We start from the raw sequence: 452,553 nt of genomic DNA, 5'->3' as shown, positions 1-452,553 counted from the left end.
TGTCCATCAAGGGGCGATGATGCCAATATGCCTTTACGCTAAAGGCCTCAGCAATTGAGAGTTTTAGTGAAACGCTAGGTACTTGCCGATCTTGGCCATACACCACAACATTTTCCTCGACCGCTACAGTAAGTGCCGGTCTGTATTGAATCAGGACGATGAACGAACACGCACTGAAACTCGCCACCTACTGGCGAAACTCTCTGGCCGACGCAGAGAACGGCAACGGCGCACTGGACGCCAGCCAAGCCGAAAAACTCATCGAGGTTCCAAACTGCAACGTGTCGAGCGGACGCCTGCCAGTCGAGCTCGCCGAAATGCTGTTCATGGGTGAGCCGCAAACGGCTGCCACGATCAAGGTCACCCTGCGCCCACTGGTGTACTACCAGCGCCTGGAACACGGCAAGGCTCGCAAGGACATGCCGGCAGTGGTCACACCATTGGTCTGTGATGTACTGGTTACCAGGGACGGCCGCTTATACCCGACCTCCCGAGTACTCCTTCCCCGCGACATTCTCGAACCACTGGACCAAGACAATTTCACCATTGGTACCCAGGCAGACCTGGATGCATTCCTGTCCACCGAGGAGGTGCCCTGCTTCGAACCATTGGCTGCAGAGCAGACGCAGGATGAGGAGGAACATCACGCCCAGTGGCGAACCTACCTGCACTTTTGCTGGAAAATGCTTCGGACCGTCAGCAATGGCTGGAAACATAACCAAGACAGCCTGATGCATGCCAACCACGGCTTGTTATCCAAAGAGGACAAGCCGAGCGGTTTCAGCCAAAACATCGTGCGTCTCTACGACTACCTGCGCCACCAAAAACCCAAGGCACAGCTGTTCGAGCGCTTTGCCCAACACACTCCTTCTCTCACCGAACCCTGCCTGGCACCACACAGTGGCTTTGCCGTACGTCTTGCCCACGCTGGCGATGAATACGCCCTGGCTTCGGCCCAGCGGGACGCCTTGACCCATTTGCTGGTTGGCGAGGCAGGCGATGTATTAGCCGTCAATGGCCCTCCCGGTACGGGCAAGACCACCTTGGTGCTGTCAGTGGTAGCTTCCTTGTGGGCTCGAGCAGCGCTGGCCGGTGGCGATCCGCCAGTAATCGTCACCAGCTCCACTAACAACCAAGCCGTCACCAATATCATCGCCGCCTTCGGCAAGGACTTCGCTCACGGCTGCGGCCCGCTCGCCGGGCGCTGGCTGCCAGAGATCAAGAGCTTCGGTGCGTATTTCCCCAAGGCTTCAGCCGAAAAGGATATGTCGAACGCCTATCAGACCCAGGCCTTTCTCACCGGCCTGGAATCACCGGCGTATCTCGAACAGGCCCAAGCCCAATACCTGGCAAAGGCTATCGAGGCCTTTCCCGACGCCCAAGAGCCTGGTGTGCGCGATGTGGTCGAACGGTTGCGTGAACAGATCCAGGTTCGCCACCAGCAACTGCTCGGTATCGAACAGGCCTGGCCCGCTCTGGTTGCCGCGCGGGAGGCCGTTATGATGGAGCTTGGACCCACTCCCCAAGCTACGATTGCGCAACGCGAACTCTCCTGCGATGAGCAGCGTCAGCAGCTCTGTGCCGCACAACAGCGCTTGAAAAACTTTCGGCATTACCTAGCCCACGAATCGCTGTTCTATACCTTGTTCAACTGGATCGGACCGGTGGCCGCCAAGCGGTTGCGCCTGGCCAAGCTTCAATTGGCCGAGACCGACCCGTTACTCCAAGGCGCTACAAGTATCGCTGAGATCGAAAACTACCTGACGTCTGCCGAGGCCGTTGCGCTTGCCACCCTTGCCGAACGTGAAACACGTCTACGCCTCGGCCAACAATTGCTGGCCACAGAGCAACGCGAACTGGCGACATGGCGGTTGAAGATCGCTGTACTGGCGCAAGCCAGTGAAAAGCCGGCAGCGCAGGTCACTCTTGCCGAATGCGATGTCTGGGCCGACACCTCTGTGCGTTTCGAAATTTTCCTCCTGACCACCCACTACTGGGAGGGTCGCTGGCTAATGGAGCTTGCCGAAGACCTTCCGACGATCCTCAAGCGAAGAGGCAAGAACGGCGCGAAGACCATTGCCGGCAACTGGCGGCGCTGGATGAAGCTAACACCCTGCGTAGTCGCGACCTTCTTCCGCTTGCCGGCCGAACTACTGTGCAAACGTCACGAGAATGGCAACTTCGTCGATGATTACCTGGTTGATTTCATCGATCTGTTGATCGTCGATGAAGCTGGCCAGGTCCTGCCCGAAGTGGCCGCCCCATCGTTTGCCCTCGCCAGGCAGGCATTGGTAATCGGTGATACCCAGCAGATCGAGCCAATATGGTCGATCCCGACCAGCGTGGATATCGGTAACCTGGCCAGCGCCGGACTGGTGGAGCGAAGCCAGGTAAAACACGGCTATGCGGCTTTCTGCAACGGCGGCCACAGCGCGGCCAGCGGCAGTGTCATGGCTGTAGCCCAAAGTGCCAGCCGCTACCACTACGACCCTGAGCTTGCGCGCGGCATGTACCTGTATGAGCACCGCCGTTGCTACGACTCGATCATCGCCTTCTGCAACGCCCTTTGCTACAAGGGCAAGCTGCAGCCGCGTCGGGGGCAGAAACCTGCCGGCGGACTACCCGGACTCGGCTACTTGCATATCGACGGTCTCTGCCGACAGGACAATCAGGGCAGTCGCGAGAACCTGCTCGAGGCACAAACCATCGCCGCCTGGATTCAGGCCAATGAAGCCCAGCTCAGGCAACGTTACGGCAACAAGGAGTTGTGCGAGATCGTCGGGGTGATCACGCCTTTCAGTGCTCAAGCGGCCACCGTCGCGCAAGCCTGCGCAGCCCTTGGTATCCGCGCAGGCAAGGGCGCAAGTGAAATCACCGTGGGCACGGTGCATTCGTTCCAGGGTGCCGAACGGCCAGTGGTGATTTTTTCGGCGGTGTATTCCAAACACGACGACGGTGGCTTCATCGATCGTCGGGAGAGCATGCTCAATGTGGCGGTTTCCCGAGCCAAAGACAGTTTTCTGGTGTTTGGCGACATGGACCTGTTCAGCCAGGTGCCACCTGGAAAGCCACGTGGATTGCTAGCTCAGTTCCTGTTGGCAAACCCAACCAATGAGTTGCAGTTCGCCTACCAGCCCAGAGAGGATCTTGGTACTGGCCTGAGTCATCTACATGAATGGGTAGAACACGACGCATTCCTGGCACAAACATTACGGACAGCACGCCAGCAGGTGCAGATCGTTACGCCCTGGGTCCGGCTGCGTTGTCTGCACAGCACCGGTGCTTTGGCGCACATGCGCGATACGGTACAGCGTGGAGTACAGGTGGAGGTCTACACTGACCTGCTACTCAATACCGAGCCCACTCCCTCGAATCCCGGCGGAGATCCCAAGAAAGTGCAGCAGTTCCAGTCAGTACTAGCCGAACTCAAGGCTCAGGCCATTCAGGTGCGCGTGGTGAAAAAGGTACACAGCAAACTATTGATGGCTGATCAGGAATTGCTATGTGTAGGCTCATTCAATTGGCTGAGCGCCCAACGCGAGGGAGACTTCGTGCGCCATGAAACCTCCATGGTCTATCGCGGCAAGGCTGTCCGGGATGAGATCGAGGTCAATCGCAACAGCTTGGCGAAGCGGGTGACACCCTACACGTAAGCTGGCGAACTGGCCGGTTCGATCAACGTTGTACATATAAGAATTTCAGAGCGCTATAGCACTCGCCTGAGGTCGAAAGCTCCCGACTGCAGATGGCAGCCATCACCAAGAGCTGAAGCCTCAAAGTAGGTGAATTACAAAGACCACCGAACAAGGGACAGTTCAAATGTTAACGGGAAAAACCACGTGAGCTCAGCTACGGACGAATACTCCATAGAGAAACACAAACACCTCTATGCCAAGTGGTGCGCAGCCTCCGCATACGGTCGCGGCCTGAGCGGTGGAGGCAACGTCTTGGCTTTTAATCTCATAGAGAGCAGTGGGCTAGCCCAAGTAACCGGACCAGAACATATCGAACAGGACGTCGACAAATGGCAAATGAATTTCATGAAGAAGATCGAGACCGAGGCAACACGTTTGGGAGTAACCAAATTCTCCTTCGGCCATGCCCATAAACTAGTCAACATCTATTTGAAAACCATGCTGGTCTGCGGCGGCCACCATCAACATCCAAGAGTTGCCCTGATCCATCCTCCTCTGGATTACGAACTCTTCAAGGGACTGCGCAGTTACTTATGGAACAACCGTTCAACACTGGGCAAGGCACGCTTAGCCTTCAACTCCGCGCAAAAGCGCAATCCACGATGGACCAAGTTCTCCGAGGCGGACTACACAGCACACATAGATGCCATCAAGCTACTGATGGCCGACAAACCTCTCTATTTGGTCGAGGAGCACTGGAAGCTATAAGCAGGCCAGAAACCGAACCGCTTGACCGCCAACCCTGGGCACTCCAATAGAAGCTCTGGAACGAAGCTGCCATCAGCGGCTCGTCACCCTCCACCCAGTACTGGCACCTGCCTGAAACGCTTCTGGTAATCGCCCAGCGACAGGCCGGTCTTGCGCTTGAACAGGCTGCGAAAGGTGCTGAGATCGTTGTAGCCCACCTGCTGGCAGGTCTGCTCCATGCTGAGCTAGTCCGGTTCCGGCAGGCGAAAGCCCAGGGCCAGGGTCGCTTCCATGCGGTGCTGGGCTTGGGCCACCAGCTTGTCGCTGTGGCCGTGCTCGCCCAGCAAGTTGGCTTAGGGCGCCTAGCCGATACGGTTGGTCTCGAACAGCAAGGGCTTGGCGGTGGCGCTGACCAGAGGCGCGCCGCGAGTTTTCCACCAGGCGGATCGCCAAGTTCAGGTAGGACGTAACGGCCCCGGCGCAAAACAGGCCTTCCTGCTCGATGAGGAGCAAGCGTAACCGCAAGTAACGCCGGGCAAAATCACCGGTCTGGGCCCAGGGGGGGTGGCGTATCGGCTATCGAGCAGGCCGGCCTCGGCCAGCAGGAAGTTGCTGGTGCAGTAGGTCGCCAGCCAGGCGCCCTTGGCGTGCTGGTGGCGCAGCGCCTTGATCAGGGCCTGGACCAATGTCCGGTTGCCGATTGCGAAACTGCACTCCACTTGACCACCTGATTGCATCGGTACTGACCGCTCGATTGAATTGCACTTGACCAGGCGTTTGCATTCGGTCTGACAAGCGCGCTTAGTCACCATGATCGACTGAGAGCTGCGCGTTGTGGCGGTGGCGACAGGCAGAAATCGGCCAAAAGCGGACCTTGAAAGCAATTACAATGTGAGTCCCCTTTACCATCTTTTAGCAGCCACGCCAGCGGCCGCCATTGGGGTTATAGAGGGGTCGTTTGCAAAGAGTGTGGACTTACGTAAATGGCCTTGCTGCCGTTCGTACAGTGCGCGGTGAGTGACACTGAAGAGTCCAAATTGCTGATTTCCGGCACTGCGGCTAACGTCCGCTGCTTTAGTAGGTGCGGATATAGCGGTTAGATGTTGCCTCATATTCAGAAACACTAGTGCTGTGAATGATCCAGAGGCCGGACACCATTATCGAAAACGACGTTTCGTTTTCGAAACGTCGTTCCCTCGATACAGTGCGGTTTTCTGATCCGGTCCATGCGGAAATGCCGGAAATCTTCACGTGCAGGATCCCAGGCCACCAGATACCAGAGTGGCGGCAGAATCAACATCGCTTGCGGCTCAACTACACGTGTGCTGCTTTCACCTTTCGCATCGCGGTAATTGAACCGCAGATGCCGGTGCTGAAGAAACGCTGCCTCGAATTCCGGAAGCAAGGCAGGGTCCATTGTTCCGATACTGGATCTGTCTACCTGCGGGGCAAGTTCGCCAATGTACAGGCAGTCCAAAAAATGCCGCAAATCCCGAATTTTGTCTGACGGCAGTGCCTTTTCAATCTTTGCAAGCCCGGTATCTGCAATGCTTGAAAATGGTAGATTTCCCGCCGCGCGCATAGATGCCACGCTGATCAAAAGCGCAAAAACCTCGATCACTGAAAGACGTGGCGCGGTCTGGACTGAACGAGGGTCAAGCTGCAGCCCGCCGCCGCGACCTGGTTCAGAGCGAATGACAAAACCCTGTTCTCGCAACGCATTAATGTCACGTAGCAGCGTGCTGCGGGATGCCCCTACCTGTCCTGCGAGCTCGGCAATGGTTGATGATCCGTTGCGACGGAGACTGCGTATGATGGCTTCTTGTCGAAGGCGAACATTCATTTTCTTTGGATCAATAATCAAAGGTTTCAGATTTTGACACCTTTACCTCGTAGTTTACGAGTGTCGACGCCAGCTGAATGTCTGGCTCGAACCCTCGGACCTACCGGCATTCAGTGCTGCACCACTGCCTGATTGCCCATCCAAACCCAAAAGGAAGATGAATGTTTAACTCCAACGGCTTTCCCCAGCCCACTTTGATATCGGTAAACGGCGTTGAATTGGAGGTTTTTGAAGCCGGAAAAGAAAACTTTGGAAACCCGATCGTGCTTTGTCACGGCTGGCCGGCGCATGCCTTTTGCTGGCGGTATCAATTGCCAGCACTTGCAACCGCGGGCTATCACGTCATCGTGCCGAACCAGCGTGGGTATGGCAATTCTGCACGGCCGACTGACGTGACCGCATATGACCTCGCACATTTGACTGGCGACCTTATCGCGCTGCTTGATCACTTCGGATACGACGATGCCGTCTTTGTCGGCCATGATTGGGGCGCTAATGTTGTCTGGGGTACGGCGTTACTGCATCCAAACCGAGTGAGCAAGCTCATCGCGCTCGCACTTCCCTATCAGGAACGGGGTGATATCCCGTGGGTGGAGCTGATCGAAAACATCATGGGGCCTGATAACTACATGGTGCATTTCAACCGGAACCCTGGAGTGGCGGATGCGATCCTGGATCGAAACAGGCAACAGTTCCTTCGAAATCTGTATCGCAAGAATGAACAAACACAAGCACCCGACCTAGGAATGGCAATGATCAACTTGGCTGAGGCTGAGGCTGATACCGGAGAGCCGCTCATGACAGATGCCGAGCTGTCTGTCCTCGACGCCGCGTTCGAGGTCTCTGGCTTCACGAGCAGTATCAACTGGTATCGAAATCTAGACCGCAACTGGCATCTCTTGGCGGACGTAGACCCGATTGTTCCTCACCCCGCCCTAATGATCTACGGGGACCGCGATACGATACCCAAGTCCCCCAATCTGAGTGACTTTGTGCCAAACGTTGATGTTGTCAGTCTGGACACAGGCCACTGGATTCAGGAAGAGAAGCCAAAAGATACAACCAAGATAATTCTGGATTGGTTAAAGCAGACGTCTGCAAGCTGACCCTCAAAAGAGCAACAACTCATTTGCGCCCTCTGTCATGACTGGAGGGCGCATACGAACGCTGAAGGAAAAACGCTGGAGAGCCGACCTTTTTCGTCACTCCGCCGCCTCGAAGTGAATCGCCTCTGATTTCATAGACGGGTGCGAATGTCTGGCTTTTGCCAATTAGCCAATTCTGAATGACGAAAGCGGGTCGTTCTCTGTCGGTCGTCACTTCGGCGTGTGCTGGTCAAGTCGAACGCAAACGATTGCTCAATTGCAATGCAAATGGGTGGTCAAATCCATGCAATTACTCACCGATGAAGGCGGCCATTTCAGCCACGAACGGTGCGATCCGCGGCGATGCTCTGGCCCGAGCCGGCGCGCTGCCGATGGGCCTGTCGCCAGGCCTCCTCACTGCAAAAAGAAATGCTCCTTGATGCAATCCAGGATCAGCGCCTTGACCACCTGCATCGCTTCATCGTGCTTGCTGCCCACGCGCATGCCGATCTCCAGCTCGTAGGACGGCATCGGCACGGGACAGGGAAAGGTTTGCAACGAGGTGATCCGCGCCATCGCCCGGGCGGCGTGGGTCGGCACGGTAGTGATCAGGCTGGAGCCCACCAGCAGGAACGGCACGGCGGCAAAGTGCGAGGTCGAGACCTTGACCGTGCGCTTGTAGCCGGCGGCGTTCAGCCCCTCGTCGACGATGCCCACGTAGCCGGCCGAGGACACCAGCAGGTGCGGGCGCCCCGCGTAGTCTGCGGCGCTCTGGGGGATCGAGTTGTGGGCATCGGCGATACACAGGTAGTTGCCCCGGCCCAGGCGGGTGCGGGTCACCAGTTGGGATGAGAAGCCGCCGGCGCTGATAGCGATATCGACCTTGTGGCCCATGAGCATGTCCTGCACCACGCCGCTGTGGGTCTGGCGGAAGATGATCCGCAGCCCGGGCAGGCGCTGCTCCACCGCCGCCAGGATCTGTTGCCCGAGGGCGATCTCGCTGTCGTCGGAAAGGCCGATGGTGATGGTCCGGCCACGGGTCTCCCGGCCGCCCACCGACAGGCTCAGGGCCAGGCGGCAACGGTCGATGGCCTCGCCGATCAGCGGCGCCAGCTCATTGGCCCGGGTGGTCGGGCGCAGGCCACGGCCGGTGCGCTCGAACAGCGGGTCGCCGTAGATGTCCCGCAGGCGCCCGAGGGCGGCGCTGACCGCCGGCTGGGTGACCCCAAGGCGAATGGCGGCCCGACTGGCCCCGCCCTCCTCGATCAAGGCAACGAACACCCGGAGCAGGTTGAGGTCCACCGCCTCGATATCAACTGGATTCATATCAGATAGCCCATATAGCGCATTGCTCTATATTCTAGCCTTCTTAAAATGTCCCCCCATAACCTTTTATCGCCCACTAAGCGATTGAGCGGTAAGGCTTTTCAAGCGACACAGGAATATCCGCAGCCGGTGCAACCCGGGCCCGATGGGCACCAGGAAAGGCACGGCGGATACCAGGGGACTAGACATGAAACAGCATGCCAAGCACGGCGCAGCCCTGGCGGCCTTGGCCCTGCTGCTGGCGGTGCCTGCCGGGGCGTTCGCGGCAACGCTGACGAGCCAGGAAGCGGGAACGGATACCGCCGCCCCCTGCTCAGCGCCCGAGCCACACTGCATGCAGGAGGCCCCAGGCTCGGCATCCGGCCAGCAGGTCATCAGCCAGTTGCAACGGGCACTGGCCGCACGGGACTACTACCAGGGCCTGGTCGATGGCGTGGCGGGTGAACAGACCGCCCAGGCGATCTTCCTGTTCCAGATGGACTGCGAGTTGCCGCTGACCGGCAGCCTCAATGCCCGAATCCTCAAGTTACTGCACATCCCCAGCCCTGCCTGGTTAACCGAATGACGCCACGGCTGGACCCGCCGTGTACGACCTATTCAAGCCATCGACTGCCCGCCGCGGGCCTGCAAAGCACTGCCCCATGACTCCAGCATCAACCACCCGCCAGCCCTGGCGCTTCAGCCTGGCCGTGGCCATCGTCGCCGGCATGGCCCTGGCGATCTGCGCGCGGATCATCCAGCTGCAAGTGACCGACAAGGCCTTCCTGATCAAGCAGGGCGACGCCCGCAGCCTGCGGCACATCGGCCTGCCCGCGTACCGGGGGCTGATCACCGACCGCAACGGCCAGCCGCTGTCGGTGAGCACCCCGGTCACCACCTTGTGGGCCAACCCTCGGCAGTTGCTCGAACAACGCGCGCATTGGCCGGCCCTGGCCCAGGCCCTGGAAATCCCGCCAGTCCGCCTGGAGGCCTTGCTGCTGGGCAATCGCCACAAGGCGTTTCTCTACCTGCATCGACGCCTGGCACCGCAAGTCGCCGAGCGCATGTTGCAACAGGTGCAAGCGCTCAAGATCGACGGTGTGCGCGCCGTGCAAGAGTCGCGGCGCTTCTACCCAGCCGGGGCGACGGCGGCCCATGCGGTGGGTTTCACCGATATCGACAACCGCGGCAGCGAGGGCATCGAGCTTGCCTATGACCCACTGCTGCGCGGGCACGATGGCTTGCAACGGGTGCTGAAGGATCGGCGTGGGCAGTTGATCCAGGACCTGGGCGTGTCCCGTCCGGCTCGGCCCGGCCAGCCCCTGGCGCTGTCCCTGGACCTGCGCTTGCAGTACATCGCCCATCGCGAGCTGCACCAAGGCATCGAGGACAACGGCGCCGACGCCGGCAGCGTGGTGATCCTCGACGTCAAGACCGGAGAAATCCTCGCCCTGGCCAACCAGCCCAGCTACAACCCCAACAACCGCGCGCAACTGAGCCCGGCAATGATGCGCAACCGCGCCGTGGTGGACGTGTTCGAGCCGGCCTCGACCATCAAGCCATTCTCGGTAGCAGCGGCCCTGGAAAGCGGGCGCTGGAAACCCGGCGACAGCGTGCACGTCGACACCGGCACCCTGAAGGTCGGCCGCTACACCATCCGCGATGCCTCCAGGACCGCCGGCCAGACCCTGGACCTGACCGGAATCCTGGTGCGTTCGAGCAACGTGGCGATCAGCGAGGTGGCCTTCGACATCGGCGCGCCACGCATCCATGACCTGCTGCAACGGGCGGGCCTGGGCCAGGCAACGGGCCTTGAATTTCCCGGCGAACGGCTCGGCGTGCTGCCCAACCGGCCAACCTGGCGCCCGAGCGAAACCGCCACCCTCGCCTACGGCTACGGCCTCTCGGTCAGCGCGGTGCAACTGGCCAGGGCCTACGCCACCCTGGTCAACGGTGGCGTCCGCCTGCCCTTATCGCTGCTGCGGCTATCGGCGCCGCCCAAGGGCGTGCAGGCCATGGCGCCGCAGGTGGCCAACCGCGTGCGGGACATGCTGGTGCAGGTGGTCGAGGGGCCGCGGGGTATCTACCGGGCGCGGGTCGCGGGTTACCAGGTGGGCGGCAAGAGCGGCACGGCGCGCAAGACCGGCGCCGGAGTCCAGGGCTACCTGGCGAGCTCCTACCGGGCGGTATTCGCCGGTTTCGCCCCGGCTGCCGCGCCGCGCTACGTGATCGTGGTGGTGGTGGACAACCCGCGCCAGCACGGTTTCTTCGGCGGCCTGGTAGCGGCGCCTTTGTTCAGCCGGATCATGGCCGAGACCCTGCGCCTGAACCCGGTCGCCCCGGACCCGGGCTGAGGCCAGCCCATGTCCATGCCCATGCTCGTGCGCATCCGTCCACCGCCACGGCCCGCCGCGCTCCAACCCACGATCGTGGTTGCCCCCGGCGACCACCGCCAATGTTCCCCACGCTGGCCGGCCATCCGCCTGGCCGGTCACTGCCCAGCCCCAAGAGTCTTCGATGCCAGAGCACACCCCCTTCCACGATCAGGCCGACAACCAGCGGATCGTCAACCGCCGCATCATCGCCAGCGCCGTGCTGGTGATCGTCCTGACCTGCGCGCTGGTGGGCCGGCTGTACGTCCTGCAGGTGACGCAACACGACTATCAAGTGGCGGTGTCCGAGAAGAACCGTATCCACCTGCGCCCGATCCCGCCGCCCCGGGGCCTGGTGTATGACCGCAACAAGGTGCTGCTGGCGGGCAACGTGCCGACCTTCAACCTGTTCCTCACCCGCGAGCGGGCCGGCGACGTGGCGACGGTGATCGCCCGCCTGAGCCGGATCCTCGGCCTGGACGCCGGGCAACAGGCGCGAATTGCCAAGCTGTTGCAACGCCGTGGGCGGGCCTTCGAGCCGCTGATGCTGCTGCCGGACCTGAGCGAGCGGCAGATCGCCCTGATCGCGGTGAACCAGTTCCACCTACCGGGGCTGGACGTTCAGGCGCAGTTCTCACGGGTCTATCCCTTGGGGGAACATTTCGCCCACTCGGTGGGTTATGTCGGGCGGATCAACGAACAGGAATACTCGCGTCTCGACCCGGCCAAGTACCTGCGCAGCCAGTTGATCGGCAAGACCGGCATCGAGCGTTTCTATGAAGAGGCGCTGCATGGCCGCATGGGTTACGAAGAGGTGGAGACCAACGCCCAGGGCCGGGTCATGCGGGTACTGCGCCGCCAGCCGCCGGTGCCCGGCCAGGACGTCGTGCTGAGCCTGGACGTGCGCTTGCAGGGCGCCGCCGAAGCGGCCCTTGGCGAACGCCGGGGCGCGGTGGTGGCCCTGGACCCGGACACCGGCCAGGTGCTGGCCATGGTCAGCCGCCCGAGCTTCGACCCCAACCCCTTCGTCAAGGGCATCGGTGCCGGGGCCTATGCCGCCCTGCGCGACTCCGCCGACATGCCGCTGTTCAACCGGGTGCTGCGCGGGCTCTACCCGCCCGGCTCGACCATCAAGCCCATGGTGGTGGTCGCCGGGCTCGACAGCGGCGTGACCACCCCGAGCCAGCGGGTGTTCGATCGCGGCTACTACGAACTGCCCAACTACCGGCACAAGTACCGCAACTGGAATCGCGGTGGCGATGGCTGGGTGGACATGTACGACGCGATCATGCGGTCCAATGACACCTACTTCTACGACCTGGCGCACAAGCTGGGCATCCGCCGGCTGCACGACTACCTCAGCGAGTTCGGCCTGGGACAGCGGGTGTCCATCGACATGTTCGAGGAGTCGCCGGGGCTGATGCCATCCCCGGAGTGGAAACGCGCGACCCGCCGCCAGGACTGGTACCCCGGGGAGACCCTGATCCTGGGGATCGGCCAGGGCTACATGCAGGTCACCCCGCTGCAACTGGCCCAGGCCACCAGCCTGATCGCCAGTCGAGGGATCTGGCACCGGCCGCACCTGGCGCTGTCGGTCGGCGGCCAGGCCCTGGCCGACCCGCAGCCGCTGCCGGACATCCGCCTCAAGGACCCGCAGACCTGGGACCAGGTCACCCAGGGCATGCAGATGGTCATGCATCACCCGCGCGGGGTCGGGCGCCGGGCGGCCCGTGGCGCGCAGTACCGGATCGCCGGCAAGAGCGGCACCGCCCAGGTGGTGGCGATCAAGCAGGGCGAACGCTACAACCGCGCCAAGACCCATGAACGCCACCGCGACAACGCCTTGTTCGTCGGTTTCGCCCCGGCCCAGCGCCCGGCCATCGTGGTCGCCGTGATGATCGAGAACGGCGAGGCCGGCGCCCGGGTGGCAGGCCCGGTGGTGCGCCAGGTGATGGACGCCTGGCTCTTGGATGACAGCGGTCGGCTCAAGGCCGAGTACGCCGTGCCGGCCGCCGGGGAGCAGGCGGTGCTCGGCGAACCACGGCGCGCCGCCAGCGCAACCCTTTGAGGCCCATGCCGGGCCCATCGCCAACCGCAGTCGAGGAACCTTTGATGCGACTACTGAAGAACCTGGGCTGGTGTGCCCTGGCCATCGCCAGCCTGCTGGTGCTCGGCGCCAGCGGCACCTACCTGTACCTGCAACCGCAACTGCCCGATGTGGCGACGCTCAAGGACGTGCAGATGCAAGAGCCGCTGCAGATCCTCAGCCACGAGGGCAAGCTGATCGCCGAATTCGGCGAGATCCGCCGGATTCCCATCGCCAACGCCGATATTCCCGATGACTTCCTCGCGGCCTTCATGGCCGCCGAGGATGGCAACTTCCGCCAGCACGCCGGCGTCGATCCCTCGGGGCTGCTACGCGCGGCCCTGGAGCTGGCCAGGAGCGGGCATGTGCGTTCCGGGGGCAGCACCATCACCATGCAGGTGGCGAAGAACTTCTTCCTCAGCCAGGAGCGGACCTTCTCGCGCAAGCTGACCGAGATCCTGCTGGCCTTGCAGATCGAACGCAGCCTGTCCAAGGACGAGATCTTCAACCTGTACGTCAACAAGATCTACCTGGGCAAGCGCGCCTACGGCATCGCCGCTGCCGCGCAGGTCTACTACGGCAAGCCGGTGGCGCAACTGACCCTGGCCCAGACGGCGATGATCGCCGGCCTGCCCAAGGCGCCGTCACGCTTCAACCCGATCAACAACCCGGCCCGGGCCAAGCAGCGCCGGGACTGGATCCTGGGGCGCATGCACGAGCTGGGCAGCATCGATGCCGCCCGCTACCAGGCAGCCCTGGCCGAGCCGCTCACGGCCCGCTACCACGCGCCGGAACCCGAGGTGGATGCGCCCTACGTGGCAGAGATGGCCCGGGCGCAGATGGTCGAGCGTTTCGGCGAACAGGCCTACACCCGTGGGCTGCAGGTGGTGACGACGGTCACCGCGCCATTGCAGGAGGCGGCCAACAGCGCACTGCAAAAGGGCTTGAAGGTGTATGACCGGCGCCACGGCTATCGCGGCCCCGAAGCCCAACTGCGTGGCACGCCGCGGCCGGACTGGCCACAAGCGCTGCAAGCCTACCCGCCCCTGGGCGGCCTGAAGGCCGTGGCGGTGACCCAGGTCCTGGACCAGAGCCTGGTGATCGTCGATGGCAGTGGCCGGGAACACGCCGTGCCCTGGTCGACCATGGCCTGGGCCCGGCCCTTCATCAGCCACAACGCACTGGGCCGCGCCCCGGCGCGACCGGCCGACCTGATCAAGGTGGGCGATGTGATCCGCGTCGAACAGCAAGATGCACAGCGACTGGCCTTCAGCCAAGTGCCCAAGGCCCAGGGTGCGCTGGTGTCGGTGGCAGCGGAAGATGGCGCGATCCGCGCGCTGGTGGGCGGCTTCGACTTCCAGCAGAGCCACTTCAACCGGGTGCTGCAAGCCAAGCGCCAGCCGGGTTCGAGCTTCAAGCCCTTCATCTACGCCGCAGCGCTGGACAACGGTTTTACCCCGGCGAGCATCGTCAACGACGCGCCCATCGTCCTGGGCCCCGACTACGCCGGCCCGGCCTGGCGCCCACGCAACGAGAACCGCACCTTCCTCGGCCCGATCCGCTTGCGCGAGGCGCTGTATCGCTCGCGGAACATGGTCGCGATCCGCCTGGTGCAGGCCATGGGCATCGACCCGACCCTCGACTACATCCGGCGCTTCGGGTTCGCCGCCGACGATCTGCCGCGCAACCTGTCCCTGGCCCTGGGCACGGCCTCGGTGACGCCCATGGAGGTGGTCGCGGCCTGGAGCGTGTTTGCCAACGGCGGCTACCGGGTCACGCCCTACCTCATCGAGCGCATCGAGGACCGCAACGGCCAGCTACTCTTCGCCGCCAACCCGAGCTGCGCCCCCAGCCTGCGCAATCCGGCGCCAGCCGCCGTGGCCGAACAGGTGGTGGACGGCCGCACCACCTACCTGCTGACCAGCATGCTCCAGGACGTGATCAAGCGCGGCACCGGGCGCGCTGCCGCCGCCATGGGGCGACCGGACATCGCCGGCAAGACCGGCACCACCAACGACGCCAAAGACTCCTGGTTCACCGGCTACAACGGCGACTACGTGACCAGTGTCTGGGCCGGCTTCGACCAGCCGCAAAGCCTGGGCCGCCGGGAATGGGGGGTGACCATCGCCCTGCCGATCTGGATGGATTACATGGGCCAGGCCCTGGCGGGCAAGGCCCCCTACTCGCAGCCCGAACCACCGGGCATCATCACCCGGCGCATCCACCTGGAAGATGGCACGGCCGCGCCCGCGGACGCCGCGCACACGGCCATGGAGCTGTTCAAGAGCGAGAATGCACCGACGCTGGAGAGTACCGCGCCCGCCTCGAACCCGGCCGTGGAGCGCACCTTGCAGGAGCTGTTCTGAACCCCACGCCCCTAGCCCTGGGCCTCGAAACCCGGATGAAAGCGCACTTCACCCTCCGGGCAGCGGCCCTGAAAAGCCAGCGCCTGGAAGTACTCAGGGGGCACCCCGGGCAATACCGGTCCTTGCCCGGCCTTGAAGCCGAAACGTGCGTAGTAGGCCGGGTCGCCCAGCACCACGCAGCCGGCGGCGCCCTGCTCCTGCAACTGCGCCAGCAACTGGCGGATCAAGCGTGAGCCGATCCCCTGGCCCTGGCGCTCCGGCACTACCGAGACCGGCGCCAGGCCAAACCAGCCGGGCTCGCCACCGCTGAAGACCACCGGGGAGATCGATCCATGGCCGAGCAGTGCATCGCCCTCCTCGGCCACCAGGGACAGGGTCAGCGCGCCGGCACTGCGCAGCGCGTTGACGATGTACTGCTCGGTATGGCTGGAGTGAGGCGCATCGCGAAAGGCTTCGCGGGTCAGCTGTTCGATGGCCGGGATATCGCCGGGACGTTCGGCGCGCAGGATCGGGTTCATGGGCTGCGGATACTCTCTGCAAGGGGCCGGCGCTCAGCCGGCCGCGTCGATGTGGCGCCGCGTGTCGTGGTCGATCTGCTCGCGCAGGGCTCGGAACAGCGGCGTGGCGCTAGTGTAGCGGCGGCCGTAGTCGAGGTTGAAGCGGTAATCGAAATCCGCCGGGTTACGCCCCTGGTTGTGCTGCACCAGGGTCTCCAGCTTATCCAGGGCCTTGACCGCCTGGGCCTCGGCCGAGCTGGCATTCTCGTATTCGTCCCACAGGGCCAGCAGGCGCTGGCGGGCCGGGGCATCGAGGCAACTGGCGAGGGTCTGCAGGTCTTCGCGTTCCTGCTGGCCCTTGTCCGGGTGGGCCGCCTGCTGCACCGCCGGGATGTCGCCATGAAGGGCTTCGCCCAGGTCGTGGACGATGCACAGCTTGAGCACTTGCAAAAGGTCCAGCTCGCCCAGCTGGTCTTCCAGCAGCAAGGCCATCAGGCACAGGCGCCAGCTGTGCTCGGCGGTGCTTTCCTGGCGACCGCTGGAGGTGTGGGCACTGCGCAGTACGTCCTTGAGGCGCTCCGCCTGGCGCAGGAATTCGAGGCGACCACCGAGGAGTTGATCGTTCATGGCTAAACCTGGATGAAATGACAGCCCAGCCTAGCCGGCCCGGATTCGACAGGCCACGGATAAAATATCCGTGGCGCCGGAGCAGGCTGGAGTCAGAGGGTTTCCACCAGCCGCACCGCGTTGCCGTCGGACAGGTTCAGGCGGGTCCAGCGGCACTGGCTGGCCGCGATGGGCACGATGGCCGAATCGTTGTGCCCGCTGAAGAACTCCAGCGCCGGGGGCGCTAGCACTTCGCGCCAGCCAAGATCGTCGAGGGCCCTCTCCTTGCGCACGATTTCCTCGGTGCAAAAGCCCCACAAGGATTGCCCCAGCAACTCGCTCAAGGGCACGCCGAACTCCCCGGCACGGGTAGGCGAGCAGGCCAGCAGGCGGTGGGTCAGGTCGCAGACCAGGTGCACCGCCCGCGGGCTGTCGTTCACCAACCGGGCCAGGGCCTGGTCGGCGGCGGCGCTGAGGTTGGCCGCCAGCAGTTGCTCCAGCTTGGCGCGCTCGCTGGGTTCCATGGCTTGCTGGCCGTTTTCCCAGCGGGAAATGCTCGACTGCGCCACCCCGAACAGCTCGGCGGCGTGCTGTTGCTTGACCCGGTGCAGCAGGCGCCAGCGGCGCAGGGCCAGGCCCAGGTGCGGGGAAGTGAACAAGGATGCGGACATGAAAGCGACAGGTCCCGGCTGGAAAGACGCGATAGTTTGCCCGGGGCCGCAGCCTGCCGGCAAATCGGCCTGACCGAGCGCACCAGCGCTGGACAAGCGGGCCGAAGCCGCGAAAACTCTCGGCCCTCGCCCGCCATCACGGCGGCACCATCAGCCAGGGAACCCGGCAGAATGCTCAATGTGTTGTTCGTTTGCAGCCAGAACAAGCTGCGCAGCCCCACCGCCGAACAGGTGTTCGCCGATTGGCCGGGGATCGTCACTGCGTCCGCCGGGCTCAACCACGATGCCCAGGTGCCCCTGGGCCCGGAGCTGGTGCAATGGGCCGGGCTGATCCTGGTGATGGAAACCCGGCACCGGGAAAAACTGCGCAAGCGCTTCAAGCAGCACCTGCACAAGCAACAGGTGGTGTGCCTGAACATTCCCGATGACTACGAGTTCATGGACCCGCAACTGATCCAGCTGCTGCAACAACGGGTGCCACCCTTCCTGCCCGAATCCTGACGGCCGCTACGCGCCCGTGCGCAGCCTGCGGCAGCGGCTACACCAAACCTGCCGCGAAGCTGCGACAAGGCCCGCAGGGCCTTCAGCGATCGACCGTGTAACCCACTACTGAAGCGCCTGGAGCAGTTCCGGGGAGGCGTTGTACAGCGGGGTATGGCCTTGCAGCAGGATCTGCGCGCTGCGCCGGTAGGCAGCGCCATCGATCGACAGCTCGCCGCCATGCACGCGGGCGCTGATCAGGGTCTCGAGGATGCCGGCAGGGTTTTCGATGGCCAGCGGATACTCGCTTCGGGTCGCGCTCAATTGCCGGGGCTGGGCCAGCAGTTGCTGGGCCACGGTGCCCTCGGCCAGGCAGGCCGCCGCCAGGCAACAGCCGCCGGATACCGCCAGGGACGGATGGGCGTTCTGCGGGGTGAAGTAGCGGGTGGCGATATCACCGCCTTCGCGGGCCGGGCTGACGATGCAGATCTTGGGAATGGTTTCGCTGCGCCGCAGTTCCTCGGCCGTCAGCAAGCCACCGTCGCGCCGGCGCAAGCCCATGCGCAGGCCGCCCTCGACCATCAGCCCCAACAGGCGCTCCTTGAACAGCGGGTCGGCGTCCAGCTGTGCCGGGGTTTCCTGGCCGGTCTTGCCCAGGTCCGCAGCCCGCACAATGACCATGGGCACCGCCACATCGATGCAGGTGGCCGGGATACCGTGGAGCAGGTCGATCCGCTGCCCGGTGGGAAACAGCGCCCCGGTCTTGGCGCCTACCGGGTCATCGAGGAACAGGTCGACCCCGGGGAACTGGCCATTGACCCCGGGGATCCGCGTGTCGCTGAGCAAGCGGCCGGCGTGGAAGCCCAAGCGCGCGCGCAGGGTGGTCTGGGTGTTGCTGTTGTAGATCTCGATCTGCCCGTCATCGACTTCCGGCGACAGCCAGCCCCGCTGCCAGGCGTACAACGGCAGGGCCGCCGACATGTTGCCGCAGTTGACGCTCCAGTCGATGGCGCTCTTGCCCGCCGCCAACTGCGCCAGGGTGCTGATCATCCGCGTCTGGCCGGGGCGACGCTCGACGATGAACACCTTGTTGCTGGTGGGGCCACCCCGGCCCAGGCCGGTGATCTGGTTATTGCCCGGCCACTCGCCAGCCAGGGGTACGCCCATCAGGTGGCGCAGCAGCTCCTCCACCAGGGCCTCGTCCTCGGGCAAGTCTTCCCGGGCCAGGATCAGCCCGGTGGAGGTGCCGCCACGGGCGTGGCACACGGGAAATTCGGGGATGGGCATGACAGAGGAATCGGGCATGGCGGGCGCCTCCGGGCTGGGCGAGAGGGAAAGGCCGCCGACCCGGGCTCGGGGTCGACGACAGCCCATGATAAACCGCCGACCCGGCGCGATGTTGGTTGGCAGCGTCGTACTGGCCAACGATGCCAATGGCTAGTGGCGCTGGACCGGCTCGCCCCGCAAACGCCGTTCCAGGGCCGCCAGATCGTGGACGAAGCACCAATCGCCACCACGATCGGTCTCATACACCAGGTCGCGCAGCGCCCGACTACGCGCCAGCCAGGGTTGGATATCGCCCAGCACGGCGAACCTCAGGCCGTAGTTCAACAGCTTCTGCACCAGACTGCCGGCCAGTCGGCTTTGCAGATCGAAGAAGGCCTGGGGCAAGCGCTCGACGGGCCAGACGATCCAGCGCCCGCCCAGCTCCCAGGCCGCACCGATCAGTTGCAGCGCCGCGGCTTCGCTATCCAGCAACGGCCCTGCCTCGGCTGCCAGCAACACCTCTTGCCCGGCCAGTGTCCGCCGCTCAAAGCGCTCCATTGGAGTCCTCCAGGGCGGCGTTTAGAAAGGCCAGCACTGGCAGGCTCTGGTCGCCCACATAGTGCGGCTTGTCGACCAGCAAGCGGACCTGCGCCCGTGGCACGCAACGTTGCAGGCGGCGCTGGCTGTCGAGGCTATCCAGCAACACATCGCGCCCGCCGAGTATCACCAGCAACGGTATCGCCAGGCCTTGCAACTGGGCATCGCTGAAACGTGGAATGCGCGCCAGGCGCGGCAGAAAATGCCGGTCGATCACCTCGATCAGCCGCACCAGGGCCTGCTCCGCCGGCGGCAACTGGCGGGGCAACGGGCCCAACACCATATCCCGCACCCGACGCCGGCCCCAGCGTCCCAGCAACAGCCAGGGCGCGGCCCGCAACAAAAAGGCTTTCTGCCGGCCGATTCCGGAAGGCCCGAGCAAAGCCAGGGCCGCGACCCGCCTGGGTCGGCGCAGGGCAAAATCCAGGGCCGCCCAGCCCCCCAGGGACACACCGACCAGGCTTGCCCGCGCCAGCCCCAATCCATCCAGCACCTGTTCCAGCCAACGGGCGTGGGCGTCGCCGTCCAAGGCTGGGCGAACGGCAGCGCTCAAGCCGGCTTCCCCCGGCAGGTCCACGGCGTAGAGGCGAAAAGCCCGCGCCCAACACTCGACCTGGCGCATCCAACTGGCGCTGTTGCTCTGCGAACCGTGCAACAGCAGCACGGGCGGCGCGTCTTCGGGACCAGAGCGGATGACGAAGGTGTCGCCCAGGTCAGTGTCGATCCAACCCTGGGAATGAGCCACCGGCCACAGCCCAAGGGTCTCTCTGTACTGCGCCAGGATCGCGGCGGCGCCTGCTGGCGACTTGTACACCCCGCTCACGGCGCGAAGTTCTGCAGTAGTCGGTCCAGTAGGCCAAGCAGCGCGGCGGCGGTGCCCGGGGGAGCCACCAGCACCACCTTGAGCTGGTCCTGAGTGGGATCGAGCAGGGTCTGCAGGTGCACCACATCCTGCCCCGGGGCCGCCAGGGCTGCCTGCAGGCCACGCGCCAGGTACTGCTGCAACTCGATGCTGGCACCGGGAATGTCCACCACGCTGGTGACCTTGGCCTGCCCGGCCCGAGCCGGTGCCTGCTCCGGTTCGCCGGCCAGGACCTGCAGGCGCGCATGGGCGATACGGTAGGCGCGCCCGACCCGGGTCGCCGGCAGGCGCCCTTCGCGGATGAAACGCAACACGGTCTTGGGGTGCAGTTGCAGGCGCGCGGCGGCTTCATCGACCGAATAGAAGGCTTTGAACATGGTTCCTGACTCCGGAGAAGGACACCAAATATTACCTATCAATCCTATTAATAGGAACATTAAGGATTCTCCTGAGAGCAACCACTCGTCCAGCGCCGCCGTTTTTCTAGCCGGCCGATTTGACTCTGGAGGCCGGCGATCTAGATTCCACTCGCGACGTCATGGAAGTGCATCCAGCCCACCCTCCGAATCCTCGGCACTGGCTCGCGATGCTCAGTGGTCGCGCGATGAACATTGATTAGCCATGCCTGACAGCAGGGAGCTGGAAAAATGAGCGGAAACGAAAATACCATCGACATCATGATCCTCATCGATGTCGCCACCATCCTCGACTACAGCAAACAGGGCATTCTTCCGACACAACTGAGCATGGACCCCAGTAAGCCGACCCCGCTGTACAACTATTTATTGCCAGGTACGCAGACCAACGTCTCCAGCCAAGTGATCTGCATGTACACCGCCCGCAGCAACGTCAGCCCCGGCAGCAACAGCGAAGGCAGCGACGAACTCTCGGTGACGATGAAACAGGGCGACAATGTGTACTGGCGCACCACGACCCTGAGCAAGGACATGATTTACGCAGCAGTCCTGTACGACTACGAACAGACGGCCCCCAATCCCAAAGTAGATACAACGGTCTACCTCAAAAACATCGATGCCAGCGTCTTGTCAGATACCCCAATGCCGGTCATCAACAACCACAATCCACCAGCCAGCTACCACGATCAGCCAATCCCACAAAAGGTCACGACCTACTACTGGAGCGCGCAAGCCGTCAACAAATGCAACAACCTCAGGTACAACTGGTCGTTCATGCTCGTTGGTCCGGACAACGGTACCCTCGGCTATTGCTCCTGGGACCCCTACTTCATCATTACTTGAAGCCCTCGCCCCTCTTCCTCGCCAGGAAGGGGGGCCGCTCGCCCGATGCGGGCAGCCCGGCCCGTTGAGTCAAGGCGATGGCGCCGCTGGCTTCAAGCGCACCGCCACGCGCAGCCCGCGGCGCGTGGCTTCATCCGCAAAACCCAACTCGACAGTGGCGCCAGAGCGCTCGGCGATTGCACTGACAATCGACAATCCCAGCCCGGAGCCCACCTCCCCCATACCCAGGCTGCGGTAGAACGGTTCGAATACCAATGCTTGCTCCTCGACGCTGATGCCAGGGCCGGAGTCCTTGATCTGGAGGGTCACGCCCTCCAGCCCTGCTTGCACCGCCAAGTCGATGCGCCCGCCTGGGGGAGTAAAGCGAATGGCGTTGTCCAGCAGATTCCTGACGAGGATGAATAGGTCAATGTCGTCGATCAGGCCCGCCGTGCCAGTAGCAGGAGCGAGGCCGCGCCCGACAGCAAGAGCGCGCAACCACGGTTGAACACGCGGCGTCCGGCGGGTTGGCCGAACCAGCGGCGCATGTGCAGGCCCATGCCGGCATAGGCCATGATCGCCACGCACTCCAGTGCCAGGAACAAGCCTCCCAGCATCAGGAACTGCCCCGTTACCGGCGCGGCGGGATCGACGAACTGCGGCAGGAATGCGGTGAAGATCAGGATGGCCTTGGGATTGCCGATAGCGATCAAAAACTCCTGCCGGGCCAGGCCCTGGAGCCCGGCTGCGGCTCGCTCCCCATCGACCACGGTGCGGGTATCGGCCGTCCATAGCTGATACGCCAGGTACAGCAGGTAGCCCGCGCCAAGAATCTTGATCCCGTGAAACAGCAGCTCCGAGGCCTGCAGCACCGCCGCCAGCCCCACCGAGGCCAGGCCGATCATCAGCATGAAGGCCAGCAAGCGCCCTACCCCGGCCAGGCACGAAACCCGAAAGCCATAGGTGGTGGCGTTCTTCACCGACAGCAGGTTGTTGGGGCCAGGCGCCATGTTCAGGGCGAAACAGGCAGGCAGGAATAAAACCAGGGTCGCGAGGTTCATCGGCGGTGCACCTTGGGCTGGGCTTGGTGACGGAGCAACGGGCAATATAAAAGAGCGCCAGGGCACCACACAACCGGTCGCCCCTAGCACCGCCGCGCCGTGCGCTCGATGGCGGCCAGCACCGATGGCTGGCAGGCCGGTGGCAGGTCATGGCCCATGCCCGGGATCAGCAACCACTCGGCACCGGGGATCGAACGTGCGGTGTCCTCGCCACAGGCCGCGGGTATCAGCGGGTCTTCACTGCCATGCACCACCAGGGTCGGCGCCTGGATGCTGGCCAGCCGAGCCCGGCGATCGCCGGCACAGGCCAAGGCCGCCAACTGGCGCATGAAGCCTGCGGGATTCCAGCCCCGGCGCAACTCCTCCAGCACCAACGCGCGCTGGGCCTGGGCGTCGAACGCCTGGACGGTGCCGGCGATACGCCGGGCCAGGGCCAGGCGCTGGGTGACATGGCCCTCCAGGTCGGTCGCCGGGTCGGCCGCCGGAGCGGTCAGCAAGGCCATGACCTGCGGCGCGGGGGGCGGCAAGGCCGGGTTGCCGCTGCTGGCCATGATCGAGGTCAGCGAGCGCACCCGTCGCGGGTGTTCGCTGGCCAGCACCTGGGCGATCACCCCGCCCATGGAGCGCCCCACCAGGTGGGCCTGCTGGATGCCCAGGGAGTCCAGCAGGCCCAGGGCATCGGTGGCCATGTCGTGCAGGCTGTAGGGCAAGACCAACGGGTGGCCGGCCATCAGGGCCGCGAGGTCCGGAACACCGGCCTCGACCAGGTGCGTCGAAGCGCCGACGTCGCGGTTGTCGAAGCGAATCACCCGGAACCCTCGGGCCGCCAGGTCCTGGCAGAACGCCAACGGCCAACGGACCATCTGGGTGCCGAGGCCAGCGATCAGCAGGATCGTTTCGTCCGCCTCGTCGCCATGGCTGTCCCAGGCCAGCTCGATGCCATTGACCGGGGTACGTTGCAGTGCCGGGCAGCTCGGCGAAATCATTGCCCGGCTCCTTGGTCCACCTCTGCGCCTGCCAGGCGCAGGGCGTAGGCACGGATCGCCTCGGGCCAAGGCTGGAGCTGCTGGCGCAAACGCTCCAGGTCATCGGCGAACAGGGCCCGTGTCGCTTCCTCGTAGCCCGGAAGGTCCCCGCCCAGTGCCAGCATGAATTGATAGGCCGCTTCCTGGGCCTGACGCCGTTGTTGCCGAGGGTCGGGATGGCGCTGGGCATCTTCCACCAGCCGCCGCAACACCGCCGAGGCGCCGCCGGGCTGGCTGGCCAGCCAGTCCCACTGGCGCGGGAGCAGAGTCACCTCGCGCGCGATGACCCCCAACTTGGGCCGGCCGCGGCCGCGAACGGTTTCCGCTTCTGGCACGGCTGGCGCGTCGGGGTTGGCGGCCGGGCGATACCGGCCCCGGCCGGGTGGCGGGGTGGCTGCCAGGCGTTGCAACAGATCGTCCGCACTGCCACGCAGATCCAGGTCGATCAGCCGACCCGAGGCGTCATCGAACACCAGCAGCCCATGGGCTACACCCTCCCGGCTGGCTTGCTGGACGGCCCGGGCGACCTCGACCAATGGGCCGTGGGCCAGCAAGCGCTGGTCCTGGAACGCGGTGACGGGTTTGTGCAATGGATCGGACATGGTGACGGCCTCATGAAAGGAGGCCAAATAATACCCGGGTAATAAAAAATAAAACAATATACCCGGGTAAAATAAATCAGACGTCAGCCTAGCAGCTCACTGCGGGTCTTTCCCGGGACTTGCCGGCTCACTGTCGGTGGGAGGCGCAAAGCCCCAGTCGCCATGCAGGTACCAATCCTCGCCAAGCATCTCGGCCGGGTGCATGGTGCGATCGGAACCATTGCCGCAGGCCAGGGCATTGGCGGCGCAATAACGGTCACACCCCCAGCAGATGCGCTCGGGGTGCTTGGGGGAAAGAGGAAAAGGCTTGGCCATGACAGCTCCCGATATCAGGGAAGAGACCTGCAAGATAAAACCTCGTACCAGCTGCAACCTTGATCCGCATCAAGCCAGCCATGCCTTGTTTCCAAGCGGCCACAGGGGTCGATGGCAGTGGCCACTAGCCCATTTGTGCTAATCGACTGGCCACAGGAGCCAGGGCTATAGTCCTTCGCGCACGTTCCTTGTGTTCCCCCCTCTGCACCGCAGCCTTGCGGTGCGAGGGTTCCCTCCCCGTCCTGGTTGCCCGGCACATGCCTGCCGAAGGTGGTTGCGGGACGCAGATTTTTCTCTGAAAGCCCTGGCCAGATCGCTATGATGGATCACCATGAATCCCAGCATCGCCATCCGCCAACCTTGTCCGCCTGGCGCTTGTGTCTGCGAGCGCGAGCAGTTGCTGGACACCCCCGGGGCCGACCTGCGCATCCTCAATCTCACGCGCCAGGAAGAAAAACGCCTGGTCGAGCGCCTGGAGAACCTCAAGGACCTGGCCGACCTGGAGCACATGCAACAGCGGATGTACCAGCAACTGGGCATTCGCCTGGAGATCACTCCCAGCGACAATGAAGTGCGCAGCATGCGCGGCATCACCATCGTCCTGGCCGAGCATCCGGGGCTGTGCCGCAAGACCCGCCAGAACATTCCCGCCGCGATTCGCCGAGCCATGGAAGAGCGCCCGGAAATCGCCTATCGCCTGCTCGATTCCCAAGACCTGCTGCGCGGCACTTAAGGTGCCTCGGCGCTTGCAGCCGTGGCGCCAAGGCTTGAAAATCGCCGCTGTTTTTTCCTGGAATGCCCATCATGCAAAACACCCCTCTGAACGCCGCCGACTTCGAGGCGATCGAAGACACCCTGCTCAAGTACGGCGACGACCACTCGGTGCTCAACCCCTGCGAGCTGGACGGCTACTTCACCGCCCTGGTCTCGGGCCCGGCCCAGGTGGATATCGCCGAATGGTTCCCGGCGATCTGGGGCGGCGAGAACCCGGCCTGGGAAACCCCGCAGGAATGCCGGCAATTCATCGACCTGTGCGTGCGCCACATCAACAGCCTGGCTGAGCAACTCGAGACCGAGGCCGGGGGCTTCAAGGCCCGCTTCGAGGAAACCGAGCACCAGGGGCAGAACCTGTTGCTGGCCGAGGAATGGTGCTTCGGCTACCTGCGTGGAGTGGCGGTAGGCAACTGGCCCACCCTGCCGGCGCCACAGATCGCCCTGTTGCAGACCATCATCGACTGCGCCGAACAGGACAACTTCGAACTACCGGCAGACCTGGACATCCCCCGGCACCAGCAGCAGGTGGCGAGCATCGAACCCGCCGCCCGCCAATTGCACCAGTACTGGTCGAGCCAGCGCTAACCAAGCCTCCAGCCCTTGCACTTGCAGGGGCGTGCCTGGGCAGCGTCACTGGAAGCAGCCCTCGCTGGCCTCCAGCAAGTTGAGTAGCAGTTGCTCATCGATCTGCTCGTCGTCCAGGCCAACGGGGCCGGCCTGGTCCGGGTCCGAGATGCACTCCAGCACCCGCAAGGGCAACTGGGCGGCGCCGAAGAACGCCAGGATGTCGCGCACTTCTTGCTCGCGCTGCACATGGTCGTTGTGGAACAGCCAGGCGCTGTAGAACACCCCCTGGGGCCCCTGTCCCAAGTGCTCCCGGGCGATGCGCAACGACATGCCCAGGCGCTGGTGGAGAAATTTCACCAGCGCCAGGTCGGTGCTGGGGGCCATCAAGGCGATACTGATTCTGGACATACTCTGATCCTGCAAAAAAGTCGGTGGGGCTCGACCCTAGTCCGGGCGCCAGGGCTTGACACCTTGCAGATGCCGCTCGATGTCATCCATGTCGTCCTCGCCCAGGGTCAGGTCGAAGGGCTCGGTGAGGATCCTGCGCATCTGCGCCAAACGCCCGGTGACGCGCTCGTTGTCGATGAAGTCGGTGGTTGCGCGCTGGTAGTCCGCCACGGGCTTGTCCACGTAATGGCTGCCCATGCGGTGCAGCGACAGCATGATGAACTCCAGCTGCGCCAGGGCTTGCAAGGCCTGGTCTGCGGTGAGCGTGATCTTGCGGTTGTTCTCGCGTATCGGTCCTGCTGCCATCGCCCTGCCCTCAATCGCCCTGGGGGCCCTTGAACGGCGGCGCGCCCAAGCGTGCCGCATCGATGCCACAGGCCATGTTGCGCAGCTCGCCGATCACCGACTGACGGGGAAACGCCGCCCATTGCGCGTGGGCCTCCTTGCGCATGACTTCCACGCCCTGGGCGAAGGGCTCGGAGAAATACACCCGGCCCAGTTGCGCAGATTCATCGCGCTCGCAGTTGATGATCCGCACCACCCGCGAGCTGTGGATCAGGGGTTTGGAATCGCCCGGGGCGGTGGGCTTGCTGTAGTTGTTGATCAGGTAGAACTGCCGCAGATGCGGGTTGTTCTGGTACAGGGCCAGGGAGTTGGCCGCGAAGTAAGTCGCCGACTCCGGAGTGTCCAGCACTTTGAACATGGCCTCGGGGCGCGCCGCACCAGCATCGAGGGCCTGGTCATGGGCACAGCCCGCCAGCAGGAGCACGCCACCCAGCCACCACAGGCGCTTCATTGGGCTGCTCCCTGGGCCATGTCTGGCCGCTCCTGGCGCAACAACGTGGCATCGACGCTGCCTTGCAACGAGCAGAGCATGCGGGTCTTGCCGCCCTCCACGCTGAGCATGAGGATCTTTTCCGCAGAGCCCGGGGCCGGGGCGATCTCGGAAACCGCCGCCGGGTTGTCCTGCCAGGGCGCCTGGGCGCTGGGCTTGATCTGCGGCCGGGAGATGAAGTACTCGCCCGCCTCCTGCCAGCCGGCCTGGGGCATGGCGGCCATCACCGCTTCCCGGCTGGCATCGATCTCCAGGCCCCAGAAGTAGTAGATGCCCTCGCTGCCCAGGTCGAACACGCTGTCGTAGTAGCCGGTCAGCTTCAGGCCCTTGTCTTGCAGCGGGCGGGAGAAGGTGGCGGTGGAGGTCGCATTGTCATGCCGGTCGGGTACCGGAATCCAGGCGATGCCTTGCTGGTCGTCGTGCTTGAGGGCCACTACCCGGCCGAGCTCGGCGCGCTGCTGGTACAGGTCCTTGAAGAACGCCGGCTGGCATTGCATCAGGCTGTCGCTCAGGCTGGCCGCCAGCGAGCTACCGGCCCACAGGCTCAACACGAGTGCCAGGGGCTTGGGTGAATGGCGGGAGATGGCGCGAATCAAATCCATTGTCAGAAGCTTCCGGGTCAGGCGAAAAAATCGCGACTCTAAACCTCGCCAGCTTCCGACACAAATACTCCCGGGAGCCCAGGTTCCCGGGAACCGCCTCAGAGGAAAATGCTGCCACGCAGGTACAGCGCGCCATGGCCGCTGATGATCACCCGCCCGTTGTCCAGCACCTGGCACTGCAATTGGCCCTTGCGCGCCCCACCCTGCTGCGCCCGCAACTGACTCTTGCCCAGGCGCTCGGCCCAATAGGGGGCCAGCGAGGTGTGGGCGGAACCGGTGACCGGATCTTCATTGACCCCGACGCTGGGACCGAACCAGCGGGAAACGAAATCGAACTCCCGGGACGGCGCGGTCACCGCGATGCCTCGCACGCCGAACTGGGCCAGGGCCACGAAGTCCGGCTTGAGTTCATCCAGCAGGCGCTCGTCGTCCACCACCAGCAGGTAGTCGTCGGTGCGATACAGCGCCTCGGCCCGATTCAAGCCCAGGGCTTGCAACAAGGCCGCGGGGATCTCCACCGCTTCGGGCTGCTTGGCCGGGAAGTCCATGGACAGCAAGCCACCCTCGCGGCTGACGCGCAACTCGCCACTGCGAGTGAAAAAGCGCAGCACATCGCGCTGCTCGCCCAATTGCTCGAACAGCACCCAGGCCGCTGCCAGGGTGGCATGGCCGCACAGGTCGACCTCTACCGTCGGAGTGAACCAGCGCAGCTCGAATCCCTCGTCCTTGGGCACGAAGTAGGCGGTTTCGGACAGGTTGTTCTCCTCGGCGATGCGTTGCAGCACCACGTCCGGCAGCCAGGCCTGCAGCGGGCAGACCGCCGCCGGGTTGCCGCCGAAGACACTGGAGGTAAAGGCATCCACTTGAAAGATATCGATCTGCATCGCGGTCATTCCTCAGCGCCTTGGGCGCGGATCTGGTCCAGGTAGTTGTAGATGGTGTAGCGAGTCACGCCGAGGGCCGCAGCGGCCTTCTCGATCCCGCCCTTGACGATGAACAGGCCGCGCTCCTGCATCTGGCGCACGGCTTCGAGCTTGTGCTGCTTGGTCAACCGCGCCCCGGGCTCCGGACAGGCCGCCTGGATGATCTGGGCCAGCAGTTGCTCCATGTCCTGGGGCTCATCGCCCCGTGGCTCCGGCGCACTGCCCAAGCCCAGCATCTGCCCCAGGCAGGCATGGGCCGCAGCGATCCCACTCAGGTCGCTGTTGCTGCACAGGCTGGCGAACGGTTGCCCGCCGCTGTCGCGAAAGACCACGGTGGAGCTGCGCAGCTCGCGGCCATCGGGCGCCAGGGTCGGGTAGTTCTCCAGCACCAGCGGGGTGCTGCCGGAGCGGTCGTGCAAGGCCCGCAGCACCGCGGCGAAACCCAGGTCCTGGCGCGGTCCGCCCAGCACCGGGCCACCAACCCGGCGCCCGGTGACATGGCCGTTGGCGATAGCGATGATCGAGCGCTCGGGCTGGTCAAGATCGTGCAGGACGATCTCCACATGGGGCCCCACCACACCAGCCAGCATCTGCAAGGTACTGCGCAGCACCTGCAGGACCAGTTGGCGCTCGGCCAGGACGGCGGAAGAAGGCTGGTTCATGGACACTCCGGCAAAAATCTTCGGCGAAAAATATCAACGCAATGTTGAATATTCAACTTTTTGTTTACCCGACCTCGATCAGCCCTGGCCATCATGGCAATTGCATCGCCAGGGGCATTGCTGCAATATTCGCGGATGTTAAACATTCTCATTTAAGCCTTTTCTCCAGCCGCTTGCGCAAAGTACCCCACCCCATGACCCCCAATCTGCTTCTCGTGGAAGACGACGCCCGGCTGCGCCAGGACCTGGACCGGCATTTCCGCCAGCGCGGCTTCGCCGTCAGCGCCTGCATCGATGGCCGCGAAGGACTGGCGACGCTGCGCGCCGGGCACTTCGACCTGGTACTGCTGGACATCATGCTGCCCGGCCTCGATGGCCTGGCCCTGCTCGATACCCTGCGCCACGAACAAGGCATCCCGGTGATGCTGATGTCAGCCCTGGGCGCCGAACAGGACCGCATCACCGGGTTCACCCGGGGCGCCGACGACTACCTGCCCAAGCCCTTCAGCTTGGCCGAGCTGGATGCCCGGGTCGATGCGCTGCTACGGCGCATGGCCCGGGTCCAGCCGCCCCCCAGCCAACGCCAGGACCCTTTGCTCGCCTTCGACGAGCAGGCCCAGGACGTGCTCAGCCAAGGCCGCGCCGCCGGCCTCACCGGCTCCGAATACCGCCTGCTGGTGACCCTGCGCGAGCATCCCGGGCAGACCCTGAGCAAACCCTTCCTCTACCAGCAGGTGCTGCACCGCATCTACACCCGCCTGGATCGCGGCCTGGACGTGCACGTCTGCAACCTGCGGCGCAAGCTGGCCGAAATTGGCGTACAGCACTTGCAGATCCAGGCCGTGCGCGGTGCCGGCTACATCCTGGTACAAGCGGACCGCTGCTGATGCGCCGCCACCCCCTGTTGTGGAAGCTGGCGCTGTTGCAGATCGGCTTCTGCCTGCTGCTGACCTGGATCATCTGGACCTGGGGCCTGTCGGCCGAACGCAGCACTTACTTTCTCGACCCGGCCGACCGCCAGTACCTGGCCAGCTATGCGCAACAGGCCGAAAGCGCCTGGCGCCAGGACGGCGCAGCCGGGGTCGACGCCTTCCAACGCCAACTGGCCGCCCGGGAACACACCTGGGTCGCGGTGATCGGCGAGCGCCTGCAAAGCCTCGGCAGTACGCCCTTGAGCGCCGAGGAAGCCAGCCACCTGACCTTCATGCGCAAGCTGGACTGGCCCATGAGCCGGCGCCTGCAGGACGAGTTGCCCTACGTCAGCATCCAGTTCCCGGAGCATCCCGAACAGGGCCGGCTGGTGCTGCAACTGCCCGAACGCCTGCTGCCCAGCGGCCTCACGCCCTGGACCCATGTGCTCAGCCACGGGGTGGTGCCGACCTTGCTGGCCGCCCTGCTCGGCTTGTTGCTCTACCGTCATCTGGTGCTGCCGTTGAACCGCCTGCGCGACCGCGCCGATGCCCTGCGTGCCGACGACCTGGAGAGCCCGGGCCCGGGTATGCCCCTGGCCCGGCGCAGCGACGAACTCGGCGAACTGGCCCTGGCCTTCGAGCACATGGCCGAGCGCCTGCGCCAGAGCCTGGCCCAGCAACGCCTGCTGCTGCGGACCTTGTCCCATGAGCTGCGCACGCCCCTGGCCCGCCTGCGCATCGCCCATGACAGCCGGCTACCGCCGGAGCAACTGCGCCAACGCCTGGACCGCGAGATCCTCGACATGCAGCGCCTGCTGGAGGACACCCTGGACCTGGCCTGGCTCGACACCGAACGCCCGCAACTGTCCACCGAGCCGGTACAGGTGTTGTCGATCTGGGAGGCCCTGCGCGAAGACGCCTGCTTCGAGAGCGGCTGGAACCTGGAACGCCTGCCCTGCCTGCTGGACGCCGATTGCCGGGTCCAGGTGCACCTGGACAGCATTGCCCAGGCCCTGGAGAACCTGTTGCGCAACGCCATCCGTTACTCCCCCGAGGGCGGCCGGGTCAGCCTGCGCGGCTGGCGCGAGGGCAGCCACTGGCACCTGTGCCTGGAGGATGAGGGCCCGGGGGTCGCCGAACAGGACCTGCAGCGGATCTTCCAGCCCTACCAGCGCCTGGGCTCGGCCCAGGGCGAGGGTTTCGGCCTGGGCCTGGCCATCGCCCAGCGCGCCGTGGAGCTGCACCAGGGACGGATCTGGGCCAGCAACGGCCATCCGGGATTGTGCATGCACCTGCTGTTGCCGGCCGCCTGAAGGCAGGCTGTGCCAGCCCGTAGACCGCCCCGTTACCGCCGAAGTGTTTAGAAAGTTAATGCGCTTTACTCGCAAATAGCAGTCATTATCATTCGTGATCTTCCTGTTCCAGCTTCCGTCCCGGAGATCACCGATGTCCATGCGCTCGATGCGTCCTTTCGCTCCCTTCCTGCTGTCCAGCTGCTGCCTGCTCAGCCATGCCGTCCAGGCGGCCAATGCCGAGGCGCCGCAGCCGGTCCTGGAACTCCAGCCCCAGAGCATCGTCGCCACCGCCAAGGAAGAGACCAAGCAGGCCCCGGGGGTCTCGGTGATCACCGCCGAGGACATCCAGAAGCGCCCGCCGGCCAACGACCTGTCGCAGATCATCCGCACCATGCCCGGGGTCAACCTCACCGGTAACTCCACCAGCGGCCAGCGCGGCAACAACCGGCAGATCGACATCCGTGGCATGGGCCCGGAGAACACCCTGATCCTGGTGGACGGCAAGCCGGTGGGCAGCCGCAACTCGGTGCGCTATGGCTGGCGCGGCGAGCGCGATACCCGGGGCGACACCAACTGGGTGCCGGCCGACCAGGTGGAGCGCATCGAGGTGATCCGTGGCCCGGCCGCCGCCCGCTACGGCAACGGCGCCGCCGGTGGGGTGGTCAACATCATCACCAAGCAGGCCGGCAGCCAGACCCACGGCAATGCCACGCTCTACAGCTCGTTCCCCGCCCACAAGGACGAAGGCGCGACCCAGCGCATGAGCTTCGGCCTCAACGGCCCCCTGACCGACACACTCAGCTACCGGGTCTACGGTAACGTGGCCCGCACCGACTCCGACGACGCCGACATCAACGCCGGCCATGAGTCACTGCGCACCGGCAAGCAGGCCGGCACCCTGCCCGCCGGCCGCGAAGGCGTGCGCAACAAGGACCTCAACGGCCTCTTGAGCTGGCAGCTGACCCCGGACCAGAGCCTGGACTTCGAAGCCGGCTTCAGCCGCCAGGGCAACATCTATACCGGCGACACCCAGAACACCAACAGCAACAAGACCGTGAAAAACCTCCTGGGCCACGAGACCAACCGCACCTACCGCCAGACGTACTCGCTGACCCACCGCGGCGAGTGGGACTTCGGCAGCTCCATGGCCTACCTGCAATACGAGAAGACCCGCAACAGCCGGATCAACGAAGGCCTGGCCGGCGGTACCGAAGGCATCTTCAGCGACGCCAACTTCTACACCTCGGTGCTGCGCGACCTGAGCGCCCATGGCGAACTCAACCTGCCGCTGCACGCAGGCTTCGAGCAGACCCTGACCCTGGGCAGCGAGTGGTCGCAGCAAAAGCTCGACGACCCCAGCTCCAACACCCAGGACACCAAGGAGGCCGGCGCCATTCCCGGCCTGACCTCGAACAACCGCAGCAGCCAGATCAGCGCGCAGATCTTCTCGCTGTTCGCCGAGGACAACATCGAGCTGGCGCCCGGCACCATGCTCACCCCCGGCTTGCGCTTCGATCACCACAGCATCGTCGGCGACAACTGGAGCCCGTCGCTGAACCTGTCCCATGCCCTGAGCGACAGCCTGACCCTCAAGGCCGGTATCGCCCGGGCCTACAAGGCGCCGAACCTGTACCAGCTCAACCCCGACTACCTGCTCTACAGCCGTGGCCAGGGCTGCTACGGCCAGACCACCAGCTGCTACCTGCGGGGCAACGACAAGCTGGGGGCGGAAACCAGCGTCAACAAGGAACTGGGCCTGGAGTACAAGGCCGACGGCTGGGTGGCCGGCCTGACCTACTTCCGCAACGACTACAAGAACAAGGTCGAGTCGGGCCTGGCGCCCACCGGCCGGGCCAGCGGTGGCAGTTCGGCGCTGTACAAGAACGCCGCGGTGTATGAGTGGGAAAACGTGCCCAAGGCCGTGGTCGAAGGCCTGGAAGGCACCCTGACCGTGCCCCTGGCCAGCCAGCTGGCCTGGAACAACAACTTCACCTACATGCTGCAATCGAAGAACAAGGAGACCGGCGACTACCTCTCGGTGACCCCGCGCTTCACCCTCAACTCGATGCTCGATTGGCAAGCCACCCAGGACCTGTCGCTGCAGATGAACGTGGCCTGGTACGGCAAGCAGACGCCGAAGAAATTCGACTACCACGGCGACCGGGTCACCGGCAGCGCCACCCAGCAACTGGCCCCCTACGCCATTGCCGGCATCAGCGGCACCTACGCCCTGACCCGCAACCTGAGCCTGACCGCCGGGGTCGACAACCTGTTCGACAAGCGCCTGTACCGCGAAGGCAATGCCCAGGGCGTGGTGGACATCGCCGGGGCCGGCGCCGCCACCTACAACGAACCGGGCCGCACCCTGTACACCAGCCTGAGCGCGTCGTTCTAAGCCCATAACGAGAAAGCCTGATGAGAACCACGACCTTGCGCCTGGCCCTGGGCTGGGCGCTGGCCGCCGCCAGTGGCCTGGCGACGGCCCAACCGGCTCCCGAGCAGCGGATGGACAGCAGCCTGCTGCAACGCCAGGACCTGCCCTATCGCTTCAGCAGCCTGCAACTGGATTCCGCCGACGGCCAGCGCCACTACCAGCTATGGATCGGCCAACCGCTCAAGGCCGCCCCCGAGCACGGCTACCCGGTGCTGTGGATGCTCGATGGCAACGCCGCCATCGGCGCCCTCGATGCGCAGCAGCTCAAGCAACTGGACCCACCCCCACTGCTGGTGGCAGTGGGTTACCAGACCCCGCTACGCATCGAGCGCACGGCCAGGACCTACGACTACACCCCGTACCAACCCGGCCGCCAGGAGCAGCAGGACCCCTTGACCGGCCAACCCAGCGGTGGCGGCGAAGCGTTCCTGCAACTGTTGCGCGAGCGCCTGCGCCCAGCGGTGGCCGCCCGGGTAGCGATCGACCCTGCGCAGCAGACCTTGTGGGGGCACTCCTATGGCGGCCTGTTGGTGCTGCAGGCATTGTTCCAGCGTCCCGGGGAGTTTCGTCACTACGCCGCCGCCAGCCCCTCATTGTGGTGGGGCGATGGGCTGATCCTCGACCAGGCCCGGGGGCTGGCTGAGCGCATGCAGGGGCATCGGGCACAGCTGCTGCTGATGCGCGGTGATGCCGAGCCGGGGGACCCACGCCAGGCCCCGGTTTCGTACCCAGCCCCGGGGGCCGACCTGCGGGCCCGGCAGTTACGCGAGCAACTGGCGCCGGTTCCCGGCCTGGCCCTGGACTTCCATACCTTCGAGACGCTCGGCCATGGCCAGACCCTGGCCGCGTCCCTGCACTATGTGCTGGAGCGCCTGTACTTGCCCCCGGACCAGCCTTGAGCCACGAATTCCAGCGCAAGGGACCGGGTGCCAGGACCGCCGCCAGCGGCTAACCTGCCAGGCATCCCGACCCTTGCCCCGGATCACCGATGCCCGCCAGCCCCGATTTCGCCAGCACCTTCCTCGCCGCCCTGGATGCCGACTGGGCCCGGCATATCGCCGCCATCGGCCCCTGCCTGCACCAGCCCCGGCCGGAACGCGAGCCCTACCAGGCGCTGGTGCGCGCGGTGGCCTACCAGCAATTGCATGCCAAGGCCGGCGACGCGATCCTCGCCCGGCTGCGGGCGCTGTTTCCCGGCCAGGACTTTCCCAGCCCCAGGCAGCTCTGCGCAAGCAGCACTGAACAGCTGCGTGGCTGCGGTTTTTCCGCGCGCAAGGCGGCCACCCTGCACGGCATCGCCCAGGCCACCCTGGACGGCCTGGTGCCGTCGGCGGACGCCGCACGGGAGCTGGACGACCAACACCTGATCGAACGGCTGACGCAATTGCCCGGGATCGGGCGCTGGACCGTGGAAATGCTGTTGATCTACAGCCTGGAGCGCGCAGATGTGCTGCCGGTGGACGACTTCGGCGTGCGCGAGGGTTACCGGCGCCTCAAGGGCCTGGAACACCAGCCCAGCCCGCGCCAGATGCGTGAACTGGGCCAGGCCTGGAGTCCCTGGCGCACCACCGCCGCCTGGTACCTGTGGCGGGTACCGGTGTCATGAGCGACCCGGCAGTGCGGCACTGGACCCTGCTGGACCGCCACGGCCAGCCCTGGTCCAGCCCCTGCCCCGGGACCCTGGGCGGTCATCGGCGCAGCCGCATCTATGGCCGCCTGGACTGCCCCTGTGCCCTGGCCGCCATCGCCCGTGGCGGCTACGTACGCCACCGGGTGTTCTTCCTCGACGAGGCCACGGCGCTCGCCGCCGGCTACCGGCCTTGCGCCCGCTGCCTGCCCAGGCTCTATAAGGCCTGGCGCCACTCCGTGAATCGCTGAACCGGCAGGCACCTGCCAGGCTCTGGCAGCGATCCGGAGGAGAACTTGCCGGTATCTGTCGTGGAACGTCGCACCGTCGATTGAACCGCCGGCGCGTAACCCCTAAAGTCACGCCTTTCCGATTCCTGCTTCGAGATTGCCGATGGCTGCCCTTCGCCTGACCACCCTGCACACCACCCAAGCAGTACTGGACGCCTTTCGCGACAGCGACGTCCCGACCCAGGTGTTGCTCGAAGGTAGCGGCATCCAGCTGGCGGACCTGGAACTGCCCAACAGCCTGATCAATATCAGCCAGGAAATGCGCGTATTCAGCAATGCCGTGGCCTTTCGCCAGGACCTGGGACTGGTGCTTGGACGCAACCTGCACATCTGCGCCTACGGCATGTTCGGCCTGACCCTGCTGACCAGCGCCACCCTGCGCGAGGGCTGGTCCCTGGCGCTGCGCTACCCGCTGTTGCTGGGCACCTTCTTCCACCTCGACCTGGAACTGCGCGATGGCCTGGCCTGGCTCACCGCCGACCAGTACAGCGAGAGCGAGCTGGAAGTGTTCAACACCGATTTCTGCATGTCGTCCTACCGGGTCACCTGCCAGGACCTGCTGGGCTGTTCGCTGCCACTGCGCGAGGTGCACCTCAAGCACGGGCCGCAGCCCTACCTGGACAGCTACGAGCAAGCCTTCAATTGCCCGGTGCAGTTCAATGCCGGGCGCAACGCCATCGGTTTCGACCCGGAGTGGCTGGACCGGCGCCTGCCCCTGGCGGACCTGGTGACCCAGAACGACATGCTGCAACGCTGCATCCGCCTGAACGAGGAGCTCAGCGCCCGTCCGACCTGGATCGACCAGGTGCGGCGCATCCTCAACGAACAGCTGCACGCCGTGCCGGACTTCGACAGCCTGGCGCGCCAGGTGCACTGCTCCCCCAGCACCCTGCGCCGGCGCCTGCGGGCGCAGGACACCAGCTACCAGCAATTGCTGGACGAGCTGCGCTATACCCGGGCCCGCCAGTTGCTGGAACAGCACAGCCTGCCGGTGTATCGCATCGCCGAAGCCCTGGGGTTCAAGGAGACCGCGAGTTTCCGCCATGCCTTCCAGCGCTGGAGCGGTGTCGCTCCAGGACGGTTCCGGCAACTGGCCGGTCAGCTCGGTCCACTTTCGGACCGTTCGCAAGAATGACGTCAAATATCCCCTATTGACCGTTACCAACATTCTCTGAGCAACGCTTCCGGCGAAAAATGACGTCCGGAACGTTTCGCTTTCTTCAAGACATGGAGTCGTCGCATGAAATCGCTGCATACCGCCCTCACCAGCCTGGCCCTGAGCCTGGCCCTGACCTGCTCTTCCAGCGCGATGGCCGCCCCTGAACGGACGGTGAACATCTTCAACTGGTCGGAATACATCGCCCCCAACACCATCAAGGATTTCCAGGCCAGCAGCGGGATCAAGGTCAAGTACGACATCTTCGAAAGCAATGAAGTGCTGGAAGCCAAGCTGTTCACCGGCAACAGTGGCTACGACGTGGTGGTGCCCTCCAGCGGTTTCGTCAGCAAGCAGATCAACGCCGGTGCCTTCCAGCCCCTGGACCGCAGCCAGCTGCCGAACTGGAAGAACCTCGACCCGACCGTCATGAAGTTGCTGGAGCAGAACGACCCCGGCAACCGCTACGTGATCCCCTACATGTGGGGCACCAACCTGATCGGCTACAACCGCGACAAGGTCCAGGAACTGCTGGGCAGCGACGCGCCGGTCAACAGCTGGGACCTGGTGTTCAAGGAAGAGAACCTGAAGAAGCTCAGCCAATGCGGCGTGACCTTCCTCGACTCGCCCGCCGAGATGCTGCCCCTGGCCCTGCACTACCTGGGCCTGGACTCCAACAGCCAGAACCCCGAGGACTATCGCAAGGCCGAGGCCCTGTTGCTCAAGCTGCGCCCCTATGTGCGCTACTTCCACAGCGCCAAGTGGATGGGTGATATCGCCAACGGCAATATCTGCGTGGCGGTCGGCTACTCCGGCGGTTTCCTGCAGGCGGCCAACCGTGCCAACGAAGCCAAGAACGGCGTGCACATCGAGATGCGCATTCCCAAGGAAGGCACCCTGGCCTGGATCGATACCGTGGCCATCCCTACCGGCGCCAAGCATGTGGACACGGCCCACGCATTTCTCAACTACCTGATGGAACCGCAAGTCATCGCCTCCATCAGCAATTTCGTCGGCTACCCCAACGGCGTCACGGACTCCAAGGCGTTCATCCAGCAATCGCTGCTGGACAACCCTGACCTGTTTCCCAACGCCCAGACCATGACCCGCCTGTTCCCCCTGGCGCCGCTGCCGGCCAAGGCCGAACGCACCCGGACCCGGACCTGGATCAAGGTCACCAGCGGACGCTGAACCCTTTACCCCGAACACCTTGCGCGCTGGTGCACAACCGGCCCGCAAGCTTTCGCCGCCGACGTGCCCAGCGCAGCCGGCGCCCTTGAAAGAAGAGTTGTCCATGTCGTCAGTCACGCCTAGCCACCCGCCCCTGCACCAGCTGTCGATCGAGGCCTTGCTGCACGGTTTCGCCACCTTGCAGTTCACCCCGGTGGACCTGTTGCGCGACCTGCTGGCCCGCATCGAGCAGCATGAGCCACGGCTCAACGCACTGTGCGCGCGCCAGGATGCGGCGGCGTTGCTGGCCGCCCAGGCCAGTGCCGAGCGCTGGGCCGCCGGGCAACCCATGGGCCGCCTGGACGGCATCGCGGTGCTGGTCAAGGACAACCATGACATCCAGGGCTGGCAGACCCGCAACGGTTCCAGGGCCCTGGCCAATCGCCCGCCCCTGGAGCGCGACTGCGCCCTGGTGGCGCGCCTGCGCGAAGCCGGGGCGATCTTCATCGCCAAGACCACCTTGCCGGAACTGGCTTGTACGCCCCTGACCGACAGCCCCCTGACCGGAGTCACCCGCAATCCGTGGAACCTCGCCCTGCATGCCGCGGGCAGCAGCGGTGGCAGTACCGCTGGGGTGGCGGCCGGTTATGCCCCGGCCGCCACGGCCAACGACGCGGCCGGCTCGATCCGCACCCCGGCGAGCTTCTGCGGGGTGATCGGCCTCAAGCCCAGCCACGGCCTGGTTTCGACCAGCCCGGCCATCGATCCAGGTGGCATGTCCGCCGAGGGCCCGATCGCCCGCCATGTGCGCGACATCGCCTTGTTGCTGGAGCACATGAGCGCCTATGAGCCCGGCGAGCCCTTTGCCTGGCCCCATGCCCCCCTGGGCTTCCTGGAACGGATCGAGGATGGCGTCCAGGGTTTGCGCATCGCCTTCAGCACCGACCTGGGTTATGCCGCCTATGTCGACCCGCAGATCGCCGCCGCTTGCCTGGCCGCGGCGCGGTGCCTGGAAGAGGCTGGCGCGACGCTGGTGCTGGCCTCGCCGGACATCGGCAATCCGGCGCCCGGCTTCGTGCGTTCCTGGCCCGTGGAAGCGGCCAGCGCGGTGGACCTGGAGATACCCGGGGAGCAACAGCACCTGATGAGCGACTTTCTCCAGCAGACCCAATTGCGGGCCCGCCAGCTCAATGCCCTGGACTACGCCAATGCCGTGCAGGAACGGCATCAGGTTGCGCAGCAGTTGCATGACTTCCTCTGCGACTACGACCTGCTGCTGACCCCGACCGCGGTGGTCGAGCCATTCGCCGTGGAACTGCAGAGCCCGCCCGACTGGCCGCAGCAAGCCAGCAGCATGTGGCAGCCGACCACGTTCCCATTCAACTACAGCCGCCAGCCGGCGCTGAGCATGCCCTGCGGCCTGAGCGCCGCGGGCCTGCCCATCGGTTTGCAGATCGTCGCCCGCTTCGGCCGCGACGACCTGGTACTACGGGCCGCACGGGCCCTGGAAAAACGCCAGTCCATGGAGCTGTTCGCCCATCCCCCTGGGCTGTTGGACGCCACAGACACCCTCGGCACTGGCCAGTAACCCGTACAGCACAACCCGCCGCCCAACGGCAGCGACGGACAAGGAGGTGGACCATGGATTCTTCTAGCAGTTGGTACCAAGACACCCAATTCGAGCATGACATCTACGTGATGATCATCCGCGAGCCCAGCTCGCCAAGCCTCGACCCGCACCAGTCCGGCGCCAGCTACAGCTATGTCGGGCGCCTCACCGGCCAGGGCCAGCACCCATGCTTTTCCCTGCATTTTGCCTGCCCGCCCTATGGCAACGACTACCTCAGCACCGATGCCGCCCTGCAGGCCGGGATGGCCCACGGCCGGGCGCTGATCGAACACTGGCGCACCCGTGGCCGCAAGCCGCTGGCGCAGAACGCCGAAGTCGCCCTGGCCAGCTACAGCAACTGAGGTCCCGGCCCGGACCTTGGGTACGGGCCCAATGCCTCGGTCCTGGCTGGAACATGACCGGTGATCAGCCGTTGCCATGCACCGTTGCGAATATTGATGCCGGTCAAGCACTCCAATCGCCACACAGGTGAACCTGAGGGCAATCAGGGCTGTGGTTGCAGCCCGTTCCTTGCCTCCCAGGAGACTTGACCATGCCCAGCAGCGCTCTCGATATGCTCCCTCATCCGCCGTTCCCGGCGCAGCAAGGCCAGTACTGGATCGACGCCTTGAGCGACGGCAGCCATGTATTGATTCGCCCGTTGCGGCCCCAGGATCGCCAGCGGGAGAAGGCCTTCATCGAAAACCTCTCCCCCGTCACCCGGCACCAGCGCTTCCTGGGCGAGGTCAAGGAAGTGGGCGACCAATTGCTCGATCAGTTGATGGACGTCGGCACGCCACAGCGGGTGGCCTACGTGGCGCTGGTCCACGACAACGGCGAGTTGCGCGAAGTCGGCATCAGTCGCTATGCCCAGGTGGACGACCAGCCCTGGCGCTGCGAGTTCGCCGTGACCATCGCCGATCAATGGCAGGGCAAGGGCCTGGGTGGCCTGCTGATGCAGCACCTGATCGACGAGGCCCGCCACAATGGCTTCCAGCAGATGTACTCGGTCGATTCGGCCACCAACTATGGCATGCGCCGGCTGGCCAAGCTCCTGGGCATGCGCAGCGCCATCGATCCTGACGACGCTACCCAGGTGATCCACAGCCTGGAGCTGTAGCCTCCGCGCCGCGCCTCAGCCCGAGGCGCGGCCACACTGTCCGCAGAACCGCGCGCCAGCCTGCATCGGCGCACCACATTGCCCACACCCTGCTGCACCCAGCGATGCCGCGCATTGCTGGCAAAAGCGTGCGCCCGGCGCATTCATCGCGCGGCATTGCCCACACGCATTGCCAGCCCCGACCTGGGGCGAACCGGAACCATGATGGCCACTGCGGGAACCGCCATGCCCAGAACCGTGGTGCCCCATCAGCAAACGTTTGAAAAAGCTCATCTCGATCACTCCGTATTGAGGTGATCGCCAGTAAAAACCCTATAGCTACTAAAGGGTCAAGCCATGGCCGACAAGTGCTCATAGAGAATGGCGCAACCGACGATGATCAGTACCAGGCCGCCCAATGCCTCGGCACGCTGCCCCATGACCGTGCCGATGGCGCGGCCGAGCATGACGCCCAGGGTGACCATGGTCATGGTGGCCAGGCCAATGGCGCTGGCGGCGATCCAGATATTGACGTTGACGAAAGCCAGCCCGACGCCCACGGCCAGCGCATCGATGCTGGTGGCGAACCCGGTGACCGCCAACAACCAGAAGCCATGCTCGCGAGGCTTGTCCGGCTCGGCCTCAGCCTCCAGGCGCAGGCCGTTGTAGATCATGTGCAGGCCCAGCAGCACCAGCAGGCCGAAGGCGATCCAGTGGTCCCAGGCGGCAGCCCATTGGGCCGCTGCCTGGCCAATAAACCAGCCCACCACGGGGGTGATGGCCTCGATGACACCGAATATCAGGCCAATGCGCAGGGCTTCGAGCAGGCGGGGCTTGAACATGGCCGAACCTTTGCCGACCGCGGCAGCGAAGGCATCGGTGGACATGGCGAAGGCCAGGAAAATGATCGAGGCAGGATTCATCTTGAGTCTTCCGGTCGGGCTTGAGTCCACGACATGCCCACGCGCCCGACTTCAGCGCAAGCCTGTCGATGGTCTCACCAACCGAAACGGTGCCCGTACCACGGCAGGTTGCCGAGAGTGTTGATACGGGCTCCACCGCGACAAGCGGTGGCAGGTTACTCCCCAAAGAAGGCCGCAGCTTAACTTGGCCCTTGTGAAAATTTCATTGCTGCCCGGACTTCCCAGCGCCAACCACGCTTCGAGTTAAGAAGCGGTTTAACACTCTTTGACAGTTTCCTGACAAAGCTGCCAAAGACTGGCCACCAGCCCTTCCCTAGCATTCACCCATCCAATTTGCGCTCGGGTGCTTGCTACATGTCCCCCAAACTTCTCGGCCTGCCAGTGCTGGGCATTCTGCTGGGTAGCCTGGGTTGCAATGGTCAGCCGCCATCGCCGCCGTCCATTGCACCCGGTGACTACGCCAGCATCATTCGCTATTTGAAACAGCACATTCCACGGGAGATGGCCGAGCATCAGGTCCCCGGGTTCTCCATTGCCCTGGTGGAAGGCCAGGAGCTGATCTGGGCCCGGGGCTTTGGTCTTGCCGACAAGAATCGTGGCCTGCAGGTCACGGAAAACACGGCGTTTCGCGCAGGGGCACTGTCGCAACTGCTGACCGCCACGGCGGTGATGCAACTGGTGGAGCAAGGCCGCCTGCAACTGGACTCGCCCCTGCAGGCCACACTCAAGGAGTTCTACGTTCGCTCACGCTTTCATGACGATCAGAACGCCGCCGACCAGGCAGTGACCCTGCGACGCCTGCTCAGCCACCAGGCCGGGATGCCCGCCGAATACCTGCGGGACCTGCGCACGCCGCATATCCTCGGTGAGTTGCCGCAGAAGGTCAGCGGGGTCTGGCTGAACAACCAGCCCGGAACGCGAACGGCCTACTCCAATCTCGGTTACGCCCTGCTGGGAGCGGCCATCGAACGTAGCAGCGGCGTGGATTTCGAACAGCAGTTGCAGACCAGGCTGCTGCGCCCCCTGGGCATGAGCCAGTCGAGCTTCCTCGGTGACAGTAGCCACCTGCCCTATCGCACCCGGGGCTATGAGGACGGCGCGGTCAGTGTCAATGCGCCAGTGCGCGACGTTCCCGCCGGTGGCTTGTGGACCAGTCCACGGGACCTGAGCCGTTTCGTACGGATGCTTTTCGCCCAGGGTCGATACCAGCATCGCCAGCTGCTGTCGGCGGACTCCGTCAATGAAATGGTGCGGGTACAGAACACCGGCAACGTCATGGATTTCGACTGTCAGGTCGGCTTGGGCTGGTTTCTCTCGCCCTGTGGCGACGAGTGGGTGCGCCCGGGTATCCGTACCTGGCAACACAGCGGCAGCGGCAACAACTTCCATGCCCAGATCAGCGTGCTGCCGGAGCAGCAACTGGCAGTCATCGTCATGAGTAACTCCGGCACCGGCGAAGCCCTGGCCCAACCCTTGGTACCGCAGATCCTGCGGATGCTGTTGCAGGCCCATGGGGAGCCCGGCGAACAAGGTGCACAGGTCAACCAGCCCGCCCGGCAACTGGCGGCGCGGCGCCGGGTACCCGAGGCGGCGGACCGCCAGCAACTGGCCGGGTTCTACGCCACCGCCTACGGCGTGTTGCGCATCAGGGACCAGGGCCAACGCTTGTTCGGCGAGGTGGGCGGCATTCGTTTCGAACTGCTGCGTGATGAACACGGCTGGCTACGGGCACAGAAGAAACTCCTGGGTTTCTGGCTCCAGGACCTGGGCGACCTGGGTCGGGTGCAACTGGATGTCGTCAGCGTCCAGGGACACCGGGTGTTCACCGCCAAGAGCCATGGCCAGTTGCTGGCCGTGGGGGAGCGCATCGACCCGGTGCCCCTGCCCGATAACTGGCTGGCCACGGTCGGCACCTACACAGCGCTCAACGACGACGAGGCAAACACCCCCATGAGCGGCGTCGACATCGCTCTGGAGGACGGTTTCCTGATGATTCGCAGCCTGCAGCAGGGACGCACCCTGACTGACTACATCCTGGCCCCGGTAGACAACGCCCATGCGGTGATTGCCGGCCATGGACCCGGCCTGGGCGACACCGTGCGACGCCAGATCAATGGGGTCAATGTCCTGGGCTACTCGTTCAAACGTACCTATAACTCCAACCACCTGAGGTTCTAAACCGATATGAAAACCCTGAAACGCACCACCACCGCGCTGTGGCTCGGCACCCTGGGCCTGACCACGGCTTCTGCCGTGGCCCATGCCGAGGACTGGAAATTCGGCGTCAACGCCGGGGTGGCCAGCGTTCCACGCTACAGCGGTAGCGACCAGCGCGCCGTGATGCCGATCCTCGGTGCCGAGGTCGTCAGCCCCTACGGCATCTTCCTCAACACCGAGCAGGGCCTGGGCTGGGGCAACAAGTGGGGCGACCTGTCGTTCAGTACCTGGGTCGGCCCGAGCGAATCGCGCCACGACAAGAACCGGATGGGCCAGGGCTCCAAGCGCCTGAAGGGCATGGGCGACATCAAGACCCGCGCCCAGTACGGCGCTCACCTGGGCTATGACCTTGGCCCATTCGAGCTGGGCGCCACCGTGACCCATGCCGTGAAGAAGAACAGCAACCGCGATACCGGCCGGGCCTACAGCCAGCTGGAACTGAGCGTCGGCACCAACCTGTACAAAGGCAGCTACGGCAGCCTGGACGCCAGCGTCAACACCCTGTTCGGCAACGCCGACTACATGCAGACCTGGTACGGCGTCAGCAGCACCCAGGCGGCCAACAGCCGCTTCGGTGCCTATAACGCCAAGGGCGGCCTGGTCAGCAGCGGTGCGGACCTGACCTGGAGCCTGCCGCTCAACGAGCAGACCAAGCTGTCCACCCAGCTGTCGATGGACTACCTGGGCAAGAAAGCCGCCGACAGCCCGCTCGTCGATCGGCGCCTGCAGACGGTCCTCTCTACCCAGATCGAGTACAGCTTCTAAGGCCGCAAAAAATACGGCCCGTGATCACGGGCCGTAGGGTATTAAAGACCAGGCCCCGCGAGGGGCTTGGTCATTTTTGTGCTCGGCCCTGGCGCAGCGTCAATCCGTGCTGGCCCAGGTCATGCGGAACGAGGCACCGCCCCACTCCGAGTCCATCACTTCGACCTTGCCGCCATGCCATTGCGAGACCCTGCGCACCAGGGCCAGGCCCAGGCCGAAACCACCGGTACGCCGATCACGACTGGCATCGAGCCTGGAGAATGGCTCGAAGATCTTTTCCCGCCCCTCTACCGGCACACCCGGGCCGTCATCGTTGACCCGCACCTCGTAGCCGTTTTCCAGACGCACCAGGGACACCTCCACACGCCGCTCGGCGTAGCGAATGGCATTGCGCAACAGATTGATCACGGCCCGGGCCATGAAGCGCGGCTCGATGCTGATGTACTCCACCTGGCAGGAGCGAATCAGCAACTGCACGCCTGCCGCCTCGGCCTCCAGCGCAACGCTGCCGATCACGCTATCCAGCCAGCTCTGGGCCTGGATCTGTTCGCGCTTGATCGTCGCCGCGCCGTGCTCCAGGCTGGCGTAGCTCAAGAGTTCGGACACCATTTCCTCCAGCTCGCCCAGGTCGGCGTACATGTCGCAGATCAGCTCCTGGCTTTCCTGCGGGTCCGGGTTCTGCTTGAGCTGGTCCAGTTCGAAGGACAACCGGGCAATGGGCGTGCGCAACTCGTGGGACACGGCATTGGTCAGCTCGCGCTGGTTGGCGATCAGGCCTTCGATGCGTGCGGCCATGCGGTTGAAGTGCTGGGCCAGGTCACGGATGTTGGAACTGCGCGAAAGGTGCAGGCGGGTTCCCAGGTCGTTGCTGCCGAAACGCTCGGCGGCCAGGCGCAGGCGCTCCAGGTCACGCCAGTGCGGCCGTACCCAGAAGTACAGGACGATACCCAGCAGCGCGCCCAGCAAGGCATAGCCTGCAATGTTGTAGTGCAGGGTCATTGGCTGCTCTTCCGGCAGCTTGATGCTCAATAGCTGCGGACCGCCGTCGATACTGGAGATGAACTCGTCGTACTCATCGCCGCGCACCACCAATTGACTGGAGTCCAGCAGGGCCTGCTCGCGAGGCGTCAGGTTCAATTGATCGGCCTTCACCAGCGCCAGCAACAGCCCATAGTGAGGCTTGAGCGCCTCCAGCTGGCGCTGGCGTCCGGATTCGTCCAGCGGTCTTAGCTGTTCACCCAGGCTGTAGGCCTGCCCCCGGACCGCCTCGCGGTTGTAGGACTCGATCAGGTCGGCCGCCAGGTAGTTGAGGAAGATGTGTTGCACTGCTGCCATCGACCCGGCGAAACCCAGGACCAGGAACAGGTAGAGCCCCAGAAACAGCCGCAGCATTCAGATCTCCCAGGCGAACGGATTGAACAGGTAGCCCTTGCCCCACACGGTCTTGATGCAGGCCGGCTCGCGAGGATTGTCCTTGAGCTTGTGGCGCAGCTTGCTGATGTAGACATCGACGCTACGGTTGAGACCGTCGAATTCGATGCCGCGCATGCGGTTGAGGATGTCGTCCCGGGACAGGGTCTTGCCCGCGGCGCTGGCCAGCAGCCACAGCAGCTCGAACTCCATGGTGGTCAGATCGATCGGCTCGCCGCTCAGGCGGACCTCGCGGCTGCTGCGATCGATGTTCAGTACGCCGAACTCCAGGGCCCCGCGCTGGGCAGCCGGCTCAGGCACCTGGCGTCGCTGCAAGGCCCGCAGGCGGGCCAGCAGCACCGGCGGCTTGATCGGCTTGATCACGTAGTCGTCGGCGCCGGACTCCAGGCCGAGGATGTGATCGAGATCATCCTCCTTGGCGGTGAGGATCACGATCGGGGTGTCCGATACCGCACGGATTTCCCGACACACATGCAGGCCACTCTGGCCCGGCAACATGAGGTCCAGTACCACCAGTTTCGGTTTGAATTCGAGAAAAGCCGACAGGGCTACATCGCCCCGATGGACCGTCAATACTTCAAAGCCATGCTGGGACAGGAAGTTGGCGATCAGCCCGGCGAGCTTCTCGTCATCTTCCACCAGCAATACTTTGCCAAGACCCAGGTTTTCCATAGATACCAGTCTGCGAACGCACGATTTTTAAGTGCGCGCAGTATAAGCGGCAGGGGATTAAAGAAAGGCTAACGCGCAGCACAAAATCCAAAAGCTGCAGGGTTGCATGCAAGATTTCATCTTTTTAAGAGTTTTTTACAATTTGCCCCCAGTAAACCGGGGGCCATTGCTCACCAGGCCGGCACACCGCTGTGGAAACGGAACTCCTGGTCCGGCGACTGGATCAGTTCCTGCTCGGCGACTCGCACCTTGTCGATCACCTGGGCGATGTCCTTGGCGTCACCGTACTGATACGCCAGCTTCAGGTAGCCCTGGTAGTGCCGGGCTTCGCTCTTGAGCAAGCCGAAGTAGAACTTGCCCAGCTCCTCGTCCAGGTGCGGCACCAGGGCCTCGAAACGCTCGCAACTGCGCGCCTCGATGAAAGCCCCCACCACCAGGGTGTCCACCAGCTTTACCGGCTCGTGGTTGCGCACCACCTTGCGCAGGCCCGAGGCATAGCGACCGGCGGAGAGCTGGCGCAGTTCGACCTTGCGCTTCTTCATCAGGCGCAGGACCTGCTCGTGGTGCACCAGTTCTTCACGCGCCAGGCGCGACATCATGTTGATCAGGTCGATATGGGAGTGGTACTTGGCAATCAGGCTCAAGGCCGTGCTGGCGGCCTTGAACTCGCAGTTCTTGTGGTCGATCAGCAGGGTTTCCTGATCGGCCAGGGCGGCCTGGACCCAGGCATCGGGAGTCTGGCAGCCGAGGAATTCGGCAATCGGCGGGAAGTTCATCGGCGGGTATCCAGGCAATCCGCTGCGGCCCGCAAGTGACGGGCGGCGCTAGGGGTGATCGGTAACATGGGGCTCACGGGACAGGAGGGCTTTGCAGCCAAAGGCGCGATTATACCGGCCACGCCACAGACCACCAGCGACGGCGCTTGATATGCATCAACATCCCTCGAAGGTGCCAGCAACTATAGTTATTCACAGTAGTCGTTCATCCCTTCCTGGAGATCCCGAGCATGCAAAGCATCCGCAGTATCCTGGTGGTCATCGACCCCACGCCTGGAGAAAGCCTGGCCCTCAAGCGCGCCAAGCTGATTGCCGGGGTCACCCAGGCGCACCTGCACTTGCTGGTCTGCGACAAGAAGCATGAGCATTCGGCCTTGCTCAGCGTGCTCAAGAGCAGCCTGACCGGCGAAGGCTACAGCGTCACCACCGAGCAGGCCTGGAACGAGAGCCTGCATGAAACCATCATCGACGTGCAGCAGGCCGAAGGCTGTGGCCTGGTGATCAAGCAGCACCTGCCGGACAGCCCGTTGAAAAAGGCCTTGCTGACACCCGCCGATTGGAAGTTGCTGCGCTACTGCCCAACCCCGGTATTGCTGGTCAAGAGTGCTACCCCCTGGTCCGGTGGCGTGGTCATGGCGGCGATCGATGTGGGCAACCTGGACGGCGAGCATCGCATCCTGCATTCGAGCATCGTCGACCATGGCTTCGATATCGCCAGCCTGGCCAAGGCCCAGTTGCACGTGATCAGCGCCCATCCATCGCCGATGCTGTCGGCGGCCGATCCGGTATTCCAGCTCAAGGAGACCATCGAGAAGCGCTACCGCGAGGCGTGCAAGGCATTCCAGAGCGAGTTCGACATCGACGATAACCACCTGCATATCGAGGAAGGCCCGGCCGACGTGCTGATCCCGCACATGGCCAACAAGCTCGAGGCCGTACTGACCATCATCGGCACCGTGGCCCGTACCGGCCTGTCAGGGGCACTGATCGGCAATACCGCCGAGGTGGTGCTCGACTCCCTGGACAGCGACGTGCTGGTGCTCAAGCCGGCGGACATCATGGATCACCTGGAAGAGCTGGCTGCCAGGGCCTGAATGACCGGGCGAGGGAGTTCGCTCCCTCAAGGCCCGAGGCTCAGGAACCCAGCGCGTCCTTGAGGAAGCCCGGAGCGATGTAGCGCTGGTAATGGGCTTCCGACAGGAGGAAGAACTCCCGGTCGATCGCATCGCGCAGTTCCGGCAGGCCCCAATCGCGAAACTCCGGCAACAGCGCCATCCCATAGGCATCGAGCTGGTTGATCACCCGGGCGCCGCGGGCAATCAGCTGGTAGGCCCAGCAGTATTCGGATTGATGGGGAACGAAACGGATCTTGCGTTGCTCGAGCTGCCCACGCAGCCGCGCCGGGTCGAAGACCTCCAGCTTGGCTGCCATCACCTGCACCAGGAGTTGCTCCAGGCGCAGCCACACCGCCCGCTTCTCATCCTCGTTGTAGCCATTCCAGTTGACCACTTCATGATGGAAACGCTTGCAGCCACGGCACACCAGGTCGCCATAAACGGTGGAGCAAAGGCCGACGCAGGGAGTCTTGATGGTCTGATTGGGCATAGATAGACAGCACACGCAAAAGCAAAACAGGGCGCAATGTTAGCCCTTTGTCTAACATTGATCACCCCTCAAACTTTAATCCGCCAACTTACGTTTAGTTTTTTTTTGCCGTAGAATCAGCCAGCCTTTTTAGGCGCCAATGTCCGTTTGAAGCTGTTTTCAAAGCGTCACGAGCACAGTCGTTCCTTCAGAGCGGTGTTGGCGAGGGGTTTTTCCAGCGGGGAAAAATCCAGCGCCAACCCTCATCAGCTCCCGTTCTGCAGGCGTAAAACTTTGAAAGCAGCTTCTGTAAGGAATTGTCGGTAATTCTGGCTAAGTGGCCCACAACGCCACGCAGCGCATGAGTACGGCAATTTCGGGATGAGCGTCCCGGACACCCATTTGGGACCACTGATGAGGGTAATAACTGTGCTTGAAGCCTACCGCAAACATATCGAAGAGCGCGCAGCACTGGGTATCGTTCCCCAGCCGCTAAACGCCGAACAAACTGCAGGCCTGGTCGAGCTGCTGAAGAATCCCCCGGCTGGCGAAGAAACCTTCCTCGTTGACCTGATCACCAACCGCATTCCACCAGGCGTTGACGAAGCTGCCTACGTCAAGGCCGGTTTCCTCTCCGCCGTCGCCAAAGGCGAAGTCACTTCCCCTCTGATCGACAAGAAACGTGCCGTCGAACTGCTGGGCACCATGCAAGGCGGCTACAACATCGCCACCCTGGTGGAGCTGCTGGACAGCGCCGAACTGGCCGCCGTCGCCGCCGAACAACTCAAGCACACCCTGCTGATGTTCGATGCCTTCCACGACGTGGCCGAAAAAGCCAAGGCTGGCAATGTCCACGCCAAGGCCGTGCTGGAATCCTGGGCTGCCGGCGAGTGGTTCACCAACAAGCCAGCCATCGCCGACAAGTACAGCCTGACCGTGTTCAAGGTCCCGGGCGAAACCAACACCGACGACCTGTCCCCTGCCCCGGATGCCTGGTCGCGCCCTGATATCCCGCTGCACGCCCTGGCCATGCTGAAAATGGCCCGCGACGGCATCGTGCCTGAGCAACAAGGCGCCATCGGCCCGCTCAAGCAGATCGAAGAAGTCAAGGCCAAGGGTTTCCCGGTTGCCTACGTCGGTGACGTGGTCGGTACCGGTTCTTCGCGTAAATCGGCAACCAACTCGGTGCTGTGGTTCTTCGGCGACGACATCCCGTACGTGCCGAACAAGCGCGCCGGCGGCTTCTGCTTCGGCAGCAAGATCGCCCCGATCTTCTACAACACCATGGAAGATGCTGGCGCACTGCCTATCGAGTTCGACGTTTCGAACCTGAACATGGGCGACGTGATCGACGTCTACCCGCACGCTGGTAAAGTCTGCAAGCACGGCACCGACGACGTCATCACCACCTTCGAACTGAAGACTCCGGTCCTGCTGGACGAAGTTCGTGCTGGCGGCCGTATCCCGCTGATCGTCGGCCGTGGCCTGACCGAGAAAGCCCGTACCGAACTGGGCCTGGGCCCAACCAACCTGTTCAAGCTGCCAGAAGCTCCTGTCGATACCGGCAAGGGCTACACCCTGGCACAGAAAATGGTTGGCAAGGCCTGCGGCCTGCCGGAAGGCAAAGGCGTGCGCCCTGGCACCTACTGCGAACCGAAGATGACCACCGTCGGCTCCCAGGACACCACTGGCCCGATGACCCGTGACGAACTCAAGGACCTGGCGTGCCTGGGCTTCTCCGCTGATCTGGTGATGCAGTCCTTCTGCCACACCGCGGCTTATCCAAAGCCGATCGACGTGACCACCCACCACACCCTGCCCGACTTCATCATGACCCGCGGCGGCGTTTCCCTGCGTCCGGGCGACGGCATCATCCACAGCTGGCTGAACCGCATGCTGCTGCCTGACACCGTCGGCACCGGTGGCGACTCCCACACCCGCTTCCCGATGGGCATCTCGTTCCCGGCCGGTTCTGGCCTGGTCGCGTTCGCCGCTGCCACCGGCGTCATGCCGCTGGACATGCCGGAATCGATCCTGGTGCGCTTCAAGGGCAAACTGCAACCTGGTATCACCCTGCGTGACCTGGTTCATGCCATCCCTTACTACGCCATCCAGAAAGGCCTGCTGACCGTCGAGAAGAAAGGCAAGAAAAACGCCTTCTCCGGCCGCATCCTGGAGATCGAAGGCCTGGACGAGCTGACCGTCGAACAAGCGTTCGAACTGTCCGACGCCTCCGCCGAACGTTCCGCTGCCGGTTGCACCATCAAGCTGCCAGAGAAGGCGATCGCCGAGTACCTGCAGTCGAACATCACCCTGCTGCGCTGGATGATCGGCGAAGGCTACGGCGACGCCCGCACCATGGAACGTCGTGCTCAAGCGATGGAAGCCTGGCTGGCCAACCCGCAGCTGATGAGCGCCGACAAGGACGCCGAGTACGCCGAAGTCATCGAGATCGACCTGGCCGACGTCAAGGAGCCTGTGCTCTGCGCGCCGAACGACCCGGACGACGCTCGCCTGCTGTCCAGCGTCGCTGGCCAGAAGATCGACGAAGTGTTCATCGGTTCGTGCATGACCAACATTGGCCACTTCCGTGCAGCCGGCAAGCTGCTGGACCAGGTCAAGGGCCAGCTGCCAACCCGCCTGTGGCTGTCGCCGCCAACCAAGATGGACGCCCACCAGCTGACCGAGGAAGGCTACTACGGCATCTACGGCAAGGCTGGCGCGCGCATGGAAATGCCGGGCTGCTCGCTGTGCATGGGTAACCAGGCACGTGTAGAGCCGAACTCGACCGTAGTGTCGACTTCGACCCGTAACTTCCCGAACCGTCTGGGCGATGGCGCCAACGTCTACCTGGCTTCGGCCGAGCTGGCGTCGGTGGCTTCGATCCTGGGTCGCCTGCCGACCGTCGAGGAGTACATGGAATACGCCGGCAAGATCGACAGCATGGCAGCGGACGTATACCGCTACCTGAGCTTCGACCAGATCGCCGAGTTCCGCGAAGCGGCCGCCAACGCCAAGATCCCGGTGATACAAGCCTAAGGCTCTAGCGTTGTAGAAAGAACGCCGCGTATTCCACGATACGCGGCGTTTTTTATTGCCCGTGATCCAGTTCTTCGTGCCTGAGTGACAGGGCTGCAGCGCTGGACCCGTACTGATCGAAGCCTCAGAGATCGAGAACCACCCTCCCCTTGGCTCGTGAAACACAAGGCAGCATCCGGTCTCCCTGTAGCCGCTCGGCCTCGCTCAACACCGCATCACGATGGATGAGCTCACCCTCGATCACACCCACCTCGCAACTGCCGCAGGTGCCTTCCCGACAACTGAAAAGACACCTGCAACCGGCGTCGAGCAGACATTGCAACAAGCTTTCTTGAGCCGGCACTGTAATCGTTTGCCCGGAAGAGGAAATGACTGCATCGAACGGTTGCTCGGCATCCACCCCGATTATCGGCGCGGCCTTGAAGCGCTCGACGACTAACCGGTCACTCATGCCCAGGAGCTCGCAGCGCTGCCCAAGGGCATCTAGCATCCCTGCCGGGCCACAGGCAAACGTCAGGCCTGGAGCAGCATCCAGAACCTCTTCTAGAACGAGCACAGCCGCCCCCGTCTCGACGATCCGTACCTGTCCATCCAAGGCACATAAACGATCGACGAATGCCATGTCCGATCGACATCTACCGGCATAGGTGAGCCGCCACGGCCTACCCAGGGTATTGACATGCTCCACCATGGAAATGATCGGGGTAATACCGATACCACCAGCGACGAAGTTATAGAACGGCGCGTCCACCAGCTGAAAATGGTTAGCTACGCGGCGGACGTCCAGCAAGGCCCCGACCCGCAAGCTGTCATGAATAGCCTGGGACCCACCCCGGCCGCTCAACTCCCGCAACACGGCAATGCTGTAGTGCTGGCGATCAGCCAGATCACCACACAGGGAGTAGTGCCTGAGAAACCGCCCCAGGACATCGATCTCCAAGTGAGCGCCCGGCTGCCAAGGCGGTAGTTCTTCCCCTGAGGGCGAACGCAGCTTGATGGAAATGATCCGATCCGCCTCGAGAGTGATCTGTGACACTTGCAGCTTCATGAGGAACTTCCCGATACCGAGATGCGCCCCTCTATATCCGAGAGGATACGCCGGAACACCATCCCGGCGATGTCCGGCACTCTGATGTGCAACTCTTCACGCAAGTCGGTGGGAATCTCTTCCGGACGTACTGTTTCAAGAATCGCCGCATCCTGCTTGATCACGGTATCGACGAAGCTCAGATATTGCGCATCCGAGCCGGGATCGGTATCGAAACTGCGCACGAATGTCACGTAAGCCCGGGTGCGTTTTTCATCGATGGGCGCAGCGAATAATGATACGCAGGTCCATTCGCCCGTCCGGGGCGTCGAACGACGGATATGTCCAGTGAAAGGCGCCAAATAGGTGTAGCGAAGCGCAAGCTTCTCGCTACTGTCAGTGGTCAAGTCTCCCGGCTGGAGTTGCAGGTAACTGAAGTCGAGGCGGTATTCAGTGCTCTCGACATCGTAAGGTTCGATCTGAGTATCAGCCCGATCTCCCAGCCAACTGTCGTGGACAAACGGGAAGTGAGCCAGGTCGAGGAAATTTTCCACTGCGCGGCCGGCACCGACATTCCAGTCATAAACATCCACTATCAGCGAACGCGTGCCCGGTGTTGCATAGTCGGCATCGGGCAGGTAGTCCGGGAAAGGAGCGAGTGGTTCGCCAAGCGCCACCCAGACGATGTCGTTCTGTTCACGCACCTGGTAGCTGATCGCCCTGGCCTTTGACGGGATCGGCTGCCCCGGGGGTAGAGCCGGGATGCGTACGCACTGCCCGGCGTGATCGTAGCGCCAGCCATGATATGGGCACTCAAGGGTTCCATCATCGAGAACCCGGCCAATGGACAGTGCGCACCCACGATGGATACACAGGTCCTTCAAAACCGTGATCCCGAACTGCGTCCTGTAGGCCACGAGGTTCTCCCCCAGCAACATGAACCTGGCGGGCTTGCCACCAACCTCTGTAGATAAAGCCAGCGGATGCCAGAAATTGCGGTATGCAGTCATCTTGGTCATGTGACCCCCTCCCTTCGCCAGTGTGCTCTCGGTGTGTGAACTACGAGACCTGTCCGGAGGATGCAAACCAGGATATCAATGGCGGAAGATCTACCGCTCGATGGCCTGCAGCCCATGTAATCTGGTGTTTTTATACTGAAATAAGAGAATCACGTTCTTTTTTGACGCACAAGATTTTTTTGCCAGGCACAGATCACCACCGCGCGCCCAGGTGTCAAGCCGAGGGTTTTGACGAAGATTATTTTTTTTGGGACGGGGCTCGACCCGACCAACGGCAACTCAATAGCAGATCCACCATTGCCCTCTCGACTTCAGGCATGACCGGGTCGTGCTGGTTGAAAGAGCGCAACGCCTTCATTCGCATGGCCATGCCATCGAAGGTCAGCATCAGCAGATGGACTGCGGCACGCAGGCGAGGGTCGTCGCTATCGTAGCCATCGAGCGAAGTGCTGATAATCTGGATGATTCTTGCCTCGGTCCAAAGCAGGAGATCAGGGGAATAATGGTCCTTGGCCTGCACCACGGCCAAGCCTTCCATCAACGCCGACGTGTAGCCGGTAGCATCATCAACGATGTCCACCAGCAAGCCGTGAACCAGTCTCTGGACCCTGGTCCGTGGCGTCCTGGCTCGAGCCACTCGGCTATCGAGCATCTCCATTTGCTCCTGCAGCCACTGCCCGTAGATCTCCAGGTAGATTTGCAGCTTCGAGTCAAAATAGATGTAGACGTTAGAGGGGACGATACCCGCGCCTTTGGCAATTTTGGCGACGGTGGTATCCATGTAGCTGCTCATAGCGATTTGTTTCGCCGCCGAATCCAGGATTGCCTGCCTTACCTCACCACTCTTGACACGGGCCAATGCACTCTCCTTGAACACCATTGTGTGATGCTGCCTGGCAGCCTCTCAGAGTGGTGCATTGTAACTTCGGGCGCCCTCCAGTGAATGCACTCAACTTGCGTTATCAACGATCTCGGCAACATCGGCCAGCACAAGCTAGCCGTGGCTCTTGGTATAGCGTCGCGGCGAGACCCGGGTCCACGCCTTGAACGCCCGGGAGAATGTCGCCTGGTCGGAATAGCCCAGGTCCTGGGCCACTGCCGAAAGCGGCATGTCGCAAGCCTGGAGCAGGTTTTGCGCCTTCGCCTGGCGCACCTCCTTTAACAGGCTGCGAAAGGAGCTCCCCTCTTCGACCAGGCGCCTGCGCAAGGACCGTGAGGAAAGGTCCAGCGCGGCGGCAATCGAATCGCAATCCACCGAGGCACATCCCAGCCGGCGGGCGATCAGTTCGCGGGCTTGCATGGCCAGCCCCCTGGTCGTGGTGTTTTCTGGGCCCAGCAAGTCCAGCAGGTGGCGTTCCAGGACGCGTTTGAGCCCGATATCCTGCCCGCCTGCGGCACGGGAGAACGGGCGTTCGAGGTCGCTGTTGAGCAACACCAATTGGTTGGCGCCCTGGTGGCCGCGCACCGGCGCCTTGAAAAAACGCTCCAGGTGCTGCTTCTTGCCGGCTATCGAGTGCTCGAAATGCACCTGCACCGGCGCCCATTGTGTCGTCAGCAACTGCTTGATCAAGCCTGCGATCCCGGACAGGGTGAATTCCGCATCCTGGCGGCGCGGCCAGATACCCGGGTCCTGGATCCGATAGCTCAGGACGCTCGTTTGCGGGCCGCAAGCCAGCTCCAGCAACGAGTGGGTCTGCCAGCGCATCTGGAACTTAATGACGTAGTCCAGGGCATCGTGCAGGTTGGCGCAGGCCTTGAACAAAGCATGAAAAGGCCCCAGTTCCTCGAGCCCGAACTGCGTTCCCATGTCCAGGCCGAGAAAAGGCCGGTCGAACCTTTGCGCCGCCTGCTCGAGCAACGACACATAGCGCCCCAGTGCTATGCGCTCATAGGGCGTCGCAGCCTGGGATCGGTAGAGGCCGTGCTCACGTAACAACGAATCCAGCCGCCTGCCCACATTGGCCAGGGCCTTGAGCAGCGTGATCAGGTACAGGGTACGGGTCGTCGCCGGTTCACCGGTATCCGGACGGCACTCATGAGTTACCTCAAGCAGTTCCTTCATACGCATCACCCCTCGCAGGCCATCCTGGCGTTAGTCGATCGCGCCCTCCTATCGGCCTGGCCCCTACCAGTACACGGCGCAGGGACATCAGTTTCCGCTCTTTCCCACAGGCCGCCAGAGCCGAATAGCGTGTTGGCCGATTCTGCAAATTCTGCATCCGGTTTTGCAATTTACCGCGGTTCTGGCCCACGGCAAGATCCGCCCAACAACAACAACAACAACAACAACAACAACAACGCCTGAAAGGATGTGAGAGATGAACGCCTCGACGAAGATCGACTTTGTTTATCTGTCCGAACCGGACATGGTCCGGGCCGGTGTGACCGACATGCCCAGCTGCGTGGACACCATCGAAGAAGTGTTCGGCCTGCTCTATCACAACGACTACCGCATGGCGGGCGCCAACAATAGCTCCCATGGTGCACTGATGGTGTTCCCCGAGAACTCGCCCTTTCCCGATATGCCCAAGCCCACCGCCGACCGCCGCTACATGGCGATGCCGGCCTATCTGGGAGGGCGTTTTCGCATGGTCGGCATGAAATGCTACGGCTCCAATGCCGAGAACCGCGACAAGGGCCTGCCCCGCTCGATCCTGATGTTCATGCTCAATGACGCCGATACCGCCGCTCCGCTGGCCTTCATGTCGGCCAACCTGTTGTCGGCTTACCGAACAGGTGCCGTGGCCGGGGTTGGTGCCCGGCACTTGGCGCGCCAGGACTCCCGGGTAGTCGGGATCCTCGGCCCGGGCGTCATGGCCCGGACCTCGCTGGCCGCTTTCATGGCGGTATGCCCTCAGATCGACACGGTGAAGATCAAGGGGCGCGGCCAGCACAACCTCCAGGCCTTCCTGGTCTGGGTCGCCGAGACCTTCCCGCAGATCACCCGAGTGCAGGTGGTCGACAGCCTGGAAGCGCTGGTACGCGACAGCGACATCGTGACCTTCTGCGCTTCCGGCGTGGTCAGCGACCCTTCGACCTACCCCACGGTCCGGCGCGAGTGGCTAAGGCCCGGAACCTTCCTGTCGATGCCGGCCACCTGCAACATGGACCAGGCCATGGAGGCCGCGGACATTCGCAAGGTGCTGGACCACACCGCGCTCTACGAAGCCTGGTATGACGAAGTGCCCAAGCCTTCCCACGCCACTGTCCCGATGATCGGCATGCGCTTCATGGACCTGCTCGCCACAGGCGGGATGCAACGCGAGCAGCTCGAGGACCTGGGTGCGATTGTCGCTGGCCAGGCGCCTGGCCGACGCTCCGAGGACGACATCATCATGCTGTCGGTGGGCGGCATGCCCGTAGAAGACGTGGCCTGGGGCACGGTGGTCTATCGCAATGCCCTGGAGCGCGGGATCGGCGTCAGGCTCAACCTGTGGGAACAGCCCGCCCTGCGCTGAGACCGGGTCGCGAGCAGCGGCCCGGGTGATATCCAAGCTGAAGGAGACGAGCCGTGGCTCCCCTGATCACTCCAGTCCAGACCTCGCTGGACCTACCCGAAGCGACCACCGTGGTGGTCATAGGCGGCGGCATCATTGGCCTGGTCGCCGCCCTGGTCCTGGCCGAACGCGGCACGCCCGTGGTCGTGCTGGAAAAAGGCCGGATCGCTGGCGAACAGTCCTCGCGCAACCAGGGCTGGATTCGCAAGATGAGCCGCTCGGCGCCAGATGTCCCGCTGGCCATGGCCGCCGATCCACTATGGAACGGCCTGGCGGCCCGTGTCGGTGCCGATGTCGGCTACCGCCGCGCCGGCATCCTGTACCTGGCCCGCAACGAATCCGAATTGGCCGTGCACCAAGACTGGCTCGACTCGGTACAAGACCTGGCGTTGGACTCGCGCCAGATCAGTGCTCTGCGTATCGGGCTCCTGGCGCCAGGCGGCAGAGGCCACTGGGCAGGCGGCCTTTACACACCTTCGGACGGACGCGCCGAACCGACCCTGGCGGCCAGCGCGATCGCCCGTGCAGCCATGGCAAAGGGCGCCGTGATCGTCGAGCACTGTGCGGTACGGACCCTGTCGCTGGCCGCCGGCAGGATCGCCGGGGTCGTCAGCGAACGCGGCGAGATCCGCTGCGAACAGGTGCTGCTGGCGGGCGGCCTGTGGTCGCGACGTTTTCTGGGCAACCAGGGCATCGACCTGCCGACCTTGCCCCTGGTGGCGTCGATCCTGCGCACCGCGCCTGTGCAAGGCCCCTGTGATATCACCGTGGGCGCCCCGGACTTCTCGTTTCGCAAACGCCTGGACGGTGGCTTCACCATCAGCCATCGCGGCGTCCTGAACGCACCGTTGACGCTCGACAGCCTGTTGCTAGGGCGACGCTACCTGGGTGCGCTGCGCGGACAATGGCAAAACCTGCAACCGTCCATCGGCCGCGAGCTGTTCGACGATCTCCTCCTGGGACGACGCTGGCGAGCCGACCAGGTATCGCCTTTCGAACGGGTACGGACCCTGGACCCACCTGCCGACCCCAGGGTGAACGCCGAAGCGCTGCGCAACCTGGCCACGGCCTGGCCGATGTTCAAGGACGCCGTGGTGAAGCAAGCCTGGAGCGGCGCGCTCGATGTCACCCCCGACTCGCTGCCGGTGATCGGCCCTGTCGCGAAGATCCCCGGCCTGACACTGGCCAGCGGTTTCTCGGGCCACGGCTTCGGTACTGCGCCAGCAGCCGGGCAGCTCGCCGCCGACCTGATCTGCGCCACCCGGCCCATTGTCGATCCGAGGCCTTATCGGCTGGAGCGGTTCTAGCCCTCTACCGCCGCGGGCCGGAGCCCGGTGCCTGATGATCGGCATGCTCGCCAGTCGCCGGCTCGCGCCCGCCCCGCCGCCCCTCCTGGAGGGTATCGTCGACGCTGGTACCGCTGAGCAACACCTGGTACTGACGGCTCGACGGCAGCGCCACCAGGGCCTGGTTGACGTCGTGCTTGAGCCGGGCCAGGGCCAGGTGCTTGCCCTCCTGGCTGACCTGGCGGAAGAACTCGTCCAGGGCCTCGATGCTGGTGCCGTCCAGGTTCGGCGACTCCTCGAGGCTGAGGATGATGCTGTGGATCGGTGCCTCGACATGGCGGATCAAGTGCAGCGCGCCCCCCAGGATGCGCTCGGCATTGGCGAAGAACAGCGCCTCTCCCGGACGCAGGATCAGTACCCCGGGCACCTGCCGCGCCTGGGGATGACGGCTCAGGTCGACAAAGTCGTGGCCGCTGCCCAACTGGCCGAGGATCTGGATTTGCGCCGACGACATCTGGCGCAACATCAGCAGGATGCTCACCCCCACCGACAGTAGCAGGCCATCGAGCACCCCCAGCACCAGCACCGCGGCCACCGCGCAGATCACCAGCAGGCGATCCCGGCGCCAGATAAAGTAGCGCCCCAAGGGTTGCAGGCTCAGCCCATGGCCCAGGGCATACATGACGATCGCCGCCAGCACCGGCTCCGGAGTCAGGGCGATGTAGGGCAACACTGTCAGCACGATCAACAGCATCACCGCCGCGGCGGTCAGCCCCGCCAGGCGCGAACCGGCTCCAGCCGCCTCGTTGGCGGAGCTGGCCGAGTAACCGGCACCGGCCGGCATGCCGTGGAACAGCCCGGACACCAGGTTGGATACCCCCAGGGCCAGCAGGTCGCGGTTGGACGACACCCGATCGCCATGCTTGAGCGCCAGGGAGCTGATGGAGCCATAGGACTCGGCATACAGGATCATCACCAGGGCGAACGCCAGCTCCCCCAGGCGCATCCAATCGGCAAACGGCAGGTCCGGCAAGCTCGGTACCTCCAGCTTGAGCTCGATGACGCCAATCAGCGCCACCCCATGGGCCGGCAGGTCCAGCCATCGCCCGGCGACGATGCCAATGACCACGGCCACCAACCCACCGGGCACATAGGGGATCCGCGAACAGATCGCCAGCACCAGCAGAGCCGCGGCCGCCACGGCGGCACCGGCCCAGTTCCAGTGCGGCCACTGCTCCAGCAACTGCGGTAAAAAGCGCACCAGGTTGCCGGTGCTCAGGTGCACCCCGACCACCGTGGCGAACTGCTTGAGGATGATGGTCAGCGCCAGGCCGAAGGCGAAGCCACGCAGCACCGGCTTGGCGATGAAGGCCGTGACGCCACCGAGGCGGAACACTCCGGCCAGGACAAAGAACGCCCCCGTGAGCAGCACCAGGGCAAAGGCCAGGCCCAGGCGCAACTGCCCATCACCATCCGACAGCGACAGGGTCGCGGCGGCCAGTACCGCCGCCGATGACGAGGTCGCCGACACGATGGCGAAACGGCTGCTGCCCAGCAGGCCATAGCACAGCAAGCCGGCGAACAGGGCGATGACCCCGGCCTGGGGCGGCAAGGCGGCGATGCTCGAATAGGCCACCGCCTCCGGCAACAACAGCCCGGCGATGGACAGTCCGGCCAGCAGATCCCGTGCTCGTGTGGGGAGCGCAGTGGCAGGTCCCTGCCCTCGATCAGTCGACAATCTGGCCCACCCATCCCGGCAAGTAACGAGCGTCCTGGCTGCGCGCCAGCTTCATGGCCCGGGCCTGGACCTTGGCGCCCAGCTTGCCCAGCGCCTCGATGGCGATCCGCCGGCGAAAGAAATCCGCCCAGAGGAACTCACTGAAGGGCGTGGCGTCCTTGGCAAAGCCACCGGCGCGGCGCAGCAACCCGGCCAGGCTGCGGTAGGGGTCATCCTGCAGATCGAGAATGCGCCCCGGGATACGCTCGAAGGAGCGGCGAACGCCCTGGGCATCGTAGGGATGGGCCCACTGGTTGAAACCCATCACCTCCCAGAAACTGCCCGGCTCGACAAAGGACAGGTCCTTGAGCACCAGCAATGGCACCTCCTTGACCTCCTCTTGCAGCAGGGCCAGGCCAAAGTGATGGTGATCGACGATGTAGTAGCGCTGCCGGGGACCGAGTACACAGGGAAACCAGTGGTCGTCCAGGGCTGCCGCCCGGGCCTTGCGCTTGAGCTGTTGCCATTGCTCGCGCTTGGCCTGGACTTCGGCCAGGCCGACGGAGAGTTGGGTGGGGTGCAGGCTGTCCAGCCGGGCGCGGATCAACTGCGGGTGGGCACGGGCCATGAAATGACTCCAGGCAAAAATCATCAGCTTAGACGCTAATCGCCCGACGCTTGCCCTCTCCATCCACCCGCCTGCCTTCAGGCTCGGCAGGCCCCTGAACGACAACGCCGCCGGTGCTGGGCAGCATCGGCGGCGTTGGTTTCAACTATTGCCTGGCGCCAGGCCAGCCCGGCCTCAGGAAGCCAGCGAGTACACCAGCGCGGTGATGGCCACCAGGCCTACCAGGGTCACGAACACATTGGACGCCTGGCCACGGTAGCGGGCCATGGCCGGCACCTTGCGGATGGCGTACATCGGCATCAGGAACAGGATGGCCGCGATCACCGGGCCACCCAGGGTCTCGATCATGCCCAGGATGCTCGGGTTCAAGGTCGCCACGGCCCAGCAGATCACCAGCATGAAGGCCGCGGTCACCCGGTCCAGGGTCTTGGCGCCCGGGAGTCGGCCGCTCTTGACGATCAAGCCCTTGAGGCCTTCGCTGGCACCGATGTAGTGGCCCAGGAACGACTTGGCAATGGCCACGAAGGCAATCAGCGGCGCGGCGAACGCGATGGTCGGGTTGCTGAAGTGGTTGGCCAGGTAGGACAGGATCGACAGGTTCTGCGCCTTGGCTTCGGCCAGTTGTTCCGGCGACAGGGTCAGCACGCAGCTGAAGACGAAGAACAGCACCATGACCACCATCAGCAGGTGGGCGCGGGACAGGATCTGCGAGCTGCGCTGCTCGGCGTGCTGGCCGTAGCGACGCTTCTGGTCAACCGCGAAGGCCGAGATGATCGGCGAGTGGTTGAACGAGAACACCATCACCGGAATCGCCAGCCACAGGGTGTGCAGGAAGGCCGATGGCGCCGGGATGTCGCCGGCGGTGGCGAGGATGCCGCCGTTCCAGTGCGGGATCAGGAACACCGCCAGGAACAGCAAGGCGACGATGAACGGGTAGACCATCAGGCTCATGGCCTTGACGATCACCTGCTCGCCACAGCGCACCACCGCCAGCAGGCCGAGGATCAGCACCAGGGACAGGATCGCCCGTGGTGGCGGCGCGATGTGCAGCTGGTGTTCCATGAAGCTGCCGACGGTATTGGTCAGGGCCACGCTGTAAATGAGCAGGATGGGGAAGATGGCGAAGAAGTAGAGCAAGGTGATCAGGGCCCCGGCCTTGATCCCGAAATGTTCCTCCACCACCTCGGTGATGTCGGCGCCCTCACGCCCGGAGAGCACGAAGCGGGTCAGGCCGCGGTGCGCGTAGAAGGTCATGGGGAAGGCCAGCAGCGCCAGGATCAGCAGCGGCCAGAAGCCACCGAGGCCAGCGTTGATGGGCAGAAACAGGGTACCGGCACCAATGGCGGTGCCGAACAGGCCCAGCATCCAAGTGGTGTCTTGGCGGTTCCAGCTGGTCAGGGTCGCTGGGGCCGCCGTTTCAAAGCGTTGATCAACGCTGTTGGCCTGATCATTCATCCGGTGGGATCTCCACATTCCGGTCGTTTGCCGTTGGCTCGGAGCGCGCCGGAATACCCGACAGACAAACCCCCGAGCAAACAGAGGGGGCGCGATTGTCCGGGATTCCAAGGACGCTGCATAGACTCAGCGGAGGAATGGCACCTGCGTTGCGGCAATCTTGTCCGTTTTTGTCGCAAAGCGTCTGGCCCGGCCCTCTCCCTGGTCCTGCGGTTTTTTCGCAGGTGCCGATCGGCCCGTCAAAGCGGCTTATCGCCTCACCCCTGGTGAATCCCGCTCGGCCCGCGCCCGCGTTGACAGCAATTGGCGACGAACGGCATGATCGGGCCCATGAATGCCTATCCGCTCATCTCGACCACCAGCACCACGACTGCCTCCGGCGGGTCGCGTGGTGGCTGTGCAGGATGAAGCGAGCACAGTGACAACCAAGGCCCCGCCAGCAATGGACGGGGCCTTTTGTTTCTCCGTCCGGCTGGCACAACAAGGAGAGACAAGATGCCTTTACCCAACGCCAAGCGCGCCCTGCTGGTCATCGACATGCAGGTCGGACTGTTCAACGGACCGGACAAGCCCTACCAGCGCGAACAGGTCCTGGACAACATCAACCAGCTGATCCGTCGCGCCCGCCAGGCCGGGGCCCCGATCTTCGCTGTGCGCCACACCGGCGCCGCCGACTCGCCCATCGCCGCCGGCAGCCCGTTCTGGCAGTTGCTGCCGACCCTGGAGGTGGACGAGCAGCAAGACTACGTACTGGACAAGACCCGTCCCAACTGCTTCACCGGCACCGGGCTGGCCGAGCGCCTGCACCAGGCCCTGGTCAGCGAGCTGGTGATCGTCGGCATGAAGACCCAGTACTGCGTCGATGCCACCTGCCGTGCCGCCGGCGACCTGGGCTTTGCCGCACGGCTAGTGGAGGATGCCCACACCTGCATGGACACCCCATACCTGGGGGCGCGCAAGATCATCGATCATCACAACACCACCCTGGACGGCGCCTTCGTCACCCTGGCCAGGACCGCCGACATCACCTTCTGATCCCGCCATCACCGCCCGGGACGCGCCGACGACGGCGCCACTCCCCGGCAACGGCTGCTTCGGGCATTGCCAAACGCCCGGCTAATGCGCACCCTTGAGCCTTCGCCATTGTTTTGCTGGAGTTGCCCATGAGTGTTGCCGGCTTCGTGCTCTACAGCCTTGACCCACAGGCCCTGGCGCGGTTCTACGCCGCACTCCTGGGCTGGCCCATCAGCGATCAGCAGCCCGACTACCTGCAACTGCAACACCAGGGCATGGAGCTGACGCTGATCCAGGTGCCAGCGGCGATCGCCGCGCGCATCGTCCTGCAAGATCCTCCCCTGCCCCGCAGCGACTCTGCCTGCAAGCCAGTGTTCTGGATCAGCGACCTGGATCAGGCCCGGCAACGCGCCGCCAGTGCCGGCGGGCGGCTGTACGAACCCGAACGCGAATGGCGGTTCAAGGACGCCCGGGTCTGCGACGGCATCGATCCGGAAGGCAATATCTTCCAGTTGCGGCAAAGCCTGCCTCAATAACCCAAGGAGTTCGCCATGCCCGCCACCGTCCTGGTCCTGATTGAAAATTTCAACGCCTACCTGCCACGGCTCGAAGCGCTGGGCTTTGAGCTGATCCTGGCCCAGACGCCCGCTGCCCGGGCCCGAGCGATCGCCGACCACGCCGGGCAGATCGACGCCGTGCTGACCCGCGGCCCCCTGGGCCTGAGCGCACAGGAAATCGATGCCCTGCCCCGGCTGCAGATCATCTGCGTGATTGGCGCCGGCTACGAGCAGGTGGACCTGCAAGCGGCGAGCAACCGGGGGATTGCCGTGACCACTGGCGCCGGGATCAATGCCTCGTCGGTGGCCGACCACGCCCTGGCACTGCTGTTGGCCCTGGTGCGGGGCATCCCCCAGGCGGACGCGGCGGTGCGCCAGGGGCATTGGCCGAAAGTCATGCGCCCGGCGCTGACCGGCATGCGCCTGGGCGTCCTCGGGCTCGGCGCGGTGGGCCAGGCCATCGCCCGGCGCTGTGCCCTGGGCCTGGACATGCAGGTCAGCTATCACAGCCGCCAGCCCCGGCCGGACCAGCCCTATCGTTTTTGCCCGACCGTGCTGGAACTGGCCCGGGACACCGACCTGCTGATGGTCGCCACGCCCGGCGGCGCCGAGACCCGGCACCTGGTGGGCCACGAGGTGCTAGAGGCCCTGGGGCCCGAGGGTTTCCTGGTGAATGTGGCCCGGGCCAGCGTGGTGGACACCGAGGCCCTGCTGCTGGCACTGGAGCAACGAAAGCTCGCCGGTGCGGCCCTGGACGTGTTCGATGCCGAACCAGGGGTGCCGGAACGCCTCAAGCATCTGGACAACGTGGTGCTCACCCCCCATGTCGCCGGGCTCTCGCCCCAGGCCAGCCGCGACAGCATGGACATGGTCGGCCGCAACCTGCTGGCCCACTTCAGTGGCCAACCCTTGCTGACCCCTCTGGCCCTGCCGCTGCCCAGCCGCAGCTGAATCCCGGCTGACGGCTATGCTCCCTGGGGCGATTCAAACGCCTGTATCAAAAACAATGATTGCCCGGCAACACTCGCACCTATAAAGGCCCGCCACGATTGTGGGGGGCCAGCGGGCACATTAGATTAGTCAATAATCTCTGGCCTCCAGAATAAGCAGAAGGGATAAGCATGGCGCTTACAGACCAGTCCACCCGCACCCGCTCGGGTGAAGAACTCGACGCCGCTCTGATCGACCCATACCTCAAGGCGCAGATTCCCGGCCTGACCGGCACGCCACGGATCAGCCAGTTTCCCGGCGGCGCCTCGAACCTCACCTACCTGCTGGAATACCCCGAGCAGGAATTCGTCCTGCGCCGTCCGCCGTTCGGCCACAAGGCCAAGTCGGCCCACGACATGGGCCGCGAGTTCCGCATCCTCAACCAACTCAAGGACGGCTTCCCGTACTGCCCCAAGGCCTACGTGCACTGCACCGACGAATCGGTGATCGGGGCCGAGTTCTATGTGATGGAACGGGTCAAGGGCATCATCCTGCGCTCCGACCTGCCAGCGGAACTGAACCTCGACGCCAGCCACACCCAGGCGCTGTGCAAGAGCTTCATCGACCGTTTCGTCGAGCTGCACCGGGTCGACTACCAGGCGTGCGGCCTGGGCGACCTGGGCAAGCCCGAAGGTTATGTGCAGCGCCAGATCAAGGGCTGGAGCGACCGCTACGAGAAAGCCCTGACCCCCGATGCCCCGCAGTGGGAGGTGGTCAAGGCCTGGCTCAACGACAAGATGCCCGCCGACCATCCGACCTCGAGCATCGTGCATAACGACTACCGCTTCGACAATGTGATCCTCGACCCGCAGAACCCGATGCAGATCATCGGCGTGCTGGACTGGGAACTGACCACCCTCGGCGATCCGCTGATGGACCTGGGCAACACCCTGGCCTACTGGATCGAAGCCAGCGATCCGGGGCCGGTGCAGCTGATGCGCCGCCAGCCAAGCAACGCCCCGGGCATGCTCAGCCGCCAGCAGTTCGTCGACTACTACGCCGAGCGCTCCGGCATCCAGATCGGCAACTTCGATTTCTACTACACCTACGGCCTGTTCCGCCTGGCCGGCATCGTGCAGCAGATCTACTACCGCTTCTACCACGGCCAGACCCAGGACAAACGCTTCGCGCAGTTCATCCACATGAACAAGCTGCTGGAGCAGATGAGCCTGCAAGTCATCGGCAAATCCAGCCTCTGAGTGCGCTTCGGCGCCCGACCGCCCAACAAGGAAAAACCATGTCCAAGACTCAGTTGTTCGACCTCGACGGCAAGATCGCATTCGTCTCCGGCGCCAGCCGTGGCATCGGCGAGGCCATTGCCAAGCTGCTGGCCCAACAAGGCGCCCATGTGATCGTCTCGAGCCGCAAGCTCGAAGGCTGCCAGCAGGTGGCCGATGCCATTGTCGCCGCCGGCGGCAAGGCCACCGCCATTGCCTGCCACATCGGTGAAATGGAGCAGATCCAGCAGGTGTTCGCCGCCATCCGCGAGCAGTTTGGGCGCCTGGATATCCTGGTCAACAACGCTGCCACCAACCCTCAGTTCTGCAATGTGCTGGACACTGACCTGGGCGCCTTCCAGAAGACCGTGGACGTGAACATCCGCGGTTATTTCTTCATGTCGGTGGAAGCCGGCAAGCTGATGCGCGAACACGGCGGCGGCAGCATCATCAACGTGGCTTCGATCAACGGCGTATCGCCGGGGCTGTTCCAGGGCATCTACTCGGTGACCAAGGCCGCGGTGATCAACATGACCAAGGTCTTCGCCAAGGAATGCGCGCAGTTCGGCATCCGCTGCAACGCCCTGCTGCCGGGCCTGACCGACACCAAGTTCGCCTCGGCACTGGTCAAGAACGACAGCATTCGCAACGCCGCCCTGGCGCAGATCCCGCTCAAGCGCGTGGCCGACCCGAGCGAGATGGCCGGTGCGGTGCTCTACCTGGCCAGCGACGCTTCCAGCTACACCACCGGCACTGCGCTGAACGTGGATGGCGGCTTCCTGTCCTGAGCCACCTGCGCCGTACAAAAAGGCAGCCTGTGGGCTGCCTTTTTCATGCCCTACATAAACCTGCAGGAGCAGCCGGTGGACGCTCGATTGCGCGCGAGGGTCGTTAACGATGATGTGCATTGCCTGACGGAACGCGGCGCCCTCGGGTTCATCGCGGGCAAGCCTTGCTCCTGCGGAGTTTTGCCTCGTTAATGAATATTTATTCTCTTTATTGAAATTAGAGAATTTTTATTCCATAAATACTCATCCCTACCACAACAACTCCAAAGGTGCGGCGATGGATGAACTGGGCGTTGGGCTGATCGGAACCGGATTCATGGGGCGCGCCCACGCCCTGGCTTTTCGCAGTGTCGGTGCGGTATTCGAACTGCCAGTGCGCCTGCGCCTGACGGCCCTGGCCGATGCCGATGGGCAACGCGCCGCGCACTGTGCCAGGGCCTGGGGATTCGCCCAGGCCTACTCGGATTGGCGCCAGTTGATCGATGATCCCCAGGTCGGCCTGGTGGCGATCACCACCCCCAATCACTTGCACTTTCCCATGGCCATGGCTGCCCTGGCGGCGGGCAAGGCGGTGTACTGCGAAAAACCCCTGGCGGTGACCAGCGAACAGGCCCGGCAGATGCATCAAGCCGCACAGGCGGCCGGGGTGGTGACCCGGGTCGGCTACAACTACCAGCACAATCCATTGATCGTCCTGGCCCGGGAGCTGATCGGCAATGGCGAGCTGGGGCAACTGGTGAGTTTCCAGGGCGAATTCAGCGAGGACTTCATGGCCGATCCGGACTCACCCTGGACCTGGCGCTGTGACCCGCAACAGGCGGGCGGCGCCCTGGCGGACCTGGGCAGCCACCTGCTGGCCATGGCGCGTTTTCTCATGGGGCCGGTGGTGGCGGTGTGCGCCGATACCCATACCGTGCATCAGGAGCGCCCCGTTCGGGCCGGCGCCCCTGAACGCCGCGCCATCGCCGTGGATGACCAGGCCCATGCGCTGCTGCGCTTCGCCAATGGCGCCCGGGGCAGCGTGGGCAGCAGCTGGATCAAGCACGGCTACAAGAACCACCTGGCCTTCGAGATCAGCGGCACCCTGGGCACCCTGGCCTTCGACCAGGAACGCCTGAACGAACTGCGCCTGTATCGGGCCGGCCAACCGGGTTTCCAGCGCCTGCTGGCCGGCCCGGCCCTGCCCGGCTACGCGGCCTTCAGCCCGGCGCCAGGGCACCAGCTGGGCTACAACGAACTCAAGACCCTGGAAGTGCAGGAGCTGCTCATGGCGATCTGCGGCCAGGGGCGAGACGGCACCGACTTCCAGGAAGCCTGGGAAGTGGAACGGCTGGCGGCAGCGATCCGCCTGGCCGCCCGGGAGCAACGCTGGGTCACCTTGTAACCGCTGCCGGGCCAGGACGAGGCCTTCATCACACCAAGCCCAATGCCCTTCAGCGCCTACAACGAGGCGGCCAGGCGCGCAGCCAGGGCCTTGGCCTGCAGGGCCACATCGGTGACCGCGGTGCTTTCCCACCACAGGCCGCGCAATGGCGGGCCCATGGCGAACAGGCATTCGCTGGCCCGCCCCTGGGCGTCGTGCACGGCGCCGTCGGGCTCGGCACTGATGCCCAGGGCCAGCGGCCCCGGTTGCACCAGGCCCCGGGCCAGGAGCTGCCGGGGCAAGGGCCGGTCCACCCGGCGCCAGTCGTATTCGATGCCGCTGGAGTTGATCAAGGCATCGCCCGCCACCCGCGTGCTTTCCCGGCTGCCGCGATAGCGCAAGCGAATCGCCAGGCGGCCCTCGCTGTCCGGCTCCAATCCCTGGTAGCGGGCGGCATGGATGCGCAAACGCCCCTGGGCATGCAGGCGCCTCACCAGCTCATCGCTCAAGGGCGGCGAACGATGGTGATGGCTCTCCCACCAGGGCCGCACATGCCGCACGAACTGGCGGCGTTGGAAATCGCTGGCCTGGCTCCACAAGCGCGGGATGTGCACCCGCACCGTGTCCAAGGGCGCTTGCCAGTCGATGCCCTGGGCCAAGGCCTGGCGGCACTGGCGGCGCAGCTCGTGGAGCAATTGACGGGGGCTGCGGATACCCGGGTCCTGGCCCAGGAAATCGATCCAGGCCGGCGGCTGGCGCCGCACATGGGGCAGCAGCCCGTGGCGGGAAAACACTTCGATGGGGCCCCGGTGCCCCGCCTGCTCCAGGGACACCACAGCGTCCACCATGGTCAGTCCGGAGCCGATGATCAGCACCCTGGACATCGGGTCCAGGCGCGCCATGGCGCTCACATCCCAAGGGTCCAGGGCGGCAGCATTGAGGCCGCTGGAATGGGTTTGCCGGGTACGGGCGGCGGGGAACATGCCCGTGGCCAGTACCGCTCGCGCGCCCTGCAGTTGGCGCCCATCGGCCAGGACCAGCGAAATCCCGCCGTCCTTATGCTGCAGGTCCACCACCTCACTGTGCACATGCTCCACCCAGGAGCCCTGCGCCAGGCCCACCGCCCGGGCCTCGGCCAAACGCTGCTGGACGTAGACCCCGAACAACCCCCGGGGCGGGAAGAGCTCGCTGATGGGCACAGGCTGGAGGGCCGACTCGGGCCAACCGCCTTCGGCAATGTGCTGGGTCAGCCACTGGGTCAGGTCGTCGGCGTTGTCCGGGTCGACACTCATGCGCGCCGCATTGCCATTGAGGGTGTGCCCCAGCTCGGTGGCACTGTAGGCCTCGCCGCGCCCCAGCTCGGCACGCGGTTCGATCACCAGGATGCGGCGCGCGCCCGGCAGGCGTAGCAATTGTGCGGCCAGCAAGGCGCCACTGAGGCCGCCGCCGATAATCAGTACTTCGGCATCGCAAGGGGCAGGATCCGGCTGCCCGATAGGGGTCTGGTTCATGCAAGGCTCATGGTCAGTGTTGGCCGGGACCCTGTCCCGGAGGGCATGGGGCACATCCCCGGGCAGCAGGGTAATACCTTGCCCGGCACCTGGAACATCCCCAGCAAGATAATAGGCCTGTACCACGACCGGATTCGCCAGGCAGTACCAAAGTAGGACGCCATCCGCGGCGACCTATCCGGGGCGGCGTTCGAACCGGCCGATCCAGCCCGGTAGCGCTCCTTGGGAGGGCATCGGTTGCCAGATAAAGCGCAGACGGGCAAGGCCCAGAACACGCCACACCTGGCGCTCCAGCAGCCGCGCCAGGGTGCTGCTCGGGTGGCGCATGGTCCAGCCCCACAAGCGTCGGCGCCAGCTACCGACGGGGCCCAGGTGGCCTTCGATCTCTTCTGCCAGGCCCTGCAAACGCCGCGGTGACAGCAGCAGGTCGCTGGGAGCCATTTCGCGCCGGTCACGGGCCGCCGAACCCTGGCTCTCAGGAAACGCCAGGCTGTGCCCGCTACCCAGCCATTGTCCGAGCAGCACCTCCAGCCCGCCCTGCCATTGGGTCCCCTCCTCGCTCCACAACTGCACGGCCGCGTTGCGCTGGCGCCAAGCTGCCTGGCGCCGGGAGCCACTGCCGGGCCCCAGCAACTGACTGAAGGCCAGCCAGGGCTGGCGCGAACTCGCCAAGTCGACTGTTGGCTCACGGACGATCAGCAGGCCTGGGGCCACGCCGTTCTCCCCCGCCGCCAACCAGCACGCCAGTTGCGGGCCGGAGTCGATGAACACGTGGCTGGGCCGCCAGCGCCACAGGCATTGACGCAAGGCCCCGATGGGCGACTGGTCGCCAAGGCTCGCCACCTCGGCCCCCAGGCTGCGCGCCGCCAGGGCCAAAAGCAGCAGGTCCGGTTCGAACGGCCCACTCAGGATCAGCCGGGAGCGATAGCCCAGGCCATGCTGACGCAAGCCATCGACCAGGCGCTGGACATCGCGCAGCACATCGATCCAGCGCCAGGCGTACCACTGCCCCCCGCGCTTGTGGCGCAGGGCGTTGGCCAACGGCCGCATCCGGGCCCAGTGTCGCAGCGATTCGTACCTGTCCATGACCGCTCCCTGGTGGCGCCCCGTAACTGCCAGTGCAAGCTACGTACTACAACGGCTGCGCGGCCGGCCGCCGCTCCGGCTCGGCAGCGGCCACCACCTGGCGTTGGGCACCTAGGTTGCGCCAGGCGCTGCCCGGATGGCTCTCGGGCAACCCTGGGCCTGCGCCGAACAACTTCTCGCGCAAGGTGCCTGGCGCATAGTCGGTCTTGTACGCCCCGCGCTTCTGCAACTCCGGCACCAGCAGGTCCACTGCATCGATAAAGGTTTCGTGAGTCAGGGCATAGGCCAGGTTGAAGCCATCCACATCGGTTTCCTCGACCCACTCCTGCAACAGGTCGGCCACAGTCTCGGGACCACCGACGAACAACGGGCCGAAACCACCGATACCCACCCAGTCTGCCAATTCGTGGGGCGTCCAGACCTTGTTCGGATCCGCCGTGGAGAAGGCCTCCACCGCCGACTGGATGGCATTGGTATGCACATGCTGCAGCGGCTCGTCAGGGCGGAAGCGACTGAAATCGATACCGGTCCAGCCACTGATCAAGGCCATGGCGCCTTCGTAGCTGACCCAGCGCTTGTACTCCTCGAACTTGGCCTTGGCCTGGGCGTCGGTCTCGCCGAGGATCACCGTCTGCAGGTTGAAGATCAGCAGCTTCGACGGATCGCGCCCGGCCTCGGCGGCGCGGCGGCGGATATCGGCCACGGTCTTTTTCAGCAGCACCTTGGAGGGCGCCGCAACGAACACGCATTCGGCCTGCTCGGCGGCGAACTGCTTGCCCCGGCTGGAGGCCCCGGCCTGGTAAAGCACCGGGGTGCGCTGCGGCGAAGGCTCGCACAAATGGATACCCGGCACCTGGAAGTGCCTGCCCTGGTGGCGAATCTCGTGGATCTTGCTTGGATCGCTGAAGATCCGTCGCTCGCGGTCGCGCAGCACCGCGCCGTCCTCCCAGCTACCCTCCCAAAGCTTGTAGCAGACCTCCAGGTACTCCTCGGCATAGTCGTAGCGGGCGTCGTGCTCGGTCTGGGCTTGCTGGCCGATATTGCGCGCGCCACTCTCCAGGTACGAGGTGACGATGTTCCAGCCGGCACGGCCTTTGGTCAGGTGGTCGAGGGTGGAAAGGCGCCGGGCGAAGGGATACGGGTGTTCGAAGGACAGCGAGGCGGTGAGGCCGAACCCCAGGTGCTCGGTGACCAGGGCCATGGGCGGAATCAGTTGCAACGGATCGTTCACCGGTACCTGGGCCGCCTGGCGGATCGCCGCCTCGCCGTTGCCGTTGTAGACGTCATAGAGGCCCAGCACATCGGCGATGAACAGCCCGTCGAACTTGCCCCTCTCGAGGATTCGCGCCAGGTCGGTCCAGTATTCCAGGTCCTTGTACTGCCAGGAGCGGTCCCTGGGATGGGCCCAGAGCCCCGGGGATTGGTGGCCGACGCAGTTCATGTCGAAAGCGTTGAGGCGTATTTCACGAGGCATCACACAGCACTCCTGGAACCTGGTGCCACGCCATTGAGGCGGTAATTGCCAATCAGCTGATACTTCCAGCGCAGCGGATCGTGCAGCGTCGACGGCTGCGGGCTGCGCTGGCCGGTGAGTTCGAACTCGGCATTGCCGGCCGCCAGCAGCGCCTCGCCAGCGGCAATCGCGGCCTCGGCCAGGGCGATCTGGGTCTCGGCCGGGTCCTGGCCTGACTGCAAGTGGCGCCGGGCACGGTCCTGCAGGGCCGAGGCCACATCGATGCGTAGCTGAAGGTCGCCAAAGCGGCTGATCACATAAGGGTCGTCGCTGGCTCGGGCCAGGCCGCTACCGGGCCAGGGCAACGCCTGGTGGCGGACAAACGCCAGGGTCTGCTGCAACAGACGGCGTGCCAATTGCAAGTGTTCGACGCCCTGGGCCAGGGCCTGTTCGGGGTTCTCGGGACGGGTCAGTGCATTCATGGGGCAGTCCTTCAGTTCCAGGCGTGGCGGGCCGGCTTGACCCCGTTGAGCAGAAAGTTACCGAGCAGGTGGAGCTTCCAGCGCGCCGGGTCATGCAGGGTATGGGTCCGGGCATTGCGCCAGTGACGGTCGAGGTTGTACTTGGCCGAGACCGAGCGGGTGCCCGCCAGCTCGAACAGTTTGCTCGCCGCCAGCAGCGAGCTTTCTGCCGACAGCACCTTGGCCTGGGCCACCACCACCGAGGCCTGGGCGACGCTATCGGCATCAGGCCTGGCCAGGGCCTGGTCGATGGCCTGGGCGGCCCGGACGAGGATTTCCTCAGTGCCGTGCACGCGCCACTCCAGGTCGCCAATGGCGGCAAGGGTGTAAGGATCCTGCCAGCCATGATCCAGGCCGCTGTCGATCCAGGGCCGGGATTGCCGGGCCTGTTGCTTGGTGTCCTCCAGCGCAGCGACAGCGATGCCGGTATCCACAGCGGCCTGGATCACCTGGGAGATCGGCCCGTCGGCGGTGGGTTGGTCGAAGGCTCGATGGGCAGGGATCACCGCGCTGCGCGGCACCTGTACCGCCTGCAGGCTGACCCCGCCACTGGCGGTGGTGCGCTGGCCGAAGCCATCCCAGCTGTCGATCACCGTCAACCCCGGGGCATCGCGCTCGATAAAGGCGATATGGGCCTGGCCGTCCTCATCCACGGCCACTGCCGGGACGATATGGGCGAACAAGGCACCGGTGCAGTAGAACTTCTGGCCATCGATGCGCGCCTGGTCGCCGTCGAAGCGGATCTGGCTCTGGAAGGCCCCGACATGCTTGCTGCCGGCCTCGGAGAACGCGTTGCCGAAACGATAGCCCTGCAACACCTTGGCGAAGTAATGGTGTTTTTGTTCCTCGCTGGCGGTCTGCAACAGGATATCCACCACCCCCAGGTGGTTCTGCGGCAGCTGGCCCAGGGACGGGTCGGCGGCGGAGATGATCTTGATCACCTCCACCAGGGTCACATAGGACACTCCGGCACCGCCGTATTCGCGGGGAATGGTGATGCCCCACAGGCCACTGGCGGAGAACTCCTCCAGTTCGGCGATCGGCAGGCGCCGCTCGCGATCCCGTACCGCGGCATCCACGGCAAAGCGCCGGGCCAGGGCTCGGGCGACACTGATGGCTTCGGCATCGCTCTGGATGATATGGGCATTGCTGGGGGGTTGGGCTGGGGCTGTCATGGGCCGGCTCCGCTTCCTGATGATCGAGATCGACACCCGAAGGTGACTCCTGCCAGGACAATTGCAGAACCCGTGCCTAAGAATAAAATTCTTTTAAATCAATAATCTAAAAAACAAACAAGAGAAACTACCTGAGCTTTAAACAGGCAAAATGCCCAACTGCTGTTGGCTGGCGAACAGTTGCCCGTGGCGTTGGCGCTCAGATCACCACATTGCGCACGAAGCGTGTGGCCTGCTCGCCGTCATTGCGATAGCCATGGGGAACATGGCTGGCGAACATGAAGAAATCGCCACTCTCCAGGCGACGTTCGTCATCGCCGAAGAACACCGTCAGGCAGCCCTCGAAGACGTACAACTGCTCGCTCCAGCCCTCGGCATCGCACTCGGAGCGATACACCTCCCCCGGCTCCAGGCGCCACTCCCACAGTTCCACTTCACGGGTTGCGTCGGCCTTGGCCAGCAACATCGCGCGACTGCCGGGAATCACCCCGGCCCAGGCCAATTCATTGATACGAGTGGAGTCCCGGGAGTCCGGGGCCTGGATCAGGTCGCTGAAGGCTACGCCCAGGGCTTCGGCCACCCGGTCCAGGGTGCCCAGGCTGACGTTCTTCTCCCCGGCCTCGATGGCTACCAGCATGCGCCGACTGACAGCGGATTTTTCCGCCAGGGCGGTCTGGCTCAAGCCTGCGGCATGCCGCAAGCGCCGGACATTGAGGCTGACGTGTTGCAGGACTGACGCCCGTTGCGTGTTTTCCTTGTGCACTATATTGCTCACCCCTGGTACCTGCGCAGTATACTGCTCAACTTTCGGCGCATTGTGCGTCCCCCTCAGGTAGCACGCAAGACCATGACATCCAAGGCTCCCAGCACTTTTTCCTACAAGCTCAGCAAGGCCGAGGCCGTGCTGGTGCTGATCACCATGATCTGGGGCGCTACCTTCCTGCTGGTGCAACAGGCCATGAGCGTCAGTGGCCCGATGTTCTTCGTCGGCCTGCGCTTCGCCGCGGCGGCCGCTATCGTCGCGCTGTTTTCCGGATCGCGCCTGCGTGGGCTGACCCTGTTCGAATTGCGCGCCGGCAGTTTCATCGGGGTCGCCATCGTGCTCGGCTACGGTTTGCAGACCGTGGGCCTGCAAACCATCCCCAGCAGCCAGTCGGCCTTCATCACCGCGTTGTACGTGCCCTTCGTGCCCTTGCTGCAATGGCTGTTCATGGGCAAGCGCCCAGGCTTGCTGCCCAGCCTGGGGATCATGCTGGCATTCACCGGGCTGATGCTGCTGTCCGGGCCCAACGGCGCTTCCCTGGATTTCAGCCCCGGAGAGATCGCAACCCTGATCAGCACCGTGGCGATCGCCGCGGAAATCATCCTCATCAGCAGTTTCGCCGGGCGCGTGGACGTGCGCCGGGTGACGGTGGTGCAATTGGCGGTGACCTCGGTACTGGCCTTTGCCATGGTGGTGCCGACCGGGGAAACACTGCCGGAATTCTCCTGGCTGCTGCTGGTCATCGCCCTGGGCCTGGGAGCCTCCAGCGCGGCGATCCAGGTGGCGATGAACTGGGCGCAAAGGAGCGTCTCGCCGACCCGGGCCACGCTGATCTATGCCGGCGAACCGGTCTGGGCCGGGATCGTCGGGCGCATCGCCGGCGAGCGCCTGCCCGCCCTGGCCCTAGTGGGCGGGGCGATGATCGTGCTGGCGGTGATCGTCAGCGAGCTGAAGATCAACCGTAGATCGACGCACAGGCCAGAAGCCACCCTGGGCGGTGAGTCGACACCGCCCTGACCCCGGCCACCTACAAGGACGGCGCGTCAGGCTCAGGGCTCGAAAGCCAGCCCGGGGCGATCAAGGACCCATGGTGCTTGGGCTCCAGCGGCAGCGGATCACCTTCAATTTTGCCCTTGTAATAGAAATAGGCCCGGTAGCGGATATGCCCCTCCGGCATGGCCTTTTCGTAATACAGCACGGTGCCCGGCGGCAACAGGTAGCTGTGCCCGTCGTCCGGGGGGCCGTCGATGACCAGGGCCTTGCGGGTGCTGATCATCTCCTGGGCCGGCGGGTACAACCGTTCCAGGCCGATGGCCAACGCGGCGCCCAGGCAGGTGAACAGCAGGGCAAAGCAGCCACGCCGGAGAAATCGGCTGGTGGTGGTTTGGGCTGGGTGCATCCGTGTCGATCCTTGTCCGATGAGTTGCGTGCAGGGCAAACCTTGTACAAACACCCGGGAACGGGCGAAGCAGGCATTTGTCTCCTACCTTTGAAAGCGCATGTAACATTTCTGATGGCTGCCTGGCCGCGCTTGGCGGTTGGTGATCCAGGGCCTGGCACGTATTATGCGTCATACTTTTCCGCAGATTAGAAGCCTATGTCCCTGATAGTTCTACTGCTTCTGCCGTTCATGGGCAGCTGTCTGGCGGCCCTGTTGCCGCACAACGCACGTAATACCGAATCCTTGCTGGCCGGCCTGGTTGCCCTTATCGGCACCGTCCAGGTGGCCCTGCTGTACCCGCAGATCGCCGATGGCGGGATCATTCGCGAGGAGTATGCCTGGCTGCCCAGCCTGGGACTGAACTTCGTGTTGCGCCTGGACGGCTTCGCCTGGCTGTTCTCGCTGCTGGTGCTGGGCATCGGCACCCTGGTGTCGTTGTATGCCCGCTACTACATGTCGCCCCAGGACCCGGTGCCGCGCTTCTTCGCCTTTTTCCTGGCGTTCATGGGCGCCATGCTGGGCCTGGTGATCTCCGGCAACCTGATCCAGATCGTGTTCTTCTGGGAACTGACCAGCCTCTTCTCGTTCCTGCTGATCGGCTATTGGCATCACCGTTCCGACGCCCGCCGTGGTGCCTACATGGCGCTGATGGTCACCGGGGCCGGGGGATTATGCCTGTTGGCGGGGGTCATGCTGCTCGGCCATGTGGTGGGCAGCTATGACCTGGATCAGGTACTGGCTGCCGGCGACAAGATCAGGGCCCATGCCCTCTACCCTGTCCTGCTTCCCCTGATCCTGCTCGGTGCACTGAGCAAGAGCGCACAATTCCCCTTCCACTTCTGGCTTCCCCACGCCATGGCCGCACCGACCCCGGTCTCGGCCTACCTGCACTCGGCAACCATGGTCAAGGCCGGGGTGTTTCTCCTGGCCCGCCTGTGGCCATCGCTGTCCGGCAGCGAGGAATGGTTCTGGATCGTCGGCGGCGCTGGCGCCTGTACCCTGGTGCTGGGCGCTTATTGCGCGATGTTCCAGAACGACCTCAAGGGTCTGCTGGCCTACTCCACCATCAGCCACCTGGGCCTGATCACCCTGCTGCTGGGCCTGAACAGCCCGCTGGCAGCGGTGGCCGCGGTATTCCACATCCTCAACCACGCCACCTTCAAGGCCTCGCTGTTCATGGCCGCCGGGATCATCGACCACGAGAGCGGCAGCCGCGACATCCGCAAGCTCAACGGCCTGATCAAGCTGATGCCCTACACCGCGACCCTGGCCATGGTGGCCAGCGCCTCCATGGCCGGGGTGCCGCTGCTCAACGGCTTCCTGTCCAAGGAGATGTTCTTCGCCGAGACGGTGTTCATCAATTCCAGCGCCTGGGTCGAGATCGCCCTGCCGGTGATCGCCACCATCGCCGGGACCTTCAGCGTCGCCTATGCCCTGCGCTTCACCGTCGATGTGTTCTTCGGCAAGCCGGCCACCGACCTGCCCCACACGCCCCACGAGCCGCCACGCTGGATGCGCGCACCGGTGGAGCTGCTGGTGTTCACCTGCCTGCTGGTGGGGATCTTCCCGGCCCAGATCATCGGGCCGTTGTTGGCCGCCGCCGCACGGCCGGTGGTGGGCGGGACCCTGCCCGAGTACAGCCTGGCGATCTGGCACGGCCTCAACGCGCCGATGATCATGAGCCTGATCGCCATGTCCTGCGGCATCGTCCTCTACCTGCTGCTGCGCAAGCCGCTGGTGCGTGGCCGTTTCGCCTACCCGCCGGGCGTGGGCCGCTTCAACGGCAAGCGCCTGTTCGAACGCTGCCTGGTGGCCCTGACTCGCCAGGCCCGCAGCCTTGAACGGCACTTGAGCACCAAGCGCCTGCAGAGCCAGCTGTTCCTGCTGGTGCTGGCGGCGGTGATCGCCGGGTTGATCCCCATGCTCTACAGCAGCCTGACCTGGGGCGACCGGCCGAAGATCCCCGGTTCCATCGTCTTCGTGACTTTCTGGCTGCTGGCCATTGCCTGTGCCCTGGGCGCCGCGTGGCAGGCCAAGTACCACCGCCTGGCCGCCCTGACCATGGTCAGCGTCTGCGGGCTGATGACCTGCGTGACCTTCGTCTGGTTCTCCGCTCCCGACCTCGCCTTGACGCAATTGGTGGTGGAAGTGGTGACCACGGTGTTGATCCTGCTGGGCCTGCGCTGGCTGCCACGGCGGATCGAAGACGTCTCGCCGCTGCCCAGCAGCGTGCCCAAGGCGCGTATCCGTCGCCTGCGCGACCTGAGCCTGTCGGTCGCCGTGGGCCTGGGCATGGCGCTGTTGTCCTACGCCATGCTGACTCGGCCGACGCCCAACGACATTTCCTCGTTCTACCTGAGCCGGGCCCTGCCCGAGGGGGGCGGCACCAATGTGGTCAACGTGACCCTGGTGGATTTCCGCAGCTTCGACACCCTGGGCGAGATCACCGTGCTGGTGGCCGTGGCCCTGACCGTGTTCGCCCTGCTGCGACGCTTCCGCCCGCCCAAGGAGAGCATGCAACTGCCGGCCCAGCAGCGCCTGCTGGCACCGGACGTGGTCACCGACCTGGTCAACCCGCGCCAGGCCAGCGACACCGCCCTGGGTTTCATGATGGTGCCCGCGGTGCTGGTGCGCCTGCTGCTGCCGATCGCCCTGGTGGTGTCCTTCTACCTGTTCATGCGCGGGCACAACCTGCCGGGCGGCGGTTTCGTCGCCGGGCTGGTGATGTCGGTGGCGTTCATCCTGCAGTACATGGTGGCCGGCACCCAGTGGGTGGAGGCGCAGATGAGCCTGCGACCGCTGCGCTGGATGGGCACCGGCCTGCTGTTCGCCGTGGCCACGGGCCTGGGCGCCCTGGCCTGGGGCTATCCGTTCCTGACCACCCACACCCTGCACCTGGACCTGCCGCTGTTCGGCGATATCCATATCGCCAGCGCGCTGTTCTTCGACATTGGCGTGTACGCGGTGGTGGTGGGTGCGACGCTGCTGATCCTCACCGCCCTGGCGCACCAGTCGGTGCGGGCCCACAAGCCTGCCAGCCAGTCCAAGTCCCTGATCAAGAGCGGAGCCGCCTGATGGAAGAAGTCATTGCAATCGCCATTGGTGTCCTCGCCGCCTCGGGGGTCTGGCTGGTGCTACGCCCCCGGACCTTCCAGGTGGTGATGGGCCTGTGCCTGCTGTCATACGCGGTCAACCTGTTCATCTTCAGCATGGGCAGCCTGTTCATCGGCAAGGAGCCGATCGTCAAGGACGGCGTGCCCCAGGACCTGCTGCACTACACCGATCCCCTGCCCCAGGCGCTGGTGCTCACCGCCATCGTCATCAGCTTCGCCATGACTGCGCTATTCCTGGTGGTACTCCTGGCATCCCGGGGCCTGACCGGCACCGACCATGTCGACGGTCGGGAGCCCAAGGAATGAACCTGTTGTCGCACCTGATCGTCGCCCCCATCCTGCTGCCGCTGCTGACCGCGGCCCTGCTCCTGTTGCTGGGGGAGAAACACCGCCCGCTCAAGGCTCGGATCAACCTGTTCTCCAGCCTGCTGGGCCTGGGCCTGGCGCTGTACCTGCTGTACTGGACCCAGGCCGAGGGCGCCACCGGCTCCTTCGGCGTGTACCTGCCGAGCAACTGGCAGGTGCCGTTCGGCATCGTGCTGGTGGTCGATCGCCTGTCGGCGCTGATGCTGGTGCTGACCGGCATCATCGGTACCTGCGCATTGCTGTTCGCCATGGCCCGCTGGGACGGGGCCGGCGCGAGCTTCCATGCGTTGTTCCAGATCCAGTTGATGGGCCTGTACGGCGCCTTCCTCACCGCCGACCTGTTCAACCTGTTCGTGTTCTTCGAGGTGCTGCTGGCAGCGTCCTATGGCCTGATGCTGCACGGCTCCGGACGGGCGCGGGTGTCCTCGGGGCTGCACTACATCACCATCAACCTCCTGGCCTCGTCGTTGTTCCTGATTGGTACGGCGATGATCTACGGGGTCACCGGCACCCTGAACATGGCCGACCTGGCGATGAAGATCCCCCTGGTGCCCGAGGCCGATCGCGGCCTGCTGCACGCCGGTACCGCGATCCTGGCCATCGCCTTCCTGGCCAAGGCCGGGATGTGGCCGCTGAACTTCTGGCTGGTGCCGGCCTACTCCTCGGCCAGCGCGCCGGTAGCGGCCTTGTTCGCGGTCATGACCAAGGTCGGGGTCTATACCGTACTGCGCCTGTGGACCCTGTTGTTCTCCGGGCAAGCCGGGGCTTCGGCCTACTTCGGCAGCCAATGGCTGGTGTACGGCGGCCTGGCGACGATCTTCTGCGCGGCGCTGGCGATCCTCGCGGCGCAGCGCCTGGAACGCATGGCCAGCCTGAGTATCCTGGTCTCGGCGGGCATCCTGCTCGCGGTGATCGGCTTCGCCGACCCGGCCCTCACCGGCGCGGCGCTGTTCTACCTGTTCAGCTCGACCCTGGCGATGTGCGCCTTGTTTCTCCTGGCCGAGCTGATCGAGCGCTCGCGTTCGGCCACCGAAGCCCCACTGGAGGATGAAGGTGAAATCCTGCCGCAACCGGTGGGTTCGCGAAACCCGCCACGGGGCAGCAACCTCGACGACGAACAGCAAGTGGTGGTCGGCCAGGTGATCCCCTGGACCATGGCGTTCCTGGGCCTGAGCTTCATCGCCTGTGCCCTGCTGATCATCGGCATGCCGCCGCTGTCGGGCTTTATCGGCAAGCTCAACCTGATCGCCGCATTGCTCAATCCCCAGGGCCTGGGCAGCAGTCCCGATGCCCAGGTTCCGCTGGCGGGATGGTGCTTTTTGGTGCTGCTGATCCTGTCGGGCCTGGCCTCGCTGGTCGCTTTTGCACGCCAGGGCATCCGCCGCTTCTGGACCCCGGAGGAGCGGCCTTCGCCCGTACTACGGCGCCTGGAATGCATGCCGATCGTGATCCTGCTGGCGCTGTGCGTGCTGCTGAGCATCAAGGCCGAGCCGCTGCTGCGCTTTACCCAGGACACCGCCAACAACCTCAACCAGCCCGAGCACTATGTGATGGCGGTACTGGGGACTCGCACGGTGCTCAGCCCCGAGGCCAAGGCCGCACTGTCGATGGAGGTGCAGCCATGAAGCGCCTGTTCCCCTCGCCCTTCCTGTCCCTGGCGTTGTGGTTGTTGTGGCTGCTGCTGAACCTCTCCGTCAGCCCCGGCAACCTGCTGCTGGGCGCGATGCTGGGTTTTCTCGCGCCATTGCTGATGCGCCCGCTGCGCCCGCAGCCGATCCGCATCCGCCGACCGTGGACCATCCTGCGCCTGTTCCTGTTGGTGGGGCGCGATGTGCTGGTGTCGAACCTGCTGGTGGCCTGGGGCGTGCTCAATAACGGTCGGCGCCCGGTGCGCTCGGCCTTCGTCAAGGTGCCCCTGGACCTGCGCGATGCCAACGGCCTGGCGGCGCTGTCGACCATCACCACGGTGGTGCCGGGCACGGTCTGGTCCGAGCTGTCGCTGGATCGCAGCATCCTCTTGCTGCACGTCTTCGACCTGGAGGACGAGGCGCAATTCATCCAGCACTTCAAGACCACCTACGAGCGTCCGCTGATGGAGATCTTCGAATGAGCGCACTGATGGATAACGCGATCCTGCTGAGCCTGTTCATCTTTTCCCTGGCCATGGTCCTGACCCTGGTGCGCCTGTTCAAGGGTCCCTCGGCCCAGGACCGGGTCCTGGCGCTGGACTACCTGTACATCCTGGCGATGCTGATGATGCTGGTGCTGGGCATCCGCTACTCCAGCGATACCTACTTCGAGGCGGCGCTGCTGATCGCCCTGTTCGGCTTCGTCGGCTCCTTCGCCCTGGCCAAATTCCTCCTGCGTGGCGAGGTGATCGAATGAACGACCTGCAACAACTGCCCCTGTGGGTGGAAATCCTGGTGGCGCTGCTGCTACTGCTCAGCAGCCTGTTCGCCCTGATCGGCGCCGTGGGCATCCTGCGCATGAAAAGCTACTTCCAGCGCATGCACCCGCCGGCCCTGGCCTCGACCCTGGGCTCATGGAGCGTGGCCCTGGCCTCGATCCTGTATTTCTCGGCGCTCAAGTCGGGGCCGGTGCTGCATGCCTGGCTGATCCCGATCCTGCTGTCGATCACTGTACCGGTGACCACCTTGTTGCTGGCCCGCGCCGCATTGTTCCGCAAACGCATGGCCGGTGACGACGTGCCGGCGGAAGTCAGCAGCAAACGCCAGGAAACCGGCAACTGAGGCGACGCGGGCTTGCCCCGCGCCTACCTTGCGGGGTTGGTCAGGCCCAGGCCAGTACCAGCAGCCCGGCCCCCAGCACCACGCACAAGGGGCAATAGAACAGCGTATCGAGCCGGGCGAACGTCGAGCCGCGCACCTGCTTGAAGAACCCCACCAGTTCCGAGTCGCCAATGGCCCGGGCGAACATCAGCAAGGCCATGGCGCTGATGACCCACTGCAAGGCCGGATGGCTCACGCTCGGCAACAGGAGCCCGACCCGCAGGCACACCAGCAGCGCCACCAGCAACAGGGCCAGCGCCACCAGCAAGGTCGCCAGCGCCGGGGGCTGGAAGGCCGGCTGGCTCTGCCCGGGCACAGGCCCCGGCACCTGCGGAATCACCGCCTCGCTGCCGCGCTTGCCGCCAGCGGCCCAGTACAGGTGCAACAGGCTGATCGATAAAAAGGTTCCGGCCACTCCCTGTGCAAGCAGATGAGTCATGTTGGACGTCCCTGGAAAATTTCGCTGAAGAATGGACCTGATTGCACGTTTTGGTAAGTACGTTCGTCGTCTTCGATGCTAAAGTGCCGGCCCATGAAATTCGCCCGTTCCGATCGCTCGCTCGTTGCCTGGATGCTGTATTGCTGCGTCCTGTTCAACGTGTTCGCCTGCAGTATCGGCCATGGCCAGATGCTGGGCATGCAGCTCAACGGCATCGGCGGGCAGTTCTGTAGCGTCGACCCGGCCACCCAGGCGCCCGTGCAGGCCCCCACCGACCAGGATTCGCTGCCGACCCTGGCCAAGGCCTTCGGTTGCCCGCTGTGCTCCACCGGCGGCATGGGCCCGGCGCTGAACACCAGCCTTGGCCTGGCCTTCCTGCCGCAGCCCCAAGCACCACCGCTGCTCGCCGTAGCCCAGGTCGACCTCCCTGCCCACCATAGCTGGCCCACCGCCCATCCCCGGGCACCGCCCCTCGCCTGATTCCTGCCCCTACCCGCCCTCTCCACCGCGCCCTCTGCGTGGCGCGTGGCCGTGGGCTGTTTCCTAGTCAAGAATTCAGGACCTTTCAATGAAACACCTTCCTTTACTGGCGAGCCTGTTGGGCTGCCTGTCTATCAGCGCCTGGGGCCAACCGGGCCTCGAACTGGCCCCCACTACCATCGGTGCCGACGAAGCGGATGCCGAACCCGGGTTATCGCTCGATCGGTCCAGCGGCATGGCCTCGCGCCTGGGCCTGAGCCTGCGTGAAACCCCCGCCTCGGTGGCGGTGAGCAGCCGCCAGGACATCGAGCGCCGGGGCGATCGTACCTTCCAGGACGCCGCCAATGCCCTGCCCGGGGTCAATGCCAGCGCTCCTCCGGGGTTCGGCGGCTTCGTTTCCTACCGTGGCTTCACCAGTGGCCAGATCACCCAGATGTTCAATGGCATCAATGTCGCCACCGGCCTGGCCCGCCCTGTGGACGCCTGGATCTATGATCGGGTGGAACTGGTGGGCGGCCCGTCGTCGCTGATCAATGGCGCAGGCTCCGTGGGCGGCTCGTTGAACTACGTGACCAAGCTGGCCGAACGCCGCGAACGGGCCGCCGAGGGCCTGCTCGGCTATGGCAGCTTCGACACCACCCAGACCGCCTTCGGGGTCAACCATGCCCTGAGCCCGGCCAGCGCCGATGTGCAGCACTTCGCGCGGCTGGATGTCAGCCACAACACCAGCAACGGCTATATCGACCGCCAGGAGCGCGACGCCTGGAGCCTGGCATTCTCCCTGCTCAGCGACCTGACCCCGGACCTGTCCCACACCCTGGCCGTGGAGTATCAGGACGAGCACGAGGACAGCCCCTACTGGGGCACGCCAGTGCTCAACCCCAAGGCCGGCGACCTGAAGATCGACAAGCACAACCGCTTCAACAACTACAACGTCGCCGATGGCCTGTACGAACAGCGCACCGTCTGGCTGCGTTCGATCCTCGACTACCGGATCAACGACAGCACCAGCCTGCGCAATACCCTCTACCACCTGGACAGCCAGCGCGACTACCGCAACCTGGAGACCTACCAGTACAGCCCCGACAACCGGCTGGTGAACCGCTCCACCGCCTACCTGGTGCGGCACCAGGGCAACCAGGTGGGCAACCAGTTCGAGGTGCGCCACGAAGACCAACTACTGGGCCTCGACACCACCTGGGCCGCCGGTTTCGAGTACAAGGTCAACAGCACCACCAATTCGCCGAACAACGTACCGGCACGCAACAGCGTCGACCCGAACAGCTACCGTCCCGGGCACTTCTACGAACTGGAAGGAACCCGCCAGGGCTGGGTCAAGGACAAGACCAACCAGGTCACCACCCGCGCGCTGTTCGTCGAGAACCGCCTGGCCCTGACCGACGAGCTGTCGCTGCTCAGCGGTTTGCGCTACGACGCCATCGACCTGGACGTGACCAACCACCGGACCATCACCGCCAGCAACCCGCGCCACTTCAAGCGCAGCTGGGAGCCGGTCACCGGACGCCTGGGCCTGACCTGGCAGTTCTTGCCCAGCGCCAACGTCTATGTGCAATACAGCACCGCCGCCGAACAGCCCAGCGGTACCCAGAACTTCGACGTATCCACCGGCAAGCAGTGGGAGGTGGGGAGCAAGTTCGACTACCTGGACGGTCGTGGCTCGGCCACCGTGGCGGCCTACCGCATCGAACGCAAGGACTTCGCCGTGACCGATCCACTGGACCCGGCCAATAGCATTCCGGTGGGCCAGCAGACGTCGAAGGGCATCGAGCTGGCCAGTTCGCTGCGCATCACCCCGCGACTGCTGGCCCAGGGCAACTTCGCCTGGGTGGATGCCGAGTACGATGCGTTCAATGAAAAGCTCGCCAGCGGCGCGGTGGTCTCGCGCAAGGGCAATACCCCCACCAATGTGCCCTCGCGCCTGGCCAACCTGTGGCTGACCTATGACTTGGCGAGCGACTGGCAGGCCGGGGTCGATGCCCGCTACGTGGCCTCGGTCTACGCCGACAATGCCAATACCCTGACCATGCCCGCCTACACCCTGTATGGCAGCTTCCTGCGCTACCAGCTCGACAGCCACACCAGCATTACCGGGCGAGTGCGCAACCTGACCAACGAAACCTACGGCCAGTTCGCCCACGTGTCCCCGGCCTACTACCTGGGCACTCCGCGAACCTTCGAAGTGGCGGTGCAAACCCGCTTCTGAAACGCCTCTGCAAGGTGGTGGCCCGAATACCTTTGCCAAGGGTTCGGGTACACCCAGGCCTGGGCGATTGCGCCTGGTTCGTCAACGAATGGAGGAACTTGCAAGCCGGGCCATGGTGCTCCGCGCCTGCGTCCGGGGCTGGCCGATGGAACGAGCGGGCTGCGCTAGGGCGCGGGTATCACGATTGTCACGGGCCTTCCGGCTCCTGCAGGCGTTGCAGCTCGCGCCGCACCATGCTGGCGTAGGCTGCCGGGCGCAAGCTGTAGATCTGTGCAGCCACCCAGTTCAGCCAGGCGCCCTGCAAGACCGCTTTCTGCTGGAACAGGCGCAGGGCCTCGTTGCGCGCGTCAGCCAGATGCTGCTGGTGGAATTCGGCGCGGCTCAGACTCGTCACTCGCTGGCCTTGAAGCTGATCAGTTCGCCCTTGCGCCATTTGGCGGCCTTGGCGGACACCGCCTTGAGGGTCTTGGTCAGGCCTTCCTGCAACTGTTCGTTGGCGGCGAACACCATCACCACCGACTGGCCTTCCCGGAACACGATCCCCTGCCCCAGCGGGCTGCTGACGAAGGCGTAGTCGCCCAGGCCATAGACCGTCAGCTTGATCTCGCGAAAGCGGATTTCCATCTTGCCGCCTTCGCGACTGGGCAGCACCGCCGCCCGAAAATGATCGCCTACCTTGAGTTCCAGGCGCGGCTTATCGTCCACCACCATCGCCGACTCGGTATCGAGTTCGGCGATGTAGATGCCTTCGGCGGATTGTTCGGTGACATAGACAAAACGAGATTGAAACTGCTTGACCAGCTTTGCGCGCAAATCACCCAAAACAAACAACGCATGCATTTCAAGATTACTTACTGCCAAGGAAAGCTCCCCGATACTCAAATAATGCTGTCCTTGAAAAAATGGACAGCACAAAAAACCGCCATGGCGGCGTACTTATCTCGAACGATCAACCGGAAAAGTCACCCATATGAGCCTGGTACCGCTGCAGCCACGGGCGCTGGGCAAAGGGTATTTCGCCGATGCGGCAGGCTCGTGTCGAAGGCAGGAAAGTAGGCTCAGGGCCCGAAAAACATGGCTTTGCGCAATCAGGAATGGATGCTGGAACAGGCTTTCAGGCCCAATACGTCTAGTAACATGAATCCCTGGATCGGCAGCCACTTCGGGCGGCACAGGCAATTCTAGAGCAACTTTGGGCATTTCGACCATTCAAAGCGATCTTCCACTGCATACAGGCCCAGTCAAGCACAACAGCCGCGCAGCCATGCAGCAGGTAATACTGCCTTGGACACCTCCTTCGACAAGGCGCGATTCTAACTCTCCACCCCCCTTGATACGGCTAGGCATGGGCAAGATTAGTCGTAAGAAATGTCAACTCTGCTCGTCAGAACATTTACAACCTGAGTAGGACATGACCTGACTCAAGATCTGGCAGCAAACCGCGCGCCATACTCGACAGCGAACTTTTCGACCGCATCCTGCGGACCTTTAATACTCATTCACCCTGGGAGCAGGCAGGAAATGACCGAGCTGGATATTGGCGAATTCTTCATCCGCGGCCAGTGCCGGGAAGTCAGGGGCGAATTCCAGGCCGTGATCGCCCTGCGGGCCAAGCCACCAAGCAATCGGGTCGGTTTGTACCAGGTCGAGCGCGACCGCTGGTTCAAGACCCCAGCACAAGCCGCAGCCGCCGCCAGGGCATCGGCCCGGGCCCTCAAGCAGGCCATCGACCAGGGTGCGCTGGACGCTTGAGTCATTGAGCCGGAACCCGGCCCGCAAGCCCGACAGTACCCGGGGCAGCGTTCAAGCCGAGTGCTTGAGCGGCCTCCGGCCCGGCTTGAGCACCGCCAGCTGCTCCACCCAGGCCAACTGGCACTCCTGGGCTTCGGCGCGCGTGGCAAAGGCAGTACCACGCTGCTCACCGTTGACCAGCACCACCCAGCACACCTTGCGTCCCAAGGCCCGCAACGAAGCGGGCACTCCACTGCCAATCATCACCGCCACATCGACTTTGCCGTGCATGGAGTCTTCTCCGGAAAATAGTTAGCTGACTAATGATGTCTCATGCTAATGATTTCCCGCTCCACGCGACATGCCTGATTCTGCACAGCACAATTGCGCCATCGGTAACAATGACGGGCCTCATGAAGCCCGTTGCGGTGGCGCCTGCTCCGGTTTGTAGCCCAGGCGCAACCCACCCCAATGCCGACCCAGGACCATGATCGGCACCGACAGGTCATGCATCAGCTCACCGGTGTCGCGGGTATAGGTCTGCAGCAGCAACGGTTGCTGGTGGCTGCCACAGCGGATGCCCGTACGGTCGGCAAACTTGCGCTTGCTGCGGTTATGCAGGTTGTCCACCTGGGGATCGCCGGTCAGCGGCTGGGAAAACGCCTTGTTATGGGTTGGCACATAACCTTCCTGGGTACAGGCGATGGCAAACACCAGGCCATCATGACGTGACAACAGCGACTCCTGGATCGGCGGCAGCACCTGGTCGGTATAGCGGTCGAAGCGGGTCTGGTACCTGGCTGGCTCCGTATTGGCGATCAGCTGATAGTGGCGGTCGAACAAATCATCGAGGGCAACGCGCTTGCCTGCCAGGTCCGCTTCGAATTGCTCGGCGATACGCCGTGCACCTTCGCGGGCCAGGTCATAGATGCGCTGGTGATAATCGTCCAGGCCCACCACGGCCAGGCGCTCGCTGATGGTTTCCGCCTGCCCTTCCATCTGTACCGCTGCCTGGGCCAGGCTGCGGGTCTGCTGGTCGCTGACCGCCAGGTCGCTGCGCATCTGCTCTACGGCATGGAACAGGCTGTCGAGCTGCTCGCGATTGGTCTGCGCCCCCCGGGCAATCTCGCTGACCTGCTCCTCGACCCCGGCAGCCAGGCGGGCGATGTTGTCCAGGTGGCGTCCCGTGTGTTCCACCTGCTCGACCCCCTGGCTCAGATCGTCGGACAGCTGGCGAATCTGCTCCACCACATCACTGGTGCGCTGCTGGATATCGGCCACCATCACCCCGACCTCGTCGGTGGCGGTGGCAGTGCGCCCGGCCAGGCCGCGCACCTCGTCGGCGACCACGGCGAAACCACGGCCATGCTCGCCGGCGCGAGCGGCCTCGATGGCGGCATTGAGCGCCAACAGGTTGGTCTGGCTGGCGATGGACTGGATGACCAGCGCCACCCGCTGGATTTCTTCACTGCGCTGGCTCAGGGCCTCGATCAGCTCGCGGCTGTCATTGGCCCGCTGGCTGAGCAGGTGCATGCGGGTGATGGACTCGCCCAGTACGCTGCGCCCTTCGGCGCTGCTGGCATGGGCTTCGCTGGCGGCGCCCAGGGCCTGGAGGCTGAGCTGCGAGGTGACCTGCTCGGTCTTGATCATGACCTCGGCGTTACCGACGATGCTCACTGCGGCATCCAACTGCGATTGCAACTTGCCGGCCAGTTGGGTTACCGAGTACGCCACGGCGGCGGCGGACAATGCGTTGTGGGTAGTGCCGTAGGACAGATCGCGGGTCAGTGCCGACAGCTCGGTATCGGCCGCGACCGCCGTGGTCTCCAGCGCCTTGCGCGTGCGCCAGCGAGGCAGCCAGACCACCAGCACCGCCAGCGGCAGGCACAGGTACAGCGGCCAGCCCCCCAGGGCCTGGCCCGCGAACAACGCCATCAAGGCTGCGCTCTGCAGGGTCGGCGCCCACCAACGTCCCCCATCGTCGCTGGCCAGCGGCTGCGCGACAGGCGCCGCGAGAGATCCTTCTCTTGACATCTTGGTCACCCCATATCGTTCTAATTGTTTTCCGGCATTAAACGCCACTAGAAGGCCATTATCCATGGTCCCTTAGTAGGAATCAGAGCAGCGGCAAGCTTGCAGCCATAAGCGGCAAGAGACGTTTGGGGAGGTATTATTCAGAGTCTTCCGGGAGGGATGTTGCAGTAGATCAAGGGAAATGGAAGACGGGCTGCGGATATCGCACAGGATTACCGCGAGGGGGGAGGTTCGCCCTCCAGTGCGCAGCGCTGGCTAGGCTGCGCCCCTGGAGGCAAGAATGCACTTGAAACACTGACAGCTTGCAGCTGCCTTTAAGCCTGGCGCTGGTGCTTGTCGATCTGCTCGTGGCGCTCTTGGGCTTCGATGCAGTACTTGGTGGTCGGGCTGATCAGCAGGCGCTTGAGGCCGATCGGCTCGCCGCTGTCGTCGCACCAGCCAAAGCTGTCGTCACTGATCCGGCCCAGGGCCTGCTCCAGCTGCGGCAACATGCGCTGGTCACGATCGATGGCGTTGACCAACCAGGTGCGCTCTTCTTCGACGGAAGCGGCGTCGGCCGGGTCAGCCGGGGTATCCAGGCTTTCAATGGCGATCCGGTTCTGCTCGATGCGCTCGTGGGTTTCCACCTTCATGGCTTGCAACAGCTCAGTGAAAAAAGCGTGTTGCTCGGCATTCATGTAGTCATCCGCCGGCATGGCCAGCAACTTTTCCTTGGTCATTGATTTCTCTATAAAAAATACGTGCATTAAGGCGAATTCAAACTGTTTCCGGTTGACCCGTCAGGTCATCAGAAAGGCGCCATACCTTCCAAGCGCCACCCGGCACTCAATTTACGAGGGGCGGCAGTCTAAGGCCGGTTTGAGGGCGCAGCAACTGAAATGACAGCGAATCTGTCCGACAAACCGCACAAAGCCCGCAATTGCGGGCTTTGGGGCGGATGATCGGAGTGCTTTTATAACAAAAAATTCAATGGGCACCGCTCTTTTAGAAGACAAACGGCAGTACCGGACGGCGGATTTGGCTATTTCTGCGACAGATTACCGCCCTTTCCCTCCCCCTCCGCCATCGGTATCAGCGTTTTAACTTGCGCTTGTTGCGGTACTGGTCGATGACCACCGCCACCACGATGATCAGCCCCTTGATGATGTCCTGGATATAGGCATCGACACCGACGAAGGTAAAGCCGCTGGCCATCACCCCCAGGATCAGCGCGCCGATCACCGTGCCGGTGATGCGCCCCACGCCCCCGGCCAGGCTGGTGCCTCCGATCACTGCAGCGGCAATGGCATCCAGCTCGTAGGACATGCCCATCCCCGCCTGCCCGGTGGCGGCCCGGGCCGAGGCCACCACCCCGGCCAACCCGGCCAGCAGCCCGGCGATGCTGTAGACGATCACCAGGTGGCGCTTGACGTTGATCCCCGACGTGCGCGCCGCCTGCATGTTGCCGCCAATGGCATAGGTGTACTTGCCGTAGCGGGTGTAGCGCAGGGCGACATGGAAAATCACCGCGACCACCAGGAAGATCACCACCGGCATCGCCCCGTGGCCAATGGCGGTGTAGGAATCGGACAACATGCTCACCGGCTGGCCCTGGGTGTAGTAGCGCGCCAGGCCACGGGCCGAGACCATCATTCCCAGGGTAGCGATAAAGGGCGGGATGCCGCTGAGGGCGATGATGCTGCCGTTGATCGCCCCCGCCAGCAGGCCCACTCCCAGCCCCGCCAGCACCGGGATCCATACCGGCAGATCGGTCAACCCGGGGAACACCGCGCGGCTGAAATCGGAAGTCTGCGCCAGGCTGGCGGCGATCATCGCCGACAAGGCCAGCACCGAGCCCGAGGACAGGTCGATGCCGGTGGTGATGATCACCTGGGTCACGCCGATGGCCAGCAGGCCAATGACCGAGACCTGGAGGATCATCAGCACCAGGCGCTGGGAATTGAGCAAGAAGCTCTGCTCGCGGACCACCCAGCCGGACAGCTCGAACACCAGGGCGATGCCGATCAGCACCAGGAAGATACTCAGTTCGGTCGGCAGGCGCCGACGGCTCTTGGCCGGTGCCAGGGCCGGTTTGTTTTCCAGTATTGCGTTCATCACCGTCCACCTTGATCAGGGGCGGCGCCATTGGCGGCGGCCGGCCCAGGTTGAATGTCGCGTGTCGCCGCTAGTGTTCCAGGGCCAGGCCCGAGGCCAGTTGCATCACCCGCTCCTGGCTCGCTTCGCTACGGTCCAGGGTGCCCATCAGCTGCCCCTCGTGCATGACCAGCACCCGGTCACTCATGCCCAGGACCTCGGGCAGCTCCGAGGAGATCATCAGCACCGCCATGCCTTCGCCGGCGAGTGTGGCGATCAGGCGGTAGATCTCGGCCTTGGCCCCGACATCGATGCCCCGGGTCGGCTCGTCGAGGATCAGGATCCGCGGCCGGGTCATCAGCCAGCGGGCCAGCAGGGCCTTTTGCTGGTTGCCGCCAGACAGGGTGTCGATGCACTGCTCCAGCGACGGGGTCTTGACCCGCAACTGGCGACACATGTCCTCGCACAGCGCACGCAGGGCCTTGTGCTTGACGAAACCCGCCCCGGCATAGTGCTTGAGCACCGCCACCTCCATGTTCTCCAGCACCGACAGGCAGGGAAACAAGCCGCTGAGCTTGCGATCCTCGGTGAGCAGCGCCAGGCCCTGGCTGATGGCCACGTGGGGCTCGCCAATGCGCAACACCTGGCCATCGAGGATGATCTGCCCGCCATCGGCCGGGGTGATGCCGAACAGGGTCTCGGCCACGTTGGTCCGCCCCGAGCCCATCAGCCCGGCGATACCGAGGATCTCGCCGGCATGCAGGTCGAACGACACCCCCTCGAACACCCCGTCCAGGCGCAGGTCGCACACCTGCAGCAAGCGCTCGCCGATGGGCTGGTCACGCGTGGGAAACAGCTGGCTCAGCTCACGCCCGACCATCATCGAGATCAGGCTGTCGCCGTCCAGGTTCTCGGCCCGTTGCAGGCCGATGTAGGTGCCATCGCGGAACACCGCCACCTCATCGGCGATGGCGAACACTTCGTTCATCTTGTGGGTGATGTAGATGATGCCCTTACCCTGGGCCTTGAGGTCGGCGATGATCGAGAACAGGTGGGCCACTTCCTTGTCGGTGATGGCCGAGGTCGGCTCGTCCATGATCAGCACATCGGAGTCATAGGACACCGCCTTGGCGATCTCCACCATCTGCCGCTCGGCAATGCTCAGGTGGCCCACCTGTTCCTGGGGATCGAGCTCGATGCGCAGGCGCGCCAAGAGCGCGGCGGTGGCCCGATGCATCGCCCGATGATCGACCAGGCCCAGCCGGCCCAGCGGCTCGCGGCCGATCCAGATGTTCTCGGCGACGCTCATGTGCGGCATCAGGTTGAGTTCCTGGTGGATCATGGCGATCCCCGCCTCCAGGGCCGCCAGTGGCGAGGCGAAGCTCACCGGCCGGCCCTTGAGGCGCAACTCGCCGGCATCGGGCTGGTAGATCCCGGCGATGATCTTCATCAGGGTCGACTTGCCGGCCCCGTTCTCCCCCATCAACGCCAGCACAGTGCCGGGACGTACCCGCAACTGCACCTCTGACAGGGCCACCACCCCGGGAAAGCCCTTGCTGACATTGATCACCTCCAGCAGGTAAGGCTCGATGACGGGGGTGATCCCGGCCGGATTCGAAACGGACGCACAGGCGTTCATGCTCAGCTACTCCCGCCGCCAGGCACCCAGGGCGCCCGGTCGGCTTGCTCGGTGAATGAGGCCCGGCTACTTGAACTGGGCGACGTTGTCCGGAGTGATCAACCGATACGGGATCCACACCGCAGCCTCCACCGGCTGCTGGTTGATCATCTTCACCGCGGTCTCCACCGACCCTTCGGCCTGGCCCTTGGCGTCCTGGAACACCGACACCGCCAGCTCGCCGCGCTGCACCGCGCGCAGCCCGTCGGGGGTACCGTCGACCCCGGCGATCAGCACGCTGCCGCGCGCCACCCCGGCCTGGTTCAAGGCCATGGCGGCGCCGATGGCCATCTCGTCGTTGTTGGCCACCACGGCGTTGAACTCGCGGCCCTGGGTCAGCCAGTCGTTGACCAGGGTCATGCCGCGGTCGCGCAGCCAGACCCCGGTCTGCTCCTGGTCGACCCGGATGCCCGGGTACTTGGCCAGCACCTCCTTGACGCCCTTGGTGCGATTGGCCGTGGAGTTGTTGGCCAGGTCCCCCAGCAGGATCACCACGCTGCCCTTGCCGCCCATCTTGTCCGCCAGGTACTGCATCTGCATCCGCCCGGCCTCCAGGTCGTCGGAGGCCACGGTGACCACCCCCTTGGGCAGCGCCAGGTCATCCGGGCGGCGGTTGACGTAGACCAGCGGGATCCCAGCCTTGACCGCCGCCTCGGTGATCTTGCGAGTGGCGGCGGTGTCCACCGGGTTGACCACGATGGCGTCGACCTTCTGACTGACGAAGCTTTCGACCTGGCTCAACTGCTTGACCACGTCGCTGCGGGCGTCCTCGAACTGCAACTGCACGCCCTCGGGCATGGACTTGGCCTTCTGGTCCATGGACTCGCGCAGGTAGGTCAGCCAGGTGTCGTCGAACTGCGACATGCTCACACCGATCCGCACCTGGGCCTGGGCCACGCCGCTGGACAGCAGCAAGGCCAGGGCCAGGGAAACCACTCGGGTCTGGATATTCATCAAGGGTGCTCTCCACGTTGTTGTCGGTTGGCGGCTCGGGCGCCGCCGCGGCTCAGGCGCGTGAATACAGGACCGGGGCGCCGGGCATGCAGCCCAGCAGCGAACCTTGGTGTTCGACACACAGGCAACCCAGCAGCGACAGCAAGCGGGAGGACCAGGGAGTGCGAGGCATCTCGCGAGGGAGAGTGGCACCTGCCCGGGAGGGCAATGGCGTGGCAGAGCGAGGGATCTTCATCGACGGCACCTGTGTTGTTTTTGTTGGATGGCTGGCCAGGACACCAGGCAGAACCTGAAGACCCCGGCAGCCTGGGTAGTCGGCAACCTGGAAACGACTCTATTGGAAAATATTTTCTATATCAACTCATTTTAGAATTTTATTGCAAGCCCTGTTCAAGCCCTATTCGAGGGCCTGCCCAGGGCCTTGGCCCGGGCCTCTCAGCCATAGAATGCGGGGCGCGGCGGCAAGTGCACCGGCACGATGGCCCCGCTCTGCTGGGCCTGGATGCAAGCGTCGGCAGCCACCGCTGCCGCCAGGCCGTCCCAGGCCGAGGGGCCACCCACCTGCCCTGCCGCCACGGCATTGATAAAGGCTTGCAGCTCGACGTCATAGGCGGCGATGAAGCGCTCCTTCCAATCCATGAGGATGGCGCTGGACAGGTTGGCCGCGCTGCGCAGCTGCACCTGGGGCGGCTCGGGCAAGCGCGCGATCCCGCTCTCGCCCACCACCTCGCACTGGATGTCGTAGCCGTATTGGCAGTTGACGAAAATCTCCACATCGATCCGCACCCCACGGGCGGTCTCCAGCAGCACGATCTGCGGGTCGCGCAGTTGTTCATGGGCCTTGCTCGAAACCCGGGGGAACAGCACCTGCACCGAGACGTAGTCGTCGTCCAGCAACCAGCGCAGCACGTCTAGTTCGTGGATCAGGGTGTCGGTAATGGCCATGTCGGTCTTGTAGTTCGGCCCTACCCGCGGATTGCGGTGGGCGCAGTGCAGCATCAGCGGCGTGCCGATCCGACCGCTGTCCACCACGGCCTTCAGCGCCTGGTAACCCGCGTCGTAAGGGCGCATGAAGCCCACCTGGACCAGGCGCGTGCCATGGGCCAGCTCGGCCTCGACGATGCGCCGGCAGCCCTCGGCGGTCACCGCCAGGGGTTTCTCGCAGAACACCGGCTTGCCGGCGGCGATAGCCGCCAGCACGAATTCCTCGTGGCTGGGGCCCCAGGACGTGACCAGCACCGCCTGCACCTGGGGCGAGCGGATCAAGGCATGGCCGTCTGCATGGACTTCAGCCTGCAGTTGCAGGTCGTCGACCACCCGCGCCGCCTGTTGCCGATCGATGTCGGTCACGGCCACGACCCGGCTGCCCTGCAGGGTCTGGCTGCAACGCCGGATGTGATCCTGGCCGATGGCCCCGGTCCCGATAACGCCTAGCTGCAAAGACATGGATGTACTCCTATGGTTGTTCGTGGCAAAGGATCAATACTGGCGGGCCCTGGCCAGTTCGGCGGCAATGGCTCGGGACGCGGCGGCAACCCGCTCGCTGTCAGAGACCTGGGCCACCCCCACGTGCCACCAGGACTGGTAGCCGTGGAGCATGGTCTTGGGCAGGACCTTGATGTCGATCAGGGTCGAGACCGTCTGCCGGCGGGCATCCGCCAGGGCCGCCTGCAACTGCTCGAGACTGGTGACCCGGTAGGTCTTGCAACCGTAGGCCGCGGCGCTCATGGCGTAGTCCACCGGGATCAGGCCGCCGTCGAGCCGGCCCGTGAGCGGGTCGCGATAGCGAAATTCAGTGGCGAAACTGTCCTGGCCCTGGCCCAGCTGCAGGTTGTTGATGCAACCGAAGGCCATGTTGTCCAGCAATACCAGGTTGATCTTGCGCCGTTCCTGGAGCGAGGTGACCAGCTCCGAATGCAGCATCAGGTAGGAGCCGTCCCCCAGCAGCGCATAGACCTCGCGCCCAGGCTCGGCGAGCTTGACCCCCAGGGCCGCGCCGACCTCGTAGCCCATGCACGAATAGCCGTACTCCACGTGGTAGCTGTTGAGCCCCTTGCTGGCCCAACTGCGTTGCAGGTCACCGGGCAGGCTGCCGGCAGCGGCGACGATCACCGCGTCTTCGTCCAGCACCTGGTTGAGCACGCCCAGGACCTGGCTCTGGGTCAGGCAGGAGCCGGTGAGCTCGATGAACTCGCGCAGCACCGCCGGGTCCAGTGAGTCGTCGACCTCGGGCACGAAGGCCTGCGCCGAATACTGCACGCCATGCAGGCGCTGCACCTCGGCCACCAACTGCGCCTTGGCCGTCGCCACCTGCTCGCCCCAGCCGGCGCGATAGTCACGCTCCACCAGGACCTGCGACAGGCCCTGCAAGCCGGCCCGCGCATCGGCCAGCAACTGCACCCCATCGAGCTTCAGGGCATCGCCGGGGTTGACGTTGAGATTGAGGAACTGCACCTGCGGATGCTGGAACAGCCATTTCGAGGACGTGGTGAAATCGCTGTAGCGCGTCCCCACGCCGATGATCAGGTCGGCCTCCCGGGCCAGCAGGTTGGCCGCCAGGCAGCCAGTCTCGCCAATGCCGCCGACGTTCAGCGGATGGCTCGAGAGCAGCGCACTCTTGCCCGCCTGGGTCTCGGCCACGGGAATCGCGAAACGCTCGGCGAACGCCTGCAGCGCCTCGCCGGCAGCGGAGTACTTGACCCCGCCGCCACAGATAATCAGCGGCCGGCGCTTGCCCAGCAGCAGCGCCGCGGCATCGGCCAGCATGGCCGCGGTGGGCAGGCGCCGATCGATACGGTGGACCCTGCGGGCGAAGAACGCCTCGGGATAGTCGTAGGCCTCGGCCTGCACGTCCTGGGGCAGCGCCAGGGTCACCGCGCCGGTTTCCGCCGGGTCGGTCAGCACCCGCATGGCCTGCAATGCGGCACTCATCAATTGTTCCGGGCGGTTGATCCGGTCCCAGTACTTGCTCACGGCCTTGAAGGCATCGTTGGTGCTGATGCCCAGGTCATGGAACTGCTCGATCTGCTGCAACACCGGGTCCGGCTGGCGGCTGGCGAACACATCGCCGGGCAACAGCAGCAAGGGGATGCGATTGGCCGTGGCGGTGGCGGCCGCGGTCAGCATGTTCGCCGCGCCAGGCCCCACCGAGGCGGTACAGGCATAGACCTGTCGGCGCAGGCGCTGCTTGGCGAAACCGATGGCCGCGTGGGCCATGCCCTGCTCGTTGCGCCCCTGGTGCACCTGCAGGCCACCCGGGTCCTGCTGCAGGGCCTGGCCGATGCCCAGCACGTTGCCGTGGCCGAAGATGGTGAAGACTCCGGCGACGAAGCGGCTCTGTTGTCCATCCACCTCGACGTACTGGTTGTCGAGGAACTTCACCAGGGCCTGGGCCATGGTCAGGCGTAGCGTGCTCATTTCAGCTCCTTACAAGGGATAGGGGCATGGCGCCGGGCACTCACTCCAGGGCCTGGCGCAGATGGTCGATGCTGGCGCCCAGGGCCTGGCGGACATCCACCAGGCCATGGACGCAGGCGGCGAAAGGCTCGAACGACAGGTAACCGGTGTAGCCCTGGTGCAACAGCGCCTTGAGTTGCGCCACGTTGCCGAGCCGATCCGCCGCGCCCACCAGCACTCGATGGCCGTCGCGCAACAGCTCCAGGGGCGCCTGCGCCTCCTCGACCCCGGAGATGTGCACCAGGGCGGTCTGTTCGGCGAACAGCTCCTGTTCTCCAGCCAGGCGGTGATGGAAGGTGTCATGCAGCAGGCGCAGGACATCCAGGCTGGCAGTGTCGCGGACCGCCTCCAGCGCCAGGCGCTTGCTGCGCAAGGCGCTCTCCTCAAAGCCCAGGGGCTCGATGAAGCCATACAGGCCATGCCGGCGCAGTACCGGGGCGATTCCCTTGAGGGCGCTGCGCAGCGCCAGCGCCCGCTGCGTGGCATCGCGCGGGTCCCCGGCCTCATTCAGCGGACACAGCACCAGCGCCCTGGCACCGCAGGCCACGGCATACTCGGCCAATTGCCGCAGTTGCCGCTCGCGCTCCGGGTTCCAGACATCGAAGGGATACAGCGCATTGATCGACAACACCCGCACGCCACGGCTCGCGCACAGCTCGCGAACCCGCTCCGGCGGCGTGCCATCGGTGATTTCCACGCCCGGCAGGTCGTTGCGCAACTCGATGGCATCGATCTGCAACTCCAGCGCCAGGTCGAGGAATTCCACCAGCGACAAGCTCGGCGCGACCATCCGGTTCAAGGCAAAACGCAAGGGCCGGGGCATGTGGCTGACTCTCCCTATGGCGTGGCGCTCTCAGAGATCGAGCAGCCAGCTGTGCTGCGGATCGTTGTGGAATTGCCAGGCGCGTTTCGGCCCGGCCATGACATTCAGGTAATAGGACTGGTAGCCGTACGGCACACAGACCGGGTGATAACCCTCGGGGACCACCACCAGGTCGTGGTGCTCCACGGCCATGGCTTCGTCCAGCCGTCGATCGTCGGTGTACACCCGCTGGAACACGAAGCCCTGGGGCGGGTCGACCTGGTGGTAGTAGGTCTCTTCGAGAAAGCTCTGGTGCGGCAGGTCGTCGGTGTCGTGCTTGTGGGGCGGGTAGCTGGAGGAGTGCCCGGATGGCGTGCGCACCTCCACCACCAGCAGCGAATGCGCAGGCTCGCTGGCCGGCAGGATGTCGCAGACATAACGGGTATTGGCGTCCTTGCCCCGTACGCTGCGCGAGCACTGCTGCGGGCGGATCAACCGCGGCGCCAGCCCGGCCTCGCGGCAACCGGGGGCTGCGCAGACCGCCAGTTGCACCGGGTCCAGCGCGGTGATCCGGGCCTGGCTGCCCGGCGGCAGGTAGACGGCGAACGGCGCCAGGTCCTCGAACACCGATTGGCGCTCGCCGATCCCCTCCCAACGGAACGCACCATGCCCCGGTGCCTCGCCCTCGACCCGCACATGCCCGGCCAGCAGCACCAGGCATAGCTCGCGTTCACCGGCACTGACCGGCAGGCTTTCGTCCGGGCCCAGGCGGTAGGCGGCGAAACCCACGTACTGCAAACGGCCTTCCTCGAGTCGCACCAGCTCCTGGCCCGCGCCCGTGCCCTTGACCAGCAGGCTCATCGAGCAGCCCTCCCGTGCCCGGCACTGGCCAGCAAGGCGCGCAGGGTGTCATAGCCTTTGCGGGCATAAACCTCGCTGGGAGCCACCGCCGGGTCCTGCTCGGCCTCCACCACCAGCCAGCCCTGGTAACCCGCGCCCAGCAACACCTGCAGCAACGCGGCAAAATCCAGGTCGCCATCACCGGGCACGGTAAAGGTGCCGTTGACGATACAGTCGGGAAAGCTCCAGAGCTGGTTGCGCGCCAACTGCACCACCGGCTTGCGCACATCCTTGAAATGCACATGGCAGACCCGCCCGACATGCCGGCGCAACACCTCCAGGGGCTCTGCACCGCCCATGTAGCAATGCCCGGAGTCGAACAGCAGGCCCACCTCGGGGCCGCTGCGGCGCATCAGTTGGTCGATGTCCTGCGGTGATTCGACGTAGGCGCCCATATGGTGGTGATAGGCCAGGCGCACGCCCTGGGAGAGGGTGAAACGGGCCAGTTCGGTGAGCTTGTCGGCATATTCCTGCCAGGCCTGTTCGGTATGAAAGCGCGGGCGCTCCACCAGGGCGATGGGTTGGCCCTGGATCGAGTCGGCCACCTCGCCATAGACCAGCACCGTGGCGCCATTGTGCGCCAGCAACTGCACATGGGCGGCGATGGCTTCGATCTCCTCGGCCACCGAGCGCCGCGCCAGTTGGCCGCTGTACCAGCCGGAAACCAGCGCCAGCTCGTAGGGCCGCAGCACCTCGGCCACCCCCTGGGCATCCTTGGGGAACTTGCCGTTGAGCTCGAAGCCCTCGTAGCCGATGGCCTTGCCTTCGGCCAGCGCCGTGTCCAGGGGTGTCTCGCCCCCCAGGGACGGCAGGTCGTCATTGCTCCAGGAAATCGGGTTGATGCCAATTCGGATCGCGGGCATGGCTGCACCTTTTATTGTTGTTCGGATCGCACTCTAAAAAACCGCCTCGCCACCAAGGCCTGGGGCGTTCACGGGCGGGCGCTGCGCCAGGCCTCGATCAACTGGACGAACGTGCCCTGTACTTGCTCGATCAGCTGCTGGTCGTCGATCTCCCCTGCCAGCCAGGCACGACTGGGCTCCTGGAAGATCGTGCGACCCACGGCAAAGCCCCGGCAACTGCTGCTGCCGGCGGCCTGGCGAAAGCCCTCGGCCAGGGCCTGGGGCGAGGCGTTGAGCCCCAGCAATACCACCCCACGGCAGTAGGGATCACGCTCCTGGATCAATTGGTCCAGGCGCTGCCACTGCTCGCGATCCTGGGCCTCGATCTTCCACCAGGCCGGGTAGATGCCCAGGTTGTAGAGGCGCTTGATGGCCCGGTACAGCACCTCGGGATGGGCCCCGGGCAAGTCCTTGGGCGGGATGACCTCCAGCAGCAACTCATGGCCGCTGGCCTGGGACGCCTGGTACAGGGCGCGGATCTGCGCCTCCTGCTCCAGGCGCAGCAAGGGTTCGTCATCGGGATGAAATTGCACCAGGCACTTGATGATCTGCTCCTGGGGCCAGGCGATCAGGTTGCTGCCAATGGCCCGGCCCTGCTCGAACACCAGGGGCCGCGATCCCTGCAGTTCCACCGGGCGTGCCACCCACCAGCCACGACCGGTGGCGGCGTTCAGTGCATCCTGGCCGAAGCGCTGGTCCGCCAGCACGCCGACATCGGCCTCGACGCCTTTACGTCGCAGGTCGGCCTCGACCCGCTGCACCGCCTCGACGAACAGCAGCTTGAGTTGTTCGATGAACCTGAGCTCGCGCCCACCCTGGCGGGCCAGCTCCACCAGTTGCCCGCGATGATCGAAGGCGAAGATGAACAGCGGCCGCCACGCCTTGCGCGGCACGCTGACCTGGTGCAGGCGCCGCAGGGTCGGGTCTTGGTCCGGACGGGTAATGGGCCGCGGGCTGCCGAACAGGTAGTCGAGCTCGGCACGGGTCGGCATTGCCGGGGCACAGGCGTGGCGCGAGACCACCAGGGCACCGCAGGCATTGGCCAGCTGGCAGCAGCGCTCATCGTCCGCCCCCTCCAGCCAGCCACTGAGAAAGCCGGACATGAACGCATCGCCGGCGCCCAGCACGTTCAGCACCTCGACCTGCACGCCCTGGTGCACCTGCAACTCCTCCAGATGGCCGGGAATGGCCCCATGGATCACCGTGCAGCCCCTGGGGCCGAGCTTGACCACCAGGGTCGCGGCCGTCAGCTCGCGCACCCGGCGCAGGGCCGCCAGCAAATCCGGCTCGCCCCCGGCGATCAGGAATTCCTCCTCGGTGCCGACGATCAGTTCGAAGCGCGGCAGAATGCCCTGCACATGCTGGCTGACCTGGCGGTCGGCGACGAAGCGGGTCTGGCCATCGGCCTTGGCCGCCAGGCCCCAGAGCACCGGCCGATAGTCGATGTCCAGTACTCGCCGCACCCCATGGCGCTCGGCATAGTCGAGGGCCTGGATGCTGGCCCGGTAGACCTGGTCGCTGGAAAAATGCGTGCCGGTGATCAGCAGCGCCTTGCTGGAGGCGATGAAGGCCTCGTCGATGTCCTCGGCGGCCAGGGCCATGTCGGCGCAGTTCTCGCGATAGAACACCAGGGGAAAGCTCTCGCGATCCTTGAGGCCCAGCAGGACCAGGGCCGTCAGGCGCTCGGGATCGACCCGCACGGCGCGGGTGTCGCAACCTTCGCGCTGCAAGGACTCCAGCAGGAAGCGCCCCATGTGGTCGTCGCCGACCCGGGTCAGCATCGCCGACTTCAGGCCCAGGCGCGCGGTACCGAAGGCGATGTTGGCGGACGAGCCGCCAAGGTACTTGGCAAAACTGGCGACATCTTCCAGGCGGGCCCCCACTTGCTGCGCGTAGAGGTCGACGCCCAGGCGTCCGAGGCAGATCAGATCCAATTGACGCCCACTGGCAAAGCGATCCTGGCCCATGCTGGCTCCTGTTATTGTTATCAGCCGCTGCCTGCCGCCGGTTCCTCGGCAAGCACTCTTGGTGGGTGCAGCCTAGAACGGCTTTCACTGCCAAATCAATATTTATTCTAATTATTTTTACATGGAATATTTTTTCCACTAAAGTTCGTTGCACGCCGGAATCTGTGCCCTGCATCGATTCAGCAATGCGCTGCAGGCCCCGGCCGGCAAGATTTTCCCGGCGCCGACCCTGTAGACTGCCCGCAGTCCGCCTAGTCTCAGGGGCGATACCCAGGCTCGCCCCATCAGCACCCGTAAGAAGGATTGACCATGCCCCATACCGATCAGCCGGCCTTGTCCGAAGGCACCACGGACAGCGACCTCGCCACTCGCCCGCTCGATGCCGAGGGCCTGCTGCAGCTGATCGCCCAGGAATACGAAAGCCTGCCGCGCCAGCTCAAGCGTATCGCCAGCTACATGAGCCAGCAGCGCGACCGGATCATGGTCGATCGCATCAGTGACATCGCCCGCGAATGCGAAGTGCATCCCTCGGCCATCGTGCGTTTCTCCCAGCGCCTGGGCTTTCGCGGCTTCAGTGACATGCAGGCGTTGTTCCGCGAGGCCTATACCCACAAGGCCACGCCGGTGCAGAACTACCAGCAGCGCATCCGCAGCCTGATCGCCAACAAATCACAGAAGGCCAGCAGCGCCGACCTGGCTCGCGACTGCATCGGCGCCACCCTCTCGGGGATCGAGCGCCTGGAACAGGAGCTGGACGAGGCGGCCCTGGAGCGAGCCGTCGACCTGGTGGTCAATGCCGAGAACATCTACGTGGTGGGGGTGCGGCGCTCCTTCGCGGTGGCCGACTACCTGGTCTACAACCTGCAGCACACCAACAAGCGCATCCACCTGGTCTCGGGGCTCGGTGGCAGCTACCGCGAGCAGATGCGCAGCATCCGCCCCGGCGACCTGGTGATCGCCATCAGCTTCACGCCCTACGCCAAGGAAACCCAGCACTGCCTGCGGATTGCCCAGCACCACCAGGCCAAGACCCTGATCATCACCGACAGCACCCTCTCGCCCCTGGCCAAGCGCGCCAACAGCGTGCTGCTGGTCAACGAGGGCAGCTCGTTCGCCTTCCGTTCGCTGAGCGCCACCTTGTGCCTGTGCCAGGCGCTGTTCATCGCCGTGGCCTACCGCCTGGAGCTGAAGATGGATGAAATCCACGAGCAGAGCGGCTTCGAGGATTAGCCGCGCAGCGGGCGCCTCATTCGTAGATCTTGCCGCAGTACAGGAACACCGCGAAGCGCTTCCACGGTGAGGCGTCGGCCAACCCCTGGCTGGCGCCCATGGCACTGGCTTCGGCCCAGGCATGGGCGGAGTCGAGGAAGTCCTCGATGGAGTCGTTCTGCCAGTCGCTGGCTTGGCGCCGGTCGGCACTCAAGGCCTGGACGAACGCCAGGAAACTGCGCTCATCCACCACTTGCTGCAAGGCTTGATCCAGGTCCACGGTTACCTCGGGGTCATCGGTGCCTGCCAGGCCAGGCCCATGCGCAGCAACTCCTTGCGCAAGATCGGCCGTTCCAGGCAGTGCAGGCCATTCACGGCCGGGCACTCTAGCAGCCGGTCCAGCTTCTGCGCACTCGCCGCTCCACCACTGAGCAAGTAGCTGCGCCCCTCGCCGAGGCTGATCAGGTTCAGCAGCCAGTCATCGCCCCACTGCCCCAGTACCCTTTCGATCAAGGGCCGTTGCTGGCGCAGCAAGCGATCGGCATTCCACAAGGTCAACTGGGCGAAACGCCTGGGCAGGTTGCTCTCTTCCCCGAGGACTTTCAGGTCCTTGTGCAGGGCCTGCTCCAGTTGTTCCTCGATCTGGCGCTGGCACTGGTCGAAGTAGCGTGCAGGCCATTGCTCGTCCAACCCGGCGTGCCGGGCCAGCACGGCATAGGCCTGGCGATCGGCATCGGTGCAGATCTGGGCAGTGAAGTTCAGGGTGTTGTCGAGAATCCCGGCTGCCAGCAACTGCGCACTGTCGCGGCTCATTCGCGGCAACAGCCCCGAGTCGCGCCAACGCTCGTAGACCTGGGTACAGGCGGCGCCGATCCGGCGAATATCCGCACGGGGGCCAAGGCGCTCGATCCAGAACGGCTCGAACCCCGGATGATGATCGATGACCTCCACCACCCGCTCCAGCGCCACCAGTGGGTCCAGGTGCAGGTGATTGGAAACGTCCACCAGCACGAACACATCGTCGTCGCCGATCGGCACCGGTGCATCCAGCCCCTTGCAGTTATGGCGCAGGGCCTGGGGAATGCTTTCGTTCAGTGGTGCGCTGCTCAGGGCCCGGGCCGGACGGCCGCGAAGATTGAGCCATTCGGCGTAGGCGATACAGCCGGCGTAGGCATCCATGTCCAGGTAAGCCGCGCCGGAGGTGACAATGATCATGACATCCCTGTGGTGTACGAAGGCCCGCGGGCCGGGGTGCCGAGCATGGCGGGCGAATATGACCAAAGCATGACAATCAGCACCTGGCCAGGCCGGCCTCGGCCACCAGCAGGCTTGCCAGGCGCGCAGCGCTGTAGCGGATCTGCGCCGGGCTCAGGGCCGCATAACCGATGATCACGGCCGCTGGCCGACCGGGTCGCTGGCAATGCTCGGCCAGGCCCTGCAGGTCGATGCCAGCCTCGGCGGCGCGTTGGCGAAAACGCGCCTCATCGCTACCGGCCGGCAACTGCAACAGCAGGTGCAGGCCGGCCTGCTGCCCGGTAATGCGATAGCAGCCCGGCGCCTCCCGGGCCAGGATCTGCAGCAGCAGGTCGCGACGCTCCTGGTAAGCCTGGCGGGCGGCCCGCAGATACCGCAGGAACGCACCGCTGGCGATGTAGTCGGCCAGGGCCACCTGCTCGATCACCCCGACCGAACGCCCGGTATTCTGCAAGGTCGCCAGCAATCGCTCGCGCAACGCCTGCGGCACCAGCATGAAACCCACCCGCAGGCCGGCGAACAGCGTCTTGTTGAAGCTGCCGCAGTAGATCACCCGGTCATCGAGGTCCAGGGACTTGAGGGCCGCCAGGGGGGCGCTCTGGTAATTGAATTCACTGTCGTAGTCGTCCTCCACGATCCAGGCCTGGCTGGCGCGCGCCCACTCCAGCAGTGCCAGGCGCCGCGATACCGGCATGCTCATGCCCAGGGGGGCCTGGTGCGCCGGGGTCACGTAGACCATGCGCGCATCGCGATGACGATGCAGGTACTCCACGTCGATCCCCTCCTCGTCGACCGGCACCGGCACCCATTGCGCACCGGCCAGGGTGAACAACTCCCTGGCCGACAGGTAGCCGGGGTCTTCCAGGCAGACCTTGTCGCCCCGGTGCAGCAGGCTGCGGGCCAACAGATCGAGGCCATGGCGAATGCCCGTGGTGACCATCACCTGGTCCGGGTCGCAGACAATGCCGCGGTGCTGCCCCAGGTACTGGGCGATCTGCTGGCGCAGCAGCGGCAAGCCAGCCGGATCGGGATCGCACAGCAATTGCGCCGGGGCCGCGGCCAGGGCCCGGGTCAGGGTGCGGGCCCACAGAGCCAGGGGAAACAGCGTAGGGTCGGCGAGCCGGGCGACGAAGGGTTGCCCGGCACGTACGCCCTGGGCTCGGGGGCGCGGGCCCGCAGGCTGTTCGGGCCGTGGCGCCCCAGGGGGCAGTGCCTTCAGGTAGAGGTCCGGCACCACCGCGCAGACCCGGGTCCCGGAACCGGACACGCGGCTGACGTAGCCCTCGCTGCGCAAGCGATCGAACACCGCTTCCAGGGTGCCTCGGGACAGGGACCAGCGCTGGGCCAGGGTCCGGGTCGACGGCAGTCGGCAGCCGGCCGGCAAGCGCTTCTCCAGGATCGCCTGGCGCAGGGCGCCATAGGCACTGTCCTGCTTGCCCAGGCCCTCGCCCAGGGCCTGGGGCAGCGGCAAGTCCAGCGGAACAGGGTGTTTTCCACGACTCATAGTGGTCCACTCGATACAGGTATAAATGGCTCTCGGCATTAAACCATAAAGGCCTTAGTTTTCTGCCCATGCCCTACCTGCCGAGCCATCCATGAAACCGACCACCGAAACCCCGCTCCTTGCCTCTACGGCCCCGCAAGCGCTGGCGCCCTGGCTCTGGACCCTGCTGTTGCTGATCGTGGTCTGCCTGCCGCGGATCAGCATCGACCTGTACCTGCCGGCCTTGCCCGCCATGGCCGACGCGCTGGGCGCCAGCGACCAACAGCTGCAACTGACCCTGAGCCTGTACATGCTCGGCTATGCCTTCTCGATGCTGCTGGGAGGTCCCCTGTGCGATCGCTTTGGCCGGCGTCCGGTGCTGCTCTGGGGCATGGCGCTGTACCTGCTGGCCAGCCTGGCCTGCATGCTCGCCACCCGCGTCGAGGTATTGATGGCCGCTCGCTTGCTACAAGCCCTGGGCGGTTGCTGCGGCACGCTGGTGGGCCGGGTCATGGTCCGGGATCGCTGCACGCCTGCCGAACAGGCGCGGCTCCTGGGCCTGTTATCCATGGGGATCGCCCTGTCGCCCATGCTCGCACCTGTACTGGGCAGCCTGCTCGGCCACTGGCTCGGGTGGCGCGGCCTGTTCCTGTGCCTGAGCCTCTTGGCCGCCGCCGTGTGGCTGCTGATGCTGGCCAAGCTGGCCGAGACCCGTTCGCCCGAGGTGGCCCAGATGCCCCGCCAGAACCTGCCACGGCTCTACTTGCGGCTGCTGCGAAGCCGCTATTTCATGCGTTATTCCCTGGCCATCGGTTGCCTGTACTGCACCTACTTTCCCTTTATCCTGCAGTCGCCCGCCTTGCTCCAGCGTCAGCTGGGGCTCTCCTCGAGCGCCTATGCCCTGGTCTTCGCCGCCACGGTGGCCGGTTATCTATTGGGGTCGCGGTGGTTCCAGCGCCTGGCGCCACGCCAGGGTGCCGACCGCCTGATCGCCCGGGCCACGTTGCTCAACCTTGCAGGCGCCGGCCTGCTGCTGATCGCCCGCGGCTTCTGGCCAGACAGCCTGCTGGCCATCGTCCTGCCCATGCTGGCGATCATGTTGGCGGTGGGCCTGGCGATTCCGGCCTGCCAACTGGCGATCCTGCAACCCTATGCCGATGTGGCAGGCAGCGCTTCGGGACTGTTCTTCTTTATCCAGATGGGCATGACCGCCCTGTGTGGCCTGCTGGCCGATGCCCTGGTCGACAGCGCCGCCGGCTCCTTGCAAGCCCTGACGGGGTTGTTCAGCCTCGCCCTTGGCGTGGCCTGGTATGGCCTGCGCCCGCGACCGTAGCCGCCTAGCCCACGCCAGGCGCCACCAGGCTCCAGCACAGGGCCAGGCAAAGGTACCCTGGCGCCCGTGCGCAGCCTGCGCCAGCGGCTCCACCGGGCATGGCCTGCCCCGGTGGCCGCTACCGAGCCCACGTGGTTGCGCCAGGTCAGCAGGACCTTCAGCGCACCACTGGGCAAGCGGATCGATCAGGCGAACAGTGCCTGCTTCTTCTGCGGTTCCAGGGCAAAACGCCGGGCCAGGAATGGCGTGATGTCCAGCGGCAGGGCCTCGTCGTTGACCAGCTTGTCCAACAGCACCCCGGTGATGGCCGAGGTCAGGATGCCGGTACGGAAGTGCCCACAGGCATTGAGGTAACCCTCCACCCCTTCCATCGGCCCGAGGATCGGCAGTTCATCCGGCGAACCGGGGCGCAGCCCCGCCCAGCAACGCTTGAGGTTGACCTGGGCCAGCTCGGGGATGCAACGCACCGCGCCCTGCACCAGGCCGTTGATTTCAGGGTAAGTGGTACTGACGTCGAAGCCCTTGTCCTCGGTGGTGCTGCCGATGAGGATTTCACCGTTGTCCTTCTGCGCCATGTAGCAGTCGCTGGTGGTCAGGCAACCATTGAGCAGCTTGGGCATGCGCTCGGTGAGCAGGATCTGGCCCTTCACCGGCTTCACCGGGATCTCCACGCCCGTGGCCTGCAGGCTCAGTTCGGCGGCCCAGGCACCGGCGGCGTTGATCAGGGTCGAGCAATGGAACAACCCGGCCTCGGCGGTCTGTACGCCGCTGACCCGGTTGCCCTGGTGCAGCACCCCGGTGACATTGGTATTGAAGTACACGTCCACGCCGTTCTGCCGGGCACCCTCGGTGTAGGCATCGGTGAGGCGGAATGGATTGACCTGGTGATCGCAGAGGAACTCCAGGGCACCCTGGGCCTCGTGGCTGATACTCGGCTCACTGGCGCGCAACGCCGCCTGGTCGAGCCAGCGCACCTGATCGGCCAGGTGCGGGATGCAGCCGACGATATGCTCGGCGTACAGGCGGTCTTCATCGTCATAGATGACGAACTTGAGCCCGGTCTGCTCGAACTTGAAGTCCATGTCGTGCAGGCCCATCAGTTCCCGGTGCAGGCGCGGATAAAGCTCGTTGGACTGCAAGGCGAAATCGAAGAACGACTGCGGCAGGATATGCGGCGTGCTGGAGTCCACCACCACGGCCGAGCCCTGGGCCTCGCGCTTGCGGTTGGCCGACATCATGCGAAAGAAGATCACTCCACACCCCAGGCCCACCGACTCGCCGATGGCCCACAGGCCGCCGGCCGAGGCGCGGCTGGCATTGCCCGGGCGCTTGGAATCGATCAACGCCACCTTCAGGCCCTTGCGCTTGGACAGCTGGTAGGCGCAGGACGCCCCGATCACACCACCACCGGCGATAACCACGTCATAGTACTTAGTCATGCTTGGAGACCTCCTGGTCGGCCGGCGCAAAGGCAGAGAATGGAATCGGGTCCAGCGGGAAGCGCGGGCGAATCCAGCCCACGTCCTTGCGGCCCGTGGCCTGGCGCAGGCGGTCGCTGCAATAGCCCACGCACATCCGCCCCTGGCAATCGCCCATGCTCACCCGGGTGCGCATCTTCAGGCTGGCCATGTCCTCGACGCCCTGGGCCAGGGCCCGTTCGATATCGTTGCGGGTGGTGTGCTCGCAACGGCAGATCACCGTATCGCCCTTGGGCAGCTCTACCTGCCCGACACCGCGAGCGGTGTAGCGATCCACCGCACCGCGAAAACGCAGGATCGAGGCCAGCTTGCGCTCATAGCCCTGGCGCCGTTGCAGGGCCTCTTCGTTACTCAGCACGTCGCGCTGCATGAGGATCGACAAGGCCGCGATACGCCCGCTGAGCATCGCCGCCTCGCCACCGCGGATGCCGCTCATGTCGCCGGCCAGGTGGATGTGCGGCTCGCTGCTCTGCTGCCAGACGTTGGCATCGGCCCGCAGGTAGCCGTCGTCGCTGAAACTGTGCTCCAGGCCCATCTGCTGGCTGAGCTGGGTCCTGGGAATGAAGCCATAGCCGACGGCCAGGGTCTGGGCGGCGATGCGCTGGGCCTTGGACATGTCCGGTTGCCAGTCGCTGGAATACGGCGCCACGGTCACGACCCCCAGGGCACCTTGGCCCTGGGCCTCCACCACGCCCCAGCCATAACGCAGGGGGATGCCGTGGAGCTTGAGGTAGGCCAGCATGCTCAGGCCGTCGAGGAACAGTTGCGGCTTGTTGAGCATGGCCAGGCTCTGCTTGGCGATCTTGCCCAGGGCGCTGGCCTCGTAGACCCCGGCCACGCGCACCCCGGAAGCGTGCAACTGGCACGCCACCAGCGGCAGCAAGGGGCCGGTCCCGGCGATCACCACCGGGCTCTGCGGCTTGACCACGCCACTCTTGATCTGTAGCTGCAAGCCGCCCAGCAGCTTGACCCCGGGCAAGGTCCAGCCGGGGAACGGCACGCTGCGTTCGTGACAACCGGCGGCCAGCACCAGTTGCCCATAGGGCACCTCCTGCACCTGCTCCTCGGCATCCAGCAACATCAGGCTGTGGCTGCCCTCGGCGCCGATCACCCGGCTGTTGAGGCGCACGTCGATCATCTGTTCATGGTCGCCAAAGGCGCCATGCAGCTTGGCCAGCACTTCGCAATAACGAGGCCCCAGGTAATCGAGCTGCACGCCATCGCGCAGCGGTCCGCGATACACCACCCCGCCCAGGCGCGAGGCCTCTTCGACCAGGGTGCTGTGCACCCCGTGCTCGGCCAGTTCGATGGCCGCCGCCATACCCGCCGGCCCACCGCCGACGATCACCGGATTCAGGCTCATGAGTTGGGCTCCGTTTCACTGATGCGGTTGGCCAGCGTCTGCACCTGCATGCCCGGCTTGACCAGGGTCTGGCAAGCCCGGCGCTTGTGCCGGCCATCGATTTGTACCAGGCAGCAATGGCATACGCCCATGCCGCAGTAGGCGCCCACCAGTTGCCCATGGTCGTTGCGCGCCACCTGACGCAGGCCGGTGGCCTGGATCACGCTGAGGACGGTTTCGCCCAGGGCTGCGGTGACCGGCTGGCCATTGAGGCTGATGGTCATGTCCGCATGCTGCAGCGGCTGGATATCGAAGTTGCGGTCTATCTGACGCATTGCGGTTCATCCGTGAAGAGGTGAAAAGCGATTGCCGGCATCCTGCCGTCCGGGTCCCGACGGTCCGGAAATGGAGACGCGGCAACACCGCGGTTCCGAAAGCTCTGTCAGAACCGAGCGTGGGCCAAGCTAGTCGGTTTGTCGGACACGAGTATTGACCTGGGCCAAGCAAACGGTTGCGTGGCGCCAGAATAGCGTCGCCCCTGCCCCCGGCTCATGGGCCAGCGCTACCATGGGCTTGACCCTCCCAGGTTGGGATCAGTAGGTCAGGATCACCCGTACCGTGTCGCTATAGACACCGGCTGGCACATCGTTTTGAGCGGGATTGACCATGACCCGGTAAGGCACGCCCTGGAGCGCTCCGCTGCCCACTCCTCGCTGGGTATTGAGGGTGGTCCAAACCGTCGAGTCGCTGGGTTTGTAGAGGTTGTAGCCAATGGAATGGGCACCGTTGGCCATGCGCCGCCAACCGCCACTGAAATGATTACCGTTGTCGAAGCCCAGGCTATAGGTGGCGTTCAAGGTGCAACGCACACCGATGCTCTGGTTCACCGCCGTGAAGCCGGACACCAGTGCGGCGCTGCCGAAGCTGACATCCGGGGCGCTGTCGATGAAGCAGTCCTTGAGCACCGTCAGCGTCACATTGATGCTGCTGGTGGCACTGCCCTCGTCGTAGATACAGACCCCCAGGACACCCGCGGCACACAGGTACCACCGCCAGCTCAGGAGAATGGTGTCGCTGTAGGTTCCGGCCGGCAGGTTCATCCGGGTGGCCGTGCGCAGGTAAAGCGGCAAGCTGCCGTCAGGGCCGTTGAACAACCCGAGGATGCCGAGGAACGTGGTCTTGCTCCAACGGACAGTGGAACCGACGTTGTAGATGGTGCCGCAACTGCTGTCGCTGCAGATGACGTAAGGCAGGTAGGCATTACCGCTCGCGTTGTACAGCCGGGGGCTGGAGCCCTGTGCGTGGGCGGTGCTGGCGATGGTGGCTTCGATGGTGTTGGTGCTCAGTATCGACAGCAGGCTGCCGGTGCACTTGAAACCCGAGGTCGAGGTGATGGCCTGGGGCGTGCTGGCCACGGTAAAGGAGCTCAAGCTGCCGAAATCACCTCGACTGGAGCTGGTGGTGCAGGCCGCGAACAGCGACGGACTGGCGCACAGGGCCAGCAGGCCGCAGAGGCCGACGCATGAGAGATATCGGTTCATGGGCTACCTCCACTGAGTGCCCGGCAGGGCAACGGGCCGATCTGGCTGACGGTGGGTTTGTGGATATCCAGCCGGAAACTGACCTGGCACAGACCACCATCGCCAAGCCGCACTCGCAGCTGGTTGTCGGCCTGCAGGCCTTCGAAATACACCTGGCCATCCCAGCCGACGATGGCCTGCTGCCTGCTGGCCAGGTGCTCGGCCCGACTCCCCAGCGGCAGCGGTGAACCTTGCTCATCCACCAGGCTGATGCTGGCGGCAACCACGGTGCGAATCGGGAAATCCAGCAAGGCTCCGCTGCCCTGTCGCACCGACACCCGCTGCTCGACATCCGCCACCTGGACGTTGGCCGGCAGGTCCAGCGAGTCGACCTGGAACTTCGCCGGGTGGTAGGCCGCGACCCAGGGCACCAGCAAGTGACCGTTCTCATCCGATTGGCCCACCCGCTGGTTCTCATAGCGGATCGGCACCTGGGCATACCCACCGGTGCTGACCAGCACGAAGGCATCGTTGATGCGGTTGCTGGCGAACAGCGCACGGTCCATCCATACCAGCGAGCCGCTGGCATCGGCCCAGCGCGTGTGGTTGCCAGCCTCGCCATAGAGCCCGGCTCGCAACTGCACGTTCTGCGTACGCCAGGTCAGGTCCGCCTGCTGGTAGCGACTGGAGCCGCCGCCCTGTCCGAGGTTCCAGCCAAACCCACCCTCACTGGGCGCGGCCCGGCTCCAGACCACGCGTTCGCTGTAGCGCCCCCGACTGTCACGGGTAATGCCAACGTTCAGCAACCCATGGACTTCGAAGGGCAGCACCCACTGTAAAAGCACGCTGTAGCCACTGTCGGCGAGGTCCTTGTTCAGCGCCAGGTAGACGCTGCTGCGGCTGCCGAGCGAACGGCTGTAGGACAGGTTGAGCAGCCGCGTGCGATTGCCGTCGCGGGCCTGGATGTCGAAATACCCGGCACCGAGGCTGCCCTGCCCGTCGAGGCTCAGGCTGGCGCTGACCTGGTCGGCACGCCGGCTCAAGCGATAACCGCCCAGGGAGCTGAGGTCGTGGTAGCCGTCGCTGCGCTGGATATGCTGCAAGTTCACACCGATGCGCCGCGAATAGTAGGAGTACCCGAGCAGGTATTGCTGGCCGCTGTCGCCCTGGCCAGCACTGGCGCTGGTCGCCAGGCTGAGGGTACCGAAGGTGGCCAGGGCGATATCGCTGCCGGCCCCGAGCAATTGCAGGTCCGCGGCTGCCTCGGCATGCCCGGAAAGCGTCAGCTGGTCGTTCAGGCCATAGCGGTAGATGCCACTGGAGGCTGTGTCGCCATAGGCAAAACTGCGCCGTCCATAGTCCTCGCGCAAGCGCCCCAGGGACAGGTCGAAATCGCTCAAGCCTTGGGTCAGCAAGGTATTGGAGACGTAGAACGGCAGGCTGGTCGACACCTGCCGTCCCTGGGCATCGGTGGTCACGATCGTCGCCTCCCCCGCCCCGCTGATGTACGGCACGTTGCTGATGGCGAAGGGACCGGGCTGCAGGTCGCTGCTGCTGGCCTTGTAGCCGTTGATGAACAGATCGACGGTACTGGGCACCGCGGCCTGGCCGTCGTACCTGAGCAGTGGGTAGGTGACAAGGTCGGGGCGCACCTCGAAGTTGCGCGAGAATCGCAAGCCACCCATGCGCACCGGGTTCGTCCAGTTCAGAGCGCCGTTGATGTAGTCACCCAACTGGTAGCTGCGCAGGGCCTGCTCGTCGTTGTAGCGCCAGTAGGTGTCGTAGCGCAGGTACCGGTTGCCGGGGTTGTCGGTCCCGCCGAAGTAATGGTTATAGACCCCGGTGTTGGAAAGGGTGGCGAAACCATCGAAGGCGCGCTGCTCCAGCAACGCCGACAGATAGGGGGTGGCGTTGTTGGCGGGAGCCGAGTAATACAGGTCGTAGTTGAACAGCGCTCCCAGGCTGCTACTCGCCGGAATATGCGCAAGCAGGCCCGGGTCCTCGATCCGCTGCCGGGGCAGCCAATCGGTCGGCACCTGCAGGCGCAGCTGCTGGCTGGCGCTGTCGTAGTCCACCCGCACATCCGCCCATTCATTGAGCACGATCGACCCGACGGGGTTGCCAGGCAACCGCACGCCCGCATCGCGCAGCAGCGCAGCGTCGAGCAGGTAACGCCCATCCCGCGCGTTGACTGCCACCACCTGCCCACTGTGGCGGCCATTGATGACCAGTTCCAGGTGGTAGCGGACGGTTCCCTGGTCGGCCAGGGCCCGTGGTGCGGGGGGCAAGCCTGTCGAGCCCAGCGCCGCCTGCGCGCAAGACAACAGCGCCAACCCGACGAACAGCGAGGAGTGACGGCAAGCCTGCACAGCGACCGGGGCAACCACGCTGGCCAGCCTCAGTAACCAGGAACGCGGACCACCGCGTCGTTATCGGACAACTGCAGCATCAGGCTCATGCCTTTGCCCGGGGCCAATCCCGGTGGCAGCAACCAACGCATCTGCTGGCCGGGCAACACGTAACCGAGCAAGCCATCCAGCAGCGGCAGGCTGCGCCCCCCGCCCTCCCAGCGTACGCGGCTGAGCCGCGCATGCACCGCCCCGTCATTGCGCACCTGCAAGTAACGCTGGCCACCCTCCTCCACCAGGCGCCAGGCCAGCTGCGGCCGGGTGGCGCTGGCGGGGTCGCGGTCCAGGTCGGCCCGTGGCTGGGTCCAGATCCCAGCGCCACTGATGAACAACGGTATCGAGTAGCGCATTTGGAACTGCAAGGCCAAGCCAGCTTGCTTCGGCGCCGGCTCGGAGCCGTCGGGGACTTCATCGATCAGTACCCGGTAGGCCTGCTCCGACACACTGGGCACAGCGCCCAGGCGAATCAGCCGGATCAATTGCCGGCGCCCAGCCTCGACCGTGACGAAAGGCGGGCTGGGGATCACCGCCTGCTGGCTTCGGTAGAGGTCCTGGAACTGCTCCTGGGTCCAGGCCAGCACCCGCACCTGCAAGGTCACCGGCTGGCTGGCGCGATTTTCCAGCCACAAGGCGGTGGCCCCCTGATCGGCCTCGATGGCCGGGTTGACCGGCCAGATGAGCACTGCACTGGCGGCCTGGGCCTGGCCGCACAGGAGCAACAGCCCGGCCAACAGCCAATGACCGGGGCTCGACACCAATGGGCAACGGGGCATGGGCTCTCCTCCAGGACGGCTCAGAACGCCAGGGTGACGGTGACGGTGTCGTGGTAGCTGCCGGCGGGCGGCATGCGAGTCACGGCCAGGAGCCGGGCATAGACCTGGTAGGCCTGGGTGCCGGGCGGGAAATCGACGATGGTCCGGGCCTGGGCCCCGCTACCCCAGACCCGGGAATAGGCCGGGTCCTGGTACAACTGATAGGCGAGCCTCTGGTTGGCGCTGATGTGTTTCAAGTAGCGCTGGCTGCCACTGGCATTGAGCCCATTGTCCAGGGCCACCGAGACCGTCATGCCCGGGGTGCAGGTCAACACGATGGAGCCGGCTCCTGCGGCACTGGCGATGTCCACCGGCCTGGCGAGGCTGCCCAGCGTGCCGAAATCCAGTAACCCCAGGTCGTAGTTGTTGTTGCTCAGGCGGGTGCCGAAGGCACAGCCATTGGTGACCATGGCCTGGACCCGGAAGGCGCGGCTGATCGGCGACGGATCGCCCCATACGACCATGGAGGCCAACAAGGCCGGCAACGCCAGCAGCGCCAGACTACGGCCGGACATCGCATCACCAGCCGATGGTCACGTTGACGGTGTCGCGATAGGTACCCGCGCCAGGCGTTGCTTGCGCAGGCACCACCCCATGAATGGGATACCACTGGTCACTGCCATTGCCGACAGCATTGACTCCCACCACATCGTCCCAGACGGTGCCCCCAGGCCGGTCGGAGTACAGGTTGTAGATCAGGGTACTGGAGGCGTTGGCCGCATTGGCCATCCTGCGTTGGGCAACCGTGCCGTGAAGGCCGCCATCGAGCCGGATGGAATAGGACTGGCCAGTGACGCACTTGACCCGGATCGAGCCGGCCCCTTGTTGCCCCGTCACGCTGATGGCGTTGTCCAGCGAAGCGTACTGGCCGAAATCCAGGGTACCGAAGCCGATGGGGCCGCCGCTGTCGACCGCCCCCGCCTCACAGGCCGGGAGCAACGTGGCCTTCAGGGTAATGGTGGCAACCTGAGCCTGGGTCGGGCTCCAGCCAATCAGGCAGGACACTGCTGCCAGATGAACAGGGTTCAGGTTCATCGCTCCTCCTTGGACCCTCAGGTCCCGTTGGCGACCCGGTGGATGCGCCCTACCAGGCGACGGTGACCAGCAAGGTGTCGGTGTAGGTGCCTGCCGCTGGGGTGGTGGTGCTCTGTCCGGTGGGAGCCACGCGGCCGTAGAGGGGGATGTCGATGGCCGCGCCGCTGGTGACGATGTTCACCGGCATGTTTACCTGGATCGGTGAACTGCGGGCGCTGTCCGAGTAGAGGGCATAGGCGATGGTACTGGCGGCGGTCGTGGTACTGCGCATGAAGCGCTGGGCACCGCTGGCATACAGCCCGGCATCCACTGTCAGCCTTGGGGTCAGGCCGGTACTGCACTTGATCTGGATGTTGCCATTAGCCCCCACGGTCTGGGCATCGACCACGTTGGTGAGATCGGCGTGACTGCCGAAATCGAGCGTGCCCCACTGGTTGACGCCGCCATTGACACTGCCGTTGATAATGGTACAGCCGGCGCCGATGACCATTCGCACGCCGACCTGGCCGACCAGGGTTCCCGCCAGTGAAGGCAACGACACCAGGCCCAGGAACGCCCCCAGGGATATGATCGGCAGAAGCACTCCATTCATCTCCTTGATCCTCTTTATACAGTGGCAGTCAATACGCAACTTTATTGTTGTCCAATAAGCTTTTTATTATGTTTCGCCCACAGAGAAGCCGCATGCGCAGTGGCCGACACCTGTAAAGACCTCGACTAAAAAATAACGAAGACACCCACTCCACGATACATGGGTAGCGGGAATGTTCGCCCGAAAACTCTACACGCCTTACTTCGAATAAACGATAGTGCACCCATGAATTTTATTATCGAGTGGACGTCGCCCGTCCAATACTCACCATCGCCCGCGAAGCCATAACGCACAACTTCTCCCGAGAGCGGACAGCACCTGGGCAAACAGGTAATTCGCTTTTAAAACATAGAGATAAATAAATTGCTCATCACTGGACCAGCACTTTATGCGATACCCTCGCAAGCCCTTGATCCAGCCCAACAGGGCCAGGACGGTCAATCACTCGCGGCGAAAAACGATAAAAAATCAATGAAAAAATCAAAGCCGATGTTATTGAAATGTTATCTGATTGTTATCTTTCCACGCTCTTAATCGCCATATTCCGGACCGTTCTTTACATGAAAACCAACATACTCAAATAACACCCACAACGAAAAAAACAACATCAAAACAATGTCTACCCAGCGCACAAGAACGCGCACTGTAAAGTTACACTCACTGATCATTAAATTTATTTGAACACCCGGAAGCCTTCGCTCACCGAAAGTTGCCAACTGGGTAGCGGATGGCGGGTAGTTTCAGCTCCACTCCCACGCTCATCAAACCTTGAGACTCAAGCGAGGCGCCGAAACAAAAAAGCCGCCCCCAACACTCGCTGGCAGCGGCTTGATAACCCGGAACGAATCAGGACTTGGCGCGGGCGTAGTAGTACAGGTCGCGCCCCTTGAGCCAGGCAAAGCGGCCCAGCAAGGCGATGATCCAGTAACCCAGCAGGAACTGGCCGATGCTGGTTCCAGGCCAGGGCCCCAGGATCATCAGCAGGATGCACATCGGCAGGCAGGCCCAGGCGCCAAAGCGCAGGCCGAAGAGCATCAAGAGGCCCGGGATCACGGCGGTCAGCGGCGTCAGCAGGAGGATCTTGACGCCCGTGGTCACCAACAGGCTCCAGGCATAATGCGGCACGGCGCCCACCAGGGCGATGGCCGCGGGTAATGCCAGCAGGATCTGGCTCAGGCTGTTGAGTACCAGGCTCACCAGCAGCAGCCGGCCCAGGCGTTTGAAACGGGAGGTCTTGTTCATCGTCGACAATCTCGAGTGGAAGAATCCGGCGCCGGCTTGGCTAGCGCCGCTTGTAGCTTTTATTGCCACTGGGCGTCAGGCAGTAGACCCCGCCCCTGGGCCCGATGCAAAAGCTGCCAGAGCCGCAACTGCAACCCTCGGCGTCGCGCAGCAACGGTTGCGCCCGGGGGCTGGGCGCAGGTTCGCCGAACATCAGCGCGCAGTTTTTCTTCGAGGCGCTGATGGAGCCATCACGGCACAGGAACAACTCACCATCGCAGCGGGCGATGCCGCCCTTGCGCCCGGAACAGGGCTGGTTACCCGCCAGCGCAACGCTGCTGCCCAGCAAAAGGAGCAGGCCCAGGCACAGCAATGAAGCGGGTTTGCTGCCCATTTGGATCACCCTGCCCATGCTCGTGCCTCCTGGCAAAAAAAGTGGCCAGATGATATCAGCGTTCTGGCCCAGTGACGCTGGATTTCACTGGCCATGATGGGGTGAGTGCGATAGATGAAAGTTTTTTTAGAATCCAGGCTGCGGTTTCTTGGCAGAATGCCCTCCTGTGCCATGAACCCCTGCAACAGGTGCTTCGCCCATGACCCGCATTCTGACCATTGAAGACGACGCCGTAACGGCCCGGGAAATCGTCGCTGAACTGAGCAGCCACGGCCTGGACGTGGACTGGGTGGACAACGGCCGCGAAGGCCTGGTGCGCGCCGTCAGCGGCGACTACGACCTGATCACCCTGGACCGCATGCTGCCTGAATTGGACGGCCTGGCCATCGTCACCACCCTGCGCACCATCGGCGTGTCGACGCCAATCCTGATGATCAGCGCCCTGTCCGATGTCGACGAACGCGTGCGCGGCCTGCGCGCCGGCGGCGACGACTACCTGACCAAACCCTTCGCCTCCGACGAGATGGCGGCCCGGGTCGAGGTGCTGCTGCGGCGCAAGAACACGGTCAAGGATTTCGACACCAGCCTGCGGGTGGCGGACCTGGAGCTGAACCTGATCAGCCGCGAGGCGACCCGCGCCGAGCAACTGCTGAGCCTGCTGCCCACCGAATACAAGCTGTTGGAATTCCTGATGCGCAACACCGGGCAGATCCTCTCGCGGATGATGATCTTCGAGGAGGTCTGGGGTTATCACTTCGACCCGGGGACCAACCTGATCGACGTGCACATCGGCCGCCTGCGCAAGAAGATCGACCCACCCGGCATGGCCCCGCTGATCCGCACCGTGCGAGGCTCGGGTTATGTCATCGCTGAACCCCTCTAAGGGCTGGCGCTCTTCCAGCAGCCGCCTGCTGGCGCTCTACAGTTCGCTGTTCGTGGCCTGGAGCTGCATCCTCATGGGGGTGCTGTACTACGAGGTCTCCAACTACCTGGACAGCCTGGCCAAGCACTCGCTGATGCAGCGCCAGCACCTGTTCGCCCGCTTCGAGGGCGAGCAACTGGTGGAAGCCCTGGCCACCAGCATGACCTTCGACATGCGTGCCATCGACGCCTACGGCCTGTTCGACGCCCAGCGCCGGCCACTGAGCGGACCGATCCGCGAGATCCCCGAGGACCTGCCCCTGGACGGCAAGATCCACGAGCTGAAGAACTGCATCGACTCCGACGACCCGAGCCTGCCCCGGGACAGTTGCGATGCGGTGGCCACCCTGACCCGCGACGGCCGCTGGCTGGTGCTGGTGCGCGACAACGGCTCGCTGTTCGCGGTGACCCGGATCATCCTCCACGCCCTGCTCTGGGGGATTTCCCTGACCATCATTCCCGGCGCGGCCGGCTGGCACCTGCTGCGGCGCCGGCCGTTGCGGCGCATCCGGCAGATCCAGGCCAGTGCCGACGCCATCGTCGCCGGCGACCTGACCCGGCGCCTGCCGCTGTCCAATCGGCGCGACGAGCTGGACATGCTGGCGGCCATCGTCAACGCCATGCTCGAGCGCATCGAGCGGCTGATGCATGAGGTCAAGGGTGTGTGCGACAACATCGCCCACGATCTGCGCACCCCATTGACCCGTCTGCGGGCCCAGCTCTATCGCCTGCAACAGCAGGCCGAGGAAGGCTCGCCCCAGGCGTTGCAGATGGACCAGTTGCTGGCGGAAGCCGACACCCTGATGGCGCGCTTTCGCGGGTTGCTGCGGATCTCGGAACTGGAAGACCGTCGGCGCCGTTCGGGTTTTCTCGAACTCGACCCCTTGCCGCTGCTGCAAGAGCTGCATGATTTCTACCTGCCCCTGGCCGAGGAAGGCCGCCTGAGCCTGGTGCTGGAGGTGCCGCCAAGCCTGCCGCGCATGGTCGGCGACCGGGCGCTGCTGTTCGAGGCCCTGGCCAACCTGTTGAGCAACTCGATCAAGTTCACCCCGCCGGGTGGTGAGGTGATCCTGCGTGGCCTGGACGACGGCGGCAGCCCGCGCCTGGAAGTACTCGACTCCGGCCCCGGGATTCCCCCGGCGGAGCGCGCCGCGGTGTTCCGGCGCTTCTACCGGGTCGACGAAAACAACGCCCAGGGCGGCTTTGGCCTGGGCCTGTCGATCGTCGCGGCGATCGTCGACCTGCACGGCTTCAAGCTCGACGTCGGCACCAGCGAACGCGGCGGCGCCCGCCTGAGCCTGGACTGCCACCCCAACCTGATCACCGAATAGCCGCTGCGCGCCCATGCGCAGCCTTCGGCAGCGGCTACACACAGCGATCTACGCCAATCAGGCCCGGGGCAATTGCCAGCCGTAGTGCACCGAGAGCATGCGCAGGGCGAAACACGCACTGCCGGCCAACCAGGCGCAGGCCATGGGCGCCAGCCCCAGGCGTCGGGCGAGGATCAGGGTGGCCGCGCCGATGAAGGCCGAGCTGGCGTACAAATCCACCTGCAAGACCAGGGGAATGCGCGCCAGCACGATGTCGCGGATCACCCCGCCACCGACCCCGGTCACGGTGCCCATCAGGGTCGCCACGAACGACGAGATGCCGACGTTCAAGGCCTTCTGCGTGCCGGCCACGGCAAACAGCCCCAGCCCCGCCGCATCCAGCAGGATCAGCAACGGCTCGGAAATCCCCAGCACCCCTTCATGGAACACGAAGGCCAGCCCACCCATCACCAGGGCCAGGGCCGGATAGCGCCAGTCGGCCACCGCCTTGGGCGGGCTGGCGCCGATCAACAGGTCACGGGTGACGCCACCGCCAAGGGCGACGATGAAGGCAATCACCATCACCCCCAGTAGATCGAGCTGGGCGCGCATGGCGCTGATCGCGCCTTCCACGGCGAACACCGCGGTACCGGCCAGATCCGCCACCAGGACGATATTGTCCAAACGACCGGGCACACCCTGAACCCGGGCGTTCACGGTTCACCACGATCGGAGTAGGGAAAGGTTGCGGGCATGGGGCCAACTCGCAAGGCCGGCCGCGAGCGCGGCCAGCGACCCTTTGCTTATAGTCCAGCGCCGGCGGCGCCGCCATCGAGAAGGCTCAGGGCGTCAGGTCGATGCGCCCCAGGGAGTTGCTGTCCAGCTCATAGAGCAGTTCGTCGATCATCTTCACCACATCGGCCTCGCTGCGCAGGGCCTTGAGGCTGAGCCCGCTGGCCACCAGGTCGACCCGGCCGCTGTGGGGCTCGAACACCCGCAGGGTCAGGGTGCCGTCGCCCGCCGTGGTGAAGCTGCAAGCCAGTGGCGCCAGGCGCTGTTCGATACAGGCCCGTAGCTGCGCCTGGGTAATCACCCCGGGCACCTCAGCGACGCCGCAGCAACAGGCCGGCCAGCAGGCCGACACCCGCCAACAACGCCACGCTGGCCAGCGGGCGCTCCCGGGCCCAACGCAAGCCCCGGTCCAGCACCTCGCCGTAGTGCTCCTGCAACTGGCCCGCCGCTTCCCGGGCCATGCCCCGAGCCTGCATCGGCTCATCGTCCAGCAGTTCACCCACCATCGCCTGGGCCTTGCCTGCCGCCTTGTCCACCTTGCCCTTGAGCTGCTCGCTAGCCATGTCGATTGTCCTTTCGCTGTGGTTGATCGGGCGCCAGGTTCCAACAACGGACCTGCGCACACTCACAGCCTAAGAACCCGTAACGCCTGGCAAAAGGCGCATATGCACTAGCCGCACTAGTGCATGCGCACCAGCTCAACGCGGCCCGCCCGCCAGGGCGCCAGCGAACAACCCGCGCTCCCGGGCCCAGACGATGGCCTCGCCACGGCTGTGCACGCCAAGCTTGGAATACAGGGTCGCCACGTGGTTGCGCACGGTATTGAGGGCCAGTTGCAACTGGGCGGCGATCTCCTTGTCCGCCAGGCCCTGGTAGAGCAACCCCAGGACTTCACGCTCGCGGGCGGTCAGGTCGGCCGAGGACGTGCCCGGGGCGCCAGGGCCACGGCTGTTGCGGACATTGGCGAGTTTTTCGATCAGGGTCTGGCTGAACCAGGAAGCGTCGCGCATCACCTCCTCGATGGCACCCACCAGCTCCAGTTCGGAACGCTTGCGATCGCTGATATCCATCAACACCAGCAGGTAGCTGGGCTGGTCCTGAATCACCACGGTGTCGGCGTAGGCCACGCAGTCGATCAGCTCGGCGCCCTTCTTGCGCACCTTGAGGTCCTGGCCCATGACGTGGCCGCTCTTCTCCAGCTGGCTGAACAACTGCCGGGCCGCCGCCTGCTCGGCGATGAAACCGATGCTGTCGAGGGTCTTGCCCAGCAGCTCCTCGCTGCTGTAGCCGCAAGTGTTGAGGAAAGCTTCGTTGACGTCGACGATCTGCTGCTCGGCGCTGCACACCAGGGTCGGCACCGGGGTCAGGCGGAACGAGCGGGCGAAGCGCTCCTCGCTCTGGCGCAGGGCGACCTCGGCCTTGCGCCGCGGCTCCAGGTCCATGAAGGAAAACAGCATGCAGTCTTCGTCGTTGATATCCAGGGGCTGGCCAGCGACGATCACCAGCTTGCTGCCGCCCTCGGGCAGGCGCAGTTCGGCCTGCATCTGCGGAATGGTCGCGCCCTGCCCCAGGCGCTCGATGGCCAGGTCCTTGTGCTCGGCGTCCTCCAGCACATCCAGCTCATACACCGAACGGCCGATCACCTGGTCCCGGGCGTAGCCGGTCATTTCCAGGAAACCCTGGTTGACCTTGATGTAGCGCAGGTCGCTGAGGCGGCAGATCACCGCCGGCGCCGGGTTGGCGCTGAAGGTCTTCTCAAAGCGCTGCTCGGCGCTGGCCCAGTCGGTGGCATCGCTGAGAATCAGCACCAGCGATTCCGGGGCGCCGCCGCGGTCGCTGAGGATCATGCTGCGCACCCGGTGCACCCAGTGCCTGGCTTCACCCTCGATCTCAGCCTGGACCTCCACCACCACATCGCTGAAGGTCTCGCCGGCGGCCACCCGGCTGATGGGGTAGCTGTCCAGCGCCAGGGGATGGTTGTTGCGATAGCGCAAGGCATAACGCTTGGCGTATTCCCGGGCATTGGCGCCCAGCTGGCTGACTTCGCTGACCCCGTGCATGGCCAGTGCCGCCTCATTGGCCCAGAGCAGGCTCCTGGCCTTGTCGGTCTCGATCAGGATCACCCCGTCGGACAGTCCCGAGATGATCTGCTGCAATTGGCGGCGATTGGTTTCGGTGGCAAGTACGGCCTGGCTCATGGCATCTCCTGAAGGCCACGGCAATGGCCGGGCAAGGGACAAGGGCAACTGCCATTACGACCACGGGCCGGCGCCATCGTGCCCCGGCATTGCGCCCTGGCACTTTGGCCCTATCACTCTGGCCCAGGCACGCAGGCTCGGAGTAAGCTGCGCGACCCCGGACCTGGCAAGGAGTGCAGCATGATCACCATCCGTGAAGCCGAACAACGCGATCTGGAAGCGTTGCAGACCATAGGCCGCGCCACCTACCGCGAGCATTTCGCCTCGATCTGGAGCGCCGAGGGCATGCAGCGTTTTCTCGACCAGGACTTCGCGCCCCAGGCGCTGGAGCAATCCTTGGCCGCCCGGCACGAACATTTGTGGCTGCTGGCCCTCAACGCGCAGCAGGCACCCATCGGCTTCGCCAAGCTCAACTGGAACCGGCCCATGCCCGGCAGCGATATGATCGGGGCCGAGCTGCAGAAGATCTACCTGCTCAAGTCCCAGGCCGGCCAGGGCCATGGCCGGGTGCTACTGGACCACGTGTTGCAACGGGCCAGCCAGGGCGGCGCGCGCTGCCTGTGGCTGGACGTGCTCAAGAGCAACGCCGGCGCCCGGCGCTTCTATGAAAGCGCCGGCCTGCGCCAGGTCGGCGAAGTACCCTTCAGCACCGACCTGGAACAGATCGGCATGTGGGTAATGGCCCGCGACCTGCCCGCCCCCACCCTGTAGCCGCTGCTGGGCCTGCAAAGCTGCGCCAAGGCCCGCCGGGCCTTCCAGCCAGCGCCCCAACCGCCCTCTGGCGGCCGCTGCGCGCCCGTGCGCAGCCTGCGGCAGCGGCTACACGAGGCGATATCTAGCGGCTACAGGCCCAGGGCCTTGAGCCGGCGGTACAGGGTGCGTTCGCTCAGGCCCAGGGCCTTGGCCAGTTCGGCGCGCGAGCCGTCGAACACTTCCAGGGCGTGGGCCAGCTGCTCCAGGTCCTTGCCGCCGCGACGCCGGGCCACCGGGGCCGCAGGCTGGGAACTGCGCAGCTCCGGCGGCAGGTCCTGCAGGCGGATCACCCCGTCGTCGCTGAACAACCGCGCCCGCTCCAGGATATTGCGCAACTCGCGGATATTGCCCGGGAAGGCGTACAGCCGCAGTTGCTCCAGGGCCGGCGGATCGAGCCGCAACATCGCCCCCGGGTCGAGCCGGCGCAGCAGGCTGTCGATCAGCAGCGGCAGGTCGTCGCTGCGCTCGCGCAGGGCCGGCAAGCGGATCGGGAAGGCGCTGATGCGGTAGTACAGGTCCTGGCGGAAGGTGCCGGCCGCAACCATTTCCTTGAGCGGCTTGTGGGTCGCGGCCACCAGGCGAAAGTCCGAATGCACGGTGCGCAGGCTGCCCACCGGACGAAAACTGCCGGACTCGATCAACCGCAACAGCTTGACCTGCATCGCCAGCGGCACCTCGCCGATTTCATCGAGGAACAGCGTGCCGCCGTGGGCCGCTTCGGCCAGGCCGATCTTGCGTTGCAGGGCCCCGGTGAAGGCACCCTTCTCGTAACCGAACAGCTCGCTTTCCAGCAGGCTCTCGGTCAGGCCGGTGCAGTCCACCACCACCAGCGGCCCAGCGGCCCGCGGGCTGCCGTCATGCAGGGCGCGGGCGAACAACTCCTTGCCGGTGCCCGACTCGCCTTGCAGCAGCACCGGGATCGGCGCCGGCGCCGCCCGCTGCAGGGCGCCAAGGGCTTCATTGAATGCCGGCGAGCGCCCCACCAGGCCATGTTGCTGCGGCTGCACCGAGGCCACCGCCACCGAACTCAGGCGCTCGACATAGGCCACCACCGCCCCGCTGGCATCGATGATCGGTCGCAGCTCCACATCCACGTGCTCCGGCCCGCGCGGGGTGTGGTGGATGTGCAGCATGCGTTCCGGCACCCGGCTGTCGTGGGCCTTGCGCATCGGGCAGTGTTCGCCGGCCTGGTCGCACGGCACCGCGAACTGGTGGGACACCCGGTAGCACTTGGCGCCCACATGGGGCTTGCCGGCCACACCGAACTGGCGCTGGTAGGCCGCATTGGCGGCAATGATGTTGTAGTCGGTGTCCAGCACTATGCTCGGTTGAGGATCGTGCTCCAGGTAGGACACCAGGGCAGACATCCGCAAATTGGCAAGGTCGGTGGCGATCAGGGACATGACAGGCTCCAGGGCAATGGCGAAAGCTTAAAGCAAGGCGCCCGTCACTGCCATTTTCTGCCACAAACTGCCAACTCACTGCCACTTCCGGGTGACAGTCACCCCGCCTAAAGCCCCGTACCAGGGCCTTGGCAAGCTTGCACACCCAGTAACGGGTGCCGGCCGGCGCTATGCCGGGTTGGCACGTTTATTGACAGTCCAAGGCAGGAGCGGCAGCGCAGACTGCCCTCGCCCTTCATTGCCGGAGTGCCCCATGATCATCAGCGACACGCTGCGTGTAGAAGCCTTTTTCGACAGCCACACCTGGACCATCAGCTACCTGGTGATGGACCTCGCCACGCGCCGCTGCGCCCTGATCGACAGCGTGCTGGACTACGACCCCAAGTCCGGCCGCACCCGCACCGAGTCCGCCGACCGCCTGGTGGCCCGGGTCCGGGAGCTTGAGGCGCAGGTCGACTGGATCCTGGAAACCCACGTCCACGCCGACCACCTCTCGGCCGCCGCCTACCTCAAGGAGCAGCTCGGGGCCCAGGTGGCCATCGGCGACCAGATCACCCGGGTGCAGAAAGTCTTCGGCGCGCTGTTCAACGAAGCCCCGGTGTTCGCCCGTGACGGCAGCCAGTTCGACGTGCTGCTGGCCGACGGCAGCGAGTTCGCCATCGGCCAGCTCACCGCCCGGGCCATGCACACCCCGGGGCACACCCCGGCGTGCATGACCTACCTGGTGCAGGTGGGCGAAGAGCAAGTGGCCTTCGTCGGCGACACCCTGTTCATGCCCGACTACGGCACCGCCCGCTGCGACTTCCCCGGTGCCGACGCGCGAACCCTGTACCGCTCCATCGGCAAGATCCTGGCCCTGCCACCGCAAACGCGGTTGTTCATGTGCCACGACTACCTGCCCAACGGCCGCGAGCTGCAATACATGACCACCGTGGCCGAACAGCGGGCCAACAACATCCACATCCACCAGGGCGTTGACGAGGACAGCTTCGTGAAGATGCGCGAAGCCCGTGACGCGACCCTGGACATGCCGGTGCTGATCCTGCCCTCGGTGCAGGTCAACATGCGCAGCGGGCACTTCCCCGAGCCCGAGGACAACGGCGTGAGCTACCTGAAGATCCCCCTGAACACCCTATAACGATTACTCCATACGGAGACCTTGCCATGCGTCCCATCCACCCTGCCCCGCGTGCCGTCGACGGCAGCCACCAGGTGCTGATCGTCGGCGGCGGTGCCGCCGGTATCGCCGTCGCCGCCAGCCTGCTGTCCCGCGATCCCCACCTGGACGTGGCGATCATCGACCCCGCCGACACCCACTACTACCAACCCGGCTGGACCCTGGTGGGCGCCGGGGTGTTCAGCGCCGAATCCACCCGCCGCGACATGGCCTCGCTGATGCCCAAGGGGGTCAAGTGGCTGCGCCAGGCGGTCAGCCGCTTCGAGCCCGAGCACAATGCCCTGGTGCTGGCCGACGAGCGCGTGCTGGCCTATGACCAGTTGATCGTCTGCCCCGGCCTCAAGCTCGACTGGGCAGCCATCGACGGCCTGCCCCAGGCCCTGGGCAAGCACGGCGTGACCTCCAACTACCGCTACGACCTGGCGCCCTACACCTGGGAGCTGGTGCAGCAACTGCAACAGGGCCAGGCGCTGTTCAGCCAGCCGCCGATGCCGATCAAGTGCGCCGGCGCGCCGCAAAAGGCCATGTACCTGTCCTGCGATCACTGGTTGCGCCAGGGCCGCCTGGGCGCGATCAAGCCGCGCTTCATGAACGCCGGCGGCGTACTGTTCGGCGTCGCCGACTACGTGCCGGCGTTGATGGAATACGTGAAGAAGTACGCCATCGACCTGGACTTCGGCCACAACCTGGTGGCGGTGGACGGCCCGGCCCAGCGCGCGACCTTCGTCCGCACCCTGGCCGATGGCACCCAGGAAACCCTGGAACGGCCGTTCGACATGCTGCACGTGGTGCCGCCACAGTGCGCCCCGGACTTCATTCGCCAGAGCCCCTTGGCCGACGCTGCCGGCTGGGTCGACGTCGACCCCCACAGCCTGCGCCACAAGCGCTTCGCCAATATCCACGGCCTGGGCGACGCCACCAACACCAGCAATGCCAAGACCGCCGCGGCCGCGCGCAAGCAAGCGCCGGTGGTGGCCAACAACGTGCTGGTGGCCCTCAAGCGCCTGACCCGGCTGGCCCATTACGACGGCTACGGCTCCTGCCCGCTGACCGTGGAACGGGGCAAGATCGTCCTCGCCGAGTTCACCTACGGCGGCAAGCTGGCCCCCAGCTTTCCCGCCTGGCTGCTGGACGGGCGCCAGCCGACCCGGCGCGCCTGGTGGCTGAAGGAGATGATCCTGCCACCGCTGTACTGGCGCGGCATGCTCAAGGGCCACGAATGGCTGGCACACCCGACCCTGGCCACGGACACCTCCCAAGCATGAATGAACACAGTCTGCTGGGTGCGGGCCTGGGGGCGATCATCGGCGCGATCCTGGCCCTGACCGGGGCCGGCGGCGGCATCCTCGCGGTGCCGCTGCTGGTATTCGGCCTCGGCCTAAGCATGGTCGAGGCCGCCCCCATCGGCCTGCTGGCGGTGGGCCTGGCCGCCAGCGTTGGGGCCATCCTCGGCTTGCGCCAGGGCATCGTGCGTTATCGCGCCGCGGGGTTCGTCGCCGGCATCGGCATCCTCATGGCGCCACTGGGGCTGTGGCTGGCCCACCGCCTGCCGAACCTGCCATTGGCCCTGCTGTTCGCCGTGGTGCTGCTGTACGCCTGCGGGCGCATCCTGCGCAAGGCCAGCCTGGAGCTCAAACAGGGCCGGCCGGCGCCGCGCCCTGCGTTCCAGCCCTGCGTGCTCAACCCGGCCCAGGGCCGGCTACGCTGGACCCTGCCCTGCGCCCGGGCGCTGACCTTCACCGGCCTGCTCTCCGGGCTGCTGTCGGGGCTGCTGGGGGTCGGTGGCGGTTTCGTGATCATCCCGGCGTTGAGCCGCTACACCAACCTGGACAGCAAGAGCATCGTCGCCACCTCCCTGGCGGTGATCGCCCTGGTGTCCCTGGGCAGCGTGGTTACCGCCAGCCTCAGCGGCGTGATGCACTGGGCGGTGGGCGCGCCCTTCGCCCTCGGCGCGGTGCTGGGCCTGGTGCTCGGTCGCCAGGTCGCCAGCCACCTGGCCGGGCCACGGCTGCAGCAACTGTTCGCCGTCACCGGCATCTGCGCCGCCCTGCTCCTGGCCGGCGGCGCCCTGGGCCTGTTGCCCCACTGAAGCATCCCGGCCCGCCACGGGTGATGGCCTGTGGCGGGCTTGCCCTCTTCCTGACGTGAGGAACCCTTGCATGTCCATCGACCTGCTGCACTTCAGCCCCTGGTCGGCCCTGGCCGGCGGCGTGTTGATCGGCCTTTCGGCCGGCTGGCTGATCGCCGCCAACGGCCGTATCGCCGGCATCAGCGGCCTGCTGGCCAGCGTGTTGCAACCGGCCGGCGAAGGCTGGGCGGAAAAGGCCCTGTTCATCCTCGGCCTGCTGCTGGCGCCGCTGCTGTGGGGGCTGTTCGCGGCCCTGCCACCCGTGGAATTCCACAGCGACACCCTCGGCCTGATCGGCGCTGGCTTGCTGGTGGGCCTCGGCACCCGCTATGGCAGCGGCTGCACCAGCGGCCATGGGGTCTGCGGGATCTCCCGGCTGGCGCCACGCTCGATCATCGCCACCCTGTGCTTCATGGCCACCGGCTTCGCCACCGTGTGGGTCACCCGTCACCTGCTGGGGCTACTGCCATGAGGCGCCTCAGCGCCTTTGCCGCGGGCCTGGTGTTCGGCCTCGGCCTGCTGCTGGCCGGCATGGCCAATCCGGCCAAGGTCCTGGGCTTTCTCGACCTCGCCGGCCAGTGGGACCCGTCCCTGGCCCTGGTGATGCTCGGCGCCATCGCCAGCGCCTGGTGGCCCATGCGCTGGGCCCGGCAACGCTCGCATTCCCTGCTGGGCGCACCGATGCAACTGCCAGGCAAACGCCACCTCGACCGCCGCCTGATCGGCGGCAGCCTGGTGTTCGGCATCGGCTGGGGCATCGCCGGCATCTGCCCCGGCCCGGTGCTGGTGCTACTGCCCAGCGGGCATTGGCAGGCCTGGGTGTTCGTGCTGGCGATGCTATTGGGGATGCGGCTGTTCAGTTACCTGGAAGGCTGGCGCCAGGCCTGAGGGCAACCCAAGCGACGCCCCTGACTGCAAGCAGTTCCCAGGGAAGTTCTCTCCGCTGCCAGCGCACAAACGCAGCAGCCACCATGACCTGGCGCCCGTTACCCGCAAGGAGCCCGCCATGTCCACCGGCCATATCCTGGAACAAAGCTTCCACCGCTGCCTCTGGCGCAAGATCAGCCGCTACGCCCTGCATGTCGGCCGCATCCTGATCACCAAGGCCCTGTGGCTGTACTACGCCGCCCAACGCCCGCAAACCCCAACCTGGGCCAAGGGCACCATCTACGGAGCCCTGGGCTACTTCGTCCTGCCCCTGGACCTCATCCCCGACCTGCTGCCTGGCGCCGGCTACGCCGACGACCTCGGCGTGCTGAGCCTGTCGATCGCGGCGGTGGCGGCGCATATCAATCAGGAGGTCAAGCAGCAAGCGGCTGGGCGGCTGGTGGAGTGGTTTGGGGAGTTGGGGGATTGAGCTGGCGCTGCGGGGTGGAGCGCACCGCACCTGCGCCAAGGCGGGCCAGCATCGGATGCATGGCAAGCTCAGCAACTCAGCCCGCCCCTACCGCAAATCAGGATCCGTCCTACAGCGGCGCCGTTGTTCCTAGTGCGCGGCATCCCTATAGTTTTTGGCGTCGCCGGCCTGGCCGGTGATGGGGTTTCGCAGCCTCAGAGATACGATTAATCTATGCCGCCCATAAAACACCGGTCGCCCACGGCATCCCGTGTTTGTTCTATGGCAGCTGTGTGCGGGAGATCTTCGGATCTGCCGAGTTCTCGTATCTTCGGTCTGCGAACCCGCGCACAGCTGCCACCCAATTCGATTCGCAGCGAATGGCAGCAATGTTTTCCGATACGAGGAGCAATGCCATGAAGACTCAAGATGAGCCCCAACGCTTCATCCCGCTGACTCCAATTGCCAGCGACACACCTGTACTGTTTATCGATAGCCATGCGCCGTTGGAGGATCTGCACGCCTGCGTCAGCGAGCGCCTGCTTACTACTCTCGACTACCTAAACCTGATGGCCTGCACTACATTGCGAGACTCCAGTGACAAGGACATTCGTACCGTGATCAACACCGCCCGGTTGTTACTGCAGGATGTGCGGGATGTGGTGGCGGTAGTTGAAACGCGTGTTTTTTAGTGCATGACCTAGAGCTATATGAAGCCGGCCACAAGCCGGCTTTTTAACTCCTAAAATCCACGTGGAATGTGGGCCTTATACAAAACACCATCTTCGCCCCACAGTTTGCCCCCCAAACGCTGGGTTGATCGCTGCTCCATCGACTCGACGTCTATGACACCAACGGTGTGTGTCATCTCATGCTCTGGTGCATAATTGCATCAGCTTGACCACCAATGCATTCGTATTCACCGCCTGCTTGCATGCGGTTTGAGCAGCACAGCCCATAGTTACGACCAGCTGCTGCGGCACACCAAACGCAGCGTCGGTCGCATCCACGTTATAGGCTGTATACACCCTACGTGACTATATGTGACCAGATGACTCCCTTTGCCATGGCTGGTGGGTCACAATAATCAAATACTGAGTGAGCCAAGTTGGTTAAGATGACGCAGAAAGAAAACCAGATCGAACAAAGGTTGATCACCAAGCTAATCGATCTCAAATACACCCATCGCGACGACATCCGCAACAAGGCCACGCTTGAGCAAAACTTCCGCCAAAAGTTTGAGGCCTTAAATCGCGTCCATCTCACAGACGCAGAATTCGCCCGCCTGCGCGACGAGATCATCACCGCTGATGTTTTTACCGCTGCACAGGCCTTGCGTGAGAAGGGCAAATTCACTCGCGAGGATGGCACCCCGCTGGAATACATGCTGGTCAATATTCGGGATTGGTGCAAGAACGAGTTCGAGGTTATCAGCCAGCTTCGAATTAATACCGACAACAGCCACCACCGCTACGACGTTATCCTCCTGATCAACGGCTTGCCGTTGGTGCAGATCGAGCTTAAAACGTTGCAAATCAGCCCACGCCGCGCGATGGAGCAGATCGTCGATTATAAGAACGATCCCGGCAATGGCTATACCAACTCGCTGCTCTGCTTCATGCAGTTGTTCATCGTCAGCAACGAAAGCGACACCCGCTACTTTGCCAACAACCCCAACCAGCATTTCAGCTTTAACGCTGAAGAGCGCTTCTTGCCCATTTACCAGCATGCCGACGATAGAAACAACAAAATCGCTCACCTGCACGACTTTGCAGAGGACTTCCTCGAAAAGTGCAGCCTGGGCCGCTTGATCAGCCGCTATATGGTTCTGGTGCAAAGCGAGCAAAAAATCCTCATCATGCGCCCTTATCAAATCTATGCGGTCAAGGCCATTGTTGAATGTATCCACCAGAATCGCGGCAACGGATATATTTGGCACACCACCGGCAGCGGCAAGACCCTCACCTCATTCAAGGCCTCCACCCTGCTGAAAGACAACCCAGACATCGAAAAATGCATGTTCGTGGTAGATCGTAAAGACCTCGACCGTCAGACTCGCGAGGAATTCAACAAATTCCAGGAAGGTTGTGTCGAGCACAATACTAACACCGAAGCCATGGTGCGCCGCATGCTGTCGGACGACTACGCCGACAAGGTGATCGTCACCACCATCCAGAAGCTGGGCCTGGCACTGGACGAAAACAGCAAGCGCAACAAAGCAAAACAAAAAGAGGGTAAACAGACCTACAAGGAACGTCTCGAACCCATGCGCGACAAGCGTGTTGTCTTTATTTTCGACGAATGCCACCGCTCCCAGTTCGGCGAGAACCATAAGGCCATCAAAGAGTTTTTTCCCAAGGCGCAACTGTTCGGTTTTACCGGCACGCCTATCTTTGACGAAAACGCCACCTATCAGCAGTTTGACGGCAATGTCGGTTCATTGAAAACCACCAAAGATATCTTCGAAAAAGAGCTGCACGCCTACACCATCACCCATGCCATCGATGACAAAAACGTGTTGAGTTTCCACATCGACTATTTCGGCAAAGAGGGGAATAAAAAGCCAAAGAAGGGGCAGACACCACCACCCGAAGCTGTCATCAACGCCATACTGCAAAAGCACGACAGCGCCACCAACCATCGCCGCTTCAACGCGATACTGGCCACAGCCTCCATCAACAGCGCCATTGAATACTACGAGCTATTCAAAGCCATGCAGGCAAAAAAACAGGCCGAAGATGAAGCCTTCGAGCCGCTCCACATCGCCTGCGTCTTCTCGCCACCGGCAGAAGGCAACAAGGACGTACAGCAGCTACAGGAAGACCTTGCGCAGGAAAAGGAAGACAACAAGCAAGAGCCGGAGAAAAAGAAGGTCGCGCTCAAAACCATTATTGACGACTACAACAACCAATACGGTAGCAATCACACCATCAACGAATTCGACCTCTATTATCAGGACGTGCAGCAGCGCATCAAGGATCAGAAATACAGCACCGCCGACTACCCGCGTAAAAACAAGATCGACATCACCATCGTGGTGGACATGTTGCTCACCGGCTTCGACTCCAAATACCTCAACACCCTGTACGTGGATAAAAAACTCAAAAACCACGGCCTGATCCAAGCCTTGTCACGCACCAATCGCGTGCTCAACGACAGCAAGCCCTGGGGCAACATCCTCGATTTCCGCTATCAGGAGAGCGAAGTAGACGACGCAATCAAACTCTTTTCAGGCGCGGCTATGGAGCGAGCGCGGGAAATCTGGCTGGTCGACCCCGCCCCCAAGGTAGTGGAACGGTACCAAGCAGCCGTGGGCAAGCTGGAAAATTTTATGGCCGCCAAAGGACTGCCCTGCGAACCTTCGCAAGTAGTCAACCTCAAGGGCGACACTGCTAAGGCGGAATTCATCAACCACTTTAAAGAAGTGCAAAAGCTCAAGACCCAACTAGAGCAATACACCGACCTCGACGAGCAGAGCAAGCAGACCATCGAGAAAAAACTGCCCACCGACACCCTGCGCAGCTTCAAGGCCATGTATCTTGATACCGCGCAAGAACTCAAGCGTACACAAGGCAAAGGCGATGAAACCTCTCCAGAGGTGGAACAACTGGAGTTCGATCTGGTGCTGTTCGCCTCCAGCCTCATCGACTACGACTACATCATGGGGCTGATTGCCAAGTCCACCCAGAAGACTGGCAAGCAGAAGATGACCCGCGCCCAGCTCATTGAGCTGATTAGTGCCAACGCCAACCTGATGGAAGAACGCGAAGAGATAATCGCCTATATCAACAACCTGAAAACCGGAGAAGTGCTGAGTGAAAAAGAGATACGCACAGGCTATCAGGCATTCAAGGCACAAAAGGCTGCTGCTGACCTGGCCAACCTTGCCGACACGCACGGCCTGCAAACTGCAACACTGCAAGCTTTTGTCGACACAATTATGGGCCGCATGATCTTCGACGGCGAACAGCTCACTGACCTGCTTGCGCCGCTAGGGCTGGGTTGGAAAGCACGGCGTGAAGCCGAACTGGCATTGATGGAAGAGCTGGTGCCTTATCTGCAAAAGCTCGCGGGTGGGCGCGAGATTTCAGGATTGAATGCCTATGAGTAAGCAAGAAAAAAAAGGATTGTTGCCTGCGCGCCGCTTTCCTGAGTTCCGGCATAAGGCGGAATGGAAAGTTAAAACCTTTAACGAATTATTTACTATTGGAAATGGAAGAGACTACAAACATCTCGCCAGCGGTGATGTACCCGTCTACGGCTCTGGCGGTTATATGCTTTTAGTTAATGATTATTTATATGACGGTGAAAGTGTTTGCATCGGAAGGAAAGGTACAATTGATAACCCCATCTTCCTTACGGGAAAATTCTGGACTGTGGATACCCTTTTCTACACTCATTCATTCAGAGACTGCTTGCCAAAGTTTATTTATGCGATCTTTCAGCAAATCAACTGGGCAAACCATAATGAGGCAGGTGGTATTCCAAGCCTATCAAAATCTAATATCCAGAAAATTAAAGTCGCAGTGCCGAAGCCTGACGAACAACAAAAAATTGCCGACTGTCTCACTACGATTGACGAGCTGATCACCGCTCAAACCCAAAGACTCGACGCCCTTGAGACCCATAAAAAAGGCCTGATGCAGCAACTCTTCCCCACTAAAGATGAAACCGTGCCCAAACGCCGCTTTCCTGAATTTCGGGATAAGGGGGCGTGGGAGAAAAAGACGCTTGGTGAAATTTGCGATATGCAAGCCGGTAAGTTTTTGCGTGCTACTGATATTAATGAAGCAAATAAAGGTAGTACCTATCCGTGCTATGGCGGCAATGGATTACGCGGATTTACAAAAACTTTCACACATAACGGAAAACACTCCCTTATTGGCAGGCAAGGTGCACTGTGTGGGAATGTGATGCTTGCAACAGGTCAATTTCATGCAACTGAGCATGCTGTAGTTGTGACACCAAATGAAGGGATAAGTACGGATTGGCTGTTCTACAAGTTAAAATATTTGAATTTAAACCAATTTGCTACAGGGCAGGCTCAGCCTGGATTATCTATAGACAACTTAAAGAAAGTCGAGCTTAAGATCTCACCTGATAAAGATGAGCAACAAAAAATCGCCGATTGCCTCACATCTGCCGACAAGCTGATCAGCGCCCAGACCCAAAAGCTCGAAGCCCTCAAGAACCATAAAAAAGGTCTGATGCAAGAGCTTTTCCCGGCCATGGATGAGGTCGCTGCATGAGTAATAAGCCCAAGATTTACAAATACAAAAGTCTTCGCAGTGTTGTGACGCGGCTAAGGGATGATCTGCGAGACGCCGCTAATGGTGGGGCGGATTTTGTACTGCTCTATGCATACAACGGCACTGGCAAAACACGCTTATCAATGGAATTCAAGGAAGCAGGTAAGCGTAAACGTGGTGTCAATCGAGACACACTTTATTTCAATGCGTTCACCGAAGATCTTTTCAGTTGGGATAATGATCTTGAGAATGACACCGAGCGGACTTTAAAAATCAACTCGACCTCTAGATTTTTTGCTGGATTTAGAGAGCTTGCGCTAGAAGAAAAAATATTCTCATATCTCGAAAGATACGCCACATTCAATTTCAAAATTAATTACGATGATTGGGATATTGCTTTCAGCAAAAACGTTGTTAATCCCAGATTTCGGCCTGGCTCCGCTGAACCAGAAACGATTATCGAAAACAACATAAAAATTTCTCGCGGCGAAGAAAATATCTTTATATGGTGTATTTATCTCGCGATCTGTGAATTGGTGCTAGATGGATCGGAGGCCTATAGCTGGGTGAAATTTCTTTACATTGATGACCCAATCTCATCGCTAGACGATAACAATGCAATAGCTGTTGGCTCGGATCTGGCGAAGCTACTGAGGCGATGTGTTGGCAAGGTCAAGACAGTCATATCCTCGCACCATAGTTTATTTTTTAATGTAATGTTTAATGAATTAAAGAAAGCGGCGCACAAGTCATACTTCATCTATGGAAGGAACAATGATGGGTATAGCCTGCAATCTACTACTGACACGCCATTTTTTCACCATGTAGCAATGCTCAGTGAATTGAAGATTGCCTCAGACAATGGCAGGCTCTATGCCAACCACTTTAACGTGCTGCGCGGCGTCCTAGAAAAAACCTCTTCTTTCTTCGGATTTGAAGATTTTTCAAGCTGCATTCATGGCATAGAGGATGAAGTTTTGTTTTCTCGCGCCTTAAACCTCTTAAGCCATGGTGATTATTCACTATTTGATCCAAAAGAATTGACCAATGACAACAAGCAACTATTTAAAAATATTTTGCACGGTTTTCTGAGCCGCTACGCATTCGATTTACCAGAAATTCATCCTTGAATTGTGAGCGGCTGATTAAAATATGACTAAAGAAGAACTTAACCAACTTGGTAAAACCCTCTGGGACATCGCCGATCAGTTGCGCGGCGCGATGAATGCTGACGATTTCCGCGACTATATGTTGTCGTTTTTGTTTTTGCGCTACCTCTCAGACAACTACGAGATGGCGGCGAAGAAGGAATTAGGTAAAGACTACCCCATACCCGAAGAGGGAGACCGGCGCGCACCACTGGCAATTTGGTACGAAGAGAACGCCGAAGATACCGAAGACTTTGAAAAACAGATGCGCCTCAAGGTGCATTATGTGATCGAGCCGCAGTACCTTTGGAGCAGTGTTGCCGAAATGGCGCGCACACACGATCACGACCTGCTGGGTACCCTGTGGAAGGGCTTCAAGTACATCGAGGAGAAATCATTCGAGAGTGCATTTCAGGGGCTGTTTTCCGAAATCAATTTGCACTCCGAGAAGCTTGGCAAGAAACCGGCAGATCGCAATGCCAAGCTCTGCACCATCATTCAGAAGATCGCCGAAGGAATTTCTAAATTCAGCACTGACACCGATATCCTGGGCGATGCCTATGAATACCTGATCGGCGAATTCGCCGCTGGTTCCGGCAAGAAGGCAGGCGAGTTTTATACTCCGCAACAGATATCCACCATTCTTTCCGAAATAGTCACGCTGGACAGTCAGGAACCGGCCAATGGCAAAAAGAAAAAACTGAGCAAGGTGCTGGACTTCGCCTGTGGCTCCGGCTCGCTGTTGTTGAATGTGCGCAAGCAGCTTCGTAAAGAAAGCGGCACAATTGGGAAGATTTACGGGCAGGAAAAGAACATCACTACCTACAACCTGGCGCGCATGAACATGTTGCTGCACGGAGTGAAGGATACCGAGTTCGAGATTCATCACGGCGATTCGCTACTCAACGACTGGAACATCCTCAATGAGATGAACCCAGCCAAAAAGCTGCAATTTGATGCCGTTGTGGCTAATCCGCCGTTCAGCTACCGCTGGGAGCCCAAGGAAGCATTGGGCGAAGACTTCCGTTTCAAAAACTACGGCCTTGCGCCTAAGTCCGCCGCCGACTTTGCCTTTCTTTTACACGGTTTTCACTTCCTGAGTGACAGCGGCGTGATGGCGATTATTCTGCCCCATGGTGTGCTGTTCCGTGGTGGCGCGGAAGAACGCATCCGTACCAAGTTGCTAAAAGACGGTCATATCGACACCGTGATCGGCCTGCCCGCCAACCTATTTTTCTCAACGGGCATCCCTGTCTGCATTCTTGTTTTGAAAAGGTGCAAAAAACCGGATGACGTGCTGTTTATTAATGCCAGTGCTGAAGGCAATTTCGAAAAGGGTAAACGACAAAACCGCCTATTACCGGAACACATCGACAAGATCGTCAGCACCTACCAATACCGTAATGAAGAGGAGCGCTACTCTCGACGGGTGTCGATGGGGGAGATCGAGAAGAACGATTTCAATCTAAATATTTCCCGTTACGTCAGCACCGCCACAGCAGAGAAAAAAATTGATTTACAGGTTGTGAACGCTGAATTAAAGGAGATTGAAAAACGTGCCGCAAAAGCAGCTGAGGCTCACAATATCTTTCTAAAAGAATTGGGACTGTCATCGATTTAGTGAAAATGAACAATCTGTTCATAATCGTGTAGCTGGAGGTATCTAGCCTCCAGTCCCCACAATACCCTGCACTGAGACGTCGGACCGGAGGGCAAAAAAGGGACGATCAATTCTGGTCGAATTTTGCTTTCCGCAGGGCGAAAGCAGCCTGAAGTGAGCTGCTGCCTCTGGCCGCTCTCTGCTGGTTAGCTCTTCGGCATGCATCCCATTTCACTGAAGCTTCAAATATCCTCCATCAAAGCTGCAGTCCAAATCCGCTTCAATGGCAGCTCCGACTTGATCCCCTCATCCAACCGGTCGTAGTACATAAATAGCTGATCCAGCAGGTCATCCTGATTCCACAACCGCAAGCGGAAAAAACTAGATGCCAGCTCCTTCTGCACACTCCCACGATAACCACCCCAGGCCACGAAAAGTCCCTGGCTGGCGTTGAACTTACTCATCGCCCCCAGCAGCTTGTCGACAGTCGGACGATCCACCAAACCTGTGCCCGACTTCACCTCAACGCATATCGCCTGCCCACCAAAGCCCATCACGCCGTTACTGGCCAGCACGTCAACACCACCATCAGCACCTTCCGGGCTCTGCCAAACGCTAAAGCCCTGCGCCCGCAAAATCGCTGCTACCAGAGTGGTCAGACGATGACCTTTAAAGCGTCGTTCGATCAGTCGGACGATATGGTCTTTGCCGGTACGCTCCAGATCGGTTTCGGCCTCCTCGACAGCCACTTCATCAGAGGCAGTAGCCGTATCACAGACCAATTGCTGCAACGTCTCGGGTTGCCAGCCATTTTTATGCATCGAGCGAATGCGTTCTTCTGCGTTGTTACGCTGAATCCGGCAAATGGTCATAAACGCGCCGAAGCTGTAGAGCAGGTCCTGGGAGAAATTGGAGCGAGGAATTGCCTCGCCAATCCATTCAACCGCTCGCCAATGAAAAAATGGATCGGGGCCTCCGACGGCAAATTGATAATCACCGACCAGCTTGCCGATATACACCACCGGCTGGGTTTTGAGCGACAGTACGATCAAATCCCCCGCCTGCATGCGCTGAGCGAAAGGCCAAATCTGGCTGCTCCAGTTTTGCAGTGTTCTGGGTTTTGCATCCGGGTAGCGTGCTTCCAGTTCGGTCTTTATCTGGTCACGTTGCTTGAACGCACTCAGATCCACATCCAGTTCATCCCACGTCACATAGACACGGCTCTCACTGATAAATTTGTCTTCGAATTCTCCTGCGGAGCCCGCCCGGACCAGCCATACGGCCATTGGTGTTTCTCCCTGTTTGCTGATTCAGAGCCGATATCGAACTGCAATGCCCTTTTAGTGGGTAAAGCAGATACCGGACGATTGAATCGAGTGCAAGTGCTAGATAGGACGGAATCTGGCAAGCAGGTTCATTCGCCGTTCAGGCCCCACAGCAGTCGAGCTACTTAGTCGGTTACTTGATCGCTTACTTGGTCGCTTTGGCTGAAACCAGTCGACATTCGACAGCCGTCATGGCGTTTAAGAGCGCCGCGTCTATCCAGTCAATCCACGGTCACCGTTAACGACCATCGCGAGCAATCAAGCGTCCACCGGCTGCTCCTACAGTAGGATTGGTGGCCTTGGTTTATTGGCCCGCAGCCCCAGGGCTGCGCAATGTGAGCCTCACACCAACACCCCACTCCCCACCCCCACCAACTTATCCGGATTGCGCATGATAAAGACGCGATTCACCCTTCCCTCCGCGTCATACCCAAAACTCACCACCGCCACCACTTCCTCCCCCTCCCCCCGCAACACCACCCCACGCCCCCCATTGATCTCCACCTCCTGCCACTGATACTCCCGCCAGTACCGGCTCAAGGACTCACCCACAAACGCCAACACCGCCTCCAACCCATACAGCGTCTCGCGAATGGCGCTGGCCTTGCCGCCACCATCGGCGCACAGCTCAACGTCTTCAGACAACAACGCCGCCAATCCCTGGGTCGAACCGCTGGCGATGGCGGCATGAAAGGCATTCAGCAGTTCCTGCTGGCGGGACGGTTCCGGTTGGTGGCGTACCTGGGCATTACCCAGGCTGGCTTTGGCGCGGGATACCAACTTGCGGCAGGTGGCTTCTTGAACATCGAGTGCAGCAGCTACTTGTGAGTAGTCCAGGTCGAAGATGTCATACAGCAGATAGGCAGCGCGCTCCTTGGGTGTCAGGCGCTCGAGCAATAGCAGAAAGGCGGTGGACAGCGACGAGGCCAGTTCATGGCTCTGTTCGGGGGATTCGTGGTGCAGGGTGTGGATCGGTTCCGGCAGCCAGGTGCCGATGTAGTCAACCCGGGCGCGGCGGGCGGAGCGCAGCAGGTCGATGCAGTGGCGGGTGCAGGCGGTGGTCAGCCAGGCGGCGGGGTTGGCGATGGAGGCTTGGTCGGCCTCCAGCCATTTGATGAACAGGTCTTGCACCACGTCTTCGGCTTCGGCGCGGGAGCCGAGGAGGCGGTAGGCCAGGCCCAGCAGGAAGCTGCGACGGCTTGCGAACACCGTCGCGTCATCGATTCGATCCATCCTCAGTGCCTCGACACCTGCATGCGATTCCACAGGTTGATCATGCCGATATCGGCCGTCAAGGCGGCGATCTGCGCGTCGCTGAAATGTTCGCGCAGGGCCGCGCGCAGCGGGCCGAAGTCGGTGCCTTCGTGCAGCACGGTGAGGGCTTCGGTCCAGGCCAGGGCGGCGCGTTCAGCGGCGCTGAAGTCGCTGACGTGGCGCCAGACCACCAGGCGGTCCAGGCGCTCGTTGCTTTCGCCGTCTTCCCGGGCTTCGCGGGTGTGCATCTTCACGCAGAAGCCGCACTGGTTGATCTGCGAGGCGCGCAGCACCACCAGGTGATGCAGCTTGCGATCCAGGCCATGGGCGTCGATCAGGCCGTGGATCTGGCCCAGGCTGTCGAAGATCTCGGGGATGGTTTGCAGCAGGTTGACGGCTTGGGTGGGGTGGCTGGATGACATGGGGTGGCTCCGTTATTTGAGGGATACACCGACATGACGGGCCAGCCGGGGGGTTTGTGACGGGGTGGCGGAAAAATAATTCGGGCGCCGATAACGCGATTCAATCCACCTGAGGATTCAGCGCATAAAACTCATGCAGCTTGGCCTGCAGCAGCTTCTTGTCCGGCAGTTGGGTCTGGTACTCGGCGATCAAGGCCGGTGAGAGTGAGCGGTTGAGGGCGTACTCGACCACCTCATCGTCCTTGCTGGCGCAGAGCAACACGCCCAGGGCCGGGTTTTCATGGGGTTTGCGCACCTGGCGGTCCAGGGCCTCGAGGTAGAAATCCAGCTTGCCAAGGTATTCAGGTTCGAAACGCCCGACCTTGAGCTCAATGGCCACCAGGCAATTCAGTCCGCGGTGGAACAGCAGCAAATCCAGCACGAAATCGCGCCCGCCGACTTGCAGGGGATAGCGCGAGGCGACAAAGCAGAAGTCACGCCCCATTTCGATCAGAAAGTCTTTGAGTTGCCGCACCAGCCCTTGATGCAAGTCGGCTTCGTTATGCCCCTGGGCCAGGTCGAGAAACTCCACCACATAGGCATCCTTGAACACCTGTAGCGCCTCGGGATGAAATTGTCTCAACGCTGTCGAGACTTTTGCCGGGCGGGTCAGCGAGCGTTCAAAGAGGGCTGATTTGATCTGGCGCTCCAGTTCCCGGGTTGACCACCGTTCCTGGATTGTCATGCGCAGATAAAACTCGCGCTCTTCTGGGCGTTTTCCTTGCGCAAGAATGATCAGGTTCTGGGTCCAGGATAATTGTGTCAGCAGTGCTGACACTTTCTCCTCGTCTCGATAAGCCTCATAGAACTGACGCATGCGGAACAGGTTGCGCCGGGTAAACCCTCGCAGCCCCGGCTGCTGCCGCGCCAGATAATCCGCCAGTTGCGGCACCACCCCATCGCCCCACTCCGCCGTCTCGATCTTGCGACTGATATAAGCACCGACCTGCCAATACAACTCCAGCAGCTCGGTATTCACCGCCCGCACCGCGCGTTGGCGCGCGGCGGCGATCATTTGCGCCACTTCGCTGAAGGCCGCATCGGTAGAAGTCGGCTTGGCTCCGGCGGGTTGAGTCATAAACAGGGCTCCGCTTGAAGGATTCAGGTCCTCATCATTGGGCCTCCCTCCCTGAACGTGCAGTCAGCCGCTTCTCTTTCTATTGAGCGAAATGTCCTGGTTTGCGCAGTGCCAGAGGCGCCGTCACCCCGGCATACACCTGAACCCACTCGCACTGGCCACTTGCTTGCCCTGCCCGTCATACAGCCGCGCCCGCACTTCGGTGCCCAGGGTCGATTCCACCAGCTTGTAATGCTCGCCGGCCTTGAAGCCGCTGTAGCTGACATGCCCGTTGCAGTCTTGCTGGTTGGAGTCGCCGGTGCTGTCTTCGAATACGGTCACGTCCAGGCGGTGGGCGCCGGGGCGGACCTGGAAGTAGCGGCCGTCGTCGACGTTCTTGCCGTCCACGCGTTCGGCCATCAGGTCGCTGGGGGCTTCTTCCTCGAGGCTGATCCAGGCGTCGTTGGGGTCGGCCTTGGGCATCGGGCCGGCGCAAGCGGAAAGCGCCAGCACCAGGCTCAGGGCGGGAATCAGCAGCAGCGGTTTGGCATTCATGGCAGGTACCTCGGCAGTGAGAAGGAACACGGGGTGCGACTGCGAACGCCAGCCGCGCCGGATTGCCATCCAGCTTGTCGAGGCCCGGCAACGAGGACAAATGAATCCCCATGAAGGAAAGTTAAGGCCCAACCTAAAACTTCCTTCACCTGGCTGAAAGCCGCGTGTTAGGTGGGTCGCCGGAGACTGCCGAGCCTCGTTTCCGTCTCGGAGGTCCACCCCATGCTCGGGCTGGTCAAGACCGCTCTGCTCAAGCCCTACACGTTTATCGTGCTGGCGATCTTCATCTGCATCATCGGGCCGCTGGCGGCCCTGCGTACGCCCACCGACGTGTTCCCGGACATCGGCATCCCGGTGGTGGCGGTAGCCTGGCAGTACAACGGCCTGTCGCCGGACGCCATGGCCGGCCGGGTGATCTACACCTACGAGCGCTCGCTGAGCACCACGGTCAACGACATCGAGCACATCGAGTCGCAGTCGCTGCCGGGCATGGGGATCGTCAAGATCTTCTTCCAGCCGGGGGTGGACATCCGCACCGCCAACGCCCAGGTCACCGCGGTGTCGCAGACGGTGCTCAAGCAGATGCCACCGGGCATCACCCCGCCGCTGATCCTCAACTACAGCGCCTCGACGGTGCCGATTCTGCAGATGGCGTTTTCCAGCCCGACCCTGTCCGAGGCGAAGATTCGCGACCTGGTGCAGAACAATATCCGCCTGCCCCTGAGCGCCCTGCCGGGCCTGGCGATGCCCACGCCCATGGGCGGCAAGCAGCGGCAGATCACCCTCGACCTCGATCCCCAGGCGCTGGCGGCCAAGGGCCTGTCCGCCCAGGACGTGGGCAACGCCCTGGCGGCGCAGAACCAGATCATCCCGGTGGGCACCGCCAAGCTGGGTGGCAATGAATACACGGTGCTGCTGAACAACAGCCCGAGTGCCATCGACGAGCTCAATGACCTGCCGATCAAGACCGTCGACGGCGCCTTGATCACCATCGGCCAGGTGGCCCACGTGCGTGACGGCGCGCCGCCGCAGACCAACATCGTGCGGGTCGACGGCCACCGGGCGGTGCTGATGCCGGCCCTGAAGAACGGCAATATCTCGACCCTGGCCATCGTCGATGGCATCCGCCAGATGCTGCCGCGCATCGATGAGACCCTGCCGCCAGCGCTGAAGACTTCGCTCTTGGGCGATGCCTCGGTGTTCGTCAAGCAGTCGGTGGGCAGCGTGGCCCAGGAAGGCATCATCGCCGCCCTGCTGACCAGCGCGATGATCCTGCTGTTCCTCGGCAGTTGGCGCTCGACGCTGATCATCGCCGCCTCGATTCCCCTGGCGGTGCTCGCCGCCATCGCCCTGCTGGCCGCCAGCGGCCAGACCCTCAACGTCATGACCCTGGGCGGCCTGGCCCTGGCGGTGGGAATTCTGGTGGACGACGCCACGGTGACCATCGAGAACATCAACTGGCACCTGGAACAGGGCAAGACGGTGAAGGACGCTATCCTCGACGGCGCCAAACAGATCGTCGGCCCGGCGTTCGTCTCGCTGCTGTGCATCTGCATCGTCTTCGTGCCGATGTTCCTGCTGCAGGGCATCGCCGGCTACCTGTTCCGGCCCATGGCCCTGGCGGTGATCTTCGCCATGGCCAGCTCCTTCCTGCTGTCGCGGACCCTGGTGCCGACCCTGGCCCTGTACCTGCTCAAGCCCCACGTGCCGGAAGCCGGCCCAGGCCATCACCCGGAAGATGCCTTCATCAACCACCACGAAGGCGAGCAGCACGCCCCGCCCCGGCATGCCCTGGCACGCGCCCTGCTGGGGTTCCAACAAGGCTTCGAGCGGCGTTTTTCCAATGTGCGCGACACCTACCACGGCCTGCTGCGACTGGCCTTGGCCAGGCGCCGGCCATTCCTCCTGGGTTTCCTGGCCTGTGTGCTGGCCTCCTTCGCCCTGCTGCCGAGCCTGGGCCAGGATTTCTTCCCCGCCACCGATGCCGGGGCCCTGGCCTTGCATGTGCGCCTGCCCCTGGGCACGCGGATCGAGGAAAGCGCGGCGGCCTTCGACCGCATCGAAGCACGAATTCGCGAGGTAATCCCGCCCGAGGAGCTGGACAGCGTGATCGACAACATCGGCATCCCCCTGAGTGGCATCGACATGGCCTACAGCAACAGCGGCACCATCGGCCCCCAGGATGGCGATATCCAGGTCACCCTCAAGCCCGGCCACGCCCCCACCGCCGATTACGTGAAGCGCTTGCGCGAGGCCCTGCCGGAGAGTTTCCCCGGTAGCCAGTTCACCTTCCTGCCGGCGGACATCAGCAGCCAGATCCTCAATTTCGGCGCGCCGGCCCCGCTGGACGTGAAGATCTCCGGGCCTGACGATGCGGCCAACCGCGCCTACGCCCTGGAGCTGCAACGGCGCCTGCGCCACGTGCCGGGCATCGCCGACTTGCGCCTGCAGCAGTCCACCGGCTATCCGTCGCTGGCGGTCAAGGTCGATCGCCTGCGGGCCAATGGCCTGGGAATCACCGAGCGCGACGTGACCAACAGCATGGTCGCCTCCCTGGCTGGCAGTTCCCAGGTGGCGCCGACCTTCTGGCTCAACCCGAAGAACGGCGTGTCCTACTCCATCGTCGCCGCCACCCCGCAGTACCGCCTGGACAGCCTGCCAGCCCTGGAGGCCTTACCGGTCACCGGCAGCAACGGTCAGGCGCAGATCCTCGGTGGCCTGGCGAATATCTCCCGCGTTGACAGCCCGGCGGTGGTCAGCCACTACAACATCCAGCCGACCCTGGACCTGTACGCCAACGTCCAGGGCCGCGACCTGGGCGCCGTGGCCCACGACATGCAACAGGTGCTGGACGACGCCGCGGCCCTGCGGCCCAAGGGCGCCACGGTCAGCCTGCACGGGCAGATCGATGCCCTGCACCAGGCCTTCAGCGGCCTGAGCCTGGGGCTGCTGGGGGCTGTGGTGCTGATCTACCTGCTGATCGTGGTCAACTTCCAATCCTGGCTCGACCCGCTGGTGATCATCAGCGCGCTACCGGCGGCCCTGGCCGGCATCGTCTGGATGCTGTTCCTCAGCGGCACCTCGCTGTCGGTGCCGGCGCTGACCGGGGCCATCCTGTGCATGGGGGTGGCCACCGCCAACTCGATCCTGGTAGTGAGCTTCTGCCGCGAGCGCCTGGCGGAACACGGCGATGCCCTGCTGGCCGCCCTGGAAGCCGGCTACACGCGCTTTCGCCCGGTGTGCATGACCGCCCTGGCGATGATCATCGGCATGCTGCCCCTGGCCCTGTCCGAGGAGCAGAACGCGCCCCTGGGCCGGGCGGTGATCGGCGGCCTGCTGCTGGCCACCGTCGCCACCCTGATCTTCGTCCCCGTGGTCTTCAGCCTGGTCCACGGTCGCCGTTCCCACCCCGCTGTCGCTGGAGAAACCACCCATGTCGCCTGACCACACCCCTTCGCGCAAACGCCTGATGCTGCTGGGCATCGGCGGCTTGAGCCTGGCCGCCCTGCTGGTGGCCAGCGGCCTGGCCGCGCGCACCCGGCATGAGCGGGCCGTCGCCGCCTGGACCGAAACTGCCGCCGTGCCCCAAGTGCTGGCGGTGCAACCGCAACCCAACGCCCAGGGCGACAGCCTGCGCCTGCCGGCCCACCTGGAAGCCTGGAGCAAGGCGCCGATCCACGCCCGGGTCAGCGGCTACCTCAAGGACTGGAGCGCCGACATCGGCACCCAGGTCGCGGCCGGCCAGGTGCTGGCCCATATCGACAGCCCCGACCTGGACCAGCAAGTGGCCCAGGCCCGGGCGCGGATGCTCCAGCAGCAAGCCAATGCGCGGCTGGCCCAGACCACCGCCGCACGCTGGCAGAACCTGGTGGCCAGCCACTCGGTATCGCGCCAGGAAGCCGACGAAAAACGCGCCAACGCCACCGCCGCCCAGGCCAGTGCCGCAGCGGCCGCCGCCGACTACGCACGGCTCTCGGCCCTGGAGGACTACAAGACCATCCGCGCACCGTTCGCCGGCGTGGTCACGGCCCGCCATACCGACATCGGCCAGCTGGTCAAGGCAGACAGCGACAGCGATCCGCAACTGTTCGACCTGTCCGATACCCACAAGCTGCGGCTGTACGTGCCCATTCCGCAAAACTACGCCAGCGTGATCCGCCCCGGCCTCACGGCCCGGCTGACGGTGCCCGAGCATCCCGGCCAGCAGTTCAGCGCCCAGTTGGTGGGCGACTCCTGCGCCGTCGATCCGCGCTCCGGCACGCTGCTGGCGCAGTTCGTCGCCGCCAACCCCGACGGCGCCCTGCATCCTGGCGACTACGCCGAAGCGAGCCTGGCTCTGGCGGCCGACACCCATGGCCTGAGCATCCCCGCCAGCGCCCTGATCTTCCGCGCCCAGGGCACCCAGGTGGCGCTCATCGACAGCGCAAAACACGTGCACCTGCGCAGCATCCATATCGGCCTGGACCTGGGCGACCGCCTGGTGATCGACCAGGGCCTGCAAGCCACGGATCAGGTCATCGACAACCCGCCGGACGCCCTGCGCGAAGGCGACCTGGTGCAACTGGCCGACGCCGGAGGTGCCCATGCGCCCAAGGCTTAAGCCCTTCGCCGCGCTGGTGCTGCTGGCGCTGCACGGCTGCTCCCTGGCGCCGCATTACCAGGCGCCGGAGGTGGCGTTGCCAGCGCAGTTTCGTGAACAGAGCGCCGCCGGGCCCTGGCACCCGGCCACGCCCCAGGCCCTCGACGCGCACTGGTGGCGGCTGTACCACGACCCACAGCTCGACGACCTGCAACAGCGCCTGCTCCAGGCCAACCCGGACCTCGCCGCGGCCCTGGCCCACTACGACGGCGCCCAGGCCTACGCCAGCCAGCTGCATGCCGGGCTGTTCCCGCAGATCAGCGCCAGCGCCCAGCCCTTGCGCCAGCGCCAATCGGACAGCCGACCGCTGCGCGGCGGCAGCCAGCCCTCGGTGTACAACAGCAACAGCGCTGGCTTTACATTGGACTTCGACCTCGATCTCTGGGGCCGGCTGCGCAACCAGGCGCTGGCGGGCGATGCCCAGGCCCAGGCGTCCGGTGATGACCTGGCGGCGGCGCGCCTGAGCCTGCAACGCCAGCTGGCATCGCTCTATGTGCAGCTGATCGGCCTGGACGCGCAAAGCCGGATTCTCAGCCGCTCCCTGGAAGACTACGGCCAGGCCCTGCAACTGACCCGTGACCGCTACCAGGGGCAGATCGCCTCGGAGCTGGACCTGACCCGGGCCCAGAGCCAGCTGGCCAATGCCGAGGCCGACCTGGACGAAGTCCGGGCCCAGCGCAACCTCACGGAACACGCCATCGGCGAGCTGGTGGGCGAACCGGCCAGCCAGTTCCGCCTGGCGCCCTCGAAACAACTGCTGGGCCTGCCGGAAGTCCCTCGGCAACTGCCCAGCAGCCTGCTGCAACGCCGGCCGGACATCGCCGCCGCCGAACGCCGGGTATTCGCCGCCAATGCCGGCATCGGCGTGGCGCGAGCGGCCTGGTACCCGGACTTCAGCCTCACCGGCCTGCTCGGCGGCCAGACCCAGGGCAGCGGCAACCTGCTGGCGGCGGGCAATCGCTACTGGGCCCTGGGGCCGCTGATGACCCTGCCGCTTTTCGACGGTGGCAGGCTCAGTGCCAACGAGCGCCAGGCCCATGCCGAATTCGAGGAGGCTGCGGCCCATTACCGGGGCCAGGTGCTGCGGGCGGTGCGCGAGGTGGAAGACAACCTGGGGCAACTGCGCGACCTGCAACAACAAGCGCTGGATCGGCAAGCGGCGGTGAATGCGGCGCTGCACACCCAGTCCCTGGCGATGAACAGCTACCAGGCGGGAGCCGTGAGCTACCTGGATGTGGTCACCGCGCAAACCGCCGCGCTGCAGGCCCAACGCAGCCTGCAAGCCCTGCAGACCCGCCAGTTGCAAGCCAGCGTCGGCCTGCTCACGGCATTGGGTGGAGGCTGGAGCCCCCTGTAGGAGCGAAGCTTGCTCGCGATGCTGGTTAACGGTAACGGGTGTCTACCGGATAAACGCGGGGGCTCTGAAGGCCATCGCGGGCAAGCCTCGCTCCTACTCTTTCTTTAAACCCGCTTTTTACCCGCCATGGATTCTCATATATGACAGTTTCAGGACGATCGGAAGCCCCGTTCTAGAGCATTTTGCCATCACCCAAAAATTCACTGGACATGTAACGTTCATTACATAACTATCGTTTTCTGCTTTTTATGAAACAAAAACTACACCCGACCTTCAAGGCGTGCCGATGCCTTCGCTCAGAACCCTGATCACCGACCCTGCCCTCGACCTGACGCCCTCCGAGCGCAAGGTGGTGCGAGCCCTGCTCGACCACTACCCACGCAACGGCCTGGGGCCCATGTCGCGCCTGGCCGAACATGCCGGGGTCAGCGATCCGACCATCGTGCGCCTGGTGAAAAAGCTCGGCTTCGGCGGCTACGGCGAATTCCAGGACGCCCTGCTCAGCGACATGGATGACCGCCTGCGTTCCCCCAGCACCCTGTTGCACCCCCGGGCCCAGGTGGCCCAGGGCGACACCTGGGGTCGCTACCTGGCCGGCAGCCAGCGCGCCCTGCAGGACACCCAGGCGCTGACCCAGCCCGAGGACATCCGCGTGCTCATGGACTGGTTGCTGGACAGCCGCCACTGCGTGCACTGCTTCGGCGGGCGCTTCAGCAGCTTCCTCGCCCAGTACCTGCTCAATCACCTGCGCCTGATGCGCCCGGGCTGTTTCTTTCTCGAAGACAACGCCCAACTGCCGGACCGCCTGTTCGATGTGCAACGCCAGGACGTGGTGCTGCTGTTCGACTACCGCCGCTACCAGTCCCAGGCCCTGCGGGTGGCCAGCGCGGTCAAGGCGCGCAACGCCCGGGTGGTGTTGTTCACCGATATCTACGCATCACCGCTGCGCGAACTGGCGGACCTGATCATCAGCGCCCCGGTGGAGTCGCTGTCGCCCTTCGACACCCTGGTGCCGGCCTTGGCCCAGGTCGAGGCACTCATTGCCTGCATGACCCCGCGCAGTACCCATCTTGACCAACGCCTGGAGGGCATCGATGCCCTGCGGGCCGAATTCGCTACACACGTGCTGGAGGAGAAATAAGGATGTTCAGCCTGCCCCATCGTTCGCCACGGGACCTGCCCTTCGTCGTCGACCACACCGCCCTGCTGCTGGTGGACATGCAACGGGCCTGGCTCGAGCCGCAGTTCGACCCGCACCTGCAAGGCCCCGAGGGCGAGGCGTTCCTCAAGCGCGCCCGGGAGCAGGTGATCCCCAACCAGCAGAAGCTGTTGGCCGCCGTGCGCGAGGCCCGGCAAAACGTGCTGCACACCATCATCGAGAGCCTCACCGCCGATGGCCGCGACCGCTCCCTGGACCACAAGCTGTCGGACATGCACCTGCCCAAGGGCAGCCCGGAAGCGGCGATCATCGCCGAGCTCGAGCCGGTGGAAAACGAGATCGTGTTGCCCAAGACGTCGTCCGGCGTCTTCAACTCCACCAACATCGACTACGTGCTGCGCAACCTGGAGACTCGCCACCTGATCGTCGCCGGGATCGTCACCGACCAGTGCGTGGACATGGCCGTGCGCGATGCCGCCGACCGCGGCTACCTGGTGACCCTGGTGGAAGACGCCTGCGCCACCTACAGCGATGCCCGGCACCAGGCCTGCCTCAATGCGATCAAGGGCTACTGCTGGATCACCGACACCGCCACGGTGCTGGGCCGCCTGCGGGAGATCCGCGGGTGAGCCGGGGCCAGGGCGTCGAGGCCCTGAGCCCGGTGGCGATGACCAGCATCGTCACCACCGACCTGATCGGCGTCACCCGCGGACGCTCGTTTCCCAGCGATGAGCTGGAGCGCTATCGGCTCGGCGGTTGTGGCTGGGTGCCGGCCAACAGCGCACTGACCCCCCAGGACCTGATCGCCGAGGACAACCCCTGGGGCGCCTATGGCGACCTGCGACTGATTCCTGACCTGGACAGCAGGGTCAGCGTCGGGGCCGGGCCCGATGCCTCGGCGCCGCCGCTGGATTTCATCCACGCCGATATCCGCGAGACCGATGGCCAGCCCTGGGCCGCCTGCCCGCGCACCCTGTTGCGCAACGAACTGGCGGCCTACCAGGCCCTGGGCATCCAGGTCATCGCAGCGTTCGAGCATGAATTCAACCTCGACACCGGTAGCGGGCAGGCCGAGCACCTGGCCTTTTCCCTGCAGGCCCAGCGCCAGGGCGCGGACTTCGGCGGTTGGCTGCTGGCAGCCCTGCGCAGCGCCGGGGCCGAGCCGGAGATGTTCCTGCCCGAGTACGGCAAGCACCAATACGAAATCACCTGCCGCCCGACCCAGGGCCTGGCCGCCGCCGACCGGGCGGTGAACGTGCGCGAGATCACCCGCGAGATCGCCCGGCAGCTGGGACATCACGTCAGCTTCGCCCCCAAGACCGCCGAGAATGCAGTGTGCAACGGCGTGCACCTGCACCTGAGCCTGCAGGACCTGGACGGCACGCCGTTGCTCTACGACCCGCAAGCGGTGAGCGGCGACGACCTCTCCAACCTGGGCCAGTACTGGGCCGCCGGGGTGCTCAAGCACCTGCCGGCGCTGTGCGCCTTTACCGCGCCAACGCCGATTTCCTATGCGCGCCTGCAGCCCCATCACTGGAGCGCCTCCTACGCCTGCCTGGGCCTGCGCAACCGCGAAGCCTCGCTGCGGATCTGCCCCACCGTGACCATCGGCGGCAAGGCCGCGGCGCCGCAGTACAACCTGGAGTTCCGGGCCCTGGACGCCACCGCCTCGCCGCACCTGGCCATGGCCGTGGTACTGATGGCCGGGCGCCTGGGCATCGAGCAACAACTGGCGCTGACCGCGGTGACCGACAAGGTCCCCGATGAACTGAGCGCCGAACAGCGCCTGGCCAGCGGCATCGTGCCGCTGCCCGGCACCCTGCCCCAGGCCCTGGATTGCCTGCGCGAGGACCGCGAGTTGCGGCAACTGCTGCCGCCATCGCTGCTGGATACCTATTTCGCCGTCAAACAAAAGGAAGTGTCCCTGACCGAACACCTGAACGCTGCCCAACTTTGTGAGCACTATGCACGCCTGTACTAAATCTGCCGAGCTGGGGTTGTATACCGAGCCGGCCTATCGCCTGTTCCGGGAAGACTCCGAGCATCCGCTGATTCTGGTGTGCGAGCACGCCAGCCACTATATTCCTCCCGCCCTGAACGACCTGGGGCTGGACCCGGTGGCGGCGCGCGAACACATCGCCTGGGACCCGGGCGCCCTGGAACTGGCCCAGAGCCTGTCCCAGGCCCTGGGGGCGACCCTGATCGCGGCCAACTACTCGCGCCTGCTGGTGGACCTCAACCGTCCACGGCATGCTCCCGACAGCATCCCGCTGCAAAGCGAGATCTACCAGGTCCCGGGCAACCAGCACCTGGACGAAGCCACCCGCGAGTATCGGCGCCAGCAATTGTTCACCCCGTTCCACCAGCGCTTGCAACGGATCATCGACCGGCGCCTGGCCCAGGGCCGTGAAGTGCGCGTGGTGGGTATCCACAGTTTTACCCCGGTGTACTACGGCCAGCCGCGGACGCTGGAAATCGGCGTGCTCTACGGCGGCGCCACCGCCTATGCCGCCCGGGTGCTGGAGGGCTTGTGGGCCCTGCCATTGAAAGTGGCGGGCAACCAGCCTTATGAAATCGACCCGTTGAGCGATATGACGGTACCGGTGCACGGCGATGCCCGGGGCCTGGAGTCGATCCTGATCGAGGTGCGCAACGACTTGCTGCGTACCCCAGAGGCGGTACAACGCTGGAGCGATTGCCTGGCACCGCTGCTGTAGTACCTCGGGAGCACCGCAGGTCATCCCATAACGCTGTTAACAGGACTGCAATAACAATCAGAAAAACCGCTGTGGTGTGCCTTTGACCCTGCCAGGTTCAAACACCGGCCCGCGTCCCCAAGCGTCAATGACGACGCTCGCCGCGGGCTTTGCCCCCCTATTGGCTACAAGGAGAACTGCTTCATGGAGATTGAAGAATTCGGCTACAAACAGGAACTCAAGCGCGGGCTGACCCTGCGCGACCTGGTGGTCTACGGGATGATTTTCATGATTCCCATCGCCCCGTTCGGGGTTTACGGCTACGTCAACCAGGAAGCCCCGGGCATGGTGCCCCTGGCCTACATCATCGGCATGGTGGCGATGGTCTTCACCGCCCTGAGCTACGGCGCCATGGCCCGCGCCTTTCCCATCGCCGGCTCGGTGTACTCCTATGCCCAGCGTGGCCTCACCCCCCACGTGGGGTTCCTCGCCGGCTGGCTGATGCTCCTGGACTACCTGCTGATCCCGCCATTGCTCTATGTCTACGCGGCCATGGCGCTCAACCACCTGTACCCGGAAGTGCCCAAGGTCGGCTTCATCCTGGCGTTCCTGGTCAGCGCCACCTTCGTCAACCTGCGGGGCATCACCTTCACCGCGCGGATGAACATCCTGTTCCTGCTGGCGCAACTGGTGGTCCTGGGGATCTTCCTGTTCTACGCCTGGAACGCCCTGCACGGCGGCACCGGCCACGGCCAACTGACCCTGGCGCCGCTCTACAGCCCGGAAAACTTCCACTTCGGCATGCTGATGCAGGGTGTGTCGATCGCGGTGCTGTCGTTCCTGGGGTTCGACGCCATCTCGACCCTGGCCGAAGAGGTCAAGGGCGACCCGGGCCGCAGCGTCGGGCGCGCCGCGCTGATCACCCTGGTGGTGATGGGCGCGATCTTCGTGGTGCAGACCTGGATCGCCACTGACCTGGCCGCCGGCATGGGCTTCAAGTCCGCCGATACCGCGTTCTACGAGATCGCCGAGCTGGCTGCCGGCAGCTGGCTGGCGACCGTCACCGGGGTCGCCACGGCGCTGGCCTGGGGCGTGGCAGTGGCCATCACCTCGCAAGCCGCCGTGTCGCGCCTACTGTTCGGCATGGCCCGCGATGGCAAGCTGCCCAAGGTGCTGGCCAAGGTCCACCCCAAGCACAACACCCCGCACATCAGCATCTACCTGGTGGCGTTGTTGTCGCTGCTGATCTGCTACCTGTTCATCAACTCGGTGGACACCCTGACCTCGCTGGTCAACTTCGGTGCCCTGAGCGGCTTCATGCTGCTGCACATCACGGTGATCAACTTCTACTGGCGCCGGCAGAAGTCCGGTCAGGTGGTGCGCCACCTGATCTGCCCGTCGATCGGTTTCGTGATCGTTTGCGCCATCATGTACAACATGGGCGTGGATGCGCAGAAACTTGGCGCGATCTGGGTGGTCGCAGGATTGATCTATCTGTTTTTGCTCAACCGGCTGGGCAGCGGTGCCGCCCTGCCCGATCCGCTCAAACAGTAGTGTCGCCGGTGCCGCCCCCAGGGTGCGGCACCCACTGTGCACCACCGGCAACTGCGGTGCGCAGCCAGGCTGCCACGAGAGCGGCCATGAAACTGCGTGGTAATCGACAGTGATGTCTGGCCGCACCGACAGGCGCGGCCCTTGATACAGGAGTACCCCCATGCTGGCCTTGCGTCCCGTGGCGTTATCCGATTTGCCCCAACTGCGGCGCCTGACCCGCGAACGCCTGCTGGGCGCCACATCGCTGGTGGATGACGAAAGCTGCCTGCGCAGGAAGATTCTCAACTCGCAGGCGTCCTTCGCCAGGCAGGAAGCCGGCCGCGGACCGGAAAACTACTTCTTCGTCCTCGAGGACCTGGACACCGGGCAACTGCACGGCTGTTCCGACATCCTCGCCACCACCGGCTTCAGCGAACCCTTCTACAGCCTGCGCAACCGGCCTTTCGTCAGCAGCTCCCGCGAGCTGAACATCCAGCATGGCGTACCGACCCTGTCGCTGTGCCACGACCTCAACGGTCAGACCCTGCTGCGCAGCTTCCACCTGGATGCGCACCTGAGCGGCACGCCCATCGCCCAACTGGCGTCCAGGGCCCGCCTGCTGTTCATCGCCGCCCACCCGCAACGCTTCGCCGAGAGCTGCATCAGCGAGATCATCGGCTACAGCAGCGAGGCCGGCGAATCACCCTTCTGGGAAGCGGTGGGCCAGCACTTCTTCGACCTGCCCTATATCGAGGCCGAGCGCGTGTGCGCCCTGCAAGGCCGTGGGTTCCTGGCCGAGCTGATGCCCCAGTACCCGATCTATATCCCGATGCTTTCGCAGGCGGCCCAGGATTGCATCGGCCGGATCCATCCCGCTGCCCGGGAAGCCTGTGACATCCTGGTCGACGAAGGCTTCTCGCCCACCCAGTATGTCGACCTGTTCGACGCCGGGCCGACCCTGCAGGCACGCAATAACGAGCTACGCTCGATCATTCAGAGCCGGGTCGCCGCCACTTGCTCGCAACCGCAAAGCGGCCAGGGCCGGCCATGGCTGCTGAGCAACGAACGGCTGGAGGATTTTCGGGCGCTGATCGCCCCCCTGGACGAAGCCCCCGGCGACATCGTGGGCCTGGACCCAAGCGTGCTGCAGGCGTTGCGCCTGGTCCCTGGCGAAGTTGTGCGAGGCGTGGCCTTATGAACCGCGCTGGATTTCGAAACGTGCCTCAATCGCTGCAAGGAGTTCGCCGATGATCGTGCGCCCGATCCGCATCAACGACCTGTCGGCAGTGCTGAGCCTGCTCAAGGGCTGCTGCCGTGAGCTGGACGACCTGAGCAGCGATCCCGAGCGCCTGGCCCACAGGATCCGCTGGGCACAGCGGACATTCGCCGGCCAGGTGGAACGCGCCGATGCCGACTACTTGTTTGTGCTTGAAGATGACGACCAGCAGGTAATCGGTATCTGCGGCCTGAGCGGTGCCATTGGCCTGCGCGAGCCCTGCTACAACTACCGGGTGGGCATCACTCGTGGCAGCGCCCCGGGGCTGGGGATCGAGAAGCAGATCCCGACCCTGTTCCTGTGCAACGAAATGACCGGACAATCCCAACTCTGCTCGTTGTTCCTGCGCCAGGACCAGCGCCAGGGCCATGCCGCACGCTTGTTGTCCACCGCACGCTTGCTGTTCGTCGCCGAGTACCCGGCGCTGTTCGGCGACAAGCTGGTGGTCGAACTGCGTGGCCAGGTCGACAGCGAGGGTGCCTCGCCATTCTGGGACAGCCTGGGGCGGCATTTCTTCAAGATGGATTTCCAACAGGCCAATCGCCTGTCCAGCCAGGGCGGCAAGGCCTCCATCGCTGAACTCATGCCGCGCCAGCCGCTCTACACCTGCCTGCTCAGCCCTACCGCCCAGGCCGCCATTGGCCAGGCCCACGCCAGCACCGATCAAGCGGTCGGCATCCTGCGCGAGGAAGGCTTCAACCACCAGGGCTGCATCGACATCTTCGATGGCGGGCCGGTGATCGAGGCCCAGGTGATGAACATCCGCAGCGTCCGCGAAAGCCGGACCCTGCCGTTGCTGGTGGGCAGCCTGGACGAACAGGCGCCGCTGTGGCTGATCTACAACCGCCGCCTGGAAACATGCCGCATCACCGCAGCCCCCGGGCGCCTGGTCGCCGGTTGCCTGCTGGTGGACCGCCAGACCACCAAGCACCTGCAACTGCAGCCCGGCGATACCGTGCGCGCCGTACCGCTGCTGGCCTGCCTCTCCGAGACCAGCAACCAGACCCAGGTGCGCACCTCCCCCGCCACCGCCTGGTAACGCCGGCCCCCGTCCGTGTAGCCGCTGCCGCAGGCTGCATACGCCGACGCAGCAGGCGCAACCTACTGCCACGCTAAAGCCCCTGTGGGGCTTTGCGCAGCCTCGCAGGCTCGACAGCGGCTACAGGGTTCGGCGGATGATGGGTGCCAGCGCCTACAGGATTGACGAACGGCAGGACGGATGTTCAGATGCCGCCCTGTTTCAGGTGCCTCACGCCGCCGTGCGTGAGGTGAAACGGGAAACCGGTGCGCCCCCAGGGGCAAGTCCGGTGCTGCCCCCGCAACGGTAAGCGAGTGCTGCATTCAACACGCCACTGTACCCAAGGTATGGGAAGGCGAATGCAGCCAGCCTCGCAAGCCCGGAGACCGGCCTGAAGCATCTGTTTGGCAATCCTGCGGTGGGCGGGCATGGGCCGGTGTGGGCGCGTGCGCGTGCCTGCCACCTTCTCCCTGCGTGCTTCCCGAAGACACTTTCGAGAAGACCAAGAATGACAACAACACACACTTCCCTTGCGCGCGACTGGCGTGCTCCGCGCCGTTCCATGGGCGGCGCCCTGCTCGGCTGCCTGTTCAGCCCCTGGCTGCTGGCGGACGACACCTCCCTGAAGCTGGACCAGCAGTTCGTGTCCGCCCCGTCGGTGGAGTCCACCACCGTGGCCGAAATGGCCAAGTACGGCAGCAAGGTGGAAATCATCGATCGCCAGCAGATCGAACGCGCCGGCCCCAGCAGCGACATCACCCGGGTCCTGCAAATGTACGTGCCGGGCCTCTACGTGGCGCCCAAGAACGGCCCCTTCGACTACGGCACCTATTCGCTGCTGGGCGGGCGCAACGATGACACGCTGATCCTGCTCGATGGCGTGCGCCTGAACAACCGCCTGTACGGCGGCCTGTACCTGGATACCCTGCCAGCCAACGCCATCGAGCGCATCGAAGTGCTCAAGGGCGGCCAGAGCCTGCTGTTCGGCACCCAGGCGGTGTCCGGGGTGATCAACATCGTCACCCGCAGCCCACAGACCCGCGACGCCTCCGGCGAAGTCAACCTGGGCCTGGACAGCTTCATGGGCAGGAGCGGCGATGCCCGGGTGGAACGCATCGTCAGCAACGGCCTGGGCGACCTCGGCTTGCTGGCCTATGTCAGCCACAACGTTTCCGACGGCTACCAGCCGTTTCGCAACAGCGCCTACAACACCAGCACCAAGGACAAGAAGCGCTCCTATGAGGTGACCACCTTCGGCGCCAAGGCGATCCAGGGGGTCGGCGACGACTCGCGCCTGGAGCTGTTCTACCAGTACACCGACGCCAACCTGGATTTTGCCCGCGCCGCGAACAACAAGAAGACCACCAACGACCGGGTCCAGCAGATCGCCACCGCCACCTTCGAGCAACGCCTGGGCGAGCGCTTCAGCTACTTCGTCAAGGGCCATGTCAACGATTGGGACACGCGCTACACCCGTATCAACAGCAACGATGATGGCGGCATCAAGGTCATCAACCACAACGACTACTGGGGCTTCACCGACTGGGGCGTGCAAGCCGAGGGCAAGGCCGAGCTGGACGGCGGCCATGTGCTGGTGTTCGGCACCGACAACCAGTGGTTCAAGGGCCAGGACGACGTACTCAAGATCGATGACAACAACGCCCAGGCCAATGCCCTCTACGCCCAGTTGCGCCCGGTGTTCGAGACCTTGCCCGACTGGCACCCGAGCATCGGCGTGCGCCACGAGAAAATCAGCGGCGGCGAGAGCGCCACCGTGGGCATGCTCACCTCGCTGTACGACCTGACGTCCAACTGGCAACTGCGCGGCCAGTTCGGCAGCGCCTTCAAGCTGCCCAATGCCGAGCAGTTGTTCGCCAACGAAGAGGATGAAAAGGGCAACCGCAACCTCAAGCCGGAAAAGAGTGTGAATGCCGAGCTGGGCCTGGACTACAAGGGCAGCCTGCTGGCCGGCGAGTTCAACGCCAGCACCACGGTGTTCCAGCGCAAGATCGACGACCTGATCGCCCTCGACGGCATCGACTGGGTCAATGGCGAAGGCCGGATCAAGGTACGCGGCATCGAGGTCGACGGGCGCTGGCAGTTCAGCCCGCAATGGACCCTCTCGGCCGACATGACCCGCAACCTGGTGGAATCGCGCAACGGCGTGACCCTGAGCAATATCCCCGGCTTCTTCGCCCGCTCGCGACTGGGCTTCGAATCCCAGGACCGGATGTGGGGCGTGGGCGGTGCGCTGCGCTACATCGGCCAGATCGACAGCCCGAAGAAGATCGACTACGGCCACTATTCAGTGGTGGACGCCGACGCCTACCGCTACCTCGACGCGGCCCAGCAACACCGCCTGAGCCTGCTGGTGGAGAACCTCTTCGACCGCGACTACAGCACCAGCATCGCCAGCAACAACCCGCGGGTGGACAACCTGGGACGGCCCTTCACCACCGAGGTGCGCTACACCTACCGCTTCTGAGGACGGCAGCCATGCACAAAGATTATCAACGAGTGCTGTTCGTCGGCCCCGGGCTGCACGGCGGCGCCCTGGGCGAGGCCTTTCGCCGCGAGCTGCAAGCGCTGCGCGGCAACGACGCCAGCACCCGGGTGATCGACACCCTGGACGGTTTCGACAGCCTCTGGGCGGCCCTCGAAGAAGCGTTGCCCGAAGACGGCGCGGCTCTGCTGGTGGTGGACCTGGAACCCAGCTCCGACAGCGCCTACCTGGACTGGCTGCGCGATGAACTGGGACGCCGCGCCCGTGCCCACTCCCAGGCGCCACGGCTGTGGGTCACCGCCCAGGCCCTGGGTCGCCGGGGGCTGGATGCGGCCCAGTCCTGGGCCAGCATCGCCCAGCGCGAACGCCACCTGCCGTGCGACCAGGTCAATCCGGTGGCCAGCGATCCGGACTGGTCGCAGGTGCCGCCCCACGCCCGCCAGGTATTGCTCTGCACCGGCCCGCGCTGTGTCCGGCGCGGCGCCCTGCCCTTGTGGAAGACCCTGCGCCGCGAGCTGCTGCGCCTTGACCTCATGGAGAAGCCCGGAGGCGTGCTGCTGACCCGCACCGCCTGCCAGTTCCCCTGCAACCTGGGGCCGGTGCTCACCGTGCACCCGGATGGCTGCTGGTACCGGATCGAGAACGACAGCCAGGTGCTGCAACTGGTGGAGGGGCACCTGCTGGCAGGCGAGCCCGTCGCCCAGTTGCAGATCGCCGCACCGTATGGAGTACCCACCGATGCCTAGGACAGCCCGGGCCAGATGCCTGGCCATCCTGCTGTGGCTGGCCAGTGGGCCGGCCCTGGCCGGCAGCTACGAAAACTGCGGCAAGAGCTGGCCCAGCCCCGGCACGCCGCAGCGCATCGTCGCCCTCAACCAGCACAGCGCCGACCTGCTGCTGGCCCTGGGCGCCGGGCCGGCGCTGATCGGCGTCGCCTACCTGGACGACGATGGCCAGGCCATGGCCCAGGGGCAGTACCACGGGGTGCCGGTGATCGCCCGCCAGTACCCGTCGGCCGAGGTGCTGTACAGCCTCAAGCCCGACCTGGTGGTGGGCGGTTTCGCCTCGGCCTTCCCCGACAACTTCAGCTCCCGCGAGCGCCTGGGCGCCATCGGCGTCGGCAGCTACCTGCTGGAGTCGGCCTGCGCCGGGCATGACGAGGACTACTTCGGGCACATCCGCCGCGACCTGTTGACCCTGGGCCAGTTGTTGGGCAAGCAGGAACGGGCCCAGCAGTTGATCGCCCAGATGGATACCGACCTCGCCTCGGCCCGGGCCCTGTACCAGGACCAACCCCAGCCCTCGGTGTTCTACCTGGACAGCGAGGTCAACGGCCTGGCCAGCCAGGGCCGACGGGGTTTTGTCGGGGTGTTGCTGCAAGCTGCCGGAGCCCGCAACAGCTTCGCCGCCATCGACCGCCCGCGCCTGGTGGTGGACAGCGAGACCCTGCTGGCCAATGACCCGGAAGTGATGCTGCTGGCCGATGCCCTGTGGTCGCCGGCCGCACGCAAGCGCCGCCTGCTGCAGGGCGATCCGGTGCTGTCGCGGCTGCGGGCAGTGCGCGAGCAACGCCTGATCGACATCCCCTTCACCCAGTTGGTCCCCGGTATCGCCAGCGCCCGCACCGCCCTGGAACTGGCTCGGCGCCTGCACCCGCCGCAGGATTGAGCGCACAACGGTAGCGGCCCTGCCTCGGTGGCCGCTGCCGCAGGCTACGCACGGCCGCGCAGCGAACGCAAAACGTGAGCGCGACACCATCGCCGCAAGCCCCTTCGGGCCTGGGCGCAGCTTCGCAGGCTCAGCTGCGGCTACAGGGAGTTGAGCAGGTGCCGTTGTGGCGGGTGGCAGCTGACGTTGTTGCGCCCGCAGGTCTTGGCCGCATACAGCGCCTGGTCGGCGTCGTGGAGCCAGCCCATGGCTTCTTCATGCCGGGAGTCGAAGGCGGCCAGGCCGATACTCAGGCTGACCTGCAAGGCCGGGGTCTGCTCGTAGCCCAGGGCGCCGAAACGCCCGCGCAGCGTCTCCATCAACTCGGCGGCATGCTCCAGGGGGACATCCGGCAGGATCACGCAGAACTCGTCACCGCCGTAGCGACCGGCCTGGTCGCTGATGCGCAGGTTCTGGCGCAGCAGCTTGCTCAACTGGCGCAGTACCACATCGCCGGCCACATGACCGTAGGTGTCGTTGATGGCCTTGAAGTGATCGATATCGATCAGGGCGATGGCGCCGCCATGGTCCTGGCGCTTGCAGCGCTGGAACTCGATCTCCAACTGGTCCTTCCAGGCGCCGTGGTTGAGCAATCCGGTCAGGCTGTCGGTACGGCTCAAGGCCAACAGCTCGCGCTTGTGCCGGGCCAGGGTCACCGCCTGCTGGTAACAGATGTACCCCAGGGCCAGCGGGTACAGGGTCAACATCGGCAGGCAGGCATACAGCTGCTCGGGCGAGGTGCGGGCAGCGAAGGCGAAACCGAAGATCCCCAGGCCCAGGCCAATGCCCAACAGTTGGGCCACGCAGCCAGCGAGAAAGAACCGCACCCCGCCCATGGCGATATTGTTCATGGCCATCATGCCCAGGGTGGTGGCCAGCGGCAGCGGATTGAACTGCATGGCCGCGACCCAGAAGCCCCCCAGCAGCGAATCCACCAGCAGGTTGCGGTATTCGGCGCGAAACGGCTGTCGGGCCAGGCGCGCCCACTGGTAGGCCAGGTGTGGCCAGGCGAAGGCGTTGAACAACATGAAGCCCCAGACCCAGGGCGCTGGCTGCAAGGGCGCCATGCCCTCGACAACGCAGAAGAACCCCAGGGCCAGCCCCAGGGTGCGCGAGCGGTAGAGCCTCCTGGCCAACGACAATCCCTTCCCTCTGGTGTACTGCTCAGGGGCCAAATCGCCTCCGTCCAGCGTTGGGAAAGATGCAACGAGCGGATAGGGATCAACCGGTGCATGCCGATCGATGCGAACTCAAAACGCCATCATCCATACAGGCCTGTTTTACCAGCCTCGGCGCGGTTGTTCGGGAATATTTGGCTATAACCGCAAGGCCCTCGATAACCAATTTTCCAGGAGCCCTGGCCGTAGCCTCCAGCTCCATGGCCAAAGTGCCTGCCGGCCCTGGCTGTCGCCGGGGGCCATGCAGTCGTTTGCAGAATGAAGTTCAGAGGAACTTTCGTTTGTCAGCCCTGGCGGCGCTGCGCAGAATCGAGGCCGACCCGCTCCTCTCACGCCTCGATCCATTGCCACGGGAACCTTGTCCATGAGCCACCAGCGCTTCGTCAGTCCTGACCTGATCCGCCAGGGATTTTCCCGGGCGATGTCGGATATGTACCGCGAGGAGGTGCCGCTGTACGGCGACCTGATGCAACTGGTGGCCCAGGTCAACGCCCAGGTACTGGAGCAACAACCGGCCATTGCCCAGCACCTGCGACACACTGGCGAATTGCAACGCCTGGACCTGGAGCGCCATGGCGCGATCCGCGTCGGCACCGCCGCCGAGCTGGCGACCCTGGCGCGCCTGTTCGCCGTGATGGGCATGCAACCGGTGGGCTACTACGACCTCACCCCCGCCGGGGTGCCGGTGCATTCCACGGCGTTTCGCGCGGTGCATGAACAGGCCCTGCAGGTCAGCCCGTTCCGGGTCTTCACCTCGCTGCTGCGCCTGGAGCTGATCGACAACCCCGAACTGCGCGCATTCGCCGAGCAGGTGCTGGCGCGGCGCTCGATCTTCACCCCCCGGGTGCTGGAGCTGATCCATCAGGCCGAGGACCAGGGCGGCCTCACCGCCGACGCCGCCGAAGCGTTCATCCAGCAAGCCCTGGAGACCTTCCGCTGGCACCACCACGCCACGGTCAGCGCCGCCCAGTACGCCAACCTCAGTGCCCAGCACCGGTTGATCGCCGACGTGGTGGCGTTCAAGGGCCCGCATATCAACCACCTGACCCCACGCACCCTGGACATCGACGAAGTACAGCGGTTGATGCCCGCGCATGGCATCACCCCCAAGGCGGTGATCGAGGGCCCGCCGCGCCGCGATTGCCCGATCCTGTTGCGCCAGACCAGCTTCAAGGCCCTGGAGGAAAGCGTCGCCTTCACCGACCAGGCGCACAACCAGGGCAGCCACAGCGCCCGCTTCGGCGAGATCGAACAGCGTGGCGCGGCCCTCACGCCCAAAGGCCGGGCACTCTACGACCGCCTGTTGAATGCCGCCCGCGACGAGCTCGGTGACTTCCCCAGCGAAGCCAATGCCCAGCGCTACAACCAGTTGATGCAGCAACACTTCGCCGAGTTTCCCGACAGCCACGACGCCATGCGCCAGCAGGGCCTGGCCTATTTCCGCTATTTCACCAGCGAAGCCGGACTCGCCGCCCGCACCGAGCCCGGTCGCCCTACCACGGTGCAAGCGCTGCTGGCCGCCGGGCACCTGGGCTGCGAGCCCCTGGTGTACGAGGACTTTTTGCCGGTCAGCGCCGCCGGGATCTTCCAGTCCAACCTTGGCGACGACAGCCAGAGCCATTACGCCGGGCACTCCAACCGCCAGGTATTCGAAACGGCCCTGGGCCGGTCGACCCTCGATGAGTTGCAGCTGTACGCCCAGACCCAGCGGCGCTCCCTGGAGCAGTGCGCCGAAGCTTTGGGCCTGCCCGCCCTGTAAGCGCAAGAATCCATGGCCGGGAAACGGCGGCAAGGCTATCCTGCCGCCATTTGCGCCACCTGCCGGTGGCGTCTTCCAGGGATGGTTCCATGAAATTCAGCACCGGCCTGCTGTTCTGCGCCGCATTGGGCCTAGCCTCGGCCAGCCACGGCGAACAAATCGTCAACGACATCACCCTGCTCAATCCCATCGTGGTCGACCAGGTGGCGCAGCCCACTCGCCTGGAGCAGATCGTCCAGCTGGTGGCCGGCCACCCCGGGCCCATCGCCATCGGCGGCGGCCGCTACAGCATGGGCGGGCAGACTGCCACCGAGCACGCGCTGCAGATCGACATGCGGCGCTTCGACCAGGTCCTGGCGTTCTCCCGCGATCGCAAGGAAATCACGGTCCAGGCCGGTATCACCTGGCGCGCCCTGCAAACCTTCATCGACCCTTACGATCTGTCCGTGAGCATCATGCAGAGCTACGCCAACTTCACCGTCGGCGGCGCCCTGAGCGTCAACGCCCATGGCCGCTACATCGGCTACGGGCCACTGGTGGGCTCGGTGAAGTCGATCAAGCTGGTGCTGGCCGACGGCCAGGTGATCGAGGCCAGCCCGCAAAATAATGCCGAGCTGTTCTACGGCGCCATCGGCGGCTACGGCGGCCTGGGAGTGATAGCCGAAGCCACCTTGCAGCTGAGCGACAACGTGCGCCTGCTGCGGACCTTCGAAGAAATGCCCCTGGAGCGCTACAACGACTATTTCTTCCAGCACATCGCCAATGATCCCAAGGTGATCCTGCACAACGCCGTGCTCTACCCCAACCAGTACCAGCACCTGCGCGCGGTGTCCTACAGCCAGACCGAGCTGCCGGTGACGGTGGAGGAACGCCTCACGCCCCTGGACCGCAACTACTGGAAGGAACGCCGGGCCATGAAGGTGGTGAGCCAATGGCCCATGGGCAAGTCGATCCGCGAAGAGGTGATCGACCCGCTGGTGTTCAAGCGCCAGCAGGTGGTCTGGCGCAACTACGAGGCCAGCCTCGACGTGCGTGAGCTGGAACCGGCATCCCGGGCCAGGCGCACCTACGTGTTGCAGGAGTACTTCGTGCCCCCTGGGCAGTTGCAAGGCTTCGTCGAGGACATGGGCGAGACCCTGCGCAAGCACAAGGTCAATGTGATCAACCTGTCCATCCGCCACGCCAAGGCCGATCCCGGCACGCTGCTGGCCTGGGCCCGGACCGACGTGTTCGCCCTGGTGTTGTACTACCAGCAAGACACCCGCCCGGCCGCCCGCGATGAGGTGCGCCAGTGGACCCGGTCCCTGGTGGACAGCGCCATCCGCCACGGCGGCAGCTACTACCTGCCCTACCAGATCCTGGCCACGCCTGAGCAGTTCCACGCGGCCTATCCCCGGGCCAACGAGTTCTTCGCCCTCAAGGCGCGGGTCGATCCGCACAACAAGTTCCGCAACAAGCTGTGGGATGCCTACGCCCCGCAGCGCCCGGGCCCAAAACCCTCGGAACGCTAGCGGGCGATGGACTTCTGCGAGGCCAGGACCTTGCGCTGTTGCAGGTAGATCACCGCATCGCCATCAAAAGCCAGCACCTTGTCGGCGGTCAGCGGGCCGCCGTCGCCGTCTTCGTAGCGCACCCAGCCTTCATCCCACAGATCGCCGCTGGCATGACGCACCTGGACGAAGAACAGCGGCGGCTCGGCGCGGGTGATCTCGACGAAGTAACCGCCATCGGCGGCGCCCTGCCATTGGGCCCCGGGGTGGTTGGCCAGGGGCAGGGGCGGCGTCCGGGCGAACTCCATCTTGGCCAGCACCAGGCCAAGCAGCACCAGCGCCAGCACACCGATCGACATCAACAAACGTTGCAACCAGATCAATCCCGGATCTCCAATAGCGTCCATGGCCCTCGTGGGCTCGGGCAAGGGGCGCATTCTGTTGAACAGGCCCGGTCCACGCAAGCAAAACCACCGCTCAGCTTGCCAGCCGGCCCCGGCTGCGGCAGCCTTGGCGCCACTCATCTCCCGGCCCGTGGAAACCCTGCCCATGCGTATCACCCTGACCGCCCTGCACCCTGAAATGCCCGATGGCCCGTGGGTCGGTTTCAGTTGCGCCGTGGGCAACGGACGCGGCCAGTGGTCGGGGCCGCTTCCGCCCCTGGCCAGCGAGCACGAGGTGGAGCTCGCCCTGGAGGATGGCTTCCAGTGGGACCACAACCTGCACGCAAGTCCCAGCAGCGCCCCCCGCATGGACTGGAGCGCCGATGGCTTGCGGATCAACGCGCAGTTGTTGCAGGTGGACAGCGATGGCGGCGCAGCACTTTCTATCGGCGGGTCCATCGTCCTGCTGTCGTTGCAGGGCGCATCGCAAGACGGCCCGCAATGGGTCGAGCTGCAGGCCCGCAGGGTGGCGTTATACCCGGTGGTTCTCTGACTGGGGCACGCAATAAGGCGACCCTCGATGAGGGTGGAGCGCTGATGAATAAGAGGGGGTGGAACGATGTGCGCAGGGCGCGGATCAGGAGGAGGTGTTCGCCCAGTGCTCTGGCCTTGGCAATCCTTGCACCGGTAAAGAGCCCTTGCACCGGGCGAACGGTTCGCATTCTAGTGCAACTGCCAGGGAAAGTCCGAGGACTGATTCTGAATAAAACTGGATTGATGAATTATCTGTATTTCAAGTAGGAAATTTCACACACCCAGGCCACTCCTGGCACTGGTTTAGCCACTGGCGCGGGCCACTGCCTAACCGTTCGCCCTTAATGCTCCAGGCACTCATCGGCCACCGGATACTTGACCACGACTCGATTGCGATACAGGCACTCCTGCTGCACCAGCTCGGAATCCTGGCCCTTGGTGCGGATGTCGCGCCAGATCTGGTTCTCGCGAAACACCCGACCACCCTCGCGAACGAAACGGTGCTCCCGCTGATAGACGTGGTAGCGGTAGCTGCGTGGTTGCTCGCACAACAGCTCGCCCTCGAGCTGGTGCGCGCCGACGTGCAGCTTGAGCTGGAAGGCGTGCGGCCCGGGGTTGTGCAGCACCAGGTCGATGTAGTTGTAGAAGATCGCCGCGCCGGAACCGAAAGGCAGCACCCGGCCCTCGTCGGGAAACGGGTCGAAGCTGTGGTTCGCCCGCTCCACCACTTGCAATGGCGAGTGGATCGCCATCCAGTGGATCAGGTTGCTCAGCTGGCAGATGCCCCCGCCGATACCGCTGCGCGCCTCGCCGAACGACAGCTCCATGCCCTCGACGAACCCCCGCGCGCGACTGGGCCGGCCCACCAGCTGGCAGAAGGAAAAATACTCCCCCGGGCCGATGCGCACCCCATCGATGCAAGCCACCGCCAGCCTGAGATTAATCACCTTGTTGTGCTGCAGGGCCAGGTCGCTGTCGCCCAGGGTGCGGATCAGCTTGGAGGTGTGCTTGATGTAGCGATGGGGCAAGCGCGGGCTGTCGGCTACGGGGCGCGCATAACGCCGGCCGGAAAAACGCCAGGCCAGGCTGCGCGCCAGGCGCTTCTGGCGCACGCGCAGCCAGTACAACAACGGATGGTACGAAGACAACGGCTTCATCGATGGGTATGGGCCAGCCCAGGGCCAGCTTCGTCCTTGAAAAAAAGAGCGGCATCTTAGCCGCAAGTCCGCCGCCCCACTAGCCAGGAGTCCGGCCTCTAGGCGCCGCCCTGCCCCAGCAATTGGCTCAAGGCAGCACGCAGCTTGCCTGGCTTCACCGGTTTGTTGAGCAGCGGCGCGCCCAATTGCTGCAAGGCCCGCCGGCACTGATCACTGCGGTCGGCGGTGATGATCACCGCCGGCAACGGCTGGCCGAAGTGCTCGCGCAACTGGCGCACCACCTCGCACCCGGTGATGCCGTGATCCAGGTGGAAGTCCGCCAGGATCAGCTCCGGCGCCTGGCCCTGCAGCGCCTCCAGGGCCGCCGCCTGGTCAGTGGCGGTGACGACCCGGCACCCCCACTGCCCCAGCAATGCGGCCATGCTGTCCAGGATGCTCAGCTCATTGTCCAGCACCAGCAGCCGGCGCCCGGGCAGCGGGTTGCCGGTGCTCGGCTGCGGCGCTTGCTGGCCGATGGGCAGCGGCATACGAGCGGCCAGGGGCACCTCGATGCTGAACCGCGAACCACGGCCCGGACGCGAATGCACCTGCACCCGGTAGCCGAGGATACGGGCGATACGCTCGACGATCGCCAGCCCCAAGCCGACCCCCTTGCGATCGGCGGCGCGGCCCACGTCCAGCTGGTTGAACTCGAGGAAGATCGACTCCAGGCGATCGGCGGCAATCCCGCGCCCGGTGTCCCAGATCTCCAGCCGCAGGTGCTCGCCCCGGCGCCGCGCCGCCAGCAGGATGCTGCCGCGCTCGGTGTAGCGACAGGCATTGCTCAACAGGTTGCGCAGGATTCGCGTCAGCAACCGCAGGTCGGTGAACAGCGCGTAGTCCCCCAGGCGCACCCGCAACTCCAGGCCAGCGGCCTCAGCGACCGACTGGAACTCGGACACCAGTGGCGCGAGGATTTCATCCAGGCGATAAGTCGCCGGATCGGGCTTGACCGCCGCCTGGTCCAGGCGGGAGATATCCAGCAGGTCGGTGAGCAGGTCCTCGGCGCCCTCCAGGGCCTGGTGGGTGCGCTCCACCAACAGTTGCTCGGCACTGGGCAACTGGCGCTCGCGCAGGGTGGAGATCAGCAGGCGCGCGGCATTCAAGGGTTGCAGCAGGTCGTGGCTGGCGGCGGCCAGGTACTTGTCCTTGCTGCGGTTGGCAGCCTCGGCGGCATCCCGCGCCTCCCGCGCTTCCCGTTCGCTGCGCTCGCGCCGCAGGATCTGCTGTTGCAGCTCGCGGTTGGCGTCCAGCAGTTCATCGGTGCGCGCGGTCACCCGTTGTTCCAGCTGGTCATTGAGTTGCTCCAGGCGTTGCTGGGCCAGCTTGCGCTCGGTGATATCGGCAACGAAACCCTCCACCAGCCCGGCTTCATCGGGCTTGAGCAGCAGGTTCATCAGCACGTCGATACTGCTACCGTCCTTGCGCCGCAGTTGAGTCTCGTAGCCCAGCAAGCTGCGCTCGCGTTGCAACTGCTCGCCGATGGCCTCCAGCTCCTGGGCGCCGCCGACGAACAAGTTGCCGGCCAGGTCGGCCAGCGAGAACAGCACTTCCTGGGGGTCCTGGTAACCCAGCATGCGGGCCAGGGCCGGGTTGGCGGCGCGCATGCCGGCCTGCAGGCTGGCCTGGAAGATCCCGTGCACGGCGTGCTCGAACAGCCACTTGTAGCGGTTGCGCTCGGTTTCCAGGTCTTCCAGGCGTGCGGCCAGCTCCGGGTAGTGACTCTTGCGCGCCGAGTGATTGCCCAGGCCCAGCAGCCCGGCCAGGGCCCGTTGCTGCTCGTCAGAGGGCCTCGCCATAGACCACCTCGACATCGCGCTGGCTCGACTCCCGGGGATTGGTGAGGATGCACGGGTCGTCCATCGCATGGCGCGACAGGAACGGAATATCGCTGCTGCTGACCCCATGCAGGCCCAGGGTTTCGTGGAAGCCGATGGCCTGCTTGAGCGCGATCAGGTGGTCCACCAGGCGCCGGCAGATCTGCTGTTGGTTGAGGCCGCGACAGTCGATGCCGAAGGTCTCGGCGATCACCTTGAAACGCTCCGGTGCCGAGCTGTAGTTGAACGCCACCACGTGCTCCACCAGCACCGCATTGCACAGCCCGTGAGGCAGGTCGAGGAAGCCGCCGAGGCTGTGGGACATGGCATGCACCGCGCCGAGGATCGCATTGGAAAACGCCAGTCCGGCCTGCATGCTGCCGAGCATGATCTTCTCGCGCAGGGCGATGTCCTGCGGGTTGGCGATCATCTGCACCAGGTTGCCGTTGATCAGGCGCATGGCCTCCAGGGCATGGGGGTCGGTGAGCGGGCCGTGGCCGGTGGAGACGAACGCCTCGATGGCATGCACCAGGGCGTCGATGCCGGTGCAGGCGGACAGGAACGGGTCCATGCCCTGGGTGGTTTGCGGATCGATCAGCGACACATCGGGGACCACCGCCTTGCTGACGATGGAGAACTTCATCCGTTCCTGCTGGTTGGAAATGATGACGAACTGCGAGACATCCGCCGAGGTCCCGGCGGTGGTGGGAATCATGATCAGTGGCGGGCTGGGCATGCGGAGCATGTCCACCCCCTCGAACTCCAGGATGCTGCGCCCATGGGCCACCACGATACCGATGCCCTTGCCGCAATCCATCGGGCTGCCGCCACCGACGGCGACGATCACGTCGCAGGCGTTTTCCCGGTAGACCTCGGCGCCCTGCATCACCTCCTCCACCCGCGGGTTGGGCGACACCGCGCTGTACAGGCAGTGCTCCACGCCCTGGGCCTGGAGGCTGGCCAGGACATCGGCGACCCAGCCGGCGGCGATCACCCCGGGGTCGCTGACCACCAGGACCTTGCGCGCACCGAAGGTCTTCGCATAGTTGCCGACGTTATGCCGGCAACCGGCGCCAAAGATGATTTCCGGAGAGACGAACTTGCGCAGCAGACTGAGATTCTGGCCCATGGCAAAAGCCTGTTTTCTTATTGTTCTGGAAAGAACGCCAGCCTAAAGCATCGCCGGGCGAATGCAATCCGACCATGGTGCCCCTCGCCTCGTGTGGCCGCCGCAGACTGCGCTCGGCCCGGCACGGGTCGCCCGATCAGGTGGTGCGATCGGCCTGATGCACCGCGCCGCCTGGTTTGCGGGCGCTGCGCACCCGGTCGCAGCCTCGCAGGCCCGGCAGCGACTACAGGTGCAGGTCCATGCCGTCGTGGGCCACTTCGATGCCACGGCGCAGCAATTGGGCATGCTCGGCGGAGTCTTCGTCGAGGATCGGGTTGGTGTTGTTGATGTGGATCAGCACCTTGCGCGCCCTTGGGAACGCCTCCAGCACCTCGAGCATGCCGCCGGGGCCGCTTTGCGCCAGGTGGCCCATCTCGCTGCCGAGCTTGTCGCCGACCCCGCACTGGCGCATCTCGTCATCGCGCCACAGGGTGCCGTCCACCAGCAGGCAGTCGGCGCGGCCCATCCACTCCAGCAGGGCCTGGTCCACCTGGCCCAGGCCCGGGGCGTAGAACAGGCTGGCGCCGCTGCGCCGGTCCTCGACGAACAGGCCGATGTTGTCCCCCGGATGGGGGTTGCCGCGATGGGGCGAATACGGCGGCGCACTGCTGCGCAGGACAATGGCCCGCAGCAGCAGGTCCGGGCAGGCCGGTACGCTGAAGGTGCGGCCATCGAGGTGGATCGGCTGCCAGGCCAGGCCGCCGTTCCAGTGGCTGAGCATGTTGAACAGCGGGAAACCGCTGCACAGGTCCTGGTGCACCATCTCGGTACACCAGACCTGATGCGGGCAGCCCTCGCGCAGGCTGAGCAGGCCAGTGCAATGGTCGATCTGGCTGTCCAGCAGGATCACCCCGGCCAGCGCCGAGTCCCGCAGTTGCCGTGCCGGTTGCAAGGGAGGAAAAGACGCCAGTTGCACGCGGATGTCCGGCGAGGCGTTGCACAGGATCCAGTCCACGCCGTTGTCGCTCAGGGCGATGGACGATTGCGTGCGCGGCCGGGCCCGCAGGCTGGCATTGCGCACACCGGCGCAGTTGCGGCAGTTGCAGTTCCACTGCGGAAAACCGCCGCCCGCTGCGGAACCGAGGATGCGGATATGCATGGAGTGCTCCGAAGACAGAAGACTCCGGTCGCCACCCGTAGCGACCGGAGCGGAACGGCTCAGCGATTGGCGAAGTACAGGGTCACTTCGAAGCCGATGCGCAGGTCGGTGTAGGCGGGTTTATGCCACATGGGGTCGATCCTCTTGTCGTGCCGGGGGATTCCGGTAACCGCATTAATGCACGGTGTTCGGCAGGTCCGAATGCTACTTTGGCACCGGTTGGCGGATGCCTTGGTAGGGGTAGGGGCAGCTACAAGTTACAAGCTACAAGCGGCAAGATAGGAGCGACAAAGACACGCATGGGTCGCTTGAAGCTTGCCGCTTGCCGCTGCCTAGAAGAAGCCCAACGGATTGATGTCGTAGCTCACCAGCAGGTTCTTGGTCTGCTGGTAGTGGTCGAGCATCATCTTGTGGGTCTCGCGGCCCACGCCGGACTTTTTGTAGCCACCGAACGCAGCGTGCGCCGGGTACAGGTGGTAGCAGTTGGTCCACACGCGACCGGCCTTGATCGCCCGGCCCATGCGGTAGGCGCGGTTGATGTCGCGGGTCCAGACCCCAGCCCCGAGGCCGAACTCGCTGTCGTTGGCGATCGCCAGGGCCTCGGCCTCGTCCTGGAAGGTGGTCACCCCTACCACCGGGCCGAAGATCTCTTCCTGGAACACGCGCATCTGGTTATGCCCCCTGAGCAGGGTCGGCTGGATGTAGTAGCCGCTGGCAAGGTCGCCCGCCAGGGGTTCGATGGCGCCGCCGGTCAACAGTTGGGCGCCCTCCTCCTGGGCGATCTGCAGGTAGGAGAGGATCTTCTCGTACTGCTGCCGGGACGCCTGGGCACCGACCATGGTTTCGGTGTCCAGCGGGTTGCCGCGTTTGATCTGCTTGATCTTCTTCAACACCTCGGCCATGAACGGCTCGTAGATCGACTCCTGCACCAGGGCCCGGGATGGGCAAGTGCAGACTTCGCCCTGGTTGAAGAACGCCAGCACCAGGCCCTCGGCGGCCTTCTCGATGAACTTGGGCTCGGCCTGCATGATGTCTTCGAAGAAGATGTTCGGCGACTTGCCGCCCAGCTCCACGGTGGACGGGATGATGTTCTGGGCAGCGCATTTCATGATGTGCGAGCCCACCGGGGTCGAGCCGGTGAAGGCGATCTTGGCGATGCGCTGGCTAGTGGCCAGGGCCTCGCCGGCCTCGCGACCAAAACCCTGGACGATGTTCAGCACGCCGGCCGGCAGCAGGTCGGCCACCAGCTCGGCGAAGATCATGATCGACAGCGGCGTCTGCTCGGCCGGCTTGAGCAGCACGCAGTTGCCGGCGGCCAGGGCCGGGGCCAGCTTCCAGGCGGCCATCAGCAGCGGGAAGTTCCATGGGATGATCTGCCCCACCACGCCCAACGGTTCATGGAAGTGGTAGGCAGTGGTCAGTTCGTTGATCTCCGCGGCGCCGCCTTCCTGGGCACGGATGCAACCGGCGAAATAACGGAAATGGTCGGCGGCCAGGGGCACGTCGGCGTTTAGGGTCTCGCGCACCGCCTTGCCGTTGTCCCAGGTCTCGCTGACCGCCAGCAGCTCCAGGTTCTGCTCGATGCGATCGGCGATCTTCAGCAGGATCAGCGAGCGTTCCTGGACGCTGGTCTTGCCCCAGGCCTCAGCCGCGGCATGGGCGGCGTCCAAAGCCTTGTCGATGTCTTCGGCCGTGGAACGGGGGAACTCGGCGATCACCTGGCCATTGACCGGCGAAGTGTTGGTGAAGTACTGGCCGGCCACCGGCGGCACGAACTGGCCACCGATGAAATTGCCGTAGCGCGGCTTGAAGGACACGATGGCGCCTGGGGTTCCGGGTTGTGCGTAGATCATGCTGGGCCTCTGCGGGTCGATGCCTGTCCCACGACAGGCGATGGCTCGATGGTAGAGAGCCCCAGGGCAGCGACGAATGCATCGTTGGCAGGGGGACTCTCGTCATTTGGTCGTAGGCTGAATACCCCCTCGCCTGCCCCACACCCTGTAGCCGCTCTGCGAGGCTGCGCAAAGGCCTGCAGGGCCTTGCCTGGCAAGCGACCGCCACCTGCAGCGCCCTCAGGACCGTCGCGCCCGCTGCGCAGCCATTCGCAGCCTGCGGCAGCGGCTAAAGAGGTCATGGGGATGGAGATTCACCGGGCTGGGTTCAAGGCTGGTCGATCCGCTGCATCTGCTTGCGCTCGTAGCTCGGGTACAGGTGGCTGACACTGCGGATCAGTTCATAGCGGGTCAGGCTGATGGCGGCAAAACGCGCGGGGATCGGCGCGCGGATCAGTTCGGCCATGTCGTCGCCACGAGCAGCGCCGTCGCTCAGCAGCTGGTGCAGCCAGCCCAGGTAGTCGCGCATCTGGGCAAAGGGGACAGCGCTGCTGGCCACCGGGCCGTGGCCGGGCACCACCAGCCGCCAGGGCAAGGCTTGCAGGCGGTCCAGGTCCTTGAGCCAGACCGGAAGCCCCGGGCTGTTGGGGGTGGTCAGGGCGCGCTGGTAGAACACCAGGTCGCCGGCGAACAACACCCCGGTGCGCTCGTCGAAAATCGCCAGGTCGGCGCCGGTATGGCCGGCCAGGGCCAGCAACCGCAGGCGGTGTCCGCCGATCTCCAGCACTCCGGGTTCCAGGGTCCGGTTGGGCAGCACCACCTCGGTGCCGCGCATCCAGTCGCCCACCAGCCGGTAGAGGTTCTCGGCCATGGCGTCACCCTGCTGGCGCAGCAGTTCGGTGGTGCCGGCCAGGGCACCGATGGGCACATCGGCAAAGGCCTGGTTGCCCAGCACATGGTCCGGGTGATGGTGGGTCAGCAGCACCTGGATCACCGGCTTGCCGGTGGTGCCGGCAATCGCCTCGCGCAGGGCCTGGCCATAGCGTTTCGACGGCCCGGTGTCGATCACCAGCACCCCGGCCTCGGTAACGATGAACCCGGTGTTGACGATGTTGCCGCCGTTGTCCCGGGAGAAATTCTCGGTGCCGCCTTCCAGTAGCCAGGTGTCCTCGGCGATCTGCCGGGGCTCGAGGCGGTAGTCCAGCTCGGCCCGGGCCGGCAGGCTCAGGCTCAGGCTCAGGCACACCAGTAGTATCCAGCGCATGCTTGGCTCCTGGGCTCAGGGAATGGCCGCTTCGAACTGATTGCCGTTGTTGTCCCGCAGTAGCAGGCGGGTCTGCCCGGTGGCCTGGAGGTCGAACCCCAGGCTGGGGTTTTCGCTGACCGCCGGGTACAGCTCCAGGTGCGCCAGCACGCGATGGTCGGCGTCCAGCAGTTGCGCCTGGTTGAGGAAGAATTCGGGAATGCCGTTGAGCAGGCCGTTGTCCATCGGGTGCGACACCTGCAGGCGCAAGCGGCTGGCGCCGCCCCGGGGATAGCGCGCGCCCAGCACCTGGCCGACGTGCTCTTCCCAGCCGGGCTGGCTGCGCACCACGCTGGGGGCGGTACAGCCGCCGCCCGCGGCATCGATCAGGGCCGAGCCGACGTGCCACAGGCCATCGCGGGTCAGCACCGCGGCGCGCAGGGGCGTGGCCTGCTCGATGCGGATACGGATCGACAACCAGGGCTGCACCCCGGCGCCGGGGGCGAAATCGACGATCCGCGGCAGTGGGTTGAGCTCGGCCCAGGCGAGGATCTTCACCACTTCGCCGGCCAAGGCCCGGGCGTCGATTTCCAACGGCACCTGGCGCGCATCCTCGGCGAACGGCGGCGCCAGCAGCTTGACCCGTTCATCGAAGACGAAGGGCGCGTCCGCCAGGATCTGCCGATGGTAGTAGGCCCACATCACCGACGGCACCGGGTCCGGGCCGGGCTCGATGGGGGCCGCGAAGACCAGTGGCGAACTCAGCAGCAGGCCGCCCAGGTACAGCACCCAGAGGCGCATGGCCGTCATTCCTCGACGTGCACGCTGTCCAGGTAAGTGCGCACCGCCCACAAGGCCTCCTGGCTCAGGTAGTCGGCCATCTTCGGCATGTACACCCGGCCATCGCGCACCGCGCCATGGCGCACCCGCTCGACGAACCACTCATCCCCGGCCTCGCCGACATCCAGCATGCGCAGGTCCGGGGCAATGCCACCGGACTTGGCTTCCAGGCCATGGCAGGCGGCGCAGTTCTGGTTGTAGGCCGAGGCGCCAATTTCCACCGCCTTGTCCCGCTCGGGACTGGCCCGGTAAGGGTTGACCGCGGCCCAGCCGTCGCCGTCCAGGGTCACGCCAGCGTCCTTGACCGGGGTCAGGCCCTTGGTCTCCACCGCCTGGGGCACTACGTTGCCGTGGGCCCATGCACCGCTGTTCAACAGGCCGGCCAGCAGCCCGGCGGCCAGCCAGGCGTTGTGTTTTCTTATCATTGTCATGCCCTCAAGATTGCACGCTAGGCCTCTGGACAGAGGCCGTGGCGCCATCTTAGAAACAGCCTCCGGGGCAGCCGTATGCTGCTTTGGTGGCCGGGCCTTACTCCCTTGGTAGTAGGGCTTGTGGTGCGGTTCTAAATCAGGTGCCGACTGGGAATTTTTCCCGGCAAGCGCGGGACTTTTTCCGTATCTCCAGGCCACGCCCCGGCACACCCTAGTCAGGCCAAAACCTCCACTGGGAACTGCCACCATGAGAATAAGAACGCTACCCACCCTTACCCCGCTGACCCTGGCCATGCAGGCCTGTCTGCTCGCTGGCAGCCTGTCCCTGAGCGCCGGCGCCAGTGCCGCCACCCCAGCCGCACCGAGCACCCGCAACGTTACCTGGGAAGACATCGCCAACGACCACCTGACCACCAAGGACGTGCTGCAGTACGGCATGGGCACCAACGCCCAGCGCTGGAGCCCGCTGGCCCAGGTCAACGACCAGAACGTGTTCAAGCTGACACCGGCCTGGTCCTACTCCTTCGGCGACGAGAAGCAGCGCGGCCAGGAATCCCAGGCCATCGTCAGCGACGGCGTGGTCTACGTCACCGGCTCCTACTCCCGGGTGTTCGCCCTCGACGCCAAGACCGGCAAGCGCCTGTGGACCTACAACCACCGCCTGCCGGACAACATTCGCCCGTGCTGCGACGTGGTCAACCGTGGCGCTGCGATCTACGGCGACAAGATCTATTTCGGCACCCTCGACGCCCGGGTCATCGCCCTGGACAAGAACACCGGCAAGGTGGTGTGGAACAAGAAGTTCGGCGACCACAGCGCCGGCTACACCATGACCGGCGCCCCGGTGCTGATCAAGGACAAGACCAGCGGCAAGGTGCTGCTGATCCACGGCAGCTCCGGCGATGAGTTCGGTGTGGTCGGCCAGCTGTTCGCCCGCGACCCGGACACCGGTGAAGAGGTGTGGATGCGGCCCTTCGTCGAAGGCCACATGGGCCGCCTGAACGGCAAGGACAGCACCCCCACCGGCGACGTCAAGGCACCGTCATGGCCTGATGACAAGACCACCGAGACCGGCAAGGTCGAGGCCTGGAGCCATGGCGGCGGCGCCCCTTGGCAGAGCGCCAGCTTTGACCCTGAGACCAACACCATCATCGTCGGCGCCGGCAACCCCGGCCCCTGGAACACCTGGGCGCGCACCGCCAAGGACGGCAACCCCCACGACTTCGACAGTCTCTATACCTCGGGCCAGGTCGGCGTCGATCCAAGCACCGGCGAGGTCAAGTGGTTCTACCAGCACACCCCCAACGATGCCTGGGACTTCTCCGGCAACAACGAGCTGGTGCTGTTCGACTACAAGGGCAAGGACGGCAAGGTGGTCAAGGCCACCGGCCACGCCGACCGCAACGGTTTCTTCTACGTGGTCGACCGCAACAACGGCAAATTGCAGAACGCCTTCCCCTTCGTCGACAACATCACCTGGGCCAGCCATATCGACCTGAAGACCGGGCGTCCGGTGGAGAACGAAGGCCAGCGTCCGGCCAAGCCGCTGCCCGGTGAAACCAAGGGCAAGCCGGTGGAAGTCTCGCCGCCGTTCCTGGGGGGCAAGAACTGGAACCCCATGGCCTACAGCCAGGACACCGGGCTGTTCTACATCCCCGGCAACCAGTGGAAGGAGGAGTACTGGACCGAAGAGGTGAACTACAAGAAGGGCTCGGCCTACCTGGGGATGGGTTTCCGTATCAAGCGCATGTACGACGACCACGTCGGCACCCTGCGCGCCATGGACCCCACCACCGGCAAGCTGGTCTGGGAACACAAGGAACACCTGCCGCTGTGGGCCGGGGTATTGGCCACCAAGGGCAACCTGGTGTTCACCGGCACCGGCGATGGCTTCTTCAAGGCCTTCGACGCCAAGACCGGCAAGGAGCTGTGGAAATTCCAGACCGGCAGCGGCATCGTCTCCCCGCCCATCACCTGGGAGCAGGATGGCGAGCAGTACATTGGCGTGACCGTGGGCTACGGCGGCGCCGTGCCACTGTGGGGCGGCGACATGGCCGAGCTGACCAAGCCGGTGGCCCAGGGCGGCTCGTTCTGGGTGTTCAAGATCCCCAGCTGGGACAGCAAGACCGCCCAGCGCTGATCGACCTGTGGCGAGGGGGCTTGCTCCCTCGCCACACCCGCCGTCACTGCTTCCGGAGAACCGCCCCATGAACTACCTGCCCCTTGCCCTGCTGCTGACCCTCTCCCCCGCCTTCGCAATGAACGTCGACGACGAGGGCAACGACGTCCCGCTGACCATCAAAGGCTGCCTGATTGCCGAATCCAGCCAGTGCCCCGGGGCCAACCTGCGGGGCGCCAACCTGGCCAACCAGGACCTGCGCAAGATGAACCTGGCCGGCGCCGATCTGCGCGATGCAGACCTGCGCCACGCCCAACTGGACCTGGCCAACCTGGAAAAAGCCCGCTTGCAAGGCGCCAACCTGACCCGCGCCAGCCTGCAGCAGAGCAACCTGCGGTTGGCGGACCTGAGCGGCGCCACCCTGGTGGCCATCCAGGGCTGGGGCCTGTTCGCCCAGGGCGCACAGCTCGCCAACGCCAACCTCAGCGCCGCCTACCTGCAATTTGCCCGGCTGTCCGGGGCCAAGCTGCACCAGGCCAACCTGCAAGCGGCGGACCTGGAAATGACCTGGCTGAGCAAGGCCGACCTGCAAGGCGCCGACCTGCGCGATGCCAACCTGCAGGAAGCCAAGTTCGGCGAAAGCAACCTGGAACGCGCCGACCTGCGCGGAGCGCGCCAGCATTATGGGAATTTCCAGGATGCCAATATGGAGGGGTGCCAGGGGTGTCCGGGGACGTGGGATAAGTAAGGGGACGGGTGCATATCCGTTGCTGCGGGTGTGGAGGCTGGTGGTTTCGCCCTTACGGCGAGTCACTTTGAAAAGCCCAAAGTAACCAAAGGCTCCTGCCCCTCCACTCGGTGCCTCGCCTAGGCTCGGCATGCCCTCTCTCCGGCATTGATCCGTGGGCCGCCGCCACCGGCCGTCCCTGGCCGGATGGCGGCTAATCCGGCGTCCTGCCGGGTTACCCACGGCTCAATGCCTGCGTTCGGCCATCGTGTCTAAGGGGGCAGGAAGATCAAAAGCAAAATCTGACGGCGGCCTGTCGGCCGGCCTTGTTTTTGTCCTGTTGCCCCTCTTTCACTGCCCTCTCCACGATGAATGAGGCTACATGGAACCGGCCTGCGCACCTTTGCTTTGGCTTTTGATCTTGATCTTGATCTGCCTGCCCCTTCAGGAGGCCGAACGCAGGCGTTGCGTAGGGGGCAGCTCGGCATGGATGCCGAGCTAGCCGCCATCAGGCCATGGATGGCCTGTGGCGGCGGGCCCTCCGGAGCAATGCCGGAGCGAGGGCACCCCGAGCCTAGGCGAGGGGCCGTATGGAGGGGCAAGACTTTTGGGTTCCTTTTGTGGCGTTTGACAAAAGGGACTCGCCGTAAGGGCGAAACCCTAAGTTGGCCATGACCGCAGCAACGGATATGTACCCCGCCCCCAACATCCCTCACCACTACCGGAAAACACCTTCAGCCAACCACTCAGAAAAATCCCGCATACCCTGCAAAACGCGCCATACGTCGATGTAGTCATCGCGTTCAACGTAGAACACCAGATAGGGGTAGCGCTTCAACGGCCAGCAAGGTACCCCGGCAGATCCAGCTCGTGGGCGTAGCGAGACATACCCGAGGCCGGAAGGCGGCCGATATGAACATAGGCCTTTTCTAAAGCATCGATAGAACCGAGCGCAGCCTGCTCGACCTGTTGGTCAAGGTAGTAGTTGATAGCGCCTTCCACGTCCTGACTGGCAAAGGCACGTGGAATGACCGGCTTGGCTTTCATCCTCGCGTCTTGTGCACCCTGGCACGCAGGGATTCGAAATAGTCACCCTCCACAGCAGTGCCCGGAGCCGATTGAGCACCGGCCAACAACAGGCCACGCAGGTATTGCCGATCCTGATCCTTGCGAGTCAGCTCACGCACATATTCACTGCTGGTGCTGTAGCCGCGCTGGCTGACTTGATCATCGACAAAGGACTTGAGAGCGTCCGGCAGGGAGATGTTCATGGTGCTCATGGCTTTGTCCGCTTTTGACAAAATTTGCCAAAATATACACCCCTCACCCCGCCACCCTGACCACCCCCATATCAATCCCCAAATGCACCAACTCCCCATGAGAACTGACCTGCAACTTGCTCTTGAGCAGAGTCAGGTGGTTGGACACGGTCTTGGCGCTGATGCACAACTGCTCGGCGATCAGCCGCGCCGGGGTGCCCCGGGCCAGCATCACGAAGATCTCCAGCTCGCGCTGGGTCATGCTCTGCAAGCGCGGGTCGCTGGCGTTCGCCTGGGGGGTGCAGGCCAGTTGGGTGGCCAAGGGTTGCTCGATGTACGCATGCCCGGCCAGCACCCGGTGCACCGCCTCGATCAGCACCTGGGGCGCCGAGTTCTTGGTCAGGTAACCCGAGGCTCCTGCCTCCAGGGCCTGGCGTACCAGGGGCAGTTCGTCGTGCATGCTGAAGAACAGCACCCGCAACTGTGGCAAACGCTGGCGCAAGCGCCGAGTCGTCTCCAAACCGCTGATACCCGGCAAGGCAAAATCCATGATCACCAGTTGCGGCACGTCTTCCAGGACCCGGGCCAGGGCTTCTTCACCATTGGCGGCTTCACGCACCTGCATGGTCGGCAACACCGCTTGCAACAGGCTGGCGTAACCCTGACGGACCACCGCGTGGTCATCCACCAACAAGATATTCATCAGGCCTCCAGGGGCATGTCCAGGACCAGCGCCCAACCGGCGCCGGGGCAGTTGATGATGCGCAGTTCTCCGCCCAGGCTGCGCGCCCTTTCGGCCATGGAGTGCAGGCCGACGCCCGTACGCCGGGCCTGGGGTGCGCCGCGACCGTTATCGCGGATCAGCAGGCGCAGCCCTGGGCCGCTTCGTTGCAGGCGCACCCGCACCTGACTGGCGCCGGCGTGCCGGGCGACGTTGGTCAGGGCTTCCTGCAACAGGCGATAGAGGTGGGTGTTGCTCGCCCTCGGCAAGGCCGGCAGGCGCTCGCCAACCCGCAGTCGGCATTCAATCCCCTGGCGCGCTTGCCACTGTTGCACCAGCAACCCCAGGGCTTCGGCCAGGGGCAGATGGCCCAGCACCACCGGGTACAGGTCCTGGACCATGGCACGAAAGCCCTGTTGCAGGTGCTCGCAGTTGAGCTCCAGGGATTGGGCAGTGCTGGCCACCCGCGCCGGCTGGTCCACCACCAGGCGCAGCAGGCAGGCCTGGGCGCGAATGCCGGCCAGGTACTGGCCGAGGTCGTCGTGCAAGGTCTGCGCCAGGTGATTGCGCTCTTGCTCCTGCACCGCCAGCAGGGACTGGGTCAGTTGCTGGTTGTCGCAATGGGCCTGCTCCAGGGCGCTGGCCATGCGGTTGAAATGTTCAGCCAGTTGCCGGGTTTCCGGCAGCGCGCTGCTGCGCAGGCGCACAACCATCTGGCCGTCGGACACCTGGCCCAGAGCATGCAGTACTTCATCGAGCCAGGCCCGGCCACGGCGCACCGCCCAGCCGATGCTCAGCAAGCTGAGCAGCAGCGCCAGCGCGCATAGGCCAAACCATTGCTGCAAGGCCTGGCGCACTTCCCCCAGTTCGGCGGCGGCATTCACCGCGATCAGCACGCGCCGGCCATCATTGAGTTGAAGTAACCGAGTACTGGGTGAGCTGTCACCCAGCAACAGGCGCTCCAGCCAGCCATCGGCAGCAATGGTACTGAGCGGCGTCAAGTCTTCATCCGGAGCCAGCCAGTGCACTCGCACATGCCGCAGGCTGCGGGTCAGTTCTGGTTGCAGACTGGCTGGCTGCCGTTCGGCGCTATCCCCCAGGTACTGCACCAGGGCCTCGGCGGATTGCACTTCGCGTTCCACATCGTCCGCCGCCTGGCGCAGCAACAGCCCGGCGCCGGCCAGGGTCAGCAGCGCAAAACAGGCCGTGACCCACAGGTTGATCCGCCACAGGGCCGACATGCCTAGCGCCCCAGCGCCGCCGGCTGGCTCGCCGCCGGGGCCGGCCGTGAGCCGTGCAGGCGATCGACGCCGATCAGGCTGAGGATCAGCAGCAACGGCAAGAGCAGCACTTTCAGGATGCGCATGGGAAGGTCCTCCGGGTGGCCATGACCGCTGCAGCCCATGCTAAGGCCAGCGCAAGAGTGCCGGCCTACTACCTTGGTACCGCTGCCCCGCTACTTTCTGCATAGCCGGCGAACACTCGCGTCAGGCAGCCGCCGCAAAGCCCCCATCCCCCCTTTGCAAACACCCTCTTGGCGGCATGGTTTTCTACGACTTTGGTACTGCTTTTAGTGTCGATGGTCGCATTCCCAAGTGCCCGGCCCTGGCATGTAATGGGCCCATAACAACAAGGATAAAAGCCTTATGCCTCGTGCCCTGCAAACCCTGGCCACGCTGTGCCTGAGCCTGGCGCTGGGCAGCGCCCAGGCCGCCGACCCGCTGTTTTCCGCCGAGGGTTATCGCACCGGTCTCTATCGCAGCCCGACCCCGCTGCACATCGAGGCGGCGCAGATCGTCGACACCCAGGCCTTGCAAGGCCTGCTGCAAGCGCGCCCGGCACCGCTGCTGATCGATGTCTATCGCCGGCAATGGCTGCAAGGCCGCTTCATCGACAGCGAACCCCACGCCAACCTGCCCGGCAGCCATTGGCTGGCCAATACCGGCGACGGCGAGCTGACGCCCCAGTGGCAGGACTACTTCAACCAGCATTTGCAGCGCCTGAGCCTGGGCGATCGCCAGCGAGCGCTGGTGTTCTATTGCCGCGCCGATTGCTGGCTGAGCTGGAACGCGGTAAAACGCGCCGCAGCCCTGGGCTATAAAAATATCTACTGGTACCGCGATGGCCTGGATGCCTGGGAAGCCGTCGGGTTGCCCCTGGTGGCCGCCCAGCCCGAACCCCTGCCCTGACCCTGCCTGGCTCGAGTGCCCCCATAACCACAATAACGAGGTGAAAGGCCGTGTACAGAATCCTGATAGCCGATGATCACCCACTGTTTCGCGAAGCCATCCACAACGTCATCAGCGACGGTTTCCCCGGCAGCGAGGTGATGGAGACCGCCGACCTGGACAGCGCCCTGGCCCTGACCCAGGACCACGACGACCTGGACCTGATCCTGCTGGACCTGAACATGCCCGGCATGCACGGCCTCAATGGCCTGATCACCCTGCGCAACGAAGCACCGACCATCCCGGTGGTGATCGTCTCCGCCGAGCAGGACAAGCAGATCGTGCTGCAGGCCATCACCTACGGCGCCGTGGGTTTCATCACCAAGTCCTCGCCGCGCTCGCAGATGACCGAAGCCATCGAGCAGATCCTCAATGGCAACGTGTACCTGCCGCCGGACATCATCCGCACCCAGAAGAGCTCGCCAGGGCGGCGCAGCAGCGAAGCCCCGAGCTTCCCGCCGGAGCTGTTGCAGGCCCTGACCCGCAAGCAACTGCTGGTGCTGGAGCGCATGACCAAGGGCGAATCCAACAAACAGATCGCCTACACCCTGGACATCGCCGAGACCACGGTGAAGGCCCATGTCTCGGCGATCCTGCGCAAGCTCAACGTGCACAACCGGGTACAAGCAATCCTCAGCGCCGGCGACATCGATTTCGGCGCCTACCTGCGCCGCTAGCGGCAAGCGGCAAGCGGCAAGCCTCAAGCTCGGGGCTTACAGCTTGAAGCTTGCCGCTGCTTTATGAGGTGGCTGATGGCGGTCTTGAGTTTCATTGGCCGCACCGGCTTGTGCATCAGGGTGTGGCCCAGTTCGCGCAGTTGCTGCTTGAGGTCGTTGCTGTAGTTGGCGGTGATCATCATCGCCGGGATCGCCAGGGCGCGCCGGGCGTTGATCCGCGCCACGGCGTCGATGCCGTTGCGCTGCTGGTCCAGGTGGTAGTCGGCGATCAGCAGGTCGGCCTCGGCCCGGTAGTCGTCCACCTGGCGCGCCAGGTCCTGCTCGGACAACGCCGTGACCACCTGGCAGCCCCAGCCTTCGAGCAGGGTGCGCATGCCCGCGCAGATCGCCGCATCGTTATCCAGCACCCAGATCCGCGCGCCCTGCAAACGCTCCAGCGGCGCCGCCCGCCCTTCCAGGCACGGTGTAGGTGGCGGCGCGCTGGCGCTGATCGGCACTTGCACGCTGAACACCGAACCGCGCCCCGGCCAGGAACGCACGTCGATGCGGTGGCCGAGGATCCCGGCGATTTTCTCGACGATGGCCAGCCCCAGGCCCAGGCCCCGGTCCTGGTCGGGACGCTGTTCATCACCGCGCTTGAACTCCTGGAAGATCTCCTCCAGCCGCTCGGCGGCGATGCCCAGGCCACTGTCCCAGACCTGGATCGACAGCCAGCGGCCCTGGCGCCGGCAGCCCAGCACCACCCGGCCCTGGCGGGTGTAGCGGATGGCATTGCTCAGCAGGTTGCGCAGAACCCGCGCCAGCAGCTGGATATCGCTGCGCACCAGCGCCGAGCAAGCCACGAAGTGCAGCTCCAGGCCTTCGCTGCGGGCCACCTGGGCGTACTCGGCGGCCAGGTTGTCCAGCAGCTCGCCGAGGGCGAAGGGTGCGATATCGGCCTTGATCACCCCGGCATCCAGTTTGGAGATGTCCACCAGGGTGCCCAGCAGATTCTCCACGTCCTCCAGGGAGTTGCTGACATTGCGCACCAGGGCCTGGCTCGCCTCGGGGTCGCGACGCTCCAGCAAGGCACTGGTGAACAGCCGCGCGGCGTTCAGAGGTTGCAGCAGGTCGTGGCTGACCGCGGCGAGGAACTTGGTCTTCGACAGGTTGGCCCGCTCGGCCTCACCCTTGGCCTCGCGCAGGCGCGATTCGACCCGGCTGCGTTCCTCGATCTCGCGCAGCAGTTGCTGGTTGAGGGTGGTCAATTCGGCGGTGCGCTCGCGCACCCGCAGCTCCAGGTTCTGGTAGGCCTGGTGCAGGGCCTCGGCGGTGCGCCGGCGCTCGGTGATGTCGCGGATCAGCACGAAGATCCCCACCACCTCGCCGTTGGCCAGGCGGTTGGGCACGTAGGAGCGCAGCATGTAGCGCTCTTGATGGTTGACGTTGGTCTCGGGGAACTCGAAGGTCACGCTCTCCCCCGCCAGCGCCCGGGCGATGTAGGACTCCAGGCGCTGGTAGTGCTGCTCGCTGTGCACCTCGCGCAGGCTCTGGCCGAGCATCACGCCCCGGGGCCAGCAGTACCACTCCTCGTAGACCTTGTTGGTGAACTCGTACACCAGGTCGGCATTGAGGTAGGCGATCAGCGCCGGCACCTGGTCGGTGATCAGGCGGATCCAGCGTTCGCTCTCGCTCAGGGCCTCGGCATGCTGGTAGCGCTCGGTGATGTCGGTGAAGGTGTTGACGAAACCACCGGTGGGCAGCGGATGGGTGCGGATCTCCAGGACCCGGCCATCGCTCAAGCGCTGCTCGCATTCGTGGATCGGCCGACCATTGGCATCGCGGCTGTCAGGACTGAGCAGGCTCAGTTCGCTGTCACCGATGACCTCGGCGAACAGCCGGTGCGCGGCCACCGGCGCCAACCCGCTGAGTTCCAGGAAGCGCCGGTTCCACAACTCCAGCACGCCCTCGGCGTTGACCATGGCCACGCCCTGGGAGAGGTTGTCCACCGCCCGTTGCAACAGGTGGGATTTTTGCGCCACCGCCTGCTCGCGGCGCTGGGTCTCGCTGTGCTTGACCTCGGTGATGTCGGTGAACAGGATCACCCGCCCACCCTCACGGGTCGGTCGTTCGCTGACCTGCAGCCAGCGGCCGTTGTGCAGGCGATACAACAGGTGTTCGTCAGCGCCGCTGCGCGGCTCTTCGCTGAACAGCCCGGTGCTGGTCAGCAGCCGCCGGACCTCGGCCAGGCGCATGCCGGCCATGATCCGCACCCGGCTGTGGGCCCAGAAGGCGCGAAAGCGACTGTTGAACAGGACGATGCGCTGCTCCTGGTCGAACAGCACAAAGGCGTCGGAAATGCTCTCGATGGCATCGATCAGGTGCTGGTGGGCGGTCTCGGCCCGCAACCGCGCCTCGCTGAGCAAATGGTTGCCGGCCTTGAGCTCGGCCATGGCCTGGTTCAGTGCGTCGGTGCGTTCGCGCACCTGTTCGGCCAGCACCACCGAGTGCTGGAACGCCGCATAAGGATCGTTGCCCCGGGTGATGCCGGACTCGACCCGCTCGATCAGCGCGTCGTTGATCCGCCGCAGCTTGCGGTTCTCCCGTTGCAGGCAGTCGATCCGGGCTTGCAGTTCAGCGACGGGCCGCAGTTCGGCTGCGGGCAATGGCGACCCCGGTAAAGGTCTGGTTGATGTGCATGCCATTGAACTGTTCTCCGTAGGTGTTGAACCCCATCACCCGCTGCTCGCGCAGGAAGGCACCGATACGCTCCAGGCCGCCCTGGTCCTCCAGCTCCAGGCGGCGCAGGAAGCAGTCGCAGCCGATGGTTAGCAGCAAGCTGCCCAGGCGTTGCTGCAAGCCGTCGAACAAGGCTTGCAGGTTGGGCAGCAAGGGGCCGGGAGTCATGGCGGTGAGGACGATGCCGTTCTCCACCGCGCAGTAGAAACTCAGGCTCAGGTCCGGGTGCACCTGCTGCACCGCACGCACGTAGTAGTGCTGGTTGATCCGCACCGCCAGCGGATGGGCGGCGAATACCCGGTGGTCGAGGTGCGCCAGCGGCACGCCGATCAGCCGTGCGTATTCCTCGGCGGCCGGCTCGGCGTTCAGCTCGTAGACCCGGCGCAAGGTGCTGTCGACGCCGGTGACCACCAGTTTTTCCGTCCGGGGCTGGATGTGGTGGGTGGTGAACACCTCGAAATCCAGCCAGGTATTGACCAGCACCACCACCGCCGCACCGCTGTGGAACTCGCCGCCGAAGTACACGTGGGTGTGGGTCAGGTAGTTGTCGTCGCCGGCCGAGCCACCGAAATGCGGGATATCGCCCAGGGCCGCGCTGAGGGCGGCCAGGACCATTTCCTCACGACTCGACAGGCCGTCCAGCAGGGTCAGGGCGAAAGTGTTGCCCTTGATCGGCGCCAGGGTGTTGCTGCGACAGCCGCCCACCAGGCGCTCGACCATGCGCTGGGCGTCGATCAGGCTGAAATGCTCCATCTGGTCGATCAGCTCGGCGGCGATGGAAAAGTGCCGATGGTCGAAACCGATGGCGGTCACGCAGTTGCGCCCGTAGCCCTGGGGCGTGATTTCCCCGGCGCTGGTGCAGCCCACCAGGGGGATACCGCCAAAGCCCTGCTGCAGGGCCTGGCCGAGGGCTTGCAGCGGGTACTCGGCGGAGCAGAAGAACAGCACGAAGCCCAGGTGCGGATGCAGCAGCTGGCGGGCCAGGTCCTGGGCCACCTGCTGCGGATCGGCGGCCTGGGACATGGCGCTGACCACGCCCTCGCTCTGGGCTTGCTGCATCGTCGCCTCCGGCGCGGGATTGTCTGAGGGATGAGTGTACGAAGCCGGCCCCGGGGCACGAATGCTACTTGGGTAGCGGGTGGCCCGTTCCATGGGCGTAGGCTGCGCCTTCCAGCGCGAGCGCACTTGCTCACCACAGGATTCTCACAATCGACCGCAAGAACAGACGCACACCGCTTGCGGCTACCCACTTGCGGCTTGCAGCTGGCAACTGGCGGCTTGCCGCTGCCGTTACCAGGTCAGCACTGCACCCACGGCGAAGGTGTTGGTGTCTTCGTTCTGGGCGCTGCCGCGATGGCCGTCGATCTGGAACTGGTTGTACTCGGCCACCAGCTTGAGGTTGTCGTTGATGTCATGGAACAGCGCGACGCCGCGCGTCTGGTAGTCGGCGCCGCTGCCCACCACGCCGTTGCCGTCGTCACGGGTCTTGCCGTAGGACAGCGCCAGGCGGTTCTTGCCCAGCTTGTACGAGCCCTGCAGCAGGTAGCCGCGGCTGTCGACATTGCGCAGCGTGGCCTTGCCGGCGTTGTTGGTGAAGAACGGGTTGATGCCCCTGGCCTGGAACCCCGAGCCGGTCAGGGATAGCCCGCCCAGCTTGGCTTGCAGGCCGTAGCCCAGGCCCCTGGAGGTTACCGAGCGCACCTCGGGGTCGGTGTTGTCGGAGGTCTGGTAGCTGCCGTTGAGCCAGCTGTAGAACTTGGCCCCGCCCAGGTCGAACTGGTAGGTGATCTCGCTCTCGGTGCGCGGGTTCTTCTGGTAGGCCTTGCCCAGGGTGCTGCTGTCGTTGGTGTCCACCGGGTCGAGGATGCCCACCGCCACCCGCAGGCCGTCCATCAACGGGCTGCGGTAGGTGATCTGCGAGGAGGGAAAGGGATAGGGATAACCGCTGCCGATATTGCCGAACGACACCCCGCCGCCATCCACCAGCCCCAGGCTGTCGCTGACCTGGCCATAACCTGCGAGCATTTCGTCGAGCAGGATGTTGGAGCGGGCGAACAGGCCGAAGTCCTTGCCGATCAGCACTTCGCCCCACTCCGGGTTGGCCACGGTGCCGTAGAACTGGCGCACGTCGATGGCGGTGTCGGTGCCGTTGTCCTGGCTGTCGTTGATGGTTACCCAGAACGAGGCCCGGGCGCCGAGCTTGAGGTCGTCCACCTGCTTGCCCATGTTGAAGCCCAGGTAGTTGGGCAAAAAGCCCATCTTCACCCGCGCCTGGCGCCGGTCGTACTGCTCGCCGGCACGGTCGACCTTGCTGTTGACGTAGAAGGCGTTGACGTAGCCGTCGGTGGAAAAGGTGGTCTGGTCCTTGTCGTAGAGCATGATCTGGGCCTGGGCGGCATTGCCCAGGCCCAGGGTCGACAGGCCGGCGATCAGGGCCGGGAACAGAGGGTGCTGGCGATTCTTATTGTTGTGCATGGCGCGCTCCGCATTCGGGGGACGAGATGTCGGAGGCGATTATCAAAAGGCGCCGCAAGCGCCCATAGGCTGCCTTGGGGGCAAGTGGCCGGTGCTTTGGTGGGGCAGCAGGGGAGCGGCCGTTTCGATCCACGACCTGCCCCGCTACCGGCCCCCTACCTGGAGTAACACCAAGGGCTCATGGCCCCGGATGCGAAGGGATGAAGCCCTTAGTCGTCGCCCGCCAGGCCCCGCAGCCGCGCCAGTTCGGCGGCGGCCAGGGGAATGCCCTCTTGCAGGGATCTGGCCCGGGTGCGGTAGCGCCGGTCACCGGGCAGGCGCTCCAGGCCCACGGCCTGCATCTGCTGCACCAGCTCCTGGCTGCGCTGGGCGAAGCGTCCACCGCCGCAGTGGCTGGGGTCGATGACGATCAGCAACTGGCCGGTCCAGGGCGTCTGTGCCCCGGGATGTCGGGACCAGTCGAACTCGAAGGAGAAGTTGCCTCCGGTCAGCGCCGCTGCCAACAGCTCCACCATCATCGACAGCGCCGAGCCCTTGTGCCCGCCGAAGGGCAGCAAGGCACCGCCGTCGAGGATCGCCGCCGGATCGCAGGTGGGCTGGCCGTCACGATCCACCCCCATGCCCTCGGGCAGCTGCTCACCCTGGCGCTTGGCGATCTGCACGTCGCCATGGGCAATGGCGCTGGTGGCCAGGTCGAAGACGATGGGCTCGGCGCCTTCGCGGGGCGCGGCGAAGGCAATCGGGTTGGTGCCGAATAACGGCCGCTGGGCGCCGTGGGGCACCACGCAGGTCATGCTGTTGACCAGGCTCAGGGCCACCAGGCCTTCTTCGGCGAAGGGCTCGACATCCGGCCAGAGCGCGGCGAAGTGATGGGAATTACGGATCGCCAGCAGCGCGATCCCGGCGCTGCGGGCCTTGCTCACCAGCGCCTCGCGGGCCGCCGCCAGGGCCGGCTGGGCAAAGCCGCCTGCGGCATCCACCGCCACCACGCCAGGGGCTACATCCTCCACTTGCGGCACGGCCTGGCCATCGACCCAGCCGCTGGCCAGGGACGACAGGTAGCCGGGAATGCGGAACACCCCGTGGCTGTGGGAGCCATCGCGCTGGGCCCGGGCGCAGTTGTCCGCCAGGACCCGGGCCACTTCGGCGCTGGTGCCGTGGCGCAGGAAGATACGTTGCAGAAGATGGGTCAAGGCCGGCAGGTCGAGGTGCTCGACAGCGGCCTGCGCCAGGGGGGCGTCGGACATGGGTGGCTCCATTGGAATTGTTATTGGAAGGCGCCTGACTATCGCGTCACGACAGTTAACTGTCAAATGTTGACTTAATGACAGAAAACATTCATTTTCCGTTGTCAACGGCCAATAACAATGAAAAACCATGAGCCAATCCATCAAACAACGCCTTGAAAGCAGCCTGCCCAGCGCCACCGCTTCAGGCCGGGCAATCGCCAGCTACATGCTGGCCAACCTCTACGAGCTGCCGTTCCAGACTGCCGCCGACATTGCCGAGAAACTCGGCGTCAGCGAGTCCAGCGTCGGCCGCTTCTGCCGCGCCATCGGCTACAGCCATTTCAAGGATCTGAAGAACGACCTGAAGAACGACCTCGGCGAAGGGCCGTGGCTGGTGGGCGATCGCTTGCAGGAGTTCCGCCAGCAGCCCAGCCCCACCGGCCAGGGCCTGCCACGCAGTTTCGAGCTGGAAGTCGGGGCGTTGATGAAGGTCTATGAATACAGCCTGACCCCGACCTGGGACCAAGTGGTGCAACGCCTGGCCAGCCGGCCGCGGGTGTTCGTCGCCGGCTTCCAGACCGAGCGCGGCATCGCCGCCTCCATGGTCCATCTGCTGCAATACCTGCGCGACGGCGTGCAGCTGGTGGACGGTTCCGCCGGGCACTTCGCCGAGGTGCTGCTGGCCCCGCCCGCCGACTGCGCGCTGGTGGTGTTCGAAGCTCGGCGCTACTCGCGCCACGCCCTGGCCCTGTGCCACAAGGCTCGCGAGGCGGGGATACCCGTGACACTGGTGACCGATACCTTCTGCGATTGGGCCGAACAGAACGCCGACGAGGTGTTTCGCGTGCCCACCGAGTTCAACCTGTTCTGGGAGTCCACCGCGGCGATGCTGTCGCTGGTGCACCTGCTGGTCAACCAGGTGTGCAAGCACCTGGGGCCCGAGGTGGAAAAGCGCCTGGAAGCCACTGCCGCCCTGCATAACGAGTTCGTTGGCTACACATCCTCCACCCGAGCAAAACAATAAATAATCGAGGTGCTCCATGAAAAACGTCGTTCGCTTCGCCAGTGCCTGCGTCATGGCCGTCGCCGCTAGCGCGGCCCAGGCCGAGGTCTTGAAGATCGCCACCGAAGGCGCCTACCCGCCCTTCAACTACGTGGACTCCAGCAACCAGCTGCACGGCTTCGACGTGGACATCGCCAACGCCCTGTGCGAGCGGCTCAAGGTGCAGTGCCAGATCGTCGCCCAGGACTGGGAAGGCATCATCCCGGCGCTGATGGCCAAGAAGTACGACGCCGTGGTGGCCTCGATGATCGCCACCGACGAGCGCAAGAAAAAGATCGCCTTCACCAACCACTACTACCGCACCCCGCTGTCGGTGGCGGTGCCCAGGGACTCGGACATCACCGACGCCCAGACCGACTTCAAGGGCCGTACCGTGGGCGCGCAATCGTCCTCGACCCAGGCCATCTACGCCGAGGACCACTACGGCCCGGCCGGGGCCGACGTGAAGTTCTACCCGACCCTGGACGAAGCCAACAGCGACCTGGCCGCCGGGCGCATCGACGGGGTGATCGCCGACAAGTTCCCGCTGCTGGCCTGGGCTGAAAGCGCCGGCAAGGATTGCTGCAAGATCATCGGTGACGTCAACGGCACCACCGCCGACGCCTCGATCGCCGTGCGCAAGGAAGACAACGCCCTGCGCGAGCGCCTGAACCAGGCCCTGGACGAGATCGTCGCCGACGGCACCTACAAGAAGATCTCCAGCCGCTACTTCGCCTTCGACATCTACTGATCCGTCGCCACGGTGCCGCGCCGCCCTGGCGCGGCGCCTGGCTGCACGAAGCTTTGCGCAAGAGGGTCCGAGCATGTTCGAACAGCTGTCTCTTCTTTCCCTGGCCAGCGGCGGCTGGGGCTCGGCCTTGTTGGCCGGAGCCCTGGTGACCATCGCCCTGGCATTGGCCTGCGTACCCATCGGCCTGCCCCTGGGGCTCGCCGTGGCCCTGGCCGCCCGCTCGAAAAACCGCTGGGCGCGAGCCTGGGCCACCAGCTTCTCCACGGTGTTTCGCGGCCTGCCGGAGCTGTTGACCCTGCTGATCATCTACTACGGCTGCCAGATCGCCGCGCAGAAGATCCTCGGTGCCCTGGGCTACCCCGGCGAGGTGGCGATCAATACCTTCGTCGCCGCGATGATCGCCTTCAGCCTGGTGTTCGCCGCCTTCTCCAGCGAGATCTGGCTGGCGGCGTTCAAGACCCTGCCCAAGGGCCAGTACGAAGCCGCCAGCGCCCTGGGCCTGTCGCGGCGCACCACCTTCAACCAGGTGCTGCTGCCGCAACTGACCCGCATCGCCCTGCCGGGCCTGTCCAACAACTGGCTGTCGCTGCTCAAGGACACCTCGCTGGTATCGACCATCTCCCTGGTGGACCTGATGCGCCAGACCAACCTGGCGGTCAGCGTGACCAAGGAGCCGATGCTGTTCTACACCGTGGCCTGCCTGGGCTACCTGTTGTTCTCGGCGTTGTCCGGGCAGTTGTTCGGCTTTCTCGAACGGCGCTTCAGCCGCCATCAACGGAGCCTGCAACCATGAACCTGGATCAATGGCTGAACCTGGTGCTCAACCAGGAACTGCTGGAGCGCTACGGCCCGCGCTTTATCGACGGCCTGCTGGTGACCGCCAAGCTGGTGGCGATTTCCTTCAGCCTCGGCGCCCTGCTGGGCCTGCTGATCGCGCTTGGACGGCTGTCCGGCAACCCGCTGCTGCGGCGCTTTACCGGGGCCTATGTGTACTTCTTCCGCGGCTCGCCGCTGCTGGCCCAGTTGTTCATGCTGTATTACGGCCTGGGCTCGTTCAAAGGCTTCTGGCAGGACGTGGGGCTGTGGTGGTTCTTTCGCGAGGCGTGGCTGTGCACCCTGCTGGCCTTCACCCTGAACACCGCCGCCTACCAGGCGGAGATCCTGCGCGGCAGCCTGCTGGCGGTGGCCCAGGGGCAACACGAAGCCTGCAAGGCCCTGGGCCTGTCGCGCTGGACGGCGTTTCGCAAGGTGATTTTGCCGCAGTCGCTGCTGGTGGCCGTCGGGCCTTTGGGCAACGAGCTGATCCTGATGATCAAGGCCAGCGCCATCGCCTCCCTGGTGACCCTCTACGACCTGATGGGCGTGACCAAGCTGGCCTTCTCCCGCAGCTTCGATTTCCAGATCTACCTGTGGGCCGCGGTGCTGTACCTGGTGATCGTCGAGGTGGTGCGGCGCAGCCTGAAATACCTGGAAGGCCGTCTCGGCCGGCACTTGAACTGAACCCTTGGGAGCCCGCGCACGGCCCCCGCAGTAAGGATAGAACCATGCATTGCCAGACCATCGTCTTGGGCGCCGGGATCGTCGGCGTCAGCACCGCCCTGCACTTGCAGGCCCGTGGCCGCGAAGTCGTGCTGCTGGACCGCCAGCCGCCGGGCAACGGCACCAGCCACGGCAACGCCGGGCTGATCGAACGCGCCAGCGTGATCCCCTACGCCTTCCCCCGGGAAGTGACCAAGCTTTTGCGCTACGGTCTCAACCAGCAATCGGACGTGCGCTACAGCCTGCGCCACCTGCCCAAGGCCGGCCCCTGGCTGCTGCAATACTGGCGCCACTCCTCGCCCCAGGGCCTGGCCGCCGCCACCCGCGCCATGCTGCCGCTGATCGAACAATGCGTCAGCGACCACCTGGCCCTGGCAGAGCCGGCGGGCATGCTCGGGCTGATCCACGACGGCGGCTGGCTCGAAGCCTTCAACGACCAGCAAGCCTTCGACAGCGCCCAGGCCGCCGCCGCGGACCTGGCCCAGTACCAGCTCAACTACCGGGTGCTGGACCGCGAGCAGATCCACGCCCTGGAACCCGGCCTGCACGGCGACGTGGTGGGCGGCCTGCACTGGCTCGATCCCAAGACCGTCAGCGACCCCGGCGGCCTGACCCGCGGCTACGCCGAACTGTTCAAGCAGCGCGGCGGCCAGTTCGTCATCGGCGATGCCCTGAGCCTGACCCAGGTCGAAGGCGGCTGGCAGGTCCAGGGCGAACAGGGCCCGATCAGCGCCCAGGAAGTGGTGGTCGCCCTCGGCCCGCAAGCCGCAGGCCTCTTCGAGCCCCTGGGCTACCGCATTCCGCTGGCGATCAAGCGCGGCTACCACATGCACTACGCCGCCCTGCCCGGCAACGAACTGCGCCACCCGATCCTCGACCCGGTGGGCGGCTACGTGCTGGCGCCGATGGTGGGTGGCATCCGCCTGACCACCGGCATCGAATTCGCCGACCCGGACGCGCCGATCAACGAAATCCAACTGCGCCGCTGCGAAACCCTGGCCCGGCAGTTCTACCCCCTGGGCGAGCGCGTCGACGCCGAACCCTGGCTGGGCCGCCGCCCCTGCCTGCCGGACATGTGCCCGGTGATCGGCCCGGCGCCGCGCCATCCGGGGCTGTGGTTCAACTTCGGCCACGCCCACCACGGCCTGACCCTGGGCCCGGTCAGCGGTCGCCTGCTGGCGCAACTGATGACCGGCCAGACACCCTTCACCGACCCTGCCCCCTATCGCGCCGAGCGCTTCAACTGACCGTCGGAGACCTGCCATGCTGACCCAGACCGCCCCGCTGTCCGCCGTGCCCGAACCCGCCGCCCGCGCCACCATCGACCGCCGCGAGGTGGTGATCGATATCGCCGGGCTGAACAAGTTCTACGGCGCCTTCCACGTGCTGCACGACATCGACCTCAAGGTCCGCCAGGGCGAACGCATCGTCCTCTGCGGGCCTTCCGGCTCCGGCAAATCCACCTTGATCCGCTGCATCAACCGCCTGGAAATCGCCGAGAAGGGCCAGATCCTGGTGGACCGCACCGACCTTGCACAAAACACCCGCGAAGCGGCCAAGGTGCGCAGCCAAGTGGGCATGGTGTTCCAGCACTTCAACCTGTTCCCGCACATGAGCGTGCTGGACAACTGCACCCTGGCCCCCACCACCGTGCGCGGCCTATCGCGCAAAAAGGCCGAGGAGCTGGCCCGCAGCTTCCTGGCCAAGGTCGGCATCGAAAGCCAGGCTGGCAAATACCCCAGCCAACTGTCCGGGGGGCAGCAACAACGCGTGGCCATCGCCCGGGCGCTGTGCATGGAACCGAAGATCATGCTGTTCGACGAACCCACCTCGGCGCTGGACCCAGAGATGGTCAGTGAAGTGCTGGATGTGATGGTGAAACTGGCCGACAGCGGCATGACCATGCTGTGCGTGACCCATGAGATGGGATTTGCCCGGCAGGTGGCGGAGCGGGTGTTGTTTCTGGATGGGGGGCGGATTGTGGAGGATGCGCCGCCGGAGGCGTTTTTTGCGGCGCCCAAGAGTGAGCGGGCTAAGGCGTTTCTTGCGCAGATTGTGCATTGAGGTGGGGGGCAGGTTCGTTGCTGCGGGTGTGGCGGCGTCCTGCAACGAGTCAGGTTGGAATGCCACAGTGAGCAAGGGGCTCAGCGAACTTACTGTGGTGAGGAAGCTTGCTCCCGCTCGGTCGGCCGGCGTACCGGCGTGCAGCGGTCGCAAACCCGAGGTTGGTGTACATATCCATTGCTGCGGTAACGGCGGCTTATGGTTCCGCTCTTACAGCGGGTCACTTTGGAAAAGCCCCAAAGTAACCAAAGGGCTTCTGCCCCTCCACTCGGTGCCTCGCCTAGGCTCGGCATGCCCTCACTCCGGCATTGATCCGTGGGCCGCCGCCACAGGCCATCCATGGCCTGGGGCGGCTAACCCGGCATCCCTGCCGGGTTACCCACGGCTAAATGCCTGCGCTCGGCCATCGTGTTTAAAGGGGCAGGAAGATCAAAAGCCAGAGCAAGAGCAAAAGCAGACGGCGGCCTACCCGCCGGCCTGGTTTATCGCCGTTCGCGTTACATGTAGCCGCTGCCGAAGGCTGTGAACGACCGCGAAGCGGGTGCAGGATCTAAAACGTGAATATCTATCTCTCCAAGCCCCTTCACGAAGAACTGAGCAAAGGGGTAAGTCGGCTAACCGAAAAATTGCGTACTGCAATGATCACGACCAGCAGTAAACGATCATGAACTACCGTTAGTGACAGGCAGCTATCGGCCAATAGTGGACGTTCGACCCAGGGCATCTCCCGGACGAAGCCGTCCTCTCATGCCTCTACGGACATGTTGCCTTCGTCTGTTCATCACTGCGGCGGATCCATTGCATTGCCGTTGGTAGAGAGCTTTCAAAGCGCCACATGAAGGTGCCAGATCGCTCCCGATTCCGCATGAAAGCAGACTCCTAAAAAGGAGAGAAGATGGTTAAGATGCATTAAAAATCTAGTCCGCTTCATTTAAAGCGGAGCTTACAGACTTTAGGGATCAAAATGAGAGGGAGCTTCTTGTGAGCATGACATTTATAAAATTACCGCTTCGAGGGCACTTCTCGAAGCGAGCCTTCAACACGGCCGTGCTGTTACCCGACAATTGGGACGATTTCGGATATAAAACGTCTTTTAGCTTGACTGTTTATGACGAAAAAGGCGCAGCGTTGCTTATCGGAAATTTGAAAATTGCGTTTACAGGTCAAAATGAAGGGTGGAGTGATGATGTTATACCGAGTTCATTTTCCCGTTTAGGCAACGAATTTTATAGCCTGGGACAAGATTCTGATTATTATCAAAATCTAATTAACAACCTAGAGCCGGCAACGGTGTCGGAAATTTTAGACGCACTGGGAGATGTGGCTTATATTCCCGAACGGCTCCAGCGAGTAGAAAAAGAAAAAGCCTTTATTTCTTCTCTGCTGAGAGTTGTGAATCGCACGACCATCACTCACCAATTTGCGAAAATCCTACGTGGTGAGGCACCTCTAACGCCATACGATTTCTATTACGTGAAGCCTGCCACGGAGCGTTCAGCGGGACTGCGCCTCAACTTCTCAGTTGAGCCTGACTCCAAGCCATCGTCTAACATGCACATTTTAATCGGACGTAACGGTGTCGGCAAAACGACTATTCTCAACAGTATGATTGATGCACTCGTTACACCTTCGAAAGAGAAATTTGCTAACGGTCATTTTTTCAAAATTCAACCATGGCTTACAGATAGCCTGATGGGCCAAGATGAATTTGCAGGCGTAGTGTCGGTTTCATTCAGTGCGTTCGATCCATTTGAACCACCACCAAACCAAAGCGACGCCAGCGCCGGAATGCGATATAGATATATCGGACTGAAAAAAAAGATTGAAAACAATCAGTTGCATGGCTGGGGGCTTAAGACGAAGGACGATCTTTGTGCTGACTTGGCAGCAAGCTTAAGCTCATGCCTAGCTTTACAGTCAAAAAGGTTTCGCTGGGTTAACGCGATTAAAAAGCTGGAGTCGGACTATAACTTTGAAGAGATGAATCTTCTGCAACTAATAGCCGATTACGAGGCGGACTGGTCGGAATCGAAGGAACAGTTTTTGGCAGTAAGCGCCAAATTCTTTGATCGCATGAGTTCAGGTCATGCGATAGTGCTGCTTACAATTACTCAGTTGATTGAAACTGTCGAGGAAAGAACCCTTGTTTTAATTGATGAACCTGAAAGCCATCTGCATCCACCACTTTTATCGGCATTCACTCGAGCTCTATCGGATCTCCTAACAAATCGAAACGCAGTCGCCATTGTTGCAACACATTCGCCCGTAGTGCTCCAAGAGGTACCTAAATCATGTGTGTCTGTAATATCACGAACAAGGCTAGTGGCTACAGTCGATTCACCAGACTCTGAGACGTTTGCAGAAAACGTAGGTACGTTGACACGACACGTATTTGGGCTGGAAGTAAATAAATCAGGCTTTCATGAATTATTGGCGCTTGCCGTATCGAACGGAATGACCTTCGAAGAGGTTGAACAACAGTACTCGGGACAAATCGGCAACGAAGGACAAGCCCTCTTACGTTCGCTTACTATTTCTAGGGACAGAAGGTGGGAGTCTGATAAGTGAGAGCCATTACACCCCCCATGCAAAACCCTGAAGATGTATTCAACCTGTGCATTAATAGCATTTCGGATCAGAATTTGAGAGCTCGGCTGTCACTAGTTACAGGCGATATTATCGATGCGGCACATGATTACTTCGATAAGGCGCAAGTCAGGAATTTGTTCTCGATTCCGCCGAATGTTTGTCGAAACAATGAAGTCGTTATCGGCACCGTAACAAAAGAAGAACTCAAGAAAGTGTATTCTGATCACATGGTTGGTATCGGAAAGCCCGCGCGTAATATTTACGACTTGCTTCTCGCAAGTGCGCCACGGCGCAAATGCCCCTTCTGCGGTTTCGGACAAGCCACGACCTTGGATCATTATTTGCCGAAAACTAAATTCCCTCTACTATCGGTGCTTCCTTGGAATCTTGTACCATCATGCAAGGACTGCAATACTGGAAAAAGTTCGAAAATTGCAACTTCTGAGAATGAACAAACACTACACCCATATTTCGAGCAGCGCTCTATAGTGGAGGAGCAGTGGTTGCGTGCCAGGCTAATTATGAGCACCCCACCAGTATTGGAATTCTATGTTGATCCACCTCAGCATTGGGATCCTATAGAGAAGGCACGAGTCGAATCGCACTTTCTGAGCTATAAGCTTGCTACACGCTTTTCAATTGAGGCTAGCAATGAACTTGCTGGTCTTAAAGATACTTTCAGTGTTTTATGGGGTGACCTTGGATTCGCTGGTGTTCAGCTACATCTCCAGGGAACCGCACGAGGCAAAGCCGGTCAACACGCCAATTCCTGGGATACGGCGATGTATGAAGCGCTCGCAGCCAGCCATTGGTATGTTAGTGGCGGCTTTCGGAATTTTATTTAATGCTAAAACTCATTCTGTTATGGCCGTTTTCTGCCTGTCGCGAATGGCCGAACTGGCTCGATTTCGAGCGGTCGTGACAGGCAACTATCGGCCATTAGCGGACGCTCACAAGCGACCGCTACCTGCCATAATTCAACGTTCGATGATGTGATAACCGAAAGTTTTTTCAATGAAAAATAAAACCATTTTCTTGTGATGGACTCGCTCCGGCCGCCGTATGGCATAGGCTATAGGTAACAAGCAGTCGGCGTTTCAATGTGGGTCAGGCCACTCGCTTCGAGTACCCCTCTATCCAGTCCGCAAGCGACCGCATATCTGTTTCGAGCTGGGCGAGTTCGGGGGGTACCGCTGGAAGATCGTCTGCCTGAGAATGCTCATACACAGAGTATCGTGTCATCAAGTCGTCTATCAGATCACAATCCTCCTGAGTGATGTTACTTAGCTGCCTCAGTAGCCCTTTGGTCATCACTTCCCTGCGAAATCGCAGCACGACACTGTTCAGCATTACCACCTCAACAGTGCGCTCCACGATGATTCTGAAGTCACTGCAAACACTCTTGGCCATGAGGTCGTAGCTTTCAGCATCGCCCTCTGCCTGGTGCCTCTTGAGTTGGGCTAAGTTCTCATTAAGTAGCTTGTTGATAGCCGGCTTCGGTTTCGAGTCTCGAGCACTTTGTCCCGTCAGAATGCCGGATGTTTTGTCGAGACGTCGAAGCGTCTGAACGTTAAAGACGATGTCTTGTATATCTGGATGTTCCTTCACTTTCTTTACTGCGGACTCCAGAAGTGTCACCAGTGAAAGCCTGTGGGTGAAGATGATGACCTGTCGAGACTGCGCCAAATCTACAAGGCGCGCGACAACTCGCTCCTCAAAATCTTGATCGAGTGAGGAAATCGGGTCGTCGAAAATAAATGGAGCTACTTGATTGGAGCCAGTAATATCGGCTAGGAATGCAGCCAACGCTACAATTCTTGTCTCGCCCTCACTGAGAATTTGTTCTGGTGGGCGGACTCCTTTCGCGCCAACGAGTGTCAGTCCGAATGTGGTTCTGCCTTTACCGACTGTTTTGCTTTGAGGGGCTACAGGCAACCTCGAGCCACCTAATAGCTTCAGTTCGGCGGCGAAGCGAGTTTGATATCCTGCCTCCACCTCGGATTTCGCCAACTCGTTGTTCTTGATAGTAAGCGTGTTGGTGGCAGCAAGCCGGATGGCTTTCCCGTACTGGTCAACAGCCAACAACCTGTCCCGTTCGGCAACGACTGCAGGTTTGTTTTGCGACAGCCATTGCAGAGCCTTCAGCTTACGAAGTTGCGCCTCCATTTGCTGTCGTTTGCCGTCTTGAGAAAGCTCGTTCAACGACTTTTCTTCGCCAACTAACTGCTCTGTTACTTCTGCCAGTGCTTGATCTACTAGTGACCAGTCGAATGGGGTCACATTTTCGATTTTTTCAGCGGTCTCGAGATCGGAACGTCTTTCCACCAAAGTTTTATGCAGTTCGATGGCCTGCTGTTGATCCAGCTTGATCAGGGCCATATGAGCTAACCAGTCCTGTTCCTTTGGTGATTGGGGTAAGGCCTGTACAAAGCCCTTATGTTTGTCTTCTGCTTGTTTTGCGCTTAACTCCAAACCTTCGGTAACAAATTGCTCAAAGTGGGTCAACCGATGGCCAGCATCCTCATTGAGCTCTTGCTGGCAGAGCACACACTTTGCCTGCTCACCCACAACAGGAAATGGTTGACCAGGGTAAGCATGATTTTGAGAAAACAATCGAGCTTGGGCCCATAACTGTTGCCACACCGCTTCGCCGACTCCTTCGAGTGGAGTTTCGGAAAAAAGTTGTTGAGCAAATTTCTGAGCCGCTTGCCGCTTGCCCTTCGCATCAGCGTTGGCACTTACGATGATCTGCGCTGTTTCGTTGGAGAGCTTATCCTTGAGTTGGCTCATAGCTAGCCGAACTGTTGCCAACCCCTGCTTTTCTTTCGTGATTGATGCCAGTCGCCCCACCACGTCCTTCTGGGCCAGCGCACCTTCTGTGATAATCCGCTCAGCATCGTGCTCGGGAGTGTACGTACAAAATCTGTCGATGACGGCATCAGTCGTTGCAGGCTTAATATTCGCAAGCCACTTACGTTCCTCAGTGATTTCCAAGTCCGCTGGGAATTGTGGCAATACGCTCAGCAATGCATTCTTCGATGCGGTGAGGTGCTGATTAACCCTGTCTGACACGGCGATCAATGACGCCACGAATTTCATTTGACTTGGCTCGTAGCTGGCCTCGTTTTTACCCATGTACTGAGTGGCCGTTCTGGAGTCAAAAATCTGGGCGTGACGAAGTAAAGGATCTGCACCCTGTGCCAGCGTCCATTCAATAGTTCCTTTCTTTTCTCCTGCCGATACTTGGAAATTAGCCTTGCAGGCCTCAGGTTCTTCAATGAAGACGTTAGGGTGAATTTCGTCTTTTGACCTTGAGCCGCATGCCTGTTTCAGGAGGCGTGCATATCCGCTTTTTCCTGAACCATTTTGACCGTAGAACACTGTGATGTTGCCTGAACCAACGGGTAGTGCTGCGCCTGATTTGATCGCATTCAACCCGTAGACATCTGAGATCCCTTCTATGCGTATGGCAGGACGACTTGCAGCAAGTGCCAACGAGCCTGGCGATACGGTGCAGAAGCCCGCGTCCTCTTCCTTCTTCGATTCAATCATGCACAGCCGGGCAAGCTCTTGGATGTGGTCGTCTGTTGGTGGCTTCTTGGTCTCAATTAGGTTCTTGGCAGCTGTCTGTAACCACCGGCTTCTTTCGCCGAGCCAAATTTCAAAATCGTCGGTAACGGGAGCGTCTAGCCCATTCAAATCTGGTACGACCATTGAGATCTCTCCTTGGAGACACCGCGGACGAACCGAGTATAGGCGAATAGTGGCGAATTGCTTTTGGTGCGGTTTGACCAGTAGTCCGTAAACGTTCGCCATTAATAATCTGAAAGGGAAAGACTTTGCTTCTAGCCGTTAGTGGCCACTCGGGAGCGTCCGCTTTTGGCCGAAACCAGCCTGTCACCAGGCTGGTTTTCGACGGTGGCTACAGACTTCTGGCATGTAGAGGTTTAAGCATGAATGTGATTAAAACCTCATCGCATACCTGCCGTGGCCACTGCTATCGCCATGACACACCGCCTCAAACATACCCACCAACACACGGTTGCACCTCTCACGCCTCGCCCCTATAGTTCGCCCTTCGCGGCAAAATCCGCGAACGACCTTGGCCGGTCGAATTACAACGACGCATCAGCGTCCAAAACACCATTGCAGACGCTTTTTTTGTGCCTGCGATTCTGTGTTATGGCGGCTGTGTGCGGGACACCTTCGGGTGTGCCGGTGTCGTTGTTACCGGTCGGCCAACCCTCACACAGCTGCCACCCTCAATTTGCTTGGCCGCAGATGGTGGAAGCTCTACAACGAGTAACGACCATGGACGATCAATCGGTTTCCCGCTTTTCCCCCGTCGACACCCACGACGCCAACCAAGCCGTTTTCTACCTCGACACCCAAGCTTCTCTAAGCGATCTGGCCAGCAGTGCGGCCCATCGTTTCACCGTGGTGCGAGATCTGATGGACACGCTGTCCACGCTTAACCTGAAAGACATTGCTGACTGCGATCTGGCGCGGGTCACCCGAGGGGTGCATCTGCTCACCCAGGAGGGTTGCGCGGTGCTGGAGGTGATTCAGTGGCGCACGGCGCTGGAGAGCTGAGCGCCACTCAACAAGCGCGTAAAACGCGCTCGGCTTTGCCCCAGCCGTTGATCTTGCTTTGGCTTTGGCTTTGGCTTTTGATCTTGATCCACCTGCCCCTTCAGGAGGCCGAACGCAGGCGTTGCGTAGGGGGCAGCTCGGCATGGATGCCGAGCTAGCCGCCGTCAGGCCATGGATGGCCTGTGGCGGCGGGCCCCCGGAGCAATGCCGGAGTGAGGGAACGCCGAGCACTAGCGAGGCGCCGGATGCGGGGGCAGAAGCCCTTTGGTTACTTTGGGGCTTTTCCAAAGTGACCCGCTGTAAGAGCGGAACCGATAGAGGCCGTGACCGCAGCAACGGATATGCACGCAGAACCGTATGGGCCAGGTGAGGTTTGGCGAGGACTGCGTCCTCGTACGCAGCCTCGCTGCGCTCGACAGCGGCTACAGGTTTCGACGGTCAGCTATCTTAAGAATGGCGGAGATTTTCCGAGCGTTTGAAGAACAAAAGCGGAGTAACGACCATGGAATACGACGAGAGGCTGATCGAAGACGCAGTGCTTGCCCTGTTGGCAGCCTACAGCCGCGACCAAGGTAATACGTGGAAAGGGTTCGACTTCCAGATCATGAATCGACTGCATGAGCAGGGTTTCATCAGTGATCCAGTCAACAGAAACAAATCCATCTGGTTGACGGCGCAAGGACTGGAGCGAGGTCGACAGCTAGCCGACCGGTTGTTCGGGTCAAGGGCACATGCGGAGCAGGTGCCCGACTCGAATACCTGACGTCTTCGCACTTCATAAAACAGCTGAGTTTGTGGATCGCTGACGCCCCCCTCAAACATCCCCTCCAATCCACCGTGGCCGGTCCCCACTCCCCGCCCCGGTAATTCCCCTTCGCAGCAACATCCGCGAGAACCTTGGCCGTTCGCATCAGCGTCCACAACACCTTCGCAGCCGCCGATCCGGTGCCCGCGACAGGATGCGATGACGGCGCCATTTTCTACCTCGACACCCAAGCCTCCCTGAACGGCCTGCCCCACCGTCCAAGGCCAAAAACCACCCCCGAACGACACGCCCCGATACATAACTCCAGACACACAATTCAACCTGCGTTACTATGCGCCTGGAGTTATAAAGCACCTCTCACCCCGACAAGGAGATGGAGGTGCAAAGCAGACAGCTAATCAAGGAGCTTGAAGCCGCAGGATGGATACTGGACCGGATAACCGGAAGCCACCATCTGTTCAAGCATCCTTACAGACCCAACACCGTTCCGGTGCCTCACCCGAAGAAGGACCTGCCACGGGGAACGGTCAGGGCCATCCGAAAACTGGCCGGACTGATATAGCGCCTGCCCCCTTCACACCTATTGAGGAGATCCCCATGCAATATCCCATCTGCATCGAATGGGGCGACGAACACACCGCCACCGGCATCCAGATTCCCGACATCCCCGGCGCAGTCACCGCCGGCGACACCTTCGAGAGCGCCTACAGCGCCGCCATCGAGATCGCCCACGTCATGCTCGAAGAACTGGCCCGCGCCGGACAAGCCATTCCCCTGCCCTCACCCACCCACAAACACCGCGTCAACCCCGATTTCGCGGGCATGGGCTGGGGCATGCTGGACATCGACATCACGCCGTACCTGGGCAAGACCGAGAAGGTCAACGTGACGCTGCCAGGTTATGTGATTCAGCAGATCGACCGCTTTGTCCGTGAGCACAACATCAAGAGCCGGTCGTCCTTCCTGGCCGATGCCGCGCTGGAAAAGCTCGGGCGCTGAGAGCAGCTCCGGAGGGCAGGCCAAGCGGTATGAGGACTGTTGTGCTTGCCGCGCACCCCAGCGGGATGGCCTGCCAAATGGCTGGGGCTGCCATAGCAAAGACTCCCGCCTCAGCGGTCACAGCCCCTTTCAGCTGATGACCTGAGCCAACCGCCTCGCCACGCCCACCGCCTGCTCCGCACTGCCCACATTGGTAAACCCCATCACCAACCCCTGCCTAACCCCCTCCCCCAGGTACCACTGCGACAGCGGCTCCACAGCGATGCCCTGCGTCCAGGCCCGCTGGGCAATCTGCACATCGTCCCCCTCCGCCAAGCCGGCCACCACATGCATGCCCCCGGCCTGCGGGTCTATCTGCAACCGCCCCGCCAATTGCTGGTGCAGCGCCTCAACCAGCCATTGCCGCCGACGCGCATACAGGCCACGCATCTTCTTCAAGTGTCGGGCAAAGTGCCCCTCGTTGAGAAAGGCCGCCACCGTCGCCTGTAGCAGCTGCGGGCAGTGATTGTGCAAGCGATCCGCCTGCCGGGCGAACGCCTGGGCCTGTTCGGCGGGCACCACTAGATAGGCCAGGCGCAACCCTGGAAACAACACCTTGCTGAAGGTGCCGGTGTAGAGCACGCGGCCCTGCTGGTCGAGGCTCTTGAGGGCCGGCAAGGGCTTGCCCTGGTAGCGGTACTCGCTGTCGTAGTCGTCCTCGATGATCCAGCTGCCCTGGCGGTTGGCCCAGTCCAGCAGGGCCAGGCGCCGCGGCAGAGACAGCGACACCCCCAGCGGGCTCTGGTGGGTCGGGGTGACCACGGCAAAATCGGCCTCTGGCGCGCGGGCGATGCCTTGGGCGACGTCCAGGCCCTGATCGTCCACGGGCACCGGCACCAGCTGGGCGCCGGCCGCCAGCAGCGCGCTCCTGGCCATGAAGTAGCCGGGCTCCTCCAGCCAGCAGGTGGCCCCTTTGTGCATCAGCGTGTGGCTGATCAGGTCGAGGCAGGCGCGGTAGCCGGCGCAGACGAAAATCTGCTCCGGCTGGCAGCTGATGCCCCGGGAAATCCCCAGGTAGGACGCAATGGCCGCCCGCAACGGCGCATAACCTCGCGAGTCCGGGTAGATGAAGCCTTCGGTGCCCGCCTGGCGCAGTTGCCGGCCCGCGAGGCGGGTCCAGAGCTTGCGCGGAAAGGCATCCAGCGCCGGCAGGCCCATTTGCAGCGCCAGCGGCGGCGTGCCGGCGTGGGTGGCCTGGTAGGCCGTGGCCGCCACCGGGGTGTGCGGCATGGGCGCGGCAACCGGCGCCAGCTGCGGCGTCACAATGGTCCCGGCGGCCCCGCGAGCCGTCAGGTAGCCCTCGCCCATCAGCAGTTGGTAGGCCGCCTCCACGGTGCCACGCGCCAGGTTCAGTTCCGCCGCCAGGGCGCGCACCGCCGGCACCCGGTCTCCCGGACGCAAGCGGCCATCGGCGATGGACTCGCGAAACCGTTGATAAAGCTGGCGATAGATCGGCGCCGTCTGGCTGCGGTCCAGTTCGAATGCGAGCATCATGGCCTAGTCATTTATGCACTTTTTGGCTCTACAGCTTAAGCCATCGTCCTTCTAAGGTGGGCCATCTCTTTTCAGCGGATGACGAACATGCCCTACACCCTTCAACACCTCGACAGCGAAGAGGCCTTTGCCGCCAGTTTCGACTTGATGCGCGTCCTGCGCCCACACCTCACCACCCCTGCGGCCTATACCGCGCAGCTGGCTCGGCAGGCCGCGCAGGGCTACCGCTTGCTCGCCGCGTGGGACGCTGAGCGCATCGTCGGCCTGGCGGGTTACCGCGAAATGGAAAACCTGCTCTACGGGCACTTCATCTACGTCGATGACCTGGTGGTGTGGCCACAGCTTCAGCGCAGCGGCGTGGGCGCCCGGCTGTTGAGCGCCGTGCGGGATGAGGCCGTGCAACGTCAATGCGAGCACTTTGTGCTGGATACCGGCCTGCACATGCCCCTGGCCCAGCGCTTCTATTTTCGCCAGGGGTTGCTGGCCCGTGGCATGCACTTCACCCAGCGCCTGCGTGGTGAGGAGCCGGCATGAACAACCTGCTGCTGATCAACGCCAGCCCCCACGGCCAGGGTTCCCACGGGCACCAGTTGGCCCTGGAACTGGCGAGCGCCCTGCGCCAACGGCATCCGCACCTCGAACTGCTCGAACGCGACCTGGCGGCGCAACCGCTGCCACCGCTGGGCCTGGACTACGCCCACGCCCTGACCACCGCCACGCCCTTCGACGCGCCGCTGTTCGAGGTGTCCGAACGGTTGATTCGTGAGTTGGAGCGCAGCGATGCCCTGATCATTGCCACGCCGATGCACAACTTCACCCTGCCGGCCACGCTCAAGCTCTGGGTCGATTATGTCCTGCGCATTCACCGCACCTTCAGCGCCCTCCCAGAGGGCAAGGTCGGCCTGCTCAAGGACCGCCCGGTGCATGTGCTGGTGAGCTCCGGCGGCGTTCACCAGGGCGAACGGGCACGCCAACCGGACTTCCTGACGCCCTACCTGCGCCATGTGCTCAACACCCTCGGCCTGTTCGACCTGCAGTTCACCTACCTCCAGGGCTTGGTGTTTGGGGACGACGCCGTGCGGCAGACCATCGAAGAAGCCCGCACGGCACTGTTCTCCAAGCCGCCGTTCACCCCCCTTGTGGATGCTTGATCACTTTTTCCCTACCGGAGTTTCAGCATGAGCCAACTCAGACTGCCCTTTGCCACCCTGTCGCCTGCCGCCTATCAAGGCCTGCTCGCCACCAACACCGCGCTCGCCGCCAGCCCACTGGGCTTGCCCTTGCTGGAACTGGTGTACTTGCGCGTATCGCAGATCAACGGCTGCTCGTTCTGCCTGGGCAAACATTCGCAGACCCTGCGCGAGAGTGGAGTGGCGCAAGACAAACTGGACTGCCTCGCCGGCTGGCGCGTCAGCGAACTGTTCAACGACCGCGAACGCACCGCCCTGGCCTGGGCCGAAACCCTCACCTACGTCCACGACAAAGGCGCGCCGGACGAACTGTACGAACCACTGAAAGCACACCTGAGCGACGTCGAGATTTCCGACCTGACCCTGGCCGTGTCCTTGATGAACGCCTTCAACCGGCTGGCGGTGGGGATGAAGCTCTAAGGGCGGGATCGCCATCGACTGTGCAACGGCAAGAACTACGCCGGCGGGTCACCCAAAAGGTGCATCTGCTCACCCGAGAGGGATGCGCGGTGCTGGAGGTGATTCAGTGGCACACAGCGCTGGAGAGCTGAGCGCCACCCCATTCAACAAGCGCGTAAAACGCGCCTGGCGTTGCTTTGGCGTTTGATCTGGCTTTGGCTTTTGATCTTGATCCACCCGCCCCTTTAAACACGATGGCCGAATACAGGTATTGAGCCGTGGGCAACCCGGCAGGACGCCGGGTTAGCCGCCCCCGGCCATGGATGGCCGGTGGCGGCGGCCCACGGATCAATACCGGAGAGAGGGCATGCCGAGCCTAGGCGAGGCACCGAGTGAGGGGGCAAAGAGCCTTTGGTTACTTTGGGCTCCATCCAAAGTGACCCGCTGTAAGAGCGGAACCGCCAGTGACCACACCCGCAGCAACGGATATGCACACAGAACCGCGTGGAGTCAGGCAAAAAGCATCGCCAGGTTTAGCAAGGACTACGTCCCCGTACGCAGCCTCGCTTCACTCGACAGCAGCTACAGGCTAATGAGGCGGTTCCCCATAGGCAGCACCACACTCAGACCTTGAACCGCGCCACCAACCGATTCAACTCCGTCGCCAGATTAGCCATCTCCCCACAGGCACTGGCCGTCTGACTGGCTCCCGCCGAACTCTGGACCGACAGCTCACGGATGCTGGTCAAGTTCTGGTCGGCCTCACGGGCCACCTGTGCCTGCTCCTCCGAGGCAGTGGCGATCAACAGGTTGCGTTCGTTGATCTGGGTGATGGCCTGGGCGATCTGCTTGAGCGACTGGTCGGCGTTCTGCGCCACCGAGATCGAGTTGTTGGCCATTTCCGCGCTGACGTTCATGGCACTCACCGCCTGGGTCGAGTCGGCCTGGATCGCGCCGATCATCTGTTCGATCTCCTGGGTCGACTGCTGGGTCCGGTGGGCCAGCGCCCGCACCTCGTCGGCCACCACCGCAAAGCCACGGCCCTGCTCGCCAGCCCGCGCCGCCTCGATGGCGGCATTCAAGGCCAGCAGGTTGGTCTGTTCGGCGATGGCGCGAATCACCTCCACCACCTTGCTGATGTCCTGGGCCCTGCTGGACAAGGCCTTGACCTGCTCGCCAGTGCTGGCAACGTTGCCGGCCAGGCCTTCGATGGCTTTGAGGGTCTGGGCCACGTTCTCGATGCCGGAGCGGGTGAACTCCAACGACTCGCGGGAAGACTGCGCGGCGGCCTCGGCGTTGCGCGCCACTTCATCCACCGCAGCGCTCATCTGCGTCACGGCGGTGGCGGCCAGGCTGACTTCGTCGTTCTGCCGCACCAGCCCACGGCTGGCGTCTTCGGTCACCGCGGTCATTTCCTCCGAGGCCGAAGCCAGCTGGGTCGAGGAGTCGGCGATATGGGCGATGGTCTCCCGCAGGTTGGCCTGCATCTTCGCCAGTGCGGCCAACAGCCGGCCGGCTTCGTCGCCGCCGCTTACCCCGATGTCCCGGGACAGGTCGCTGCCGGCGATGCGCTCGGCCACCGCCAGGGCATCGCCGATCGGTGCGGTGATGCTGCGGGTCAGCACCGCCGCCAGGGCAATGGTCAGCAGCACGGTGGCCACCAGCAGGCCGACCACCAGGCTCACGCCGCCGCTGTAGACCGAGGTCGCATGCACCCCGGCGCCCTTGGCCCCCTCGTCGTTGAAGTCCGAGAGCTTGTCCATCTTGTCCTGCAGGGAATTGGTCATGGGGCTGATGCGGGTATTGATCAGGGTGATGGCCGCGGCGTTATCGCCACTGCGCAGCAGCGGCTCCAACTCGTCCAGCAACTTGAAGTAGGCCTGCGCGTCCCCAGCCACCGCCTGGTACAACTCACGCTCTGCTGGGCCGGTGATCAGCGGCACGTAATGGGTCAGGGTGTCTTGCAGGGTGCTGCGATAACCGCCCAACGCGGCGATCCGGGTCTGGCGCTGCTGCTCGTCGGTGGTCACGGTGATGCGCAAGCTTTCCAGGCGCAGCCGCAGAGTGCCAGCCTTCATCTTGCCGATTTCCCGGATGCTGGCCATCCAGTTGTTTTCCACATCCTGCTCAGACTCACGCAGCTTGCCCATCTGCAACACCGCGACCACCCCCAGGGCAAAGACCACCAGGATAATGAGTGAGAAAAACACGGCAGACCTGGGCGCGAGATTCATTGTCCTGACGTTCATTGGTTATCTCTCTTATAGAAAGCTCGATGGTTCGCGGTTGCACGCTATCGACGCCAGGGAATGGGGCATGGCACCGATGCAAGGTTGGGCAAAACGGTGATGGCTACAGGCAATTGCACTTTGTCATCACGATAGATCCAGCCTCGTCACAAAACCATTTTGCTGGCGTGAATTTTTATGGTCTGAGGCGTGGGGGCAAGGCACGACAGGAGCCGTTCCACCGGCTTTGGCCTTGGCCTTGGCTTTGGCTTTGGCTTTGGCTTTGGCCTTGGCTTTTGATCTTGATCCACCCGCCCCTTTAAACACGATGGCCGAACGCAGGTATTGAGCCGTGGGCAACCCGGCAGGACGCCGGGTTAGCCGCCCCCGGCCATGGATGGCCGGTGGCGGCGGCCCACGGATCAATGCCGGAGTAAGGGCATGCCGAGCCTGGGCGAGGCACCGAGTGGGGGGGCAAGAGCCTTTGGTTACTTTGGGCTCCATCCAAAGTGACCCGCTGTAAGAGCGGAACCGCCAGTGGCCACACCCGCAGCAACGGATATGCACACAGAACCGCGTGGAGTCAGGCAAAAAGCGTCGCCAGGTTTAGCGAGGACTACGTCCTCGTGCGCAGCCTCGCTGCACTCGACAGCGGCTACAGGCTTCTCAGCGTGCCCAAGATCGGAGCCCCAACCATGGATAGCTGCACAAAACTGCATGAGGTCAGGTGAAAAGCCTGAAACAGCAGATGACGATATATCGGCCAAGGACTCTGAAGGCTCACCCTGGAGCCTCATTACTTACCAAGCTTACTAACGCCCAGAGCAAAGTCCGGACCGTCCAACTTCATCACAACAACCCTATCCCAGAACAACGCATTACCCAGTACGCCTTGAAAAACACCGGCACCAAATGTTCGTGCTTCTTCAGCAAGCGGGCGAACGGTGTAAACATCAGGCTTTTGAATCGTAATGCTTCCAAACTTGAGCGAGACCTCAGCTGCGGCACCAAGCACCTCGATCTTGTGTCCCCAGGCACCGCCAACAACCTTCAATGGCGCGCCCGCTTCATCTTCGATACCTGTGTATTTCTTCCACTCCGGAGACCTGATCAGAAGCGAGAACATGCTGGAACCACTATCAAGCAACACACTCGACAGCGTTTCATCTCCCAATGTCACCGGTATCGACAGGCCGCCTTTTACCAATGCTGCTGGGATCCACTCAAAATACTGATCGTTTTCAGGGTTCCATTGTCCAGGTTCAATCAGGCAGACACGCTGCAAGGGATAGTCTATTACCAGCCGTCTACCCATCAGGCTGCTCAACCCCAAGGTTCCTCTACGCGATTTTTGACTAGGTAAGTTGGCGGCTTTGCCAGGTGGCAGCACCGCTCCAGCAAATGCCATCTGCGGTAGCGAGACTGAATGATCAGAGTCGTTTAGCCAGCCATTTTGCTGAGCAAGATCTCCCTTCAAGTAGGTCAAATACGAGCCTGTATCCAGTTGAAAATAGTACGTCCTGCCTTCCATAGTGACAGGCACTATCACAGCGGCGCGTTCACTTACGCCAGGCAAATTCGACCATTGAAACGTAGAGCATTGCTGGGGAGTGAATGAGATACCAGAAGCGGCATCTGCCTGTATCAATGGCGTAAACAGCCAAAATGCCCACCACCACCGCCAGGACGGCGACATAACTCCTCCTTGACACTGGCCCTTTAAACGCCAGGAATGCTCAGCACGGCTCCCGTCGATAACTGTGCAACTCTTTTAGAGAAGCCACCGTTCACAACAGTAACTACCGCCGATTACCTCCTTGTGACCAACCAACTCCCGATTTGGCCTTGGCTTTGGCTTTTGATCTTGATCCACCCGCCCCTTTAAACACGATGGCCGAACGCAGGTATTGAGCCGTGGGCAACCCGGCAGGGCGGCGGCCCACGGAGCAATACCGGAGAGAGGGCATGCCGAGCCTAGGCGAGGCACCGAGTGGGGGGGCAAGAGCCTTTGGTTACTTTGGGCTCCATCCAAAGTGACCCGCTGTAAGAGCGGAACCACCAGTGGCCACACCCGCAGCAACGGATATGTACACAGAACCGCATTAAGTCAGGTGAAAAACATCGGCAGGTTTAGCGAGGACTACGCCCCCGCGCGCAGCCTCGCTACGCTCGACAGCGGCTACAGGTTATCGACGTGTCCCGCATAAGAACGGACCCCCGAGTAGCCGCAACCGCCGCCAGCTCAACGACCAAGCACAGCCCTCCCGTCACTACCCCAGAACAACCCCACTGGCCCCGCCATCGGCCAACGCAAAAAGAAGATCCTCCACTGCCGGCGCCGGAGCAGACCCCAGGTCGATCTTCACCTGGAAGCCTTCGGCCGTCGGCTCAGGGTCGGAGATAAAGTGCACCACCCCTTGCAGAGCATCTTCGGTCGGCGGGTTTTCATCTTCCACATCGAACCACTCGAGAAACCAGCGGCCCATGACCTGCACAAGCGCCTCCTGGCCCAGGCCACGGACCTCCAGCGCCAGCCAGTCCCAGCCAAAGGGCGAGATGCGCACCGCCATCTGCTCGATCGCAAAACCCACGGGCTCGAAGGCCAGTTCGGACTCTGCATCGACCTGGACAGGTTCCCCGGCCGCAGCGCCCTCCTGCGCGATCATGTCGACCCGGCAAGGCATGGCCATGACCCCTTCGGTGGCCAGTGAGCCGTCGCTGTTGCGGTAGGCGGGCTCGACGTAGGCGGCCCCTTGTGCAATCTGGCGGGCCAGCGTTTCAACATAGGGCTTGCGAATGGCGACAAGCAGTTCGGAGACGGTCATGAATCGGAGCTTCCCTGGCGGACTCGTCGCTGGGCAACCTACGACGAGAGGATGATGGTTGATGCACAAAGCGGCGCAATTGTGCAGTGGGCGAGCGCCCGGCGTCCATGACGGCCGATGATTGTTGGCGCTGGCCGCATACCTGGCAGGGGCCACCGCCCACCGGTGGCCCCTGGAACGCGGTGCATCAACCCAGGCGCATGCTCAGCTCGATATCATCGGCGAACGGCACCGACAGGTAGCCGTTCTGCGGCGCCCGGACGTGCGCCAGGTACTCGGGGCAGTAGTCGGTGTTGTCCGCCACCACCAGCGCGCCAGGCTTCAGGTGCGGTTCCACCAGGCCCAGGACCTCCCCATACAGCGCCTTGGCGCCATCGAGCAGGAGCAGGTCGATGCTCTCCGGAAGGTCGCAGGCCAAGGTCACCAGTGCGTCGCCCTGACGAATCTGCACCAGGTCGCCGACACCAGCCTCGAGCATGTGCTCACGGGCCATGGCGACCTTCGAGGCTTCGAACTCGCTGCCGATCAGCACGCCGCCACCGTTGTCGCGCAGGGCGGCCGCCAGGTGCAGGGTGGACAGGCCGAACGAGGTGCCGAATTCGACGATGCTCCTGGCCTTGGCATTGCGTGCCAGCAGGTACAAGAGCTTGCCGGTATCCCGCGAGACCGGCAGCCACAGGTCCTTGAGCAATCCGTAGAACTCGAGGTAGTCAGTCTTGCTGTGCATCAGCCGTTCGCGTTCTTCCCGGGGCAAGTTGTCGAGGGCCGGGCTGGTGGCGGCATGGGCCAGGGTGTAGAGGCGTTCGATCAAGCCCGCCAGGGGCTCGCAGGTGAGGGTCGTCATGCTGGTCTTCCATCGGATGGGTCTAAGATGTTGGGTCACGACCATGATGGGAGCGATTCGGCCCATCCGCTATTCGCATTCCCAGGCACATCCGAGCTGTCCATGAGCAAGCGCCAGAGCCCTCGTATTTCCTCACGCAAACAGCCACAGCAGTCGCGCTCCACCGAGCTGGTAGCAGCGATTCTGCAGGCCGCCATTCAGGTTTTGACCCAACAGGGCGCCAAGCGCTTCACCACCGCGCGGGTCGCGGAAAAGGCCGGGGTGAGCATCGGTTCGCTGTACCAGTACTTTCCCAACAAGGCGGCGATCCTGTTCCGCCTGCAAAGCGATGAGTGGCTGCAAACCCGGCAGATGTTGAGCCGGATCCTCGACGACCAGGCACAAGCGCCCCTGGCGCGCCTGCGCAGCCTGGTGCATGCCTTCATCCGCTCGGAGTGCGAGGAGGCGCCGCTGCGCAGTGCCTTGAACGAGGCCGCGCCGCTGTATCGCGATGCCCCCGAGGCTGGCGCAGCCCGTGCGGCGGGACGGCAGATCTTCACCGGCTTCATGCTCCAGCTGCTGCCCGATGCCAGCGAAGCGACCCGCGCCGCAGCCTGCGAGCTGATCCTTTCCACGCTGAGTTCGGTGGGCAGGGATTTCTCCGGCAAGCCCCACACGAAGAGCACCATGACCGAGCGCGCCGACGGCCTGGCGGACATGTTCAGCGCCTATGTCCTGACACTCGCCCAACCCGGGGCCGCGACCGTGCACGCCCCTGTCGACAGCTGAGGTTTTCAGGCTGTTGTTTGCCTGCCACAGCCTCGGAGCCTTCGACCTAGAGCCTTGGACATAAATGTTTAAACATTGCCCGGCCAGGGTTCGTTGTACGGCGCTTGGCATCGTTTTTATAGTGCGATGGGGTGGGTAAACCTGCCCTTGCAATTGCTTCTTTAAGGAATGAAGTCCGGCCCTATAGAAGGATGAGCAGCCATGTACGCATATCCTGTGACCTTGCACCTGGAAGATGGCAGTACTCGGGTCAGTTGTATCGATGTGCCAGGAATGGCCTGCGTCGGCGATACGCTGGAACAAGCGCTGGCCGATGCGGTTGTGACCCTGGAAATGGCGTTGTCGTTGTATGTCATGCAGCGCATGACCATTCCCCTGCCCTCGCCCACTACACCGGGACAACTGCTGGTGCGCCTGCCCGCACTGAGCGTGGCCAAGGTGGCGCTGTGGAACGCCATGCTCCACCAGCGGGTGAGCAAGGCGGAACTGGCCAGGCGCCTGGGAGTGAACCGGCCCCAGGTGGACCGGCTGGTGAACCTGCTGCACCGCTCGAAGATCGAGAAGGTGGAACAGGCATTGCGAATGCTGGGATGGCGGATCGAGCTGGCGGTGGTAAAAGCCGCCGTGTAGCCGCTGTCGAGCTGGCGAGGCTGCGCACGGCCCACAAACCTGCCTCCGCGCAGTCCCTGGCGCACCGCGCCCTCTGATTTTGCGGCCGCTACGCGCCCGTACGCAGCCGCGCTGCGCTTGGCCCGGCACGGGCCGCCAGGGCGATATCCACGGCGCTACTGCACCGGCAGGAAGTTCATCAGCAACAGGCTCTGCGCATAGTTGAGCCCCACCCGCCGATAGCGCTCGTCGAGGATCTGCGTCAGCAGGTCCAGGCGCGCGACGATCTTGCCGAACTCCACGGCGAAACTCAGGTTGCTGCCCTCCTCCGAGATCTCGTTGGAGAACAGCAGCAATACCCCATTGGTATCCTGGCGCTGGCCCAGCATCCAGGTGGCTTTTTCGATATTGCGCGCGGCGTTGCTGATGAATTGCGGGTCCAGGGTGTCTGTCATGTAGAACTCGGTGCGCCCGCCATGGGCGGTCACCAGCATGCTGCCGATGGCGTAGATGAAGGCGCCGACCCGGTCGCCCTGGAACTCCGGGCTCAGGGAATAGCTCAGGGCCGCCAGGTCCCGGCGATCGCCCAGGGCCGGCAGCGGCTGGCGCTGTTCGATGGCATTGCGGATCTCCCGCTGCGCCGCGGTGCCATCGGCATACCCGGACTTGCGCCACTGGCTGGGGTTGCGCAGGTACAGCTTGCCCATCAGCAGGTACAGGCTCTGCAGGTTGTCGCGCATGCCGATGGTGGCCATGCGATCGACGCTGGTCTGGAAGAACTCGTCGGCCTTGCCATTGCGAAACTGGTTGGCGATATCACGCCCCTGCTGCTGGCTGCAGCCAGTGGCGCCGAGCATCAGCAGGCCTGCCAATAGCAAGGTGGGAAACGGGGTTTGCATCATGCAAGAAGAGGGAGCGTAGGCCATCGGCACCGGGTCGACATTCACGGGCTGCAGCGGGGATCGGCGCAGCCAGGCCTGCTCATAGAACGCAAAACGGTAAAAAAGTGCGATGGCCGTGGCCGGCCATCGCCAAATCGCCCGCTGTCGGGCGCTAGAGCCGACTGGGTGAAACGATGATCTTGACGTTGTGCTCCTTGTTGTTGACCAGCTCCTCGAAGCCCTGGCCGACGATGTCCTCCAGCTGGATGCGGCCGGTCACCAGCGGCGTGATATCCAGGCGGCCATCGGCGATGAAGGCGATCACATCGGCGAACTCACCGTTGTAGGCCAGGGCCCCCAGTACCTGCTTCTCGGTGGCCACCAGTTCGAAGAAGTTGAACTCGCTGGGCTCCTCGAAAATGCCCACCAGCACGCACTTGCCGGCCTTGCGCACCAGGTCGATGGCCAGCTTGGCGGTGTGCTTGTTGCCGATGCACTCGAAGCTGACATCGGCCCCCAGGCCACCGGTCAGGCGCTTGACCTCGGCCAGGGCATCGCACTCCTTGGGATCGAGCACCAGGCTGGCGCCCACCTCCAGGGCCTTGGCCTTGCGCGCCCCGGACATTTCCAGGGCAATCACCTGGGCCGCGCCGGCGGCCTTGGCGCACATGATGGTGCACAGGCCGATGGTGCCGGCGCCGACCACCACCACGTTCTGCCCCAGCAGGCTGCCGGCCTTCTTCACCGCGTGCATGCCCACCGCCAACGGTTCGATCAACGCCCCGGCCTCGGCGGGAAAGTTGGCCGGCAAGGCGTACAACAGGTTGGCCGGCACGTTGACCAATTCAGCGAAGGCGCCGTTGTTCATCAGCCCGGTGAAGGCCAGGTTCTCGCAGATGTTGTACAGCCCGTGGGTGCAGTAATAACAGGTACCGCAGTGCTGGCAGGCGTCCGCCGCCACGGGCTGGCCAACACTGAAGCCCTGGACCCCGGCGCCGAGGGCGACGATCTCGCCACAGAACTCGTGGCCGAGGATGCACTGGCCCTTGATCCCGGTCAGCGGGTGCGGCGCCTGCACCGGAATGAACACCGGACCTGCCACATACTCATGCAGGTCGGAACCGCAAATGCCGCACCAGTCGACGCGGATCTGCACCCAACCGGCAGGCGGCGCCTCGGGCAGGGGCACATCTTCGACACGGATATCGTGGCGGCCGTGCCAGACCGCGGCGCGCATGCTGGCAACAGGCTTGAGGGAAACACTCATCGTGGCTTCTCCTGATTGTCGTAGAGCTGCGACGGCCCCCTGGCCGGCGCAGCGAACCTCAGTGCTGCTGGATAAAGTCGAGGATCAGGCGGTTGACCTGTTCCGCGCTTTCCATCTGCACCATGTGCCCCTGCCCCGGCAGCACCTCGACCTGCGCCTTGAGATCGGCGCTGTGGTTCACCGGGATGATCCGGTCGTCGCTGCCCCAGATCACCAGCACCGGCTGCTCGCCGCCCTGCACCACCGAACGCAGGTCGGCCTGCTGGCGACCGTCGGTAAACAGCGTGCCGGCCAGCTGCCCGAGGGCCTGCTGCACCCCTTCCAGGCGCTTGTACTTGAGCATGTCGTCGAGCATCTGCCGGTTCACCAGCTCGGGGTTGGAGAACAGCTGCACCAACTGCGGTTTGAGCGCATTGCGATTGCCCGCCTCGACGAAGCCTTGCAGGTAGTCGCCATTGATCTCATGGCCCAGGCCGGCGCTGGCGATCAGGGTCAGGGAGCGCACTCGGTGCGGCGCCAGGCGCGCGGTGTCGAGGCACACCGCTCCGCCCATGGAATGCCCCACCAGGTGCGCCTGGGCGATGTCCAGGTGATCCAGCAGCGCCAGCAACACTTCGCTCAGCTCGTCCAGGTCGCCCCGTTGCAAGGCCTTGGCCGACTCACCGTGGCCCGGCAGGTCCAGGGCGATCACCCGGCGCCCGGCGGCCAGGGCTTCATGGTTGAACAGCCAGTTGTTGAGGTCGCCGCCGAAACCGTGCACCAGCACCAGCGGCGTACCGCCTTCCCCGCGCTCGAAATAGCGCAGCAGGCGGCCATCGAGCTCGATCTTCTGCGGCGCCGGGCCGCTGTCTTCGGCGGCGCTGTCACCCGGTACGAAGCTGGCCTGGAAGCGCTCGATCACCGCGTCGATCTCGGCGTCGCTGGCCTCGCCCTCCACCACGATGCCCAGCAGCGCGCCCACCGCCAGGGTCTGGTCCTGGCGCGCCACCTGCCGACGCAGGATGCCGGAGAACGGCGCCTCGACACTGCTGGAGATCTTGTCGGTCTCCACGTCCAGCACTTCATCGCCCTTGCTGATGCTCTGGCCTTCTTCCTTGAGCCAGGCATCGACCCGGCCCTCGGTCATCGACAGGCCCCACTTGGGCATGGTCAGGGTATGGATCTGGCTCATCGGCGACTCCACTCGATCAGGTTCAGCACGGCCTGCTCGATCTTCGCCGCGTCGGGGATGTACAGGTCTTCCAGGGCGTCGGAGAACGGCACCGGGGTATGGGGTGCGGTGACCATCTCGATCGGCGCCTTGAGAGAGGCGAAGGCTTTTTGCGCCACCAGCGCCGAGATGTCGGTGGCCATGGAGCAACGCGGGTTGGCTTCGTCGATCACCACCAGGCGCCCGGTCTTCTCCACGCTTTCCAGGATGCTGTCCTCGTCCAGCGGGCTGGTGGTGCGCAGGTCGATGACCTCGCAATCGATACCACGCCCAGCCAGGTTGCGGGCCGCGTCCAGCGCGGTGTTCACCGTGCGCCCGTAGGACACCAGGGTCACGTCATTGCCGTCGCGCAGGAAGTTGGCCTCGCCGAAGGGAATCGCATAGGACTCCTCCGGCACCTCGCCTTGCAGGCTGTAGAGCAGCTTGTGCTCGCAGAAGATCACCGGGTCGTTGTCGCGGATGGCCTGGATCAGCAAGCCCTTGGCGTCGTAGGGCGACGAGGGGCAGACCACCTTCAACCCGGGGATATGGGTCCATAGCGAGGTGAGCATCTGCGAATGCTGGGCCGCGGCGCGCAGGCCGGCGCCGACCATGGTGCGGATCACCAGCGGGGTCTGGGCCTTGCCGCCGAACATGTAGCGAAACTTCGCCGCCTGGTTGAGGATCTGGTCCAGGCAGCAGCCGGCGAAGTCGACGAACATCAGCTCGCACACCGGACGCACGCCCCGGGTGGCCGCGCCCACGGCGGCGCCGACGTAACCGATTTCCGACAACGGGGTATCCAGCACCCGCCCGGGGAACTGGTGGTAGAGGCCCTTGGTGACGCCCAGCACGCCGCCCCAGGCGTCGTTGTCGCCGGGAGCGCCGGCGCCGCCCGCCACGTCTTCACCCATGATGAACACGCTGGGATCGCGACGCATTTCCTGGGCCAGGGCTTCGTTGATGGCCTGCTGGTAACTGATTTTTCTCGCCATGATGATGGTCTCTTGTTGTTCTTGGGGATGGCTTTAGAACCTGTTCACGATCTAGCGAGCGACGCTCAGCCATTTTTAACGCCGCATGAGCTAAGCGCAGCAGATCGTGAGCAGGTTCTCAGGGATAGGCGACGTACACGTCGCTGAGCAGGTCCGCCGGGCTCGGCTTGGGATCGCTCTTGGCCTTGCGCACCGCGTCTTCGATCAGCGCTTGCACCTGGGCATCGATGCCGTCCAGCTGGCTGGCCTGTACCAGGCCCGAGCGAGTGGTGCGCTGGCGAAACTGCATCAGGCAGTCGTTGTGCTCGCGGTAATGCTTGACCTCGTCCGGGGCGCGGTAAGTCTGGGCATCGCCCTCGAAGTGGCCGTAGTAGCGGGTCAGCTTGACCTCGATCAGCGACGGTCCCTCCCCGGCCCGGGCCCGTTCCACGGCGGCGCCGGCGGCTTCATGCACGGCGAAGAAGTCGAAGCCGTCCACCGTCACCCCGGGCATGCCGAAACCTGCGGCGCGGTCGGCGATATGGTCGCAAGCCACCGACCAGTTCGAAGCGGTGGCCTCGGCATAGCCGTTGTTCTCGGCGATGAACAGGCACGGCAGGTTCCATACCGAGGCCATGTTCATGGCCTCGAACACCGCGCCCTCGTTGGAACCGCCGTCGCCGAAGAACACCACCGACACGCCGTCGCTGCCTTGCAGCCGGGCCGCCAGGGCCGCGCCCACCACCAGCGGCGCCCCGGCACCGACGATACCGTTGGCGCCGAGCATGCCCTTCTCGAAATCGGCGATGTGCATGGAGCCGCCCTTGCCCTGGCAGACCCCGGTCTTCTTGCCGTAGATCTCGGCCATCATCCCGTAGACATCCACGCCCTTGGCGATGCAATGGCCGTGGCCGCGGTGGTTGGAGGCGATGCAATCGTCATCGCGCAGGTGGGCCATGACCCCGGCGGCCGAGGCTTCCTCGCCGGCGTAGAGGTGGACGAAACCGGGGATCTCGCCCGTGGCGAACTCCACATGCAGGCGCTCTTCGAAAGCGCGGATGGTGCGCATCACCCGGTAGGCGTGCAGCAGTTGGTCAGCGTTCAGGGGTGTCGACATTTTTATTCTCCAGGGGTGTCTTCAGGCTGAAGGTTCATGGGGTGTTGCCGGTGACTGCGGTCGATGGCCAACAGGCGCTGGCGCGCCGCGTGCTCCAGGACCGCATTGACGTCGATGCTCAGCGGGCCGCCGGCATCCAGGGTGACCGTGGGCCGGTCGCCGGGGTTGAACTCGATCTCGCGCTCGCCATCCAGGGCCAGGGTGCCGGCGCCCAGGCACAGGGGCTGGGGCTGGCCCGGTTGCAGGTAGCCGGCCTCCAGCACCCCGCAGCCTTGCAACAGCCCCGGGGCCAGGGGCACCAGCAGCGCCTCGGGCGAACCTGGTGCCAGGCGCATCCAGGCGCCGTGGGGCTGTTGCCGGGTCACCGGCAGCCACAACCCGCAGAGCGCGGAAATACCGATGGACTGCGGCTCGGCGAAGGTCACGAAGACCTCGGCCAGGTCGCTGGCGCGGCTGATGGCCCGGGCCCCGATGAAGGCCAGGGGCGACACCGCCACGTCCACCAGGGCCACTTCGCACAGGCCGCGGGCCGGCTCGCGCACCAGCAGCCGCTTGTTGCGCCGCAGGGCGATCTCGCCACTCACCCGGCCACTGGCGTAGAGCCCGCCGGCCAGGCCGGCGCTGGTGGCTTCGCGCAGTTCCGGAAAGGCGTTGTTGGTGCCGGTGGACAGGGTCAGCAGCGGGATCTCGCCGACCTCGGTGGCTACCGCCTTGTGGGTGCCGTCGCCACCGAGCACGGCGATCAGCGCCACCCCGCGCTCGGCCATCCAGCGCGCAGCCTGGCGGGTGTCCTCGACGCTCTGGCGCAGGGTCAGGTCGAGGAACTCCAGCTCCGGCCAGTGCTGCTCGCGGGCCTGGCGGCTGCGGCTGTTCTTCTGCACTGCGGCGGCCATGCCGGTCATGTCGGTGGGCATCAGCACCCGCTCGATACCCGTGGCGCCGAAGGCCGCCAGCAGGCGCTGGATCACCCAGACCTTATCGGTACTGGAGAACAGCCCGGCATTGGCGGTCAGGCGGCGCACATCGCGGCCCGAGGCCGGGTTGGCGATGATGCCGACACTCAGCGGGCGGCGGCTCATAAGCTCACCACAGGCAGTTCACGGCCAGGACAGTGCATGGCATACCTCGTTCTTGTTCTTGGATGGGCCCGCCGTCGGGGAAGCCTGCGGCGGGTTGCCAAGGGCCAGAGCAAGGCCGGTGCCAGTTGTCGAAAATCTTGCGCAAAAGCCCGCCGCAGAGCGCCTGGCACGCAGGCCCCGGCGCCTTGCCCGGCAGCGCCGGTGAGACGTTGCATGTCAGGTTGCACGGGGCAGAGGCGAGACCTTGAGACGTTGCGTCTCAACCTCGCCACCGGGCCAGCCGGTGCTTGTCCGCAGGCGCGGATCGGCGCTTAATGCGCCCACAACGATAAGAAGCTGTAACCGGAGGCCTGTCATGCTTTCCGCCCATTCCCGCGCCCATGTCGACTGCGTCAGCCGGGTCTTGAAGAACGCCGCGCACCTGCCCCAGGCGCCGGTACCGAACCTGATCCTCGACTCCTGGCGCCGCTCCATGGAGCAGCACCACCTGGACCCCGCCTCGCTGCAGGGGCCACGCATCCTCTCCGAAGACCTGCTCAAGCAGTGCCGCGAGCGCTCGGAGCTGTTCCTGCGCATCGCCAGCGAAGAAGTGGCGCGCCTGCATGGCCAGGTGCGCGATGCCGACTACTGCGTGCTGCTCACCGACGCCCAGGGCCGCACCATCGACTACCGGGTCGAGTCCGCCATCCGCAACGATTGCCGCAAGGCCGGCCTGTACCTGGGCACCTGCTGGTCGGAGGGCGAGGAAGGCACCTGCGGCGTGGCGGCGGTGCTCACCAGCGGCGCTGCGGTGACGGTGCACAAGCGCGATCACTTTCGCGCCGCCTTCATCGGCCTGACCTGCTCCGCGGCCCCGGTGTTCGACCCCCAGGGTGAACTGCTGGGGGTGCTGGACGTCTCGGCGGTGCGCTCGCCGGACGATCGCCGTTCCCAGCACCTGATCCGCCAGTTGGTGGTACAGAGCGCGCGGGCGATCGAGCAGGCGTTCTTCATGAGCAGCGCCCAGGGCTACTGGGTCCTGCGGGCCCACGCCAGCCCGGGTTATGTCGACAGCCAGCCGGACTTCCTGCTGGCCTGGGACGACGACGGTTGCCTGCAAGCGCTGAACCCCGCCGCCCGGGCCTACCTGCTGCGCCGCCACGGCCAGTTGCCCCGGCACATCGCCCAGGTGTTCGACACCCAGTTGCTGCAACGCGCCAGGGACCAGGCGCTGTGGCCCCTGGATGGCGAGCTGCACGGTCGCCTGCAAGCGCCGCGCAGGCCGGCCAGCCGGCCACGGCTGCAACTGGCCGGGCAGGCGCTGGACCCCAGGGTGGAGCAGAGCCTGCGCCTGGCGGTGCGGGTCAAGGATCGCCACCTGCCGGTGCTGGTCCAGGGCGAGACCGGCAGTGGCAAGGAAGTCTTCGCCCGCCAGTTGCACCAGGCCAGCCAGCGTCGCGAGCGGCCGTTCGTGGCGCTGAACTGCGCGGCGATTCCGGAAAACCTGATCGAGAGCGAACTGTTCGGTTATGTCGCCGGGGCCTTCACCGGAGCCTCCAGCAAGGGCATGCAGGGCCTGCTGCAACAGGCCGACGGCGGCACCCTGTTCCTGGACGAGATCGGCGACATGCCCCTGGCCTTGCAGACCCGCCTGCTGCGGGTACTGGCCGAGGGCGAGGTGGCGCCGCTGGGCGCCGCGCGGCGCCAGGCGGTGGACATCCAGGTGATCTGCGCCACCCACCGCGACCTGGAAGCGCTGGTGGCCGATGGCAGCTTTCGCGAGGACCTGTATTTCCGCCTGGGCGGCGCGCGCTTCCAGCTACCGCCCTTGCGCGAGCGCAGCGACCGCCTGGCGTTGATCACCAAGATCGTTGAAGAAGAGTCCCAGCGTTGCGGCACGCCCCTGCAACTGGGCGACGCCGCCCTGGAGTGCCTGCTGGGCTATCGCTGGCCGGGCAACGTGCGCCAGCTGCGCCACGTACTGCGCTATGCCTGCGCGGTATGCGAAGGGCCGGTGATCCAACTGCTGGACCTGCCCGAGCCACTGCGCGACGCCACCACCCCTGGTCCCCTGCCCGCCCCACAAACCAATACCAGCCCCGAGCGCCAGGCCCTGCTCGACGCCCTGGTGCGCCACCGCTGGAAACCCCTGGCGGCGGCCAGGGCCCTGGGCATCTCCCGCGCGACCCTGTATCGCCGGGTGCAGCAACACGGCATCCAGATGCCCGGCAGAAGCTCCCCTGCCCCAAATGGATAACCCCTGTAGCCGCTGCTGAGCCCGCGAAACTGCGCAAAGGCCCGCAGGGCCTTGCTTGGCGATCTCCCGTCGGACCTGCTGGGGCTTCAAGATCGCGCGCCTGCTACGCAGCCGTTCGCAGCCTGCGGCAGCGGCTACAGGGTTGGGTTGAAACGGGCGCGGTAGCGCCCGGGGCTTTCGCCGGTCCATTTCTTGAAAGCGCGGTGGAAGGCGCTGGGCTCCTGGAAGCCGGTCAATTCGGCGATCTCGCCGATGCTGGCCGCCGAGCGGCGCAACAGGTCCACCGCGACGTTCCGGCGGACCTCGTCCTTGATCTCCTGGTAGGAGCCCCCCTCGCGCTCCAGGCGCCGACGCAGGGTGCTGGGGCTCATCTGCACCTCCTGGGCGAAGGCTTCCAGGGTCGGCCACTGGCTGTAGTGGCTGCTTCGCAGGCGCTGGTGCACCTGGGTGGTCAGGCCGTGCTGGTTGCGAAAACGGATCACCAGCCATTGCGGGGCGCTGCGCAGGAATACCTTGAGCGAGGCCAGGTCCTGGACCACCGGCAGGCGCAGCAAGCGGCTGGCGAATTCGATCTCGGTGCGTCCGGCGTTCCAGGTCAGGTTGCTGCCCCACAGCAGCGCGTCGTCGTCGAGGCTGAGGCGGGCATGGCGAAACTCCGCGCGATCGATGGGAATCCGCCGTCCGCCCAACCAGCACAACAGGCTGATGATCAGCACCAGCAGGGTTTCCTCGCCATAGTGGCCGCGCCCCGGCTCCTGGCAGCGGCTGTGGAGGCTGATCACCGCGCGCTTGCCACGCACACTGAGAGTGCCGCCAAAGTCCCGCAAAAACAGGCTGAAGTTGTTCAGGCACTGGCGCAGGGCCTTCTCCAGGTTCGGCTCCTGGATCAACCCCCGGCAGATCAGGGCGAAGGCCCCGGGCGGCAGGCCATGGGAATCGAGCTGGAAAAATTCGTCCTGCAGCTCGCGAATCTGGATCAGCCACAGCGCCGCAAAGGCGCTGCCGGAGACCCGCGCCCGAGGCTGTTGCAACAGCGCAGGGTCAATCCCGGCCTCGGCCAGCACCGCCGCCAGGCGCGCCGGACGCTGGTGCAGGGCATGGGTCATGACCTGCAGGTAATAGGCGGCGACCGAATCGGTTTCGCGCATGTGAAGGCTGTCCCCCCGGAACGGACGCTGTGGCAAAAAACGCCAGCACGGTTGACCGCTTTCGGCATAGTCCGCCCCTGTGCGGGGCCCTAGACTCGCGCTCGACAATGGGCCGTGCAAGGCATGGCCGCCATGCTCCGCGAAGGCAACGAACAAAGGAAGAGCTGAAGATGAATCTTGCGAACATCGGTGTGATCGGCGCCGGCACCATGGGCAACGGTATCGCCCAGGTCTGCGCCCAGGCGGGCTTTGCCGTGACCCTGTTGGACATCGCCCAGCCCGCCCTGGAAAAGGCCCTGGCCACCATCGGCAAGAACCTCGACCGGCAGGTGACCAAGGGCGAGTTGAGCGATGGGCAGAAGCTCGCGACCCTGGAACGCATCCGCATCAGCACCGACTACGCCACGCTCAAGGATGTCCAGCTGGTGATCGAGGCCGCCACCGAGAACCTCGAACTCAAGCTCAAGGTACTGCAGCAGATCGCCGCCCAGGTCGGCCCCGAGTGCGTGATCGCCTCCAACACCTCGTCGCTGTCCATCACCCAGCTGGCGGCCAGCGTCAGCGCCCCGGAGCGCTTCATCGGCCTGCACTTCTTCAACCCGGTGCCGGTGATGGGCCTGATCGAGGTGATCCGCGGCCTGCAGACCAGCGATGCGACCCACGCCCTGGCCCTGGACATGGCCCAGCGCCTGGGCAAGACCGCGATCACCGCCGGCAACCGCCCGGGCTTCGTGGTCAACCGCATCCTGGTGCCGATGATCAACGAGGCGATCCTGGTGTTCCAGGAAGGCCTGGCCAGCGCCGAGGACATCGACGCCGGCATGCGCCTGGGCTGCAACCAGCCGATCGGCCCGCTGGCCCTGGCCGACCTGATCGGCCTGGACACCCTGCTGGCGATCCTCGAAGCCTTCTACGAGGGCTTCAACGACAGCAAGTACCGCCCCGCCCCGCTGCTCAAGGAAATGGTTGCCGCCGGCTACCTGGGCCGCAAGACCGGGCGTGGCTTCCATGCCTATGGCTGAACGCTGCTCGCGCTTCGCACAAAGCCGCGACAAGGCCCTGGAGCTGTTTGCCAGCAAGGGCTTCGGCCAGGTCGGTATGCGCGAGCTGGCCAGCCACCTGGGGCTGACGCCGGGTTCGCTGTATCACCATTACCCGAGCAAGCAGCACCTGTTGCTGGACCTGATCGAGGAGTTCTTCGATGAGCTGCAAGGCACCCTCAAGCGCCTGCAGCGGCGCAAGCTCCAGGACGGCTGCCTGGTGGCGCTGATCCGCGCCCACCTGAAACTGCACCGGGAACTGCCCCGGCACTTTCGCCTGGTGGAGCGCGACAGCGGCTGCCTGAACCCCGACCAGCAGTTGCGCGTCGAGCAATTGCGCGCAGGCTACGAACAGCAATTGCTGCAACTGCTGGGCACGCCTGCCGGGCAAGGGGAAGCCACGCGCCGGGCCACCGCCCATGCGGTGGCCAACCTGCTCAATACCGCCCCCAGCTGGTTCCAGGAACAGCCCCTGGGCGAGCGCGAGCGCGAAGCCTTGCTGGAGAACCTGCTCAGCGGCGCCATCGAACGCCTGGTGGGCACAGGCCCAAGCCACAGCGCCGTGGCCTGAGGCCAGGCCTCAGCGCAATTGCAGCGGGTCCACCAGGCCGGCGGCGATGGCCATGCCCACCAGTTCCGGCAAATGCTCGGCCTGCATGCGCTTCATCACCCGCGAGCGGTACAGGTCGATGGTCTTGATGCTGACCCCCAGCTGCTCGGCGATCTCGCGATTGGTGTAGCCCTGCACCAGCGGCAGCAGCACATCCTTTTCCCGTGGCGTCAGGCTCTCCAGGCGCTCCAGTACCCGGGCCTGCCCGGCGCCCTGGCGCTGGCGGCTGCCGGCGCGGTTCAACGCCTGCTGCACGCTATCGAGCAGCAGTTGCTCGTTGTAGGGCTTCTCGATGAAGTCCGCCGCCCCGGCCTTGAACGCGCGGACCACGATGGGCACATCGGCATGGCCACTGACGAAGATCAGCGGCAGGTCGATTTCCCGCTGGCGCAGCTCTTCCTGGACATTCAACCCGCCCATGCCGGGCATGCGCACATCCAGCAGCACACAGGCGTTGCGGCTCGGGTCGCAATGCTCGAGGAACTCGCGACCACTGGTGAAGGGCACGGCCGCCAGGCCCACCGACTCCAGCAGCCAGACCGTGGAGTCGAGCATGGCCGGGTCATCGTCGACCACGTACACCAACTGCTGCGTCGCACTCGTCATGGCCTTGCTCCTGTGTTCGGGGAAATGGATGGATCGGTCTCAAGCGGCGCCGTGGCCGGCAGATGGCAGTCCATGCGCAGGCCCTGGGCCTGGGGCCGGGCCTGCAAGTCGCCACCGAAACCCTCGACGATGCTGCGGCTCATGGACAGCCCCAGCCCCAGGCCATTGGCCTTGCTGGTGTAGAACGGGGTGAACAACTGCGCCAGCTGCTGGGTAGAAACCCCGGGGCCCTGGTCGCTGACGCTGATGCAGACCCCACCCTCGGCGCCGGCCATGGCCTGGAGCACGATCTGCGAGGCCTGTTGCGCATGGACCTCACGATTGGCCTCGATGGCGTTGCGCAAGAGGTTGAGCAGCACCTGTTCCAGCAGCACCCGGTCGGCGTAGACCGGCGGCAGATTATCCGCCAGGCGCAGCTCGATCACCACCTGGCACGCCTGGGCTTCCCAGGCGCACAGGCGCACGGTTTCCCGGGCCACCTCGGCGCTGTCCAGGGCCTGGAGCCGCCGCCCGCCCTTGCGCAGGAACGCCCGCAGGCGCTTGATCACCTCGGCGGCGTGGGTCGCCTGCTCGGCGATGCGCTCCAGGCCCTGGGCCACCTTTTGCGCAGCCTGGGGCTGGGTGTCCAGCGCCTGTAAATAGCGCTGGCTGGCGTTGACGTAGTTGACCACCGCCGCCAGCGGCTGGTTGATCTCGTGGGCGATGCCCGAGGCCAGCTCGCCCAGGGTCACCAAACGCGCGGTATGGGCCAGCTCGTCCTGGTGATGACGCTGCTGGGCTTCGCGCAATTCGCGCTCGCTCTGGTCATGGGCCACCAGGGAATAGAAACGCTCGCCGCTGGCCGCCCGGTGCGCCAGGAGCATCAGCGACACCGCCACCGAGTCACCGCCCGAGGGCGGCTGCAAGCGAGTCTCGATGCTCCAGCGCCCGGTGCGCTCGGCGCATTCCCAGCCCTCTCGCTGCAGGCTTTGCAGCACCGCCGGACTGAGGATCGCCACCAGCTCGGGCATCGCCTGCGCGGGCTCCAGGCCCAGGGCGCGCCGGGCGGCCGGGTTGAGGTAAGTGACACTGCCGCCCGGCTGGACGAACAGCACCGGATCGGGGTTGGCCTCCACCACCTCGGCCAGGCGCCGCTTGTTCTCCTCGGCCTGGACCCGGGCGGTGATGTCCCGGGATACCGCCACCACCTCCACCACCGCCCCGGTGTAGGTCTCGCGGATCGCCCGGCAGGCGGTCTCGAACCACAGGTAGTGGCCGTCGCGATGGCGGATGCGATAGGTCATGGTGTGGTAGCCGTCCTGCTCCAGGGCATCCCCGGTGCGCTGCATCAGCCCGGCCAGCCCGCGGCTGTGCAACAGGCTGCGGGCGGGCATGCCGCGCAGCTCCTCGGGCCAGTAACCGAGCAGGGTCCAGGACGCAGGCGAGGCGTCGAGGAAGCAGCCATCGGGGGTGTGCCGGGAAATCAGGTCGGTGGTGTTCTCGGTGATCAGCCGATACAGCCGCCGAGCCCTGGCCGACTCGCGCTCGGCCTGCACCTGGGTGGTGGCCTCGCGGCACCGGGCCAGGACCCGCTGGCGATACGGGTCGGGGATGAAGGTCCAGAGCAGGATCCGCTCGCCGCACTGGGCCTCGACGTCCTCGATCGGCCGTTGCTGGTCGAGGCAGGCCCGCACCAGGGCCGGGTGGTTGACCGGCAGCCAGGCCGCCAGCCCATCCCCTGTCGCGCCCTCCAGCCACTGGCGCAGCGCCGGGTTCAGGTCCAGCGCCCGGGCGTCGGCATCCAGCAGCGCACTGGGCTGCGGGTCATGGCCCAGCCAGGGCGAATCTGGCAGGCGGCCTTCGCGCTGCAGGCGCAGCCAATGACTCAAGTGAGCGGAGCTTTGCATCATCGTTGGACCTTTAGGGATCATCGGCGATCAATATAGTATTAATACTATACAACTCAGGTATTACTTCCATATCAATCTGCAAACAGTATATAAAAGCCTCCGGATAAGTCACCGAGGCGCCAACGAGCGCCTCGGTCAATAGAGCTAACAATCAGCCACCGGGTGCCCGAACCATGTCCATCTACGAGCAAGGCCTTGCGCCGTCTGCCGTCAACCACATCGCCCTTTCGCCCCTGAGCTTCATCGAGCGTACCGCCGCGGTCTATCCGGACTACCCGGCGGTGGTCCATGGTTCGATCCGTCGCACCTGGGTCCAGACCTACAGCCGCTGCCGGCGCCTGGCCTCGGCCCTGGCCGGCCGCGGGATCGGCAAGAACGACACGGTGGCGGTGATGCTGCCCAACATCCCGGCGATGCTCGAGGCGCATTTCGGCGTGCCGATGATCGGCGCCGTGCTCAACGCCCTCAACGTGCGCCTGGACGCCGAGGCCATCGCCTTCATGCTGGCCCACGGCGAGGCCAAGGTGCTGATCGCCGACCGCGAGTTCCATGCAGTGATCCAGGCCGCCGTGGCCATGCTCGACCACCCGCCGCTGGTGATCGACCTCGACGACCCGGAGTACGGCGAGGGCCAGCCGGTCAGCGACCTGGACTACGAGGCGTTCCTCGCCGAGGGCGACCCGGAGTTCGCCTGGCAGTGGCCGGATGACGAGTGGCAGGCCATCGCCCTGAACTACACCTCCGGCACCACCGGCAATCCCAAGGGCGTGGTCTATCACCACCGCGGCGCCTACCTCAACGCCCTGGGCAACCAGATGACCTGGGCCATGGGCAACCACCCGGTGTACCTGTGGACCCTGCCGATGTTCCACTGCAACGGCTGGTGCTACCCCTGGACCGTCACCGCCCTGGCCGGGGTCCACGTATTCCTGCGCCGGGTCGACCCGCAGAAGATCCTCAACCTGATCCGCGAACACCAGGTCAGCCACCTGTGCGGCGCGCCCATCGTGCTCAATGCCCTGGTGAACATGCCGGAATCGGCCAAGGCGGCCATCGACCACCCGGTCAAGGCCATGGTGGCCGGGGCCGCGCCACCGGCCAAGGTGATCGGCGCCGTGGAAGAGATGGGCATCCAGGTCACCCACGTCTACGGCCTGACCGAGGTCTATGGCCCGGTGACCCTGTGTGCCTGGCACGCTGCCTGGGACCCGTTGCCCCTGGAAGAGCGGGCGCAGATCAAGGCGCGCCAGGGCGTGCGCTACCCGACCCTGGAAGGGGTGATGGTGGCCGACCCGAAGACCCTGGAACCCACGCCCCGGGACGGCCAGACCATCGGCGAGATCTTCATGCGCGGCAACACGGTGATGAAGGGCTACCTGAAGAACCCCACCGCCACCGCCGAAGCCTTCGAAGGCGGCTGGTTCCACACCGGCGACCTGGGCGTGACCCATCCGGACGGCTACGTGGAGATCCGCGACCGACTCAAGGACATCATCATTTCCGGAGGCGAGAACATCTCCACCATCGAGCTCGAAGGCGTGCTCTATCGCCATCCGGCGGTGCTGGAAGCGGCGGTAGTGGCCCGGCCCGACGAAAAATGGGGCGAAACGCCCTGCGCCTTCATCACCCTCAAGGCCGACCACCAGGACGTGCGCGAAGCCCAGATCATCGCCTTCTGCCGCGAGCACCTGGCGGGGTTCAAGGTGCCGCGCACCGTGGTCTTCAGCCAGTTGCCCAAGACTTCCACCGGCAAGATCCAGAAGTTCGTCCTGCGCGACATGGCGAAAAACCTCTAGCCTGAACCCAAGATCCCCGCGCATGCTGCCTCGGCATGTTCGCGGGGCCTGCCCCTTTTGAATCACGCGGCCACGGCCGTGCAACCTCCACCCTTGCACGAGGTTTCCTGCAATGCCCGAATTCAACGCTCCCCTGCGCGACATGCGCTTCGTCCTGCATGAAGTGTTCAACGCCCCCAAGCTCTGGGCCCGGCTGCCGGCCCTGGCGGACATCGTGGACGGCGACACCGCCGATGCGATCCTCGAGGAAGCCGCCAAGGTCACTGCCACCCTGGTGGCCCCGCTCAACCGCAGCGGCGACGAAGAAGGCGCCACCTGGGACGCCGGCCAGGTGCGCACCCCCGCAGGCTTCAAGGAGGCCTACGCGACCTATATCCAGGGGGGCTGGGTCGGCCTGGGCGGCAACCCGGCCTATGGCGGCATGGGCATGCCGAAGATGCTCGCGGTGCAGTTCGAGGAGATGCTCTACGGCGCCAACTCCAGCTTCGCCCTGTACTCGACCCTGAGCTCCGGCGCCTGCCTGGCCATCGACGCCCACGCCAGCGAGGAACTCAAGGCGCGCTACCTGCCGGCGATGTACGAAGGCCGCTGGGCCGGCTCCATGTGCCTGACCGAGGCCCACGCCGGCACTGACCTGGGGATCATCCGCACCCGCGCCGAACCCCAGGCCGACGGCAGCTACCGCATCAGCGGCAGCAAGATGTTCATCACCGGCGGCGAGCAGGACCTGACCGAGAACATCATCCACCTGGTGCTGGCCAAGCTGCCGGATGCCCCGGCCGGGCCCAAGGGCATCTCGCTGTTCCTGGTGCCCAAGATCCACGTCGACGCCAACGGCAACCTGGGCCAGGCCAACGCCGTGAGCTGCGGTTCCATCGAGCACAAGATGGGGATCAAGGGCTCGGCCACCTGCGTGCTGAACTTCGATGGCGCCAGCGGCTACCTGGTGGGCGAGGCCAACAAGGGCCTGGCGGCGATGTTCACCATGATGAACTACGAGCGCCTGTCCATCGGCATCCAGGGCATCGGCTGCGCCGAGAACTCCTACCAGAACGCCCGGACCTACGCTCGCGAACGCCTGCAGAGCCGGGCTCCGTCGGGCCCGGTGGCCAAGGACAAGGTCGCCGACCCGATCATCAACCACCCGGACGTGCGGCGCATGCTGCTGTCGATGAAGGCCATGACCGAGGGCGGCCGGGCCTTCGCCAGCTACGTCGGCCAGCAGTTGGACCTGGCCAAGTTCGCCGACCAGCCCCATGAGCGGCACAACGCCCAAGCCCTGGTGGCGCTGCTGACCCCGGTGGCCAAGGCGTTCTTCACCGACAACGGCCTGGACAGCTGCGTGCTGGGCCAGCAGGTGTTCGGCGGCCACGGCTACATCCGTGAGTGGGGCCAGGAGCAACTGGTGCGCGACGTGCGCATCGCGCAGATCTACGAAGGCACCAACGGCATCCAGGCCCTGGACCTCCTGGGGCGCAAGGTGGTGGCCAACGGCGGCGTGGCCCTGCGCCTGTTCACCGGCGAGATCCGCGACTACGCCTACCTGCCCGGCTCGGCCTATTCGGCGCAACTGCTCGATGCCGTGCAGCGCCTGGAAGGACTCAGCGACTGGCTGTGCGAACAGGCCGTGCAGAACCCCAACGCCGTGGGCAGCGCCTGCGTCGAGTACCTGCAGTTGTTCGGTCATGTGGCCTACGCCTACCTGTGGGCGCGCATGGCCCAGGTGGCCGGGCACAAGCGCGCCGAGGACGAACGCTTCTACAGCGCCAAGCTTGGCACCGCGGACTTCTATTTCAGCCGCCTGCTGCCGCGCATCCTTGGCCTGGAGCAGAGCATCCGTGCCGGCAGCTCGCCGCTGTTCAGCCTCGCCGACGAGCAGTTCTGAAGCATCGGGCCGGGCGGGCGGCGCCCTGCCCGGCCCCTTGCACCAGCAGGTGCAAAACCCCGGGCGCCCCGGCATACTCGGCGCCCCTGCCCACCACCCAAGGATGAATCGTGTCGGCACCTGCCCTGCTCGTCGCCGGCGCAGCCATCGTGCTGCTGCTCGGTACCCTGCACCTGATCTACACCTTCGCCACCGACAAGTTCCAGCCCCGCGACCCGGCCCTGGCCGAACGCATGCGTGCGGTCGCCCCGGTGATCAGCGCCCAGACCAGCCTGTGGCGCGCCTGGATCGGTTTCAACGCCAGCCATAGCCTGGGCGCCATGCTCTTTGGCCTGGTCTATGGCTACCTGGCCTGGCTGCATCCCGAGCTGCTGCAACAGGCCCCGGGGCTTTTGTACCTGGGCCTGGCCTTCCTCGCCGGGCTGTGGGTCCTGGCCGTCCGCTACTGGTTTCGCATCCCGCTGGTAGGCATCAGCCTGGCCTTGCTGCTGTTTGCCGTCGGCAGTGCACTGGCACTCGCCTGAACCTGCACCGCAACCACCCTTCACCTTCATCGAGTTTACCCATGCCCCGCCTGTTCACCCTCTGGTCCTGGCTCTACCACCCCCTGTGCTGGGTCGCCGTCGCGGCGCCGCTGGCGCTGATGGTGTTTTGTGACGTGCAATTGATTGTCCCGCGGGATGTCGGCGGCACCCTGTTCGGCGGTTCAATGGGCTTCATCCTGTACCTCAGCATCTGGCTGGCGTGTGCCCTGGGCCTGGGCCTGGCCTTGCTGACCCGAGTGCCCGGAGCTCGCCTGGCCTGGATCGGTGCCGGCGTGGCGCCTTTGCTGCTGGGCGCCTGGTGGCGGATCAACTACCCGGACGATGCCGGCGGCAACCTGATGTTCAGCCCCATGGCCCGGGAGCTGGACTACGCCATGGCCATTGGTTGCGCCTTCATCTACAGCGGCGTGCAACTGTTGCGCCGACGACGCCTGGCACCACGCCCTTCGGCCACCAGCGCCGATGAGCTGTTCCTGCGCACCGTCTGGGCATTGATCCTCGCGGCGCTGTTCATCCTTCCTCCCTTGAACGCCATGCGCCAGCGGGCCCTGCCCTATTGCGCATTCAACAAGGCGGGCGAGCAGTTGAGCGTATGCCTGGGCGGTGGCCCGGAGGAGCGGGTGATCGTCGACTGACGCCTGTCAGCGGCCCAGTCGAAACCGGTGTCGGGCCCCTGTGCCTACATCTCGTCGAGCTCTGCGGGGCCTGAGCGAGCCTAGCTACGTGGTTCGCGAAAGGCGCTGGCGATGACTCGCAGGGACTCACGGGTGCGGGTGTCCGACAGTTTGGAATGCACCACCAGCTTCGACGATGGCAGGCCAGGCAGGTCGAAACGCTGGGAGACCTCCACCAGTTCCACCGGAGCCAGGCGGCAAGGCAAGACGCCCACCGCCAGCCCGGCACAGATCGCCGCGACGACAGTGGATACCCCGCCGCCAACGAACACTTCGACCCAAGGGATGGCCGCGCGATCGAGCGACAACGCCGCAAGATCCCGCACGCCGCATTGCGGGCTCAGGTTGGCGACGCGCAAGGGCTCGTTGCGATTGAATTCGAAGTCTGCGGCGGCGAACCAACCGAAGGTTTCGACGCACAACACGTTGCCGTCACGGCGATCTTCACAGTCGCGGATGATCACCGCATCCAGCGCTCCAGCGTCGTAGTCATCGAGCAATGGCCCGACGCTGTCGAGCCGTACCTCGATGGACAAGCCCGGGTCCATGGATTTCAACCGGGCCAGCAGCGTAGTGATCTCCGGCCCCATGACATGGCAGGCCATGCCGAGCTTCAGATGCTTGCGCTGGGTGGCCAGGTTGGCCAAGGCCCGCTCGTGGGCCGCGAGAAAGTCCCGGGCCGACTCGATGAACAGCTCGCCCTTGGTGGACAGCCGCACATGGCGCGGGGTGCGCTCGATCAAACGATGCCCGAGCTTGTCTTCCAGGCGCTTGAGCTTGACGCTGAGCGCCCCTTGGGTCGTGCCCAGACATTGCGCGGCACGGGTGAAGCTCTGCGAATCGGCGATGACCACGAAAGCCCGGACCGAATCCACGTCCAGGGTGAAGTTGGCGACCATGGAGACATCCCAAATTGTTGTCATAGATATGGCGGGTGATTCTATTTCGTTGTGTTTAGCATCGCTAGCGCTTGATCAGCGCTGCCCGGACGTCCCGGGGTTCTATCAACCCGCGCTGATTCGATCCAGGAGTGACCTGCACAATGAGCGCAATTGCATCATCCAGAAACCGGATCGCCCTGATGGCGGTCTGCCTGTCCGCCACGATGCTCGGTTTGGAAATCACCAGCATCCCCGCCATCCTGCCCACGCTTGAACACACATTGGCCGCCGACTTCCGGCAACTGCAATGGATCATGAACGCCTACACCATCGCGATGTGCGCCATGCTCATCGCCATGGGCGCCTTGGCCGACCGCTATGGCCGCAAGCGCCTGTTCATGCTCAACGTCGCGGCTTTCGGCGTGGCGTCACTGGTCTGCGGCCTGGCCAGCAATGCCCCGCTGCTGATTGCCGCGCGATTCGGCCAGGGTGTCAGTGCCGCAGGGATGCTGGCCTGCCAGGTGGCGATCCTCTCCCAACAGTTTCGCGAAGGCCCCGAACGGGGCGTGGCATTCTCCTGCTGGGGCGTGGTCTTCGGCTTGGGCCTGGGCACCGGCCCGGTCGTTGGCGGGGCGATCCTGGCGGCTTCGAGCTGGCAATGGGTGTTCCTGATCCATGGGGTCCTGGCGCTGCTGACCCTTGCCCTGACCCAACGCGGAGTGCAAGAGTCGGCCGACCCGCACACCACCGGTATCGACATCGGCGGCATGATCACCTTGCCACTGGCGGTGTTCGGTTGCGTCTACCTGATCACCCAGGGCCAGGAGCTCGGCCTCGGGAGTGCCGGCGCAAGGGGCGTGCTGGCGGCCAGCCTCGCCTGCCTGCTGCTCTTCGTCGTGATCGAGCGCCGGGCCGAACGGCCCATCTTCGATTTCAAGGCCTTTGGTATCCGCCACTTCTCCGGAGCCCTGCTGGGGGCCTGCGCCATGAACTTCAGCTTCTGGCCCTTCATCATCTACTTTCCCCTCTACCTGCAGTCGGCACTGGGTTATGACGGCGTGCAGTCCGGGCTGATCGTACTCACCTACACCCTGCCGATCTGCCTCGTGCCGCCCTTGGCGGAGAAGATGCTGGCCAAGCGCGGCCCTGGCTGGGTGATCCCCCTTGGGATGTTCGCCATAGCCCTGGGGTTTGGACTCCTGGGCCTTGCCGTCACCACGTCCTACGCCGGTTGGGCCAGCCTGCTGCCTGGCTGCCTGCTGGCAGGCGCGGGAGTCGGCCTGACCACCACCTGCGTCACCAACACCGCCACCGGGGCTCTCCCAGCGGAGCGCGCAGGCATGGCCTCTGGCATGGAGTTCAGTGCACGGATGATTTCGCTGTCCATCAACATTGCCGTGATGGGATTGATCCTGGGGCTGGGAGTCTCCTGGTCGCTGGAGCAAAGCCTGGCCCCTCTCGGGGTCCAGGCGGGGCGTGCACTGGTGGACGCCATCTGCGCAGGCAACTTCACGGCCGCTGAAGCGCTGGGGGTTCCCATCGACCTGGCGCGTCACGCATTGATGCAGGGAATCGGCTGGGTCCTGGGCTACGGCGCCAGCGCTACCCTGGTCCTGGCGTTACTGGCGCTGCGGGTCTTTGGCAAGTATCGGCCGCGCACCCTCTCGCCCATAGCCGACCTGGCCAAGGGTGACTGACGCAGCACCGGCCAACGCAGCTAGCGCGCAACAAAAAGCCCCGGACGAACCGGGGCTTCTCGTTGCCAGTCAGCTATCGTGCGGTGGGCCTGGGCCGATCCTTGCGTACCGGCAAGGCAGCGGCGAAGGCCAGAGCCTCTTCCCGGGTGCCGAAGGTGGCAAGCCGGTCGCCCGGGGTGCAGACCTTCCAGGGTCCGTTATTGACGCTCAGTACCTGATAGCCATTGATCTGCATCTTGTTCAGCAGTGGCGTACTCATACACACCTCCTTATCGTCAGCGAGCCTGAGGCTGGCCGGTCCACCTTACACCCGCACGTGGAACCGGCGACTGCCGCATGTCGGCATGCCCGGCGCACTCGCTTCACTTCTTCAGGTTGGCCAACGGATCATAGGCTCGGGAGCGCTTGCGCTCATGCTCCGGTGGCGGCCGATCCAGCGGGGCCCTCGCCGGGCCTACCGGATCGACCTGGGGGTCGGCCAGGTCCGGTGAGTCGGGATCGAATCCCGGGTCATGACGGCCTGTGGCGTGCTCGGACGAACTCGGTCCGGTGGGTTGCCGGGTGCTCATGGACTCCTCCTGCGCGAATGCCTGCGTGACGGGTACAGGCATAGATCGCAATCGAGCCCGTGGGTGCCGTGAACCGGACCAATGGCGCAGGACAAATTGCATTGTGCCGGCTGGCGTCGCAGGATGGCCCCTGCCCTCAACCGCTCAACAGGAAATGTCCATGACGATTCGTGCTGTGGTTTTCGACTTCGGTGGCGTGCTGTTCGACTGGAGTCCCCATCATCTGTACCGGCAACTGATCCCCGATGATCAACACCGCCAATGGTTCCTCGACACCATCTGCACCCAGGCCTGGAACACCCGGCAAGACGGCGGTCGCAGCCTGGCCGAGGGCACCCGCAGCCTGGTGGCCGAGCACCCCGAGCATGCAGCGCTGATCGAAGCCTATTACGGGCGCTGGGTGGAAATGCTGCGCGGACAGCTGGACGACGGCGTGGCCCTGCTGGAGGAGCTGCACCAGGCGCAGATGCCGCTGTTCGGCTTGACCAACTGGTCCCGCGAGACCTTTCCCTACGCCTGGGACAACTACCCTTTCCTGCGGCTTCTGCGCGACATCGTGGTGTCCGGCCAGGAGCACCAGCTCAAGCCCGAGCCGCCGATCTACCACACCACGGTGCAACGCATCCGCGCCCACCTGCCGGACATCGCCCCCGAGGAACTGGCGTTCATCGACGACCATGAGCCGAATATCCAGGCGGCCAGGGCCCTGGGCTGGAATGCCATCCACCATCTTTCGGCGCAGAAAACGCGTGAACAATTGCAAGCGCTGGGCGTGACGCTGTAGCGGCTGGGTGAGGCTGCGCAGCGGGGCCTGATGCAGCGTGTCGTGGGGTCTCGCGGCAGCGGCTACAGATGCTTGGGGCTCCAGAGCTGTACGGCCCGGGCATCCACGGGCCTGGGCAGGAGTTTCTCCTGGTAGAAGGTGTCGGCGATCTTCTGCTGTTCGCCCAGGGCTTGCACCTGTACGGGCTCGACCTGGTAGGTGCGGCGGCTGTTAGCCAGTTCTACGGTCGGGACGTCGAGGTTGCCCCATAGCGGGCCCAGCAGCTTGGCCGCTTGTGCCGGGTTGGCCTTGACCCAGGCGCCGGTTTTCTGCAACTCGGTAAATACCTGCTGCAACACCTCGGGATGGGCCTTGGCGTAGTCGTTGGAGGCCAGGTAGTAGCGGCGGTAGCTGGCCAGGCCCTGGCCGTCGTGCAGTACCCGTGCACCCTGCTGGCGCTCGGCGCTGGCGACGAAGGGTTCCCAGGTGACCCAGGCATCGACCTTGGCGGTTTCCAGGGCGGCGCGGCCATCGGCGGGGGTCAGGTACACCGGCTGGATATCGGCGAAGCTCAAGCCCACCTCGCGCAACGCGGCGATCAGCAGGTAATGGCTGCCGGCAGCCTTGGTCACGGCGATGCGCTTGCCCTTGAGATCGGCCAGGGACTTGAGCGGCGAATCCTTGCCGATGACGATGGACTGGGCCGCAGGCGATGGGGTCTCGGTGGCGAAGTAGGTCAACCTGGCACCGGCGGCCTGGGCGAACACCGGCACGGTGTCGGCGACATCGGCGCTGATATCGACATTGCCCACGTTCAGCGATTCGGCCAGGGGCAAACCGCTGGTGAACTCGTGCCAGGTGATGTTCACCCCTTGCCCCGCCAGTTGCTTTTCCAGGGTGCCCTGGGCCTTGAGCACTGCCAGCAGGGTCGAGGACTTCTGGTAGCCGATGCGCAGGCTGGTGTCGGCCTGGGCGTTGCAGGCCATGCCCAGCGCCAGGGCGACAAGGACGGAGAGCGACAAGCGACGAGGCAAAGCAAAGGGTTGGCGCATGGGGGCGAACCTTCTGGGAGAGGACAGTCGCTAAAAGCTAATTGATCTAATAATTAGAAAATAAATAATTTTTAGGAATTAGCTTAGCGTCAGCCAAACGTTCGTTACCCATGCAAACCTGTAGCCGCTGCTGAGCCTGCGAAGTTGCGTACGAGGACGCAGTGCTCGCAGGCCGGGGACGGCAGTCAGGAGGTCAGGCTGATGGTCTGGGAGGCGGCGAGCATGGCGCGCAGCAGCACCGCGCAGCCGGCGGCCAGGTCGTCAGGATCGGCGTTCTCGATTTCGTTGTGGCTGATGCCGCCTTCGCAGGGCACGAAGATCATCCCCGCCGGCCCCAGTTCGGCGACGAAGATCGCGTCATGCCCGGCGCCACTGACGATGTCCATGTGCGACAAGCCCAGGCCCTCGGCGGCGCCGCGCACGGCCTCGACGCACACCTTGTGGAAGTACAGCGGCGGGAAGTCCGCCGTCGGGGTCAGCTCGAAACTCAGGCCGTGTTCCTCGCACGTGCATTCGATCACCTGGCGCACCTCGGCGATCATCGAGTCCAGGCGCGCAGGCTCCAAGTGACGGAAGTCCAGGGTCATGCGCACCTCGCCGGGAATCACGTTGCGCGAGCCCGGGTAGGCCTGCAGGCAACCGACAGTGCCGCAGGCGTGGGGTTGATGGCCGAGGGCCGCACGGTTGACCGCCGCCACCACCGCCGCGGCGCCGACCAGGGCGTCCTTGCGCAGGTGCATCGGGGTCGGGCCGGCATGGGCCTCGACCCCGCGCAGCTTGAGGTCGAACCACTTCTGCCCGAGGGCGCCGAGCACCACGCCGATGGTCTTGCGCTCATCTTCAAGAATCGGCCCCTGCTCGATATGCGCCTCGAAGTAGGCCCCCACCGGATGCCCGCTGACTTGGCGCGTGCCGGCGTAGCCGATGGCGTTCAGCGCCGCGCCGACGCTGATGCCCTCGGCATCGGTCCTGGCCAGGGTGTCCTGCAGGGTGAATTTCTCGGCGAACACCCCGGAGCCCATCATGCACGGTGGGAAGCGCGAGCCTTCCTCGTTGGTCCACACCACCACTTCCAGGGGGGCCTCGGTTTCCAGCTTGAGGTCGTTGAGGGTGCGCAACACCTCAAGCCCCGCCAGCACGCCAAAGCAACCATCGAACTTGCCCCCGGTGGGCTGGGTGTCGATATGGCTGCCGGTCATCACCGGAGGCAACTGCGGGTTGCGCCCGGGGCGGCGGGCGAAGATGTTGCCGATGCCGTCCACGCTGACCGTGCACCCGGCCTCCTCGCACCAGGTGACGAACAGGTCACGGGCCTGGCGGTCGAGGTCGGTCAGGGCCAGGCGGCAGACCCCGCCCTTGACCGTGGCGCCGAGCCGGGCCAGCTCCATGAGCGACTGCCACAGGCGGTCGCGGTTGATGTGCTGATGGCTGGATTGCAGAACGTCGACGGCAGCGTTCATGGTGATCTCCTCAGGCTTTTCTGGTTGTGGTCGACAAGGTCGTGCTCGTCTTGAGTGCTGTGGTGTCTGGTGGATTGTTTGTGAACAAGCCCCGCGTTCCCTGCAGGAGCGAGCGGGCGGCGATGCGACTTGCCCGCGATGCTCTCAATGCATCACACCGGCGTCTTGGCGCTCACGCCCTGCGGGCTGCGCAGGTTGCACAGGCCGTAGTAGATGAGCCCGCCCAGGGCCGAACCGGTGAACCAGCCGTAGCTGTAGAACCAGTTGAAGGCACTGCTGCCCAGCGACATCAGGGTCAGCGCCACCGGGATGGCGAAGGCGATGAAGCCGTGCCAGTTCCACGCCGGGTACACGTCGTCGCGGTACAACCCGGCCAGGTCCAGGCGTTGCCTGCGAATGATGAAGTAGTCCACTACCATGATCCCGGCAATCGGCCCCAGGAGGCTGGAGTAGCCCAGCAGCCAGTTGGAATACACGGTTTCCAGGCTCACGTCGGACACCAGCAGGCCGAGCTTCTTGAGCAGTTCGTGGCCCATCAGCGCCAGCCCTACCAGGCCGGTGAGGATCACCGCCGTGGTGCGGCCGATCAGCTTGGGGGCGATGTTCTGGAAGTCGTTGGTGGGCGAGACGATGTTGGCCGCGGTGTTGGTCGACAGCGTGGCGATGATGATCAGCGCCATGGCCACGGCCACCCAGCCCGGGCTCTGGATATGCCCGATCAGGCTCACCGGGTCGGAGACCGTGACCCCCACCAGCTTGGCCGAGGCCGCGGTCATCACCACTCCCAGGGCGGCGAACAGGAACATGGTCAGCGGCAGGCCGAAGATCTGCCCCAGCACCTGGTCCTTCTGGCTCTTGGCGTAGCGGCTGAAGTCCGGGATGTTCAGCGACAAGGTGGCCCAGAAACCGACCATGGCCGTCAGCCCGGCCATGAAGTAGCCGGTGACGCTGGCGCCTTCGGGACGCTTGGGCGGGATCGCCAGCAACTCACCGAGCGATACGCTGGGCAAGGCCCATAGCAGCAACCCGATGCCCACCGCCACCAACAGCGGCGCCGACAAGGTCTCCAGCCACTTGATCGATTCCGCACCGCGCAGTACCACCCACAGGTTGAGGGTCCAGAACAGCATGAAGCCGATCACCTCGCCGGTGCCGCCCAGGGCCTTCCAATCCGGAAAGATCGAGCCAAGGAACAGGTGGATGGCCAGGCCGCCGAACAGGGTCTGGATGCCGAACCAGCCACAGGCCACCAGGGCGCGGATCAGGCACGGCACGTTGGAGCCGATGATGCCGAACGACGAGCGCAGCAGCACCGGGAACGGAATGCCGTACTTGGTGCCGGCGAAGGCATTGAGGGTCAGGGGCAACAGCACCACGACATTGGCCAAGAGGATCGCCAGCAGCGCCTCGCCGACACTCAGGCCGAAGTAGGCGGTGAGCACCCCGCCCAGGGTGTAGGTCGGCACGCAGATCGACATGCCGATCCACAGCGCGGTGATGTGCCACTTGTTCCAGGTGCGTTCCTGGACCTTGGTCGGGGCGATGTCGTGGTTGTAACGGGGGCTGTCGAGCACGTCGCTGCCGGCGTCCAGCTCGTACAAGCCGGCGCGCTCGGTCACCTGGGATCTGATCTGTTGCATGGCCGCTCCACTGTTGTTCTGGTTATTGTGCTCATCGGCCAGCGATCCCTGGATCGGGCGCCGGACGATGGCCGGAGAACTGACGACTTCCACCCTCCGGCGTGACGATCCGTGGCGGCACTCAATAAGTGTGCCGGTGAGCCCAGGTTCGTGACCGACCAGTTGATGGAATCCATGTAAGCAACTGATGTAACTCAGCTTTATTCAAATAACTTTCAGGTCTCAGGTTAGTTGCCAGGCCACTCAGGCAAGGTAGCTGGCAAGTTGCCACTTAGATCAAGACCCAAATAGGTGCACCGTACTTTCAGCAACGATATCCGATTCGTTCTCGTACCTATTCAAGCCGCTGATAGGACATGGAAAATCTCGACTATTTTTCGATCCTGTCAAGTGCGTCAAAATGGTGAACGCCTGCACGATTTCTGGGATTTATATTTTTTATCGTTAAATTTCAACTAGTTACATTCAATATAAGCTTATAAAAAATATTCTTGATGTTTCTTCAAAGTGAGACTAGCGTTTAATCCTGACACCGCTGACAGGATTGTTTAGTTGTCAGTGCGTTCAATAAAAAAGTTAGAACCGGCAAACAGTCGGTCATGCCTGCGAGGAACTCGGAATGTCTCTGTTGATCCGTGGCGCCACCGTTATTACCCATGATGAAAGTTATAAAGCCGATGTCTTGTGCGCAGAGGGCCTGATTAGAGCCATCGGCGCTCACCTGGACATTCCCGCAGGCTGCGAAGTGCTCGACGGCAGCGGCCAGTACCTGATGCCCGGCGGCATCGATCCCCACACCCACATGCAACTGCCCTTCATGGGCACCGTGGCCAGCGAGGACTTCTTCAGCGGGACGGCGGCGGGCCTGGCCGGCGGCACCACCTCGATCATCGACTTCGTGATTCCCAACCCTCAGCAATCGCTGCTGGAGGCCTTCCACCAGTGGCGCGGCTGGGCCGAGAAATCGGCCAGCGACTACGGATTCCATGTGGCCGTGACCTGGTGGAGCGAACAGGTGCGCGAGGAGATGGCCGAGCTGGTACGGCATCACGGGGTCAACAGCTTCAAGCATTTCATGGCCTACAAGAACGCCATCATGGCCGCCGACGACACCCTGGTGGCCAGCTTCGAGCGCTGCCTGGAACTGGGCGCAGTGCCCACGGTGCACGCCGAGAATGGCGAGCTGGTGTATCACCTGCAGCGCAAGCTGCTGGCCCAGGGCATCACCGGGCCGGAAGCCCATCCACTGTCGCGGCCATCCCAGGTGGAGGGCGAAGCCGCCAGCCGGGCGATCCGCATCGCCCAGACCCTGGGCACGCCGCTGTACCTGGTGCACGTGTCCACCCGCGAGGCCCTGGATGAAATCACCTATGCCCGGGCCCAGGGCCAGCCGGTCTATGGCGAAGTGCTGGCCGGGCACCTGCTGCTGGACGACAGCGTGTACCGCGACCCGGACTGGCAGACCGCCGCCGGCTACGTGATGAGCCCGCCCTTTCGCCCGCGCGGCCACCAGGAGGCGCTGTGGCATGGCCTGCAATCGGGCAACCTGCACACCACCGCCACCGACCATTGCTGCTTCTGCGCCGAGCAGAAGGCCGCCGGGCGCGAGGACTTCAGCAAGATCCCCAACGGCACCGCCGGCATCGAGGACCGCATGGCCGTGCTGTGGGACGAAGGGGTCAACAGCGGGCGCCTGTCGATGCAGGAGTTCGTCGCCCTGACCTCCACCAACACCGCCAAGATCTTCAACCTCTACCCGCGCAAGGGGGCGATCCGCGTCGGCGCCGATGCCGACCTGGTGCTGTGGGACCCGGCCGGTACCCGGACCATTTCCGCCAAGACCCACCACCAGCAGGTGGACTTCAACATCTTCGAAGGCAAGACCGTGCGTGGCATCCCCAGCCACACCATCAGCCAGGGCCGGCTGGTGTGGGCCGACGGCGACCTGCGGGCCGAGCGCGGCGCCGGGCGCTACGTCGAGCGCCCGCCCTACCCGACGGTATTCGACCTGCTGAACAAGCGCGCCGAAGCCCACAAGCCGACCGCCGTCAAACGCTGAACCTGTCGCCCTGTAGCCGCTGCCGAGCCTTGGCGAGGCTGCGATCGGGTTGGGCGGCATTCCGACGAAGCGGCCGTAACCCGGCTATCGCGTTCTACCTGGCGCACCGCAAGCGCAGGTTTTGCGGCAACTGCGTTGCCGATCGAAACCTCGCTGGGGCTACAGAAACCGGCAGCGAATCAGAGGTCAGCGCGATAACCGCTCCATCGCTGAAAAACAATGCCCATCAGAGGCATTCGATAAAAAAACCTGAGGCCAGAACCGTGATCCAGACCCTGAACCACTTGCCCCGTCCGACCCTGGACGGCGTCACCCTCGCCGAGCATTTCAGCGACCTGGCGCCACCCCTGACCCCACGCCAGGCGCAGCTGGAAGCTTCGCGCTGCCTGTACTGCTACGACGCGCCCTGCGTCAACGCCTGCCCCAGCGAGATCGACATCCCCTCGTTCATCCGCCACATCCACACCGACAACGTCCAGGGCGCGGCGCAGAAGATCCTCGCGGCGAATATCCTCGGCGGCAGCTGCGCCCGGGTCTGCCCCACCGAGGTCCTGTGCCAGCTGGCTTGCGTGCGCAACAACGCCCAGGAATGCGCGCCGGTGCTGATCGGCCAACTGCAGCGCTACGCCCTGGACAACGCGCAGTTCAGCCAGCATCCGTTCCAGCGCGCCGCCGCCACCGGCAAGCGTATCGCCGTGGTCGGCGCCGGCCCGGCCGGGCTGTCCTGCGCCCACCGCAGCGCCTTGCACGGCCATGAGGTGGTGATCTTCGAGGCCCGGGAAAAAGCCGGGGGCCTCAACGAATACGGGATCGCCAAGTACAAGCTGGTGGACGATTTCGCCCAGCGCGAACTGGAGTTCCTGCTCGACGTCGGCGGCATCGAGATCCGCCATGGCCAGGTACTGGGCGACAACTTGAGCCTGAGCGAACTGCACCAAGAGTTCGATGCGGTATTCCTCGGCCTGGGCCTCGCGGCCAGCAAGCGCCTGGGCCTGGAGCACGAGGACGCCCCCGGGCTGCTGGCGGCCACCGACTATATCCGCGAGCTGCGCCAGACCGACGACCTTGGCCAGTTGCCCCTGGCCGAGCGCTGCATCGTCATCGGCGCCGGCAATACCGCCATCGACATGGCGGTGCAGATGGCCCGCCTCGGCGCCCGCGACGTCAACCTGGTGTACCGCCGTGGCGCCGCCGACATGGGCGCCACCGGCCATGAGCAGGACATCGCCAAGGCCAACCAGGTGCGGTTGCTGACCTGGGCCGCTCCCGAACAGGTATTGCTGGACGACCAGGGCCGGGTGCGCGGCATGCGCTTTGCCCGGACCCAACTGGTGGAGGGTCGCCTGCACACCACCGGCGAAACCTTCGAGCTGGCCGCCGACGCGATCTTCAAGGCCATCGGCCAGGCGTTCGACAGCGCCAGCCTGGACGATCCGCTGGCCCGGGAGCTCAAGCGCAGCGGCGATCGCATCGCCGTGGACGAGCAACTGCGCACCAGCATTCCCGGAGTCTACGCCGGTGGCGACTGCACCAGCCTCGGCCAGGACCTCACCGTCCAGGCCGTGCAGCACGGCAAGCTGGCCGCCGAGGCCATGCATGCTCAACTCATGCTCAACGTGGAGGCTGCGTGATGGCCGATCTGTCGATTGTGTTCGCAGGAATCAAGGCGCCCAACCCGTTCTGGCTGGCCTCCGCGCCGCCCACCGACAAGGCCTACAACGTGGTCCGCGCCTTCGAGGCGGGCTGGGGCGGCGTGGTCTGGAAAACCCTCGGCGAAGACCCGGCGGCGGTCAACGTGTCGTCACGCTACTCGGCGCATTTCGGCGCCAACCGCGAGGTGCTGGGGATCAACAACATCGAGCTGATCACCGACCGTTCCCTGGAGATCAACCTCAGGGAAATCACCCAGGTGAAGAAGGATTGGCCGGACCGGGCGCTGATCGTTTCGCTGATGGTGCCTTGCGTCGAGGATTCGTGGAAATACATCCTGCCGCTGGTGGAGGCCACCGGCGCCGATGGCATCGAGCTGAACTTCGGCTGCCCCCACGGCATGCCGGAACGCGGCATGGGCGCGGCGGTGGGCCAGGTGCCGGAGTACGTCGAGCAGGTGACCCGCTGGTGCAAGACGTACTGCTCGCTGCCGGTGATCGTCAAGCTGACGCCGAACATCACCGACATCCGCCAGTCGGCCCGCGCCGCCCATCGTGGCGGGGCCGATGCGGTGTCGTTGATCAACACCATCAACTCCATCACCAGCGTCGACCTGGAGCGCATGGTGGCCCACCCGATGGTGGGCAGCCAGAGCACCCACGGTGGCTACTGCGGCTCGGCGGTCAAGCCGATCGCCCTGAACATGGTGGCCGAGATCGCCCGTGACCCACAGACCCGTGGCCTGCCGATCTGCGGCATCGGCGGTATCGGCAGCTGGCGCGATGCCGCGGAATTCGTGGCCCTGGGCTGCGGCGCGGTGCAGGTGTGCACGGCGGCGATGCTGCATGGCTTTCGTATCGTCGAAGAGATGCAGGATGGCCTTTCGCGGTGGATGGACAGCCAGGGCTACCACCGCCTGCAGGACTTCTCCGGGCGGGCGGTGGGCAACACCACGGACTGGAAGTACCTGGATATCAACTACCAGGTGATCGCGAAAATTGACCAGGAGGCGTGCATCGGTTGCGGCCGTTGTCATATTGCCTGCGAAGACACTTCGCACCAGGCCATCGCCAGCCTCAGGCAAGCGGACGGCACCCATAAATATGAGGTGATCGACGACGAATGCGTGGGCTGCAACCTGTGCCAGATCACGTGCCCGGTGCAGGATTGCATCGAGATGGTGCCGCAGCAGACCGGCAAGCCGTTCCTCGACTGGCTGCACGACCCCCGCAACCCTCACCGCGAGGAAGCAGCTACAAGCGGCAAGTTCTAAGCAGCAAGTCGCAAGCTTCAAGCTCCTAGCTTGAAGCTTGCTTTCACTTGCCGCTTGCCGCTGCCTCTATGGTTCCAGGCCGATGCCGCGCAGGATCACGCTGGTGACGGTCTGCACCGCCCGTTCGAATTGCAGATCCGACAGCGGCTGGTGGTCGTTGAGGATGTTCACCTGGTGGTCGAAGTCGGCGTAATGCTGGGTCGAGGCCCAGATCAGGTACAGCAGCGCCGAGGGCTCCACCGCAAGGATCCGCCCGTCGTCGACCCATTGGCGGATCTTGGCTTCCTTCATCTTCGCCCAGTCGTACAGGCTCTCGTCCAACGCGGTGCCCAGGCTTGGCGCGCCATGCATGATCTCGTTGGCCCAGACCTTGGAGCCGTGGGGGCGGCTGCGCGAATGCTGCATCTTGGCGCGGATATAGCTGCTGAGCACCACCCGCGGGTCGTCGAACATCTCGAAGCACAGGGCGTCCTGCTTCCACACGTCCAGCAGGTCCAGCAGCACCGCGCTGTAGAGTTCGTGCTTGGTGCTGAAGTAGTAATGCAGGTTGGAACGCGGCAGTTGCACCTCTTCGGCGATGTCGGCCATGGCGGTGCCGGCGTAACCCTTTTCGGCGAAGACTTTCTCGGCCCCCAGGAGGATCTTTTCCACGTTGTTGCGACGAATCTCGATCTTGTGATTGCCCATGAGGGCTCCTACCAAAACAGTCTGCGGCAAGACTAGCACCCTGCTAAGCGCACTTCTAACTCAAGCACTGCCGAGAAAACCGGCTTGCTTGCCCGCTAGAAACAACGCGGATCGCCGGTGCCAGTGCCATGCCTGCATCAACGTGGCGGCTGATTCATGGGAGCCACACCCAGCTCGCCATTTCATGTTAAATCACGCCCTGGCACAGCCCGCCCCCTGGGCCGGGGAGACGACTCGCCGCCCAGCGATTGACGCGACAACGCTTTGCGCCAACAGGCAGGGAGCATCCTTACGGAGACCTCATGGACGAATTCAAGCGCTTCAATTTCAATTTGAGTTTCGACAGGCAGAAAATCGCTCAAGTCCCGGAGCACCTCCAAATCCAGAGAAGCCTTGGTTTCTTGCGGGAGATCGGCAAGATCGACCCTATCCTCAAGCACTGGTTCTTGTGCGCTGACAGCCGCAACAAGGGCCTGGAGCATGAGGTGCTGCTGGACGAGGCCAGCTTTGTCCGCGAAGTGCAGTCCTGGAAGGATGAGGACTTCGCCATCAATGACATGAGCTTTGTGCTCTGGAACGGGATATCCGACCCGCTCAAAGGCGGGCTTTCACTCAAGTACCACGCAAGGCACAGAGGTTCGCTGCCCACGGGCCTCGAGTTTTCCGACGCCGGGACCTTGGTCCGCTGCTTGCAAAATCCGCGGCAAGGCTTGGTGGAGCTGATCAGCACGGCGCTTGAGTTCTGGCCGGAGATCGCCTGGGGCGTGGTGGCCCCCAACGCTTACTACCGCCGGCAACGAACCTTCGCAGACCGGCAAACCGTCGGCTGGATCGGCTACTGCCCCCAGCCCTTGTCGGCGCAGGATTTCCCCCAGGTGGATGAACTGCGCCCAACCCCGGCCCAAGGCAGCATCATCGTGACGTGCCCCGGCGTCATGGATGAAGGCAACGCACAACATCTGCAGAAAATCGCAACGACAGATGCCAAGCTGGTCGAGCTGGGGCTCTTGCCCATGCGGCATTAAAGACGTCTTCGGGGTTTCGCTGGCGGGCATCATTGGGTAGGATCGGCCTCCCGCTCATTTGCAGCCGTCACTGCAGTGCTCCGTCCAAGCGTTGATTCGCGACACGGGCATACAGGTCTCTGCCCAAATGCCGGCCCTACCCTACCGCCGGCCATCTAATCAGTTACCAAGATGGATCATCCCCATGAAGATTCGCCCTCGCGTCGCTGCGGACGACGCCTTGCTTACCGCGCTCTGGGAGCGTTCGGTACGCGCCACCCATGACTTCATCAGCGAAGACGACATCCAGCGCCTCTACCCGCTGATACGCGACAGCTACCTGCCGGCCCTGCAAGTGCTGGTCTGGGAGAACCCCGATGCCACGCCCGGCGGCTTCATCGCCATTGGCGACGACACCGTGCAGATGCTGTTCATCGAACCGGCCCAGCGTGGCCAGGGCATCGGCCGCCAGTTGCTGGACCAGGTCCGGCAGCCGGGCCTGAAGGTCGATGTCAACGAGCAGAACCCCCAGGCCCATGGCTTCTACCGTCACTATGGTTTCGTCGACTACGGTCGCTCGGAAACCGATGGTGAAGGCAAGCCGTACCCCATCATCCACATGCAGTTGCAAGACGCTTGAACCATACCGGCGCCCCAGCGGCGCCGGCTCCCTGGCTTTTCTACAGGTAACCTGCCATGTCGTTGAAAACACTCTGCACCACCTCCGCCCTCCTCACCTGCCTGCTGGCCACCGGCTCGGCACTGGCCCACGCCCACCTGAAAACCACCACGCCCGCCGCCGACAGCAGCGCCAGCGCCCCCAGCGAGCTGCGCCTGGAGTTCAGCGAGGGCGTGGAAGCGGCCTTCACCAAGGTCGAGCTGAGCAAAGACGGCGCCCCCGTCGCACTCAAGGGCCTGGCCACCGAAGGCGCGGACAAGAAGACCCTGGTCGTCACCCCCGCCAGCGCTCCGCTGCCGGCCGGCAGCTACAAGGTGCAATGGCACGCCGTGTCGGTGGACACCCACAAGAGCGAAGGCAGCTACAGCTTCAAGGTGAGCCCATAACCCATGGCGTCATGGCTGGTGCTGTGCCGCTTCGTGCATTTCGCCGCGATCCTGACCCTGGTCGGGGCCTGGGGCTTGCGCCCGTTGCTGCTGGGCCGAGGCCATGAAGTCGTGCAGCAGCGGCTGGACCGCGTGGCTCGCGGGCTGACCCTGGTCGGCCTGGCCAGCGCTCTGGGTTGGTTGCTGCTGATCAGCGCCAGCATGGCCGGGGCCTGGTCCGCCGCCCTGGACCCGGCGACAGTTTTGCTGGTGCTGGGCAAGACGTTCTTCGGCCAGGTCTGGACCTGGCACCTGGTGCTCAACCTGGTGTTGCTGGGCCTGCTGCTGACACCCCTGGGCCGTTCCCTGCCGTTGCGCCTGGGGCTGGCCGCCCTGCTCCTGGGCACCCTGGCCCCGGTGGGCCACGGCGCCATGTTCGATGGCCTCAAGGGGCAATTGCTGATTCTCAACCAGATCGTCCACCTGGGCTGCGTCGGCCTGTGGCTGGGTGGTTTGCTGGTATTGCTGATGGTCCTGCGCCAGCCGCAGGCGTCCCTGGAGCCGCTGCTGCGGCGCTTCAGCGGCGTGGGCTACGTGCTGGTGGCGGGCCTGTTGGCCAGTGGCCTGGTCAACGTGAGGATGCTCACTGGCCAATGGTGGCCGACCCCGCTGTTCAGCGGTTTCGCCCTGGTGCTGTTGGTGAAAGCCCTGCTGGTGGCCGGCATGCTGGCCCTGGCCCTGTTCAATCGCTTGCGCACCCGGGGCTGCGACCAGCGCCTGGACAGCCTGCGCCGCAGCGTGGGCCTGGAGTGGTTGCTGGGCATCGCCGCCGTGGCGGCCGTCGCCCTGTTGGGCACCCTACCGCCACTGCAAGCCTGAACCGCCTTTGTAGCCGCTGCCCAGCGCCAGCGCGGCTGCGACCGGGTGCGCAGCGCCCGTAGAAACAGACACCGCGATTATCCAGATGGAATGCATCGGCCGGTTTGGCGAGGACTGCGTTCTCGTGCGCAGCCTCAGCGCTAGGGGGTGACGGAGGTGTCGATGCTGACCACCACCGACAGGCCCGGGCGCAGGCGATCCAGCTCTTGCTGGTCAGGGTCGACGGTGATCCGCACCGGCACCCGCTGGGCGATCTTGACGAAGTTGCCAGTGGCGTTGTCCGCCTGCAGCAAGGCGAATTCCGAACCGGTGGCCGGCGAGATCAGCTGCACCTTGCCGGTGAACTTGCGGTGGTTCAGCGCATCCACGGTGAAGCTCACCGGCTGCCCCAGCCGGACGTTGTCCATCTGGGTTTCCTTCATGTTGGCGATCACCCACAACTGGTCCGGCACCAGGGCCATCAACTGTGCCCCGGAGTTGACGTAGGCCCCCAGGCGCACGCCGATCTGCCCCAGCTGGCCATCGCGCGGGGCGAGGATCCGGGTGTTGGACAGGTCGATCCGCGCCAGTTGCACCGCCGCTTCGGCATTGGCCACCGCCGCCTCCAGGGAGCCGCGATTGACGATCACGGTCTGCAGGTCCTGGCGGGCGATTTCCAGCTGGGCCTGGGCCTGGGCCACCGCCGCCACGGTCTGGGCATTGGCGGCGCGGGTCACGTCCAGCTCACGCCGGGACACCGAACCATCGGCGATCAGCGCCTCGTTGCGCGACAGGTCCGCGGCGCTCTTGCGCGCCTGGGCCTGGCTGTCGGCCAGGGCCGCCTGGCGCAGCTTGATGGTGGCTTCGGCGCTGTTGCGTTGTTGCAGGTTATTGGCCAAAGAGGCCTTCTGCACCGCCAGCTGGGCCAGGGACTGGTCCAGGCGCTGCTGGTAGATGCGGTCGTCCAGGCGCACCAGCAGGTCACCGGTCTTGACGTGCTGGAAGTCCTGCACCGGTACTTCGAACACATAACCGCTGAGTTGCGGCCCGATGATCGTCACCTGGCCGCGCACCAGGGCGTTCTCGGTGCTTTCGATGGCGCTGGAAAACGGCGGCAATTGCCAGGCGTAGAGCACGATCAGCACGCCGACGATGGCGATCGCGGCGAACCCCAGGGACGAGATGATCCGCACCGCCAACGGCCGTGGCTCGGTGGCGGGAATGGTCGGCGGGCCATTGGGCTCGGGGCTCGAGGCGATGGCATTGGTGGTGGGATTGACGGTTTCGCTCATGAAGAAGGGGCACCACTGGGTTGGACGGGAGGCTGGGGCGCGACGGGCTTGGTGGTGCTCATCAGCCACAGGCTGCGGATGAAGATCCAGATCATGGTCAGCACGGCGATCACCGCGATCAGCATGAATACATCGTTGTAGGCCATCACGTTGGCTTCGCGGGTGGCCGCCGAGGCCAGGCTGCGCATGCCTTGCAGGGTGCGCAGGTCAGGGTCGGCGATGACCTTGCCATAGGCCGCCGCGCCGCTCTGCACCCGGGCCAGGACCTGGGGGTCGAGCAAGGTCAGCTGCTCGACGATGAAACTGGAATGGTATTTCTCGCGCACGATCTGGAAGGTCCCCAGCAGGGCCGAGCCGATCAGCCCACCGAGGTTCTGGCAGATGCCGAACAGCACCGAGAAGCTCACCAGGTTGCGCGGGTTGGTCAGCACGTTGCGGGTGCCCAGGACCATGGTCGGGCCAAGGAAGAACGTACCGCCGAAAGCCAGCAGGAACTGGCTGATGTACATGTTGGCCGGGCGCGTGAGGTTGCTGGAGAAACTGTCCATCACCGAACCGACGGCCATCAGCGCCAGGGAAATGACCAGGGGCATGAACAGGTGCGCCGGGTTGATGGTCAAGGCGCTGGTGGCCAGCCCCGCAATGCTGCCCAGCAGCATCACCCCGTAAAGCAGGCGCATCTGTTCGCTGCTCATGTTCAGCGCCTGGAGGAAACCCACCGCGCCGGTGGACTGCTCCGAGAGCACCATGCGGATCAGGATCACCGCCAGGGCCAGGCGGATCATCGCCCCGCTGCCCAGCCAGCGGGTCATCAGCATCGGGTTGCTGCGGTTATGTTCGATGCATAGGCCAGCGAAGATCAGCAGGATCGAGGCGGCGCTGGCGTAGCCGATCCACGGAGCCTCCAGCCACCAGTCGATGCGCCCCAGGGACAGCACCGCGCACAACAGCGCCACGCCGGTGGCGAGCAAGGCGAAGGTCAGGAAGTCGAGTTTCTCGAAGGTGCGAAAGCGATCGCCGGGCGGCAGCTTGAGCATGAACACGCAGCCCAGGGAAGCCAGGGCCAAGCCCAGCTCGAACAGGTACAGGCCACGCCATTCGGCGATCTGCAGCAGGTCTTCGGAGAACAGCCGCGCCAGGGGCAAGGCCAACTGCGAGGTACCCAGCCCCAGCACCAGGGCCTTGAGCCGCCATTTGGCCGGGAAGGCCTGGACCATGTAGTACAGGCCCAGCGAGCTCAAGGCCGCACCCACCATGCCGTGGGCCGCACGCACGGCGATGGCCGAGCTCAGGTCGTTGACGAACAGGTGGCCGAAGGTCACCAGGGCATAGAGCACCAGGAACACCTCGGTGAAGGCCCGCAGGCCGAACTGCTGGCGGAATTTCACCAGCAGCAGGTTCATCGACACGTTGGTCATGACATAGGCGGCCGGCAACCAGGCCATTTCCGCGGTGGTGGCCCCCAGGGCGCCTTGCAGGTACGGCAGGTTGGCGATCACCAGGGAGTTGCCCAGCCCACCGGTGATGGCCACCAAAAGGCCCACTAGCGCATAAGCCAGGCGCTTGTGGGTGGGGTGCAGCGGTGTCGAGGGCGAGCCGGGCAAGCTGGGCTTTTCGTGGGGCTGCCAGTTGCGCGGGGCGTAGTGATCCATGCAGTGACCTTAGTGTTGTTCTGGTCCGTACCGGGAAGGTCGACGCGGGTGGTGTGACCGCCAGCCTGCCATAAACCCCCGGGCCCAGGCACGCCTGGAGTACGTTGGGTGAATTTTATTTCAAGACGCTGGCGTCGCCGGAGTTTTTTCGAAATCCTGCAACGGATGGCGACGGGTGCCGCTGACTGTTCGATCCTGGCCTGGTTGCATATCTTGTCCTATCCCTGTGGAGCATAAATGCCGCTTAATTTCGTGAAGATGCATGCCAATGGCGACGATTTCGTGGTGATCGACGCCCGCGGTCGCGGCCAGCCGATCACCGCCGAACGCGCCAGGGCCTTGGGCGACCGGCAACGTGGCATAGGTTTCAATCAACTGGTGGTGCTGGGCGATTGTCGCGAGAGCGCGGCGCAACTGACCTTCTTCAATGCCGATGGTTCCAGCCTCGATGCCTGCGGCAGTGCTACCCGGGGTGCCGCCGAGCTGTTGCTGCGCGAAAGCGGCGCCAGCGCGCTGCGCCTGAAGACCGCCCGCGGCATTCAAGACTGCCAGCGCCTGGCCGACCACAGCGTGTCGGTGGAGATGGGCGTTCCCGGGCTCGCCTGGCAGGACATTCCCCTGGCCCGGGAGCTGGACAGCCTGCGCCTGCCGCTACCGGGGGAACCGGCGGCGTGCAGCATGGGCAATCCGCATTGCAGTTTTTTCGTCGACGACCTGCAGCAGTTGGACATCGCCAGCCTTGGACCGGCGATCGAGACCCATCCGCTGTTCGTACAGCAGACCAACGTGCATTTCATCCAGGTCATCGACCGCCAGACCATTCGCCTGCGGATCTGGGAACGCCACGGCGGCATTCCCCTGGGTTCCGGTTCCTGCTCCTGCGGCGCAGTGGTCAACGGCATCCGCCGGGGCCTGCTGGACAACCAGGTGACGGTGCTGTGCGACGGCGGACCGGTGAGCGTGAGCTGGGACGGCCAGGGCAAGGTGCGCCTGGCCGGTAGCGTGACCCGGGTGTTCAGCGGCTGGCTGTAGGGCCAGCCCTGCCCCGCTCCGGGCCTACAGCCAGCCCAGCCATTTCCACCAGGTCATGGCGAACACCAGCATCAGCAGGTAGCCGACCAGCGTCACCACCAGCCCGACCTTGGCGAACTGGCGCGCGGTGAAGGTCTCGGTGCCCAGGCACACCATGTTCTGCGGGGCGTTGATCGGCAGGATGAAGCCGTAGCTGACCACGAACCCCAGGAGCATGGTCATGCCCAGCCGGCTGAACTCGCCCGGCAGGGTCTGCAGCACCGCGATGAGGATCGGCAGCAAGGCCGAGGTCAGTGCCGTGGCGCTGGCGAACCCCAGGTGGATCAGGATCAGGAAGGCGCCGAGGATGGCGAAGACCGCCAGCGGGCCGACCTGGTCCAGCCCGGTGTGGGCCACCACCTGAGTGCCCAGCCATTGCCCGGCCTGGGTACTGAGCAGCGCCGAACCGAGGCTGATGCCGACCCCGAAGACGATCACCGTGCCCCAGGGAATGCGCGACTGCACATCCTTCCAGGTCATGATGCCGATCCGTGGCAGCAGCAGGAACACCAGCCCGGCGTAGGTGGTGGTCGTGGTGTCGAACGGGTGCAGCTTGCCTTCGGTGGACCAGGCCAGCAGCAACAGCAGCGACACCGCCAGCAGGCGCTTCTGCGGCCCGGTCATGGGGCCGATATCCGCCAGGGACCTGGCCACCGCTTCCTTGCCGCCGGGAATACTGTCGCTCTCCGGGGGCAGCATCTTGAGCACCAGATACAACAGCACCAGGGACATGATCAGCGCCCAGGGCGCTCCGGCGATCAGCCAGTCGAGCCAGGCCACGCGTTGGCCGAGCATCTTGTCCATGAATCCTACGGTCAAAAGGTTCTGTGCGGCGGCGGTCTGGATCCCGACGTTCCAGATACTGGTGCCCTGGGCCACCACGATCATCAGCCCGGCGGCGATGTTCGAGCGTTTGTCGACGCCGAACGCGGCGATCACGCCCATCATGATCGGCACCACGCAGGCGCTGCGGGCGGTGGCGCTGGGCACCAGCAGGCTGAGGAGGATGGTCACGGCGATGGCACCCAGGAGGATGCGCCGGGTACTGGTGCCGACCCGGGCCAGGGTTACCAGGGCGATGCGCCGGTCCAGGCCGGTGTGGGTCATGGCGGCGGCGATGAACAAGGCGCCGGCCACCAGGGCCAGGGCCGAGTTGGAAAACCCGGTCAGGGCCAGGCTGATGGCCGCCGAGCTGCCATACAGTTGGCCAGGGTCGTTCAAGGTCGGCGCGGTGCCGATGAGGATCGCCATCAGGGCGGTGATCATGATCGCGCTGGCCTCGTAGGACACCGCTTCGCTGATCCACACCACCACCGCGAATGCCAGGATCGCCAGCATCCGGTGCCCCGCCACGGGCAGGTCGGCGGGCAGCGGCAGGAACAACACGCCGATCATGGCCAGCACGGCGATCAGCAATCCAATTGGTAATGCGGCCTTGGCCGCGGGCGCCGTTGTCACAGGCGTAGTCATGGGCCTTTTCCTTCTCCATTGGACAGGCGCCCAGCATGGCGCAAAAGCGCAAAAGGCGCGTTGATGGGAGTCAAACCAGGGGCCGTGTATGGCTCGGCACGAGTCGCAGAACCTGCATCCGTGGTGTACCTGACAGGACGCATAGCCTGGTTTGCGGGGCGTTAGCGCGCTGGGTGAAACGGAGAATCGTTTACAGAAATATTTTTTAACATCTCTACAGATTTTTCATCATTTAGGAGTCAGAGTGATATCAGGGCGACAAGGAGTCGACACAAACCTGGCTGTATCACTCCAACCTGCAAGGTGCCTCTATGGTGACAAGAAACTTGAAGCTGACTTCCAGGGCGCTGCTGAGCTTCGGCGCCATCTGCGTACTACTGATTGGCCTCGGGGGGCTGGCACTGTGGAAGATGGGACAGATTCACGACGCCGCGCTGGACTTGCAAACCAACTGGATGCCCAGCGTCCGCCAAGCCGCGAAAATCGAATCCGGCACCTTGCGGGTCCGCCTGGAGGCCCTGCACTACGCCACTGAGGGAGACAACCAGAAACCCGCTTCGCTGGACAAGCTGGGCACCCTGAAGACCACCCTGGCCCAGGCCATCAAGGACTATGAACCGCTGGTGTCCGGCCCCGAGGAGAAGGCGGCCTACGAACAGGTCAAGCGTGGCGCCCAGGACTACCTCGACAAACTGGCGGTGATGATCAACTCCACCCAGACCAACACCGCCCAGCAGACCGCCGACTACATCAACCAGATCACGGTGCCTCTGGCCAACACCCTGCAAGCGTCCATCGAGGAGCTGATTCGCATCAACGAAAGCGGGGCCGGGCAATCCGCCGTAATCGCCGGCGACCAGTTCAGCACCGGCCTGACCGTGACCTGGGTGATCATCATCCTGGCCATCGTGCTGACCATCTTGATCGCCACCCTGTTCACCCGCAGCGTGACCCGGCCCGTGCTGTCGTTGCTGGCCAGCACTCGCAAGATCGCCGAGGGCGACCTGCGCACCCAGGTGGAGGTCAGTGGGCATGACGAACTGACCGATCTGCAGGCAGCGACCCAGGCCATGCTCGACAGCCTCAAGTCGACCATCCGCCATATCAGCGACTCCTCGACCCAACTGGCCTCGGCCGCCGAGGAGATGAGCGCCATCACCCGCGAATCCAACGCCGGCATCCAGCAACAGAGCATGGAGACCGACCAGGCCGCCACGGCAGTCAACGAGATGACCGCGGCGGTGGAGGAAGTGGCGCGCAACGCGGTATCCGCCTCGCAATCGACCCAGGCCTCGGAACGCTCGGCGGGCCTGGGCAAGGAACGGGTCGAGCAGACCATCCATGCCATCGAGAAGCTCACCGGCACCGTGGAGAACACCCGGGTGGAAATGGCCGGCCTGGCCCAGCAGGCCCAGGACATCACCAAGGTCCTGGACGTGATCCGCGCCATCGCCGAGCAGACCAACCTGCTGGCCCTGAACGCCGCCATCGAGGCGGCCCGTGCCGGCGAGCAAGGTCGCGGCTTTGCCGTGGTGGCCGACGAGGTGCGGGCCCTGGCCCATCGCACCCAGTTGTCGACCCAGGAAATCGAGCAGATGATCCAAGGCATCCAGAACGGCTCGAGCAAGGCCATGCTGTCCATGCAGCAGAGCAGCGAGGACGCCAACCAGACCCTGGCCATCGCCCACGAGGCCGGCAGTGCCATCGGCCATATCACCGAAGCCATCAGCGACATCAACGAGCGCAACCTGATGATCGCCACCGCCTCGGAAGAACAGGCCCAGGTGGCCCGCTCGGTGGACCAGAACCTGATGAGCATCCGCGACCTGGCATTGCAGAGCTCGTCCGCCGCCAGCCAGACCTCCCTGGCCAGCAGCGAACTGTCGTCCCTGGCGGTGGGTCTGAACAAGCTGGTGGCACGCTTCGCCCTGTGACGCGTGTCGTGGGGCCTTAGCGAAACGCGTGGGTAAAAACGCTCGTGTGATCCGCAGTTCCCCGCTGCAACGGCTGCCGTCCAGCCGTTGCAGCGGGGAGAGTCGAGCGCCCCGTGGGGAGTACTGGTGATGCTGAAATTGATCTCGCTGCAACAACTGCAAATGGGCATGTACATCCACCAGTTCTGTGGTTCCTGGCTGGACCACTCGTTCTGGAAAGCCGGTTTCGTCCTCAACAGCCGTGAAGACCTGCGGCGCCTGCAACGCTCGAACCTGAGCGGCTTGTGGATCGACTCGGCCAAGGGCCGCGACCTGCCCGAACCTGGCGAGCGGCAAGCGACCCCGCCACCCGCGCCCGAACCGCCCTCGCCTGCCGCCGCCCCAACGACTGCGCCGCGGGCCAGCATGGGCGAGGAGCTGCAACGGGCCATCAAGGTCTGTGCCCATTCACGCCAGGCGGTGATGGACATGTTCCAGGAAGTACGCATGGGCCAGGTGATCCAGGTGCAACAGGTCAACGAGCTGGTGGGCATGATCACCGATTCGCTGCTGCGCCATCCCCACGCCCTGATCAGCCTGGCCCGACTCAAGCGCGCCGACGACTACACCTACATGCACTCGGTGGCGGTGTGCGCGCTGATGCTGGCCACTGCTCGCCAACTGGGCCTGTCGGAGCACTTCGTGCGACTGGCCGGGGTGGCCGGGCTGCTGCACGACGTGGGCAAGCTGACCATCCCCGATGCCATCCTCAACAAACCGCAGAAGCTGTCGGACAGCGAGTTCGAACAGGTCAAGCTGCACCCCGAGGCTGGCGGCAGCATCCTGCGCCAGAACGGTGCGGTGGATGCCCTGGTGCTGGATGTGTGCCTGCACCACCATGAAAAGGCCGACGGCTCGGGTTATCCGCACCGCCTGAAGGGCGAGCAGATCAGCCTGTTCGCGCAGATGGGCGCGGTCTGCGACGTCTATGACGCGGTAACTTCCAACCGCCCCTACAACCGCGGCTGGGACCCGGCCGAGGCGATCCAGCGCATGTCCACCTGGACCGGCCACTTCGACCAGCGGGTGTTCCAGGCCTTCGTCAAGAGTGTCGGGATCTACCCGGTGGGCTCCCTGGTGCGCCTGGAGAGCGGGCGCTTGGCGGTGGTGCTGGAGCAACACCCGGATGCGTTGCTGACCCCCAAGGTCAAGGTGTTCTTCTCCACCCGCTCCAACCTGCCCCTGGAACAGAGCGTGGTGGACCTGGCCAAGGTCAAGGGACGCGAACGCATCATCGCCCGTGAAGCCCCCGGCGACTGGGACTTCAAGGAACTCGATCGGTTATGGCAGGACGTCCCGGCCTGAGCCTCAGGTGCCCAGGGTCAGGCCATTGGCGGGCAGCGGCAGCGCAGTCTTGTAGCGCACCTGCTTGAGGGCGAAGCTGGAGCGGATATTGGCCACCCCGGGCACCTTGGTCAGAAAGTCCATCATGAAGCGCTCCAGGGACTGGATGCTGGGCACCAGCACGCGAATCAGGTAGTCCGGGTCACCGGCCATCAGGTAGCACTCCATCACTTCCGGACGATCGGAGATGGCCTCTTCGAAGTGCTGCAGGGCCTCTTCCACCTGTTTCTCCAGGCTGACGTGGATGAACACGTTGACGTGCAGGCCCAGGAGGTCGGCATCGAGCAGGGTCACCTGCTCGCGGATCAGCCCCAGTTCCTCCATGGCCCTGACACGGTTGAAGCAGGGGGTTGGCGACAGGTTCACCGAACGGGCCAGGTCGGCGTTGGTGATGCGGGCGTTCTCTTGCAGGCTATTGAGAATGCCGATATCGGTACGGTCCAGTTTGCGCATGAGACAAAACAACCTTGTTTTTATGTTTATGCAGATTTTTTATCTGCAAATGACTTTCTGCGCAACGAAACAGAGATAAATATTCTCCTTCTCCCGGCCTATGATGTTTGTAGGACAAGATTTCCCTTACCCAGGGAATGACTGCCAGCTAGCGCGCCCAAATACAAGAAATCCACAAGATCGAGCGTAGAAAGCCATGACCCCAGCGTATGCTCCGCTACGCCTGCACGTGCCCGAACCATCGGGCCGTCCCGGCTGCAAGACCGACTTCACCTACCTGCGCCTGAACGACGCCGGCCTGGTGCGCAAACCCCCGATCGATGTAGAACCCGCCGATACCGCCGACCTCTCCCGTGGCCTGATCCGAGTACTCGATGACCAGGGCAACGCCCTGGGCGAATGGGCCGAAGACGTGCCTGTAGAGATCCTCCGCCAGGGCATGCGAGCCATGCTCAAGACCCGCATCTTCGACAACCGCATGGTGGTCGCCCAGCGCCAGAAGAAGATGTCGTTCTACATGCAGAGCCTCGGCGAGGAAGCCATCGGCAGCGCCCAGGCGCTGGCCCTGAATGTCGACGACATGTGCTTCCCCACCTATCGCCAGCAAAGCATCCTGATGGCCCGCGAAGTGCCACTGGTGGACATGATCTGCCAACTGCTGTCCAACGAGCGCGATCCGCTCAAGGGGCGCCAACTGCCGATCATGTACTCGGTGAAAGAAGCCGGGTTCTTCACCATCTCCGGCAACCTGGCGACCCAGTTCGTGCAGGGCGTGGGCTGGGGCATGGCCTCGGCGATCAAGGGCGATACCAAGATCGCTTCGGCCTGGATTGGCGACGGCGCCACCGCCGAATCGGACTTCCACACCGCCCTGACCTTCGCCCACGTCTACCGGGCGCCGGTGATCCTCAACGTGGTCAACAACCAATGGGCGATCTCCACCTTCCAGGCCATCGCCGGTGGTGAAGCCACCACCTTCGCCGGACGCGGCGTGGGTTGCGGCATCGCCTCGCTGCGGGTCGACGGCAACGACTTCATCGCCGTGTACGCCGCCTCGCGCTGGGCCGCCGAACGCGCCCGCCGCAACCTCGGCCCGACCCTGATCGAGTGGGTCACCTACCGTGCCGGCCCGCACTCCACCTCCGACGATCCGTCCAAGTACCGGCCGGCCGACGACTGGAGCCACTTCCCGCTCGGCGACCCGATCGCTCGCCTCAAGCAGCACCTGATCAAGCTCGGCCACTGGTCCGAAGAGGAACACGCCGCGCTCAGCGCCGAACTCGAAGCCCAGGTCATCGCCGCGCAGAAGGAAGCCGAACAGTTCGGCACCCTCGCCGGTGGCCAGATCCCCAGCGCCGCGACCATGTTCGAGGATGTCTACAAGGACATGCCCGAGCACCTGAAACGCCAACGCCAGCAACTGGGGGTTTGAGATGAACGATCACAACAACAATATCCAGCTGGACACCGCCATGACCACCACCACCATGACCATGATCCAGGCCCTGCGCTCGGCCATGGATGTGATGCTCGAGCGTGACGACAACGTCGTGGTGTTCGGCCAGGACGTGGGGTATTTCGGCGGCGTGTTCCGCTGCACCGAAGGCCTGCAGGCCAAGTACGGCACCTCGCGGGTGTTCGACGCACCGATCTCGGAAAGCGGCATCATCGGCACCGCCGTCGGCATGGGCGCCTATGGCCTGCGGCCGGTGGCGGAAATCCAGTTCGCCGACTATGTCTACCCGGCCACCGACCAGATCATCTCCGAAGCCGCGCGCCTGCGTTATCGCTCCGCCGGCCAGTTCACCGCGCCGCTGACCATGCGCATGCCTTGCGGCGGCGGCATCTATGGCGGCCAGACCCACAGCCAGAGCATCGAGGCGGTGTTCACCCAGGTCTGCGGCCTGCGTACCGTGATGCCATCCAACCCCTACGACGCCAAGGGCCTGCTGATCGCCTCCATCGAGAACGATGACCCGGTGATCTTCCTGGAGCCCAAGCGCCTGTACAACGGCCCGTTCGACGGCCACCACGACCGTCCCGTGACCCCGTGGTCCAAGCACCCGTCGGCCCAGGTGCCGGACGGCTACTACAAGGTCCCGCTGGACGTGGCGGCCATCGCCCGCCCCGGCAAGGACGTCACCGTGCTGACCTACGGCACCACGGTCTATGTCTCGCAAGTGGCGGCCGAGGAAACCGGCATCGACGCCGAGGTCATCGACCTGCGCAGCCTGTGGCCACTGGACCTGGACACCATCGTCAAATCGGTGAAGAAGACCGGCCGTTGCGTGGTGGTGCACGAGGCCACCCGGACCTGCGGTTTCGGCGCCGAGCTGGTGTCGCTGGTGCAAGAGCATTGCTTCCATCACCTGGAGGCCCCGATCGAGCGCGTCACTGGTTGGGATACGCCGTATCCCCACGCGCAGGAGTGGGCATATTTCCCAGGGCCGTCCCGAGTGGGCGCGGCGCTGCAACGGGTCATGGAGGTCTGAATGGGCACGCACGTTATCAAGATGCCGGACATCGGCGAAGGCATCGCAGAAGTAGAACTGTCGCAGTGGCACGTGAAGGTTGGCGACCTGGTGGTCGAAGACCAGGTGCTGGCAGACGTGATGACGGACAAGGCCATGGTCGACATCCCCTCCCCGGTCCACGGCAAAGTGCTGGCCCTGGGCGGCGAGCCGGGTGAAGTGATGGCGGTAGGCAGCATCCTGATCAGCATCGAGGTCGAGGGGGCGGGCAACCTCAAGGACTCCGACCAGCTGCCGACGCCGAGCAAGGCGCCAGCCGCCGCGGAAAAACCGGCCGCCGCGCCGGTGGCCGCCGCACCTCAAGTGGAAAAACCGGCTCCCGCCTGCCAGGCCGCCGCCAGCCGTCCGGCCCAGGCTCCGGTCGCCCGGGAAGCCAACGAGCGCCCACTGGCCTCGCCGGCGGTGCGCAAGCATGCCCTGGACCTGGGCATCCAGCTGCGCCTGGTACAAGGCAGCGGCCCTGCCGGCCGCGTCCTGCATGAAGACCTGGACGCCTACCTGGCCCAGGGCACCCGGGCGGCGCACGGACATTCGGCGCCATCTGCCGGTTATGCCGAGCGCCACGACGAGGAGCAGATCCAGGTGATCGGCATGCGCCGCAAGATCGCCCAGCGCATGCAGGAATCCAAGCACCGCGCCGCGCACTTCAGCTATGTCGAGGAAGTGGACGTCACCGCCCTGGAAGAGCTGCGCATCCACCTCAACGAGAAGCATGGCGCCACCCGCGGCAAGCTGACCCTGCTGCCGTTCCTGGTACGGGCGATGGTCGTGGCCCTGCGCGACTTCCCGCAGATCAACGCACGCTACGACGATGAAGCCCAGGTCATCACCCGCCACGGTGCGGTGCACGTCGGGGTCGCCACCCAGAGCGACGTTGGCCTGATGGTGCCGGTGGTGCGCCACGCCGAGGCCCGCAGCCTGTGGGGCAACGCCGAGGAGATCGTGCGCCTGGCCAAGGCCGCCCGTGCCGGCAAGGCCGCCCGTGAAGAACTGTCCGGCTCGACCATCACCCTCACCAGCCTCGGCGCCCTGGGCGGGATCGTCAGCACGCCGGTGCTGAACCTGCCGGAAGTGGCCATTGTCGGGGTCAACAAGATCGTCGAGCGGCCCATGGTGATCAAGGGCCAGATCGTGATTCGCAAGATGATGAACCTCTCCAGCTCCTTCGATCACCGGGTGGTCGACGGCATGGACGCCGCGCAATTCATCCAGGCCATCCGCGGCCTGCTCGAACAACCCGCCACGCTGTTTGTGGAGTAAGACATGCAACAGACTCTCAACACCCAACTGCTGATCATCGGTGGCGGCCCTGGCGGCTATGTCGCAGCGATCCGCGCCGGCCAGCTGGGGATCTCCACCATCCTGGTGGAAGGCCAGTCCCTGGGCGGCACCTGCCTGAACATCGGCTGCATTCCGTCCAAGGCACTGATCCACGTAGCCGAGCAGTTCCACCAGACCCGCCACCACAGCCAGGGCTCGGCCCTGGGCATCGAAGTGGCGGCGCCGACCCTGAACATCGGCAAGAGCGTGGAATGGAAGGACGGCATCGTCGACCGCCTGACCACCGGGGTCGCGGCCCTGCTGAAAAAGAACAAGGTCCAGGTGATCCATGGCTGGGCCCGGGTGATCGACGGCAAGACCGTGGAAATCGACGGCGCCGACACCCGTATCCAGTGCGAGCACCTGCTGCTGGCCACCGGTTCCAAGAGCGTCAACCTGCCGATGCTGCCCCTTGGCGGGCCGATCATCTCCTCCACCGAGGCCCTGGCGCCCAAGGTCCTGCCCAAGCGCCTGGCCGTGGTCGGCGGTGGCTACATCGGCCTGGAACTGGGCATCGCCTACCGCAAGCTGGGGGTGGAGGTCAGCGTGGTCGAGGCCCAGGAGCGCATCCTGCCGGCCTATGACGCCGAGCTGACCCAACCGGTGCTGGAATCGGTCAAGCAACTGGGGATCAAGCTCTACCTCAAGCACAGCGTGCTGGGCTTCGATGCCGGCACCAGCAGCCTGCAGGTACGCGAGCCCAACGGCGACACCCTGGCCCTGGCAACCGACCAGGTGCTGGTGGCAGTGGGCCGCAAGCCCAACACCCAGGGCTGGAACCTGGAAGCGCTGAACCTGGACATGAACGGCTCGGCGATCAAGATCGACGCACGCTGCCAGACCAGCATGCGCAACGTCTGGGCCATCGGCGACCTGAGCGGCGAGCCGATGCTGGCCCACCGGGCCATGGCCCAGGGCGAGATGGTGGCCGAGCTGATCGCTGGCAAGCACCGGGAGTTCACCCCGGCGGCGATCCCGGCGGTGTGCTTCACCGATCCGGAAGTGGTGGTGGTCGGCAAGACGCCGGACGAAGCCAAGGCCGCCGGCCTGGACTGCATCGTCAGCAGCTTCCCGTTCGCTGCCAACGGCCGGGCCATGACCCTGGAATCCAAGGGTGGCTTCGTGCGCGTGGTGGCACGGCGCGACAACCACCTGGTGGTCGGCTGGCAGGCGGTGGGCGTCGGGGTTTCCGAATTGTCCACGGCCTTTGGCCAATCCCTGGAGATGGGCGCGCGCCTGGAAGACATCGGCGGCACCATCCACGCCCACCCGACCCTGGGCGAGGCCGTCCAGGAAGCCGCGTTGCGCGCCTTGGGCCACGCACTGCACATGTAACCACCAGAGCGTAGGAGCGAGGCTGCCCGCGATAAGGCCAGCAGGTACGCCAGAGATGTCGAACCGTCTGCGCCGATATCATCGCGAGCACGCTTCGCTCCTACAGAAAAGATGCAAAGCAGGTCGCTATCCGTGGGGTGACGGGAGGGTTCATGAGCAGGCTAAGTTTTTTTGCTCCCCCTCCCATCGTCCGGGGTGCGGCCTGCCCCCGGAATGCAGTATTGTTGTGCCCATCCAATAAAAACGTCAGAAGCCTTGAGCCGTTCCGACGGTTGTTAAGAGATAGAGGGTGTCATGGGTAACGAAAGCATCAATTGGGACAAGCTGGGTTTTGACTACATCAAGACAGACAAGCGCTATCTGTCGTACTGGCGCAATGGCGAGTGGGACGCAGGCACCCTGACCGAAGACAACGTGCTGCACATCAGCGAGGGCTCCACCGCCCTGCACTATGGCCAGCAGTGCTTCGAGGGCCTCAAGGCCTACCGCTGCAAGGACGGTTCGATCAACCTGTTCCGCCCGGACCAGAACGCCGCCCGCATGCAGCGCAGCTGCGCTCGCCTGCTGATGCCGCAAGTACCGACCGAACAATTCATCGAAGCGTGCAAGGCCGTGGTCAAGGCCAACGAGCGCTTCATCCCGCCCTACGGCACCGGCGGCGCGCTGTACCTGCGCCCGTTCGTGATCGGCGTGGGCGACAACATCGGCGTGCGCACCGCACCCGAGTTCATCTTCTCGATCTTCGCCATTCCGGTCGGTGCCTACTTCAAGGGCGGCCTGACCCCGCACAACTTCCTGATCTCCAGCTATGACCGTGCAGCGCCACAGGGCACCGGCGCGGCCAAGGTCGGTGGCAACTACGCCGCCAGCCTGATGCCCGGCTCCCAGGCCAAGAAGGCCAGCTTCGCCGACTGCATCTACCTGGACCCGCTGACCCACAGCAAGATCGAGGAAGTCGGCTCGGCCAACTTCTTCGGGATCACCCATGACGACAAGTTCGTGACCCCGAACTCGCCATCGGTACTGCCAGGTATCACCCGCCTGTCGCTGATCGAACTGGCCAAAAGCCGCCTGGGCCTGGAAGTGGTCGAGGGCGACGTGTTCATCGACAAGCTCGGCGACTTCAAGGAAGCCGGCGCCTGCGGTACCGCTGCGGTGATCACCCCGATCGGCGGCATCGAGTACCAGAACAAGCTGCACGTGTTCTACAGCGAAAAAGAAGTCGGTCCGATCACCCAGAAGCTCTACAAGGAGCTGACTGGCGTGCAGACCGGCGAAGTCGAGGCTCCGGCCGGCTGGATCGTCAAGGTCTGACCCGCCCCGCTTCACCCGAGCCCGCCCCTGCTTGCCAGCGGCGGGCTTTTTATTGTCCAGCGCTTGGCTCAGTTGCTGCCGATGCGCTTGCCCGGCCGCACCGCCACCTGGCTGGCCTGGCCATCGCGCTGCTTGCCGTGGCGCGCCTGGGCGATCAACGCGGGGATCAACGGCCCCTCCGGCAGGTGCTTCCAGAACCGTGCCGGCAAGTGCCCCTGCATGACCTTGGGGTTGAGCCGCGCCGGGTTGAAGATATGGCTGTAGTAGGTCAACCACAGCTCGCCCCCGGGGTCTTCCATGCCCTGGGCCAACTGTTGCCAGCCAAGTGGACACTGGCGCTGGTACAGCAGGCGTTCGCCATCGAAATACACCCCGTCCCGGGGCGTGGCGATCATCCAGCGCTGGCGCCCCATGCGCCCGATGAAATGCTCGCTGGCGCTGGCCAGGATGTCGTGGGCCGGCTCATGCCAGGCCACGAATTGCGGCTGCTCGGCCAGGGCCGAACGCCCTGGCGGCACCGCGATAAAACGCACGAAAGCGTGCAAATGATGGGCCTCGCGATCCACCTGGCGGATGCGCCGTTGCAATTCGCTGCCCAAGGGGTCGCCGCTGAGCATGGCCGTGCGGTCGCCATGGCTGACCCGCCACAACACCTCGTACAACAGGCTCCAGCGTTGCTCGCCGCAATAGCTTCCCGCCCGTTGCAACAAGCCCAGCAGGGCCAGGGGAATGCGCGCCTGGAACGGCCCGGGCTGCTGCGGATAGTCCTGCTGCTGGCCGAACAGGTCGGCCTCGCAGGCGCCGGACCAACTGACCTGGCTGGGGTCGATGCCATGGCTGAGCAAGCGCCGGGCCTGCTCGCGCCAGGTGTCGAACGACTCGTGGCAGTCCAGGTCGATCATCCCCACAACCCCATCTGCTGCGGCTGCGGGCGATCGCGCAGTTGCTGGTAGAGCTGCGCGCTGCTGGTCTCGGCCTGGCGCGGGTGATAGTCGCTGGTGATCAGGAACGGCTTGGCCTTGCCCAGCACGCACCGCATGCGCGCCAGGTCCTCGAAGCGGATGCGCCGTTCCCGGCGCAGCTCCACCAGGCGCTGGGTGGTACGCAGGCCGATCCCCGGGATACGCGCGATCAACGCTGGTTCGGCGCGGTTCAGGTCCAGGGGAAACAGGCTGCGGTTCTCCAGGGCCCAGGCCAGCTTGGGGTCGATGTCCAGGGCCAGGTGCCCGGGCCCCTTGAACAGTTCATTGGCGCTGAAGCCATAACCGCGCAACAGGAAGTCGGCCTGGTACAGGCGGTGCTCGCGCATCAGCGGCGGCGCGGCCAGGGGCACGCTCTTCGGGCTGTTGGGGATCGGGCTGAAGGCCGAGTAATAGACCCGGCGCAGGCGGAAGTTGCCGTACAACGCCTCGGCACTGTGCAAGATGGTGCTGTCGTCGGTGTCGTCAGCGCCAACGATCATCTGCGTGCTCTGCCCAGCCGGGGCGAAACGCGGTGCCCGGGGCTCGTTGAGCACCGTCTGCTCGCCGGTGTGGATGGTGCGCATGGCCTGCTTGATCGAGCCCAGCTGCTTTTCCGGGGCCAGGGTCCTGAGGCCCTGGTCGGTGGGCAACTCGACATTCACGCTCAAGCGGTCGGCATAGCGCCCGGCCTGCTCGATCAACGCGGGGTCGGCATCAGGGATGGTCTTGAGGTGGATGTAGCCACGGAACTCGTGCTCCTCACGCAAGAGCCTGGCCACCTGCACCAACTGCTCCATGGTGTAGTCCGCCGAGCGGATGATCCCGGAACTGAGGAACAGCCCGCTGACGCAGTTGCGCCGATAGAAGTCCAGGGTCAGGCGTACCACTTCCTCGGGGGTGAAGCGGGCCCGTGGCACATCGCTGGAACGGCGGTTGACGCAATACTGGCAGTCGTAAAGGCAGAAGTTGGTCAGGAGGATCTTCAGCAACGAGACGCAGCGCCCGTCCGGCGTGTAGCTATGGCAGATGCCCATGCCGTTGGTCGAGCCCAACCCTTCCTTGCCCTGGGAGCTGCGCTTGGGGGCGCCACTGCTGGCGCAGGAAGCGTCGTACTTGGCGGCATCGGCGAGGATGCCCAGCTTGTCGATCAGTTGCATGGCCGGACCCGGATACTGTTTTTATATACAGTAAAGAATTCGCCCTTGCCAGTTCAAGGGGGCCGGGGGGCTGGATCATGAAAAAATACCCCGGATAACCCGGACAAATCCCTCGCCAGATTCGCCAAAGCCCTTAAGATACGCGCCCCTCCCCGCCCCGAGAAAGGACTGCTCCATGCGCCACCCCGCCGCCTCCTGGTTATTGACCCTGATCCTGCTGCCCATCTGGCAGACCCAGGCCGCGACAACGCCCACGACCCCGGCCGAAGCGGTATCGAACAAGGTCCTGGCGCAGTCGCAATGGCAGGCCCAGGCCCAGCAATGCCCGGCGACGCTGATCCCGAAACGAGCGCAGGCAAGTCTCGACCGCGGCGACAACTGCAGCGAGGCCGAGCACATGGAAAGCTGCCTGCAACACTGCAAGGCCGGCGATGGCAATGACTGCTACTGGCTAGCCATCAACGTGCAAAAGGCCAAGGGCCCGGCCATGGGCTATGAGCCGCTGTTCCAGAGAGCCTGCAGCCTGGGCGTGATGTCCGGCTGCACCAACCGTGCGGCCGGGATGTTCGTGGCCAGCCCCGACGACGAGTCCGTGCGCCAGTGCGTAACCCAGACCTACGCCAAGGCCTGCGAGACGGACGACCCCTGGGCCTGCACCATGTACGGGTTCAACCTGAGCCAGGGCATTGGCACCCCGCCGGACAGCATCAAGGCCCTCAAGGTGCTGGACAGGTCCTGCAACAAGCACGGTCTCAAGGACCCGGCCTGCACCGCCGCCATCCAGCTCCAGCAGAAGATCCAGGACAAGCTCGCGGCGCCCAAGCCCTGAGGCCGCCATTCAGGACCCCATGGCTCGCCGCGGGCCATGGCCCAGGCGCTGGCGCAGCCATTCATAGCCGCTGACCAGCATGATGCCCGCCAGCACCAGCGCGGCGCCGAAGATGAAGCTCGGCTCCAGGGGCTCGTGCAGCAGCCACACGCCAAAACCGATGCCGAACAGCGGCGTCATGAACGACAGTACCCCCAGGCGCGAGGCCAGGTAGCGGCGCAGCAGGCCGAACCAGATCAGGAAGCTGGCAAAAGACACCACCAGCACCTGGAAGCTCAGGCTGGTGATGACCAGCGGGGTGAAGCGGATGGAGGCTTGCCCGGACAACCAGGCCGCCAATCCCAACCAGACGCAGGCACCCAGCAACTGGTACTGCAAGGTCCGGGTGGTGGGGCTCGAAGCCAGGCGTGAACAGCGCACCACCACCGTGGTCGCCCCCCAGGCGGCACCGCCCAGCAGGCCGAGGAAATCCCCCAGCAATGCATTGCCCCCGGCGCCCTGGGACGAAGGCCCGCTGAAGGCCACGACAATACCGGCGAACGCCACGCCGATCCCCAGCCATTGCATCGACTTGAGACGCTCGGCGGGTAGCCGCCAATGCAGGCCCAGGGCGGCGAAGATCGGCGCGGTATAAAGGAAGATCGCCATATGCGAAGCACTGGTATGACGCAGGCCCTCGCCCACCAGCAGGAACTCCAGGGCAAACAGCGCGCCCACCAGCAGGCCGGGGCGCCAGTGACCTTCACGCAGGCCCAGGCGCTCGCCGCGCCAGAGCATCAGCAGCCCCACCAGTAATGCAGCGCCAGCGGAACGCAGGGCAATCTGCATGATCGGCGCGATGTCCTGGGCGGTGGCCTTGAGCGCCACCTGTTGCAGGCCCCAGACGGCACACAGGCCGACCATCAGGCTGCAAGCCGTGGCATCGAGGGGTTGGCGTACAGCCATGACGGTTCCTTGGGTGGATGATTCAGGTGGGCTATTGTCCACCTGACAGAATTGCTAGATATAGCTGGCCTACGCCAACTCATAGCGAGTTAAAGACAACCGCATCAGAAATTTCCGGGAAGGGACTTCCAAGCAACGCCCTCAAGGAGCCGCTGTTTTCTATGGGGTTTGAATTAGCAGCAACGCGATGAAAAGACGGACAAGCCAAGGTCGAACCCAGCGTCGAGGTGATGGCTGGCACCAGGCAGGCTTGCAGACACGGCTCCCCCCCAAGTAGCAGAGAATGTTGATAAAGCTGCGCCGGAAAGAAATCAATTCCTCACTAGCAAACCCAAATCACCACAGGCAAACACTTGCAGCGTCCTGAAGGACGCGCCTTGAGCGTTCAAATCTGCTGTGCGACTGATTCCACTGAACTCAAGTGTTAGCCAGGATCAGGCGCTGCTTCACCCCGGCTCGGCACTCCCAGCAGTACTGGCTTGGCCTCTTTCAATGAGGCACTCGGTTCGCTACTCGCCCTACCGTCTGAGAAGGCAGCTCGCCGAAGAAGTCTTGATAGTACTTGGAGAAGCGCCCCAAGTGACTGAACCCGGCGTCCAGGGCGGCGCCTTGGATCTTGTCGTGTGGCGACAACAGCATCAACTTGCGAGCGACATTCAACCGCACCGTCCGAACATAGTTGGATGGTGACATGCCCATGACCGACTCGAAACTATATTGAAGCGTGCGGCGACTCACCTTCAGGTAATTGCACATCTCCAAGACCCCAAATTCCTCATTGGAGAAATTGTCGAACAGGAGTTCACAACTTCTATCAACAATGTATGCACGGGTACTAGGCGGCAACACCCGAAGCACACCATCGGCTTCGCTCAGTGCGATTTCCTGTATGGAGCCCATCAAACGCTTGGTACTGGCTTGGCACACCTCACCTGGAGGGCTATCGACAAAGTTCTGCAGAACAGTCTTTTGGAAGTCCAGAACCGATCCATGGGAAGGCGTGATGAACGTCTCGAATACCCCCTTGAGAGACTTGATCTTTGCCCCCTCGGTGATGTGCTCCAAGAAAAAGTCTCTATCCAGCGTGACGATATAGGCACAAATCATGCTTTTCGAAATGGCATGAATAGGCTTGCCGGAGGAAACATGAAAACTTCCAGAGTTTACGTATCTTCCATTAATGAGAATATCGCTATCGCCCTGAATGTTAATAAGCATGATTTTATCGGACGGTACATATCCAATCTGTTCCACCAAAGGGGTGTTAATTATTTCCTTGGTGACGCGCACCCGCTTATCCAACTGGATATCAGACAGCATGCCGTGAAACTTGGACTTCTTCTCCAACTGGTGATATCGGTTGTCGAGCCATTGGTCAAGGCCATTGGCATGCTCGCAAACATCGTTGGAGACAGAAAATCGAACAGCATTGGTATCGGCGGAACTCATGATCGTTTACATCCACACGGGGGGAGCTAGTACATCAAGAGCAAGGAGCGTGCCGACAAGAGCCAAAAAACCCTTAATTTTCATAAAGTAAAGTCAAACGCCCGTAGATCCGACAAAAGTCTTGAACACAGGCTTTGACAAGCGTGTTTTTTTTAAAAAAACAATAAAAAGACCAACCAGAAATAACGATTCGAAATAATCAGACTTGAACAGGAGCACTACCCTAGTGCACACATGCTCAAGCGTGAGGCGCCATCAGAACGCTGTTACTAAGGTGTTACCGTTGTCCACAAAAAAGGGTGCACAGGGCACCCTTCACCGAGATCGTACGAAACCTATCCGAAGTGGCCTGCCGTAACACCACCATCAAGTGCGTAGATCATACCGTTGGTGTAGGCCGCATCTTCAGAAGACAAATGCTCAATGACCTTCCCAACTTCTTCCGGAGCAGCGAAGCGACCAAGAGGAACTTCTTTCATGTAGGAGCGTTTTTCCTTCTCCGGATCAGCCGCCTCAGCGAACAACCGATCCATCATTTGGGTCTGCACGAACCCCGGGCAGACTGCATTAGAACGAATTCCAAACTTCCCGTAGTCCAGTGCCAAACAACGAACCAAACCAATGACTCCATGTTTGGACGCACAATATGCTGCGTAGCCCGAAGCCCCGCGAACACCCGCATCGGAGCTGACGGCAACGAAGCTTCCCCCCTTGAGTTCCATGAAGACTTGCATGGCACTCTTGGCCAGAAGGTAAGTGCCTGTGAGGTTGACGGAGATCTGCAGATCCCAATCACTGCGTGGCATCTCATCGATCCGGCCCGTACGAGCCACACCGGCACAGGAAACAACTGCCGATAACCACCCGAAACGCTCTTTGGCATGGGCGATCAAAGCCCTGACCTCGGATTCGTTCGCGACATCGACGGCACGAAAATCGAACACTCCACCGATAGCCTTGATCTGCTCGGCCGTGTGTTCCATCCCGGCCAGGTCCCGGTCAGCGCCCACAACGGTGTAACCGCGTTGGGCAAATACCCGCGCTGTAGCCTGCCCGATACCGGAAGCTGCCCCTGTGATGACGGCTACGTTTTTCATGATGTGCTCCACTACTTGCTCAGTGACCAGGACTTACTGCGCGAGGAAGCCGCCATCGATGACAAATTCAGCGCCGGTAGCGAACTTCGATTCGTCCGAGGCGAGGAACAGTGCCATGTTGGCGATATCCATCGGTTCCCCCAAGTGACCAATCGGATGGAGCCTGGCCAAGCGAGCCAGTTCCGCCGGGTCATCCCCTACCATCGGGGTTTTGATGTAGCCCGGGTGGATGCTGTTGACCCTGACCTTGTAGCCTTTGCGCCCGGCGTGCAGCGCGGCGGATTTCGTCAAGTTGCGAACGCCAGCCTTGCCGGCGCTGTAGGCGGCATAGGTATCGATACCAACGATGCCCTCGATCGAAGACAGGTTGATGATCGATCCGCCGCGCGTCTTCAAGGCCTTCATGCCGTGCTTGGTGCCGAAGAAGGTGCCATTGAGGTTGACATCGAGCTCGCGCTTCCAGTCCTCGAAACTCATGTCTTCAACGTTGCCGGGAACGGCAATGCCAGCACTGTTCATCACCACATCAACCTGGCCAAACCGGGCCTGCGACTGCTCGAATAGCTCGACCCAGTTGGACTCGTTGCGCACGTCGAGCCGAACGAACATGGCTTCACTCCCTGCGGCAACGATCTCATCAATCAGGGCGCTGGCGGCCTGCTCGTTGATATCCCCCAACACGAGCTTGGCACCCTCCTGGGCAAAGCGAAGAGCGGTAGCCCTTCCAAGACCTGAGCATGCTCCGGAGATAACAGCGACTTTTCCTTCAAGGCGCATGGCAGGCTCCTTACTTCTTGCTGATCTGGGCCAGGACTTTCTGCGCGACGGCTGCCGACGAGGCCGGGTTCTGCCCCGTAATGACCAAGCCATCTTGCACTGAGTGTTCGGTCCAATCCGATGCTTTGGTGTAGAGCGCACCGAGCGCCTTGAGGTCGGTCTCCACCAGATAGGGAACGTGTTCGACCATCGCCACCGCCGCCTCTTCGCTGTCGCTGAAAGCGGTCACGTTGAGGCCCTTGACGAGCGGACTGCCGTCAACTTTTTTGACCTCAAGCAGCGCGCAACCGGCATGGCAGATGGTGGCGACAGGCTTGCCTGCGCCCAGCAACGACTCGATCAAGCGAATCGACGCCTGGTCATGACGCAGATCCCAGAGCGGGCCATGGCCGCCTGGATAGATCGCAGCGGCAATGGCTGCGGGGCTTAGGCTGGACAGTTCGGTGGTGCTTTCCAAGGCCTGGTGCAACTGAGCATCCTTGGCGAAGCGAGCGTAAACCTCACTGTCTTTGAGAGCCTCGATCGATGCTGGATCGATAGGCGCATGACCGCCCTTGGGCGTTGCCAGGAGCGTTGGCTGGCCAGCGTCTTTCACCGCGTAATAGGGAACCAGGAACTCTTCGAGCCACAGGCCAGTGCTACGACCGGTGTCACCGAGTACAGCGTGGGAGGTCAGGATGAATACGACGCTCATGTTTCAGCCTCAAGCAGTGGAAAAATGACAGGAACAAGGGTGAGCCATGCCCACCCTTGTCGGCTTAGTGGATCTGCTCGCTCCACAATTTCTGGGCGTCGTAGCAGGTCTGGTTGAGCTGCGAGCCGTCCTTGAGCAGCCAACTGATTGGCCCAACCATTTGCAGGATGAATGTGGTGTCGGCCAGCATTTTGGTCTCTTCGTGCTCGGCACCGGTAGCCTCGTACAGGTAGCCGTCCTTGATGCACAGCGCGCCGCCATTTTCAGGACCACCACGCAGTTCCAGGATGCCGTCGAAGACATAACCTTCTGCTGGGCCGTGATGGATGTGAGGTGCCAGGATCGAACCATTCGGGCAGAAGAACATGACCGTCCAGATACCGAATTCCGGCGCCACGTTCAGCAGCTTCCATTTAACGCCACCGGAGTGGAATTGCTCGGGAAAGTCCTGCCATTGGACTTCGTTGACTTGGACGTATGCGTCTTTGGGTTTCTGGACTTGCATCATCGGGACTCGCTCAGGTCGTACATTGAATTTCTTATGGCCAAAAGCTAACACCCACCTTTGCGGCCCCCTATCCGGTTTTGGCAACCAATCACCGGCGGCGCAATGTTCTTTCCTGGGAGCAATAAGACGCCGGCAGCATCTTCATAACGCTGCCGGCCAACCAGAGGATTGGGTGAACGATGGATCACAGGTGCTTCGCGAACCACTCGATCGCGTACTGGGAAGACTGGTCGAAGCCCGAGAGATAGGGGTCGAAATGACCACCCTCCAGCAGCTCCAGATGCTTGGGCTGCAGTGCTTGTTCATAGGCTTTCAACGCGAGGTCGGTCACCGTCAGCGCGTCCCGCTTGGCCACCAGCATCAGCAAGGGCGTCGGACTGATCCGGTCGATCACGCTGCCTGGTTCGTACTCATTGAGCATCTCGACACTGCGCAGGGTGACTTCATTGCGCCAAGCGGGCGCCCTCTGCTTCTGGCTGCCGACAAAGAAGTCATAGGCATCTTGGCCGGGCAGCGCGCAATCACTTTTCGGATCTTCATTGACCACTTCAAGCATCACAGGCCCAGCGCCCTGATACCTGGCCGCACGATCTTCCTCGAAAGCAGCAAACAGGCCAGGCAGGAGGTCAGGCCGGATGGCCAAGCGCAGGTCCATGGAGCCGCTGATGTCTGGAACCTGGGCCACCACGCATTTCACACGCCGGTCGTAAGCCGCCACTTGCAGCACGTGGCCACCGCTGTAGCTCGATCCCCACACGCCGATACGCAAAGGGTCTACCTGCGCGAGCGTGGCCGCGAAGGTCATCGCATCACGGTAGTCGCGCACTTGCAGGACGGGATCGACTTCCTGGCGAGGCAGCCCCTCGCTGGCACCGAAGTTGCGGTTGTCATAGATCAGCACCGCGAAACCAGCATCGGCGAAGGCTTCGCCATATTTGTCCAGGTACTGCTCCTTGACCGCCGAGAAGCCGTGCGCCATCACGATGGTCGGCGAACGGCCGCGGGTACCTGGACTGAATAGCCAGCCCGCCAGGGTCAGGCCATCCTGTGTCTTGAACGCAATATCAGTGCGCATCTGGGGGGCTCCTTAAAGGATGTCTACAGCTTTGGTGTTCAGGACATCCGAGGCCACCAGGTAGTTGGGGTCACGCATTTCAACCCAGCCACAGAACGGAGGATTGGTGCTCCACCCCAGCAGGCGCTGGATACGCCCTGGGTACTCGCGTACCCGATCACGTGGCACTGCGATGTAGGCGTTCTCCTCCTGGCGCAGATAACCGAGCACCAGGGTGGTTGCGATCGCCGTTCGGGGCCGATCCACAGTCGTGTTCTGACCGCCACCGTGGTAAGTCGAGCCCAGATAGATCAAGCCGTCGCCAGGATTCATCTGCGCCGGAACCGACTCTTCATAGGTTGGAGCCCGGTCATCGTCCCACTTGTGGCTACCAGGAATGACGCGAGTAGCCCCGTTGGCTTCGCTGTACTCGCTCAGTGCGTAGAGCACCTGGACTTGGCTGTCCGGGCCAGGGTGGCGGCGGTGGTGGGCAATATCGTCGCGATGCAAAGGCTGCAACCCCTGTCCCGGCATGATCATGATTGCCTGGGTCAGCGATACCTGCAGCGTTGGGATCGCCTCGTATTGGGTGTCGTTCAGCCAGTACTTGAACGGCTTGCACAGCAGGCGTTCGGCAGCGCCATAGAAGTGCGGCTGGGTGATCAATTCCTGCATGTGCCTTGAGCGATTGAACAACCCCGATATTCGTCGCGTCTGGTTGCCTACGAAATACCCTTCTCCGGTAGGTGTCATGTCCAACTCGGCCCGCAGGTCTGCCCAAAGACCGTCGAGGGTGGATGTGTGCAACATGTTCTCGACGATGCAACCACCGTCGCGCTCAAAGCACTCCAGCACGTCATCAATGGTCGCCGTGTTGGGCAACTTCGTCAGGCCTTTCTTGCTCATGGGGAAACTCCGGGAGAAATCTGATTTCGATCCCGTTATACAAGTCCCTCCTCGGAGCCCTTAGCCAGAATCGGCAACCCACGACCGCACAGCACTGGACTGATGAAAACGTTGCTGCGCATTCCAGGCATGGGCCCTCGCAACAAGGTGCCTAGCAATGCCTATAGCTGCTGTGGTGCTTGGGTATTGGGTGATGCACTGGCCTTGATCGCGAACTTGCAGCCCGCGCTCACCGGGCCATTGATACGGGGAAACATTTTTGCCGTGGTGGTCGGCCAACGGGGGCGTTTCATTCAAGCAAACGAAAAAACAGGCCCAGGCGCCATTTCAGCGTTGCCGATATTGGCTAGGGGGTACCGCCAGCCGCTCTGATAATCGGCTTGTAACTCGACGATTGAAACCAGGCACACAATGCTTTGTTCGAGGTCGGGACGGGCCAAAACCTTACTAATCAGAGACTAATAAAATGAATAAGACAGTCACCGTCATCGGTACCGGCCTGATGGGCTCCGCTTTCGCCAACACCCTGCTCAAGGCCGGCACAAAAGTGACGGTCTGGGATGGTCGCCCATCCGCCGCTGCCGGTGTCGTGGCCAATGGAGCTACCCTGGCCTCCTCGTTCGCCGATGCCGTCAACGCAAGTGATGTCGTGCTGTCCATCATCAGCAGCGCATCGGGCGGCGTCGCCCTGTTCCGGGAACACGCCAGCAAGCTCGACCTGAACAATCGTTTCGTGATCAACCTGAGCACTGCCATGCCTGAAGATGGCGAACAGTTCCGCTCGGCCGTGGAAGGCAACGGCGGCAAGTTCATCAACGGCGCCATAACCTCTTATCCGGATCTGATCGGCGGCCCGTACACCATCGTCCAATACTCCGGTAATCCTGACATCTGGAGGCAGGTCGAGCAGACCATGAAGCCGGTTGCCCCGGAAGGCACCCTCTATACCGGTGAGGACCTCGCCGTCCCATGCACCGTCGACGCCGCCATGACCGGCAGTTTCTACGCAGTGGCCTTGGCCGGGTTCCTGGAGGCCGCCGCCTACGCCAAGACCCACGGCGTCGACGCCATCCAGTTGGGGGACTTCGCTGACAAGTGCATCGATCTCCTGCGTTACAAGGTCAAGAAGAGCATCAAGGAAATCGAGTCCAACGACTTCAGCACCATCCAGGCCACCGTGGACGTCTACCTGGACGCCGTAGTCCAGTGGCGCGATGCCCTCCGTGCCTGTGGCCTGCGCGCAAGCCTGATCGGCGCGGTGGCCGATGACCTGGCCGAGACTCAAAAAGCGGGCCATGGCGGCCTGGGCTTCTGCGCTCAGTACCTGACGGCCAAGAACCAGTAGAACGCATTGCTGAAGCCCCGGTGCGTGCGACCCAGCCATACCGGGGCTTCTTTCTGCCCAGGCGACAGACTGGCGACGCCCACCTCAGCGCAACCACAGGCAAACACCCAGGCCACAGTGGGTTTAACCGAGGTTGCCAATTTCGGATATAGGACTGATCAAGGCGAGAGTAGCCTGGTTTCCAGGGCCGGATCCGAGCATTCAACGCCCCTGCCCTAAACTTGAAAGCTGTACACAGCAAAGATAGGACTTTGCGTGTGAGGGATGATTGAAGGCACTCGCCTATCGAGCTTCCACTGAGTTTTCTGCCTCTCTATAACAAACATTACTGGCATACCTCCAAGAGCTGCCTAGAAGAGGGTCAAAATGAGCAAAATCGAAGTCGACGCTAGCTCAGGGATGATGCTGACCAGCCAAAGCTTGAACCAGGACCTGGTTCGCCAACTGAATGCTTTGGCCACTGAAGAACACACCTCCTCCGATTGCTGGAGACCGGCTCGCCCGATGATTGTCGAATCCACCGTCTGGATTCTGATAGCAGCGATCCTCTGGCTCGGCACCTTGATGATCGTCGCGTAGGAGGCCCGCCATGACCCCATCCAGTATCGAGTTCAAAAGCCATGTCGAGCAGGAGGCTCTTGCAGGACGCCTTCCCGTGCTTGCCCGTGACCGCGTCTACAAGACCTATGGCTCATTCCTTTGGACATGCTGTGCATTCAGTGCAGCAACCTGGGCCTTCCTGATCGGGAGTTACCTCCCCTACGTTGGCGACTGGCGCCTGGGTGTGATGGGCTACGTCATCGGTCTCATGATCGGTATGGCCATTGTCACACTCGCCTCCGGCGTACCCAGCCACAAATACGGTACCGATGTGATCGACAATGCCAAGGCATCCTTTGGCTATCGAGGGATTGTCGTGCCCCTATTCGGTCTGCTCGCCACCTTGGTTGGCTGGTCGTATGTCGTTGAAGCGCTCACTGCCCGCGGCGCAGCGAACATTGCCGCGACCATGACAGGAACCGAAGTGACCGGGACCTCCCACGAACACCTGGTCATTGGTGTTGCCTTGGCAGCACTGGTACTGGTCTGGTTGATTGCAAGCAAAGGGCCCAAGCTGTTCGAGCGGCTGAATGGCTACATCGGCCCTCTGCACATGTTCATCACCTTGGTGATGCTGGGCATCCTGATCCACAAGTTCGGCCTGCAGCACCTCTGGACGACACAACTGCCTGCCGACCAGATGCTGAGCAAGGACCCGGTTCAGGGATTTGCCCTGGCGGTTGAGTTCGGTGTCTCGAACTCGATGACCTGGTGGCCCGTCATGGGCGGCCTGACTCGCCTCGTAGCCAAGCGCAAGCACGTGGTTGGCCCATCCGTGGTGGGCGTCGGTGTCCTGGGGGCGGCGTTTGTCTCGACCGTTGCCGCCTTGGCAGCCATCAGTGCCGGTACCTATGACCCCACGATCTGGATGATTGCCGTAGGTGGCCCAGTCTTCGGCTCCATCGTCATGGCGATCGTGCTGACGGCAAACATCGCGACCATGGTGGTCATGATCTACCTGGCCGGAGTGTCGGTGCAGCAGATCAAGTTCTTCGCCCGACTGAAGTGGGAGTTCCTCCTGGCCTTGCTGTTGCTCCCAGGCGTCTACTTCGCATTCAAAACCCAGTGGTTGCTCTCGGTGGTGATGAGCTGGCTTTCGTACAACGGCGTCATGTTCGTCGGCATCACCGGCATTACCCTGGTCGACTATTTCGTGCTTCGTCGCGAGCAGATCGATGTCACCAGCCTCTTCGCACACAAGGGTGGCAAGTACGAGTTCTGGAACGGGGTGAACTGGATAGCGGTCATCGTCACTGTCGCCTCGACCTTCGGTTACCTGTGGCTCTACAACCCGGTCACTGTCGCCATGGCTGAACCCTTCCGCTACCTGGGGGCATCGCTGCCGGTGATCCTGCTCTCGGGGGCAGCCTACTACCTCTGCGTTCGCCTGCTCATCTGGCCACTGCGCAAAGGCGACTACCAGGCGACCTCGGGCGTCATCAGTCGACCGAGCCTGGTCAGCCAGCGGGAGGCCGGCACCGTTGCCGTAAGCCTCTGAAGCAACCTTGAGGGGAGTTCGAACTCCCCTCTTCTCCCACCAGCCACGTTGCTAGTTCGCGCCATTCCTGACGCATGTTTTTTATCGCCCGTCGAAAAACAAGGAGAAACCCCATGGGATTCGTTAAAACTGCCGAAGAAGTCAAAGAAATCCAGAAGCTCCTCGCCGATGGCAAGTTCACCACCGAAGGGGTGACGGTCGAGTTGCAGACCACTCCCGAGTTCGTGCGCAGCGTCCTTGCTCCCTGCTTCGAACCGGGCGACACGCCGACCGCCTACGTGAACATCTCGAAGTGGCAAAGCGCGATGTGCGGCGAGTTCGACTGTGCCATCGTGTTCCTCAAGTGCCGCTACAAAGAGCACGAAGGCACCACTATGCTGTGGATCATCGTCAGCGGCGACATGCCCGTGGCCATCGGCCGTGAGATGTGGGGGGAGCCGAAGAAAACCGGCACCACCCAGATCTACATGGACGGTCACCAGTTCTATGGCTTTGCTGAGCGCAACGGCCAACGCCTGATCGAGGTCAGCGCTGAGTTCGGTGAAGACCTGGGCCCGGTGAGCTACGAAGGCCTGGACTTCGAGCTGAAGGCCAGCCCCCATGTGAAAGGCATCGGCCTGCAGGATAAAGTGATCCTCACCTGCATGAAGAACATGGAAAACTACCGCATTCGCCGTGAAGGCACCGCCACACTGAAACTGACCGGTAACGAACTCGACCCGCTGGACAGCATCCCGGTGGTCTCGGTCGGCAAGGCCTGCTACTCCCAGGGCGAATCGTCGTGGGTTGTCCCATGGTTCGACACCCTGGAGAACCCCGACGCCTACGTGCCATTTATCTATGGCCAGAAGTTCGACGACTTCCGCATGTTCCACAAGGCCAAGCGCTTCGTGAAAGAGTGAGGCTCCGGCAACCGCATCCGAACTGTTTGGCAGGTTTGTTTCTGGTTCAGCGGTTATAAGTCTGAAGCCGACACTACAAGCCAGTGTCGGCTTTAGATCCCCGAAGCGAATGAAGCGATAATGAAAATCGGGAAATTTATACAATCGACCCTAAGCCGTCATAAATCCCCATAAAAAGAACAGTTGAACGTTCGACTAGGCCTTGACCACTGTCAGTCTATTTTTCTTGAGCGGTGACCAAGCCCCTGTCCCTACTTCGTCGGTAGCCAGGGCGACGACGAACGTATCCGGCACTGGGCCATTCTCACTGCCAAGCTGATAGTTGAAGGCCCAGCAAGCTGGGCCTCTACGCGGTAAGGTGAGGTTTCGCAGGGGATAGTCACTGAGTCTTGATCAGCCCTTGAGCCAATCAATTCAAGAAGCCTTGTCTTCCCCTGCCGGGTCACCATGGGCATGCCTGATTCGCCGGACAGTCCACCAGATAGCCAGAACGACCACAGGTACCAGGCCAGCGACCACCAGTTCGGGCGCAACCTTGTCGTGTACGCCAGGAATACCTTTGAGCAGATACGCCAGTAGGCTGACAACGTAATAGGAGATGGCTGCGACCGACAAACCCTCGACGGTTTGCTGCAGGCGCAGTTGCAGCTTGGCACGGTTGTTCATTGACTCCAGGAGATCCCGGTTCTGGCGCTCTAGCTCAACGTCGATCCACGACCGCAGCAATGCAATGGCACGCGTCAGCTTGTCGGAAAGCTTGGCCTGGCGCTCCTTGACCGACTGACAAGTGCGCATCGCCGGGGCAATGCGCCGATTCAGGAAGTCGCGCCAGGTGCAGTAGCCCGCGACGGACTCCTCCGCCAGTGCATGTAGCCGCTCCTCGACGATCTCGTAGTAGGCCCGGCTGGCACCGAAACGATAGAGGTTCGCCGCCACACCGGCCTCCAGCTCCGCCGCCAGCGAGGTAAGTTCACCCAGCAAGACATCGTTGTCCCGGCGTGCGCCTTTTCCGGTGCGCATCTCGTCAGTGATGACGGCAAGCTGCGACTCCATGCGCCGTAGGTCCACAGCCATCGAACGTGTCATCGGCAGCGCTAGCAATGCCAGGGTTCGGTAGGTCTCGATCTCCAGCAAGCGCTGGACAAGCGCCCCAGCCCGGGCCTGGGTCAGGCCACGGTCAAGAACAAGTATGTTCGTCAGGCCATTCGCGTCCTGCCGGAAGTCAGTCACAATGGCGGCCGTACCGTTCTCCACCACCGAATAGCAGAGGCTGACCGGGTCGAAACGATCAACCTCCTGTTCGGTCGTCTCGGTCCATGGCAACACATTCAGTCGAATACCGGACATGACTGGGCCTGGCGGGACGAAGCCACGCTTGAAGGGATTCTCTCCACAGGGAGCTCCCGTCTCTGGATCGAGCACAGCGCTCCACAGATAGGTCGAGAACTCTGTGTGCTTTTCGCAGTGCAAGTCACCTTCTTCCCAAGCCAAGCCGTGAAGGCGCGACAAGTTGTCGGTTTCTGCAATACCAAAGCGCCGAGACAGCTCGGTCAGCGCCGCTTGATCCTTGGCGGGGTCGCCCTCTGTCATGAAGGCCAATTGCAACAAGCCCCTTGGTGCCTGGATGAGCAGGTGCGGACCTGCATGCACTTCGTCCACGGCCAGAGCGCGGTCGGCATGGGCAGGCATTCCGTACACCGCCGCAAGAGCAGTGGTTCCAGGAGGGGTATCGCAGAGGAGCGGCGGTTTCATGACGGCCTCATGTCTCATAGGTTGAAGGATAACGTGCTTCGCACTTGGCCCCAGGCATGACCAAGGGCAGGTGGCACAAGCACAGCAACACACGCGGCCACTCCCTGAGGTTAGGCAGGAAGAAAACCGCGCTGTGGATTCAATGCCTGTTGCCGCGTCGTTAAAACCAGGCGAGCCGATTCGTCTCAGTGCAACGAATTCAAATGGCGAGAACAGAAAAAAGATGACAGGTCGTTCTCACCCTGCGTCGTGTCTTCCACGCCTGGAAATGTGCGCCCTCAACTCTCCGAAAACAGCTATGGCTATCGGAGATAGGACCGCACGATGGAGATCGTGTCGTCGATCGTCTGCCTCTGCGTGTCACTGCGATCCTCGGAGTGCGGGAACTCTTCTCGCAGATAGCTTTCCAGGATCGCCGCCATCAAACCGTTCACTGCGCCTCGGACGGCCGCCAACTGCTGAAGAATTGCAGCACATTCGGCACCATCATCAAGCGCTTGCTCAAGGGCGCCCACCTGGCCTTTGATACGTCGCACACGGGTCAGTGCTTGTTTTTTCTCGCGAGGGTTGTGGGGCATCGAACACCTTCAAGGGTTACGTGCAGGAATCATACTATACTCCCGTGCAGTATAAATCGTGCAACTGGTTGAAATTCGTCACTCAGAACGAGCGTCATCCATGCTAGTCGAATTTCCCCTCGAAACGCATCAACGTATCCAGTTGTTGACGAACAAGCTCCACTCACCGCTCGCCCCTTATCTCTATCCGACGTTGCCGGACGCGACAATCTTCGGCAGTTTGCCGAGGCATACTGCGAAATTGAACACGCGCCTCTCCCTCCACTGACCCCGACCAAGGAAATATTCAGGACCTACGAGGCCAGAGGTGATCACCGGGCACCTCATTCCGAGCGTTTTCTGTGTTTGAAGGCGGCCAGAGGACGCAAGAATGTTTGAGTGTCGAGATTGAGCAGCTTTAGAGAACGATGAGCGCGCAGGCTATCAATCCATCGAAACGGGCTTGTACGGTGCCTGCCGGACAGATTCACTGGGCCGCATGATCAGGCGCGAGCCACGATAACCGACGCTGTGATTCCATACCCAGCTCAGCGCGACACTCAGTCGATTGCGCACGCCAATCAGGAAGTAGATGTGCGCCAGTTTCCAGATCCACCAAGCGATTGCCCCGCGCAACCTGATACGCCCCATGTCAATAACTGCCAGGCTGCGACCGATGGTGGCAAGGTTGCCCTGGTGCTTGTACTTGAAAGGCTCATCAACGCTTTTGCCTTTCAACCGACGCTTGACCAGATTGGCCACATACTTGCCTTGCTGCTTGGCGGCAGGCGCAATCCCCGGCACGTACTTGCCATTGGGCATCGCTGACGCTGCGGTATCTCCGATCACAAAGATCTCTGGCCGCCTCGGCACGCTCAGGTCCGGCGTTACCAACACTCTCCCGGCACGATCCGACTCAGCGTTCAACCAACGAGCCGCTGGCGAAGCCTGTACCCCGGCCGCCCAGACAATGGTCCTGGCTGCCAACTGTTTGCCTGCGACGATCACCCCCTCGCTGGAGCAATCGGTCACAGGAGCCCCGAGCGCGACCTCCACCCCGAGCTTTTCCAGCGCTCGCCGGGTGTATTCCGAGAGTTTCTCTGGAAACACGGGAAGCAGACGAGTGCCGGCCTCGATAAGCACAACGCGTGTAGTGCGAGGATCGATGGATCTAAAATCACGTGCCAACGTGTCTTTCGCCAGTTCGGCGATAGTCCCCGCCAACTCGACGCCCGTCGGCCCGCCACCAATGATCACGAATGTCTGCAGTGCAGTGCGTTCCGCCGGATTGGTGGAGCGCTCGGCTTGCTCGAACGCGCCGAGAATCCGCCCGCGTATCGTGGTTGCGTCCTCAAGGGTCTTCAGGCCTGGGGCATGGGGCTCCCACTCGTCGCGACCGAAGTAGGCATGGGTCGCCCCCGTCGCCAGCACCAGCGTGTCGTAGCCGACGGTCGAGCCGTTATCGAGAATGACTTGCCGCGCATCGGCATCCACACCCTGCACTTCCGCCATGAGCGTCTGCACATTCTGACGATTACGGAACAAGTGGCGAATTGGCCAAGCGATTTCAGAGGTCGAAAGCGACGCACCGGCTACCTGATACAACAAGGGCTGGAACAGATGGTAGTTACGGCGATCGATGATCGTGATATCGACATCGGCTCCGGAGAATCCGTTGACAACGTCCAACCCACCGAAACCTGCACCAACGACAACAACATGATGCCGTTTGTCAGTAGTCTTTTTCATCATCAGGGCTCCTCAGTATTCAGCGATTCAACGCAGCCGCGTGATGGGCCATGTGTTCGCCCAGGTAGGTCGAAATAAAGTAGTAGCTATGGTCATGACCGGGCCGCAGATTGAGGGTCAACGGGTGTCCCGCCTGTTCACAGGCGGCCCGCAGCAGCTCCGGTCGTAGTTGCTGCTCAAGAAACTCGTCGCTCAACCCTTGATCGACCAGCAACGGCAAGCGTTCCTGCGCCGAACCGATCAGCTCGACGGTGTCGTACTGTTTCCAGCGATCATGGTTCTTCTCGCCTAGATAGGCCGCCAGGGCCTTCTGACCCCAGGGCACTTGCGTGGGGGCCACAATCGGCGAAAACGCAGAAACACTGGCGTAGCGACCGGGGTTACGAAGAGCAATGACCAAGGCGCCATGGCCTCCCATGGAGTGCCCGCTGATGCTGCGCCTTGACGATGCAGGGAAGTTCGCCTCAATCAGCGAGGGGAGTTCGTCCACCACATAGGAATACATCTGATAGTGATTGCTCCACGGCAACTCCGTGGCGTTCACATAAAAACCTGCCCCTTGACCCAAGTCGTAGGCCGCATCGTCGGCGACGCTCTCCCCGCGGGGGCTGGTATCGGGGGCGACGACAATGATCCCCTGCCGTGCGGCATAACGCTGTACCGCCGCCTTGGTGATGAAGTTCTGCTCGGTGCAGGTCAGCCCAGAGAGCCAGTACAGAACCGGGCAATCTTGATGCTCGGCCTGGGGAGGAAGATAGATACCGAACTTCATCGTGCAGCCAAGCACAGTCGACTCATGCTGATAAACGTCCTGCCAACCCTCGAAGCTGGCGCGATGTTCAATGCGTTCCATGGATGTTCTCCAGTTCTCAAAGAAGCAGTGCCCAGCCGCCTTGCAAGACGACTCGTCGTCCCGATCAAGACCACCTTGCGCACCACCAAGCAGGTTTCCAGTGTTGCCACTGGCATGAGGATCGCTGCTACAAACCCAGGCGCCACCCCACCACAAAGGCCAGATGACGTCTTCGATGTAAAAGCAATGAAATATGCAACCCAGTGAACCGTTACCGTGAGGACCTTATAGTCGACGCCGTCCACTGGCCTGCGTTGAATGCTGTGTTTCTGTCATCAAGTGGCGAACGCTCAATCCAGGGGCGTTCACCGATAGCCCTTTGCCGTGAAGGCGAGACACAACGCGCTGCACCTGGCGTGGGCTAAAAGTGCCGCGAACGGCACGGCCTGAAGGGCATGCCAACAACGTTCGCGGCCAAGGTGGAAGATGAGATCGTCGTGACGGAACCACTCCTTTCAAGACGACCCCTTGCCTCTCAGGTTTCAGACAAACGCGTAGGCGCAGACCTTGTTACCGGCCGGGTCACGCAGGTAGGCCGCATAGGCACCCGGCAGGTGGCCACGTGGACCAGGTTGACCTTCGTCGGTACCGCCGGCGGCGAGACCTGCAGCGTGGAACGCATCCACCTCTGCAGGGGTGGCGGCGGCGAAGCCTACCGTCACACCATTGCTGGTAGGTGCTGCACCATTGCCCGGACGAGCGATGATGAAAGCAGGCTTGTCGCGACCGTACAGCACCCAATCGTTACCGAATGGACCCAGGTTCTTGATGCCAAGGGCACCCAGAGCGGCGTCGTAGAACGCGGATGACTTCTGGATATCGGCGGCACCGAAGAAGACGTGGGAGAAGATGTCGTTACCGGAAATTACTGGAGTAGCCATTAAAGTGTTTCCTTGAATTTGAGTGTTGAACGATCAGGTAGTGATCAGTAGTGAATAACGGTGCGAATCGACTTGCCTTCGTGCATCAGGTCGAACGCATCGTTGATGTCATCGAGCCCCATGGTGTGGGTGACGAAGGGCGCCAGGTCGATCTCGCCTTTCATCGCGTCTTCCACCATGCCTGGAAGTTGGGTACGCCCCTTGACGCCGCCAAAAGCGGAGCCTTTCCAGGTCCGGCCAGTGACCAACTGGAACGGACGGGTCGAGATTTCCTTGCCGGCACCGGCAACGCCGATGACGATCGATTGCCCCCAGCCGCGGTGGGCGGCCTCGAGCGCCGAACGCATGACATTGACGTTACCGATACATTCGAAGGTGTGGTCGACACCCCAGCCGGTCATTTCGATGAGCACTTCGTGAATCGGCTTTTCGTAGTCCTTGGGGTTGATGCACTCCGTAGCACCGAAGTTGCGAGCCAGCTCGAACTTCGCCGGGTTGGTATCGATGGCGATGATGCGGCCCGCCTTGGCTTGACGTGCGCCTTGGATGGCAGCAAGACCGATACCGCCGAGGCCGAACACCGCCACCGAGTCACCCGGCTGTACCTTGGCCGTGTTGTGCACCGCACCGATACCGGTGGTCACGCCACAACCCAGCAGGCAGACATGTTCCGGATTGGCATCCGGGTTGATCTTGGCCAGCGACACCTCGGCAACGACGGTGTATTCACTGAAGGTCGAGCAACCCATGTAGTGGAACAGCGGCTGGCCGTTGTACGAGAAACGGGTCGTGCCATCAGGCATCAGGCCTTTGCCTTGAGTGGCGCGCACGGATACGCACAGGTTGGTCTTGCCCGACTTGCAGAACAGGCACTCGCCACACTCAGCGGTGTACAGCGGGATAACATGATCCCCTGGTTTCACACTCGTAACGCCTTCACCCACCTCAACAACAATGCCCGCGCCTTCATGACCCAGCACGACCGGGAAGAGGCCCTCAGGATCATCGCCCGACAGAGTGAACGCATCGGTGTGGCAGACCCCGGTGTGGGTAATCCTGACAAGCACTTCACCCTTGCGTGGTGGCTCAACGTCAATCTCGACGATTTCGAGTGGTTTTCCTGGCCCGAAGGCAACAGCTGCACGTGATTTCATAATTTCACTTCCTTATCTAAGTGAGTCTCCGGAACCAATCCGCCTGGGCTTAGCTACCGGAGATACGACCGAACGATGGAGATGCTTTCGTCAATGGAGTGTCTCTGCGAGTCGCTCTTCGCTCCTCTGTCAGGAAACTCCTCCCGTAGATGGCTTTCCAGAACGGTCGCCATCAGACCGTTGATCGCGCCACGCACTGCTGCCAGCTGCTGCAGAACCGCGACACATGTCGGATCCGACTCTAAATCCTGCTCCAGAGCAGTGATCTGCCCGCTAATGACTCTAGCTCGGCCAAGAGCCCTCTCCTTCTCTCCAGGGCAACGGGGCACTGGCACTCTCCCTTTACCGTTGAAGTGAAAATACTATACCCCCCTATAGTATAAATAGGAAAGCGAAATTATTTATTTGCCTATGCATCGTGCCTCCTGCTCAGTGCCAGCACGCCTTTTTCAGCACCAGGAAACAACAGTAAATCTCTAGCCAGCAGCCCCCGTACGAGCAGGAGACTCTCGCTAAAAGCGTGTGATCCATACGTCGGAAAATTGGCTTCTCCTGGGCGGGGTTCAGATGTAGCAGACGAAGAAACTGCCGGCCCTTTAGCGTTCGCCAGTGTGGACGACGCGTCGAGGGTGGCCTTGGAAAGTCAGGTACAAGCCCATGGTTCCAAAGATGAAGACAAACACCTGGCGGCCAGCCAACAAACTTGGTCCCCGACTTCGGCTGGCGACTCAAGCCACATGATCCAGACCAACGGTGACGATACCTTTGCGGGCACCGGTAAGTAGCGCGACGAGAGTGCGAAGCTTCGTCGCCTAGATCAGCAGTTATCGCAGGTCACCAGGGAACGTGATGCACTAAAAAAGCGCTCGCCGCTTTCTCGCAGTCCACGAAGTGAAGTTCCGGTTCCAAACGGCAGCAAGACGAACGGACAGGCCCCTGACCACCGCCTTTTCTGGCACCACCTCCGTCTATGAATCTGATGGGTCGTGTAGGATTCGCACCTCCTCTCTTTTGCTTGTCCACCCACCGGTGCCTGCCATGCCCAAAGCCGCGCAACACTTGCACCTGCCACCGTTCAGCCAGGACCTGCCGGCGCCAGTGTTCTTTCGCACAGCCAACCTGCCCGCACACGCCACCTACCCCCGGCATAGCCATGCCTGGGGCGAGTTCGTCTATGCCTACAGCGGGGTGATGGAGATCGAGCTGGACGACCACCATTACCTGGCGCCGCCGCAGTACGGCATCTGGTTGCCACCGAATGTCGAGCATGTGGGATTCAACCACCAGGAGGCCTGCCACTGCTCGCTGTACCTGAGCCCGGAGCTGTGCGGTGCCCTGCCCGCGCGGCACTGTGCCCTGAGCCTCAGCCCGCTGGTGCTGGCGCTGCTGGACGACCTGCGCCAGGACCCGCCCGGCCTGCCGCAAAGCCCGGAACAGCAGCGCTTGCTGCAAGTGCTGGTGGACAAGCTCGGCCAGGCGTCCTGCGCCGGCAGCTACCTGCCCTCCTCCGATGATCCGCTGCTGGGCCCGGTGCTGCACATGCTCAAGGCCAACCCCGGGGACCCGCGTTCCCTGGCGGAACTGGCCCATGCCGCCAATACCAGCGAGCGCACCCTGGTGCGCCGCAGCCAGAAGGAGTTGGGCATGTCGCTGCTCGAATGGCGCCAGCGGCTCAAGGTGGTCCAGGCCCTGGCCTTACTGGAACGCGGCCAGACCGTGGAGACCATCGGCCTGGACCTGGGCTACAGCAGCGCCTCGGCCTTCATCAGCATGTTCCGGCGGATGATGGGCACCACCCCGGACGAATACCGCCGGCAGTGTATGGGCCGGGGCTGAGCCCCACCACTTTTGCTTCAGCGGGCCGGCGCGGACAACTGCGCGAGAATCCGCTGTACCGCTTGCTCCGGTGCCAGCCGCGCAGTGTCCAGCACCAGTCGCGGTCGGTCCCAGGCCTGGTAGTCGTGGGCCAGTACCGATTGCCAGCTTGGGGGCGAAAGACCCGGGACATCCGCGCACCGGCCCTCGACCCGGCGTCGGTGCTGGTCGTGGTCGGAACACACCACTTCGATTTCCAGCAGGTCGACCTCCAGTTTGCGCGCCAGGGTTTGCCAGGCCGCGCGGCTCTCGGCCACCGGGTTGACGCAATCGGCCAGCACCCGGTTGCCCAGGGCCAGGTTGGCCTCGGCCAGTTGCAACGCAATCTGATAACCCGCACTGCCGACGTCCGCCAGGCCGGCATCACGCAGGCCCTGTTCGATACTGTCGATGCGCAGGTAGGTGGCCCCCAGGCGTGGGGCCAGGGTGCGGGCGATGGTGGTCTTGCCAGTGCCAGGCAAACCGCCGAACACGATGAGCATGGGGCGCTTCTCCTGGTTAGGGGTACAAATCGTCATGTGCCGTTCAGCCGCCGAGGCCCTGCTGCTCCAGGCAGGCCGAGGCCGAGAGCGGCCGGGCCGGCTGGATCAGCACCATGCCGAAACGCTTGCTGATGGCTCGCGCACCGGTGCTGGTCAACGCCAGGGCACGGCTGTCCAGGTCGCGAACCAGCCATTTGCGCTGCACCAGGGCTTGCAGCAAGGCCGCGCCCAAAGCGCCGCCCAGGTGCGGACGACGCACGCTCCAGTCCAGGCAACCGCAGGCGAAACGCCGACGCAGGCCGGCCAGCGCCGCGACATCGATGTCCAGCCCACGGAAGAATTCACTCCCGCTGGCGCTGACCCGGTAGCCCTCCCCATCCACCAACAGCCAGCCGGCCTCGAACAAGCGGTCGTGCAACTGCACGCCCAAAGTGCCCGCCAGGTGGTCGTAGCAGGTCCGGGCGAACTGCAGGCGATCCGGCGTGCGCGGGGTGAAGGTGCCGATATCGCCCTGGCCGATCACCATCAGGGTCTCCAGGGCCTGTGCCACCAAGGGGTCGGCCAGGCAGTAGTAGCGGTGCCGTCCCTGGACCTGCACCCGCACCAGGCCCGCGTCCTTGAGCTTGGCCAGGTGCACGCTGGCCGTGGAGGTACTGACCTCGGCGATGGCCGCAAGCTCGGTGCTGGTACGCGCATGGCCATCCATCAAGGCGCACAGCATGCGGGTCCGGGCCGGTTCGGCGATGGCCGCGGCGACCAGGGATACGCCACGGTCGGGGTGTTCGACATTCATATTTCGCTCTCCGACGAATCATGCCTTCGAGCGACTGAGGATAGTGACAACCCGAATGCTTGCCAAACATAGAGATCAATCATGGACCTGATCAGCATCCACAGCCATTCCAACCCCTACCAGCGGTACTACGCCCCGGTGCGTGCCCTGGGCGGATTGACCTACGACTCCACGCTCGGCTTGTGGATCGCCAGCAGCGCCGCGGCGGTAGCGGCAGTCCTCGAGCACCCGGCCTGTCGCGTGCGGCCAGCCCACGAACCCGTGCCGGTGGCGCTGACCGATGGGCCCGCTGGAGCGCTCTTCGCCCGCCTGATGCGGATGAACGACGGTCCGCGCCACGCCTGCCCGCGCACGGCCATTGAACCGGGCTTGCGGGCCATGGCCGAGTTGGATCTGCAGGCCTGCCTGGGCCACGGTTACCCGAGGCTGGATACACCCACCGACGCCGCCGGGCTGCGCCACTGGCAATTCCAGCTGCCGGTGGCGATGGTCGCCGGCTCGCTCGGCGTGGCCATCGCCCAACAATCCGAGATCGCCCAGCGCACGGGCGAGCTGGTGGCCGGGCTCTCACCCCTGGGCGATGCCTCCCAGCGCCAGGTCGCCCATCAGGCAGCGCACTACCTGGACCAGCAGATGCACGCCCTGCTGCACGCCGATGCTGCCGGGCCGCTGCTGCAAGCGATCCGGCAACAGCAAGGGAGCCTGGACCCGGCAGACCTGCGGGCCAACCTGGTGGGTTTGCTGATCCAGGCCCATGACGCCTGTGCCGGGCTGTTCGGCAATGCCCTGCTGGCCTTGCTCGACCAACCGGCGCTGGCCCAGCGCCTGCACCACGACCCGGCGCAGCTCGGCACCTGGTTGCGCCAACAACAGAAGCTCGATCCAGCGGTGCACAACACTCGGCGCTTCGTGGCCGAGCCCTGCACCCTGGCCGGGGTGCCACTGCAGGCCGGCGACACGGTGCTGGTGCTGCTGGCCGCGGCCAACCACGACCCGGCCCTGCCCCCGGACCAGGACTTGAGTTTCGGCGCCGGCCGCCACCAGTGCCCCGGCCGGGACCTGGCGCTGAACATCGTCGCCAGCCTGCTCCAGGCCCTGCTGGGCACGCCAGCCCTGGCCGAGCTGCGGCTACGCTGGCACTACCTGCCGTCCCTCAATGGTCGTATCCCATGGTTCAACGATGCATCGCCGCCCCACTGAACCAGGCCCCCTTGGCAGCGCCCCGGGCTTGCGGTAAAACCTGCGGCCCACGCGGTGCCCGGCACCCCGACCGATCCCGGAACAAGGAACGCCCATGCTGTTTGTAGTGATGCTGGGGGGCAAGCACCCCCAGGCGAAGATCGAGGTCCACGACGTCCAGTTCGTGGTGGCCGACTCCCTGGAAGCGGCCTACCCGCAACTGCGCGAGGGCTGGTTCGGCAGCCCCGCCGGCCTGCATATCGACTCATGGATGCAGGTCGATGGCGTCGAACACTACAAGCTCGAACTCAGCCCCCTGGCCCCCGCAGCCGGCGCACCCCGGCTGTTCTTCATCAACCTGGGCGGCTACGAGAGCGCCACCTTCGGCGAGGCCCATCGCTACTTGCTGGTGGTTGCCTCGGACAAGCAGCAAGCCAAGGCCAAGGGCAAGCAGCAGATGCTCGCCCATTGGCACAAGGCCCATACCGATGCCCTGCTGGATGTCGACGACTGCCTGCCGATCGACCTGTTGCAAGGACGCTACGTGCACCTGGTGCCAGGCCCGCACCAGGGCATAACGCAGCACAATGACTACATCATCCTCGGCTAGGCCGGTAGCGGCGGCCTAGGCTCGCGGCGCACCGGGCACGAGATAGTCCAGGACCAGGTCGTCGATCGGCACCACCCGCTCCAGCAGGTACTGGCGCAAGCGGGCGATCCGCTCCTGCTGGGGACTGCCGCGCAACCACACCAGGTAGTAACCGTCTCCCGAGGCCACCGCCCGGGGGAACGGCACCCCAACCCGACCACACCGAATGTCCTCGGCCACCAGGTGCAGGTCGCCCACCGACAGCCCGTGCCCGGCCATGGCGGCGGAAATCGCCTGGTCCAGGGTGTCGAAGACCGTACCCCGGTCCAGCCGCAGCGCCTGTGCCAAGCCCTGCTCCGGCTGGGCCTGCAGCCAGCGGCGCCAGTCGCGGCGATCCGCCGAGGGGTGGATCAGCTCGGCCCGCGCCAGGCGCTCCAGGGTCCAGGCCGGCGCATCCGCAGGTTGCGGCGCACCGATGGGGATCAGCCACTCGTCGAACAGCTTGCAAGCCTCGACCCCGGCCCCGAAGTGGCCATTACCCAACAGGATCGCGCAGTCGTAGGGCTCGGCATGCAGGTCCGCATGATCGAAATCCATCCACACGCTGGCCAGTTGCACCGGCAGTTCCGGGCAGTCGCCCTTGAATTGCTCCAGTACCCGCAGCAGCCAGCGCATGGTCAGGGTCGAAGGCGCTTTCAGGCGCAACTGGCCGCTGTTGGCGCGCAGGGGCAGGCAGGCGTCCTCGATGATCCGAAAGCCGCTCTTGAGCTCCCGGGCCAGGCGCTGGCCGACTTCGGTGAGCACCAGCCGCGGCCCATGACGCTCGAACAGGCGGCAGCCGAACTGGCTCTCCAGGGTACGGATATGCCGGCTGATGGCGCTCTGGGTCAGGGACAGCTCCTCTGCCGCACGGGTGAAGGAGCTGGAACGAGCGGCCACTTCGAACGCACGCAAGGCATAGAGCGGCGGCAGGGACTCGACCATCGACGGGCACTCATCATGATAAAAAATCATAGTAGGTCACAGCTTTTTGCGTTTTTCAACGCCGGCAAAAGCCCCCAAGCTGCGCGCCTGTCAATTGCCGGGAGCCTGGTCCGTGGAGCTGAATCTGTCGTTGTTGCTGGTCTACATGCTGAGCGTGCTGATGCTGGTGGCGACCCCGGGACCGGTGGTGGCGCTGATCATCAATACCAGCATGAACGCCGGCCCGCGCCAGGCGCTGCTGACCGCCGTGGGCACCAATGCGGCCTCGCTGCTGTTGGCCCTGGTGGCGGTGCTGATGCTGACCACCGGCCTGTCCCTGGACCCGCGCCTGATCAGCTGGATCAGCCTGCTGGGCTGCTGTTTCATCGGCTGGCTGGCGCTCCAGGGCCTGCGGGAAGCTGCCGCTGCGCCCGGCACCGAACCTGAGGCCGCTAGCCCACGGCGCCGTGGCCAGGGCCTGGCGACCGGCTTCCTGGTGGGGATCGGCAACCCCAAGGACATCATCTTCTTCGTCTCGTTCTTTCCCCAGTTCATCCAGGTCGGGCGCTCCCTGCAGCACAGCGCCCTGCTGCTGACCCTGGTCTGGGCGCTGATCGACTTCGCGGTGCTGGGGGCCTACATCCTCGTCGCACGCCAAGGCTTCTCACTGAAGTACAAGCGCCTGGTCACCGGCTTGTCGAGCCTGGTACTGCTGGGCGTGGCACTGGTGGGGCTGGTCTATTCGGTGCTGGAGTTGCTGCGCCCGGCGGCCTGAGACGTCAGACGCTGCGCAGCTCCAGGGTCAGGTGCGCCAGCCCGGACACCGGTGCCAGTCGCCCACGCAGGGCCTCGGCATTGAGGGGCGCGCGGGCCACCACGCTGACGATCGCCGCCCGTGCCCCGGGGCCCACCTGCCACACATGCAGGTCGACGATATTGGCGTCTCCCGGCGCTTCCACCGAACGGCGGATCTGCTCGGCCACCTGCTCGTCGCTGGCATCGAGCAGCACCGCGGCGCTGGACTTGATCAAGGTGTAGGACCAGCGCGCGATCACCAGGGCGCCGACGATGCCCATCGCCGGGTCGAGCCAGACCCACCCCAGGTAACGCCCGGCCAGCAAGGCGACGATGGCCAGTACCGAGGTCAGGGCGTCGGCCAGGACGTGGACATAGGCCGAGTGCAGGTTGTTGTCACCGTGGGCAGCGTGCTGCCGTCGATGTTCGTGATGTTCGTGATGTTCGTGATGTTCGTGATGTTCGTGATGTTCGTGATGTTCGTGATGTTCGTGATGTTCGTGATGTTCGTGATGTTCGTGATCATGGTGATGCCCGTGGGCATGGCCGTGGTGGCCATGACCTGCTCCCAGCATCCAGGCGCTGAGGATGTTCACCGCCAACCCCACTACGGCAATCAGCGTGGCTTCGGCAAAGGCCACGCTGGCCGGCTGGAACAGGCGCACCAGCGACTCGCCGGCGATGCCCAGGGCCACCAGGCCAAGGATGATCGCCGAAGCGAAACCCGCCAGGTCGCCGACCTTGCCGGTACCGAAGCTGAAACGGCGGTTGCCGGCATTGCGCCGGGCAAAACCGTAGGCCGCCGCTGCGATCCCCAAGGCTCCGGCATGGGTCGCCATATGCAAGCCATCGGCCAGCAGTGCCATGGAGCCAGTGAGATAACCGGCGAGGATTTCCCCCACCATCATCACCACCGTCAGCACCACCACCCACAAAGTGCGCCGGGCATTGGCGTCGTGATCGGCGCCGAGAAACTGGTGATCGTGGGCCAGGTGTGCGGCCTGCTGGGACAAATTCATCGCATGGCTCCTACTTGGAATAACGGCGGATGGCTTCCAGCAACTCGTCTACGCCCTGCGCCCGCTCGGCGTCGCTGAGCTCGGGATTGGCCACATGTTCCAGGGCATGGGCCTCGATGATCTCGTCCAGCAAACCGTTCATCGCGCCTCGACTGGCAGCCACCAGATGCAGTGTCTTGCCGCACTCGGCACCGTCCTGCAGGGCCCGCTCGATGGCCTGGACCTGGCCGAGAATGCGCCGGACGCGTTTGAGCAACTGCTCCTTGCGCTCATGAGTGTGCGACATACCTATACCCCCTATACCTATATGCTGCGCATCCTGACCGCTGGCCCGTCGCCACACAAGCCACCCACGCAGAAAAAACGCCTTTGCCTGCTGCCGGTGGCGACTTGCCGACCAACGGCATGGTTCGGCAGAAAAAACTGCTGTTCGTCACATGGCGTGGATTAACATAGCCATGTGCCACCCCCAGGATCTCTCCCTCCATGTCGTCCAGAATCCGATGATTGCTGTCTGGTCCCTGCTCTGCCTGACCCTGTTGCTGGCCCTGCTGGCCCTGCTGGCCTTGTGGCTATTGCATCGTGAACGCCACGCCCAGGCACAGTTGCGGGCCTATCGCAAACTCGCCGAGGACCTGCCCGACGATGTCGAGCGCTTCAAGCGCAGCCAGTATTTCGCCCGGATCGGTACCTGGGACTGGGAGGTGGACACCCAGCGCCTGTATTGGTCGGAAGCCATCTACGGCATGTTCGGTTTCAAGGTTGGCGAAGTGGTGCCCTCCTACGAGCTGTTTTGCTCCTGCGTGCACCCAGAGGATCGGGAGCGGGTGCGCGAGGGGGAATTGCGCTGCCTGCGCACTGGGGAGAACCATGATGAGGAGTACCGCGTGGTATGGCCCGATGGCAGCGTCCACTGGCTGTGGGAAACCGGCAACGTGGTGAAGAACGGACACGACGCCGCGATCAAGATGATGGGCGTGGTGCGCGATATCACCGATGAAAAGGTGTCCACCCGCCATTTGCAGCGCCTGGCGCATTTCGACCCACTGACCGGCCTGCCCAACCGCCTGATGCTCGAACAGCGCCTGTCCCGGGCCCTGGAGCAGGCCCGCCTGAGCCAGACCCGGGTCGCCCTGGTGTTCGTCGACCTCAACGGTTTCAAGGCCATCAACGATCAGTACGGCCATGCCACGGGTGATCAGGTGCTCAACGTCACCGCCCGGCGCCTGCAAGGCATCCTGCGGGCCAGCGATACCGTGGCGCGCATCGGTGGCGACGAATTCGTGGTGATTCTCGAAGGTTTGTCAGCGGGCCTGGATCTGTCCGAGGAAGCCAGGCGCATCGGCGAGAAGATCTTCAGCCAACTGTCCCCACCAGTGGAGGTCGACAGCCACCGACACAGCATCGGCAGCAGCCTGGGGGTGGCAGTGTTCCCCGACCACGGGGCCCGCATGGACCAGTTGCTGCACGTCGCCGACCTAGCGATGTACGAGGCCAAGCGCAGCGGTAACAACCAGTACCGACTGGGGCAATGAACACACCGCGACCCCATTGCCCGCTATCGGGTCAATTGCCCGCAAGGCACTCGCGCAAAAAGGCCAGGGCCTGCTGGAACAGCGGATGCCATTGCTCTGATGGCGCCTCGGCCAGGGGATGCCAGAAGAAGCTGAACTCATGGCCGCCGTCATCGCCACAACGGTGGCTCCAGGATTCGGCCAGCGCCTGGGCCACCTGGCACTCATGGAAGGCCCAGACCTGGCCGGGGAATCCGGACCGCCAGATGCCCAACGGGCGCACCGCGATGCCCTGGACCCCAGCCTCCTCCGCCAGCTCGCGGACCGCCGCCGCGGCCGACGCCTCACCCGCCTCGATGCTGCCCTTGACCAGTTGCAGGCCAGCCAATGGGTGCCGAAAAGCCAGGATTTCCAGGCCTGCGCCCTGGCGCAACACCACGGGGCAGGCCTTGTTCGCCGGCAGGACCGCGCGTTCTGGATCAGTCATCGCGGGTCAGTACTTCCAGCAGTTCGATCTCGAACACCAGGTTGGCGTTGGGCGGGATCGAACCCACGGCGCGCTCGCCATACCCCAGGTGCGCCGGCACCAGCAGCTTGCGCTTGCCGCCCACCTGCATGCCCATCAGGCCCTGGTCCCAGCCCTTGATCACCCGCCCGGTGCCGATCACGCACTGGAACGGCTTGCCGCGATCATAGGAAGAATCGAAGCTGCTGCCGTCCTCCAGAAAGCCCCGGTACTGGGTGGTGATCAGGGCGCCCTTGACCACGGCCTTGCCGTCGCCCAGCTGGATATCGATCACCTGCAACTCATCGTTCATGCGTGCTCATCCTTCAACCATTGCCCCGGTGCGGGGCTGCGGGCGGCTTTTTCGCAGAATTGCCCGGGCTTGGCAATCACTGGGCTTGTCGCCGGATAACGGTGGCGGTCTCGTTGAAGATGCCAGCCAGTGCCGCGTCGAGTTCATCCGGCACCAGCAACCCGGTTTCCCAGCGTATTTCCAGACTCGGCAGGGCACGACACCAGGCCACCGCCTGGGAGAAGTGCAGGGTCAGTTGGCCCGGCGCCAGCAGCACCTGCTCGATACCGCCGTAGCCGGATACACCCTGGCTCCCAAGCTCCACATGGTAGGTGGCCATGCCCAGTGCCTCGTCCTGCTCGTCGAATTCCTCGGCACGCTGCAGCAGCAGGTAATACGTGGGCTGCGCAGGGTCGTCGGCCAGGCCGAGGATATGCACCTCGTCTTCGGTATAGGCGCTATAGGTGTTGGCGTGAAATTCCAGGTTCATCCTTTGCTTTCCTTGTGCATTCGCTCTGGTCGTCACTGACGCAGCAACCCATGTTCATGGTCCAGCCAGCCCTGCTCGCCGAGTTCGTGCAAATAATCCAGCACCTGGTCCAGGGATACCTCGGCCGGCACGTTGACTGCATAGAACCAGCGATGCAGCCCTTCCCAGCTGCAACCCAGCGCCACCAGGTGCTGCAGGACCTGCTGCGCCTCGTCGTGGCCCGGTTCGTGGAACACCAGGCGCAAGGTGCTGTTGGTGCTTGCGCGGATCACCCGCTCGAACCATTTCAGGCCGTCATCCGCCACCCGTACCTGCACTTCGTCACCCCAGCACAGCTCGCGGGAATAGAAGGGAATGTTGTCGATCCGGTAATGCCCGCAAGGCTGGAGCTGGGCCCAGACACCTTCGCTGGCAACCGGCGGGTAATCGTCGACCACTGTCAGCCGGAGCATGATCTTGTCCATTGCCAGTCCCTGGTTGTGCGAAATGGGAGCGCTTTTTCGCAGAATTGCCCGGACCTGGCAACCATCGGCCGCAAGTATTCCGTTACCATGGCCGCCCCCACGCTCCACCTCGATAAGGACATCCATGGCCACCGCCGATATCGTCACCCTGGCGCTGCTCGCCCTGCTGGCGCTGTACCTGTTCAGCCTCTACAACCGCCTGACGATCCGCCGCACCCGCCTGCGCAACGCCTTTGCCCAGATCGAAGTGCAGCTCAAGCGCCGCTATGACCTGATTCCCAACCTGCTGGAAACCGTCAAGGGCTACCTGCAGCACGAACACACCACCCTCACCGCCCTGGCCCAGGCCCGCAACACCGCCCGGGACAGCCTGCAGGCAGCGGCGGCCGAGCCCGGCGACCGCGAGAAGATCCTGCGCCTGGGCCAGGACCAGGGCGCCCTGGACCAGGCCCTGGGCCACCTGCACGTGAACCTGGAGGCCTATCCGCAACTCCAGGGCTCGCAGAACATGGCGCAGTTGAGTGAGGAGCTCACCAGCACCGAGAACAAAGTGGCGTTCGCCCGCCAGGCCTTCAACGATGCGGTGACCGACTACAACCTGTGCAAGCAGCAAGTGCCGGCGCTGTTCTTCGCCCGCCTGCTGGGTCATCGCAGCGACGCCACCCTGTTGCAATTCAGCGACAGCGCGCTGATTCAAGACGCCACCCGGATCTCCTTCCAGTAAAGCGGCCCCTGCCCTGCGGATGTTTGCATGAAATTCTTTCAACACCAGGCCCAGGCCCGGCGCCGCACCCTCAAGCTGCTGTCGTTGATGGCCCTGGCGGTCGCCAGCCTGACCGCCCTCAGCAGCCTTGGCCTTGGCTGGCTGTGGCGCGAGCTGAACCAGGAGTCCGGCCAGCCCAAGGTACTGAACTGGCCCCTGGTCGCGGTGGTCGCCGCCCTTATCGTCCTGGTGGTGCTGCTGGGCAGTTGGTACAAGACCTGGCGCCTGCGCGCCGGCGGCAAGGTTATCGCCGAGCACCTGGGCGGACGCCTGATCAACGGCGCGGCGCGCAACAGCGATGAACAGCGGCTGCTGAACATCGTCGAGGAAATGGCCCTGGCTTCGGGCACCACGATGCCCGCTGTATATGTACTGCCCGAAGAGGCGATCAACGCCTTCGCCGCCGGTCTCGACCCGCAGCAAGCGGTGCTGGGGGTGACCCGGGGCGCCCTCTCCCGGCTTGAGCGTGACGAGCTGCAAGGCATGGTCGCCCACGAATTCAGCCATATCCACAATGGCGACATGCGCCTCAACACCCGGCTGCTGGCGGTGATCCACGGGCTGCTGCTGTTCAGCCTGGCGGGCGTGCTGGTGCTGCGCCAGGCCGAACGCGAGCACCTGGCCAGCGACCGCCACCGCTTCATCTGGCAGATCGTCTTCGCCGTGCTCGGCCTGGCCCTGCTGATCCTGGGCTCGCTCGGCACCCTGCTGGGCAAACTGATCAAGGCCGCCATCGGCCGCCAGCGCGAATTCCTCGCCGACGCCTCGGCCGTACAGTTCACCCGCAACCCCCAGGGCCTGAGCGGGGCGCTGAAGAAAATCGGCGGCTGCACGGCCGGCTCGCGCCTGAAGGCCTTCAACGCCGCGCAATACAGCCACATGTATTTCCACCAGGGCGTGCAGTCGCGCCTGGACCGGCTGTTCGCCACCCACCCGCCCCTGGCCGAGCGCATACGGCGCCTGGATCCGCAGTGGGATGGGCGCTACCCGGGAGACAGCCGATAAGCTCACCCGGCTATCGTTATTACGTGCCTCATGGCGCCTGAGCCGAGTCTCAACCGATACCCGTACCCACCGTTGCTCGCCTGCGGCTGAAATCGTCACCTCCAGGCCGTTATCATCGTTGCGCCAAGTTTTGCGTGCCCGTTCTACCAGGAGTCCCCCGATGCCCCATGAAGGCAACCTGCTACAAGCCGCCGTCGTGTTTCTCTGCGCCGCGGTCGTCACCGTGCCCCTGGCCAAGCGCCTGCAACTGGGAGCCGTGCTCGGCTACCTGCTGGCCGGGGTGCTGATCGGCCCGTCGGTGCTGGGCCTGATCGGCAATCCCCAGAGCGTCAGCCACATCTCCGAGCTGGGGGTGGTGCTGTTGCTGTTCATCATCGGCCTGGAGCTGTCGCCGCGACGCCTGTGGGTGATGCGCAAGGCGGTTTTCGGGGTCGGCCTGGCCCAAGTGCTGCTGACCGGGATCGTGATCGGCAGCGTGGCGCTGTTCCTCTTCGGCCAGACGCTCAACAGCGCGGTGGTGCTGGGCCTGGGCCTGGCCCTGTCGTCTACCGCCTTCGGCCTGCAGAGCCTGGCCGAACGCAAGGAACTGACCAGCCCCCACGGACGCCTGGCGTTCGCCATCCTGCTGTTCCAGGACATCGCCGCGATCCCGCTGATCGCCATGGTGCCGGTACTGGCCGGTGTCGATCACCACACCAGCAGCGCCGAGGACCTGCGCCACGGCTTGCAGGTGCTGGGCAGCATCGCCGTGGTGGTGGTCGGTGGCCGCTACCTGCTGCGCCCGGTGTTTCGCATCGTGGCCAAGACCCGCTTGCCGGAGGTCTCCACCGCCACCGCGTTGCTGGTGGTGATCGGTACCGCCTGGCTGATGGACCTGGTGGGCGTATCCATGGCCCTGGGCGCCTTCCTCGCCGGCCTGCTGCTGGCCGACTCGGAATACCGGCATGAGCTGGAAGCCCAGATCGAACCCTTCAAGGGCCTGCTGCTGGGCCTGTTCTTCATCAGCGTCGGCATGGGCGCCAACCTCAGCCTGCTACTCAGCGCGCCCTTGGCTGTGCTGGGCCTGACCCTGCTGCTGATCGGCCTGAAGTTGCCACTGCTGTTCGTGGTCGGGCGCCTGGCCGGTGGCCTGGACCGCGAGCATGCGATCCGCCTTGGGGTGGTGCTGGCGGCGGGCGGTGAATTCGCCTTCGTGGTGTTCAAGATCGGCCGCGACCAGGGCCTGTTCGACGCGCGCCTGCACGACCTGCTGGTGCTGACCATCACCCTGTCCATGGCCCTGACCCCGCTGCTGTTGCTGGCCTGCTCGCGCCTGCTCAAGCCCAAGCCCAAGCCGGTGGAAATGCCCGCCGAATACCGCCGGATCGACTCCGACCAACCGCGGGTGGTGATCGCCGGCATGGGCCGTATGGGCCAGATCGTGGCGCGTATCCTGCGGGCCCAGAAGGTGCCGTTCGTAGCCCTGGACACCTCGGTGGAAACCATCGAGCTGATCCGCAGCTTCGGCGGCGGCATCCCGGTGTTCTATGGCGACCCGTTGCGGCCGGAGATCCTCAGCGCAGCCAAGGTCGGCCAGGCGGAGTTCTTCGTCATCGCCACCGACGACCCGGACACCAACATCAAGACCGCCGAGCAGGTGCGCAAGCTCTATCCGCACCTGAAGGTCATCGCCCGCGCACGTAACCGCCAGCACGTGCACCGCCTGGTGGACCTGGGCGCCCAGGCCGTGCGGGAAACCTACTACTCGAGCCTGGAGATGAGCCGCCGGACCCTGATCGGCCTCGGGCTCAGCCAGGTCCAGGCCGACTCGCGGATCCAGCGTTTCACCCAGCACGACCAGCAATTGCTGGCCGCCCAGCATGAGGTGTACGACGACGAGGCCAAGGTCATGCAGACTGCCCAGGAAGCCCGTGCCGAACTGGCCCGCCTGTTCGAGGCCGACGAAGAGGACGAACGCCTGGAAGAGAACCTGCTGCCGCCGATGCGCTGAAGCACTCTCCTGACAGATTCTGTCAGCCGCCCAGTCTAGATTGGGCGGCCCCCTCCCCAGACAGGAACCCTCCATGAGCGACGCCGCCCCAGCCCTCAAGGAAATCTTCAACCAGCAACGCCTGGTGCATATCGCCGACGCCATGCGCGAGGTGTATCCGGCGTTCGATCACCCGGGCTTTCTCAAGCGCGCCAGCCAGGGCCTGGCCGAGCTCTCGGTGATGCAGCGCCTGGCGCGGGTCAGCGACAGCCTGCACCAGGTGCTGCCCGGGCACTACGAACACAGCCTGGAACTGTTGTATGCCCTGGCGCCACGGCTCGACAGCCGCTTCGTCTGCATGTTCCTGCCGCACTTCGTGGCCAGCCATGGCACCCATGACTTCGCCCGCTCCATGGCGGCGCTGAAGTTCTTCACCGGTTTTGGCTCCTCGGAGTTCGCCGTGCGCCCGTTCCTGGTCAACCAGCAGGCGGCGACCCTGGAGCATATGTACGACTGGTCGCGCGATCCGGACGAACACGTGCGCCGCCTGGCCAGCGAAGGCAGCCGCCCGCGCCTGCCCTGGTCGTTCCGCCTGGAACGCCTGCAGGCCGAACCTGGGCTGGCGGCGCCGATCCTCGAGCGACTGCGCAACGACCCCAGCCTGTATGTGCGCAAGTCGGTGGCCAACCACCTCAACGACATCACCAAGGACCACCCGCAGTGGGTGCTGCAACGCCTGCAAGACTGGCCGCTGGAGCAACCGCACACGGCCTGGATCGTCCGCCATGGCCTGCGCAGCCTGATCAAGCAGGGCGAGCGCCAGGCCCTGGCCTTGATCGGCGCCGGGGCCCGGGCCGAGGTCCAGGTAAAGCACTTCACCGTCACGCCCGCGGCCTTGCGCCTGGGCGAGCGCCTGGAGCTGGCGCTGGAACTGGTCTCCAGCAGCTCGCAGCCCCAGCGCCTGGTGGTGGACTACGCCATCGACTACATCAAGGCCTCGGGCGCCGCCAGCACCAAGGTGTTCAAGCTCAAGACCTTCACCCTGCCCGGCCAGGGGCGCCAGGCACTGGCCCGCCAGCAGCAGATCCGTGAATTCACCACCCGTCGACACTACCCCGGGCGCCACCTGGTGCACCTGTTGGTCAACGGCGAACAGTTGGCCAGCGCGCACTTCGACCTGCTGCCCTGACCCCTCTCAATCCACACAAGGAAGACCTCGTGGCAATCATCAACAGGTGGGCCAAGTCCATCGCCAAGGTGCTGGAAAGCAGCTTTGCGGTGAGCAGCAGCATCGCCGACCACAAGACCATCCTGGGCGACGCCCGGGAGAGTTTCATCAGGGATGTGCTGCAACGCTTCCTGCCGCGCAATATCAGCATCGGCTCAGGGCAGATCGTCGATGCCGAGGGCGGGATCTCCAAGCAGATCGACCTGATCATCTACCGCAACGACTTTCCCATCCTGCGCACCTTCGGCTCGGCCGATGTGTACCTGATCGAAGGCGTGGTGGCCACGGTGGAGGTCAAGTCGCAGCTCAACGAAACGCAGTTGTTCCAGGCCCTGGAGAACGGCAAGTCGGTACGCAACCTCAAGGTGTCGATCACCCGGGAATCCATGAACCACTACAGCCAGTTCATGTACCGCAAACCCTTCGCCGACCTGCCACCGGCGCAATCCTTCTCGGTCCGCGACCAGCTGCTGCCGCCAACCTACATCTATGGCTACAACGGCTATACCGCCGGCAGCCTGGACAAGCTGCGCCAAAGCCTCAACGCCTGGCACAGCGAGCCCCTGGCCCAGGGCGAGCAGGACGTGATCCTGATGCCGGAGGTGATCGCCACCCAGGGCTGCGTGACATTGAAGAACCTCAACAACATCCTGGGCCTGCCCCGGGTTGCCGGCGAAGAGCTGGAGGCCTGCCGCCAGGCCTTCAACCGGGCGCTGGGATGCAACCTGGACAAACGCGAGTTCCTGGGCTATTTCCGCGAGCGCGACGCCCAGGGCTTCGACTACGGGATCGGCCTGAAAACCTGCGAGTCGCCCCTGCAGTACCTGATCTCCAGCCTGCTGCAGACCCTCACCTCCCGGATCGGTCATCCGCAGCTGGGCAGCACCGCGATCCAGTACGACCTGACCCGCTATCACTTGAGCGAAGAGATGGAAGGTGGCTGGTCGGGCGCCGCGGTGAACCTCACGCGCATCAGCGACCCACGGCTGGACTTCGCCCGGGACAACGGCTTCTGAAACCTGCGCTGCGGCCACGTGCAACTCGGCCGCAGCGCGCCGGGCTTCAGTCCTTGGCGGTCGTGGCCGGCAACGCTATCAGGTGGTCGTCGCAGCCAAAGCCCACCACGTGCTCGCTGCCCCAGGACACCTCCACCACCGCAATGCACGGGTCATAAGACTCGCCCACCAGGCTGCCATCGGCCTTGAACACCCGCAGGTAGCCACCGGTGGAGTAGCGCGAGCTGTCGCCATCGCCGGGCATGGTCATGGCCGGAATCCAGGCGCGCCAGCTGAACAGCCGGTACTTCTGGTAGTAGAAGGCCCGGTCGTCACTGTAGTAGCGGTCCTGGTAGGGCGTGCCGTAGTAGAACCAGCCATAACCCTTGTACGCCAGGAATACGGCCAGTACCGCGCCGAGCAGGCGTTTGCTGTGTTTCATCGGGGTCTTTCCTTGTACCGAGAAGAACTTCAGGGCTGGGTCACGCCGAGCATCCGCAGGCAGGCCTGGACGATGGCCTCGGCCAGGGCCTGGCCATCTTCCTGGCGGGCGGCGATCACGTCATCGGTGGCGCCGTGCACCCCGGCATAGATCAGCGAGGCGATCACCGTCGGCTGTTCCAGGGGCCAGCAGCCGGCCTGCCGCCCTCCTTCGAGGATGCCCTGCAACTGCTGCAGGATCGCATTGCGCTCCGGGTTGCCGCGCTCATGGTGGTGATGGTTGGGGTAGACGATGTCGTGCAGGTGGTAGGTGGCCAGGTAGGCCTGGACGCTGGCGCGGATCCAGCTACTGACCTTCGCCACCCAGTCATCCTCGGCGCAGGCCGCCACCGCCTGCTCCAGGCAATCGAGGAAGTCCCGGGTATAGCGCTCACCCAGGGCCGCCAGCATGTCGTTCTTGGATTGGAAGTAGTGATAGAAGGTGCCCTTGGCCACCCCGGCGCGCTCGACGATCTGGCTGATGGTGGTGGCCTCCACTCCCTGCTCCAGGAACAGGCTGCGGGCGGCGCCCATCAATTCTTCCAGGCGCACTTCGGCGGGTTTGGTCCGCGGCTGCGGCAAGTCGCTGGCAGGTTCCTGGGCCTTGTGGCGTTTCACGATCATGAACGATTCCGGGCGGTGGCGAGGGCCGCCAGTCTAGGGCAATTGCCAGGCAAAAGAGAGTTGAGAATATTTATCATTTTCCATTGACCGACGGTCAGTCGAAATACTAACCTGAGTACCTCACCCCTCTCCAGCCCTCCACGGGAGATGTTTGATGGAACGCTATCGTCGCCCGGCCCTGGTGGCCGCCGCCTACCTCGGGACCTTCCTCGCCTCGCTGGACATCAGCATCGTCAACGTCGCCCTGCCGACCCTGCAACAGGCCCTGGCCACCGACCTGGCCGGCCTGCAATGGGTGGTCAACGCCTATGCCATCTGCCTCTCGGCCTTCATGCTCTCGGCCGGCCCCCTGGGCGACCGCTTCGGCCACAAGCGCTGCTGGCTGGCCGGGGTGTTGTTGTTCACCCTGGGTTCAGCGCTCTGCGCCCTGGCCCAGGAGCTCGGGTTGCTGCTGGCCGGGCGCGCGGTCCAGGGGCTGGCCGGGGCACTGCTGATTCCCGGGGCGATGCCGATCCTCAGCCACGCCTTCCCCGACCTGCGCCAGCGGGCCCATGTCATCGGCGGCTGGTCGGCGTTCAGTGCCCTGGCGCTGATCCTCGGCCCCCTGGTGGGCGGCCTGCTGCTGGAGTCCGTCGGCTGGCAGAGCATCTTCCTGATCAACCTGCCCATCGGCCTCCTCGCCCTGGCCCTCGGGTGCTGGGGAATCGGCGAGCGCAAGCACCCACAGCATGCCGCCCTCGACCCGCTGGGCCAGGCACTGAGCGTGTTGTGGCTGGCGGCCCTGACCTATGGCCTGATCCTCGCCGGCGAAGAAGGCTTCGCCAGCCGAGGCCCCCTGCTGACCTTATTGGTGGCCGCCGTGGGGCTGCTGGCCTTCACCCTGGTGGAGCGGCGGGTGCAACGGCCGCTGGTACCCCTGGACCTGTTCCGCCAGCGCCCGTTCGCCGTGGCCAACCTGGCTTCGTTCATCCTCGGTTTTTCCAGCTACAGCAGCCTGTTCTTCTTCTCGATCTTCCTGCAGCAGATCCAGGGCTGGTCCGCAGCCGAAACCGGCCTGCGCCTGCTGCCGCAATTCACCGTCACCGGCCTGGTAGCCATCGGCTTCGGGCGCATCAACCAGCGCGTGCCCCTGTCCTGGCTGATGGTGGCCGGCTACGGCCTGGTGGGCCTGGCCATGACCGCCATGACTCTGTTCGACGCCCACACTCCCTACTGGCTGGTGGGCTCGTTGCTGGGGCTGCTGGGCCTGGGCATGGGCCTGGCGCTGCCGGGCACCGGCCTGACAGTGATGGCCTGCGCACCGCCGGAACGCGCCGGGATCGCCTCGGCCAGCATGAATGCCCTGCGCCAGACCGGCATGAGCATCGGCATCGCCCTGCTCGGCAGCCTGATGGGCGCCCGGGCCATCCAGGTGCTGGGCGAGTCGGCCCGGGCCAGCGGCATGGCCAACGCCGGCGAACTGGCCCACCAAGCGGTGACCGAACACCAGTTGCCCCCGGACAACCCACTGTTCGGCGAGCTGTACCGCACGGCCATGACCAGCGGTTTGCACCTGGCCATGCTGCTGGCGGGTGCCTCCAGCCTGCTGGCCATGGGCTTGCTGCTGGGCATCCGCCGACGGGCCCGTGCGGAACAGCCCGCTGGACCTGGCCGAGTCCAGCCCCGGGGGATCGAGAACAGGTGAACGATGCCCATTGTCCGGGGCTTTTCTCCTCGTCTAGTATGGTTGCCGGACCGCGCGAGCCACCTGGGGACGTGCCTTGCAGAACAATAAGAAAAACGCCATCGCCATGCCTGCATCCCGCCCCGTCGGCGCCTATGTGCGCCGCCTCAAGCTCAGCCCCTTGCTCGAGTACCTGCAAGAACGGCAGCTGCGCCTGCCATCGCCCTCCCAGGCCCAGTGGCAAGGGCTCAAACCCGCGGACAATATTCCACTGGATCACTACCTGGGCTTCTTCGAAGAGGCGGCCCGGGCCTTGGACGACCCGCTGCTGGGCGCGCGCATCGGCCTTGCCAGCCGCTCCCCAGTGCTCTCGCCGCTGCGCGAACTGTTCCTCAACGAAGCGACCCTGCACGGCGCATTGCTTGAACTCAACCTCAGCACCGCGGCCCTGCAGGGCGGCACCCGCACCCAACTGCGCATCGACGGCGAGCAGGTGCAGATCAGCTACCAGTTGCCCGCCTACCCGGCCAATGCCTGCCGCCAGGACGTGGAGTTCAGCCTGGGCATGCTGATCCATGTCTTGCAGTTGCGCCTGGGGCAGGACTGGCGAGCCCAGCGGATCGACCTCTGCCATGAACTGACGGCCAAGGACCGCGAGGCCCTGGCCGGGTTGCTGGATTGCCCGGTGCGGGATGCCGCGCCCAGCAACGGCATCGTCTTCGCCAACCATTGGCTGGACCACAGGTGCCCTGGCCAGGGCTGCGATGCCGACGTCCTGCTGTTCTTTCGCGAGCACATCCAGGGCCTGTGCGCCGAACAACACAGCGGCAGCTTCCATGAGCGGGTGCGGCGCCTGCTGGAACAGCAATTGGGCGAACAGCCGCCCTCCCTGGAGCGCATCGCGCGCCAGCTGTGCCTGTCGCCACGTAGCGTGCAACGCAAGCTGGCCCTGGAACAGGTGGTGTTCTCCGAGCTGCTGGAGCAGGTGCGGCACAGCCTTGCCCTGGAACGCATGCGCCATCCCGGCACCCGGATCGACGAACTCGCCGACAGCCTGGGCTACGCCGACAGCGCGGCGTTTTCCAAGGCTTTCAAGCGCTGGACCGGGGTGCCGCCGCTGCGCTACCGGCGTCAGTTCCTGTAGGGTCTGTTGCCGTTTCGGCGCAACCCGAAGGGACGGGCCGGTTTTAGCGCGGCGCGTCGTTACTCGACGGCTCATTTGGACGGCCAAACTTCGCGTCTCGTGCTTAGCTGCGCGCTAAAACTGGCTCCGGCGCGATCGTGGCGAAATGGCAACAGACCCTAGTATGCCCGGGCCTTCAGCGCGGCGAGATGCCTTCGGGATACGCCGTCTCGCTCAGCAGTCGTACCTGTGCGCCGATGGGCACGTTGAACCAGGTCCCATCCACCTCGCCCAGGGCCATGCCGGTATTGCGCCAGGCCCTGGTGTCGAGGACGAAGACGATCGCCACATCCACCGCCTTCTCGCGAAAGGTCACCAGGTACAACTGCTCGCGCAGCTTGAAATAACTGGCCTCGTCGCAATCACAGTCACCATGGCGCACACCGCCATGGATCTGGTAGGCGTACCAGCGACTGTTGAGATAGACATGCTCCACCGCGGTGTCCTGGCTATAGAGATTGAGCACGCGCTTGCCGATCAACTCGCCGCTGCGCTCGGGCGGTGCGCCTGCCGGCAGGCCATTCAACCCGGCGTGATGCAGCGCCTGGCCGACATTGGAGGCCAATCCGCGAGCCTTGCGCCCGGTATCCAGCCAGGAATGCACCAGCAAGGCCCGGGATCGCTGCTCGTCGATGATCACCACCAGGCTCTGGCGCTGCGCCGCCGGCAATGGCAGGTCGATGAAAAACAGCCCGGCGCAGGCCTGCACCACATTGGCTTGCGCCGTCCCCGACGCCAGCACCAGCGGCAGTCCCTGCCAACGAACCTCGCCCTGTTTATCGAACGCCAGCTCGCCACGCTGCTCGGCGAACGCCAGGACGAAGCGCCGCCCGCGCAGCGCCGGGGTGTCGGGCAGGCGGTTGAGGCGCAACTGCGCGGCAAAGTCATCGAACCCGGGAAGCGCCTGCTCCAGCGGGTTCATGGCCGCACCTCCCGCTGCTCGCCAGCCAGGGCCTGCTGGATCAGCCGCTCGCTGAGCGTCCACAGTTGCAGGGCCTGGGCGACATCACGCACCCGGGGCATGACGCCCAGGTGATCCAGGGGATCGGCGTTGCTCAAGGCCACCTGGCAATCCTCCAGGTAGTAACCGCCACAACCCTCCAGCTGCGGATGCAGCAGGGCCCAGAGAATGCTCGCCGCACCCTCCTCGGTGCTCTTGCGCCGGGTCAACTGGCGCAGCCCGGGCTGGCGTTCGAGCAAGGGCACGAAGTCGGCGTCGGTCAGGTGATTGTGCAGGTTGGTCCCGGCCACCACTCCGGGGGCCACCGCCAGGGCGCGAATGCCCTCCTCGGCCAGGTGCTGGTCCAGGCCCACGGCGAACAGTACGTTGGCCGACTTCGACTGGCCATAGGCCGTCCAGCGGTCGTAGGCCCGGTGCTCGAAGTTGGGATCGGCGAAATCGATGCCCGCCAGGCGATGGGCGCCCGAAGTCAGCAGCACCACCCGGGCAGCGGCCGCCTGGCGCAGCAGCGGCAACAGCCGGGTGATCAACCGATGGTGGGCGATATGGTTGATACCGAACTGGCACTCCAGGCCATCGTCGGTACGAGCGAAATCGGTGGCCATGATCCCCGCACTGGCGATGACGCCGTCCAGGTGCGGCAACTGCTCCAGCAGCCTTGAGGCCAGCCGGTCGACGTCGCGCAACGACTCCAGGCGCACCGCCTCGAAGTGCAGCGACTGGCTGCCCGTGGCGGCCCGCAGTTCGGCCAGCGCGGCATTACCGCGTTCGGCGCTGCTGCCCAGCACCAGTACCCGGGCGCCACGGGCAGCGAGGCAGCGGGCGCTTTCCTTGCCCAGCCCCGAAGTGCCGCCGGTCACCAGGTAGATCTTGCCGGAGAGGTCCAGGTCCCGGACCAGATCCCAGGCTCGTGTATGGGTATCGAATGACATGTTGCTACTCCTTCCTTCATTGAATGAACAGGCTGGCGTCCAGCTCCAGGGCCGCACCGGGTGCCTCCAGGGCCTTGACCCAGAGCAGCGCCACGGACAGCTGCAACGCCGCCGCGGGTCCCAGCTCACGCTGCAGTTGGCGGCTGAACGCTTCCAGCAAGGGCTGGCTCGCCACGGGGCCGGCCTCGATGCCGGAGCACTTGAGCAACACCTGCAAGGCCGCCGGCTGGCCACCGGTGTCGAGGCGCATGGCCAGGGCCCTCGCCGCCTGCTCCACGCTCGCCAGCGACAAGCTGCCGGCCTCGCCGCAGGCCAGGCTGACCCAGGTTGGCCGCGGGGCTTGCGGGCGCAAGGCCAGGCCATCGATCTCGATCTTGAAATCCTCCAGGACCATGCCGTGACCACGTAGCACGCACAGTTGCAGCGCCTCGGCCACCCCGGCATCGGCCCGCTGGCGCACAGCCTGCGTTACCAACTGCCGGGCATGCTGCGGGTCCTGGTCGGCGCGCAGGTACAGGGTCAGGCGGGCCAGGTCGGAGCAGTCGGCGTCCAGGGCCCGGAGGCTGTCCTGGATCTTGTCCAGGATCACCTCCACCTGCTCCGCCAGCCCGGGACGGACCTGCAGGTTATCGGCGCTCAAGCCACGCTCCGACGCTAACAGTTCCAGGGCCTCGAAACCGGTGAGGAACAGCTGGCCGCGATACTCCAGGGCCCGCGCCACATCCATCGGCAGGTCGTCAAACAGGGCCCGCCGCGCCGGTGTGGCATGCCTGGCGAATACCGCCTCGAGCGCCACCAGCGCCCCTTCCCGGGACAGATGCGGCACCCGGAAAATGGTGCCGACGCTGGGCTCCCGGACCAGCCGGGGGGCCAGGGCATGGCACTGGCGATGGAATGCCTGGATCGCCGCCAGCGGGTCCACGGCGCCATTGCGAATGGCGATGCTGTGCTTGAGCATCGCGCCCAAGCTCACCCCTCGTTCGGCCAGGGCGGCGGCCATGGTTTCGAGCAAGGCGGCAAGTTGCTGCTCCAGGTCACCGTCCACTGCCGCCTGTTGCCAGTTGCAGAAGATCAGGTCCTGGGTTTGCACAAGGTTCATCGGGACTCTCCTCAAGGGATCAGTGGCGCCAGCCCAGCAACGGGTCGAGGGCGAAGTTCAGGCCCAGGCCGAACAACCAGCCGCTGGCCGGACGCTGTTCGGCGAAGGGGTTCTGGAAGCGACTGGGTTGCAGCACGTAGTTGATGAAGGGGTCCAGGGTCACGCCGCTACCCAGGACGAAGCGCCCATTGAGCTCGGCGACGAAACTGTCCCGTGGCTGCTCGTAGGCACTGCCCGACAGGCGCCCGGCGTCCTTGAGGCGGGCCTGGAAGTCCTTGCTCACGCGAAACCAGCTCAGGCGTGCACCAAGGCTATCCAGCGGGCGGCCCGGAATGACGTTGAGGGCATTGACCCCGATGAAGCCGAAGGCATCCACCCCACCGGTAACCCCGGGGGTCAGCGACGAGCTGAGCCCGCCTTCCAGGGTCAGGCTGCGCGGGTTGGTATCGAACGGGCGGCTACCACCGTCGGCGCGGTACACCGTCTTCTGCCAATTGAAGAGAATGCCGTCGGCATGGTCCTGGACCTTGGGCGCCGAGCCCGGGTCGAGCAAGGTCGAGGTACCGGCCACCGTGCGGCTGGGGTTGGGCTGTTTCTTGGTGGAGCGATACAGGGCCAGCTCGAAACGACTGGGATAGAGCGCCTCGCCAAAGCGGGTCTGGGTGCCGACCTGGGCCAGGAAGAAGCGCCCGTCATGGCGTTCCTCGCGCCAGTTCCAGCCGGACTCGAAGGGGATCTGCCCATTGAGCAACCAGCCGCCCACCTGGGCAAAGCGGTTGTCGTCGAAGTTGTAGCGGGCCGTGGCGCTCCAGTAGGCGAACGGATAGGCGAACACCGAGCCGTTCATCAACGTCAGCGGGTTGAAACAGGTGAACACGAAGGCACAAGCCGGCTGCATGAACGAGGTTGCGGGGTTGCTCCGGCCCAGCTCCAGCTTCAAGGCATCCTCCAACAGGCGCTGCTCGTAGGACAGCTGTACCAGCCGCGCCTTCTTCGGTACGAAGGGCGCCACCGCGCCATAGATGTCCCCCAGCGCCGGACCGTAGTCGACGTTGCTGGCCACCGGGGCATAGCTCTGCTTGAGGTGCACGCTGGCGCCCTTCACACCCAGCAGCTTGTGCAGGTCGAAGTCGGCCGCCAACATCAGGAACAGGTTGTTCTGATCCTGGCGACGCCCCACCCCGTAGGTGTTGTACAAGCTGTACCAGCTACCGAAGCCGTGCACGGCGATGCCCTGGGCATCCAGCTGTTCGCCAAGGCTCGGAGCCCGGGCCGGCGAGACCGGGTTCGCGACCGGGCCGGGCTGATCCGGGCCGGCCAGCGCGCACCCGGCCCACAGGGCACAGCACGCCAGCACAGCCCCACGTTGGACGAAGAATCGATTGTTGTTATTGGAAGGATTCATGGTCGGACCTGTATGGGCGATGGACTCAAGGAGCAGGCACCAGCTCCAGTTGCCGGGCCTGGGTTTGCACGCGCTGGTGGTGCAGGCGATCGAAGTCGTCCGCCAGCCGCTGCTGTTCGATGAACTCGATAAAGGGATCGCGGACCTGGGTCTGCAGGCCGGTCAGGGCCTCGATGGCGGCGATCGCGCAGAACGGCACGTAGACCTCCGAGTAGCCGCCCTCATGGACCATCACCAAGCGCCCATGGCCGAGGCGCTCGGCCACCGCCACCATCATCCGGGTCATCTCGCGGAAACTGCCGCTGTGCAATTGCATGTGGCCGAGCACGTCGTAGGTGCTGGCGTCGTAGCCGGCGCCGATCACCAGCAGGTCCGGGGCGAAACGCAGCAGCGCCGGCACCACCAACTGCGCCATGGCATGCAGGTACTGCTGGTGGCCGCAACCGGGCAGCAGCGGGATGTTGAGATTGCACCCCTGCCCTGCACCTCGCCCAAGTTCGTCGGCGCCGCCGGAGCCTGGGGGAAAGCAGTTTTCCTGGTGCAGGGAGATGGTCAGCACGTCCCCGCGCTCGTAGAACAGCGACTGGGTACCGTTGCCGTGGTGCACGTCCCAATCGACGATGGCCACGCGCCGCGCGCCGAGTTCGGCAATGGCGTGCTCCACGGCGATGGCCGAGTTGGCCAGCAGCGTCGAGCCCATGGCCTGATCCCGCAAAGCGTGGTGCCCGGCCGGGATGCAGGCGGCATAGGCCCGCTGGTACTCGCCGCGCATCACGCCTTCCACCGCCGCCCTGGCCAGCCCGGCGGACAGCGCCGCCAGCTCGAAGCTGCCGGCAGCGAAAGGCGCCGCCAGTCCCAGTTCTCCTCCCTGCTGCTCGCTCAACCGACGAAAGCGCTCCAGGTACTCAAGGTCATGGACCCTGGCCATCTGTGGCAGGGAGGCCGGCGCTGCGGACTCCACCCGCAACTGCCGGCTCAGGCCGCTGGCGTCCATCAACGCCTTGAGCCGCCGCAGGCAATCGGCCGAGGCCACGCCCGAGCCGCTGGCCAGCGGCTGGACCCACCCGCCGACCGGGGCCGCCAGGGCCGAGGCCCGACCGGAGTGGAACCACAGGCAGCGCTCGTCGAACAGGAACGCACTGGCGCCCGCTGAAGGATGCAATTCAGGCTTCATGGCAAAGACTCTTGGATGGCAGGTGGAAGTGCGCGAGGTTGATCGCCGCGGCGGCCAGCAGGGCCAACAGCGCGCCGCAGCCGAACATCGCTTGGTAGGAAAAGGTTTCCAGCAGGTAGCCGCACAGCGCCGGGCCGCAGGCCAGCCCCAGGCCGAGGACCAGGTTGGTCAGGTTGATCAAGCCGCCCTCGCGATCGTGCAGGCTGATCACCGTGAGCATGAAGGGCACCAGCAGGGTCCAGGTGAACTTGAACACCAGCACCGCGATGAAGGCCGCATCCGCCCGGGGCACCGCCGCCATCACCAGCAAGGCCAGGACCAACGCGGCGAACCCCAGCAGCAGGCATGCCCCGCGATAGCGGTCACGTCCCAGCAAAGTGGCGGCGCCGGCGCCGAGGATGCCCACCGCGCTGGACAGGGTCAGCAACTGGTCCAACTGCCCACGATCCATGGCCGTGGGCGCCTGCAAGGCACTGATGAAGGTCCAGACTCCGCCCAGGCACACATACAGCAGGAAGATCGAGGCCACCCCCAGCAGGCCATGCCTGGAAGCCCCCAAGCGACGGCGCCCACCGCTGGCCGCTAGCTGAGGGACCCGAATGAAGTGCCGGCACAGCGGCACGCAGGCCAGCATCAACAGCGCCTGCAAGGCAAAGCACACCCCGGGGCCAAAATGCTGGAAGGCGCTGGGCAACACCGCCAGTCCCAGGGTTCCGAGTATCAGTTGGCCGAAGATGATCGAACCGAACGCCCGCCCGCGATCATCCAGGTGCGCGACGCTGCGGGTACACAGGATCAGCAACGAACCGGCGGCCAGTGCAGTGACGCCCCGAGCCACCAGGAAGGCGTTGAAATAGCGCTCCAGCAACAGCGCCGAAGCCAGGTTGCCGCCGATGTACAGGCCCATGAACAGCAAGGCCCAGCGCTGCCAGTGACCCGAGCGCAGCCAGTAGATGGCCGGCAAGGTGGCCAGGCTGCTGAAGATCAGTTCCAGGGAAAACATCGCGCCGATCCGGCTCGGGCTCAGGCCGATCTGTGTGGTCAATTGCATGGACAGGGCCGGGGCCCAGAGGAAGGTCGCCGGCAACACCGACGCACATAGGGTGATGGTGATCAGCAGCCAGCGATGACTGGCCTCGCCCGGCAGGGCTGCAGGTTCGGCGGTAGCGCTCACGATAGGCACCTTCGTTATTGATTGTTATGGGTGAGGTGGCACGGCAACGGCTGCCAATCTAGCAACGGCCCAGGCGGCGACCGGCTTCAATTGATGACGACTTTTTGTCTTTTCACGCCAATGCCCGCAGGCGCTATCAGGTTGGCCAGGCGCACCGGCGAGCCGGGGCATTGACAAGCTCGATGGCGGCTTCGACCATCGGCGCCGCAACGGCCGCTGCCGGCCATGACTCAGGAGATCAAGGATGAAAAGGCTTTCGCTGGCGCTGTGCCTGATGGCAGGCATGGGCCAGGCTGGCGCGATGGACCTGGCGGCGGCACGCCAGTCCCTGAAGAACTATGGACTGGCCTACTGCATGGCCAGGCAGTTTCCCGAGCGCTCGGCCATGGGCGAGGACGTTGGGCATGCCATCGGCATGTATGGCGTCATGGGCGGTGGCCTGCATCAGGTCCTGCAGGACGAAGACACGCTCACCACCCTGCATGACCCCTATGACGCCACCACCGACTACGTCTTCAAGGCTTATGACCAGGTCGCGGCCAACAGCAAGCACCGTCCTGGCAAGGTCGTGCTGCACGCTTGCTTGCAGGTCTACAACTCCCGAGCCTTCGACCGGTTCATCCGGACCCAGGACTCCTACATCCGCCAGCAAGACCTGCAAGCTGCCGGCCCCGCTTCCTAGCCAATGGCACCAGGCCCGCCATGACCTGGCCGCCCTGACGCGCACCGACAGCAACCGATGGCAGGTGTCGCTTAAACACCGGTCGAGGTCGAATCCAGCGCTCGGCCAGTGGTGCCACTGTCCATACTCAGCCACTTGCCCCTGGTAATGGAATATGCCCGTGAACCTGCCGCAGCCGCCCGCTTCTTCCCTGGTCAATCCCCTGCCCCTGGACCCGCAACAGCGGCGGCTGTTCCAGGAACAGGGCTACCTCAAGCTGCCGGGATTGCTGACCAGCGCCGCCATCGAATCGCTGCGCCAGCTGGTGGAGCAGCAACTGCGCCCGACCCAGGCCAGCGCTGGCGAGGGGTTCAACCGCCTGACCCACCGCCTGGACCAGGACGGTATTCTCCGGCAACTCCAAGGCCAGCCGGCACTGGCCCAGGTACTGACTTACCTCACCGACAGCCGGCTGATCCTGTGCGAAGCCCAGGGCTTCGAGCTGGACCAGGGGCGCTCGGGTTTCGCCTGGCACTACGACTCGCTGAACTTTCGCTACATCCGCCCCCAAGACCCGGCCTTCAGCCTGTGGCTGCCCCTGCAACCGGTACGCCCAAAGGCACAGGGTGGCGGCATGGCCTGGGTGCCGCTGTCGCTGTGCTCGGCCCTGGGCAACTTCCAGTTTTCGCGAATGCTGGCCCAGCAACTGGCCCAGGGCGAGTCGATCATCGAACTGTCCGAGCTCTTGCGCCAGACCTACGCCAGCCCGGGACCTTTGACCGAGCGCTTCGAGCGACAGCGCATCGAAGAAGCCTTCGAGCCCGGCGATGCCCTGCTGTTCAGCAAGTACCTGTGGCACCGCTCCAGTCCCTTGCTCGCCGGTGAGCTGCCACGGCGCCAGGCCGTGACCCTGCGCCTGGTGGCTGCCCAGGCACGCCTGGACCCGCTGTTGCAGGACGGCGAGACCCGTACCACTGGCGGCCTGGGCATGGGCCAGGAACGCGGGGCACTCAAGCCGCTGTCCTACGGCTCGCGCTTCGTCGATATCCAGGCCGGCGACCTGCTCAGCCGCTCGGCCCACTGCGGGCCGCTGCTGTGAGTCGGCCTCAGCCCTGCACACCGCCACCCAGCAGCACCTGCTGCTGGGTGGCACACAGCTCCATGAGGTAGTCCCAGACCACCCGCAGGCGCACCGACTTGTGCAGCTCGCGGCGGGTGCTGATCCAGTAGGCGCGCTGGATGCTCTCGGTGGGCAGCAACGGCACCAGCTGCCGGTCCTCGGCGGCCATGTAGCACGGCAGCACCGCGATCCCCAGGCCCGAGCGGGCTGCCTCTTGCTGGGCGATGACGCTGGTGCTGTGGAACAGCACCTGGGGGTTGCGACAGAAGCTGTTGAGGAACATCAGCTCCTGGCTGAACAGCAGGTCGTTGACGTAGCCGATCCAGGCATGGCGCCCCAGGTCCTCACGATTGCGCAGCGGCGGCGCGCGGTCCAGGTAGGCCTGGCTGGCGTACAGCGCCAGGCGGTAGTCGGTGAGCTTGCGAGTCACCAGCATGTCGGCACTGGGTCGTTCCAGGTGGATGCTGATTTCCGCCTCGCGGTTGAGGATGCTGACGAACCGCGGCACCGCCACCAGTTCCACTTCCAGCCCCGGGTAACGCTCGAACAGGCCGCCCATGCGGCTGGCGAGGAACTTGACCCCCAGGCCCTCGGTGACGCCGACGCGGATCTTGCCCAGCAACGCGCTGGACTGGGTGATTTCCTCCTGGGCCAGCAGCGCCACGTTCTCCATGGCCTCGGCGTGCTTGAGCAGCGCCTCGCCGGCCGGGGTCAGCTCATAGCCCTGGGCGTGCTGGACGAACAGCGCGGTGCCCAGGGCCTTCTCCACCGCCTCGATATGCCGCGCCACCGTGGCGTGGGTAGTGTTCAGCCGTCGCGCCGCGGTGAGCAGGCGGCCACTGCGTTGCAGCTCGAGAAAAAAGCGCAGGTCGTTCCAGTCGAACATGGGGATTCCTTGCCAGTGCCTGGGGGCTAATGCTGTTAGAAAACGCACAGCGGGTGGGCAAAAACTAACATTCTTTTAACGAAAGCTAACAACTAGGATGAAGCACAAGGCTGCCGCGGATGACGGACAGCTGCTAATAAGAATCTGCCAACGAGGTCACGGATGCTTCCTGCCTTTGACGCTTTCGACTATATCGTGGTCGGTGCCGGTCCCGCCGGCTGCCTGCTGGCCAATCGCTTGTCCGCCAACCCCCAGCACCGGGTGCTGCTGCTGGAAGCCGGCGGACGCGACAACTACCCCTGGATCCACATTCCCGTCGGCTACCTGTTCTGCATCGGCAACCCACGCACCGACTGGTGCTTCAAGACCGAGGCCGAACCGGGCCTGCAAGGCCGCGCCTTGAGCTACCCGCGGGGCAAGGTGCTGGGGGGCTGCTCATCGATCAACGGCATGATCTACATGCGTGGCCAGGCCGCCGACTACGATGGCTGGGCCGCCGAGGGCAACCCGGGCTGGAGCTGGAGCGAGGTCCTGCCGCTGTTCAAGAAGAGCGAGAACCACTTCGCCGGGGCCAGCCCGCTGCACGGCTCCGCCGGTGAGTGGCGGGTGGAGCGCCAGCGCCTGTCGTGGCCGATCCTTGACGCCTTCCGTAGCGCAGCCGAGCAGAGCGGCATCCCCCGGATCGACGACTTCAACGGTGGCGACAACGAAGGCTGCGGCTACTTCCAGGTCAACCAGAAGGCCGGGGTGCGCTGGAACGCCGCGAAGGCCTTTCTCAAGCCCATCGCCCAGCGCCCCAACCTCACCGTCCTGACCGGCGTCGAGGTGCAACGGCTGCTCCTTGACGGCGGTCGCGCCACGGCGGTGCGCGCCATGGCCCAGGGACGCCAGCAGGACTTCAAGGCCCGCCGGGAGATCATTCTCTGTGCCGGCTCCATCGGCTCGCCGAGCATTCTCCAGCGTTCCGGCATCGGCCCGGTGGCGTTGCTGCAACGCCTGGGCATCGGCGTCGCCCATGCCCTGCCCGGGGTCGGCGGCAACCTCCAGGACCACCTGCAACTGCGGCTGATCTACAAGCTGGACAACGCCCGCACCCTGAACCAGATCGCCGGCAGCCTGTGGGGCAAGATGGGCATGGGCCTGCGCTACCTGTACGACCGCAGCGGCCCGCTGTCCATGGCTCCCAGCCAGCTCGGCGCCTTCGCCCGCTCCAGCCCCGAGCAGGCCACCGCCAACCTCGAATACCACGTGCAGCCACTGTCCCTGGAACGTTTCGGCGAACCCTTGCACGATTTCCCGGCGTTCACGGCCTCGGTCTGCGACCTGCGCCCGCAAAGCCGTGGCCGGGTCGAGATCCGTTCCGTGGACGCAGGCCAGGCGCCGCTGATCCAGCCCAACTACCTGAGCCATCCGCAGGACCTGCAAGTGGCGGCCGACGCCATCCGCCTGACCCGACGCATCGTCGCCGCCCCGGCCCTGCAAGCGTTCAGTCCCAGCGAGTACCTGCCCGGCGCGCAATTGCAAAGCCAGGAGCAATTGCATGAAGCCGCAGCGAAGATCGGCACCACCATCTTCCATCCGGTGGGCACCTGTCGCATGGGCCACGACGCCCAGGCCGTGGTGGACGCCCAACTGCGCGTGCACGGCATCGCCGGGCTGCGCATCGCCGACGCCTCGATCATGCCGCGCATCACCTCGGGCAACACCTGCTCGCCGACCCTGATGATCGCCGAGAAGGCCGCCGAACTGATTCTGGCCACGACTACAAGGAGCCCTGCCCCGGAAAAACAGACCGCCTCCCCCGCCTGATTGTAGGGGCGAGGCTCGCCCGCGACAGGGCTAGCCGGCACGCCAGAGAGATCGAGCCGCCGACGCTATCGCGAGCAAGCTTCGCTCCTACAGAAAAGATCCAACGCCGGATCGTAGGAGCCAGGACTGCGAAACACAAGATAGCGACGCCATCACTGGCGCCGACAGTGGAACAACAAAAACAATCACTGTGAGGGATATCGATATGTCGGAACATGCTCAAGCGATGGACACCACGGCCGTGGCGCCCACCAGCAAGGAAAGCCAGAAAGTCATCTTCGCCTCGTCCCTCGGTACCGTCTTCGAGTGGTACGACTTCTTTCTCTACGGTGCCCTGGCGGCGGTGATCAGCAAGCAGTTCTTCGCCGGGGTCAACGACACCACGGCCTTCATCTTCGCCCTGATGGCCTTCGCCGCCGGCTTCGTGGTGCGCCCCTTCGGCGCCCTGGTGTTCGGCCGCCTGGGGGACATGATCGGGCGCAAGTACACCTTCCTCGCCACCATCATCCTCATGGGCCTGGCCACCTTCGCCGTAGGCCTGTTGCCCAACTACGCCAGCATCGGCATCGCCGCGCCGATCATCCTGGTGGCCTTGCGCATGCTCCAGGGCCTGGCCCTGGGCGGCGAATACGGCGGCGCCGCGACCTACGTGGCCGAGCATGCGCCCCATGGCAAGCGCGGCCTGCACACCAGCTGGATCCAGTCCACCGCGACCCTGGGCCTGCTGCTGTCGCTGCTGGTGGTGCTGGCCTGCCGCTACTTCACCGGCGATCAATTCGACGTCTGGGGCTGGCGCTTGCCGTTCCTGCTGTCGATCGTGCTGCTGGGCATCTCCACCTGGATCCGCATGAGCCTGCACGAGTCGCCAGCGTTCCTGAAGATGAAAGAAGAAGGCCGCGCCAGCCAGGCGCCGATCCGCGAATCCTTCGGCAAGTGGGAGAACCTCAAGGTGGTGCTGATCGCCCTGTTCAGCATCAACGCCGGCCAGGCGGTGACCTTCTACGCCGCGCAGTTCTACGTGCTGTTCTTCCTCACCCAGTTCCTCAAGATGGACCCGGCCCTGGCCAACAGCCTGCTGATCATCAGTGTGGTGATTGGCGCGCCGATGTTCATTTTCTTCGGCTGGCTCTCGGACAAGGTCGGCCGCAAGCCGGTGCTGATGCTTGGCCTGCTGTTGGCCACGGCGCTGTACTTTCCGATCTTCAAGGGCCTGGCCCACTACGCCAACCCGGCCATCGACCAGGCCAGCCGCCAGGCGCCCATCACCGTCACCGCCGACCCGGCCACCTGCACCTTCCAGTTCGACCCGGTGGGCAAGGCACGCTTCGACAGCCCCTGCGACAAGGTCAAGACTTTCCTGGTGAAACAGGGCCTGCCCTATTCCAGCATCGCCGCCCCGGCAGGCAGCCCGGTACAGGTCAGCGTCGGCGACGTGAAGATCGACGGTTTCGACGAGGCGGCGCTGCGCGGTGCGGTGACCCTGGCCGGCTATCCGCAACAGGCCGATAACCAGAACGTCAACAAGGCCATGGTGGTGGCGCTGATCGTCGCCCTGATCCTGATCGCCGCCATGTGCTACGGCCCGCTGGCGGCGCTGATGGTGGAACTGTTCCCGACCCGTATCCGCTACACCTCGATGTCCTTGCCCTACCACATCGGCAACGGCTGGTTCGGCGGCTTCCTGCCCACCGTGTCCTTCGCCCTGGTGGTGTACACCGGCGACATCTTCTATGGCCTGTGGTACCCGGTGGCGATCACCGGGGCCAGCCTGCTGGTGGGCCTGCTGTGCCTGAAGGAAACCCGTGAGGTGGACATCAACCACAACTGATGGCCACGGGTGCCTGCCAGGGCACGGCCCTGGCCGGCGGCCGGTTCACTCAGGTGTTGTTGCAACCCTTGGCGATGGAGTCCTCATTGGAGGTATAGGGGCGCGAGGGCTCCAGGTTCCACTGCGGCTTGTCCCGGGCGATGTTGAAGTGGCAGACCAGTTGGCGGCGCATGCTGCCCACCGTGCTGTCGCGGTTGTCCGGGTTGTTTTTCCATTGGGCGTCCAGGTAATGGTCGCTGGCCAACTCGTTGAAGAAGTTGTTGGTCTGGTTGTCCTGGACCTTGCGCCCGCAGTCGGTAGGGGTGACTTCCAGGGTCATGACCTTCTTGCCGAAACCCGGGTCATCCCGCTCGATCCAGGTGGCGCTCTGCACATAGCGCTCGCAGCTGTTCTTCTCGGTGATGGGGTAGATCACCTGCTTCTTGTTGTCGTAGACGAAGCTCGCCTCCTGCTGGGGTGTCTGCGGCAGCTTCATGTTGATCACCGGCAGGTACTGCTGGACCGCCTTGTACCACTGGATCTGGTTCAGGCGCGCGCCCTCCAGGCCGCCCTCCTCGGTGTAGAACAGCGCCAGGATCGACGGCGACTGCGGCGGCTTCTCTTCCCACTTGGCCAGGCGCAGCTCGTTCTGGGTACCGAAGGATTCGGCGGCGATCTGCGCCATGGAGCGGATGCTCTGGTAGAACGCCGGGCCGGCTGCGGCATTGCGCTCGTCGCGCACGTCGAAGGAGCACTGGCGCGAATGATCACCCCGATTCTGCCGGTAGTTGGCGCCCCATTGCTCGGCGGTGGTCACGCCGATCTCGTGGCAGTACTTCTCGACGCTGCCCGGGGTGCGCCGCGAGTCGGTGCAGCCTTGCTGCTGGCGGTCGTCGGTGGCGGCATCGATGGGGAAGGAGCACAGCACGGCGTAGTCCTGGTGATCCTTGGGGTTGCCGAAGATCGTGTCGAAGATGAAGCCGCTCTGCAGGCCGTAGGCCAACTTGCGGAACTTGGAGTCCTTGCGCAGGTAGGACGCCGAGACGCCGCCGCTGGCCTGGCTTTTCGGGCTGATGCTGTAGAACTGGTAGTCGGTGGAGGGCCAGGTGGCGCGAAACAGCACCCCAGAGCAGAGGAACGCCGGCTTGGACGGGCCGCCGCAATCCTGGCGGGTGTCGTTATACAACTGGTTGAGACGGGCCACGGTATCGCTGCCCTGGTCGGCTTGCGCGCTAGACAGCAGGCACAGGCCAGCCAGGCCCATGGCCAGGGGGATGGAGGTACTGAGTTTCATGAGATGGCTTCCGTGTGGGGTGAAATCCATGGTCGGCCACAGGCACGGCCGATACCGCCAGAGGATAGAAGCGTCCCCTGGCGCCATCCGGTTTTTTCCCCGGGGTGTCCCGGATCGCCGCTGCCCGGGCCCGGCACCGCGCGGCTTGAATTAACCGCGGCTTTGCGCCACTGTCTCGGCACTTTTGCGGCGGAGACCCTGGCATGCTGTTCATCCTTCCCACAGTGGCGGCCCTGGCCTTGGCGCTGTTGTTCTGGCGGCGCCAGAAAGCCCTGGCGGCCTTGCGCCGCGAGGCCTTCATCCGCAGTTTCAGCCTGCCGCCCGGGCTCTTTACGCCCCTGCGCACCCGGCACCCCCACCTGACGCTCAAGGACTGCCAACTGGTCGCCCAGGGCCTGCGCCAGTTCTTCCTGGCCTACTTGAAAAGCGGCCAGCGCTACGTGTCGATGCCGTCCCAGGTAGTGGATGACCTGTGGCACGAATTCATCCTCCATACCCGTGATTACCAGGCGTTCTGCCACCAGGCCTTCGGCCAGTTCCTGCACCACACCCCGGCGGCGGTCCTCGGCCAGAATGCCGAGCGCCAGAGCGACAACGGCCTGCGCCGGGTCTGGCGCCAGGCGTGCCTCGAAGAAAACATCCACCCCGCCCAACCCAGCCGCTTGCCGCTGCTGTTCGCCCTGGATGCCAAGCTGAAGATCGCCCAGGGCTTTCACTACGTCGCCGATTGCCAGTCGCTGCGGCGCCTGACCGATAACGGCGCCGGCAGCACGGTGATCCATTGCGGCAGCGAGCTGCACAGCAGCTCTGCAGACAGCGACTCGTCCCCCAGCAGCTCCGACAGCGACAGCTCGCGCTTCGGCGGCGATGGCGGCAGCAGCGACGGCGGCGGTGACAGCAGTGGTTGCGGAGGCGGCGGTTGTGGCGGTGGGGGCGGCGACTGAGCGCCGGGGAAACCTGTGGCGGCCGCGCTGCTACCGAAAAGGTGGCGGGCCCTGGCCGACAGAGTGGAAGCGGCGCATCGCGCGCCGCTCCACTGGACCTGATTGATCAGGCGATGATGTCGGCCGCTACCGCTTGGCCAACGATACCCACGGCGAAGTCCGCCGTGCCGTGACCGGCGAGGTCAACCAGCAGACTGCTCTGGTTGGTGCCGGCGTTGTAGCTGAGGATCGCGTCGCCCGCATGGCCACTGAAGGCCTTGACGAAGTTCAGGGTTGCGCCGCCGGTGGCGAACTGCGCGATACCGGTGAGGTCGATCTTGTCCTGGCCGCTGGTGAAATCCATGATCCAGTCCGGCGCGTTGACGGTGGAATCCGACGCCGCGCCGAAGACGAAGGTGTCCGCCCCGCTTCCGCCCCACAGGGTATCGGCGCCGCCGCCACCGTAGATGATGTCGTTGCCGGCACCACCCTTGAGGACGTTGGCCACCGCGTTACCGATCAGCAGGTCGTTGCCGGAACCGCCAATGGCGTTCTCCACGGTCACGCCATAGGCGATGGAGACGTTGCCCACCAGGCCGCCAACGTCGGAGAAGGCACCGGCGTTGAGGTTGATCTTCTGGTTATGGCTGAAGCCGGAGAAGTCCAGGGTGTCGTTGCCGCCACCGTCCCAGACCGCGAACACCAGCTTGTCGCTGTTGGAGTGCGCGCTGTAGAAGTCCCGCCCGGTGTTGGAGTTAAAGCCGTACACGGTGTCGTCGGCACGGGTCTGGTAGTTGGCGCCGTAGAGCTTCTGCACCGCGACGATGTCGTCTACCAGCGGCGCCGAGGCATAGGCCCCACTACCGTCCTTGCTGAAGTTCTGCCCGGTATTGCTCTCACTCCAGTAGCTCATCAGGCTGTAGCCACGGGTGTCCTGGGCGTAGCTGGCGTCCTTGTAGGTGGGGTTGCCATTGCCGGCGTTGTAGGTACCCGGATGGGACAGGCCCAGGGTATGGCCGATCTCGTGGGTCAGGGTCTGGCGCCCGTAGTTGCCGGTGCCGGGAGTCTCGTTGACCCGGTACTGGCTGTTGATCAGGTACCAGGACTGGCCGTCGTAGCTACCACCGGATGGCAGGTAGGCGAAGGCCGCGCCGCCGGTGCTGACGTTGTAGTTGCCGAAGGTCATGTGCCCGTCGCCACCCTTGGCCGCCTCGGTGAAGCTGACCTTGGCCACATCCGCCCAGGACTGCATCGACAGCACGGCCTGGGCCTTCTGCAAGGCGCTGAACTGGCTGAAGGTACCCAGGGACGGGTTGTAGTTGGCGGGTTTCTCGGTGAGGAAGGTGTAGGTCAGGTCGATCTTGCCGTCACCGTTCTTGTCGTGCCAGGACAGGTTCTTGCGCAGGATCGCATCCGCGGCCTGGTCGGCGGTGAACGACGGCTTGCCGTTCACCGGATCGCTGCCACCCCGGTCATAGCGGTGGCTGAAAGCCTGTACCTGTTGGTAGGCATTACTGGCTTGTGCGGCCTGGTCGGCCCAATTCCAGGTAATTTCCGACAGTGCTTTTGACAGTGTCTTTGACATTGTTACGTCCTTGTTCCAGACAGAAAATGTTCGATAGAACACAAACGACCCCGCCTGCGAGATCGTCCTATCACTCGCCCAAAGAGGCGCTCCGAAGCTGACACACTCGTCGACGGCGAGTCCATGGTTTTTTTCGCCCGCTCAAAACCCGCCGGAGCCGCGTTTCGGGGGCCATATTCCACTCGCGCAAGCGTTGGGCAGGCGATAGGCTAGGCACTGATCCGGGGTGCCAGGGAGGTCGCAACGGCCGTCCCTACCCCTTCTCGCCAGGAGTCCGTAATGCGCAAGACATTGTTGCTGGGCACTTTTATGATCATCACCGGCACCGCCCAGGCCGAAGGCATTCCCCTGTTCAACGTCGCCTGCCCCGGCAACCTGGCGGTCAGCGCCGACCAGGGCGGCCCGGTGTACATCAATGGCAAGGAGGTCAAGAGCACGGCCGTGGATGACCGGCATTTCCAGGTCAAGGCAGGCGAAGCCAACCTGTCCATCAGCGTTGAAGCAGACGATTCGGTCACCGTGAACTACACCGACAAGCACGGTGCCAGCCATTTGTGCGAAGCCGTGGACGACTGACTCGCCCACCCGCCCAGCGGCCCGTCATGACAGCCCGGCCGCTGCTCAGCCTTAGAACAACCCCATCTGCCCACCCACCAGGGTCGAGAAGTCATCCTGCACGAACGGCAGGATGGCGTCCGCCACTGGCTGCAACTGGCGCGTCAGGTAGTGTTCGTAGTCGATGGTGGCACGGCGGATCTCCAGAGGCTCGGGACCCGCCAGGGTCATCACATAGCTGATCCAGCCACCACGCTGGTATTGCAGCGGCCGGCCCTGTTCACGGTTGTAGTCGTCGGCCAGGCGCGCCGCGCGGACATGGGGCGGGACATTGCGCTCGTACTCATCCAGGGGTCGGCGCAGGCGCTTGCGGTAGATCAGCAGATCGTCCTGCTGGCCGGCCAGGGTGCGCTGCACGTAGTCGCGCACATAGTCCTGGTAGGGCTGGCGGTGGAAGATCCGCCGATACAGTTCCTGCTGGAACTCCCGGGCCAGCGGCGACCAATCGGTACGTACGGTCTCCAGGCCCTTGTAGACCATCTCCTGGCCGCCATCGGCGCGCTGTACCAGGCCAGCGTAGCGCTTCTTGCTGCCCTCCTCGGCGCCGCGGATGGTGGGCATCAGAAAGCGTTTGTAGTGGGTTTCGAACTGCAACTCCAAGGCGCTTTCCAGGCCGTACTGCTCGCGCAGGTGATCGCGCCACCACTGGTTGACGTGGTCCACCAGGGCCCGGCCGATCTGCCCGGCGCGCTCCTCGTCGTGAGCGCTGCCGAGCCAGACGAAGGTGGAGTCGGTATCGCCATAGATCACCTGGTGACCCTGGGCCTCGATCAACTGCCGGGTGCGGGCCATGATCTCGTGCCCGCGCAGGGTGATGGACGAGGCCAGGCGCGGATCGAAGAAGCGGCAGCCACTGGAGCCCAGCACGCCGTAGAAGGCGTTCATGATGATCTTCAGGGCCTGGGACAGCGGCGCGTTGTGCTCGCGCTTGGCCACTTCCCGGCCCTCGGCCACCCGCTGGACGATCGCCGGCAGGCAATGCCGGGTACGGGAGAAACGCGCCCCGCGAAAACCCGCCACCGAATGCTCTTCGTCACTCTGGCGCAGGCCTTCCACCAGGCCCACCGGGTCGATCAGGAAGCTGCGGATGATCGAGGGGTACAGGCTCTTGTAGTCCAGCACCAGCACCGATTCATAGAGCCCGGGCCGCGAATCCATGACGAACCCGCCGGGGCTGGCCTGGGGCGGTAGCTCGCCGAGATTGGGGGCGACGAAACCCTGGCGGTGCATCAGCGGCATGTACAGGTGGGTGAAGGCAGCCACCGAGCCGCCACTGCGATCGGCCGGCAAGCCGGTGACGCTGGCCCGCTCCAGGAGGAAGGTCAGCAGCTGGGTCTTGGCGAAGATCCGCGTCACCAACTCGCAGTCCTTGAGGTTGTAGCGGGCCAGGGCCGGCTTGTCCTCGGCGAACATGCGGTTGATCTCGTCCATGCGCTGGTAGGGATTGTCGATCGACTTGCCCTCGCCCAGCAGGGTCTGGGCGACGTTTTCCAGGCTGAAGGACGGGAAGCTCCAGGTGGCCGAGCGCAGCGCCTCGATGCCATCGATGATCAAGCGCCCCGCCGCCGAGGCGAAGTAATGGTTGTGGGTGGCGTGTTCGCGCCAGTGCATCTCCTGCCCTCCACGGCCCAGGCGCAGCGGTACCGCCAGGCGCCGGGCATGCTCATGCAGCACTCGCAGGTCGAACTGCACCAGGTTCCAGCCGATGATCGCGTCGGGGTCGTGCTCGGCCAACCACTGGTTGAGCTTCTCCAGCAATTGCTCGCGACTGGCGCAGAACTCCAGGTCGAAGTCCACCGCACTGTCGTCGGCGCGGGCCTTGCCTAGCATGTACACCTGGCGCTGGCCACAGCCCTCCAGGGCAATGGAATACAACTCGCCACGCTCGCTGGTCTCGATATCCAGGGACACCAGGCGCAGTTGCGGGCGGTAGTCGAGGGCGGGTTTCATCTGCGCGTCCAGCAGCAGCCCATCCGGCCCCGGTTGGCCATTGAACTCCACCGGCGCGGTGATGAAGCGCTCCATCAGGTAGCGCTCCGGCGGGCGGATATCGGCTTCGAACACGTCGACCCCGGCCCGGCGCAGCGTCTTGTCCAGGCGGATCAACTGGTTGTGCTGCGGGCAATACAAACCCAGCACCGGGCGCTGGTGAAAATCACGCAGCTGCAGGGGGCGCAGCTCGACATCCGGATCGTCAGCCAGCAGGCGCTCGGCCTGGGGCCGCTGCACGGCCGGGACAAAAGCCACGGAGGTCTGCAACGGCAGGCGCAGGTGCCGTGGCCCCTGGTCGGTGGCCAGCCAGAATTCGACTTCAGTGCCTGCTGGCGTATCGCGCCAGTGTCGCGTCAGGACGAAGCCTTGTTGTACATCCACCGCTGCAACCTCAGAACCATTTCCAGGCGCCGATTCTACCTGCCCCAGCCCTGCTTGGGGGCTCGAATGAGGGCTTTGCGGCTTTTGTCAGACAATATGTAGTGCCTGAAAATTTTCACTACAAAACCGTTGACGAGCGGATTGCGCCCTTGCATGATGCAGGCGTCCCCCCGATCGGGGGACAAGGCAAAGGTGTTATGAGCAAGCTCGTCTGACCGCCGAGCTGTTGACCCGGATGTGTACTGCCCACAAGGCAGATTGATGAAACTGACCTGGCATTGACCGTTCGCGATTCGACGGGAAAGCCGGCGAGAACTCTTCAAGATGCTTGTGGCCGATGGTGGGAATGTCGGCAGCTTCATCCAGGTTCATGCTGCTTTCTATCGTTGTGGCGCTCTGTGCGTAGCAGTTAATCAAGGTAACTACACACATCAGGCTCTGGGCCTTATCTGTATCCGACAGACACCCTCTGTCGCCCTGTTTCCGGTATCAGGGTTCAACTTACCGATGTAGCAAGATGAATTAGCTAAACAACTTAGATAGATCGATGAATGGTCAAGGGGGCTACAAATGAATCTTAATAACCATCCCACTATTGATGAATTGGCACGTATGTTCGCCGCACGCAAAGACAGCCACGACAGCCATATCCTGTGGATTGCCAAGTCGGGCCAAGTGCATATCGACTGCCTGTCGCCCCATAGCCATGAAGCAGAATTCGACCGCAACAACCAGGATCTGGCAGCCCGCCTGAAGATGTACCGCCGCGGCCAGGGTTATGTCGGCAAGAAAGCCGCCGCCGACAAGGACTTCATCGGTCGGGTACTGGAGACCCTGAAGAACGAATGGCAGTCGCTGCGCGGCAATCCGGAAGTTCGAGTCATCGATCGGTTTTGTTGAGACAAGTTTAATCTCAATATAAAACAGCAGGGGCGCTGAACTTTCAGCGCCCCTTTTTATTGCCCGCAATTAATCCGAACAACATCTTCCAGCTCACTCATCGCGGTTCATGAACACGATCACCTGGCAACTGGACAGCCTGATGGCCAGTTAGTAGCATCGCCCCGCTCAAACCGGCCAGGCGGTTGGCAAAGAGGGCTGCAGTATTCACTGACGCCTCGATGTCACCACCAGGCACGATATTCGAAAGCCAAGTCGAACCTTAAAAAAGGACTTTGTGTGACTGATCGCAGCGGTGTCTTGCGTTACATCATTGGGCGGTACTACTCGGACGATCTGGAAGACGCCGAAGCCCGTACCGGATACAGCGTCAAGCAGATCCAGGAGTGGTGCTCAGGCCATTGCCAGCCCCAGCACATCACCGTCGAGTACTTCATTCACCGCGCCTTCACGCCTGAATTCCAGTCGGTGATCGAATTCGCCGAGTTCCAGCCGGATCAACCGGTGATGAAGCAGTTGAAGGTCCTGTTCAAAGGACACGAAGACCGGGCCGGCATCTATGCGTTCTATGACTCGATGGCCAACCTCATCTACCTCGGCAAAGCCACCAACCTGCTCAAGGAAGCCTATTCGGCCATACGCCGGGATGTGCATATCCAGTTCCCCGCGGGAATCAAGAAGAAGCCCGAGAAACGCTATGAACTGGTGCGCTACATTTCTGCCTACGATGTCGGCAGCTCAGAATGGCGAGACTTTCCAAAGCATGTCGAGTCCCTGATCCTGCGTATTTCCAAGCCAATCCTGAACAAGAACATCGGTCACATCGAACAGGCGTATGCCGCGCCTGGTGAAGACTGAGACACTTGCCTGTCGCGAATACCCAGCCAGCAGGCGACAGCACGCCGCAGCGTCCTGTCGCCCTTTTATCGGCTGGGTTCAAAAGGCAAAGCACGAGCAGCCAAACGCGCCCCAGAAGCCCTGGAAATCGCTGACCGGCACCTTGGCCAGGCGAGCCCGCTCGTGCCCGTGGGCATGCACCGCGCAAGGACCGCTGCACTGGTGCAACTGAGCCGACAACGGCGCGGCAGGCTTCCAATGCCCTGGCACCTTGGCCACCGGCGACCAGTCCGGCGTCACGGGCAAGCTGGGCGGCGCCAGCGAGTGGAAGTCGCCGGCGGCATGCACCACCTTGCCATCCACCACCGTCAACAGCGACTCGATCCACTTGATCGCCTCTTCCTCGACGCTGAAGTAGTCCGCCGACAGGGCCACCAGATCCGCCAGTTGCCCGACCTTGAGCTGGCCTTTCTTGCCCTGTTCCGAGGAGAACCAGGCGCTGCCGTGGGTATAGAGCTCCAGTGCGGTATCGCGATCCAGGCCCTGGGGATACAGAGCCAGGCCACCGACGGTCTTGCCACTGACCATCCAGTACAACGAGGTCCAGGGGTTGTAGCTCGAGACCCGGGTGGCATCGGTACCGGCGCCCACTGGAATGCCTTCGGCGAGCATGCGCTGGATCGGCGGGGTCATCTCGGCCGCCTTGGCGCCATAGCGGTCGACGAAGTACTCGCCCTGGAAGGCCATGCGGTCCTGGATCGCGATGCCACCGCCCAGGGCCCGGACCCGCTCGATATTGCGCGGGCTGATGGTCTCGGCATGGTCGAAGAACCAGGGCAAGCCGTTGAAGGGGATATCGCGGTCGACCTTTTCGAAAACATCGAGCATGCGCGAAATGGATTCGTCATAGGTCGCATGCAGGCGGAACGGCCAGCGCTGCTCCACCAGATGGCGGACCACCGGCTCCAACTCCTGCTCCATGTCCTGAGGCAGATCGGGGCGCGGCTCGAGGAAGTCCTCGAAATCGGCGGCGGAGAACACCAGCATCTCCCCTGCCCCGTTGTGCCGCAGGAAGTCATCGCCCTGGCCGTAGCGCACGCTGCTGGTCCAGTTCTTGAAGTCCGCCAGTTCTTGCTTGGGTTTCTGGGTGAACAGGTTGTAGGCGATGCGCACCGTCAATTGCTGCTGGGCCGCCAGTTGCTCGATCACCTGGTAGTCGTCCGGGTAGTTCTGGAAGCCGCCACCCGCATCGATGGCACTGGTGACCCCAAGGCGATTGAGCTCACGCATGAACTGGCGGGTGGAGTTGACCTGGTACTCCAGCGGCAACTTGGGCCCCTTGGCCAGGGTGGCGTAGAGGATCATCGCGTTGGGCCGGGCGATCAGCATGCCGGTGGGATTGCCGTTGCCATCACGGACGATCTCGCCGCCCGGCGGGTTCGGGGTATGGCGATCGTAGCCCACCACCCGCAGCGCGGCGCGGTTGAGCAGCGCCCGGTCGTAGAGGTGCAGGACGAATACCGGGGTATCCGGTGCCGCCTGGTTCAACTCTTCCAGGGTTGGCATGCGTTTTTCGGCGAACTGGAATTCGTTCCAGCCGCCGACCACCCGCACCCACTGCGGTGCCGGGGTGCGCTGGGCCTGTTCCTTGAGCAGGCGCAGGGCATCGGCCAGCGACGGCACGCCTTCCCAGCGCAGCTCCAGGTTGTAGTTGAGGCCACCGCGGATCAGGTGCAGGTGCGAGTCGTTGAGCCCGGGGATCACCGTACGCCCCTTGAGGTCGATGACCTGGGTGCTGCTGCCGCGCAAGGCCATGGCCTGGGCATCGTCGCCCACGGCGATGAAGCGCCCGTCCTTGATCGCCACGGCCGTGGCCCGAGGGTTGGCCCGGTCCACGGTATGCAGGCGGCCGTTGAACAGGATCAGATCGGCAATTGCGTTGTGGTTCATGGCATGGCTCCGATTGAGGCGAAAAGGTTCAGGCCGCGCCGCGCGGTTGCAGCCAGCGGCTGAACAGGCGGGTGACCCGAGGCATGAAAACGTAGACCACCAGCAGCACGATGCTCAGGGTGATCAGCACATTGGCCTGCACGTAACCGCCAAGCCAGGGCAGCCAGGCGAACAGCGGCTTCCATAACTGCGGCACGAGGAAGGTCAGCGGCAGGATCACCAGGAAGGTCACGCAGGCTTGCTTCCAGCGCGGCGGCGGGGCCGGCGCGGCGCTGTCCTGGGGGGTGAACCAGAACTCGCGCTCGACATTGACCTCGGTCTGGTCGCCATCGGCCAGCAGGTGCTGGGCCTGTTGCACCAGTTGCCGACGGTCGTCGGAGTCCAGCCAGTCTTGCAACTGCTCGGTGCTGGCAAAGCGCAGCACGCTGGTGAAGAGGCCGAGGCCGCCGCTGTGGCCGCGCACCACATCGATCCCCAGGTGCCCCGGATAACTGCGGGCCTTGGCGATGATCTGGCGCAGCCAGGTCTCATAGGCCTGCTCCTGCCCCTTCTTGATGCGGTGGCGCACCAGCAGGGTGACCACGCCATCGGTAAGTTCAATATTCATCTGCGACTCCGCACTGCCAGCACATTGAGCGACCAGCAGGGGCGCGCCCTGCTGCACGATATCCAGCGAGTGCCCAGGGGCACCGCCTGGCGAGCCATCACAGCCGGCGCTGCCCGGCCTTGTGCACCATGCTGTAGGCATAGTCGACACCCATGCCGTAGGCACCGCTGTGCTCCAGCACCAGGGCCATGACTGCGTCGTAGGTATCCTTGCGGGCCCAGTCGCGCTGGTACTCGAGCAGCACCTGCTGCCAGGTCACCGGCACCGCGCCGGCCTGGACCATGCGCTGCACCGCCATGTCGTGGGCTTCCTGGCTGGTGCCGCCGGAGGCATCGGTGACGATGTACACCTCATAGCCCTCGGCCAACGCCTCCAGGGCCGGGAAGGTCAGGCAGACCTCGGTCCACAGGGCCGCCATCACCAGTTTCTTGCGCCCGGTGGCCTGCACGGCCGCCACCAGGTGGCGATCCTCCCAGGAATTCATCGAGGTCCGTTCGATGGGCTGTTGCTCGGGAAACACCGCCAGCAGTTCCGGCCAGATGTAGCCGCTGAAACTCTCGGTCTCCACCGAGGTGAGGATGCTCGGTACGTTGAAGATCCTGGCGGCCTTGGCCAGGGCCACGGTGTTGTTCTTCAGGGCCTGGCGGTCGATCGATTGCACGCCGAAAGCCATCTGCGGCTGGTGGTCGATCAGGATCAGGGCCGAGTTGTGCGGGGTGAGCAATTCACGAATGGACATGGCGCGTTCCTTTTGCAGTCAGAGTGAGGGGCGAACATGACCGGCTGATGGCGCTAGAGGCGCCCTGTGGGGCCGGCTTGGTGGTTAATCTAGGTTCTGGCTGAAACAGGAACAATTCCCTAAAATCGAGAATCATTGATTCCAAAACAGGGACAATCATGGATCGTATCGAATGCATGCGCGCCTTCGTCGCCACCGTCGACGAAAGCGGTTTTGCCGCTGCGGCGCGGGCCATGGACGTGCCCCGCTCCAAGGTCAGCAAACAGATCCAGGCCCTGGAGGAAAGCCTCGGCGTGCAACTGCTGCAACGCACCACCCGCAGCCTGCACCTGACCGAGACCGGCGCCGAATACTACGAATCCGCTCGCGAAGTGCTGGCAGCGGTGGACGAAGCCGAGCAGCGGGCCCGGGACGGTAGCGCCGAGCTGCGCGGAGTCTTGCGGGTCAACGCGCCGATGTCTTTCGGCCTGCGCCGGCTCGGGCCGCTGGTGCCGCTGTTCCATGAACTGCATCCGCTGATCGAGTTGCAGCTGGTGCTCAGCGACCAGCAAGTGGACCCGGTGCGCGGCGGCTTCGACGTGACGCTGCGGATCGCCAGCCTGGCGGATTCCTCCCTGGTAGCCCGGCAACTGGCGCCGGTGCCACGGATCATGGTGGCCTCCCCCGCCTACCTGGAACGCACCGGCGTGCCGCTCCAGCCCAAGGATCTGGGCAGCCACCGGTTTCTCGGCTACGGCTACCTGCAAAGCGGCGTCAGCCTGCAGTTGAGCCATGGCAGCGATACCCAGCGGGTGCATGTGACCGGGCCCCTGCACGCCAACAATGGCGACCTGCTGGCCCAGGCGGCGGAGGCTGGAATGGGGATCGCCCTGCTGCCGGACTTCATCGTCGAAGAGGCCCTGGAGGCAGGACGCCTGGTGCCGGTGCTGTGCCAGTGGCAGGCGCCGCCGATCAGCATCAACGTGGTCTACCCTTCGGCCCGGCGAGTACCGCAGAAGACCCGGGCCTTCATCGACTTCCTGGTGAGCCGGCTGGCCCAGCGCAGCGCCTGAACCGGACCAACGTACACCTGGCCGAACCGGCGCGCTCCTACACTCAAAGGAGGTTCCTGATGCTAGTGCGGTCATCATGAAAATCTCTCCTCGACTGGCCATCTCCAGCCTGCTGGGCGCCCTGGCCTACCTTGGACTGGCGATCTGGGGACGCGGCGGCTTCGCGGCGTTCTTCGCCCACCCGGCGCTGACCTTGATCGCCATTGCCACCTTGCTCATGGTGTTGGCCTCGCTGTACAGCGAGGTCAACCTCAGCAGCGGCGAACAGGAAGACCGGGACAATCGCTGGGTGCTGCCGGTGTTCGGCCTGATCGGCCTGGCGAGCGGTTTCCTGCCAGCCTATTGCGATCGCCTGGAGTTCTGGACCTTCGGCGGCGAGCCCCTGCGCTGGCTCGGCGCGCTGTTGTTCATCGCCGGTGGTGCCTTGCGCCTGTGGCCGGTGTTCATCCTCGGCCGGCGCTTCAGCGGCTTGGTGGCCATCCAGCCCGATCACCGCCTGGTGACCGACGGCCTGTATCGCCACTTGCGCAACCCCAGCTACCTCGGCTTGCTGGTCAACGCAGTGGGTTGGGCCCTGGCTTTCCGTTCCGGGCTGGGGCTGTTGCTGGCGGCGCTGACCCTGGTGCCGTTGATTGCCCGGATCCACGCCGAGGAGGCGCTGCTCCGCGAGCATTTCGGCCAGCCCTACGAGGACTACTGCGCCCGCAGCTGGCGCTTGTTGCCCGGCCTCTACTGAAATGCCGTAAAAAAAATTAGACACCCTCGCCAAGGCCAACGCCACGCTCTAGCCCGGGACTTGGCACCGACTCCATGAAGGCCTGCCGGGGCTGACTGACTCCACCCCCCCCTTACATTGGCCAAAGGATTCTTGCAGTATGGGTTCGCCTCGGGGCTTGCTGCCCCTGAGACACCCGGAAGAATAAGCACAACGAACTCGACAGCGAGATCACCGGCCGATGTCCCTCACGAACCCGTACCACGGATTCGCCCGCCCCGCTCCCACGGCTTGCAGCCAGGGTCGCACGGGCATGGCCGTCGCACAGGGTTCGCTGCCTGTTCGCCACCTTCGCCACTTCGCCCATCCCCCTCATGAGGTCCATGAGGGTCGCGCCGCCGTCATCGGTTATTACCTGCTGGACAGGTCCTGCCCATGAAGCTCCTGGTCAACCTGCCCATGGCCCTATGCCGTTCCCGCCTGCGCCACTCCTCACGTCCTCCGGATCACTCGCTCCTGGCCTGATCGCGCAACGTTGCGCATCACCCCTCCAGACCTGTTTTGCGTCCCTGCGAACGCCCCGTGCGTGGTGTCGTCGCAGGACCTGAAAACCTCTGCGCCCTGAAGGCGCAAGCGAGAACCAGCATGCATTTTGCCGCCCCCGAAGAGGCCCGTGATTTCCTGGCCGCCAACCCCGATATCGACATGATCGAGCTGTTCATCCTCGACGCCAACGGCGTGCCCCGAGGCAAGCTGCTGCACCGCGAGGAACTGCTGGCGGTGTATGAAAGCGGCCGCCCCCTGCCCAGCACCATCCTCGGCCTGACCCTCAATGGCGACGACGTGGAGAACTCCGGACTGGTGTGGGATGTGGGCGATATCGACTGCCGCGCCTATCCGCTGGCGGGCAGCCTGGTACGCCTGCCCTGGCGGCAGATCCCCACCGCTGCGGTGCAGGTCAGCATGCACCCGCAGGAAGGCCAGCCAGCCAACATCGCCGACCCGCGTCACCTGTTGATCAAGGTCATCGACCGGCTCAAGGCCGACGGCTACTACCCGGTGATGGCCTGCGAACTGGAGTTCTACCTGCTGGACGCCAGGCGCGACGGCAATGGCCGCCCTCAACCGGCGCTGGATGCCGATGGCGGCCGACCGCGTACCACCCAGGTCTATGGCCTGCGGGAACTGGAACAGATCGAACCCTTCCTCGCCGACCTCTATGCCGCCTGCAAGCTGCAGGGCATTCCGGCGCGCACGGCGATTTCCGAGTACGCCCCAGGCCAGGTGGAGATCACCCTGGAGCATGGCGACGCCCTCGCCGCCATGGACCAAGCCGTGCGCTACAAGCGCCTGGTCAAGGCCGTGGCCCACCAGCATGGAATGCAGGCCACCTTCATGGCCAAACCCTTCGACCACCTGGCCGGCACCGGCATGCACATGCACGTGAGCATCGCCGATGCCGCCGGCAACAACCTGTTCGCCGCCCAGGACCCGGCCGGCACCCCGCTGCTGCGCCAAGCGGTGGGCGGCATGCTCGCCTCGCTGCTGGACTCGTTGCTGCTGTTCTGCCCCAACGCCAACTCCTACCGGCGCTTCCAGGCCAACAGCTATGCGCCGCTGGCCCCCACCTGGGGCGTCGATAACCGCACCGTGAGCCTGCGGGTTCCCGGCGGTCCGGCCAATAGCCGGCACATCGAACATCGCATTTGCGGCGCCGATGCCAACCCCTACCTGGCCGCCGCGGCGATCCTCGCCGCAGTCCATCGCGGCCTGGATGAACAACTCGACCCGGGTGATCCGGTGCAGGGCAACGGTTATGCCCAAGCCAAGGAACTGCTGCCCACCGACTGGCTGACCTCGCTCACCGCCCTGGAACGCTCGACCTGGGCCCGCGAGGCCCTGGGCAGCGAATTCCTCGGGGTGTACCTGGCGGTCAAGCGCGCCGAGTACCGCCAGTTCATGGCCGAGGTCGGCGAGCAGGACTGGCGCTGGTACCTGACCCAGGCCTGAGCCCCCCTGCTGGCAACCCGACTTGCTGGCCGCTGCCTACCGGCAGCGGCCCGGTTCATTCTTTTGCGAGGAGTTCCCCCATGAGCGCCGCCTTCGATCCGCGGACCCCGGCAGCCGAGCGCTGCCCCAGCTACTACAGCGCCACCCTCAACCAGGAAACCCAGTACCCGACCCTGCAAGGCAGCCAGCAGGTGGACGTGGTGATCATCGGTGGCGGCTTCACCGGCGTTGCCAGCGCCGTGGAGCTGGCCGAGCGCGGCCTGAAGGTGGCCATCGTCGAGAGCCACAAGATCGGCTGGGGCGCCAGCGGGCGCAACGGCGGCCAGGTCACCGGCAGCCTGTCCGGCGATGCCGCCATGCGCAAGCAGATGCGCCGCAGCCTGGGCAACGAGGTGGATGACTTCATCTGGCACCTGCGCTGGCGCGGGCACCAGATCATCCGCCAGCGGGTAGAAAAATACGCCATTGCCTGCGACCTCAAGCACGGCCACCTGCATGCCGCCTACAAGCCCGGGCACCTGGCCGAGTTGCGCGCCGCCTACGACGAAGCGGTGGAACGTGGCATGGGCGACGAGGTCAGCCTGCTGGACCGCGAGCAGGTCCGCGGCCTGCTGGAAAGCGATCTCTACCACGGCGCGATCAAGAACACCCGCAACCTGCACCTGCACCCGCTGAACCTGTGCATCGGCGAGGCCCGCGCCGCCGAAAGCCTCGGCGCGCTGATCTTCGAACACAGCCCGGTGCTGGAGATCGTCCATGGCCCGCAGCCGGCGGTGGTCACCGCCCAGGGGCGCATCGAGGCCCGCCAGGTGCTGCTGGCCGGCGACGTCTACCACAAGCTCGAGCCCGGGCAACTCAAGGGCAAGATCTTCCCGGCCATGGGCGGCATCGTCACCACCGAACCCCTGGGCGACCTGGCCCGGCGCCTGAACCCCGAGGACCTGGCGGTGTACGACTGCCGCTTCGTCCTCGACTACTACCGGATGACCGCCGACGGCCGCCTGCTGTTCGGCGGTGGCGCCAACTACAGCGGCAAGGATTCGCGGGATATCGCCGGCGAGCTGCGGCCGTGCATCGAGCGTACCTTCCCGGCGCTCAAGGGCGTGGCCATCGACTTCCAATGGAGCTGCGCCATGGGCATCGTGATCAACCGCATCCCGCAACTGGGCAAGCTCTCGGACAACGTCTGGTACTGCCAGGGCTACTCCGGGCATGGCGTGGCCACCAGCCACATCATGGGCGAGATCATGGCCGAGGCCCTGACCGGCCACCTGGGCCGCTATGACACCTTTGCCACCTGCCAGCACATCCGCGTGCCGTTCGGCGACCAGTTGGGCAACCCGATGCTGGCCGCCGGCATGTGGTACTACCAGATGCTGGAGAAACTGCGCTGAAGCCAGTTGGAGGGCATGCTAGATTCGCCCTCCAGCCACTACGGCACACCCTGGAGGAGGACCAGCATGAGCGCAGAGATATACCAGGGCGGCTGCCTGTGCGGGCAGATTCGCTTCGAAGCCCGGGGGCCTGCCGCCAATCCCCACACCTGCTCGTGCAAGCTATGCCAGCGCCATAGCGGCGCCCTGACCCTGGCCTGGGTCGAGTTCCCCCGCGAGCGGGTGCGCTGGACTGGCCCGGGCGGCGCGCCGAGCACGTTCAGGTCGTCGGACTATTCCAGCCGGGCGTTCTGTGCCCAGTGCGGCAGCTCCCTGGGCGCCATCGACGACGAACCCACGGTCGCCCTGCTGCTGGGGACGTTCGACAGCAACAACCGCAAGGCGCTGATGCCCACCCACCACTCCTACAAGAGCCAGCGACCGCGCTGGTGGCACGCCGGAGAAGCGCCATGAACCCAGGCAGCGGCCACGAAAAACTGGCGACGAATATCTGGACCTGGTACGGCCAGGACCAGTACCGCTGGCTCATCCTCCTGGGCGAACTGGGACCGGCCCTGGAGTTCCTGGCCATGGACGCGAGCCGGCAACGGGTGGAGATCGGTTGCTGCGCGGAATGCAACCTGTGGTCCGATCAGTTGGATTACCTGGAGCGTTTCGTGCGGGATTTCCCGGCGCGGCTGGACCCGGCCCTGCACCAGCACCTGCAAGCCTTGCTGACAGCCTGTGAAGGGCTGAGCCCGGAAGCCTACGGCATGACCCTGGAGGACAACGGTTTCGAACACCGGCAATGGCAGCCATTGCGCCAGGCGGCCCAGCTCGCGCTGGAAGACCTGGGCTGGCCAGAGGCACGGGAGCACATGCCCGAGCTGGTCGCCGATTGCCGCATGGCCCTGGACAAGTGGCGCGATGGTTGAAACCGCTGCGTGTAGCCGCTGCCGCAGGCTGCGCATGGCTCGGCACGAGCCACATCCGGCGTATCCGAAATTGGCCTGATGTACCCCATCGCCAGGCTTGGCGGGCGCTGCGCCCCCGGTCGCAGCCTCGCCCGCTCGGCAGCGGTTAAAGGGACCGGGTATGTGGCGCCGGAGTGTGGGGCAAGGCGCGCTTATGGGCGGTGCGCTGGTAGGCGTTTTCGATCAATTGGCGCACGGTATCGGGTACCGGCTGGCCCATCAGGTAGGCGTCGATTTCCTCGTAGCTGCACCCATAGGCGTCCTCGTCCAGCTTGCCCGGGGCCAGTTCTTCGAGGTCTGCGGTGGGTGCCTTGCGCACCAGGTGCCCAGGCGCGCCAAGGGCATCGGCCAGCAGCCGCACCTGAGTCTTGGTCAGGCTCGATAACGGCGCCAGGTCGCAAGCGCCGTCGCCGTACTTGGTGAAGAAACCCATCAACGCCTCGGCGCCATGATCGGTGCCCACCACCAGGCCATTGCTCAGGTTGGCCACCGCGTACTGGGCCAGCATCCGGGCCCGGGCCTTGACGTTGCCCTTGGTGAAATCCGTGAGGGCCGCCGAAGGTTGCAGACCGTCGACCTGCACCTCGCGCATCAGGCCATCGACGCTGTCGGCGATATTGCAGGTACTGATCTCATCGGGGCGGATGAATGCCAGGGACGCCTGGGCGTCCTGCTCATCGGCCTGGTGGCGATACGGCAGGCGCATGGCGATGAAACGCACCCCATGACCGGCCTCGCGCATCTGCTCCACCGCCAGTTGGCACAGGCGCCCGGCCACCAGGGAATCAACGCCGCCGCTGATGCCCAGCACCAGGCTGTGGCAACCGGAATCACCCAGGACCTGCTGGATGAATGCCACGCGGCGGGCAATCTCGGCAGGCTCGCCGCCAGCGACCAGTTGCCGGTCGATGCCCAGTTCCCGGGCGATACGTTCTTGGGTCGGATGGGTCATGTCAGGCCTCCAGGGGCGAGTTGGCAAGATCGACGTTGAATACCTGCGCCGCATAGCGAAGGAAGGATGGGTCTTCACAGACGTTCTTCACCGGGTCGTCGGAGAACTTCACCACCGGCTCGCCATGCACCCGCACCAGCTTCATCACGATGCTCAGCGGCTCCACACCCTCCACATCGCAGGCCAGGCTGGTGCCCATGCCGAAACCGAAGCGAGCCTGGCCGCGCACATGACGCAGGATCGGCAGGCATTTCTCGAAGTTCAGGCCGTCGGAGAACATCAGGTCCTTGCTCCGCGGGTCGATGCCCAGTTCCCGATAGCGGGCCAGGACCTTGTCGGCCCAGACCAGCGGGTCCCCGGAATCCTGGCGCAGGCCGTCATACAACTTGGCGAAGTACAGGTCGAAGTCCTTGAGGAAGAAGTCGGTGCTGATGCAGTCGGTCAAGGCGATGCCCAGGCGCCCGCGATACTCGCGAACCCAGTTCTCCAGCGCAGCGTTCTGGCTTTCCCGCAGCCGCCCCAGTTGCTGGTGCACCATCAGCCACTGGTGGGCCATGGTGCCGATCAGCGGCAGGTCGAACTCGTAGGCCAGGTGCGCATTGCTGGTGCCGACGAACACCCCGGGAAAATCACTGTGCATGATCTTCACCACTTCGCGCTGGGCCTTGAACGACAAGCGCCGGCGGGTGGAGAAGTCCGAGACCCGCAATTCGGCGAGTTCATCGCGGCTGGCATTCTTCTCCAGCCATTCGAACTTCTGGTAGAGCCGGCGAGTGACGTCCGCCAGTTCGACATCCGGGTACTTGTCGCGATTGCGCAGCTCGCTGACCATGGCCAGCACCGGTTGCTCGAACATGATGCAATGCAGCATCGGGCCACGGACGCGGATGCTCAACTGACCCTCGATGGCGGCCACGTGGATGTAGCGCAGGTTGAAGCGGAACAGCCCGAGGAATTGCTCGAAATCAGGGGTCAGGTATTCGCGAAAACGCTTGTTGAACAAAAAGCGCTGCTCGCCTTCGCGCATCTCCAGGTCGGCCAGTTTCTCCAGCTCCTGGCGGATCTCGGGGATCAGGTGCACCAGGGACTCTTTGGAGCGAACGATGAACTGGTACTCGACCTCGACATTGGGGTGCTGGTGCAGCACCGCCTGCATCATGGTGAAGGTGTAGTAGTCGGTGTCCAGCAGGCTCTGGATCACGCCGTTGTCGCGGTCAAATGCACTTTCCATGGTGACTCCTCAAACGCTGGCCAGGCTGGCGGTTTCTTCGCGGGTCGCGGCTATCGCGATACCGGCTTGCTGCATGTCGGCGATGGCCTGGGTGGCGCCCTCGGCGCTGATGGCCCGGCACGCCGGCAGGTGGATGATCACCTTGAAACCGGCGGCGGCCAGTTGCAGGGCGGTGGTCTTGACGCAGAAGTCCAGGGCCAGGCCACCAACAATGACCCGTTGTACGCCCTGGCTCTTGAGGTACTCGATGACCCCGGTGGAGAGCTTGCCGTGCAGGTCGTGGTAGCAGGCGCCGTAGGGGTGCAGGTCCGGCTCCACGCCCTTCCACACGAAGTAGTCGTAGTCATAGGGGCTGGGCAATTCGTCCAGCAGGGTGAAGCCCTCGGTGCCTGGAACGCAGTGGCTGACCCAGGTCAGGTCGGCGTGTGCCAGGCCGGTGGGCTGGAGCATCTGCTCGTGCCCGGCCACCACCCAGGGAGCCTGGGGACTGTGGGCGTCCTTGCTGCCAACACGCAGGCTGGCCAGGGTCGCCATGAAGTTCAGCTCGCCACCGATGCGGTCGCCCTCGGCCACCGGCAACTCGTCCGGGCACAGCGGGGTGAAGCTCTTTTGCGCATCGACATCGAAAGAAGCGGTCTTCATCGTTTGGCTGTTCATGCTGGGTCTCTCCTCTGCATGGAGCACAAAGTACATGTCATGTACTTTTGTGGCAATCCCCCCTACTTCAGTTTTTTCAATGTCGCCAAATCGATCACAAATTTAATGACAGCCTCAAACAGCAGTTGCAGCAGGACAAAGCGGTGATAAAGTACACGTCATGTACCAACAAAGGATAAGCCAATGTTCGAACTGGCCCTGTATGGCGGCGCCTTCAATCCGCCCCACGCCGGACACGCCCAAGTGATGCTCAAGGCCGCTCGCCATGCCCGGCGCGTCCTGGTGGTGCCCAGCTTCCGCCACCCCGACGGCAAGCGCATGGCCGACTTCGAACAACGGGCACTCTGGTTGCAGGCCATCACCGGACACCTGCAAGCACAATGCCCGGCCGAGCTGGCGGTGAGCCGCCTGGAGCAGACACTGGCGCTGGCCGATCCCGGCCCGGTATACAGCATCACCCTGCTCGAGCGCCTGGCCGACGACCTGGCCCTGGAGGGCAAGCGCATCGCCCTGGTGGTCGGTGAGGATGTCGCGCGGCAGCTGCCCAGGTTCCACCGCGGCCGGGAGTTGCTGCAGCGTTTTTCCATCCTGTGCATCGAGGAACAGCCTGGGGTGCGCAGCACGGTCTTGCGTCAATGCCTGGCTCGTGGCGAAACACCGCCCAGCCAGTGGCTGGCTCCGGGGATGAATCCGCTAAACTACGGCCTCTACGCCGCCCACGGAAGTTGATATGCACGACCGCCCCCCCCTCGCCAACGCCTACCTGCACACCATCGACCTGTGCCTGTTGCGCTACAACCGTGACAGCGGCGAACTGGACATCCTCCTGCACCAGCGGGACAGCGAACCCTTCGCCGGACACTGGGCGCTGCCCGGGATCGTGGTCAACGGCGATGTCGAGGACCGCAGCCTGAACGACGCAGTGGAACGCCTGCGCCGCTCGAGCAAGGTGGACATGCCCCTGGCCTGGTTGGAACAGGTGGGCACGGTGGGCGATGCCTTCCGCGATCCGCGCTGCTGGTCGTCCTCGACCTTCTACCTGGGGATCGCCAGCGAACCCGTGCAGCCTGGCCCGCAGCAAGGTTTCTTCAGCTTGCGGGAAGTGGCCAGCGGCACCTTCAAGCTGCCCTTCGACCACAACAGCCTGGTGGCCCAGGCCCATGAACGACTGCTGTCCAAATCCCTGTACAGCAGCCTGCCGCTGATGTTCCTCGGCAACGAGTTCAGTGCCCCCGAGGCCGTGGCAATCTTCTCTATCGTGCTGCAGCGCCCGGTGCTCAAGACCAGCATCCGCCAACGCCTGCTGAAGATGAGCGAAGCCGGCTACCTGCGCGACACCGGGCGCAAGAAGAGCGGCGACGGCGGCCGCCCCCAGGCGACCCTGGACAACCTCAAACCCGAGCAGGTGTACCTGTTCGATCGCTGCTTCCTGGAGTAACCCACATGAGTTCGACCCCCGATAACCAGTGCCTGCTGGAAACCCCCTATTTCAGGGTGGTCCGTGAGCAGGGCTACTTCATCATCAAGGAGGCCCAGGCGGTGAACGGCGTGGTCGCCATACCGACCCTGGCCGATGGCCGGCTGATGCTGGCCGACCTCAGGCGCCGGGCCATCGGCGGCCAGTCCATCGAGTTTCCACGAGGGGCCATCGACGCCGGCGAAAGCCCTTGTGATGCCGCCGCCCGTGAACTGCTGGAGGAAACCGGCTGGCAGGCATCGCAGGTGCGCCAGCTGGGATTGCTGCACAGCAACACCTCGCTGATCGCCAGTGCCGTTGCCGTGTGCCAGGTGGAAATCGCCGAGCAGCAGGCCGGCGCCACCGATGGCGAAGTGGACAAGGTGCTGTGGGTCAGCCGCCAGGAACTGCTGGCGATGATCGCCGCCGGGCGCATCACCGACGGCCATACCCTGTCAGCGGCGATGATGCTGCTGGCCCACGAAGCGAGCTAGGGGCGCCCCCACTTTTCCAGGGCGAACTCGACGAAACTGCGCAGCTTGGGCAGCCGGTAACGGTCCTGGGCATAGAGCAGGTGCATCGCCCGCAAAGGCAGCTGGTAGTCCTGCAACACGGCCACCAGCCGCCCCTGGCGCAGGTCTTCCTCCACCAGCGCATCGGGCATCATCACAATCCCCAACCCGCCCCGCGCCGCACGATGCAGGCCGGAGGACGTGTTGGCCAGCAATGAGCCGGACACCGGTATCAGCACATCCCCCTCGGGCCCGTGCAAGGGCCACTGGGTCGCGGTGGAACTCCACTCGTCTCCCGCCGGAAAGGCGAAGGCCAGGCAGTTGTGCTGCGCCAGGTCCTCGGGCACCTGCGGCGTGCCATGGTGCTCTAGGTATTGGGGCGCGGCGCAGATGGTCAGGGTGTAGTCCTGCAATGGCCGGGCAATCAGTGCATTGGTGTCCAGGTTGCCCAAGCGGATGGCCACGTCGAAGGTGCCATCGGTGAGGTCGAAGCGCTGGTTGGCCAGGTTCAGCTCGACCTTGACCTCCGGGCAGCGCTGGCGGAATTCACTCAGGGCCGGCGCCAGGCGCTCGGTGCCGAACGTCACCGGCGCGGTGATGCGCAAGGTCCCGGACGGCGTGCCCTGGGCCTGCTCCGCCAAGTGCTCGGAGTCGGCCACCAGGCCCAGCACCGCCAGGCAACGCTGGTAATACTCGGTGCCGAACTCGGTCAGGCGCTGGCGGCGAGTGGTGCGGTTGAGCAGGCGCACCCCCAGGCGTTGCTCCAGGGCCCGCAGGTGATTGCCCACCATGGTGGTGGAAAGGCCGCATTCCCGGGCGGCGGCGGTCATGTTCCCCGCCTCCACCACCTTGACGTACACCGACATCGCCTGGAACAGATCCATTATCAAGTCCTGCTTCAAGATGATTAAAGATCTGCCGAGTTTATCTAGCCTGGCTGGCTAACGATACTGGCGACACCCCCACCCGTGATGGAAGTGAACCGCCATGAGCGCCGCCCTGATGAGTACCTACCAGCCTTTGTCCCTGAACTTCAGCAAAGGCCTGGGCACCCGCCTCTGGGACCAGGCCGGCCGCGAATACCTGGACGCCATCGCCGGCGTGGCCGTGACCGGTGTCGGCCATTCCCACCCGCGCCTGGTCAGCGCCATCAGCGAGCAGGCCGGATTGCTGCTGCACACCTCCAACCTGTACAGCATCGACTGGCAGCAGCGACTGGCGGGCCGGCTGACGGCGCTGGCCGGTATGGACCGGGCGTTCTTCAACAACTCCGGGGCCGAGGCCAACGAAACCGCACTGAAACTGGCGCGCCTGCATGGCTGGTACAAGGGCATCGAGCAACCGCTGGTGGTGGTGATGGAGAACGCCTTCCACGGCCGCACCCTGGGCACCCTGTCGGCCAGCGACGGGCCGGCGGTCCGCCTGGGCTATGGGTCGTTACCCGGGGATTTCCTCAAGGTGCCCTTCGGTGACCTGGCGGCCCTGGAGCAGGCCGCCAGCCGCCATGGCGCGCGCATCTGCGCGGTGCTGCTGGAACCGATCCAGGGCGAGAGCGGCATCCAGCTGGCACCAGCAGGTTATCTGAAGGCGCTGCGCGAGCTGTGTTCCCGGCGCAACTGGCTGCTGATGCTCGACGAAATCCAGAGCGGTATCGGTCGCACCGGCCGCTGGTTCGCCTGCCAGCACGAAGGCGTGGTGCCGGACGTGATGACCCTGGCCAAGGGCCTGGGCAACGGCATTCCCATCGGCGCTTGCCTGGCCCGGGGCAAGGCCGCGCAGCTGTTCACCCCCGGCAGCCATGGCAGTACCTTCGGCGGCAACCCCCTGGCCTGCCGGGTGGCCTGCACGGTGCTGGAGATCATCGAGGAACAGGGCCTGCTGGCCAACGCCGAACACCAGGGAGCATTGCTGCTCAAGCTGTTGCGCGAGGAACTGTCGGGGCATCCGCAGGTGCTGGAGGTTCGTGGCCTGGGCTTGATGATTGGCATCGAACTGCGGCATCCGGCTCCGGACCTGGTGCAAGCTGCCGCCCGGGATCATGGGCTGCTGATCAATGTCACCCGGGGCAAGACCATCCGCCTGCTGCCACCGCTGGTGATCGATGAGGGCGAGGTGCGGACGATCGTCCAGGCGTTGCGCCAGTTGCTGGATCGCCCTTGAGCGCAACCGGGAAATACCTCGGGGTGCGGAGCAATGCCGGGGGCTAATGCAGCCTGCTCCCGGCAGGTCCTGAAACCAGGCTCAGTCGTCCAGGGCCTGGGGTGCCGCCGCAGGCTTGGCTTGCTTACCGGCTTTGGCATTGGCCGGCTTGGCCTGGGGTTCCGGCGCCGGGGCCGGGGCGGCCGCCTGCTTCTCGGCCGCCGGCAATTGATCGATGGCGCTGAACACGTCCTTGAGTTCGATCGCCCCGGAATGCTCCAGCTTCTTCTCACCATCCTTGCCCACCAGGATCACCTTGGTCTGGGCCCCCGCACCCAACTTGAGGCTACGAATCAGGGCCATGGTGGATTGCGGATCGATGTCCTTGCCATCGCGCTGGCCGATGGTATTGAGCACCGTGTACAGGACCATGTTGCGTTCGTTGAAGGCCTGGCGATTGGCAGGCTCTTCCAGGGACTTCTTCAAGCTCACCAGGGTCGGGTCGACGCTGCTGGGGGCGATCACGATCAATGGCCGTGATTTGCCCAGGTCCTGGGTCAGTGGGCCATCGTTGTCGGCAGCCAGGACGGGGCCTGCGACAGCGAGCAGAGTTGCGAGGGTCAATGACCGAATGAACATGCGTCTCTCCTTATATTTTCCACGCAGTAATGATTGCGCATTGCGGGAAAAGGTCCAGGCCGCTACTCAAAATCTGACATTTTTTTGGCCGCTCGCCCACGCTTGCCCCCAGGCTCCCTACAGGCAGCGCAAATCAAGGGCCCCAGTGATCAGGCAAGCCCCTGGAGCAGGCTGCGCGGTAAGTTCTTGTTGCATATTGGCAGGCTGGTTGTGGCAGGTGGGCAACTCGACCCATTAACTTTCATCCCCCGCGCCTGACCGACCGTTCATTCGAACACTGACTCGTTCCACACCAACCTATACGAACACGAAGTCACCACAAATAATAAGAAGTTATTTAACGATCAATTAAAAGTTATTTACAACGCGTCATTTTTCAAACGCCAGAAAACAGTCGCAAGACACCTTGAAAACTGACCAGACCCCCGTATTTACTGACTCTCACAGCACGCCCCGGCAAACCAAGTGCCCACCCATTGAAAGTTGAACCCGCATCTTAAGTTGCCATTCCAGGTACTGGAAATTCATTGAACAATGATCTGGAACAAACAACTCGATTACCCGCTGCTTGTTCTTTCATTATCTGCCGCTCTATAGTTCGGCGCGGCACGGACAGCCTGTAACAAACACAATACAAACGGCAACTCGTTACATTCCCGAACACTATCCACCTGCGGATTTTTTCGAATGAGCGTCCGATCCCGATGATTCCCCTCCTCGTCTGCGATGACTCGAGCATGGCCAGGAAGCAGGTGCTGCAGACCCTGCCTGGCGAATGGCGAGTGTCCGTGACCCAGGCCTGCAATGGCCGCGAAGGACTGGAAGCCCTGCGCCGGGGCCTGGGCAAAGTGGCGCTGCTGGACCTGACGATGCCGGTGATGGATGGCTACCAGGTACTGAGTGCCGTGCAGGAAGAAGGCATCGACACGCAGATCATCGTCATCTCCGGCGACATCCAGGAAGAAGCCGTACGTCGTACCCGCGAGCTGGGCGCCCGGGCCTTTCTCAAGAAACCTTTCGACCCCCAGCAATTGCGCAGCCTGCTCAATGAACTGCAACTCTTGGATAACGGACGCTGCAAGCCGGTGCCCAATCCGTCCCCGGCACCGGTGGTGACCTTTCGCGATGCCTTTCGCGAGACCGTGAACGTCTCCATGGGCTACGCCGCGGCGCTGATCGCCAAGGTCCTGGATGTGTTCGTGCACCTGCCGATTCCCCACGTCAACGTCCTGGAGGCCGGCGAGCTGCAAATGCTCCTGGCGGACGCTAATCGCTCGCGACAGTTGACGGCCATCTGCCAGAGCTACATCGGCAGCGGCATCGCCGGCGAGGCCCTGCTGATGTTCTACGACTCTTCGGTGGCCGACATTGCGCAGTTGATGGAACAGGGCACCGATCCCTACCAGGAAATGGAAGTGCTGATCGACCTGTCCAGCGTGCTGATCGGCGCCTGCCTGAGCAGCATCGCCGACCAGCTGGACATGTTTTTTTCCGTGGGCCACCCCCAGGTGCTCGGCGAGCAGACCAGCATCGACGAATTGATCGTGCTCAATCAGCAGCGCTGGAAAAACACCCAGGCAGTGGAGATCAGCTACAGCCTGGAAGAGCAGAACATCCACTTCGACCTGCTGCTGTTGTTCACCGAAGGCTCGCTGGCCTTGCTGGAACAGAAGCTGGCCTACCTGATGAGTTGAACCATGCCCAGACAAATGAATTTCAGCGAGCTGCACTGGCTGCTGGCGGTGGTCCAGAGCATCGACGTGGGAATCGTCGTGCTGGACCTCGAATGCCGGGTCCAGGTGTGGAACAGCTTCATGGAGAACCGTTCCGGGGTGGCCTCCAAACAGGCCATCGATCGCTCGTTCTTCGAGCTGTTCCCGGAAGTCGAGAAACCCTGGTTCACCCGCAAGGTGGGGCGAGTGGTGGCCCTTGGCACCCCCGCCTTCACCATCTGGAAACAGCGTCCGTACCTGGTGCACTTCAAGAACTACCAGCCGATCACCGGCCAGGGCGAGTTCATGTACCAGAACACCACGCTGCTGCCGTTGCGCTCGGCCAACAGTGAGATCGATCACGTGTGCCTGGTGATCTACGACCTGACCGATGTGGCGATCAACAGCCTTGCCTTGCAGAAGGCCAACAATCAAATGCAACAACTGTCGCGTACCGACCACCTGACCCAACTCTACAACCGTGGGCACTGGGAGCAGCGCCTGCAATTCGAATACGCACACCATGACAACGCCATCGCCCTGCTGATGCTGGATATCGACCATTTCAAGTCGATCAACGATCGCTACGGCCACCAGGCTGGCGATGCCGTGATCAAGTGTCTTTCGCAATTGATCCACCAGCACCTGCGCGACAGCGACGTGGCCGGACGCTATGGCGGCGAGGAGTTTGCCATTGTCTTGCCACGCACCGACCTGGGAGGCGCCCGCACCCTGGCCGAACGCCTGCGTCAATCCGTGCAGAACCAGCAGGTGCTGCACAACGGCCAAACCATTGCCTTCACCATCAGCCTGGGCATCGCCTGCCTCGATCACACGGCCCGCGACCATCGCTGCCTGATCGAGCGGGCCGACCAGGCGCTGTATGCCTCCAAGCGCGCCGGACGCAACCGGGTCAGCACCTACGCGGCCTGAATGATCACCGCACCTGGAAAGTCCTCGAGCCGCGGATAAACCACTGGTTTTCAAGGTCCATTCCGGGGTCAACTTGCCTACCCCGCGCCACAAGGAGTCCACGCGCATGTCCCGCCCCCCGCCCCAACAGAACGCCCAGGAGCAATGGCACCGCGCCGTGCACCGTTATGCCCAGGACATCAACCACTATGTCGAGACCGGCATGCGCGAAGGCTGGGATAACCTGAAGGAGCCCAGCCTGCCAGCCACCAAGCACCTGCTGCCCGCCTGGCAGGCGGCCCTGGAAGCGAGCAATGCCGGCCCCCATGATCCCGTCGCACGCGAAGCCTTTCGCCAAGCCTGGCCGCCGGCGCACTTTCCCCTGACGCCACACCTGGAGAACCAGGGCCAGATGATCCCGGCCCTGGCCCTGCTGGCCGACGGCAGCCTGCTGGCGCGGATCGGCGCGCCCTACGAGGCGGGCTCGGTGGTGCACATCGATAACGATCGTGTCCGGACCCTGGACCAGGTGGAGTACTTCGGCGCCTGCCCGCAGCGACGCTACTTCGCCTGGGCCCGGGCCGCAGGCATCCAGGTCACCGACGGTTGGGACGGTCCACAGGTGGCGAGCTTCGCCTGGCCCGAGCGGCTCGCCGGGTTGCCCGCGGACCTGGAACTGCGCGAACGCGCCACGCCCAGCCAGCTGATCCCCTTCCCCGACGGCCAGCGGGTGCTGCTGGTCAGTGCCGATGGCATCTTCGTCCTCCACGCCGGTGGCGCCACCCGCCTGCTGCGCAGCCTGGAAGAGCTGCGCCAGGACTTGGCCAAGGGAGTCCCCGCCGAAGACCTGAACCTGGACCTGAGCATGGAGCACGGGGCGATTTCGGCGGACGGCCAGTGGATCGCCGTGGGCGAGCAAAGCAGTTCGCACCTGGTATTCGATGCCCAGCTGCAGCCATTGGCCGAGATCGGCCCCGGCAGCGAGTACCCGCACTTCGCCTGCTTCAACCAGCGCGGCGACCGCCTGCTGCTCAATGCCTGCCACTTCTACAGCGGTGCCAGCCTGGGCGTCGCAGTGGCCGACCTGCCGGGGCTGGCCACCGATTTCTACAGCGACGATCCGCGCACCCCAGTGCTGCAGGATGGCGCCCGGGTATACGCCGCAACCTCGCGGGGCGACGAGTTCATCATCGGCGATGCCTACGGTTACCTGCGGGCCTTCAGCGAGACCGGCCAAGAGCGTTGGCAGCACTACGTCGGCTCGACCCTGTGCGCCATGGACATCAGCCCCGATGGCAAGACCCTGGTGGCCGCCACCTTCGCCGGCATCATCGTGCGCATCGAACTGGACCGTGGGCGCCCGGACTGGCAGATCGGCACCGGCGCGCACCATGAAGTACAGCGCTGGCTGTTCTGGAAGGACCTGGCCAAGCCGCTTCTATGGTGAAAAAGCCCAGCCCGGCTAACGCGAGAACTCAACCTGCATCTGCAAGTGGAGCGGATCGTCGATGGCCCGCAGGTACTGCTCCAGGCTGACCTCGCCGATGCAGGCGCGAGCTCCCGGGAGCAGCGCCTGACCATCGAGCACCTTGAGGATCACCGCCACCGCCGCACAACTGGGAATCTCCGGGCCATGATCATGGGTGGCCGTCAGTTGCGCGGCCATCGACAGCGGCTGGCCATCCTGGCCCAGGCCATGCACGTCGACATACATGGCGCTCAAGCCATCGCCCAGCCACTCGAACCATGTCCCGCAGCGATGCAACCGTACGGCCCAGGGCGCCGGATCGCGCACCAGCCCCAGCTTCACCGCCTGGGCCAGCAAGGCGTTGGCCAGCCCGGCGACCTTGAGCCCGGCACCCGCCTTGAACGACAGGGTATGGGCGCCATAACGGGCGGCGAACAGGTCCAGGTCCGGCACATCGACATTGGCCACCAAGCGTGTGCCCAGCCTTGGCAACGTGCGCAAGGCCAGCCCCTGCCAGCCGATCACCGGGTGCGGCTGACCGTCCTTGAGCTGCTGGATCGGCCGACCGGCATAGGCCAGCACCCCGAGGATGGTGGACACCCCGGGCATCTTCGCCGAGGAAGAAATACCGTGCTCGATGCGATCGATACGGGCGAAGCGCTGGCGATGCTCGTCGATGATCGCCGACGACAGGGTCGGCACCGAACTGCAACCACTGAGCAACGTCACTCCGGCCGCTCGGGCCTGGGTATCAAGGCCGCCGATACCCCCCACGAATTGCCGGCAGTCGGCCAGGTCGCAGTAGTTCACCCCGGCCTCGATGCATCCCTGGGCCACGGCATAGGACTGCCCCTGGAACGGTCCGCCGGTGTGGATCACCCAATCGATGCCCAGGGTCTTGAGCGCCGGTGCCCACTCCTCGCCCATGGCATCCCCACACCACCCCTCGCAGGGCTGCCCGCCCTCGGCGCGCAGGGCCTCGACCTTGGCCGCCAGGCGGGCCGGGTCGCGTCCTGAGATCAGCAGGTGCACGCCGGGGCGGTGGATCAGGTAGCGGCAGATAATGCTGCCGAAATTGCCATAACCACCGACCACCAACACTCTGAGCGTCATTACCTGCATCCCTGAAATAAGTACGTTGCACCGCTGAATGAGCGCATTTTGCGGTGCGGCAGCTTCCGCGATTTGCCCTGGACCGACAAGCCCCTGGAGCCGCCCGGTACCTTACGGCCACAGTCCATCGGCACCCTGCGGAACACTTGTAACATTAAGTTGCTAAAAAATTGCCAATGCCAGTCCGGCATAATGCTATGCAAATTCCTCATCCTCTACGGCCCGGGAGCGTGTTAGCCTCGTCCTGCTATGTCGGCCTCGCATAACAAACCCGCCGTTTCATCCAATCAAGCGGGATAAAGACGCCTTGCTACCCCCCTGCTTCACCTTCATCTGCCCAACTAACGTTTCGCTGCGAGCCTTTCGATCATCGGCTCGCCAAGGGAACTGATTGCAAAATTCGATTCGACCCGAAGGTCGATCTCTCGATCCTATCTCGGAGCTGTTATGTCCAGGCTTTCCCATCAAGATTTGCGCCGCGGTTTCCGTGAACTGATCGCCTCATCTTCCTGCTATCACACCGCTTCTGTATTTGACCCGATGTCCGCCCGGATCGCCGCCGACCTGGGTTTTGAAGTGGGCATCCTCGGTGGTTCCGTAGCCTCGCTGCAGGTCCTGGCGGCCCCCGACTTCGCCCTGATCACCCTGAGTGAGTTCGCCGAACAGGCCACCCGCATCGGCCGCGTAGCCCAGTTGCCAGTGATCGCCGACGCCGACCATGGCTACGGCAACGCCCTCAACGTGATGCGCACCGTGGTCGAGCTGGAGCGCGCCGGCATCGCTGCGCTGACCATCGAGGACACCCTGCTGCCGGCGCAATTCGGCCGCAAGTCCACTGACCTGATATCCGTCGCCGAAGGCGTGGGCAAGATCCGCGCGGCCCTGGAAGCCCGGGTCGATCCTGAACTGGCGATCATCGCCCGGACCAACGCCGGGATCCTGCCGGTGCAGGAAATCATCAGCCGTACCCAGCAGTACGAGCGCGCCGGCGCCGATGCCATCTGCATGGTCGGCATCCGCGATTTCGAACAACTGGAGCAGATCTCCGAGCACCTGAGCGTGCCGCTGATGCTGGTGACCTACGGCAACCCGGCGCTGCGCGACGACGCACGTTTGGCCCAGCTGGGCGTGAAGATCGCAGTGGACGGCCACGCCGCCTATTTTGCGGCGATCAAGGCCACCTACGATTGCCTGCGCGAACAGCGGCAGATCTTCACCCAGGCCTCGGACCTGAGCGCCACCGAACTGGCGCACACCTACACCCAGCCCGAGGAGTACATCGTCTGGGCGCGGGAGTTCATGAGCGTCAAGGAGTAACACCGGCAATTGGCCGGGGTGAGGCGCAACGCCTCAACCCTGGGCCGATTTCAACGCGCCTTCCACGCAATCCAGGACCTGCCCGATGGTCCAGGGCTTGCGGATGAACGACACCGGATAGCGCACCCCGGAACTCTCGGGAGTCTCGTACCCCGACATCACCACGATCGGCATTCCCGGCCAGTGTTCGCCGCACAGGTTGCTCAGGCTTGCACCATTGAGCCGGCCAGGCATGGTGATATCGGTCAGCAGCAGCGCCACATCCGCGGCCCGTTCATGGAGGAATTCCCAGGCCTGGTCGGCACTGTCCACGGCTTGGGTGGCGTAGCCCTCGTCCTCGAGGATCTCGCACAGGAACTCCAGCACCGTCGGCTCGTCCTCCACCACCAGGATCAAGCGCCTGCAGGCGTCGCTATCGATGGGCGAAGCTGAATACATGGATGACACTCCCTGGCAGGTTGGATGGGCGAGCCAAGCCGCCGACACACTTATGAGCGAAGGCGCGAAGATAAATTCACTTGCCGCGACCGTCGGCGGATAATGCCAGCCCCGCACGCGCCACCCAAGTGGCGCCGTGGTTGAAAACGGAGGTGGTTCTTTCCATGGAGTTCGATCCCAAGCGACTGGCCCAGGCCAGGCACCTGGTGGTATTCAGCGGCGCCGGAGTCTCGGCGGAAAGTGGCATCCCGACCTTTCGCGATGCCCTGACCGGCCTCTGGGAACACTTCGATCCGGCGCGCCTGGCCACGGTCCAGGCCTTTCGCGACGACCCGGCGCTGGTCTGGGGCTGGTACGAATGGCGGCGCCAGAAGGTGCTCGCGGCCCAACCCAATCCGGCCCACCTGGCGATCGCCGAACTGGGCCGGCGCCTGCCGCGCCTGACCCTGATCACCCAGAACGTCGATGACCTGCACGAACGCGCCGGCAGCGTCGATGTGCTGCATCTGCACGGCAGCCTGCACACGCCCAAGTGCTTTGCCTGCAACCGGCCCTTCACCGGCGAACTGCCCATGCCCTCGGTGCCGGAGACGGGCGCTTGCCTGGAGCCACCACGCTGCACCGGCTGCAACGGCAAGATCCGCCCTGGCGTGGTGTGGTTCGGCGAAGCACTACCCGAAGCGGCCCTCAAGCGCGCCTTCCAGGCGGCCCGCGAGTGCGACCTGCTGCTGTCGGTGGGCACCTCCGGGCTGGTGCAGCCGGCAGCGCAGATTCCCCAGCTGGCCCTGCAGCAAGGCGCCTGCGTGGTGCATATCAACCCGCAGCCGCAACCCGGCAGCGCCCTAGGGGAATACCACCTGGTGGGCAAGGCCGGGCAAGTGTTGCCACAACTGCTACAGCAGGCCTTTACCTGATTTCCGGGTGGCCCACAGTGGGCCGCCCTCTGCTTTCAAGGACGTTTCAAGATGTCGGATACTCAAGACTTTTCATGGTTCGAAGCGGCCTGGGAACAGCGCGAAGAACAGGTCTACCGGAGTTTGTTCGGTGACCTCGGCCCCGGGATCTACCCCCTGGACCCGAGCCTGTTCCGCGACGCCGAAGTCGACCCGCGCTGGCTGACCCATGGGGTCTTCGAGTCGCCCCCCAATGCCCAGCGCGACAGCTGGCTGTACGTCACCTCGGGCCTGTCCAATGCCTGGCACGCGGAGCAGCCCGAGCCGGACGGCTGGTCCGGCATGGGCCGCGAGCTGCTGCTGGAAACCCGCGAACAATCGCCATGGGCGCTGTACCTGCTGCGCCACTTCTGCGCCTACCAACTGCTGCTATCTGCCGGCCACTTCGGCGAGCGGCCGTTGCTGGACGAGTGGGACCGCATGCGCCTGGGCAACCCCATCGACGGTGCCGGCAGCCTGGTCGAGAGCGTGCTGTTCATCGCCGCGCCGGGTTTTCCCGGGACCCAGCAACTACTCTCCGGGCGTTTCGACTTCCTGCAACTGGTGGGCCTGACCGCAGCGGAACACACCTGGGCCCAGGCCGAAGGCTACCCCGAGCTGCTGCAGCGCCTGGCCCAGGCCGGTGCCTCGCCGGTGATCGATCCACGGCGCGCCAGCCTCCTGTGATGCGCCCGAAACCCGGGGGCAAGGGCACGCCTCATCATTTTTCCCGCCACGGCGGTTCGTCATGAGGTAGATTCAAGCAGCGAACACCCGTGCAGCGAGTGGCGCTGTCTTGTCCAGCCGTTGCCAACCAGGCCGCCCGAACCGGGCGATCCTGCTCACTGCCCCGCTCTTGTGCGCCACCTGCGACCGCAGGTCCGGTGGCGCCGCTTTCAGGAAATGGATGAATGCCGCAAAGACATGTGATCAATGCTTCGGTCAGCCCGAAAGGCAGCCTGGAGACCCTCTCGCAACGTGAAGTGCAGCAACTGAGCGCTGCCAGCTCCGGCAGCATCTACACGCTGTTCCGCCAGTGCGCCCTGGCCATCCTCAATACCGGCGCCCACGTCGACAACGCCAAGACCATCCTCGACGCCTACCACGATTTCGAAGTACGCATTCACCAGCAGGATCGCGGCGTGCGCCTGGAGCTGCTGAACGCCCCGGCCGATGCCTTCGTCGATGGCGAGATGATCGCCAGCACCCGGGAAATGCTGTTCAGCGCCCTGCGCGACATCGTCTACACCGCCAATGAGCTGGACAGCCAGCGCATCGACCTGGAAAGCTCCCAGGGCATCACCGACTACGTCTTCCACCTGCTGCGCAATGCCCGCACCCTGCGCCCCGGCGTAGAGCCGAAGATGGTGGTGTGCTGGGGCGGCCACTCGATCAACACCGACGAATACAAGTACACCAAGAAAGTCGGCCACGAGCTGGGCCTGCGCAAGCTGGACATCTGCACCGGTTGTGGCCCCGGCGTGATGAAGGGCCCCATGAAGGGCGCCACCATCGCCCACGCCAAGCAGCGCATGAGCAGCAGCCGCTACCTGGGGCTGACCGAGCCGGGCATCATCGCCGCCGAGGCGCCGAACCCCATCGTCAATGAACTGGTGATCCTGCCGGACATCGAGAAGCGCCTGGAGGCCTTCGTCCGGGTCGGCCACGGCATCATCATCTTCCCCGGTGGCGCCGGCACTGCCGAAGAGTTCCTGTACCTGCTGGGCATCCTGATGCACCCGGACAACCGCGACCTGCCGTTCCCGGTGATCCTCACCGGCCCCAAGAGCGCCGCTCCGTACCTGGAGCAACTCAATGCCTTCGTCCTGGCGACCCTGGGCGAGGCGGCCAGCCAGCACTACCAGGTCATCATCGACAACCCGGCCGAAGTGGCGCGGCAGATGACCGAGGGCCTGAAGACCGTCAAGCAGTTCCGCCGCGAGCGCAACGACGCCTTCCATTTCAACTGGCTGCTGAAGATCGACGAAGGCTTCCAGCATCCGTTCGATCCAACCCACGAGAACATGGCCAACCTGCAGCTCAGCCATGCCCTGCCTCCCCACGAACTGGCGGCCAACCTGCGCCGGGCGTTCTCCGGCATCGTCGCCGGTAACGTCAAGGACCAGGGCATCCGCCTGATCGAGCAGAAAGGCCCCTACAGCATCCATGGCGACCCGACGATCATGCAGCCGCTGGACCAACTGCTCAAAGCCTTCGTCGAGCAGCACCGCATGAAGCTGCCCGGCGGCGCCGCCTACGTGCCCTGCTATCGCGTGGTGAGCTGAACCCTCTGTGGTGAGGGAGCCTGCTCTCTCACCACATCCCTGGCCTGGCGACGCCATTCGAGGCGGCGCGGCTTTTCAACACGCTCGTACACATCAACCCGCCCTTCTTTCACGGCTGTGCATCACTGCCATTGGGCTCCAGCGGCGGCAACTGGCCTTCGATTTGCCGGCCCAGGTAATACACCCCCGCCATGACCCCGTGCTCAGGATCGTGCAGGTGCTTGAGCCAGGCCTGATCGAACGCGGTTCCCAAATCGCGGCGGGTCTCGGCCTGCAGGTCCGGGCGCGCATTGTCCTGCACCAGCGCCCGGACTCCGGCTACACCCACCGAAATCAGCGCTCCCGCCACCCGTCCCACGGCCGCTGCCACAGCTCCGGCCACGCCTCGCCCGGCAAACTGGGCCTGGAGTTTTTCGCTGGTCTGCTCGGCCACCCGGGGCACGCCCGATGTCGTGCTGGCCGGCTCGGCCTGCGCAGGCGGCTGGAGCTTGTGCAACAGCGCGCCATAGACCGGTAAGCGGGCGATGGGCTCCACTTGCAGTAACTGCCGAAGGGTGGCTCGCTGGCCGGGCTCGGGGCCCAGGTCGATGGCCGTGACCCGCTCCAGATGCTGGTCCAGCTGCGGTGCGGGCAATTGGTGGCGGCGGCTGGTCAACGCCACCTGCTGGCGCAGCAACTGCACATAGAATTCCATGGCTTGCGCAGTGATCTGGCTGGCATCGATCTCCAGTGCCACCGGCTCCAGGACTCGCTCCTGGTATTGCTGCTGCAAGTAACCGGCCAGGCGCCTGGAAGCCTGCTCGCTGTCGCCCCGGCTGTTGAGCGAATACCAGCCCACCTTCAGCGACAGCCATTCCTGGGTCCAGTAGCCGCTGAACCAGGGCAGGAAGTTTTCATCGGTCTGCTGGTAGACCCGGGTCCGCCAATGCTCCATGGAACCCTGGGCGTAGACTTCGGCCTGCTCGGTGGCGGAACGCGAAGCCGCCAGCAGCTCACTGTCGACCTGGAGCCAGACGGCCGGGGCCACCGCAGGTTGTACCGTCGGTTCGGGCACGCGGCTGGCGCAACCGGCCAGGATCAGCAGCGCGAGGCCAACGCCCACTGATCTTGCGTACGCACAGAGCACTGTCGGAGAGCACAAGATGGGTACCTCCTGGCAACGCAGCGTCGGGCCCGGTCTCCCGACCTTTTTGCAGTATAGGTAGCGCAACACCGGTATATTGCGCCGCCGGCGCCCCCGCCACGGATTCTCTCCCCACAAGGACTCTTCATGCTCTACCGCATTGCCGCCGACAGCCTGGTGCTGTTCCACCTGTCATTCATCGTTTTCGTCATGCTCGGCGGCCTGCTGGTGCTCCGCCACCCCCGGCTGATGCTGCTGCACCTGCCTGCGGCAGCCTGGGGCGTGGCCGTGGAAATCGGCCACCTGGAGTGCCCGTTGACCCGCTGGGAAAACCTCCTGCGCCATGCCGCCGGCCAGCAGGGTTATGAGGCCGGGTTCATCGAGCACTACCTGATCCCGCTGATCTACCCCAGCGGCCTGACTCCAGGCATCCAGCTGTGGCTGGGAGGCCTGGTGCTGCTGGTCAACGTTTCGGTCTACGGCTGCCTGGCACGCCGCTGGTGGCGCCAGCGCAGCTCCTGAACGCCCCCACGAGCGGGCCCTGGCCCAAGGCCCCTATCAGCCTTGGGCCAGGGATGACGGTTTCGCTATATACTTTTGTATATTGCGAATATCGAACCCCGGGATTGCCCCATGCCTCACCCCTCGCCCTACGCCGGCAAACCATCGCCCGCGACGACACCTGCAGCACCCCCATCGACCTCCAGCAAAGCCCCGGCAAGCCGGGAACGCCGGTCCCGCTCACGCCATCGGCAGTTGATTCTCGAGGCGGCGTGCAACGAGTTCGCCGCCAAGGGGTTCAGTGCCTGCCAGACCCTGGACATAGCGCTGCGGGCCGGGGTCCCCAAGGCCAACCTCTATTACTACTTCCATACCAAGGAAAACCTCTACGCCGAGGTCCTCGAGCCCCTGCGCGCGCCCCTGCAACAGGCGTCGTCACTGTTGTCCCGCGAGGTCGCACCGGCCACGGCCCTGGCAGCCTACATCGCTGCGCGATTGCAGATCGTCCAGGCCTACCCCTTGCGCTCGAAGATTTTCTGCAGCGAGTTGCTGCACGGTGCCCAACAGTTGCCAGAGGCCTGGCGCAACGAACTGCACGCCTGCAACCAGGATGAGATCGCCTGCCTGCGCCACTGGATGGCCCGTGGCCTGATCCAGGCCGTGGCTCCGGAACACCTGCTGCTGTTCATCGGCTCGGCGACCCAGACCTACCCCACCCTGGGCTGGCAGATCGCCCTGATCCGCGGCAAAGACGGGCCGCACGAGCAAGACATCGACGCGGTGGCCGCAACCTTGACCCGCATGGTCCTCGCTGGCGCCGTAGCGCCCCCGAGGGGTGTTGTGCGCCAACCTGGCCGGGCGCTGGCGACCTAGTCCAGGTTCGCCGCAGCCTGCTGCGCACAGGCCTGGGCCAGCGCCTGCCAGGTCGCCTCGTCGGCCGGTATCAGGTGTTCGATACGCAATGAGGCAACGGTGATGTCCTGGGGCATGCCGAAGGTGGTGAAGGTCGACAGGAAGCTCAGTTCGCCGTGAGGCCCGGCGACCCGGGTCAATAGCAATGGCGAGGCCAGGTCCGGGGCCATTGCCGACACCTCGGGACACGGCAGGCTGGCCAGCAACGCTGCCAGCCCGGGATCCTGCCCGGCCTCGCGGCTGGCCCGTTGCCAGGCCACCTGGCGGATCTCCGCGGCGTTGACCAGGCAATCGCCGAAACCACCGGGAGCCAGCAGAGCCGCCAGCAGGTTGAAACCTTCGGCAACCGCTTGTCGTGGCAGGCCCAGCCACTGGAACAACGCCTCGGTGGCGCGATTGGCCGCCAGCACCTGCCAGCCACTGTCGATGACGATCGCAGGTGCCGGATTATTCGCCTCCAGCAAATGCAGCAATGCCGTGCGTACTGGCGCCAGCCCCGGATCATTCAGGGGCAAGGCGGCATAGCGCGGCGCATAACCGGCGGCGAGAAACACCCGATTGCGCACTTCCAATGGGGTTTGCAGGTTGTCCAGCAAGCGGTGCAGCAACCCTTGGCTGGGTTGCGCACGACCGGTCTCCACGCAGCTCAGGTGGCGCTGTGAAAGACCTGCCTGCAACGCCAGGTCCAACTGGCTCAGGCGCGCTTGCTGTCGCAACTGGCGCAGCTGCAACCCCACCGGCAGGGGCTGGGCCGGGGTTTGCTCAAGATCTCGGGACACGGGTAGCACCGTCCTATGCAGGGTCATGAACAGTATCCGGTTCAACCCACCGGTTTGAAGAAGATCAGCTCCGGGTCTTGCTCGTCGAGGTTCTCGATCACCCCGCTGGGACGGAAACCAGCCTTGGCGATCATCCCGCGGGCGGCCTGGTTCGACTGGTTGGTGGAGATGAACAGACGCGGCGTGCGACAGGCTCGCTCCGCAGCCTCGAGCAAGCGCAGCGCCACCCCCTGGCGTTGCTGCCCGGGGGCCACGACCACCAGCGAGACAAAACCATGGTCGAAGAAATCATGCTGGAGCAGCAGATAACCCGCGACGCTATCACCAACCATCTCGACCCAGCCCTGGCCACACTCTACCGCCCGAGCGACCGCTTGGCCCCGGGCCGGATGGGCCTGGGCATAGAGATCGCACTGGAGCATGGCCGGCACATCGTCGGCACGGGCCGCACGGATAAGTCGGCCGGGGCCGGCAGGCAGGATCGGGTGGCTCATGGTGGTTCAGTCCTTGAAAGGGAATCGGAGGAGCAACACAGCGGATCCGCCCGCTGCTGTCTATGACCTCAGGGGTCATTGAGTGGTGACGCGCCTGCCACTTAGCCTGTTTGCCTTGGGTTGTTCAAGGAGTTTCACCGTGAAAAACATCCTCTGGATACTGGCCGTCGCCCTGTTCGCCGGCCATGAACTGGATGCCGTGGCCCAGGCCGAATGGCGCCTGCTGTACGGCCTGCGCGCGCTGGAGCCGGCACAGGGCCGAGGCTGGTTCATCGCCTTGCACGTGCCACTGTGCGCCGCCCTGATGCTACTGGCCGGGCACCGACAAGCGCGAATCCGGCGCATCAGCCGACGCTCACTGGCCGGTTTTTTCGTGGTCCACGCCGGGCTGCACTACCGCCTGCAAGAGCACCCGCTGTACCTGTTCGGCTCGCTACCGTCCCAGGTACTGATCTACGCCTGTGCCCTGGCCGGCTTCGGGTACCTGATGCTGGACCTGGGGAGTCGCCATGACCGCACTCCCGTCCCCACCCACCACTGAGCGAGAACCACACCATGCCCCGTCCCTACCCTGCACTCCTGGCCTTGCTGGCCTTCGGCGGCTACACCCTGTTCACCCTGATGCAGGCCGAGCAATCGCTGCTGCAGTTCGGCTTGCAATTGCTGTCGCGCCCGGACACCGCGCAGGTGGTGATCGACCTGTACCTGATGGCCGTCCTGGCCGGCCTGTGGATGCTGTGCGATGCCCGCGCCCGTGACCGGGCGCTAGTCTCGGTTTTGCCTTATCTGTTGCTGACCGCCGTCTTTGTCTCCATCGGCCCGTTGCTGTACCTGGTGATCACCGGTTGGCAGGACCGGCGCCAAGCCGGTGCCGCCAAGCGTTGAGCCCGGTGCCTCAAATCAGGCGCTGGATCTGCTTGTGCCGCCAGACCAGCTTGAAGTAGCTGGTCTGCAACACCAGCATCACCAGGTAGGCCACCGGAAACGCCATCCACACCCCTTGCAGGCCGAAATGCGCATCCAGCAGGTAGGCCGCCGGCAACTGCACCCCGAGGATGCAGAAGATCGAGATCGCCACCGGCATCAACACCGTGCCGCTGGCGCGCATGATGCCGCCCACCACGGCCTGGAAACCGAACACCAGCAGACTCCAGAGCATGATGTGCAACAGGTGCTCGGCCTGGGCCAGGGCCGTCGGCTCGATGATGAACAACCCCAGCAGCCAGTGGGAAACCAGATAGCCCAGCAGCACCAGGGCTCCGGTCAGGCACAGGTTGATCAGCAGCCCGGTGCGCAGGATCGGGGTGATCCGCTCCAGGCGCCCGGCGCCGATGGCCTGGGCCCCGAGGATCGAGGCGGTGATGGCGATCGACAACGCCGGGAACTGCACATAGTTGACGATCTGCGTCACCGCGCCATAAGCCGCGGTTGCCTGGGAGCCGTGGCGGTTGACCAGGGCCAGGATCACCAGCTCGGACAACGAGATCACCACCATCTGCACCCCGGTGGGCAGGCCGATGCGCAGCACCTTGGCCAGGATCGCCCGGTCCAGTCTCAACGCCGCGAACAGCGTCCGGTCGAAGGCCAGTGGATGGGTCTGGCCCCTCAGGCGCCAGACCAGAAAGCCCATGGCGATGATGTTGCTGGCCAGCCCGGCGAAGGCTGCGCTCTGGATCCCCAAGGGCGGCAAGCCCAGCCAGCCGCGGATCAGCGCCGGGGTCAAGAGCAGGCCCACCAGGGTCGAGACGATCAGCGCCAGCAACGGCGACAGGGTATCGCTGACCCCTCGCAGCAACTGGGTGAAGAGCACGAAGACCAGCAGCAATGGCAAGATCAGCATCATCACCCGGGCATAACCCACCGCGTCATCCAGCACGTCCGCCGGGGTGCCCAGGCCCTGCAACACCGGGCGAGCGAAGAGCATGCCCAGCAGCGCCCCCACCAGGCCGATCAGGGCCCCGAGCAACAGGGTGCTGCCGGCCACCGACTTGACCGTATCCAGCTCCCGGGCACCCCAGGCCTGGCCGATCAGCACCGAGGCCCCGGCCCCCAGGCCGATCACCAGGGCGATGAAGAAGAACAGGATGGGAAACATCCCCGACACCGCCGCCAGGGCCTGGGTCCCCAACAGTTGGCCGATGTAGATCCCGTTGAGGGTGCCGGAAAACGACTGCAAAAAATTCGACAGCACCATGGGCAGCAGGAAGATCAGGTACACCTGCCAGAGTGGTCGCTGGGGAGCCATGGACATGAACGTGCAACCTCGAATCAGGAACGCGAAAGAGCCATCAAAGGGCCCGGGGAGTTTGCCGACCGGGTGTTGTCCGGTTCAGCGGCTCGGCCGTGGCGCCCACTCGGATCTACCGTGGGCATACGCGGCCAGCGAGGGATCAGCGGTTCACATCGACCACGACCCGTCCACGGATCGTGCCAGCGAGCAGCTCATGGGCAACCTCGATGGCTTCGCCCAGCGCCACCTCGCGAATCATCAGCTCCAGGTGAGCGAGGTCGAGCTCGGCGGCCAATCGCTCCCAGGCATGGACCCGTTCCTGATAGGGCCGGGTCACGCTGTTGATTCCCAGGAGGCTGACCCCACGCAGGATGAACGGCGCCACCGAGGCCGGGAAGTCCATGCCCTGGGCCAGTCCGCAGGCGGCCACCAGGCCATCGGCGGCAGTGCCGGCACAGGCGTTGGCCAGGGTGTGGCTGCCCACCGAATCGATCGCCGCTACCCAGCGCTCCTTGGCCAGTGGCCGTCCCGGCTGCGACAGCTCGGCACGCTCGATCACCTGGCTGGCGCCCAGTTGCCGCAGATAGTCGGCCTCTTCCGGGCGGCCGGTGGCGGCGATGACCGAGTACCCCCGGCGCGCCAGCAGGCTGATGGCAAAGCTGCCGACACCCCCATTGGCACCCGTGACCAGCACCTCGCCCTGCCCCGGGCGCAGGCCGTTACGCTCCAGGGCGATCAGGCAGAGCATGGCGGTGTAGCCGGCCGTGCCGATGGCCATGGCCTGGCGCGCAGTGAAGGCTTGCGGCAGGTGGATCAGCCAGTCGCCCTGCACCCGGGCCTTCTGCGCCAGACCGCCCCAATGACTTTCCCCCACGCCCCAGCCATTGAGCAGCACCTGCTCGCCAGGACGGAACCTGGGGTGAGCACTGGACTCCACCGTACCTGCCAGATCGATACCCGGGACCATGGGGAATTGCCGTACCACCGGGCTCTTGCCGGTGATCGCCAGGCCATCCTTGTAGTTCAGGGTGCTGTACGCGACCCGCACGCTGACATCGCCGACGGGCAACCGGGCTTCTTCCAACTGCGTCAAATCAGCGCGGTAACCTGCGGTGTCTTTATCGATCACAATGGCGTTGAACATCCTGGACTCCAGCTTGAACAGTGGTCGGTCGGCAACGGCAAAACGCTCTGGCCCCAGCAGCACCTGGCATGGCTTGCGGGCGAAGGCGCCATCCTACTCGGGGCTCTGCGAGGCGTCCACGCTGAACCCGACATGGCAAACCCGCGTACTGCGGCGTTACCATTGCCTGGCGTCTTTTAGTTGATCGAACGGATTCCCGACCTTGTCCCACCTTCTGGAAAAAGCCGCCGCTCGCGGCGATCTCATTGCACTGACCCGCTTGCTGGATGCCGGCGCGGATATCGAATGGAAGCACAAGGGCACCGGCCGCACCGCGCTGCTGGCCGCCACCATCGCCGGGCGCCTGCCCGCCGTGGCCCTGCTGCTGCAACGCGGCGCCAACCTGCAACAACCCTGCAAGGCCCTGGGCTACAGCGCCCTGTCCTGGGCGGCCGGCAACGGCGATTGCGCCATCGCCAAGCTGCTGATCGAACACGGCGCGGCCCTGGACCAGGCTTCCCCCGACCTGCAGCGCAGCGCCTTGATGAACGCCGCCCAGGGCGGCCACGCGGAGATGGTCAGCCTGTTGCTCCAGGCCGGCGCCAACCCCCAGCACCTGGACTTCCAGCAACGCAACGCCTGGTCCCTGGCAGAAGAAAAAGGCCATGGGCGAATCATGCAGTTGCTGGCAGAAGCCGGTGCCGGGGAACAGCCTCCAGCGCAACCGTCCCCGCACCTGCCGTGGCCGGATCTGCCGGCCGATGTCCACAGCAGCGACCCGGTCACCCAGGTGCGGGCCTACACCCTGGCCCTGGAAGCCTGGGAACGGCGCGGCAAGGCCCAGGCTCGCAACGGCCTGGATCAGGATTTCTGGACCGAACCCCAACAACTGCTGGAACGCTTCTGCACCCTGCGCGACAGGGCCTATACCCGCTCATCCTATGGCTCGCCCACCACCTACTCGAAGGACAACGAACTGCTGGCCTGCCAGCGGCTCAAGCCGAACCAGGCCGAAGTGCTGATCCGCGACCCCGCTTCGCGCAGGCTGCGCTACGAGCACCGGTTCCTGGTCAAGCTGGTGGCCGGGCAATGGCGGATCGACAACGTCAAGCGCCGCCTGGCCGGCACCGAGAAATGGGAAAACACCCTTCTTTGAATCGCATGTACACAAGGACCCATGCCCGATGAAATACGACGACGCCTCCTGGCACTACGGCGGTGACTTCCCCAGCGACCTGCCACCGAGCGCCGGGGGCACCCATATCGGCCTGTTCCTGGCCTGGATGCTGCTCAACGGCTTTGCCAGCGAAGAACTTGAAGAAGATGCCGCCGAGGAACTGGCGCAGCTACGTTCGCGCAAACTCGACGGCCGTGAGTTCCTGTTCAAGATGCTCGATGAAAAACTCTACGACGAAGACTTCAACGCCGAAGGCAATGCCTTCGCTGCTGCCTACTATGCGGGAAAGGACAGCAACGGCCGCTACAGCGAGGACTATGAGCAGCTCCTGGCGCCAATCCCCGATACGATCTACCGGGTGGAGAACAGCTGGAGCAACTACGACCTGCTGGCTCCGGTGCTCGCTGGCCGGCTGGCGCAATGGCGAGCCATGGGCCGCCCGGAACACCTGGACTGAACCGCGCCGGCCGGCAATTGTGGTTAAATGCCGCCCCGAAAAATTGCTGGTCGCGCCGATGAACCCTCAAGCCCTCGCCACCCTCAACCAACACCTGCTCGATGCCCTGGCCATTGCCCCAAGGGAAACCCGACGCCTGTTCCACGGCCGTGGGCGCTGCTGGCCGGGCCTGGAGCAGGTGACCGTGGATTGGCTGCAAGGCGTGGTGCTGGTGTCGCTGTTCAAGGAAGTGCAAGCCGAGGAACTGGCGGCCTTGAAACAGCTGCTGGTGGCACTGGGCTCCACCGCACAATGGCAGGCCAGCGGCGCCACCAGCCTGATGCTGCAACACCGCTACCTGCCCGACAGCCTGGGGGAATGGCTGCTGGGCGAGCCGGTGGAGTCCTGCACCATCACCGAGGAAGGCCTGGACTACCGGGTGGACCTGGGCAGCAAGCAGAACAACGGCTTGTTCCTCGACATGCGCTACGGGCGCAACTGGGTGCGGGCCAATGCCCAAGGCCTGAGGGTGCTGAACCTGTTCGCCTACACCTGCGGTTTCTCGGTGGCGGCGATCGCCGGCGGGGCCGAGAAAGTGGTCAACCTCGACATGTCCCGGGCGGCCCTGAGCCGTGGTCGCGACAACCATCGGCTCAATGGCCACGACCTGGGCCGGGTGAGTTTCCTTGGCCATGACCTGTTCAAGTCCTGGGGCAAGGTCAAGCAAGGCGGCCCTTACGATCTGGTGATCATCGACCCGCCCTCCTTCCAGAAAGGCAGCTTTGTGTTGAGCAAGGACTACGCGCGAGTGCTGCGACGCCTGCCGGAGTTGCTGACGCCGACGGGCCGGGTGCTGGCCTGCATGAACGATCCGGCGTTCAGCGTGGAGTTCCTGCTGGACGGCATGGCCGAAGCCGCGCCAGGGCTGCATTTCGAACAGCGCCTGGACAATCCGCCGGAATTTCCCGATGCCGACGTGCAGTGCGGCCTGAAGGCCCTGGTGTTCAACCAGCCAGCGTAGCCGTGGCGACCACCGGGTCGGCCTGGCGGCGCAGCTGATCGACCGCATCGTCCTTTTTACGGCCGCTACGCGCCCGGACGCAGCCTCGCCAGCTCGGCACGAGCCGCCAGGATCGGCGAGGGCTTAGAGTGGCATCCGGTATTCGATGAACCCCGAATTGGCCGCCACCCAGTCATAGAGCTTTTGCGCGCGCTTGTTGGTGGCATGGGTGTGCCAGTACAGCCGAGCGCAATCGTGCTGGCGGGCGAAGGCCTGGACCCACTCGATCAACTGCTTGCCGGTGCCGCCCCCACGCACCTGCGGCGCCACGTAGAGGTCCTCCAGGTAGCAGAAGTCCGTGGTGGCCCAGGTCGAACGGTGCAGCACGGAGTTGACGAACCCCACCAACTCGCCACCTTGCACCGCCACCGCCGAGTACACCGGCTCCTGGGGATCGAAGAAACGCTCGAAAGTGCGTTGGCTCACCTGTTCCGAAAGGTTCACCTGGTAGAAGTCCTGGTAGGCCAGCCACAACGCCTGCCATTGTTCGCGGTCTTCAGGCCGAATCGCACGTACTGTTACCGCCTGCTGTTTTTCGCTCATCACACGCTCCTCATGAAAAACCCGCAAGACCGTGGCCTTGCGGGGGTATCGAAGAGCGCCAGCTTAGGGGCAGAACGGCCTGCCTTATCAGGCCAATTCCATATTCAAGAGCAGACCACTTTCAAGTTTCGCCCAGGCTCAGGCCGCCGGCAATTGATGGGTCACGCAATGGATGCCACCCCCACCTGCGGCAATCGCATCGATATCCAGCTGCACCACCTCGCGCCCAGGGTAGAGCTGGCTAAGCAAGTCGTGGGCCTTGGCGTCGGCCACGGGATCGCCGAACTCCGGGGCGATCACCGCGCCGTTGATCACGAAGTAATTGATGTAGCCCGCGGCGAAGTCTTCGTTGCCCCGGCTGAAACGGCTCTTGCGCGGATTCAAGGGTGGCGACAGGGTGTGTACCTTGAGCTTGCGGCCATCGGCATCGGTGGCGTTGCGCAGGATATCCAGATGCGCGCGGGTCACCGCGTAGTCGTAGGAATCCGGGTCGTTGTCGAGGTTGGCCACCACCACCCCGGGAGCCGCGAAGCGTGCATAGAAGTCGACGTGGGCATCGGTGATGTCATGCCCCTTGATCCCCGGCAGCCAGATGATCTTGCGCAGCCCCAGGCAAGCCTTGAGCTCGGCCTCGACATCGGCCTTGCTCCAGTCGGGGTTGCGATTGCGGTTGATCCAGCTGCTCTCGGTCATGATCCCGGTGCCGTGGCCATCCACCTCGATACCACCGCCCTCGCCCACCAGTTCGCTGCGCAAGTAGGTAGCGCGCGCGCCATCGGCCACCTGCCGTGCCAGGCGCGCATCCCGGGAATGGCGCTGCTTGTTGCCCCAGCCATTGAAGTTGAAGTCCACCGCGCCCAATTCACCGCGGGGGTTGAGCACGAAGTTGGCGCCGATATCGCGCATCCAGATATCGTCCAGCTCGGTGATCACATAGGTGACGTTGCGAGTGCCACACAGCTCCTCGGCCAGGTCGCGCTCATGCTCGCGGCAGAACAGGGTCAGCGGTTCATGGGCGGCAATCGCCCGGGCGATACGGCCCTGGGCCTCCTGCACATCGCCAGTGAAGTCTTCCCAGATCGCGTCCTGGGCACCGAAGGCCATGAAGGCCCGCTGGTGACGATCGCCTTCGTCGGGCATGACCCAGTCCTCCTGTTCCTGTTCTTGGGCCAAGACCCGACGGGCGCCCAGGCCCAGGGTAGTCACGGCGGCGAAACCGGCCAGCAGCGAGGCCTGTTTGATGAATGTACGTCGGGTCGACATCGGTCTTTCTCTCAAGGGGGATTGCATGAAGTGGAACGGCTCACGGTGCTTTTATCGTAGCCGTCTTGAACTGGGTCCAGATGCGCATTCGGGCCCGCATGTCGGCCTGGGGAATATCGCGCCCCGGCACCAGGCGGGCAAAGGTCGCGGCATCAGGATAGATATCCGGGTTGCCCACCATCCGTGGATCGATCTGCGGCCGTGCCTTGGCGTTGGCCGTGGGGTAGCCGGTGAAGTTGCTGATGGCCGCCATGTTCTGCGGGCGCATGACGAAGTTGATGAAAGCATAGGCGTACTCCGGGTGCCGGGCATCCTTGGGGATCGCCATGGTGTCCATCCAGACCGTGGTGCCCTCGCGCGGGATGCGGTACTGGAAATCGACCTTCTTGCCTGCCGCGTCGGCGGCGCGCTGGGCCTGGGTCACATCGCCGCTGTAGCCCAGGGACAGGCACAGGTTGCCATTGACCAGGTCGGTCACCGGCTGCGACTGGAACTTGCGGATGTAGGGGCGCAGCTTGAGCAGCAGCTCGCCAGCCGCTTGCAGGTCTGCCGGCTTGGCGCTGCGCGGATCGCGTCCCAGGTAATTGAGCGCCACCGCCAGGACTTCGTCGGGCGAGTCGATCACCGAGATCCCGCAATCGGCGAAATGCGCCGCCAGTTCCGGCTTGAACAGCAGGTCCAGGCTGTTGACCGGTGCATTGGGCAAGCGCTGGGCGATCTGCCCGGCGTTGTAGGTCAGGCCGATGGTGCCCCAGGTATAGGGCACCGTGGCCTGGCTGGCCCTGGGGTACTGCACGCGCAAGGCTTGCAGGCCGGGCTCGATGTCGTCCATCTGCGCCAGCTTGGCAGGGTCGAGGCTCTGCAGGCTGCCGGCGTGCATCAATCGCTCGGCCACGGTATCGCCGGGAAAGATCAGGTCGTAGCCGCTGCCGCCGGTCATCAGCTTGGCCTCCAGGACCTCGCTGCCTTCCATGACGTCATAGATCACCTTGATCCCGGTCTCGGCGGTAAAACGCGCCAGGGTGTCCTCGGCGAAGTAGTCGGCCCAGTTGTACAGGCGCAGGGTCTTTTCTTCAGGCGCGGCCTGGACCTGCGCAGCCATCAATGCCAGAGCCAGCGCGCCGAGGCGCAATATGCCAATGCGGTTCATGGTCATGCCTCCCGAGGGTTCCAGCGTGAGTGCAGGTGTTGGCCGTCGAGGCTCAGCAAGGGCCCGTACATTTCCGGACGACGATCACGGAAGATGCCCCAGGTCCGCCGCTCCTCGGCCATGGCCGCCAGGTCCAGCTCATGCAGGAGCATGCCGGTGGTGTCGCGATCGGACTCGGCCAGCAGCCGGCCCTTGTGGTCGCAGATGAACGAGGAACCGTAGAACTGCATGTGCAACTCTGAGTCGCTGCGGGCCACTTCTCGCCCGACGCGGTTGGCGGCCACCACCGGCAGCAGGTTAGCCGCGGCGTGCCCGCGCATGGTCATCTGCCAGTGATCCCGTGAATCCAGGTCGGTCGCGCCAGGCTCCGAGCCGATCGCCGTGGGGAACAGCAGCACCTCGGCGCCCTGCAAGGCCAGGCAACGGGCGGTTTCCGGGAACCACTGGTCCCAGCAGATGCCCACGCCCAGGCGGCCGAACGCCGTGTCCCAGACCTTGAAGCCGGTGTCGCCAGGGCTGAAGTACTCCTTCTCCTGGTAACCGATGGCGTTGGGGATGTGGGTCTTGCGGTACACCCCCAGCAGGCGTCCGTCGGCATCGGCCACGCTCAGGGAATTGAAGTAGGCAGTGCCGGCCCGCTCGAACCAGCTCAGCGGCAACACCACCCCCAGCTCCTTGGCCAGGGCGGCAAAGCGCTTGAGTATGCGGCTCTGGCCATACTCTTCGGCCAGTGCCAGGTGTCGGTGCTGCTGTTCGATGCAGAAGTACGGCGTGGCGAACAGCTCCTGCAGCAGGATCACCTGCCCGCCGCGGGCCGCGGCCTCGCGCACCAGTTGCTCGGCACGCTCGAGGTTGTCCGCCAGGTCCCAGGTACAGGGCATCTGCAACGTTGCGACGGTCAAGTTGCTCATGCCGACACCTCCAGTGGCCAGCGCGGTTGCTGCTGGGTGATGCAATGCACGCCACCACCGCCATGGGCCAGGTGGTTGATCTGCACCGGCACCACTTGCCGCCCGGGGAAGGCCTTGGCCAGGACCTGGGCCGCGACCTGATCGGCCTCGATGCCGTAGGCCGGCATGATGATCGCGCCGTTGGCGATGTAGAAGTTGGTATAGGAAGCGCAGAACACCTCGGCCTGGGTGTCCACCGCGGCAGTGGCTTCGAACAGCTCCACCAGTTCGAAGGCTCGGCCCTGGGCATCCCGGGCCAACTCCAGGGCACGGCGGTTCTCGCGCACCACTTCGGCGTACACCGAGCCTTGGTCATGGGTGGCGTCCACCAGCAGCAGGCCGGGACGGGCGAAGGCACAGACGCCATCGACATGGCCATCGGTCATGTCGCCGGTCACGTAGTCCGGATCGCCGGGCAGCCAGATGGTTTTCTTCACCCCCAGCAGGCGCTCGAAGATCTCTTCCATCTCGGCCTTGCCCAGGCCCGGGTTGCGATTGGGATTGAGCAGTACCGACTCAGTGGTGATCAGGGTGCCTTCGCCGTCCACATGGATGGCGCCGCCTTCGTTGGCCAGGTGGGTACCGAAGCAGTCCAGCCCCAGCTGGTCGAGCAGGCGCCGGGCCAGGCTGCGATCCAGCTCATGGGCCGACTTGCCACCCCAGGCATTGAAGCGCCAGCTGACACCGGCCAGCCCGTGCTGGGGATGGCAGACGAAACTCGGCCCGGAGTCGCGGCACCAGCTGTCGTCCACGGCCTGGACCACCCGCTCGACGTTGGCACCGCAGTGGCGCCGGGCGCTCTCCAGGGCCGAAGGATCGACCACCAGCTTGACCGGCTCGAAACGTGCGATGGCATTGGCCACCCGGGCGAAATCCGCCTGTACGTCGGCCAGGGTCACGCCCCAGCCCGACTCCCACAGGTCCTGGTTATGGGGCCAGACCATCCAGGTCGCCGCGTGGGGCACCCACTCGGCGGGCATCCGCCAACCGCTGTTTCGACTGTCATTGCTGTGCATGGGAATCGCGCCTCTCGATTAAGGTTTTGTTATCAGCCAACAAATACCGGTGTAACCAATGGCGCCCATGCTATGGCTTTGAAAATCCCGCAACAAACGATAGATTTAGTGAAATTCTGATTAGCTGGGCTTATCGATAATGTTAAAACACTGGCCTCCCCTGAACGCCCTGCGCGGCTTCGAAGCGGCCGCGCGCCTGGGCAGCTTCCACCAGGCGGCTCAGGAGCTGCACCTGACCCAATCGGCCATCAGCCAGCAGATCCGCAGCCTGGAAACCTTCCTCGAACAGCCGCTGTTCTACCGCAGCGGGCGCAGCGTGACCCTGACCGATGCCGGGCATGACCTGCGCAGCACCACCCAGTCGCTGCTGCAGCAACTGGCCGTGGGCATTCGCCGCCTGGAGCAGTACCGCAAGCCCAACCAACTGGTGGTCAACACCAGCCCGGCCTTCGCCCGCCACTGGCTGCTACCGCGACTGGGCGAATTCAACCGCCTGCACCCGGAGGTGGACCTATGGCTGTTCACCAGTTTCGAGCCGCCGGACATGACCACCCAGACCATCGACGTGACGATCCGCGACGACCTCAGCGCCCAGGCCGAATGCAGCTACCTGGAGCTGTACAGCGACCAGCTCTATCCGGCCTGCCACCCGTCCCTGCTGGAGCAGCCCCAGGCGCTGCGCACCACCTTGCATGGCGAACGGGAAATGGACTGGAGCCACTGGGTGGTGGAAGGCGGCACGGATGTTGGCCAGCGCAACAACGGCCTGAACTTCTCCGACCCGGGATTGCTGCTGGACGCCGCCTGCGCCGGCCACGGCATTGCCCTGGTCAGCCAACTGCTGGCCCAGCAAGCCCGGGCCCAGGGCCAGTTGCAGCCGCTGTGCGAACAGAGCGTGCGCGGCCCGACCTGGGCCTGGCTGGTGCATCGCGACAGTGAAGGCAGCTCGCTGACCCGCAGCTTCTGCAGCTGGTTGCACAACGCCCTGGAGCAGGCCGGACAGGCCTGAAAAACCGCTTTGCATTCCTGGCGGTAACCCCTGCCCCGGCGCCGCCTTAAGCTGGCGCCGGTGCAATCCGCACTGCCTCCAAGGAATCGCGCGTGCCCCCGATCCACGACATCAACTGGTCATTGTGGTTGTCCACCATGCTGCCCATGGCCCTGAGTGCCGGCCCCGGCAACCTGATGGTGGCCAGTTCCGGCGCCCGCAGCGGCGTGCGCCGCTCCCTGCGCTTCATCCTCGGCCTGGACCTGACCTACTTCCTGCTGGCCCTGCTGGTGGGCCTCGGGCTCTACCACAGCCTGGCGCAGCAACCGCAACTGCTGCGGGGCCTACGGATCGCCGGCAGCCTGTACATCTTCTGGCTCGGCCTGCGCCTGTTGCTGCGACCACTGCGCAAGCCCGGCGAGCCAGAACAGGCGCTGTTGTTCCGCGATGGCGTGGTGTTGCAATTGGGCAACGTGCAAGGGTTGGTCATGCTGCTGGTGATGTTCTCCACCTTCAGCCCGGCCACCAGTGCCGGCAGCCTGGCGGTGGTGACGCTGAGCGCCGCGCTGATCGCGGTGAACCTGTTCGGCCACCTGCTCTGGGCGGGCCTGGGCTCGAGCCTGCAACCGCTGCTACGTGCCAGGCCGGGCTTGCTCAAGGCGCAAAATGTGCTGTTCGGCTTGCTACTGATGGGGGTGGCGGCGTGGATCTTCCTGCGCAATGGCCTGGCCTGAGCCGACCGCCTCAGTGGTCTTGCAGGCCATGCTGGCGCAGCACCCGATCGATGAACTGCACCACGTGCTCGACCCGCTCCTGGCCCTGGGTCGCCAGGTTGCGCAGCAACCAGATATCGGCCCGATGCGCCGGGACATCCGGCAACACCCGGCACAGCCCCAGGGGTTCGGCGATATAGGCCGGCAAGGCGGCGATCCCCAGACCGGCCTGCACCGCCTGGAGTTGCGCCTGCAGGTTGGCGGTACTCATCCACAGCGGCTGACCGCCACTGAGCTGGTCCAGCCAGCGGGCCAGGGGCATATGCTCCAGGGCCTGGTTCCAGCCGATCAAGCCATGCCGGGCCAAGTCTTCGGGCGCTTGCGGACACCCCTGGGCCTGGGCATACCCCGGGGAGCAGAACAGCGCCTGGGTCAGCGCGCCGACCTTGCGCAAGGTGAAGTTGCTACCGGCTTCTGGCCGGTGCAGGCGCAGCACCAGGTCACTGTGGCTCTGGGTGAGCTTGACCGAGTGCGCGGCATTGATGAAGTCGAAACGGATTTCTGGATGACCCGCACGAAACGCCGCCAGGGCCGGGATCAACAGGTGGCTGCCCATCAGCTCCGGGCAATCGATGCGCACCACCCCGGCCATGCGCGCACCGGGCCGGGCCAACTGGCGCTCCATCTGGCCAAGGCGCTCCTGGGTCTCGAGCGCCATGGGCAGCAAGTCACGGCCGGCCTCGGTGAGGAAATAGCCCTGGGTGGTCTTCAGGAACAGCGCCGTGTGCAAGGCCTGCTCCAGCATCTGGATCTTGCGCGAGACCGTGGCCGCCGACACCTTCAGCGCCTGTCCGGCATCGGTGATATTGCTGGCGTTGGCGACCGCAATGAAGAATCGCAGATCATCCCAATTCACGCTTACCTGCCTGTCCTTGCGAAATCAGGCCGGGATCTTATGCGAAAAATACTCTGGCGCGATCAGAGTTTTCTTAAACCCAGGCGCTGAAGCGGTAGAGTGAGAACACCGCCCAATCCGAGGACAAGGACCGCCCCATGCTGGAACTGCACACCGAACGCCTGCACCTGCGCTCCCTCAACGCCAATGACTGGGAGCTGTTCCTGACCCTGCACAGCGACCCCGATAACCTGCGCTATGTCTGCGACCCGCTTTCCCGAGCGCAGATCGAGGAGCGCTTCACCTCGCGCCTGCCGCACTGGAATACGGACTCGACCCACTGGCTGTGCCTGCTGATCAACGACCGCCACAGCGGTGAGGGCCTGGGTTTCACCGGCCTGCGGATCAGCAACGGCGACGCCGCCGAGGCCGAGGTCGGCTACTTGTTGCGTCCGCAGCATCAAGGCAAGGGACTGGCCGTGGAATCCCTGCGCGCCGTCATCGAGCACGCCCGGCACACCCTGGGCATCAAGCAATTGATCGCCACGGTCACCGACGGTAATGCGGCATCTTGCAAGGTCCTGGAGAAATGCGGCTTCGTCCTCCAGCGCCGTGACGAACGGGCCTTCCAGCTGGGCGGCGAGGATTTCGACGACCTGATTTTCGGCTGTCGCCTGACGGCTTGATGCGGCGCCTTGTCGCGGGTTTTTCTTGACAGGAAAAATTCGCCACGGCTATTGTCTGACAACCTGACTTACAAGGTTTACCCATGCTCGAACTCCAGCGCCCCGACTCTCTGGTCGTACGGGTCGTCAACGCCATCCGCAATGAGATCGACTCCGGCCGACTGGCTCCCGAGTCGCGCCTGCCCACCGAACAGCAATTGGCTGAACAGCTCAATGTCAGCCGCTCGGTGGTGCGCGAGGCCATCGCCCAGCTCAAGGCCGATGGCGTGCTGATTGCCCGCCGTGGCCTGGGTTCGTACATCTCCAAGACCCCGGCCGGCACGGTGTTCCGCTTCCCCCAGAGCGAGGGACGCCTGGCGGACCTGGCACAGATGTTCGAGATGCGCCTGTGGATCGAGACCCAGGCCGCGTCGATCGCCGCCCAGCGCCGGGACGCCGACGACCTGCAACGCATGCAGGCCGCGCTACAGGAAATGCACGACAAGCGCAGTGATTTCGAAGCGGCGGCCCTGGCCGACGTAGCGTTCCACCGGGCCATTGCCGAAGCCAGCAAGAACGATTACTTCGTGGCCTTCCACGACTTCCTGCGCAGCCAGCTGGCCAGTGCCCGCAAGACTGCCTGGGAAAACTCGGCGCTGCGCCTGGTCGGCGGCTCGGCCGATGCGGCCCAGGAACACCAGGCGCTGTACCAGGCCATCGCCGCCGGTGACCGCCAGTCCGCCGCCGGCTGTGCCGATGCCCATTTGCGTGCCTCGGCCAAGCGCCTGGGCCTGGAGTTGCCGACCCTCGACTGACCCAACTGACGCCAGACCGCAGGCCGAGCCTGCGGTTTTTATCGGACTACTTAGTCTGACAACCTGATAACCAGACTGATACGGACACCTGGAACCATGATCTACGACTTTTGCATCATCGGCGGCGGCATCGTCGGACTGGCCACGGCGATGGAGATCCTCAAGCGCCAGCCCGGCGCTTCGCTGGTGGTCCTGGAAAAGGAAAGCGTGCTGGCCAAGCACCAGACCGGGCACAACAGCGGCGTGATCCACGCCGGGATCTACTACGCGCCGGGCAGCCTCAAGGCCGACCTGTGCAAGCGCGGCGCCGAGGCCACCAAGCAGTTCTGTACCGAGCATGGGATCAAGTTCGAGGTTTGCGGCAAGGTGCTGGTGGCCTCCAATGCCCTGGAAGTGCAGCGCATGGAAGCCTTGTACCAGCGCTCGCAGCTCAATGGCCTGAAGGTCGAGCGCCTGGATGCCGAGCAACTGCGCCAGCGCGAACCGAACATCGTCGGCCTGGGCGGGCTGTTCCTCGACGCCACCGGCATCGTCGACTATCGCGAGGTGTGCGACACCATGGCCCGGGTGATCCGCCGCGCCGGTGGCGAGATCTGCCTGGGCCAGACCGTCACCGCCATCCAGGAGCACGCCGACAGCGTCACCGTCGGCACCCATGGCGGCAGCTGGCGGGCAAAGAAACTGGTGGCTTGCGCCGGCCTGCAGTCCGACCGCCTGGCGACCCTGGCCGGGGTGCGGATCGATCACCAGATCATCCCCTTTCGCGGTGAGTACTTCCGCCTGCCGGCGGCGAAGAACGACATCGTCAACCACCTGATCTACCCGATCCCCGACCCGGAGCTGCCGTTCCTCGGCGTGCACCTGACCCGCATGATCGACGGTAGCGTCACCGTCGGCCCCAACGCGGTGCTGGGCCTGGGCCGGGAAAACTACCGCAAGTTCTCCATCAACTGGCGCGATGTCGCGCAATACGCCAGCTTCCCCGGGTTCTGGAAAACCATCTGGCAGAACCTCGGCTCCGGCACCACCGAGATGAAGAATTCGCTGTTCAAGTCCGGCTACCTGGAGCAGTGCCGCAAGTATTGCCCGTCCCTGGAAGTCAGCGACCTGCTGCCCTACGAAGCGGGCATCCGCGCCCAGGCGGTGATGCGCGATGGCAGCCTGGTCCACGATTTCCTGTTCGCCGAAACCTCGCGCATGTTGCATGTGTGCAACGCGCCCTCGCCCGCCGCCACCTCGGCGATTCCCATTGGCTCGATGATCGCCGACCGGATCTTCCAGGCCGGCTGAAACACCCTGGCACTCGCGTTGCCCGGCGCCTCGACGACGCCGGCAGGATCGCGTGCTCGCGTCACCCGACAATAAATACAATGATCCAAGAGGATGCACCCGATGACCGCAGTTGAAACCAGCATTACTGCAGCGGAAACCCCACAGCAAACCAGGAAACGCCTGCGCAAGGTCGCGGCGGCCACCATCTTCGGCTCGATGCTGGAGTGGTACGACTTCTACCTCTACGCCACCATGGCGGCGATCGTCTTCTCGAAGATCTTCTTCGATACCAGCAACCCCAACAGCGCCATGCTGATGTCGTTCTCCACCTTCGCCATCGGCTTTATCGCCCGCCCCTTCGGCGGCGTGCTGTTCGGCTACCTGGGCGACAAGTTCGGGCGCAAGCAGGTGCTGGTGCTGACCTTCTGCCTGATGGGCGTGTGCACCGCGCTGATCGGCCTGATCCCCAGCTACGCCTCGATCGGCATCTGGGCACCGATCATCCTGGTGGCGATCCGGATCATCCAGGGCCTGGGTGCCGGTGCCGAACTGTCCGGCGCGGCAGTCACCTCCTACGAGCACGCCAGCGAAGGCAAGCGCGGCAGCCAGGGCGCCTGGCCGGCACTGGGGCTGAACCTGGGCCTGCTGCTGTCGTCGCTGACCATCTACCTGCTGACCATCAACGGCAACGAATTCCTCTTGGCCGGCGGCTGGCGCATTCCCTTCGTGTGCAGCATCGTGCTGGTGGGCGTCGGCCTGTGGGTGCGCAAGAGCATTCCGGAAACCCCGGAGTTCAAGGAACTGGACCAGCAGAGCCGCAAGGCCCAGGCCTCGCCGCTCAAGGCACTGTTCAAGAACGACCTCAAGGGCCTGGCCGTGGTGTTCTTCGTGGCCATCGGCTACAACGCCCTGAGCTACATCTTCAAGACCTTCTCCCTGGCTTACCTGACCCAGTACAAGCACGTCGACGTGCACGTGACCTCGCTGTCGGTGACCATTGCCAGCCTGGTGGCCATCGTCGCCGTACCGTTCTTCGGCTGGCTGTGCGACAAGTGGAGCAGCAAGACCGTCCTGATCCTCGGCGGCCTGTTCTCGGTGCTGTTCGCCTACCCGTTCCTGGCCCTGCTCAATACCGGCGACAGCCTGATGATCTACCTGGCCATCGGGGTCGGCACCGGCATCCTGGCACCGATGATGTTCGCGCCCCAGGGCTCGTTCCTCAGCCGCCAGTTCCCCACCGCAACCCGTTCCTCGGGCTTCGGCACCGGGCGCGAGATCGGCACCGCCATCGCCGGTGGCCTGGCCCCGCTGGGCGCACTGTCGCTGGTGACCGCCTCGGCCACCCACTCCACCGATGGCGTGGTGATCATCCTCGCCATTGCCGCGGTGCTGGTGGTGGTGTTTGCCCTGTGCGACCAGGGCCGCAAGCACTCGGCCTTCAAGAACTGAGCGATGCAAGATTGCGGCAGGCGCCAAGCGACCCGCCGCAGCCTGTTAAGCTGGCGCTGGTTTTTTCTCGCAGGCCATCCCATGCAAATGCCCAATACGTTCGGCGTCGATGCCGAAGGCTTGATCAAGTTGCCTCCCGAGCCGCCCCTGCAACCTGGGTTCGGTGCCTTGCTCGATGAGCTGTGCCACAGCCTGGGCCAGCCAACGCTGCACAGCCTCTACCTGTACGGCAGCGTGGCCCGGGGCGAGGCCCGGGTTGGAATCTCCGACCTGGACCTCGCCCTCATCCTGCGACAGCCACCTGCCCCGGGCCTGCTCGATGAGCTGGAACAGCTGCGCCTGCAATTACAGGCGCGGCACCCCGAGGTGTCGAAGATCGATTTCGATATCGGCCACCTGGAACAAGTCCTGGCCAGCGAGAATCGCCCCAGCTGGGGTTATTGGCTCAAGCATCATTGTCGCTGCCTGCTGGGCGAGGACCTGCGCCAGCGCTTCGCCCCGTTCAAGCCCAGCCGGGAAATAGCCCTGGCGGTGAACGGCGATTTTCTTGCGGTGCTGAACGACTACGCCACGCGCATCGACCACGCGCCAACACCTGGGCAGACCCTGCGCCTGCAACGCGAGGCCTCGCGCAAGCTCCTTCGCGCGACCAACCTGCTGCGCCCGGAGCAGGAACCGAGCTGGCCCCGCAGCCTGGATGAGCATGCCCAGCTGTTTGTGCGGCGCTACCCACAAATGAAGGCGGCCATCGACGAGTTCCGCCAAGCCGCCGAAGCGACAAGTCCCGCCGATGCCGGTTTCAGCAGCCGCTTGCGGCAGATGGCGCAGTGGATGAGCCAGCAAGCCGATACCCTTTGCCCCAGAGGCTGACCCATGGATCTGCATCGCACCCAGCAACTGCTGCACCAGGGCTTGGACCGCAGCCAGCCCCGCGAAGCACTGATCCTTGTACTAGAAGCCGCGCTGGAGCTGGTGTCGCTGCCCGACAACGATTTCTGCTGGTCCAGCTGGACCGGACAGGAGCAGGCTAGCGCCGAGTTGCTCGGGCTGATCGCCACCCTGCGGGCCGGAAGGGTGCCCGAGCGGTCGAGTGTGGCGGTGCTCTTCGCCGTCACCGGTCCGCTGCAGGAAGTCAGCCTCAGCAGCGGCTGGGCGCAGACGTTCCTGAAAGTGGCGGACAGGTTCGACGAAGTAGCAGCCCTGCTCTGGTAACTGCCAAGGGTCAGACCTGCAGTACCTCGACTCCCTGCTGTCGATAGCCTTCGAGCTCTGCGCTCGCCACTTCCCGCTCTGTAACCAGCCGGTGCAGGCGGTTGCAGGGCGCCACGACAAAAGGCTCCATGGCCCCGAGCTTGTCGGCGGTGGTCACGGCGATCACTTGCGCGGCGCTGTCGAACATCGCCTGCTTGATCGGCACTTCATCGAAATGCAGGGAGCTGATGCCGATCTCCGGGTGGATCGCGCAGACCCCGGTGAACAACAGGTCGGCCTTGATCCCCTGGAGCATCCGCAGCGCTTCATGGCCGCTGGCAGCCAATGTCGATGGATTGAGTTGGCCGCCGGCCAGGATCACTCGGACCCTGGGGTATTCGGCCAGGGCCACGGCGATCAGCGGCGAGGCGGTGACCGCAGTCAGGCCCATATCCCGGGGCAGCGAGCGGGCGATGTGCAAGGTGGTGGAGCCGGAGTCGAACAACACCGTCTGCCCCTCCTGCACCCACTGTGCGGCGAACTGCGCCAGGCGCATCTTCACCGCGTCGGTCTCGCCTACCCGGGTGAAGTAATCCTTGCCACTGTCCTTGGGCCGGGGCAGCGCGCCACCGTGGACCCGTTGCACCAGGCCAGCGGCATCCAGCTCCGCCAGGTCGCGGCGGATGGTGTCCTCGGAGACCGAAAAATGCCGGCTCAGCTCGGCGGCCATGACCTTGCCGTCGCGCTCGAGCAGCAGGAGGATCTTTTGCCGGCGCAGGGACGGCAGTTCAGCGATGGAATGCAGGTTTTGCATGTTGATGCCCGATTCTGCGTGTTTGTGCGAGATTATCCAGGCAAGAGCAGTGGCACAAGCCCCTCTACCCAGCACCACCCGAAGGCCCTGCGGGCCTTGGCGCAGCCTCGCCGTGGCTCGACAGCGGCTACAGGAGCCATGCGTTGAGGCTTCGTGTAGCCGCTGCCGCAGGCTGCGCACGGGCGCGCAGGGGCCGCAAGATCTGCAGGAACAGGGTCAGACCAGGCGCGGTGCCCGCGAGCGATGCAAGGCCGCTTCGCCCAGGCGCTCGCGCACCAGGGCTTGGGCCTGGCGGGTCAATTGGTCGAGGTGGCGGTCGCGCTTCTTCTCCGCCTCGATCATCGCCTTGCGCCCATGCTGCGCCAGCAGGTAGGTATGGATCTGCCGCACCTCCACCGAGTTGTAGATCGGCGCCACATCCAGTACTGCCAGCAAGCCATCGCTGCCATGCTCGCGGGTGTTCATCAGCACCTGCGGGCCACGGGCGCCCAGCAGTTGGAACCCCAGGGCCTCGAAGCACTGGAGCTTGGCCGGGCTGCAGGCCAGCTCAGCATGGGGATAGCGTGCGCGCATCGCCGCCAGCATCTGCCGGGCAATGCCCTGGCGGCGCAGATCCTGGCGGACCGCCATGTAGGCCACGGCGCAAGCCTCGGGGTCGTCCTTGAGCGGCAGGTAGAGCAAGAAGCCCTGCACCTGCTCCGGGTCCAGCGGGTCGCTGGCCACCAGCAACTCCACGGCGAGATCCCGGGAGCCATCCATGGCCTGCAGGTACAGGTGCACCTCGTAGCCGACGCCGTACTGGTAGAGGTTGTACAGCGGATTGCTGGGAGCGATGGCGACCGCGCTGATGTCGGTGATGTAGTCCACCACCATCTGCTGGATCTGGCTCTGGATGGCTTCGGCGGGCGGGGCCTGGAACAGGGTGATGCTGGACATCTGGGTGGTGACTCCGAGGGTTGGGGCATGTCCGCCAGGAGCGGGCGCGCCATGATACCCCTTCACACAGGCGCAGGGGCGCACCGCCGCATGGCAAGGCATGGCAAGGCAAGGCAAGATTGGGAAGGCTTGGGGAATTTGCTGCTCCATTGCGGCGGCGACACGCCACCGCAATCGGAACAGCCAGCCGATGCCAAGGGCATCGGCGATGTCCCGCCCGGCGAACGCGGGCGGGAGCGGGGCTTACAGCGCCATGTCGGCCGCTGGGTTGCTCTCAGGCTTGGCCATGCTGGCCGGCGCTTGAGGAGCCGCACCCTTGACTGGTGGCGGCGTGGTCAACTGCAGCACTTCGGCGGTGTAGGCCCATTCTTTGGCCACACGCTCAGGGCTGTCGTTCAGGGCAGTGCCGTAGCTCGGTACGATCTGCTTCAGCTTCTCCTGCCAGGCTGGAGTGGCGACCTGGTCCTTGAAGACTTTCTGCAGCACGCTGAGCATGATCGGCGCAGCGGTCGAAGCGCCCGGGGAAGCGCCCAGCAGGCCGGCGATGCTGCCGTCCTGGGAAGCGACGATCTCGGTGCCCAGTTTCAGCACGCCGCCCTTCTCTTCGTCACGCTTGATGATCTGCACGCGCTGGCCGGCCTGCCACAGGCGCCAGTCTTCCTGCTTGGCGTTGGGGAAGTATTCCTTGAGCGCCGCGAAACGGTCGTCATCCGACAGCATCAGCTGGCCAGCCAGGTATTCCACCAGCGGGTACTGCTCGATGCCCACCTTGGTCATCGGCCAGATGTTGTGGGTGGTGGTGCTGGTCAGCAGGTCGAAGTACGAACCTTCCTTGAGGAACTTGGTGGAGAAGGTAGCGAACGGGCCAAACAGGATCACGCGCTTGCCATCCAGCACGCGGGTGTCCAGGTGCGGTACGGACATCGGTGGCGCGCCGACCGAAGCCTTGCCGTAGGCCTTGGCCAGGTGCTGCTCGGCAACGCTGGCGTTGTCGGTCACCAGGAACGAGCCACCCACCGGGAAACCGGCGTATTCGTTGGCCTCGGGGATACCCGACTTCTGCAGCAGGTGCAGGGCACCGCCGCCAGCGCCGATGAACACGAACTTGGCGTCGGTCTCGGTTTTCGAACCGTCCTTGAGGTTCTTGTAGGTCACGCGCCACGAGCCATCTTGGTTGCGCTCGATTTCTTCTACTTCGCTGGACAGCTTCAGGGCGAAGTTAGGCTGGGCCTGCAGGTGGGCGACGAACTGGCGGGTGATCTCGCCGAAGTTGACGTCGGTGCCGATCGGGCTCCAGGTCGCAGCGATCTTCTGCGCCGGGTCACGCCCTTCCATCATCAGTGGAACCCACTTCTTGATCTGCTCGGCGTCTTCGGAGTACTGCATGCCGCTGAACAGCGGGCTGGCTTGCAGGGCCTCGTAGCGAGCCTTGAGGAACTTGATGTTGTCATCGCCCCAGACGAAGCTCATGTGCGGCGTGGAGTTGATGAACGAACGCGGGTTCTTCAGGACGCCGGTCTTGACCTGCCACGACCAGAACTGGCGGGAAATCTGGAACGCTTCGTTGATCTCGATGGCCTTGGCGATCTCGATCTTGCCGTCCTTGCCTTCAGGGGTGTAGTTCAGCTCGGCCAGGGCCGAGTGACCGGTACCGGCGTTGTTCCAGCCGTTGGAGCTTTCCTCGGCCACGCCATCCAGGCGCTCGACCATCTCCATGGACCAGTCCGGCTGCAGCTCGTTGAGCCAGACCCCGAGGGTCGAACTCATGATGCCGCCGCCGATCAGCAGCACATCCACTTTTTTTGGCTCAGCCGCGTGAGCGGTCGTCAGACCTATCGACATCGCCAGCCCGATGAGGGCCGTGTTCACTTTCTTCAACATTCTGTAGTACCTACGATAGAACGCCATCCGCCGCCCGATCCTCGATCCTGTGAATCCCGGAGAGTGCGAAACAGGCATTTCGCAGGTCCCGGATGAACGCATTCATGAGAACTGGGGGGTGGGCACACAAGGCCGACGAAACGCGCTCGACCTCAGTTTTATATCGCTCCGGTGCTGACTTCTTGTCGTTGTTGGCTCAGCTACATGAGTGACACTTGTTACTCGGGGCTCGTCACGGGACGCAGCCGACAGGCAGCCACCCTGCTCCTTTCCATATTCCGCTGGCGCCGAATCGACGGACAACGGCGGTACCCGCCTTCGCGGGAACCAGCAGGGAAAAAGGGTCGGATTCCACCAAGGAAGGTGGATGGACACTGCCTGACATTACGCTCGGCGGGTTTGCCAGAGACACCCGCACGCTTGCAAAGGACCCGATCAGGCCATTTGAAGCAAAGCACAGGGGGCATATTTTTGCACAAACGATGAACCGATTCAGCGCAAGAATATCATTACGGCATCAGCCTGTCTTGGCTGCGGCGCTCTTGGCAAACCCCGAGGCACTACGACATCCGCCGCAATCAATGCGTCACAGGGACGCTGGCGCAAATCCTTTCCCGGCGCCGCCGCAGACCTTGGCCTGTGGCACCACCACGGGCATCATGGCCGACCGCGATACCCGCCAGACCATCGTCAAGGACAAGAAGAACAACCATGCACGCGACTTCCCTGCAAGACACCACTGCGCCCGAGGGCGTCTGCTTCGGCTGCGGCAGCAGCAACCACCACGGCCTGCACATCAAGAGCCACTGGCACGAGGACGGTATCCATGTGATCGCCGAGCACCTGCCGGAGGCCAAGTACTGCGGCTGGCCGGACCTGGTGTATGGCGGCCTGATCGCCATGCTGGTGGACTGCCACTCCAACTGGACCGCCATGGCCTACCACTACCGAAACGAACAGCGGGCCCCGGGCAGCCTGCCGCGCATCGACTGCGTGACCGGCAATCTGGGGATCAAGTTCATCAAGCCAACCCCCATGGGCGTGCCCCTGACCCTGCGGGCCCGGGTCGAAGGTGAAGTGGCGCGCAAGAGCCGGGTGGTGTGCGAGGTGTATGCCGGCGACGTGCTCACGGCCATCGGCGACTCACTGTTCGTGCGAGTCGATACCCAGCAGCTGGCCGACGCGGCCCACGGCCGTGAAAGCTGAAACCGTTCCTCCCATGCCGTGCCAATCGGTGAGGGCCATAGCGCCCTCATGCGACGATTGCAGTCCTGTTTGACGCCCTTGTACTATTGAGAACGATTCACACTCACATCTCGGCGGCCAACGGTGCACTCATCTTCGAGCAACAAGCTGGGCTTCTTTTTCAGTGACCATCACCGGTGGTTGCTGCAACACATTCAAAAACGCCTGGGCAACCGTGCCGATGCCGAAGACACCGCCGCAGATACCTTCTGCCAGTTGCTCAGCGCCCAGGTCGACCCGGACAGCATCGAACAACCTCGGGCCTACCTGTCCACCATCGCCAGGCGCCTGGTATTCGACCGGCATCGTCGGCGCCAGTTGGAGCAGGCCTACCTGCAACGCCTGAGCGCCCTGCCGGAATTACTCGCGCCCTCCCCCGAAGAACAATTGCTGCTGATCGAGGCCCTGGTGGCGATCGATCGTGCGCTGGATGGCCTGCCGATGATCGTCAAGACCGCCTTCCTCTACAGCCAGCTCGATGGCCTGAGCTATGTGGCAATCGCCAACAAACTGCAATTGTCCGAACGCACCGTCAGCCGCTACATGAAACAGGCCTTGCGCCAGTGCTACCTGAGTGAGCTGGGCCTGTGAGCCGACAACGCCTGGACCCGGAGATCGAGCAGGCCATCGAGTGGATGGTGCGCTTGCGCGCTGGCGACGCCGACCCACGCCTGGAGCAGGAGTTGGCCGCCTGGCTGGCCAACGATCCTGCCCACGCCCAAGCCTGGCAGCAACTGCAAGCCAAGCTGGGGACGTCGTTCAATACCTTGCGCACCCTCGACCAGCGCCTGCCAGGGCAAGCGAGCGAAGCACGGCAATTGCTGCTCAGCCCCCACGCCTCGCGCCGGCAACTGCTACGCGGCCTGGCCGGACTCGGCCTGCTGGGTAGCGGCCTGTGGCTGGGCACTCGCACACCTTATGGTGAAACCCTGTTGGCGGACCTCAGCACCGGCCGCGGCCAGCGCCGGGATTTCACCCTGGCCGACGGCAGCCGCCTGAGCCTGGATGCCGACAGTGCCGTGGACCTGAGTTTCGACGACCAGCAACGGCTGCTGGTCCTGCGTCACGGGCAGTTGCTGATCCAGGTAGCCAGCGATTCCCGGCGCCCCCTGCGGGTGCAAACCCTCCAGGGCCAGGTCCAGGCGCTGGGCACACGCTTCCTGGTGAGCCAGGAAACCGATGCGAGCCGGATCGTGGTACAGGAACACTCGGTGCGCCTGCGCCTGCGAACCGGCCATGAACAGGATTTGCAGCAAGGCCAGGCCGCACTGCTGCATCCTGGGCGGATCGAACTGCTGGCGCAGGACCAGGCATACCGTGGCGACTGGCTCAACGGCCGCTTGAGCGTGCTGGATGACTCCCTCGAGCAGGTCATTGCCGCGCTGCGTCCCTATTGCCGGGGCTATATCCGAGTCAGCCCGGCGATCAGCCAGCTACGAGTACAAGGCGTGTTTCCCCTGGATGAGCCAGAGCGGGCCCTGGATGCACTGGCCCAGAGCCTGCCCATCCGCATTGAACGCTACGGCCCCTGGTTCACGGTGATCCAGCCACACAGTTGAGAGCGGATATTTTTTAAAAATAACTCTCATTCGTGTCTGGTTTTCATTTTTCGTCCCACCTATCTCCTGACACTTCAACGCAATCAGGAGAATTTCGTGCGCAACCCTTGGTTCCATGCCTTTCCCGTCGCCATCGCCGTGACTGCCCTGAGCGGCCCGGCCCTGGCCCAGGAGCAGTCCCGGTCCTTCAACCTGCCAGCCGGGCCGCTGGCGGTGACGCTCAATGCCATTGCCGGCCAGAGCGGTGTCGTGCTGTCCCTGGACCCAGGCCTGGTCTCGGGCAAGCAGGCGCCAGCAGTGAACGGCACGATGACGCCGACCCAGGCCATGCACGCCGCCCTGGTCGGCAGCGGCCTGCAACTGCGGCTCACGGCCAGCGGCCACTTCAGCGTCGAGCCGCTCCCCGCCGGTGTTGCCGGGTTGCAACTGGGCATGACCGACATCGTCGAGAGCGGGTTCGACAGCGCCACCACCGAAGGTTCCAACTCCTATGCCGCACGCGCCGTGACCATCGGCAAGGGCCAGCACAGCCTGCGAGAAATCCCGCAATCGGTCACGGTCATGACCCGCAAGCAACTGGATGACCAGGGCCTCACCGACCTCAAGGCCGCCGCCAACCAGACCACCGGCCTGGTGGGTGTGCAAGGGGTCGGCAAAGGCATGATCCTGTCGTCGCGGGGCTTCCAGATCGACGATTGGCAATACGATGGCGTGCCGATCCCACGCAACACCTACTCATTGGGCAACTGGGCGACCCAGGACCTGATTTTCTTCGACCGCCTGGAAGTGTTGCGCGGCGCCTCCGGCCTGCTGCAGGGCACCGGCAGCCCGGGGGGCGCGATCAACCTGGTGCGCAAGCGCGGCCAGGACGCCCCGACCGTGACCCTGACCGGCAAGGCCGGGTCCTGGGACCACTATGGCCTGCAACTGGATGCCGGCGGCCCCCTGAATGATGCCGGCACGCTACGCGGACGTGTGGTGCTGGACGAAGACCAGAGTGATTCATTCATCGACAAGCAGTGGAGCAAGACCCACTCACTCTATGGCGCCCTGGATTTCGACTTCAGCGACGACACCACCCTGGGCCTGGCCGTGAGCCGCTCGGAAGCCGAATCGCGGCCGATGATCCGCGGCCTGCCGCGGCACGCCGATGGCAGCCCGGTCGACGTACCCCGCTCGACTTACAGCGGTGCCCGCTGGAACCATTCACAGATCAACGTCACCACCCTGTACGCCGACCTGGAGCATCACTTCAACCCGGACTGGACGTTCAAGGTCGGCGCCGTGCGCATGAGCGAAGACAACGACTCGACCCAACAGCGCACCCAGACCATCGCCGACGGCCTCGATGCCGACGGCAGCGGCTTGCAGTACGCCGACTGGGTCACCGATTTCGACAACACCAAGATCGGCCTGGACATGAACCTCACGGGACGCTTCGAGGGCCTGTCCATGGAGCAGGAAGTGACCCTGGGTGGCAACTACTCGAAGATGACCAGCGACGACGTGTTTGCCCGCACCTTCAACAATGGCGGCAACATCTTCGCCATCGAGCATGACCGGCCGCCCATCAGCTACGACAGCCTGCTCAATACTCCCGGTGGCCGTGGCACCCACAGCCGCTACGACATCCGCCAGAAAGGCCTGTACGGCAGTTGGCGGATCAAGCCGGTGCAGGACTTGACCCTGGTGCTGGGCTCGCGTGTGAGCTGGTACGACTATCGCTACGATGCCACCGATTACCAAGCCATCACGCGCAAGGCCACGGTGCAGTCGCCGAGTACCATGACCAACAACGGCGAAGTCACGCCCTACGCCGGTTTCATCTATGACTTGAGCCGCCAGTGGTCGCTCTACGCCAGCTACACCGATGTGTTCGAACCCCAGAGCTCACGCACCGCCAGCGGCTCGGTGCTGCAACCGGTGATCGGCACCAACTATGAAGTGGGGCTCAAGGGCGAACTGCTCGATGGCCGAGTCAACACGTCCCTGGCGCTGTTCCGCTACGACCAGAAGAACCGCGCCGTCCAGGACAAGGCCTCGGGTTTTGCCTGTGATGGCTGGTACTGCTCCACCGCCTCGGGCCAGGTGCGCAGCCAAGGCCTGGAAGCCGAAGTCAGTGGCGAAGTGCTGGATCGCCTGCAACTGTCCGCGGGCTACACCTACAACACCACCAAGACTCTCAAGGACCCACAGGAACAGGGGCGGACCTTCAGCACCTGGACCCCGAAACACATGCTGCGGGTGTGGGGCGACTATCGCCTGGACGGTGAGTGGAGCAAGGTCAGCACCGGCCTGGGCTTCACCAGCCAGAGCCATACCCTGGGTTACGAGCGAAGCTACAAGGTACCGGGCTACACCGTCTGGAACGCACGTATCGCCTACCAGCTCAACGACCAGGTCAGCCTGGCGCTCAATGCCTACAACCTGTTCGACAAGCACTACTACATCTCCGGCTACAACCAACTGGATGGCAACAACAGCTTTGGCGACCCGCGCAACTTCATGCTCAGCGTGAAATACACGCCGCAGTTCTAAAGCCGCCAACGCAGTGCCCGAAGCGCATTCGGGCGCTGCGCGCCAGGCGCGGCTTTTGTATGATCGCGCTCCCGTTCCCCCCATAAAGGACGCTGTACTTGACCATGGACATCCAGAGCATCCGGGACCGACTGGCCAAACCGGCGCTGAAGTTCACCGCCGGCGGTTTTCGCCCCAGCCATAGTGATGAAGAGAGTTGGCTGGGCCGAGTCTTCCTGTTTCGCGAAGACGAAGAGCTGCCAATCAACAGCGCGGGGGAAACCCTGCTGCCCTTCGCCCAGTTCCACCTGCCCTCCCTGCCCTTTAGCAGCCCGCATTTGCAAGGCATCAAGGTACTCACGGTATTCATCGCCAACCCCTTTCCCGATGAGCTCGAACCCATGGGCGAGCGTTGGCTGGTGCGCGAATACCATGACGAGGACGTATTGGTGCGCAAGGAGCTGACGGCCGAGAAGGCCTTTCTCAAGCCCTTCCCGCTCAAAGCCGAGGCAGTGCCCGCCGACTACCCGCTGTGGGACGGCGGCGGCGTGCCCCGGGACCTGGAGCTGGAAATCCTCGAACTGGAACGCTCCGGCCGCATCGAGTGCTACTACGACCTGACCACCCACTGCTACGAACACAAGCTGGGGGGCTACCCATCGTTCTGCCAGTCGGGGATCGACCCGGGCGAAGGCTTCGAATTCGTGATGCAGATTTCCTCTGACGCCAAGATCAATCTCAACGTGGTGGACAGTGGCAGCCTGATGTTCTGGAAGCACCGGGACAGCGGCGAATGGGCGCTGTACTACGACTTCTACTGAGGCGTTCCGGCTGACGCCGATTTCATCCGCCAATGGGTGAAAAGCCCTGGCGGCGAGTGCATCATGGGCGCGTCCGATTCCTGGGAGACCTTCATGTCCATGCGCTCATTGCTGTTGCCCGTCGCCACCCTGTCCCTGGCCCTGCTGGGCCCGGCCGGGGCCATGGCCGATGACCAGGCGCAGCTGATCGAGTCGATCAACGCCTACCGCAGCCAGCCGCAACGCTGCGCCAACCAGGCCTCGTCCGAACTACCACCGCTGGCCAGCGACCCGCGCCTGATCCTTCCGGTGGACAACGCCGGCGATCTGCAACAGGCCCTCGCGCGGGCGGCCTACCCCATGGTCAACGTCCAGGCCATCAGCCTCTCCGGCCCGCGTGATGCCCAGGCGGCAATGCAGGCGATCCGCGAGAGCTTCTGCCAGGTGGTGCTGGATCCGCAGTTCGTCGATATCGCAGTCAATCGCCAGGCCACCCAGTGGCGCATCGTCCTGGCCCGCCCGCTATTGTCGGCGCGCCTGGGCGATTGGCAGGTCGAGGGCCAGCAACTGCTGGCGCAGATCAACAGCGCCCGCAACCAGCCCCGGCAATGTGGCGAGCAGGGTTTTGCCGCCGCCACGCCCCTGGCCTGGAACGCCACCCTGGGCGAAACCGCCCAGGACCACAGCCGGGCCATGGCCAACCAGAACTATTTCGACCACAAGGATCGCGACGGGCGCACCCCCGGCGATCGTGCGGAACTGGCAGGTTACGCCGGCCAGCAAGTGGGCGAAAACATCGCGGCCGGCCAGGACAGCGTGCGCAAGGTGGTGGACGGCTGGCTGGCCAGCCCCGGGCATTGCGCCAACCTGATGAACCCAGCCTACCGTGAGCTGGGCGCGGCCTATGCGGTGGACCCGAAAAGCGATGCCGGCATCTACTGGACCGCAATGTTCGGCGCACCTTGAGTCGGCAGGAAGCACCCCGAACGAAAACGCCCCGACAAATCGGGGCGTTTGCTTACAACCTGAGCGATATCACTGATTGACCGCCATCTGCCCCGCATCTTCCTGGGTCACCAGGGCCTTGAGCGAAACATCGAACTGCTTCAAGGCATCGACCTGCAACTCGGTCTGCTGGTTGATCTGGGCGGCGATCTCCGGTGCCGCCTTGCCCCGCACCCACACCGAAGGCATGTCCTTGGCACGCAGGCCCTCGGCCTGGCCGATGTACTGCAGGTTGGCATCGTAGAACTTGGCGATGAACCGCGCCTCGACCCGATTGTTGCGCTTGCTCACCAGCTGGTTATAGGTATCGAGCATCACCACCACATCGGGATGGGCCTGGACCACGGCATCGAGATTGTCGTAGACGGTCACCGAAGCGAAGTGCTTCTGTAACGAGGCCATCAGCCAGTTGATGGCCAGTTTCGGATCGGAGCTATTGACGAAGGCCTGGCTGATACGAGGATCGAGACCGGCGTTCTTCGCGCCGTTGAGCGCTACCGAATGGTAATGCTCCAGGTATTCCAGGGTATTGAGGGTGTTCTCGCTGTACAGCACACCAACCGATTGTGCGTGCTGCAGGTTGGCGCCGCTGTCGGCCATGGGCAGGAAATGGCAGCTCATGTCATCGCTGGCCGAAGCCACTGCAGAAGTGCCGGTTCCCGTGAGCAAGACAACGACAAGGGCTAGCAAAGTCGAGATTCTCATCGGGTATTTCCTTCTGCAACAAACACGGTATGAGGGCTATCTTCCTCCTTTGTAGGAAAAACGGAACCACCACTTTTTGATGATAACTATCGATTGAAGCAATGATGTAGGGCGACGGGTCGGACAGCGCTTGGAACAACGTGGCGTTTGAGTGCAAAAAGAGATTTCAACCATGCCGGCTGCGGGGCCAGCAGCGCATTTTCAAATTGCCCTGGTTCAAAACAGCGTTGCGGCTCAGTTCAGGTCAACGGTGCTGGATGCACACGGGCGCTTCAAGTGAGTGCTTTAGAATCGGCTGTGTTGGCAACACCGCTAATAGAGCAGTGATCAGTGCGTAAATAGGGGGGAAGTGAAAAGAACATACGTGGAGATATCCCAGGCCGCCGTCTTTCAGAATCGTCTAACTCCAAGTACGAGAAGCGATTGTTAGTCTACGAACCGCAACACAATGTAAATCGTTCAACACTCGGTGTGACTGCATCCGACGATCGATATTCGGCCTGTCTTTTGGGATCTCTACGACCATGAAACAACTCACTAGCAAACTCTCTCTTGTGGTTCTGGCTTCTTGCATCGGTGTATCACCTGCCGCGTTCTGTGCAGACGGTAGGATCACATTCACCGGCAACGTGACCGCGCAAACCTGCAAGATCAACGGCAACGGCAGTGGCTCGAATGACTTCACGGTCACGCTGCCAACTGTGTCGAGCAGCGCTCTGGCTAGCACGGGCCAAACAGCCGGCCGTACACCGTTCAGTATCGCCTTGTCCGATTGCACGCCAAAGTCGGGCAACGTTCATAGCTACTTCGAACCGGGCTCAACGGTCAACACGGCCACCGGCAATCTGGTTCTGAATTCGGGCGGTGCCTCCAACGTCGAAATCGGCGTGCTGAACAACGACCTCACCGCGATCAAGATCGGCGCTGCCGACGCCAGCCAAAACTCGAAATCAGTGGGCATTGACGGAAGCGGCAGTGCCACGCTTCCTTTCTACGCACAATACGTAGCGACCGGAACTGCAACAGCCGGTGCGGCGAGTTCGAGTGTCATGTATACGCTCGTTTACCAGTGAATAGAGAGTTGATCTTACTGAACTAGGGTCGAGTGGGCGTGTATTCGCCCTCTCTCTAACTACCGGTATGGAAGCCTGCCATGACGCCCTCAAAAGCATTCAGAGCCGCAGCGATGACGTACTTTGCATCCTTCGGCTATCTGACGATGCCTGCTGAAGCCTCGGTCGTAATCGGAGGCACGCGCGTGATCTACGACGAACGCGAGTCCGAGATCACACTCAAGATGTCCAACGAAGGCCGAGCCCCGGCACTCGTGAAGTCATGGATTGATGATGGGCAGGTGTACAACACGCCATCGGCTATTCAGGTGCCGTTTACCGTACTGCCGCCGATCACACGCATTGACCCGGCCAAGTCCCAGACGTTGCGTATCGTGTATACCGGTGAATCACTGCCAAAGGATCGCGAGACGGTGTTCTGGCTCAACGTATTGGAAGTGCCACCTGAGCCGAGCGCGAAGGACGCGGACGCAAACCGGCTCCAGTTTGCATTTCGTTCGCGCATCAAGCTGTTCTATCGTCCGGAGAACCTTCCCGGCTCGTCTGCCGACGCGCTGGCGCAGCTCACTTGGCGGCTCATGCAGATAGATGGCCGACCAGCCATCGAGACGCATAACCCCACGCCGTTCTATGTCTCTTTGACTGAAATCAGTGTGCTGTCGGGGACCCGTAGCGCGACTTTCGACGATGGTGGCATGGTCAAGCCTGGCGAGACGCGAGCCTTTCCCTTGAAAGGCGACGCACTGCCTGCGGCAGGTGCCCGCGTGCGCTACACGTTCCTGAACGACTACGGCGGCGCGGTCAGCGGCGAGACGCCGCTGCGGGCAGGCGGTGCCGCGCCGCTGCCGTAACACGAGATCACCGCTTCCATTGCACGAAGAGCGGCTAGGGCCTCTAGCCTGCTTCCCGTTCATTGCCAAACCAATCATGCCTGACGAATGGGTAGGGGGTTGGTTTGCCCAAATTTCCTCGGGCTATCGTGATGCAACACACTTCTACCTTACAGCTGGCGTTGCGCCGAAGCTCAAGCAGGGTCTGCCTGTTCGCGCTCTCGGTATCCGCGTCGGCACAGACAATGGCGTGGGAGACGGATGCCGCCCAAGTCGCGGACGTTCGATTCAATGCCCTGTTCCTGCAGCAACCTGACGGCGCGTCCGTAGACCTGAGCCGCTTTAACAAAAGTAATGCGGCGTTGCCCGGGGCGTATCGCGCGGATCTGTTCGTCAATACAAGCTGGATCGGCCGCTCGGAGATCACGCTACGGCAGGTCGGCGATGATCCGAACAATGTCCGGCCCTGCTTTGACCGAGAGCTTCTGCTAAGGGTAGGTGTCGATATTTCGAAGCTGAGCCAGGACGCAGCCAGCATGCTGACTGAAACGGCCCGGCTATGTGCCGTCCTTGAAAGGTTGGTGCCACAGGCGAGCGCCCTCTTTGATAACGGTGAACAGCGCCTGGACATCAGCATCCCCCAGGCCTCGCTGAGCCGTACGGCGCGCGGCTACGTGGACCCGCGCTACTGGGACGAAGGCGTGCCGGCGGCGCTGCTGTCATACAACGGCAATATGTACCGTTCAGAGAACCAAGGCATTTCATCGACACAGGGTTATCTGGGCTTGACGGGCGGCCTGAACCTCGGGCCTTGGCGTTTGCGCCATAACGGCAACTACACGCGCGACTCGTATAACGGATCGCACTACCAGAGCGTGCAAACGAATCTCTGGCGCTCGTTACCGGGAATGAAGTCGCAGTTCGTGATCGGTGAAGCGTTTACCAACGGCATGATGTTCGACAGCGTGGGCTTTCGGGGCGTCCAGCTGGCAAGCGATGAACGCATGTATCCGGAGTCGCAACGCGGTTATGCGCCGACCATCCGTGGGGTTGCCAACAGCAATGCACTGGTGCAGATACGCCAGAACGGCAACATCATCTACAGCGCCAATGTCGCGACCGGCCCGTTCGAAATCAACGATCTCTACCCGACCGGTTACGGAGGGGACCTGGATGTCATGGTGACCGAGGCCGATGGCGGTATTCGTACCTTCAAGGTGCCCTATGCCTCGGTCGTCAATTCGCTGCGACCCGGCATTACGCAGTTCAGCCTAACCGCTGGCCAATACCGCAACCCCCTGCTGTCGGACGAGCCGTCGCTGTTTCAGGCGACAGTCCAGCATGGGTTCACCAACCTGCTGACCGGCTACGGCGGGCTGACGGCAGCGCGCGGCTATACAACGGCCGTGGTCGGCACCGCGCTCAATACCGGATTGGGGGCTTTCGCGCTCGATATCTCGCAGGCCAACACCGAACTTCCCAACGCCCCCACGCGTCGTGGCCAGAGTGCGAAGCTCTCATACAGCAAATTGATCAGCCCGACCGATACCAATATCACGGTGGCTGCCTATCGCTATTCCAGTAGCGGCTACCTGGGTCTGCGCGATGCGATGCAATGGCGTGGTGAGCCGAGAGATCGAGACCGTGGCAATCGGCTGTTTTTCGACGGAATCCGTCGTGGGCAATTTCAGGTCACGTTGAACCAGAGCCTGATGGCAGGCTGGGGGTCGCTTTACCTCTCGGGCTCGACGGTCAACTACTGGGATCGCAAGGGCAACGACACGCAGTACCAGGCTGGCTATAACAATACCTTCGGGCGCTTGAACTACAGCATATCGGCCTCGCGCCAGTTCGATGTCCTGCAAAGCCGATGGGACAACCGCCTCATGCTGAACCTGTCGACTCCGCTGAGCTTCGGCGGGAAACCCTTGTATGCGTCCACCAGCCTGCAGCGTGACAGCAATGGCTCGTCAATGGCCCAACAATCGATGACGGGGTCGCTGGGTATCGACAATGCGCTCAGCTATGGCGTGACCGCGGGTCACACAAGCGGCAGCGGCGCAGGTTCGACCTCCAACGTGGGCGGCAACGTTTCCTACCTGTCGCCGTACACCACATTGGCGGCCAATGCCTCGAAGGGCACCGGCTACAAACAGTATGGCGCCGGCCTCTCGGGTGGCATGGTGGCCTATGCCGACGGGCTCGCATTTACGCCGACCATGGGTGAAACCATGGCGGTGGTCGAGGCCAAGAATGCCAGCGGCGCCCGTGTGACAGCAGGCAGCGGCCTGCGCATCGATCCATTCGGCCATGCGCTCGTGTCCAGCCTGACGCCGTTTTCGACCAACGAAGTCGAAATCGATCCGAAAGGTCTGCCGATGAGCGTCGAGTTGAAGTCGAGCGCGCAGCATGTGGCGCCCACCGCGGGCGCCGTTGTGAGGCTGAAGTTTGAAACAGAGGGGGGCGGACGCGCCGTCATCATGCGCGTGCGCATGAAAGACGGCGGCCCCATCCCCTTCGGCGCCGAAGTCACTGACGAGGGCCGAAGGAGTGTTGGCACCGTGGCGCAGGCGGGCCGCATCGTGCTGCGAGGCGTGAAGGCCGATACGGGAACCTTGCATGTGAAGTGGGGCGATAGGGCCTCCCAGCGGTGTTCGCTCCAGTACGCGTTGCCAGCGGCGAAAAAGACCGGAAACACGCAACGCTGGATCGACGCGGAGGCCGTATGCACATCTTGATCGAGAGACATTCCAGGGAGCATCAAGGCATCCTGGCGTCAGAAGACGCGCCGGCGAAACACGGGTGCCCAAGACGGCGTGCCATGCCCTGGCTGATCATACTGGCTACGCTATGGCTTGGACTGGGCACGCGCTTGGCATTCGCGAATAGTTGCACGGGGGTCGAGCAGACTATTGCAGTGTCGATGCCCGTATCGGTAACGGTGCCCCGCGATGCAGCTGTCGGAACAGTTTTGACACCGTGGGTCTCTACGGCGGCAGAGACTAACTACTTCCGTTGTCAGGTTAGTAGTTCCAATTCGTCGGGGACGGGATTCAGGGCGCTGTCGATGACGATGACATCGCTGACAGTGGTGGGGCCCCATGGAAGAAGTTATACGGTTTGGAATACAAACCTTCCCGGCGTGGGAATCGCGATCGGCATTCGTACCTTCTTGAATGGTTGTGGTTGGATGGGGTGGTGGAGCCTAGGCAACCCCCCATCGAAGCAGCTGCCGCCCCCATGGGTGGGTCTAGCCTGCAATGGCCAAGGCTCAGTAACCAACGGTGGCCAAATTGAAATGGCGCTTGTGAAGACCGGACCGATTACGGCCGGCACCATTTCCGGCGGACCGCTGATAGAAGCCGCCGCAACCATCTACAACGGAGTCTATGAAATAGAAACGAAGGGGCGGAAGACGTTCTCGCTGACGCCAACGATCGTCAAAGTGGCAGCCTGCACCACCCCGGACGTGACGGTCAGCATGGGATCGCACAAGCAATCGGTTTTCAAGGGAGTCGGCACAACGACCCCCTCGGTCGCTTTCAATCTCGGCGTCAATGCCTGCCCGGCGGGCCTGAATGCGATCCAGTACCAGTTCATTCCGATCAACGCCGTGCTGGATGCCGCCAATGGCGTGTTGGCGCTATCAGGCGATTCGACGGCCACGGGAATCGGCTTGCAACTCAAAGACGGCAACGGCAACGCGCTGAAGTACAGGACTCAATATGTGTTGACCAACTACAACCGTGCCACAGGCGGCTCGTACACAATTCCACTCAGGGCGGCTTACTACCAGACCGGCCAGCGAGTGACGCCAGGCAGCGCAAACACCGTGCTGACCTTTACGATGAACTACCAATAGCCGCAGGGGCCGGTGGTGCTGGAAATTCGAGACTCGCATCGGCTTGCAGGTGTTTGGCCCACACCATCACCTGCTCGAACTACGCCTTGTGCTGGTCGAACCGGGCTCCTGGCTCTACGGCGCCCGGCACATCCACCCCGCCCCTTTAACAGCTGCCGGGCCTTTGGCTTTTCCTGCCGCGGCCAAAGCCTGGTGATCGCCTCGCCCAGTGACCCGGTGGTCTACCACCTAGCGCTCTAGCCGGTACTTGCGAAGCGTGTCGCAGAAGCTTTCCCGGCGTTTTGTCCTGTAGAATCCAGCCTCCTCCTCCGAACGAGTCCAAGCCATGGATGCCCACTCGATCCTCACCTACACCTTGGTCGCCGCCATCTCCATCGCCAGTCCTGGCCCGGCCACCCTGGTGGCGCTGCACAACAGCGTGACCTACGGCGCCAAGTCCACCCTGTGGTCATCCCTGGGTAATATCAGCGGCCTGTTCTGCATGTCTGCGGCAGCCATGCTGGGCCTGGGGGCGCTGATCGCCAGTTCCGAATGGATATTCAACGCCGTGAAGATCCTCGGCGCCGGCTACCTGTTCTACCTCGGTGCCAAGCAGTTGCTCAGCAAGAGCCCATTGCTCAGCGCCAACAACCTGGATAACCAGGGCGTCAGCACCCCGCCGCGATTCAAGCTGTTCAAGTCGGCGTTCCTGACCGCCGCCACCAACCCCAAGGCGACCATCTTTTTCACCGCGCTGTTCCCGCAGTTCATCGACCAGCATGCCGCCCTGCTGCCGCAGTTCTTCATCCTGACCCTGATCTTCATGGCCCTGTCGCTGACCTCGCTGAGCATCTATGCCCTGCTGGCCTCCCGGGCCAAAGGCGTGCTGACCCGTCCGGCATTGTCCAAATGGGTCAACCGGGTCGTGGGCTCCACCTTCATCTTCTTCGGCAGCACCATCCTGGCCATGCGCCGCCAAGGGGTGTAGCCAAGCCGCGCAGCTCTTGGTCTCAGCCCTGCTTTTTGCGCAGGGCCTTGAGCCGGGTACTGGCCCGTTGCACGGCGGCCATCTTCTCCGGGCGCTTCATGCGTTTCCACTTGCGGATATCGTCCTTGGTGCGGCCACAGCTCACGCACAAGTCGCCGCTGAGCTGGCACAGGGCGATGCAGGGGTTGTCGATTTCCTTGGCCATCTCAGCCCCGCCCCGGTCGCAGGCGCGCCAGGCGTGGGGCCCAATCACCACCACTGATCCGCTGGCATTGCTCTTCACTGTCGAAGAATACGTGGGCCGCTACTGATGCAAGGCAGACGCCCGCCTCCTCCAGTGCCCAGGACGTGAGTTCGATCATCCGTGCCGCCTGCCCGGCGGCCAGGGCCTGCTCCTTGTGGGCCTGGGTGTCGAAGACCCAGACCACCACCAGGCTGGAGGGGAACGCCGCGTAATCCACTTCGTGGGTCAGCCAGGAAAACCCCTCGAGCAACGATTTGGCCGTTTCACAGGCTTGGGTGAGGGTCGTGGCCAGCAAGCGCTCCGTCGCGGCTTGCTGGCGTTTGTTCAATGGCATGGCGAGGCTCTGGTCGATCGCAAAAAAAGGCCGCACACGATACCTCAAGTCCGGCCTGCGAGTACCTTGGCGAGCTTCAGATCTTTGTGCCCAGGGCGCTCGAGAGCACCTCGTCATGCCCATAGATATCCGGCGCGTACAGCAACTGCCCATGGCTGTCGGCCTGCACCGTCCAGTAGCTGAGCAGGATCGGCACCGGCTTGGCCAGGCGGAACTCGTGGGTCACGCCGGTCGCCAGCAACTCGTTGGTCCGCAGGCGCTCTGCCGGGCTGAGCAGCCAGTCGCGCAGTTGCAACGCTTGCTCGACCCGCACGCAGCCGGAGCTGAAAGCCCGTGGTCCCTTGCTGAACAGCGCCTGGCTCGGGGTGTCGTGCAGGTACACGGAAAACGGATTGGGGAAACGAATGGCGATGCGCCCCAGGGGGTTGCGCGGCCCGGCGCCCTGGCGCAGCAGGATATTGCCCGGACGGTCCCAATCGATATCCGCGGCGGCCAGGGGTTGGCCATTGGCGTCCAGCACCTGCAGGTTCTGGCGATTGAGGAAACTCTGGTCACGGCGGATTTCCGGCAGTTTGTCTTCCTTGAGGATGGTCGGCGGCACGGTCCAGGTCGGATTCAGGGTCAAGCGCGTGACCTGGGACTTGAGCAATGGCGTCTGGCGCTCGGCGCGCCCCACTTGGGTACGGGTCTGCCAGACGACGGCGTCATGCTGGTAGAAGCTCAGGTGCGCCGCGGCGACATTCACCAGCACGATGTTGGGCTCGAAGTCCTGGGCCATCCAGCGCAAGCGCTCCAGATTGATGCGCAGTTGCTCGCGACGCAACGCCGGGCTGACATTCAGCTCCTTCAAGGTACCGGCGCCGATCACCCCATCAGCCTGCAGCGAGTGGCTGAGCTGGAAGCTCTTCACGGCATCCACCAGCTCGCCGCCATAGGTGTTGTCGGCATCGACACTGGGGCTTTGCAGGAAGCCGCCGTGATACAGGCGCTGGGCCAGCTCAGGAACGCGCTTGTCTTGCATGTGCGGCCTGAGCAACGGGCCACCGGCCACGGCCTGCCAGTGGGGCAAGGGCTGCTGGCGCTCATGGGCATAGGCCTGGCGCAGGTTGCGATACTGTTCAAGGCTCGGGCGTGCCTGGTCGAAGGCGGCCGCAAGATCCTCAAGCCCTGGCACGGCGATCGCCAGCAACACGCTCTGGCGATTGTCGGGTAGCGGTTGGGCACGCCACAGGGGCTCGAACCGCGTTTGCGACAGGCGCCCATAGTGCAGGTCCTGCAGGGCCTGCAGATACTGATGGGTGATATCGATATCGGTGCACAAGCCGTCGCTCGCGGCACTGCTAGGCGGCAGGTGATAGCGCCCCGGGTCCAGGCCGTCGTCGACCATCTGCGCCAGTTGCGCCTGCAACTTGCCCAGCCGGCCCTCGACCGCCCATGCCGGTTGCTCGCCATGCTGGTGGTAAAACGCCTGCAGCAGTTGCTGGGTCGGCAGATCGAAACGCGTAGCCAGGCCCGGACAGGCCACCGTCAGTTGCGCCGGTGTGACCTGCACAGGGCTCACCGCGACCTGGGGCAGATCGTCGGCCAGCGCGACCAATGGCGCAGCGAGCAGCCACAGGCTCAAGTAACATGCGTGTTTTTTGAACAACTGCTTTACTCCAATCCGTAGCCCTCAAGGTGAGGGCCTAGCGTTACGGCAGATGTGGAAAACAATCAGGCCTGGGTATTAAACATATAGACCAGACTGCCGGGGAGACGACAGGACGTCAGGAGCCAAAGTGACCATGGGGATGCTCTATACATGTTGACCTTCTTGTGCCGATTCTACCTGGCGGCCATCGCCCTGGGCGCCATTTGCAGTCCTTCCTACGCCGCCAGCAAGCCCCACCCCACTACCAGCCCGGCGCTGTACAGCAGCCTCGCCCACGCCGCTCCGGAACTCAATCCCCAGGCCTTGAAAAGCGCCCTGAACGCCATGCAATGCGCAGTCAACAGCGGCGCCCGGCAAGCCCGGCACCTGGCGGTGATCGACTATTCCCAGCCGTCCACCGCCCGGCGCCTGTGGATCTTCGACCTGCGCAGCAAGAAGCTGGTGCTGCGCGACCTGGTGGCCCATGGGCAAAAATCCGGGGAAAACTTCGCCACCCAATTCTCCAATCGCCTGGGCAGCTACCAGTCCAGCCTGGGCCTGTTCCGCACCCAGGAAAGCTATGAAGGCAGCCACGGCTACTCGCTGCGCATGGACGGCCTCGAACCTGGCATCAACGATCGCGCTCGCGATCGTGACATCGTGATCCATGCCGCCGACTACGTGAACCCACTGTGGAGCCAACGCCAGGGCCGCATCGGCCGCAGCCAGGGCTGCCCGGCGGTACGCCCACAGGTCGCGCGCCAGGTGATAGACAAGCTCAAGGACGGCCAGTTCATGTTCTCCTGGTATCCCGATAAACGCTGGCTCAAATCCTCGGCCTACCTCAACTGCCAGCCACGCCAGGTAGCGAGTATTCTCAGCGCCAACGGCGGCTGAACCGCGCCACCGCTTGCGTCGGGCATCGAGGGCGAGATACCGTCGGTGTCCGCTACCTTCCAGCCCGATCCCATGCCGACATTCCTGCTCCACGCCCCCGGCCCTCGCCCGGCCTTTCCCCTGGTTGCCGAACACCTGTGGGGCCCTAAGTGCAACATCGACTCCGATGGCAACAGCCGCAGCGTGGCCGACGAGCAGTGGACGGAACTGACCCTGATCCTGCGCGCCGACCGCCTGCAGCGCCTGGATATCGACCCATTGACCGAAGTGCCGCTGGTCCTGGCGATCCACTCCTCCCAGGCCGGGCTGGGCCGCAAGGCCGCAGAATTTCTCCAGGCCCATTGCGGCGGCACCCTGGAACTCCAGGCAGGACGCTGAACCTTCATCGACTCATCCCCCACTGATTATTGTTTTCCCAGCCAAGGCAGGCCCAGCATGAGCGCACCCGATATCGATTTCGTCCCCCATTTCATCCCCGAGCCCGATGCCCTGTTCGAACAGCTCAAGCATTCGGTGCTTTGGGACGAACGCATGCGAGCTCGCAAGACCGCAAGCTTCGGCGTCCCCTATGACTACTCGCAGATCAGCTACCCGGCGGTGCCGATGCCCGAAGCGCTTGGCCAACTGTGCCCGGCCATCGAACGCTTGCTGGGGTTTGCCCCCAACAACTGCCTGCTCAACTTCTACCCGGACGGCCAATCGTCCATGGGCTTTCACTCCGACGCCAACGAACAACTGATCGCCGGCACCGGTGTGGTGGTGATCTCCCTGGGTCATTCGCGCAGCATGCTGTTCAAGCACAAGCAAAGTGGCGTGATTCACGAGTACAGCTTGCCCAGTGGCTCGCTGCTGCACATGTCCGATGAACTGCAGACCCAGTGGCTGCATGCGATTCCCAAGGCCCCTGGTGCGGGCGAGCGGATCAGCCTGTCGTTCCGCCAGCTCAAGGAGCAATAGTGCTGGAGCCGGGCCGGATCGACGCTTGACTCAAGGTCCTGCCCGTCGACAATGCCTGCCTGTGCTTACCCTGCCCCGAGGCTCCATGCAGTTGATTCCCTGGTCCCACCCGTGCCGCGAAGGCTTCACCCTGCGCGGCTTGCGCTCCGAGCCTTCGGGCAAGCCGCTGCTGCACTTTCTCCATGGCAACGGCTTCTGCGCCATGGCCTACCGCCCGATGCTGGCGCTGCTGGCAGAGTCTTTCGACCTGTGGCTCAGCGACGTCCAGGGCCACGGCGACAGTGACCATGGCGGCCCTTTCCTCGGCTGGAACCGGACCGCGCAACTGGCCGCCGAAGCCTTCGAGGCCGGGCTGGGGACCTACGGCGCAGTACCACGCTATGCCCTGGGCCACAGCTTTGGCGCCGTATTGACCTGCCTGATCCTGGCCGAGCGACCGCAGCTGTTCGCTGGAGCGGTGCTGCTCGACCCGGTGCTTTTCACGCCGTCGATGATCGGCTCGCTCAACGTGCTCTCGGTGCTGGGCCTGAGCCGCCGCCATAGCCTGGCACGCAAGGCGGCCACTCGCCGTCGACACTGGCCGGACCGCGCGGCGGCCAAGGCCGCGCTGGCCCACCGGGGAATCTTCAAGGGCTGGTGCGACGATGCCCTGGCCGCCTACATCGAATACGGTTTGAAAGACGATGGCCAAGGCGTGGCACTCAAGTGCGCCCCCGAGCGCGAAGTAGAGATATTCGGCTCCGTCCCCAGGCGGTTGTGGCATTCCCTGGGCCAGATCCGCACACCGAGCCTGGTGATTCACGGCCGCGACAGCTATCCCTACGTTGCGCGATCGATCAAGCGCTGGGCAGCCATCAACCCACGCCTGAGCACCTTGGTAGTGGATGGCCAACATTGCTTCATGCAGGTGAACCCCGCCGAAAGCGCGGGTGCTGTCGCCGCTTTCCTGCGCAAACACTCAGGCTGAATCCCTTCAGCTGGCGCCGCAAGCATGTCATTATGATATCATCCAGCGGTTTTCCGGTCAGGGAACGTGCCCCCGCCTACACTGGATGACGCAGGCCAAAGGCGCCGCCAGATGCGCCTCCCGCCCGCCTTGTGTGCAAAAACGCCGACGGCGCCATGAAGCCCGCTCCATGACGCGCCGCACCGACGCAACCGCGATTCACCTCGCCGGTTGTGCTTTTTGCTGCCACAAGGAACACCGTCATGCTCTTGAGAACGATGAACATATCCCGCCGCGCAGGGCTGAGCTTCGCCCTGATCGCCTTGCTGGCCCTGGGCCTGGGGGGCTTCTCGTTGCTGGAAATGCAGCGCATGAACCAGCAATCCCTTGAGGTCGACCAGAACTGGCAACCCTCCATCGTCGCCGCCAATGCCGTGGCCCTGACCAGCACCCAGATCCGCACCATCACCCTGCGCATGCTGGTGGTCCGTGACGCCAGCGCCGTCCAGGCCCTGCTGGCTCGGGTCGAACAGCTCGAACAGCAACTGGACCGCCAGCAGGCCACCTACGAACAGTTGATCAGCGAACCTGAGGAACGGGCCGCCTACGAGCGTTATCTCAACGCCAGGGCGGCTTATGTGAAGGACCAGCACCAGGTGCTGGAACAGGTCCGCCAGGGCCACAAGGAGGCCGCGGTGAGCATCGTCGACGGCGGATCGTTCCTGGTCAACGCCGACGCCATGCTCAAGGAGCTGTTGAGCATCATCGACATCAACACCCGGGGCGGGGTCGCCGCCGCCGAGAAAAGCAACCAGGTGTTCCACAGTGCCATCGCCATGGTGCTGGTGATCCTGCTGGTGGTCGTGGCCCTGACCATCGCCCTGGCCCTGCTGCTGACCCGCAGTATCGTGCGCCCTCTGGGCCAGGCCCTGGGCGTAGCCGAGACCATCGCCAGGGGTGATCTGGGCCAAAGCTTCAGTATCAGCGGCAAGGACGAACCGGCGCGCCTGCTGCAAGCCTTGCAGACCATGCAAGCCAGCCTGCGCAACACCCTGCAGCGCATCGCTGACTCCTCGAACCAGCTGGCCTCGGCCGCCGAGGAACTGCACGCGGTCACCGAGCACTCCAGCCAGACCCTGCATCAGCAAAGCAATGAAGTGGAACAGGCGGCCACCGCAGTCAACGAAATGACCGCCGCCGTGGAAGAAGTGGCGCGCAACGCGGTGAGCACCTCCGAGGCGTCCAAGGAAACCGACCACACCGCCCACCATGGCCGCGAGCAGGTGCAGCACACCGTCGACTCCATCGGCCAGTTGGCCCAGGACGTGACCCAGACCTGCGAGCGGGTCGAACACCTGGCAGTGGATGTGCGCAACATCGGCCAAGTGCTGGAGGTGATCCGCTCGATCGCCGAGCAGACCAACCTGCTGGCCCTCAACGCCGCCATCGAAGCGGCGCGGGCCGGGGACGCCGGACGTGGTTTCGCCGTGGTCGCCGACGAAGTGCGGGCCCTGGCCCATCGCACCCAGCAGTCGACCCAGGAAATCGAAAGCATGATCAATACCATCGAAGAAGGCACCGAGGGGGCGGTCAGCGCCATGCGCACCAGCAATGAACGAGCGCACCTGACCCTGGAAGCCGCCCGCGCCTCCGGCCTGGCCCTGGACCAGATCACCTACGCCATCACCTCGATCAACGAGCGCAACCTGGTGATCGCCAGCGCCAGCGAGGAACAGGCCCAGGTAGCACGCGAGGTGGATCGCAACCTGATCAATATCCGCGACCTGTCGACCCAGACCTCGGCCGGGGCCAACCAGAGCAATGCCGCCAGCCAGGAACTGTCGCGCCTGGCGGTGGACCTCAACACCCTGGTGACCCAGTTCAAGCTGTAGCAGCGCCTCCGGCAACGGGTCCGTGCTCAATAGGCATAGTGCGCGATGACCTGCCGGACCTTGACCAGTGCCTCACGCAATTCCGCCAGGCTCACCGAGCCCAGGGCCAGGCGGATCGCATGGGGCACCGGTGCGGCACTGACAAAGGGTTCGGCCGTGGACACCGAGATATTCTCGCGTAGCAGCGCCATGGCGACCTGATCGGCTCGTACTTCCTCGGGCAGCGGCAACCAAAGGAAGTAGGAGTTGGGATGAGCGATCTGCTCCAGGCCCTCCAGCAGCTCCCGCGCCAACGCCTGGCGCTGGCGCGCATCCTCGCGTTTCTCCCGTTCCAGGCGGGCCACGGTACCGTCCTCCAGCCAGGTGCAGGTCATTGCACTCATCACCCCGGGATTGCTCCAGGTCGTGGCGCGGATCGCCCGCTCGAGCCGCTGCGTCCAGGCCGGCGGGGCCACCAGGTAACCCACCCGCAGGCCCGCTGCAACGTTCTTGGAAAAACCGGACACATAAAGCGTGATGTCCGGGGCCAGGGCGGCCAGGGGGGCAGGCGGGTTCTCGGCGAGAAACGCGTAGGCGCCATCTTCGATGATCAGCAGCCGCTGCTCCCGGGCGATCGCCACCAGGCGCTGGCGCCAGGGCAGGTCCAGGACCCAGCCCATGGGATTGTGCAAGGTCGGCATGGCATACACCGCCCTCACCCGCCGCTGCCGGCACAGGCGCTCGAAGGCCGCAAGGTCAGGTCCCCGCGGCGTCAGTGGAATGGCCAGCAATTCCAGGCCATGGGCGTCCGCCACCACCTTGAAGCCCGGGTAGGTCAAGGCATCGGTAGCCACCACATCGCCGGGCTTGAGCAATGCCATGGCGGCAATCGACAAGCCATGCTGGGCGCCACTGACCATCAGCACCCGCTCGGCCTCCACCGGCAAGCCACGACAGGCCAGGTACCGCGCCACCTGGGCCCGCTCATGCAGTCGACCCGCATGGGGCTGGTAGCGCAGCAGGGTCTCCAGGTCGCCACTGGAGGCCAGCTGGCGCAATGCACCGCGTAACAGTTCGGCCTGCCCGGGCAAGGCCGGGTAGTTGAAGTTGAGGTCCAGGGTGCCGGCTGCGGTGGCCTGCTGGTCCACCCCCTGCCCTGGCGGCAAGGCGGTCTCGCGGACAAACGTGCCGCGACCGGCCTCGCCACTGACCAGGCCCATGGCCTCGAGCTCGGCATACACCCGCGAGGCGGTCACCAGGGCCAGCCCTTCCCTGGTTGCCAGTTCGCGATGGGTGGGCAAGCGGGTGCCGGGAGCCAGCACACCGTTGCGGATATCACTGGCAAAGCTGTCCACCAGTTGCTTGTAGCGAGCACGAGCCATAGGCGCTGTATCCATGACAATTTTTTGATTGTGCTGATTCTCGATCCTAGGATGAGCCAGACGCAAGGCCCACCTCAATGCCGGCCTGAATTTGCCCTCCCAAACGAGACCCCTTCAATGGAACGGACATCGAACCTGCAATCCCCCGTGCTGGAAAAAACCTCCAGCGGCTGGCTCAACGGCTTTCTCGGCGTGCTGATCTTCAGCGGCTCGCTGCCGGCGACCCGGGTCGCGGTGGCGGAATTCGATCCGTTGTTCCTCACCGTCGCCCGCGCCACCATCGCCGGGGTGCTGGCCCTGGCGATCCTGCTGCTGTTCAAGGAGCGACGCCCGAGCATGCAGCAACTGCTGCCCCTGGCGGTCGTCGCCCTGGGCGTAGTCCTGGGCTTTCCGCTGCTCACTGCCCTGGCCCTGCAATACGTGACCTCGGCCCACTCCATCGTGTTCCTCGGCCTGCTGCCATTGGCCACTGCGGTATTCGGGGTGATCCGCGGCGGTGAGCGGCCACGCCCGGTGTTCTGGCTGTTCTCGATCCTGGGCAGCCTGCTGGTAATGGGGTACGCCTTCGCCCAGGGCCTGACGGCCTCGCCCCAGGGTGACTTGTTGATGCTGCTGTCGGTACTGGTCTGCGGCCTGGGTTATGCCGAGGGCGCCAAGCTGTCGCGGACCCTGGGCGGCTGGCAGGTGATCTCCTGGGCCCTGGTGCTGTCCTTGCCGCTGATGATCGCCCTGAGCCTGTTCACCCTGCCCGCTACATTCAGCGGCATCAGCCTGCCGGCCTGGACCAGCCTGGCCTATGTCTCGCTGTTCAGCATGCTGATCGGCTTTGTGTTCTGGTATCGCGGGCTGGCCCAGGGCGGCATTGCCGCCGTCGGCCAATTGCAGTTGCTGCAGCCGTTCTTCGGCCTGGGCCTGGCCGCCGGCCTGCTGCATGAACAGGTCAGCCTGGGCATGCTCGGGGTCACGATCGCGGTCATCCTCTGCGTCGTCGGCGCGCGCAAGTTCTCCAAATAGGCCACCAGCCACCGCTCACATCGGCACGGCGATCAACCAGATCACCGTGGCATGGGCCGCGGTCGCTGCCAGTACTCCGTGGCGCAGGCGCAAGCCTGCGCACACCAGCCCTTCCAACAGCGTGAACAGCAGCACCGGCCAGCCCACGCCGGTGACGCTCAAAGCCAGGAAACCATGGCAGGCAGCGAACGCCAGGGCACTGAGCAATGCCGCCCGCCACGGCTCGCAGGCCTGCTCCAGATGCCCCTGGAGCAGGCCTCGAAACAGCACTTCCTCCAGGGCATTGCCACCCAAGGCCAGCAATGCCATGCCCAGCAGCCAGGAGCCACTTGCCTGCTCCAGGCCGATACCGGCATGCAGGCGCAAGGGCAGCCCCAGGGCCAACCCGGCGAACAACCCCAGGGCCAGCCCCACCAACCACCCACGACGTTCCCAGACCACCAGGGCCCAGAGCTCGGGAGCGATTCGCGCCAGGCAGGCCAGCGTACCCAGCGACAACAACCCCAGGCCCGCCAACACCAGGGGGTTGGCGATAAAGCCGATCTGCGCACCTGGGCCCAACGACCAGAACTGCAACGGTGTCATCACATCCCGCAGCAGGATGAACCCCAGCAGCAGGATCGCGATACGCAGCCCCACCAGGTGCCTGGGAGTCAGGCCGAACCACAGGGCATAGAGCCCCAGGCCCGGAAGCAGGTAGAAGAAGTAATGCCCGAGTGACGCCGCGGCCGAGATCATCGACCGCCCTCGCCCATCGATGGCCGGTGGCTGGGGAAGGAAAAGCTAGGATTCATGTCGGCAGTCCATTGCAACGAAGGGCCGCCAGGGTGGCGCAACTCGTTGCTCGGCTGCAACGTCCATGACCACGGAAGATGAGCGGCATTCAGCAAAAAAATGGAGAAACTCGAGGCTGGAACGGCAGCACGCCTTAAGAGCGAGCTACCGCCGCCTGGGCGACCTTGATTCAGGTCGGGGAGATAGTGGCAAGCGCACCGAGAGTGATGGTCAAGACCAGAAACCCAAACAAGAACAACGCCATCTTGGTCATCGGACCTCCTGAACATTAGGGTGCAGCGGGCCCGCTCTACAGCCAGAAGCCGGGCGGGTGTGCCATTTTCGAAGCTCGGCTGTGCTGATAACAGATGCAGATGAACAAGAAAAATACGGATCAGATGCCGCCAAAGGCCCTCCCACGCTTGAGTCGCCCGACTCTCAAGAGCAGCTGAAAAACCAGAGCCCCCATGGAACTCCGGTAGAGGGTCGCGCAGCAGCGCTCAGGCCAGTTCTTTGCGCAACTGGCGAGCGGCGGTGACCATGTGCACCAGGGCGGCCTCGGTCTCCGGCCAGCCACGGGTCTTCAGGCCGCAATCGGGGTTGACCCACAAGCGCTCGGCAGGAATGCGCTTGGCGGCCTTGCGCAGCAGGTTGGCCATTTCCGAGGCATCCGGCACCCGCGGTGAATGGATGTCGTAGACCCCGGGGCCAATCTCGTTAGGGTAGGCGAAGGCCTCGAAGGCCTCCAGCAGCTCCATGTCCGAGCGCGAGGTCTCGATGGTGATCACATCGGCGTCCATGGCCGCGATGGACTCGATCACATCGTTGAACTCGCTGTAGCACATGTGGGTGTGGATCTGGGTTTCGTCACGCACCCCGCAGGCGCACAGGCGGAACACCTCGGTGGCCCAGTCCAGGTAGTGCTGCCATTGCGCCCGGCGCAGCGGCAGGCCTTCGCGGAACGCCGCTTCGTCGATCTGCACGATACGGATGCCGGCGGCTTCCAGGTCCACCACTTCGTCGCGGATCGCCAGGGCCAACTGTCGCGCCTGGACCTCGCGGGATACGTCCTCCCGGGGGAACGACCACATCAGCATGGTCACGGGGCCGGTGAGCATGCCCTTCATCACCTTGTCGGTCAGGCCCTGGGCATAGCGGATCCACTCCACGGTCATGGCCCGTGGGCGGCTCAGGTCGCCGAAGATCACGGCCGGCTTGACGCAGCGCGAACCGTAGCTCTGGACCCAACCGAACCGGGTGAACACGTAGCCGTCCAACTGCTCGGCAAAATACTCCACCATGTCGTTGCGCTCGGCCTCGCCATGCACCAGGACGTCCAGGCCCAGGCGTTCCTGGATCTGCACCGCATGGCGGATCTCGCTCTGCATGGCCTTGGTGTATTCGGCGACGCTCAACTTGCCCTGCTTGAACGACTGACGCGCCAGGCGGATGGAGGCTGTCTGCGGGAACGAACCAATGGTCGTGGTGGGAAACAGCGGCAGGGCCAGGCCGGCGCGCTGCTTGGCGATCCGTTGGGCGAACAGCGACTGGCGCTGGCTGTCCCTAGCGGTGATCGCCGCCACCCGCGCCTGCACCACCGGCTTGTGGATCCTCGGCGAGGTGGCCCGGCTGGCCTGCACGCCACGGCTGTGCTCCAAGGCCTTGAGGACGGTCGGTGCCTGCGGCTGGTTGACGGCCTGGGCCAGCAGCGCCACTTCCTCGCACTTCTGCACGGCGAAGGCCAGCCAGCCCTTGAGCTCAGGATCGAGCTGGTCTTCCCGGGCCAGGTCCACCGGGCTGTGCAATAGGGAGCAGGAAGGCGCCACCCACAGCCGTTCGCCGACCCGCTCCTGGGCATGGCGCAGGGTCGCCAAGGCCTTTTCCAGGTCACAGCGCCAGACGTTGCGGCCGTTGACCACCCCCAGCGACAGCACCTTGTAGGCTGGCAGGCGGTCGAGAATGCTCGGGTATTGGTCAGGGCCGCGCACCAGGTCGATGTGCAGGCCGTCCACCGGCAGGTTGGCGGCCAGGCCGAGGTTCTCCTCCAGCCCGCCGAAATAGGTGGCTAGCAGCTTTTTCAGGGGATCGCGCTGGATCAGGTTGTAGGCCCGCTCGAAGGCGTTCTTCCATTCTTGCGGCAGGTCCAGCACCAGGATCGGCTCATCGATCTGCACCCACTCCACGCCTTGCGCCGCCAGGCGCTGGAAGATCTGCCCGTACAACGGCAGCAAGCGCTCCAACAGCTCCAGCTTGTCGAAGTCGCTGCCCTTGGCCTTGCCCAGCCATAGGTAGGTCAGCGGACCAAGCACCACCGGCTTGACCTGGTGACCCAGGGCCCGGGCTTCCTCGACCTCCTCGAACAATTGCTCCCAGCCCAGCTGGAACTGCTGGTCGGCGCTGAACTCCGGGACCAGGTAGTGGTAGTTGGTGTCGAACCACTTGGTCATCTCCTGGGCATGGGCACCGCCGCAGCAGGTGTCGCTGACACCACGGGCCATGCCGAACAGGGTCTGCAGGGTAGCCGGGCCGTTCTGTGGGCGGAACCGCTCGGGGACCACGTCGAACATCAGGGAATGGGTCAGGACCTGGTCGTACCAGGCGAAATCGCCCACTGGCAGCAGCTCGATGCCGGCGTTTTTCTGCAGTGCCCAGTGCGCCTGGCGCAGCTCGCGACCCACGGCGCGCAAGCCAGCCTCATCGAGTTCGCCCTTCCAGAACGCTTCCTGGGCCTTTTTCAGTTCGCGGTCGCGGCCAATGCGCGGAAATCCGAGGGAATGAGCCAAAGCCATGACAGACAACTCCATTGTGTGAATGGCAGCCATTGTCGATAGCACGGCACGAGTGAGACAAACTCATTTTAATCCTGATCATCACAAATTATATTCATGACAAAGAATCGATATCCGTCGCCCAAACCCCATCCAGGCACTGCTCAGGTGTTCAGCCGGCTTCCAACCTGAGCAACGGCCACTTGCCCTGCCAATGCTTGGAACCCAGCCGCTCCAGGAAGATCGGTCGCTTGTCCCGCGTGAACCCTGCCGTCGGCCGGATCACCAGTTGCAACAAATCGTCGAGGCCCAGCGGTGCGCACACTTCGCAGGTGTCGTCGGCAGTGAGCCTGACCGCTACCGCAGTGGCGGTTTCCGGCCAGTGAGTCATGGCATCGGCACTGGACTCATAAGGACTATCACCATTTTTCATATGCATGCGGGCCTGGTTCTTCACCGACCACTTCACGCCCGGATGCACCGCCAGCAGCACTTGCTCCAGTTGTCGATCGAGCTCGGCAGAACAGCGCCGGTGATCAAACCAGATGACATCCACATCGCTGTCCAGGGGCGAGCAAGCCCGGCCGTGCAGGTGGTCCCACACCGCATTGCGAACGAATCCGGCGCTGATCCAGCAATCGCCAAGCCCCAGGGCCCGCACCTGCTGCAGCAAGCGGCGGCGCAGCGGATCGGCGGCGATGATCGCCGCAACCCGGGCGGCCTGGGTCACCATGGCGCTCGGGGCTTCGCGCCCTGAATCAGGCTCAAGGTGCGTCTGCCAGCAGATAGGCCCGCAGATCCTCCTTGGCCTGCGCGCCCAAAAGCCCTACCTGGACCTCGATCCCCGCCTCCCGAAGAATGCGGATACCGGCCCCGGCATTGCGCGGATCAGGATCGAGCATCGCGACCACCACTCGAGCCACGCCCCGTTGCACCAAGGCTTGCGCGCAAGCCGGCGTGCGCCCCTGAAATGAACAAGGCTCGAGGGTGACATAGGCAGTAAGCCCGCTACAGTCGCCCGGCCAGCGCTCCAACGCCATGGCTTCGGCATGATGCTCGCCTGGCGGCTGAGTGAAACCCTGGCTGACGATCTGCTGGCCCTGCACTAGCACACAGCCCACCGGTGGATTGGGCAAGCAGCCGGGCAACGCTTGGCGCCCGGCAAGCAGGGCCTGTTGCATGAAATAGGCGGGGGAAGTCATAGCGGCCTCGGTCAATCAGCGACGGGCCAACTTATACCTCAGGCAGTCATCGTAAAAGCTTTTACGCAACGCCTCGGGCTTGATCCGCGACGGGCTGTCGTAGGTCTGCTCGGTGATGCCCAGGGCCATCATGCGCATCCAGCCCTTGCTGAACTTGTAGACCTGGATCTTCTGCCGCGCCGCATACAGCGATACGCCGGACAACTTCAGCTCCTGGGCCCTGGCAGCCGTGCCTGCGCCCCAGCTGCAGACATACCGGTCATTGGCCGCCAGCTCCCGGGCCTGGGCGCTGCACGCCCCGCCGATCAAGGCAAGCGAAGTCAGCGTAATCAACACATGGCGCATTTTGCGGTCACCTAACCACCTGAAATTAAAGTGATTTTGGCGAATCTTCGGGAACCGCGGGGCCAGTATGCCGCCTCAACCGTCAAGGCAAAGTGCCTGCCAATGCTGGCCACCCATGCGATACAACCGCACCGGACGCTGATGGAACTGTATCTGCTGGTACTCACTGAAACCGGCCTTTTCGGCGACTCGCAAGGACGCACCATGGTCCGGTTCGATAATGACCACCACGCAGTCCAGGCCCGGTGGGGCGAAGACTCATGCCAGGACGCCACGCACCGCTTCGGTGGCCAGGCCGCGGTTCCAGAAACGCCGAGCCAGGCGATAGCCCAGGTTGGCTTCCTGGACCCCGCCCACCTGTTCGGGACTGACTCCGCAGAACCCCACCAATTCGCCGGTGCCCTTCTCCACCAGGGCCCAGGGCCCCATGCCCTGTTCGGCGTAGCAAACCAGGCACTCGTCGATGAACCGGCTGGTGGCCTGTTCATCGCACACGCCACGCAGGGAATGCTTCATCACCCAAGGGTCGCTGAGGATTGCCGTCAGTGCCGGCAAGTCCTCGCGAGACAGCGGGCGCCCGATAAGGCGTGGGGTTTCGAATAGCGGCACAGCTGACTCCTTGTACAACAGTTGAACGACGTTCATTGCCAATCGAATCGCTCAGGACGGCGAAGCAGCACCGGTAACAACGCCCCCCGCCTCCATCAGCATCCACTCGCGCAATGCCGCCACCGCCGGGCGTTCGAGGGCAGTGGCCGGATACACCAGGTAGTAGGCCAGATCGCTGGCGATGCCCTGTGCCATGGGCGCCAGCAGCGTCCCTTCGGCCAGCTCCCGCGCCACCAGCGAGCGGCGGACCAGGGCCACGCCGAGGCCAGCTTTCGCCGCCTCGATGGCCCCGTTGCTATCGACGAACACCCGCCCCTGATGCTCATCGAGCGACGCGCCGCCTGCCGCCTCGAGCCACAGGCGCCAATCATGGCGATGCTCGTCATGCAGCAGGCACAGGCGCGCCAGCTCGGCCAGTGTCAGGAGGGCCTCCGGGCCCAGCAACTGCGGGCTGCACACCGGCACCAGCTGATCGTCGAGCAGGCGCTCGCTGACCAGGCCGTCGTAGCGGCCAAAGCCATGGCGAACCGCAAGATCGATGCCATCGCGAGCCAGGTCGAGCACCCGGTTGCAGGCGCTGATGCGTACATCCACCCCAGGGTTCTTTGCCTCGAATTGCCCCAGGCGCGGCACCAGCCATTGCACGGCGAAACTCGGCGTGCAACTGAGCACCAGCACCTCCAGGCGCGTGCGCCCCACCAGCTCGACAGTGGCTTCGCGGATCATGCGAAACGCCGTTCGCAAGGTGGCGAAGTACTCTTCGCCGGAAGCGGTCAGGAGCAACCGCCGGGGCCGACGCACGAACAGCGTCACGCCCAGGGCCGCTTCCAGTTCCTTGATCTGCAGGCTCACCGCACCGGGAGTGACGTGCAGCTCGCCAGCCGCCAGGGTCACACTCAGGTGGCGCGCCGTGGCTTCGAATGCACGTAACGCGACGAGGGACGGCAACTCCATGCTCATGATTTAGCCCTCCTTAATCATTCAGCGAAAAATACTGGTTTGTCAGCGACTGGAAGCTCCCAGAATAATTGGCCTCAGCACGATATCAAGTACAAGCACTCGACGAAAAATCCGAGCAAGACTCAATCATCGATCGGCAAACGGGAGCTACAGGCATGACCAAGCAGAATGTCATGGGCGCCTCGCAATGGGGCCAGTTGCTGGTGCTGTCCGTCCTGTGGGGCGGTTCGTTCTTTTTCATCGGTATCGCCGTCAAGGAGCTGCCGCCCTTGACCATCGTCCTGCTGCGCCTGTGCCTGGCGGCCCTTGCCCTGCTGGCAGTGCTGCGGATCACGGGCCTGAAACTGCCCACCGACCGCCAGGCGTGGCAAGCGTTCCTCGGCATGGGATTGCTGAACAACCTGGTGCCCTTCAGCCTGATCGTCTGGGGCCAGACCCACATCGCCAGCAGCCTGGCGGCGATCCTCAATGCCACCACGCCCCTGTTCGCAGTTCTGGTGGCCCACCTGCTGACCGCCGATGAAAAACTCACCGGCAACAAGCTGGCCGGTGTCACGGTGGGGTTCATCGGCGTGGCGATCATGATTGGCACCGATGCCCTGGCCGGCCTCGGTGAGCAGTCGGGCGCCCAGTTGGCCGTGCTGGGGGCAGCGTTGTCCTATGCCCTGGCCGGAATCTTCGGCCGGCGCTTCAAGGCCATGGGCATTGCTCCGCTGCCCAGCGCCACCGGACAGGTCTGCGCCTCCAGCCTGTTGCTGATGCCCCTGGCATTGCTGGTGGACCGACCCTGGACCCTGGCCCTGCCGAGCCTGCCGGTGTGGGCCGCCTTGCTGGGCATTGCCCTGTTGTCCACGGCCCTGGCCTACGTGCTGTTCTTCCGCATTCTGGCCAGCGCCGGCGCCACCAACCTGATGCTGGTGACGTTCCTGATTCCGGTCAGCGCCATCGTGCTGGGCGCCCTGGTCCTGGGCGAACACCTGCACGCCAAGCACCTGCTGGGCATGACCCTGATCACCCTGGGCCTGGTGGCCATCGACGGCCGCGTGTTCAAGCGCCTGGCCCGAGCGAAGGACAAACCCGTGGATCGCGAGAGCTTTCTGGGCCGGGACATCTAGCCAGGCAAGCGCTGCGCACCGACACGTGGAGCGCCCATCCCCTGCACGCTGCCGGCTGCGCAAGGGCCATCCGGCAATGGGGGCGTACCGCCAGCTCGCGTATCGGCAAGCTGGCGCTCGGCGCAGTATTCCAGCGAAGAATAGGCCCATGAAAATCGTGCATTGTATTTCTCGCCCGGGATCTCTTAGCGTGTCCGCACCCCCATTGGAGATCATGCCGTGACCGCTTCCCGCCCGCGCCTGTACGTCGATGCCCAGTTCACCAGCCCCTATGCCATGTCCGTATTCGTGGCGCTACGGGAGAAAGGCATCGATTTCGAAATGCTCCCGCTGGACCTCGACGCCGAACAGAACCGCAGCCAGGACTATGCCCGGCTGTCCCAGACCCAACGGGTACCGACGCTGATCCATGAAGGGTTCGCGCTGTCCGAATCCTCGGCCATCACCGAATACCTGGAAGAGCTGTTCCCCCAGGTCCCGGTCTATCCCAAGACGCCACGCCAACGGGCCAAGGCCCGCCAGGTACAGGCCTGGCTGCGCAGCGACCTGCTGCCGATCCGCCAGGAGCGCTCGACCCTGGTGGTGTTCTACGGCCAGCGCGGCGAGCCTTTGTCGGCCCAGGCCCAGGTGGCCGCGGCCAAGCTGATCGATGCGGCGCAAGCGCTGCTGGAGGACGGGCGCCAGTACCTGTTCGACACCTGGTCCATCGCCGATGTCGACCTGGCGCTGATGCTCAACCGCCTGGTGCTTAACGGCGACCCGGTACCGGCGAACCTGGTGGACTACGCCCAGCACCAATGGCAGCGCCCGGCGGTGCAGGAATGGGTGCAGTTGCAGCGCCCGGCACTGTAGGCACTGGCCAAGGTCACGGCTCAGCCGGCGACCGGGGCCTGGCGCAGGTAGGCGAGCATGTGTTGCGCGTACTCGGCCTTGCCCAGCGGCACACCGTTGTGGCGCAGGATGTTGTAGGCGGTGACCAGGTGGAAATAGAACTGTGGCGTGGCCCAGTTACGTGCGTACTCCTCACCAGTCATGTCGAAGGCGATGGCGTTGGGCAGTTCGATAGCCACGGCCCGCGCACCGCTGTCATCGATCAATCGACCATCGGCATCGGCGAGAAACGCCACGGTCTGGCGGATCAGTGCCTTGGCCTCGGCCATGTTGGCCGGCGTCGGCAGTGTGCTGACCGATTGGCCGCTCAGGCGCTCCACCGCTTCCCGGGCCTGGGTACAGGTAAAACGCACCTGCGCCGCCAGATCGTACATATCCGGGGCCAGGCGCGCATCCAGCAGGTTCTGCGGGTCGAAACCCAGCTTCCGGGCATGTTCCTCGCCCTTGGCCAGCAGGGTCTCCAGGGTATGCAGCATCTGGGCGAAACAGGTGACGGTCACAGCATGGATCGACATAGGCTTCCTCTCAGGCTCGGGGTGCGCCTGGGCGCACGTTGATCACAAGGCTTGCAGCCTAGCAGGTGGCCAGGCCGGGTTCGACGCTACCGACCGGTGACAAAGGTACCCGTGCGCCGATCGTGCTGTTATGGTGCGCCCCTTGAGAAATACACCGCCAGCCAATGAGGAAAATGACCTTGAGCAGTGAAGCAACAATGACCGGGGACCTGTTCGAAGTCGACAAGCGCCTGGCCCTCAAGCCCATCGTCGAGTTCAACGCCTACCTGCGCGCCGCCTTCGCCGACGGTCCCTGTGCCTGCGGCCGCTGCGTGGCCAGCCAGGGCGACGAGAGTGGCTACGAATACCGCCACAGCTTCGAGTTTTCCGGCCAGGTGGCCAGCCGCCGCTTTGCCTCCACCGCCGGTAGCGATGTGCTGCAAGCCTTGAAGAAGGCCTGGCTGTCCTACACCAAGGCCGAGCTGCTGGTGCCTGGCGAACTGGAACTGGCCACGGTCAAGGAGTTCGTCGAACCACAACTGCACCAGCGCCTGGTGCCGTTGTTCCTGGCCAGCGGGCTGGCCCGGGAAACCGATGGCCAGTTGCACCTGCAGGTCCAGGCCGCCTGAACCCACCCTGCACACCCGTTCACAGCCAGCGGCGCACCTGCTGCTGGTAGGCCGTGAAATCGCTACCGAACAACTGCCCCAGGGCACGCTCCTCGGGGCCGATCTGCCAGCGGTTCATGTACAGCACAAACCCTGGCACGCCCAACAGCGCCAGGGGGTTGGCCAGGTACAGGCCCCAGGCCAGCAGGCACAGGGCGAAGCCTGCGTACATCGGATTGCGGGTATAGCGATAGATGCCCGAAGTGACCAGCGCCGAGGCGTTCCCCGGCTTGAGCGGATTGACCGTGGTCCTGGCCCGGCGAAACGACACCACGCCAGCAAGCGCCACCCCTACGCCGACACACACCAACGGCAAGGCCAAGGCCAGGCGTAATCCGCGGCCCAGCTCCAACCCCGGCGTCCCCCAGGCCACAAGCCCCATGAGCAGCGCGCACAGCAGCGCGATCGCCGGTGGCGGAATGCGATGTTCCAGTCCCTGCATGTTTGTCCCTCCCTTCACCCTGAGCCTGCGACCGATGCCTACAGGTTATCCGTCAGTGAGCCCGGTTAGAATGCCTGGACCTGCCTTGAAACTGGAGCAGCGCCCCACGGCACACCGAAACCAGAATGGAGCGAGGGGATTGAGGCGATGGAGTGCCTGGATCACTATGTCGCTCCCCACGACGCGGGGACTGCCAGGCAACGAGCTCCAGCAAGACCTTGCCTGCGATGACAATACCGCCCCAAGGCCCTTCCCCTTCAAGCAAGAGATGAACATGCAGAACCCCCATCAAGGCAGTTGCCTGTGTGGCGCCGTGACCTACCAGGTCCACGGCGAACTCAAGGCCGTCACCCACTGCCATTGCCGCAAGTGTCGCAAGGGCCATGGGGCCGCCTTCGCCACCTACGCCAGCACCCTGCGCGCCCATCTCGCCATCGACGACCCAGGCGCTGCGCTCAAGGCCTACGAGTCCTCGCCCGGGGTACTGCGCCAGTTCTGTGGGCGATGCGGCTCTTCACTGTTCTGGCACAACGCCGGGGGCCAGTTCGCCGATTGGCTGTCGATCGCCATCGCCACCCTGGACACCGCCTTCACCGCGCCACGGCAGAAGCACCACTGCGTGGCCACGAAAGCCGACTGGCACACCATCACCGATCAATTCCCCCAGCAGCCATGACCCGGGAGTTCAGCTATGTCTGGCTGCTGCCGCTGCTGGAACGTCCCTGGGCCAGGGTCATGGCCGACCTGCCCGGCGCAGTGGCCGAACTGAGGATCGATGCACCGCTGCCCGAGCCGCTATCGCTGCGCGAACTGCTGCTCACCGCCCTGGACTCCGGCTCGCCCTACTGGCCACGGTGTGCGGCCCAGTGGCTGGAACAAGGGTTTCCCCTCGACCACGGGCTCTGCACAAGGCTGCTGGAGCGGGTGCATGGGAAAGCCTTCGAGCAGTCCGTCGGCCAGCGCCTGGGGGCACTGGCCAAGCGCTGGCAGCGCCAGCACCTGCCAACGCCCTAGCGCCGTGCGCTAGCGGGCCGCCACATCCTTGGGCCGGTAGAACAGGAAGCTGCCGATCTCGACGGTCTTGATGTAAGTCCGGGCCCAATCCGGCGAAGCACTGCGATCGTGAAAGTACAGCGCACCGCCGGTGCGGTCCTTGAGCTGCTGGTTCAAGGCCTTGCGGGCAATCTCCTTGGCAACGCTGTAGCGCTGCTCTTCTTCCACCTGGTCCGGACGGCCATCGCACCACCAGGAGAATTGGCAAGGGCTCTTCTGCGAACCCTGCTTGACCACCTCGCACACCGTCCCGGGAAACCCCTCGTGGCCCAGGCGATTGAGCACCACATCGGCCACCGCCTCCATGTCCTCGGTCTCACCGCCCTTGGCTTCCCAATAGAGGGTCCGCGACAGGCAAGTCAGGGCATCGTCCAGAGGTGCCTGGCCCGCCGGATCGACGGCCTGGGCTTCGCTCTTGCTCAGGGGAGCGGCCTCGGGCGCGGTCTTCGGGCTTTGCTTGTCCGCGGCCTTCTGCTCCAGGGCCTGGGCCTTGTCCTCGGCAGCGGCCTGGACCGCCGGCGACTCGGCCGCCCAGGCTGAAACAGTCAAGGGCAGCAAGCAAAAACAGATGATCCTGGCAATCAGATGCATGATCGATTCGTCCTGGTGAACCTTAACCACCCCGCCCCATCGCGCTGCTGGCAAGTCGGCGGGAGCCATGCTGAATCGACCATCGAGCGAGTAAAACATTCCGCGGCCAGCCCAGCGTCAACCACTGGATGCCAGCACGACAAAAACCTTGAGCATGACTGGATTAGCCACTGGTAATGATACGGATTCTCATTAAAATAGCCGCCCATTCACGCTGGTACCGCATCGGCGTAGCGAGGACCATGGGCGATGGTGACCGGAGACAACCAACAACGACTCAGCACGCTGTTCGTCGCCCAGCGCGGTGCATTGATCCGCATGCTGTCGCGCGTGGTCGGCTGTTCCAGCCTGGCCGAAGACCTGGCCCAGGAAGCCTACTTGCGGGTGGCCAAGGCCTTGAACACTCGCTCCATCGAGCATCTGCAACCGTTTCTCTACCAGACGGCCCAGTACCTGGCCTTCGATCATCTGCGTAGCCAACGCAGCAAGCGCCGTTTCGAATACCAGCTGGGCGACGATCACCAGATCAACCAGGTTCCAACCGCCGCGCCGGGTCCCGATAGCCACGTACAGGGCCAGCAGCAGCTGCAATTGCTGCAGCAGGTACTGGCCACCCTGCCTAAGCGCCAGCAACAAATCCTGGTTTTGCATAAACTGCACGGCCTTTCCCAAGGCGAGATCGCCCAGCGCCTGCAGGTCTCCCTGAGCACGGTGGAAAAGGACCTGCGCCATGCACTCAACGCCTGCCTCAAGGCCACCGACCGGCACGACCCCGATGACTGAACACCCAAGCAACGCCCTGCCCTGCGATGCGGTGCGAGAACAGGCCAGCGACTGGTTCGCCCAGCGCGAGGCGGTGGCCGGCAACCCACTGCTGCGCCAGCGCTTCGAACAATGGCGCAACGCCGATCCACGACACGCTGCGGCCTATGAGGCATTGCAAGCACTGTGGGAATCCACCGCCTTCGAGCAGGCCCTGGAGCATCTGGCGCTGGATCTGGAGCTGCCTCCCGCGCCGCTCCCGGTACGCCGCAAACCCGCCACTGGCCGCTGGCTGGCGGCAGCCGCAGCCTTGTTGCTGATGCTCGGCGCGGGTTGGATCAGCGACTTGCCAATGCGTTTGCAAGCCGATCACCTGGCCGGAATGGGCCAGTTGCAGGCATTCGACCTGGCCGACGGCTCCCATGTCGTCCTGGGCAGCCATAGCGCTATCAGCACCGCGTTCGACGGCGACCACAGGCGCATCCGCCTGCTGCGCGGCGAGCTGTATGTCGAAGCCTTTCACGATCCTTCCCGGCCCATGATCATCGACGCCGGCGACGCCACGGTCACCGTGGTCGGCACGCGCTTGAGCGTCAATCGTCATGACGAGGCCGTCACGGTGGCGGTGCGTGAAGGCCGGGTGCGCCTGGCCAGCGACGACGGCGAACAGAGCCTGTTGCAGGCCGGCAACTGGCAACGGCTGGAAGACCGGCACCTGCAGGCCTTGCACCTGCAAGGCAGTGAACGGCAGATGGCCTGGCTCAACGGTCGCTTGTCGTTCCAGGACATGCCACTGGCCCAGGTGCTGGACGAGCTGCGGCGCTACTACCGGGCACCGATCCTGTTGTTCAACGATGCCGCCGCCCAGCAGCAGGTCAGCGGCAACTACCGGCTCGACGATCCGCAAGCGGTCGTCCAGGCCTTGAGCAAGGTCACGGGGACCGAGTTCACCCGCCTGCCAGGTGGCATCCTGGTGATCCGCTGACATACCCAAGGCAGGCGAGAAAAAAGTTTTACGGCTTTGTCCGGGACAACCCGTCAGGGTGTTTGCTTTTGCAAATCATTCCTATTTCGTACGGGACTTCCATGCACTTCTCATCCCACATCCCCGCCCGCAGCATCCTGGCGCTAGCCATCTGCCTGGCCTGCGGGCACGCAGCAGCTGTCGAACCCGCCAGCGCCCTCAGCAAGCAAGAGTCGAACCTGCATAGTTTCTCCATCGCCAGGCAACCCCTGGCCGAGGCCCTGGACCAACTGAGCACCCAGAGCGGGTTGCAGATTGCCTATTCCTCGCCGATGGCCCAAGGCATCCAGTCCCCTGGAGTCAGCGGCAGGATGAGCGCCGAACAGGCACTGGCCAAGGTGCTGGAGGGCACCGGCCTGGGCTTCGAGCGCAATGGCCTCAATGCCGTCCTGCTGACCCGCCTGCCCGCGGTGGAGAAGAGCGTGGAACTGGGTGCGACCCAGATCATCAGCAACCAACTGGGCACCGTGACCGAGGGCTCCGGCTCCTATACCCCAGGCACCCTAGCCACCGCCACCCGGCTGGTGTTGAGCCCCCGCCAGACCCCGCAATCGGTGAGCGTCATCACCCGCCAGCACATGGAAGACTTCAACCTCAACAACGTCGACGACGTGATGCGCCACACCCCGGGCATCACCGTATCGGCCTACGACACCGACCGGACCAACTACTACGCCCGCGGTTTCTCGATCAACAACTTCCAGTACGACGGCATTCCCTCCACCTCACGCAATGTCGCCTACTCGGCGGGCAACACCCTGAGCGACATGGCGATCTACGACCGGGTCGAAGTGCTCAAGGGCGCCACCGGCCTGCTGACCGGCGCCGGCTCCCTCGGCGCCACCATCAACTTGGTACGCAAGAAACCCACCGCCGAGTTCAAGGGGCACGCCACCCTGGGCGCAGGCTCCTGGGACAACTATCGCAGCGAGGTGGATGTCAGCGGCCCGTTGACCGACAGCGGTAATGTCCGTGGTCGTGCCGTGGCCGCCTACCAGGACAAGCAGTCGTTTTTGGACCACTACTCGCGCAAGACCGGAACCTACTACGGCATCCTCGAATTCGACCTGTCCCCGGATACGATGCTGACCGTGGGCGCCGACATGCAGGACAACATTCCCAAGGGCTCCAGTTGGTCCGGCACCTTCCCGCTGGTCAATTCCAACGGCAGCATCAACAAGATGTCGCGCTCCTACAACAACGGTACGACCTGGAGCGCTTGGGAGCAGTACACACGCACCGCCTTCGCCATGCTCGAGCACGACCTGGGCGATGGCTGGGTCACCAAGCTGCAGCTGGACCACAAGATCAACAGCTACCATGCCGAGCTGGGCTCGATCCAGTTCGACCAGCCCCAGGCCGATGGCAGCGCGGAGATCAACGGCCAGAAGTACACCGGCGAAACCAAGAGCACCTCCGCCGATCTCTATGCCAGCGGGCCGTTCAGCCTGTTCGGGCGCGACCATGAGCTGGTGCTGGGCGGTTCGATCAGCACGTCACGCTGGCAAGGCAAAGGTTATTGGGCGCCGGTCTGGCCCCAGGGCAACAAGGTGGATTTCTACAACTGGAAGGGCCACCTGTCCCGCCCCATCTGGCAGGCTCCGGCGCAGATTACCGATGACACCACGCGCCAGACTGGCGCCTACCTGACCACCCGCCTGAACCTGTTGGACGACCTGAACGTCATCCTCGGCGGGCGCGTGGTCAACTATCACCAGACCGGCCTGACCCCGTCGTACCGGGAAAGCGGACGCTTCGTCCCCTATGCCGGGATCATCTATGACCTCAACGAGAACTTCTCGGCATACGCCAGCTACACCGATATCTTCATGCCCCAGGAAAGCTTCAACAAGGACAGGGACCAGAAGCTTTTGGAGCCGGATGAAGGCCAGAACTACGAGCTGGGCCTGAAGGGAGAATTCTTCGAAGGCCGGTTGAACAGCAGCCTGGCCTACTTCGAGATACGCGAGAACAACCGGCCGATCTCCGACGACGCCTACAACAACCTGACCCCCACCCCGAGCAACTATGCCTACAAGGGGTCCAAGGCGGTTACCAAGGGCTACGAGGCGGAGATTTCCGGTGAGTTGAGCCCGGGCTGGCAGGTCCAGGCCGGCTACACCCACAAGGTGGTGCGCGATGACAAAGGCGACAAGCTCTCCACCTTCGAACCCGAGGACCAGGTCAACCTGTACACCACCTACAAGCTCAAGGGCGACCTGGACAAGTTGACCGTCGGCGGCGGCCTGCGCTGGCAGAGCAAAGGCTGGTACTCGATCTACAACAAGCCGCTGGACCGCAACCAGGACATCACCCAGTCATCCTACTGGCTGGTGGACCTGATGACCCGCTACCAGATCACCGACAGCCTCTCGGCGACCCTGAACGTCAACAATATCTTCGACAAGTCCTACTACACCAACGTCGGTTTCTATAACTCGGCCGCCTACGGTGAACCGCGTAACTTCATGCTCAGCACCCGCTGGGACTTCTAGGCCCTTGGCCCTGTCGGACAATGACATCCGGCAGGGCCTGTCGCGGCCTCGCTGCACTCAGTCGAGCAAGCCGGCCTGCTTGAGCAACTGCTCCAGCCCCTGGGGCACCAGGGGCGCTTGCGGGCCGAAGCTCGAACTGTCGTGCCAGCTGACGGTAAAGCCCATGCCGTCGGTTTCTTCGCCGTGCAACTGGTCGCGGGAGTAGACACTGGCATCGTCGAAGCGTGCGTCATACACCTGGACGATTTCGTGCCCGGGCTGGCCCAGGTAGGTAAACAGATTCTCCAGGGTACCCAGCAGGCGCAACTGGCTGATGGACAGGCCGAGTTCTTCCTCCACCTCACGGCGGATGGCCTGGTCGCTGCGCTCGCCGAACTCGATGCCGCCACCCACCGGGCGGAACACCGTCTGCTGCTGATGGGGGTCGTCGAACTGATGGACCAGGATCTTGCCCTGGTGATGGAAGACACAAAGCGCCAGGGCGCGGATACGCGGTTCAGCCATGGGAAAATCCGTTTGCCGGGGGAAAAAGCGCGGCATTAGAGCATGGGCACCGACACCTCGGCCAGGACCTCCCCGGCGAACCTTCGCAGTTGCTCCGGGCTGAGCAGCAGCGAGGCGTTGACGTGCCAGTCGCTGGCGTCATCCGCGGTCGACCACAGGCTGACCTTGAGCATCAGCAACGGCCGCCAGTCGGCGTCGGCCGTCACTTGCAAGGCCAGGTCAAGGCACGCCGAGCGCCATTGCAACGGCTCCTCAGGCAACGCTTGCGCCGCTTGCAGAAAAAACTCGGCCAACCCGACACAGCCCTCCAGGGGTTCGTGGACGATATGAATATGGGCCTGGAAGCCGCTGCCCCGCAGGCCAACGTCAAGCAACGGGCAGACGCTGCCCTCCTTGGCGACGATGGACAATTGCAGCCCATCGTCCTGGGCCACTACCGCACTCATTCGCAGGCCGGCGGGTAGAAATGGCTGGCCGCCAGTGCCGGCACTTCTTCCAGCGCCGTCCACAATTGCTCGTCCAGTTCGCCACTGATCAGCTCATGCTGCTCATCGCTGAGCCGCTCGGGAATATCCCACAGGCGCTCCAACGGCGGATGGGCCTGCAGATCGCCGATCGTCTGCCGCTGGCGTTCCACCACCGCCCTGGCCCGGGTCGCACCCAACGCCTGGAGTGCGTCCAGGGCCAACTGGTAGCTGCGCTCGCCCCAGTTGCAGAAGAACTGCAGGAAACCACCGTTGTAGCCATCTGCCTCCAGGCGCCACAGGGCGACGATGGCCTGGTCCCGTTCAGGCAGACGCTCCAGGTCCCAATCCAGCGCCTGCAGGCGCGCCATGGACTGCTCGCACACATGCTCCCAGATCCAGTCGGCGCCCTCGATCACCAGCCCCTGCTCACCCAACCCGGGCCACAGCACCGAGCTGCCCTGGGGCGCAATCCGCCAGGCCTGGCGCTGCTGCGCCGAGGCTTTTTGCAAGCGGCCATAACGCCCGAGGGATTGGCGCAGCAGCAAGCCATCGGCCCAGCCGAGACAGAGCTGGTCCGCTTCGAAAGCGACGTGGGTGATGGGATTGGCGTTGGACAAGGCAGACCTTCCTGGCAGTGGTTTCGATCAAAGACTGGGGGCGTTGCCCCGGGATGCTTCTACACCGATCCACCGCACGGTGCCACCCTGCATAGGCTGCAAATACCCTTGGCTTGCGTGACCTGGAACCGCTATAAAACCCGCCCCCTCCAAGGATGCTTGCCGTGTTCACCAGACTGATCGACCAGGAGCTGCATCTCTACGGCAGTCCTGGCGAGTTCAATGCCATAGCCCGCGCCATTCGCAAAGACTGCCGTCAGGCTTTTGCCCTGGAGCCCGAACCTGCGCAACTCGTCAGCCTGATCCTGCACTGCGGTGGACACCAGGACAGTATTCGCATCGAAGGGGACAGCCTGTACATCCATTTTACCCAGGCCACCAAGAACCGCCTTTGGACACACTTTTCGATGCCCCAGGAAACACCCCCGGGAGCGATGTTCTTCATCGACCGGTGCCAGGGTCATGTACCTGCTTTCGGCAATGACTGCTTGAACCTGGTACTGCACGTCAACGCAACGCCCCCTACCTGAAACCAGCCGAGACACCCTGCCCGATGAAAATCTACCTCGACGATGAACGCCAGACGCCCGAAGGCTGGGTGCGGGCCTACTGGCCGGACGAAGTCATTGCCTTGCTCAAGGCCGGTGGCGTCAGTGAAATCAGCCTCGACCACGACCTGGGCGACGACGAACGCGGCACTGGCTACGACGTGATCCTGTGGATCGAGGAAGCCGTGGCCTTGCAGGGTTTTCGCCCGCCACGGATCCAGGTGCACTCAGCCAATGCCTCGGCCGTTGAGAAAATGCAGGCCGGAGTCCGCTCGATACAGCGGCTGGCAGCCGGGCAGTAACCGTAGGGTCTTGAGTAGCGCTAGCGACAGCCCCACGGACCTCCTCCCACTGGATAGCGGCGCCCCAGCCCCTCTCGGGGCGGCGCCAGGCCTCAATAAGCGCCACCACAGCGGGCTGTCGCTTGCACATGTCCGTCGGTCGAATCTTCCATGCCAGGGTTCCACCACCAGCAGCACCTGGGCATCAGCCCACCAACCGCTTGCCCTTGAGCTCGGCATAGGCCGCCTTGATCGGCTCGAAACCGTATTGCTGCTCCAGGCGCTTGACGATGAAATGCCCACGGGCCATGTCCTGGTAGAAGTCGGTGAACAGGGTATTGATGGTGGCGCCGGTGACGGCTCCGATCACCGGCACGGCCTGGGCCGCGAACTTGCTGGAGATGGTCACGCCATAGCGCGCCGCGACCTTTTCGATCAGCACCGCCAGCCACTTGCCCGCCTGCCCCGGCGACATCCGGCTGATGGCACTGGAGCCCTGCTTGGCGGCGATGGCGGCCAGTTCCTTGGAGAGTTGCTGCATGGCCTGGGTGGTGAAGCTGCGGGTCAGGTAGTAACCGGTTTCGCTGGCATCGTCGGCCTCGCTGTTGCCGCCCATGGCGAACACTTCGATGCACGCCTGCTTGGTGGCGAAGTCCGTCAGGTCGAACCCCTCGCTGCGCGCCACATCGGCCACCGAGCGCATCATGATGGTGGTGGACACCGGCAGCTCGACGAACAGCGAAGCAAAACCGAAGGCGCCCCCCAAGGCCCCGGACGCGGCCGCATACAACTTGTGCAAGCGCGGCGAGGCCTGTTTCTTCGGCTGGTTGTCCAGGCTCCACAAGGCCGCATCGGCGGAACTGTGCAGTGCGGCCACCACCGCGCCGTTGATCTTCTGCGACACCACCGCCGGCAAGGCCTTGACCGCACCCTCGATGGGCGAGCCCAGCAAGCCCGACAGGCGTGCCGTCAACGATGGCGACTCCAAGAGGCCCACGGCGCGCTTGAGGTCCCTGTAGTCTTGCGGGTTGTCTTGGATATTCACTGAAGCTTCCCTTGGCAGGCACTGATACGGGCGAACATAGTGGCAGCATCGACCGGGGAAAATAAACCGCCCGCCGACGCAGATTCGCGTCGGCGGGCGGGATGCGCTGCATGGTCAAGCCTGCAACCAGACCCGCACCTGCCGCTCGGGGCCTTCGATGAACAGCAAGTGCGCCACCTGGCCCGCTTCCAGCAGGTCCTGGCGGGCCTCCTGCAAGCGCTCCAGGGACGGCGCCTGGTCCACCAGCTCGACCCGCGCGACCGGCGCCTTCATCGATTGCCGGGCATCGGACTTGGCCTTGCGGATCGCCGCCAGCGTCGCACTGACCGCCTCCAGCAACGACTCCACCTCAGCCTCTGCCACACAGGCCTCGGGCCAGGACGCACGGTGCACCGAATCCGGCTGCCAGCAACGCCAGACCTCTTCGCAAACGAAAGGCAGGAACGGCGCGAACAGCCGCTGCAGGCTGCTCAAGGCTCGGGCCAGGGCGTTGCGCGCCGAGTGCCCTTCGGGCCGATAGGCGCGGCGCTTGACCAGCTCGACGTAGTCATCGCAGAACCACCAGAAGAATCCCTCGATGCGTACCAGGGCAGCGCTGTAGTCGTAGCTTTCCAATGCCTGCCGGGCCTGGCCGGCGACACTTCCCAGGCGTTGCAGCATGGCCTGGTCCAGCGCCTGGGACACCGGCCCGGCGGGGTCGCCGGGCAAGCCGAACACCAGCTTCGAGACGTTGAACAGCTTGAGCGCCAGGCGCCGGCCGATCTTCATCTGCTGCTCTTCGAAGGCAGTATCGCTGCCCGGCCGCCCCAGGGCCGCCCAGTAGCGCACCGCGTCGCTGCCGTACTGCTCCAGCAGCGCCAGGGGGGTGACCACATTGCCCCGGGACTTGGACATCTTCTTGCGGTCCGGATCGAGGATCCAGCCCGACAGCGCCACATGGCGCCAGGGCACGGCGGCCTGCTCGAAGTGACTGCGAACCAGGGTCGAGAACAGCCAGGTGCGGATGATGTCGTGGCCCTGGGGCCGCAGGTCCATGGGAAAGACCTGCTCGAACAGGCCATCGCCCTCCTCCCAGCCCGCGGCAATCTGCGGGCTCAGGGAGCTGGTGGCCCAGGTATCCATGATGTCCCGCTCGCCGATGAAACCATGGGGCTGGCCGCGCTGGTCCGGCTCGTAACCCGGCGGGGTGTCCAGGGTCGGGTCCACCGGCAGCGAGTCTTCGCTGGCCGCGATCGGCCGGTCATGGTCCGGTTCGCCCCGGGCATCCAGGGGGTACCAGAACGGCAGCGGCACGCCGAAGATCCGTTGCCGGCTGATCAGCCAGTCGCCATTGAGGCCGCCGACCCAATGCTCGTAGCGGCTGCGCATGAATGGCGGGTGCCAGGCCAGGGCGCGGCCCCGCTCCAGCAGTTGCTGGCGCAGCTCGGCATCGCGTCCGCCATTGCGCAAGTACCACTGGCGGGTGGCGACGATCTCCAGCGGCTGGTCACCTTTCTCGAAGAACTTCACGGCATGGCGGATCGGCCGTGGCACGCCGAGCAGACCGCCGCACCCGTGCAACAGTGGCAACAACCGCTGGCGCGCCTGGGTCAGGCTGCAACCGGCCAGTGCGGCATAGGCCTGGCGTCCGGCGGGATCGGCCAGCCACTCAGGCGCCTGCGCCAGCAAGCGACCGTCGCGGCCGATGATGCAACGGGTCGGCAGCTGCAATTCACGCCACCAGAGCACGTCCGTCAGGTCGCCGAAGGTGCAGACCATCGCCAGCCCCGTGCCCTTCTGCGGATCGGCCAGCGGGTGGGCGAGCAACGGCACCGGCACCTCGAACAGCGGCGAGCGCAACGCCTGCCCGAACTGCCCCTGGTAGCGTGGATCGTCGGGGTGCGCCACCAGCGCCACGCAGGCCGCCAGCAACTCCGGACGCGTGGTGGCGATGCGCAGCGCCTGGCCCCCGTCGCCCCGGAACACCAGGTCGTGCCAGGCGCCCGGCTGCTCGCGATCCTCAAGCTCGGCCTGGGCCACGGCGGTCTGGAAGGTTACGTCCCACAGGCATGGCGCCTGCTGGCTGTAGAGCTCGCCACGCTGGTAGTTGCGCAAGAGCGCGCGCTGGCTGACCCGCTGCGCCCGCTCATCGATGGTGGCGTAGGTCAGCCCCCAGTCCACCGACAACCCCAGCTGCACGAACAGGTTGCGAAAGGCCTGCTCATCGATGGCGGTCAGGCGATGGCACAGCTCGACGAAATTGCGCCGGCTGATCGCGACATACTCGCTGCGGCGCCGGGCTACCGTAGTCGGCGGCTGGAACTGCGGTTGGTACGTGGCATCCGGATCGCAGCGCACGCCGTAGTAGTTCTCCACGCGCCGTTCGGTGGGCAGGCCGTTGTCATCCCAACCCATGGGATAGAACACAGTCTTGCCGCACATGCGCTGGAAGCGGGCGATGATATCGGTGTGGGTGTAGCTGAACACATGGCCGACGTGCAGCGAGCCGGAGGCCGTGGGTGGCGGTGTGTCGATGGAATAGACCGCGTCCCGTGGGGCATTGCGGTCGAAGGCGTAGGTGCCTTCTTCGAGCCAGCGCTGGGACCAGCGTGTCTCGAGATGTTCAAGCGAGGGGGTGGGGCAAATCGTCAGGCTTTCACGTTTAACGGTGACATAGCTTCCTCCTGTCATCGGCAGATGGCGCGCAGTGGTGCGCGCCGCAAGGCCGATTTATAGAGCAAGGACACGGATTAGTAAATCGCCCTTTCAAAGCCATTTCACCTGCGGCGCCCACTGCGGGTACTCCGCGCGCAGGTGCTCCAGGCACTGGGCCAGCAACCGCGCATCGTCGGGCAAGCGCTGGCTCAATGCCGACCCGCCGTGGAACGACAATTGCCGTGGCATCTCCACCAGCCCGGTGATCGCGTCCCAGAACGCATCCCAGTTGCAGCCGTACCAAGCGGGAAACCCCAGGGCGTCGCGCAACAGGATGTGCAGTTCGGCCGAACTGCCCACCGCGCTCAAATCGATGTCCAAGCGCTGCAAACCAGTCACCTCCAAGCGGCTCCTGGATTCAGGCACCCGCACCGATCACTGGCGGACATACTGCACCTGCTTGCCATCGAAGACGTAGCTGACGTCATCGGCATCCCCCATCTTGCGGGTCTGGGTGTCGCCCGCAGAGGTGGTGCCGCTGAACTTGACCAGCAAGCGCGGCATCGGCCCTTGGGCCGCCACGAAATTCAGCTCGCCCTGGTTGGCGATGCAGGGGATCACCGTGCCGTCGTCGCAGGCCGCCGAGTTGTCCTCGCCGCTGAAGACCTGGCCCAGGTAGCTCCAGACCCAGCCGTCCTCCTCCGGGGTCTTGTTCGGGTTGAACACGAACACGGCATAACCGCTGATGCCATAGCCGCTGTCGAAGGTGGCCGTGGGCACCGCCAGCACCAGGCGGCCATCGTTGGTGCGGTACTCCAGGGCCTGGCGGCTGGTGTCCACTTCCTCGGGCTGCTCGCGGGCGCCGAAGAAGCCGATCTTGCGCTCGATGCTGCGAATATCGTAAGGCTGCTTCTGACCCGGGCGAGCCAGTTCGAAGGTCGCGTCCGCCAGCCGGACCTTGACGTCCGGGGCGATGAAGTCCTCACCTTCACGGGCCGCGCGGTCGCGAGTGAACCAGGAGAACGTCGCGTAATAGTGCTTGCCGCCCAGGTCGATCTCGCGGCCATACCAGAAGTTGGACACCACGCCATCTTCCAGTTCGAAGGTTTCGGCCTGGTCATCGATCTGGACGTTGTTGATCACCGCCAGCACCGCGCCAGGCGGGATCAAAGGGTCCTTGGCATAGACGGCCAATGGCGCCGCGAACGCCGCCGTGGCCAACGTCAGAGCGGCCAACGCCCGCCCCAGGCGGCCGGGCTTGGGCAAACCTGCCTTGTTGTCGATCTTCATCGCTAGAACATCCCTGTAGAACCAGTGAAAGAGCCCGAGGCCGGTGGCGCAGAACCTGTCGACTCCGGGTGATTGGGCGCGCGAATCATATAAGCAGGTTTTCACCCGCCACAAGATACTGGCACATGGCGATTAACGGCCCATGGGCCAGCGGGCGGTCGATCAGCAACAGCGCCTTGACCCAGGCCCGGCCTCAGCGCGACAGGAACCCTAGCACCTGCTCCAGAACGCCATGCGGATTTTCCCGGTGGGGAACATGGCCACACCCGGCAAAGACATGCACCCACGCCGGGCCGCCGGTCCCAGCGGCGATACGCTCAGGGTGCAACAACGAACCGTATTCGTCGCAATCGCCATGCAACACCAACAGCGGGCACTGCACCCGGGCCAACTGCGGGTCCAGGGTCCAGTGGCCGAAGGCAGCGTCCAGCCAGGTGTCGGTCCAGGCCCGCAGGACCCACGTCGCCTTGTCGCCATGGTATTTGTGCAATCGCTGCAACTGCCCGGGCTCGGCGAACTGACGCTGCGCCTGGCGGATACCGTCGCGGGTCCGCTGCTCGACGAAAGCCTGGGCCGACTCACTGATCACCGCCTCGCAGCCCTGTGGGTGGGCCGCCGCGCAACCAATGGCCATGCCACCACCGACGCTATGGCCAAAGACCACGAAGCGCTCGATCCCCAGGGTGTGGCACACGGCCTGGAAATCACCCTGCGCCTCGTCCTCGACGAAACAGGTAGGCGGCAAACCGCTGCGAGCCGCCGAACGGCCGAAGCCCAGGCGGTCATAGGCCACCACTCGGCGCCCACTGGCCAGGGCCAGGCGCTCGGGGAAGTCCCGCCACAAACTCACGCACCCCAGGGAGTCATGCAACAGCACCAGGGGTACGCCTTGCTCCCGGCCCGGGTTCCAGCATTGGGCAAACAGCTGCCCCCTCGGGGTGTCGATCCAGTGTTGCCGGGTAGAAACAGAAGGCATGCACATGCTCCGCGACAGTGAATGAAAGGCCGGGCATTCCGGGCGCATCTTGCCCCAGGGTCACTGGCCGAGGCGATAGGCGGTGGCACTGAACAGGGCAATGCGCCGCTCCTGGCTGTCCGTGACCATGACCTGGTAATGGGCGATGTTCTTCGTGCTGCCCACCAGGGTGGCGCAGGCCATCAACTCCTCGCCCTGGACCCTGGCCATGTAGCGGATCTCGGCTTGCAAGCCGATGTACAGCGCATTCGCGGCATTGCACGCAGCGGCGAAAGCAATGTCGGCCAAGGAGAACACCAGGCCGCCGTGAATGCCGCCCAAGGCGTTGCGATGCGCTTCGCCCAGCCGTAGCCGGCAGACCGCCTGCTCGAAACTGGCCTGCTGGTATTCGACCCCGAGCAGATCGGCAAAGCGATCCACCTGTCCCGTACTGGTTGCTTGCATCCCTTGCTCCTGGCCATGGGCCTGTTCAACGATGCCGCCCATCCTAGTCTTGCGATTGTTCCCGATCGGTGTTCTAAAGGGCCGATCGATAGTCCGATCAGGCCATGGGGGGATGCATGAACGAGGTAGCGATTCTGGCTTATGACGGCTGCTGGGCCATGGGCGTGTTCTCGGCCACGGACTTCTTTCGCATCGTCGCACTGCTGGAACAGCACCTCGGGGTCCCCCAGGGTTATCGGGCCAGGGTGCTGTCGATCGATGGCGGCCCGGTCCAGGCTGCCAGTGGCCATGCCATTCACCCGGATGCCGCGCTGGAGGCGGCCGACGACTGCCAGCTGATCGTGATTCCGCCCATCGAAGGCCCGCGCCTGGCCGCCGGCTTTGCTCCGGATGCCCGGGCCCTGGCCTGGCTGGCCCAGTGCAAGGCCCGTGGCGCGCGGGTCCTGGCGATGACCACCGGCGCCTGTCATGTGGCGGCGGCCGGGCTGGGCCGGGACATGCTCCTGGCCACCCACTGGGCCTATACCCGGCTCCTGAACAAACGCTATCCGGACTGCACCTTCGTGGCCCATTCATCCTTCACCCAGGCGCAGGGCATCTGGAGCAGCGGCTCGCTGGGGGGCGGCTTCGACGCCTTGCTGGAAATGCTCGCCCAGGACCAGGGCGACCGCTTCGCTCAACTGTGCGCAACCCACCTGCTGGTCTCGATGCCCGAGCGCCTGAGCCCGATCCTGCCGGGGCATCGCAATCATCGCGACCCAGTGGTACTCAAGGTCCAGGACTGGATCGAGAACCATCACCGGCAAGCCATCAGCATCGCGAGCCTGGCTCGTGAAGCCGGCCTGAGCGAGCGGACCCTCAAGCGCCGCTTCCAGTTGGCGACCCACTTGCCGCCCAACCTCTACGTGCAGAGGGTGCGGGTCGACAAGGCCAAGAAACTGCTGCTGTCCAGCGGCCTGCCGGTCAAGGCCATCGCCTATGAAGTCGGCTACGAAAACGTAAGTTTCTTCATCCGCCTGTTCAAGACCCAGGTGGGCCAGACCCCAGCCCAGTGGCGCGATGGCGCCAGCCTGCCGGCACCTTGAACGCCAGCGCCCCATGGGTTGCCAGCACGTATTGATATCCCGGCGCAGCGAGCATCCCTGGGCTCGACCTCGACCTCGACCTCGACATCGAACACCGCCTGCGCCACGTTCCCTCCCCCCTAGCGCACCGACAACCAGGCTGGCACCAGATGGCAACTGCCCTGGCCTCTGCGGCCAAGCCGCCCCAAGCGCTTTTGTATAACTTGACCTGGCAGGCGAGCCGCACTAGCCAGTCTCCATCGCCTCCCGGACCGCCTGCATGCGCACCACCAAAAAAACCAATAAAGAGGGTGAGTAGATGACTGCGAGCAGACTCTACTGCGGGGCGTCGAGCCATTTGCCGGAACGCGCTGCGGCTTGCGCGACACGACCGGGGCATGGGTACGGTGCGTACCACAGCCCTGCCGGCGAACCACTTCCGTGCAATGCGGAACAGCGTCACCCCTACCCTTGCGAGTCACTTCGAACTGCTTCCCGATAAACACAAAAAGCTCCCCAGGAGAAGTTCATGACACACCCTTCGCTTTCGCTGTTGGGCGGCGCGCTGTTGGCGCTGCTCGGTACTGTCCAGGCACAGGCTGCCCCCGCGGCCGACCTGAGCCAGCTGGGCAATCGACTGACCCCCATCGGGGCCGAGAAAGCCGGCAATGCCGACGGCAGCATCCCGGCCTGGACCGGAGGCCTGACCCAGGCTCCCACCGGCTGGTCGGCCGGCCATGGCAATCCTTACGCCAGTGACAAACCGCTGTACTCCATCGACTCGCGCAACCTGGCCCAGTACCTGCAACTGCTGCCCGCAGGTCAAGCGGCCCTGATCAAGGCCTACCCAGGCTACCGCCTGGACGTCTATCCGACCCGGCGCAGTTGCCCGATCCCGGCCGAAGTGGCCGAGCGCACCCGCACATTCGCCGGCCAGGCACGCATTGGCAGCGATGGCTGGCGCCTGGAGCAGGCCGCGGGAGCAGCGGTACCGTTCCCGATTCCGCAGAACGGCATCGAAGCCATGTGGAACTACAAGCTGCGCTACATGGCCAAGGGACGTCGAGCGCAGATCTCGTTCCTGCTGCGCGAAAAGAATGCGGCCCTCTCCGAGGTCCGGCAGTGGGCCTACGAGTACTACCCCTACAACAATGCCGCGGTGAAAGCACCGGGCGACACCGACGGCATCGAGGCCAAGCTGCTGTATGACGTGCTATCGCCGTCGTCCAGGGCCGGGGAGATGTACCTGGTGCATGCCTTCCTCGACAAGGTACAGAGCTCATGGATCTATTTCCCCGGCCAGCGGCGTGTACGCCAGGCACCGTCCTTTGCCTATGACAACCCGATCGCCGGCTCCGACAACCTGTACTTCGTCGACCAGATCAACATGTTCACCGGAGCGCTGGATCGCTACGACTTCAAGTTGCTGGGCAAGCAGGAAATGATCGTGCCGTACAACTCCTACAAGCTGGTCGACAAGGCCAACAAGTACGAGCAACTGATCGGCCAGGACTACCTCAACCGCGATGTGCAGCGCTACGAGAAGCACCGGGTCTGGGTGGTCGAGGCCACCGTCAAGGCCGACAAGCGCCACTCCTTCGCCAAGCGCGTGTTCTTCTTCGACGAAGACAGCTGGAGCCTGTTGCACGTCGACATGTACGACGCCAAGGGCAACCTCTGGCGCGTCCAGGAAGGCAGCCTGTGGGCCGCTCCCGAAATCCAGGCCTGCACCAGTTTCGAATACCTGAGCTACGACCTGATTGCCCGGCGCTACATTGCCGATGGCTTCACCCAGGAAGGCCAGGTGCTGGATCTCACCGCCGGCCAGGAAGGCCGGGTCAACGACAAGATGTTCAACTCCAACGAACTGCGCCGTCGCGGCGAACGTTGATCGACCCGGGGAAAACGCCATGCACAAGTATAAAAAAGGCGGCGACTCGGTGCCCAAGCCAAGCCTCTGCTCGCGCAAGACCCTGGTCCTGACCATGACCGTGGCTTCCAACCTGGCCTGGATACCGGCCAGCCACGCCGTCCTCTTCGGCAGCGCGGACGGCCTGTCAGGCAGCTTCGACTCCACGCTCTCCTATGGTTTTGCCAGCCGCCTGCAATCCCCCGCATGCCGCCAGCTGGGCGGCGATAACGGTGGTTGCAACAACGGCATCGACAACGAGCTGGGCCGCTACTACAACCTCGGACGCGGCAACGGCTATGCCAATGCCGATATCAACTTCTCCAACTCCGACGATGGCGACCTGAACTATCGCAAGCACGATGTATATTCCCAGGTCGTCAAGGGCACCCATGAGCTGAGCCTGAAGTTCGGCGATGGCTGGAGCGCGCTCGGGCGCGTGGCCTGGGCCCGGGACTTCAAGATGGACGATACCCGGCGCACCGACCTGGAGCACACGGCCAAGCGCGATGCCACCGAGCGCTTCGACCTGCTGGACCTGTGGCTGGCCAAGAGCTTCGACATCGCCGACATGCCGGCCAAGGCCAAGCTCGGCAACCAGGTGATCAGTTGGGGCTCGGAGATCTTCATGTCCGGCGGCATCAACCAGATCAACGCCCTGAGCCTGCCCAAGTTCCACACCCCCGGCACCCAGCTCAAGGAAGTGTTCATTCCGGCACCGATGGCCTCGTTCAATATCGGCCTGACCGAGACGCTGAACCTGGAGGCCTACTATCAGTTCAAGTGGAATGCCTATGACGTGGACCCGGTCGGCACCTACTTCTCCACCACCGACGTGGTGGGCGAAGGGCGCCGCGCGATCTACTACCCCACCCACTATCTCGAGGGGTTGAGCCCCGGGGCCTGCGCTGGCACGCCCACGGGACGCTGCGGCGATCCTCTGAACACCGGCCTGGGCACCGCGCAACTGGTGGCAGCGGGCCTGGCGGTGCCTTATGCCGGCGAGCGCAAGCCGGGCGATGGCGGCCAATACGGCGTGGCACTGCGCTGGACCGCAGAGAGTATCGCCACCGAGTTCGGCTTCTTCTACCAGCGCTACCACGACAAGCTGCCATTCGTTGGCTACACCGCCCGCAACAACCCCGACAACCTGGTGGTGGACAACTACTTCATCAACTACGGCCAGGACAAAGACCTGTTCGGCATCTCGATGAGCACCATGGCCGGCCCCGTAGCCGTGGCCGGCGAGCTGTCGTTCCGCCCTCAGGACAGCGTCGCCATCGACCCCACCGTGCCCTTCGGCCAGGCCTTCAGCGGCGCGTACAACAAGTACAGCGTGTTCGATACCGGGGTGAGCAAGGGCTTCGTCAACGAACGCAAGTGGCAGGCCGACATCAACGCCATCTACAACTTCTCGGGCAACGACCCCCTGGGCTTCATTCCCGCCACGCTGGGTGCATCCGACGCCTTCATCCTGGCCGAAGCGGTGGTCACTCACTATCCGGGCCTGGATACCTCCGGCAAGGTTCCCTACGCCCTGCCGGACTACTCGATACCGGACAAGACCTCCTGGGGCTACGTGACCGAGTTCGGGATCAACTACCCGGACCTGTTCGGCAGCGGCATCACCGTCACGCCACAGTTGGATTTCAGCCATGACGTCCACGGCACCACCCCCAACGCCTCGCCCTTCATCGAGGGGCGCAGGTCGCTGAGCACGGCACTGCTGTTCAACTACCGCGACCGTTGGAAAGGCGGCGTGCAATGGGTGCAGTTCTGGGGCGGCGGCGCCAATAACCTGATGGCCGACCGTGATTTCCTCAGCGGCAATATTTCCTACTCGTTCTGACCCGGCCCCGGCTCGCCAAGGGTCCGGGAGCGGCTTGCCGCACCGGTCGCCACTGGCGGGCTGCGCTGTATCGAGGCATTCCATGCTGGCTTTTTTGGTGTCGACACTTGAGCGTTTCTTCTTCCGCCACCGCCTGGCTACCCTCGCCGTGCTGGCGGTGATCACCCTGGTCATGGGCTCTTTCGCTTCTCGCCTGGAGATGTCGGCAGGCTTTGACAAGCAGTTGCCGCAACAACATGCCTTCATCAAGACCTTCAACCAGTACCGCGATGTGCTGTTCGGCGCCAACCGGGTCATCGTGGTGCTGCACGCCAGGCACGGCGATATCTGGAACAAGCAGGCGCTGACCCGCCTGTACGACTTGACCCAGACCCTGTTCTTCCTGCCCGGGATCGACCGACGCAGCGTGACCTCGCTGTGGACCCCGAACATCCGCGCGGTACAAATCACCGAGCAAGGCATGAAGGCCGAGGACGTGGTCGGTGGCGATGTCACCGTCGGCACCCTGGACGAACAGGCGATCGCTGGTATCCGCGAGCGCACCATCATTGGCGGTTTCATCGGCAGCCTGGTGGCCAACGATCAGTCAGGGGCCATGGTAGTGGCCGAACTGGCCGACCCGGACCCGCAAACCGGCGCGAGACTGAACTACCTGGAGTTCAGCCAGCGCCTGGAAGACCAGGTGCGCAGCCAGTACGCCGACGCCGACTACGACATCCAGATCATCGGCTTTGCCAAGCAGATGGGCGATATCGGCGCCGGAGCCAAGAGCGTGGTGGAGTTCTTCGGCCTGGCCTTCGTCCTCACCGCCCTGGCGGTGTACTGGTACACCCGCTCCTGGGTGCTGACCCTGCTGCCGTTGCTGTGCTCGCTGGTGTCGGTGGTCTGGCAGTTCGGCACCTTGACGCTACTGGGCTTCGGCCTCGACCCACTGGCGATCCTGGTGCCGTTCCTGGTGTTCGCCATCGGCGTCTCCCATGGGGTGCAGCAGGTCAATTTCATCGCCAAGGAAATCTGCGCCGGGGCCACTGGCATGGGCGCTGCGCGCAGCAGCTTCCGGGGCCTGATGATTCCCGGCACCCTGGCCCTGATCACCGCCTTCGTCGGTTTCGCGACCCTGGTGCTGGTGCCTATCCCGATGATCCGCGAGCTGGCCATCACGGCCTCGGTAGGCGTGGCCTACAAGATCGTCACCAACCTGATCATGCTGCCGCTGCTGGCCAGCTACTTCAGCTTCGATCGTGCCTATGTGGCCCGCCTGGAAAAGCTGCGGGCCTGGCGCGACGACACCATGGTGAAACTGGGGCGGATCGCTGAACCTCGCAATGCGTTCATCGCCACCCTGCTGTGCCTGGTGCTCCTGGCCGTGGCGGTCTGGCAGAGCCAGGGCCGGCATATCGGCCATGTGCTGCCGGGGGCCCCGGAGCTGCACGCCGACTCGCGCTACAACCTGGACGTGCAAAGCGTGGTCGGGCACTTCGCCCTCGGCCTGGACCTGTTCACCGTCGCCGTGGAGACCCCGGCGGGTGGCTGCTACCAGCACGAGACGATGACCTACGTGGATCGCCTGACCTGGTACCTGGGCAACGTACCCGGGGTGCTCTCGGCGCAATCGCTGCCAGGCATGACCAAACTCGCGGCCTCCGGCGTCAACGAAGGCAATCCCAAATGGGCCGCGCTGCCCGCGGACGAGCTGTCGCTGGGCGAGGCCGTGCGCCAGGTGCCCGAGGCCCTGCGCCTGTACAACGCCGACTGCACCCTGCTGCCAATCAACCTGTACCTGGCCGATCACAAGGCCAGTACTCTCAAACGGGTGGTGCGGGCCGTAGAGGACTACCGCGAGCAGTACCCCATGGCCGGGGTCACCGTGCGCCTGGCCAGCGGCAACGCTGGCGTGCAGGCCGCCACCAACGAGGTGGTGGAGTCTTCCGAGCTGCCGATGATGCTCTATGTCTACCTGACCATCGTGCTGCTGGTGTTCCTGGTCTATCGCGATTGGCGGGCGATGCTGGCCTGCTGCCTGCCACTGACCCTGGCCACCTTCCTCGGCTACTGGTTCATGAAGGCGCTGGATATCGGCCTGACCGTGGCCACCCTGCCAGTGATGGTACTGGCGGTCGGCGTCGGCGTGGATTACGCGTTCTACATCTACAACCGCCTGCAGATGCATCTCGCCCAGGGCCGGGACATCGTCAGCGCGTTCCAGCACGCCCTGCGCGAAGTGGGCGTGGCCACGGTGTTCACGGCCCTGACGCTGTCCGTGGGAGTCGCCACCTGGTCGTTCTCGGCCCTGAAGTTCCAGGCCGACATGGGCCTGCTGCTGACCTTCATGTTCATGGCCAACATGCTCATGGCAATCACCCTGCTACCGGCATTGGCGGTGGTCCTGGAAACCCTGGTTCCACGACGGGGGCCGATCCGTGCGCCCCTGATTGCGCACTGAAAGAGGAGAACCCCCGATGCCTGCAATCCGCTTGCTGAGCCTGCCCCTGCTGCTCCTGGGCCTGGCCTTCGGCGACCAGCCATGGGCGGCCCAGATGCCCGCCAGCCCCCTGGACAATCCACAGCACGCCTCCCTGGTGGCGGTGGCCAAGGCCGGCCAACGCCTGGTGGCCGTTGGCGACCATGGCGTGGTGATCCTCTCCGACGATGGCCAAGCCTGGCACCAGGCGCGAAGCGTGCCGGTGGATGGCTTGCTCACCGCCCTGAGCTTCATCGACCCGCGCCAGGGCTGGGCGGTGGGCCACGCCGGACTGTTGCTGCACACCGACGATGCCGGCGAGACCTGGACCCGCCTGCCCGACCTGGAACAACAACCGGTGCTGCTCTCTGTATGGTTCGAGAATGCCCGGCACGGCATCGTCGTCGGTGCCTACGGCTACGCCGCGCAGACCCAGGACGGCGGGCAGAGCTGGCAACGCCTGCAAGTCGGCGAGGAAGGCAACGACCGACACCTGAACCAGATCTTCGCCTCCGGCCAGGCGGGCCTGTTCATCGCCGCCGAAGCCGGCAACGCCTACCGTTCCAGCGACCATGGCAGTACCTGGCAGGCACTGGACACCGGTGCCAGCGGCTCGCTCTGGAGCGGGCTCGGCTTGCGCGATGGCCGGGTATTGCTGGCAGGCATGAGCGGCCGGGTGCTGCTCGGCGACCCGTCGGGTACGCAGTGGCGCGCGCTGGACAACCCCAGCCAAGAGTCGATCACAGCGATCACCCAACTGGCCGACGGTCGCGTGGCCCTGGTGGGCAATGGCGGCCTGATCGCGGTCGCCGAGCAGGACCTCGAACACTTTCGCGTCACCCGCCAGGAACAGCGCCTGAACCTCTCGGCCCTGGCCCCTGGTGCCAACGGCCAGTTGCTGCTGTTCGGGCCGGCCGGCGTGCTCACCCATTAACCCTGCCCCTTTTACTTGAGCATCCAACTGGAGAGTCACCATGGCATCCGAAGCATTCATTCACGATTTCGCTCGGGAGTTGGCCAACCGCGCCTTCGCCCTGATCACCGTCCGGCGCCTGTGCGAGCGCCTGGAAGGCGACAAGAGCCAGGTGTTCTGGAAAACCTACTGGGACCTGGAACTCTTCAACGCCGATCGCTACGGGGCGGCGGCCCGTCACTGGGGGCTCGATGCCACGCCCGCCGCCATGACCCGGCTCAAGGCCTGGCTGATTTCATCGACCCCCAAGGTGCTGCTCGGAGCCCTGGTCAGGGTCTTCCACAAGGGCACCATCGATTACGTCGACTGGCTGCGCAAACTGCGCCAGGCCGGGCCTGTCGAGGCCCGGGCATTCCTGGACTACATGGTCGAGCAAGAGGTACTGCAGGTGGAAATGATGCAACTGGCGATCGCCGGTCGTTACTCGGACATCGCCCAGCGGGCCGACGCGTTCTTCCTCAAGTACAACGGCGTCACCCTCGGCGCCCAGGCCCCCTCAGAGTCCCAGGGCGCAGGGGCTTGAACCCCCCAAGGCAGTTTTTTACAGGACCTGGGGAGCGTCCCGGCCAGGCGATCTACAGCCCTGGACGGCCCCCACAGCAAGCGGCATCACCCAGGGCGGCCCCAACCGGGGCAGCGCCGGCGGAGGCCAAGACAGTCAACCCCGACAATGTTGGTACAGAGGTAAAAATGGCAACCCTTCCCAAACGCATGGCCGATGAGCTCTACCACGACCTGATGTCCTCCACCGCAGTGCTTGAGATCCGCCGGGAAGTCCGGGCATTCGCCGACGAATTCGTCGCCCCACGGGCCTACGAAATCGCTCACCGAGACGAGAGCGTGGCCAACTTTCCCCGGGACGTCTTCGATGCCATGGCGCGCCACGGCATCTTCCGCATCCCTTTCCTGACCCAGGATGGCGGGCTTGGCCTGGAGCACCGGGTGCTGGCCACGGCCACGGCCTGCGAAGAGCTGGCCTACCACAGCAATTCGATCGCGGCGATCTTCGACGTGCATTGCATCCTCGCCGGACGCACCCTGGAGCGAGGCAGCGACTTCATCCGCGAACGCTATCTGCGCCCTTTGATCAACGGCGACAAGATCGGCGCCTTCGCCACCACCGAGCCCCTGGCCAGCACCGACCTGTCACCCAAGGCCGTGGCCACCAGCGCCCGGCTCGAGGGCGATCGCTACATCGTCAATGGACACAAGCGCTTCATCACCAACTCGCCGGTCGCCGACTTCATCGTGGTGCTGTGCCGTAGCGAAGAGGACGGCATGGTGGAGCTGGTGGTGGAGACCGACCAACCGGGCGTACGCATCGGCAAGCCCGATCGCAAGATGGGCAATCGTGGACAACTGACGGCCGACGTGCACTTGCAGGATGTGGAAGTGCCCCTGGAACGGCGCATCGGCGAGCCCAACCAGGGGCTGCGGGTGGCCCTGTCGACCCTGACCTACGGCCGCATCGGCATCGCCGCTACCGGCGTGGGCATGGCCCAGTCGGCATTCGACCACTCCACCGGACACCTGCGCAGCCGCGAGGCATTCGGCAAGAAACTGGGGGCCTTCCAGCACTGGCAGTTCCGCATGGCCGAGCGCGCGACGCACATCGAGAACGCCCGCAACCTCTATATCAAGGCGGCCCTGCGCATGGACCTGGGCAACGAGTTTCCGGAGCCCGAAGCGGCCATGGCCAAGTACTATGCCACCGAAGCGGCCGGCGACATGGCTCGCGATGCCGTGCAGATTTTCGGTGGCTACGGCTTCCTGCGCGAGCTGGCGCAGGACGGCAGCCACTACAAGGTCGAGGAGATCTATCGCGACAACAAGATCAGCGAGATCTATGAAGGCACCAACGAGATCCAGCGCATGGTCATCGCGCGGCAGATCTTCGGCAAAGCCCTGGTGGGCTGACCCGCCCCTGGGGCATCCGAGCGCTGGAGCAGCCGGGCCGCGGACCGATCCGGGGCGCGCTGCGGCCCGGCGCCATGGGCCCCACGCCTGACCTCACTCCCCCGTGGTGACACGGCGATAACCGCTGTCGGGGCTGTTCACCAGCAACAGCCCCAGCAGGCCCAGCCCGAGCATCGCGACGATGGCCCCGCTGAGCCCCATCCAGGCGATGCCCGCCTGGCCGATGGTGATACCTCCCAGCCAGGCGCCCAAGGCGATCCCCGCATTGAAGCCGGCGATATTCAGCCCGGCCGCTACGCCCTGGGCATGGGGCGCATGCCGTTCGGCGACCCCGATCAAGCGGGCCTGTAGCGCCGGCACCGCCGCATAGGTGAACAACCCGAGCAAGGCCACCAGCACGAACATGGCCCCCGCAAACGTTGCCAGGCCCCACATGCCCAGCGTGCAGGCGGCAATGCCGGCGAGCACGATGGCACTGGCGCGGTTGACCCCGAGGCCGTCGGTCAAACGGCCGCCAAGCCAGTTGCCGACCGCAGCCAGCACGCCATAGGCCAACATGAAGAGGCCAAGCGTCGTGGAGCTGATCTGCGTCACTTCGGTCAGCAGCGGCGCAATGTACGTATAGGCGCTGAACGAACCGGCGTAACCGAGCACGGTCACCAGCGCCGCCGTCAGTAACGCTGGATGCAGGATCGCCTTGAGGGCCTGGCCCGCAGACTCGCGCTGTTGCCCCGCGACCCTGGCCGGCTCCCGCATGCCCAGCAACAAGCCAAGGAAACCCAATGCACCGAATGCGGCAATCGCCCCCAGCACCGGACGCCAGGACAGCAAGCTGCCCAGGTAGGTGCCAATGGGCACACCGATCGCCATGGCGAGGGTGAAACCGGCGAAGACCACGGCCACCGCGCGCCCCGCTTGCCCGGGGCCGACCAGGCGTGCTGCGGTGCTGGAGGCCACGGCCAGGAACAGGCCATGGCCCATGCCGGCGACGAAGCGCGCGACCAGTAGCAACGCCAGGCTGTTGGCGAACGCGGCAACCAGGCTGCCGGCACAGAACACCAGCACGGTCACCAACAGGGCGTGCCTGCGCGACCATCCAGCGGTCAGGGCACTGAAGATTGGTGCGGCGAACGTCGCGCCCAGGGCGTACAGGGAAACCGCACCACCGGCCTGCTCGACATTCACGCCCAGGTCCCGGGCAATAACGTCAGCCAGGCCGATGGGCACGAATTCAGCAAGGCCCAGGGCAAAGGCACTGAGGGTGAAGATATAGACGATGAATGGCATGGAAGCTCTCTCGAAACACTGGTTGGGCCGGCTCGTGGCCGTGCATGCGGCGGATCGTAGAGAGGCGTTACAGATACGAGAAATTATCCTTTATTGACCTTTACCAAAATATTTTTATAGCTCAAGCCGGGCTTGGCCCTATGCTGGCAAGCCCTTGGTCGGCGATGGATACCCTCGCCGGGCGCTTGTTGCTCAACCCCAGGAACACTTCGCGAGGGCGCCCACTGCGGCGCGATACCGTTTCATGAGCCATCTGGACCACCTGCGTACCTTCATCGAGGCCTATCGCCTGCAATCGTTCTCGCGTGCGGCCCAGGCCCTGGGCATGACCCAGCCTGGCGCATCGCTGCACATCCAGGCGCTGGAGGCCTTCGTCGGCAAGCCGCTGTTCGTGCGACGCTCACGCGGCGTGACCGCGACCGAAGCGGCGGACGAACTGGCGCGGGCCATCGGGCCGATGCTGGACGGCCTGGAAATGCGCATGGCGTCCTATCGCCTCGGCGATGAGATGAGCGGCACCGTGCACATCGCCGGGCCCTCGGATTTCATCCACGGCAAGATCGCCGCGGGCCTGGCGCCCCTGCTGGACCAGGGCCTGCAGATCCGCCTGCACACCGGCAATCGCGAACGCATCTACAGCCTGCTGGACAACTCGACCGCCGACCTGGCGATCACCGCGTCCCTGCCGGACGAGCATGCCCACGGTTTCGCCCGGCTGCTGACCGAACGATTCCTCTTGGTTCTGGCCCCGGAGCTGGCCAGGAAACTGGGGCCGCGCCCCTCGGCCGAGGAACTGGGGCAACTGCCACTGCTGGCCTACGATGAAGACCTGCCGCTGATCCGCCCGGTGTGGACGGCGCTGTTCCAGTTCGCGCCAACCCTGCAGGCCGCGCTGACCATTGCCGACCTGCGGATCATCCAGGACCTGGTCGTGCAGGGACAGGGCTGGAGCGTACTGCCCGACTACCAGTGCCGCGAAGCGCTGGAAGCCGGCCGCCTGGTGTCCCTGACTCCGCTCGAGGAGGCGCCCAGCAACGAGCTGTACCTGGTCTGGAACAAGACCTCGATGCGCAATCCACGGCTGGTCCATGTGCGCGATTTTGTCCTGAGCCTGTTCGCCGACGCTCACCCTTGAACGCCACGCTGCCCGGCCCCGGGAGCCGGTGCTAGACTGCGCGGCTTTTTTCCAGCAGGGCCGGCCAATGCAGCGCATCGTGATACTGGGCAACGCCGGGAGTGGCAAATCCACCCTGGCCCGTGAACTGGGACGCCGTCTGGCAGTGCCGGTGGTGCACCTGGACCGGCTGTTCTGGGAGCCCGGCTGGGTCGAGGCCGATACCGAGGTATTCCGCAGCCGGGTCCGCGAGGCCGTCGCCACGGATGCCTGGATCTGCGAAGGCAATTACTCGCGGCGCACCTTCGACCTGCGCCTGCCCCGCGCCGAGCTGGTGATCTGGCTCGACACCCCGCGCACCACCTGCCTGCGCCGGGTGTTCATGCGCAGCCTGCGCAACCGTCCACGCGCCGACCTGCCGGCAGGTTGCCGCGAGCAACTGAACCTGGAGTTCCTCAAGTTCCTGGGTTTCGTGTGGCACTTCGACCAGCACAATCGCCCGGGCATCGAACAGGTCCGCCAGGCCGTGGCGCCCCAGGTGCCGGTGATTCATCTGCGAGGCGTGCAGGACATCGACAGCTGGCTCAAGACGCTGCCACCCCGCCTGCCGGGCTGAACGCGACAGCCTGGACCGGTCGGCGGCCATGGCGCAAAAGCGCAAGACTTCCGGGTGAAAAACCGGATAATGGCGGCCTTTTCGTCTTGCTCGTTATTCTGGTAGCCCCCCATGGAAATCAAGGTCAACTTTCTCGACAACCTCCGACTTGAAGCCAAGTTCGATGACTTCACGGTGGTGGCCGACCAGCCGATCCGCTACAAGGGCGACGGTTCGGCACCGGGTCCGTTCGACTATTTCCTGGCTTCCTCGGCGCTGTGCGCCGCCTACTTCGTGAAGCTGTACTGCCAGACCCGCGACATCCCCACCGACAACATCCGCCTGTCGCAGAACAACATCGTCGATCCGGAAAACCGCTACAACCAGATCTTCAAGATCCAGGTCGAGCTGCCGGCGGACATCTCCGAGAAGGATCGCCAGGGCATCCTGCGCTCCATCGATCGCTGCACGGTGAAGAAGGTGGTGCAGACCGGCCCCGAGTTCGTGATCGAGGAAGTGGAGAACCTGGACGCCGATGCCCAGGCCCTGTTGATGCCGAGCCTGGATGCCGGCACCAGCACCCGCATCCCCGGCAAGGACCTGCCGCTGGAGCAGACCATCGCCAACATGTCGGCGATCCTCGCGGGCCTGGGGATGAAGATCGAGATCGCCTCCTGGCGCAACATCGTGCCCAACGTCTGGTCGCTGCATATCCGCGACGCGCAGTCGCCGATGTGCTTCACCAACGGCAAGGGCTCGACCAAGGAAAGCGCCCTGGCCTCGGCCCTGGGCGAATTCATCGAGCGCCTGAACTGCAACTTCTTCTACAACGACCAGTTCTGGGGCCAGGAGATCGCCAACGCCGAGTTCGTCCACTACCCCGACGAGCGCTGGTTCCAGCCAGGGCGCAAGGATGCCCTGCCCAAGGAAATCCTCGACGAGTACTGCCTCGGGATCTACAACCCCGACGGCGAGCTGCGCGGCTCGCACCTGTACGACACCAACTCCGGCAACATCGAGCGCGGCATCTGCTCGCTGCCCTTCGTGCGCCAGTCCGATGGCGAAGTGGTGTACTTCCCCTCCAACCTGATCGAGAACCTCTACCTCTCCAATGGCATGAGCGCCGGCAACACCCTGGCCGAGGCCCAGGTGCAGTGCCTGTCGGAAATCTTCGAACGGGCGGTCAAGCGCGAGATCCTCGAAGGCGAACTCGCCCTGCCGGACGTGCCCCAGGAAGTGCTGGCCAAGTACCCGGGCATCCTGGCGGGTATCCAGGGCCTGGAGGAGCAAGGCTTCCCGGTGTTGGTCAAGGACGCTTCCCTGGGCGGTGAATTCCCGGTGATGTGCGTGACCCTGATGAACCCGCGCACCGGTGGTGTGTTCGCCTCCTTCGGCGCCCACCCGAGCCTCGAAGTGGCGCTGGAACGCAGCCTCACCGAACTGCTCCAGGGCCGCAGCTTCGAGGGCCTGAACGACCTGCCGCAGCCGACCTTCGAGAGCCAGGCGCTGATGGAGCCGAACAACTTCGTCGAGCACTTCATCGACTCCAGCGGCGTGGTCTCGTGGCGCTTCTTCAGCGCCAAGGCCGACTTCGAGTTCGTCGAGTGGGACTTCTCCAGCCAGGGCGCCGACTCCAACGCCGAGGAAGCCGCGACCCTGTTCGGCATCCTCGAAGGCCTGGGCAAGGAAAGCTACATGGCGGTGTATGAGCATCTGGGCGCCACCGCCTGCCGGATCCTGGTGCCGGACTACTCGGAAATCTACCCGGTGGACGACCTGATCTGGGACAACACCAACAAGGCGCTGTTCTTCCGCGAAGACATCCTCAACCTGCACAGCCTGGACGAAGACGGCCTGCGCGACCTGGTGGAGCGCCTGGAGCAAAGCGAGCTGGACGACTACACCGACATCACCACCCTGATCGGCATCGAGTTCGACGACAACACCGCCTGGGGCCAGTTGACCATCCTCGAGCTGAAGCTGCTGATCCACGTGGCCCTGGGCCAGTTCGACCCGGCCAAGGAACTGGTGGAGATGTTCCTGCAGTACAACGACAACACCGTCGAGCGCGGCCTGTTCTACCAGGCCATGAACGCGGTGCTGGAAGTGCAACTGGACGACGAGCTGGAGCTGGCGGACTACGAAGCCAACTTGCGCCGCATGTTCGGCAACGAGCGGATGGACGCGGTGATCGGTTCGGTACAGGGCCGCGTGCGCTTCCATGGCCTGACGCCTACCAGCATGCAACTGGAGGGCCTGGACCGGCACCTGCGGTTGATCGACAGCTACAAGAAGCTGCACGCGGCACGGGCCAGGATGGCTGGCCTGGCCAGCTGAGGGCAGTGTCAGAATGAGCATCGGCAGTTGAACCAACAAACCTTGTCCATGCGCCTGGAGCGCGTCGCGGCCCAGGTGCCAGCCGGGGCGCGCCTGGCCGATATCGGCTCGGACCACGGCTACCTGCCGCTGGCGTTGCTGAGCCGTGGCGCCATCGAGAGGGCAGTGGCTGGCGAGGTGGCACTGACGCCCTTCCACTCGGCCCAACGCAGCGCTCGTGCCAGTGGTTTCGGCCAACGCATCAGCGTGCGCCTGGCCAACGGCCTGGCGGCAATCGAGCCGGGGGACGGGATCACCGCCATCAGCTTCTGCGGCATGGGTGGCGAGACCATCCGCGACATCCTTGAGACCGGCAAGGCACGCCTCAATGGCCGCGAGCGCCTGGTCATGCAGCCCAACGGCGGCGAACAACCGCTGCGTCAATGGCTGATGGACAACGGCTACGCCATCCTTTTCGAAGAGGTGCTGCGCGAGAACCGCTTCGACTACGAGATCATCGTCGCCGAGCGCGGCGCCAGCCCAAGCTACAGCGCCGAGCAGCTGTACTTCGGCCCGCTGCAGATGCAGGAGCGCAGCCCGGCATTCCTGGCCAAGTGGCAGCGCAAGTTGCGCCAGAAGCACAAGATCCTGGCCCACTTCGCCCGGGCTCAGCAGGCGGTGCCCGAGGAGAAACTCCAGGACACCCAGCGCAAGGCCCGCTGGATCAGCGAGCTGCTGGCCTGAGTCTGCAGCGCTGCTTTCACTGGTAAAACCCGCTGTGTATCATCGGCCCAGGTCGATGCTACCTGCCGCTCGCATCCGCAAGGAATGGTGAAAGCATCGCTGTCCCCCTACCCTGTCGTCACTCTTGACAGTCGAGGCCCGGCAATGCGAGCACCCCTGCACCTCGGCGAACAGGAGCAACGATGATCACTCTCGAATACGCCAAGCAAATGGCCAAGCGCCTGCGCACCGCGCTCGCCGCCCACGACCAGTCGATCAGCCACGCCACCGCGCTGGAAAGCGTGGCCCGGCAACTGGGCTACAAGGACTGGAACACCGCCGCCGCAGCCCTGCCCCAGGAGCAACCCCAGGGAATCAGCTTCGACAAGGCCATCCCGATCCTGCGGATGTTCGACGAAACCAAGGCTCGCGAGTTCTACCTCGATTTCCTCGGGTTCGCCGTGGAGTTCGAACACCGCTTCGAAGCCGACCTGCCGCTGTACCTGGGCATCAGCCGCAATGGCCTGCAACTGCATCTGTCCGAGCACCATGGCGATGCCAGCCCCGGGGCGACGATTTTCGTGCCGATGCACAACATCGAACAACTGCGCGATGAACTGCAAGCCAAGCGCTACGGCTACGGCCGCCCCGATATCGTCGAAGAAGACTGGGGCAAGACCCTGGAAGTCTACGACCCCTTCGGCAATCGCATCCGCTTCTGCCAGGGCTGATCCTGCGCCGATCATCCAGAGCGCAAACGATCCGCTCCACGGGCAGGCCCAGTGCCTGCCCGTGGACGCTCATGGGCTAGGGTTTCAAAAATCCACCGAGGCGGACAGCTCGAAGGTGCGTGGCGCACCCAGGCCCAGGCTGGTGGTCAGCGGCATTCCCCAGTAGGCCTTGTTGGTGAGGTTGCTGACGTTGCCCCGCAGGGTCACCGGGCGGTTGGCGACCTGGGTGGCGTAGCGGGCGCCCACGTCGAACAGGGTGTAGCCGGGAATCGACTGCTGGTTGTCGGCGCTGATGTACTGCTTGGACAGCGCCGTGGCGTTGGCGGTCAGCGTCAGGCCCTGCAGCACCGGGGTATCCCATTCCACGCCGAGCTTGCCTTGCAGTTCGGGATAGCCAGTGGCGTTCTTGCCGTCGTTGCGGCCACCCTCGGTCTTGGTCAGCTTGGGGTCGACATGGGCGACGCCGCCCATCAGCCGCACGTCGTCCAGCGGCGCCCCGAAGAAGCCCCACTCCACCCCGCGGTTACGCTGTTCGCCCCCCATGGAGTAGATGTTGGTGGCCGGATCGGTGTAGCTGCCGGGACGGGTGATCTCGTACAACGCCAGGGTATGGGTGAAGGAGCCCAGGTCGAGCTTCAGGCCGACTTCCTTCTGCTTGGTCTTGTAGGGCGCGAAGATCGCGCCGGCGTTGGCGGCGGTCAGCGGCGCCATGCCGCCTTTGCTCAGGCCCTCGATGTAGTTGGCATACAGCGACAGGTCGTCGGTGGCCTTGAACAGCACCGCGGCCGCCGGGGTGGTGGCGCTTTCGTCATAGCGCGAGGTGCGCTTGCCGGTGCTGACGCTGAAGGTATCGCTGAGCACCTCCTGGCGGCGCACGCCCAGGGTCAGTTGCAGGCGATCGTCCAGCACCGACAAGGTATCGGCCACGCCGTAGCTGCGCAGGCGGCTCTCGCTGTGCATGATCAGCGGCCAGCTGGTGGGCGCCTTGGGACCCCAGGTCGGGTGGTAGATATTGGTGGTCCAGTCGGCACCGGGCACCGAGCGACGCCCCCAATCCTTCTTCTTGTCCGAGTACTGGGTAGCGTTCAACGACCACTGGTGCTTGATCTCGCCCGTCTGGAACTGGCCCTTGAGGCCGGTTTGTGCCGAGACCTTGCGCACCTGGAACTTCAACTGGCCCATGCTGCTGCGCAGGTCGCCGGCATCGTTGATCACCGTGGCGATCATGGCGCCGTTGTAGGCGTAGTCGCTCTTGCTGCTGCCTACCGCGGCATAGGCGGTCAGTTGTTCACTGAGGTCGAACTCGCCACGCAGGATCGCGCCCTTGTCCTTGCTTTCCACCGTCGCCCAGTCGGGGTTGAGCAGCGAACCGGCCTTGGGCGGCCTGGGCACCGCAACCCCGGCAGCCAGGCCCATCCCACGGTTCTGGCCAGTGATGCGCTGGTCGGCGTCGTACAGGTCAAGGGACAACCGTGCGCGTTCGCCCCGCCAGTCCAGGGCCAATGACGCCAGGTCGGCTTTCTGCTTCTGGTGGTCGGTGGCCGCATCGCCTTCGCGGTGGACACCGTTGAAACGCACGCCGAACTGTTGGTCCTGGCCAAAGCGCCGGCCCATGTCCAGGTGCCCCCCGAGCTGCGAGTCGGACATGTAGCTGCCGGTCAGGCGTGTCAGCGGTTCGTTGCCAGCACGCTTGGGCACCAGGTTGACCGTGCCGCCCACCGAGCCGCCTGGCGGCATGCCGTTGAGCAACGCCGAGGGGCCCTTGAGTACTTCGATGCGTTCGTACATTTCAGGGGACACGCGATAGAACGGTGCCATGCCGAACAGCCCGTCGACGGTCACGTCGCTGATGTCCGAGGAGAAGCCGCGAATCGAGTAGTTCTCGCTAAAGGTGCCGGTCAAGCCGTTGCTGAACACTGCCGGATCGGTGGCGGCAATCACATCGGTGATGCTCTTGGCCTGGCGGTCCTCGATGTATTTCTCGGTGTAGCTGATGGTGCTGAACGGGGTCTCCATGAAGTCCTTGTTGCCCAGCAAGCCAAGCTTGCCCCCCGAGGCCACCTGCTCCCCCGCGTAGGCCGGTGGCAGGCTGGAGACGGCTTCGCCCTGGATCGTGGTGGCGGGCAACGCCAGTGCCCGGTCCTGGGTCGCTTCGGCCGGCTCGCGAACCTCTGCGCCCGCCGGCGCCGCCAGCGTGGCCAGGACCCCCAGGGCCAGCCCTGCCAGCCCGCGGTGGACGCCGACGGCCAGGGGTTTGGCGACCAACGCCTGGGAAAGGTGTGCATTGCGATGGAAAGAATGACGGTGAGTCACGCTACAGCTCCGTTGAAGTGAGAAGGCAGTGTTTTTTTGATTAGTTGGCTTGATTCGAATGCAAGAGCTAAGGCTGTTGATAATCACTTGCTACCACGCAAA

General features: G+C 64.1%; 432 protein-coding genes, 5 pseudogenes and 2 riboswitches. Of the genes and pseudogenes, 219 read left to right on the top strand and 218 right to left on the bottom strand.

From position 1 onward, the window contains the following. Window positions 1-158 precede the first annotated feature (158 nt). Together C4K39_RS13330 and C4K39_RS13325 are read left to right on the top strand one after the other, a co-directional pair. Complete coding sequence (locus C4K39_RS13330; RefSeq protein ID WP_124346636.1) at window positions 159-3,653, top strand: AAA domain-containing protein; 3,495 nt, start codon at window positions 159-161, stop codon at window positions 3,651-3,653. Window positions 3,654-3,839: 186 nt separating this feature from the next. Next, the gene (locus C4K39_RS13325) at window positions 3,840-4,403 is read left to right on the top strand and encodes a hypothetical protein (protein WP_068583887.1); all 564 of its coding nucleotides are present in this window, start codon (window positions 3,840-3,842) and stop codon (window positions 4,401-4,403) included. Between the two features lie 83 nt (window positions 4,404-4,486). On the opposite strand, the gene C4K39_RS13320 is transcribed toward C4K39_RS13325, so the two are convergent. Both C4K39_RS13320 and C4K39_RS13315 read right to left on the bottom strand, forming a co-directional pair. Further along, on the bottom strand, window positions 4,487-4,621 hold the full coding sequence (locus C4K39_RS13320; protein WP_083235946.1) for an AraC family transcriptional regulator: 135 nt from the start codon (window positions 4,619-4,621) through the stop codon (window positions 4,487-4,489). An 884-nt stretch (window positions 4,622-5,505) separates the two neighbouring features. Next, complete coding sequence (locus C4K39_RS13315) at window positions 5,506-6,225, bottom strand: helix-turn-helix transcriptional regulator (RefSeq protein WP_083235944.1); 720 nt, start codon at window positions 6,223-6,225, stop codon at window positions 5,506-5,508. A gap of 161 nt (window positions 6,226-6,386) precedes the next feature. Here C4K39_RS13315 and C4K39_RS13310 point away from each other — a divergent pair, with 161 nt between their 5' ends. Further along, on the top strand, window positions 6,387-7,331 hold the full coding sequence (locus C4K39_RS13310; protein ID WP_068583881.1) for an alpha/beta fold hydrolase: 945 nt from the start codon (window positions 6,387-6,389) through the stop codon (window positions 7,329-7,331). A 393-nt stretch (window positions 7,332-7,724) separates the two neighbouring features. Here C4K39_RS13310 and C4K39_RS13305 read toward each other — a convergent pair whose 3' ends face one another. Further along, a complete protein-coding gene (locus C4K39_RS13305; RefSeq protein WP_022639884.1) occupies window positions 7,725-8,636 on the bottom strand; it encodes a LysR family transcriptional regulator in 912 nt (303 codons plus the stop codon). A gap of 187 nt (window positions 8,637-8,823) precedes the next feature. Between C4K39_RS13305 and C4K39_RS13300 the strand changes: the two genes are divergently transcribed. From C4K39_RS13300 to C4K39_RS13285, 4 genes are all read left to right on the top strand, one after another. Then, on the top strand, window positions 8,824-9,201 hold the full coding sequence (locus tag C4K39_RS13300; protein ID WP_164487281.1) for a peptidoglycan-binding domain-containing protein: 378 nt from the start codon (window positions 8,824-8,826) through the stop codon (window positions 9,199-9,201). A gap of 76 nt (window positions 9,202-9,277) precedes the next feature. Beyond that, window positions 9,278-10,969: a peptidoglycan D,D-transpeptidase FtsI family protein gene (locus C4K39_RS13295; protein WP_124346634.1), complete on the top strand. Its 1,692-nt coding sequence runs from the start codon at window positions 9,278-9,280 to the stop codon at window positions 10,967-10,969. Between the two features lie 163 nt (window positions 10,970-11,132). Then, on the top strand, window positions 11,133-13,055 hold the full coding sequence (mrdA, locus tag C4K39_RS13290; RefSeq protein ID WP_124346633.1) for a penicillin-binding protein 2: 1,923 nt from the start codon (window positions 11,133-11,135) through the stop codon (window positions 13,053-13,055). A 41-nt stretch (window positions 13,056-13,096) separates the two neighbouring features. Further along, a complete protein-coding gene (locus C4K39_RS13285) occupies window positions 13,097-15,439 on the top strand; it encodes a penicillin-binding protein 1A (RefSeq protein WP_124346632.1) in 2,343 nt (780 codons plus the stop codon). Between the two features lie 11 nt (window positions 15,440-15,450). Here the strand turns inward: C4K39_RS13285 and C4K39_RS13280 are convergent, their stop codons facing one another. The 3 genes from C4K39_RS13280 to C4K39_RS13270 form a co-directional block, all read right to left on the bottom strand. Next, window positions 15,451-15,957, bottom strand: coding sequence for a GNAT family N-acetyltransferase (locus C4K39_RS13280; RefSeq protein ID WP_068583868.1), 507 nt, complete (start codon window positions 15,955-15,957; stop codon window positions 15,451-15,453). A 33-nt stretch (window positions 15,958-15,990) separates the two neighbouring features. Further along, complete coding sequence (locus C4K39_RS13275; protein ID WP_124346631.1) at window positions 15,991-16,563, bottom strand: HD domain-containing protein; 573 nt, start codon at window positions 16,561-16,563, stop codon at window positions 15,991-15,993. Between the two features lie 92 nt (window positions 16,564-16,655). After that, window positions 16,656-17,213, bottom strand: a complete 558-nt coding sequence (locus C4K39_RS13270) for a helix-turn-helix domain-containing protein (protein WP_022639877.1) — start codon at window positions 17,211-17,213, stop codon at window positions 16,656-16,658. Window positions 17,214-17,384: 171 nt separating this feature from the next. On the opposite strand from C4K39_RS13270, the gene C4K39_RS13265 reads away from it, so the two are divergent. Next, window positions 17,385-17,714: a low molecular weight protein tyrosine phosphatase family protein gene (locus C4K39_RS13265; RefSeq protein ID WP_022639876.1), complete on the top strand. Its 330-nt coding sequence runs from the start codon at window positions 17,385-17,387 to the stop codon at window positions 17,712-17,714. A gap of 105 nt (window positions 17,715-17,819) precedes the next feature. Here the strand turns inward: C4K39_RS13265 and C4K39_RS13260 are convergent, their stop codons facing one another. From C4K39_RS13260 to C4K39_RS13250, 4 genes are all read right to left on the bottom strand, one after another. Beyond that, window positions 17,820-18,998 (bottom strand): PrpF domain-containing protein, encoded by a 1,179-nt coding sequence (locus tag C4K39_RS13260; RefSeq protein ID WP_124346630.1) that lies wholly within the window; start codon window positions 18,996-18,998, stop codon window positions 17,820-17,822. A gap of 132 nt (window positions 18,999-19,130) precedes the next feature. Next, a complete protein-coding gene (locus C4K39_RS31710; RefSeq protein WP_068583860.1) occupies window positions 19,131-19,517 on the bottom strand; it encodes a DUF4180 domain-containing protein in 387 nt (128 codons plus the stop codon). Then, window positions 19,504-20,379 carry an alpha/beta fold hydrolase gene (locus C4K39_RS13255; RefSeq protein WP_217884177.1) on the bottom strand — a complete coding sequence of 292 codons (876 nt, stop codon included), beginning with the start codon at window positions 20,377-20,379 and terminating at the stop codon, window positions 19,504-19,506. Before C4K39_RS13255 ends, C4K39_RS31710 begins: the two co-directional genes overlap by 14 nt. Then, a complete protein-coding gene (locus C4K39_RS13250; protein WP_124346629.1) occupies window positions 20,376-20,795 on the bottom strand; it encodes a helix-turn-helix domain-containing protein in 420 nt (139 codons plus the stop codon). The genes C4K39_RS13255 and C4K39_RS13250 overlap by 4 nt, the downstream gene beginning before the upstream one ends. 270 nt (window positions 20,796-21,065) lie before the next feature. On the opposite strand from C4K39_RS13250, the gene C4K39_RS13245 reads away from it, so the two are divergent. Further along, window positions 21,066-21,677 carry an AidA/PixA family protein gene (locus C4K39_RS13245; RefSeq protein ID WP_068583852.1) on the top strand — a complete coding sequence of 204 codons (612 nt, stop codon included), beginning with the start codon at window positions 21,066-21,068 and terminating at the stop codon, window positions 21,675-21,677. A 69-nt stretch (window positions 21,678-21,746) separates the two neighbouring features. Here the strand turns inward: C4K39_RS13245 and C4K39_RS13240 are convergent, their stop codons facing one another. The 5 genes from C4K39_RS13240 to C4K39_RS13220 all read right to left on the bottom strand — a co-directional run bounded on the left by C4K39_RS13240 (window position 21,747) and on the right by C4K39_RS13220 (window position 24,659). After that, the gene (locus C4K39_RS13240; protein WP_367613713.1) at window positions 21,747-22,154 is read right to left on the bottom strand and encodes an ATP-binding protein; all 408 of its coding nucleotides are present in this window, start codon (window positions 22,152-22,154) and stop codon (window positions 21,747-21,749) included. Then, a complete protein-coding gene (locus C4K39_RS13235; RefSeq protein ID WP_124346628.1) occupies window positions 22,097-22,717 on the bottom strand; it encodes a LysE family translocator in 621 nt (206 codons plus the stop codon). Before C4K39_RS13235 ends, C4K39_RS13240 begins: the two co-directional genes overlap by 58 nt. Window positions 22,718-22,800: 83 nt before the next feature. Beyond that, entirely contained in the window at window positions 22,801-23,703 is a 903-nt protein-coding gene (locus C4K39_RS13230; protein ID WP_124346627.1) for an alpha/beta fold hydrolase, read from the bottom strand. Then, on the bottom strand, window positions 23,700-24,344 hold the full coding sequence (locus C4K39_RS13225) for a DUF2239 family protein (protein WP_124346626.1): 645 nt from the start codon (window positions 24,342-24,344) through the stop codon (window positions 23,700-23,702). Before C4K39_RS13225 ends, C4K39_RS13230 begins: the two co-directional genes overlap by 4 nt. 96 nt (window positions 24,345-24,440) lie before the next feature. Next, window positions 24,441-24,659, bottom strand: coding sequence for a DUF3079 domain-containing protein (locus C4K39_RS13220; RefSeq protein ID WP_068583831.1), 219 nt, complete (start codon window positions 24,657-24,659; stop codon window positions 24,441-24,443). 331 nt (window positions 24,660-24,990) lie between these two features. On the opposite strand from C4K39_RS13220, the gene C4K39_RS13215 reads away from it, so the two are divergent. Then, the gene (locus C4K39_RS13215; RefSeq protein WP_068583830.1) at window positions 24,991-25,392 is read left to right on the top strand and encodes a hypothetical protein; all 402 of its coding nucleotides are present in this window, start codon (window positions 24,991-24,993) and stop codon (window positions 25,390-25,392) included. Window positions 25,393-25,463: 71 nt separating this feature from the next. Then, the gene (locus tag C4K39_RS13210) at window positions 25,464-26,018 is read left to right on the top strand and encodes a UPF0149 family protein (protein WP_068583826.1); all 555 of its coding nucleotides are present in this window, start codon (window positions 25,464-25,466) and stop codon (window positions 26,016-26,018) included. Between the two features lie 45 nt (window positions 26,019-26,063). Here the strand turns inward: C4K39_RS13210 and C4K39_RS13205 are convergent, their stop codons facing one another. From C4K39_RS13205 to C4K39_RS13180, 6 genes are all read right to left on the bottom strand, one after another. Continuing rightward, complete coding sequence (locus C4K39_RS13205; RefSeq protein ID WP_124346625.1) at window positions 26,064-26,408, bottom strand: hypothetical protein; 345 nt, start codon at window positions 26,406-26,408, stop codon at window positions 26,064-26,066. Between the two features lie 36 nt (window positions 26,409-26,444). Next, window positions 26,445-26,753 (bottom strand): hypothetical protein, encoded by a 309-nt coding sequence (locus C4K39_RS13200; RefSeq protein WP_225926575.1) that lies wholly within the window; start codon window positions 26,751-26,753, stop codon window positions 26,445-26,447. 10 nt (window positions 26,754-26,763) lie between these two features. Next, window positions 26,764-27,243 carry a surface-adhesin E family protein gene (locus C4K39_RS13195; protein WP_124346624.1) on the bottom strand — a complete coding sequence of 160 codons (480 nt, stop codon included), beginning with the start codon at window positions 27,241-27,243 and terminating at the stop codon, window positions 26,764-26,766. Further along, window positions 27,240-27,884, bottom strand: coding sequence for a hypothetical protein (locus C4K39_RS13190; protein ID WP_068583819.1), 645 nt, complete (start codon window positions 27,882-27,884; stop codon window positions 27,240-27,242). The genes C4K39_RS13195 and C4K39_RS13190 overlap by 4 nt, the downstream gene beginning before the upstream one ends. Window positions 27,885-27,982: 98 nt before the next feature. Further along, window positions 27,983-28,768: a PhzF family phenazine biosynthesis protein gene (locus tag C4K39_RS13185; RefSeq protein WP_124348342.1), complete on the bottom strand. Its 786-nt coding sequence runs from the start codon at window positions 28,766-28,768 to the stop codon at window positions 27,983-27,985. A gap of 5 nt (window positions 28,769-28,773) precedes the next feature. Beyond that, window positions 28,774-29,469 (bottom strand): helix-turn-helix transcriptional regulator, encoded by a 696-nt coding sequence (locus C4K39_RS13180; RefSeq protein WP_124346623.1) that lies wholly within the window; start codon window positions 29,467-29,469, stop codon window positions 28,774-28,776. Window positions 29,470-29,663: 194 nt separating this feature from the next. Between C4K39_RS13180 and C4K39_RS13175 the strand changes: the two genes are divergently transcribed. The 11 genes from C4K39_RS13175 (at window position 29,664) to C4K39_RS13125 (ending at window position 41,081) form a co-directional block, all read left to right on the top strand. Next, window positions 29,664-30,356: a response regulator transcription factor gene (locus C4K39_RS13175; protein ID WP_124346622.1), complete on the top strand. Its 693-nt coding sequence runs from the start codon at window positions 29,664-29,666 to the stop codon at window positions 30,354-30,356. Next, entirely contained in the window at window positions 30,356-31,693 is a 1,338-nt protein-coding gene (locus tag C4K39_RS13170) for a HAMP domain-containing sensor histidine kinase (protein ID WP_124346621.1), read from the top strand. Before C4K39_RS13175 ends, C4K39_RS13170 begins: the two co-directional genes overlap by 1 nt. A 139-nt stretch (window positions 31,694-31,832) precedes the next feature. Continuing rightward, entirely contained in the window at window positions 31,833-34,070 is a 2,238-nt protein-coding gene (locus C4K39_RS13165) for a TonB-dependent siderophore receptor (RefSeq protein WP_437179384.1), read from the top strand. Between the two features lie 20 nt (window positions 34,071-34,090). After that, complete coding sequence (locus C4K39_RS13160) at window positions 34,091-35,008, top strand: alpha/beta hydrolase (RefSeq protein ID WP_124346619.1); 918 nt, start codon at window positions 34,091-34,093, stop codon at window positions 35,006-35,008. 89 nt (window positions 35,009-35,097) lie between these two features. Beyond that, window positions 35,098-35,715, top strand: a complete 618-nt coding sequence (locus tag C4K39_RS13155; RefSeq protein ID WP_068584004.1) for a DNA-3-methyladenine glycosylase family protein — start codon at window positions 35,098-35,100, stop codon at window positions 35,713-35,715. After that, on the top strand, window positions 35,712-35,987 hold the full coding sequence (locus tag C4K39_RS13150) for an Ada metal-binding domain-containing protein (protein ID WP_068584000.1): 276 nt from the start codon (window positions 35,712-35,714) through the stop codon (window positions 35,985-35,987). Before C4K39_RS13155 ends, C4K39_RS13150 begins: the two co-directional genes overlap by 4 nt. 142 nt (window positions 35,988-36,129) lie before the next feature. Continuing rightward, window positions 36,130-37,161, top strand: a complete 1,032-nt coding sequence (locus tag C4K39_RS13145) for an AraC family transcriptional regulator (protein ID WP_068583997.1) — start codon at window positions 36,130-36,132, stop codon at window positions 37,159-37,161. 105 nt (window positions 37,162-37,266) lie between these two features. Further along, the gene (locus tag C4K39_RS13140) at window positions 37,267-38,373 is read left to right on the top strand and encodes a polyamine ABC transporter substrate-binding protein (RefSeq protein WP_124346618.1); all 1,107 of its coding nucleotides are present in this window, start codon (window positions 37,267-37,269) and stop codon (window positions 38,371-38,373) included. A gap of 103 nt (window positions 38,374-38,476) precedes the next feature. Then, entirely contained in the window at window positions 38,477-39,940 is a 1,464-nt protein-coding gene (locus tag C4K39_RS13135; RefSeq protein WP_124346617.1) for an amidase, read from the top strand. A gap of 53 nt (window positions 39,941-39,993) precedes the next feature. Continuing rightward, window positions 39,994-40,323, top strand: coding sequence for a hypothetical protein (locus C4K39_RS13130; RefSeq protein WP_068583988.1), 330 nt, complete (start codon window positions 39,994-39,996; stop codon window positions 40,321-40,323). A gap of 191 nt (window positions 40,324-40,514) precedes the next feature. Further along, the gene (locus C4K39_RS13125; protein ID WP_068583985.1) at window positions 40,515-41,081 is read left to right on the top strand and encodes a GNAT family N-acetyltransferase; all 567 of its coding nucleotides are present in this window, start codon (window positions 40,515-40,517) and stop codon (window positions 41,079-41,081) included. 15 nt (window positions 41,082-41,096) lie between these two features. Here the strand turns inward: C4K39_RS13125 and C4K39_RS31970 are convergent, their stop codons facing one another. Together C4K39_RS31970 and C4K39_RS13115 are read right to left on the bottom strand one after the other, a co-directional pair. Continuing rightward, the gene (locus C4K39_RS31970) at window positions 41,097-41,330 is read right to left on the bottom strand and encodes a double zinc ribbon domain-containing protein (RefSeq protein WP_225926585.1); all 234 of its coding nucleotides are present in this window, start codon (window positions 41,328-41,330) and stop codon (window positions 41,097-41,099) included. An 80-nt stretch (window positions 41,331-41,410) separates the two neighbouring features. Beyond that, window positions 41,411-41,983: a manganese efflux pump MntP gene (locus C4K39_RS13115; protein WP_068583983.1), complete on the bottom strand. Its 573-nt coding sequence runs from the start codon at window positions 41,981-41,983 to the stop codon at window positions 41,411-41,413. Window positions 41,984-41,993: 10 nt separating this feature from the next. After that, window positions 41,994-42,159, bottom strand: a riboswitch (yybP-ykoY riboswitch). Window positions 42,160-42,337: 178 nt separating this feature from the next. Between C4K39_RS13115 and C4K39_RS13110 the strand changes: the two genes are divergently transcribed. Together C4K39_RS13110 and C4K39_RS13105 are read left to right on the top strand one after the other, a co-directional pair. Then, complete coding sequence (locus C4K39_RS13110) at window positions 42,338-44,161, top strand: serine hydrolase domain-containing protein (protein WP_124346616.1); 1,824 nt, start codon at window positions 42,338-42,340, stop codon at window positions 44,159-44,161. Window positions 44,162-44,167: 6 nt separating this feature from the next. Further along, a complete protein-coding gene (locus C4K39_RS13105; protein WP_124346615.1) occupies window positions 44,168-44,965 on the top strand; it encodes a MipA/OmpV family protein in 798 nt (265 codons plus the stop codon). Window positions 44,966-45,064: 99 nt separating this feature from the next. Here the strand turns inward: C4K39_RS13105 and C4K39_RS13100 are convergent, their stop codons facing one another. The 3 genes from C4K39_RS13100 to C4K39_RS13090 form a co-directional block, all read right to left on the bottom strand. Beyond that, complete coding sequence (locus C4K39_RS13100; RefSeq protein WP_437179383.1) at window positions 45,065-46,300, bottom strand: ATP-binding protein; 1,236 nt, start codon at window positions 46,298-46,300, stop codon at window positions 45,065-45,067. 57 nt (window positions 46,301-46,357) lie between these two features. Continuing rightward, complete coding sequence (locus C4K39_RS13095) at window positions 46,358-47,068, bottom strand: winged helix-turn-helix domain-containing protein (RefSeq protein WP_068583971.1); 711 nt, start codon at window positions 47,066-47,068, stop codon at window positions 46,358-46,360. Between the two features lie 170 nt (window positions 47,069-47,238). Beyond that, the gene (locus tag C4K39_RS13090; protein ID WP_068583968.1) at window positions 47,239-47,844 is read right to left on the bottom strand and encodes a MiaE family protein; all 606 of its coding nucleotides are present in this window, start codon (window positions 47,842-47,844) and stop codon (window positions 47,239-47,241) included. Between the two features lie 230 nt (window positions 47,845-48,074). Between C4K39_RS13090 and C4K39_RS13085 the strand changes: the two genes are divergently transcribed. Beyond that, the gene (locus tag C4K39_RS13085; protein ID WP_068583963.1) at window positions 48,075-48,938 is read left to right on the top strand and encodes a universal stress protein; all 864 of its coding nucleotides are present in this window, start codon (window positions 48,075-48,077) and stop codon (window positions 48,936-48,938) included. 40 nt (window positions 48,939-48,978) lie between these two features. On the opposite strand, the gene C4K39_RS13080 is transcribed toward C4K39_RS13085, so the two are convergent. After that, complete coding sequence (locus C4K39_RS13080) at window positions 48,979-49,449, bottom strand: DUF1289 domain-containing protein (protein ID WP_068583959.1); 471 nt, start codon at window positions 49,447-49,449, stop codon at window positions 48,979-48,981. A 408-nt stretch (window positions 49,450-49,857) separates the two neighbouring features. Between C4K39_RS13080 and acnB the strand changes: the two genes are divergently transcribed. After that, the gene (acnB, locus tag C4K39_RS13075; RefSeq protein ID WP_068583956.1) at window positions 49,858-52,467 is read left to right on the top strand and encodes a bifunctional aconitate hydratase 2/2-methylisocitrate dehydratase; all 2,610 of its coding nucleotides are present in this window, start codon (window positions 49,858-49,860) and stop codon (window positions 52,465-52,467) included. Window positions 52,468-52,591: 124 nt separating this feature from the next. On the opposite strand, the gene C4K39_RS13070 is transcribed toward acnB, so the two are convergent. The 4 genes from C4K39_RS13070 to qhpR all read right to left on the bottom strand — a co-directional run bounded on the left by C4K39_RS13070 (window position 52,592) and on the right by qhpR (window position 56,575). Further along, the gene (locus tag C4K39_RS13070) at window positions 52,592-53,515 is read right to left on the bottom strand and encodes a PDR/VanB family oxidoreductase (RefSeq protein ID WP_124346613.1); all 924 of its coding nucleotides are present in this window, start codon (window positions 53,513-53,515) and stop codon (window positions 52,592-52,594) included. Continuing rightward, window positions 53,512-54,513, bottom strand: a complete 1,002-nt coding sequence (locus C4K39_RS13065; RefSeq protein WP_124346612.1) for an aromatic ring-hydroxylating dioxygenase subunit alpha — start codon at window positions 54,511-54,513, stop codon at window positions 53,512-53,514. The genes C4K39_RS13070 and C4K39_RS13065 overlap by 4 nt, the downstream gene beginning before the upstream one ends. Before the next feature lie 238 nt (window positions 54,514-54,751). Beyond that, a complete protein-coding gene (locus tag C4K39_RS13060; RefSeq protein ID WP_164487280.1) occupies window positions 54,752-55,372 on the bottom strand; it encodes a TetR/AcrR family transcriptional regulator in 621 nt (206 codons plus the stop codon). A gap of 135 nt (window positions 55,373-55,507) precedes the next feature. Further along, the gene (gene qhpR, locus C4K39_RS13055) at window positions 55,508-56,575 is read right to left on the bottom strand and encodes an AraC-like transcriptional regulator QhpR (protein WP_124346610.1); all 1,068 of its coding nucleotides are present in this window, start codon (window positions 56,573-56,575) and stop codon (window positions 55,508-55,510) included. 256 nt (window positions 56,576-56,831) lie between these two features. On the opposite strand from qhpR, the gene C4K39_RS13050 reads away from it, so the two are divergent. Beyond that, the gene (locus C4K39_RS13050) at window positions 56,832-57,971 is read left to right on the top strand and encodes an ornithine cyclodeaminase family protein (RefSeq protein WP_124346609.1); all 1,140 of its coding nucleotides are present in this window, start codon (window positions 56,832-56,834) and stop codon (window positions 57,969-57,971) included. Window positions 57,972-58,024: 53 nt separating this feature from the next. Next, window positions 58,025-59,317, top strand: a complete 1,293-nt coding sequence (locus C4K39_RS13045) for an NAD(P)/FAD-dependent oxidoreductase (protein ID WP_124346608.1) — start codon at window positions 58,025-58,027, stop codon at window positions 59,315-59,317. Between the two features lie 4 nt (window positions 59,318-59,321). On the opposite strand, the gene C4K39_RS13040 is transcribed toward C4K39_RS13045, so the two are convergent. The 3 genes from C4K39_RS13040 to C4K39_RS13030 form a co-directional block, all read right to left on the bottom strand. Further along, on the bottom strand, window positions 59,322-61,034 hold the full coding sequence (locus C4K39_RS13040) for a SulP family inorganic anion transporter (protein ID WP_124346607.1): 1,713 nt from the start codon (window positions 61,032-61,034) through the stop codon (window positions 59,322-59,324). Then, entirely contained in the window at window positions 61,024-61,641 is a 618-nt protein-coding gene (locus tag C4K39_RS13035; protein ID WP_124346606.1) for a ParB-like protein, read from the bottom strand. The genes C4K39_RS13040 and C4K39_RS13035 overlap by 11 nt, the downstream gene beginning before the upstream one ends. A 174-nt stretch (window positions 61,642-61,815) precedes the next feature. Further along, window positions 61,816-63,096, bottom strand: a complete 1,281-nt coding sequence (locus C4K39_RS13030; RefSeq protein WP_124346605.1) for a serine/threonine transporter — start codon at window positions 63,094-63,096, stop codon at window positions 61,816-61,818. 495 nt (window positions 63,097-63,591) lie between these two features. On the opposite strand from C4K39_RS13030, the gene C4K39_RS13025 reads away from it, so the two are divergent. From C4K39_RS13025 to C4K39_RS13000, 6 genes are all read left to right on the top strand, one after another. Further along, on the top strand, window positions 63,592-64,131 hold the full coding sequence (locus tag C4K39_RS13025) for a cysteine hydrolase family protein (protein ID WP_124346604.1): 540 nt from the start codon (window positions 63,592-63,594) through the stop codon (window positions 64,129-64,131). A 128-nt stretch (window positions 64,132-64,259) separates the two neighbouring features. Next, the gene (locus C4K39_RS13020) at window positions 64,260-64,646 is read left to right on the top strand and encodes a VOC family protein (protein WP_124346603.1); all 387 of its coding nucleotides are present in this window, start codon (window positions 64,260-64,262) and stop codon (window positions 64,644-64,646) included. 15 nt (window positions 64,647-64,661) lie between these two features. After that, entirely contained in the window at window positions 64,662-65,618 is a 957-nt protein-coding gene (locus C4K39_RS13015) for a 2-hydroxyacid dehydrogenase (RefSeq protein ID WP_124346602.1), read from the top strand. 170 nt (window positions 65,619-65,788) lie between these two features. Next, entirely contained in the window at window positions 65,789-66,856 is a 1,068-nt protein-coding gene (locus tag C4K39_RS13010; RefSeq protein WP_022644001.1) for a phosphotransferase family protein, read from the top strand. A 38-nt stretch (window positions 66,857-66,894) separates the two neighbouring features. Continuing rightward, window positions 66,895-67,662 (top strand): SDR family oxidoreductase, encoded by a 768-nt coding sequence (locus C4K39_RS13005; RefSeq protein ID WP_068578258.1) that lies wholly within the window; start codon window positions 66,895-66,897, stop codon window positions 67,660-67,662. 277 nt (window positions 67,663-67,939) lie between these two features. Further along, window positions 67,940-69,046 carry a Gfo/Idh/MocA family protein gene (locus C4K39_RS13000; protein ID WP_124346601.1) on the top strand — a complete coding sequence of 369 codons (1,107 nt, stop codon included), beginning with the start codon at window positions 67,940-67,942 and terminating at the stop codon, window positions 69,044-69,046. Window positions 69,047-69,102: 56 nt separating this feature from the next. On the opposite strand, the gene C4K39_RS12995 is transcribed toward C4K39_RS13000, so the two are convergent. The 6 genes from C4K39_RS12995 to C4K39_RS12970 form a co-directional block, all read right to left on the bottom strand. Next, complete coding sequence (locus C4K39_RS12995) at window positions 69,103-70,536, bottom strand: FAD/NAD(P)-binding protein (protein ID WP_124346600.1); 1,434 nt, start codon at window positions 70,534-70,536, stop codon at window positions 69,103-69,105. Window positions 70,537-70,710: 174 nt separating this feature from the next. Next, on the bottom strand, window positions 70,711-71,622 hold the full coding sequence (locus C4K39_RS12990; protein ID WP_124346599.1) for an acyl-CoA synthetase: 912 nt from the start codon (window positions 71,620-71,622) through the stop codon (window positions 70,711-70,713). Window positions 71,623-71,668: 46 nt separating this feature from the next. Further along, window positions 71,669-73,096 carry an LLM class flavin-dependent oxidoreductase gene (locus C4K39_RS12985; RefSeq protein ID WP_124346598.1) on the bottom strand — a complete coding sequence of 476 codons (1,428 nt, stop codon included), beginning with the start codon at window positions 73,094-73,096 and terminating at the stop codon, window positions 71,669-71,671. Further along, window positions 73,096-73,557, bottom strand: coding sequence for an acyl-CoA dehydrogenase (locus C4K39_RS12980; protein WP_124346597.1), 462 nt, complete (start codon window positions 73,555-73,557; stop codon window positions 73,096-73,098). Before C4K39_RS12980 ends, C4K39_RS12985 begins: the two co-directional genes overlap by 1 nt. 11 nt (window positions 73,558-73,568) lie before the next feature. Next, window positions 73,569-74,771 (bottom strand): SfnB family sulfur acquisition oxidoreductase, encoded by a 1,203-nt coding sequence (locus C4K39_RS12975; RefSeq protein WP_068578246.1) that lies wholly within the window; start codon window positions 74,769-74,771, stop codon window positions 73,569-73,571. 199 nt (window positions 74,772-74,970) lie between these two features. Then, on the bottom strand, window positions 74,971-75,534 hold the full coding sequence (locus tag C4K39_RS12970) for a helix-turn-helix domain-containing protein (protein ID WP_068578273.1): 564 nt from the start codon (window positions 75,532-75,534) through the stop codon (window positions 74,971-74,973). On the opposite strand from C4K39_RS12970, the gene C4K39_RS12965 reads away from it, so the two are divergent. Further along, complete coding sequence (locus C4K39_RS12965; protein WP_083235645.1) at window positions 75,529-76,551, top strand: DMT family transporter; 1,023 nt, start codon at window positions 75,529-75,531, stop codon at window positions 76,549-76,551. The two genes, C4K39_RS12970 and C4K39_RS12965, sit on opposite strands and share 6 nt — an antisense overlap. A 10-nt stretch (window positions 76,552-76,561) precedes the next feature. Here C4K39_RS12965 and C4K39_RS12960 read toward each other — a convergent pair whose 3' ends face one another. Then, a complete protein-coding gene (locus C4K39_RS12960; RefSeq protein WP_124346596.1) occupies window positions 76,562-76,933 on the bottom strand; it encodes a hypothetical protein in 372 nt (123 codons plus the stop codon). A gap of 198 nt (window positions 76,934-77,131) precedes the next feature. Between C4K39_RS12960 and C4K39_RS12955 the strand changes: the two genes are divergently transcribed. Genes C4K39_RS12955 through C4K39_RS12930 form a run of 6 tightly spaced genes read left to right on the top strand, consistent with a single transcriptional unit; the run spans window position 77,132 to window position 83,204 of the window. Next, window positions 77,132-80,050 carry a monovalent cation/H+ antiporter subunit A gene (locus C4K39_RS12955; protein WP_124346595.1) on the top strand — a complete coding sequence of 973 codons (2,919 nt, stop codon included), beginning with the start codon at window positions 77,132-77,134 and terminating at the stop codon, window positions 80,048-80,050. Further along, entirely contained in the window at window positions 80,050-80,394 is a 345-nt protein-coding gene (locus C4K39_RS12950; RefSeq protein ID WP_011060906.1) for a Na+/H+ antiporter subunit C, read from the top strand. The genes C4K39_RS12955 and C4K39_RS12950 overlap by 1 nt, the downstream gene beginning before the upstream one ends. After that, window positions 80,391-82,079: a monovalent cation/H+ antiporter subunit D gene (locus C4K39_RS12945; protein WP_124346594.1), complete on the top strand. Its 1,689-nt coding sequence runs from the start codon at window positions 80,391-80,393 to the stop codon at window positions 82,077-82,079. Before C4K39_RS12950 ends, C4K39_RS12945 begins: the two co-directional genes overlap by 4 nt. Next, on the top strand, window positions 82,076-82,564 hold the full coding sequence (locus C4K39_RS12940; protein WP_068578234.1) for a Na+/H+ antiporter subunit E: 489 nt from the start codon (window positions 82,076-82,078) through the stop codon (window positions 82,562-82,564). Before C4K39_RS12945 ends, C4K39_RS12940 begins: the two co-directional genes overlap by 4 nt. Further along, window positions 82,561-82,839 carry a K+/H+ antiporter subunit F gene (locus tag C4K39_RS12935; protein WP_068578232.1) on the top strand — a complete coding sequence of 93 codons (279 nt, stop codon included), beginning with the start codon at window positions 82,561-82,563 and terminating at the stop codon, window positions 82,837-82,839. Before C4K39_RS12940 ends, C4K39_RS12935 begins: the two co-directional genes overlap by 4 nt. Then, the gene (locus C4K39_RS12930) at window positions 82,836-83,204 is read left to right on the top strand and encodes a Na+/H+ antiporter subunit G (protein WP_124346593.1); all 369 of its coding nucleotides are present in this window, start codon (window positions 82,836-82,838) and stop codon (window positions 83,202-83,204) included. The genes C4K39_RS12935 and C4K39_RS12930 overlap by 4 nt, the downstream gene beginning before the upstream one ends. A 40-nt stretch (window positions 83,205-83,244) precedes the next feature. On the opposite strand, the gene C4K39_RS12925 is transcribed toward C4K39_RS12930, so the two are convergent. After that, window positions 83,245-83,682: a DUF3995 domain-containing protein gene (locus C4K39_RS12925; RefSeq protein ID WP_068578227.1), complete on the bottom strand. Its 438-nt coding sequence runs from the start codon at window positions 83,680-83,682 to the stop codon at window positions 83,245-83,247. 93 nt (window positions 83,683-83,775) lie between these two features. Between C4K39_RS12925 and C4K39_RS12920 the strand changes: the two genes are divergently transcribed. Next, the gene (locus tag C4K39_RS12920) at window positions 83,776-84,162 is read left to right on the top strand and encodes a DUF2946 domain-containing protein (RefSeq protein ID WP_178083960.1); all 387 of its coding nucleotides are present in this window, start codon (window positions 83,776-83,778) and stop codon (window positions 84,160-84,162) included. A gap of 88 nt (window positions 84,163-84,250) precedes the next feature. After that, window positions 84,251-86,386 carry a TonB-dependent receptor gene (locus C4K39_RS12915; protein ID WP_124346591.1) on the top strand — a complete coding sequence of 712 codons (2,136 nt, stop codon included), beginning with the start codon at window positions 84,251-84,253 and terminating at the stop codon, window positions 86,384-86,386. Between the two features lie 187 nt (window positions 86,387-86,573). On the opposite strand, the gene C4K39_RS12910 is transcribed toward C4K39_RS12915, so the two are convergent. Continuing rightward, window positions 86,574-86,771 (bottom strand): hypothetical protein, encoded by a 198-nt coding sequence (locus C4K39_RS12910; RefSeq protein WP_124348341.1) that lies wholly within the window; start codon window positions 86,769-86,771, stop codon window positions 86,574-86,576. A gap of 5 nt (window positions 86,772-86,776) precedes the next feature. Then, window positions 86,777-87,247 (bottom strand): hypothetical protein, encoded by a 471-nt coding sequence (locus C4K39_RS12905; protein ID WP_083235648.1) that lies wholly within the window; start codon window positions 87,245-87,247, stop codon window positions 86,777-86,779. 660 nt (window positions 87,248-87,907) lie between these two features. On the opposite strand from C4K39_RS12905, the gene C4K39_RS12900 reads away from it, so the two are divergent. Beyond that, window positions 87,908-88,138 (top strand): hypothetical protein, encoded by a 231-nt coding sequence (locus C4K39_RS12900; protein WP_068578218.1) that lies wholly within the window; start codon window positions 87,908-87,910, stop codon window positions 88,136-88,138. Window positions 88,139-88,189: 51 nt separating this feature from the next. Here the strand turns inward: C4K39_RS12900 and C4K39_RS12895 are convergent, their stop codons facing one another. From C4K39_RS12895 to C4K39_RS12835, 13 genes and pseudogenes are all read right to left on the bottom strand, one after another. Then, entirely contained in the window at window positions 88,190-88,408 is a 219-nt protein-coding gene (locus C4K39_RS12895; RefSeq protein ID WP_068578216.1) for a hypothetical protein, read from the bottom strand. Between the two features lie 120 nt (window positions 88,409-88,528). Continuing rightward, a pseudogene (locus C4K39_RS32225) lies at window positions 88,529-89,581 on the bottom strand (methyl-accepting chemotaxis protein); the annotation flags it as partial. A gap of 884 nt (window positions 89,582-90,465) precedes the next feature. Then, complete coding sequence (locus tag C4K39_RS12885; RefSeq protein ID WP_022643977.1) at window positions 90,466-90,870, bottom strand: TraR/DksA family transcriptional regulator; 405 nt, start codon at window positions 90,868-90,870, stop codon at window positions 90,466-90,468. Between the two features lie 352 nt (window positions 90,871-91,222). Beyond that, window positions 91,223-92,245, bottom strand: coding sequence for an ABC transporter permease (locus C4K39_RS12880; protein ID WP_068578214.1), 1,023 nt, complete (start codon window positions 92,243-92,245; stop codon window positions 91,223-91,225). A 70-nt stretch (window positions 92,246-92,315) separates the two neighbouring features. After that, a complete protein-coding gene (locus C4K39_RS12875) occupies window positions 92,316-93,863 on the bottom strand; it encodes a sugar ABC transporter ATP-binding protein (RefSeq protein WP_103326107.1) in 1,548 nt (515 codons plus the stop codon). Window positions 93,864-93,929: 66 nt separating this feature from the next. Beyond that, entirely contained in the window at window positions 93,930-94,856 is a 927-nt protein-coding gene (locus C4K39_RS12870) for a sugar ABC transporter substrate-binding protein (protein WP_068578275.1), read from the bottom strand. Window positions 94,857-94,908: 52 nt separating this feature from the next. Next, window positions 94,909-95,091, bottom strand: coding sequence for a hypothetical protein (locus C4K39_RS12865; protein ID WP_068595973.1), 183 nt, complete (start codon window positions 95,089-95,091; stop codon window positions 94,909-94,911). Window positions 95,092-95,291: 200 nt separating this feature from the next. Next, window positions 95,292-96,302 carry a bifunctional inositol 2-dehydrogenase/D-chiro-inositol 1-dehydrogenase gene (gene iolG, locus C4K39_RS12860; protein WP_124346588.1) on the bottom strand — a complete coding sequence of 337 codons (1,011 nt, stop codon included), beginning with the start codon at window positions 96,300-96,302 and terminating at the stop codon, window positions 95,292-95,294. A 33-nt stretch (window positions 96,303-96,335) separates the two neighbouring features. After that, window positions 96,336-98,273: a 3D-(3,5/4)-trihydroxycyclohexane-1,2-dione acylhydrolase (decyclizing) gene (gene iolD / locus C4K39_RS12855; RefSeq protein ID WP_124346587.1), complete on the bottom strand. Its 1,938-nt coding sequence runs from the start codon at window positions 98,271-98,273 to the stop codon at window positions 96,336-96,338. 40 nt (window positions 98,274-98,313) lie between these two features. Further along, window positions 98,314-99,135, bottom strand: a complete 822-nt coding sequence (locus tag C4K39_RS12850; RefSeq protein ID WP_124346586.1) for a TIM barrel protein — start codon at window positions 99,133-99,135, stop codon at window positions 98,314-98,316. 30 nt (window positions 99,136-99,165) lie between these two features. After that, window positions 99,166-99,975 (bottom strand): 5-deoxy-glucuronate isomerase, encoded by an 810-nt coding sequence (gene iolB / locus C4K39_RS12845; RefSeq protein ID WP_124346585.1) that lies wholly within the window; start codon window positions 99,973-99,975, stop codon window positions 99,166-99,168. Continuing rightward, window positions 99,972-100,877 (bottom strand): myo-inosose-2 dehydratase, encoded by a 906-nt coding sequence (gene iolE, locus C4K39_RS12840; RefSeq protein WP_124346584.1) that lies wholly within the window; start codon window positions 100,875-100,877, stop codon window positions 99,972-99,974. Before iolE ends, iolB begins: the two co-directional genes overlap by 4 nt. A gap of 68 nt (window positions 100,878-100,945) precedes the next feature. Beyond that, window positions 100,946-102,883, bottom strand: coding sequence for a bifunctional 5-dehydro-2-deoxygluconokinase/5-dehydro-2-deoxyphosphogluconate aldolase (locus C4K39_RS12835; RefSeq protein WP_124346583.1), 1,938 nt, complete (start codon window positions 102,881-102,883; stop codon window positions 100,946-100,948). A 309-nt stretch (window positions 102,884-103,192) separates the two neighbouring features. Here C4K39_RS12835 and C4K39_RS12830 point away from each other — a divergent pair, with 309 nt between their 5' ends. Next, the gene (locus tag C4K39_RS12830; protein ID WP_124346582.1) at window positions 103,193-104,113 is read left to right on the top strand and encodes a MurR/RpiR family transcriptional regulator; all 921 of its coding nucleotides are present in this window, start codon (window positions 103,193-103,195) and stop codon (window positions 104,111-104,113) included. 16 nt (window positions 104,114-104,129) lie between these two features. Here the strand turns inward: C4K39_RS12830 and C4K39_RS12825 are convergent, their stop codons facing one another. The 3 genes from C4K39_RS12825 to pdxR (C4K39_RS12815) form a co-directional block, all read right to left on the bottom strand. Further along, a complete protein-coding gene (locus C4K39_RS12825) occupies window positions 104,130-104,372 on the bottom strand; it encodes a DUF7660 family protein (protein ID WP_053130677.1) in 243 nt (80 codons plus the stop codon). A 2-nt stretch (window positions 104,373-104,374) separates the two neighbouring features. Beyond that, on the bottom strand, window positions 104,375-105,307 hold the full coding sequence (locus C4K39_RS12820; RefSeq protein WP_124346581.1) for a DHH family phosphoesterase: 933 nt from the start codon (window positions 105,305-105,307) through the stop codon (window positions 104,375-104,377). A 76-nt stretch (window positions 105,308-105,383) separates the two neighbouring features. Continuing rightward, window positions 105,384-106,850 (bottom strand): MocR-like pyridoxine biosynthesis transcription factor PdxR, encoded by a 1,467-nt coding sequence (gene pdxR, locus C4K39_RS12815; protein ID WP_068578294.1) that lies wholly within the window; start codon window positions 106,848-106,850, stop codon window positions 105,384-105,386. 91 nt (window positions 106,851-106,941) lie between these two features. Here pdxR (C4K39_RS12815) and C4K39_RS12810 point away from each other — a divergent pair, with 91 nt between their 5' ends. Continuing rightward, a complete protein-coding gene (locus tag C4K39_RS12810) occupies window positions 106,942-108,162 on the top strand; it encodes a multidrug effflux MFS transporter (RefSeq protein WP_124346580.1) in 1,221 nt (406 codons plus the stop codon). 185 nt (window positions 108,163-108,347) lie between these two features. Here the strand turns inward: C4K39_RS12810 and hcnC are convergent, their stop codons facing one another. The 11 genes and pseudogenes from hcnC to C4K39_RS12755 form a co-directional block, all read right to left on the bottom strand. Beyond that, a complete protein-coding gene (hcnC, locus tag C4K39_RS12805) occupies window positions 108,348-109,601 on the bottom strand; it encodes a cyanide-forming glycine dehydrogenase subunit HcnC (protein WP_124346579.1) in 1,254 nt (417 codons plus the stop codon). Beyond that, complete coding sequence (gene hcnB / locus C4K39_RS12800) at window positions 109,594-111,003, bottom strand: cyanide-forming glycine dehydrogenase subunit HcnB (protein ID WP_124346578.1); 1,410 nt, start codon at window positions 111,001-111,003, stop codon at window positions 109,594-109,596. The genes hcnC and hcnB overlap by 8 nt, the downstream gene beginning before the upstream one ends. Then, window positions 111,000-111,317, bottom strand: coding sequence for a cyanide-forming glycine dehydrogenase subunit HcnA (gene hcnA, locus C4K39_RS12795; protein ID WP_068578303.1), 318 nt, complete (start codon window positions 111,315-111,317; stop codon window positions 111,000-111,002). Before hcnA ends, hcnB begins: the two co-directional genes overlap by 4 nt. A gap of 258 nt (window positions 111,318-111,575) precedes the next feature. Further along, the gene (locus C4K39_RS12790; protein WP_124346577.1) at window positions 111,576-112,523 is read right to left on the bottom strand and encodes a Csu type fimbrial protein; all 948 of its coding nucleotides are present in this window, start codon (window positions 112,521-112,523) and stop codon (window positions 111,576-111,578) included. Beyond that, on the bottom strand, window positions 112,520-114,889 hold the full coding sequence (locus C4K39_RS12785; protein WP_124346576.1) for a fimbria/pilus outer membrane usher protein: 2,370 nt from the start codon (window positions 114,887-114,889) through the stop codon (window positions 112,520-112,522). The genes C4K39_RS12790 and C4K39_RS12785 overlap by 4 nt, the downstream gene beginning before the upstream one ends. Window positions 114,890-114,900: 11 nt before the next feature. Beyond that, the gene (locus C4K39_RS12780; RefSeq protein WP_124346575.1) at window positions 114,901-115,683 is read right to left on the bottom strand and encodes a fimbrial biogenesis chaperone; all 783 of its coding nucleotides are present in this window, start codon (window positions 115,681-115,683) and stop codon (window positions 114,901-114,903) included. Between the two features lie 20 nt (window positions 115,684-115,703). After that, window positions 115,704-116,237, bottom strand: a complete 534-nt coding sequence (locus C4K39_RS12775; RefSeq protein ID WP_124346574.1) for a Csu type fimbrial protein — start codon at window positions 116,235-116,237, stop codon at window positions 115,704-115,706. 4 nt (window positions 116,238-116,241) lie between these two features. Then, window positions 116,242-116,757 carry a Csu type fimbrial protein gene (locus C4K39_RS12770; protein WP_124346573.1) on the bottom strand — a complete coding sequence of 172 codons (516 nt, stop codon included), beginning with the start codon at window positions 116,755-116,757 and terminating at the stop codon, window positions 116,242-116,244. A 49-nt stretch (window positions 116,758-116,806) separates the two neighbouring features. Further along, window positions 116,807-117,283, bottom strand: a pseudogene (locus C4K39_RS12765) (Csu type fimbrial protein); the annotation flags it as partial. Window positions 117,284-118,195: 912 nt separating this feature from the next. Then, the gene (locus C4K39_RS12760; protein ID WP_068578307.1) at window positions 118,196-118,591 is read right to left on the bottom strand and encodes a hypothetical protein; all 396 of its coding nucleotides are present in this window, start codon (window positions 118,589-118,591) and stop codon (window positions 118,196-118,198) included. Between the two features lie 40 nt (window positions 118,592-118,631). After that, window positions 118,632-118,982 carry a YdcA family protein gene (locus C4K39_RS12755; RefSeq protein ID WP_124346571.1) on the bottom strand — a complete coding sequence of 117 codons (351 nt, stop codon included), beginning with the start codon at window positions 118,980-118,982 and terminating at the stop codon, window positions 118,632-118,634. 181 nt (window positions 118,983-119,163) lie between these two features. Here C4K39_RS12755 and C4K39_RS12750 point away from each other — a divergent pair, with 181 nt between their 5' ends. Both C4K39_RS12750 and C4K39_RS12745 read left to right on the top strand, forming a co-directional pair. Next, complete coding sequence (locus C4K39_RS12750) at window positions 119,164-119,847, top strand: response regulator transcription factor (RefSeq protein WP_053128966.1); 684 nt, start codon at window positions 119,164-119,166, stop codon at window positions 119,845-119,847. Beyond that, window positions 119,825-121,216: a sensor histidine kinase gene (locus C4K39_RS12745; RefSeq protein ID WP_068578312.1), complete on the top strand. Its 1,392-nt coding sequence runs from the start codon at window positions 119,825-119,827 to the stop codon at window positions 121,214-121,216. Before C4K39_RS12750 ends, C4K39_RS12745 begins: the two co-directional genes overlap by 23 nt. Before the next feature lie 57 nt (window positions 121,217-121,273). Here C4K39_RS12745 and C4K39_RS12740 read toward each other — a convergent pair whose 3' ends face one another. From C4K39_RS12740 to C4K39_RS12725, 4 genes are all read right to left on the bottom strand, one after another. Further along, the gene (locus tag C4K39_RS12740; RefSeq protein WP_068578340.1) at window positions 121,274-121,891 is read right to left on the bottom strand and encodes a trimeric intracellular cation channel family protein; all 618 of its coding nucleotides are present in this window, start codon (window positions 121,889-121,891) and stop codon (window positions 121,274-121,276) included. Between the two features lie 145 nt (window positions 121,892-122,036). Continuing rightward, a complete protein-coding gene (locus tag C4K39_RS12735) occupies window positions 122,037-122,288 on the bottom strand; it encodes a DUF1652 domain-containing protein (protein ID WP_068578314.1) in 252 nt (83 codons plus the stop codon). 10 nt (window positions 122,289-122,298) lie between these two features. Further along, entirely contained in the window at window positions 122,299-122,550 is a 252-nt protein-coding gene (locus C4K39_RS12730) for a CsbD family protein (protein ID WP_022643959.1), read from the bottom strand. 135 nt (window positions 122,551-122,685) lie between these two features. Beyond that, the gene (locus C4K39_RS12725) at window positions 122,686-124,185 is read right to left on the bottom strand and encodes a helix-turn-helix transcriptional regulator (protein WP_124346570.1); all 1,500 of its coding nucleotides are present in this window, start codon (window positions 124,183-124,185) and stop codon (window positions 122,686-122,688) included. Between the two features lie 180 nt (window positions 124,186-124,365). On the opposite strand from C4K39_RS12725, the gene C4K39_RS12720 reads away from it, so the two are divergent. Then, window positions 124,366-124,896, top strand: a complete 531-nt coding sequence (locus C4K39_RS12720) for a GNAT family N-acetyltransferase (protein ID WP_124346569.1) — start codon at window positions 124,366-124,368, stop codon at window positions 124,894-124,896. Between the two features lie 131 nt (window positions 124,897-125,027). Here the strand turns inward: C4K39_RS12720 and C4K39_RS12715 are convergent, their stop codons facing one another. Beyond that, window positions 125,028-126,341, bottom strand: coding sequence for a sigma-54 interaction domain-containing protein (locus C4K39_RS12715; RefSeq protein ID WP_124346568.1), 1,314 nt, complete (start codon window positions 126,339-126,341; stop codon window positions 125,028-125,030). A gap of 253 nt (window positions 126,342-126,594) precedes the next feature. Here C4K39_RS12715 and C4K39_RS12710 point away from each other — a divergent pair, with 253 nt between their 5' ends. From C4K39_RS12710 to C4K39_RS12660, 11 genes are all read left to right on the top strand, one after another. Continuing rightward, complete coding sequence (locus tag C4K39_RS12710) at window positions 126,595-127,479, top strand: MBL fold metallo-hydrolase (RefSeq protein WP_068578323.1); 885 nt, start codon at window positions 126,595-126,597, stop codon at window positions 127,477-127,479. Between the two features lie 26 nt (window positions 127,480-127,505). Next, window positions 127,506-128,783, top strand: a complete 1,278-nt coding sequence (locus C4K39_RS12705; protein ID WP_068578325.1) for an NAD(P)/FAD-dependent oxidoreductase — start codon at window positions 127,506-127,508, stop codon at window positions 128,781-128,783. After that, window positions 128,780-129,607, top strand: coding sequence for a sulfite exporter TauE/SafE family protein (locus tag C4K39_RS12700; protein ID WP_124346567.1), 828 nt, complete (start codon window positions 128,780-128,782; stop codon window positions 129,605-129,607). Before C4K39_RS12705 ends, C4K39_RS12700 begins: the two co-directional genes overlap by 4 nt. Window positions 129,608-129,677: 70 nt before the next feature. Beyond that, window positions 129,678-130,118: a YeeE/YedE family protein gene (locus C4K39_RS12695; RefSeq protein WP_053128940.1), complete on the top strand. Its 441-nt coding sequence runs from the start codon at window positions 129,678-129,680 to the stop codon at window positions 130,116-130,118. Further along, window positions 130,115-130,534, top strand: coding sequence for a DUF6691 family protein (locus tag C4K39_RS12690; protein ID WP_124346566.1), 420 nt, complete (start codon window positions 130,115-130,117; stop codon window positions 130,532-130,534). The genes C4K39_RS12695 and C4K39_RS12690 overlap by 4 nt, the downstream gene beginning before the upstream one ends. A 118-nt stretch (window positions 130,535-130,652) precedes the next feature. Then, complete coding sequence (locus C4K39_RS12685; RefSeq protein WP_124346565.1) at window positions 130,653-131,003, top strand: YkvA family protein; 351 nt, start codon at window positions 130,653-130,655, stop codon at window positions 131,001-131,003. Window positions 131,004-131,398: 395 nt separating this feature from the next. Next, window positions 131,399-131,674, top strand: coding sequence for a fructose-bisphosphate aldolase (locus C4K39_RS12680; protein WP_124346564.1), 276 nt, complete (start codon window positions 131,399-131,401; stop codon window positions 131,672-131,674). A gap of 425 nt (window positions 131,675-132,099) precedes the next feature. Continuing rightward, window positions 132,100-135,093, top strand: a complete 2,994-nt coding sequence (locus C4K39_RS12675; RefSeq protein WP_124346563.1) for a type I restriction endonuclease subunit R — start codon at window positions 132,100-132,102, stop codon at window positions 135,091-135,093. Continuing rightward, the gene (locus C4K39_RS12670; RefSeq protein WP_124346562.1) at window positions 135,086-136,231 is read left to right on the top strand and encodes a restriction endonuclease subunit S; all 1,146 of its coding nucleotides are present in this window, start codon (window positions 135,086-135,088) and stop codon (window positions 136,229-136,231) included. Before C4K39_RS12675 ends, C4K39_RS12670 begins: the two co-directional genes overlap by 8 nt. Continuing rightward, on the top strand, window positions 136,228-137,361 hold the full coding sequence (locus C4K39_RS12665; RefSeq protein WP_124346561.1) for an AAA family ATPase: 1,134 nt from the start codon (window positions 136,228-136,230) through the stop codon (window positions 137,359-137,361). Before C4K39_RS12670 ends, C4K39_RS12665 begins: the two co-directional genes overlap by 4 nt. Window positions 137,362-137,383: 22 nt before the next feature. Continuing rightward, window positions 137,384-139,000, top strand: a complete 1,617-nt coding sequence (locus C4K39_RS12660) for a type I restriction-modification system subunit M (protein WP_124346560.1) — start codon at window positions 137,384-137,386, stop codon at window positions 138,998-139,000. 221 nt (window positions 139,001-139,221) lie between these two features. Here C4K39_RS12660 and C4K39_RS12655 read toward each other — a convergent pair whose 3' ends face one another. From C4K39_RS12655 to C4K39_RS12635, 5 genes are all read right to left on the bottom strand, one after another. Further along, window positions 139,222-140,265, bottom strand: a complete 1,044-nt coding sequence (locus tag C4K39_RS12655; protein WP_124346559.1) for a restriction endonuclease — start codon at window positions 140,263-140,265, stop codon at window positions 139,222-139,224. Window positions 140,266-140,646: 381 nt separating this feature from the next. Next, complete coding sequence (sigJ, locus tag C4K39_RS12650; RefSeq protein WP_124346558.1) at window positions 140,647-141,537, bottom strand: RNA polymerase sigma factor SigJ; 891 nt, start codon at window positions 141,535-141,537, stop codon at window positions 140,647-140,649. A 2-nt stretch (window positions 141,538-141,539) separates the two neighbouring features. After that, a complete protein-coding gene (locus C4K39_RS12645; RefSeq protein WP_124346557.1) occupies window positions 141,540-141,980 on the bottom strand; it encodes a carboxymuconolactone decarboxylase family protein in 441 nt (146 codons plus the stop codon). Window positions 141,981-142,080: 100 nt separating this feature from the next. Then, window positions 142,081-143,097 carry a PDDEXK nuclease domain-containing protein gene (locus C4K39_RS12640; protein WP_085596365.1) on the bottom strand — a complete coding sequence of 339 codons (1,017 nt, stop codon included), beginning with the start codon at window positions 143,095-143,097 and terminating at the stop codon, window positions 142,081-142,083. Between the two features lie 123 nt (window positions 143,098-143,220). Then, window positions 143,221-143,631: a PA0061/PA0062 family lipoprotein gene (locus C4K39_RS12635; RefSeq protein WP_124346556.1), complete on the bottom strand. Its 411-nt coding sequence runs from the start codon at window positions 143,629-143,631 to the stop codon at window positions 143,221-143,223. A gap of 222 nt (window positions 143,632-143,853) precedes the next feature. Here C4K39_RS12635 and C4K39_RS12630 point away from each other — a divergent pair, with 222 nt between their 5' ends. From C4K39_RS12630 to C4K39_RS12570, 13 genes are all read left to right on the top strand, one after another. Then, the gene (locus C4K39_RS12630; RefSeq protein WP_124346555.1) at window positions 143,854-147,075 is read left to right on the top strand and encodes an efflux RND transporter permease subunit; all 3,222 of its coding nucleotides are present in this window, start codon (window positions 143,854-143,856) and stop codon (window positions 147,073-147,075) included. Then, window positions 147,065-148,231, top strand: coding sequence for an efflux RND transporter periplasmic adaptor subunit (locus C4K39_RS12625; RefSeq protein WP_124346554.1), 1,167 nt, complete (start codon window positions 147,065-147,067; stop codon window positions 148,229-148,231). Before C4K39_RS12630 ends, C4K39_RS12625 begins: the two co-directional genes overlap by 11 nt. Beyond that, on the top strand, window positions 148,215-149,627 hold the full coding sequence (locus C4K39_RS12620; protein WP_124346553.1) for an efflux transporter outer membrane subunit: 1,413 nt from the start codon (window positions 148,215-148,217) through the stop codon (window positions 149,625-149,627). Before C4K39_RS12625 ends, C4K39_RS12620 begins: the two co-directional genes overlap by 17 nt. Before the next feature lie 286 nt (window positions 149,628-149,913). Further along, window positions 149,914-150,768: a MurR/RpiR family transcriptional regulator gene (locus C4K39_RS12615; RefSeq protein ID WP_124346552.1), complete on the top strand. Its 855-nt coding sequence runs from the start codon at window positions 149,914-149,916 to the stop codon at window positions 150,766-150,768. A 2-nt stretch (window positions 150,769-150,770) separates the two neighbouring features. After that, on the top strand, window positions 150,771-151,415 hold the full coding sequence (locus tag C4K39_RS12610; protein WP_022643667.1) for a cysteine hydrolase family protein: 645 nt from the start codon (window positions 150,771-150,773) through the stop codon (window positions 151,413-151,415). Beyond that, window positions 151,412-152,767, top strand: a complete 1,356-nt coding sequence (locus C4K39_RS12605) for a glutamine synthetase family protein (protein WP_263986924.1) — start codon at window positions 151,412-151,414, stop codon at window positions 152,765-152,767. The genes C4K39_RS12610 and C4K39_RS12605 overlap by 4 nt, the downstream gene beginning before the upstream one ends. Further along, entirely contained in the window at window positions 152,751-153,503 is a 753-nt protein-coding gene (locus C4K39_RS12600; protein WP_068586397.1) for an N-formylglutamate amidohydrolase, read from the top strand. The genes C4K39_RS12605 and C4K39_RS12600 overlap by 17 nt, the downstream gene beginning before the upstream one ends. A gap of 183 nt (window positions 153,504-153,686) precedes the next feature. Next, window positions 153,687-155,036, top strand: a complete 1,350-nt coding sequence (locus C4K39_RS12595; protein ID WP_124346551.1) for an APC family permease — start codon at window positions 153,687-153,689, stop codon at window positions 155,034-155,036. A 160-nt stretch (window positions 155,037-155,196) separates the two neighbouring features. Beyond that, window positions 155,197-156,213 carry an arginine N-succinyltransferase gene (locus C4K39_RS12590; protein ID WP_124346550.1) on the top strand — a complete coding sequence of 339 codons (1,017 nt, stop codon included), beginning with the start codon at window positions 155,197-155,199 and terminating at the stop codon, window positions 156,211-156,213. A 49-nt stretch (window positions 156,214-156,262) separates the two neighbouring features. After that, complete coding sequence (locus C4K39_RS12585; RefSeq protein ID WP_124346549.1) at window positions 156,263-157,330, top strand: arginine N-succinyltransferase; 1,068 nt, start codon at window positions 156,263-156,265, stop codon at window positions 157,328-157,330. Window positions 157,331-157,516: 186 nt separating this feature from the next. Beyond that, window positions 157,517-157,718: riboswitch (cobalamin riboswitch) on the top strand. A gap of 153 nt (window positions 157,719-157,871) precedes the next feature. After that, window positions 157,872-159,794 (top strand): TonB-dependent receptor plug domain-containing protein, encoded by a 1,923-nt coding sequence (locus tag C4K39_RS12580; protein ID WP_225926583.1) that lies wholly within the window; start codon window positions 157,872-157,874, stop codon window positions 159,792-159,794. Window positions 159,795-159,805: 11 nt separating this feature from the next. After that, the gene (locus tag C4K39_RS12575) at window positions 159,806-160,558 is read left to right on the top strand and encodes a (2Fe-2S) ferredoxin domain-containing protein (protein WP_124346547.1); all 753 of its coding nucleotides are present in this window, start codon (window positions 159,806-159,808) and stop codon (window positions 160,556-160,558) included. Beyond that, window positions 160,551-161,480: an ABC transporter substrate-binding protein gene (locus C4K39_RS12570; protein WP_068586416.1), complete on the top strand. Its 930-nt coding sequence runs from the start codon at window positions 160,551-160,553 to the stop codon at window positions 161,478-161,480. Before C4K39_RS12575 ends, C4K39_RS12570 begins: the two co-directional genes overlap by 8 nt. 140 nt (window positions 161,481-161,620) lie before the next feature. On the opposite strand, the gene C4K39_RS12565 is transcribed toward C4K39_RS12570, so the two are convergent. Continuing rightward, a complete protein-coding gene (locus C4K39_RS12565; RefSeq protein WP_124346546.1) occupies window positions 161,621-162,694 on the bottom strand; it encodes a diguanylate cyclase in 1,074 nt (357 codons plus the stop codon). A 367-nt stretch (window positions 162,695-163,061) separates the two neighbouring features. Here C4K39_RS12565 and hglS point away from each other — a divergent pair, with 367 nt between their 5' ends. Further along, complete coding sequence (gene hglS / locus C4K39_RS12560) at window positions 163,062-164,456, top strand: 2-oxoadipate dioxygenase/decarboxylase HglS (RefSeq protein WP_124346545.1); 1,395 nt, start codon at window positions 163,062-163,064, stop codon at window positions 164,454-164,456. Window positions 164,457-164,545: 89 nt separating this feature from the next. Further along, window positions 164,546-165,967: an FAD-binding oxidoreductase gene (locus tag C4K39_RS12555; RefSeq protein ID WP_124346544.1), complete on the top strand. Its 1,422-nt coding sequence runs from the start codon at window positions 164,546-164,548 to the stop codon at window positions 165,965-165,967. On the opposite strand, the gene C4K39_RS12550 is transcribed toward C4K39_RS12555, so the two are convergent. After that, window positions 165,964-166,353 carry a hypothetical protein gene (locus tag C4K39_RS12550; protein ID WP_225926574.1) on the bottom strand — a complete coding sequence of 130 codons (390 nt, stop codon included), beginning with the start codon at window positions 166,351-166,353 and terminating at the stop codon, window positions 165,964-165,966. The genes C4K39_RS12555 and C4K39_RS12550 overlap by 4 nt on opposite strands. 142 nt (window positions 166,354-166,495) lie before the next feature. Between C4K39_RS12550 and C4K39_RS12545 the strand changes: the two genes are divergently transcribed. Then, window positions 166,496-166,882 (top strand): hypothetical protein, encoded by a 387-nt coding sequence (locus tag C4K39_RS12545; RefSeq protein WP_124346543.1) that lies wholly within the window; start codon window positions 166,496-166,498, stop codon window positions 166,880-166,882. A gap of 322 nt (window positions 166,883-167,204) precedes the next feature. On the opposite strand, the gene C4K39_RS12540 is transcribed toward C4K39_RS12545, so the two are convergent. The 9 genes from C4K39_RS12540 to pedF form a co-directional block, all read right to left on the bottom strand. Beyond that, window positions 167,205-168,020 (bottom strand): VanW family protein, encoded by an 816-nt coding sequence (locus tag C4K39_RS12540; protein ID WP_124346542.1) that lies wholly within the window; start codon window positions 168,018-168,020, stop codon window positions 167,205-167,207. 98 nt (window positions 168,021-168,118) lie between these two features. Further along, window positions 168,119-169,858 carry a PAS domain-containing hybrid sensor histidine kinase/response regulator gene (locus C4K39_RS12535; RefSeq protein WP_124346541.1) on the bottom strand — a complete coding sequence of 580 codons (1,740 nt, stop codon included), beginning with the start codon at window positions 169,856-169,858 and terminating at the stop codon, window positions 168,119-168,121. Beyond that, complete coding sequence (ercA, locus tag C4K39_RS12530; RefSeq protein ID WP_085596434.1) at window positions 169,842-171,005, bottom strand: alcohol dehydrogenase-like regulatory protein ErcA; 1,164 nt, start codon at window positions 171,003-171,005, stop codon at window positions 169,842-169,844. The genes C4K39_RS12535 and ercA overlap by 17 nt, the downstream gene beginning before the upstream one ends. Window positions 171,006-171,228: 223 nt before the next feature. Next, on the bottom strand, window positions 171,229-172,143 hold the full coding sequence (pqqB, locus tag C4K39_RS12525) for a pyrroloquinoline quinone biosynthesis protein PqqB (protein WP_022643639.1): 915 nt from the start codon (window positions 172,141-172,143) through the stop codon (window positions 171,229-171,231). Between the two features lie 59 nt (window positions 172,144-172,202). Further along, window positions 172,203-172,274 carry a pyrroloquinoline quinone precursor peptide PqqA gene (gene pqqA / locus C4K39_RS12520; protein WP_083236097.1) on the bottom strand — a complete coding sequence of 24 codons (72 nt, stop codon included), beginning with the start codon at window positions 172,272-172,274 and terminating at the stop codon, window positions 172,203-172,205. Between the two features lie 201 nt (window positions 172,275-172,475). Then, window positions 172,476-173,996 carry an acetaldehyde dehydrogenase ExaC gene (gene exaC / locus C4K39_RS12515; RefSeq protein WP_124346540.1) on the bottom strand — a complete coding sequence of 507 codons (1,521 nt, stop codon included), beginning with the start codon at window positions 173,994-173,996 and terminating at the stop codon, window positions 172,476-172,478. 307 nt (window positions 173,997-174,303) lie between these two features. Next, window positions 174,304-175,239 (bottom strand): quinoprotein relay system zinc metallohydrolase 1, encoded by a 936-nt coding sequence (locus C4K39_RS12510; RefSeq protein WP_124346539.1) that lies wholly within the window; start codon window positions 175,237-175,239, stop codon window positions 174,304-174,306. A gap of 15 nt (window positions 175,240-175,254) precedes the next feature. Next, window positions 175,255-176,019: a quinoprotein dehydrogenase-associated SoxYZ-like carrier gene (locus C4K39_RS12505; RefSeq protein ID WP_124346538.1), complete on the bottom strand. Its 765-nt coding sequence runs from the start codon at window positions 176,017-176,019 to the stop codon at window positions 175,255-175,257. A 5-nt stretch (window positions 176,020-176,024) separates the two neighbouring features. Beyond that, a complete protein-coding gene (gene pedF / locus C4K39_RS12500) occupies window positions 176,025-176,483 on the bottom strand; it encodes a cytochrome c-550 PedF (protein ID WP_124346537.1) in 459 nt (152 codons plus the stop codon). Between the two features lie 253 nt (window positions 176,484-176,736). Here pedF and exaA point away from each other — a divergent pair, with 253 nt between their 5' ends. Both exaA and C4K39_RS12490 read left to right on the top strand, forming a co-directional pair. After that, window positions 176,737-178,629 (top strand): quinoprotein ethanol dehydrogenase, encoded by a 1,893-nt coding sequence (gene exaA, locus C4K39_RS12495; protein ID WP_124346536.1) that lies wholly within the window; start codon window positions 176,737-176,739, stop codon window positions 178,627-178,629. Window positions 178,630-178,696: 67 nt separating this feature from the next. Next, entirely contained in the window at window positions 178,697-179,356 is a 660-nt protein-coding gene (locus C4K39_RS12490; RefSeq protein WP_124346535.1) for a pentapeptide repeat-containing protein, read from the top strand. 697 nt (window positions 179,357-180,053) lie between these two features. On the opposite strand, the pseudogene C4K39_RS31515 reads toward C4K39_RS12490, so the two are convergent. From C4K39_RS31515 to C4K39_RS31965, 5 genes and pseudogenes are all read right to left on the bottom strand, one after another. Beyond that, window positions 180,054-180,382 (bottom strand): annotated as a pseudogene (locus C4K39_RS31515) (type II toxin-antitoxin system RelE/ParE family toxin). After that, on the bottom strand, window positions 180,379-180,615 hold the full coding sequence (locus tag C4K39_RS12470; protein WP_068584366.1) for a ribbon-helix-helix domain-containing protein: 237 nt from the start codon (window positions 180,613-180,615) through the stop codon (window positions 180,379-180,381). Before C4K39_RS12470 ends, C4K39_RS31515 begins: the two are co-directional and overlap by 4 nt. Before the next feature lie 43 nt (window positions 180,616-180,658). Next, window positions 180,659-181,297, bottom strand: a complete 639-nt coding sequence (locus tag C4K39_RS12465; RefSeq protein WP_058434445.1) for a response regulator — start codon at window positions 181,295-181,297, stop codon at window positions 180,659-180,661. Beyond that, complete coding sequence (locus C4K39_RS12460) at window positions 181,297-182,556, bottom strand: sensor histidine kinase (protein ID WP_124346533.1); 1,260 nt, start codon at window positions 182,554-182,556, stop codon at window positions 181,297-181,299. The genes C4K39_RS12465 and C4K39_RS12460 overlap by 1 nt, the downstream gene beginning before the upstream one ends. Window positions 182,557-182,558: 2 nt before the next feature. Then, entirely contained in the window at window positions 182,559-182,681 is a 123-nt protein-coding gene (locus C4K39_RS31965; protein WP_263986923.1) for a hypothetical protein, read from the bottom strand. Between the two features lie 280 nt (window positions 182,682-182,961). On the opposite strand from C4K39_RS31965, the gene C4K39_RS12455 reads away from it, so the two are divergent. Then, window positions 182,962-183,504, top strand: coding sequence for a PQQ-dependent catabolism-associated CXXCW motif protein (locus C4K39_RS12455; RefSeq protein ID WP_124346532.1), 543 nt, complete (start codon window positions 182,962-182,964; stop codon window positions 183,502-183,504). Between the two features lie 50 nt (window positions 183,505-183,554). Next, window positions 183,555-184,220 (top strand): response regulator transcription factor, encoded by a 666-nt coding sequence (locus tag C4K39_RS12450; protein WP_022643626.1) that lies wholly within the window; start codon window positions 183,555-183,557, stop codon window positions 184,218-184,220. Between the two features lie 23 nt (window positions 184,221-184,243). On the opposite strand, the gene nahK is transcribed toward C4K39_RS12450, so the two are convergent. From nahK to C4K39_RS12430, 4 genes are all read right to left on the bottom strand, one after another. Beyond that, entirely contained in the window at window positions 184,244-186,904 is a 2,661-nt protein-coding gene (nahK, locus tag C4K39_RS12445) for a hybrid sensor histidine kinase/response regulator NahK/ErcS' (RefSeq protein ID WP_124346531.1), read from the bottom strand. Further along, complete coding sequence (nosP, locus tag C4K39_RS12440; RefSeq protein WP_022643625.1) at window positions 186,834-187,997, bottom strand: nitric oxide-sensing protein NosP; 1,164 nt, start codon at window positions 187,995-187,997, stop codon at window positions 186,834-186,836. Before nosP ends, nahK begins: the two co-directional genes overlap by 71 nt. A gap of 231 nt (window positions 187,998-188,228) precedes the next feature. Beyond that, window positions 188,229-189,413 (bottom strand): porin, encoded by a 1,185-nt coding sequence (locus tag C4K39_RS12435; protein WP_124346530.1) that lies wholly within the window; start codon window positions 189,411-189,413, stop codon window positions 188,229-188,231. A gap of 209 nt (window positions 189,414-189,622) precedes the next feature. Then, the gene (locus tag C4K39_RS12430) at window positions 189,623-190,660 is read right to left on the bottom strand and encodes an Ldh family oxidoreductase (RefSeq protein ID WP_124346529.1); all 1,038 of its coding nucleotides are present in this window, start codon (window positions 190,658-190,660) and stop codon (window positions 189,623-189,625) included. 130 nt (window positions 190,661-190,790) lie between these two features. Here C4K39_RS12430 and C4K39_RS12425 point away from each other — a divergent pair, with 130 nt between their 5' ends. From C4K39_RS12425 to C4K39_RS12390, 8 genes are all read left to right on the top strand, one after another. Beyond that, window positions 190,791-191,666 (top strand): MurR/RpiR family transcriptional regulator, encoded by an 876-nt coding sequence (locus C4K39_RS12425; protein ID WP_124346528.1) that lies wholly within the window; start codon window positions 190,791-190,793, stop codon window positions 191,664-191,666. A gap of 16 nt (window positions 191,667-191,682) precedes the next feature. Then, window positions 191,683-192,435: a transporter substrate-binding domain-containing protein gene (locus tag C4K39_RS12420; RefSeq protein WP_124346527.1), complete on the top strand. Its 753-nt coding sequence runs from the start codon at window positions 191,683-191,685 to the stop codon at window positions 192,433-192,435. Between the two features lie 73 nt (window positions 192,436-192,508). After that, on the top strand, window positions 192,509-193,228 hold the full coding sequence (locus C4K39_RS12415; RefSeq protein ID WP_022643620.1) for an ABC transporter permease: 720 nt from the start codon (window positions 192,509-192,511) through the stop codon (window positions 193,226-193,228). Continuing rightward, complete coding sequence (locus C4K39_RS12410) at window positions 193,225-193,935, top strand: ABC transporter permease (protein WP_124346526.1); 711 nt, start codon at window positions 193,225-193,227, stop codon at window positions 193,933-193,935. The genes C4K39_RS12415 and C4K39_RS12410 overlap by 4 nt, the downstream gene beginning before the upstream one ends. 44 nt (window positions 193,936-193,979) lie before the next feature. Beyond that, the gene (locus C4K39_RS12405; RefSeq protein WP_124346525.1) at window positions 193,980-195,221 is read left to right on the top strand and encodes an NAD(P)/FAD-dependent oxidoreductase; all 1,242 of its coding nucleotides are present in this window, start codon (window positions 193,980-193,982) and stop codon (window positions 195,219-195,221) included. A 16-nt stretch (window positions 195,222-195,237) separates the two neighbouring features. Continuing rightward, window positions 195,238-196,038, top strand: a complete 801-nt coding sequence (locus tag C4K39_RS12400) for an amino acid ABC transporter ATP-binding protein (protein WP_413247589.1) — start codon at window positions 195,238-195,240, stop codon at window positions 196,036-196,038. 987 nt (window positions 196,039-197,025) lie between these two features. Further along, window positions 197,026-198,606: an AAA family ATPase gene (locus C4K39_RS12395; RefSeq protein ID WP_124348337.1), complete on the top strand. Its 1,581-nt coding sequence runs from the start codon at window positions 197,026-197,028 to the stop codon at window positions 198,604-198,606. Continuing rightward, window positions 198,603-199,472, top strand: a complete 870-nt coding sequence (locus C4K39_RS12390) for an HNH endonuclease (RefSeq protein ID WP_124346524.1) — start codon at window positions 198,603-198,605, stop codon at window positions 199,470-199,472. The genes C4K39_RS12395 and C4K39_RS12390 overlap by 4 nt, the downstream gene beginning before the upstream one ends. 262 nt (window positions 199,473-199,734) lie before the next feature. Here the strand turns inward: C4K39_RS12390 and C4K39_RS12385 are convergent, their stop codons facing one another. Next, a complete protein-coding gene (locus C4K39_RS12385) occupies window positions 199,735-202,341 on the bottom strand; it encodes an AAA family ATPase (protein WP_124346523.1) in 2,607 nt (868 codons plus the stop codon). A gap of 597 nt (window positions 202,342-202,938) precedes the next feature. On the opposite strand from C4K39_RS12385, the gene C4K39_RS12380 reads away from it, so the two are divergent. The 4 genes from C4K39_RS12380 (at window position 202,939) to C4K39_RS12365 (ending at window position 204,985) form a co-directional block, all read left to right on the top strand. Continuing rightward, window positions 202,939-203,220 carry a hypothetical protein gene (locus tag C4K39_RS12380; RefSeq protein WP_124346522.1) on the top strand — a complete coding sequence of 94 codons (282 nt, stop codon included), beginning with the start codon at window positions 202,939-202,941 and terminating at the stop codon, window positions 203,218-203,220. 502 nt (window positions 203,221-203,722) lie between these two features. Further along, window positions 203,723-203,983 (top strand): DUF6429 family protein, encoded by a 261-nt coding sequence (locus C4K39_RS12375; RefSeq protein WP_124346521.1) that lies wholly within the window; start codon window positions 203,723-203,725, stop codon window positions 203,981-203,983. A 382-nt stretch (window positions 203,984-204,365) separates the two neighbouring features. Then, window positions 204,366-204,548 (top strand): type II toxin-antitoxin system HicA family toxin, encoded by a 183-nt coding sequence (locus tag C4K39_RS12370; protein ID WP_124346520.1) that lies wholly within the window; start codon window positions 204,366-204,368, stop codon window positions 204,546-204,548. Between the two features lie 35 nt (window positions 204,549-204,583). Beyond that, complete coding sequence (locus C4K39_RS12365; RefSeq protein WP_124346519.1) at window positions 204,584-204,985, top strand: type II toxin-antitoxin system HicB family antitoxin; 402 nt, start codon at window positions 204,584-204,586, stop codon at window positions 204,983-204,985. A gap of 129 nt (window positions 204,986-205,114) precedes the next feature. Here C4K39_RS12365 and pdxR (C4K39_RS12360) read toward each other — a convergent pair whose 3' ends face one another. Then, complete coding sequence (gene pdxR / locus C4K39_RS12360; RefSeq protein ID WP_124346518.1) at window positions 205,115-206,518, bottom strand: MocR-like pyridoxine biosynthesis transcription factor PdxR; 1,404 nt, start codon at window positions 206,516-206,518, stop codon at window positions 205,115-205,117. An 87-nt stretch (window positions 206,519-206,605) separates the two neighbouring features. Between pdxR (C4K39_RS12360) and C4K39_RS12355 the strand changes: the two genes are divergently transcribed. The 3 genes from C4K39_RS12355 to C4K39_RS12345 are packed head-to-tail and all read left to right on the top strand — an operon-like array spanning window position 206,606 to window position 208,128. Beyond that, window positions 206,606-207,052: a GNAT family N-acetyltransferase gene (locus tag C4K39_RS12355; RefSeq protein ID WP_124346517.1), complete on the top strand. Its 447-nt coding sequence runs from the start codon at window positions 206,606-206,608 to the stop codon at window positions 207,050-207,052. Further along, on the top strand, window positions 207,049-207,669 hold the full coding sequence (locus C4K39_RS12350) for an FMN-dependent NADH-azoreductase (protein WP_124346516.1): 621 nt from the start codon (window positions 207,049-207,051) through the stop codon (window positions 207,667-207,669). Before C4K39_RS12355 ends, C4K39_RS12350 begins: the two co-directional genes overlap by 4 nt. A gap of 27 nt (window positions 207,670-207,696) precedes the next feature. After that, window positions 207,697-208,128 carry a carboxymuconolactone decarboxylase family protein gene (locus C4K39_RS12345; protein ID WP_124346515.1) on the top strand — a complete coding sequence of 144 codons (432 nt, stop codon included), beginning with the start codon at window positions 207,697-207,699 and terminating at the stop codon, window positions 208,126-208,128. 602 nt (window positions 208,129-208,730) lie between these two features. On the opposite strand, the gene C4K39_RS32220 is transcribed toward C4K39_RS12345, so the two are convergent. From C4K39_RS32220 to C4K39_RS12320, 5 genes and pseudogenes are all read right to left on the bottom strand, one after another. After that, complete coding sequence (locus tag C4K39_RS32220; protein ID WP_430448454.1) at window positions 208,731-209,519, bottom strand: methyl-accepting chemotaxis protein; 789 nt, start codon at window positions 209,517-209,519, stop codon at window positions 208,731-208,733. A 66-nt stretch (window positions 209,520-209,585) separates the two neighbouring features. Next, window positions 209,586-210,341, bottom strand: a pseudogene (locus tag C4K39_RS32215) (MCP four helix bundle domain-containing protein); the annotation flags it as partial. 790 nt (window positions 210,342-211,131) lie between these two features. Next, the gene (locus C4K39_RS12330) at window positions 211,132-212,031 is read right to left on the bottom strand and encodes a hypothetical protein (protein ID WP_124346514.1); all 900 of its coding nucleotides are present in this window, start codon (window positions 212,029-212,031) and stop codon (window positions 211,132-211,134) included. A 574-nt stretch (window positions 212,032-212,605) separates the two neighbouring features. After that, entirely contained in the window at window positions 212,606-213,160 is a 555-nt protein-coding gene (locus C4K39_RS12325) for a hypothetical protein (protein ID WP_124346513.1), read from the bottom strand. A gap of 187 nt (window positions 213,161-213,347) precedes the next feature. Next, window positions 213,348-214,004 carry an O-methyltransferase gene (locus tag C4K39_RS12320; RefSeq protein ID WP_124346512.1) on the bottom strand — a complete coding sequence of 219 codons (657 nt, stop codon included), beginning with the start codon at window positions 214,002-214,004 and terminating at the stop codon, window positions 213,348-213,350. 102 nt (window positions 214,005-214,106) lie between these two features. Between C4K39_RS12320 and C4K39_RS12315 the strand changes: the two genes are divergently transcribed. Continuing rightward, window positions 214,107-214,772, top strand: a complete 666-nt coding sequence (locus tag C4K39_RS12315) for a TetR/AcrR family transcriptional regulator (protein WP_124346511.1) — start codon at window positions 214,107-214,109, stop codon at window positions 214,770-214,772. A 201-nt stretch (window positions 214,773-214,973) separates the two neighbouring features. Beyond that, on the top strand, window positions 214,974-215,402 hold the full coding sequence (locus tag C4K39_RS12310) for a type II toxin-antitoxin system HicB family antitoxin (RefSeq protein ID WP_068584377.1): 429 nt from the start codon (window positions 214,974-214,976) through the stop codon (window positions 215,400-215,402). 155 nt (window positions 215,403-215,557) lie between these two features. On the opposite strand, the gene C4K39_RS12305 is transcribed toward C4K39_RS12310, so the two are convergent. From C4K39_RS12305 to C4K39_RS12280, 6 genes are all read right to left on the bottom strand, one after another. Further along, window positions 215,558-216,283: a hypothetical protein gene (locus C4K39_RS12305; protein WP_416220639.1), complete on the bottom strand. Its 726-nt coding sequence runs from the start codon at window positions 216,281-216,283 to the stop codon at window positions 215,558-215,560. Window positions 216,284-216,434: 151 nt separating this feature from the next. Next, window positions 216,435-217,499: a 2,3-butanediol dehydrogenase gene (locus C4K39_RS12300; protein WP_225926582.1), complete on the bottom strand. Its 1,065-nt coding sequence runs from the start codon at window positions 217,497-217,499 to the stop codon at window positions 216,435-216,437. Between the two features lie 88 nt (window positions 217,500-217,587). Further along, a complete protein-coding gene (locus tag C4K39_RS12295) occupies window positions 217,588-218,700 on the bottom strand; it encodes an acetoin dehydrogenase dihydrolipoyllysine-residue acetyltransferase subunit (RefSeq protein ID WP_124346510.1) in 1,113 nt (370 codons plus the stop codon). Continuing rightward, a complete protein-coding gene (locus C4K39_RS12290) occupies window positions 218,697-219,713 on the bottom strand; it encodes an alpha-ketoacid dehydrogenase subunit beta (protein WP_068595440.1) in 1,017 nt (338 codons plus the stop codon). The genes C4K39_RS12295 and C4K39_RS12290 overlap by 4 nt, the downstream gene beginning before the upstream one ends. 118 nt (window positions 219,714-219,831) lie before the next feature. Then, window positions 219,832-220,809 (bottom strand): thiamine pyrophosphate-dependent dehydrogenase E1 component subunit alpha, encoded by a 978-nt coding sequence (locus C4K39_RS12285; RefSeq protein ID WP_022643586.1) that lies wholly within the window; start codon window positions 220,807-220,809, stop codon window positions 219,832-219,834. A gap of 2 nt (window positions 220,810-220,811) precedes the next feature. Continuing rightward, window positions 220,812-221,888, bottom strand: a complete 1,077-nt coding sequence (locus tag C4K39_RS12280) for an ATP-NAD kinase family protein (RefSeq protein ID WP_124346509.1) — start codon at window positions 221,886-221,888, stop codon at window positions 220,812-220,814. Between the two features lie 355 nt (window positions 221,889-222,243). On the opposite strand from C4K39_RS12280, the gene C4K39_RS12275 reads away from it, so the two are divergent. Next, window positions 222,244-224,124 carry a sigma-54-dependent Fis family transcriptional regulator gene (locus C4K39_RS12275; RefSeq protein ID WP_124346508.1) on the top strand — a complete coding sequence of 627 codons (1,881 nt, stop codon included), beginning with the start codon at window positions 222,244-222,246 and terminating at the stop codon, window positions 224,122-224,124. Between the two features lie 134 nt (window positions 224,125-224,258). On the opposite strand, the gene C4K39_RS12270 is transcribed toward C4K39_RS12275, so the two are convergent. Continuing rightward, on the bottom strand, window positions 224,259-225,272 hold the full coding sequence (locus tag C4K39_RS12270; protein WP_068584389.1) for an AraC family transcriptional regulator: 1,014 nt from the start codon (window positions 225,270-225,272) through the stop codon (window positions 224,259-224,261). 170 nt (window positions 225,273-225,442) lie between these two features. Between C4K39_RS12270 and C4K39_RS12265 the strand changes: the two genes are divergently transcribed. Together C4K39_RS12265 and C4K39_RS12260 are read left to right on the top strand one after the other, a co-directional pair. Then, window positions 225,443-226,294 (top strand): 3-hydroxybutyryl-CoA dehydrogenase, encoded by an 852-nt coding sequence (locus tag C4K39_RS12265; RefSeq protein ID WP_124346507.1) that lies wholly within the window; start codon window positions 225,443-225,445, stop codon window positions 226,292-226,294. Further along, entirely contained in the window at window positions 226,287-226,883 is a 597-nt protein-coding gene (locus C4K39_RS12260) for a TetR/AcrR family transcriptional regulator (protein ID WP_124348336.1), read from the top strand. Before C4K39_RS12265 ends, C4K39_RS12260 begins: the two co-directional genes overlap by 8 nt. A gap of 9 nt (window positions 226,884-226,892) precedes the next feature. Here C4K39_RS12260 and C4K39_RS12255 read toward each other — a convergent pair whose 3' ends face one another. Both C4K39_RS12255 and C4K39_RS12250 read right to left on the bottom strand, forming a co-directional pair. Beyond that, complete coding sequence (locus tag C4K39_RS12255) at window positions 226,893-227,528, bottom strand: response regulator transcription factor (RefSeq protein WP_068584399.1); 636 nt, start codon at window positions 227,526-227,528, stop codon at window positions 226,893-226,895. Next, complete coding sequence (locus C4K39_RS12250; protein ID WP_124346506.1) at window positions 227,525-229,414, bottom strand: PAS domain-containing sensor histidine kinase; 1,890 nt, start codon at window positions 229,412-229,414, stop codon at window positions 227,525-227,527. Before C4K39_RS12250 ends, C4K39_RS12255 begins: the two co-directional genes overlap by 4 nt. 176 nt (window positions 229,415-229,590) lie before the next feature. Between C4K39_RS12250 and C4K39_RS12245 the strand changes: the two genes are divergently transcribed. The 4 genes from C4K39_RS12245 (at window position 229,591) to C4K39_RS12230 (ending at window position 234,278) form a co-directional block, all read left to right on the top strand. Next, complete coding sequence (locus tag C4K39_RS12245; protein WP_124346505.1) at window positions 229,591-231,213, top strand: acyl-CoA synthetase; 1,623 nt, start codon at window positions 229,591-229,593, stop codon at window positions 231,211-231,213. A 112-nt stretch (window positions 231,214-231,325) separates the two neighbouring features. After that, window positions 231,326-233,098 (top strand): acyl-CoA dehydrogenase C-terminal domain-containing protein, encoded by a 1,773-nt coding sequence (locus C4K39_RS12240; RefSeq protein ID WP_124346504.1) that lies wholly within the window; start codon window positions 231,326-231,328, stop codon window positions 233,096-233,098. A gap of 110 nt (window positions 233,099-233,208) precedes the next feature. Further along, complete coding sequence (locus C4K39_RS12235; RefSeq protein ID WP_068584405.1) at window positions 233,209-233,622, top strand: LIC_13387 family protein; 414 nt, start codon at window positions 233,209-233,211, stop codon at window positions 233,620-233,622. A 41-nt stretch (window positions 233,623-233,663) separates the two neighbouring features. After that, window positions 233,664-234,278, top strand: a complete 615-nt coding sequence (locus C4K39_RS12230; RefSeq protein ID WP_124346503.1) for a hypothetical protein — start codon at window positions 233,664-233,666, stop codon at window positions 234,276-234,278. Window positions 234,279-234,358: 80 nt separating this feature from the next. Here C4K39_RS12230 and C4K39_RS12225 read toward each other — a convergent pair whose 3' ends face one another. Next, window positions 234,359-235,216: a LysR family transcriptional regulator gene (locus tag C4K39_RS12225; protein ID WP_068584411.1), complete on the bottom strand. Its 858-nt coding sequence runs from the start codon at window positions 235,214-235,216 to the stop codon at window positions 234,359-234,361. Between the two features lie 143 nt (window positions 235,217-235,359). Here C4K39_RS12225 and C4K39_RS12220 point away from each other — a divergent pair, with 143 nt between their 5' ends. Beyond that, complete coding sequence (locus C4K39_RS12220) at window positions 235,360-236,895, top strand: MFS transporter (protein ID WP_178083958.1); 1,536 nt, start codon at window positions 235,360-235,362, stop codon at window positions 236,893-236,895. 73 nt (window positions 236,896-236,968) lie between these two features. On the opposite strand, the gene C4K39_RS12215 is transcribed toward C4K39_RS12220, so the two are convergent. After that, window positions 236,969-237,154 (bottom strand): DUF2188 domain-containing protein, encoded by a 186-nt coding sequence (locus C4K39_RS12215; protein WP_068584415.1) that lies wholly within the window; start codon window positions 237,152-237,154, stop codon window positions 236,969-236,971. Between the two features lie 103 nt (window positions 237,155-237,257). Then, entirely contained in the window at window positions 237,258-237,464 is a 207-nt protein-coding gene (locus C4K39_RS12210) for a DUF6021 family protein (RefSeq protein ID WP_124346502.1), read from the bottom strand. Between the two features lie 160 nt (window positions 237,465-237,624). Between C4K39_RS12210 and C4K39_RS12205 the strand changes: the two genes are divergently transcribed. Beyond that, a complete protein-coding gene (locus tag C4K39_RS12205) occupies window positions 237,625-238,248 on the top strand; it encodes an HAD family hydrolase (RefSeq protein WP_124346501.1) in 624 nt (207 codons plus the stop codon). Between the two features lie 62 nt (window positions 238,249-238,310). Here C4K39_RS12205 and C4K39_RS12200 read toward each other — a convergent pair whose 3' ends face one another. The 3 genes from C4K39_RS12200 to C4K39_RS12190 form a co-directional block, all read right to left on the bottom strand. Continuing rightward, window positions 238,311-239,279 (bottom strand): aliphatic sulfonate ABC transporter substrate-binding protein, encoded by a 969-nt coding sequence (locus C4K39_RS12200; RefSeq protein WP_068584421.1) that lies wholly within the window; start codon window positions 239,277-239,279, stop codon window positions 238,311-238,313. 185 nt (window positions 239,280-239,464) lie between these two features. Further along, window positions 239,465-240,739: a Zn-dependent hydrolase gene (locus C4K39_RS12195; protein WP_068584424.1), complete on the bottom strand. Its 1,275-nt coding sequence runs from the start codon at window positions 240,737-240,739 to the stop codon at window positions 239,465-239,467. 152 nt (window positions 240,740-240,891) lie between these two features. Continuing rightward, a complete protein-coding gene (locus C4K39_RS12190) occupies window positions 240,892-242,379 on the bottom strand; it encodes an NCS1 family nucleobase:cation symporter-1 (RefSeq protein WP_022643934.1) in 1,488 nt (495 codons plus the stop codon). Between the two features lie 619 nt (window positions 242,380-242,998). Between C4K39_RS12190 and hydA the strand changes: the two genes are divergently transcribed. The 3 genes from hydA (at window position 242,999) to preA (ending at window position 247,361) form a co-directional block, all read left to right on the top strand. Next, entirely contained in the window at window positions 242,999-244,438 is a 1,440-nt protein-coding gene (hydA, locus tag C4K39_RS12185; protein ID WP_124346500.1) for a dihydropyrimidinase, read from the top strand. 263 nt (window positions 244,439-244,701) lie between these two features. Beyond that, on the top strand, window positions 244,702-246,069 hold the full coding sequence (locus C4K39_RS12180; RefSeq protein ID WP_124346499.1) for an NAD(P)-dependent oxidoreductase: 1,368 nt from the start codon (window positions 244,702-244,704) through the stop codon (window positions 246,067-246,069). Continuing rightward, window positions 246,066-247,361 carry an NAD-dependent dihydropyrimidine dehydrogenase subunit PreA gene (preA, locus tag C4K39_RS12175; protein ID WP_178083957.1) on the top strand — a complete coding sequence of 432 codons (1,296 nt, stop codon included), beginning with the start codon at window positions 246,066-246,068 and terminating at the stop codon, window positions 247,359-247,361. Before C4K39_RS12180 ends, preA begins: the two co-directional genes overlap by 4 nt. Before the next feature lie 66 nt (window positions 247,362-247,427). Here preA and C4K39_RS12170 read toward each other — a convergent pair whose 3' ends face one another. After that, the gene (locus C4K39_RS12170; protein WP_068584434.1) at window positions 247,428-248,048 is read right to left on the bottom strand and encodes a TetR/AcrR family transcriptional regulator; all 621 of its coding nucleotides are present in this window, start codon (window positions 248,046-248,048) and stop codon (window positions 247,428-247,430) included. A gap of 302 nt (window positions 248,049-248,350) precedes the next feature. On the opposite strand from C4K39_RS12170, the gene C4K39_RS12165 reads away from it, so the two are divergent. The 4 genes from C4K39_RS12165 to copD all read left to right on the top strand — a co-directional run bounded on the left by C4K39_RS12165 (window position 248,351) and on the right by copD (window position 250,975). Next, complete coding sequence (locus C4K39_RS12165) at window positions 248,351-249,073, top strand: Imm52 family immunity protein (protein WP_124346497.1); 723 nt, start codon at window positions 248,351-248,353, stop codon at window positions 249,071-249,073. A 184-nt stretch (window positions 249,074-249,257) separates the two neighbouring features. Beyond that, window positions 249,258-249,692 carry a GNAT family N-acetyltransferase gene (locus tag C4K39_RS12160; RefSeq protein WP_022643928.1) on the top strand — a complete coding sequence of 145 codons (435 nt, stop codon included), beginning with the start codon at window positions 249,258-249,260 and terminating at the stop codon, window positions 249,690-249,692. A gap of 56 nt (window positions 249,693-249,748) precedes the next feature. Next, window positions 249,749-250,117, top strand: a complete 369-nt coding sequence (copC, locus tag C4K39_RS12155) for a copper homeostasis periplasmic binding protein CopC (protein WP_068584439.1) — start codon at window positions 249,749-249,751, stop codon at window positions 250,115-250,117. Window positions 250,118-250,120: 3 nt separating this feature from the next. Next, on the top strand, window positions 250,121-250,975 hold the full coding sequence (gene copD, locus C4K39_RS12150; protein ID WP_124346496.1) for a copper homeostasis membrane protein CopD: 855 nt from the start codon (window positions 250,121-250,123) through the stop codon (window positions 250,973-250,975). Window positions 250,976-251,115: 140 nt separating this feature from the next. Here copD and C4K39_RS12145 read toward each other — a convergent pair whose 3' ends face one another. Next, entirely contained in the window at window positions 251,116-252,246 is a 1,131-nt protein-coding gene (locus C4K39_RS12145) for an HlyD family secretion protein (RefSeq protein ID WP_068584445.1), read from the bottom strand. Further along, window positions 252,243-253,898, bottom strand: coding sequence for an MFS transporter (locus C4K39_RS12140; protein WP_068584448.1), 1,656 nt, complete (start codon window positions 253,896-253,898; stop codon window positions 252,243-252,245). The genes C4K39_RS12145 and C4K39_RS12140 overlap by 4 nt, the downstream gene beginning before the upstream one ends. A gap of 237 nt (window positions 253,899-254,135) precedes the next feature. Here C4K39_RS12140 and dapF point away from each other — a divergent pair, with 237 nt between their 5' ends. Beyond that, complete coding sequence (gene dapF / locus C4K39_RS12135) at window positions 254,136-254,930, top strand: diaminopimelate epimerase (protein WP_124346495.1); 795 nt, start codon at window positions 254,136-254,138, stop codon at window positions 254,928-254,930. 24 nt (window positions 254,931-254,954) lie between these two features. Here dapF and C4K39_RS12130 read toward each other — a convergent pair whose 3' ends face one another. After that, window positions 254,955-256,439, bottom strand: coding sequence for a DASS family sodium-coupled anion symporter (locus tag C4K39_RS12130; protein WP_053136043.1), 1,485 nt, complete (start codon window positions 256,437-256,439; stop codon window positions 254,955-254,957). A gap of 311 nt (window positions 256,440-256,750) precedes the next feature. Here C4K39_RS12130 and C4K39_RS12125 point away from each other — a divergent pair, with 311 nt between their 5' ends. Both C4K39_RS12125 and C4K39_RS12120 read left to right on the top strand, forming a co-directional pair. After that, window positions 256,751-258,373 (top strand): HAMP domain-containing methyl-accepting chemotaxis protein, encoded by a 1,623-nt coding sequence (locus C4K39_RS12125; protein ID WP_068584455.1) that lies wholly within the window; start codon window positions 256,751-256,753, stop codon window positions 258,371-258,373. A 129-nt stretch (window positions 258,374-258,502) separates the two neighbouring features. Beyond that, on the top strand, window positions 258,503-259,717 hold the full coding sequence (locus C4K39_RS12120; protein WP_068595873.1) for a cyclic di-GMP phosphodiesterase: 1,215 nt from the start codon (window positions 258,503-258,505) through the stop codon (window positions 259,715-259,717). A gap of 3 nt (window positions 259,718-259,720) precedes the next feature. Here C4K39_RS12120 and bkdR read toward each other — a convergent pair whose 3' ends face one another. Beyond that, on the bottom strand, window positions 259,721-260,209 hold the full coding sequence (gene bkdR / locus C4K39_RS12115; RefSeq protein WP_068584458.1) for a Bkd operon transcriptional regulator BkdR: 489 nt from the start codon (window positions 260,207-260,209) through the stop codon (window positions 259,721-259,723). 196 nt (window positions 260,210-260,405) lie between these two features. Between bkdR and C4K39_RS12110 the strand changes: the two genes are divergently transcribed. The 5 genes from C4K39_RS12110 to C4K39_RS12090 all read left to right on the top strand — a co-directional run bounded on the left by C4K39_RS12110 (window position 260,406) and on the right by C4K39_RS12090 (window position 266,709). Beyond that, window positions 260,406-261,641, top strand: a complete 1,236-nt coding sequence (locus C4K39_RS12110; protein WP_068584459.1) for a 3-methyl-2-oxobutanoate dehydrogenase (2-methylpropanoyl-transferring) subunit alpha — start codon at window positions 260,406-260,408, stop codon at window positions 261,639-261,641. Window position 261,642: 1 nt separating this feature from the next. Beyond that, window positions 261,643-262,701 (top strand): alpha-ketoacid dehydrogenase subunit beta, encoded by a 1,059-nt coding sequence (locus tag C4K39_RS12105; protein ID WP_068584462.1) that lies wholly within the window; start codon window positions 261,643-261,645, stop codon window positions 262,699-262,701. Then, window positions 262,702-264,000: a dihydrolipoamide acetyltransferase family protein gene (locus C4K39_RS12100; protein WP_068584465.1), complete on the top strand. Its 1,299-nt coding sequence runs from the start codon at window positions 262,702-262,704 to the stop codon at window positions 263,998-264,000. It abuts the gene before it with no gap. A gap of 3 nt (window positions 264,001-264,003) precedes the next feature. Next, on the top strand, window positions 264,004-265,395 hold the full coding sequence (gene lpdA / locus C4K39_RS12095; protein ID WP_068584469.1) for a dihydrolipoyl dehydrogenase: 1,392 nt from the start codon (window positions 264,004-264,006) through the stop codon (window positions 265,393-265,395). Between the two features lie 294 nt (window positions 265,396-265,689). Then, window positions 265,690-266,709 (top strand): branched-chain amino acid aminotransferase, encoded by a 1,020-nt coding sequence (locus tag C4K39_RS12090; protein ID WP_022643880.1) that lies wholly within the window; start codon window positions 265,690-265,692, stop codon window positions 266,707-266,709. Between the two features lie 68 nt (window positions 266,710-266,777). Here C4K39_RS12090 and C4K39_RS12085 read toward each other — a convergent pair whose 3' ends face one another. Then, a complete protein-coding gene (locus tag C4K39_RS12085) occupies window positions 266,778-267,611 on the bottom strand; it encodes a TIGR03915 family putative DNA repair protein (protein WP_124346494.1) in 834 nt (277 codons plus the stop codon). Then, a complete protein-coding gene (locus C4K39_RS12080; protein ID WP_124346493.1) occupies window positions 267,608-268,828 on the bottom strand; it encodes a putative DNA modification/repair radical SAM protein in 1,221 nt (406 codons plus the stop codon). Before C4K39_RS12080 ends, C4K39_RS12085 begins: the two co-directional genes overlap by 4 nt. Window positions 268,829-269,003: 175 nt before the next feature. Between C4K39_RS12080 and C4K39_RS12075 the strand changes: the two genes are divergently transcribed. Further along, window positions 269,004-269,657: an SEL1-like repeat protein gene (locus tag C4K39_RS12075; protein ID WP_068584479.1), complete on the top strand. Its 654-nt coding sequence runs from the start codon at window positions 269,004-269,006 to the stop codon at window positions 269,655-269,657. A gap of 9 nt (window positions 269,658-269,666) precedes the next feature. Here C4K39_RS12075 and C4K39_RS12070 read toward each other — a convergent pair whose 3' ends face one another. From C4K39_RS12070 to C4K39_RS12035, 8 genes are all read right to left on the bottom strand, one after another. Next, window positions 269,667-270,602, bottom strand: coding sequence for a DMT family transporter (locus C4K39_RS12070; protein ID WP_124346492.1), 936 nt, complete (start codon window positions 270,600-270,602; stop codon window positions 269,667-269,669). Window positions 270,603-271,091: 489 nt separating this feature from the next. Continuing rightward, a complete protein-coding gene (locus C4K39_RS12065) occupies window positions 271,092-272,051 on the bottom strand; it encodes an AraC family transcriptional regulator (RefSeq protein ID WP_124346491.1) in 960 nt (319 codons plus the stop codon). Between the two features lie 335 nt (window positions 272,052-272,386). Beyond that, window positions 272,387-273,148, bottom strand: a complete 762-nt coding sequence (locus tag C4K39_RS12060; RefSeq protein ID WP_124346490.1) for an SDR family NAD(P)-dependent oxidoreductase — start codon at window positions 273,146-273,148, stop codon at window positions 272,387-272,389. Between the two features lie 33 nt (window positions 273,149-273,181). Beyond that, window positions 273,182-273,925, bottom strand: a complete 744-nt coding sequence (locus tag C4K39_RS12055) for an SDR family oxidoreductase (RefSeq protein WP_068584496.1) — start codon at window positions 273,923-273,925, stop codon at window positions 273,182-273,184. Between the two features lie 10 nt (window positions 273,926-273,935). After that, window positions 273,936-274,619 (bottom strand): type 1 glutamine amidotransferase domain-containing protein, encoded by a 684-nt coding sequence (locus C4K39_RS12050; protein WP_124346489.1) that lies wholly within the window; start codon window positions 274,617-274,619, stop codon window positions 273,936-273,938. A gap of 64 nt (window positions 274,620-274,683) precedes the next feature. Beyond that, window positions 274,684-275,127 carry a cupin domain-containing protein gene (locus tag C4K39_RS12045; protein WP_053136081.1) on the bottom strand — a complete coding sequence of 148 codons (444 nt, stop codon included), beginning with the start codon at window positions 275,125-275,127 and terminating at the stop codon, window positions 274,684-274,686. A 184-nt stretch (window positions 275,128-275,311) separates the two neighbouring features. Further along, window positions 275,312-276,202, bottom strand: a complete 891-nt coding sequence (locus tag C4K39_RS12040) for an alpha/beta hydrolase (RefSeq protein WP_068584502.1) — start codon at window positions 276,200-276,202, stop codon at window positions 275,312-275,314. Window positions 276,203-276,214: 12 nt separating this feature from the next. Beyond that, on the bottom strand, window positions 276,215-277,087 hold the full coding sequence (locus C4K39_RS12035) for a phytanoyl-CoA dioxygenase family protein (protein ID WP_124346488.1): 873 nt from the start codon (window positions 277,085-277,087) through the stop codon (window positions 276,215-276,217). A gap of 102 nt (window positions 277,088-277,189) precedes the next feature. On the opposite strand from C4K39_RS12035, the gene eutH reads away from it, so the two are divergent. From eutH to C4K39_RS12010, 5 genes are all read left to right on the top strand, one after another. Then, on the top strand, window positions 277,190-277,459 hold the full coding sequence (gene eutH / locus C4K39_RS12030) for an ethanolamine utilization protein EutH (protein ID WP_124346487.1): 270 nt from the start codon (window positions 277,190-277,192) through the stop codon (window positions 277,457-277,459). Window positions 277,460-277,553: 94 nt separating this feature from the next. Next, a complete protein-coding gene (locus tag C4K39_RS12025) occupies window positions 277,554-278,432 on the top strand; it encodes an NAD(P)-binding domain-containing protein (RefSeq protein ID WP_124346486.1) in 879 nt (292 codons plus the stop codon). 366 nt (window positions 278,433-278,798) lie between these two features. Further along, complete coding sequence (locus C4K39_RS12020) at window positions 278,799-279,011, top strand: hypothetical protein (protein WP_068584509.1); 213 nt, start codon at window positions 278,799-278,801, stop codon at window positions 279,009-279,011. Between the two features lie 10 nt (window positions 279,012-279,021). Then, entirely contained in the window at window positions 279,022-280,530 is a 1,509-nt protein-coding gene (locus tag C4K39_RS12015; protein ID WP_124346485.1) for a cytosine permease, read from the top strand. 113 nt (window positions 280,531-280,643) lie between these two features. Further along, the gene (locus C4K39_RS12010) at window positions 280,644-281,432 is read left to right on the top strand and encodes an acetoacetate decarboxylase family protein (RefSeq protein WP_124346484.1); all 789 of its coding nucleotides are present in this window, start codon (window positions 280,644-280,646) and stop codon (window positions 281,430-281,432) included. 414 nt (window positions 281,433-281,846) lie between these two features. Here C4K39_RS12010 and C4K39_RS12005 read toward each other — a convergent pair whose 3' ends face one another. The 7 genes from C4K39_RS12005 to C4K39_RS11975 form a co-directional block, all read right to left on the bottom strand. Further along, the gene (locus tag C4K39_RS12005; RefSeq protein WP_124346483.1) at window positions 281,847-283,184 is read right to left on the bottom strand and encodes a DUF3422 family protein; all 1,338 of its coding nucleotides are present in this window, start codon (window positions 283,182-283,184) and stop codon (window positions 281,847-281,849) included. Window positions 283,185-283,486: 302 nt separating this feature from the next. Next, window positions 283,487-283,762, bottom strand: coding sequence for a formaldehyde-responsive transcriptional repressor FrmR (gene frmR / locus C4K39_RS12000; RefSeq protein ID WP_124346482.1), 276 nt, complete (start codon window positions 283,760-283,762; stop codon window positions 283,487-283,489). A gap of 423 nt (window positions 283,763-284,185) precedes the next feature. Next, on the bottom strand, window positions 284,186-285,493 hold the full coding sequence (locus C4K39_RS11995) for an NAD(P)/FAD-dependent oxidoreductase (RefSeq protein ID WP_244935453.1): 1,308 nt from the start codon (window positions 285,491-285,493) through the stop codon (window positions 284,186-284,188). A 16-nt stretch (window positions 285,494-285,509) separates the two neighbouring features. After that, window positions 285,510-286,343, bottom strand: a complete 834-nt coding sequence (fghA, locus tag C4K39_RS11990; RefSeq protein ID WP_124346480.1) for an S-formylglutathione hydrolase — start codon at window positions 286,341-286,343, stop codon at window positions 285,510-285,512. 482 nt (window positions 286,344-286,825) lie between these two features. Continuing rightward, window positions 286,826-287,224, bottom strand: a complete 399-nt coding sequence (locus C4K39_RS11985) for a VOC family protein (protein ID WP_124346479.1) — start codon at window positions 287,222-287,224, stop codon at window positions 286,826-286,828. 44 nt (window positions 287,225-287,268) lie between these two features. Continuing rightward, window positions 287,269-288,378 (bottom strand): S-(hydroxymethyl)glutathione dehydrogenase/class III alcohol dehydrogenase, encoded by a 1,110-nt coding sequence (locus tag C4K39_RS11980; RefSeq protein ID WP_124346478.1) that lies wholly within the window; start codon window positions 288,376-288,378, stop codon window positions 287,269-287,271. Between the two features lie 53 nt (window positions 288,379-288,431). Beyond that, window positions 288,432-288,707: a metal-sensing transcriptional repressor gene (locus tag C4K39_RS11975; RefSeq protein ID WP_124346477.1), complete on the bottom strand. Its 276-nt coding sequence runs from the start codon at window positions 288,705-288,707 to the stop codon at window positions 288,432-288,434. Window positions 288,708-289,416: 709 nt separating this feature from the next. Here C4K39_RS11975 and C4K39_RS11970 point away from each other — a divergent pair. After that, window positions 289,417-290,214: an AraC family transcriptional regulator gene (locus tag C4K39_RS11970; protein ID WP_068584514.1), complete on the top strand. Its 798-nt coding sequence runs from the start codon at window positions 289,417-289,419 to the stop codon at window positions 290,212-290,214. Window positions 290,215-290,231: 17 nt separating this feature from the next. On the opposite strand, the gene C4K39_RS11965 is transcribed toward C4K39_RS11970, so the two are convergent. Beyond that, window positions 290,232-290,735: a P-loop nucleotide/nucleoside kinase family protein gene (locus C4K39_RS11965; protein ID WP_124346476.1), complete on the bottom strand. Its 504-nt coding sequence runs from the start codon at window positions 290,733-290,735 to the stop codon at window positions 290,232-290,234. A gap of 43 nt (window positions 290,736-290,778) precedes the next feature. Continuing rightward, window positions 290,779-291,528 carry an ArsR/SmtB family transcription factor gene (locus tag C4K39_RS11960; RefSeq protein WP_124346475.1) on the bottom strand — a complete coding sequence of 250 codons (750 nt, stop codon included), beginning with the start codon at window positions 291,526-291,528 and terminating at the stop codon, window positions 290,779-290,781. 81 nt (window positions 291,529-291,609) lie between these two features. On the opposite strand from C4K39_RS11960, the gene C4K39_RS11955 reads away from it, so the two are divergent. Beyond that, window positions 291,610-292,728, top strand: coding sequence for a cytochrome P450 family protein (locus C4K39_RS11955; protein ID WP_124346474.1), 1,119 nt, complete (start codon window positions 291,610-291,612; stop codon window positions 292,726-292,728). Between the two features lie 94 nt (window positions 292,729-292,822). Next, window positions 292,823-293,317, top strand: a complete 495-nt coding sequence (locus C4K39_RS11950; RefSeq protein ID WP_124346473.1) for a DUF1543 domain-containing protein — start codon at window positions 292,823-292,825, stop codon at window positions 293,315-293,317. Between the two features lie 15 nt (window positions 293,318-293,332). Here the strand turns inward: C4K39_RS11950 and C4K39_RS11945 are convergent, their stop codons facing one another. Further along, window positions 293,333-294,280: a LysR substrate-binding domain-containing protein gene (locus tag C4K39_RS11945; protein ID WP_124346472.1), complete on the bottom strand. Its 948-nt coding sequence runs from the start codon at window positions 294,278-294,280 to the stop codon at window positions 293,333-293,335. Window positions 294,281-294,398: 118 nt separating this feature from the next. Here C4K39_RS11945 and C4K39_RS11940 point away from each other — a divergent pair, with 118 nt between their 5' ends. After that, a complete protein-coding gene (locus C4K39_RS11940; protein WP_178083985.1) occupies window positions 294,399-295,034 on the top strand; it encodes a LysE family translocator in 636 nt (211 codons plus the stop codon). Window positions 295,035-295,038: 4 nt separating this feature from the next. Here C4K39_RS11940 and dmeF read toward each other — a convergent pair whose 3' ends face one another. Both dmeF and C4K39_RS11930 read right to left on the bottom strand, forming a co-directional pair. Continuing rightward, window positions 295,039-296,073, bottom strand: a complete 1,035-nt coding sequence (dmeF, locus tag C4K39_RS11935; RefSeq protein ID WP_124346470.1) for a CDF family Co(II)/Ni(II) efflux transporter DmeF — start codon at window positions 296,071-296,073, stop codon at window positions 295,039-295,041. A gap of 10 nt (window positions 296,074-296,083) precedes the next feature. Beyond that, window positions 296,084-296,359 (bottom strand): metal/formaldehyde-sensitive transcriptional repressor, encoded by a 276-nt coding sequence (locus C4K39_RS11930; protein ID WP_058433837.1) that lies wholly within the window; start codon window positions 296,357-296,359, stop codon window positions 296,084-296,086. A 217-nt stretch (window positions 296,360-296,576) separates the two neighbouring features. Between C4K39_RS11930 and C4K39_RS11925 the strand changes: the two genes are divergently transcribed. Continuing rightward, window positions 296,577-297,608 carry a sensor domain-containing diguanylate cyclase gene (locus tag C4K39_RS11925; RefSeq protein WP_124346469.1) on the top strand — a complete coding sequence of 344 codons (1,032 nt, stop codon included), beginning with the start codon at window positions 296,577-296,579 and terminating at the stop codon, window positions 297,606-297,608. Between the two features lie 31 nt (window positions 297,609-297,639). Here C4K39_RS11925 and C4K39_RS11920 read toward each other — a convergent pair whose 3' ends face one another. The 4 genes from C4K39_RS11920 to C4K39_RS11905 form a co-directional block, all read right to left on the bottom strand. Further along, window positions 297,640-298,050: an NUDIX hydrolase gene (locus tag C4K39_RS11920; RefSeq protein ID WP_124348334.1), complete on the bottom strand. Its 411-nt coding sequence runs from the start codon at window positions 298,048-298,050 to the stop codon at window positions 297,640-297,642. A 16-nt stretch (window positions 298,051-298,066) separates the two neighbouring features. Continuing rightward, window positions 298,067-298,405, bottom strand: a complete 339-nt coding sequence (locus C4K39_RS11915) for an FKBP-type peptidyl-prolyl cis-trans isomerase (protein WP_124346468.1) — start codon at window positions 298,403-298,405, stop codon at window positions 298,067-298,069. Window positions 298,406-298,481: 76 nt separating this feature from the next. Next, a complete protein-coding gene (locus tag C4K39_RS11910; protein ID WP_124346467.1) occupies window positions 298,482-298,874 on the bottom strand; it encodes an Imm10 family immunity protein in 393 nt (130 codons plus the stop codon). A 32-nt stretch (window positions 298,875-298,906) separates the two neighbouring features. Continuing rightward, the gene (locus tag C4K39_RS11905) at window positions 298,907-299,326 is read right to left on the bottom strand and encodes a DUF4265 domain-containing protein (RefSeq protein ID WP_225926573.1); all 420 of its coding nucleotides are present in this window, start codon (window positions 299,324-299,326) and stop codon (window positions 298,907-298,909) included. 136 nt (window positions 299,327-299,462) lie between these two features. On the opposite strand from C4K39_RS11905, the gene C4K39_RS11900 reads away from it, so the two are divergent. The 5 genes from C4K39_RS11900 (at window position 299,463) to C4K39_RS11880 (ending at window position 305,319) form a co-directional block, all read left to right on the top strand. After that, complete coding sequence (locus tag C4K39_RS11900; RefSeq protein ID WP_068584546.1) at window positions 299,463-300,062, top strand: LemA family protein; 600 nt, start codon at window positions 299,463-299,465, stop codon at window positions 300,060-300,062. A 27-nt stretch (window positions 300,063-300,089) separates the two neighbouring features. Beyond that, the gene (locus C4K39_RS11895; RefSeq protein WP_124346465.1) at window positions 300,090-301,106 is read left to right on the top strand and encodes a M48 family metallopeptidase; all 1,017 of its coding nucleotides are present in this window, start codon (window positions 300,090-300,092) and stop codon (window positions 301,104-301,106) included. Window positions 301,107-301,266: 160 nt separating this feature from the next. Further along, window positions 301,267-303,096, top strand: coding sequence for a monovalent cation:proton antiporter-2 (CPA2) family protein (locus C4K39_RS11890; protein WP_085596516.1), 1,830 nt, complete (start codon window positions 301,267-301,269; stop codon window positions 303,094-303,096). A gap of 73 nt (window positions 303,097-303,169) precedes the next feature. Next, window positions 303,170-304,264: a DNA alkylation repair protein gene (locus C4K39_RS11885; protein ID WP_068584553.1), complete on the top strand. Its 1,095-nt coding sequence runs from the start codon at window positions 303,170-303,172 to the stop codon at window positions 304,262-304,264. Between the two features lie 29 nt (window positions 304,265-304,293). Further along, the gene (locus C4K39_RS11880; protein ID WP_124346464.1) at window positions 304,294-305,319 is read left to right on the top strand and encodes a DUF6602 domain-containing protein; all 1,026 of its coding nucleotides are present in this window, start codon (window positions 304,294-304,296) and stop codon (window positions 305,317-305,319) included. Between the two features lie 46 nt (window positions 305,320-305,365). On the opposite strand, the gene C4K39_RS11875 is transcribed toward C4K39_RS11880, so the two are convergent. Both C4K39_RS11875 and C4K39_RS11870 read right to left on the bottom strand, forming a co-directional pair. Beyond that, entirely contained in the window at window positions 305,366-305,740 is a 375-nt protein-coding gene (locus tag C4K39_RS11875; RefSeq protein WP_068595488.1) for a hypothetical protein, read from the bottom strand. Window positions 305,741-305,769: 29 nt separating this feature from the next. Beyond that, window positions 305,770-306,402 (bottom strand): TetR/AcrR family transcriptional regulator, encoded by a 633-nt coding sequence (locus C4K39_RS11870; RefSeq protein WP_124346463.1) that lies wholly within the window; start codon window positions 306,400-306,402, stop codon window positions 305,770-305,772. 154 nt (window positions 306,403-306,556) lie between these two features. On the opposite strand from C4K39_RS11870, the gene C4K39_RS11865 reads away from it, so the two are divergent. Next, window positions 306,557-308,086, top strand: coding sequence for an MFS transporter (locus C4K39_RS11865; RefSeq protein WP_124346462.1), 1,530 nt, complete (start codon window positions 306,557-306,559; stop codon window positions 308,084-308,086). A gap of 106 nt (window positions 308,087-308,192) precedes the next feature. Then, window positions 308,193-309,209: an AraC family transcriptional regulator gene (locus C4K39_RS11860; RefSeq protein ID WP_124346461.1), complete on the top strand. Its 1,017-nt coding sequence runs from the start codon at window positions 308,193-308,195 to the stop codon at window positions 309,207-309,209. Window positions 309,210-309,384: 175 nt separating this feature from the next. Here the strand turns inward: C4K39_RS11860 and C4K39_RS11855 are convergent, their stop codons facing one another. From C4K39_RS11855 to C4K39_RS11835, 6 genes are read right to left on the bottom strand one after another with little or no spacing between them, the layout of a single operon-like run. Beyond that, complete coding sequence (locus C4K39_RS11855; RefSeq protein ID WP_124346460.1) at window positions 309,385-310,170, bottom strand: MoaF C-terminal domain-containing protein; 786 nt, start codon at window positions 310,168-310,170, stop codon at window positions 309,385-309,387. Next, window positions 310,167-311,141, bottom strand: coding sequence for an SDR family NAD(P)-dependent oxidoreductase (locus C4K39_RS11850; protein WP_164487279.1), 975 nt, complete (start codon window positions 311,139-311,141; stop codon window positions 310,167-310,169). The genes C4K39_RS11855 and C4K39_RS11850 overlap by 4 nt, the downstream gene beginning before the upstream one ends. 16 nt (window positions 311,142-311,157) lie before the next feature. Beyond that, window positions 311,158-312,240, bottom strand: coding sequence for a hypothetical protein (locus C4K39_RS31510; protein WP_164487278.1), 1,083 nt, complete (start codon window positions 312,238-312,240; stop codon window positions 311,158-311,160). Window positions 312,241-312,259: 19 nt separating this feature from the next. Next, window positions 312,260-313,645: a carbohydrate porin gene (locus C4K39_RS11845; RefSeq protein WP_124346458.1), complete on the bottom strand. Its 1,386-nt coding sequence runs from the start codon at window positions 313,643-313,645 to the stop codon at window positions 312,260-312,262. 25 nt (window positions 313,646-313,670) lie between these two features. After that, window positions 313,671-314,819 carry a class II histone deacetylase gene (locus C4K39_RS11840; protein WP_124346457.1) on the bottom strand — a complete coding sequence of 383 codons (1,149 nt, stop codon included), beginning with the start codon at window positions 314,817-314,819 and terminating at the stop codon, window positions 313,671-313,673. Continuing rightward, the gene (locus tag C4K39_RS11835) at window positions 314,809-315,993 is read right to left on the bottom strand and encodes an MFS transporter (protein ID WP_124346456.1); all 1,185 of its coding nucleotides are present in this window, start codon (window positions 315,991-315,993) and stop codon (window positions 314,809-314,811) included. The genes C4K39_RS11840 and C4K39_RS11835 overlap by 11 nt, the downstream gene beginning before the upstream one ends. Before the next feature lie 244 nt (window positions 315,994-316,237). Here C4K39_RS11835 and C4K39_RS11830 point away from each other — a divergent pair, with 244 nt between their 5' ends. After that, entirely contained in the window at window positions 316,238-316,675 is a 438-nt protein-coding gene (locus C4K39_RS11830; RefSeq protein ID WP_068584583.1) for a hypothetical protein, read from the top strand. 154 nt (window positions 316,676-316,829) lie between these two features. Next, window positions 316,830-317,753 (top strand): phytanoyl-CoA dioxygenase family protein, encoded by a 924-nt coding sequence (locus C4K39_RS11825; protein ID WP_124346455.1) that lies wholly within the window; start codon window positions 316,830-316,832, stop codon window positions 317,751-317,753. Window positions 317,754-317,760: 7 nt separating this feature from the next. Here C4K39_RS11825 and C4K39_RS11820 read toward each other — a convergent pair whose 3' ends face one another. Continuing rightward, window positions 317,761-318,660 carry a LysR family transcriptional regulator gene (locus tag C4K39_RS11820; protein ID WP_124346454.1) on the bottom strand — a complete coding sequence of 300 codons (900 nt, stop codon included), beginning with the start codon at window positions 318,658-318,660 and terminating at the stop codon, window positions 317,761-317,763. 162 nt (window positions 318,661-318,822) lie between these two features. On the opposite strand from C4K39_RS11820, the gene C4K39_RS11815 reads away from it, so the two are divergent. Both C4K39_RS11815 and C4K39_RS11810 read left to right on the top strand, forming a co-directional pair. Next, window positions 318,823-320,469, top strand: a complete 1,647-nt coding sequence (locus C4K39_RS11815; RefSeq protein WP_124346453.1) for a GMC family oxidoreductase — start codon at window positions 318,823-318,825, stop codon at window positions 320,467-320,469. 205 nt (window positions 320,470-320,674) lie between these two features. Next, a complete protein-coding gene (locus C4K39_RS11810; protein ID WP_124346452.1) occupies window positions 320,675-322,297 on the top strand; it encodes an MFS transporter in 1,623 nt (540 codons plus the stop codon). Between the two features lie 49 nt (window positions 322,298-322,346). Here the strand turns inward: C4K39_RS11810 and C4K39_RS11805 are convergent, their stop codons facing one another. Then, complete coding sequence (locus C4K39_RS11805) at window positions 322,347-323,570, bottom strand: DUF2599 domain-containing protein (protein WP_124346451.1); 1,224 nt, start codon at window positions 323,568-323,570, stop codon at window positions 322,347-322,349. A 203-nt stretch (window positions 323,571-323,773) separates the two neighbouring features. Here C4K39_RS11805 and C4K39_RS11800 point away from each other — a divergent pair, with 203 nt between their 5' ends. Next, entirely contained in the window at window positions 323,774-324,514 is a 741-nt protein-coding gene (locus C4K39_RS11800) for a glycine-rich domain-containing protein (protein ID WP_068585715.1), read from the top strand. A gap of 106 nt (window positions 324,515-324,620) precedes the next feature. Here the strand turns inward: C4K39_RS11800 and C4K39_RS11795 are convergent, their stop codons facing one another. Then, a complete protein-coding gene (locus tag C4K39_RS11795; protein ID WP_068585716.1) occupies window positions 324,621-326,078 on the bottom strand; it encodes a serralysin family metalloprotease in 1,458 nt (485 codons plus the stop codon). Window positions 326,079-326,357: 279 nt separating this feature from the next. Between C4K39_RS11795 and C4K39_RS11790 the strand changes: the two genes are divergently transcribed. Next, the gene (locus tag C4K39_RS11790; RefSeq protein WP_124346450.1) at window positions 326,358-326,654 is read left to right on the top strand and encodes a hypothetical protein; all 297 of its coding nucleotides are present in this window, start codon (window positions 326,358-326,360) and stop codon (window positions 326,652-326,654) included. A gap of 51 nt (window positions 326,655-326,705) precedes the next feature. Here the strand turns inward: C4K39_RS11790 and C4K39_RS11785 are convergent, their stop codons facing one another. Both C4K39_RS11785 and C4K39_RS31505 read right to left on the bottom strand, forming a co-directional pair. Continuing rightward, window positions 326,706-329,066, bottom strand: a complete 2,361-nt coding sequence (locus C4K39_RS11785; protein ID WP_124346449.1) for a DNA polymerase II — start codon at window positions 329,064-329,066, stop codon at window positions 326,706-326,708. 195 nt (window positions 329,067-329,261) lie between these two features. Next, window positions 329,262-329,438 (bottom strand): hypothetical protein, encoded by a 177-nt coding sequence (locus tag C4K39_RS31505; protein WP_164487277.1) that lies wholly within the window; start codon window positions 329,436-329,438, stop codon window positions 329,262-329,264. Window positions 329,439-329,636: 198 nt separating this feature from the next. Here C4K39_RS31505 and C4K39_RS11780 point away from each other — a divergent pair, with 198 nt between their 5' ends. Together C4K39_RS11780 and C4K39_RS11775 are read left to right on the top strand one after the other, a co-directional pair. Continuing rightward, window positions 329,637-329,966: a hypothetical protein gene (locus C4K39_RS11780; protein ID WP_068586838.1), complete on the top strand. Its 330-nt coding sequence runs from the start codon at window positions 329,637-329,639 to the stop codon at window positions 329,964-329,966. A 279-nt stretch (window positions 329,967-330,245) separates the two neighbouring features. Continuing rightward, a complete protein-coding gene (locus C4K39_RS11775) occupies window positions 330,246-330,824 on the top strand; it encodes a GIY-YIG nuclease family protein (protein ID WP_124346448.1) in 579 nt (192 codons plus the stop codon). 78 nt (window positions 330,825-330,902) lie between these two features. On the opposite strand, the gene C4K39_RS11770 is transcribed toward C4K39_RS11775, so the two are convergent. The 3 genes from C4K39_RS11770 to C4K39_RS11760 form a co-directional block, all read right to left on the bottom strand. Then, complete coding sequence (locus C4K39_RS11770; protein ID WP_124346447.1) at window positions 330,903-332,753, bottom strand: amidohydrolase; 1,851 nt, start codon at window positions 332,751-332,753, stop codon at window positions 330,903-330,905. Window positions 332,754-332,781: 28 nt separating this feature from the next. Beyond that, window positions 332,782-333,360: an antibiotic biosynthesis monooxygenase gene (locus C4K39_RS11765; RefSeq protein WP_068586832.1), complete on the bottom strand. Its 579-nt coding sequence runs from the start codon at window positions 333,358-333,360 to the stop codon at window positions 332,782-332,784. A 97-nt stretch (window positions 333,361-333,457) separates the two neighbouring features. Then, the gene (locus tag C4K39_RS11760; protein WP_124346446.1) at window positions 333,458-334,099 is read right to left on the bottom strand and encodes a hydrolase; all 642 of its coding nucleotides are present in this window, start codon (window positions 334,097-334,099) and stop codon (window positions 333,458-333,460) included. A 158-nt stretch (window positions 334,100-334,257) separates the two neighbouring features. Between C4K39_RS11760 and C4K39_RS11755 the strand changes: the two genes are divergently transcribed. From C4K39_RS11755 to C4K39_RS11730, 6 genes are all read left to right on the top strand, one after another. Next, window positions 334,258-335,151: a LysR family transcriptional regulator gene (locus C4K39_RS11755; protein WP_124346445.1), complete on the top strand. Its 894-nt coding sequence runs from the start codon at window positions 334,258-334,260 to the stop codon at window positions 335,149-335,151. A gap of 76 nt (window positions 335,152-335,227) precedes the next feature. Continuing rightward, window positions 335,228-335,887 carry a methyltransferase family protein gene (locus tag C4K39_RS11750; RefSeq protein WP_124346444.1) on the top strand — a complete coding sequence of 220 codons (660 nt, stop codon included), beginning with the start codon at window positions 335,228-335,230 and terminating at the stop codon, window positions 335,885-335,887. A 624-nt stretch (window positions 335,888-336,511) separates the two neighbouring features. After that, the gene (locus tag C4K39_RS11745) at window positions 336,512-337,876 is read left to right on the top strand and encodes a glutamine synthetase family protein (protein WP_124346443.1); all 1,365 of its coding nucleotides are present in this window, start codon (window positions 336,512-336,514) and stop codon (window positions 337,874-337,876) included. 80 nt (window positions 337,877-337,956) lie between these two features. Beyond that, the gene (locus C4K39_RS11740; protein WP_124346442.1) at window positions 337,957-339,270 is read left to right on the top strand and encodes an NAD(P)/FAD-dependent oxidoreductase; all 1,314 of its coding nucleotides are present in this window, start codon (window positions 337,957-337,959) and stop codon (window positions 339,268-339,270) included. Window positions 339,271-339,336: 66 nt separating this feature from the next. Beyond that, window positions 339,337-339,723, top strand: coding sequence for a GFA family protein (locus C4K39_RS11735; RefSeq protein WP_124346441.1), 387 nt, complete (start codon window positions 339,337-339,339; stop codon window positions 339,721-339,723). Then, complete coding sequence (locus C4K39_RS11730) at window positions 339,720-340,184, top strand: hypothetical protein (protein WP_124346440.1); 465 nt, start codon at window positions 339,720-339,722, stop codon at window positions 340,182-340,184. Before C4K39_RS11735 ends, C4K39_RS11730 begins: the two co-directional genes overlap by 4 nt. Before the next feature lie 145 nt (window positions 340,185-340,329). Here C4K39_RS11730 and nadE read toward each other — a convergent pair whose 3' ends face one another. The 3 genes from nadE to C4K39_RS11715 are packed head-to-tail and all read right to left on the bottom strand — an operon-like array spanning window position 340,330 to window position 343,063. Beyond that, on the bottom strand, window positions 340,330-341,175 hold the full coding sequence (gene nadE / locus C4K39_RS11725) for an NAD(+) synthase (protein WP_124346439.1): 846 nt from the start codon (window positions 341,173-341,175) through the stop codon (window positions 340,330-340,332). A gap of 1 nt (window position 341,176) precedes the next feature. Then, window positions 341,177-342,406, bottom strand: coding sequence for a nicotinate phosphoribosyltransferase (pncB, locus tag C4K39_RS11720; protein ID WP_124346438.1), 1,230 nt, complete (start codon window positions 342,404-342,406; stop codon window positions 341,177-341,179). Between the two features lie 9 nt (window positions 342,407-342,415). Then, window positions 342,416-343,063: a nicotinamidase gene (locus tag C4K39_RS11715; protein WP_124346437.1), complete on the bottom strand. Its 648-nt coding sequence runs from the start codon at window positions 343,061-343,063 to the stop codon at window positions 342,416-342,418. A 183-nt stretch (window positions 343,064-343,246) separates the two neighbouring features. Between C4K39_RS11715 and C4K39_RS11710 the strand changes: the two genes are divergently transcribed. Genes C4K39_RS11710 through C4K39_RS11700 form a run of 3 tightly spaced genes read left to right on the top strand, consistent with a single transcriptional unit; the run spans window position 343,247 to window position 345,013 of the window. Then, window positions 343,247-343,792 carry an adenylyltransferase/cytidyltransferase family protein gene (locus C4K39_RS11710; protein WP_124346436.1) on the top strand — a complete coding sequence of 182 codons (546 nt, stop codon included), beginning with the start codon at window positions 343,247-343,249 and terminating at the stop codon, window positions 343,790-343,792. Window position 343,793: 1 nt separating this feature from the next. Continuing rightward, entirely contained in the window at window positions 343,794-344,501 is a 708-nt protein-coding gene (locus tag C4K39_RS11705) for an NUDIX hydrolase (protein ID WP_124346435.1), read from the top strand. Between the two features lie 5 nt (window positions 344,502-344,506). Beyond that, window positions 344,507-345,013, top strand: coding sequence for an NUDIX hydrolase (locus tag C4K39_RS11700; protein WP_124346434.1), 507 nt, complete (start codon window positions 344,507-344,509; stop codon window positions 345,011-345,013). Here C4K39_RS11700 and C4K39_RS11695 read toward each other — a convergent pair. Further along, window positions 345,010-345,915 carry a LysR family transcriptional regulator gene (locus tag C4K39_RS11695; RefSeq protein ID WP_022643810.1) on the bottom strand — a complete coding sequence of 302 codons (906 nt, stop codon included), beginning with the start codon at window positions 345,913-345,915 and terminating at the stop codon, window positions 345,010-345,012. The genes C4K39_RS11700 and C4K39_RS11695 overlap by 4 nt on opposite strands. A gap of 103 nt (window positions 345,916-346,018) precedes the next feature. Between C4K39_RS11695 and C4K39_RS11690 the strand changes: the two genes are divergently transcribed. Continuing rightward, window positions 346,019-347,191 carry an acetylornithine transaminase gene (locus tag C4K39_RS11690; RefSeq protein WP_124346433.1) on the top strand — a complete coding sequence of 391 codons (1,173 nt, stop codon included), beginning with the start codon at window positions 346,019-346,021 and terminating at the stop codon, window positions 347,189-347,191. Between the two features lie 81 nt (window positions 347,192-347,272). On the opposite strand, the gene C4K39_RS11685 is transcribed toward C4K39_RS11690, so the two are convergent. Continuing rightward, entirely contained in the window at window positions 347,273-347,809 is a 537-nt protein-coding gene (locus tag C4K39_RS11685) for a DUF4174 domain-containing protein (RefSeq protein ID WP_124346432.1), read from the bottom strand. 704 nt (window positions 347,810-348,513) lie between these two features. Between C4K39_RS11685 and C4K39_RS11680 the strand changes: the two genes are divergently transcribed. The 3 genes from C4K39_RS11680 to C4K39_RS11670 all read left to right on the top strand — a co-directional run bounded on the left by C4K39_RS11680 (window position 348,514) and on the right by C4K39_RS11670 (window position 351,880). Further along, entirely contained in the window at window positions 348,514-349,503 is a 990-nt protein-coding gene (locus C4K39_RS11680) for a response regulator (RefSeq protein ID WP_068586799.1), read from the top strand. 3 nt (window positions 349,504-349,506) lie between these two features. Then, window positions 349,507-350,454: a sensor domain-containing diguanylate cyclase gene (locus C4K39_RS11675; RefSeq protein WP_068586803.1), complete on the top strand. Its 948-nt coding sequence runs from the start codon at window positions 349,507-349,509 to the stop codon at window positions 350,452-350,454. Window positions 350,455-350,560: 106 nt separating this feature from the next. Beyond that, entirely contained in the window at window positions 350,561-351,880 is a 1,320-nt protein-coding gene (locus C4K39_RS11670) for a YncE family protein (protein ID WP_124346431.1), read from the top strand. Between the two features lie 15 nt (window positions 351,881-351,895). Here C4K39_RS11670 and C4K39_RS11665 read toward each other — a convergent pair whose 3' ends face one another. Further along, window positions 351,896-353,014, bottom strand: a complete 1,119-nt coding sequence (locus C4K39_RS11665) for a saccharopine dehydrogenase family protein (RefSeq protein ID WP_124346430.1) — start codon at window positions 353,012-353,014, stop codon at window positions 351,896-351,898. Window positions 353,015-353,461: 447 nt separating this feature from the next. On the opposite strand from C4K39_RS11665, the gene C4K39_RS11660 reads away from it, so the two are divergent. Then, entirely contained in the window at window positions 353,462-354,331 is an 870-nt protein-coding gene (locus C4K39_RS11660; RefSeq protein WP_068586813.1) for an isocitrate lyase/PEP mutase family protein, read from the top strand. Between the two features lie 33 nt (window positions 354,332-354,364). Here C4K39_RS11660 and C4K39_RS11655 read toward each other — a convergent pair whose 3' ends face one another. Then, window positions 354,365-354,769, bottom strand: coding sequence for a response regulator (locus C4K39_RS11655; protein ID WP_124346429.1), 405 nt, complete (start codon window positions 354,767-354,769; stop codon window positions 354,365-354,367). A 164-nt stretch (window positions 354,770-354,933) separates the two neighbouring features. Here C4K39_RS11655 and C4K39_RS11650 point away from each other — a divergent pair, with 164 nt between their 5' ends. From C4K39_RS11650 to ppnN, 3 genes are all read left to right on the top strand, one after another. Next, complete coding sequence (locus C4K39_RS11650) at window positions 354,934-355,683, top strand: SIR2 family NAD-dependent protein deacylase (RefSeq protein WP_124346428.1); 750 nt, start codon at window positions 354,934-354,936, stop codon at window positions 355,681-355,683. 51 nt (window positions 355,684-355,734) lie between these two features. Continuing rightward, the gene (locus C4K39_RS11645; RefSeq protein ID WP_124346427.1) at window positions 355,735-356,388 is read left to right on the top strand and encodes a suppressor of fused domain protein; all 654 of its coding nucleotides are present in this window, start codon (window positions 355,735-355,737) and stop codon (window positions 356,386-356,388) included. 224 nt (window positions 356,389-356,612) lie between these two features. Beyond that, entirely contained in the window at window positions 356,613-357,986 is a 1,374-nt protein-coding gene (ppnN, locus tag C4K39_RS11640; RefSeq protein WP_068586823.1) for a nucleotide 5'-monophosphate nucleosidase PpnN, read from the top strand. Window positions 357,987-358,095: 109 nt separating this feature from the next. On the opposite strand, the gene C4K39_RS11635 is transcribed toward ppnN, so the two are convergent. After that, window positions 358,096-359,088: a hypothetical protein gene (locus C4K39_RS11635; protein ID WP_124346426.1), complete on the bottom strand. Its 993-nt coding sequence runs from the start codon at window positions 359,086-359,088 to the stop codon at window positions 358,096-358,098. Between the two features lie 168 nt (window positions 359,089-359,256). Here C4K39_RS11635 and C4K39_RS11630 point away from each other — a divergent pair, with 168 nt between their 5' ends. After that, window positions 359,257-359,631, top strand: a complete 375-nt coding sequence (locus C4K39_RS11630; RefSeq protein WP_068586848.1) for a DUF2784 domain-containing protein — start codon at window positions 359,257-359,259, stop codon at window positions 359,629-359,631. 111 nt (window positions 359,632-359,742) lie between these two features. After that, the gene (locus C4K39_RS11625) at window positions 359,743-360,483 is read left to right on the top strand and encodes a TetR/AcrR family transcriptional regulator (protein ID WP_124346425.1); all 741 of its coding nucleotides are present in this window, start codon (window positions 359,743-359,745) and stop codon (window positions 360,481-360,483) included. Here C4K39_RS11625 and C4K39_RS11620 read toward each other — a convergent pair. Together C4K39_RS11620 and C4K39_RS11615 are read right to left on the bottom strand one after the other, a co-directional pair. After that, window positions 360,480-361,301 carry a helix-turn-helix transcriptional regulator gene (locus C4K39_RS11620; protein WP_225926572.1) on the bottom strand — a complete coding sequence of 274 codons (822 nt, stop codon included), beginning with the start codon at window positions 361,299-361,301 and terminating at the stop codon, window positions 360,480-360,482. The genes C4K39_RS11625 and C4K39_RS11620 overlap by 4 nt on opposite strands. A 41-nt stretch (window positions 361,302-361,342) precedes the next feature. Then, window positions 361,343-361,795, bottom strand: coding sequence for a GNAT family N-acetyltransferase (locus C4K39_RS11615; RefSeq protein ID WP_068586854.1), 453 nt, complete (start codon window positions 361,793-361,795; stop codon window positions 361,343-361,345). Window positions 361,796-361,934: 139 nt separating this feature from the next. On the opposite strand from C4K39_RS11615, the gene C4K39_RS11610 reads away from it, so the two are divergent. Continuing rightward, the gene (locus C4K39_RS11610; RefSeq protein WP_164487276.1) at window positions 361,935-362,336 is read left to right on the top strand and encodes a DUF6713 family protein; all 402 of its coding nucleotides are present in this window, start codon (window positions 361,935-361,937) and stop codon (window positions 362,334-362,336) included. Window positions 362,337-362,350: 14 nt separating this feature from the next. Then, window positions 362,351-362,680: a DUF2834 domain-containing protein gene (locus C4K39_RS11605; RefSeq protein WP_124346422.1), complete on the top strand. Its 330-nt coding sequence runs from the start codon at window positions 362,351-362,353 to the stop codon at window positions 362,678-362,680. A 10-nt stretch (window positions 362,681-362,690) separates the two neighbouring features. Here the strand turns inward: C4K39_RS11605 and C4K39_RS11600 are convergent, their stop codons facing one another. Together C4K39_RS11600 and acuI are read right to left on the bottom strand one after the other, a co-directional pair. Then, complete coding sequence (locus C4K39_RS11600) at window positions 362,691-364,046, bottom strand: MATE family efflux transporter (RefSeq protein ID WP_124346421.1); 1,356 nt, start codon at window positions 364,044-364,046, stop codon at window positions 362,691-362,693. A 139-nt stretch (window positions 364,047-364,185) separates the two neighbouring features. Then, complete coding sequence (gene acuI / locus C4K39_RS11595; protein ID WP_124346420.1) at window positions 364,186-365,169, bottom strand: acrylyl-CoA reductase (NADPH); 984 nt, start codon at window positions 365,167-365,169, stop codon at window positions 364,186-364,188. A gap of 202 nt (window positions 365,170-365,371) precedes the next feature. On the opposite strand from acuI, the gene C4K39_RS11590 reads away from it, so the two are divergent. The 3 genes from C4K39_RS11590 to C4K39_RS11580 are packed head-to-tail and all read left to right on the top strand — an operon-like array spanning window position 365,372 to window position 367,782. Then, window positions 365,372-366,304, top strand: a complete 933-nt coding sequence (locus C4K39_RS11590) for an ankyrin repeat domain-containing protein (RefSeq protein ID WP_124346419.1) — start codon at window positions 365,372-365,374, stop codon at window positions 366,302-366,304. Between the two features lie 28 nt (window positions 366,305-366,332). Further along, complete coding sequence (locus tag C4K39_RS11585; RefSeq protein ID WP_124346418.1) at window positions 366,333-366,782, top strand: DUF7832 domain-containing protein; 450 nt, start codon at window positions 366,333-366,335, stop codon at window positions 366,780-366,782. Between the two features lie 58 nt (window positions 366,783-366,840). Then, window positions 366,841-367,782, top strand: coding sequence for a class I SAM-dependent methyltransferase (locus C4K39_RS11580; RefSeq protein ID WP_068586869.1), 942 nt, complete (start codon window positions 366,841-366,843; stop codon window positions 367,780-367,782). Window positions 367,783-367,905: 123 nt separating this feature from the next. Here the strand turns inward: C4K39_RS11580 and C4K39_RS11575 are convergent, their stop codons facing one another. The 5 genes from C4K39_RS11575 to C4K39_RS11555 all read right to left on the bottom strand — a co-directional run bounded on the left by C4K39_RS11575 (window position 367,906) and on the right by C4K39_RS11555 (window position 372,743). Next, window positions 367,906-368,364: a GNAT family N-acetyltransferase gene (locus tag C4K39_RS11575; protein WP_124346417.1), complete on the bottom strand. Its 459-nt coding sequence runs from the start codon at window positions 368,362-368,364 to the stop codon at window positions 367,906-367,908. 138 nt (window positions 368,365-368,502) lie between these two features. Then, window positions 368,503-369,627 carry an agmatine deiminase family protein gene (locus C4K39_RS11570; RefSeq protein WP_124346416.1) on the bottom strand — a complete coding sequence of 375 codons (1,125 nt, stop codon included), beginning with the start codon at window positions 369,625-369,627 and terminating at the stop codon, window positions 368,503-368,505. Window positions 369,628-369,667: 40 nt separating this feature from the next. Continuing rightward, the gene (locus C4K39_RS11565; RefSeq protein WP_124346415.1) at window positions 369,668-370,777 is read right to left on the bottom strand and encodes an extracellular solute-binding protein; all 1,110 of its coding nucleotides are present in this window, start codon (window positions 370,775-370,777) and stop codon (window positions 369,668-369,670) included. 2 nt (window positions 370,778-370,779) lie between these two features. Continuing rightward, window positions 370,780-371,688 carry an N-carbamoylputrescine amidase gene (aguB, locus tag C4K39_RS11560; RefSeq protein WP_124346414.1) on the bottom strand — a complete coding sequence of 303 codons (909 nt, stop codon included), beginning with the start codon at window positions 371,686-371,688 and terminating at the stop codon, window positions 370,780-370,782. Further along, window positions 371,685-372,743 carry an agmatine deiminase family protein gene (locus tag C4K39_RS11555; RefSeq protein WP_068586877.1) on the bottom strand — a complete coding sequence of 353 codons (1,059 nt, stop codon included), beginning with the start codon at window positions 372,741-372,743 and terminating at the stop codon, window positions 371,685-371,687. Before C4K39_RS11555 ends, aguB begins: the two co-directional genes overlap by 4 nt. 139 nt (window positions 372,744-372,882) lie before the next feature. On the opposite strand from C4K39_RS11555, the gene C4K39_RS11550 reads away from it, so the two are divergent. After that, the gene (locus tag C4K39_RS11550) at window positions 372,883-373,752 is read left to right on the top strand and encodes a LysR substrate-binding domain-containing protein (RefSeq protein ID WP_124346413.1); all 870 of its coding nucleotides are present in this window, start codon (window positions 372,883-372,885) and stop codon (window positions 373,750-373,752) included. Between the two features lie 92 nt (window positions 373,753-373,844). Beyond that, complete coding sequence (locus tag C4K39_RS11545; RefSeq protein WP_124346412.1) at window positions 373,845-374,465, top strand: LysE family translocator; 621 nt, start codon at window positions 373,845-373,847, stop codon at window positions 374,463-374,465. Window positions 374,466-374,475: 10 nt separating this feature from the next. Here the strand turns inward: C4K39_RS11545 and C4K39_RS11540 are convergent, their stop codons facing one another. Beyond that, window positions 374,476-375,360, bottom strand: coding sequence for a LysR family transcriptional regulator (locus C4K39_RS11540; protein ID WP_124346411.1), 885 nt, complete (start codon window positions 375,358-375,360; stop codon window positions 374,476-374,478). A gap of 137 nt (window positions 375,361-375,497) precedes the next feature. On the opposite strand from C4K39_RS11540, the gene C4K39_RS11535 reads away from it, so the two are divergent. The 6 genes from C4K39_RS11535 to C4K39_RS11510 all read left to right on the top strand — a co-directional run bounded on the left by C4K39_RS11535 (window position 375,498) and on the right by C4K39_RS11510 (window position 380,752). Further along, window positions 375,498-376,025, top strand: a complete 528-nt coding sequence (locus C4K39_RS11535; RefSeq protein ID WP_068586885.1) for a GNAT family N-acetyltransferase — start codon at window positions 375,498-375,500, stop codon at window positions 376,023-376,025. A gap of 83 nt (window positions 376,026-376,108) precedes the next feature. Then, window positions 376,109-376,819: a FadR/GntR family transcriptional regulator gene (locus C4K39_RS11530; protein ID WP_124346410.1), complete on the top strand. Its 711-nt coding sequence runs from the start codon at window positions 376,109-376,111 to the stop codon at window positions 376,817-376,819. A gap of 96 nt (window positions 376,820-376,915) precedes the next feature. Further along, window positions 376,916-378,109: an L-2-hydroxyglutarate oxidase gene (gene lhgO / locus C4K39_RS11525; RefSeq protein WP_068586886.1), complete on the top strand. Its 1,194-nt coding sequence runs from the start codon at window positions 376,916-376,918 to the stop codon at window positions 378,107-378,109. Between the two features lie 102 nt (window positions 378,110-378,211). Next, window positions 378,212-379,540 carry an MFS transporter gene (locus C4K39_RS11520; protein WP_124346409.1) on the top strand — a complete coding sequence of 443 codons (1,329 nt, stop codon included), beginning with the start codon at window positions 378,212-378,214 and terminating at the stop codon, window positions 379,538-379,540. An 81-nt stretch (window positions 379,541-379,621) separates the two neighbouring features. After that, window positions 379,622-380,410, top strand: coding sequence for a nucleotidyltransferase family protein (locus C4K39_RS11515; protein WP_124346408.1), 789 nt, complete (start codon window positions 379,622-379,624; stop codon window positions 380,408-380,410). A gap of 3 nt (window positions 380,411-380,413) precedes the next feature. Next, entirely contained in the window at window positions 380,414-380,752 is a 339-nt protein-coding gene (locus C4K39_RS11510; RefSeq protein ID WP_124346407.1) for a hypothetical protein, read from the top strand. A gap of 10 nt (window positions 380,753-380,762) precedes the next feature. Here the strand turns inward: C4K39_RS11510 and C4K39_RS11505 are convergent, their stop codons facing one another. The 3 genes from C4K39_RS11505 to mqo all read right to left on the bottom strand — a co-directional run bounded on the left by C4K39_RS11505 (window position 380,763) and on the right by mqo (window position 384,362). Then, window positions 380,763-381,545, bottom strand: coding sequence for a DeoR/GlpR family DNA-binding transcription regulator (locus C4K39_RS11505; protein ID WP_124346406.1), 783 nt, complete (start codon window positions 381,543-381,545; stop codon window positions 380,763-380,765). A 216-nt stretch (window positions 381,546-381,761) separates the two neighbouring features. After that, window positions 381,762-382,481: a GNAT family N-acetyltransferase gene (locus C4K39_RS11500; protein WP_068586896.1), complete on the bottom strand. Its 720-nt coding sequence runs from the start codon at window positions 382,479-382,481 to the stop codon at window positions 381,762-381,764. A 243-nt stretch (window positions 382,482-382,724) separates the two neighbouring features. After that, complete coding sequence (gene mqo / locus C4K39_RS11495) at window positions 382,725-384,362, bottom strand: malate dehydrogenase (quinone) (protein WP_068586898.1); 1,638 nt, start codon at window positions 384,360-384,362, stop codon at window positions 382,725-382,727. 711 nt (window positions 384,363-385,073) lie between these two features. Here mqo and C4K39_RS11490 point away from each other — a divergent pair. From C4K39_RS11490 to C4K39_RS11465, 6 genes are all read left to right on the top strand, one after another. Further along, window positions 385,074-385,568: a PaaI family thioesterase gene (locus tag C4K39_RS11490; RefSeq protein ID WP_022643771.1), complete on the top strand. Its 495-nt coding sequence runs from the start codon at window positions 385,074-385,076 to the stop codon at window positions 385,566-385,568. A 123-nt stretch (window positions 385,569-385,691) separates the two neighbouring features. After that, window positions 385,692-386,198, top strand: coding sequence for a sigma-70 family RNA polymerase sigma factor (locus C4K39_RS11485; RefSeq protein WP_068586901.1), 507 nt, complete (start codon window positions 385,692-385,694; stop codon window positions 386,196-386,198). After that, complete coding sequence (locus tag C4K39_RS11480) at window positions 386,195-387,166, top strand: FecR family protein (RefSeq protein ID WP_124346405.1); 972 nt, start codon at window positions 386,195-386,197, stop codon at window positions 387,164-387,166. The genes C4K39_RS11485 and C4K39_RS11480 overlap by 4 nt, the downstream gene beginning before the upstream one ends. 96 nt (window positions 387,167-387,262) lie before the next feature. Beyond that, the gene (locus tag C4K39_RS11475) at window positions 387,263-389,704 is read left to right on the top strand and encodes a TonB-dependent siderophore receptor (protein WP_124346404.1); all 2,442 of its coding nucleotides are present in this window, start codon (window positions 387,263-387,265) and stop codon (window positions 389,702-389,704) included. Between the two features lie 104 nt (window positions 389,705-389,808). After that, window positions 389,809-390,504, top strand: coding sequence for a DUF1963 domain-containing protein (locus tag C4K39_RS11470; protein WP_124348333.1), 696 nt, complete (start codon window positions 389,809-389,811; stop codon window positions 390,502-390,504). Window positions 390,505-390,597: 93 nt separating this feature from the next. Next, complete coding sequence (locus C4K39_RS11465; RefSeq protein ID WP_124346403.1) at window positions 390,598-391,449, top strand: CAP domain-containing protein; 852 nt, start codon at window positions 390,598-390,600, stop codon at window positions 391,447-391,449. Between the two features lie 69 nt (window positions 391,450-391,518). Here the strand turns inward: C4K39_RS11465 and C4K39_RS11460 are convergent, their stop codons facing one another. Beyond that, complete coding sequence (locus tag C4K39_RS11460; RefSeq protein WP_124346402.1) at window positions 391,519-392,193, bottom strand: ATPase; 675 nt, start codon at window positions 392,191-392,193, stop codon at window positions 391,519-391,521. Window positions 392,194-392,717: 524 nt separating this feature from the next. Here C4K39_RS11460 and C4K39_RS11455 point away from each other — a divergent pair. From C4K39_RS11455 to C4K39_RS11435, 5 genes are all read left to right on the top strand, one after another. Then, window positions 392,718-393,266 (top strand): fimbrial protein, encoded by a 549-nt coding sequence (locus C4K39_RS11455; RefSeq protein WP_124346401.1) that lies wholly within the window; start codon window positions 392,718-392,720, stop codon window positions 393,264-393,266. An 80-nt stretch (window positions 393,267-393,346) separates the two neighbouring features. Then, window positions 393,347-394,117: a fimbrial biogenesis chaperone gene (locus C4K39_RS11450; protein WP_068605672.1), complete on the top strand. Its 771-nt coding sequence runs from the start codon at window positions 393,347-393,349 to the stop codon at window positions 394,115-394,117. Window positions 394,118-394,248: 131 nt separating this feature from the next. Next, window positions 394,249-396,834 carry a fimbria/pilus outer membrane usher protein gene (locus C4K39_RS11445; RefSeq protein ID WP_124346400.1) on the top strand — a complete coding sequence of 862 codons (2,586 nt, stop codon included), beginning with the start codon at window positions 394,249-394,251 and terminating at the stop codon, window positions 396,832-396,834. Window positions 396,835-397,163: 329 nt separating this feature from the next. Then, entirely contained in the window at window positions 397,164-397,958 is a 795-nt protein-coding gene (locus C4K39_RS11440; RefSeq protein WP_217884173.1) for a fimbrial protein, read from the top strand. 325 nt (window positions 397,959-398,283) lie between these two features. Then, window positions 398,284-398,925: a LysE family translocator gene (locus tag C4K39_RS11435; RefSeq protein ID WP_124346398.1), complete on the top strand. Its 642-nt coding sequence runs from the start codon at window positions 398,284-398,286 to the stop codon at window positions 398,923-398,925. A gap of 22 nt (window positions 398,926-398,947) precedes the next feature. On the opposite strand, the gene C4K39_RS11430 is transcribed toward C4K39_RS11435, so the two are convergent. From C4K39_RS11430 to C4K39_RS11420, 3 genes are all read right to left on the bottom strand, one after another. Further along, on the bottom strand, window positions 398,948-399,130 hold the full coding sequence (locus C4K39_RS11430) for a DUF1289 domain-containing protein (RefSeq protein ID WP_068586931.1): 183 nt from the start codon (window positions 399,128-399,130) through the stop codon (window positions 398,948-398,950). 1 nt (window position 399,131) lies between these two features. Continuing rightward, window positions 399,132-399,503, bottom strand: coding sequence for a hypothetical protein (locus C4K39_RS11425; RefSeq protein WP_124346397.1), 372 nt, complete (start codon window positions 399,501-399,503; stop codon window positions 399,132-399,134). Between the two features lie 76 nt (window positions 399,504-399,579). After that, complete coding sequence (locus tag C4K39_RS11420; RefSeq protein WP_124346396.1) at window positions 399,580-401,151, bottom strand: L,D-transpeptidase family protein; 1,572 nt, start codon at window positions 401,149-401,151, stop codon at window positions 399,580-399,582. 153 nt (window positions 401,152-401,304) lie between these two features. On the opposite strand from C4K39_RS11420, the gene C4K39_RS11415 reads away from it, so the two are divergent. From C4K39_RS11415 to C4K39_RS32205, 6 genes and pseudogenes are all read left to right on the top strand, one after another. Beyond that, window positions 401,305-402,030, top strand: a complete 726-nt coding sequence (locus tag C4K39_RS11415; protein WP_068586935.1) for a murein L,D-transpeptidase catalytic domain family protein — start codon at window positions 401,305-401,307, stop codon at window positions 402,028-402,030. Between the two features lie 45 nt (window positions 402,031-402,075). Then, window positions 402,076-402,408, top strand: a complete 333-nt coding sequence (locus C4K39_RS11410) for a hypothetical protein (RefSeq protein ID WP_225926571.1) — start codon at window positions 402,076-402,078, stop codon at window positions 402,406-402,408. Window positions 402,409-402,465: 57 nt separating this feature from the next. Then, the gene (locus C4K39_RS11405; protein ID WP_124346395.1) at window positions 402,466-402,987 is read left to right on the top strand and encodes an alpha-ketoglutarate-dependent dioxygenase AlkB family protein; all 522 of its coding nucleotides are present in this window, start codon (window positions 402,466-402,468) and stop codon (window positions 402,985-402,987) included. Window positions 402,988-403,072: 85 nt separating this feature from the next. Continuing rightward, the gene (locus C4K39_RS11400; protein WP_124346394.1) at window positions 403,073-403,954 is read left to right on the top strand and encodes an alpha/beta fold hydrolase; all 882 of its coding nucleotides are present in this window, start codon (window positions 403,073-403,075) and stop codon (window positions 403,952-403,954) included. A 242-nt stretch (window positions 403,955-404,196) separates the two neighbouring features. Then, window positions 404,197-404,967, top strand: a pseudogene (locus C4K39_RS32210) (MCP four helix bundle domain-containing protein); the annotation flags it as partial. Beyond that, the gene (locus tag C4K39_RS32205) at window positions 404,962-405,825 is read left to right on the top strand and encodes a methyl-accepting chemotaxis protein (protein ID WP_437179382.1); all 864 of its coding nucleotides are present in this window, start codon (window positions 404,962-404,964) and stop codon (window positions 405,823-405,825) included. The pseudogene C4K39_RS32210 and the gene C4K39_RS32205, both read left to right, overlap by 6 nt. Window positions 405,826-405,851: 26 nt before the next feature. On the opposite strand, the gene C4K39_RS11390 is transcribed toward C4K39_RS32205, so the two are convergent. Next, complete coding sequence (locus tag C4K39_RS11390; RefSeq protein WP_124346393.1) at window positions 405,852-407,186, bottom strand: aminotransferase-like domain-containing protein; 1,335 nt, start codon at window positions 407,184-407,186, stop codon at window positions 405,852-405,854. Window positions 407,187-407,303: 117 nt separating this feature from the next. On the opposite strand from C4K39_RS11390, the gene C4K39_RS11385 reads away from it, so the two are divergent. Further along, window positions 407,304-408,200 (top strand): DMT family transporter, encoded by an 897-nt coding sequence (locus tag C4K39_RS11385; RefSeq protein WP_124346392.1) that lies wholly within the window; start codon window positions 407,304-407,306, stop codon window positions 408,198-408,200. Between the two features lie 15 nt (window positions 408,201-408,215). Here the strand turns inward: C4K39_RS11385 and C4K39_RS11380 are convergent, their stop codons facing one another. The 8 genes from C4K39_RS11380 to gcvA form a co-directional block, all read right to left on the bottom strand. Further along, the gene (locus C4K39_RS11380) at window positions 408,216-408,938 is read right to left on the bottom strand and encodes a CPBP family glutamic-type intramembrane protease (RefSeq protein WP_124346391.1); all 723 of its coding nucleotides are present in this window, start codon (window positions 408,936-408,938) and stop codon (window positions 408,216-408,218) included. Between the two features lie 536 nt (window positions 408,939-409,474). Next, on the bottom strand, window positions 409,475-411,763 hold the full coding sequence (gene metE, locus C4K39_RS11375) for a 5-methyltetrahydropteroyltriglutamate--homocysteine S-methyltransferase (protein WP_124346390.1): 2,289 nt from the start codon (window positions 411,761-411,763) through the stop codon (window positions 409,475-409,477). Between the two features lie 151 nt (window positions 411,764-411,914). Next, the gene (locus C4K39_RS11370; protein WP_124348331.1) at window positions 411,915-412,472 is read right to left on the bottom strand and encodes a nucleotidyltransferase family protein; all 558 of its coding nucleotides are present in this window, start codon (window positions 412,470-412,472) and stop codon (window positions 411,915-411,917) included. 34 nt (window positions 412,473-412,506) lie between these two features. Then, a complete protein-coding gene (locus tag C4K39_RS11365; RefSeq protein WP_124346389.1) occupies window positions 412,507-412,944 on the bottom strand; it encodes a bifunctional diaminohydroxyphosphoribosylaminopyrimidine deaminase/5-amino-6-(5-phosphoribosylamino)uracil reductase RibD in 438 nt (145 codons plus the stop codon). 15 nt (window positions 412,945-412,959) lie between these two features. Continuing rightward, window positions 412,960-413,289 carry a hypothetical protein gene (locus tag C4K39_RS11360; protein ID WP_124346388.1) on the bottom strand — a complete coding sequence of 110 codons (330 nt, stop codon included), beginning with the start codon at window positions 413,287-413,289 and terminating at the stop codon, window positions 412,960-412,962. Between the two features lie 75 nt (window positions 413,290-413,364). After that, a complete protein-coding gene (locus C4K39_RS31785; RefSeq protein ID WP_225926570.1) occupies window positions 413,365-413,517 on the bottom strand; it encodes a hypothetical protein in 153 nt (50 codons plus the stop codon). 30 nt (window positions 413,518-413,547) lie between these two features. Continuing rightward, on the bottom strand, window positions 413,548-413,898 hold the full coding sequence (locus tag C4K39_RS31780; protein ID WP_225926569.1) for a GNAT family N-acetyltransferase: 351 nt from the start codon (window positions 413,896-413,898) through the stop codon (window positions 413,548-413,550). 51 nt (window positions 413,899-413,949) lie between these two features. Next, a complete protein-coding gene (gene gcvA, locus C4K39_RS11350) occupies window positions 413,950-414,858 on the bottom strand; it encodes a transcriptional regulator GcvA (RefSeq protein ID WP_068586956.1) in 909 nt (302 codons plus the stop codon). Between the two features lie 155 nt (window positions 414,859-415,013). On the opposite strand from gcvA, the gene C4K39_RS11345 reads away from it, so the two are divergent. Further along, a complete protein-coding gene (locus C4K39_RS11345) occupies window positions 415,014-415,973 on the top strand; it encodes a DMT family transporter (RefSeq protein WP_068586958.1) in 960 nt (319 codons plus the stop codon). 219 nt (window positions 415,974-416,192) lie between these two features. After that, a complete protein-coding gene (gene yfcF / locus C4K39_RS11340; protein ID WP_124346387.1) occupies window positions 416,193-416,825 on the top strand; it encodes a glutathione transferase in 633 nt (210 codons plus the stop codon). 20 nt (window positions 416,826-416,845) lie between these two features. Here yfcF and C4K39_RS11335 read toward each other — a convergent pair whose 3' ends face one another. Beyond that, window positions 416,846-417,379, bottom strand: a complete 534-nt coding sequence (locus tag C4K39_RS11335; RefSeq protein ID WP_124346386.1) for a DUF1993 domain-containing protein — start codon at window positions 417,377-417,379, stop codon at window positions 416,846-416,848. 173 nt (window positions 417,380-417,552) lie between these two features. On the opposite strand from C4K39_RS11335, the gene C4K39_RS11330 reads away from it, so the two are divergent. Continuing rightward, the gene (locus tag C4K39_RS11330; RefSeq protein ID WP_053136322.1) at window positions 417,553-417,987 is read left to right on the top strand and encodes a hypothetical protein; all 435 of its coding nucleotides are present in this window, start codon (window positions 417,553-417,555) and stop codon (window positions 417,985-417,987) included. Between the two features lie 19 nt (window positions 417,988-418,006). Here C4K39_RS11330 and C4K39_RS11325 read toward each other — a convergent pair whose 3' ends face one another. Next, window positions 418,007-418,468, bottom strand: a complete 462-nt coding sequence (locus C4K39_RS11325) for a methyltransferase family protein (protein ID WP_068586966.1) — start codon at window positions 418,466-418,468, stop codon at window positions 418,007-418,009. Window positions 418,469-418,742: 274 nt separating this feature from the next. Between C4K39_RS11325 and C4K39_RS11320 the strand changes: the two genes are divergently transcribed. Continuing rightward, window positions 418,743-419,144: a GFA family protein gene (locus C4K39_RS11320; protein WP_124346385.1), complete on the top strand. Its 402-nt coding sequence runs from the start codon at window positions 418,743-418,745 to the stop codon at window positions 419,142-419,144. Next, complete coding sequence (locus C4K39_RS11315; RefSeq protein WP_068586970.1) at window positions 419,141-419,482, top strand: hypothetical protein; 342 nt, start codon at window positions 419,141-419,143, stop codon at window positions 419,480-419,482. Before C4K39_RS11320 ends, C4K39_RS11315 begins: the two co-directional genes overlap by 4 nt. Before the next feature lie 9 nt (window positions 419,483-419,491). Here C4K39_RS11315 and C4K39_RS11310 read toward each other — a convergent pair whose 3' ends face one another. Next, the gene (locus C4K39_RS11310) at window positions 419,492-420,112 is read right to left on the bottom strand and encodes a cell wall hydrolase (protein WP_068586992.1); all 621 of its coding nucleotides are present in this window, start codon (window positions 420,110-420,112) and stop codon (window positions 419,492-419,494) included. Window positions 420,113-420,361: 249 nt separating this feature from the next. Between C4K39_RS11310 and C4K39_RS11305 the strand changes: the two genes are divergently transcribed. The 3 genes from C4K39_RS11305 to C4K39_RS11295 all read left to right on the top strand — a co-directional run bounded on the left by C4K39_RS11305 (window position 420,362) and on the right by C4K39_RS11295 (window position 424,393). Further along, complete coding sequence (locus tag C4K39_RS11305) at window positions 420,362-420,895, top strand: RNA polymerase sigma factor (protein WP_068586971.1); 534 nt, start codon at window positions 420,362-420,364, stop codon at window positions 420,893-420,895. Beyond that, window positions 420,888-421,859 carry a FecR family protein gene (locus C4K39_RS11300; RefSeq protein ID WP_124346384.1) on the top strand — a complete coding sequence of 324 codons (972 nt, stop codon included), beginning with the start codon at window positions 420,888-420,890 and terminating at the stop codon, window positions 421,857-421,859. The genes C4K39_RS11305 and C4K39_RS11300 overlap by 8 nt, the downstream gene beginning before the upstream one ends. A 101-nt stretch (window positions 421,860-421,960) precedes the next feature. Next, the gene (locus C4K39_RS11295; RefSeq protein ID WP_176719793.1) at window positions 421,961-424,393 is read left to right on the top strand and encodes a TonB-dependent siderophore receptor; all 2,433 of its coding nucleotides are present in this window, start codon (window positions 421,961-421,963) and stop codon (window positions 424,391-424,393) included. A gap of 57 nt (window positions 424,394-424,450) precedes the next feature. Here the strand turns inward: C4K39_RS11295 and C4K39_RS11290 are convergent, their stop codons facing one another. Genes C4K39_RS11290 through C4K39_RS11280 form a run of 3 tightly spaced genes read right to left on the bottom strand, consistent with a single transcriptional unit; the run spans window position 424,451 to window position 425,981 of the window. After that, complete coding sequence (locus tag C4K39_RS11290) at window positions 424,451-424,897, bottom strand: NUDIX hydrolase (protein WP_124346383.1); 447 nt, start codon at window positions 424,895-424,897, stop codon at window positions 424,451-424,453. Window positions 424,898-424,932: 35 nt separating this feature from the next. After that, window positions 424,933-425,331 carry a hypothetical protein gene (locus tag C4K39_RS11285; protein WP_124346382.1) on the bottom strand — a complete coding sequence of 133 codons (399 nt, stop codon included), beginning with the start codon at window positions 425,329-425,331 and terminating at the stop codon, window positions 424,933-424,935. Between the two features lie 8 nt (window positions 425,332-425,339). After that, window positions 425,340-425,981: a DMP19 family protein gene (locus tag C4K39_RS11280; RefSeq protein ID WP_124346381.1), complete on the bottom strand. Its 642-nt coding sequence runs from the start codon at window positions 425,979-425,981 to the stop codon at window positions 425,340-425,342. Window positions 425,982-426,145: 164 nt separating this feature from the next. Between C4K39_RS11280 and C4K39_RS11275 the strand changes: the two genes are divergently transcribed. Both C4K39_RS11275 and C4K39_RS11270 read left to right on the top strand, forming a co-directional pair. After that, window positions 426,146-426,511 carry a hypothetical protein gene (locus C4K39_RS11275; protein WP_124346380.1) on the top strand — a complete coding sequence of 122 codons (366 nt, stop codon included), beginning with the start codon at window positions 426,146-426,148 and terminating at the stop codon, window positions 426,509-426,511. Window positions 426,512-426,534: 23 nt separating this feature from the next. Further along, window positions 426,535-426,831: a cyclic-phosphate processing receiver domain-containing protein gene (locus C4K39_RS11270; protein WP_124346379.1), complete on the top strand. Its 297-nt coding sequence runs from the start codon at window positions 426,535-426,537 to the stop codon at window positions 426,829-426,831. A 184-nt stretch (window positions 426,832-427,015) separates the two neighbouring features. Here C4K39_RS11270 and C4K39_RS11265 read toward each other — a convergent pair whose 3' ends face one another. The 6 genes from C4K39_RS11265 to C4K39_RS11240 form a co-directional block, all read right to left on the bottom strand. Next, window positions 427,016-427,855, bottom strand: a complete 840-nt coding sequence (locus C4K39_RS11265) for an EcsC family protein (RefSeq protein WP_124346378.1) — start codon at window positions 427,853-427,855, stop codon at window positions 427,016-427,018. 114 nt (window positions 427,856-427,969) lie between these two features. After that, window positions 427,970-430,525, bottom strand: a complete 2,556-nt coding sequence (gene valS, locus C4K39_RS11260; RefSeq protein ID WP_124346377.1) for a valine--tRNA ligase — start codon at window positions 430,523-430,525, stop codon at window positions 427,970-427,972. Between the two features lie 75 nt (window positions 430,526-430,600). Next, window positions 430,601-430,888, bottom strand: a complete 288-nt coding sequence (locus C4K39_RS11255) for a barstar family protein (protein WP_068588083.1) — start codon at window positions 430,886-430,888, stop codon at window positions 430,601-430,603. 36 nt (window positions 430,889-430,924) lie between these two features. Next, window positions 430,925-431,779, bottom strand: coding sequence for a hypothetical protein (locus tag C4K39_RS11250; RefSeq protein ID WP_068588076.1), 855 nt, complete (start codon window positions 431,777-431,779; stop codon window positions 430,925-430,927). A 193-nt stretch (window positions 431,780-431,972) separates the two neighbouring features. Next, window positions 431,973-432,755 (bottom strand): alpha/beta fold hydrolase, encoded by a 783-nt coding sequence (locus tag C4K39_RS11245; RefSeq protein WP_124346376.1) that lies wholly within the window; start codon window positions 432,753-432,755, stop codon window positions 431,973-431,975. 60 nt (window positions 432,756-432,815) lie between these two features. Further along, complete coding sequence (locus tag C4K39_RS11240) at window positions 432,816-433,199, bottom strand: PaaI family thioesterase (protein ID WP_068588080.1); 384 nt, start codon at window positions 433,197-433,199, stop codon at window positions 432,816-432,818. Between the two features lie 116 nt (window positions 433,200-433,315). Between C4K39_RS11240 and C4K39_RS11235 the strand changes: the two genes are divergently transcribed. The 7 genes from C4K39_RS11235 to C4K39_RS11205 all read left to right on the top strand — a co-directional run bounded on the left by C4K39_RS11235 (window position 433,316) and on the right by C4K39_RS11205 (window position 443,372). Then, window positions 433,316-434,284, top strand: coding sequence for a GlxA family transcriptional regulator (locus tag C4K39_RS11235; protein ID WP_124346375.1), 969 nt, complete (start codon window positions 433,316-433,318; stop codon window positions 434,282-434,284). Between the two features lie 508 nt (window positions 434,285-434,792). After that, window positions 434,793-436,154, top strand: coding sequence for a DUF1329 domain-containing protein (locus tag C4K39_RS11230; RefSeq protein WP_124346374.1), 1,362 nt, complete (start codon window positions 434,793-434,795; stop codon window positions 436,152-436,154). Window positions 436,155-436,173: 19 nt separating this feature from the next. Next, window positions 436,174-438,021 (top strand): DUF1302 domain-containing protein, encoded by a 1,848-nt coding sequence (locus C4K39_RS11225; RefSeq protein WP_124346373.1) that lies wholly within the window; start codon window positions 436,174-436,176, stop codon window positions 438,019-438,021. Window positions 438,022-438,103: 82 nt separating this feature from the next. Continuing rightward, window positions 438,104-440,464 (top strand): efflux RND transporter permease subunit, encoded by a 2,361-nt coding sequence (locus C4K39_RS11220; protein WP_124346372.1) that lies wholly within the window; start codon window positions 438,104-438,106, stop codon window positions 440,462-440,464. Window positions 440,465-440,480: 16 nt separating this feature from the next. Beyond that, the gene (locus C4K39_RS11215) at window positions 440,481-441,416 is read left to right on the top strand and encodes a WD40/YVTN/BNR-like repeat-containing protein (RefSeq protein ID WP_124346371.1); all 936 of its coding nucleotides are present in this window, start codon (window positions 440,481-440,483) and stop codon (window positions 441,414-441,416) included. Between the two features lie 40 nt (window positions 441,417-441,456). Beyond that, window positions 441,457-441,978 carry a hypothetical protein gene (locus C4K39_RS11210; protein ID WP_068588054.1) on the top strand — a complete coding sequence of 174 codons (522 nt, stop codon included), beginning with the start codon at window positions 441,457-441,459 and terminating at the stop codon, window positions 441,976-441,978. A 167-nt stretch (window positions 441,979-442,145) separates the two neighbouring features. Next, window positions 442,146-443,372, top strand: coding sequence for an acyl-CoA dehydrogenase family protein (locus C4K39_RS11205; protein ID WP_124346370.1), 1,227 nt, complete (start codon window positions 442,146-442,148; stop codon window positions 443,370-443,372). 93 nt (window positions 443,373-443,465) lie between these two features. Here the strand turns inward: C4K39_RS11205 and C4K39_RS11200 are convergent, their stop codons facing one another. Further along, the gene (locus C4K39_RS11200) at window positions 443,466-444,659 is read right to left on the bottom strand and encodes an MFS transporter (protein WP_124346369.1); all 1,194 of its coding nucleotides are present in this window, start codon (window positions 444,657-444,659) and stop codon (window positions 443,466-443,468) included. A gap of 244 nt (window positions 444,660-444,903) precedes the next feature. On the opposite strand from C4K39_RS11200, the gene C4K39_RS11195 reads away from it, so the two are divergent. From C4K39_RS11195 to C4K39_RS11175, 5 genes are all read left to right on the top strand, one after another. After that, a complete protein-coding gene (locus tag C4K39_RS11195; RefSeq protein WP_124346368.1) occupies window positions 444,904-445,794 on the top strand; it encodes a LysR family transcriptional regulator in 891 nt (296 codons plus the stop codon). 67 nt (window positions 445,795-445,861) lie between these two features. Further along, complete coding sequence (locus C4K39_RS11190; protein ID WP_068588043.1) at window positions 445,862-446,389, top strand: AAA family ATPase; 528 nt, start codon at window positions 445,862-445,864, stop codon at window positions 446,387-446,389. A gap of 111 nt (window positions 446,390-446,500) precedes the next feature. Further along, window positions 446,501-448,705 (top strand): OsmC domain/YcaO domain-containing protein, encoded by a 2,205-nt coding sequence (locus C4K39_RS11185; protein ID WP_124346367.1) that lies wholly within the window; start codon window positions 446,501-446,503, stop codon window positions 448,703-448,705. A gap of 27 nt (window positions 448,706-448,732) precedes the next feature. Then, the gene (locus C4K39_RS11180; protein WP_068588037.1) at window positions 448,733-449,428 is read left to right on the top strand and encodes a tRNA (adenine(22)-N(1))-methyltransferase; all 696 of its coding nucleotides are present in this window, start codon (window positions 448,733-448,735) and stop codon (window positions 449,426-449,428) included. 182 nt (window positions 449,429-449,610) lie between these two features. Next, window positions 449,611-450,138 (top strand): glyoxalase superfamily protein, encoded by a 528-nt coding sequence (locus C4K39_RS11175; RefSeq protein ID WP_068588034.1) that lies wholly within the window; start codon window positions 449,611-449,613, stop codon window positions 450,136-450,138. Between the two features lie 84 nt (window positions 450,139-450,222). Here the strand turns inward: C4K39_RS11175 and C4K39_RS11170 are convergent, their stop codons facing one another. Further along, the gene (locus C4K39_RS11170) at window positions 450,223-452,451 is read right to left on the bottom strand and encodes a TonB-dependent receptor (protein WP_437179371.1); all 2,229 of its coding nucleotides are present in this window, start codon (window positions 452,449-452,451) and stop codon (window positions 450,223-450,225) included. Window positions 452,452-452,553: the final 102 nt, after the last annotated feature.

This window comes from Pseudomonas sessilinigenes (genome assembly GCF_003850565.1).
In the GTDB taxonomy this organism is placed as follows: Bacteria; Pseudomonadota; Gammaproteobacteria; order Pseudomonadales; family Pseudomonadaceae; genus Aquipseudomonas; species Aquipseudomonas sessilinigenes.
This window is presented reverse-complemented; position numbering and strand designations above follow the sequence as displayed.

Bases quoted from the DNA above. Each gene is read 5' to 3' on its own strand.
- C4K39_RS13330 (WP_124346636.1), top strand. From the start codon at position 159: ATGAACGAACACGCACTGAAACTCGCCACCTACTGGCGAAACTCTCTG.
- C4K39_RS13320 (WP_083235946.1), bottom strand. From the start codon at position 4,621: ATGGAGCAGACCTGCCAGCAGGTGGGCTACAACGATCTCAGCACCTTT.
- C4K39_RS13315 (WP_083235944.1), bottom strand. From the start codon at position 6,225: ATGAATGTTCGCCTTCGACAAGAAGCCATCATACGCAGTCTCCGTCGC.
- C4K39_RS13310 (WP_068583881.1), top strand. From the start codon at position 6,387: ATGTTTAACTCCAACGGCTTTCCCCAGCCCACTTTGATATCGGTAAAC.
- C4K39_RS13305 (WP_022639884.1), bottom strand. From the start codon at position 8,636: ATGAATCCAGTTGATATCGAGGCGGTGGACCTCAACCTGCTCCGGGTG.
- C4K39_RS13300 (WP_164487281.1), top strand. From the start codon at position 8,824: ATGAAACAGCATGCCAAGCACGGCGCAGCCCTGGCGGCCTTGGCCCTG.
- C4K39_RS13295 (WP_124346634.1), top strand. From the start codon at position 9,278: ATGACTCCAGCATCAACCACCCGCCAGCCCTGGCGCTTCAGCCTGGCC.
- mrdA (WP_124346633.1), top strand. From the start codon at position 11,133: ATGCCAGAGCACACCCCCTTCCACGATCAGGCCGACAACCAGCGGATC.
- C4K39_RS13280 (WP_068583868.1), bottom strand. From the start codon at position 15,957: ATGAACCCGATCCTGCGCGCCGAACGTCCCGGCGATATCCCGGCCATC.
- C4K39_RS13275 (WP_124346631.1), bottom strand. From the start codon at position 16,563: ATGAACGATCAACTCCTCGGTGGTCGCCTCGAATTCCTGCGCCAGGCG.
- C4K39_RS13270 (WP_022639877.1), bottom strand. From the start codon at position 17,213: ATGTCCGCATCCTTGTTCACTTCCCCGCACCTGGGCCTGGCCCTGCGC.
- C4K39_RS13265 (WP_022639876.1), top strand. From the start codon at position 17,385: ATGCTCAATGTGTTGTTCGTTTGCAGCCAGAACAAGCTGCGCAGCCCC.
- C4K39_RS13260 (WP_124346630.1), bottom strand. From the start codon at position 18,998: ATGCCCGATTCCTCTGTCATGCCCATCCCCGAATTTCCCGTGTGCCAC.
- C4K39_RS31710 (WP_068583860.1), bottom strand. From the start codon at position 19,517: ATGGAGCGCTTTGAGCGGCGGACACTGGCCGGGCAAGAGGTGTTGCTG.
- C4K39_RS13250 (WP_124346629.1), bottom strand. From the start codon at position 20,795: ATGTTCAAAGCCTTCTATTCGGTCGATGAAGCCGCCGCGCGCCTGCAA.
- C4K39_RS13245 (WP_068583852.1), top strand. From the start codon at position 21,066: ATGAGCGGAAACGAAAATACCATCGACATCATGATCCTCATCGATGTC.
- C4K39_RS13235 (WP_124346628.1), bottom strand. From the start codon at position 22,717: ATGAACCTCGCGACCCTGGTTTTATTCCTGCCTGCCTGTTTCGCCCTG.
- C4K39_RS13230 (WP_124346627.1), bottom strand. From the start codon at position 23,703: ATGATTTCGCCGAGCTGCCCGGCACTGCAACGTACCCCGGTCAATGGC.
- C4K39_RS13225 (WP_124346626.1), bottom strand. From the start codon at position 24,344: ATGTCCGATCCATTGCACAAACCCGTCACCGCGTTCCAGGACCAGCGC.
- C4K39_RS13220 (WP_068583831.1), bottom strand. From the start codon at position 24,659: ATGGCCAAGCCTTTTCCTCTTTCCCCCAAGCACCCCGAGCGCATCTGC.
- C4K39_RS13215 (WP_068583830.1), top strand. From the start codon at position 24,991: ATGAATCCCAGCATCGCCATCCGCCAACCTTGTCCGCCTGGCGCTTGT.
- C4K39_RS13210 (WP_068583826.1), top strand. From the start codon at position 25,464: ATGCAAAACACCCCTCTGAACGCCGCCGACTTCGAGGCGATCGAAGAC.
- C4K39_RS13205 (WP_124346625.1), bottom strand. From the start codon at position 26,408: ATGTCCAGAATCAGTATCGCCTTGATGGCCCCCAGCACCGACCTGGCG.
- C4K39_RS13200 (WP_225926575.1), bottom strand. From the start codon at position 26,753: ATGGCAGCAGGACCGATACGCGAGAACAACCGCAAGATCACGCTCACC.
- C4K39_RS13195 (WP_124346624.1), bottom strand. From the start codon at position 27,243: ATGAAGCGCCTGTGGTGGCTGGGTGGCGTGCTCCTGCTGGCGGGCTGT.
- C4K39_RS13190 (WP_068583819.1), bottom strand. From the start codon at position 27,884: ATGGATTTGATTCGCGCCATCTCCCGCCATTCACCCAAGCCCCTGGCA.
- C4K39_RS13185 (WP_124348342.1), bottom strand. From the start codon at position 28,768: ATGCAGATCGATATCTTTCAAGTGGATGCCTTTACCTCCAGTGTCTTC.
- C4K39_RS13180 (WP_124346623.1), bottom strand. From the start codon at position 29,469: ATGAACCAGCCTTCTTCCGCCGTCCTGGCCGAGCGCCAACTGGTCCTG.
- C4K39_RS13175 (WP_124346622.1), top strand. From the start codon at position 29,664: ATGACCCCCAATCTGCTTCTCGTGGAAGACGACGCCCGGCTGCGCCAG.
- C4K39_RS13170 (WP_124346621.1), top strand. From the start codon at position 30,356: ATGCGCCGCCACCCCCTGTTGTGGAAGCTGGCGCTGTTGCAGATCGGC.
- C4K39_RS13165 (WP_437179384.1), top strand. From the start codon at position 31,833: ATGCGCTCGATGCGTCCTTTCGCTCCCTTCCTGCTGTCCAGCTGCTGC.
- C4K39_RS13160 (WP_124346619.1), top strand. From the start codon at position 34,091: ATGAGAACCACGACCTTGCGCCTGGCCCTGGGCTGGGCGCTGGCCGCC.
- C4K39_RS13155 (WP_068584004.1), top strand. From the start codon at position 35,098: ATGCCCGCCAGCCCCGATTTCGCCAGCACCTTCCTCGCCGCCCTGGAT.
- C4K39_RS13150 (WP_068584000.1), top strand. From the start codon at position 35,712: ATGAGCGACCCGGCAGTGCGGCACTGGACCCTGCTGGACCGCCACGGC.
- C4K39_RS13145 (WP_068583997.1), top strand. From the start codon at position 36,130: ATGGCTGCCCTTCGCCTGACCACCCTGCACACCACCCAAGCAGTACTG.
- C4K39_RS13140 (WP_124346618.1), top strand. From the start codon at position 37,267: ATGAAATCGCTGCATACCGCCCTCACCAGCCTGGCCCTGAGCCTGGCC.
- C4K39_RS13135 (WP_124346617.1), top strand. From the start codon at position 38,477: ATGTCGTCAGTCACGCCTAGCCACCCGCCCCTGCACCAGCTGTCGATC.
- C4K39_RS13130 (WP_068583988.1), top strand. From the start codon at position 39,994: ATGGATTCTTCTAGCAGTTGGTACCAAGACACCCAATTCGAGCATGAC.
- C4K39_RS13125 (WP_068583985.1), top strand. From the start codon at position 40,515: ATGCCCAGCAGCGCTCTCGATATGCTCCCTCATCCGCCGTTCCCGGCG.
- C4K39_RS31970 (WP_225926585.1), bottom strand. From the start codon at position 41,330: ATGGGGCACCACGGTTCTGGGCATGGCGGTTCCCGCAGTGGCCATCAT.
- C4K39_RS13115 (WP_068583983.1), bottom strand. From the start codon at position 41,983: ATGAATCCTGCCTCGATCATTTTCCTGGCCTTCGCCATGTCCACCGAT.
- C4K39_RS13110 (WP_124346616.1), top strand. From the start codon at position 42,338: ATGTCCCCCAAACTTCTCGGCCTGCCAGTGCTGGGCATTCTGCTGGGT.
- C4K39_RS13105 (WP_124346615.1), top strand. From the start codon at position 44,168: ATGAAAACCCTGAAACGCACCACCACCGCGCTGTGGCTCGGCACCCTG.
- C4K39_RS13100 (WP_437179383.1), bottom strand. From the start codon at position 46,300: ATGGCAGCAGTGCAACACATCTTCCTCAACTACCTGGCGGCCGACCTG.
- C4K39_RS13095 (WP_068583971.1), bottom strand. From the start codon at position 47,068: ATGGAAAACCTGGGTCTTGGCAAAGTATTGCTGGTGGAAGATGACGAG.
- C4K39_RS13090 (WP_068583968.1), bottom strand. From the start codon at position 47,844: ATGAACTTCCCGCCGATTGCCGAATTCCTCGGCTGCCAGACTCCCGAT.
- C4K39_RS13085 (WP_068583963.1), top strand. From the start codon at position 48,075: ATGCAAAGCATCCGCAGTATCCTGGTGGTCATCGACCCCACGCCTGGA.
- C4K39_RS13080 (WP_068583959.1), bottom strand. From the start codon at position 49,449: ATGCCCAATCAGACCATCAAGACTCCCTGCGTCGGCCTTTGCTCCACC.
- C4K39_RS13070 (WP_124346613.1), bottom strand. From the start codon at position 53,515: ATGAAGCTGCAAGTGTCACAGATCACTCTCGAGGCGGATCGGATCATT.
- C4K39_RS13065 (WP_124346612.1), bottom strand. From the start codon at position 54,513: ATGACCAAGATGACTGCATACCGCAATTTCTGGCATCCGCTGGCTTTA.
- qhpR (WP_124346610.1), bottom strand. From the start codon at position 56,575: ATGAAGGAACTGCTTGAGGTAACTCATGAGTGCCGTCCGGATACCGGT.
- C4K39_RS13050 (WP_124346609.1), top strand. From the start codon at position 56,832: ATGAACGCCTCGACGAAGATCGACTTTGTTTATCTGTCCGAACCGGAC.
- C4K39_RS13035 (WP_124346606.1), bottom strand. From the start codon at position 61,641: ATGGCCCGTGCCCACCCGCAGTTGATCCGCGCCCGGCTGGACAGCCTG.
- C4K39_RS13030 (WP_124346605.1), bottom strand. From the start codon at position 63,096: ATGAATGATCAGGCCAACAGCGTTGATCAACGCTTTGAAACGGCGGCC.
- C4K39_RS13025 (WP_124346604.1), top strand. From the start codon at position 63,592: ATGCCTTTACCCAACGCCAAGCGCGCCCTGCTGGTCATCGACATGCAG.
- C4K39_RS13020 (WP_124346603.1), top strand. From the start codon at position 64,260: ATGAGTGTTGCCGGCTTCGTGCTCTACAGCCTTGACCCACAGGCCCTG.
- C4K39_RS13015 (WP_124346602.1), top strand. From the start codon at position 64,662: ATGCCCGCCACCGTCCTGGTCCTGATTGAAAATTTCAACGCCTACCTG.
- C4K39_RS13010 (WP_022644001.1), top strand. From the start codon at position 65,789: ATGGCGCTTACAGACCAGTCCACCCGCACCCGCTCGGGTGAAGAACTC.
- C4K39_RS13005 (WP_068578258.1), top strand. From the start codon at position 66,895: ATGTCCAAGACTCAGTTGTTCGACCTCGACGGCAAGATCGCATTCGTC.
- C4K39_RS13000 (WP_124346601.1), top strand. From the start codon at position 67,940: ATGGATGAACTGGGCGTTGGGCTGATCGGAACCGGATTCATGGGGCGC.
- C4K39_RS12995 (WP_124346600.1), bottom strand. From the start codon at position 70,536: ATGAACCAGACCCCTATCGGGCAGCCGGATCCTGCCCCTTGCGATGCC.
- C4K39_RS12990 (WP_124346599.1), bottom strand. From the start codon at position 71,622: ATGGACAGGTACGAATCGCTGCGACACTGGGCCCGGATGCGGCCGTTG.
- C4K39_RS12985 (WP_124346598.1), bottom strand. From the start codon at position 73,096: ATGCCTCGTGAAATACGCCTCAACGCTTTCGACATGAACTGCGTCGGC.
- C4K39_RS12980 (WP_124346597.1), bottom strand. From the start codon at position 73,557: ATGAATGCACTGACCCGTCCCGAGAACCCCGAACAGGCCCTGGCCCAG.
- C4K39_RS12975 (WP_068578246.1), bottom strand. From the start codon at position 74,771: ATGACAGCCCCAGCCCAACCCCCCAGCAATGCCCATATCATCCAGAGC.
- C4K39_RS12960 (WP_124346596.1), bottom strand. From the start codon at position 76,933: ATGCACCCAGCCCAAACCACCACCAGCCGATTTCTCCGGCGTGGCTGC.
- C4K39_RS12955 (WP_124346595.1), top strand. From the start codon at position 77,132: ATGTCCCTGATAGTTCTACTGCTTCTGCCGTTCATGGGCAGCTGTCTG.
- C4K39_RS12950 (WP_011060906.1), top strand. From the start codon at position 80,050: ATGGAAGAAGTCATTGCAATCGCCATTGGTGTCCTCGCCGCCTCGGGG.
- C4K39_RS12945 (WP_124346594.1), top strand. From the start codon at position 80,391: ATGAACCTGTTGTCGCACCTGATCGTCGCCCCCATCCTGCTGCCGCTG.
- C4K39_RS12940 (WP_068578234.1), top strand. From the start codon at position 82,076: ATGAAGCGCCTGTTCCCCTCGCCCTTCCTGTCCCTGGCGTTGTGGTTG.
- C4K39_RS12935 (WP_068578232.1), top strand. From the start codon at position 82,561: ATGAGCGCACTGATGGATAACGCGATCCTGCTGAGCCTGTTCATCTTT.
- C4K39_RS12930 (WP_124346593.1), top strand. From the start codon at position 82,836: ATGAACGACCTGCAACAACTGCCCCTGTGGGTGGAAATCCTGGTGGCG.
- C4K39_RS12925 (WP_068578227.1), bottom strand. From the start codon at position 83,682: ATGACTCATCTGCTTGCACAGGGAGTGGCCGGAACCTTTTTATCGATC.
- C4K39_RS12920 (WP_178083960.1), top strand. From the start codon at position 83,776: ATGAAATTCGCCCGTTCCGATCGCTCGCTCGTTGCCTGGATGCTGTAT.
- C4K39_RS12915 (WP_124346591.1), top strand. From the start codon at position 84,251: ATGAAACACCTTCCTTTACTGGCGAGCCTGTTGGGCTGCCTGTCTATC.
- C4K39_RS12900 (WP_068578218.1), top strand. From the start codon at position 87,908: ATGACCGAGCTGGATATTGGCGAATTCTTCATCCGCGGCCAGTGCCGG.
- C4K39_RS12895 (WP_068578216.1), bottom strand. From the start codon at position 88,408: ATGCACGGCAAAGTCGATGTGGCGGTGATGATTGGCAGTGGAGTGCCC.
- C4K39_RS12885 (WP_022643977.1), bottom strand. From the start codon at position 90,870: ATGACCAAGGAAAAGTTGCTGGCCATGCCGGCGGATGACTACATGAAT.
- C4K39_RS12880 (WP_068578214.1), bottom strand. From the start codon at position 92,245: ATGAACGCAATACTGGAAAACAAACCGGCCCTGGCACCGGCCAAGAGC.
- C4K39_RS12875 (WP_103326107.1), bottom strand. From the start codon at position 93,863: ATGAACGCCTGTGCGTCCGTTTCGAATCCGGCCGGGATCACCCCCGTC.
- C4K39_RS12870 (WP_068578275.1), bottom strand. From the start codon at position 94,856: ATGAATATCCAGACCCGAGTGGTTTCCCTGGCCCTGGCCTTGCTGCTG.
- C4K39_RS12865 (WP_068595973.1), bottom strand. From the start codon at position 95,091: ATGAAGATCCCTCGCTCTGCCACGCCATTGCCCTCCCGGGCAGGTGCC.
- iolG (WP_124346588.1), bottom strand. From the start codon at position 96,302: ATGTCTTTGCAGCTAGGCGTTATCGGGACCGGGGCCATCGGCCAGGAT.
- iolD (WP_124346587.1), bottom strand. From the start codon at position 98,273: ATGAGCACGCTACGCCTGACCATGGCCCAGGCCCTGGTGAAGTTCCTC.
- C4K39_RS12850 (WP_124346586.1), bottom strand. From the start codon at position 99,135: ATGCCCCGGCCCTTGCGTTTTGCCTTGAACCGGATGGTCGCGCCGAGC.
- iolB (WP_124346585.1), bottom strand. From the start codon at position 99,975: ATGAGCCTGCTGGTCAAGGGCACGGGCGCGGGCCAGGAGCTGGTGCGA.
- iolE (WP_124346584.1), bottom strand. From the start codon at position 100,877: ATGCCCGCGATCCGAATTGGCATCAACCCGATTTCCTGGAGCAATGAC.
- C4K39_RS12835 (WP_124346583.1), bottom strand. From the start codon at position 102,883: ATGGGCCAGGATCGCTTTGCCAGTGGGCGTCAATTGGATCTGATCTGC.
- C4K39_RS12830 (WP_124346582.1), top strand. From the start codon at position 103,193: ATGCCCCATACCGATCAGCCGGCCTTGTCCGAAGGCACCACGGACAGC.
- C4K39_RS12820 (WP_124346581.1), bottom strand. From the start codon at position 105,307: ATGATCATTGTCACCTCCGGCGCGGCTTACCTGGACATGGATGCCTAC.
- pdxR (WP_068578294.1), bottom strand. From the start codon at position 106,850: ATGAGTCGTGGAAAACACCCTGTTCCGCTGGACTTGCCGCTGCCCCAG.
- C4K39_RS12810 (WP_124346580.1), top strand. From the start codon at position 106,942: ATGAAACCGACCACCGAAACCCCGCTCCTTGCCTCTACGGCCCCGCAA.
- hcnC (WP_124346579.1), bottom strand. From the start codon at position 109,601: ATGACTAAGTACTATGACGTGGTTATCGCCGGTGGTGGTGTGATCGGG.
- hcnB (WP_124346578.1), bottom strand. From the start codon at position 111,003: ATGAGCCTGAATCCGGTGATCGTCGGCGGTGGGCCGGCGGGTATGGCG.
- hcnA (WP_068578303.1), bottom strand. From the start codon at position 111,317: ATGCGTCAGATAGACCGCAACTTCGATATCCAGCCGCTGCAGCATGCG.
- C4K39_RS12790 (WP_124346577.1), bottom strand. From the start codon at position 112,523: ATGAACCGATATCTCTCATGCGTCGGCCTCTGCGGCCTGCTGGCCCTG.
- C4K39_RS12780 (WP_124346575.1), bottom strand. From the start codon at position 115,683: ATGCCCCGTTGCCCATTGGTGTCGAGCCCCGGTCATTGGCTGTTGGCC.
- C4K39_RS12775 (WP_124346574.1), bottom strand. From the start codon at position 116,237: ATGTCCGGCCGTAGTCTGGCGCTGCTGGCGTTGCCGGCCTTGTTGGCC.
- C4K39_RS12770 (WP_124346573.1), bottom strand. From the start codon at position 116,757: ATGAACCTGAACCCTGTTCATCTGGCAGCAGTGTCCTGCCTGATTGGC.
- C4K39_RS12760 (WP_068578307.1), bottom strand. From the start codon at position 118,591: ATGAACAAGACCTCCCGTTTCAAACGCCTGGGCCGGCTGCTGCTGGTG.
- C4K39_RS12755 (WP_124346571.1), bottom strand. From the start codon at position 118,982: ATGGGCAGGGTGATCCAAATGGGCAGCAAACCCGCTTCATTGCTGTGC.
- C4K39_RS12750 (WP_053128966.1), top strand. From the start codon at position 119,164: ATGACCCGCATTCTGACCATTGAAGACGACGCCGTAACGGCCCGGGAA.
- C4K39_RS12745 (WP_068578312.1), top strand. From the start codon at position 119,825: ATGTCATCGCTGAACCCCTCTAAGGGCTGGCGCTCTTCCAGCAGCCGC.
- C4K39_RS12730 (WP_022643959.1), bottom strand. From the start codon at position 122,550: ATGGCTAGCGAGCAGCTCAAGGGCAAGGTGGACAAGGCGGCAGGCAAG.
- C4K39_RS12725 (WP_124346570.1), bottom strand. From the start codon at position 124,185: ATGAGCCAGGCCGTACTTGCCACCGAAACCAATCGCCGCCAATTGCAG.
- C4K39_RS12720 (WP_124346569.1), top strand. From the start codon at position 124,366: ATGATCACCATCCGTGAAGCCGAACAACGCGATCTGGAAGCGTTGCAG.
- C4K39_RS12715 (WP_124346568.1), bottom strand. From the start codon at position 126,341: ATGTCCCTGATCGCCACCGACCTTGCCAATTTGCGGATGTCTGCCCTG.
- C4K39_RS12710 (WP_068578323.1), top strand. From the start codon at position 126,595: ATGATCATCAGCGACACGCTGCGTGTAGAAGCCTTTTTCGACAGCCAC.
- C4K39_RS12705 (WP_068578325.1), top strand. From the start codon at position 127,506: ATGCGTCCCATCCACCCTGCCCCGCGTGCCGTCGACGGCAGCCACCAG.
- C4K39_RS12700 (WP_124346567.1), top strand. From the start codon at position 128,780: ATGAATGAACACAGTCTGCTGGGTGCGGGCCTGGGGGCGATCATCGGC.
- C4K39_RS12695 (WP_053128940.1), top strand. From the start codon at position 129,678: ATGTCCATCGACCTGCTGCACTTCAGCCCCTGGTCGGCCCTGGCCGGC.
- C4K39_RS12690 (WP_124346566.1), top strand. From the start codon at position 130,115: ATGAGGCGCCTCAGCGCCTTTGCCGCGGGCCTGGTGTTCGGCCTCGGC.
- C4K39_RS12685 (WP_124346565.1), top strand. From the start codon at position 130,653: ATGTCCACCGGCCATATCCTGGAACAAAGCTTCCACCGCTGCCTCTGG.
- C4K39_RS12680 (WP_124346564.1), top strand. From the start codon at position 131,399: ATGAAGACTCAAGATGAGCCCCAACGCTTCATCCCGCTGACTCCAATT.
- C4K39_RS12675 (WP_124346563.1), top strand. From the start codon at position 132,100: ATGACGCAGAAAGAAAACCAGATCGAACAAAGGTTGATCACCAAGCTA.
- C4K39_RS12670 (WP_124346562.1), top strand. From the start codon at position 135,086: ATGAGTAAGCAAGAAAAAAAAGGATTGTTGCCTGCGCGCCGCTTTCCT.
- C4K39_RS12665 (WP_124346561.1), top strand. From the start codon at position 136,228: ATGAGTAATAAGCCCAAGATTTACAAATACAAAAGTCTTCGCAGTGTT.
- C4K39_RS12660 (WP_124346560.1), top strand. From the start codon at position 137,384: ATGACTAAAGAAGAACTTAACCAACTTGGTAAAACCCTCTGGGACATC.
- C4K39_RS12655 (WP_124346559.1), bottom strand. From the start codon at position 140,265: ATGGCCGTATGGCTGGTCCGGGCGGGCTCCGCAGGAGAATTCGAAGAC.
- sigJ (WP_124346558.1), bottom strand. From the start codon at position 141,537: ATGGATCGAATCGATGACGCGACGGTGTTCGCAAGCCGTCGCAGCTTC.
- C4K39_RS12645 (WP_124346557.1), bottom strand. From the start codon at position 141,980: ATGTCATCCAGCCACCCCACCCAAGCCGTCAACCTGCTGCAAACCATC.
- C4K39_RS12640 (WP_085596365.1), bottom strand. From the start codon at position 143,097: ATGACTCAACCCGCCGGAGCCAAGCCGACTTCTACCGATGCGGCCTTC.
- C4K39_RS12635 (WP_124346556.1), bottom strand. From the start codon at position 143,631: ATGAATGCCAAACCGCTGCTGCTGATTCCCGCCCTGAGCCTGGTGCTG.
- C4K39_RS12630 (WP_124346555.1), top strand. From the start codon at position 143,854: ATGCTCGGGCTGGTCAAGACCGCTCTGCTCAAGCCCTACACGTTTATC.
- C4K39_RS12625 (WP_124346554.1), top strand. From the start codon at position 147,065: ATGTCGCCTGACCACACCCCTTCGCGCAAACGCCTGATGCTGCTGGGC.
- C4K39_RS12620 (WP_124346553.1), top strand. From the start codon at position 148,215: ATGCGCCCAAGGCTTAAGCCCTTCGCCGCGCTGGTGCTGCTGGCGCTG.
- C4K39_RS12615 (WP_124346552.1), top strand. From the start codon at position 149,914: ATGCCTTCGCTCAGAACCCTGATCACCGACCCTGCCCTCGACCTGACG.
- C4K39_RS12610 (WP_022643667.1), top strand. From the start codon at position 150,771: ATGTTCAGCCTGCCCCATCGTTCGCCACGGGACCTGCCCTTCGTCGTC.
- C4K39_RS12600 (WP_068586397.1), top strand. From the start codon at position 152,751: ATGCACGCCTGTACTAAATCTGCCGAGCTGGGGTTGTATACCGAGCCG.
- C4K39_RS12595 (WP_124346551.1), top strand. From the start codon at position 153,687: ATGGAGATTGAAGAATTCGGCTACAAACAGGAACTCAAGCGCGGGCTG.
- C4K39_RS12590 (WP_124346550.1), top strand. From the start codon at position 155,197: ATGCTGGCCTTGCGTCCCGTGGCGTTATCCGATTTGCCCCAACTGCGG.
- C4K39_RS12585 (WP_124346549.1), top strand. From the start codon at position 156,263: ATGATCGTGCGCCCGATCCGCATCAACGACCTGTCGGCAGTGCTGAGC.
- C4K39_RS12580 (WP_225926583.1), top strand. From the start codon at position 157,872: ATGGGCGGCGCCCTGCTCGGCTGCCTGTTCAGCCCCTGGCTGCTGGCG.
- C4K39_RS12575 (WP_124346547.1), top strand. From the start codon at position 159,806: ATGCACAAAGATTATCAACGAGTGCTGTTCGTCGGCCCCGGGCTGCAC.
- C4K39_RS12570 (WP_068586416.1), top strand. From the start codon at position 160,551: ATGCCTAGGACAGCCCGGGCCAGATGCCTGGCCATCCTGCTGTGGCTG.
- hglS (WP_124346545.1), top strand. From the start codon at position 163,062: ATGAGCCACCAGCGCTTCGTCAGTCCTGACCTGATCCGCCAGGGATTT.
- C4K39_RS12555 (WP_124346544.1), top strand. From the start codon at position 164,546: ATGAAATTCAGCACCGGCCTGCTGTTCTGCGCCGCATTGGGCCTAGCC.
- C4K39_RS12550 (WP_225926574.1), bottom strand. From the start codon at position 166,353: ATGGACGCTATTGGAGATCCGGGATTGATCTGGTTGCAACGTTTGTTG.
- C4K39_RS12545 (WP_124346543.1), top strand. From the start codon at position 166,496: ATGCGTATCACCCTGACCGCCCTGCACCCTGAAATGCCCGATGGCCCG.
- C4K39_RS12540 (WP_124346542.1), bottom strand. From the start codon at position 168,020: ATGAAGCCGTTGTCTTCGTACCATCCGTTGTTGTACTGGCTGCGCGTG.
- C4K39_RS12535 (WP_124346541.1), bottom strand. From the start codon at position 169,858: ATGGCGAGGCCCTCTGACGAGCAGCAACGGGCCCTGGCCGGGCTGCTG.
- ercA (WP_085596434.1), bottom strand. From the start codon at position 171,005: ATGGGCCAGAATCTCAGTCTGCTGCGCAAGTTCGTCTCTCCGGAAATC.
- pqqB (WP_022643639.1), bottom strand. From the start codon at position 172,143: ATGCATATCCGCATCCTCGGTTCCGCAGCGGGCGGCGGTTTTCCGCAG.
- exaC (WP_124346540.1), bottom strand. From the start codon at position 173,996: ATGATCTACGCACAACCCGGAACCCCAGGCGCCATCGTGTCCTTCAAG.
- C4K39_RS12510 (WP_124346539.1), bottom strand. From the start codon at position 175,239: ATGCGCTGGATACTACTGGTGTGCCTGAGCCTGAGCCTGAGCCTGCCG.
- C4K39_RS12505 (WP_124346538.1), bottom strand. From the start codon at position 176,019: ATGCGCCTCTGGGTGCTGTACCTGGGCGGCCTGCTGCTGAGTTCGCCA.
- pedF (WP_124346537.1), bottom strand. From the start codon at position 176,483: ATGATAAGAAAACACAACGCCTGGCTGGCCGCCGGGCTGCTGGCCGGC.
- exaA (WP_124346536.1), top strand. From the start codon at position 176,737: ATGAGAATAAGAACGCTACCCACCCTTACCCCGCTGACCCTGGCCATG.
- C4K39_RS12490 (WP_124346535.1), top strand. From the start codon at position 178,697: ATGAACTACCTGCCCCTTGCCCTGCTGCTGACCCTCTCCCCCGCCTTC.
- C4K39_RS12470 (WP_068584366.1), bottom strand. From the start codon at position 180,615: ATGAGCACCATGAACATCTCCCTGCCGGACGCTCTCAAGTCCTTTGTC.
- C4K39_RS12465 (WP_058434445.1), bottom strand. From the start codon at position 181,297: ATGAATATCTTGTTGGTGGATGACCACGCGGTGGTCCGTCAGGGTTAC.
- C4K39_RS12460 (WP_124346533.1), bottom strand. From the start codon at position 182,556: ATGTCGGCCCTGTGGCGGATCAACCTGTGGGTCACGGCCTGTTTTGCG.
- C4K39_RS31965 (WP_263986923.1), bottom strand. From the start codon at position 182,681: ATGCGCATCCTGAAAGTGCTGCTCTTGCCGTTGCTGCTGATCCTCAGC.
- C4K39_RS12455 (WP_124346532.1), top strand. From the start codon at position 182,962: ATGCCTCGTGCCCTGCAAACCCTGGCCACGCTGTGCCTGAGCCTGGCG.
- nahK (WP_124346531.1), bottom strand. From the start codon at position 186,904: ATGGCATGCACATCAACCAGACCTTTACCGGGGTCGCCATTGCCCGCA.
- nosP (WP_022643625.1), bottom strand. From the start codon at position 187,997: ATGCAGCAAGCCCAGAGCGAGGGCGTGGTCAGCGCCATGTCCCAGGCC.
- C4K39_RS12435 (WP_124346530.1), bottom strand. From the start codon at position 189,413: ATGCACAACAATAAGAATCGCCAGCACCCTCTGTTCCCGGCCCTGATC.
- C4K39_RS12430 (WP_124346529.1), bottom strand. From the start codon at position 190,660: ATGTCCGACGCCCCCCTGGCGCAGGCCGCTGTCGAGCACCTCGACCTG.
- C4K39_RS12425 (WP_124346528.1), top strand. From the start codon at position 190,791: ATGAGCCAATCCATCAAACAACGCCTTGAAAGCAGCCTGCCCAGCGCC.
- C4K39_RS12420 (WP_124346527.1), top strand. From the start codon at position 191,683: ATGAAAAACGTCGTTCGCTTCGCCAGTGCCTGCGTCATGGCCGTCGCC.
- C4K39_RS12415 (WP_022643620.1), top strand. From the start codon at position 192,509: ATGTTCGAACAGCTGTCTCTTCTTTCCCTGGCCAGCGGCGGCTGGGGC.
- C4K39_RS12410 (WP_124346526.1), top strand. From the start codon at position 193,225: ATGAACCTGGATCAATGGCTGAACCTGGTGCTCAACCAGGAACTGCTG.
- C4K39_RS12405 (WP_124346525.1), top strand. From the start codon at position 193,980: ATGCATTGCCAGACCATCGTCTTGGGCGCCGGGATCGTCGGCGTCAGC.
- C4K39_RS12400 (WP_413247589.1), top strand. From the start codon at position 195,238: ATGCTGACCCAGACCGCCCCGCTGTCCGCCGTGCCCGAACCCGCCGCC.
- C4K39_RS12395 (WP_124348337.1), top strand. From the start codon at position 197,026: ATGACATTTATAAAATTACCGCTTCGAGGGCACTTCTCGAAGCGAGCC.
- C4K39_RS12385 (WP_124346523.1), bottom strand. From the start codon at position 202,341: ATGGTCGTACCAGATTTGAATGGGCTAGACGCTCCCGTTACCGACGAT.
- C4K39_RS12380 (WP_124346522.1), top strand. From the start codon at position 202,939: ATGGACGATCAATCGGTTTCCCGCTTTTCCCCCGTCGACACCCACGAC.
- C4K39_RS12375 (WP_124346521.1), top strand. From the start codon at position 203,723: ATGGAATACGACGAGAGGCTGATCGAAGACGCAGTGCTTGCCCTGTTG.
- C4K39_RS12365 (WP_124346519.1), top strand. From the start codon at position 204,584: ATGCAATATCCCATCTGCATCGAATGGGGCGACGAACACACCGCCACC.
- pdxR (WP_124346518.1), bottom strand. From the start codon at position 206,518: ATGATGCTCGCATTCGAACTGGACCGCAGCCAGACGGCGCCGATCTAT.
- C4K39_RS12355 (WP_124346517.1), top strand. From the start codon at position 206,606: ATGCCCTACACCCTTCAACACCTCGACAGCGAAGAGGCCTTTGCCGCC.
- C4K39_RS12350 (WP_124346516.1), top strand. From the start codon at position 207,049: ATGAACAACCTGCTGCTGATCAACGCCAGCCCCCACGGCCAGGGTTCC.
- C4K39_RS12345 (WP_124346515.1), top strand. From the start codon at position 207,697: ATGAGCCAACTCAGACTGCCCTTTGCCACCCTGTCGCCTGCCGCCTAT.
- C4K39_RS32220 (WP_430448454.1), bottom strand. From the start codon at position 209,519: ATGACCGCGGTGACCGAAGACGCCAGCCGTGGGCTGGTGCGGCAGAAC.
- C4K39_RS12330 (WP_124346514.1), bottom strand. From the start codon at position 212,031: ATGTCGCCGTCCTGGCGGTGGTGGTGGGCATTTTGGCTGTTTACGCCA.
- C4K39_RS12325 (WP_124346513.1), bottom strand. From the start codon at position 213,160: ATGACCGTCTCCGAACTGCTTGTCGCCATTCGCAAGCCCTATGTTGAA.
- C4K39_RS12320 (WP_124346512.1), bottom strand. From the start codon at position 214,004: ATGACGACCCTCACCTGCGAGCCCCTGGCGGGCTTGATCGAACGCCTC.
- C4K39_RS12315 (WP_124346511.1), top strand. From the start codon at position 214,107: ATGAGCAAGCGCCAGAGCCCTCGTATTTCCTCACGCAAACAGCCACAG.
- C4K39_RS12310 (WP_068584377.1), top strand. From the start codon at position 214,974: ATGTACGCATATCCTGTGACCTTGCACCTGGAAGATGGCAGTACTCGG.
- C4K39_RS12305 (WP_416220639.1), bottom strand. From the start codon at position 216,283: ATGATGCAAACCCCGTTTCCCACCTTGCTATTGGCAGGCCTGCTGATG.
- C4K39_RS12300 (WP_225926582.1), bottom strand. From the start codon at position 217,499: ATGCGCGCCGCGGTCTGGCACGGCCGCCACGATATCCGTGTCGAAGAT.
- C4K39_RS12295 (WP_124346510.1), bottom strand. From the start codon at position 218,700: ATGAGCCAGATCCATACCCTGACCATGCCCAAGTGGGGCCTGTCGATG.
- C4K39_RS12290 (WP_068595440.1), bottom strand. From the start codon at position 219,713: ATGGCGAGAAAAATCAGTTACCAGCAGGCCATCAACGAAGCCCTGGCC.
- C4K39_RS12285 (WP_022643586.1), bottom strand. From the start codon at position 220,809: ATGTCGACACCCCTGAACGCTGACCAACTGCTGCACGCCTACCGGGTG.
- C4K39_RS12280 (WP_124346509.1), bottom strand. From the start codon at position 221,888: ATGAGCCGCCGCCCGCTGAGTGTCGGCATCATCGCCAACCCGGCCTCG.
- C4K39_RS12275 (WP_124346508.1), top strand. From the start codon at position 222,244: ATGCTTTCCGCCCATTCCCGCGCCCATGTCGACTGCGTCAGCCGGGTC.
- C4K39_RS12270 (WP_068584389.1), bottom strand. From the start codon at position 225,272: ATGCGCGAAACCGATTCGGTCGCCGCCTATTACCTGCAGGTCATGACC.
- C4K39_RS12265 (WP_124346507.1), top strand. From the start codon at position 225,443: ATGAATCTTGCGAACATCGGTGTGATCGGCGCCGGCACCATGGGCAAC.
- C4K39_RS12260 (WP_124348336.1), top strand. From the start codon at position 226,287: ATGGCTGAACGCTGCTCGCGCTTCGCACAAAGCCGCGACAAGGCCCTG.
- C4K39_RS12255 (WP_068584399.1), bottom strand. From the start codon at position 227,528: ATGACGAGTGCGACGCAGCAGTTGGTGTACGTGGTCGACGATGACCCG.
- C4K39_RS12250 (WP_124346506.1), bottom strand. From the start codon at position 229,414: ATGCAAAGCTCCGCTCACTTGAGTCATTGGCTGCGCCTGCAGCGCGAA.
- C4K39_RS12245 (WP_124346505.1), top strand. From the start codon at position 229,591: ATGTCCATCTACGAGCAAGGCCTTGCGCCGTCTGCCGTCAACCACATC.
- C4K39_RS12240 (WP_124346504.1), top strand. From the start codon at position 231,326: ATGCCCGAATTCAACGCTCCCCTGCGCGACATGCGCTTCGTCCTGCAT.
- C4K39_RS12230 (WP_124346503.1), top strand. From the start codon at position 233,664: ATGCCCCGCCTGTTCACCCTCTGGTCCTGGCTCTACCACCCCCTGTGC.
- C4K39_RS12225 (WP_068584411.1), bottom strand. From the start codon at position 235,216: ATGGTCGCCAACTTCACCCTGGACGTGGATTCGGTCCGGGCTTTCGTG.
- C4K39_RS12220 (WP_178083958.1), top strand. From the start codon at position 235,360: ATGAGCGCAATTGCATCATCCAGAAACCGGATCGCCCTGATGGCGGTC.
- C4K39_RS12215 (WP_068584415.1), bottom strand. From the start codon at position 237,154: ATGAGTACGCCACTGCTGAACAAGATGCAGATCAATGGCTATCAGGTA.
- C4K39_RS12210 (WP_124346502.1), bottom strand. From the start codon at position 237,464: ATGAGCACCCGGCAACCCACCGGACCGAGTTCGTCCGAGCACGCCACA.
- C4K39_RS12205 (WP_124346501.1), top strand. From the start codon at position 237,625: ATGACGATTCGTGCTGTGGTTTTCGACTTCGGTGGCGTGCTGTTCGAC.
- C4K39_RS12200 (WP_068584421.1), bottom strand. From the start codon at position 239,279: ATGCGCCAACCCTTTGCTTTGCCTCGTCGCTTGTCGCTCTCCGTCCTT.
- C4K39_RS12195 (WP_068584424.1), bottom strand. From the start codon at position 240,739: ATGAACGCTGCCGTCGACGTTCTGCAATCCAGCCATCAGCACATCAAC.
- C4K39_RS12190 (WP_022643934.1), bottom strand. From the start codon at position 242,379: ATGCAACAGATCAGATCCCAGGTGACCGAGCGCGCCGGCTTGTACGAG.
- hydA (WP_124346500.1), top strand. From the start codon at position 242,999: ATGTCTCTGTTGATCCGTGGCGCCACCGTTATTACCCATGATGAAAGT.
- C4K39_RS12170 (WP_068584434.1), bottom strand. From the start codon at position 248,048: ATGGGCAATCACAAGATCGAGATTCGTCGCAACAACGTGGAAAAGATC.
- C4K39_RS12165 (WP_124346497.1), top strand. From the start codon at position 248,351: ATGGACGAATTCAAGCGCTTCAATTTCAATTTGAGTTTCGACAGGCAG.
- C4K39_RS12160 (WP_022643928.1), top strand. From the start codon at position 249,258: ATGAAGATTCGCCCTCGCGTCGCTGCGGACGACGCCTTGCTTACCGCG.
- copC (WP_068584439.1), top strand. From the start codon at position 249,749: ATGTCGTTGAAAACACTCTGCACCACCTCCGCCCTCCTCACCTGCCTG.
- copD (WP_124346496.1), top strand. From the start codon at position 250,121: ATGGCGTCATGGCTGGTGCTGTGCCGCTTCGTGCATTTCGCCGCGATC.
- C4K39_RS12145 (WP_068584445.1), bottom strand. From the start codon at position 252,246: ATGAGCGAAACCGTCAATCCCACCACCAATGCCATCGCCTCGAGCCCC.
- C4K39_RS12140 (WP_068584448.1), bottom strand. From the start codon at position 253,898: ATGGATCACTACGCCCCGCGCAACTGGCAGCCCCACGAAAAGCCCAGC.
- dapF (WP_124346495.1), top strand. From the start codon at position 254,136: ATGCCGCTTAATTTCGTGAAGATGCATGCCAATGGCGACGATTTCGTG.
- C4K39_RS12130 (WP_053136043.1), bottom strand. From the start codon at position 256,439: ATGACTACGCCTGTGACAACGGCGCCCGCGGCCAAGGCCGCATTACCA.
- C4K39_RS12125 (WP_068584455.1), top strand. From the start codon at position 256,751: ATGGTGACAAGAAACTTGAAGCTGACTTCCAGGGCGCTGCTGAGCTTC.
- C4K39_RS12120 (WP_068595873.1), top strand. From the start codon at position 258,503: ATGCTGAAATTGATCTCGCTGCAACAACTGCAAATGGGCATGTACATC.
- bkdR (WP_068584458.1), bottom strand. From the start codon at position 260,209: ATGCGCAAACTGGACCGTACCGATATCGGCATTCTCAATAGCCTGCAA.
- C4K39_RS12110 (WP_068584459.1), top strand. From the start codon at position 260,406: ATGACCCCAGCGTATGCTCCGCTACGCCTGCACGTGCCCGAACCATCG.
- C4K39_RS12105 (WP_068584462.1), top strand. From the start codon at position 261,643: ATGAACGATCACAACAACAATATCCAGCTGGACACCGCCATGACCACC.
- C4K39_RS12100 (WP_068584465.1), top strand. From the start codon at position 262,702: ATGGGCACGCACGTTATCAAGATGCCGGACATCGGCGAAGGCATCGCA.
- lpdA (WP_068584469.1), top strand. From the start codon at position 264,004: ATGCAACAGACTCTCAACACCCAACTGCTGATCATCGGTGGCGGCCCT.
- C4K39_RS12090 (WP_022643880.1), top strand. From the start codon at position 265,690: ATGGGTAACGAAAGCATCAATTGGGACAAGCTGGGTTTTGACTACATC.
- C4K39_RS12085 (WP_124346494.1), bottom strand. From the start codon at position 267,611: ATGATCGACCTGGACTGCCACGAGTCGTTCGACACCTGGCGCGAGCAG.
- C4K39_RS12080 (WP_124346493.1), bottom strand. From the start codon at position 268,828: ATGCAACTGATCGACAAGCTGGGCATCCTCGCCGATGCCGCCAAGTAC.
- C4K39_RS12075 (WP_068584479.1), top strand. From the start codon at position 269,004: ATGCGCCACCCCGCCGCCTCCTGGTTATTGACCCTGATCCTGCTGCCC.
- C4K39_RS12070 (WP_124346492.1), bottom strand. From the start codon at position 270,602: ATGGCTGTACGCCAACCCCTCGATGCCACGGCTTGCAGCCTGATGGTC.
- C4K39_RS12065 (WP_124346491.1), bottom strand. From the start codon at position 272,051: ATGAGTTCCGCCGATACCAATGCTGTTCGATTTTCTGTCTCCAACGAT.
- C4K39_RS12060 (WP_124346490.1), bottom strand. From the start codon at position 273,148: ATGAAAAACGTAGCCGTCATCACAGGGGCAGCTTCCGGTATCGGGCAG.
- C4K39_RS12055 (WP_068584496.1), bottom strand. From the start codon at position 273,925: ATGCGCCTTGAAGGAAAAGTCGCTGTTATCTCCGGAGCATGCTCAGGT.
- C4K39_RS12050 (WP_124346489.1), bottom strand. From the start codon at position 274,619: ATGAGCGTCGTATTCATCCTGACCTCCCACGCTGTACTCGGTGACACC.
- C4K39_RS12045 (WP_053136081.1), bottom strand. From the start codon at position 275,127: ATGATGCAAGTCCAGAAACCCAAAGACGCATACGTCCAAGTCAACGAA.
- C4K39_RS12040 (WP_068584502.1), bottom strand. From the start codon at position 276,202: ATGCGCACTGATATTGCGTTCAAGACACAGGATGGCCTGACCCTGGCG.
- C4K39_RS12035 (WP_124346488.1), bottom strand. From the start codon at position 277,087: ATGAGCAAGAAAGGCCTGACGAAGTTGCCCAACACGGCGACCATTGAT.
- eutH (WP_124346487.1), top strand. From the start codon at position 277,190: ATGAAAACGTTGCTGCGCATTCCAGGCATGGGCCCTCGCAACAAGGTG.
- C4K39_RS12025 (WP_124346486.1), top strand. From the start codon at position 277,554: ATGAATAAGACAGTCACCGTCATCGGTACCGGCCTGATGGGCTCCGCT.
- C4K39_RS12020 (WP_068584509.1), top strand. From the start codon at position 278,799: ATGAGCAAAATCGAAGTCGACGCTAGCTCAGGGATGATGCTGACCAGC.
- C4K39_RS12015 (WP_124346485.1), top strand. From the start codon at position 279,022: ATGACCCCATCCAGTATCGAGTTCAAAAGCCATGTCGAGCAGGAGGCT.
- C4K39_RS12010 (WP_124346484.1), top strand. From the start codon at position 280,644: ATGGGATTCGTTAAAACTGCCGAAGAAGTCAAAGAAATCCAGAAGCTC.
- C4K39_RS12005 (WP_124346483.1), bottom strand. From the start codon at position 283,184: ATGAAACCGCCGCTCCTCTGCGATACCCCTCCTGGAACCACTGCTCTT.
- frmR (WP_124346482.1), bottom strand. From the start codon at position 283,762: ATGCCCCACAACCCTCGCGAGAAAAAACAAGCACTGACCCGTGTGCGA.
- C4K39_RS11995 (WP_244935453.1), bottom strand. From the start codon at position 285,493: ATGATGAAAAAGACTACTGACAAACGGCATCATGTTGTTGTCGTTGGT.
- fghA (WP_124346480.1), bottom strand. From the start codon at position 286,343: ATGGAACGCATTGAACATCGCGCCAGCTTCGAGGGTTGGCAGGACGTT.
- C4K39_RS11985 (WP_124346479.1), bottom strand. From the start codon at position 287,224: ATGGCTACTCCAGTAATTTCCGGTAACGACATCTTCTCCCACGTCTTC.
- C4K39_RS11980 (WP_124346478.1), bottom strand. From the start codon at position 288,378: ATGAAATCACGTGCAGCTGTTGCCTTCGGGCCAGGAAAACCACTCGAA.
- C4K39_RS11970 (WP_068584514.1), top strand. From the start codon at position 289,417: ATGCCCAAAGCCGCGCAACACTTGCACCTGCCACCGTTCAGCCAGGAC.
- C4K39_RS11965 (WP_124346476.1), bottom strand. From the start codon at position 290,735: ATGCTCATCGTGTTCGGCGGTTTGCCTGGCACTGGCAAGACCACCATC.
- C4K39_RS11960 (WP_124346475.1), bottom strand. From the start codon at position 291,528: ATGAATGTCGAACACCCCGACCGTGGCGTATCCCTGGTCGCCGCGGCC.
- C4K39_RS11955 (WP_124346474.1), top strand. From the start codon at position 291,610: ATGGACCTGATCAGCATCCACAGCCATTCCAACCCCTACCAGCGGTAC.
- C4K39_RS11950 (WP_124346473.1), top strand. From the start codon at position 292,823: ATGCTGTTTGTAGTGATGCTGGGGGGCAAGCACCCCCAGGCGAAGATC.
- C4K39_RS11945 (WP_124346472.1), bottom strand. From the start codon at position 294,280: ATGGTCGAGTCCCTGCCGCCGCTCTATGCCTTGCGTGCGTTCGAAGTG.
- dmeF (WP_124346470.1), bottom strand. From the start codon at position 296,073: ATGAATTTGTCCCAGCAGGCCGCACACCTGGCCCACGATCACCAGTTT.
- C4K39_RS11930 (WP_058433837.1), bottom strand. From the start codon at position 296,359: ATGTCGCACACTCATGAGCGCAAGGAGCAGTTGCTCAAACGCGTCCGG.
- C4K39_RS11925 (WP_124346469.1), top strand. From the start codon at position 296,577: ATGATTGCTGTCTGGTCCCTGCTCTGCCTGACCCTGTTGCTGGCCCTG.
- C4K39_RS11915 (WP_124346468.1), bottom strand. From the start codon at position 298,405: ATGAACGATGAGTTGCAGGTGATCGATATCCAGCTGGGCGACGGCAAG.
- C4K39_RS11910 (WP_124346467.1), bottom strand. From the start codon at position 298,874: ATGAACCTGGAATTTCACGCCAACACCTATAGCGCCTATACCGAAGAC.
- C4K39_RS11905 (WP_225926573.1), bottom strand. From the start codon at position 299,326: ATGCTCCGGCTGACAGTGGTCGACGATTACCCGCCGGTTGCCAGCGAA.
- C4K39_RS11900 (WP_068584546.1), top strand. From the start codon at position 299,463: ATGGCCACCGCCGATATCGTCACCCTGGCGCTGCTCGCCCTGCTGGCG.
- C4K39_RS11895 (WP_124346465.1), top strand. From the start codon at position 300,090: ATGAAATTCTTTCAACACCAGGCCCAGGCCCGGCGCCGCACCCTCAAG.
- C4K39_RS11890 (WP_085596516.1), top strand. From the start codon at position 301,267: ATGCCCCATGAAGGCAACCTGCTACAAGCCGCCGTCGTGTTTCTCTGC.
- C4K39_RS11885 (WP_068584553.1), top strand. From the start codon at position 303,170: ATGAGCGACGCCGCCCCAGCCCTCAAGGAAATCTTCAACCAGCAACGC.
- C4K39_RS11875 (WP_068595488.1), bottom strand. From the start codon at position 305,740: ATGAAACACAGCAAACGCCTGCTCGGCGCGGTACTGGCCGTATTCCTG.
- C4K39_RS11870 (WP_124346463.1), bottom strand. From the start codon at position 306,402: ATGATCGTGAAACGCCACAAGGCCCAGGAACCTGCCAGCGACTTGCCG.
- C4K39_RS11865 (WP_124346462.1), top strand. From the start codon at position 306,557: ATGGAACGCTATCGTCGCCCGGCCCTGGTGGCCGCCGCCTACCTCGGG.
- C4K39_RS11860 (WP_124346461.1), top strand. From the start codon at position 308,193: ATGCCTGCATCCCGCCCCGTCGGCGCCTATGTGCGCCGCCTCAAGCTC.
- C4K39_RS11855 (WP_124346460.1), bottom strand. From the start codon at position 310,170: ATGAACCCGCTGGAGCAGGCGCTTCCCGGGTTCGATGACTTTGCCGCG.
- C4K39_RS11850 (WP_164487279.1), bottom strand. From the start codon at position 311,141: ATGTCATTCGATACCCATACACGAGCCTGGGATCTGGTCCGGGACCTG.
- C4K39_RS31510 (WP_164487278.1), bottom strand. From the start codon at position 312,240: ATGAACCTTGTGCAAACCCAGGACCTGATCTTCTGCAACTGGCAACAG.
- C4K39_RS11845 (WP_124346458.1), bottom strand. From the start codon at position 313,645: ATGAATCCTTCCAATAACAACAATCGATTCTTCGTCCAACGTGGGGCT.
- C4K39_RS11840 (WP_124346457.1), bottom strand. From the start codon at position 314,819: ATGAAGCCTGAATTGCATCCTTCAGCGGGCGCCAGTGCGTTCCTGTTC.
- C4K39_RS11830 (WP_068584583.1), top strand. From the start codon at position 316,238: ATGAAAAGGCTTTCGCTGGCGCTGTGCCTGATGGCAGGCATGGGCCAG.
- C4K39_RS11825 (WP_124346455.1), top strand. From the start codon at position 316,830: ATGCCCGTGAACCTGCCGCAGCCGCCCGCTTCTTCCCTGGTCAATCCC.
- C4K39_RS11820 (WP_124346454.1), bottom strand. From the start codon at position 318,660: ATGTTCGACTGGAACGACCTGCGCTTTTTTCTCGAGCTGCAACGCAGT.
- C4K39_RS11815 (WP_124346453.1), top strand. From the start codon at position 318,823: ATGCTTCCTGCCTTTGACGCTTTCGACTATATCGTGGTCGGTGCCGGT.
- C4K39_RS11810 (WP_124346452.1), top strand. From the start codon at position 320,675: ATGTCGGAACATGCTCAAGCGATGGACACCACGGCCGTGGCGCCCACC.
- C4K39_RS11805 (WP_124346451.1), bottom strand. From the start codon at position 323,570: ATGAAACTCAGTACCTCCATCCCCCTGGCCATGGGCCTGGCTGGCCTG.
- C4K39_RS11800 (WP_068585715.1), top strand. From the start codon at position 323,774: ATGCTGTTCATCCTTCCCACAGTGGCGGCCCTGGCCTTGGCGCTGTTG.
- C4K39_RS11795 (WP_068585716.1), bottom strand. From the start codon at position 326,078: ATGTCAAAGACACTGTCAAAAGCACTGTCGGAAATTACCTGGAATTGG.
- C4K39_RS11790 (WP_124346450.1), top strand. From the start codon at position 326,358: ATGCGCAAGACATTGTTGCTGGGCACTTTTATGATCATCACCGGCACC.
- C4K39_RS31505 (WP_164487277.1), bottom strand. From the start codon at position 329,438: ATGAACCTGGATGAAGCTGCCGACATTCCCACCATCGGCCACAAGCAT.
- C4K39_RS11780 (WP_068586838.1), top strand. From the start codon at position 329,637: ATGAATCTTAATAACCATCCCACTATTGATGAATTGGCACGTATGTTC.
- C4K39_RS11770 (WP_124346447.1), bottom strand. From the start codon at position 332,753: ATGAACCACAACGCAATTGCCGATCTGATCCTGTTCAACGGCCGCCTG.
- C4K39_RS11765 (WP_068586832.1), bottom strand. From the start codon at position 333,360: ATGAATATTGAACTTACCGATGGCGTGGTCACCCTGCTGGTGCGCCAC.
- C4K39_RS11760 (WP_124346446.1), bottom strand. From the start codon at position 334,099: ATGTCCATTCGTGAATTGCTCACCCCGCACAACTCGGCCCTGATCCTG.
- C4K39_RS11755 (WP_124346445.1), top strand. From the start codon at position 334,258: ATGGATCGTATCGAATGCATGCGCGCCTTCGTCGCCACCGTCGACGAA.
- C4K39_RS11750 (WP_124346444.1), top strand. From the start codon at position 335,228: ATGAAAATCTCTCCTCGACTGGCCATCTCCAGCCTGCTGGGCGCCCTG.
- C4K39_RS11745 (WP_124346443.1), top strand. From the start codon at position 336,512: ATGCATTTTGCCGCCCCCGAAGAGGCCCGTGATTTCCTGGCCGCCAAC.
- C4K39_RS11740 (WP_124346442.1), top strand. From the start codon at position 337,957: ATGAGCGCCGCCTTCGATCCGCGGACCCCGGCAGCCGAGCGCTGCCCC.
- C4K39_RS11735 (WP_124346441.1), top strand. From the start codon at position 339,337: ATGAGCGCAGAGATATACCAGGGCGGCTGCCTGTGCGGGCAGATTCGC.
- C4K39_RS11730 (WP_124346440.1), top strand. From the start codon at position 339,720: ATGAACCCAGGCAGCGGCCACGAAAAACTGGCGACGAATATCTGGACC.
- nadE (WP_124346439.1), bottom strand. From the start codon at position 341,175: ATGACCCATCCGACCCAAGAACGTATCGCCCGGGAACTGGGCATCGAC.
- pncB (WP_124346438.1), bottom strand. From the start codon at position 342,406: ATGGAAAGTGCATTTGACCGCGACAACGGCGTGATCCAGAGCCTGCTG.
- C4K39_RS11715 (WP_124346437.1), bottom strand. From the start codon at position 343,063: ATGAACAGCCAAACGATGAAGACCGCTTCTTTCGATGTCGATGCGCAA.
- C4K39_RS11710 (WP_124346436.1), top strand. From the start codon at position 343,247: ATGTTCGAACTGGCCCTGTATGGCGGCGCCTTCAATCCGCCCCACGCC.
- C4K39_RS11705 (WP_124346435.1), top strand. From the start codon at position 343,794: ATGCACGACCGCCCCCCCCTCGCCAACGCCTACCTGCACACCATCGAC.
- C4K39_RS11700 (WP_124346434.1), top strand. From the start codon at position 344,507: ATGAGTTCGACCCCCGATAACCAGTGCCTGCTGGAAACCCCCTATTTC.
- C4K39_RS11695 (WP_022643810.1), bottom strand. From the start codon at position 345,915: ATGGATCTGTTCCAGGCGATGTCGGTGTACGTCAAGGTGGTGGAGGCG.
- C4K39_RS11690 (WP_124346433.1), top strand. From the start codon at position 346,019: ATGAGCGCCGCCCTGATGAGTACCTACCAGCCTTTGTCCCTGAACTTC.
- C4K39_RS11685 (WP_124346432.1), bottom strand. From the start codon at position 347,809: ATGTTCATTCGGTCATTGACCCTCGCAACTCTGCTCGCTGTCGCAGGC.
- C4K39_RS11680 (WP_068586799.1), top strand. From the start codon at position 348,514: ATGATTCCCCTCCTCGTCTGCGATGACTCGAGCATGGCCAGGAAGCAG.
- C4K39_RS11675 (WP_068586803.1), top strand. From the start codon at position 349,507: ATGCCCAGACAAATGAATTTCAGCGAGCTGCACTGGCTGCTGGCGGTG.
- C4K39_RS11670 (WP_124346431.1), top strand. From the start codon at position 350,561: ATGTCCCGCCCCCCGCCCCAACAGAACGCCCAGGAGCAATGGCACCGC.
- C4K39_RS11665 (WP_124346430.1), bottom strand. From the start codon at position 353,014: ATGACGCTCAGAGTGTTGGTGGTCGGTGGTTATGGCAATTTCGGCAGC.
- C4K39_RS11660 (WP_068586813.1), top strand. From the start codon at position 353,462: ATGTCCAGGCTTTCCCATCAAGATTTGCGCCGCGGTTTCCGTGAACTG.
- C4K39_RS11655 (WP_124346429.1), bottom strand. From the start codon at position 354,769: ATGTATTCAGCTTCGCCCATCGATAGCGACGCCTGCAGGCGCTTGATC.
- C4K39_RS11650 (WP_124346428.1), top strand. From the start codon at position 354,934: ATGGAGTTCGATCCCAAGCGACTGGCCCAGGCCAGGCACCTGGTGGTA.
- C4K39_RS11645 (WP_124346427.1), top strand. From the start codon at position 355,735: ATGTCGGATACTCAAGACTTTTCATGGTTCGAAGCGGCCTGGGAACAG.
- ppnN (WP_068586823.1), top strand. From the start codon at position 356,613: ATGCCGCAAAGACATGTGATCAATGCTTCGGTCAGCCCGAAAGGCAGC.
- C4K39_RS11630 (WP_068586848.1), top strand. From the start codon at position 359,257: ATGCTCTACCGCATTGCCGCCGACAGCCTGGTGCTGTTCCACCTGTCA.
- C4K39_RS11625 (WP_124346425.1), top strand. From the start codon at position 359,743: ATGCCTCACCCCTCGCCCTACGCCGGCAAACCATCGCCCGCGACGACA.
- C4K39_RS11615 (WP_068586854.1), bottom strand. From the start codon at position 361,795: ATGAGCCACCCGATCCTGCCTGCCGGCCCCGGCCGACTTATCCGTGCG.
- C4K39_RS11605 (WP_124346422.1), top strand. From the start codon at position 362,351: ATGCCCCGTCCCTACCCTGCACTCCTGGCCTTGCTGGCCTTCGGCGGC.
- C4K39_RS11600 (WP_124346421.1), bottom strand. From the start codon at position 364,046: ATGTCCATGGCTCCCCAGCGACCACTCTGGCAGGTGTACCTGATCTTC.
- acuI (WP_124346420.1), bottom strand. From the start codon at position 365,169: ATGTTCAACGCCATTGTGATCGATAAAGACACCGCAGGTTACCGCGCT.
- C4K39_RS11585 (WP_124346418.1), top strand. From the start codon at position 366,333: ATGAAATACGACGACGCCTCCTGGCACTACGGCGGTGACTTCCCCAGC.
- C4K39_RS11580 (WP_068586869.1), top strand. From the start codon at position 366,841: ATGAACCCTCAAGCCCTCGCCACCCTCAACCAACACCTGCTCGATGCC.
- C4K39_RS11575 (WP_124346417.1), bottom strand. From the start codon at position 368,364: ATGAGCGAAAAACAGCAGGCGGTAACAGTACGTGCGATTCGGCCTGAA.
- C4K39_RS11570 (WP_124346416.1), bottom strand. From the start codon at position 369,627: ATGTCGACCCGACGTACATTCATCAAACAGGCCTCGCTGCTGGCCGGT.
- C4K39_RS11565 (WP_124346415.1), bottom strand. From the start codon at position 370,777: ATGAACCGCATTGGCATATTGCGCCTCGGCGCGCTGGCTCTGGCATTG.
- aguB (WP_124346414.1), bottom strand. From the start codon at position 371,688: ATGAGCAACTTGACCGTCGCAACGTTGCAGATGCCCTGTACCTGGGAC.
- C4K39_RS11555 (WP_068586877.1), bottom strand. From the start codon at position 372,743: ATGCACAGCAATGACAGTCGAAACAGCGGTTGGCGGATGCCCGCCGAG.
- C4K39_RS11550 (WP_124346413.1), top strand. From the start codon at position 372,883: ATGTTAAAACACTGGCCTCCCCTGAACGCCCTGCGCGGCTTCGAAGCG.
- C4K39_RS11535 (WP_068586885.1), top strand. From the start codon at position 375,498: ATGCTGGAACTGCACACCGAACGCCTGCACCTGCGCTCCCTCAACGCC.
- C4K39_RS11530 (WP_124346410.1), top strand. From the start codon at position 376,109: ATGCTCGAACTCCAGCGCCCCGACTCTCTGGTCGTACGGGTCGTCAAC.
- lhgO (WP_068586886.1), top strand. From the start codon at position 376,916: ATGATCTACGACTTTTGCATCATCGGCGGCGGCATCGTCGGACTGGCC.
- C4K39_RS11520 (WP_124346409.1), top strand. From the start codon at position 378,212: ATGACCGCAGTTGAAACCAGCATTACTGCAGCGGAAACCCCACAGCAA.
- C4K39_RS11515 (WP_124346408.1), top strand. From the start codon at position 379,622: ATGCAAATGCCCAATACGTTCGGCGTCGATGCCGAAGGCTTGATCAAG.
- C4K39_RS11510 (WP_124346407.1), top strand. From the start codon at position 380,414: ATGGATCTGCATCGCACCCAGCAACTGCTGCACCAGGGCTTGGACCGC.
- C4K39_RS11505 (WP_124346406.1), bottom strand. From the start codon at position 381,545: ATGCAAAACCTGCATTCCATCGCTGAACTGCCGTCCCTGCGCCGGCAA.
- C4K39_RS11500 (WP_068586896.1), bottom strand. From the start codon at position 382,481: ATGTCCAGCATCACCCTGTTCCAGGCCCCGCCCGCCGAAGCCATCCAG.
- mqo (WP_068586898.1), bottom strand. From the start codon at position 384,362: ATGTTGAAGAAAGTGAACACGGCCCTCATCGGGCTGGCGATGTCGATA.
- C4K39_RS11490 (WP_022643771.1), top strand. From the start codon at position 385,074: ATGCACGCGACTTCCCTGCAAGACACCACTGCGCCCGAGGGCGTCTGC.
- C4K39_RS11470 (WP_124348333.1), top strand. From the start codon at position 389,809: ATGGACATCCAGAGCATCCGGGACCGACTGGCCAAACCGGCGCTGAAG.
- C4K39_RS11465 (WP_124346403.1), top strand. From the start codon at position 390,598: ATGTCCATGCGCTCATTGCTGTTGCCCGTCGCCACCCTGTCCCTGGCC.
- C4K39_RS11460 (WP_124346402.1), bottom strand. From the start codon at position 392,193: ATGAGAATCTCGACTTTGCTAGCCCTTGTCGTTGTCTTGCTCACGGGA.
- C4K39_RS11455 (WP_124346401.1), top strand. From the start codon at position 392,718: ATGAAACAACTCACTAGCAAACTCTCTCTTGTGGTTCTGGCTTCTTGC.
- C4K39_RS11450 (WP_068605672.1), top strand. From the start codon at position 393,347: ATGACGCCCTCAAAAGCATTCAGAGCCGCAGCGATGACGTACTTTGCA.
- C4K39_RS11445 (WP_124346400.1), top strand. From the start codon at position 394,249: ATGCAACACACTTCTACCTTACAGCTGGCGTTGCGCCGAAGCTCAAGC.
- C4K39_RS11440 (WP_217884173.1), top strand. From the start codon at position 397,164: ATGACGATGACATCGCTGACAGTGGTGGGGCCCCATGGAAGAAGTTAT.
- C4K39_RS11435 (WP_124346398.1), top strand. From the start codon at position 398,284: ATGGATGCCCACTCGATCCTCACCTACACCTTGGTCGCCGCCATCTCC.
- C4K39_RS11430 (WP_068586931.1), bottom strand. From the start codon at position 399,130: ATGGCCAAGGAAATCGACAACCCCTGCATCGCCCTGTGCCAGCTCAGC.
- C4K39_RS11425 (WP_124346397.1), bottom strand. From the start codon at position 399,503: ATGCCATTGAACAAACGCCAGCAAGCCGCGACGGAGCGCTTGCTGGCC.
- C4K39_RS11415 (WP_068586935.1), top strand. From the start codon at position 401,305: ATGTTGACCTTCTTGTGCCGATTCTACCTGGCGGCCATCGCCCTGGGC.
- C4K39_RS11405 (WP_124346395.1), top strand. From the start codon at position 402,466: ATGAGCGCACCCGATATCGATTTCGTCCCCCATTTCATCCCCGAGCCC.
- C4K39_RS11400 (WP_124346394.1), top strand. From the start codon at position 403,073: ATGCAGTTGATTCCCTGGTCCCACCCGTGCCGCGAAGGCTTCACCCTG.
- C4K39_RS32205 (WP_437179382.1), top strand. From the start codon at position 404,962: ATGCAAGCCAGCCTGCGCAACACCCTGCAGCGCATCGCTGACTCCTCG.
- C4K39_RS11390 (WP_124346393.1), bottom strand. From the start codon at position 407,186: ATGGCTCGTGCTCGCTACAAGCAACTGGTGGACAGCTTTGCCAGTGAT.
- C4K39_RS11385 (WP_124346392.1), top strand. From the start codon at position 407,304: ATGGAACGGACATCGAACCTGCAATCCCCCGTGCTGGAAAAAACCTCC.
- C4K39_RS11380 (WP_124346391.1), bottom strand. From the start codon at position 408,938: ATGATCTCGGCCGCGGCGTCACTCGGGCATTACTTCTTCTACCTGCTT.
- metE (WP_124346390.1), bottom strand. From the start codon at position 411,763: ATGGCTTTGGCTCATTCCCTCGGATTTCCGCGCATTGGCCGCGACCGC.
- C4K39_RS11365 (WP_124346389.1), bottom strand. From the start codon at position 412,944: ATGACTTCCCCCGCCTATTTCATGCAACAGGCCCTGCTTGCCGGGCGC.
- C4K39_RS11360 (WP_124346388.1), bottom strand. From the start codon at position 413,289: ATGCGCCATGTGTTGATTACGCTGACTTCGCTTGCCTTGATCGGCGGG.
- gcvA (WP_068586956.1), bottom strand. From the start codon at position 414,858: ATGAGCATGGAGTTGCCGTCCCTCGTCGCGTTACGTGCATTCGAAGCC.
- C4K39_RS11345 (WP_068586958.1), top strand. From the start codon at position 415,014: ATGACCAAGCAGAATGTCATGGGCGCCTCGCAATGGGGCCAGTTGCTG.
- C4K39_RS11335 (WP_124346386.1), bottom strand. From the start codon at position 417,379: ATGTCGATCCATGCTGTGACCGTCACCTGTTTCGCCCAGATGCTGCAT.
- C4K39_RS11330 (WP_053136322.1), top strand. From the start codon at position 417,553: ATGACCTTGAGCAGTGAAGCAACAATGACCGGGGACCTGTTCGAAGTC.
- C4K39_RS11325 (WP_068586966.1), bottom strand. From the start codon at position 418,468: ATGCAGGGACTGGAACATCGCATTCCGCCACCGGCGATCGCGCTGCTG.
- C4K39_RS11320 (WP_124346385.1), top strand. From the start codon at position 418,743: ATGCAGAACCCCCATCAAGGCAGTTGCCTGTGTGGCGCCGTGACCTAC.
- C4K39_RS11315 (WP_068586970.1), top strand. From the start codon at position 419,141: ATGACCCGGGAGTTCAGCTATGTCTGGCTGCTGCCGCTGCTGGAACGT.
- C4K39_RS11310 (WP_068586992.1), bottom strand. From the start codon at position 420,112: ATGCATCTGATTGCCAGGATCATCTGTTTTTGCTTGCTGCCCTTGACT.
- C4K39_RS11305 (WP_068586971.1), top strand. From the start codon at position 420,362: ATGGTGACCGGAGACAACCAACAACGACTCAGCACGCTGTTCGTCGCC.
- C4K39_RS11300 (WP_124346384.1), top strand. From the start codon at position 420,888: ATGACTGAACACCCAAGCAACGCCCTGCCCTGCGATGCGGTGCGAGAA.
- C4K39_RS11295 (WP_176719793.1), top strand. From the start codon at position 421,961: ATGCACTTCTCATCCCACATCCCCGCCCGCAGCATCCTGGCGCTAGCC.
- C4K39_RS11290 (WP_124346383.1), bottom strand. From the start codon at position 424,897: ATGGCTGAACCGCGTATCCGCGCCCTGGCGCTTTGTGTCTTCCATCAC.
- C4K39_RS11270 (WP_124346379.1), top strand. From the start codon at position 426,535: ATGAAAATCTACCTCGACGATGAACGCCAGACGCCCGAAGGCTGGGTG.
- valS (WP_124346377.1), bottom strand. From the start codon at position 430,525: ATGACAGGAGGAAGCTATGTCACCGTTAAACGTGAAAGCCTGACGATT.
- C4K39_RS11250 (WP_068588076.1), bottom strand. From the start codon at position 431,779: ATGAAGATCGACAACAAGGCAGGTTTGCCCAAGCCCGGCCGCCTGGGG.
- C4K39_RS11245 (WP_124346376.1), bottom strand. From the start codon at position 432,755: ATGCCTTCTGTTTCTACCCGGCAACACTGGATCGACACCCCGAGGGGG.
- C4K39_RS11240 (WP_068588080.1), bottom strand. From the start codon at position 433,199: ATGCAAGCAACCAGTACGGGACAGGTGGATCGCTTTGCCGATCTGCTC.
- C4K39_RS11235 (WP_124346375.1), top strand. From the start codon at position 433,316: ATGAACGAGGTAGCGATTCTGGCTTATGACGGCTGCTGGGCCATGGGC.
- C4K39_RS11230 (WP_124346374.1), top strand. From the start codon at position 434,793: ATGACACACCCTTCGCTTTCGCTGTTGGGCGGCGCGCTGTTGGCGCTG.
- C4K39_RS11225 (WP_124346373.1), top strand. From the start codon at position 436,174: ATGCACAAGTATAAAAAAGGCGGCGACTCGGTGCCCAAGCCAAGCCTC.
- C4K39_RS11220 (WP_124346372.1), top strand. From the start codon at position 438,104: ATGCTGGCTTTTTTGGTGTCGACACTTGAGCGTTTCTTCTTCCGCCAC.
- C4K39_RS11215 (WP_124346371.1), top strand. From the start codon at position 440,481: ATGCCTGCAATCCGCTTGCTGAGCCTGCCCCTGCTGCTCCTGGGCCTG.
- C4K39_RS11210 (WP_068588054.1), top strand. From the start codon at position 441,457: ATGGCATCCGAAGCATTCATTCACGATTTCGCTCGGGAGTTGGCCAAC.
- C4K39_RS11205 (WP_124346370.1), top strand. From the start codon at position 442,146: ATGGCAACCCTTCCCAAACGCATGGCCGATGAGCTCTACCACGACCTG.
- C4K39_RS11200 (WP_124346369.1), bottom strand. From the start codon at position 444,659: ATGCCATTCATCGTCTATATCTTCACCCTCAGTGCCTTTGCCCTGGGC.
- C4K39_RS11195 (WP_124346368.1), top strand. From the start codon at position 444,904: ATGAGCCATCTGGACCACCTGCGTACCTTCATCGAGGCCTATCGCCTG.
- C4K39_RS11190 (WP_068588043.1), top strand. From the start codon at position 445,862: ATGCAGCGCATCGTGATACTGGGCAACGCCGGGAGTGGCAAATCCACC.
- C4K39_RS11185 (WP_124346367.1), top strand. From the start codon at position 446,501: ATGGAAATCAAGGTCAACTTTCTCGACAACCTCCGACTTGAAGCCAAG.
- C4K39_RS11175 (WP_068588034.1), top strand. From the start codon at position 449,611: ATGATCACTCTCGAATACGCCAAGCAAATGGCCAAGCGCCTGCGCACC.